Below are 461,373 nucleotides of genomic sequence, written 5' to 3' on the forward strand. Positions count from 1 at the left end.
ATGACTAAAACTGCTCAATCGGTATGGGAAAACTGTTTGTCCTTTATTAAGGATAATATTCAAGACCAAGCATATAAAACTTGGTTCGAACCAATCAAATCAGTTGAGCTAACCGACAACGCATTATACATTCAAGTTCCAAGTAAATTTTTCTACGAATGGCTCGAAGAGCATTACGTAAAATTATTGAAAGTTGCGCTTACCAAAGAACTGGGAAAAAACGCAAAGTTACTCTATAAAATTAAAATGGAGAACACTTATGGAAATAAACAGCCGTTTACCGAGCAGCTGCCAAGTTCCAACAGAGTTCCGATGAAACCGCAAGAAGTTGATGCTCCGTTTAAAAATTTAAATCCTGAATTAAAAAATCCTTTTGTAATTCCTGGAATCAGAAATTTAAAAATTGAGTCTCAGTTAAATCCAAACTATAGTTTTGATAATTTCCTTGAAGGAGATTCCAACCGTTTGGCTCGTTCTGCGGGTATGGCTGTTGCCAACAAACCTGGAGGAACTTCATTTAACCCTTTATTGATTTTTGGAGGAGTTGGTTTAGGAAAAACACACTTAGCGCATGCTATAGGCGTAGAAGTAAAAGATAAATATCCGGAAAAGACCGTTTTATATATTTCTGCTGAGATTTTTACACAACAATATATTGATTCTGTAAAAAAGAACAATCGTAATGATTTCATTCACTTTTACCAATTAATTGACGTTTTAATTATTGACGATGTTCAGTTCTTATCTGGAAAATCCGGAACTCAGGATGTATTTTTCCACATTTTCAACTATTTACACCAAAACGGAAAACAAGTAATCTTAACTTCAGACAAAGCTCCTGTTGACATGCAGGATATTGAACAAAGATTATTATCTCGTTTTAAATGGGGATTATCTGCGGAATTACATCAGCCTGATTACGAAACCCGTATTTCAATCTTAAAAAACATCTTATATCGCGATGGTGTTGAAATGCCGGAAGATATTTTAGAATATGTAGCTCGTAACATCAAAAGCAATGTTAGAGAACTTGAAGGTGCCATTATTTCATTAATTGCCCAATCTTCTTTCAATAAAAAAGAAGTGACAATTGAATTAGCGAAAAGTGTTGTAGAGAAATTTGTTAAAAATGTAAAAAGAGAAATCTCTATCGATTATATTCAAAAAATCGTTTCAGATTATTTCCAGTTAGACATTGAAACACTTCAATCGAAAACAAGAAAAAGGCACGTGGTACAGGCGAGACAATTAGCTATGTTTTTTGCTAAAAAATTCACTAAGGCTTCGTTAGCCAATATTGGTTCACAAATTGGAGACCGTGATCACGCAACTGTTCTTCACGCTTGTAAAACAGTCGATAACTTAGTTTCTACAGACAAACAATTTAAAAAGTTCGTAGAAGACATTAATAAAAAACTAACGCTTTAAGACGTACCATGCCTGTAAAAATCTTAATGGTTTGTTTAGGGAATATCTGCAGATCTCCTTTAGCAGAAGGAATTTTAGCTTCTAAATTACCTAAAGATAAATTCTTTGTCGATTCGGCAGGAACAGGTTCGTGGCATGTTGGCCATTGTCCGGATAAACGTTCGATAGAAGTTGCCCGAAAAAATGGCATCAACATTAGCGAACAAAAAGGAAGGCAGATAAAAACCAGTGATTTTGACGAGTTTGATTACATCTATGTAATGGATAATTCCAACTTTAACGATGTAAGCCATTTGGCAAAAAGACCTGAACATAAAAATAAAATTCATTTGATTTTAAATGAATTATTTCCAGACGAAAATGTAGATGTTCCCGATCCTTATTTTGGCGCTACAAACGGTTTTGAAAATGTTTATCAAATGCTTGACGAAGTAACCGATATCATTGCGGATAAACTAATCAAAAAACACGTATAACTTCAATTCAATTGTTTCTAAAATAGAAATGATTGAATTTTTTAATTTTAATCCAATACACATGAAACTTCTAGGAAAACTATATTTAATTCCAACTACAATGGGCGAAAGCGATCCGATGGACGTTCTACCACAAACTGTAAGAAGAACTATAGAAGTTATTGACCATTATATTGTTGAAAACGACAAAACGGCCCGAAAATCAATAAAAGCAGTTTATCCTGAAAAAAAGCAATCCGAATTGGTGCTTTTTACTCTTAATAAACGTACTGAACCCAGCGAACATTTAGATTTCATCAAACCTTTATTAGAAGGCAAAAACATGGGTTTAATGAGTGAAGCAGGCTGTCCGGGCGTTGCCGATCCCGGCGCTGTAATTGTAAAATTGGCACACGAAAAAGGAATTCAGGTGGTGCCTTTGGTTGGCCCTTCTTCTATTTTATTGGCTATGATGGCTTCCGGAATGAACGGGCAAAGTTTCACTTTTAATGGTTATTTACCAATTGATAAAGACGAAAAAAAATCGGCTTTGAGACATTTTGAAAGATTGTCTCAGGATAAAAACCAATCTCAAATTTTTATTGAAACTCCCTATAGAAATAATAAGTTGATTGAAGATCTTTTACAGATTTTAAATCCATCCACACATTTATGTATTGCTACAGATATTACACTACCAACTGAATTTATTAAAACAATGAAGGTTTCAGATTGGAAGAAATTGAAAATCGATATTGACAAACGTCCTACGATTTTTATTATTCATAAAATGTAAACTAACATTCAAATCTAGCAATCATGAAAAAGTTTTTAATTCTGATTTTAATTTGTCTTGCTCAAAATGTATTTTCTCAATCTAAAAAAGAACAGAAAACTCCAGATAATTTAAGAGATAATTTAGAAAATTACAAAAGTGAGGAAGTTATTATTGATGAAAATCAGATCTACAATACTGCCGGACTAGAGATTCTTCCTTTTTTTCCCGGAGGAAAAGATGCCTTTGATCGTTTTATAAAAGAAAATTATAAAAATCCAGAAAATTCGAAAATAAAAGGAAAAGTATACCTAAATTTTATAATTGAAAAAGATGGTTCATTAAGTGATATTAAAGTATTAAGAGATATTGGTTTTGACACTGGAGCTGAAGCAATTCGTGTTTTAAAAATGTCCCCTAAATGGAGTCCTGGAAAACAATACAACAAAGCCGTTAGAGTTCTTTTTTCTGCGCCTATTTATGTAAATAGTTCTACAAAATAATTACTCCCAAGTTTCCCCTTAATCAAACTTCATCATGAGTAAACTCCCAAACGTAACCACAAGCATTTTCACGGTAATGTCAAAAATGGCAGCCGAATATAATGCCATAAATCTTTCTCAGGGATTTCCAAATTTTCCTGTTGATGAAAGATTAACAGATATTGTTGCAAGATTAGCGAAGGAAAACGTACACCAATATACACCAATGGCAGGATATCCTCCATTGATGAACAAAATTGCAAAACTGACTCAGGATTCTTATAACAGAACCATAAATCCAGAAACAGAGCTTTTGATAACTGCTGGTGCCACACAGGGAATTTTTACTACGATTCTGGCTTTAGTAAAAGAAAATGATGAAGTAATTATTCTCGATCCAAGTTATGATTCTTATGAATCTCCTGTTTTACTTTGCAAAGCAAAACCTGTTCGAGTGGCATTAAATGATGATTATACTCCAAATTGGGAAAGAATAGAAAAAGCTTGTTCAGAGAAAAGCCGAATGATTATCATCAATAATCCGCACAATCCAACGGGAAAAATATTAACGGAAGCTGATTTTCTCGAATTAGAAAAAATCCTTTGCAAATATCCAGAAATCATCGTTTTGTCTGATGAAGTTTACGAATACATCACTTTTGAAGAAAAACATATTTCAGCACACATCAAAAGTTTTCTTTTAGACCGTTGTGTAACCGTTTCCTCATTTGGAAAATCATTTCATATCACAGGCTGGAAAATTGGTTATACCATTGCTCCTGAATATTTAATGAAAGAAATTAAGAAAGTACACCAATTTTTAGTTTTCAGTGTCAACAGCATTTCACAGTTTGCTATTAATGAATATTTAGATGTTGTTGATGTAAATCTGCTGGGAAAATTCTATCAGGAAAAAAGAGATTATTTCCAGAAACTGCTTCAAACCAGTAGATTTGAATTAAAACCCTGCGAAGGAACTTACTTTCAGGTTGCTTCTTATGCCAATATTTCTGAAGACGACGACGTAACTTTCTGTAAAAACCTGATTATCAATAATGGCGTTGCCGCTATTCCGATTTCTACTTTTTATTCCGATCATAAAGACCAGAAATTAATCCGTTTTTGCTTTGCTAAAGATGACTTCACTTTAGAGTCAGCAGCAAAAAAATTATGCGAAATATAAAATTTATCGAAATTTTATAACATTATTATGCGTGCATCCTATTTTATTTAACTAATATTGCAAAAAAAGAAAAAGTATGAGCTATACAGATAAAATGTTGCGTGATGATGCTTTAAAAGGCAAAGTCATTGTCGTTACAGGCGGCGGAAGCGGTTTAGGCAAAGCTATGACCAAATATTTTCTCGAATTAGGAGCTCAGGTAGCGATAACTTCCAGAGATTTGGAGAAGTTAAAAACCACAGCTGCCGAACTTGAAAGTCAGACTGGAGGTAAATGTTTGCCGCTACAATGTGATGTTCGTCATTACGAAGAAGTAGAAAATATGCTTCAGGAGACTTTAAAAGTTTTTGGCAAAGTTGATGTTCTTTTAAACAATGCGGCAGGAAATTTTATTTCGCCAACCGAAAGATTATCTGCAAATGCATTTGATACTGTTATTGATATCGTATTGAAAGGTTCTAAAAACTGTACACTTGCTTTTGGAAAACACTGGATCGACACCAAACAAACTTCGGCAACGATTTTAAATATAGTTACAACTTATGCCTGGACTGGATCTGCTTACGTAGTTCCTAGTGCAACGGCAAAAGCGGGAGTTCTGGCCATGACAAGAAGTCTGGCGGTAGAATGGGCAAAATATGGAATTCGTTCTAACGCGATTGCACCGGGACCATTCCCAACAAAAGGAGCCTGGGACAGATTATTGCCCGGAGATCTTTCAGAGAAATTCGATATGGCTAAAAAAGTGCCATTAAAAAGAGTTGGAGACCATCAGGAATTAGCCAATTTGGCTGCTTACCTAGTTTCAGATTTTTCATCTTACATCAACGGAGACGTAATTACCATTGATGGAGGAGAATGGCTGAAAGGTGCTGGACAATTCAATTTATTAGAAGCAATTCCGGAAGAACTTTGGGATCAGCTTGAAATGATGATTAAAGCAAAAAAGAATAAATAATTACAAGTGCTTACTAAATTCAGAATATTTTTTTAAAACTATACTGATTGCACGAAATCCCGAAGGTTTACTTTCGGGATTTTTTTATGCTTTTTAACCATATAAGTGATATAAGTTCAATGAAGTAAAAAAATGTTTAAAAATCTGATTGCTTAAATTTACTTCCATTACTTATATGGTTTAAAATAAACAATATGTTTAGCAATTCAGTTAAATTATTATTTTTGCGTAACAAATAATCAAACAAAAATTTTATGCTCATTATTGGAATTGCAGGAGGAACTGGAAGTGGAAAAACGACAGTAGTACACCAAATCATGAATGAATTACCACATACAGAAGTTGGCGTAATTTCTCAGGATTCTTACTATAAAGAAACAACTAACTTGTCTTTTGACGAAAGAGCATTAATCAATTTTGATCATCCTCGTGCAATCGATTTTGATTTGTTGGTAAATCATCTTAAAGCTTTAAAGGCAGGAGAAACTATTGACCAACCTGTTTATTCTTTTGTACAGCACAACAGAACAGACGATACGGTTTCAACTCATCCAAGAAAAGTAATGATTGTGGAAGGAATTTTAATTCTAACCAATCCGGAATTACGTGATATGTTCGACATCAAAATTTTTGTTCACGCAGATTCTGATGAAAGATTAATTCGTCGTTTAAAAAGAGATATTTCAGAACGCGGACGTGATATTGATGAAGTTTTAAACCGTTACCAAACAACCTTAAAGCCTATGCACGAGCAATTTATCGAACCATCTAAAGCTTTTGCAGATATCATTATTCCGAATGACAAATACAATACCGTAGCAATTGATGTCGTTCGTGCTGTAATTAATCAGCGAATTTCATAATTTTTATTGTAAATTTAAACCATAATAATTAGGAGCTATTTCCCGCTATTCGTTTCAATCTTTTGTGCCGAACCCCGGCACAAAAGGATTTCCACTACTATCGGGGCTAGAAAAGACCAATCATATTCAAAAGAAATATTCGTTTAAAATGAAATTCAAAAATCCATACAAAGACAAAAAATGGTTCAAATACCTGGGCAACAAATACGTTTGGGTCTTGCTCTTTTTTGTCGTTTGGATGTTATTTCTAGACAATTACTCTTATTTTGATCATCGTTTCCTGGATGAACAAATACATGAACTTGAGGATAATAAAAAGTATTATCAGGAGGAAATCAAAAAAGATCAGGAACAGATCAAACAATTAAAAAATCCGGAACAAATTGAGAAATACGCGCGCGAAAAGTATTTCATGAAAAAAGACAGCGAAGATATTTATATCATTCAATTTGAAGGAGACACAATTCAAGAAAAAGAATAATCAAAAAAACTATAATGGCCACTAACCTATTCGACGATTTTAATCCGATTTCATCCAAACAATGGAAACAAAAAATTCAGTTTGAATTAGATGGAGCCGATTACAACCAGACTGTTATCTGGAATTCTCCCGAAGACATTCAGGTAAAACCATTTTATCACAGCGACGAATTTTCGAAAGCTGCCACTGTAAATACAAAAGCTGCTGATTTTAAAATCTGCCAGAATATCTTTGTTTTTGATGTTGATAAATCTATAGAAAGAGCTTTAAATACCTTAGAAAGAGGTGCAGAAAGTCTACGTTTTACCATTCAAAATGATAAAATTGATGTTCAAAAACTATTGGAAAATCTTCCTTTAGAAAACAAAATGGTTTACTTTCATTTAAGCTTTATTTCAATCGATTTCGTAAAATTATTAGATACCATTTCAATCCAGAAAAAAGCCTTCTTTTACTGTAATTTTGATCCAATCGGACAATTAGCAAGAGAAGGAAATTGGTTTACAACTTCAGAAAAAAATAATTTTGAAACTTTAGATTTACTTTTTAAAAATACAACTAACTTAAATCTCTTAAGTGTTGATTTAGGTTTATATCAAAATTCTGGTGCCAATATTACGCAACAAATAGCTTACAGTCTAGCGCATGCAAACGAATATTTAAATCGTTATTCAGATTTTACAAAACCAATTGTTTTTCAAATTTCGGTTGGAAGCAATTATTTCTTTGAAATTGCAAAACTTCGTGCGCTTAGAATGTTATTTGATTTAATTGCTGGAGAGTATAATTCCAATATTAAATGTCATTTTTTGGTTACACCAACAAAACGCAATAAAACAATTTACGATTATAACGTCAACATGCTTCGAACTACAACCGAATGTATGTCGGCAATTTTAGGCGGTGCAGATGCTATTGCTAATCTTCCTTACGATGCTTTATACCATAAAGACAACGAATTTGGAGATCGCATCGCTAGAAATCAGCTTTTGATTTTAAAACATGAAAGCTATTTTGATAAAGTAAACAATCCTGCTGACGGAAGTTATTATATCGAAAGTTTAACGATGCAATTAGCTGAAAAAAGCTTGACTTTATTTAAAGATATTGAAGCCAATGGAGGTTTCTTAAAACTTTTAAACGACGGCACAATCAAAAAGAAAATTCAGGAAAGCGCCAATAAAGAACAAGAATTATTCGATTCTAAAAAAGAAATTCTTTTAGGAACCAATAAATATCCAAACAAAGAAGACCGAATGAAGCATGATTTGGAATTGTTTCCTTTCGTAAAAATAAAACCAAGAAAAACATTAATTATACCAATTATCGAGAAAAGATTGGCAGAGAAAATGGAGCAGGAAAGATTGGAACAAGAATAAAACTTAACTTTAGGCAGTAAAAAAAATAATTATGGAAGCAATTAGACAAATCATATCGGTTAAAAATCATTCTGTTACAATCAAATTACCTGAAGATTTTCTAGCAGATCAAGTAGAAGTGATTATTTTACCTGTTCAGAATAAAGAATATCAAGTACCACAGTGGCAGATTGATCAGGTCAGAGAAAGAACTGAAAACTATTTAAAGAATCCTAAAAATGTTACTGATATTGATGATTTTTTAAAAGAAATTGAAGATGAATTATAAAATAGTTATTCTTGAAAAGGCTAAACTAGACTATAAAGAATCACTATTTTGGTGTAAAAACATCCATCCAAAATTAGCAATTAGATTTAACGATTCTTTCAAAAAAAGTATTGCTATAATTAAAAACAATCCTTTTTTGTTTCAAGTAAAGTACGATAATATTAGAATTATATTCTTTAAAACTTTTCCATACGCTATACATTATTCTATTTATGAAAATTCAGTCGTAATAAAATCTATTTTTCATACATCAAGAAATAGCGATTTGAACCTATTTTAAATAACAAAATTTAAATTGAGAAAAGACCTTAAACATATAAAGTTAGAAGTTAAAAGTGAGAAGTTAAACGAACTGACGCATAACTCAGAACCTATAACTCAAAACTTCACCACTGCCGAAGGAATCGAAATCAAAAAAAACTATTCTGAAAAAGATATAGAAGAATTAGATTTTTTGGATTTCGGAGCTGGTTTTGCACCAAATTTACGCGGACCGTATGCTACAATGTATGTAAGACGTCCGTGGACTATCCGTCAGTATGCAGGATTTTCGACTGCAGAAGAAAGTAATGCTTTTTACAGAAAAAATTTAGCAGCGGGACAAAAAGGACTTTCCATTGCTTTTGATTTACCAACACACCGCGGTTACGATTCTGACCACGAAAGAGTAGTTGGCGATGTTGGAAAAGCTGGAGTTGCTATAGATTCTGTTGAAGATATGAAAATACTTTTCGATCAGATTCCGCTTGACGAAATGTCTGTATCGATGACTATGAATGGAGCCGTTTTACCTATTATGGCTTTTTATATTGTCGCCGCAGAAGAACAAGGTGTTAGTCCAGAAAAATTAGCTGGAACAATTCAAAACGATATTTTAAAGGAGTTTATGGTTAGGAATACGTATATCTATCCGCCAACTCCTTCAATGAAAATAATCGCCGATATTTTTGAATTTACAAGCAAGAAAATGCCAAAGTTCAATTCGATTTCTATTTCCGGATATCATATGCAGGAAGCTGGAGCTACGGCAGATATTGAGTTAGCTTATACTCTAGCTGATGGTTTAGAATACATTAGAACGGGATTATCTACGGGAATGACCATTGATGAATTTGCTCCTCGCCTGTCTTTCTTTTGGGCGATTGGTATGAATCATTTTATGGAAATTGCCAAAATGAGAGCCGGTCGTATGATTTGGGCAAAACTATTAACGCAGTTCAATCCGAAAAGTGATAAATCTTTGGCTTTAAGAACACATTGCCAAACCAGCGGATGGAGTTTAACCGAACAAGATCCTTTTAATAACGTAGCCAGAACTTGTATTGAAGCTACAGCTGCTGTTTTTGGAGGAACACAATCTCTTCATACCAATGCATTAGACGAAGCTATTGCGCTTCCAACAGATTTCTCAGCGAGAATTGCCCGTAATACACAAATCTATCTTCAGGAAGAAACTAAAATTACTAAAACCGTTGATCCTTGGGCTGGAAGTTATTATGTTGAAAGTTTAACCAATGAAATAGTTGAAAAAACCTGGAGACTAATCGAAGAAGTTGAAGAACTAGGCGGAATGACTAAAGCAATTGAAGCTGGAATTCCAAAACTTCGAATCGAAGAAGCTGCCGCACGAAAACAGGCAAGAATTGACAGCGAGCAAGATATTATTGTCGGCGTAAACAAATACCGTTTAGAAAAAGAAGATCCTTTAGATATTCTGGACGTAGACAATCAATCAGTTCGCAGACAGCAGATAGAACGTCTGGAAGAAATAAAACGAACGCGAGATTCTGAAAAAGTAAATCATTCACTGGAAAAATTAATCCTTTGTGCACAAACGGGAGAAGGCAATTTATTAGAAAATGCTATTGAAGCCGCTAGAAACAGAGCAACATTAGGCGAAATCAGTAATGCATTGGAAACTGTTTTTGGTCGTTTCAAAGCGCAAATTAAATCTTTTAGCGGTGTGTATAGTGCAGCAATAAAAAATGACGAGAATTTTGAAAAAGCAAAACAACTGGCAGACGTTTTTGCGAAACAAGAAGGAAGACGTCCCAGAATTATGATTGCCAAAATGGGACAAGACGGTCACGATCGCGGTGCAAAAGTAGTCGCTACGGGTTATGCCGATGTAGGTTTTGATGTAGATATTGGTCCATTATTCCAAACTCCGGCAGAAGCAGCTAAACAAGCTGTTGAAAATGACGTGCACATTTTAGGCGTTTCATCTTTGGCTGCCGGCCATAAAACATTAGTTCCTCAGGTTATAGAAGAATTAAAAAAACACGGACGAGAAGATATAATGGTAATTGTTGGAGGAGTTATTCCGTCACAGGACTATCAATTCTTATTTGATGCAGGCGCTTCGGCCGTTTTTGGTCCGGGAACTAAAATCAGCGAAGCTGCAATTAAAATCTTAGAAGCCTTAATAGATTAAAAATAAAATCCCTTTTTAAAAAAGGGATTTTATTTTTTCATTTAGTCGTTAACTGTTGCGTTATTATCTGCTTCTATAAAAGACAAATCATAACCTGCAAAATCTCTCATATAGCTTTTCAAAGAAGTTCCGAACGCATCTCTAAAATGTCTGCCTCCATTATTCCTGAAAAAATTCTTTACAGAACCCGCACCGCCTAAATGCGCTGCAGCTAAAATTCCAGATTCGGTAATTTCGATACCATTGATAATTTTACCTTCGTACTTTTTGATTTCGTAGCGTAAAATCCATTTGTTTTTAGCTAACAAAGTAAGAAAAGCTTTTTCTTGTAGAGCAGGATCTTTTAAAAAGGCTTTGTTATCATTAATTCCAATTGCTCTTAAAGCTTTAGAACCAAATTGATATTTACCCATATAACCAAGAGTGTTTACTAGTCTGTACTGCCCTTGTGATTCTTTAAAAGCAACTGCTTCTTTAAATCCTATTAGACGATTTCCTGTGAATGGGACGTTGGTGATTTTTGGATAATCCCCTTTTTCTTTTGATGGAAAAATGTATTCTGATCCATCTGTTTTTTCAATTAAAAACCAAGGTTTGGTTTCGTGGTTTGAGGGAATAAATCCCAAACTTAAAAATGTAATAATAACGACTAAACTCGCATAAAAATACCATTTCTTTATCATAAATTGTTTTTCTTCAAAACGCTGTCACCCTCTTGAAATTTCTACGGTGCAAAGATAAGACATTTTCAAAATATGCTATAAACCAGTACTTTACCATTTTAGACACAAAAACAGAATTCGCTTTAATCCCAACTATAATAATGGATTCCAAAAGATTTTGACAATGATTTTTCGCATCAAAAAAGCGAAAATTAAGGGCAAAAAAAATTGAATTTTATACTAATTTTAAGCAAAAAAGCTTAAAAAGAAAGAAATAGATTACAATATATTGATCTATTTTTATGCAAATCCTGAAAACTCATTTTTGAATTTTATAAATTTCGTCGTTAAAAAATGGTTATTTTATTATTACGCTAAATTAAAAAACAGTCAAAATCGTAATTTCATAAAATTTTAGATCAAGCTCTTTTTTTGACCAAAAAAAGGAACAAAAAAACCGAAGCAAACTGAGCTTCGGTTTCTGTATTTTTTTTATCAGTAAAATTATCTGGTCACTCCCTGACTAGCGATCCAGTCAGAATATTTTTTTGCATTTACATTATGCTCTGCCAATGTTGCCGCAAATTCATGATATCCGAAACGATCTACACTTGCACAGAAATAGATGTAATCGTTCTTTTCCGGATTCAAAACCGCTTCCAAAGCTGTAATATCTGGCATCGCAATTGGTCCTGGTGGAAGTCCTTTGTTTAGATAAGTATTATATGGAGATTTCATTACCAAGTCGTTATAAAAAACTCTTTTAATAACCTGATCAAAATTATTGTCTCGAAGTTTCAGAGCATAAATCACAGTTGGATCTGCTTGTAAAGGCATTTCTAAACGTAAACGGTTTAAGTAAACACCGGCAATACGAGGTCTTTCGTCTTTCTTAACCGATTCTTTGTGAACAATTGAAGCTAATATCGTAGCCTGAACCGGAGTTAATCCTTGTGCTTTTGCTTTTGCTATTCTTTCATCTGTCCAAAAGTTGTGATATTCTTTTATCATTTTATCACGGAACTTTTCCGCAGAGGTATTCCAATAAATCTCATATGTATTTGGAATAAACATGGCAAAAACATTTTCTTCATTAAAGCCGTTTGATGCTAAAAAAGTAGAATCTTTTATTGCTTTTAATAAAGATAAACTGTCTGCTTCTATTTCAGAACCAATTCTTCCGGCAAAATTCTCTAAACGTTCCTGGTTGTTAAATACCAATTTTACAGGAACATTAGAACGCATTGCTCTTACTAAGTCAATATTATTCATGCCCTTCTTCAAAAGAAAACGACCCGATTTTACATTTTGTGGATAATCTCTTTTTTCGGCCACTAGCTCAAAATCGTCAAAGTTTTTGACATAAGGAGTCAATATCTTTTTAACATCAGCATAACTAGCGTCAGTTGGCACGTACAAGTACAATTCTTGTTTCTCGAATTTAGTATTAGAACTAAAAATTTTACTGATTAAAATAAAACCATAAATCAATAAAACTGAAATTATGGCTACAGCACTTATCGTGATAATTTTTTTTAGACTCAAAGCTTAAAATTTAAATTTATTTATTAATTAGTTGAAAAATGGCTTCATCCTGATATTGATTATGAAGCAAAATCCAGTCTTTTTTTATTCCGATTTTCTCAAAACCAAATTTAGTAAAAAGTGCGATACTTGCTACATTTTCTACTCCTATATTTGCATACAGCTGATGAAGGTTTAAATTGTAAAAAGCGTATTTTATTAAAAGTTCTAAAGCCTCAGAACCAATATTTTGTCTTTTATTTTCTTCTTTCTGAATTACAATACCAATGCCTGCCCTGTTATTTCGCGGATCAAAATCAAATAAATCAATCAATCCGAGAGCCGGAAAATCTTCATCCTGACAGATAGCTAAACGAAGTTGTTTTGCTTCATAAATATCCTGATGTGCGTTTTCTAAATACTGTTTAATTAAAAAACGACTATACGGAGTTTGTGTATTGCTTACTTCCCAAATTTTCTGATCATTTTCGATTGCATAAATAAACTCCAGATCTTCTGGTTCAAGAGCCCGCAAATAAATCGATTCTCCTTTTAATGTTATCATTTATATTATTTGATTTTATTTGTTCATTCCTGATAAATTAGCCATAAATGACTCTTTAATAATTATAAATATTCAATCACATTTGCGAAATACTACAATCATAAAAACAACAATATTCTTAATTTATTACAAATTCCATTATTAATTATAAAATTACAGCTACATTTTCCTGCACTTTAAAATACAAAAATACAAACTATTAATTAAGGAAATGTTAATCATTGTTAAAGAGCGTTAAACCGTTTTCCCAAATAATTTTTTGAAGTAATTTTACGTTAAATAAAACATGAACATAAATTCTAATAACTTAATTACATATTTTAATATGAAAAGATTTTCAGCCTTATTTATAGTGTCATTATTGAGTGGTGCTATTACTCTTGGTGCTTACAAGTTATTATTTGAAAGCAACAATTCTTTTTTTGGAAAAGGAAATTCTGTTGTAACTCTTGCCCCAAACTCTTATGGAAAAAATGTTGGTTTAGGAGCTGAAACAGTCGATTTTACCGAAGCCGCAGACAAAACAATCCATACCGTTGTTCACGTTAAAAATGTTTCCAGAAGAACTGTAAGTAACCCGATGCTTGAATTTTTCTACGGTTACGGCGGACAACAACAACAAGAACAAGTAGGAACCGGTTCTGGCGTTATTATTTCTGAAGACGGTTATATCGTTACGAACAATCACGTAATTAAAGACGCTACAGAAATCGAAATTACTTTAAACAACAAAAAATCATACAAAGCAAAATTAATTGGTACCGACTCTAAAATGGATATTGCTTTGTTGAAAATAAATGCAGATGAAAAACTTCCTTACACTGCTTTCGCTAATTCTGATAGTGTAAAAGTTGGGGAATGGGTTTTAGCAGTTGGTAATCCATACAACTTAACGTCGACTGTAACTGCAGGAATTGTTTCGGCGAAAGCCAGAAATTTAGATCAAAGTGGTATTCAGTCATTTATACAAACCGATGCTGCGGTAAATCCGGGAAATAGCGGTGGAGCGTTAGTCAATGCTAGAGGAGAATTAATTGGTATTAATACTATGATTTCTTCTATGACAGGTTCCTATGTAGGTTATTCTTTTGCAGTTCCTTCTAATATTGCCAGAAAAATTATTGAAGATATAATGGAGTACGGAAATGTTCAAAGAGGTATTTTAGGTGTTGAAGGTGGCGAATTGAATGCTACAGCTTCGAAAGAATTAGGTGTAACTGAAACACAAGGTTTTTACATTAATAGAGTTTCTAAAAATTCGGGTGCAGAAAAAGCTGGTTTAGGCAAAGGAGATATTATTATAAAACTGGATGATCAGAATATTTCAACCTACGCAGATTTATCAGGTTACATCAATACAAAACGTCCTAATGATGTTGTAAAAGTGACTTACATTAAAGACGGAAAAACGAAAACAGTTCCGGTAACTTTAAGTAAAAATGAGTTTTACAGCGCCGAATTTAAAGGAATTGAATTAGAAAACATTGATGCCGCTGATAAGAAAAAATTCAGAATTGATTATGGTGTAAAAATCAAAAACATTACGAATGAAAACTTGATGCAATATCAAAATGAATTACAAGGAAATATTATTCTGAGTATTGATAATGTAAAAGCAACAAATGTTGAAACTGTTTCTAAACTTTTAAGTAAAAAAGATGAAGGACAAAGTGTGCGAATCGAAATGATTAATAGAAACGGAGAGATTTTCAGAATTATTATTTAATCCCAATTTCCTGTCTCATAAAAATTAAATTGAGATTGTAACTCAAAACAAAAAGCCATCTTAAGAAAATTAAGGTGGCTTTTTCATTTTCAAAAATAAATGCTAAAATAGTTTACGAAATCGATTGAAATAGATACTTTTGCGCCAAATTATAAAATAAGTGAGCGTTTTATTATTTCAATTTAATAATTATGAACAATAAATCTTTGTACCAAAAAGAGGTATCCTTACAAGTCGACCGAAGAAGAGCTGGTGTCGAATTAATTAAAATCATAAGCGATTTGTGGTATGACAAATCAATAGAAATGGTTTTATTTAAAAATCAATTACTGGATAAAAATGTCAGTGATATTATCAACCTTCATCAATACGCAGGTGAATTTGTTGGTAAACCAATCACCATATTTGACTCTGTAGAAATTGCCAGAGTCGTTGCTTCTTTAGATTTGCCACCTGCCAAAATAGATCTTGGGAAATTAACATACGAATATGGTCTGGAAGATGAAAAATATCCTGATGCAAGGTATTTTGTTATCGATAAATTAAAAAAAGCAAAATCATCAAAAGAGATCCATCCAAAAGATGTTATTCTATACGGTTTTGGAAGAATCGGACGTTTACTGGCAAGAGAGTTAATGTCTAAAACCGGAAAAGGAAATCAATTACGACTCAGAGCCATTGTAACAAGAGATAAAAATGACGCATCAAGTTTAGAGAAAAGAGCTTCTCTTTTACGTTATGATTCTATTCATGGTGATTTTCATGGATCTGTAATTGCTGATTCTAAAAATAATGCCTTAATAATCAACGGAACTACAGTTCATATTATAACCGCAAATGCACCTGAAGAAATAGATTATACCCAATACGAAATTAACGATGCTTTATTAATTGACAATACAGGAGCTTATACAACAGAAGAAGCTTTAAAAAGACATTTAAAATCTAACGGAGTAGAAAAAGTTTTATTGACAGCTCCGGGAAAAGGAGTTCCAAATATTGTTTATGGAGTAAATCAAAACGAGTACAATCCTGACGAAATTGATATTTTTTCAGCTGCATCCTGTACTACAAATGCGATTACACCCGTTTTAAAAGTAATTGAAGATACACTTGGAGTTACAAAAGGACATTTAGAAACCATTCATTCTTATACAAATGATCAGAACTTGGTTGATAATATGCATAAAAAGTACCGCCGTGGAAGAGCTGCAGCTTTAAATATGGTCATTACAGAAACAGGTGCGGGAAGTGCAGTAGCAAAAGCATTACCTTCATTAGAAGGAAAATTAACTTCAAATGCTATTCGAGTTCCAGTTCCAAACGGGTCATTAGTTGTTTTAAACTTAGAAGTAAAAAAAGCAACATCAATTGCCGGAATTAATAAAATTATGAAGAAATATGCTCTGGAAGGAGAACTGGTAGAGCAAATCAAATATTCTTTAAACAATGAATTAGTTTCATCTGACATTATAGGAACTTCTGCTCCTGCAATTTATGACAGTAATGCTACAATTGTTTCAAAAGACGGAAAAAACATTGTACTTTATATATGGTATGACAACGAATTCGGTTATAGTCATCAGGTAATTCGTCTTGCAAAATATATTGCCAAAGTAAGACGTTATACTTATTATTAATTCAACTAAACTAACTTTATCTGAAAACCATCAAGACTACTTGGTGGTTTTTTATGATTTTAAATTGGTAAAACAGTAGTACTTTTTACTTCAGAAATTACAAAAACAGTATTAATTAAAGAAACCTCCGGCAAAACGGATAATTTTTTTTGATGAAAATGATGATAGCTTTCCATATCAGGAATTATAATTTTCAGCATATAATCAAAGTTTCCCGAAACATAATTACACTCCACAACCTCTGGCAGATTCAAAATCGACTGATTAAAACCTTCAGACGTATCGTAAGTCTGTTTTGTTAAAGTAACCTGACAATAAACAGTAAGATTATTTCCTAGTTTTTTCTTATCCAGAAGGGTAACATATCTCTCTATAATTCCATCTTTTTCAAGACGTTTTACTCGATCATGAACAGGAGTCAAAGACAAGTTTATTTTGTTTGCAATATCTTTTAAAGTGTAGTGCGCATCTTCCTGTAAAAGACGTAGGATTTTTTTGTCAATTTCATCTAAAGCCATAACGAAAACGTTTTATTTAAAACAGTTAGATTCAGTCATTTTTTCTTTTTGAAGAATATTTTAGGAACTCAAAAAGAATATTTTTCTGTAAAAGTAAAAAATAAAATAATATTTTCTTATTTATCAAGCATTAAACCATAATTTCTTCTCTATCTGTAGATTTGTAAAAACAATTTCAACAAAACAAAAAATATAACAAAATGATAATAGGTGTTCCAAAAGAAATAAAAAATAATGAGAACAGAGTTGCTTTAACTCCTGCAGGTGTATCAGAAATGAAAAAACATGGACATACAGTTTATGTTCAAGCAACTGCTGGTTTAGGAAGCGGTTTTGCTGATGAAGAATATGCTGAAGCTGGTGCAGTAGTTTTACCAACTATTGAAGATGTTTATGCAATTGCAGAAATGATTATTAAAGTAAAAGAACCAATTGCTTCTGAATATCCACTAATCAAAAAAGATCAATTATTATTTACATACTTCCACTTTGCATCTTCTGAAGAATTAACTCATGCAATGCTAGAAAAAGGAGCTGTTTGTTTAGCTTATGAAACTGTTGAAAAAACAGACAGAAGTTTACCTTTATTAGTTCCAATGTCTGAAGTTGCAGGTCGTATGGCAATTCAGCAAGGAGCAAAATACCTTGAAAAACCATTAAAAGGAAGAGGAATTCTTTTAGGTGGTGTTCCAGGTGTTCCGCCAGCTAAAGTATTAGTTTTAGGTGGAGGAATCGTAGGTACTCAGGCTGCAAAAATGGCTGCAGGTTTAGGAGCTCAGGTTACTATCATGGATTTAAGTTTGCCACGTTTACGTCAATTAGATGATATTATGCCTGCAAACGTAAATACAGAAATGTCTAACCATTATAATATTACAAGAGCAATTAAAGATGCTGACCTAATTGTTGGAGCGGTTTTAATTCCAGGAGCAAAAGCACCTCACTTAATTACTCGTGATATGCTTAAATTAATGCGCCCGGGAACTGTAGTTGTTGACGTAGCTGTTGATCAGGGAGGATGTATCGAAACTTGTACTCCAACAACTCACGAAAACCCAACTTTCATTATTGATGATATCGTTCATTACTGTGTAGCTAATATGCCGGGAGCTGTTCCTTACACTTCTACATTAGCTTTAACAAATGCAACTTTACCTTATGCTGTACAATTGGCAAACAAAGGATGGGAGAAAGCATGTGCTGAAAATGAAGAATTGAAAAAAGGATTAAACGTTGCTAACGGAAAAATCCTTTACAAAGGAGTTGCTGAAGCTTGGAATCTTCCATTTAACGAAGAAATAGCATTAGCAAACGCATAGTGCTACTACTAAAATAAGTGCTTATAAATCACTACTAAAAGGCTTTTCAGTTAAGGAAAGCCTTTTTTTGGATATAAAAAAACCTGTTCTTAAAAGAACAGGTTTATAAAATATATTTAAAACATTACTTTTTCGTATCTAAAACTTCCTGCATTACTTTTGCTTCAGTTCCGTTAGGAAAAGTAACTTTTATTTTCTGAGCAATTGTTGGAGCAATTTCTGTAATTCCTTTTTTATCATAAGACTCACCTTTCTTAATTCCCCAACCATAAAAGATTGCTGGAACATGAGTATCATAACTCCAAATTGTGCCATGAGATGTTCCTGTAGCGGTATATTCAATATCCCCAGGTCTATCCACAATTACTAAATCACCATTTTGCGTAACATCATATCCTTTAGCTACAAAATTTAAAGCATAATCATTTCCTGCATTAGCCAAAATCTCTTCCTCTGTATAAACTCTTTTAACTTGAGGTTGAGAAATTAAAAAATCTTTGAAAGCTTTTTTAACTTGCGCTAATTCTAAGCCTTTATCTTTAATAATTTGTTTATTAAAGAAAAGATTGAAATTCGAGTAATTTTGAATTAAATCTACTCCAAAAGTCTTAACTGAAAAATCCTGTAAACTTTTCTTAACCTCTTTAGAAGGATAATTATCTACATTATATTTACGATCTTTTAAGTAAATTACATTTTCTGCTCCAGCATGATCAGCTGTTAAGAATAATAAATAATTTCCTTTACCAACTGTTTTATCTAAATATGCTAAAAAGTCAGCTATAGTTTCATCTAATCTTAAATAAGTATCCTGCAATTCCATAGATCTTGGACCAAGTAAATGACCAACATAATCCGTTGAAGAAAAACTAACTGTTAAAAAGTCAGTGATATTGTCCTTACCTAATTCTTCCTTTTCAATAGCTCTTTTAGCAAATTCTGCCAAAAGATCATTACCAAAAGGAGTTGCACGAATTACACCGGCATCATTCTTCTCGTACATCGATTTTAAATCATACGGAAAAACCGGAGCAGCACTTCCGTACAATTTACCTTCATAAGGATTATTATCCGGAAGACTTTCATTATAAACCGAAGCTGGTTTATACAAATCCCAGCCTTTATTTATATATTTAAGATAGTTTTTTTCATTATTAAATTCATTTACCCATTCTGGTAATTTTTCACCATAAAAAGTACTCGAAATAAACGATCCCGTTTTACTGTACCAAAAAGCCCAATTAGCAAAATGTCCTGCTGGTAAAATTGCACCACGATCTTTTAAACTCATTCCGATTACTTTTCCATTAAAGTTAGTTGCCATACGAACTTCATCTGTAATCGTAGTACTTTGAAGATTTTTAGGAGACATTGCCCCTTCCTCTGCTGTTCCGTCACCTACTGTCTTCACACCAGCGTCATCCGTACAATACATTTCTTTACCTAACGATCTGCTGAACCACTCATTACCCACAATTCCGTGAGTAGCAGGAGTTGTACCAGTATATATAGAAGCATGCCCCGGTGCAGTATAAGTTGGCATATAATTGTAATGCATATTTTGGAATACAAATCCATTATTCATTAACTTCTTAAAACCATTTGGGGAAAAATCATCTGAAAAACGATATAAATATTCCATTTTCATTTGATCTACAACTATACCTACAACTAATTTGGGACGTTGTTGTGCACTCAAATTTGTAATAACAAAAAGTGCAAACAGTAAAATACTTTTCTTCATGTTTAATCAATAATTTAAACACAAAAATACTCATTCAGATTCTAAAATTCTAAAGTATTAATACCTAAGACAGACAATTGACTATAATTTAACAGAAACTGAATAAAAGAAACTTTAAGGTAAACATTTATGGCGTTTCCCTCCGGGTCGGGCTGTCCGCTGTATCTTTTGCTTTTTAAAGAAAAAAGCAAAAGGATGCCGCTCCCATCCCTAACGCAATCGTACTTTAAGAACGATTTTAGGCTTCTTTATAAAAAACCAAAAGTGCTGCAAAACAAAAAATCCTCATCAAAAACATGATGAGGATTCTTAAAAGAAAGGCGACGACATACTCTCCCACAAAACTGCAGTACCATCTGCGCAGGCGGGCTTAACTTCTCTGTTCGGGATGGGAAGAGGTGAGCCCCGCCGCAATAACCACCTTAAGGTTATTGGTTATTGGTTTGTTGTTTATAGTTTCTCGTTTTAAACGCTTGACTCATAACATATAACCTTTAACCTTCCGCGGTGCGGACAATATTTTAACATACTGAGATAAAGAAACAAATAAGTTTTATTAAGTTTAAGAAAGTTTCCTCCCTCCCTGGTCTGGGACCAGAGAGGGAAAAGTTCGTACATAAGCTTACGGATTATTAGTACTACTCGACTATGACATTACTGCCTTTACATCTATAGCCTATCAACGTGGTCATCTTCCACGATCCTTAAAAGAAATCTCATCTTGTGGTGGGTTTCGCGCTTATATGCTTTCAGCGCTTATCCCTTCCCAACGTAGCTACTCTGCGGTGCCCCTGGCGGGACAACAGATACACTAGAGGTTAGTCCAATTCGGTCCTCTCGTACTAGAATCAGATCCACTCAAATTTCTAACGCCCGCAGTAGATAGAGACCGAACTGTCTCACGACGTTCTGAACCCAGCTCGCGTGCCACTTTAATGGGCGAACAGCCCAACCCTTGGGACCTTCTCCAGCCCCAGGATGTGACGAGCCGACATCGAGGTGCCAAACCCCCCCGTCGATATGAGCTCTTGGGGGAGATCAGCCTGTTATCCCCGGCGTACCTTTTATCCTTTGAGCGATGGCCCTTCCATGCGGAACCACCGGATCACTATGCTCTACTTTCGTACCTGATCGACCTGTATGTCTCTCAGTCAAGCTCCCTTATGCCATTGCACTCTACGCACGGTTACCAAGCGTACTGAGGGAACCTTTAGAAGCCTCCGTTACTCTTTTGGAGGCGACCACCCCAGTCAAACTACCCACCAAGCAATGTCCCCCGCAACGCGGGGTTAGGCCTCAGATAAACAAAGGGTTGTATTTCAACAATGACTCCACAACGCCTGGCGACGCCGCTTCACAGTCTCCAACCTATCCTACACATCATTTATCCAAGGTCAATACTAAGCTATAGTAAAGGTGCACAGGGTCTTTTCGTCCCACTGCGGGTAAACGGCATCTTCACCGTTACTACAATTTCACCGAGCTCATGGCTGAGACAGTGTCCAGATCGTTACACCATTCGTGCAGGTCGGAACTTACCCGACAAGGAATTTCGCTACCTTAGGACCGTTATAGTTACGGCCGCCGTTTACTGGGGCTTCAATTCAATGCTTCTCCGAAGATAACATCTCCTCTTAACCTTCCAGCACCGGGCAGGTGTCAGGCCCTATACTTCATCTTACGATTTTGCAGAGCCCTGTGTTTTTGATAAACAGTCGCCTGGACCTCTTCACTGCGGCCCTGATTGCTCAGGGCGACCTTTCTCCCGAAGTTACAGGTCTATTTTGCCTAATTCCTTAGCCATGAATCTCTCGAGCACCTTAGGATTCTCTCCTCAACTACCTGTGTCGGTTTACGGTACTGGTACTTATTGCCTGAAGTTTAGAGGTTTTTCTTGGAAGCCCTTAGGCGCACTATCTCTTTGTCCGAAGACTCCGAGTACTATCGTATTTCACCAGTTCCTGCGCATTTCACTACAGGACCTATAGCTAGGTACTTCAACGAACTATTCCGTCAGTTCGCGGCGCTTTCATCACTCCGTCACCCCATCACAGCAATAAGTAGTACGGGAATATTAACCCGTTGGCCATCGACTGTCCCTTTCGGGTTCGCCTTAGGACCAGACTAACCCACAGCTGATTAGCATAGCTGTGGAAACCTTAGTTTTTCGGTGTGCGGGTTTCTCGCCCGCATTATCGTTACTTATGCCTACATTTTCTTTTCCAGCCGGTCCAGAATACCTTACGATACACCTTCAACCCTGCTGGAATGCTCCCCTACCACTTACAATTGCTTGCAAATCCATAGCTTCGGTAATATGTTTATGCCCGATTATTATCCATGCTCGTCCGCTCGACTAGTGAGCTGTTACGCACTCTTTAAATGAATGGCTGCTTCCAAGCCAACATCCTAGCTGTCTGGGCAGACAAACCTCGTTCTTTCAACTTAACATATATTTGGGGACCTTAGCTGATGGTCTGGGTTCTTTCCCTCTCGGACTTGGACCTTAGCACCCAAGCCCTCACTGTTATCAATCATTATATAGCATTCGGAGTTTGTCAGGAATTGGTAGGCGGTGAAGCCCCCGCATCCAATCAGTAGCTCTACCTCTATATAACTAAAATAACGCTGCACCTAAATGCATTTCGGGGAGTACGAGCTATTTCCGAGTTTGATTGGCCTTTCACCCCTACCCACAGGTCATCCGAAGACTTTTCAACGTCAACCGGTTCGGTCCTCCACTGTGTGTTACCACAGCTTCAACCTGCCCATGGGTAGATCACACGGTTTCGCGTCTAACACTACTGACTAAAGCGCCCTATTCAGACTCGCTTTCGCTACGGATCCATGTCTTAAACACTTATCCTTGCCAGCAACGTTAACTCGTAGGCTCATTATGCAAAAGGCACGCCGTCACCCCACTTAAGGGCTCCGACCGCTTGTAGGCGTATGGTTTCAGGATCTATTTCACTCCGTTATTCACGGTTCTTTTCACCTTTCCCTCACGGTACTGGTTCACTATCGGTCTCTCAGGAGTATTTAGCCTTAGCGGATGGTCCCGCCAAATTCAGACAGGGTTTCACGTGCCCCGCCCTACTCAGGATACCACTATTCATTACATTTATTACCCATACGGGGCTATCACCCTCTGTGGCCCGACTTTCCAGCCGGTTCCGGTTCTGCATGCATAAAATGTCGTGGTCCTACAACCCCAACTATGCCGTAACATAATTGGTTTGGGCTAATCCGCGTTCGCTCGCCACTACTTACGGAATCACTTTTGTTTTCTTCTCCTCCGCCTACTTAGATGTTTCAGTTCAGCGGGTTTGCCCACCTATCGGTGTACTATGTCTTCAACATAGTGGGTTGCCCCATTCGGATATCTGCGGATCGATCGATGTGTGCTCGTCCCCGCAGCTTTTCGCAGCTTATCACGTCCTTCTTCGCCTCTGAGAGCCTAGGCATTCCCCATACGCCCTTATTTTGCTTATTGTACCAATCTTGTTACTTAAAACAAGACCGTTTTTTTTTTGTTTTTGTTACTTATAACAAAAACGCTTTCTACTTTCTTATTATTTTCTTATCTCAATATGTCAATGAACTTTTATCTACTCCTTGGAGCAAATCAGTGGAGAATAACGGAGTCGAACCGTTGACCTCCTGCGTGCAAGGCAGGCGCTCTAGCCAGCTGAGCTAATCCCCCATTTCTTTAGTGATGAGTTATTAGTTATGAGTTATGAATTATTGCTCATAAGGTCTCAACCCCTAAAATTTCCTTTTAATTAAGTCAAATAGTAGTCCCGGGCAGACTCGAACTGCCGACCCCTACATTATCAGTGTAGTACTCTAACCAGCTGAGCTACGAGACTCTGTTTTACTTAATTGTTTATCATTTTTTAAATCAACAGCAAGAGTAATACAATCTAAAATTCCAAACCTGTAGAGTGGCATCTTGTTTCCCATTCGTGCCCTGAGGCTAACAAAATGGGCTCTAGAAAGGAGGTGTTCCAGCCGCACCTTCCGGTACGGCTACCTTGTTACGACTTAGCCCTAGTTACCAGTTTTACCCTAGGCAGCTCCTTGCGGTCACCGACTTCAGGCACCCCCAGCTTCCATGGCTTGACGGGCGGTGTGTACAAGGCCCGGGAACGTATTCACCGGATCATGGCTGATATCCGATTACTAGCGATTCCAGCTTCACGGAGTCGAGTTGCAGACTCCGATCCGAACTGTGACCGGCTTTATAGATTCGCTCCCCCTCGCGAGGTGGCTGCTCTCTGTACCGGCCATTGTAGCACGTGTGTAGCCCAAGGCGTAAGGGCCGTGATGATTTGACGTCATCCCCACCTTCCTCACAGTTTGCACTGGCAGTCTTGTTAGAGTTCCCGACACTACTCGCTGGCAACTAACAACAGGGGTTGCGCTCGTTATAGGACTTAACCTGACACCTCACGGCACGAGCTGACGACAACCATGCAGCACCTTGTAAACTGTCTTGCGAAAGATCTGTTTCCAAATCGGTCAGTCTGCATTTAAGCCTTGGTAAGGTTCCTCGCGTATCATCGAATTAAACCACATGCTCCACCGCTTGTGCGGGCCCCCGTCAATTCCTTTGAGTTTCAAACTTGCGTTCGTACTCCCCAGGTGGGATACTTATCACTTTCGCTTAGCCACTGAAGTTGCCCCCAACAGCTAGTATCCATCGTTTACGGCGTGGACTACCAGGGTATCTAATCCTGTTCGCTACCCACGCTTTCGTCCATCAGCGTCAATCAACCAGTAGTAACCTGCCTTCGCAATTGGTATTCCATGTAATCTCTAAGCATTTCACCGCTACACTACATATTCTAGTTACTTCCTGGTAATTCAAGTCCTGCAGTATCAATGGCCGTTCCATCGTTGAGCGATGGGCTTTCACCACTGACTTACAGGACCGCCTACGGACCCTTTAAACCCAATGATTCCGGATAACGCTTGGATCCTCCGTATTACCGCGGCTGCTGGCACGGAGTTAGCCGATCCTTATTCTTACGATACCGTCAAGCTCCTTCACGAAGGAGTGTTTCTTCTCGTACAAAAGCAGTTTACAATCCATAGGACCGTCATCCTGCACGCGGCATGGCTGGTTCAGGCTTGCGCCCATTGACCAATATTCCTCACTGCTGCCTCCCGTAGGAGTCTGGTCCGTGTCTCAGTACCAGTGTGGGGGATCTCCCTCTCAGGACCCCTACCCATCGTTGCCTTGGTAAGCCGTTACCTTACCAACTAGCTAATGGGACGCATGCTCATCTTTCACCGTTGTGACTTTAATTATAAAGTGATGCCACTCTATAATACCATGAGGTATTAATCCAAATTTCTCTGGGCTATCCCTCTGTGAAAGGCAGATTGCATACGCGTTACGCACCCGTGCGCCGGTCTCTATCTCCGAAGAAATATACCCCTCGACTTGCATGTGTTAAGCCTGCCGCTAGCGTTCATCCTGAGCCAGGATCAAACTCTTCATCGTATATTTTAATATTATATAGTCGATGCCTTATTCCAGTCGGTTTGTCTCGAATCTCTCGATTCTATTACTCTTATTCTATTTTGTCTCGTCTTGTGACGAGACGGCTGTCAATTCAATATGTCTACGAACGTAATTTTGTTTCCTTCGCTTGTTTCTCAAAGCGGGTGCAAAACTAGAAATTCTTTTTGTTTCCTGCAAGAAAAATTTAAAAAAAATTGAAACTTTTTTTTCGTCTCAGTTTTTCAACCTTTCCTCCCAATCCCTCAATGAACTTCCCGTATTTGCGGGGTGCAAATGTAAAAGCATTTTTCAAATCTCACAAGCTTTTCCGAATCTTTTTTTTGAAAATCTCTTCTCTTTTGATCCTTGTTTCCTGTCAGTATTTCTGTGAACGTTTTCGCTGTTGCGGGTGCAAAAGTAGCACCTTTTTCCGCTTTCGCAAGCTTTTTCTTGATGTTTTTTCAATTTTTTTTTGCCCTTTTTCTTAACTTGCTGGTAACGGCTTGTTTACATCTTGAAGTTTTTTCTTCTCCTGTGGGGTTTTTCCTTGTTTTGCCGTTCTTTGGTCTGTTTTGCCGCGAAGGCACCAAGACACAAAGCTTTCTTTTACGCTGTTTTTAATCTCGAAAAGACGCTGAGACGCTGAGTTTTTTCCTTTCTGCTTCCTTATTCCTTCCCAAAACACACTTCTTTGCTCGGAATTTCTTCTGAAAACCTATCCCATAGCCCCGATAGAAGCGGAAATCCTTTTTGTGGTGGGGTTCACCATAAAAAGATTGCAGCGGATAGCGGGAAATTGCTCCTCAAAATTTAAATCCCAAATCCTGAAACTCCAAACTCCAAACTCCAAATTCCAAATTCCAAATTCCAATTTACAATCTCTTAAATCTCATCTGTCTTTCATGTCCTTTATACGCATTAGACGCACTGCGGTGCGTCTCTACCGAAAATTGGAATTACACCATTATATATATAATAAACAAAACCGACAGGTTTTGAAAATCTGGCGGCTTGTAGGAATGAAATCCACTTCATTTCTAAGCCACACAATAAGTATCTTATATATTAAAGCAATCTTATACATATATATATTGTATGTATTTTAGTAATCACTTATATTTGCATCACAAAATTATAAACAATGATCAAGATTACTTTACCCGATGGGTCAATTAGAGAGTTCGCTTCGGGCGTAACACCAATGGAGGTCGCTAAAAACATTAGCGAAGGTTTTGCAAGAAATGTTATTTCTGCATCTTTTAATGGTACAACTATTGAAACCGAGACTCCATTAACGACCGACGGTAATCTTATTTTATATACTTGGAATGATGCTGAAGGCAAAAAAGCTTTCTGGCACTCGACTTCGCACGTAATGGCTCAGGCTCTTGAGGAATTGTACCCAGGAATTAAATTAACTCTTGGACCTGCAATTGCAAATGGTTTCTATTATGATGTGGATTTTGAAGACCAAAAGATTTCTGAGGCTGATTTTAAAAAGATCGAAGACCGTATTCTTGAAATCTCAAGAGGAAAATATGATTTTAAAATGCGTCCGGTAAGTAAAGCCGAAGCATTAGAAATGTACAAAGACAACGTTTACAAAACAGAATTGATTTCTAACCTTGAAGACGGAACTATTACTTTTTGCGATCACGCCACTTTTACTGATTTATGCCGTGGAGGCCATATTCCGAATACCGGAATCATTAAAGCTGTAAAAATCATGAGTGTTGCCGGTGCTTACTGGAGAGGTGATGAGAAAAACAAACAGTTAACTCGTGTTTACGGAACTTCTTTCCCGAAACAAAAAGATTTAACTGAGTATCTTGAACTTCTTGAAGAAGCAAAACGTCGTGATCACCGTAAACTCGGAAAAGAACTTGAATTGTTCGCTTTTTCTCAGAAAGTTGGTCAGGGTTTACCTTTATGGCTACCTAAAGGGGCTGCATTAAGAGACCGTCTAGAGCAATTCTTAAAGAGAGCTCAAAAGAAAGCCGGATACGAGCAAGTAGTTAGCCCACATATTGGTCAGAAAGAACTTTATGTTACTTCTGGTCATTATGCAAAATATGGTGCTGACAGCTTCCAACCAATACATACTCCAGCAGAAGGCGAAGAGTTTTTATTGAAACCAATGAACTGCCCTCACCACTGTGAGATCTATAATGTAAGACCATGGTCATACAAAGATTTACCTAAGCGTTATGCTGAATTTGGTACTGTGTACAGATATGAACAGTCTGGAGAATTACATGGTTTAACTCGCGTTAGAGGGTTTACTCAGGATGACGCTCATATTTTCTGTACTCCGGAACAACTGGATGAAGAGTTCAAAAAAGTAATTGACCTTGTATTATATGTATTTGGTTCGTTAGGTTTTGAAAACTTTACTGCTCAGATTTCTTTGAGAGATCAAGAAAACAGAGATAAATATATTGGTACTGATGAAAATTGGGAAAAAGCCGAAAATGCTATCATCAATGCAGCAAAAGACAAAGGTCTTAATACTGTTGTAGAATATGGTGAAGCAGCATTTTACGGACCAAAACTCGATTTCATGGTAAAAGATGCACTAGGAAGACAATGGCAATTAGGAACAATTCAGGTAGATTACAACTTACCTGAGCGTTTTGAACTGACTTACAAAGGCGCTGATAATGAATTACATCGCCCTGTAATGATCCACAGAGCACCTTTTGGATCTATGGAACGTTTTATAGCAATTTTACTAGAGCATACAGCAGGAAATTTCCCACTTTGGCTAATGCCTGAACAGGCTATTATCTTGTCTTTGAGCGAGAAATACGAAAATTATGCTAAAAAAGTTTTAGATTTGCTAGAAAATCACGAAATTCGCGCCCTAATTGACAATCGAAACGAAACAATTGGCAAGAAAATTAGAGATGCAGAAATGCAAAAAATTCCATTTATGCTGATTGTTGGTGAGGAAGAAGAGAAAAATGGTACAATCTCTATTCGTCGTCACGGACAAGAAGGAAAAGGTAATATTACCGTTTCTATCGAAGAATTTGCTTCGATTGTAGATGAAGAAATAAAAAAGACATTAAAAGTATTTACAGTTTAACTTAAATTAGAAAGTCATAGCAATAAGAAGCAACAGAGGTTTTCAACCTCGAGTAGAAAAAAAAGATGCACACAGAATAAACAATCTTATTCGTGTTCCGGAAGTACGTCTTGTAGGTGAAAATATTGAGCCTGGCGTTTTTAAAATCGCAGACGCGTTACGTTTAGCTGACCAATTTGAATTGGATTTAGTTGAGATTTCGCCAAACGCCGAGCCGCCGGTTTGTAAAATAATGGATTACAAGAAATTTGTTTACGAACAAAAGAAAAGAGACAAAGCATTAAAAGCTAAATCTTCTCAAGTTGTTGTTAAAGAAATTAGATTTGGTCCTCAGACTGATGAGCATGATTATGAGTTTAAAAGAAAGAACGCTGAAAAATTCTTAAAAGAAGGAGCTAAATTAAAAGCTTTCGTATTCTTTAAAGGTCGTTCTATTATTTACAAAGATCAAGGTCAAATTCTATTATTACGTCTTGCTCAGGATTTGGAAGAACACGGTAAAGTTGAAGCTATGCCTGTTTTGGAAGGAAAGAGAATGATTATGTTCATTGCTCCTAAGAAAAAGAAATAGTATTCAGTTTACAGTTTTGAGTATTCAGTAAGAACTTGAAACCTTAAACTTGAAACAATAAAATAAGTAAGTAAGAATAAATTAAAACACTAGGAAAAATGCCTAAAATGAAAACAAAATCTAGCGCTAAGAAACGTTTTAAAGTTACTGGCTCTGGAAAGATTAAAAGAAAGCATGCTTTTAAAAGTCACATCTTGACTAAAAAATCTAAAAAACGTAAATTAGCTTTGACTCACTCAGCGCTAGTTCACTCAACAGATATGAAAAGCATTAAACAACAATTAAGAATTATCTAATTATTGTAAAATGTAAAATGTATAATGTAAAATTGTCCTTGACATTGTTACAATATACCTTAATACAATATACAACATAAAGAATTCTTTAGGTTAAAAAAATATTTATATAACCTTGGAGTATGGCTTTAAGTTCCTTTGATTCAATTCAGGACGCCTGCTACAAAAACACATTAAAATTATGCCAAGATCGGTAAATTCAGTTGCTAAAAGAGCAAGAAGAAAAAAAATAATGAAGCAAGCCAAAGGTTTCTTTGGAAGACGTAAAAACGTTTGGACAGTTGCTAAGAATGCAGTAGAGAAAGCGATGAGCTACGCTTACCGCGATAGAAAACAAAACAAAAGAAATTTCCGTTCATTATGGATTCAACGTATCAACGCTGGAGCTAGATTAGAAGGAATGTCTTATTCTCAATTCATGGGGAAAGTTAAAGCTAACGGAATCGAATTGAACCGTAAAGTTCTTGCAGATTTAGCTATGAACCACCCAGAAGCTTTCAAAGCTATTCTTAATAAAGTAAAGTAAAACGTTTTATAAACTCAATTTAAGATTACTTACTTATTATAAAAAAACCATCCCGTCTAAACGGGATGGTTTTTTGTTTTTATAACTATCTGTAAATCTCTTTAGATTTATATTTAAATTAAAAAAAGTAAATTTACGGCAACAAAAAATTTCAAATGCACGACGCAATTCTCAACCATATTCAAAAATTTATTCATCTTGGACCTTCAGAAATTGATTTATTAGAATCCTGTTTAAGCATTTCACAAATCAAAAGAAAAGATCATGTTTTGCAGGAAGGACAAATCTGCAATACAATGTATTTTGTTGTAAAAGGCTGCATGCGTCAATATATTATTAACCCAAAAGGAACAGAACAAACTCTTCAATTTGGTGTCGAAAATTGGTGGATTACTGATTATCTAAGTTATCATAATCATACTCCTTCACATTTTTACATTCAGGCTGTTGAAACAACAGAAGTAATTGCAATTGAAAAATCTGTTTTAGAGTCTATACTGATTCAAATTCCAAATCTTGAAAAATACTTTCGTATCGTTGCTCAGAAGGCATTTGGCGCGGCTCAAATGCGAATTAAGTTTTTGTTTACCATGTCGGCTGAAGAACGATACAATCATTTTAAAAACCAACAACCTGACTTTGTTCAGCGCGTTCCTCAATATATGCTTGCCTCCTATTTAGATTTCTCTGCTGAATTTATGAGTAAAATAAGAGCCGGAAAAGTGTAAAATGTTTTTCTTGAAGTAGTTCAAGTTTTTAAGAGTATTGATTACTGACCTTTGTAATGAACTTTTAAAACATATAAAAATGAAATCAAGAATTGTTATCCCGAATGTTGCCCCTGAAGCGTATCAAGCTTTAATGAATTTAGAAAAATATATTTCTACAACTTCATTAACTCCCGTTCACAAAGAATTAATTAAAATCCGTGCTTCGCAAATTAACGGCTGTGCATTTTGTATCAACATGCATACTGCTGATGCAAGAAAACATGGCATTTCTGAACAAAGAATTTACTTAACAAGCGCTTGGCGTGAAGCTGATGTTTATACTGAAGAAGAAAAAGCAATCTTAGCTTTAACAGAACAAGTAACTTTAATTGGTAATCATGTTTCTGATGAAGTTTATGAAAATGCAGCTCAATTATTTGATGAAAAATACCTTGCCGAAATACTTTTAGCAATCATTACAATTAACTCCTGGAACAGATTAGCTATTACTACCGGAATGCGCGCATCATAATTTATAAAGAGAATATTTACAAGCTATTACTGCTCAAAAGCCCTTATGAATAAAGGGCTTTTTGTATTTAATTAAAAATCAGAACCCAAAAAAACGCACAATGAAAATATTTTAAAATACCGTATTTATACTCTTTCAGGATTTTCAGAAATATATATTTTTGGCGCATGATACCAAAAAGAATACCATTTTCACTATATATAATTCTAATTTTTATAGTTTTTTTTGCCTGTCAAAACACAAAAAAAAATACGGCGAAAATTACAAATGATAAGGTCAAAATAGAAAAGATAATACATTCAGCTGATTTATTCTACAAGAATAAAAAGTTAGATAGCGCATTTTATTTTTACAATAAAGCGAGAACAAAATGCAATCCTAATGAAGATGTAAAAAGTTACATTTATTGTATGTATTACATGGCCGAAATTCAACAAGCTTATCAAGATTTTATTGGAAGCAATAAGACAGCTGCAGAAACAATCCCTTACTTAAATAAAATAAAAGAACCTAATTATGTATGGAACATCTATAGTGTTTTAGGAAGAAATCATTTTTACACATATGATTATCCAACTGCTATGTATTATTATTCTAAAGCATTTACCCTTCAGACTGATAAGATTAACAAACTTGAGGCAAAAAATAATATTGCAGTTATTTATCTAAAACAGCAAGAATTTAGCAAAGCGCTTTCTATTTTCCATTCATTAAGCAATGAAAAACTTGTTCAGCAAAATCCCCAAAATTATTCTAAAATACTGGATTATATAGGCTACTGCTATTTCAAACTTAATTCTCCTAAAGCTTTGTCGTTTTTTGAGAAGAGCATAAAAATAAAGTCACAGCAAAATGACACTAATGGTTTAGGCAAAACGTACTACAATCTTTGTGAATATTATCAAAATCAAAATGCTGATCTAGCAATGAAGTATGCAAAATTAAGCTATAAAAATTATACTTTATCCGGAAACACCGATGATAGCTTACTTGCTTTACAATTCATTATAGAAAATAATAGCTCGCACATTGAATCTAAAAAAAATGCGCTTATTTATATAAATATATCAGACAGCATTTATATGGAAAGGCAAAAAGCTAAAAATCAGCTTGCAAAAATCAAATATGACTCTAAAAATGAAAAAGAGGAAAATTTAAAATTAAGCGCTCAAAAAATTAAACACGAGCTTCAATTAGCCAAACAAGAAAGCAGAAATATTGCTTTTTACATCATAATTATCGTAGCGTCTTGCCTAATTGTCTTTCTTTATTTTTTTCTAACAGTAAGAGCAAATCGTCAAAAAATCGAAGCTACTTACAAAAGTGAAACTAGAATTTCAAAGAAATTACATGATGAACTTGCTAATGATATTTACCATGTACTTGCATTTGCAGAGAACAGAAATCTTTCTTCAGAAGAAAACAGGAATCATTTATTAAAACGATTAGAAGATATTTATTCACGAACAACAAATATTTCGAAGGATAATAATCTAGCAACAAGTTTTCAAAATTTTAGCACTTCTTTCAAAGAGATGATTTCTAGTTTTAATACCCCTCAAATTAATCTTTTAATAAATGGCTTGGATTGTATTTGTTGGAGCGAAATTGATAAAGACAAAAAAACAGTGGTTTATCGTTCAGTACAGGAATTGCTTGTAAACATGAAAAAACACAGTGATGCAAGCCTTGTCGCAATAACTTTTAAGGAGTTAGACAATTTCATAATCCTAAATTATATTGATAATGGGAAAGGAACTGACAAAAATAAAATGGTTTTAAAAAATGGTTTACACAATATCGAGAATCGAATTTATTCTATTAAAGGCGGAATTGAAATTTATTCAGATTTAGGAGAAGGTTTTAAAGTACAAATTAAATTCCCTGTATAATGTCAAAAAAAATACGCAACCTTTTCCACAAAAAAATCATCTTTTTCTGCCTGTTAACTTGCGGAGTAATTCTAGCTGTTTATTTTTCTCTGAAATTTTCGGCTCCTAAAAAACTACCCTTAAGTTATAGCAAAAGCGATCCCTTACCAGAAATAAAACAAACACTGAAAAAGGCACATGCTTTTTGGGACAATGAAAGAAGTGACAGTGCTTATTTTTATTTTAATAAAACTCGATTATTATGTGAACCAAAAGAGAATTATGCCGACTATTATGTGGAATCGCTAAACTATATTGCAGAGATCTTACAAAGACATGGCGATTATAATGAAGTTGAAACTACACTCGTAAAAGCTTTTCCATACTTAGACAAGACAACTAATGTGAAGTATGCTGTTAATGCTTATACATTTATGGCGTATAATTATCATTCTACTTTCGACTATGAAAAAGCACTATATTATCATAAAAAAGCATTAAAAAAGGCCTTCTCTACATTTAGAAAATCACGTATAATATCTGAAATTGCCTTTATTTACATGGAACAAGGAAGATATCAGGAGGCTATAGACCTACTAGAACCGATAGCCTGGCTGAATATCGAGGACAAAATTACTCCTTCAAATACAGCTTTTCAACGTACCGCTAAATTATATAATTTGGGGCTTTCCTACCTCTATCTTGGTGGTCATAAGCAAGAAGCTTTTGATTGCTTTAATGAAAGTCTAAAAGTAGCTCTTACTTTAAATGATGACTACGAACTAATTACCTGTTATTATGCTTTTTATAAATATTACAAAAAATATAATAATCCTGAGCTCAAAAAAATTAATATAGAGAAAGCTTATTATTATGCCAAAAAGTCAAATTCTAAATCCTACGAAATTAGTATGTTAGGCTATTTAATTGAGGCCGACAATGCTGCAAACTCTAAAAATCATTTCAAAGCTTACAGTAGAATGCTTGATAGTCTTACTGTTAGTAGAAAAAAAGCAAAAAATCAGTTCGCAGATATTATATATAATTCACAGAAGGATAAGGGCGAAAACTTAGAACTTAAAAATCTTAAGGTCGAAAACGAGCTAAAACTTCAAAGACAAAAAAACAGAAGTTATATCTCTTATGTAGTAATCTCTTTTAGTTTATTCATATTACTTTTTTTAATATACCATATCACTTCTAAAAGTAAACGGGAAAAAAATGATGCGATTTTTAAAAGCGAAATGAGAATATCAAATCAACTGGATAATGAACTTAACTTAAATATATTTCAAACTTTATTATTTGTTCAGAATAATGATTTAGAAAACAAAGAAAATAAGGAAATGCTTCTTAATAATTTGAATATTATTTACTCTAAAACCAGGAATATATCAAGAGAAAACAGCAAAATCCCAACAGATGAAAGATACCTGACTGTTTTAAAAGAAATGATTTCAGAATACAAAACTGAAAATGTAAATATCATATTAAATGGCTTTGATACTATATCCTGGAATTCAATTGACAAAAACAAAAAAATAATACTGTACAGAATTTTACAAGAATTATTATTCAACATGAAAAAATCTGATAGCTCAAGTCTGGTAAGTATAATTGTAAAAGAAACAGGCAAAAAAATAGCAATTCAATACACTGACAATAGTAGTGAAATCAATTCAGAAAATAATATTTTAGAAAAAAGACTACAAAATGTGGAAAACCGTATTAAAACAATAAAAGGAACTCTTAATTTTGATACAGCGTTAGAAAAAGCGTTTAAAATAAATTTCTCATTTCCTATATAAGATAACATTATGTTTAAGAAAGTTTTAGTTGCCGAAGATTTAGATAGTATCAGTATTGCAGTTGTTCAAGTGCTGGAAGATTTGCAAGTTCCTGTAATTGATCATGTAAAATACTGTGATGAAGCTTTACTCAAAATAAAAAAAGCTTTACTGGAAAAAGAGCCATATGATTTATTAATTAGCGATTTGTCTTTTAAATCAGATCATAGAAAAGCAATATTAAACAGCGGAGATGAGTTAATTGAAGCTGCTAATAAAGTTCAGCCTACATTAAAGAAAATCGTGTTTTCTATTGAAGATAAAAGCTACAGAATCAAATCTCTTTTTAACGATCTGGGAATAAGCGCCTATGTTTCTAAAGGAAGAAACAGTATCGCTGAACTAAAAAATGCTATTGTAAGCACCTACAACAACGAAGAAAAAATTGTTTCTTCTGATTTATCATTTAGTTTTAATGATAAAGCTTTGATTGAAATTGAGTCTTATGATATCTCAATACTAAAACTTCTTTCACAAGGATATATTCTAGAAAGTATCTCAAAAGAATTTAAAGATTTGGCAATTACTCCAAATGGAACCAGCAGTATTGAAAAAAGAATTAACAAATTGAAAATCTACTTTAAAGCAAATAATAATGTACATCTTATAGCGATTGCTAAAGATTTTGGATTAGTTTAAAATATGTAAACTTTTTACAAAATCACGTAAGAATTGAAGCTTTAGTAATTTTAAATTTGCTAACCCCAACCTACTAAATGAAACCAAAAAACAAAACGATTACTTTTTTTGAAAAAATTAATACAACTCAAAATAAAATCATCATGAAAACCATGTTTCTTTGTCTATTTTTATCGATAAGCTTTGCTTATGTATCTGAAAAAACCGGCTGGCTGGAAATCGACTGGAAAATAATTTTTATTCCTGCACTGCTTGTTTTACAAATTATAATTATTGGAACCGCTTTGAAAAACAGATATAAAAAACATTAATAATTTCTAAGACAGGTTTATTCAAATTATAGGAATTACCTATATATTTGGATTTCATTTATTTTTTACATGAAAAGCATTCTAAGCCCTGTCCTACTATTATTTACACTTTTATCTTTTGCTCAGACCAAAGTTTTATCGTGGAATCTTCAAAATTTTGGAAAATCTAAATCGGATACTGAATTAAATTATATTGCAAAAAAAATTTCTGTCTACGATATAATTGCCATTCAGGAAGTGGTTGCAGGGTATGGTGGCGCACAAACTGTTGCTAAACTGGCTTTATTCCTTAACCAAAGAGGAAATAAATGGGAATATACTATCAGTGATCCAACCACCGGCAGCAGTTACAAAACAGAACGTTATGCTTTTTTATGGAAAACAAGTAAAATCAAATTAAAAGCTAAACCCTGGCTGGAACAAAAATACAGTTTGGAAATTGACAGAGAGCCTTATTTTGCAACGTTCGAAATCAATAAAAAAACAATTACGCTTGTCAATTTTCACGCTATAACGAAAAAAAAACAGCCTGAAACAGAAATAAAATACTTTAAATTTCTGCCAGGCGAATATCCAAATTTAAATTTAGTCTTTTTAGGTGATTTTAATTGTCCTGAAAAACATACAGTTTTCAATCCTCTCAAAAAAACAGGTTATAATTCGGTTCTAAAAAACCAGAAAACAACCCTTAAACAAAAATGCAAGAACAACATTTGTCTTGCATCAGAATTTGACAATATATTTTATCATACTTCTCACGTAAAAACAATCAATTCAGGAGTTATCAAGTTTTACGAAGACTTTGATTCGCTTTTAAATGCAAGAAAAGTTTCCGATCATATTCCGATATGGTTTGAATTTTCTCTAAACTAAAAACTAAGTTTTAAGCTTCTTTTTTCTTGCTGCGGGAAATAAAACATTATTCAGGATTAACCTGTATCCCGGAGAATTTGGATGCAAATCCAAAACCGTAGGCGGATCTCCTACCTGATGTTGATAATCTTCAGGATCATGTCCTCCAAAAAAGGTAAACATTCCTTTTCCTTTTTCTCCGTGTATGTATCTTGATTCTCCATTTAACTCACAAGTTCCCATAATCAAGACATTTGATTTTATTAATGAAGTATCAAAAGAAGTCGTTTGTCCCATAAAACCTTTTACCAATTGCGTATGATTCTGACAAAGCATACTTGGAATAGGATCCCATTTTGCAGAAAATTCCATTAGAGTAAAATAATCTTTCTCCATAACAATTCTTCTTTTTGTAGTCATATCAATATCCGAAAACTCATAAACTTCTGGTTTTCTTTCTAAAGTGAAATTTTTAAAGGCAAAAGAATTGTTATAATTTAATTTGGACTGATAATTGGATTCACTTGGATCTCCGTCAAACATAGCTTCGCAAATATCAACTCCATCAGCTGCTAGTGCAATATCAAAACTATCTGTTGCAGAACACATGGCAAACATAAATCCGCCACCGACAACAAAATCTCTGATTTTTTTTGCAACTGCACCTTTTTCCGTAGATACTTTATCGTATCCTAATTTAGCTGCCAAAGCTTCGGCATCTCTTTTTTGATCAATATACCAGGGAGTATTTTTATAAGCAGCATAAAATTTTCCATATTGCCCGGTAAAATCCTCATGATGCAAATGAAGCCAGTCATACATTAAGAGCTGATCGCTTAAAACTTCTTCATCGTAAATTGGAGTAAAAGGAATTTCAGCATATGTTAATACTAGCGTCACGGCATCATCCCAGGGCTGTTTCCCTTTAGGAGTATATACTGCAATTTTTGGTGCTTTTTCCAAAATAACTGACTCCATATTTTGTGAAGGACTAGAAATTTCATTTAAAATCGAAGCTTCTTCAGTATCTGAAATAACTTCAAAACTCACTCCTCTAATTTTACATTCTTTTCTAATCTCTTCAGCATCAGGAAGCAAAAAAGATCCTCCGCGATAATTTAAAAGCCAGCTTGCTTTATAATCTCTGCTCAGACACCAATAGGTTATACCATAAGCTTTTAAATGATTTTGCTGAGTAGATTCGTCCATCGGAAGTAAAATAAACGATGCACGAACATTGAAAGTAATTAATAGTATAAAAATGTAGAATAAACTCTTATTCATCCGAAAATTATTTTAGTAAAGATATAAAGGAAGACTTAAAAAAAAGAATGAAGCCCATTTTTTATGGCCTAATGGAATGTTAAATATAAAAACAAGTATAAATACCTGATTTGCAATATTTATAAAAAAGGGTAAAAACCCCTATAGTACGCTAAAATAATCTATCTACATTTGCTATCCCAGATCATCAAACTAATCAATGTAAAAACAAACAACCATGAAGTTTAATGATAGTAATAATCAAGAAAAGGGTATGAATATAATTCAAAAAATAGGTTTATGTGTTTTAGTGATAACAATTATATTGTATTACGTATTGTCTATTCAGTTTTTGACGGCGTAATTTCAATTTAGATTGTTAAAACGGCTAAATCATTTTGGATAGCATACACAACTAAACCAGCAATATTTCGCGATTCTGTTTTAAGCAGTAGATTATTCCTGTGCCCTTCAATAGTCCTCGGGCTTAAGAAAAGATGTTCCGCAATTTCTGCAGTTGTCTTTTGCTGGCAGATTAATTGAAGTATTTCGACCTCACGAGGTGAAAGAAAATTAGTCTCCAGCCCACCTTTCGTATTTTTGGGAGAAACAATGGTTTCCTGAATTGTTTTTAAAACACTTTCATTATAGTAGAAACCTTTAGAAGCAACCTCATTGATAGTAAGAATTAAATCTTTAGGAGTAGTATTTTTGATCAAATAAGCCACAGCTCCAACCTGAATCATATTAGCTATAAATGATTTAGTATCATAACTTGTCAGGGCAATTATCTTAATATCAGGATATGATTTTCGAATAATTTTTGTGGCTTCGACACCATTTAAAACCGGCATCTTTAAATCCATCACAATGATGTCTGGTTTAATTTCGTTTTTATCTAACTGAGAAATAAGTTCATCTCCGTTTGAGGCTTCAAAAATAATTTCGATATTTTCTTCCCTCTGCAATAAAAAAGAAATTCCTTTCCGAAACAAAATTTCATCATCGACTAAGGCAATTTTTATAGCAGCATTCATCTTATTTGATTTTGGTCGTTTAATTTGGTCTGCCGAATTTACGAAATATGATTCATAAAACACTAAGTTCCCTTATTTTATTGACTAAAAACCTTGTTAAGATGAATAAATTATCTTAAAAAGTAAAATTCACAATGATTCCGTTATTAATTTCTGAGGTAATTTTTACTGTTCCTTCTAAAAATGATATACGGCTGTCAATATTTTTCATTCCCAAACCTTTTTGATTTTTATCACTTTTACTGTCAAAACCAATTCCGTTGTCTTCATAGTCACAAATATTAATACCTTCTTTACAAGTAAAAGCAATCCAAATTTCTGTGGCTTTTCCGTGACGAAGTGAATTATTCATTAGCTCCTGCAAAATTCTAAAAACATGCAAATGCCGATCGATATCATTATCATCAAAATCAATCTCGTTTTTGTAGTGAGTTTTTACAGATTTACTACTTTCAAATTCTTCGCATAATTCTTCAATTGCAGCGTTTAGTCCAAATTTTTCAAAAACCGGTGGTAATAAATTATGAGCAATTTTTCTGGAATTGTCTAATGCCTTAGTAGTTAAAGCAATTATATTTTCTGTAATTTCTGTAGTTTCAGCTTCCGTAAGATTTGGAGCTGTAAGCAGATGACTGTTTAATGAAACAATATTTAATTTTGAACTAATATCATCATGAAGATCCTGCGCAATTCTTTTACGTTCTTCTTCCTGAGTAATAATAATAGCATGTAATTGCTCTTTTTGATACTGAAGCACCAAATCTTTTTTCTCCAATTCTTTCTGAATAATTTTTTTTCTTGAATAGTAAAAGAATATAATTAATGCGACAGCAACAATTATAAAAAATAAAGAGATATACAATATAATAGCAACTAACTCTTTATCAGGAACGGAATAGGTATTCATATCTTTTTACTTATATAACACAATTACAATCTAAACTTGTAAACTTCTTTTTGGAGAAAAACTGACTTTCCATTCATATAAAATAAAAAGATAGTAGACTACATTTAAAAATGCATTAACCATCCAGCTTATATATTTTACATCACTATTCAACGTTGACGTAAGATTCCCTATAATAAACAATACCGTACTGGAAAGCAAATAAATAATAATCCCCATACTTGCATAGTAGTAGGTTTTATTTTCTGTAAGCATATTATAGAAATGAATCAAAGCAAAGACAACAATCAGCAAAGATGTCAATGTAATTTCAAATAAATTAAATTTCAGGAACTCTTTCGGAGTATTTACAAACTGTATTGTTAATACAGCCAAAGCTAAAACAAGGCTGATTTTAACAAATTTCTTCTGGACATTGATTTTTGAAATGGAATAATAAAACAATCCCAATAGTATCATTTGGCCAATAAAAAAAATGTTTACCAAAAACAAGTTATTCATATTAAGATACCACAATGTTTCCATCGAAATTTGCATTAAAAATGCAAAAGCCAGATAACAAACAAAAAAAACATTAGCTTTTTCCTTTCGGAAAAAGCTAAATGAGTATAATATTAGATTAATTAATAAAATCAAATAACCTGAATATATTAAAAAATCATCCATTCTTAACCCGTTTAATTAATATGGAGGACTAGGGCGTGAACCATCATAAACAACATCACCACCCTCTACTTTACTTTCAGCTCCTTCATAGGTTCCGTAAACATCTACATACTTACCTGTTTCCGGATCATATTTAGCGCCAACAAAAAGTAACGTTTTTTCATTATCGTCGTTAATACCAATATAGGCACGAACAGCTTCGGTACCGAGCTTTAAAACCAGCTCTAAACTCTCTCTTGGGATTAAATAAGATTTAACTTTTTTCTCACGGTCTTCGACTGTAGTATCATCGTCGTACTTTTTCTCCCATTCTTTGGCAGTAGCTAATGGGACTCTGATAGGACCAGGAAATTTTTCTTCATTCATAATTCTAATTAGTTATTGGTTAATAAATTTTAAAAAAATAAATAGTTTCTTAATGGTCTGGCTAAACTACTGATTTAAATTAGAAAAGTAACATCCAAACATAAAAAAAAGCCTTAAAAACAAGGCTTTTTACATTTTATTAAAATGGAACATCACTATCATCGTCGTCATCGTTCAAATTGCTTCCAAAGGCTTCATTGGCTGAAGGCAGATTACTGGTAACAAACGGACTATCATCATGATTCATTTTTGAAGGTAAATCATCATAGCTACCCGAAAATTCATCAAGATTATCAAACTTTCCTAAGTGTCCTAAAAATTTCAAACGAATATTTTCAATACCACCATTACGGTGTTTTGCGATCATAATTTCGGCCTGACCAGCAGTTGGGGAAGCCTCTTCATCATCCCATTCCTCAATTTTGTAATATTCTGGTCGGTATAAAAACGAAACGATATCGGCATCCTGCTCAATCGCTCCAGATTCACGAAGATCCGAAAGCAAAGGACGCTTACTGGAACCACGCGTCTCAACAGCACGAGATAACTGAGAAAGTGCAATAACCGGAACGTTAAGCTCTTTTGCCAAAGCTTTTAAGTTTCGGGAAATTGTAGAAATTTCCTGCTCACGATTTCCTCCTCCTTTAGCATTTCCTCCTGCAGTCATCAACTGCAAATAATCAATAATGATAATTTTAATACCATGCTGCGACGCTAAACGACGACATTTTGCTCTTAAATCGAAAATAGAAAGTGAGGGAGTATCATCAATAAACAAAGGTGCTTTCTCTAAATCTTTTACTTTAGTACTCAACATGGTCCATTCATGCGGCTCCAATTTTCCTGTACGCAATTTTTCTGACGACAATCCTGTTTCAGAAGAAATAAGCCTCGTAATTAACTGAACAGATGCCATCTCCAGAGAGAACAAAGCCACCCCGTGTCCATATTGAATGGCGATATTTCTGGCCATTGAAAGTACGAATGCTGTTTTTCCCATCGCTGGTCTCGCCGCGATAATAATTAAATCACTCGGCTGCCATCCTGATGTTAACTTATCCAGATTATGAAAACCAGTTTCTACACCACTTAATCCTTCTTTTTTAGAAATCTCTTCAATTTTCTTTTTAGCTTGTAAAACTAAACTCTGTGCGGTTTCGGAGCTACGCTTGATATTTCCTTGTGTAACTTCGTATAATTTAGATTCCGCCTGATCCAATAAATCAAAAACGTCTGCACTTTCATCATAAGATGCTTCAATAATTTCTGAAGAAATTCTAATCAAACTTCTTTGAATAAATTTTTGAAGAATGATACGCGAGTGAAATTCGATGTGCGCCGAAGAAGCAATTTTCTGCGTAAGCTGAATCAAATAAAAATCTCCACCTGCCAAATCCAACTTTCCGTTTTTCTTTAACTGAGTGGAAACAGTTAAAATATCAATTGGCTGCGTTTCGGTAAAAAGTTGTAAAATCGCTTCAAAAATATGTTTGTGCGCGTCTTTGTAAAAAGCTTCTGCCTGCAAAATATCAATTACGTCATCTACCCCTTTTTTATCAATCATCATCGCGCCAAGCACAGCCTCCTCCAAATCAAGAGCTTGCGGTGGCAACTTTCCTTTTTCTAAGTTGATAATTGTGGTTTTGTCGACCTTAACGGGGTTTAAATTTTTGAAATTTTCCATATAGCGAAAGTAGCAAAATTTAAAAAAAATCTGCTATCGAGTTATAACTAATAATTGTTTATAAATAATTCTGATTTGTTCATAACCAAAAAAAAATCCGAAACTGTAAGGCTTCGGATTTTAAGTCTTTTTTATGAATTTACTCTTTATACTCGCCCATATTACTGTATTTGTCCATTCTTTGGGCAATTAAGTCGGCTGTTGATAAGTCTTTCAATTCATTATATCCTTTAGTGATGTATTCTGCTACTGTTTTAAAAGTAGTTTCTCTGTCATAGTGCGCTCCGCCTAGTGGTTCTGGAATTACATCATCTACTAATTTTTGTTTTTTCATGTCAGAAGAAGTCAATTTTAAAGCTTCAGCTGCACGCTCTTTGTATTCCCAGCTTTTCCATAAAATAGAAGAGCAGGATTCCGGAGAAATTACAGAATACCAAGTGTTTTCTAACATATAAACTCGGTCTCCAACACCAATTCCCAAAGCTCCACCTGAAGCACCTTCGCCAACAATAATGGTAATGATTGGCACCTGAAGACGAACCATTTCAAAAATATTTCTTGCAATAGCTTCTCCCTGCCCTCTTTCTTCAGCTTCAAGCCCAGGATATGCACCCGGAGTATCTACTAAAGTTAAAACCGGGATTCCGAATTTCTCTGCCATTTTCATCAAACGCAAAGCTTTACGGTATCCTTCTGGATTTGCCATACCAAAATTTCGGTACTGACGTGTTTTTGTATTAAAACCTTTTTGCTGTCCGATAATCATAAACGACTGTCCGTTTATTTTTCCAAGGCCGCCAACCATTGCTTTATCATCTTTAAAACCTCTGTCTCCATGAAGTTCCAAAAACGTGTCACCACAAATAGCTTTAATATAATCTAAAGTATAAGGTCTGTTTGGGTGCCTTGACAATTGTACGCGCTGCCAAGCCGTGAGGTTTTTGTATATATCTTTCTTCGTTTCTTCTAATTTCTTGGTAATTTCTTTGCACGTTGGGGTCACGTCAACGTCAGATTCTTTTCCAATAATAACGCACTTTTCTAGCTGTTCTTCAAGTTCTTTAATTGGAAGCTCAAAATCTAAATATTCCATGGATTTTTGAATTTTGTTTGTAAATCGAACCGCAAATATAAAAATATTATATCATTGGCGAAGTTAATTGTTATTTAAAGTATAAAAATGCATTTTAAAAATAAGGAAACTATTACAAGTTTTCTTTCTTCTTTTGATAGTGCTTAAAAACACCATTCAGGATAACTGTTATGATAATTATAACGGCTCCAATATAAAATTCAACACTCATTTTTTCTTTTCCGCCTAATATAAAATAAGCCAAAACTATCCCGTAAACAGGCTCTAAATTAGTAGTTAACATTACTGTATATGGCGTTAGTCTCTGCATTACTTTTACCGACGCTGTAAACGCATAAGCAGTGCAAACAGACGACAAAACTAGTAGTAAAATCCAGTTATTCAAAGACATTGTAAAGAAATCTGCTGTAAATTTTCCTTCAAATAAAAAATAAACTGAGATAAAAAATACTCCCGCTCCAAATTCATAAAAAGTAATTACTGAAGGCTCATGATCTGAAATCAGCTTTCCATTCATTAATGTAAACAAAACTCCTAAAATGATTGCAGCCAAAGCATAATACACTCCTGTGAGGTATTTTATTTCCACCTGAAGAATTAGCCCCAAGCCTGCAATAATTACAAGACCAAAAAGAACTTCGTACCACAAGACTTTACGCCCGTAAAACAATGGTTCCAGTAAAGAGGCAAAAAAAGCACCTAATGAAAAAATGGAAAGCGTTATAGATACATTAGAAACATGAATGGCTTTAAAAAAGAAAATCCAGTGTAATGCAATTAATAATCCAACAAAAATCAGTTTGAAAAATTCTTTTATGGGAACCTGAAAAGATTGTTTTTTATAAGCAATAAAACCTCCTAAAAAAATCATGGCAATAAGCATTCTAAACCAAACCAGATTATTGGCATCAATAGTTATTAAAGCGCCTAAAATGGCTGTAAAACCCCAGATAAAAACAATTAAGTGAAGATTTAAATAACTTTTTAAATTATCGTTTCGCATTACGTAATAGGTAAACTGCCAGAATTCCGAAAACAATATTCGGGAACCAAACAGCTAATAAAGGTGAGAAAGTAGATTTTTCGGCAAGTGTACCAAAAATTTTATCAAAGAAAACAAATGAAAAGGCAATCGCAATTCCAATGGCAAGGTTCATTCCCATACCGCCTCTACGTTTCATTGAAGAAACAGATACAGCAATAATAGTTAAAATAAAGGCTGAAACCGGTATGCTGTATTTTTTATAAAGAACAACCAAATAGGTATTTATATTTCCAGAACCTCTTTTTCTTTCTTTTTCAATAAAATCATACAATTTACCCAAAGTCAGCGTTTCCGCGATATAAACAACAGGCGTCAAATCGGCAAGTTCAAACTTAAAGGCTACGTTTTTCTCAGGAGATTTTTCAATTACATCATTCAAATCTCCCAGTGTTCTTTTGGTATAATCGTATAAAATATAGATTTTTTTCTTCGGATCCCATTTTATACGGCTTGCAGTAATTTTATAAGTAAGTTTTTCTTTTTCAAAATGCTCTAAAGTAAAATTAAAAGCGGTTTTTGATTCTTCATTAAAACTATTTACAAAAATAAAATCGTGATCGTTAATTTGTCGGTAAACATTGGTATTCTCGCCCCGCATGAGTTCCTTACCATTTCCTTTTAAATAAGTATATCTAAAATTGTTATAACCTTCACTTGCTGCCGGAACAATGAAAAACCCCATTAACAAAACAAAAACCGAAACAATAGTAGCGCCTATAATATATGGTCGCAAAAATCGCGTAAAAGAAATTCCCGAGCTTAAAATCGCAATAATTTCTGTGTTATTTGCCAATTTTGAAGTAAACCAAATAACCGAAAGGAAAAGAAATATTGGAAAAAGGGAATTAATAAAATAGATTGTAAAATTGTAATAATAGAACGCAATATCCATAAACGGAATCTTGTTTTCGAGCATTTTATTTACTTTTTCAGAAACATCAATTACGATTCCGATTGGTGCAAATAAAAGCAACATCACAGAGAAAGTTCCCAGATATCTTTTTAAGATGTATTTATCTATTATTGTCAGCATAGATTTTTTGTTTCAAATTTAAAAGTTTCAGGTTTCACGTTTCAAGTTTCAGGTTCTTATTGGCAACCCGAAACTTGGAACTAAAAAAACTTGAAACTTTTTTTAAAGTCTTTGGCTCATGTTTTTCACCATCATTTCTTTCCATGGTCTGAAATCTCCGGCTAAGATATGTTTTCTTGCTTCACGAACCAACCACATATAGAATCCAAGATTATGAATTGTTGCAATCTGTTTTCCTAAATATTCATTGGCAGCAAATAAGTGGCGTAAATACGCTTTTGTATATTCTGTATCCACAAAAGTATGTCCCATTTCATCAATTGGAGAAAAATCGGCTTCCCACTTTTTATTTTTGATGTTGATTGTTCCATTTGCTGTAAACAGCATACCATTTCTCGCATTACGTGTTGGCATAACGCAATCGAACATATCAATTCCTAATGCAATATTTTCAAGAATATTTATAGGAGTTCCAACCCCCATTAAATAACGAGGTTTATCTTCAGGAAGAATTTCACAAACTACTTCAGTCATTGCATACATTTCTTCTGCAGGTTCTCCCACAGAAAGTCCACCGATCGCATTTCCCTGCTGACCAGCATTAGCAATATATTCAGCCGACTGACGACGCAAATCTTTATAAGTACTTCCCTGAACAATTGGAAAGAACGTTTGTTCGTAACCGTATTTATAAGGCACTTTTTCTAAATGATTAATACAACGATCCAGCCAACGGTGCGTCATATGCATAGAACGCTGTGCATAACGGTAATCACACGGGTAAGGCGTACATTCATCAAAAGCCATAATAATATCGGCTCCAATAGTACGCTGGATTTCCATTACGTTTTCAGGAGTAAAAAAGTGGTAAGAACCATCAATATGAGATTTAAACTTCACTCCTTCTTCCTTAATTTTTCTGTTTGAAGAAAGAGAATACACCTGATATCCTCCTGAATCGGTCAAAATATTACGATCCCAGTTCATGAATTTATGCAATCCACCCGCTTTTTCTAAAATTTCAGTTTGCGGACGTAAATATAAATGATAGGTATTTCCTAGAATAATATCCGGATTTATTTCTTCTTTAAGCTCACGTTGATGCACCCCTTTTACAGATGCAACTGTTCCAACCGGCATAAAAATAGGCGTTTCAATTACGCCGTGATCAGTAGTTATACTCCCCGCTCTTGCTTTAGACTGCGGATCTTTTTGTAATAAATCGAACTTCATTTGTTTCTTTTTTCAGTCGGCAAAGATAAGTTAATTTCAGGGAAATTTTATCAATTGGAAAATTTGTCAATTAGAAAATTAGCTAATGTTTTCTTAATGTTTCATTTTTGCTATAAGACACTATATTTTGGAATTTGGATTTTCACTTATAAGATTAAATTTATTTGGGCGTTTCCTAAAGGCCGGGCTATTCGCTATATCTTTTGCTTTACTGCGTTTAATCTCTAATTAAGACGTTTTTCGTGTCGCAAAAGGATATCGCTTCAAACATAGTTCACTGAACTCCAATAAAAAATAAAATATTGTGAAGTAATCCCTAACGCCAACATTTATCAAGAAGGTTTCTCAACAAAAAGAATGTAAAAGCTGCAACAATCTAATTATTAAAGTATAACAAACTCATTTATTTCTTTTGTAATTTTAGTATTCAACTAAAAACTTTAGAAATCATGATAAACTCAGAAGATAAACTGGATCAAATCAAGGATGATCAAATTGAAAAAAATCTTGAAAACATGGATTATCCGGCAAATGAAGATATTTACAATCAAGAAGAAAGATTAGAAGACATTGATCCACAAGACATTTCTGGTGAAAGAATAGTCAACAATGACAATCACGAATGGAAACAAAACAGTGATAAGCTGGGGAATGATTTAGATGTACCGGGCGCTGAATTAGACGATCAACAGGAAGATATTGGTTCTGAAGACGAAGAGAACAATTATTACAGCGAAAGCGACACGAGCTAAAAAAGTTCGCACCTCATCAATTTCTACATTTTTATTGCCATAGATTACACAGATTTAATAGATTTTAAAATCATTACAATCCGTTTAATCTGTGGCAAAATTTTATCTCGTATTATCAATTTCTTGAATTTTTACCAATTTAGCAGAAAAAAGAACAAAAAAATTTAACAATTGGAACCAACTAAAGCAGAAAATCATTTGTCTCCCCACAAAATATCCGTTACTTTTGCTTCAGTTTAAAATTTTACATATAAAATGAAGCCTAACACACAACAATTAAGCGATTTAACGATCCAAGTAAGAAGAGATATTCTTAGAATGGTACATGCTGTAAACTCTGGACACCCAGGTGGTTCATTAGGTTGTACTGAATTTTTGGTAACACTATATCAAAATATAATGGACCGCAAAGAAGGTTTTGATATGGACGGAATTGGAGAAGATTTATTCTTTCTTTCCAACGGACATATCTCACCAGTATTCTATAGCGTATTAGCAAGAAGCGGTTATTTTCCGGTATCAGAATTAGCGACATTCAGATTATTAGACTCTCGCTTACAAGGACACCCAACAACTCATGAAGGTTTACCTGGAGTTCGTATTGCGTCTGGTTCATTAGGACAAGGTTTATCTGTAGCTCTTGGAGCAGCGCAAGCTAAAAAATTAAACAAAGACAATCATATCGTTTATAGTTTACACGGAGACGGAGAATTACAGGAAGGTCAAAACTGGGAAGCTATTATGTATGCTTCTGCTAAAAAAGTAGACAACATTATTGCAACTGTTGACCTTAACGGTAAACAAATTGACGGAACAACAGACGAAGTTCTTCCAATGGGAAGTCTTCGTGCAAAATTTGAAGCTTTTGGCTGGGATGTTTTAGATATTGAAGAAGGAAATAATATTGACGCTATTCTTGCTGGTTTAACAGATGCTAAATCACGAACAGGAAAAGGAAAACCAGTTTGCATCTTATTACATACAGAAATGGGTAACGGTGTAGATTTCATGATGCACACTCATGCTTGGCACGGTAAAGCACCAAACAACGATCAATTAGCTAGTGCTTTAGCTCAAAACATTTCAACTTTAGCAGACTATTAAAAAAGTGTTCAGTCTCAGTATATAGTTTTCAGTTTAGAAACTAAAACTACCAGAGACCCAACATCTCAAAAGAAATAAAATGAAAAAATACGAAAATACAGGAAGTAAAGATACTCGTTCCGGTTTTGGAGCGGGAATGACTGAACTAGGTCAAAAAAATGAAAATGTTGTAGCATTATGTGCTGACTTAATTGGATCATTAAAATTTGATGAATTCAAAAAGAATCATCCAGAACGTTTTTTCCAAATCGGAATCGCTGAAGCTAACATGATCGGAATCGCTGCTGGTTTAACAATTGGAGGAAAAATTCCTTTTACAGGAACTTTCGCTAACTTCTCTACAGGAAGAGTTTACGATCAAATTCGTCAATCTGTTGCTTACTCTGACAAAAATGTTAAAATCTGTGCTTCTCACGCTGGTTTAACTTTAGGAGAAGACGGTGCAACTCACCAAATCTTAGAAGACATTGGATTAATGAAAATGTTACCAGGGATGACTGTAATCAATACTTGCGATTACAACCAGACTAAAGCAGCGACAATTGCATTAGCAGATCACCACGGTCCTGCTTATTTACGTTTTGGTCGTCCGGTTGTGGCTAACTTTACTCCTGCTGACGAACCTTTCGTAATTGGAAAAGCAGTTATGTTAAACGAAGGAACCGACGTTACTATTATTGCAACTGGACACTTAGTTTGGGAAGCTCTTATTGCTGCTGAAGCTTTAGAAGCAAAAGGAATTTCTGCTGAAGTAATCAACATCCACACTATTAAACCACTTGACGAAGAAGCTATTCTTAAATCGGTTGCTAAAACAAAATGTGTAGTTACTGCAGAAGAGCACAACTACCTTGGTGGTCTTGGAGAAAGTGTTTCAGGTGTATTAGCTTTAAACAATCCGGCTCCACAAGAATTTGTAGCTGTAAAAGATAGTTTTGGTGAATCTGGAACTCCGGAGCAATTAATGGAAAAATACAAATTGAACAATCAGGCAATTGTTGAAGCTGTAGAAAGAGTTATTAAAAGAAAATAATTTTTAGATTTTCTTACTTTATAAAAAACCCTCGAAATATTAATTTCGAGGGTTTTCTTTTTCCCCTTTACACAACAAACAACTTCAAAAGACAAGGATAAAATTAAATCTCTTATTTACACATAAAAAAACCTCGAAAATAACTTTTTCGAGGTTTTTAATTTTATATCACAATTTTTTATTACTTAATAGCGTGATGATCTTTATCTACATGAAGTCTTAATCTTCCTAATCTTCCCGGAGTAGTATAATCAATTGTTCCATCTGGCAAAACTGCCGGAATGCCCCATGTTTCACTTTCATCTACATTTGGCGTATCAGGATTGTCCGGAATTGGGTCAAATGGATAATATTTACTAATTCCCGTAACCGGAGCATCTGTTGGTTTTGTAATCTCAAATCGTGTAGTATAACCATCACCATCATCATCAAAATCAAGAAAATCAGGAATTCCATCCTTATCGGTATCATCAATTAATTCTGGTGGCATATTAGGAAATCTCACTTTATCTCTATGATCATACACATAACCGTCTCCGTTTACATCTTCCAGATACGTTGGCACACCATCACCAACTATAACATTTGACGAACCATTAAAAGTATATTCACTATCAGCTCGTCTTAATCCAAACAATTTAAAACTAAAAACCAATGGAGAATAGGCCGGTATATTCGACTGAGTATTTGCATAATACCCCAATCCTGAAGGCAAAAACATTACTCCTGCCCCATAATCGCTATAACTAACTGTTCCATCTGTAGAGGACACACTACGAATTCCTGTTTTAAACTTCGGCATAATTTCTCCCCATCCATCAATAATACCCTGATAAACATCTAAACTGAAATCACGTCCTAATCCATAAGAATTATCAAACTCGGTCCCATTAAGAAGATTTCCTTTATAAGCTACATTAATATTATCAAAGTTACATGGAGCTTCGCCTGCACCTTCTTTTAATATCAAATAATAGACTTTATAATTAACGTCACGGTTATATACATCTCTGTGCTGTAAAGGATACGTCTGCTGATCCCAAATAGAAACTTGTGTAGCAGGATCTGTAATTTTCTCAAATGTTATATCAAAATCTGCCGAAACACTTTTAATGTAATTATTCTTTAAATATTTCTCAATCGAATCATTATCTGCTTTATACTGTTCTGCATAATCTCTTACAGGCGTAACCTCTATATCATCATCACCTTTTTTACTACAAGAAATGATAGCCAGACCTGCCAGTAATAAAACAAAATAATATTTAAATTTATTCATTATTATGATTTTTTTAGGTGCGCAAGATACAATATTGATTTATTTTTGTAAAGAATTTAACTTGGATTTTAGAAAAATTATGAGAGTAGATAAATACTTATGGTGCGTTCGTTATTATAAAACCAGAAACATGGTTACTGAAGCCTGTAAAAAGAACCATATTACTGTAAACGGACAAGTTGCAAAACCGTCCAAAGAAGTTTTCCCTACTGACCGAATTACCTTCAGAAAAGATCAGATTACACAAATAATAACAGTATTGGATATTCCCGAAAATCGTGTTGGTGCAAAACTGGTGGATATTTATCGCAAAAACGAAACACCACCGGAAGCCTACGCACATTTAGAACTTCTGAAGCTATCAAAAGAACATTATCGAAAAAGCGGAACGGGAAGACCAACTAAAAAAGATCGTAGAGATATCGATGATTACGGAGATGAAGTCTTCAATGAGGATGAAGACGAAATTTAAAATTCCTTTTTTTTTATTCCAAATTCCAATTTTCCCAAACCCTAAATACAAACTCAAGATTGAACGAACTAAAAGCCAAATTTGGAATTTGGATTTTTAGTATTGGATTTTAAAATTTGTATTTTAGCAAAAAAATTAAACTATGAGCAGTAATATCATCTTAACGAATCAGGAAGTCGAACATAAAATAAAACGTATCGCTTATCAAATCTACGAAACTTTTGTTGACGAAGAAGAAGTCGTTATTGCCGGTATTGCTTCTAACGGATATGTTTTTGCAGAAAAAATAGCTTCTGCTTTAAGTAGTATTTCTACCTTAAAAGTTTCCATTTGCGAAGTAAAAGTAAACAAACAGAATCCGCAGGATGTTATACAAACTTCATTAAGCCCGGAAGAATATTCCAACAAAGGATTGGTTCTTGTGGATGATGTATTAAATTCCGGAACTACATTAATATATGCTGTTCGTCATTTCTTAGACGTTCCGCTTAAAAAATTCAAAACAGCAGTGCTTGTTGACAGAAACCATAAAAAATACCCTGTAAAGGCTGACTTTAAGGGCATTTCTCTTTCAACTTCATTATTAGAGCATGTTCAGGTTGTTTTCGACTCAGAAAACGGGAACTATGCTTCTTTAAGCTAAAACTTGCAATATATCCTGAACCGTTTCTTCGACAGATCTATCGTCAACTACAACTTTATGTTTAGCCTGATTATAGTAAAAACTTCTGTCGAATAAATGTTTCGCGATAAATTCTCTCATTTCTTCTTCGTTCATATTCGCGATTAAAGGACGTTTACTCTTATTATATACTAATCTATTATATAAAGTATCAATTGATGCCTTTAAATAGATCGAATCAACTTTTTCTCCTTTTAGCAATTCATGATTATTAGCATAACATGGAGTTCCTCCACCCAATCCAATAATATTATTTTCGTCAGATTGCAATAATTCGACAAATATTTCATGTTCTAATTTTCGAAAATAGATCTCTCCGTGCTTCTCAAAAATCTCATTTATGGACATTTTTGCTCTTTCTTCGATAATTTTATCCAAATCTAAGAACGGAATATTTGTGATTTTTGACAAATTTTGGGCTATTGTCGACTTTCCGCAACCCATGTAACCTAACAATACTATTTTCTTCATACTAATAAAACCTTATAAACTAAGCAATTGGAAATTTTTCCAAAAAAAAGACAAATTTATAATAAAATTGCTTGCAAACTTCAAAATAAACTCCTTATATTTGCACCCGCATTCAAGAAATTAAATGACTCGATAGCTCAGTCGGTAGAGCACATCACTTTTAATGATGGGGTCCTGGGTTCGAGCCCCAGTCGGGTCACAAATTTTGTGATAAACAAATTAAATTTCTTGAAAGCAATGACTCGATAGCTCAGTCGGTAGAGCACATCACTTTTAATGATGGGGTCCTGGGTTCGAGCCCCAGTCGGGTCACAAAGGTCGGGTAATTTATTTTACTCGACCTTTTTTCTTTTAAGGCCATGTGGAGAAACGGTAGACTCGCCATCTTGAGGGGGTGGTGCTCGTAAGGGCGTGAGGGTTCAAATCCCTCCATGGTCACTAAAAAAACAAAGAGTCTATTTTACTGTAAAATAAGTCATTAGAAATTATTCAAAAAATCATTTCAAAAAAGACTTGAAAAACTAAATAAAGTACTTATCTTTGCACCCTCATTGAAGAAATGAAGACTCGATAGCTCAGTCGGTAGAGCACATCACTTTTAATGATGGGGTCCTGGGTTCGAGCCCCAGTCGGGTCACATAAAAGGTCAGGTAATTTATTTATCTGACCTTTTTTTATTTTAGAACTGCCGTTAATAATTAATAACACATGTTAATCCTAATTCTTCCGGATTTAATTTAATAACAACAGCAGGATTCTCTATCATTTTTAATATAGACTCTTTCATATTACTTCCGGAAATAACCCCCAAATTATTGTCCAGTGCAATTTCTATAAATGTCAAAAACTCCTGAAGATAACCTTCAGAATCTGCATCCGTTGGAAACAAACTATCTTTATCCATCCATAAAAGCCTTAAATCCTCATTTGTAATCCAATTTATTATTCCGGAATTATACGGATAAACACTTCCATGTTCCTGATTAGTAATTCTTATAATAATTTCCTCCGCAACCGATTTTGGTTTTGCATTAACGCGTCCAGTAAAAATCCTTCGCCCCAAAATCAAATGTGGATTAAACCCCGCACATTCAGAAAAGACCAATAAGGGCAAAATTTCCGTCAAGTCATCAATCACTTTATAATTTTGTTTTTTAAACTTTTCTGCATCATGGTGCATTGCATGTAAAGCATCTAAATATTGTTCTCCTGGCTTTTTCTTTCTGGCTACGATAGCATACAAGTCTTTATGTATTTTAAAATCTTTGTCAAAAGAATGACAAAACTTCAAAATAGCTTCAATTCTTTCATCACTATTATTGTTGCTCCATAAAATACTATTTCCTAGTTTAGACTCAAAGTGTTTTTTCAACAACTCGCCTTTTCCTAATAAATCAGGAACAACTTTTCCGTAAAACGCCTTATCATCAAAAAAATGCAACGTGTTCCAATCACCCATTTTTGTTTTTTTTTCACTTACGAATGTATTAATAATTTAGTCTTACTCCTCTTTTCTATACAAATGCAGATCATAATAAATGTTACTTTTTTAAAATCTAAAAGTAGTATTAAAAAAAATAACAGTAAAAAAATTACATTTTGACTAGGGGAACAAAACATTTTTTGACACTAACTAATGATGTAATTACTGAAATCTAACTTTTCATCTAAAACGCAGATTAAATCCAGAATACATTTTACGCATTTTATAAAACCAAAACCAATATAAATCGCAATAAAAAATGAAACAGTTTCAGTATTTTATCATTCTACAGCTTATTGTTTTTCTACTATTCTCCATTTCTTTAAAAGCTCAAATAATCATTGATGCCAATCTAACTGAATGGGGTGATTACAAAAACATGCAATTTGACAAAGAAAATAAGCTTTACTACGCCTTCAAAAAAGACAATCAATTCTTGTATTTCGCTATTTTAAAAAAAGACAATTCGTCCAAATTTTTAGGTGGTGGCGTTCAGTTATACTTTTCTCAAAAACAAAAAGATACTACTTCTCTACAAATCCTTTTTGCCAATAGCTTTAAAGATCCTGTTACTAATCAGAACCAGAGATACAATCACGATTATTTTACTGTAAAAAACTTAACTCCAAATTCCCATCAGCAACTAACAACAAATAATGAAACTGGTATTTTATTAGAATGGAACATTACCGACATTAAATATCTTGTAGTAAACGGAGATGTTTTAGACACAAAGGCCACACCTCCAGATCCAAATATTTTTAGTGCCGAGATTCAAATACCACTAGAACATCTTCAAAAATATAAAACAGACGAAACGATTAATTTTGGCATTGCATTGCGGGGAACAAGCTTCAGAATAAATCCCACACTTTTATTGCAAATGCGTAAAAGTACTATTAATAGTCAATATCCTTACAGTCAGGAATCCTTGGATAGATTAATAGCCTCATCGTTTTTTGAAACAATAGATCTAAAATCGGTTCCTTTTGTCAATTAGTCTTTGTGCAATCATTTATATAAAATACCCGTGATAATCGATTTTCGTTCTGTTTTCAACACAAAACAATTTCATCTATTTTATTTCTTATTTTTTTTAAGCTTATTTTCTTTCAACACAAAAGCAATTGGTCAAACTGCTCCTGTGGCACTTCGTAATGTTACAGGTATAATACGTGATTCTTTAAACAAACCCGTAGCCGGCGCAGAAGTCCGATTGATTTCAGCTAAAGATACTTTGAAAGCCATCACAAACACTTACGGCTTTTATGGTTTTCCAAAAGTAAAATCAGCCGACTTTCTATTAAGCATAAAAGCTTTAGGGCATCATTCTTTTAATCGAAAATATTTTAATAACGACACTAAAACAGTAATCAATATTCCATCTATTCGACTAGGAATTCAGGAAGAACAATTAGAAACCGTAACTATCAAAAGATTAAAAGGTCCAACTATAAAAGGCGACACAACAGAATTTTGGGCAAAAGATTATATTGTTCGTGATTATGCCCGTCTTGAAGATTTATTAAAGCGAATGGAAGGTGTACGAATCGATCCCGACGGAAGCCTGTTTTACAACAACCAAATTGTAGCAAAAGCGCTTTTTAATGGAACCGAATATTTTTCCGGTTCAGTTAAAGAAGCCATAAAAGAATTGCCTGCCGATATTATAGAACGCATTCAGATCATCGATATGGACGAATCTGGTTTTAATGCAAAAAAAACAAAAACAGAGAATTCTACAAAAGTACTTAACATTGTAACCAAACCCGACAAATCTGCCGGAAAAACGTATGATTTTACTACCGAGCAAGGCTCTCAGTCAAGAAGCCGGTTTATGGGAAAGTTGAAATCTATAGACCAGACAAATCAATTTTCAGCTAAATTGAATTATCAACAAGAGCCATTAGGAATCAGGTACACCCCCATCCCAGGTTCAATTTCAGAACAAAACTTTGAAATTAGAAATAATTATAATTCTCCCGATTTCTCAAACGGACAGCTTAAAAAGCTGAATACTGGTCTAGGAAAAAGCCTTAAAATCAAAAAACTTAAACTGTTTACAGAATTAAACTATGCCCAGACTCTGGATAAACATTCAAGACAAACTATTGGAGAAACCTACTACGAACAAGGTACTTTGCGAAAAAAAACAATGCAAGAATCTGACAGCAAAAATCACAATCTAAACTCTTTTACCACTTTCAATTTTTTGGGTGAAAAGCAAACTCTTATGGGAAACCTGAGAATTGATGCAGATAAAAATGAATCAACTCAGTTAGGTCAGAATTTACAATCCGGAATTATAAATAACCTTGAAGATACTAATTCTAAAACAAACTTAAAAAACTTAAAATATAGTCTATACAGTCAGTACACCCGAAACTTTACAAAAAAACTTGCTCTTTCATCTAACTTAATGAGTTCATACAACAACAGCAATTCTAATGTTAATTCCCGTACGGCTATTTACAAAGACACACTAAACACAGTCACTGCAGACAGTATACTTCATCAACTGCAAAATTTAAAAACCACAAATTTTTCCAGTGCCCTAAACAATTCCCTAAATTGGAATTACAACAAACAATTAAAATTTATAACCAGACTTGGCTTCACATCAAACCTAAATTTAAATGAAAACAAATCTTTTGTAAAGGAAAACGAAACAGTAAATTTTAATTCAACATTAAGTTTCTTTCAAAATGATGCAGCCTATTCTGTACCCGTTTCCTTTCAGACAGAATACAGTCTGAAAAATGGCATTACATTTTCTCCAATATTTGGACTGACAAGCAAATGGCTTGATGGCGAAGTTGGATTAAGCAAAACTTCTATTAGCCGTTATGATTTATTACCTGAAACATCTTTCAAAATTAAATACACCTCAAAAATTGGAAATATAGAAGCTACCATAAGACAATTTTTCACTCAGCCAACGTTAATTTCGCTCAATCCAATTCCGAATTACAGAACCCCTTACAATATCAACATTGGAAATCCAGATTTAAAGAACTCAGAAAACTTGAGTTACTCATTTATTTTCAGTAATTTTTTCAAAAAAATACAATTCAATGCATATATTAACTATTCTTATCTAACCACTAAAAATGGTATTGGTGTTATAACCGACTCTGAAATAGATCCTGAAAAAAACACCTTTACCACTACCAATACCTACTCGAATATTGACGGGAAGAAATTAAATCTGCTTAATTTTAATTTCACTAAAATATTCTCAAAATTAAACCTCCAATTCAACGGAACATTTAAACAATCTGATAATCCCTATTTTCTGAATTCTGAATTAGCACTCCGAAAATCTCTTTCGCAACTTTGGGAAACTAATTTTATATTTAATCCTAAAGAATGGATGGAAATCAACGGAGGTTTATCCTATTCATCAGATACAGATCACAATACCGCATCGACCGCAAAAACTTATAATCAGTTGTTTAATGCTACTACCACTTTAAAATTATTTTTAGGAGAAACCTGGAACATCAATCTTTATTTCCAGCAAAATCTGAACAAGACTTCAAATGTTGCCAATAAAATGTCTCCAACGATACTGAATATGAATATCGAGAAACGGATCTTCAAGCAGAAAAACGGTATAATAAGTTTGGTTGTAATGGATTTGGCGAGACAAAATTACCTGCTTAATTACAATAGTTTTGATAATGGATACCAACAGACCTTTACCAACAAAAACAGTAATTATTTTATTCTGCAGTTTTCTTGGAGACCCGAATTCTGGGGAAAAAGTAAATTTGATAAAGGAAATGGAAGAAACGGAAACGGCAGTTTTAAATAAACAATGCTAAAAAAAAAAATTTGATTCTCTAACTATTATTTAAAAAAGAAATTCTCCTACAAAATAAAAACTTTCCTAAATTCGTTTAGAAAATAATAAATCACTAATCCCAAATTAGTCCTATGAAAAACCTACTATTATTGTCATCACTTCTGATGATGACGTGCTCCGTATGGGCACAATCTGCTACTGGCTATTTTGACAAAGCAATGAAAAAAGCTGAAGCCGGAAACACCAAAGGCGCTATAGCCGATTACACCAAAGCCATCAGCATGAATTCTAAATTTGTCGAAGCTTACCAAAACCGTGGTGTAGCCAAATACAAATTAAACGATTTGAAAGGTGCCGAAGCCGATTTCAGCAAAACCATCGAATTGGATAACATGAATGCCGATGCTTTCACAGGAAGAGCCAATGTGTATTACAAATTGAAAAATTACAAAAACGCGATCGATGATTGTACCTCTTCTTTAGGTTTAAACCCGAAAGATTACATCGCTTACAATTTAAGAGGTTTGGCGTATAATGAAAATGGCGACAAAAGAAACGCCTGCAAAGATTTCACTAAAGCAATCGAATTAGGAAGTCAAAGCGCCATAAAAAACAAAGCTAATTACTGCAAATAATTAAATATTAAAAAACAGCCTTCATAAACACACCTGAAGGCTGTTTCTGTTTTATTATCAAAGTAATAAATTTCTTAAGAAAAAAATACCTGATTTTAGGTAAAAAATATATTTTAAATACATAAACCTCTAATTCTCTATCTTTTTAATGTGGTTTTAAGGTTGTTTATTAGATTTTGTTTTACATTTGTCGACCTAATCGCGAAAAATGATAAACAATATAAAAACTGTTTTCAGCATAAAAGATCTTGAGAACTTATCTGGAATTAAAGCGCACACCATACGCATCTGGGAAAAGAGATACAATATCCTTGAACCAATGCGAACGGATACTAACATACGATTTTATAATCTGCATAATTTACAGAAACTCTTAAACATCACGTTATTACACGAATATGGTTATAAGATTTCTAAAATAGCAACGTATCCGGAAGAAAAGATACCGCAATTGGTACGCGAAATCATTTCTAAGAAAAATTCACAGAATTACGCCATTACTTCTTTCAAAATGGCGATGATGAATTTTGATCAGGAATTATTCTTCAATACATTCGATTGGCTTATTTCTGAAAAGACTTTCAAAGAAGTTTTTAAAGAACATTTTTTACCGCTGTTAAAAGAGCTTGGGTTGTTGTGGCAATCTGAAACCATCACACCTGCAAATGAACATTTTATGAGTCATTTGATCAAGCAGAAAATATTGATTTACACCGAAAGTCTTCAAATCAGAAAACCAACCAAAACCGATAGAATTTTTGTTTTATCGCTTCCACTAAATGAAATTCACCAAATCGGATTATTGTATCTACAATATGAAATTCTTGACAGAGGCTATAAAACCATTTATTTGGGCGAAAGCATGCCAATTGAAAACCTTCAGGATTTAACGAGACATTTTGAGAATATTACGTTTATTTCTTTCATGACCGTTCAGCCGGATCGAAGCGTAATCAATCAGTACGTAAAATCGATGGGACAGAAATTGTTGCAGAAAAACAACGAAATCTGGCTTATGGGTAAAATGGTAGAACATATTGATCAAAATGGCTTATCAGAAAGAATCCGCATTTTTGATTCGATGGAAGAAACTATTAACATGATCTAGTTTTATTTTGTTTAAAGTTTTTCTATATTTGTTAAACAAATGAGAAAAACAATCAAAATAATAGGATCTGGCTTTTCCTCCCTAGCCGCCGCTTGTTATCTTGCCCATCAAGGAAACAGCGTCACTATTTATGAAAAAAATCCAACGATTGGAGGACGTGCCCGTCAATTCAAAAAAGACGGTTTCACTTTTGATATGGGACCAAGCTGGTATTGGATGCCTGATGTTTTTGAACGTTTCTTTCGGGATTTTGACAAAAAACCTTCCGATTATTATGAACTAGTAAAACTCAATCCGGCTTATCGTGTTTATTTCGGCATAAATGATTTTATCAGCATTTATGACAATTTGGAAGAAATCAAATCTACTTTTGAAACTATCGAAAAAGGAAGCGGCCAAAAACTGGAAACCTTTATCAATCAAGCCAAAAGCAATTATGATATTGCTATAAAAGATTTGGTCTATCGACCGGGAGTTTCTCCATTGGAATTAATTACAAAAGAAACTGCTTTAAAACTCAATCAGTTTTTAGGAAATGTCAGTGCGGATATTCGAAAGAAATTCAAAAATGAAAAACTAATTCAGATTTTGGAATTTCCAGTTTTATTTCTCGGAGCAAAACCAACTAAAACACCATCATTTTATAATTTTATGAATTACGCCGATTTCGGTCTTGGAACCTGGCATCCAAAAACGGGAATGTTTGATGTTATTCGCGGAATCGAAAAACTGGCTTTAGAACTTGGCGTAACCATTAAAACCAATTCTCCAATCGAAAAAATAATCGTTGAAGATAAAACCGCAACCGGAATTGTAATTAATGGAAAAATCCTTAAAGCAGATATTGTTTTAAGCGGAGCCGATTATCAGTATACCGAAACTTTGTTAGAAAAAGAACACCGCACTTATTCTGATAAATATTGGGAAAGCAGAATCTTTGCACCTTCTTCGCTCCTGTTTTTTATTGGTTTCAATAAAAAAATAGAAAACATTTCGCATCACGCCTTATTTTTCGATACCGATTTTGATCAGCATGCGATTGATATTTATGATCATCCAAAATGGCCAAATGAACCTTTGTTTTATGCCAATTTTCCATCCAAAACAGATTTGACTTGTGCACCAGACGGAATGGAAACCGGTTTTTTCTTAATTCCGCTTGCACCTGGAATTGAAGATAATGAAGCACTAAGAGAAGAATATTTCGAAAAGATAATCACTCGTTTTGAACAACTTACGCAACAAGAAATTAGAAATAACATTATCTTTAAGGAATCGTTCTGTAAAAATGACTTTGTAACCGATTATAACGCTTACAAAGGAAATGCTTACGGAATGGCCAATACTTTATTGCAAACGGCTTTTCTGCGACCGAAACTAAAAAGCAAAAAAGTTCGTAACTTATATTTTACAGGACAATTAACTGTTCCCGGCCCGGGTGTTCCACCTGCGTTAATTTCTGGAAAACTAGCCGCTGAATTAATTCAAAAATCTTTAAGATCGTAAAAAAATGAAATCACTATTCGACGCCGTTTCTTTCAAATGCAGTAAGCTGGTTACCAAAAACTACAGCTCTTCATTTTCGATTGCCGTAAAAATTTTGTCACCAAGTATACGCGATGCCATTTACAGTATTTACGGATTTGTTCGCTTTGCTGACGAAATTGTAGACTCTTTTCACGATTATGAAAAAGAATACTTAATCGACGATTTCGAAAAAGAATACTACAAAGCAATGGAATTAGGAATCAGCCTAAACCCTATTTTAAATTCTTTTCAGCATACTGTAAAAGAATACAATATCACCGATGATCTCGTTCAGGCTTTTTTAAAAAGTATGAAACTTGATCTTATAAAATCAACTTACAACACCCAAACCGAATATGCCGATTATATTTACGGTTCAGCAGATGTTGTGGGTCTAATGTGCTTAAAGGTTTTTGTTGCTGGAAAAGAGCATAAATACGAGCAATTGAAAGCAGAAGCCATGCGTTTAGGATCAGCTTTTCAGAAAGTGAATTTTTTGAGGGATTTAAAAGACGACAACACCATTTTAAACCGGACTTATTTTCCAGGCGTTAATCTTAACAATTTCAATGAAGATTCAAAAACGCAAATCATCAAAGAAATAGAAGAAGATTTCCGCATTGCTTATCAGGGAATTGTAAAATTGCCTATCGAAGCCAAATTCGGAGTTTATACAGCTTATGTTTACTACAGAAAACTGCTCAAAAAACTTAAAAATACACCATCGCACGAAATTGGAAATGCGAGAATTAGAGTTTCTAATTATACAAAAGCGGGACTTTTGGCACAGTCGTTTGTGACTTATAAGCTGAAGCTGGTGTAATTAGATAACGGTTTATCGCAATCAATTAAGCCTACAGTTTGTCATCCTGAGGAACGAAGGATCCTCGCAAGTAGCTCGACAAAGATTGTCGATTTAGATTGTGGAGTTTCTCGCGAAGATTCTTCCTGCGTCAGAATGACAAGATTGGGGAAATTAAAAAATCTTTTAGAGTCAATCTTTTATCATCTAAAGCAAAACTCAAAAGAAATAAAATCATAATTTTAATTTACAACATTTATAAAATGATTTCTTTTTTAATCTTTATAGGCGTTTTTCTGTTTATGGAATGTGTTACCTGGCTTACGCACAAATACGTAATGCACGGTTTTATGTGGTATTTTCATGCCGATCACCATCAACCGAAATACGAGGATACATTTGAACGCAACGACATTTTCTTTGTCATTTTTGCCATTCCGAGTATTCTCCTGTTTTATTTTGGTGTTCAGGGCGGATTTAATTATTTGTTTTTCATTGCATGCGGTGTTACGCTTTATGGCGTTTGTTATTTTTTAATTCACGATGTTTTGATTCATCAGCGTTTTAAATGGTTTAAAAACACGAAAAACAAATACCTCATCGGACTGAGAAAAGCGCATAAAATACACCACAAACACCTTGGAAAAGAAAAAGGAGAATGTTTCGGAATGTTGTTTGTACCATTTAAGTATTATAAAATGTAACTTGATTAGTAACATTTACAACAACTGATTTATGAAACTATACAAAATAGCAACCGTTCAATATGTAAATGCCAGCGTTGAAGACTGCTGGGATTTTTTCTCCAGTCCAAAAAACCTGCAGACTATTACGCTTGATAATATGAATTTTGAAATTAAAGATTTTGACGAAAAGCGAATGTATCACGGACAAATTATAACTTATACTTTAAGACCGCTTTTAGGAATCAAAATTTCCTGGGTTACTGAAATCACTGCCTGTAAAGAAAACCAGTATTTTATCGATGTTCAGCGCTTTGGGCCATATAAATTATGGCATCACAAACACTTTTTTGAACGAACTCCAGACGGCGGAACCAAAATGACAGATATCGTTCATTATGCACTTCCTCTTGGAATTTTGGGACGTTTAATGAATAAATTAATTGTTAGAAATAAACTGAAAACCATTTTTGATTTCAGATACAACAAGATCGAAGAATTGTTCAATTCCAAATCACAACCCAAGATTATTCAAATTAACGCAGAGCAAAAGAGTATATAAATTTTATTTTAAACACATAGAAACATAGTTTTCATTGCGCAGAAAAAGGCGTTTCACTTGCATAAAAGCACATAGCTATATCTTGAAACTATGTGTTAGAAACTAGTTTCTTTCTAAATTCTTTTTAGGTAAAAAAAATCTATGTTTCTATGTGTTTAAAACTATTCACAATACAAAATATTCGTTAAGCGAAAATTATAAAATGACAAAACAAAAAGTTTCCTTTTTCTGGTTTAGACGTGATTTACGTTTAGAAGACAATACCGGATTATTTCACGCTTTACAATCCGATTTTCCAGTAATTCCATTATTTATTTTTGATGATGATATTCTGGATAATTTACCAAAAAATGATGCGAGAGTAAGCTTTATCAACGATTCTCTTCAAAAAATAAATACCGAATTAAACACTTTCGGATCCTCCATTTTAATCAAAAAAGGAAAAACTACAGCTGTCTGGAAATCGCTTTTAGAAGAATTTGATATTCAAAATGTATTTTTCAACAAAGATTACGAACCGTTTGCCATCAAACGTGACATTGCCATTTCTTTTCTTTTAAAAGAAAATAATATCGAATCTTTCTCTTTCAAAGATCATGTTATCTTTGAAGAAAAAGAAATCACAAAATCCGACGGACTTCCATATACCGTTTATACTCCGTACAAAAATAAATGGCTAGAAAAATATCATTTTTCAGGTTCAGCTCCAGAATATGATTCTAGTTCGTTGGTATCCAATTTCGCAAAAAATCAATTTAAGTTTCCTGATTTAGCTGAAATTGGTTTTGAAAGAAGTTCAATAAAAGTCCTTCCGCACAACTTAACTCAAATTGCCAATTATAAAGAAACCCGGGATTTTCCCGCTTTAGACAGTACTTCTTATCTTTCTCCTCATTTGCGTTTCGGAACAGTGAGCATTCGTAAACTGGTAAATTGGGCTAACCGAAAAAATCAGACTTTTTTAAGTGAATTGATTTGGAGAGAATTCTTTATTCAGATTCTTTTTAGCTTTCCAAATTGCGTTAATCACAATTTCAAATCGGCTTACGACGGAATTCAATGGCGAAATAACGAAGACGATTTCAAACGCTGGTGCGAAGGAAATACAGGTTACCCAATGGTCGATGCTGGAATGCGACAGCTTAACGAAACGGGTTATATGCACAATCGTGTTCGTATGGTTGTGGCTAGTTTTCTCTGCAAACATTTATTAATTAACTGGCAATGGGGCGAAGCTTATTTTGCAGAAAAATTATTAGATTTTGAACTAGCTTCAAACGTCGGAAACTGGCAATGGGCAGCAGGAACAGGTTGCGATGCTGCGCCTTATTTCAGAGTTTTTAATCCCGAAATCCAACAAAAGAAATTTGATGAAAAAGGCGAATATATCCGCAAATGGATTCCTGAGTTTGATTTTGGTTACGCTGAACCTATGGTTGATCACGCGTTTGCAAGAGATCGCGCGATTGCTACTTATAAGGCGGGAATTTTGAAATAAGTTTTATTTTGTTTCCCGCAGATTTTGCAGATCTGGCAGATTTATACTCATTTTTGTCATCCTGACGAAGGAAGGATCTCCGCAAGAAACTCCGCAATCAAAATCGCCAATCTTTGTAGAGCTACTTGCGAAGATCCTTCCTTCGTCAGGATGACAAACTGGGCGAAAAAAAACCTTTGTCAAAGTTTAAAACTTTGACAAAGGTCTACATTATAAGATTGGAATTTGGACCCGAGCGATAGCGAATAGGCGAAGCAATTTAAAAAATTGGAATTTCCTCAACTAGTATTTCAAATAATTCTCCACTACAATTTTCGCTTTCAAATCGAACATTAAATTATAAAGTCCGAAGAAAGTGCGGTTCATGTAGATGAAATGTTTAGAACCACGATTTCCGTTCATTTTTTTCAAGTTTGTGTCTTCAGAGAAACGTTTTCCTAATTCGGCGATAGCGTTAAAGAAAGTTTCATCGGCAAAATCGAAAGTTTCGTTTTGGAAAGGTCTCGTGAAAAGCGATAACAAATCATGAAACATTTCGGTGAAATATTCTACTTCAGCAGGTGTATCGTCTGGACGAAGAATTTCTAATTCGAACAATTTTTCGTTGAAACGTTTTTCATCTGTAATTACATTTTTATTAATCAGTTCAAAATACGGCGTATAGAAATCATCGGGAATCTGCTTCATACAGCCAAAATCCAATGCTATTAATTGATTTTGATCGTCAACCAAAAAGTTTCCAGGATGCGGATCGGCGTGAACTTTTCGCAAAACGTGAATTTGGTACATATAAAAATCCCAAAGCGCCTGTCCTAATTTATCTCCTGTTTCCTGATCAAAGTTTTTAGCAGTAAATTCAGAAAGATGAATTCCTGTCATCCAATCCATTGTGATGATTTTCTCTGATGAAAACTCTGGATAATAATTCGGAAAAGTAATGTTTTCAATTTTATGACAGGCTTCAACTACTTCCTGGCTTTGTTTTAATTCCAGCAAATAATTGGTTTCTTCAATCAATTTGTCTTCAACCTCTTTAAAATATTTATCTGAATCTTTTCCCTGCAGATTAAACATTCTGATCGCAATTGGCTTAACCAAAGCCAAATCTGAAGAAATACTATTGGCAACACCCGGATATTGAATTTTAACCGCTAGTTTTTTATCATTTTTCTTAGCCAAATGTACCTGACCAATACTCGCTGCATTTACCGAATTCGGATTGAATTCATCGAAGATTTCATAAGGCGTTTTGCCAAAATTGCTTTTAAATGTTTTTAAAACTAAAGGCGCAGAAAGAGGTGGAACAGAAAACTGTGACAACGAAAATTTCTCCACATAAGCCTGAGGCAGGAAGTTCTTGTCCATGCTTAACATCTGCGCCACTTTAAGAGCACTTCCCTTTAAGCTTTTTAGTCCGTCGTAAATATCTTCGGCGTTATTTTCGTTTAGTTTATCCCGGGTCAAATCTGGATTTACAACTTTTTCGGCATAATGCTTAATGTAGTTTACTCCAATTTTTGCTCCGGTTTGAACCAGTTTTCCGGCTCTTTCTATTTTTGAAGTTGGAATATAATCGATTGTTTTCATTATCTGCTGTGTATTTTTTCTTTAAATAGAAATTTTCCAAAATCTATTAAATGATTCATTGGCGCTACATTCATCAATTCAAATGAAGCATTAACCGACTTTTCTATAAAAATATCTGTTTTCTCAAATCCAGCCGATTCGTCTTCCATCCAGAATTTAATCGTCATCATCAATTGTAACCAGGCCGATTCCTGAATGGTTTTTTCCTGAAACTTCTGAAATCTTTCCTGTTCCAATCTGTAATCATCTGTCAGGATCTCTGAAACATAATTTTTAAAGCTTTCGCGAAGTGTAGTCAGCTGCACTAAATTTTTAAGTGGATTTCTGTCGATTTTAAGGGTTTGCAAAACGTAACTTCTGTTTGTCGTTAAAACTTCGAAGAAAGTAAAATAGAAACTCAGCATTTTATTTTTCATATCATATTGCTGATATTCCTCATTCTTCTGAAGCAAACCAACTGTGTTTTCAAAAAACAGTCGGAATATTTCTTTTTCTAAACCCTCTAATGTTCCAAAAAAGGAATAAAACTCAGCTTCAGTAAAATCATTTTCTTTGGCAAAATGATAAACCGATTTTGGTTTTTGTCCTTTTTCTAAAACTTCTTCCATGTATATTGAAACGATGTCATCTTTGGTAATCACCTTTTTTTTAGTCGCCATTTTATTAAAATTTAGAATTTGCCATAAAGGTAAACATTGTTTAAGTACCTTTACTAATCCTTAAACAAGTTAGACTGTTAAATATATTATAAACTATTATGGCTCAAAATGTTCTATTAACGGGCGGAAGCGGATTCATTGGAAAACATTTAACAGATGTTCTTCTTGAAGCTGGATTTACTGTATCTGTTTTGAGCCGTTCTGCCAAAGAAAGTTCTGCTGCCATAACGTATTACAAATGGGATTTAAATAAAAACTACATTGATGAAAATGCAGTTTTAAATGCCGATTATATTATTCATCTTGCCGGCGAAGGAATTGTAGAAAAAAGATGGACGAATAAACGTAAAAGAGCCATTCTGGAAAGCCGTGTAAAACCAATTGATTTAATTCTTTCGGTATTAGAAAAAAACAATAAAAAACTGGAAGCTTTTGTTTCTGCTTCGGCAGTTGGGATTTATGGCGCTGTTACGAGTCATAAAATCTGTACCGAGAATACACCTCCAGCAGATGATTTTCTGGGTACAACCTGTCAAAAATGGGAAAGCGCCGTGGATAAAATCGGCGCTCTAGAGATTAGAACTGTTAAAATAAGAACTGGAATTGTTTTTGGCAAAAATGAAGGTTTTCTAAAAAAACTAACTCCAAGTTTTAAATCTGGTTTCGGTGCCGTTTTAGGCACGGGAAAACAATACCTTCCCTGGATTCATATTGATGATTTATGTAGTATTTATTTAAAAGCTATCGAAGATCCAGAATTAGAAGGACCATATAACGCCTGCATCACTGACAATACCACGAATTCCAGATTTTCTAAGACATTCGCTAAATTGTTTGACTACACTATTTGGTTACCCAAAATTCCTCCTTTCTTTTTAAAAATAGTTTTAGGTGAAATGAGTGAAGCTGTGTTAACAGGACAAAGAGTTTCTTCTGAAAAAATTCAGAAAACAGGTTTCGAATTTCAGTTTACAGATTTAGAAAAAACATTAATTAACTGCTTAAAATAATCTCTTATTTTAAAGTAGCATACATTCCTTCTTCATCATGAATAATTCCCGTCAATTCTGTATTGGCGGTTTGGGAAATTTTCGACGCGATTTTGCTTGGGATTTTGATATTGAAATCGGAAACCGTTATCGGAAAATCTGAAATTACCTGAATTCCTTCGGGAACTCTTTTGATTAAAGCATTTACGACAATTTCTTTCGACTTGCCTTTCATATTCAGTTTTCCTTTAATCTCGTATTTCTTTTCGATTTCATTAATATCTTTTAAATCAAATTTTTCGATCTTACCTTTAAAAACCGCTTTTGGGTAACGGTTGCTTTCTAAATAATTTTCGTTAAAATGCTCCTGCATTAAATCTAATTTAAACCGGAAATCTTTGATCATAACAGTACAAACAAAAGTGCTGGTTTTAGGCTCCAAAAGAATTATAACCTGTCTGTTTACTGCTTTTATCTCTTCAAATAAAGGAACGGAAGCTTCAAAATTTACAGTTCCCGTGTTGGTAAAAAATCTGTCCTGGGCGAGTACAGTAAAAGCAGTTAAAAGTAAAAATAATAAGGTAGTTGTTTTCATAATCGTCTGCATTTAAACAATTATGTCATTCAATTTGTCTTGGTTAACAGAAGGTAAAAAAATTAGATTCCGACTAATCTGGAAAAATCGAACGGCAATACTCCGTGAATAAATTTCGTAACCCTAATGATTACACTTAAAGTTACGAAATTTATGCCTGAAAAGTTCTCTGGCTAATGCTAAATATTTGTGAATATTTTTAACCTAAAAATGCCTTTAGTCGATGTAAAATGTATTTAAACCACATTTTCAACTTCTGTACAAATTTCAATCAAAAAACCGTTCAAATCTCTGGCGTAAGCAACAACTTGTCCCCATGGTTTTTCTACCGGTTCTGAAACAATTACAGCTCCAAAAGAAGTGGCTTTTTGTAAAACTTCGGGAACATTATCTACAATAAATCCTATTTCTATAGCAAAGGGTTTGTCTTCTAAACTGCTTTCTATAAAACCATCAGCGAGATTTTGAGATGCCAGACTTTTTGTGGCGAATGCCAGTGCGGTTGCACCTGTATTTAATTCTGCATAATCGTGATCAGGACTTATAAATTTCCTGTGAAACCCAAATGCGTTTTCGTAAAATGCTACTGATTCTTCTACATCTTCAACGTATAATATTGTATATCCAAACTTTATCATAATTTCTCTATTTAATGTGTTTGAATTAAATATAAGAAATTTAACTGATTTCTAAAAGAACATTATACTTTTCTAAACTCGCCAGATCTTCAATTGAATTGATATTAGTCAGTTTTTCGTGTTCTTCTACTTCTTTGCGAACTTCAATATGTTTGATGGCTTTTCTAAAACGGCGTACTTCTTCCAGATTGGATAAAATTAATCCCGGCACCTGGACACTTTTTCCTTCTTTGTCTTTGGCAACCATTGTAAAATAAGAGGAATTACAATGTTTGATTGCTCCGGTTTGAATATTTTCTGCTTCAACACGAATTCCAACAATCATTGAGCTTCTTCCCACATAATTTACAGAAGCTTTCATGGTTACCAATTCACCAACTTCAATTGGTTTCAGGAAATTTACCGTATCAACCGAAGCCGTTACACAATAATTACCACTAAATTTTGATGCCGAAGCAAATGCAATCTGATCTAACAATTGTAAAATATATCCTCCGTGAATTTTACCGCTAAAATTGGTATGCGAAGGAAGCATTAATTCTGATATACTAATTTTTGATGAAGAAACGGGTTTAAAATCTGTAGTCATGCTTTTTGTTTTTAGGAATGGTTAGTTTTTTTAAACACATAGAAACATAGATTTTCATTTTTATTGAAAAGATTAGAAGAAAGAAACTAGTTTCTCACACATAGCTATGTGTATTTATGTGAGTGAAACGCCTTTTTAATAGTGTTACAAAACCTATGTTTCTATGTGTTTAAATATTTTTAATTTAATAATTCATTTTCATCTGAATTTAAAGCTCTTGAAATAATGTTTTCCGGAAGTGATTTCTTGGCTTTTGCTCCCATTTTTTTGAGTCTTTCGACACTTGTAATCAGGTTTCCTTTTCCTTCGACCAGTTTATTCATCGCGCTTTCGTATTCTGTTTTCGTATCTTTTATTTTATTTCCGATTCGAACTAAATCGGAAACAAAACCTTCAAATTTATCATAAAGTGCTCCTGCCTGTCTTGCAATCTCAAATGCATTTTCCTGTTGTTTTTGATTTGTCCACATACTGTCGATTGTTCTTAAAGTCGCCAGCAATGTGCTTGGCGTGACAATCACAATATTTCGGTCGAAAGCTTTTGTGTACAAAGCAGGATCTTCGTTTAAAGCAATTGCAAAAGCAGGTTCCATCGGAATAAACAACAACACAAAATCCGGACTTTCCATTTGATATAAATCGTGGTAATTTTTACTGCCAAGCTGTTCCACATGTCTTCTTATCGAATTAACATGTTCTTTTAAAAATTCAATTTTGAAAATTTCCGATTCCTCGTTAATCCATTTTTCATAGGCAGCAAGTGATACTTTTGAATCTACAATCATTTTCTTACCGTCCGGAAGATTAATAACAACATCGGGAAGAACACGATTTCCTTCGCTATTGGTAAAACTCTGCTGTACTTCGTATTCTCTTCCTTTTTCTAAACCCGATTTTTCCAGAACGCGTTCTAAAACCAACTCGCCCCAATTTCCCTGCATTTTATTGTCGCCTTTTAATGCTTTGGTCAGGTTTAAGGTTTCTTTGCTCATTTGGGCATTCATTTCACTTAAACCCAAAATCTGTTGACGTAATGCGGCGTGGTAATCGATGCTTTCTTTATGCGTCTGATCTACTTTTTGTTCGAAAATGTGAATTTTATCCTGAAGCGGCAACAGAATACTTTTCATATTCTCGCTATTCTGTTCGGTAAACTTTGCTGATTTTTCTTCTAAGATTTTATTAGCAAGATTTTCAAATTCCTTGGTAAACTTTTCCTGAAGTTCGTTGATTTCGCTTTTTTGTTCTTTATGGCGTTCCCATAAATTTTCAAAATCAACTTCTTTTTTAGAAAGCTGAATCGCTAAACTGTCTTTTTCTGTTCGAATACTTTCCTTTTCTGAAATATGCAATTGTAATTGTCTCTGAAAATTATTTTTTTCATTTTCAAATTGGTCTTTCTGCATTTGCAATTGCGCATTTAAAGCATTCAATCTTTCTTCAAAAATGCCCTTTTCTGAATGATTTTTTGAGTTCGAAAGTACCTTTCCTAAGTACAAACCGATAAATAGCGCTACAACAAAACCCAATAAAAATGGTAGATAATCAGACATAACTAAGTTTATTTTACGTAAAAGTACGCAATAATACGTAGTTCATAGTTTTAAAAATAGAAATTTCACGAATTCATAATCAATCCAAACTAAACCAACATTTTAGTTAGAAGAAAAAAAATAAAAAAAAATTCTGCCTTTACGCAACCTTTTTTTAAAAGTACTATCTACAAGATATAAACCTATTAAAATAAATTATGAAAAAATTAATGCTGAGCTTATTTGTAGCTTTTGGATTTAGTGCCTGTTCACTTGATAATGGAAACAACTCAACTATAGAATGTGGTACGTTTAATGATCTTGAATTCACCGGATTTCCATTTTCATGTAATTACACTATAAAAACACCTCCTCCAACTGCAGCTGTTGCTGTAATTGCTTCTCAGGAAAAAATGGATAATTTATTTACCAAAACCAGCAATAGTTGTTCTGTTGCAAGTGATCCTAATATCGATTTTACTAAAAACTATTTAGTTGGAATTTTTGCAGGTACAAAACCAACTAATGGATATGCTATTAAAATTACTTCTATTGTAATGAATGGTTGTCAGGTAGTGGTTAATTACTATGAAAAATCTCCTGCAACTGGTGAAACCGTAACTCAGACTCCAACAAACCCTTATGATTTTGTTTTAATTCCAAAAACAGAGAAAGGATTTATTTTTAATAAAACAAACGAAAATCCTGACAACATTGTAATTGGAAGTTATTATAATCAATGTGCAGGATCAGATTGTCAAAAATTCTATCAGATCAATGATTACAATACTTTAAAATTCTTAAATGTAGTTGGTGGACAATATGATTTTGGTCAATACAAATACACTCCAACTATTAAAAGAGGAGAATACACTTTACTTTTAAAAACAGTTCCTGCTGAAATTTTAGCATTAAAAGGACAAACTAAAATATACGGTTCTCCGGATGCAGCAGATCAGGGTGGTGTTTATTTTGAATTACGTCAAGGTGCATCTGTAACTAAAGTTTACATTGACAACAACGACACTGAAGATCAAAGTACTGAAATAAAAGCTTTCAAGAAAGTTATTCAGGATAAAATCACAAGCTTAAAATAATTCAATTATGAAACACCTTTTTGTATCTTTTGCGGCCTTTTTTCTTTTTGCCAGTTTTTACTCAGCGGATGCTTCTAAAGTATATTCAGGCTCTATTGTCAACACATGGATTTGGGAGAAATCTATGGGAGGATCCACGAATCCTTATCTTGCAACACCAAAAACTATTGGTTTTACCAAGAAAGTAATCTTTACTCCTAACGGAAGAGTGATTACTTATAAAAACAATATCGAAATTAGAAACAGCCCCTATCAGATAGAAAAAGGAATAGGTTATACAGACAAAGCTGAACATGACTTAGTGACCTTTGAAGGCAAGACTTATGTAATAGAAAACCTTGATAATCAAAACCTAACGATTGTAAGCAACAATCAGGATGGTTCCAGAACTATATTCAAAAGATAGTTTTGTAAGCTATTTAAAACTATTTTTGCAAAATCAAATTTGAACCATTTCTTGAAAGACGAGTTAGAAAAATACATTAAACTGTGCATGAAAAATGACAGAGAGGGACAACTGAAAATTTATCAGTTGTTCTCTCCTGTTTTGTATGGTATCTGTTTGAAGTATATGAAAAATGAAGATGATGCTAAAGATGTTTTTCAGGAAGCTTTTGTAATTGTATTTCAAAAAATAAGTCAATATAAATTTGAAGGAAGTTTTGAAGGATGGCTCAAACGAATATTCATCAATAAACTCATAGAGACTTTAAATAAAAAGAAAAAGGAGAGTTTCTTTTTAGATGTTTTTGATCCCGACACCGATTTTATCGAAGAAGAGGAATTGGAAGTGATTCCGATGGAACAGGAAAAGCTTCTAGAGTATATTCGGGATTTACCAGATCAATACAGGACCGTTTTTAACTTGTATGTTTTTGAAAAAATGAAACACAAAGAAATAGCCGAACTATTAAAAATCTCCGAAGGAACATCAAAATCAAATTTAAATCGCGCCAAACAGATTTTACAAAAGCGAATTTTGAGCATAAAAAATTTTAAGACAGCATGAAGAAGCATAAAATAGAAGATATTTTTTCATCAATGGAAGACTTTTCGAGTGTTCCGCCTCCAGAATTGTGGGCACAAATTGAGGAAAAATTAGATAAACCTAAAAAGAAGAAGAGAGCTATTCTTTGGTGGTCGGCTGCTGCATGCTTATTTTTGGGGTTGCTTCTGCCTTCAATTTTACATTTTACTTCTCTTGATAATAAAAACTTTAATACAAACGGTTCTGATACAAACAGTGTAGTTTTGGAAGAAAAAGCAAAGGATTCTTCTAAAAACAATAATACTGGAAAAAATGAAAATACGAATGAAACAAAAGACGCTCTAAAAAATGTTTCACCATCTGAAAAACAATTAAATAGTTCTGATACAAAAGGAATTCAAGAACAAGAAACGGCTGTTGCAGTTAGCAATTCTAAAAACAAAACCAGCAAAACTGGTTCAGAATCTAAGATGCAGATGCCAAATAGTGCAAACACACCAAATCAATCACTTGCGATTCAGAATTACAATACTTCTGAGGATAAATCTAAAACTGCCTCTTCTAAAAAATCTATTTTAGGGAATAGTAAACAAACCAATATCAAAGGAATTTCAGAAGAACGAATTGTTTTTGGAAAAGAAAACAAATTTAATGCTAATGCTAAAAAACAGCTTTCTAATTCTATTTTTGAAGATTTATCCGGTGTAAAAAACAATAGCAATATAGCTTTCTTGAAACAAAATAATGAGACCATTAATTCTGGGGTTAAACAAAATTCTGTAAAAACACAAAATGAAAATACCTCAACAGAGTTAGCATATAAAAGCAATGCTAAAGAAAATTCTAAATTTAACAGCAATTCTTTAAGCAAAGTAGATTCTATGCAACTGGCAGAACTTCAAAATCTGGAAAAAGGCATTTTGACTCCTGAAGCTAAAAAGGAAGAAAAAGAGAAAAAAGATAAACTAATCGACAAAAAAGAAAAATGGGCTGTAGCTGTTTTTGCCGGTGTTGCAAGTTCTGAAAATACCAAAAACGAAAAAACACTTGGCAATACGGTAGATTCTAAACAATCTAATTCTTATGGCGTTAGAACAAAATACAACATCAATAAAAAATGGGCTGTAGGTTCTGGGCTAAAAATTAATGAATTGGGGCAAAGTGTTGCGCATGTCTCTTATGTAAGTGCAAAAAGCAATGCACTTTTTATTCCTGGCGTAGCTGCTTCAAATGTAGCATCCTCACCTGTAGTAAGCAATAATGCAGATTATCTTTTTGTTTCTAACAGCACTAAAGAAGCTTTAAAAAATGATAACAGCATACAAACCGGAAAATTGGATCAAAACCTTCGATACATCGAAATGCCTCTTGAGGTTTCTTATTCTGTTTTCAATAGAAACAAAGCCAGCATTAATTTGAATACCGGAGGATTTGTAGGGAAACTAATTTCAAACAATGTAGCTCTGGACGGACAATCAATTGGACAAAATGTGAGTGCAAATGATTACGTTTATGGTTCAACTTTGAGTAGTACGGTTCAGTATCGCGTTTACAAAAAAACCAATGTATTTGTAGAACCAGCAATGAATTACTATATCAATCCGTTAAACAGTCAGTCTTTCAATCAGTTTCAATGGGGATTAAATTTTGGTTTAAATGTTTCATTCTAATCTAAGTTTGTAGTAATTTTCAGAAAATACATTTACCTTTTTTCATGAATTTAGATACTGATTTAAAATCAATATTTCCAACTGATCTATTATTAGCCCAAAAAAACCTTTTTGATAAAGCCAAGTTTCAATTAACAGCAGTTAAAAAAGAAAATGAAAGCCCGGAATACAGCGCTTATCGTTTTTTATTAAATGAAAAGAAAATCTGTTACAGAGAAGCTAAAATAACTCCGACCAAAACCGGACAGTTTGTTACTTTATGGAAACGAAATCAAGCCGGAATTACAGCACCTTTTGACTATTGTGATGCAATTGATTTTGTCATTGTTAGTGTTAGAAAAGATCAGAATTGGGGATTATTTATTTTTCCTAAAAAGGTATTGTTAGAAAAAGGTATTTTTTCTACTCAAAACAAAGAAGGAATCCGGGCAACAAGAGTTTATCCGCCATGGGATGAAACTACAAGTAAACAAGCCCAAAAAACTCAAAAATGGCAATTAAATTATTTTATACAGCTTACTAATTCAAATGAAATTGATTTCGATCAATTTAGAAAATTCTTCGCATAGATTTTCAATGAAAAAGGCTTCCAGATTCGGAAGCCTTTTTTTATTTAGAAAAACATCATTTAGTTTTTGATGATCTTATCTTTAAAAATCACTTTATTATTTTCACTAACGGTATAGAAGTAAACTCCTGAAGCCAGATTGTTAACAGAAACAGTCGCTGTACTAATTTCAGACTCATTTTTAACACTTATAGGATCTCCAATGGCGCGTCCGTTAAAATCATACAATCTAATTTGCAGATCTCTGTCTTGTGTCGTTTTTACATCAAAACTTAAAACATCTCTTGTTGGGTTTGGATACGCTTTTACATAGTATTTGTTTTTTCCAAAATCTGGAGTAGAAAGCACATCTTGTTTCAATTCGAAACGTGCAATTACAGGTGCATGATCTGAAGTTGTGCTTGTATAATTTGCAATGTCATTTCTTGGATCATAAACTTGAATCGAATTAGTAATATATTGATCTGACAATTCATTAGAAACAATGATATGATCTAAGAAACTAGGTGGAGTAAAATTTAAATAAGTAACAGCACCTAAGTGGCTAATGCCTAATGTCAATGGATTATAATTTGTAGTATCCTCCACATATTTTTCATATGACGAAGGTGTACTTGCATTTCCTACCCACGCTTTTACATCATCATTTAGATCTCCTAACAGAATTAAATTTGAGTCTGCATATTGAGAATCTAAAGCATCTTTTAAATATTCAACATCATATTTACGTTGGTTATATTCTTTTATACTTGTACCGCTATTGGCACGGGCATGAAGATCGATCAAAGTAATGTCTTTTTTAAATCCTCCAATATTAGTTTCTAATTCCACTACATAAGGCAAACGTCCTGATGAGAAAAAACTGTTATCATTCACTTCAGGAGTATCAGTACCAGGATAATTAGGCAAAACTAAAGTATTGTCTAGAACTTGATCATAAATTTCTTTAAACAATACTTTTGTGCTTTTTACAGAAGTTGTTTTCGTATTATAAAGCACAACTAATTTCTGAGGCGGAAACTTTGGATCAGGAAGTCTCCATGAATAAGACCATGAAGAACAAATTACTTTATCAAAAGTTTTTCCGTTCACATTTATTTTTTGAATTAAAACATCAATGGAAGGATCATCTGAAACTTCTTGAAGAGCATAAACATCTGCATTCAATTTATTCATCACTTTGGCTACATTCTCAATTTGTAATGGATCATTTACTGGACCAAATTCTTGTCCATTACTTCCCACTACATCTGTCCCAAAAAACGACACATTATAAGTCACTACATCAAAAGTATCAGCTTTAAGCCAAGAAGTACCAGTAAATGATCCTATTTGTTTATTTAATGAAGTTCCTATAATGGTTAACACACCAGAAATTGTAGGTTCTTTTGTTGTAGGTGCAAATCTTGCATAAACCGTTTTTCCTGCAAATGCATCTACCGAAGAAACCACAACATTTGATCCAAATGAAATATTATCCAATGATAATTGATACGAAGCCGGAGCCTGAATCGTAATATCGTCATAACCTGCTGCTGTAAAAACAAAAGACTGGCTTGCTGAGAACGAATTTGGACTTACATCTGCAAAATCTAAAATTGGATTTGAGTCTACATATTTCGTTTCATTGGTAATGGCAAAATCATCAAAAGACCATTCTGCCGCATTGCCACTTCCACCAGAAGCTGTTTCATAAACCCAAGCTAAATAAATAGGGCTTGTTTTATAAGCGGTTAAATTTATGTATTCAGACTTTATATAGGTTTCTTTAATTATTGGAAAACGTCCATCAATCTGTGTCCACGTTGCTGTATTAGGGGCACTTACGCCATCATAATCTGTAGAAACCATTAACTTTAAAGAGGGACCATCATAATATTGACGAGAATAAAAAGACAACAATGGGATATCTGTAAAACTATCCAAACGTAATTTTGGAGAAATTAACCAATCTTTACTCGCTCCAGAATCTGAAAAACCATTCACAAGAACCGCACCTGTTCCTGAATTTATATTTCTTGCTTGAGTCGTGTGAGACCATTTGTTTGTTGGTCCAGCTTCATTGTATTGCGTCCATACATTTTTTAAAAGAACATTTGGATCATCAAAGTTTTGTACAAAAGGATTTATTCCATAAGCTGTTACAGTAACTGTTTTTGTTGTACCTCCAGCAGTTTGATGAGTGATTGAACCTGTAAAACTGCCAATTGCAGCTGGAGTATATTTTACATAAACTGTTGGCGTTGCATTAGAAGCAAAGTCAGCAGGAATGAATGTTAAAGAAGAAGAGAATGTACTCTTATCTTTTGAAATTAAAAAATCAGATTGAGCAGTAACCAGAACATTCCCTGTAAGATTTGAAGCGCTTATCTGATAACTTCTAATTACAGATTCATAATTAGGTTCAAAGCCACCTAAATTTAATTCATCAACTGTTGCAGATAAAGCTGGTGGAATAACACTTAATGTTGTAACGTCAACCTTATTTACTACTGTTTGAATATTCCCAAGCTGATCTTCTGAAACAGAAAAAACAGAATAAGTTGTGCCTAAGCTTAAATTTGTAAAAGTTTTTACATACTCCAAAGATGCATTTGTAATATCTAAAACTCCTGATTGTAAAGCTGAAACTCCATTTGAATCCTGACCCGCTTTTATTTGTGTAATTGATGGTTCTGCACTTCCACCAGGTAATAGTACGAAATACGTTTTTCCAATTTCGTTTATTTTATTGATGAAATCAAAACCTTGTGCCAAGATATTATCTGTTTTTGGATAACCAGAAACATTAACCGGTGGATCTTGATCATTCACTTCATCTATCTCAATATTGTCAATTGCAAATGATGGACGCTGACCACCGCCTGAAACTTGTCTTGATATCCAACGTATTTGTACTACATCTTGATTATCACATTCTGAAGGCAACGTAATTTTTCTTAGTTGAGAATCTACTGGTGTAGTAACATTACCTGTCTGATTTTGAGAACTATTACGATATGCTGTTGCTGATAAAGAAATAAAGTTTCCCGTTGTCCCAACTCTATACTGTAGAATTACTTCGTTGGTTCTAGTGTCATTAGTACCAACAGGATTTCTAATAGCCATAATATCATACTTAACTTGTATCCCAGTTTTTCCAGTACTTGAAAAAGCAAAACCAATTGTAAGATTAAGATTTGTAGTATTTAAAAAACCTAATTTACCATCATAATTATAAAAGCCTCCTGAATTAGTATTTGCTCCTCTGCCAGCAAGTATAGTATTATAATCTGTAAAAGTTGAAGAAGTTAGATATTGTGTTTCTGCTGCAACATTACCTCCTAAAGTCCATCCTTGAAATCCAGCAGGAAATTCTGTAGAAGTAGCTTCCCAAGTGTCAAAATATTGTTTAACAGGTAAAGATTGCTTTGTTGGCATCGTCTGGGCAAAAAGATTTCCAGAAACACAGCCAAACAAACATATTAAAGCCCAAAAAAGGCGTGATAAGTAAAGTTTTTTCATACGTTAAATAATAGAGTTTTTAGAAGTCAAATTTATCTCCTTTAAAGTTAAGCCAATATTATAAAACCATAAACTTAATGTTCGATTTTTTATAAATATTATACAATAAACTTCAAGATTACTTTAAAGATAATAAAATAAAAACAACAAAAAACAAAATATTCAAAACATAATTCAAAACATGCCTATCTTGATTTCTTTTTTACAAACACCATGTTTCCTACAAATCATGAGGTTTTAATAACAAAAAAAGCAGCAAACTTTCGCTTACTGCTTCTCCATTAGTCATGCAATTTTCAAAAATATTATACTGCTGTATAACCACCGTTTTCGGCTATAATATAACTTCCTGTTGTAAATGATGATTTATCAGAGTTTAAGAAAACTACTAACTCTGCAATTTCTTCTGCAGTTCCTAAACGGTTCATTGCAGATTTTGCTGCAACGGCATTCATCATATCTTTATTTAAATTATCTTTTAAAAGCGCTGTTTCAATATAACCAGGTCCAACAGCATTACAACGAATGTTTTTCTGAGCATATTCAACTGCAATATTTTTAGTTAAACCAACTACACCGTGTTTACTTGCTGTGTAAGCTACGCTATTTGGTGCGGCAACTTGTCCGTGAATAGAGGCAATATTAACAATACTTCCTCCCCCATTTTTTTCCATTTGTTCCAATTGATAACGACAAGCGTAAAAAACACCACTTAAATTTAACGCAATCACTTTATCCCATGCTTCCGGTTCATATTCTCCAGTTGGTTTTGCAGGTCCGCCCATTCCGGCATTGTTGCAGGCAATATCCAATCGGCCGTATTTTGAAACCGTAACCTCAACCATACGTTTGTTATCACTTGCGCTGGACGAATCCCCTTTTACGAAAAAAGCTTCTCCGTCCTTTTCTTTTATAATTTTTACGGTTTCTTCACCGTGCTCTACATTTATATCAGATACTACTACTTTTGCTCCTTCTCGGGCGTAAGCTTCTGCCACTGCGCGTCCAATTCCTGAACCACCGCCAGATACAAAAGCTACTTTATTTTCTAAAAGTGCCATTTTATATATGTTTTTAAATTGATACCTTAAATTTACGAAGATATCCCAGCATATTCAAGGTTTTACAGGAGTTTACAATAAGATTAACGCTTAGCGCTAATGTTATGTTATTTGACACTAAAATGAGTTTTATTTCCTGAAAATTTCGTATTACTATTATGCGTCTTCATCTAATTTCATATTTCCTCTGTCTTTACGACTTTCCGGATTTGAATTCGGATATCGATTTGGTGTTATATCAGAATTTCGGTCTTTGTTTTCTACCGTCTTTTTTGCTTCCTCGTCCGTAGTAACTCCTCTATTTGAATTCGGATTATCTGACGTTGTGTTAGAAAGTTTGGTCTTAATATCTTCATTCTCGTTTCGGGCGCGATCTACTATTTTTTTATTTCCATCGGAATCCGTTACCACTTCTTTATTCAGTTTTGAATCTTTCAGTTCTTTATCGTGAGAAACATTTTTTCCTTTAGATTCATCAATATTTTTTTGAGTACCGTTGATCTTTTTCGTTCCTAAATTATTCGTTTCCATGACATTATTATTTTTTACATTTAATTTATAATATTACAAATTCCGGCAATGAAAAAATTACGGTTTCGTAATTCTTTTCTTTCATAATTGCCATCTGCTTTTTATTATTTATTACCTTTATTCGATACAACTTAACTACTTTACTTATGAATTTCTTCAAAATCAAAACCAGCTGGTCTAATGCCGAATTCATTCTCATCAAACTTTGTATGGCTTCTGCTTATATTTTAGTTGGGAGTTATTTTCATGATTTTTTTGCCGAATATTATTCTATTTTAATTGGTATTTTTATCATTACCGCGATTTGGTTTGTTTACCAATGGCTTAAAAAAATGAAAACCCATTCAGACTTACCATACTAAATGTTCGTTTTTTATTTTATGAAAGAACTATCTTTGCAAAAAATTTAAAATGCATCGACACTTCATTCTTTTTAAACCTTACGGCTATTTGAGTCAATTTATTTATGAATTAAAAAGAAAGAAGAAGCTTTTGGGTGAATTACACGATTTCCCTGAAGGAACAATGGCAATTGGAAGATTAGACGAAGATTCTGAAGGCTTGCTCCTTTTGACTACTGACGGAAATATGAGTGAACTCGTACGAAGTAAAAAAGTCGACAAAGAATATTACGTTCAGGTTGACGGATTAATTACGCCCGAAGCGATAGAACAACTACAAAAAGGTGTCGAAATTGGTCTTGACGGAGGCAAATACAAAACCAAACCCTGCACAGCTTTTATCGTAAACGAAATTCCGGATTTTGGGGCAAGAGCTAAAAAAATCAGAGACGAACGTCATGGTCCAACTTCCTGGGCTTCGATCACAGTTAGAGAAGGAAAATTTCGTCAGGTTAGAAAAATGACCGCCGCAGTTGGTTTTCCAACCTTGCGATTGGTTCGCGTACGAATAGGAAATGTATATTTGCAAAACTTAAAAGCTGGTGAAGTTCTTGAGGTTTCCAATTTTGAATTAGATAATTAGGAAATATGACAATTAGATAATTTTTGCGAACTCATAACTTTTAACCCTTAACTCATAACTTAAAAAAGAAAATGCTAAACGTAGTTCTTGTAGAACCAGAAATACCAAATAATACTGGAAACATTGGAAGATTGTGCGTTGGTACAGAAAGCCGACTTCATTTAATTCACCCTTTCGGATTTGTCATTAATGATAAAAACTTAAAACGTTCCGGATTGGATTATTGGGTGCATCTTGATGTTACCGAATATCAAAACGTTGAAGAATGGATTGCACAGATTCCGGATCATTCTCGTGTGTTCTTAATGAGTTCTCACTCTGAAAAGTCTTATTTACAAAATGAATTTCAGGATGGTGACTGGTTGGTTTTCGGAAAAGAAAGCGTTGGTTTAAGCAAGGAATTTATGGCGCGTTTTGAGAATCATTTGACGATTCCGATGTCTCCGCTTATTCGTTCTTTTAATATTGCGAATTCTGTGGCTTTTGTGGTTGGTGAGGCTAAAAGACAAATTGGATTGAAGAAATAGTCAACTACGCTCCTGCAAGGTTTCCAAAATCTTGTAGGTCTATAATATTTCTCGCCAGAATCTAGAAGTTAAACCTACAAGGTTATAGTCAGCTACGTTCCTGCAAGGTTTCCAAAACATTGTAGGTCTATAATATTTCCAGCCAGAATCTAGAAGTTAAACCTACAAGGTTTTGGAAACCTTGCAGGAAGAGTTGACATCAATTCACAATAAACTTCCCTTTTTCCGCATCAAAAATAATATGTTCGTCTTTGAACAAATTATTAAAACTACCATTCGAAATTAAATTACAAGGCTGGTCTTGTACAATGTTTTCCGGCGTCATAATAATCATTTCGTCGCTTAACTGAATGGCTAGATCTATATCGTGGGTTGAAAACAAAATACATTTCTCCGTTTCTTGTGTTAGTTTCTTCAATAATTTAAATAAAGAAACTTTATGCAATAAATCCAAATGTGTTGTAGGTTCATCTAAAATAATCAGCGGAGTATCTTGTGCTAAAGCTCTTGCAATTAAGACTTTCTGCAATTGTCCGTCACTGATTTCGAAATGTTTTTTTGAAGCTAAGTGTTCAATCTGAGTTAAACGCAATGCTTCCTGAACTTTCTCAATATCCTCTTTCGACAAACTATCCACCCAATTGGTATAAGGCTGACGACCCAACGCAACTAATTCGAAAACCGAAAGATTACTTGCAGGCAGTTTTTCTGTTAAAACTAAACTTAGATTTTGCGCCAGTTCTAAAGGTTTATAATGTGAAATTTCTTTTTCATTCAAATAAACATTTCCTGATAAAGGTTTTTGAATTCCGGTTATAGTCCGAAGTAAAGTCGATTTTCCAATTCCGTTTGCTCCTATTAAAGTAATCAGTTTTCCTGAATCCAGATTTAAATTCAGATCTTTGGCAACAGTTGTAACACCTTTCTTGGATTTATATCCAATACTTAAATTTGACGTTTGTAAAATACTTTTAGTCATTGTGGTTATTTTTTAAACACATAGAAACATAGATTTCTATTTTTCATTTAAAAGTTTATCTGAAAATTTACTCGTAAATTAACACATAGTCTTTAAGCTTATACCTTTGGGAGTAATTTGTAATATTCGTTTACGAATGTTTTTTGACCTTCTTTAAAAATATTAAAACAATTAAAATTAATTAAAATACCTTTTGGCGCTTTTAGAAGTTTCATATAAGTCATTAACTGTGCTTCACATATAGGATTTAATTCTAATATTGCTTTTAATTCTACAACTAAACAATTTTCAATAAATAAATCGCATTTTAAATTAGCATTTAATTCTTTATCTCTGTAAATCAAAGGCACATTCATTTCTGTGAAAAAATTTATTTTACGATAACTCAATTCCTCTTTTAAACATTCATGGTAAACACTTTCCAATAATCCTCTTCCAATCGTTTTATGCACTTGAATACAAGCCCCTATAACATTGAAACTTAATTCATCTAAATATTTTTGAGTAATCATGATCTTAATTTTTAAAATAACATGTTCCATTTTCGCAAAGTCTATGTTTTAATTTACTAGTAAATTTTCAAATCAACTTTCAAAAAAAATAGAAATCTATGTTTCTATGTGTTTAAAAAAACTAAGATATTAAAATTCTGTAATCTTTTACTTAAAATTACTTTTCCTTACTAAAAGCCAGATTACAACCGGCGCTCCAATAATAGACGTAATTGCATTTATTGGTAGCGTAACCTCAAATCCTGGCATTTGTGAAACAATATCGCAAAACAGCATTATAATCGAACCAAAAAATAAAGTACTCCAAAATAATACGGTATGATTACTGGTTTGAAAAGTCAGTTTGGCAATATGCGGAACTGCTAATCCAATAAAAGCAATCGGACCTGCAAAAGCCGTAATTGCTCCGGATAATATACTTGTTGCAAATATGATTATTAATCTTGCTTGTTTAAAATTCAGTCCCATGCTTTTGGCGTAATTTTCTCCAAGAAGTAATGCATTTAAAGGTTTTATACTTTTGGCACTTAAAAGCAAACCGATTCCAACACAAGTGGCCAAAATGCCAATTGTTGTCCACGAAAGATTCCCCAGACTTCCCATTGACCAGAAAGTAAATTTCTGAAGTTGTTCAGCTGTGCTGAAATAAGTCAGAACGCTTACAATTGCGGTTGTAAAACTTCCAAACATTAATCCGACAATTAAAATGGCCATCGTGTCGCGCAATCTTTGTGAAACTAATAAAACTAAAAGCAAAACCAACGTACTTCCTGCTGTAGAGGCTAAAACAATTCCATACGAAGACAATGCAATTGCACTTAAAAAAGAAGGCAGAAATCCTGCTCCTAAAATCACAAAAGCTACTCCTAAGCTCGCTCCGGAACTTAATCCTAAAACATAAGGTCCCGCTAACGGGTTACGGAATAAAGTCTGCATCAGAAGTCCGCTGATCGAAAGTCCTGTTCCGACCAGAACGGCAGTAATGGCCTTCGGCAGACGATAATTTATAATGATATATTCCCAGGTCGATTTTGTTGCGTGTCCACCTGTTAAACTGGTAAAAACATCTTTTACAGGAATCATAACAGAACCTAAACTAATGCTTGCGAAAAACATCAGCAAAAGCCCCAACGCCAAAATGACAAATAAAATGGTATTTCGTTTTTTATTCGCCAATTTAGTTCAGTTTTGATGCGAAAGTAAATTCGTAACCTGATAATAGATCAGGGTGGAAAATTTTGATATAATCCTTTAAAACTAAATCAGGACGGCTTGGAGCCAATTCGTAATAAACTGTACCGCCGGTTGCTCCCAATTTACCTTCAAAATTGTAAACACTTTTATTTTTAAAAGCATCAAATTCTCCATAATGCGGATTTGCCTTTTGTAACTCTTCCAAACTCTTAAACGAACCGGATGCAATCCAGACATTTGCATCTTTGGCTTTGTCTAAAACTTTTTCAAAAGATAAACCTTCGCTTCCGGTTCCCTTTAAATCTGCCCATAAATAATTAGCCTTTGCATCTTTCATAAACTCGGCCACCCAACTGTTTCCTTTAGCAACATACCAAACATCTTCATACATAGAACCGTATAAAACTTTTGAAGTTGCAGGTTTATCTGCCACCAATTTTTTCGCCTGATTATAGCTTTGAACAATTTTATCAAAAAGCTCTTTTGCTTTATCTTCTTTTCCGAATAATGCACCATAAAGTTTGATCCACTCTGCTTTTCCAATTGGAGACTGTTCCATCCAGTCGCCCTGAATTAAAACGTTTAATCCGCTTTTTTTCAGATTATCCAACATCGGATTGTTGTTATCAACTCCAAAAGTGACAATCAAATCCGGAGATAATTCGATTAATTGCTCGATATTTAGTTTTTCATTTTGTCCAACGTTTTTCACAGAACCTTTATCAATTAAAACTCTGGTTTTTTCTGAAGAGATATAATCAGTATGCGGAAAACCAACCAATTTATCTTCAACTTCCAACATTTCCAAAAACGGAATATTCGTCGTCGAAGTAACCACAACAGACTCTAACGGAACCTGAATTGTGGTGTAATTTTGAAGACTATCCGGTACTTTTCCGTCTTTTTCTTTTAAAATATATTTGAAATCTTTATTGGCATTTGGCCATGGATTTGAGACAGTTACAACTGAATAATCATCATATTTTACGATCGAAAGTCCGCTCGCGTATTCGATGCTGTTTTTTACATTTTCGATTTTTACAGCTTCTGCTTTTTCATTCTTCTTACATCCTGAAAAGATAAAAAAAGAAGCTATAAAAATCATTTTCGGCAATAAATGTCTCATATTTTATGTTTTGGATGGTGACAAAGGTAAAGTATTTTCTATTTTTTTTGTTTACCTTTATTCTTACAAATTTAAACAATTGTATCTTTACAACATGAATACCACAAAAATGAAAATTTGCTCTAGCTGTGAATCTGAGTTCAGCTGTGGAGATATATCTGTAGAAAAAAAATGCTGGTGCAATGACTACCCGCCCATTTTCACTCTTTCTGAAGGAGGAGATTGTCTTTGTCCTACGTGTTTCAAAGAGGCATGTGAAGACAAGATTGATGCCTATATAGAAACCATAAATCCATCAAACGCTCCTAAAAACAAAGCGATTTCTTTACCAAAAACAAACACATTAATTGAAGGCATTGATTACTATATTGAAAATGGAAACATGGTTTTTAAAACCTGGTACCATTTAAAAAGAGGAACCTGCTGTGGAAATAATTGCCGACATTGTCCTTATTAAAAAGTTATGAGTTAAAAGTTGAAAAACTCTTTGTTACTTTGCGCTATAACAACACATCCTAACCCCTAACCCCTAACCCCTAACTCTTAACTTACAACTTATAACCTTTCAAAAAAAATGATTTATTTAATTACCGGCGGCGAGCGTTCAGGAAAAAGCAGTTATGCACAAAATTTAGCTTTAACACTTTCTAATAATCCAATATATGTTGCAACAGCCAGAAAATGGGATTCTGATTTTCAAAACCGAATTGACAGACATCAGCAGGAAAGAGACGAACGCTGGACGAACATTGAAGAAGAAAAATTTTTAAGTAAAATCGATTTTTCCGAAAAAACCGCTTTGATTGACTGCGTTACACTTTGGCTAACTAACTTTTTTGTGGATACTAAAAATGATGTTCAGCTAAGTTTGGAAGAAGCCAAAAAAGAATTTCTTGCCGTAGCCAATCAAGAAAATGCTAATATCATTATTGTAACCAATGAAATCGGAATGGGCGTTCATGCTGAAACTTACATTGGAAGAAAATTTGTGGAACTGCAAGGCTGGATGAATCAGTTTCTGGCTTCAAATGCTGATGAAGTTGTTTTGATGGTTTCCGGAATTCCGGTCAAAATAAAAGGTTAAATTCCAATAAATTGAAACGAAATTCCAACTTTTAAACTCCAAATTCCAAAGCTATGCTTTACCTTTACTAGAATCTTTCCATTTTCAGATTTGGAATTTGGAGTTTAAAAAATTGGAATTTAAAGAAATGAGCAATTTAGACGATATATTAAAATCACGCCGTGACACCCGACATTTTACAACCGACGAAGTTCCCGATGAAGTAATTCAGAAAGCTTTGCAGGCTGGTCATTGGGCGCCTTCTGTGGGGTTAACTGATGCGACTAGATATTTTCTCATCAAATCTAATGAAGTTAAAACCTCGATTAAAAAGCTGTTTTTAGATTATAACAAAAAAGCGGCTGAACTTACCGATAACGAGGATCAAAAAGAATTGTATAATTCACTTAAACTCGAAGCTATTGAAGAAGCGCCAATCGGACTTATTATCGCTTACGATCGTTCGGTTTTGAATCAATTTACGATTGGAACAATCGGCAGTAACGAAGCAGTAAAATTCAGTTCCGTTTGTGCAGCACAGAATATCTGGCTTTCGCTAACAGAACAAGGTTACGGCATGGGCTGGGTTTCGATTTTGAATTACTACCAATTTAAAAAAATCCTCGATTTACCTGAAAATATAGAACCGCTGGGTTATTTCTGTATCGGAAAACCAGCTACCAATTACAACAATCAGCCAATGTTACAACAACTGCATTGGAAACAAAAATCAGAAGCTCCAATCTGCAAAGAGATTTCGGAAATTCATAAAATAAACATTCCTGATTTTGAGTTAAACGTAAAAACTGAAAACGATAACAAAATTGATTTCCACAAGCTTTTACAGGAAAAAATAGATTCCAAAACAAAACCTGTTGGTTCACTGGGAACTTTAGAAACCTTAGCTTTTCAAATAGCAACTGTTTTTGAAACTTTAAATCCGAAAATTGAAAAACCTACTATTGTTGTTTTTGCTGCCGATCACGGAATTGCCAATCACGGTGTGAGCGATTATCCACAAGACGTAACACGTCAAATGGTTACTAATTTCCTGGATGAAGGAGCAGCAATAAATGTTTTTTGCAAACAAAATAATATTGAATTGTCTATTGCAGATGCTGGCGTTAATTACGATTTTCCAACCAATACAAAATTAATAGATTGTAAAATCGCTAAAGGAACTCAGTCTTTTCTGCATGTTTCCGCTATGAGTGAATCAGAAGTTCAATTGTGTTTTGAAAAAGGAAAATCGATTGTTGAAAATAGTGCAAAATCAGGTTCAAACTGTATTGGCTTTGGCGAAATGGGAATTGGCAATACCTCAACCGCCTCTGTTTTAATGAGTCTTTTAACTGGTTTTCCGATTGAAGAATGTATCGGAAAGGGAACAGGAGTTTCAGATGATAAATTAACGCAAAAACAAAACATTCTAAAAAAAGCGATCGAAAATTATTCCGGTCAAAACGATTTACTATCACAACTTTCTTATTTCGGTGGCTTTGAAATTCTTCAAATGGCAGGCGGAATGCTTTCGGCTTACGAAAATAAAATGCTGATTCTGATTGATGGTTTCATTTGCACTACAGCTTTTTTAATTGCTTCTAAAATCAATCCGAATATTAAAAATAATGCTGTTTTCTGTCATTGCTCTGCTGAAAAAGCACATATAAAATTACTCGAATATCTTGAAGCAAAACCTATTCTAAATCTTGATTTACGATTGGGAGAAGGAACTGGTTGCGCAATTGCTTTTCCTATTTTAAAATCGGCTGAGGCTTTTTTGAATGAAATGGCTAGTTTTGAGAGCGCCGGAATAAGTAGGAAATAACTCCTTATTTATGAATAATAGTTTTTAAATTTGAATTATTTTTAAAACTATCAATCTATGTCATTTACTAAGATTTATGTTCATTGCGTTTGGAGCACCAAAAACAGATTTCCGTTTTTAAATTCAGTTGGTCTACGCGAAAAAGTCTGGAATCATATAAAAGAAAATGCCTTAAAAAAAGATATTTATCTAGATTTTATAAGTGGCTATTCTGATCATTGTCATTGTTTAATTTCACTGGGAAATGATCAAACTATTCAGAAAACAATACAATTGTTAAAAGGAGAATCTTCTTACTGGATCAATAAAAACCAATTAACAAATAATAAATTTGAATGGCAGGATGAATATTTTGCTGTTTCCGTTTCGGAATCTATTGTTAATAAAGTTCGAGATTATATTAAAAATCAGGAAGAACATCATAAAAAGAAAACATTTCAGGAAGAATATGATGAGTTTATGATCAAGTTTGGCTTTAAACCGACTTAAAAAGTTTGGCTAAAGCCTTTATCTTTGCCTTTAAATGAACCAACATCTAAAGATGTTGGCAATTCAAATTATTGAATTATTTATTTTTTTTTAATTTTTCTTCTTTGAGTTGCCTCCAGATTTATCTGGAGGTTATAAATTTGCTTGTTATAAATAGGCTTTAGCCAAACAACAGCAATCTAAATGAAAAAAGAACTCCATATTTTCTTTACCTGTTTAATGTTTTACACACGCATTCCTTGTCCAAAAAACATTACACATCATCCTGATTATTTAAATAAAGCTACAAGATATTTTCCTTTTATTGGATGGATTGTGGGGAGCATTTCTTTTATCATTTATTCTCTATTTGCTCTGTTTCTTTCTACAGAAACGGCTGTTATTTTTGCACTAATTATTTCTGTTTTAACAACGGGAGCTTTTCATGAAGACGGATTTGCAGATGTCTGCGATGGTTTTGGCGGAGGCTGGACTAAAGAAAAAATCCTGATGATTATGAAAGACAGTGCAATTGGCGCGTATGGCGCAATCGGATTGGTTTTACTTTTTCTACTAAAATTCAAACTGCTTTCAGAATCTATTTTGCTATTTCAAATTTATGATGGCATGGCTGTTTTTAAAATTTGGCTTTTGTTTGTTTCTGCTCATTCCCTGAGTCGGTTGGCTGCAATCAGTATTATTTTCACACATGAATATTCTCGCGAAGATGCTTCTAGCAAAAGCAAACCTATTGCCAAACAATTTACCTGGAAAGAAGTTTTTGGTTCATTCTTTTTTGGATTGATTCCTTTACTTGTGTTTTCTTATTTCGATCCTAAAGTTCTATTTGCAGTTATTCCGGTTTTTATAACCAGATATTTTTTAGCAAGATATTTCCAAAAATGGATAGACGGTTATACAGGAGATTGTCTAGGAGCGACGCAACAAGTTTGTGAAGTTCTCTTTTACTTAAGCCTTTTATTTTTATGGAAATTTATCTAGTCCGTCATACCGAAACCATTTGTGAGAAAGGAATCTGTTACGGACAATCGGATGTCAATATTGCAGAACCTTTTGATGAAATTTTTTCTAAAATCATTTCCGAATTACCTTCAAAAGCTGTAATTTTTTCAAGTCCGTTAAAACGCTGTGTAATTTTGGCAAAACATATTCAGGAAAACATAAATACAATTTCTTATCAGGAAGATCAACGTTTAATGGAAATGAATTTTGGCGAATGGGAACTAAAGAACTGGAATGAAATTTCGCCCGAGGAACTCAATCCCTGGATGGAAGATTTTGTAAATATAAAAGCCACAAATGGCGAATCTTTTACAGAATTACATAAAAGAGTTGGAGAATTTTTATCTGAAAAAATTTGTAAAACAGAACATCCAATTATTATTGTGACGCATGCAGGAATCATTAGAAGCATTTTATGTCATCAAAGTTCCTTACCTTTAAAAGAAGCATTTCAGAATAAAGTAGATTTTGGACAAGTTATAAGAATCGAATTATAAATATTCCGTTTGTTTTACTTTTAAGGCTTAATAATGAAACAAATTTGAATAATCCGTATTTTTAACTTTATCTTTGCGGCAAAATAAGGTTGTGTTTTGATAAACACATTAAAAGGGAATCAAGTAAAATCTTGAGCTGTACCCGCAACTGTAAGCTTAGTTCTAAAAAACGAATGCTTGTTGTAAACTGCAAAGCCACTGTCACGCCCTGCGTGATGGGAAGGAAAACAACAAGACGCAAGCCAGGAGACCTGCCTTTATAACAAATTATCAAGCTCTCGGGAAAAAGAGTGAAGAAATTATGACTATAAAATTAAGGTTTGCTTTTTGTTTTCTATTGTTGTGCCAGATTGTTTTGGCGCAAAATGATTCTATTAATAAACTGAAAGAAGTAATTGTTTCCGACAATAATCTTAAAAATTTCTCGAATACACAGTCGATTCAACGTTTAACGGATTCTATTATAAGTAAAAATCAATCCTCTTTAACTTCGCTCTTAAATTACAATACGGTATTATATTTTAAAGAAAATGGATTAGGTATGACTTCTGCCCCTTCATTCAGAGGAACAACTTCACAACAAACGGTAGTAGTCTGGAACGGTATAAATGTAAACTCTCAATTATTAGGGCAGGCAGATTTTAATACCATTTCAACAAGAGGTTTTAATTCGATAGATGTAAAAGCCGGCGGAGGAAGTGTTGTGTATGGAAGTGGTGCCATTGGAGGAACAATTCATTTAAATAATGATTTGAAATTTACTGATACATTCAAAAATGATTTTCAAATCTATTATGGAGAGTTTAATACTTTAAGTGCTATTTACGGTATTACAGCAGGAACTAAAAAATGGAGTTTTGATGCAAGTTTTACCAGAAACAGCTCTGATAATGATTTTAAATTTGTAGGTCAAGAAGTATGGAATAAAAATGGCCAATACTACAATAATACTCTTGATGCAGCTGTAGGTTACAAAATCAATGATAAAAACAGCATTAAATTTTACAGCGAAATATTTGATGGCGAAAGGCATTTTTCGCTCACTTCACCAAATGAAACCAAAACCAAATACCAAGATTATAATACTCGAAATTTATTGACTTGGAGCAGTTCCTTTAGCAAATTTGATTCTAATTTAAAACTCGCTTATATTAGTGAACATTATAATTATTTTGAAGATATTAATAGAGACGGACATACTTCTGGAGGTGTAAAAAGCTTTATAGGAAAGTATGATCTAGATTACACAATATCTGCTAAAATGAAAATAAGCACCATTTTAGATTACACCAGAAATGATGGAAATGGTTCTGGAATTGGCCAAAGCATACGTGAAATTGGAGGTGCAAGTCTTTTGTGGAAACATTCGCTTACAGATAAATGGAATTATGAAATGAGTGCTCGAAAAGAGGTTTCAGATGCTTACAAAAGTCCCGTCCTTTTTTCGGTTGGTTCGCGATATGATTTTTCAGATTTCTATAAGCTTAAATTTAATTTTTCTAGAAACTTCAGAATTCCAACATTTAATGATTTGTATTGGGAAGGAAGCGGCAATCCTGATTTAAAACCGGAAAGTTCTTTTCAGGCAGAAATAGGCAATGAATTTAAATACAAAGATTTCCGACTTACTCTTACAGCGTACGGAATGAAAATTAAGGATATGATTCGATGGCTGCCCAATAGTTCAGGAAATTGGATACCAGAAAACACAGACAGAGTCACTATCTATGGTACCGAAGCACTTTTGGGATGGAGAAAAAGCTTTAACAAACATACATTTGATTTTAATGGAACTTATGCTTATACCGTTTCATTAAATGATAAAACAGACAAGCAGCTTTTTTATGTTCCCTATCATAAAATGACAGGTGCAGCATCTTATTACCACAAAAAACTTTCTGCCTATTATCAAATTATGTTTACGGGAGAAGTTTTTACAACATCAGACAATAATCCAAAATATATACTTGACGCTTACAATGTTTCTAACATAGGAGTTGACTATAACTTTAGCAAAAAAAATATTTTCAAACTGGGAGTCAAAGCCGCTAATCTTTGGAATGAAAAGTATGAAGCGCTTCCTAACCGCTTTATGCCAGGACGAAATTTAACCATTTATTTAAACCTTAATTATTAATAACATGAAACTAAAAAATCTTTATTTAGGAATTATAGCATCTGCTTTTCTGTTTGCATCTTGTAGCAGTGATAATGATGATAATAATGATGTTCCATTAGGTGCATATGACAACGGCGTACTTATTTTGAATGAAGGAAACTTTAAATCTGTTAATGCTTCTGTATCTTACCTTTCAAATGACTTAGCTACTTTTCAAAATGATATTTTTAAAGTAGTTAATCCAACTGTTGTGTTGGGGGATGTAGCACAATCTCTAAGCTTCAGCAATGACAAAGCCTTTATTGTGGTAAACAATTCTAATGAAGTAGAGGTAGTGAACCGTTACACGCTTAAAAGTCTTGGAACGATTACTGAAAAACTTGAAAATCCGCGTTACAGTGTTGTTTTAAATGACAAATTGTATGTAACAAATGCAATTTCTAAAGCGGTAACTGTTTATGACGCTAAAACTTATGCATACTTAAATTCAATTTCAATTGGCAAAACTTCTGAAAAAATTGTAACTGCAAACGGAAAATTATATGTTACAAACGCTGCTTATGGAAGCGGAAGTGAAGTAACAGTTATCAATCCGTCTACTAATGCGGTAACTACAACTCTTACTCTTGAAAATGGAATTAATTCTATTGAAGCAAATAATGGAACTGTTTATGTATTAGCAGGAAATAGTACAAAAAGTAAATTATTCAAAATTAATACATCTACCGATACTGCAACATCTATAGAATCGACTACTGTAAAAGGAGCTTTGAATATGGATATTGATGGAGACAAAATCTATTATACTCAAGGTTTAGGAGTTTATGCAATGAATTTATCTGCTACAACTTTTTCAGAAAAAGCTTTGTTTTCTGTAACAGACAACGACTGGTCAACTTTTTATGGTTTTGGTGTTATTGATGGAAAAATTTATTCAGGAGCCGCTAACGAATTTACTGCAGACGGAACTGTTACCGTATATTCTTCAACGGGTGCAGTGCTAAAAACAGTAACTGCTGGTCTAGGACCAAACGGTTTCTACTCTAATAATTAGAATTAGATTATATTTTTGGACTAAAAAAGGCTTTCATTTCTGAAAGCCTTTTTTTATTGTCCGAAGTTTTTATTCTTAAAACCCTTTTGGTGCAGTTTTAAGATACATACCATGGTTCAATCCGTTTATGATTTTAGAATCTGTAAAATATGGACGATCCGGTTCTGAAGTTGTCTGAATTGTTTTAGACGTCGTTCCGGTAATTTTAGAAATGGCAAGATTCAATAGTGGCTCAGATGCATCACCTAAAACTCCATAAGTACTTACACTTTCATACTTTTGGTAAGTTGGTTGTAAACCTTGTGTATAATCTCCGAAATTAACAGAATTGGTAATTTTTAAAACCAAAGGCTGCATCGCATATTTATGATTTGGATTAACATTCTTTTTCGTTAGAGTTTCCGAATCGTAAACAGTAAACGAACCAACATTTTTACCTGTTGTAGTTTCACCAATCTGAACTACATTAATATAAGGTTTCAATCCGTTAATGATTAATTCACTGGCAGATGCTGTACTTGCAGTTGTTATTACATAAACAGTAGTCATATTTAAACTGTTTAAATTTTGAACAAATCGTACATTTAAATCTTCCAGATCTGCAGCAGACATTCCTGCCATTTGTTTAGCATTGAAAGTCATTTTAGAAAAAATCTGCGTATCAAACTGCCCCGTAATCATACTAGCCAGTTTAGCTGCAGATGAGATAGCTCCTCCTCCGTTATAACGAAGATCCAGCACTAAATCTGTTGCTCCTTGTGCTTTTAATTCCCCAAAAGCCTGATTTAATTTATCGTCATACTCATCATAGAATCCATTGTACATCAAATAACCAATTTTATGACTTCCGGAAGTAATCACTTTATTGATAAAAATTGGATTTTCCTCTAAAACCGTTTTCGTTAAAGCAACCGATTTTCCATTCAAAACAAAAGTGCTTCCGTTATAATCAGCAAGATTTAAAGTATAACTATCCTGATTTAACAATAATGCCTGATAATTAGAAACCGTCAATTTCGTTCCGTTTACACTGGTAAATAAATCACCACGTTTAATCGCTTTTGTAGAAGCATCAGAATTTGGAATAATATAACGAACATAACCAACAACATCGTTTGACCCAGAAGCAACAAGGCTTAGTCTAAAATCAACTCCGTTATTTTTTGTAATACCACTTAATTCCTGTTCTAGAACTGTATAATCATCAACAATCCAGCTAAAACGGTCAACAGCATCTCCGTTAGGATATTTGCTTTCCGGTTTGTACAACAAGTCCTCAAACAAATCTTCCGGTTTCGAATAACCTCTCAGAAAAGAATTGAAATCATTCTCACTTGCAAAACGATTATCTGCAAGATTAGGCACATCTGCCTGCCATAGATAAACTTCATTTAATCCTCTCCAGACAAAACTATTAATCTGCACATCTGCCGGAGCTGCAACATCGTCATTATCCTGGCAAGACTGCAAAGAAAAGGCGAATAAAAAAAGAAAAAGAATACTTTTTAAAGGTGTTTTCATATCGTTTAGGTTTCTATAATAGAATAAACGTAAAAGTAGTATCTTTAGTTTTAGCTTTGCAAAAAAGCAGTATTTTTTTACGTAAAAAAAATATATTGTTTTGTTGTAACAAATAGAAATGTGCCTCGTCTTGACTATATAAGCTAACGATTAACCATCTGATTAATGAACCAAGTTGTATTTATAGAATTAATAAATCCTTTTAAAGACAAAGTTTTTCGTCTGGCAAAAAGATTGCTTACCAGCACTGAAGAAGCTGAAGATGCGACTCAGGAGGTAATGGTTAAATTATGGAACAAAAAAGAAAATCTGGAAAGCTACAATAGTGTCGAAGCCCTCGCCATGACCATGACTAAAAATTATTGTCTCGATCAACTGAAATCAAAAAGAGCCAGTAATCTTCAAATTGTTCACAATAATTTTACCGATCGCGAACCAAGATTAGACAAAAAAATAGAAGATGAAGACACTTTAGAATGGGTTGAAAAAATTATAAACGACATGCCGGAACAATTACAGCTATTAATTCAGCTTCGGGATATTGAACAATATGAATTTGAGGAAATAGCCAAAATCGTCAATATGAACGAAACGGCGATACGGGTTGCACTTTCGAGAGCAAGAAAAAAAATTAGAGAATCAATGATTAATACACACCTTTATGGAACTAAATAAAATAGAAGATATATTAGAAAAATACTTTCAGGGAGAAACTTCTATTGCTGAAGAAAATCAATTAAAAGAATACTTTTCTTCATCAAATGTTGCGCAGCATTTGGAGCAATACAAACCTATGTTTGGTTATTTCTCTCAGGCAAAAGAACAGAAATCGACGTATGAGATTCCACTACAATCTAAAAAACGCAACGTAGCGTGGTTATCTATTGCGGCATCAGCTGTTGTTTTGCTGGGAATCGGAACATACTTTTTTGTCAGCGAAAAAAATGACACTACTGCAGTAGCTTCGCAAAAAGAATTAGGAACCTACGATAATCCCGAAGAAGCGTTAAAAGCGACTCAAAAAGCTTTAGCTTTATTATCCAACAATGTTAATGTAGGTATTGAAAGTGTACAGTACATTAAAGAATATGAACAATCAAAAAACAAAATTTTTAAATAGTAATTAAACAAAAAGAAGTCATGAAAAATTTCATTATAACACTAGTTTTCGCATTCGTTACAAACGTTTTTTATGCACAAGGTGCTTTTGACAAATTTGATGGTCAGGACGATGTAACTTCTGTAATTGTAAACAAAAAAATGTTCGATTTAATGAGTAAGGTAAAAGTTGATGCTTCTGATAAAGAAACACAACAGTACATTTCACTAATTAAAAAACTGGATTACCTAAAAGTATTTACAACCAAAAATCCAAAAATAGAAGCCGACATGAAAGCTTCTGCAGATAAATACATCAAAACTGCCGGTCTCGAAGAATTAATGAGAGTAAATGACAGCGGTAAAAATGTAAAAATAATGGTAAAATCAGGTGCAACCGATACACAAATTAAAGAATTATTGATGTTTGTTGATGGTGCAAAAAATGACGAAACTGTTCTATTGTCTCTTACCGGTAATTTTGACCTGAACGAAATCTCAGTATTAACAGATAAAATGCAACTTCCGGGAGGTTCTGACCTAAAGAAAGCTTCTAAAAATAAAAAGTAAAATAAAATGAAAGCAACCGTTTTTACCTCTATTCTATTCTTCTTGCTGACATTGGTAAGTTGTAATTCTGAGCCGTCACTACAAAAATATTTTGTTGAAAATTCAGAGAAAAAAGATTTTATTGCCTTAGATGTTTCGCCAAACATTTTAAATGTTGACAAAACAAAGTTATCAACTGAACAAAACGAAGCTTTAAATTCTTTTGATAAAATGAACATTCTGGCTTTTAAAGCTGATCAAAATAATCAGACTCAGTTTGAAACAGAAAGAAACAAGGTAAAAGCCATTTTAAAAGACCCAAAGTATCAGGAATTAATGAAATTTGGCTCTGGTAAAGACGGTGCTTCCGTAAGTTATGTTGGAAGTGACGATAATATTAAAGAGTTTGTCATTTTTGCCAACAGAAAAGAAAATGGTTTTGCTGTAGTAAGAGTTTTAGGTGAAAATATGAATCCTAATAACATTATGACATTGATGTCTGTTTTACAGAAATCCAAAATCGATATGGAACAACTAAAGCCTTTAGAACAGCTGATTAAAAAATAAAAACATCTATACTTTTTCTTAGAAAAGCTCCACTTATGGGGCTTTTCTTTTTTAACAACAAGAAAGAGAATACCTACTAATTTTAACTTGGTTTTATTTTGCTGTTAATCAAAAATAATTACATTTACGAAATGAGATTCTCTATTCGCCAAAAAATCAAATCTCAAAACCTAATTAAACCAGAATTAATATGATACAAAAAACATCAAATGCCTTTATTGCGGCATCTTGGGTTGCTCTTGGAGCAGGAACAATTGGATTTATAGTTGGACTTGCCAGAGCAGAAATGCTTTTAAATGAAAAAGGATATTATTTTACAGTTCTAATGTTCGGACTTTTCGCCGTAGTTTCATTACAAAAAAGCGTTAGAGACAGACTTGAAAAACTTCCGGTAACTGATATTTATTACGGAATCTGCTGGTTTGGAACGTTGCTTTCAATTGTGCTTTTAGTAGTTGGATTATGGAATGCCACGATTCTTCCAAGTGAAAAAGGTTTCTATGCTTTTGCATTCTTATTAGCCTTGTTTGGTGCCATTTCGGTTCAGAAAAACACTAGAGACAATATGAACTTTAATCAAAACGAATAAGTTTAAGACTGTTTAAAAATACGAAAAAGCTCCAATTTTCATTGGAGCTTTTCTGTTATAATAGAATCTGAGATTATTAACTCAAAAACATTTTTCTTCTAAAATACAATTCATAAAATTGATTGTCTTTTGAGTCTTTAACAGGTCAAATATAAAAATCGATAATTAAAAAACTATTCAAAATTGTAGGTGAAATATGCTTATTTTTGATAATTCATTTGGAATAGCTGAAAAGTCTTTTGAAACGGAAATAAAAATCTTAGACGAAACTAAATTCAATAATTTAAAAAAATATTGGAATGAAAGAATATAAAAGATCTGTAAATCAACAAAAAATTGTTGACGGAATGAATAAAGTTTATGAAAGTTAATTGAATTCAAAAAGAAATCAAATAGTGAATTAGTTATAATTAAAGATAATAAAATAGTCAAAATCAAACCTTAAAAAAAAGCTCCAATTTTCATTGGAGCTTTTCTTTTTATACTAGAATTTGAGATTATTTACTCAAATACATTTTTCTTCTAGAGTACAATTCGTAGAATTGATCATCTTTCAAGTCATCAATAAACAAGATACTTTCTCCTGTTGATTTCATTTCTGGTCCTAACGCTTTGTTTACGTTCGGGAATTTGCTGAAAGAGAAAACCGGCTGTTTGATTGCATATCCTTTTAATTGTGGATTGAAATCGAAATCTGTCACTTTGTTGTGACCTAACATTACTTTTGTAGCGTAGTTTACATAAGGCTCACCATAAGCTTTTGCAATAAACGGAACCGTTCTTGAAGCTCTTGGGTTTGCTTCGATGATGTAAACTGTATCATCTTTAATCGCAAACTGAATGTTGATTAAACCTACAGTTTTCAAAGCTCTAGCAATTTTATGTGTGTGATCTTTAATTTGTTGCATTACAAATTCTCCTAAGTTGAAAGGAGGCAATGTTGCATTACTATCTCCAGAGTGAACTCCACAAGGTTCGATGTGTTCCATAATTCCAATGATGTAAACATTTCCATCGGCATCACAGATTGCATCCGCTTCAGCTTCGATTGCTCCGGCTAAGTAGTGATCTAAAAGTAATTTGTTTCCTGGAATGGCTTTCAACAAGTCGATAACGTGCTCTTCAAGCTCTTTTTTGTTGATTACAATTTTCATTCCCTGACCTCCTAACACATAAGAAGGACGAATTAAAAGCGGGAAATCTAAAGTATCAGCTAATTTAGAAGCTTCATCAGCCGTTTCAGCGATTCCGAATCTTGGGAAAGGAATATGCAATTCAGTCAATAAATCTGAGAAACGTCCTCTGTCTTCTGCTAAGTCAAGTGCGTCGAAACTAGTTCCGATAATTTTCACACCGTATTTAGATAATTTATCTGCTAATTTAAGCGCTGTTTGACCACCTAACTGCACGATTACACCTTCTGGTTTCTCGTGTTGGATGATGTCATAAATATGCTCCCAAAATACTGGTTCGAAGTATAATTTATCAGCCGTATCGAAATCTGTAGAAACCGTTTCAGGATTACAGTTAATCATGATCGTTTCATAACCGCATTCTTTAGCTGCTAAAACTCCGTGCACACAAGAGTAGTCAAATTCGATTCCTTGTCCAATTCTGTTTGGGCCAGAACCTAAAACAATTACTTTCTTTTTATCTGTTACGATACTTTCGTTATCTACAAAACGTTCTCCGTTTGCTTTTTCAATTTCAGCCTCAAAAGTTGAGTAGTAATATGGTGTTTTTGCTTTAAACTCAGCCGCACAAGTATCAACCAGTTTAAACACACGGTTGATGTTCATGTTCATACGTAAAGTGTGTACTTCACTTTCCAGACAGCTCATCATGTGGGCGATTTGTCTGTCTGCAAAACCTTTTTGTTTCGCCTCAAGCAATAATTCTTTTGGAAGATCAGAAACTTTATAGTTTGAAATTTCTTTCTCTAAAGTATAAAGCTCTTCGTATTGTTTCAAGAACCACATATCGATTCTTGTAATTTCGTGAATAGTGCTCAACGGAATTCCCATTGCGATTGCATCGTAAATTACAAACACACGATCCCAGCTTGCATAAGTTAGTTTCTCAATAATTTGTTCGTAATTTTTGTATCCTTTTCCATCCGCACCTAAACCATTTCTCTTAATCTCTAAAGATTGAGTTGCTTTATGAAGTGCTTCCTGGAAAGAACGTCCGATTCCCATAACCTCACCTACAGATTTCATCTGAAGACCTAAAGTTCTGTCTGAACCTTCAAATTTATCGAAGTTCCAACGTGGTATTTTTACGATTACATAATCTAAAGTTGGTTCAAAAAGAGCCGAAGTAGATTTAGTAATTTGGTTTTGCAATTCATCTAAGTTGTATCCTAAAGCTAATTTCGAAGCAATTTTAGCGATTGGGTACCCAGTTGCTTTTGATGCCAAAGCAGAAGAACGAGAAACACGAGGGTTGATCTCGATTGCTACGATATCTTCTTTTTCGTCTGGCGAAACTGCGAATTGTACGTTACAACCTCCAGCAAAGTTTCCGATACTTCTCATCATTAAGATTGCGTAGTCACGTAATTTTTGGAAAGTGGTATCAGATAACGTCATCGCTGGCGCCACGGTAATCGAATCTCCAGTATGGATTCCCATTGGATCCATATTTTCGATAGAACAGATAATTACAACGTTGTCATTTTTATCTCTCAAAAGCTCCAACTCATATTCTTTCCATCCCATCAAAGCTTTATCAATTAAAACTTCGTGAATTGGAGAAGCTTCAAGACCTCTTGTTAAAAGCTCATCAAAATCTTCTTTTTTGTACACCACAGCAGCTCCAGTTCCTCCAAGTGTAAACGAAGGACGAATTACAAGCGGGAAACCAAATTCCTGAGCAATTTCTTTTCCTTCTAAGTAAGAAGTAGCCGTTTTTGCAGGTGCAGTCGGCACATTAATTCTCTCTAAAAGCTGTTTAAACTGCTCTCTGTCCTCAGTAATATTAATTGCGTTAACATCAACACCGATTAATCTTACTCCGAAATCCTGCCAGATTCCTTTTTCCTCAGCTTCCAAACACAAGTTCAAAGCAGTTTGTCCTCCCATTGTAGGTAAAACAGCGTCAATTTGTGGATGTTCCTTAAGAATTTCAATAATCGATTTTGTCGTTAAAGGTTTCAAATAAATATGATCGGCCATTGATGGGTCGGTCATAATCGTCGCTGGATTTGAGTTTATTAGGATAACCTCAATTCCTTCTTCACGAATCGAACGTGCAGATTGAGATCCTGCATAATCGAATTCGCAAGCTTGACCAATAACAATAGGTCCCGAACCTATTATTAAAACGGATTTAATTGATGTGTCTTTAGGCATTTTTTTTGTATTGTGTAGTTATATAAAGTACTTGATAAAAAACATTCGTAGTCTATTAAAAACGAGAATGTTGCGAAATTTTTTACCGACAAGGTATAAAAAAAGGCGATACTAAAAAAGTAATCGCCTTATGTATGTTTATACAAACATTATTTTTTGTGTCTAGGCTCGCTAGAAACAGTTAATTTATGTCTTCCTTTTGCTCTTCTACGCGCTAGAACTTTTCTTCCATTCGCAGAAGCCATTCTGTCCATAAATCCGTGCTTATTTCTTCTTTTTCTTTTCGATGGTTGAAATGTTCTTTTGCTCATTGCTTTGTATCTTTAAAAATGGTATCTATTAACTCGTTTATTTGGTTTTGGATATCGTTGTTCAAAAACCGAGTGCAAATATACAAAGACTTTTTTTTCTGGCAAGTACTTTTATAAAAATATTTTTAATTCCTTTTACTATCTTTGCAATCACAAATTTACATTAATTATGTTTCATAAAAATATTAAACTTATTTTGGCCGGACTTCTAGTCGTAGCGGGCATTTGGCAATTTACAGAGAGTAATATTGGGAATGGTATATTCCTTATTTTATTAACTGCTATTCCAATTTTTCTTTATTTTAAAAACGAATTTATCCTTTTAGCCTTCCTTAAATTAAGAAAACAAGACTTCGAAGGTGCAAATAAATGGTTATCATATATCAAAAATCCGGAAGGAGCATTAGTAAGAAAACAACAAGGATACTTAAATTATTTACAAGGTATCATGCTATCTCAAACCAATATCAACCAAGCCGAGAAACATTTCAAAAAAGCTATCGAACTTGGACTATCAATGGATATGGATTTAGCTGTAGCTAAATTAAACCTTGCAGGAGTTGCTATGTCACGCAGAAGAAAACTGGAAGCTACTAATTTATTAAACGAAGCTAAAAAATTAGACAAGCAAGGTATGCTGAAAGAACAAATCTCAATGATGAAAGAACAAATGAAGAAAATCTAAATTTTCTTCAAATTCCAAAATATTAAAATCCCAAATTCCAAAAAGAGTTTGGGATTTTTTTTATTTTAGATTGTTGAGTTTCGATTTTAGATTATTCTTAAATGACATTTCCCGCATAGTTTGTCATCCTGAGGAACGAAGGATCACACAAGCGATTCGACAAAGATTATCTGCCATACTTTACAAAGTTTCTTGTGTGATCCTTCGTTCCTCAGGATGACAAAACTACATGCACAGAGATTTTGGAATTTGGAATTTTAAAAATTGGAATTTCACTCAAGTATAATCGAAGGCAAATTCTCATTGAGCCATTTATACTTATTCAAAATCATTATATGTGTTCCTCCTTTTACTAAAATACATTTATCAATATACTTAATCGGAAAAACATCATCTTTGTCTCCGTGAATATGTACTACATTTTCATCAATTTTATCTCGATCCCATAAAATTACTGTTTCTACTGCCCATTGCAGATAACCCAAATCACGAACAGCTAGAAATTTCTCATACAACTTAATTCTTTTATTGACTTTTTCGCCAAATGAAAATTTTGCCAATTTCTCTACATTTAAAATCAACTGCATCGGAATTAGTTTGTATGCCTTTGTTTTCTTTCCTATTTTCATCCTTCTAGGAAATTCGAGATTACTTCTAACACTCGATATAATAATTACTTTTCGGGCTTTAATATGTTTAGCGATTTCTTGAACCAGAATTCCACCAAAGGAAACTCCAATCAAAACAGGATTTTCATGTTTGATATTTTTACTGATTCGAAGTGCATAGTCTGATAAAGATTCTCTTGGATTTGGAATTTCCCATTCGAGAAGGCACATTTCAAAAATATTTTCATCCAATTTAATTCTTTCGAAAATAGATGAACTTGCCGCCAGACCAGGCATAAAATAAACTGGAATTGTACTCATAACATTAAAATGAAATTACCATTAAGACATTTATTCTAAAGAATAAAGTTACTTTTTTTAATAGCATGACAATCAAATTTTAAGCCTAATTCACTCAGGAAATCTAAAAAAAGCAAAGTCTGAAACAACATCTTATGGTTTACAACTTCAAAAAATAATTTAATATTGAAAATCAAATGATTACCTTTGTATTTGAAATATTTTTGACTTTGAAATATTATAAAGAATTTTCTTTCAAGAGTATTTTGGATCCCAAATTCACCTTTTATCCCTAAACCTAAACAAAAAATTGCTATGGAAACATCTGTAACTATGGAAATCAAAGACAACACTTTTGCACGCCAATTTGAAACTGTCGTACCTGAAGGAATGCTGGCAGTTGAGTATTCATTTCAAGAAAAAAAAATCTTCTTAACCAAAATCAACACTCCAGATTCTTATCAGAACGATGATGCGATAAATGCTTTACTGAAAAATGTTCTCGATTTAAGTTCGGAGAAAAATTACAGAGTGGTTCCAATTCATCCAAAGATTGTTTCATTTTTCAAAAAAAATCCTAAATACAAAGAATTACTTCCTCCTGGAATCAGGATCTAAAAATACCCTATAATTCGGAGCCACAGCCCTCCTATTACCATATAAATCAAGAGCATTACCAGACCTGTCACGAGTCCTTTGACCCACCAGCTCTTTAAATCAACATATCCGCTCCCAAAGAATACGGGTGCCGGACCGTGACCGTAATGCGTTAAAGTTCCGTATAACGAACCTATAAATCCTAACATAAAAGCCAGCAGTAAACCTGGAATTCCAAGTGAAACTCCAACTCCAAGCAACGCCGCGTACATTGCTGCCACATGTGCCGTTGCACTCGCAAAAAGATAGTGACTAAAAAAGTAAACCAAAACAATGATAGGAAAAGCCATTTGCCAGCTTAATCCGCCGATTTGTACTTTTACCAAATCACTAAACCAAGCAATAAAACCTAATTCGTTCAACGAACTGGCCATCATTACTAAAACCGAAAACCAAACAATTGTATCCCAAGCACCTTTTTCAGCCTTAACGTCATCCCAAGTTAAAACAGAAGTGAGAAGTAAAATCACCAATCCAATGAAGGCCGTTGTTGTTGCATCTATTGAAAACAAATCGCCAGTCATCCAAAGAAATAAAAGAATAAAGAACGTCAAAAGCATCATCCATTCGTTTCGGGTTATTGCTCCCATTTCTTTTAATTTTTCTCTGGCAATCTGTGGTGCATCACCAGTCTTTTTTAATTCCGGCGGATATATTTTATACAATACAAACGGAATTACAAAAAAAGCACACAATCCCGGAACAATCGCTGCAACTGCCCATGACATCCAGGTAATTTTTATTCCCAAATTCAAAGCAAACTTTTGACACATTGGATTACTGGCTGTTCCCGTTAAAAACATAGACGACGCAATCAAATTCATGTTATAACTATTTAAAGTCAAGTACGAACCCAATTTTCTATGCGTTTCAGGCTTATCCGGCATAGAACCAAAACTCATTGACATAGATTTCATGATTGGATAAATAATTCCTCCTCCTCGTGCCGTATTACTTGGAACAGCTGGCGCCAGAACCAAATCTGCAAGACCTAAACCATAAGCCAATCCCAAAGAACTTTTTCCAAATATTCTAATGAACAGAAAAGCAATTCTGTTTCCTAATCCTGTTTTTATAAAACCTCTTGCAATAAAGAACGAAATTCCTATCAGCCAGATTACCTTATCTCCAAAACCTTTTAATGCTAATGTAATTGACTTACCCGGATCTCCCGGCGCTAAAACCTGGGTAAAAGCTGTCAATGCAATCGCGATCATACACATGGTTCCCATCGGAGCCGCTTTTAGAATAATTCCTAAAATGGTTGCCACAAAAATAGCAAACAGGTGCCAAGCTTCAAGAACAACACCATTTGGAGCCGGAATAAGCCAAATTGCAATTCCAACAGCAAGCGTAATCAAGGTTTGAGGAATCTGTACTTCTTTCATAATAAATGGTTTTATATTAATTTAAAGTCGGAGCTGTAACTGAATTAAGAATAATTCGTCATTATAGGTTGACGTATCGGGTACATTTCTATCAAATCGATCAATTTCAAATCCAAGCTCAATACGTCCTGTATAAGCTTTTCCAAATTCCAAACTAATCATTGGTGTATAAGTTTGCCTTACGTTTGAGTTTACTTTATAACTTGGATCAAAAGTCTCATAACGACACGATACTTCAAAAGCGGTTAATTTTTTATAATTTACCATATATCTTAAATTCGGAAGAAAATAAATACCGCGCATTTGATAATTAGAGACATCACCCACTCTATTTTCGGCAGGAAGAGAAAAATACAAATTATGATTTGTTCCTTGCTTGTATTCAATCTGAAGATCAAAAGACAGTTTGTCTGTGAGCTTAAAATCACTTGTAAAATCAACCCCTACGGCAAAAACCTTTTCTTTAAAAACTCTTCCATAACCGCCGTTAAGACCTAAATTGATTTTATGTTCTTTAGACAGCTCGAAAACCCATCGTGTAGAATATTGTTTTCCGTTATCTTTATCCATTTCTACATTTTTCCCGTTTCCGTTCAAAACAGAAACCGCATAATTAACCGGAATTTTACCGATATCAAAAGTTCCGGTTGCAGAAGCCCCAATCTGGAAACTGGTCCAGCCATTTTTTCCAAATTCATAATACTGATTGGAGAAATCAAAAGATTTAATGATATCAACAGGAACAAGTTCCTCAATACCAAATGCTGGGCGAAACTGACCTCCAGTTAAGGCAATGTATTTATTAAAAGTATATTTTCCGTAGGCATTCTCAAGAACTTTACCTTTGGTATCCGATTTAAAATCGGCTAAGTTCACCAAGATAACAACTTCTGTTTCTTTGCTTAATTTCGTATTTAAGCCAACACGCATTCTTTTAATATCAAAAGAACTTTGCGTAGGATCACCAGTAGAATGATGCATTCCCAGAACATCAACATTATCGCCAAAACTTTCCAGATAACGAGCTTGCAAAAGACCTTTGAGCTGGTATTGTGGATATTTTACTTCTTCTTCTTTTTTTTCTCCATCGTTTACGTCAACTTGAGCAAGCAAATAAACCGGAGACAGAAAAAAGAAAAAAATTATTGGAACTAGTAGAATTTTACTCATAGACTTCAAATAGATAAAATGTTATTTTTATATAATGAATTCAAAATCAGCATTCTGCTTTTTATTCTCAAAAAGCCAATTACCTACTGTCAACACGAAATGGGATTACTAAAATAACAAAAAAATGCGTGGACTGTAAAAAAAATTGCATTAAAATTCTGTTATCAAAAATCCAAACAAAAAAAAGGCACAAGAATTAACTTGTGCCTTTTCAATTATTTAGACTAAAAAAATTACTTTTCTATCTCTCTCATAGAGTCCATTTTTTTATGCGCAAGGAAACCTGCCACATCTTCAAAATGCTCTTTTACTCTTTTATTTCCAAACTCAAAAACTTTAGTTGCTAATCCGTCAAGGAAATCACGGTCGTGAGAAACCAGGATCAACGTTCCGTCAAAATCCCTCAAAGCGTCTTTGATGATATCCTTAGTTTTCATATCCAGGTGATTCGAAGGCTCATCCAGAATCAACAAGTTAACTGGCTCCAACAACAATTTAATCATTGCCAAACGCGTTTTTTCTCCTCCTGAAAGTACTTTTACTTTTTTAGTAATATCATCTCCTTGGAACATAAAAGCTCCTAAAATATTTTTAATCTGAGTTCTAATATCTCCAACTGCAATACTATCAATTGTTTCAAAAATGGTAGCATTTTCATCTAACAAAGCCGCTTGATTTTGAGCAAAGTATCCAATTTGAGCATTATGTCCAATATCAACACTTCCGGAATCAACACCGATTTCTTTCATTATTGCTTTAATCATAGTCGATTTCCCTTCCCCATTTTTCCCAACAAATGCTACTTTTTGTCCGCGCTCGATTACGATATTAGCATCTTTAAATACTACATGATCTCCATACGATTTAGACATTTCTTTCACAATAACCGGATATTGCCCAGAACGTGCCGCCGGCGGGAATTTTAAACGTAATGCAGAAGTATCTACTTCATCAACCTGAACGATTTCCAGTTTTTCCAACATTTTTACACGAGACTGAACCGCATCTGTTTTAGAAAAAGTTCCTTTGAAACGTTCAATAAATGCACGGTTTTCTGCAATCATTTTTTGTTGCTCATCGTATGCTTTTTGCTGATGAATACGACGGTCTTTTCTTAATTCTAAATAATGCGTGTATTTCGCTTTGTAATCGTAGATTCTTCCCATTGTAACCTCGATCGTACGGTTTGTAATATTATCTACAAACGCTCTATCGTGAGAGATTACCACAACTGCTTTTGCCTGATTCAATAAGAAATCTTCTAACCATTGAATACTTTCGATATCCATGTGGTTGGTAGGCTCATCCAGTAAAATTAAATCCGGTTTTCTTAAAAGAATTTTAGCCAATTCAATACGCATTCTCCATCCTCCGGAAAACTCAGAAGTCTGACGTGTAAAATCTTCACGTTCAAAACCTAAACCAACTAAAATCTTTTCAACTTCAGCTTCGTAATTCACTTCTTCGATAGCATAAAATTTCTCGCTTAAGTCAGAAACTCTTTCAATCAATTTCATGTACTCGTCACTTTCATAATCGGTACGAACTGTCAATTGCTCATTGATTTCGTCGATTTCAGACTTCATTTTAAAGATTTCACTGAAAGCTTTAGACGCTTCTTCCATTACAGTTGCCCCATCTTCAGTAAGTAAATGCTGAGGCAAATAAGCAACTACAGCCTCTTTTGGAGCAGAGATACTTCCTGTTGAAGGCTTATTTACACCGGCAATTATTTTCAAAAGTGTAGATTTTCCTGCACCATTTTTACCCATAAGGGCAATTTTATCATTTTCATTTATAGCAAAAGAAACATCGCTAAAAAGTGTAGTTCCACCAAACTGAACCGAAATATCGTTAACTGTAATCATTTGTTTTTTCTGTGAATTTGTTTAATCGGTTCATCGTTTAATCGACTGCCCTTTTTTTCGTGGTGCAAAGATAGATTTAATTAGATAATGTGCCAATTTGAAAATTAGATAATTTTGAGAATGTGTTAATTAGATAATTTTGTTTTTTTTTCGGCCACAGATTAAAAGGATTTTGCTTATTATTAAAAAAAACACATACACTCGAAAAAATCTTTTTTAATCCTTTTAATCTGTGGCAAAAAAAAAGAACTTTTACTGATTTTAAAATTTATTGATTTTTCCTATTTCAAAAATTTAACCTTAACTTGTATAAGAATTTATAAATCAGCAAAATATGAAAACAAAATTTAAAATAGCCGTTTACTTAATTGCAGGATTACTATTTGGACTTTCTGCAAATGCACAAAAAACGGTCATTAAAAAAGAAGCTTTACCGGCAAACGCCCAAACATTCTTAAAAACTCATTTTGGATCAAAAAAGCCGAGCTATATATTAGAAGATAAAGAATTGCTTTCTACAGAATACAAAGTTCAATTTGACAAACAGCTTGAAATCGAATTTGACAAGAAAGGAAACTGGAAAGAAGTGGACGGTAAAAATGATAAAATTCCAAAATCCATCATTCCGAAAAAGATTGCTTCTTACATCAAAACAAATTTCCCTAAAGAGAAAGTGACTAAAATAGAAATTGGAACTTCAGGCTACGAAACAAAACTGACTAATGGTTTGGAATTAAAATTTAATCTAAAAGAGGATTTCATCAAAATAGACAAATAATTTTTAGCCACAGATTAAAGGATTTTCACAAGATTATTTTTCAACAATCTTTATCTAAAATCTTTTTAATCCTTTAATCTGTGGCAAAAAAAACAAACCCGAAAGATTTTAAAATCTGTCGGGTTGTAAAGAATTATCTCATTTTCAAATTGACTAATTATCTAATTTAGTCTTTTCTCCATTTTTTGGTTTCTTCGAAAATATGCTCCATAATTGCCGCTTCCGTAGCATCAAACTCGATATTTCTTCTTGACATTACTAAGCGAGCTGTTTCAAAAGCTTTTTTGGTTACGTAAGTTGTAAAACCTGCAGCCCCGCCCCAAGAGAAACTCGGAACAAAATTTCTTGGAAATCCTGAGCCAAAAATATTAGCACTTACACCAACAACAGTTCCGGTATTAAACATCGTATTGATTCCGCATTTACTGTGATCTCCCATCATTAAACCACAAAACTGAAGTCCTGTTTTTGCAAAACCTTCTGTTTCATAGCTCCATAATTTTACTTCTTCGTAATTGTTTTTTAGATTCGAATTATTAGAATCGGCTCCAATATTACACCATTCGCCTAAAACAGAATCCCCTAAAAACCCTTCATGCCCTTTGTTCGAATTAGCAAAAAGAACTGAGTTTTTAACCTCACCGCCTATTCTAGATCCTGGTCCAACAGTTGTAGCACCATAAACCTTAGCCGACATTTTTACCATTGCATTTTCACACAAGGCAAAAGGTCCGCGAATTGCAGTTCCTTCCATTATCTCCGTATTTTTACCTATATATATAGGTCCGTTCGATGCATTTAAAGTGACGAACTCTAATTTTGCGCCTTCTTCAATAAATATATTTTCCGGAGCAATTACATTAACGCTTTTAGGAATGGGTTGTGATTTTCGGTCTTCTGTCAAAAATTCAAAATCCTGACGGATTGCCGCATCATTTTTAGAGAAAATATCCCAAGTATGTTCTATAGTAATACAATCGTCGTTGTATTGAATGATTTCATAAGAATCAAAATCGACTTCCTGATTTTCGCCTGCAAAAAAAGCTATTACATCTTCACCTTTAAATATGGCCTGATTTGTGGTTAAATTAGAAACCATCTCCGCAAGAGTATCATTTGGCAAATACGCTGCGTTGATCATTACATTTTCTTCCATTTCTACCATCGGAAATTTCTCTGATAAATAATCTTCGGTTATAGTGGTAATTGTAGAACCTAAACGTCTTTCCCATTTTTGACGAATAGTCATAATTCCAACCAAAATATCAGCCACCGGCCGTGTAAAAGTAAAGGGTAGTAAAGCATTCCGAACGGGCCCGTCGAAAAGAATGTAGTTCATAAATAATTGAGTGTTTGTTAAAATTTGATTTGGTTACCTTGGCCCAAAGTTACAAATATTTTACCGGTTTCATTTAAAACCACTTTAACGAAAAGTAATATTTAACGCATAAAAAAAGCCTTCCGGAACCGGAAGGCTTTTATATAATTTAAAACAGCTATTATTTTTTAGCGTGTTTAGCATATTTAGTTTTGAATTTATCAATACGTCCTGCAGTATCAATAAGTTTAGATTTACCAGTATAAAAAGGGTGAGATGTTCTAGAAATCTCCATTTTTACAACTGGATACTCAACTCCGTCAACTTCAATTGTTTCTTTTGTATCTGCAGTAGATTTAGTGATAAAAACTTCATCATTCGACATGTCTTTAAATGCAACTAATCTGTAATTTTCTGGGTGAATTCCTTTTTTCATCTTTTCTTTTTATTTATTGTTTGGAGTATTTTTATTTTGAAGCTTTTTCATGGTTAGAAAAAGGTGTAAACAAATGATACTCTTTTTGTTTAAAAATTTAATTATTTTTGAGTGTGCAAATTTACAATTCTTTTTTAATAAACAAATACTTAGCTCACTTTTTTTTAGTTTATTTCGAAAAGCTTTTTTTATATCCGATTATAGTGGGAATTACTATATTTGTGGATTAATTTTAAAACATATAGAAATATGATTAATGAAGTTATAAAAAAGAATGGAATTACTTATGGAATTGCTTTAGGAGTTATTCTGGCATTAATTACGGCAACTCTTTATGCTATAGATCTTAAGTTATTTGTTTCTGGCTGGATAGGCGGACTTACTTTCGTTATTTATGTGGTAGTAGGAATCCTGCTACTTACCAAAACAAAAAAAGAGATTAATGGATTTTTCTCTTTTAAAGATGCGTTTACCACTTTTTTTATAGCTACAATTATTGCGGTAGCTATTTCTTCATTATTTAGTATTGTATTATTTAACGTAATTGATCCTGAGGCTAAAAACACTTTAAGTGAATTACTGGTTAAATACATGGCTGAAACTTTACAGAAATTTGGAACTCCTGCTTCTGCAATAAATGAAGCCTTAACCAAAATGAGAGAAAACAATCCTTTCTCGGTAACAGAACAATTAAAAGGACTGGTTTTCAGCCTTATTGGTTATTCAATTTTAGGATTAATTTTAGCTGCATTTTTCAAAAGCAAATCGACACAAGAATAAAAATATAAATGAATTTATCTATACTTATACCGCTTCTAAACGAGGAGGAATCACTTCAGGAACTCTACACATGGATCATTAAAGTGATGCAATCTAACAATTACTCTTATGAAATCATTTTTGTAGATGATGGTAGTACAGATAATTCCTGGCAGATCATTGAAGGTTTTTCTAATGAAAATCCGAATGTAAAAGGCATTCGTTTTATGAAAAACTTTGGAAAATCCCAGGCTTTACATGCTGGTTTTGCAAAAGCAAAAGGTGATGTTATCATTACAATGGATGCCGATTTACAGGACAGCCCTGATGAGATTCCTGAATTATATGAAATGATTACAGCTCAGAAATACGATTTGGTTTCCGGATGGAAAAAGAAACGTTACGATTCTGTTGTAGCCAAAAATCTTCCATCAAAATTATTTAACTGGGCCGCCAGAAAAACTTCGGGTGTTGAGTTAAATGATTTTAACTGCGGATTAAAAGCGTATAAAAATGCGGTTGTGAAAAACGTTGAAGTTTCTGGTGAAATGCACCGTTACATTCCTGTTTTAGCCAAAAATGCCGGATTTAATAAAATAGGTGAAAAAGTGGTTATACACCAGGCCAGAAAATATGGTGAAACTAAATTCGGAATGGAACGTTTTATAAATGGATTCCTGGATTTAATTACAATCTGGTTTTTATCTCGTTTTGGAAAAAGACCAATGCACTTGTTTGGAGCTATCGGTTCTATCATGTTTATCATCGGATTTTTATCTGCCGGATATATTGGAGTTTCAAAACTATACCATATGTATAACGGAATGAAATATTCTTTGGTGACCAATAATCCCTGGTTCTATATCGCATTAACCACAATGATCTTAGGAACTCAGCTTTTCCTTGCTGGCTTTCTGGGAGAAATTATTTTGAGAACCAAAAACAATGAAGAAAGATATAAAGTAGCACGCGAAGTGAATTTTTGATACCAATCAGGAAAAAATAATCTTTTTGAGTCAAACGAAACTTTAAAGAAAAACTACCTTTATTAAAACATAAAAGAAAATTTACATGAACATAGCACCTAATATTTTAAACGCTGTAAATGAATGGCTGACTCCTACGTTTGACCAAGAAACGCAGGCAGCAGTAAAAGAATTAATGACAACTTCTCCTAAAGACCTTGAAGAAAGTTTTTATAAAAACTTAGAATTTGGTACTGGAGGCATGAGAGGTGTTATGGGTGTTGGAAACAACAGAATCAACAAATATACGCTTGGAAAAAATACTCAGGGATTATCTGATTATTTGCATAAAGTTTTTCCAAACGAACCGTTGAAAGTAGTTATTGCTTACGATTGCCGCCATAACAGTAATACACTTGCAAAAGTTGTAGCAGATGTATTTTCTGCAAACGGAATTCAGGTTTATTTGTTTTCTGATTTAAGACCAACTCCGGAATTGTCTTTCGCTCTTAAATATTTAAAATGCCAATGCGGAATTGTTCTTACCGCTTCACACAATCCGCCGGAATATAACGGATATAAAGTGTACTGGCAGGATGGCGGACAAATTGTTCCTCCGCAAGACGGTGAAATTATTCAGGTAATCGAAAGTTTAGATTACGATAAAATCAAATTCAATGCAAATGAAAGCCTGATTCAGTATATTGATATTGAAATCGACAAAGCATTCATAAAATCATCAATCGAAAACGCAAGTTTTAATACTCCGGCTGAAGCAAAAGACAACCTTCATATTGTTTTTACTTCTCTTCACGGAACTTCTATAAAATCTATTCCGGATGTTTTATCTCAGGCTGGTTACAAAAACGTTCACATTGTTCCAGAACAAGCAATTCCAGACGGAGATTTCCCTACTGTAAAATCTCCAAACCCGGAGGAACCTGAAGCTTTAACAATGGCAATTGCTTTAGCAGAAAAAACAAATTCAGACATTGTTGTAGGAACAGATCCTGATTGTGACCGTTTAGGTGTTGCAGTTAGAGACAATGACGGTAAATTAATTCTGCTTAACGGAAACCAAACGATGGTTTTGATGACTTCTTTCTTATTGAAACAATGGAAAAAAGCTGGAAAAATCAACGGAAAACAATTCGTAGGCTCTACTATTGTTTCAACTCCAATGATTATGGAATTAGCAACAAGTTATGGCGTTGAATGCAAAGTTGGTTTAACAGGATTTAAATGGATCGCTAAAATGATCAAAGATTTTCCAGAACTTCAATTTATTGGAGGTGGTGAAGAAAGTTTTGGTTTTATGGTTGGTGATGCTGTTAGAGATAAAGATGCAGTTGCTGCTACTTTATTAATATGCGAAGTTGCCGCTCAGGCTAAAGCCGCAGGAAGTTCTGTTTACAAAGAACTTTTACAGCTTTATGTTGAAAATGGTTTCTACAAAGAATTCTTAGTTTCATTAACTAAAAAAGGAATGGAAGGTTTAGAAGAAATTAATCAGATGATGATTAATTTACGTCAAAATCCTTTAAAAGAAATCAACGGTCAGCGTGTAATTATGGTCGAAGACTACCAATCATCTACCGCATTGAATTTATTGACAAACGAAGAATCTTCTATGGATATTCCAAAATCAAACGTATTGATTTATTATACAGAAGACGGTTCTAAAATTTGCGCAAGACCAAGTGGAACTGAACCTAAAATTAAATTCTATATCAGTGTAAATGCCGAATTAGAATCGGTTGCTGATTTTGATGAAGCAGAAAGCTTCTTAGATCAGAAAATCCAGAACATCATTGCTGATATGCAATTGAAATAATAAAATGAGTGACAAACTCTTTACATATCTATCATAATTTTGCACACACTGTGTGCAAAATAGATTAAATTCAATTTTTAGAACTCTGATTTACATTTATAACAAATGCAAATCAGAGTTTTTTTGATAAAAAAAAGCCAAAAAAAATTGAAACCAAACCAATTGGATTAATTTTGTGAGGTAAAAACTCAAAAAAAACAATCTAATTATAACCAAAAAAAAATGCTGGAATTCAAAAGAAACTCAGCATAACAGAAAAAAAATATTCAAATTTAAATGAGTAATTTCAAAAAAATAGTTCCTTTTATATATCCATATAAAAAATACGCATTCTTAAACATTTTCTTTAATGTTTTATATGCACTTTTCAGCACCCTTTCTTTTGTTGCTTTAATACCAATGCTTCAGGTTTTGTTTGACAAAACAAAAGCGAATCATGTAAAACCTGTATTTACAGGAATCTTAGACCTGAAAGAATACGGAGAAAACTATTTAAGTTACTATATAACTACAACGAAAGGTACTCACGAATCCGGTTACATTTTGGGAATTATGGTAACGATCATAATTTCGATTTTCTTATTAAAAAACCTGGCAGATTATCTGGCAATGTTTTTTATCAACTTTTTACGAAACGGAGTTTTAAGAGACATGCGTAATGCATTGTATAAAAAAACACTGGAACTTCCTTTGGCTTTTTATTCTGAGAAAAGAAAAGGAGATGTTATTTCGAGAATTTCTGCAGACGTAAACGAGGTTCAGACTTCATTTTTAGCTATCCTGGAACTTATCGTAAAAGAACCTTTGACTATCATTTTTACGATAACCGCAATGTTGATTATTAGTGCTAAACTGACTTTGTTCGTTTTTATTTTTATTCCTATTTCCGGATATATTATCTCATTGATTGGAAAACAGCTTAAAAAACAATCCAGCAAAGCACAGGAAGAACAAGGAAAATTTTTATCGACAATCGAAGAAACGATTGGCGGATTGAAAGTGGTAAAAGGTTACAATTCTGAAAACTATTTCAATACTGTTTTTCAGGATTCTACAAAACGTTTTTTTGATTTATCCAACAGCATCGGAAATCGTCAAAATTTAGCCTCACCTGCCAGCGAATTTATGGGAATTACTGTAATTGCTATTTTACTTTGGTACGGAGGTCAAATGGTTTTAATTGACAAAACTCTTGAAGGCGCCGCTTTTATCGCTTACATGGGATTAGCTTACAACATTCTTACACCAGCAAAAGCAATTTCTAAAGCTTCTTATGGTGTCAAAAGAGGAAATGCCGCTGCAGAACGTGTGTTGGAAATTCTAGATCAGGAAAACTCAATTACCAGTAAAGAAAATGCTATCGAAAAAACAACTTTTGATGACAATATCAACATTCAAAATGTTAACTTTAAATATGAAGAAGAAATGGTTTTAAAAGACTTTTCTCTAAAAATTAAAAAAGGACAAACTGTTGCGCTTGTTGGTCAGTCAGGAAGTGGAAAAAGTACAATAGCCAATTTACTGACTCGTTTTTATGATGTAAATGACGGAACTATTTCTATTGACGGAATCAATATTAAAGATTTTAACCTGCAATCACTTCGCGGTTTAATGGGATTGGTTACTCAGGACAGTATTTTATTTAATGATACTATTAAAGCTAATATTTCGTTAGGAAAATTAGATGCTACAGATGATGAAATTATTGAAGCTTTGAAAATCGCTAATGCTTACGAATTTGTAAAAGATCTTCCAGCCGGAATTTATACCAATATCGGAGACAGTGGAAACAAACTTTCAGGCGGACAAAGACAACGTTTATCAATTGCTCGTGCAGTATTGAAAAATCCACCGATTATGATTCTGGACGAAGCAACATCAGCTTTGGATACTGAAAGCGAAAAATTTGTTCAGGTTGCCTTAGAAAATATGATGCAAAACAGAACTTCTATTGTAATTGCGCATCGCCTTTCAACGATTCAGAAAGCAGATGTCATTGTAGTAATGCAAAAAGGAAAAATTGTTGAACAAGGAACGCATGAACAATTAATTGCTCTAAACGGCACTTACAACAAACTGGTAACGATGCAGTCATTCGAGTCGTAAAACAATCTCAAAATATCTTACACAGATTAAGGAAATATTAAAACTGAGTTTAATTTCTTTAATCTGTGTTTATTTTTCATAACTTTAGGTTAGTTAAAGAATAAATCATTTAACCTCAATAAAATGTATCTTAACAACCCTAATCTTACTCTTCCTAAAGATCCCGATACTGTAGTTTGGAAATATCTGGATTTATCAAAATTTTTGGATTTACTGCTTTCGAAAAAGTTATTCATGTCACGATCTGATAAATTCGAAGACCAATATGAAGGCACTTTCAGCGAGCCTACTTACGAAGAAATCAAGAAATTAGCGATCGATAATCCTGAGTTCCTTAATTATTACAAAACACACAGGGAACAAGTTGCTGTAAGCAGTTGGCATATTAACGAATACGAATCATTTGCCATGTGGCAGATTTTCACTCAAAACAGTGAAGGACTTGCCATTCAGTCTACAATCGGGCGATTGCAGAAAGCGGTTAAACCTGAAAACAATTTTGATCAGTATATCGGCGAAGTCAATTATATCGATTATAAAAAAGAATATATTCCTTTTGAAGACTTATTCTTTCCCTTTTTATTTAAAAGAAAAAGTTTTCAATATGAAAGAGAAGTCCGCATTCTAACCGACACCTCAAAAAGTGATATAAAACTCAACGACGGTTTAAAAATTAATGTCGACATCAATCAATTAATCGAAAAGATTTACATTCATCCAAAATCAGAGAACTGGTATAAAAAACTGGTTATTGAATTGGTGGAACGCTTAGGCTTTGATTTTGAAATCGAGAAATCAGATTTGGAAAGTGATATTTTGATTTAGAGATGCTAAGATTCTGAGTTACTGAGATACTAAGTTTTTTTTAGCCACAGATTACACGGATTAAAAAGATTTTTTTTTCAAAACATAAATAAAGCCTGTTAAAAATTATATTTTCAACAGGCTTTATTTAGCTCAAAGATGGGAAAATCTTAGAATCTTAGCATCTCAGAACCTTAGTAGCTTACTTAGATAGGTTTATAACTTTTAACTTCCCATTTTTTTGAAGCTAAATCTATATAATTATAATGCAAAACATCATTTTTATCAAACTGACCATTTTGGTTGGTATCTTCGATTGTTCTAAAATACAGACGGTTTTTAGATTCGATTAAATTCCAGTCTACTAATTCTTCCAGATCTGCCGAGACTTTGGTAAAATTTTCTCCGCTGATATCACTTAAGTACAACGTTTTAATATCGCTGGTATCAATTTTCCCATCTTTGTTAGTATCAGAATCTGTCAGCGTGTAAACCATTACATTATTATGAGTTCTGTCTGCAACTGTTTTTAAATACGTTGCTGTTAGAATTAAAACCGGTTTATCTGATAAAGGACGAATTGAATCTGAATCTACTTGTTGGAATTTCAAATTTTGCAAATAACCTGTAATTTCATATTCGCCTAAATTAGAAATCGTAAAACTCACATCGTTTACACTCGAAGATCCGTAACGTGCTTTTGAGCCTCTTTCAAAAACTCTTAAATCTCCCACAGGATGAATCAAGTAATTGGTTCCTTCCATTTGAATTGGCAAATCGGCAATTTCAATTTGAGTCGTATCTGTTTTGGCAATACTTACCTTGTTTGAAACATCATAACTTACTTTTGGCTTTTTTACTTCCTCACGGCAACTAATTACGGTTCCGACAAGGATTAGGGCGATATATTTAAAATACTTTTTCATCTACAACGATTATATACGATTACCAAATATACTATTTTTGATTGTAATTTCTGTTTTTATTGAATTTTACTAAGCAATTATAAAAGCGATTATAACCTCGCATTAATCTTAACGTTAAAAACCCTCGAAGTCATATAATTTGGAATCGCATATTGATTTTTAGAATATACATCACGAACCCAGGTATTGGTAATCGCATTTTGATTATTAAAAAGATTGAAAATTTCTAATCCTACAGCTAATTCTTTAAAATTTTTCAGCCAGCCTTTTTTTGTGTTTTGTGTACTGCTGTCAACAAAAACTTTAGCAAAACCAATATCAGCCCTTCTGTAATCATTTAACCTGCTTTGATACAAATACGGATCAGAATAAGCTGGCGCTCCGCCCGGAAGACCTGTATTGTAAACTAAATTCAGATATACTTTTACACTTGGAATATTCGGCATATAATCCTGAAACAGCATCGCAAATTTCAATCTTTGGTCTGTCGGACGGGCAATATATCCTTTGTTTTCGTAATTTTCCTCCGTTTTCATATAACCAAAACTCACCCACGATTCTGTTCCTGGAACAAATTCTCCATTCAGCCTAAAATCTAAACCTTGCGCATAAGCTTTAGCATTATTATTGGCTACATAACGAATTCGGACATTATCAATAGAATATACATTGACATCTGAAAGTGATTTATAATAAAGCTCTGTAACCCATTTAAAAGGGCGATTCCACATTCTAAAATTATAATCGTTGCTCAAAACGACATGAACCGCTTCCTGCGCTTTCACATTCGGGTTTACCACTCCATCCAAATCACGGAGTTCTCTGTAAAATGGCGGTTGATGATATAATCCTCCAGAAATCCTGAAAACCATATCACGCTCCCAATCCGGTTTTATGGCAAACTGCGCACGCGGACTTACCACAGTTTGATTTTTTCCTTCTTCAGAGACTCCTGAAACATTCCAGCTCTGAAAACGAGCTCCAAGATGGTACCAAACTCTACTTGAACCTATTTCAGTTTGTTTGTTCCATTGTGCATAACCAGAAAACCTATTGATTGTATTGAAATTTGTGGCGCGAATATCCTGATAAGGCAATAACGGTCCAGTATAAGGACTATAAGGCTGATTATTTTCTGGCAAAATTGCGATTGGCGGATTTATAGAGAATCCGGCAGAATCAATCATTTCCCACTCTACTACTCTATCCCGAATAGATTCTCTAGTATATTTTAAGCCAAATTCCAGCTGACTTTCTTTCCACTCTTTTGTCCCTTTTAATTCGATATTAGCAATTAATGCATCCAAATCATTTCGGGCATGATTTAGTTGCGAACCAATTCCACGCGTAAAATCTATTGCAGATGGATCTGTTGGATTTTCAGGATCAACATTTCCTAAACGATATTGCGCTAAAATATCAAAATGCTCTTTCTCTGTTGTATGAAATAAGGAACCAATTAGCTTTAGCGTAAGCGAAGACGAAGCTTTATAAGTTGTTTTCAAAGCACCAAAATAAGTATCATATTGGTCTTTTTCCTGACCTTGATAATAAACCGCAAGCGCCATCGGCTGATCAATTGTTCCGAATTTAGTTTCGCGGGTTAAAGGCTGATACAGATATTTATTTTCTGAAATATTTCCAAGAAAACTCATCTGCCATTTTTCAGAAATATCATAATTAATATTCGTCTGAATATCTCCAAAAGTCGGCGTATAATTGGTTTGCGTATCCTGACTATTTACCAACAGACTATTATTTCGGTAACGAACTCCCGTTACAGCTGACCATTTTTTATTTTTAGAAACCAAATCTACAGAAGCGCTTCCGCCCAAAAAACTGGCTTCAAACGAAGCGCCAAACTGAGTTGGTTTTCTATACGTAATATCTAAAACCGAAGACAATTTATCGCCAAATTTTGCCTGAAATCCACCAGCAGAAAATTCAACATTTTGCACCAAATCGGTATTGGTAAAACTCAAACCTTCCTGCTGTCCTGAACGAATTAAAAACGGACGATATACTTCAACTTCATTCACATAAACCAGATTTTCGTCATAATTCCCTCCGCGAACCATATATTGTGAACTTAATTCATTATTGGAATTTACACCCGGAAGCGTTTTCAGAACATTTTCGATTCCCGCATTGGCTCCCGGAATCTTTTTTATGGTTTCAGTATCAATAGTTGCAATTCCCTGAACTCGTTTTCTATTTCCCGAAGAAACAAAAACTTCCCCCATTTGTTCCTGAGAATTGTTCATAATCGGATTAAAAACAAAAACTTCATTTGTTTTTAAATTAACCGTTAAACTGATCATTTTTAAAGAAACATGGGTAAATATCAGAGAGACCTTTCTATTGGAAGGAACTGTAATTTCAAAAAAACCATTCGAATCAGATTGCACAGAATTTCCCTGCGAAGAAATATTTACATTTGAGACAGGATGTTTGTCTGTATCTAAAATGACTCCTTTAATACTGGCCGTCTGCGCTAATGAAATACAGCTGACAAATACGAAAAGAAAAGCGAATATAAACCTGTTATGATTCAAAGATTAGGGTTTTATTTTTGTTGACTTCTAAAAAAATGAGTTTCAAAGATAGCAGTATTTCCTACATTATCAACAACTTCAACTTTTAAATCATTTGGCCCTTCATTCAGTAAAGCATCGTCAAAAACATGCGTAATTCTTCTGGCTTTGTTTTCATATTCGAACAAAACCCAGTTTCCGTTAATATAGCCGTTATAAGATTTTATTCCTGATAACGAATCACCAATTGTAAGATCAATCCTCTTTTGATCACTTATCCATTTGTCCTGAATTGGTTTTGCAATTTTAATAACTGGCGGAATAGTATCCAAAACCAAACCGTATGTCCCTAAAATTTTAGCTTTGGCTGTAAAAACATCACCTTTCCTTATAGTGCCGTTATGACTTGTTCCTCTTCCGATATACAATTTATCTCTTAAATTTTCGGGATAAGAATCGTCTTTTATTGTTATGGTGAAATTGGAATGAACCGGAACGGTATCGTCGTGAATGTAAAGTTTTTTATTTCGAACATCAAAGTTCATCTTAAAATCTTCATAGAAAGTTCCGGCCGGAAAAAACACCGACATATTGTCTTTTTCAAAATTAGAATCTTTGTTGTATCGAACAAAATATGGAGCTGTAACGGGTTCTGAATCTACAATTGGAGTTACACTGTCAAACTCAATAGGAACAGTAACTGTTCTTAAATTCCCAAAATAATCCGAAACTTCTATTCTATAAGTCGAAGTCAGATTCGGTTCTGTTTTTATAATACCGCGAAGTGAATCTGTTTTAATAATACTTAAAGCAAAAGGCGTTTTCATGAAAAGCTTCTGCACGCGCTGACTCGTTTTTTTATATCTTGAATAATCAATAAATGCATTGATGTAACGCATTTCATCAAAAGAATAAGTATTGAACTGATAATTATAATTTGGATCTCCGTTTAAAAAACTGGTCACATTAAAGACACCGTTTTTGTTATAGGAAACATCATCGGTATCTATCGCATTGATTCCGAAACCAATTTTTCCGTTTGCTTTTACTTTTGATGCTAAATAATTCCCATCTTTTTGAAGTGTCATTGTTAATAACAAAGGCTGTTTAGACTGATTGACAGTTGCATTATCCAGAGGATAAACATAAAGACTGGACAACGTTGGTTTTTTGGTATCTTTTATATTTTGGTCAAAGCCAAAGAAAATCGGATTGATTACAAATTCGGTTTTAGTATCGCGAATTTCAAAATGAAGATGTGGTCCTTCAGATGAACCCGTATTTCCTGACAAACCTATAATTTGCCCTTTAGTAACCGGAATTTCATCCGGCTTTGGAAACATTTCGATTTCATAGGCTTTCTCTCTGTAATGCGTCGCCTTTACATAATCTAAAATAGCTCCAACAGGAGTCTGTAAATGCCCATAAACAGAAGTATAACCGTTTGGATGTGTGATGTAAATACATTTACCGTTTCCAAAAGTCGAAATCTTAATTCTCGACACATAACCATCTGCAATTGCGTGTACGCTCAAACCTTCTCTCTGATTGGTTTTTAAATCAAAACCAGCATGAAAATGATTTGGTCGTAACTCTCCGAAATTACCGGAAAGCTGCATCGGGATATCAAGCGGAGGACGGAAATAATCTTTAGGATATTGCGTTTGAGCAAATAGAAAATTACAAATCAAAAGGGTAAGTACAGAAAATCTCATAAGCAACATTTTTGCTAATATAAGCAAAAATCAACCAAAAAAAGCAAGTAAAAAACTACAAAAAATACAATTAACTGAAAAACATTGATTTATCTATTTTAATGCAAAAAAATCGATAAAAAATTGCATTAATAAAAAGGAATATTAACTTTGTAGGATTAAGTAATGAATAGGATGTATAATGAGTGTAATTGCAGAAATAATTGATACTCTTGAATATAAAGTCGAAAAGCTTTTTGAAAAATCAAAAGGTTTGGAGAAAAATAATCAGGTATTGCGATTAGAACTAGCCAAAGCTGCGCAAATTATCCAGAAACAATCTGAAGAAATTGAAGCTTTGAATAAGCAAAATGAGACACTTAAGATAGCCAATTCGTTACTTGGCAGCGACAATAACAAGAGAGAGACAAAGCTTAAAATAAATTCATTAATTCGCGAAATCGATTACTGCATAGCACAACTATCAGATTAGTAATATGGACGGAAAGCTTAAAATTAAAATATCAATTGCCGATCGTGTTTACCCGTTAACGGTTGAACCAACTCAGGAAGAAGGACTTAGAAGTGCTTCAAAAAAAATTGATGCTATGATAAAGCAATTCGAAGAAAATTATGCGGTTCGTGACAAACAAGATGTTCTGGCTATGTGCGCATTACAATTCGCATCGCAGGTAGAACAAAAACAAATTGATAACGCAATCGATGGAGAAGAAACTATCGAAAGAATTAAAAGATTAAACACGCTTTTAGATCAATATCTCGAAAATTAAACGTTCTTTACAAAAACTAAGATACTGCCTACATTAGTTCACAATTGGTAAACTCAACACTAACAATTTAGAATGAGCAAATCGTCGCTACTATAGTATGCCCTCCTTTTGGCTGGGAAACTTGAACAGTGAGTTAGCTCAAAACTTGTCTTTACGAGTTTATACAAGCAATTAATGTAGGCTTTTTTTATATATAAACCCTAACAAACATGGACATCATAACGATCATTATTGGTATTGTAGGTATTGCGGCAGGTTTTGCAATAGCTAAAATTATCGAGAAAAGTAATATTTCAAACCTCATCAAAAACGCTAAAAAAGAAGCTGCTTCAATCCTAAAAGACGCTAATTTAGAAGCCGAAAACATTAAAAAAGATAAAATCCTTCAGGCAAAAGAGCGTTTTATCGAATTGAAATCGGAACACGAACAAGTTATTTTAGCACGCGATAAAAAAGTAGCTGAAGTAGAAAAACGCGTTCGCGACAAAGAATCTCAGGTTTCAAACGAACTTTCTAAAGCTAAAAAAGTCAATGACGATTTTGAAGCTAAAACTGCTGAGTACAACAATAAAATTGAGGTTTTAGACAAAAAACAGGCTGAAGTTGACAAACTTCACAAAAGCCAGTTACAGCAATTAGAAGTAATTTCCGGTCTTTCTGCTGAAGAAGCAAAAGAGCAATTAGTGGAAGGTTTAAAAGCAGAAGCTAAAACTAAAGCCATGTCTCACATTCAGGAAACTATTGAAGAGGCTAAACTTACTGCGCAACAAGAAGCGAAGAAAATCATCATTAATACTATTCAGAGAGTTGGAACTGAAGAAGCGGTTGAAAACTGTGTTTCTGTTTTCAACATTGAATCTGATGATGTAAAAGGTAGAATTATTGGACGTGAAGGACGTAACATTAGAGCGCTTGAAGCAGCTACGGGAGTTGAAATCATTGTTGACGATACACCGGAAGCAATCATTCTTTCTTGTTTTGATCCTGTTCGTAGAGAGATTGCTCGTTTGTCTTTACACAAATTAGTAACTGACGGACGTATTCACCCTGCAAGAATTGAAGAAGTTGTTGCTAAAACAGCAAAACAAATCGATGACGAAATTATCGAAGTTGGAAAACGTACGGTAATCGACTTAGGAATTCACGGTTTACATCCTGAATTGATTAAAGTTGTTGGTAGAATGAAATACCGTTCTTCTTACGGACAAAATTTATTACAGCACTCAAGAGAGGTTTCTAAACTTTGCGGTATCATGGCTGCAGAATTAGGACTAAACGTGAAATTGGCAAAAAGAGCTGGTTTATTACACGATATCGGAAAAGTGCCGGATACAGAAAGTGATTTACCACACGCATTATTGGGTATGCAATGGGCTGAGAAATACGGTGAAAAAGAAGAAGTATGCAACGCGATTGGAGCACACCACGACGAGATTGAAATGAAATCATTACTTTCTCCGATTATCCAAGTTTGTGATGCTATTTCTGGAGCTAGACCAGGCGCTAGACGTCAAGTTTTAGATTCTTATATCCAACGTCTGAAAGATCTTGAAGATGTAGCTTACGGATTCAGCGGAGTTAAAAATGCTTATGCAATCCAAGCGGGTAGAGAACTTCGTGTAATTGTAGAAAGCGAAAAAGTTTCTGATGATAATGCTGCAAACTTATCTTTCGAAATTTCACAAAAAATTCAAACAGAAATGACTTATCCTGGACAAGTTAAAGTAACAGTTATCAGAGAAACAAGAGCTGTTAATATTGCTAAATAATCGAGGATATATTATATAAAAAGAAAGGCTGTCAATTGACAGCCTTTCTTTTTACCTCTAATTTAAACCTCACATATCATTAAAAACGATTTTAAAGCTCGTTCCCACTCCTACTTCACTTTCTACCAAAACTGTCCCTTTCATCGCTTCTATTTGATTTCTGGTGATATACAGTCCAATTCCGCGGGCTTCTTCATGTTTATGAAAAGTTTTATACATTCCGAATAATAAATCTCCGTACACTTTCAAATCAATCCCTAATCCGTTATCTGTAATTTTAAGCGATTTAAAACCTTCAGGCTCCAAAGCAAAATCAAACACTATAACAGGATCTCTTTCCGGATGGGCATATTTTATAGCATTGGTTGTAAAATTCAACAAAACACTCTCCATATACGCCGGATTAAAATTAATAGTCAAATACTTCGGAACATTATTTATTATTGTCACGTTGCGTTGTTTATCGTATCCTTTGATGGTTGAAATCGTTTTTTCGATATACTCGCATAACTTCAAAGGCACAACTGCAATATTGATATTACTTTGCGTTTTTACAATCTGAGTCAGATTTGAAATGGTCTCATTTAAATCATTCGAAACGGTACGCAAATGTTCCAGCATTTCTTCGACAGTCTGTCTGCTCACGTCGGCATCAATAAAATCTAAAATCGACTTTATGTTTCCGGCTTGCGTATTTAAGTTATGCGAAACGATATGCGAAAAGTTTAGCAAACGACTATTCTGATCGCTATACAATTTCATCGTTTTTATAAGCTCCAATTCTTTTTCTTTCTGAGCAGAAACATCTGTATGCGTTCCAATTACACGTAAAGGTTTTCCGTTTTCGTCACGTTTAATTACTTTCCCACGATCCAGAATCCATTTATAATTACCACTTGATGTCATTACACGATGGTAATTTTCATAATATGGAATTTTATTATCAAAATGTTCCTGAATGTCCGAGTAATATTTTGGCAGATCGTCTGGATGCACAATTTTATCCCAGCGTTCCGGATCATCAAAAATATCAGTTGATTCCAATTCTAAAATTTTAAGCGAAAGCGAAGAATAAAAGACACTATTAGTGACCATATCCCAATCCCAAATTCCGACAGTAGAAGCATCAAGAGCAAATTGAAAACGTTCTTCGGATATCCTAAGCTTTTCTTCTTTGTCTTTTAATTCTGTTATATCCGAAACATGTCCGTAAAAAACAACATTGCTATCCATAGCCAATTCTGTTTTCGCCGAAATCTTAAACCAGCGGATTCCTTTTTTAGGAAGGATAGCTCTGAACTCTATTTCCCAAGGGGTAATTTCTTTTCTGGCTTTAACCAAAGATTGAAAAAAATACTCACGATCTTGCGGTACAATTCTATTGTAAATTATAAGCTTTATATCATCAGTAAAATCGGTCGCAGAAAGCTCAAATATTTCATCTGCCGACTTGCTTACAAGCGGGAATGAATAATTATTATCAGTATCAATAATAAATTGAAAAAGTAAGTCAGGCATTTCGGCCAACAATTTTTTATAAAAATTATTTACCTCCAAGCAATCGTCATTCCCATATAAATCAAAAACCATATACTACTTCTTTATGTAAATAAAATATTTAGATTTTTTCTTTAAAAAAGAGAGAAAAATCACAACTTATTTCATTATTGTTTTTATTACAACAACATTTTAACACAATATATAAATTTTTACAACAAAACAAACGTCACTTTCAAAAAATTATTTTCTTGGATGAAAACTATGCATCACTTCTTTTAAGAAACTGCGATCTAAATGCACATAAATTTCAGTTGTTGTAATTGATTCGTGGCCTAACATTAATTGAATCGATCTTAAATCTGCACCATTTTCAAGCAGATGTGTCGCAAAGGAATGTCTTAGCGTATGGGGGCTTATATTTTTTTTCAGATTAATTTTTTGAGCTAAATCTTTTATAATAGTAAAGATCATAGCTCTGGTTAATTGATTTCCTCTTCGATTTAAAAACAAGGTATCCTCAGCTCCTTTTTTGATATTTAAATTCGGACGGACAGCATTTTTATAAATATCAATATACTTTTGAGTTAATGACCCTATTGGAACAAATCTTTCTTTATTTCCTTTACCGGTAATTTTAATAAAACCCTCATCGAAGAACAAATCTGAAATTTTAAGCGTCGTTAATTCCGAAACACGAAGTCCACAACCATAAAGCGTTTCAAGAATAGCTCTGTTTCGCTCTCCTTCATTGGTACTTAAATCTATCGCATCGATCAAATTATCGATTTCCTGAAGCGATAAAGTATCCGGCAACTTACGACCCGTTTTTGGAGCTTCGATTAATTCCAGCGGATTATCATTTCTATAATCTTCAAAAACCAGATAATTAAAGAAACTTTTTAGTCCGGAAATAATTCGTGCCTGTGATCTTGGATTTACTTCTTTTGCAACAGCATAAATGAACTGTTGTAAAGTTTCGTCGGAGATTTTGATTGGCGAAACCTCAATTTGATTGGTTTCTAAAAAAAGACAAAGCCTTTCAATATCAAAGCCGTAATTTTCAATCGTATTTTTAGACAAACCTCTTTCGATCCTCAAATACGACTGATAATCTTTAATATATCTGCTCCAATTCATATTTACAAAGTAAGTGATTTTTTGGCATAAAAAAACCTTCCTTTTTTAGAGGAAGGTCTTTTTCAATATTTTAAAATCCTGATTAAAATTTATATCCTACTGATACTGAAAAAACACCATTATGAACTTTTGAATCATCACCGGCTTCAGTTTTAGCAATATTAGCTAAACCTAAATTATATCTGGCGCTGGCAAATATATTCTCAGTAAACTCATATCCGGCTCCAAAATTTAATCCAAAATCAATTGATTCAAAATTTTCCTTGATATCTTCTTTATTGTCTATATTAAGCTGATCTACTTTTACTCTTGCTTTTGCTGAAGTTAAAAACCCAATTTGAGGACCGGCTTCAATAAAAAACTTTTCTACAGCAAAATATTTGAACATAACCGGTACATTAATATAATCGAAATTAAAACATGTTTTTGTTTTATACCCCTCTACCTCCATATCATCAAATCTGGTACCTTGTGTAGAGTACAAAAGCTCAGGCTGTATTGCAAATTTCTCAGAAAATTTTATTTCAACGAAACCACCTGCATGAAAGCCAAATTTTGATTTCAGGTCCATTCCGTCTGTATCACCCGATAAACTTGACAAATTCAAACCACCTTTTACTCCATACTTAACTTCTTGTGCATTTGCAAATCCAAATGCCATAACTGCCATTGCAGATAAAATAATTTTCTTCATTTTTTTGTTTTTGGTTAAAATTAATTGAACCAAATATAAAAATTTACCTATAAAAAACGCATAAGCTAAAATTTTATTTGTTAAGATTTATTATAAAAAAAAAAAACCTTCCCAAGAGCAGAAAGATTTATTTATTAGTCGAAAACAATTAAAACTTGTAATTAAATCCAATATTTAAAGATGATATATCCCCATCATTTGCAATTACCTTACAGGCAAAAAAAATAATATTTTTCATTTAAAAATAATATATAAACAAAAAGCCTTTCAAAATGAAAGGCTTTCAAATATTCTATTTTAGAAAATTAGAATTTATAAGCTAAAGAAAGTGCAAAAACACTGTTTTTGGGGCTATCAAAATACTCATCAAAATCTTGTGCATTGTAATCTGCTACATTGGAAATACCAACAGTGTAACGAATGTTTACTGAAAGATTATCGGTAAAATTGTATCCTCCTCCAAAGTTAAAGCCAAAATCAGTTGATTTGTATGCGTCTTTCGCATCTTCTCCATCAACTTTAGCAGAAACTAAGAATCCAATTTGAGGACCTGCCTCTACTGTCCATTGTTTTGTAATAAAAAATTTAGCTAAGACTGGTACATTAATGTAGTTTAATTTAGAATTTACATCTAAATCATCAAGTTTTGCACCTTGAGTTGAAAATAAAACCTCAGGCTGAATTGCCAATCTTTCAATTACTTTGATTTCAGCAAAACCTCCAACATGAAAACCTACTAAAGATTTAGCATCCCAGTAATTCCCACCGGCAAAAGTTGTTAAGTTAAGTCCTCCTTTTACTCCAAATCTGGTTTCCTGAGCATTGGTAAATGCAAATGCCATTATTGCGATGGCAGATAAAATAATTTTCTTCATCTTAATTTGTTTTGGTTAAATTTAATAACCAAATATAAAAATATTCTTCATAAAAACTAATTTGGATTTTAACAAATAAAATAGTAATAAGTATAGATATGGTTAATTGAAGATGAATTTGGTCTTAATTTTTTATATAAAAAGAGAAAAAGCCTTTTCGTAAATATGAAAAGGCTTTTTAAGAAATGAAAGTTCAATTTAGAATTTGTATCCTAATGACAATGAAATTACATTATTATGAATTTTACCACCTTCTTTAGAATCTGAAATATTTGAAAGACCAAAATTATATCTCAACCCAGCTGATAAATTTTCTGTAAAATCATACCCTGCTCCGACATTAAAACTAAAGTCAGTTGTTTTAAAAATATCTTTTATATTATCTTTTCCAGAAGCAACTTTTCCATTGTAACTACTTTCCCAATTTGATTTTGCTGATAATAAGAACCCAGCTTGTGGACCAGCTTCGACACTCAACTTATCGATAATATAGTACTTAGCCATAATAGGAATATTCAAATAACTCATGCTAACTTTCTCTTTAGAAAAAGAATCTTCAAATTTGGCTCCTTGAGCAGAATATAAAAGCTCTGGCTGAATCGCGAATTTATCTGAAAGCTTAAATTCTGCAAAACCACCTACATGAAAGCCAACTTTAGATGATGCATCTTCAATATCACCTGTAAAATTTGAAAGGTTAACACCTCCCTTTACTCCAAACTTAATATCCTGCGCATTAACAACCCCAAAACTCATCACTGCAATAGCAGCCAAAAAAAAATTTCTCATGTTTATAATTTATTAATTTATTTGATACCAAAACTAAGATTAGACCTACAAAAATAAATCCCCCAGAAGTTTAAAAAATATTAAAATAAGACATAAAAAATCAACTAAAAACAAAGCTGAAAATCAACATTATAACTGTAAAAATCCTCGTTTAACTACTCAAAAAAAGATTTATAGTGGGAATTTTATTAATTATTTAATCTAAATTATAAGGCAATAAAATGCTAAATATGTAGTTTTGAACTTTAGAATAACATTTAAATACCAAAATTTAAAAAACATTTTTATGAAAAAAATAATTGTAGCCGCTGTATTGTTCCTAGCAACATCAGCAACGATGAATGCTCAACTTTTAAAATTAGGAGTAAAAGCTGGGGTTAACTTTGCTAATCAAACTGGAGGAAACTTTGATGGAATTTCAGTTGATAAAGAAGGAATTACAAGTTATCATGCAGGTCTTGTTGCAGAAGTAAAATTATTAGATAAATTTTCTATCCAGCCTGAACTTTTATACTCTACTGTAGGAGCGAAATATAAATTTGATGAAGTAAGTGAGGACATTAAAAATGAATTAGGATACATCACAATTCCTGTAATGGCTAAATTTTATTTAAATAATACTTTTAGCATCGAAGCTGGTCCACAAGCATCTTTCCTAGTTAGTGAAAGAGATAATTTTAATGTTAATGACGGTGAGACTTTTGAATTTGGTCTAAATGCCGGATTAGGAGTAAAACTTACTGAAAGCATCTTTTTACAAGGACGTTATGGAATAGGACTAACTGAAGCATCAAAAAATGCTGACATTAAAAACTCTGTATTCCAGATTTCAGCAGGATTTATGTTCTAAAAGAATATCACATACTTTTATAAAAACCGTTCTATTAATTAGAGCGGTTTTTTTATTTTTACAAAGTTCAATGGCAAAAATCAATTGCAATACCAATGACAATGGCAATGACAAAATCAAATAAAAATATAATACCTCAACATAAATAATTTAAACATGAAAATCTGCATTATCAACGGACCCAATTTGAATCTTTTAGGAAAACGTGAACCGGAAGTTTACGGAAGTCAAACTTTTGAAGATTATTTTGAAACGTTGAAAGAAAAATTTCCAAACATTGAACTTTCTTATTATCAAAGTAATATTGAAGGCGAATTAATTGGAAAAATTCAGGAAGTTGGTTTTTCGTTTGATGGAATTATTTTAAATGCCGGTGCTTATACGCATACTTCTATCGGTTTGGGTGACGCGATGAAAGCCGTTACCACTCCGGTTATCGAGGTTCATATTTCCAATACTTATGCTCGTGAAAGTTTCAGACACCAATCCTATTTATCTGGAAATGCAAAAGGTGTTATTCTAGGCTTTGGACTAAAAAGCTACGAATTGGCGATTCAATCTTTTTTATAAATATTGTCTCTTTGAGCGAAGTCGAAGGACTTATCCACTGTGAAAAGCTTCGACTTCGCTCAGCCTGACAATCGAATTTTTATAGCTAAACAATAGAACTCTACAATTCATTAATACACTTATTTTAATTTAACAAATTATTAATAAGCTCGTTTTTAAGTTATTCTATTTTTGTAAGAGAAACCACTTACATGAGAAACTTTACATTATTTGCCTTTTTATTATTTTCAATTTCTACTTTCGCCCAAATCAAAGGAACTGTTACCGATGAAAAGGGAAATCCGTTACCTTTTGTTTCTATTTTTGAAGAAGGAACTTACCGCGGAACGACTTCAAACGAGCAGGGACAATATCAGCTTCAGGTAAAAGAAATCGGTAAAAATCGAATTGTTTTTCAATATTTAGGTTTTAAAACTCAGAAAATTACAATTTCTCCTGATTCCAAAATTATTACTTTAGATGTAAAACTAATTGAGGAAAGTTTTGCTTTAAATGAAGTTGTTATTGATCCTAAAAACAATCCGGCCAATGCCATTATAAAAAATGCTATTGCCAACAAAAAGGAAAACTCAGATAAAACGGCAAGATTTACTGCCGATTTTTATTCGAAGGGGATGTTTAAAGTAAAAGATCTTCCTAAAAAAATACTGGGTCAAAAAGTCGATCTTGGACCAGATATGGCTTCTAACCTTGATTCTACAGGATCTGGAATTTTATACCTCTCCGAAACTGTTTCTAAAATTACTTTCGAAAAACCATTCAAATTAAAGGAGAGAATCATTGCTTCTAAAATTTCCGGAAACAATCGGGGCTACAGCTACAACACAGCAGCATTATCTACTTATGACTTTTATGATAATACCTTAGATTTTGACGTTAAAATGATTTCTCCGATTGCAGATAATGCTTTCAACTATTACAAATACAAATTGGAGGGAAGTTTTTACGACGACAATAAAAACCAGATTTATAAAATAAAAATTATTCCAAAACGAGATAAAGAACCTGTTTTTGAAGGCTATATTTATATTGTTGATGATAGTTTTGCGATTTATGCCATTGATTTAGATATTAAGGGCTACCGAATGAAAAATGAGTTTACCGAAACTATGTCTTTAACACAGAGTTTCAGTTATAATGCGAAGAATAAAATCTGGTCCAAAAATGCACAGACACTTTCTTTTACTGCGGGTATTTTTGGAATAAAATTTAACGGTAAGTTCAATTATGTTTATTCGAATTATGAATTTCCATCTTCTTTTGAAAAGAAAACTTTTGGAAACGAAATTGTTTCTTTTGAGGCCAATGCCAATAAAAAAGATAATGCCTTTTGGAATGAAATCCGCCCTATTCCGCTAACAATAGAAGAAAGTAATGATTACACGAAGAAAGACAGTCTTCTCACCATTAGAACCTCAAAAAAATATACCGACTCTGTAGATGCTAAAAGCAACAAATTTAAGGTTTGGGATATTTTAATGGGTTACGATTATAAAAACACTTTTAAAAAACATTATTTTAATTATGACGGCTTATTGAATATTGCTTCTTTAAGTTTCAATACTGTTCAGGGATTCAACTTAGATACCGGTTTCTCATTTAGAAAAGAAAATGAAGAAAAAGGAAAATCTACTTCTATTGGTACAACATTTAATTATGGTTTTTCAGATGAGCGTTTTAGGGCAACCGGATATTTCTCTCATAAGTTCAACAATATAAATTATGCCACAATTGGAGCTTCGGGCGGGACGAAAGTTGCTCAGTTCAATAGTGGCGAACCCATTACAAAACTGGTCAATTCAGTAAGTTCTTTATTTTTTAAAGATAATTATATGAAATTGTACAATCTGGAATATGCTCAGGTTAATTATTCTCAGAATGTTTTAAACGGAGTTAATCTTTACGGAAAAGTGGCTTACGAACAACGAAAACCTCTTTTTAACACCACTGATTATTCTTTCTTTAAAAGAGACGATTTGTATTCTTCTAACAATCCTCTTGATCCAAATGATTTTACGAATGCTCCATTTGAACAGCACCATTTGTTTAAAACAGCCATAAATGCGCGAATTAATTTTGGAAACAAATACATTTCAAGACCTGACGGAAGATACAATTTCACAGATGACAGATATCCTACTGTAATGTTAGGTTTTGAAAAAGCTTTTGCCGCCAGTGAAAAGAAATATGAATTTGAGAGAATAGGCGCTGCCGTACAATATGATTTGAATTTAAACAACAAAGGTACTTTGGGAATGAATTTCAGAGCCGGAAAATTCTTTAATGCCGAAAATATCGCTTTTATTGATTACAGACATTTTAACGGAAATCAAACCCATATTGGAACCACTGGTCGTTATTTAAACGTTTTCAATTTAATGCCATATTACACCAACAGCACAAATGACCGTTATTTTGAAATGCATCTGGAACATAATGACAACGGATATGTTATGAATAAGATTCCGTTATTAAATCTTCTAAAATCGACTATGAATCTTGGGTTTCATTCGTTGGCCATTCCTGACAGAAAACCCTATACAGAATTCACGGTTGGTCTAGACAATTTAGGTTTTGGCAAATTCAAATTATTCCGTGTAGATTATGTGCATTCTTACCAGGGCGGCATTCAGCAAAACGGAGTTGTGTTTGGATTGAAGATTTTGAATGCGTTAGACTAGGCACAAAGGTGCAGAGGAACAAAGGTTCAAAGGAAAAGTGTGAATACTGTAAAAATGTTTCTACTATATTAAAAATGACAAACATGCATAAAAAATCCGTTTATTCTTATAGAGTAAACGGATTTTTTTATTTTAAACTTTGCAAAGAAATTTAGATTTTGCAAAAACTTTATGCCTTTAAAATTTTACAACTTTGAAACTCTCTAACAATTATAATCATCTGGTTCAACATGAATTAATACATGTCCTAATTCAGGATTTTTTTCTCTCAATGTATCTTTCAGTTTATGTGCTAAATCATGTCCTTCTTTAACAGATATCTTTGCTGAAACAATAGCATGGAGATCGACATGATACTTCATTCCAGCTTTGCGGATAAAACATTTTTCAGTCCCCAAAATCCCAGGAACAGTAAGAGCCACAACACGAATCTCTTCAACCAAATCCTCATTCAAATTTTCATCCATAATTTCGCCAAGTGCTGGTCTGAAAATTTTATAACTGTTATATAAAATAAAAAACGCTGCAAAAAGAGCAGCCCAGTCATCTGCTGATTCGTAACCTTTTCCCATAATCAAGGCTATCGAAATTCCGATAAAAGCGGCAACAGAAGTTATGGCATCGCTCCTATGATGCCATGCATCAGCGGCCAAAGAAGAACTATTGGTTTGTTTGCTTCTTTTCATTACCAGACGAAAAGAATATTCTTTCCAGATAATAATAGCCCCTAAGACATATAATGTCCAGGATTTTGGCAAATCGTGCGAAGTTCCAATATTAGCAATACTTTCGTATCCAATAATAGTAGCCGAAGTAATTAAAAAACCAACCACCAGGAAAGTAATCAGAGGCTCTGCACGACCATGACCATACGGATGATTTTCATCGGCTGGTTTATTAGAATACTTGATTCCGAATAAAACCAGACAGGAAGCAAATATATCTGTAGTTGATTCTATTGCATCTGCAATCAGGGCATAAGAATTGCCAAAAAAACCTGCCAATCCTTTTATCAAGGCCAGGCAGGTGTTTCCTATTATACTAAAAATAGTAGCTTTTACAGCTTTTTGTTCGTTTGTCATTTAACGAATATTATTTTTTTTCGCCACGAATTACACAAATTACACGAAGATTAACTTTGTGTTTTATTTCACTAATTTTTTAAAATTAAATTTGTGCAATTGAATTTCAAAAAATAAAAATTAGTGCAATTCGTGGCTATAACTTTTTAAGCTCTTACGATTTTTGCGCCGATTGCTCTTAAACGCTCGTCAATACGCTCGTATCCACGGTCGATTTGCTCGATATTCTGGATTGTACTCGTCCCTTTTGCAGAAAGCGCCGCAATCAATAATGAGATTCCCGCACGAATATCAGGAGAAGACATTGTAGTTGCTTTCAACTGAGATTCGAAATTATGCCCCATAACCACAGCTCTGTGCGGATCACATAACATAATTTTTGCTCCCATATCAATTAATTTATCCACGAAGAATAAACGGCTTTCGAACATTTTTTGGTGAATCAAAACATCTCCTTTTGCTTGCGTTGCCACCACTAAAACGATACTTAATAAGTCAGGGGTAAATCCTGGCCATGGAGCATCGGCAATAGTTAAGATAGAACCGTCAATATCTGTTTTTACTTCATATCCGTCTTTGTGAGCCGGGATATAAATATCATCATTACGTTTCTCAACAGTAATTCCCAGTTTTCTAAAAGTGTTTGGAATCAAACCTAAATTCTCCCAGCTTACATTTTTGATTGTGATTTCGCTTTTTGTCATAGCCGCAAGACCAATCCAAGAACCAATTTCGATCATATCAGGAAGAATTCTGTGCTCGCATCCTCCAAGGCTTTCAACACCTTCGATAGTTAATAAATTAGAACCAACTCCTGTGATTTTAGCTCCCATAGAGTTTAGCATTTTACATAACTGTTGTAAGTAAGGCTCACAGGCAGCGTTGTAAACTGTAGTTGTTCCTTTTGCTAAAACTGCAGCCATTACAATATTTGCAGTTCCGGTTACAGAAGCTTCATCAAGAAGCATATCTGTTCCTTTAAGACCTCCCTCAGGAGTTTCTACTCCGTAAAAATGATCCTCTCTGTTGTATCTGAATTTTGCTCCAAGGTTAATAAAACCTTCAAAGTGTGTATCTAATCTACGACGACCAATTTTATCTCCTCCTGGTTTTGGAATATATCCTTTTCCGAAACGAGCTAAAAGCGGTCCAACAATCATAATAGAACCACGAAGCGCTCCACCTTCTTTTTTGAAAGCTTCAGTTTCTAAATATCCAACATTAACCTCATCTGCCTGAAAAGTGATTGATCCAGGTTCGTTACGTTGAATTTTCACCCCTAAATTCCCCAACAAAGTGATTAATTTATTGATGTCTATAATATCAGGAATGTTATTAATTTTTACTTTCTCTCCTGTCAGCAGCACGGCACATAAAATTTGTAATGCCTCATTCTTTGCTCCCTGCGGAGTGATTTCTCCTTTTAAAGGAATTCCTCCTTCGATTTTAAAAATTCCCATAGATTTCTTTTAGGTTCTTTCAAAGTTTCTAAGATTCTGAGACCCTAAGGTCCTAAGTAAAAAACTTAGCAACTTAGTATCTTAGCAACTTAGCAACTCTTTTACTTTTGATTATTGTTTTTTTGAAAATTCTTTTTTTGTCCGCCTTTGTTGTTATTCTTGTTATTCTGAGCTTTTGGCTGTATTCCGGAAGCTGTTTTATTCGACATGCGCTTATTGGTACGCATTAAATCAGTTGTATTTAATAACTCCTCTGTGCTGTGCAGTAAGTTTATTTTTCCTCCTGATAATTCGTATAAATGCTCAAAAATCACATCATCTTTTACCGTGTCTTTGTTCCAGCTCAGGAAAGACTTTTTCATGTGGTTGGCAATTACCATTACCAAAGCATTTTTCATTTCGCCTTCTTCCCATTTATTGGCAACATCAATCATGTATTTGATGTTATTTCCATAAAATCTGTATTTTGGAAAGTTCTGTGGATATTGCAAAATCTCCGGTTTTAACTGCAAAACGTCTCTTGACGGAATTGGGTATGGCGACTCAACATTCAGTTTGAAATCTGACATAATAAAAAGCTGATCCCAAAGTTTATGCTGAAAATCCGGCACATCACGCAAATGCGGGTTTAGACTTCCCATAACCTGAATGATATATTTTGCCGCTTTGTTACGCGTTTCATCATCTTCGATTGCAGTAGCCTGATCTATCAGTTTTTGTAAATGACGACCATACTCCGGAATAATTAAGCGTTGTCTTTCAGAATTGTATTCTAAGTTATAAACAACGTCACTTGCGGCTTCTCTTTTATATTTTTCGATCATAAGTTATAATGAAACTATACCTTCAATTGTAGAAACTTCTTTGTATTTACTGATCACATCATCTGAGCTGTGCATCGTAACATCTATAGAAACACTGGTAAATTTACCTGTTTTCGATTTTGTTGTTTTAATAACTGCCCCCATTCGATCAAAAGCTTTTTCAACGCGCTCTACATTATCGGCTACAGAAGGTACAATAAATTTGTATAAATATTCTGCTGGCCAAGTGTTTGCGTTATCAAGCTCTAATTTTAATCTTTCGTAAAATTCGGCTGTATTTTTTTCGTTATCGTTCTCCATTCGTAATTAAAAATAAACGCAAATATACGGTTTTGATTTCAGATTTCAGAGTTTAGATTTTAGATTTTTTGACTCTAAAAATGAGTCTATTTTTTTGCCACAAATTACACTAATTAACACAAATTATTCATTCCTAAAATTCAATTTCCTTAATTTTAATTAACTTGGCAAATCAAAAAACAAAAATTAGCGAAAATTTGTGAAATTGCTTCGCCTGTTCACTCTCGTTCGAGTCGTGGCAGAAAAACTTTTCGACTTTGCGAGATTAAAATACATTACAATGAAAAAAATCCTTTTACTTTTTATCGTCCTAATATTCAACAATATCCAAGCACAAGAAGTCAAAACGCTGACTTATTTCCAAAATGACACTTTAAAACTGGATTTAGATTTATACATGCCAAAGAAAAAAGCTGGCGAAAAAATCCCTCTAATTATGTTTGCTTTCGGCGGAGGATTTTCCGGTGGAGAACGTACAAGCGAAAAAGATTTTGGAAAATTCATGGCGCAAAACGGTTATGCGGTTGCAAGCATTTCGTACAGTTTATACATGAAAGGAAAAGATTTTGGTTGTAAAGGAACTTTGACCGAAAAAATAAAAGCCATTCAAATTGGTGTGAGCGATATGTGGCAGGCAACTGCTTTTTTAGTCGAAAATGCAGATAAATATAATCTTGATACTTCAAAAATCTTTATTTCCGGAATTAGTGCGGGAGCCGAAATTGGTTTCCATGCTTCATTTTGGGATTATAAACTGATGAATCTTTACAAAAGTAATTTGCCTGAAAACTTTACATACAAAGGATTTATTGGAGGTTCCGGTGCTATTCAGGATATTAATTTGATTACAAAAGAAAAAGCGATTCCGATGTTATTGGCACATGGAAGCAATGATGACACAGTTCCGTATGCTGCGGGTTCACATCGTTCTTGTCCAACAAATGCTTCGGGCTGGCTGATTCTTTTTGGTTCTTATTCGGTTTATAACCAAATGAGAGATTTACATAAAGACATCGAACTCATTACTTTCTGTGGCGGCGGACATGAATTCTCTGGTTACCTTTTTCATGACGGACAGCAATATGTCTTAGATTTCGTAAATGATGTTTTGAAAGGGAAGAAGTTTGAGTCGCATTTGATTCAGCATTCTAAAAAAGGAAAAGGTTCTGGAAAGTATTCTTTTTGTGAGTAATTTTTTCAATTCTCATTTAATTTCCTGCAAAGTTTCCAAAACCTTGTAGGTATAAAATATATGCAGAACCTAAGGCTCTTTAAATCTTGTACTTTTATTATATCGACGAATTAAAATTCGTCCCTACAATATTTTTCGAGCCTATGGCTTTTTTTTTATAAGTTCCATCGAAACGAAATAGTATAGAATTAAAAAAAAAAAACGAAATACCTACAAGGTTTTGAAAACCTTGCAGGAGTTAGTCCCTACAATATTCTTCGAACCTACGGCTCTTTTTTATAAGTTCAATAAGAACGATTTATTTTGTAGCAACGGATTTCAATCCGTTGTTTTGAATCGACATTTAAAAAGAGTTCCATTGGAACGAAACATATAAAATTGAAAATCGAAATATACCTACAAGGTTTTCAAAACCTTGCAGGAGATGGCGCTTCAAAAAATAATTCCAAAAACAAAACCATGCTTCTCCTCTAGCCCTGATGGAAGCGGAAATCCTTTTGCTTTTTTCTTTAAAAAGCAAAAGATTGGAGCGGACAGCAGGAACCCATGCCTGCTAAAAATGCCAAATCTTTCGCTTCTTATAAATATTCTTTTTAATTACGAATAAGTTTAGGTAAATTTGCGCTTTATTTTTAGAATAGTGCAAAAAGAAATTATAGTCCTACTTGGCGGTCCCGGTACTGGAAAATCAACACTTATTAACGAATTGGTAGCTCGTGGCTTTTGCTGCTATCCTGAAATCTCCAGACAGGTTACCATGAAAGCACAACAGGAAGGCATTGAACAATTGTTTCTGGAAAAACCTCTTTTGTTTAGCGAAATGTTACTGGATGGTCGTATTCAGCAATACAAAAGTGCTCTTGAAGAACCTGATAATATTGTCTTTATTGACAGAGGTATTCCTGATGTTGTAGCTTATATGGATTACATTGGAGACGAATATCCGGACAGTTTTACAAAAGCTTGTGAAGACTATAAATACACTAAAACTTTTATTCTGCCACCTTGGGAAGAAATTTACCAAAGCGACGCAGAACGTTATGAAAATTTTGAGCAGGCTGTTAAAATTCAGGAACATCTTATTGAGACCTATAAAAAATACGGTTACGAACTGATTGAGGTTCCAAAAGATACGGTTGAAAACAGAATTCTTTATATCTTAGACAAAATTTAGTAAAAGGTTTTAAAGTTGCAAAACTAGAACTGTTTTCTAAATTTTTAACTTTAAAACTAATGCAATGCTCGGAGCGCAGGATATTCTTCTAAAATACTGGAAACACGACAGTTTTAGGCCGTTGCAAAAAGAAATTATCGATTCGGTTCTGGAAGGACAGGATACTTTTGCGGTGCTTCCGACGGGTGGCGGGAAATCGATTTGTTTTCAGGTTCCAGCTATGATGCAGGAAGGAATTTGCTTGGTTATTTCGCCTTTGATCGCTTTGATGAAAGATCAGGTAATGAATCTTCAGAAAAGAGAAATTAAAGCTATTGCTCTTACCGGTGGAATTCATACCGAAGAAATCATAGATTTACTGGACAATTGTCAATATGGAAATTATAAATTTCTATACATGTCGCCTGAAAGACTACAATCAGACTGGATTCTCGAGCGTATCAAAAATCTTCCAATTAATTTAATTGCTATTGACGAAGCGCATTGTGTTTCGCAATGGGGGCATGATTTTAGACCGGCATATCTTAAAATTTCTGAACTGAAAAAATTCTTCCCTAAAATTCCTTTTCTGGCTTTAACTGCTACAGCAACTCCGAGAGTTATTGAAGATATCAGAACGCAGTTAGAACTAAAAAATCCTAGACATTTTCAACAATCATTTGAGCGTAAAAATATTGCTTATATGGTTTTTGAAGTAGAAGATAAATTGTATCGAACAGAACAAATCCTGAAAAAGAATCCGCAACCTTCTATTATATATGTTCGAAATCGTAAGGCTTGTTTGAATATGTCTTCGCAATTGCAATCACTTGGATTCACTTCGACTTATTATCACGGCGGACTTTCGGCAAAAGAAAAAGACAAAAACATGCAGTTGTGGATGTCTCAACAAGCGCAGGTTATCGTAGCAACGAATGCTTTTGGAATGGGAATTGACAAAGACAATGTTAAAACGGTTATTCATACGCAGCTTCCTGAAAACTTAGAAAATTATTATCAGGAATCTGGCAGAGCAGGACGAAATGGCGCTAAAGCATTTTCGGTTTTGCTTTACAATAATTCGGATATGATCCAGACTGAACAGCAGTTTATCAATATTCTTCCTGATAAAAAGTTCCTGAAAACGATGTACGTTAAGCTTTGTAATTATTTTCAGATTGCTTATGGCGAAGGTCTTGATGAATCTTTTTCTTTTAAATTGAATCATTTTTGCAATAAATACGACTTCCCTACTTTAAAAACTTATAATGCTTTGCAGTTTTTGAGTCAGCAGGGAATTATTACCATGTCACAGGAATTTTCTGAAAAAATTAATATTCAGTTTTTGATTGAATCTAAAGAGGTAATTCGATACATGAGTCTGAATCCAAATGATGAAGAAATTATGCTGGCCATTTTGAGAACCTATCCTGGTGTTTATGAAGTAAAATCAAATCTGAATTTAGGATTGATTGCTAAAAAATCTAATCATACCGAAGAACAAGTTGTTGCGGTTTTAGAAAAATTAAAGGAAAAGGAAATTATCGAGTACAAATCTAAAAACAACGACGCTACTATTTTATTTAATGAAGTCCGCGAAGACGATCTTACTATAAATAGGGTTTCAAAATATTTAGAAAAACAAAATCAAGTTAAAAAAGAACAGCTTCATTCTGTTTTACATTATATAAAAGACACCAAAACTTGCAAAAACAGATTGGTTTTGAATTATTTTGGAGAAGAAACCAACGAAAACTGCGGTATTTGTTCATACTGCATTACCCAAAAAGGAAAAATTACAGAAGCAGATTCGATTGCTGATAAAATTTTATCACTTTTAAAAACAGCTTCTTTGACTTCGAGAGAAATTGAAACCCAAATCAAAATGGATACAAAAGACATTATTTCGGTTCTTCAGGAATTGCTCGAAAACAATCATATCATTATACAAGCGAATAATAAATACACTTTAAAATCATAATGGAGAAATTGAGAATTATTTTTATGGGAACTCCCGAATTTGCTGTCGGCATTTTGGACACCATTATCAAAAACAACTACGAGGTTGTCGGCGTAATTACTGCTGCAGATAAACCGGCAGGACGCGGACAAAAAATAAAATATTCGGCTGTAAAGGAATATGCACTTGCCAATAATCTTACTTTATTACAACCAACCAATTTAAAAGACGAGAACTTTTTAGAAGAATTAAAAGCCTTAAATGCTAATTTACAAATTGTTGTAGCTTTTAGAATGTTACCAAAAGTAGTTTGGGAAATGCCAAGTTTAGGAACATTCAACCTTCATGCCTCTTTATTGCCAAATTATCGCGGGGCGGCACCTATTAACTGGGCAATTATAAATGGAGAAACCAAAACCGGAGTTACCACTTTCTTTATTGATGATAAAATTGACACTGGTGCAATGATTCTAAATTCTGAAATCGCAATTGAACCGGAAGAAACTGCAGGACAATTACATGATCGTTTGATGCATTTAGGAAGCACAACCGTTATTGATACTTTAAAAGTTATTGAAACCGGAAATGTAACCACTACAATCCAGGAAGATAACGACGAAATCAAAACGGCTTATAAATTAAACAAAGAAAACTGTAAAATTGACTGGACAAAATCCGGAGCAGAAATCAATAATCTGATTCGAGGATTAAGTCCATATCCTGCTTCCTGGTGTTATTTAAAAGATCAAAACGAGGAACTTAACATCAAAATTTATGAGGCAAAACTGATCTCAGAGTCCCATTCTTATGAGATTGGAAAATTAATTAGCAGTAAAAAAGAAATCAAGATTGCAATAAAAGAGGGTTTTATTCAGTTATTAAGTTTACAATTTCCAGGAAAAAAAAGAATGCTTGCTTCAGAAATATTAAATGGAGTAAGCTTTTCAGATGCCGCAAAAGTCTATTAACGTCAGTAAAACAGGGGTTTGTACTTGATTTTTATCGATGAATAACATTCTTTATGAACAAAAAAAGCAAGTTATTAACAATTTTTGCTAAAATTAAAGAAAAGACTTGCACGCAACGGATTTCCTACTAAATTTGTGTATTAACAATTTTTTTTAACCAACAATTAATAACTAATTATTATGAACAAATCAGAATTAATCGATGCTATCGCTGCTGATGCAGGAATTACAAAAGCTGCGGCGAAATTAGCTTTAGAGTCTTTTTTAGGTAACGTAGGTACAACTTTGAAAAAAGGAGGAAGAGTTTCATTAGTAGGTTTCGGATCTTGGTCAGTTTCTTCTAGAGCTGCTAGAGACGGTAGAAACCCTCAAACAGGAAAAACTATTAAAATCGCAGCTAAAAATGTTGTAAAATTCAAAGCTGGTGCTGAATTAGAAGGTGCAGTGAACTAAGTAAGAAAGTTCTCTAAACTTACAATATAATTAAAACCTTCCATTAGGAAGGTTTTTTTATGCGGTTTAACGATTTTTTTTGTGATTTTAATTTTTTTATGATTAAATTTAATAAAAATTGTAACCGTATGATTTCAGAAAAATTAAAAAAAGGACACCTGCTTATTGCCGAGCCTTCAATAATTGGAGATTTATCTTTTAACAGATCGGTAATTTTATTAGCAGACCATAACAAAGAAGGATCAATAGGTTTTATAATCAATAAGCCATTAAAATATACTATTAGTGACTTAATACCGGAAATTGATGCCAACTTTAAGATATACAACGGAGGACCTGTAGAACAAGACAACCTTTATTTCATTCACAATATTCCTGAATTAATCCCAAATAGTGTTGAGATTTCGAACGGAATTTATTGGGGAGGTGATTTTGAATCTACCAAAGACCTTATAAACAGCGGTGCTATTAGCAAAAACAACATTCGCTTTTTCTTAGGGTATACTGGTTGGGACGAAAATCAGTTGGAAAATGAAATGCAGGGAAACTCCTGGATTATTGCTGATAATAATTATAAGAACAAAATTATCGGAAAATCCACTACGCACTTTTGGAAAGAGCAGATTATTGAGCTTGGCGGTGATTATCTTATTTGGTCTAATGCACCTGAAAATCCATATCTGAATTAATTTTCAGAAATGGATTCATTTAGTTTCTGCACTAATAAATGAGCCAGATTTACTTTAAACTCCTTTTTTCGATATTTAGTTATCGGCTGTATCCCTGTGATTACATTTGTCAGAAATAATTCGTCTGCTTTCTGAAGATCAAACGGCGAAATTATTTCTTCTGAAACCTCTATGCCTTCTACTTTCTTAGCTAGAGCTAAAATTTGTTTGCGCATTATTCCGTTTAAAGCTCCTTCTGAAACCGGCGGTGTAATCAGTTTATTTCCTGAAACCATAAAGATATTTCCCTGAAGTGCTTCAACTACGTTTTTGCTGTCATTCAGTAAAATACAATTCGCAAGGCCGTTTTCCTCTGCAAAAATGCTTCCTGTTATATTAATCATTTTATTAGTCGTTTTAAGCGACGATAATAATTGTTTTGTAACATAGAAGTCTTTATACAAATCTACTTCGTATTCATTTGTATTTATACTATATCCTTTATTTCCAAGAGAAATGGCGTTTATTAAAAAAGAAATATCATTTGTTTTAGGAAGATACAAACCACCATCTTTTCTAAAAACAGTGATTCTGGCTCTTGCTGAAGCGGAAATATTTAATTGGTTAACCAAATTAAGAATTTGTTCTTCAAAATATTCCATGGTAAAATCCATAGGAATCATCATTCTAACGACACGCATTGAAGCCATCAGTCTAAAATAATGATCCTCGAGAAACAAGATTTTTCCGTTGACAATTTTTACTGTTTCAAATATTCCGTCACCATACAAAAAAGCGCGGTTTAGCGTTAGTATATTGTCTTCCTGCGCTATGTTTCCGTTAAAATTAATCATAAAAAAACCCTGAATTTTGTTCAGGGCAAATATAAGGTATAAAATAGACTTTTACTAAACAGATCCTATAAGATGTTTCAAGTCTGAGATTTGATTCTCCCACAATTGTTTAGCTTCTCCTAATTCTTCTTTTTCTGCAAAATCAACTACCATTAATGATACATCTTTAGTTAATTCATCAACTAAAATATGAAGTTCAAAAAAGTAATCAGTGTCTTTACTGCTTTCGTCAACCCATTTAAATTTTACTTTTTCACCAGATTTTTTAGATGCCAGACGGGCTTTTTCCTGTGAATCATTCCAGATAAATGTAAAAAACTCTCCTCTTGAATTAACATTGTCAGCAAACCATTCTTGTAAACCTGACGGAGTTGATATATATTGATACAATAATTGCGGCGAAGAATTGATCGGAAACTCTATTTCGTAACGTATTTTTGACTCCATGTGCTACTTTTAATTTTTTTGGAAATATAAGAATATATGTCCAAAAACAATGCGTTTTTAAAAATATTTTTTTTTCTTCATTTTATGCTTGCACGCTTTAATATTATTTCTATCTTTGCACCCGCAATCAGGAATTCATGATAGCAGTCCAGGCGAGGTAGCTCAGTTGGTTAGAGCGCAGGATTCATAACCCTGAGGTCACGGGTTCAACTCCCGTCCTCGCTACAAAAGGCAAAACCCTTAAACAGAAATGTTTAAGGGTTTTTATTTATAATTTTCTTTCACTCAAAGAAAGACTAACCTGAATATTGAACATTTCAATATTCAATCTATAAACTATTCATAGGATAACAATCATCGTAATATAAATTTCGAATAGCAGTTACATCAATATCAGACAATTTATTTCTGATTATTTGAGCCTCTTTTAACTGACCGTAAAATCTATTCCCATTTATAAGTTCTATTGAAAATCGTTCCGCTATAGCATAAGTACCTTTCTGAAAATCAGAAGAACATACAAACATTCCGTTCTTATGCCCATTTATTATTAATGCTCCTAATAAAGATCGTATTTGTTCTAACTTAATTTTATTCTTTGATCTTTTAACTTGAACACCTATAGTTGAATTATTATTTCTTAGAACAACATCAATCCCGCCATCATTTGTGTATCCAGAACAAATCGTATCATAACCAAAGTCCTTATAAACATCCGCAACCAGCTTTTCAAAAAGTCTTGGATTTACATCAAATCTATTTTCATAATTTCTCACTAAATAATTTCTCACTTCCGACAAGGGCAAATCTGATTTATTGTAATCTAAGTTTTTCAACGATCCATTTAAACCAAAAAAACATTCCACATTTGCCACTGAGCCCCCACCCAATATCTTTCTAAAATTTTCCACCATCCACAAACTAAACAACTTCCTAAAATTGTGTTCTCATAATTCAAGTTCGAAATAATTCTGAAATTTTTTTTTTCAAAACCTCCATGAATGTTCTCCATGATTATTCTATGTCCATTAAAGCGATGTTTAATATCGTTCAAGGAAACATTTAAAATCTGATCAATTTTTTGAATTAAAAGTTCAGTTTTACAGTAAATACATCTAGTATTATGTCTGCTATCGGATGTGAATTTTGGATTTATAGAATCAAGATACATAATGTTTACCGATTTAAAAATGAAGGATTTTTAAAATTAATATGTAACACAAAAGTATTTATAGCATTACAACGAATAAATTACAATTAAATTTTATCATATGAATGGAGTAGCCTATAAAGCTAAGCAGATATTATAAAAATTACTTAGATTTACAACACGAAAGAAATGTTATTCAAAAATTGATTTCAATTGCATTAAAAATAAATGAAATCAGAAACTAATTACAAAATTTAAAATAAATGAGCCAATATCCTCTTCCGTTATTGCCTTTACAACATGAAGTAGAAAGTAAAGCAGTACTTAAAAAACTAGCATTGGCTCACAAGGCACTAGCTGAACTCAATGGTGTTGCTGAAACTATCCCAAATGAGGTTATTATCTTAAACACACTTTCTCTACAAGAAGCAAAAGACAGTTCGGCAATTGAAAATATCATTACAACACATGATGAACTATTTAGCAGTGATAATATAGCACAGCAATTTGCTAGTTCAGCTGCCAAAGAGGTTTATAATTATGCTTCTGCTTTAAAAGAAGGGTTTATAGTTGTTCGTCAAAAACAAATTATTACTTGCAATCATATTATAGAAATTCAAAGTGTACTTGAAGAAACTAAATCTGGTTTTAGAAAACTTCCTGGTACAGCACTTAAAAATGGCGAAACTGGAGAAACTGTTTATACTCCACCGCAAAACCATGATGAGATTGTTAATTTGATGAGTAATCTGGAAACATTCATAAATGATGATACTTTGACCGATATTGACGCACTTGTAAAAATGGCAATTATTCATCATCAGTTCGAAAGCATTCATCCATTTTATGATGGAAATGGGAGAACTGGAAGAATAATTAATATTTTATATCTTGTGAAAGAAAATTTACTCCACTTACCTATTCTTTATTTAAGCAGATATATAAATCAAAACAAAGGAAATTATTATCACTTATTACAAGAAACCAGAATAACGCACAATTGGGAACCATGGATTTTATTTATGCTTGAAGCAATAGAACAAACCTCAATTCAAACGACTGGTATTATCAGAGGAATTAAAATCTTGATGATGGATTACAAACAAAAAATCCGAACAAATTTGCCAAAAATGTATTCTCAAGATTTAATAAATAATTTATTTAAACATCCGTACACCAAGATTGATTTTCTAGTTCAGGATTTGGATATTACCAGACAAACAGCATCAAAATACTTAGATCAACTTATAGATATTCAGTTAGTAACATTACATAAAATAGGAAAAGAAAACTTTTACATTAATACAGCATTATACGACTTTTTACACAATGCACCTCAACAGTTTAAATTTAAATAAATTTATATTTTAAATATATGCTCATGTAAAAAAAACTTAAAAAACTTAACATGTTAAAATTCTCATGTTAGAAAATTTCAAAAAAGTTAACACGTTATAAATCTCATGTTAATCATAAACACATTCTTAAGTCCAATATAATCCCAATACTTTTTTTAAAGTGGTGCTTTTTTTATTTACAAATCTTTGTAATTTGTACTAAATTTGTAACTTATAATGCAGCATAAAAAACATCAAACCCACTTTTTTCAATCTAAGTATTTTAGTACCAAATGGATATAGTAAAATTTAAAATCACATCAAAAACGATAAAAGTAGAAGTACGTAATTCGAATAATTATGTTTTCAATTTTAATACTGCTTTAGATATTGCAAAAGAAGACAAAGATGTTTTATTAAAACTATACCACGCTTTAGATCTTTTGTTCAAAAAAGAAACTCCTCCTGAAGTGAAAAATTATATTTCGCCTAACCAAACCAATATATTAGATCAGATTTCTGATATTGATAAATTTGAGCAGGACAATAAATAATTTTTTATCTACTTAAAACTACAGTCATTAATTTGATTTAAATATTTGAAACCCTCAGACTTTTGTTTGAGGGTTTTCTTTTTACTGCACTTTTTCATAATAAAACATTACCTTTAATCTGTATCCGTAAAAAAAGTATTTTCTGTATCTGTACCCAAATCTAGAATCGCAATAATTTTGCTAAAAAAAGATATGGAGTCTACAGCATCAACACAGGAGAAAACGACATTTAAAGAAGTTTATATATTTGATATGGAGGTTTTGCAAAATATCTTCATTCAAAATAGGGGTAAAAAAACAGATGACAAAATGCTTTTTGGAATCCCTTTTCTTCTCAGTAAAAAAAGCAATAAAATCAATGCCTTTACGAGTTTGATTTTGGATCAAAAAAATGAAATTCAATTTAAGATTTATGATGACGGAAGTCTTACTGATGAAGAAAAGATAACATTCAACGAATACATTCTAAATTTTCTAAAGAAAAAAAGAAGCGCCAATTTCAATAACGCTTTACAATTAAAACAAAGCACAGAACATTTTGTTCATTATCTCAGTTTTTAAATGTTTTATGAAAAACCAAAAATGAAGAACAATCAAACATTATATTTAAAAATTGCCAAAATAATTGAAGACCAGATTCACAAGGAAACTTTGGTACTTGGCGACAAACTGCCTTCTGTTCGAAGTGCGCAGAAATTGTATAATGTTAGCTTAAACACCATAAAACAAGCTTACCTGGAACTGGAAAGCCGTTCGCTTATAGAATCACGTCCAAAAATGGGCTATTATGTGAGTAAGAGCGCGCTGCGCACAACTACACTTCCAACCATTGCGAGTATAGACAATCACGAAAACAAAGATACGCCTGAAGAACTTATTCATAAAGTTTACGGCACCATCGATAAATCTGACATTACCCAGTTTGCACTTGGATTGCCGGGAAAGAATTTCCTTCCGATTGCCAAACTCAACAAAGGAATTATAAATGCCGTCCGCAATAGAGGCGATGCAGGCACTCCTTATGAACCGGTTCAGGGATCAGAAAATCTTCGGCGGGCGATTGCAAAATGGGCACTTGTAATGGAAGGAAAAATTACAGAAGATGATCTGGTTATTACTTCAGGAGCCATGCATGCCATGTACAATGCTTTAATGGCTGTAACTTCTCCGGGAGATAGTGTTGCTGTAGAAAGTCCTGCCTATTTTGGAATACTTCAGGCAATTAAAGCTTTAGGTTTAAAAGCAGTTGAAATTCCAACGCATCCTTTACACGGATTAGATCTTGATGCTTTAAAAAAAGTGCTTCCGGAAATTAAAGCCTGTTGTTTTATTACCAATTTCAATAATCCGATGGGATTTCAAATGCCCGACGAAAACAAACGTGAATTGGTAAAACTGATAACACAGTATAATGTTCCATTGATCGAAGATGATATCTACGGCAATTTGTACTTTGGTTCAGAACGTCCGAAGCCTTGTAAATTTTATGATGAAGCAGGCTTGGTTTTGTGGATCGGCTCTGTTTCTAAAACGCTTGCACCGGGATATCGAGTTGGATGGATTGCCCCTGGAAAATTTAAAGATAAAATCATTCGCCAAAAACTGGTGCAAACCGTTTGCAATTCTTCTTTGTTTTCGGATGTTATTAGCGACTTTCTGGAACACGGACGTTACGATCATCATCTTAGGACATTCAGGAATAAACTCTACACCAATTATCTTCAGATCAATCGTGCAGTAGAAACTTATTTTCCTGACAACACTAAAATTGCACAGCCAAAAGGTGGTTTTATGCTTTGGCTTGAACTGGACGAAAGAATATCAACAACAGCATTACACACTACAGCCCTGTCTCAAAAAATCAATTTTGCGCCTGGAAGAATTTTTTCGCAATACAATCAATACAATAATTGCATGCGACTTACTTATGCTCTGGAATGGAATGAGCGCGTAGAATCGGATTTGGGAAAATTAGGCAGAATAATAAAAAACAGTATTTAACATTATGAAAAATAGCGATCAAATCGAAATCGTAACCTATAATCCGAAGTACAAAAAAAGTTTTAAAGACTTAAATATAGAATGGATTTCAAATTATTTTGAGGTCGAGCCAAATGATATCAAAGCGCTGGATCATGCCGAAGAGTATATTATAGCAAAAGGAGGCGAAATTTTTTCGGCTGTTTTAAATGATGATGTTCTGGGCGTTTGTGCTTTAGTCAAAAATAATACTGAAGATTACGATTACGAATTAGCCAAAATGGCTGTAAGTCCAAAAGCACAAGGAAAAGGCGTTGGATTGTTATTGGCACAATCTGCAATAGAATGGGCTTCTGAAAAAGGTGCTTCCAAAATATATCTGGAAAGCAATACCAAACTTCAGCCCGCTATTAAATTATATGAAAAATTAGGTTTTAAAGAAATCAAAGGCATCTCATCAAGTTACAACAGAGTTGACATTCAAATGATGCTTATTCTTAATTCTTAAACTGAATTTTACTGGACTATTGCATTAAAAGCAAAAGTGGACTATTCAAAATGTTGTAGAGAAAAATATATTTGTAATCAATTTTGAAAACAATGAATATACATATTATACAACACGAAACATACGAAGCTCCTGGCGCTTATTTGAATTGGGCAACAGAACGAAACTATAATGTATCTTTTTCTAAAGTATATCAAAATGATAAACTGCCGGATGATATCGATTTTATAGACTTGCTTATTGTTATGGGCGGTCCGCAAAGTCCAAATACCACTCTTGAAGAATTTCCTCATTTTGATGCATTGGCTGAAATTGCTTTAATCCAAAAATGTATTACTGCTAAAAAAGCTGTTGTAGGAGTTTGTCTGGGTTCACAATTAATTGGAGAAGCTTATGGCTCAAAATTCAATCATAGTCCTGAAAAAGAAATTGGAGTCTTCCCTATTTCTTTGACCGAAGAGGGAATAAAAGATGAAAAAATCAATCATTTTGGTTCCGTTTTAAACGTGGGACATTGGCATAATGATATGCCGGGTTTAACAAAAGAAAGTAAGGTTCTGGCTGTAAGCGAAGGCTGTCCTGTTCAGATTGTTTCGTATTCGAATCTTGTTTATGGTTTTCAGTGCCACATGGAATTGACAACAGAAGTAGTTGCCCTTTTAATTGAAAGTGAAACTGATTTATTAGCTAAAAGTAAGCAATATCAATTTGTTCAAAATCCTGAAACGATTTTAGCTTACGATTACAGTGAAATGAACACGAAGCTTTTTCAATTCCTTGACAAACTTATAGAAGCTTATAAAAATTAGTATTTACTTCAGGAAAAGATTGAAAAACATGCACTCTAAAATAATACAAAAAAAGCCACAAATTCATTTACTTATGATTTGTGGCTTTTTCTGTTTGTATTTGATCAAATTGGTGTTTGTATTTCTTGAATAAGGTATTCATAACCAAAAGCACTACTCCTACTCCCAATAAAACTAATGCCCTGATTAAGAAATCAGAATTAGAAAGATCAAAAAACATTAATCGTATGACGCAGACTCCAGCCAAGAAAGAGAAACATAGCGGAAGTATTTTTCTTTTAACATAATTCCAAGAATTAATAATCCGAGAGATTCTAAAATCCAGAAGAACGTTAAAATTCCTTTGTCGAATGTGAGATATAAAAACAATCCAATACTAAAAGTTGCCAGATAAATAATGATACTGTTTTTGAATGGGAAATCTTCAATGAATTTGTAAACGATAAAAATATACAGTGCCAGCAGTGCAAGTATAATTAGATACACAAACTCGTATCTGGATTCAAAATATTAAACTTATTAAACAAGACGACAATGCACACGATTAAGGCAAAAAGAATAAAATTCTCCATAGTTTAGGTTTTGGTTGGGGCTGATGTAGAAATTATTGGTTTAATTCAATTTTTAAATGAAAGATTTAAAAGGAATAAAACCATTTTTCTTTTTGACAGAAATGATGTTTTCGAATATCTTCTTTCTGAAATTAAAAAAACATCCCATTTACTGTAACATTTTCTCAGAACAGCGTCAAAATATAGAATTAAATTACGGTTCTTTGTAACTTATTACATTCACAATACTAAACTGATAATTTTTGAATGCAATAATATTGAAACCAATGAGTTTAGATTAGTTAAAAACTGGTCGCGATATTTTCGTTATGGACAATAAAAAGTTTATTTTAAGTTTGAAAAAAGGGAATGAGGAAGCCTTCAAAAAGGTTTACTTCGACTACTATGATAAACTGATAAATATTGCCAGACGATTTAATCTTACGGTACTTACACCAGATGACTTTGTTCAGGAAAGTCTTTTACGATTGTACAACAAAAGAGAATTACTCAACGAAGATGTTTTGTTTGACAAGCAATTATATACCATTTGCAAAAACATTATCATCAATCATGTTAATAGAGAAAACAAAATAGTACAACTTGATCCTTTGCACGTTGATATCTTAGATGAAGAAACCGATTCAGGTATTTTTGAAGAAAGAAAAGAAAAACTACAAAATTTTATCGATCAGCTTCCTGAACAGCAGCAAAAAATATTTACTTTACACAAACTGGAAAACCTTAGCTATAAGGAGATTGCAGAAATGACGGATCTTTCTGAAAAGACCATCGCCAATCATATTTACCTCGCCAGTAAATTTATTCGAAAAAAAATCGAAAACCATTAGGAACTTTTTTGTTCTCGTTTGTTATCTATAAAAACAAGAACAAAAAATGCATATTGAGGCTTATAAAACCAATGTCAGAACAAAAAAAGATGCCAGTTTACTTGTAGCACTTTTACAGTTCGTTATTTCCGACTGTATTATAAATTTTGATTTCACAAAAAGAGAAAGAATTCTTAGAATCGAAACCAACAGAGAAATTAAAGAAATGGTTTATGGTGTTTTTACCAAACAAGGATTTTACTGCAAAAAGCTCTAACCCCCAACAAACATGGAAAAGGAAAATTTTGATGATGAGTTTGATAAATTATGGAACGAAACCCCAGCTTCACATTCAGATGAAATAAAAAAAGCTTCGTGGGACGAATTTCATTCTAAGACTTTCGCCGAAAAGAAACGCAAATCGCAGCCGTGGCGTTATCTCGCTGCAGCATCTGTATTTATTTTTGTTTTGATTGGAACTGGAATCTATTTCAACAATCAGCCTTTGGAAGAAAACACAATTGCATCAACTGAAAATGTCATTGAAAATACTACATCAAAAATTAAATATGTAGTGCTGCCAGACAGTTCAAAAGTAGAATTGAGTCCGAACTCTAAAATTTCTTACGGCAACAATTTTGCTTTAAACAGAAAAATTCAAATTGATGGTGAAGCTTATTTTAAAGTAAAAAAAGACAAACAGCATCCATTTCAGGTTTTCTGTAATGAAACTACCACTACAGTTTTGGGAACATCTTTTATTGTAAAAGAATCCGAAAATGAACAAATAACGGTTGAACTTTTTGAAGGAAGTGTTCAAATGAATGTAAAAGGTCAGGATCAAAAATGGATTTTAAAACCAGGCGAGAAATTCACGTATGGAAATCAAACTGCATCGGTAACCGAATTTAGCCGCTTTATAGATTTTGAAAATGAAAAACTAACGAACCTCAATCATTATATTGAGGAGAACTATGGTTATAAAGTGATAATTCCAAGTGAATATCTGAATCAGAAAATCACAATCCGAATCAATAAAAAAGAAGATTTAAAAACAATTGTACAATTAATATCAGAAATGTATAACCTAAACTTTGAAATAAATGAAGATTTAAAGCAGATTACTTTTCGGTAGAAAAGAAAAAAGGATGTAAGCCGCGAAACTCCACATCCTCCTCATATTCAGGATAACACGAGGTTATTCCAGTTAATAATTATTCAAAAATACAAAATTTCATGAAGCATATAATTTCAGCATGCTTTTTTTTATTCAGCTTATGTATGACCGCTCAAAGCGTTACAGTAACTGTAGATCAAAATGTAACTTTAAAAGAATTCTTTAAGCAAATTGAAAATCAAACCGATTATAAATTTGCCTTTACAGATCAAATTGACACCAATAAAAATTACTTTAATCAAAAGAGTACTTTTAAGCAGACTGATATTGAAAAGCTTATTACGGAACTAAACAAAACGGCATCTGTGCAATTTTCTATAGTAGGCAATAATATTTTTGTTAAACAAAAATCTCAAACCACTAAACCGGCTAAAAAAAAAAGCAAGTTAACCGGACACATATTTGATGATGAAAAGCAACCTGTTATTGGCGCGAATGTTTATATTAAAGAACTGGAAACTGGTGTAGTAACCGATGTTAACGGTAAATACAGTATTGAAGTACCAAACGGATCTTATACCCTTCAGGTAAGTTATGTTGGATTTAAAAATGAGGAAAAACGCGTTTCTGTTTCAGATGATACAAAAGTTAATTTCAATATAGATTCAGACAGCCAGCAATTGGGAGAAGTTATTGTCATGAATAACAAAGCCGCTGACATTAAAACGACTCAAATGAGTGTCAACAAGCTTTCGATGCAGGAAATCAAAAAGATTCCGGTTGCTATGGGAGAACCAGATCCGTTGAAATCGATTCTGACTTTGCCTGGAGTTACAAATGCCGGAGAAGCTTCTTCAGGATTTAATGTCCGCGGAGGTGCTGCCGATCAGAATTTGATTCTTTTGGATGGCGCTCCAGTTTATGCTGACTCACACATGTTTGGATTCTTTTCTATTTTTAATGCTGATATCGTAAATGGTTTAGATTTATACAAAGGAGGAATTCCGTCCAGATTTGGAGGCCGTGTTTCTTCTGTTTTGGATGTAGCACAACAGACAGGAGATTTTGAAGAATATAAAGTAAATGGAGGAATCGGAATTATTTCTAGCCGCCTTTTGGTTCAGGGACCAATACAGAAAGAGAAAAGTTCGTTCATCCTTTCCGGACGTGCTTCGTACGCGCATTTGTTCATGAAACTGGCGGATAATAAAAACTCCGCCATGTTTTATGATTTGAACGCAAAAATAAATCACCGCTTTAATGCCAATAATACCTTGTCTTTTTCGGGTTATTTCGGAAATGATTTGTTCGATATTAATGACCGTTTTGCAAGTACTTACGGAAGTACAATGGGTATCTTAAGCTGGAAACATAAATTCTCGGATCGCTTAAGTAGTAATTTATCTGGCTTTTACAGCGATTACAGATTTAATCTTGAAATTCCGATTGAAAGTTTTAAATGGGACAGCAACATTAAAAGCTACGGATTAAAATACAATTGGAATTTCCAACAGTCCGAGAAATTCAAAATCAATTACGGTATTGATGGTTTGTATTATAATTTTAATCCGGGAGTTGTAGCACCAACGGCTTCAGATTCTCAGTTTAATTACAAACAGCTGGATAAAAAATATGCTCTCGAAGCTTCTGCTTTTATTGATTTTGAAAACCAAATTACAGAAAAACTGAATTTCCGTTACGGACTTCGTTACAGTTCTTTTTATCGTTTAGGGCCAGAACCAATCAGCACTTACGAAAATGGTCAGGCTGTTGTTTATAATCCGTTATATAAAATTTACGAAGAAGGAACTCCTACAGGAACCATCAATTATAAAAAAGGACAGGCAATCAGCACTTTTAATAATTTTGAACCGAGAGCCGCCTTGTCTTATGCTTTTAATGACGAAACTTCTATAAAAGCGAGTTACAACAGAATGGCACAGTACATTCATATTTTATCCAATACACAATCTCCCTTACCAATGAGTATTTGGACTCCAAGCGGGCCATTTACAAAACCTCAGCTTTTGGATCAATATGCTTTGGGGTATTTCAAAAATTTCAAAGACGGAGATTATTCTTTAGAAACCGAATTATTTTATAAAAATGTCCAAAATCGTATTGATTATATTGACGGAGCTGATGTTCTGGCTAACAATAATATTGAACAGGTAATTCTGAACGGAAAAGCAAGATCTTATGGAATGGAATTATTGTTCAGAAAAAATGTTGGTGTCTTTACTGGATGGGTTTCATATACTTTGTCTCGCGCAGAACAAAAAACTCCGGGAAGAACGGCTGAAGAGCCAGGAGTTGCAAACGGTAACTGGTATTTATCTGGCTATGACAAACTGCACAACCTAAGCATTGTAGGAAGTTATGAATTGAACCCAAAATGGTCGTTTAATGGAAATTTCACTTTGCAGTCGGGTCAGCCTGTAACATACGCAAACGGTTATTATGAAATGGGAGGCATTCATGTTCCCAACTATTCTTTGAGAAATGAAAATCGATTACCGCTTTTCCACCATTTAGATGTTGCCGCAACATATACGCCAAAACCAGACAAAAAGAAAGGCTGGCAAAGCTATTGGGTATTCAGCCTTTACAATATTTACAACAGAAAAAATGCTGCTTCTATGAGTTTTACCACCAATGAAGATACTGGCGCAAATGAAACAAGAAGACTTTCAATTTTCGGAATTGTACCCGGGGTTTCTTATAATTTTAAATTTTAATGCTATGAATAAATTGAAAAAATATACGGTAATGAATAAAGCACTGGCATTAATAAGTCTTCTTTTTGTTTTCTCTTTTGCTTCTTGTGAAGATGTAGTAAATCTTGATCTGGAAACAGGAGAAACCAAATTGGTAATTGATGCTGAAATAATTTGGAAAAAAGGAACTGCAGGAAACGAACAAACTATAAAAGTCAGTAAAACGGCTCCGTATTACAGCGGTACAACACCAAAAGTTTCAGGCGCACAGGTTAGAGTAGAAAACAGCAACGGAGATGTCTTTACTTTTAATGAAACTGAAGCAGGAGTTTACAAATGCAACAATTTTGTTCCTGTCATCGATATGGAATATAAATTGTTTATCACTTCAGAAGGACAAAGTTATACCGCAACAGAAAAACTAACTTCTGCTACTCCAATTAATAAAGTAGAGCAAAAAATGGTTCCAGATTTTGGAGGTAAAGATGTTATTGAATTAACTTTTTATTACAACGACCCAGCTGATCAAATCAATTTTTATGTAACCGATTATCAAAGTGAATTTCTAATTTATCCGGAATACGAAATCACAAATGATGAATTTTATAACGGAAATGAAATCAGTACCAGATATTCTCACGAAGATATGAAAGCCGGAAATACGGTAAAAATTACGCATAGAGGAGTTTCTAAAAACTTCTTTAATTATTGGAAATTAATTCTGGAAGCTTCCAGCTCCAATCCGTTTTCTGTTCCTCCGGGAAATATTAGAGGAAACATTATAAATACCAGTAATGCTAACGAGTTTGCTTTTGGTTATTTCAGACTTTGCGAAGCCGATCAGGTTGATTATTTGGTAAAATAATCTTTAAATTAACATTACATTCCGTAGGAATGTTTCATTGGTAGAAAAAAAATGGCAACGGGGTAAATTTACATTCCGTAGGAACGTTTGAGACATCGGATGGTTAAAAAATGATGCCATATCAAACGTTCCTACGGAACGTAAAATAATAATGACCATATCATTTTTCTACCTATGAGATGTTCCTACGGAACAAATAACATCTAAAAATTCTATTTTATCCAACCAGTCTTTTTTCGCCATTCCTCCATTTCAAGTTTTCTTTTTTCAAAATCTATTGGTGGCAACCGATTTTCATCTTTAACTCTTTTTCTCATAATTCCGATTTGTTCTTCCAAAGTATTGAAACCAATTTGTTTTCTTCTTTCATTTACTTTCGTCAGATCATCAAAGAAATTCGGGCTCATTTCACCGTTTACATCCCAGTCAAATTGGGTTCCGTACACCTGAGGTTTCCCTTCAAAAACAGCAATTCTATCTGACAGATAAGCAAGATTTATTGGATCTGCCTTATCTCCATTTACAGCTTTTTCTAATTCTGAAGCACATTTTCGCATAAAGTCCGGTTGTCCAATGGCATGCTGAATTATAATCCACGCACTTTGACTGGCTTCTTCCCCAACTTTATCAATTGATGGATAACCAATTTGGTTTATTATATCTTCTAATTCACTTGCATTTTTATTGTGCAGTTTTTCCATTTCTGCGTTATATCCTGCTGAAAGCTTTCCGTTTTGAATGAGTTTTTCCCTCAATTCAAAATCGGCATTTTTGAGTTCGATTATTTTTTCAGCTATTTCTTGATAATTCATTTTTATCATTATTAAAATCTTCCAATGCGTTCTCTCAGCAATTTAAAATACTTCTCTTTCATATCTTCAGATAAAAATGAAATCTCAATCAGATCGTTCCATTTCTCTGCATTTTCAAACATTCTCTTCATGATCTGATCGATAACTTTATCACTAAGTCCTAATCTTTCTTTGGCAAAATAATCAATCAAATCAGTGGCTTTAAAATTACTTTTTTTGCCTTTTAATTTTAGAGCCATTTCTTCCTGAGGATTTTTTATCGCAATAGAAGAGTTTAGAAAATCATAAGCAGGTGCTAAAGTTGTTTTTCCTGATTTTGTAATCAGTGAAAAATTTTTCAGGTGCATATCTTCATTGCCCGTCACAAAACAAAATAATACTCTTTTAAAAAGTTCTGCTTTTTCAATGGAAGGAAATGTGCAGAAATCATCCAAAACTTTTACAATTTTCTCCATCGTAAAATTATATTTTGTATCTCTGGAACTTCCTGTTAACTGTGCAAAATCTTCTGTAGCAAATTTTCTTCCTTTACTGTAACGATCAAATCTTTTTATAAAATACGATTTTGAATGGTCTTTAGAATAAACCAATCCATGAAGCGGTACTTCGATTCCGTAGACTTTTGCCATTCGCATGGTAAGGTCTTCATTTTCGGGCAACTCAGGAAAAATATCGCTTTGAGGTTTTATAATGAAATTGCCAAACTGATCTACGATTTCGAATTGTTGTTTTTTAATTGATAAAACAGCACTTAACTTAGGCTGAACCCCTTGAATAGATAATTTACTAGCTCTATTTACCGCTTCTTGTCTTTGTTCAGAAGCAGAAAAAGGAAGATTATGAAAAGAAGTTAATTTAGGAGACAGCAGTTTTAATCCTTTAATACTGTATAGTTCATCTCCACACAGTTCATATGTGATGGGACATCTATTCATTATCAACTTCTTTAACCGTTACCGCTCCAACTAAATCACTTCCCGTTGCAATAAGCTGCGAAAAATAATCTTTTGTGTCTATTTTATTTATTTTTAAAAGTCCCTCCAGCATTATTCCTTCTGGGAGTAATCCTTCAAAAAATGGTGGAAAATTTGAGAAAGAATATTTTTTATGAGCAACTGGCATTGTAAGTGAAACTGGTTCTGCTGAATAATCATTATCATACTCAAATAGATAGCTGCCATTTTCTTCTTCTACAAGCTCGCCAGCTCTTACACCATGTACATAAACAATTGCTTTTCTCATCTCTTATTTTTTTAGTGGGCTACTAAATTGCACGTCAATATTCAAAACATTTAGAATTGCTTTTAGACTATCCCATCTAACAGATTCCTTATTTTTTTCAACATCAAATACCGTCGTTTTCCCTATACCAGCTAAATTGGCTAATTCAAGCTGTGTTAATCCTGCAGTTTTACGATGTTCTCTAATTAATTGGCCTAAATTAAAATCATTCATAATTACCGTTTTAACAGTAAATATATCGATTTTTGAGATACAAAAAACACAATTGCAATCTATTTATCATTTTTTACCGCTAAAACAGTAAAAAATAAATTGAATTATCCTTTTTTGATTTTTTAACCAAATTAACTTTTATTTACTGCCATAACAGTAAAAAACCTCCAAAATCATTTCTGACTTTGAAGGTTTTTCACTTTATCTAAAACTATAACTTACTTATATTCTTTTTCTTTTTGTGCATACCAATTTTTCATCACATAAAAAGCTTTCTTTTTAATTCCCTGATCGGAGATTAATCCTTTACGATTAAAGAAATCCTGAATGTTTGGCAATTGTCTTCTGGGAGATCTAAAGTCAACTAAAATCCAAGGCGAAACTCCTGCCAAACCTTCAATACGATTGAACATTTGTGTGTTTTGAATGTACAATTCTTCCTGATATTCTTCGTTCCAGCGCTCTTTTTTATCTCCATGCAGACCTTGTAAAGCTTCGCCTCCAAATTCGCTGATAATTACAGGTTTGTTGTATGGAATTACCCATTGCATATCTTTACACGATTCGTTTGTTCCTCTGTACCAGCCTAAATATTGATTGAAACTTACGATATCTACAAACTCATTCATATTATCATGAAGTGTATTTACATTGTTCGGACTTTTGGTTACTTCCATCGCCATACTTATTAAACGTGTATTGTCTTGTGTACGGGCATATTTTGCCAATTTACTCAGGAAAATATCTCTTTCATCACTATGTGGTGTTTCATTGGCGATAGACCAAATCACGATTCCGCAACGGTTTTTATCTCTGTAAATCATGTCGTGCAATTGGCGTTCTGCATTGGCATAGGTATCCGGATTTGTCCAGGAAATCGTCCAGTAAACCGGAACTTCAGACCAAATCATAATTCCCATTTTTTCGGCTTGTCTTACCATGTTTTCATTATGCGGATAATGTGCTAAGCGAACATAATTACAACCTAACTCTTTTGCCCAATTTAATAAAGTAATGGCATCGTCCTCTGACCAGCCTCTTCCCGATCTGAATGGCGCTTCTTCATGAATACTGATTCCTCTCAAAAAGACTTTTTTGCCGTTTAACAGAATTTCTTTTCCTTTGGTTTCAATGGTTCTAAAACCAATTTGATCTACAATGTTTTCATCTGCTTTAGAAATCGTTACTTCATACAATTTTGGTTTTTCAGGTGTCCATAAAACCGGATTGGATTTAATCTCAAAATACGCCATTCCTTTTGCATCTGTAGTAACGCTTTTTTTGATTTTTAATTCCGGAATCGAAACTGAAACCGACTGATTTGCTGTTTCATCATTCAGTTTTATCCAGCCGGAAATCTTTCCTTTTTCTTTTTTATCCAATTGAACCAAATAATCTTCGACATAAGTATTTGGAACCTGAGCTAAAGTTACGTCTCTTGTGATTCCGCCATAATTCCACCAGTCCATGTTTACCGTTGGAACATTGTCTTTATGACGTTTGTTATCTACTTTAACTACAACAAAATTGTTTCCGTCCACCAATAAATTAGTTACATCAAAATTGAAAGGCGTATAACCACCAACATGCGTTCCTGCCAGTTTTCCGTTTACATACACTTTCGCATCGTAATTGACTGCTCCAAAATGAAGAATCCCTTTGGTTTTAGTGTCTTTTTTATAATTAAAGTCTTTCTGAAACCAAACCGTTCCTTCATAAAAAAACAATCTTTCGTCTTTCGAATTCCAATCAGACGGAATATCCATTGTCGCAGAAGTCGCGAAATTATATTCCGTTAAATCTGTGGTATTCCATTTTTTATTTTCGAAAAATCCGTTGTTTTTAAAAGGCATTAAGCGGTAATCGTAATATCCATTTTCCAGCGGATCTACGATATAACTCCATTTTCCGTTTAAGGTAATATTGTTTCGGGCGGCAATATTGGAAACTAATGGAACTTCCTGTGCTATGGCTTTTCCCATCAGTAGAAAAGTACAACACAGCATTACAATTTTTTTCATAGTTTTTATTTTTAATTATCTGATTTAATTAAGTAGCTATATGTATGACACTGATTAAACGGATTCGTTATCACGAAGACGCCGATAAAAACGAATTTTTCAACAAAATAAAATCTGTTTTTTTTCTGCGCTTTTGCGAATGCAAATCTGTTTTATTCGTGTTCTCTTTACGCAAACTAATTTATCTGCTGATCTGCTAAATCTGCGAGCTGAAAATTTCTCTCGCAGATTTGGCAGATTAAGCAGATTTTATTTTTTAAACACATAGAAACATAGGTTTTCATTGTGTGCAAAAGGCGTTTCACTTGCATAAATACACATAGCTGGATTTTAAACTCCTATTTTATCTGCTGATCTGCTAAATCTGCGGGCGGAAATTTCTCTCGCAGATTTAGCAGATTGTACAGATTTTTAAACACATAGAAACATAGATTTTCTTTGTTCAGAAAAAGGCGTTTCACTTGCATAAATACACATAGCTGGATTTTAATCTCCTATTTTATCTGCTAATCTGCTAAATCTTCGGACTGATATTTCTCTCGCAGATTTGGCAGATTGTACAGATTTTTAAACACATAGAAACATAGATTTTCTTTGTTCAGAAAAAGGCGTTTCACTTGCAGAAATACACATAGCTAGATTTTAAACTCCTATTTTATCTTCTGATCTGCTAAATCTGCGGACTGAAATTTCTCTCGCAGATTTGGCAGATTGTAAAGATTTTTAAACACAAATCATTTCTCTACCTAGTTTGTCATCCTGACGAAGGAAGGATCTCCACAAGTAGCTCCGCACAGTATTTCTCCAATCTTTGCAGAGCTACTTGCGGAGATTTCTCCCTTCGGTCGAAATGACAATACCACAAAAAGCGTTTTGCGATAACATTGATTATCGTTGGTTCTGTAAAAAAAACATTTACATCTTATCAAAATAACGTGTTAATTCATAAGCATTATCATTAATCACTTTCATCTCTTTTAACAATGGCTGATACGGTTCGAAATTGCTATTGACAATTCCTTTGTTCGAATCACGATTGGAATAATCTGTACTTAAATCCTGTGGATCGTTGTCCATATATTTGAACCAATGCCAGCCAACTGAATTTTTATTTTTCAGTAATTCCAACGTGAAATTCTGATAAAAAAGTCCTCTTTCTTTCTGCGTTCGAACCAGCCATCCAGCACCTGTATTATTCGGCAGTCCGGAATCTTCTCCTTTGGTGTACCATTCTGTAATCAAAAATGGTTTTCCCGACCATTCGCCCCAATTGTTCATCAATTCCTGGCTCGGTTCCCATTTTCTGTAATGATTGATCGAAATAATATCCATGTACTTTCCTGCCACTTTAAAAATCTCCGGATTGGTCAATTCCTGTTCTTTATCCTGATTGAAACGGCATCCTAAATACATGTGGTTTGGATCTGCTTTTCGAAGTGCTTCCGTTACCTTTTTCATATAAGTTTCAAAATAAAAAGCGGTAAATGCCATTCGGTCTTCCTGAGTAATATCCGAAACGGAAGCATTAAAACCTTTTCTTTTATCAAACCACTCTTTTGCAGCGATATAACCCTGCTCATCTTTGGCCAATAAAGTTAAATGTTTATCTAATGCGTCGTTGTACCAAGGCAGTTCATTATCAGTAAAATAACCCATCAAATACTTATCATTTTTGTACTGAGAAACCTCTTTTACCGATTTTTCGATGTAAGTATCAAATTCTTTATCAAAAACCATTACTAGATCAAAGCGGTAATTTTGCCAGCTGGCTTCTTTATATTTTCCTCCATATTTTTTAATATGTTCAGAATGATACATTCCCATAGGAGAAATTATCACAGTATAAACCAGCGGATTTTCAGCATTTCGAACTAAATCAACATTTGACCACGCTCCTACGCCGTTGAATCCGTTATCGCGAAGTAGTTTTGATTCCTGTTTTACCCAGTTTTCTTTGCTTCCGAATTTCTTATCAAATGCTTTCTGCTGATTTACAGAACGTCCTGCATTAAAAACGGCAATTCCTTTATAGATATAAGGATAACCTTCAGGATCAATAATCCACCATCTATTGTCTATTTTTTCGGTTCTGAAAAATCCTGTTGCTTCTTTCTGCCAGACTTTTGATCCGCCATAAATTGAAACAGGTTCTTGTTTTTTAATTTTAAATCCAGGCAGTTTATCAATGGTTTTAGCATCATAAGCCACCCATTTTGGATCTAAAGCATTTTGTCTGGCTTCAACTTTTTGATACGTAATTTTATTCTGAGCATGTACTGCTATCAGACTTGTAAAACAGAACAATACGCAAATGGAATGTTTCTTTAAATTCATTTTTTAATTATTTTTTTGAGAGGAAATAGAGACTCTAATTTTTAACACATAGAAACATAGATTTACTTTGAGCATAAAAGGCGTTTCACTTGCATAAATGCACATAGCTAGATTTTATCTGCTGATCTGCGAGCTGATATTTCTCTCGCAGATTTGGCAGATTTTATTTTTAAACACATAGAAACATAGCTCTACTTTGAGCATAAAAGACGTTTCACTTTCATAAATACACATAGCTGGATTTTACTAACAAAGTTCAGCTATGTGTTAGAAACTAGTTTCTTTCTATACCCTTTCCAAGTCTAAAAAATCTATGTCTCTATGTGTTTAAAAAAAAATTATTTAGATAAATAAATGTGATCGAAATCAAACGTATAGTTGTTTAATGCTCTTACATCTTCTGGATCAACACTTCTCAAAACCAAAATGTCTTTGATTTTAGTTAAATCTAATGCCGGATTTTGCTTTTTGTATTCTGCAATTGGAATTTTAACCATGTTCCAGCTTCCGTCTCTTTTCAATCCGTACAGATTACTTGTTGCATCAAATTCAACATAACCAGTGTTAGAAGCATCTTTCATTCTAAATCTGATTTTTCCGGTGCTGGTTGTTCTTACGGCCATATTGATATAAGTGTACGATGAAATATCAGTGAAATTGACAAATGATAGAATTGCCATTGCCCATTTCGCTTCTGCAGCAGGTGGTGTTGCCGGAAGAGAAAAGTTTCTGTAAGCGCCTTCATATCCATCTGTTGCTACTTCTTTAATTACAAACTGATTGCTTGAAACCCAGTTTAAAACAGGAGCCGTTTTTGTAAAATCAGGATTTTCAGAGTAGATTTTAAGGGCATCGGCTGGGATAACAATTGGCGGCGTAGGTGGTGCTTCTACCTCAACTGTAAAAGTTTTCTTTTGAATGGTGTTATCTACGAAAGTGATTTCTAAAGTAGTTGTAAAAGTTCCTGCTTTGGTATATTTTACTTCAACATTCGGTTCAATTGAAGCTCCTGGCGAACCGCCTTGAAAAGTCCATTTTATGGCACGTACTTTTGTTGACGAATCGGTATAGGTTACTGTTTCTCCTCCTTGAATAGCTGTATTTGTTGAAGTCGCATTTAATTCTCCTTTTTTATAAAGATATACTTCGCGTACATCGTCTTCGCAGGAAAGCAAACCTACAAAAAGCACTAAAAGGAAATATTTTAATCTCGGTATATGGTTTAGTTTTATGGTCATGATTTTAATTTTTTTGGTTATTTTTTTATAGAAAATAGAACATAGATTATAGAGAAAAGACTTCTCAGCAAATCTTATTTCTTCCCTTTTTCTATTTTCTATTCTCTATAATCTATATTCTATTTTCTAGCATTCTAAAAGCCTATTTCAAGCCTTCTAAAAATCCATGATACGCTGGTTTTTTATTATAGTCGGCATCCAGCAGTAAAGGATATTCTTTGGAGTTCCAGAAAGTTGTCAGCCACGTATACTTGTCTGTTACTCCCCATGTTGAGATAGCAAATTTTTGAGCCTGTGGCAATTCTTCATACAAAGTTGTAATGTACTTGTATGTTTCCGCCTGTTTTTGTGCTTCGGTATCTGTAAAGACGTATGAATCAGATTTACTTGTATTTACTTTGATATCCAATTCTGAAATATGAATTAGCAATCCTGTTGAAGCCATATCCGTAAAACCAGTTTTCATAGTTTGCCTGTTGGTATCTGTTGCATAGTGAAACTGATCACCAATACCGTCAATAGGCACTCCGTTGGCTTTGAATCTGGTAACCATTTTTTTGATGGATGCTCTTTTTCCTGCATCCAGTGCTACGCTGTAATCATTGTAAAATAGTTTAGCATCCGGATCAGCTGCTTTGGCATATCGGAAACATCTTCCGTAAAAACCAATTGGATCTTTAAATAATGAATTAATTACAGTTTCATTTCGCATAGCTCCACCATCTGCAAAAACTTCGTTGACAACGTCCCAGCTTTTTACTCTGCCTTTATAACGCCCAACAACATCTGTGATGTAAACTTTTACTTTTGATTCGAATGCGATGGAATCGTATTTGGCATTTTTAAACCATTCCGGAAATGAATCATACCAAACTAAAGTATGTCCGTGAACTTCCAGATTATTGTCTTTAGCAAAACCAACTAAATAATCGGCTGCTGTAAAATTATAAGCTGTTGAAGAAGTCCAGATACTTGCCATTTTCATTTCAAATTCGGCTGTAATCTGGCTATAGTGTTTTAAAACAGCATTTTTGTAATTGGCTTCTCCTTGCAGGTCTCTCATTTTTACTGCGGCTCCAATTTTAAACTTTGCTTTTTCCTTCAGTGTCTGTGTAATCGGATTTGGATTACCAGAATCACCTTCATCTGCATTTATAAAAACTACTTTTTCGTCGTTGCTGCAGGATGCAAACAACAAAACGGTAAGTATACCCAGAATATATTTTTTATTGATCATTGTGTGTCTGTTTTTAAATCCGGAAGTCAGATTAGGATTATTCCAACTTCCGGATGGGTTATTACTAACTTTAACCTTAACTTTTTTGAAATTTTTTAAACACATAGAAACATAGTTTTACTTTGAACATAAAAGGCGTTTCACTTATTTAAATACACATAGTTTTAACTATGTAAAAAGAAATATGTTTCTATTTATAAATCAGATTTTAACTTTAATTGTAACCAACATTAAATCCTGCCGGTTTTCCCATCAAATCAATTTGGCTTTGTGGAATTGGCATATTAATCATGGCCGGAGTCATTTTCAATTGTACTTCTCCGGAAATAGTTCCTGATGGACTTGAACGGAAATATAAATTTTGCCTTTCGACCAAAAGTCCAAGTCTTTTCAACAGAAACCATCTGTTATTTTCGAATGCTAATTCTCTGGCTGATTCGTCTAAATAATTATTTAATGTCCAAGCTGTCAAATCAAAAGTGGTTACGTTACTTTCAGGATTTCCTGTATAACCTCTTCTTCTAACTTTGTTTAAGTAGGCTAATGCTTTCGTATCATTACCTAAATTGTGATACGCTTCAGAAGCCAATAAATAAGTCTCAGCTACTCTGTAATACATATAATCTTTATAGCTGTTTGAAGTCATTGGTAATTTTTCTGAATCGTGGTATTTCTTTAAACTCCAGTGCCAGGCTCTGTAATTTCCGTTTGGTGCTGCAATCGCCGGATTGGTAATTGGCTGTCCGAATTTTGGATTACCTGGAACGTTGATTTTATAGTCCTGATAATTATCTGAATAATAATAAGTTTTAAATCTTAAATCATTTGCCTGATCGTACAATGATTTTAAGTAATTGTTTGGATAAAACCAACCTAAAGCCTGACCTCCGTAGGCAACGTCCTGAACCAATTCGCTTGTATTTAATTCGTAAGTTCTGTGCGTGAAAACACTGCTTAACCAGGAACCTCCGCCTCCTGCTAAATCATCACTTGGTCCTAATAAGAAATCTTTTTGATAGGTAAACAGTGATTCTTTATGATTTCCATTTTGTCCCCAAACATCTGCTAAAGCAACTAAACCGTGAGTTCCATCATTTATAATTGCATCAAATTGTGCTGCCGCTTCTGCCCAGTCTTGCTGCCATAAAGCGCTTTTACCACGAATGTGTCTTGCAACTCCCTGGCCGTAACGTCCCGGATCAACTTTAAAAGGAAGATTGGCAATTGCATAATCCAGATCTCCATCTATTAATTTGTACACATCTGCATCGCTTGCTACTTTGTATTCAACCGGATCGTTGATGTTTTGTGGTGTTGTTGGAATTGTATCAATCAAAATTCCGCCATACATTTGTTTTAAATCCAAATACAATTCACCTCTAATTACTCTTGCCTGCGCGACTAATCTTTTCTTCGCCGCTTCATCCATTTTTATAGATCTTGCCGAAGTAATAATAGCCGAGCATCTGTCAATGATTTTATATCCCTGAATCCATTTTGAACCTGTATAAGATTGCGGATTATGACCGGTTCCATAAGGCGTATTCCAGGTTCTGTGCAATCCCAAATCGGTTGCTACCATAAAGAATACATTGGCCCACAAATCATTATTATCTCCGGATGGCAGATTATAATAACGCATCTGATTGTAAAGTGCATTAACCCCAACTTCTAAACCTGCCGGAGAATTGTAGATATAATCTACAGAAACTTGATCTTTTACGGTTTCCTCCAGAAAATCTTCGCACGAAGTAAGTCCTAAGGAAAGTCCGAAAATCAAAACAAATAGAAAATTTATATTTTTCATGATCTTGTTATTTTTTATTTACTGAATGTCTTAAACCTTTTTGTTAGAAACCTACCTGTAAGCCTATAACACAAGTAACAGGTTCCGGATAATCACTAATTTCTTTTTCTGGGCTGTAAGACTGATAATCTGTAAGGGTAACCAAATTACTTCCTGTAACATAAAGTCTCATATTACTTAAGCCTAATGGTTTCAGCGTACTTTCAGGGAATTTAAATCCAACAGAAACGTTTTGCAAACGAATGTATGAGGCATCTTGCAATCCTAAAGTATTAATGTATGGCGGATCATTTCCGTCTCTCGGTCTCGGCCAGTTTCCTCCCGGGTTTTCAGGTGTCCAATAATCTTGTTTGATTCCGTTTTTAACCCCTCTTAAAGAACCTCCACGAACATAATCATACAAGAATAAGTTGTCTCTCGTAACACCCTGAACGGTATAAATATCTGCTGAGAAATCAAATTGTTTGTATTCTAAAGCCAAAGAGAAAGTTCCGAACCAATCCGGCATTTTAGAAGTAATCACTCTGTCCTGATCCGGATTTGGATTCGCTCCGTTTGACGGATCGGCATCCCACAATTTTATATCTCCCGGATACAAAGTTGTTCCTGTAACCAATGGAATATTTTCACCTTCCTGATAAATTCCAACTGCTTTATATCTATAATACACGTCAATTGGTTTTCCAATGAACCATAAGTTTCCAACGGCATCATCTTCTCTTCCGTCACCGTCTGCATCTTTTCCGTAGATGCTTACAATACTGTTTTTGTTTTTAGTAAACGTGGCTCCCAGATTCAGTCTAAAATCTTTTGTTTTAATTACATCGCCATTCAAAGTCACTTCCAAACCTTTATTGTTGACTTTTCCAATATTAGAAAGTTTGGTCGTGTAACCTGTATTCGCGTTAAGCGTTTCATAAATCAATAAATCTGAAGTATCGGTATTGTAAACCTCAACTGTTCCATTCAATCTATTTTTGAATAAACCGAAATCGGCAGCAAGGTTTAATTGTGTTGAAGTTTCCCATCTTAAATCCGGATTCGATAATTGTGAACCCGGTACATAACCCGAAACTTTTACACCATTAATAATGTAATCTCTCTGTGTCGCTGTCGCCATACTCTGATATGGATCTTTCGGCTGGTTACCTACTTTACCATAACTTGCTCTTAATTTTAAGTTACTTAAAACCGGAACATGTTCTTTCATGAATTCTTCGTTGGTAACATTCCAGGCTGCATTGACAGCCGGGAAAAATCCCCATTTATTATTGGCTCCAAATACTGAAGATCCATCAGCTCTTCCTGAAACTGTGAAATAATATTTGTTATCAAAATCATATTCTAATTTTCCTGCAAAAGAAATTAACGATCTTTCATTACCTCCAATTTCAGGCGTATTTAAGAAAGCACTTTCTAAACCATAAATTCCCAGAATATCACTTGGAATTCTGCTTGCTGAGTTTCTAAAATCATTGTATTCTGATGAGGTAATCTCGTAAACTCCGGTTACGTTAAAATGATTTTTTTCGGCTACATTTAAATTATAATGCAAAATATTACTCAATTGATACTCTACATTATCCTGAAAACGAATATAACCGCTTCCTTGTCCTGAATTAGCAATTCCCGAAAGTGACTTTGAAGTATTGAAAGACATTGCTTTGTAATTCCACGATCTTCGGCTGGCATTCATTTTATAAGTAAAACCTTTTGCCAGATTAATATCCAGAAACACATTCATGATATCGTTACGATTTAATTCATTTGTATTGGTTTCGTAAACATCGATCAACGGATTTGGTGTTTCCTGAATTCCTCCAGGTAAATAACGGAAAGAGCCATCTTCATTGTAAACCTGACCTAACGGTGATGTATTAATCGCATTATTTAAAATGTTACCCACATTCGGGCGATTAGATTCAGAAAACTGAAGCGAAACATTCATTCCCACTTTCAGCCAGTCTGTAATTCTTTGATCGACATTTACTCTCATTGCTACTTTTTCGTAATCCGAATTCGGAACTACTCCTGAAGTATTAATATAGTTGATACTAGAAAAAATACTCGTTTTGTCTGTTCCAGATGAAATACTAACACTATGGTTATTGGTTACTCCGGTTCTTAAAACCAGTTTTTCCCAATCGATATACTTTCCGGACTTAACAGATTCCAGTTCCAATGGTGTAAAAACCTGATCGTCTGGCCGGTAAACTCCACCATTACTTGTTCTGTATGCTTCTCTTTTTAACTGAGCAAATTCTTCTCCACTGTAAACATCAAAATTCCTGTTGATTGTCTGAATTCCCGAAAAGCCATTATAAGAGATTTTTGCTTTTCCTGTTTTTCCTCTTTTGGTTGTAATTAAGATTACACCATTTGAAGCTCTTGCACCATATATAGATTGAGCAGCGGCGTCTTTCAGAATTTCTAAAGAAGCAATATCATTGGCATTAATATCATTAATATTTCCAATTACGATTCCGTCTGCAATTACGATTGGCTCGTTGCTTCCGTTAATGGATTTTTTTCCTCTAATTTGGATTGAAGAAGAACTTCCCGGTCCTCCGTCAGCTAAACTTACCTGAACTCCGGCTGCTTTTCCACGAAGCATTTCCCCAACATCAGAAGTGGCTACTTTGGTCATATCGCCCGGTTTTACCGAAGCTACAGAACTAATTACGTCACTTTTCTTTTTGGTGCCATAACCTACAACAATAATTTCGTCTAAGGCTTGCGAACTTGGTTTTAAAACCACTTTTAGGTTTTTCTTGTTTTCAGTATCAACTGAAACTTCATCCATTCCGATAAAAGAAAATACAAGAATACTTTTTGGGGCAGTACTAATGGTGAAGTTACCGTCGAAATCGGTTTGGGTTCCTTTTGTGCTTCCTTTTACGTGAACGTTTACCCCAGGAAGAGGTAATCCGGCATTATCGACTACTTTTCCGGTAATCGAACTTTCTTGTGCATTGATTGTGGTAGAAAAAATACACATAAACAGTAATAAAACTAGTTTTAGATATTTTCCTTCACGGCAAAACATCTTTACAGGTTTGTTTTGTTTCATAAATTAATTTTTTGGTTAGTTAGATAGAAATCAGTCATGATTTATATTGCAAATGTGATTATTAAATGACGGTTTTAGGGGAGAAAAACATTCGCATTTAGGGGCGTGAATGTGTTTATTTGCGAATTTCATCCTTTCTGAAGCCTTAAAAAACGGGATTCGTAATATAAACCTTAAAAAATTGTGAGGTGGTTAATTTTAAATTTAAAATCATTTTAAGTACAAAATTTAAAATGCAAAACTTTTAAATAGGCTGAAAGCCTAAAAGCAAAAAAAGTAGTGCAAAGCACTACTAAAAAACACAACCCCACAAAATTACCCTGAAAGGGTGTTATCATGAATATAGAGAACTATCAAATTGCTGTCGCCCTTACAGGGCTAGATTATGAATTGCTCTTTTTACTCATGATGCGATGCATAATGCTATTGCTTTTTGCTCTTTCAGAGCAGATTTATAGCTTAAAATTACTTTAATTATAAAATCTCTGGCCAATAGAAAACGTAAAGTCCGCAAAGCATTGTAAAAAAACTTTGTAGACCATGAAAAAAATAAGCAACAGATTATCAGGATTAACACAGATTTTTAAAATCCTTTTAATCATAATAATCTGTGGCTAAAAACTTTGCTATCGGTAGCTATAGGGATTGCGGTTAAACTTTACTCTGAGTTCCTTTATACTCACTCGGAGACAAATTATAAAACTTCTTAAACTCTTTGCTAAAATGTTTTCGATCATTAAAACCAACCATATAGGTAACTTCTGAAACCGAATAACTCGTATTAGCTAAAAGACTCGCCGCTTTCTTTAAACGCATATTTTTAATAAGGCCAGCCACAGACTGATTGGTCAGCGTTTGCACTTTTTTATACAAAACAGTTCGGCTCATACCTATTTCATTCACTAAATCATTTACATCAAAATCGGCATTGTCCAGATTGGCTTCGATGATCTGAATTAATTTTTTTACGAATTGTCCTTCCGGCGTATTTATATTTTCTTCTTCAGCATCTGCAATAAAACCTTCGCCGTATTTCTGACGCATGATTTCTTTGGCCGATAATAAATTGGTAATCGTCAGTTTTAATTCTTCAATACTGAAAGGTTTCGAAATATAAGCATCGGCACCGGTCGAAAGTCCTTCGATTCTATTTAAAGTCGAAGATTTTGCCGTCAGTAAAATAACCGGAATATGATTTGTATTTTGACTTGTTTTTAAGATTCGGCACAACTCAAAACCATCCATTTCCGGCATCATAACATCGGTTACGATTAAATCCGGAATTTCTTTTTCCATGTATTCCAAAGCTTGTATTCCATCAGTAAATTTCAAAACCTTATAATCAACGTATAAAATATCGTAGACAAAAGAGAGCACTTCTTCGTTGTCTTCAATCACTAAAACAGTCTTTTTAGAAGTATTTTCGGCATCATCCGGATATTCCGGTTCGTAAAGATGAATTTCGGTTTTAACATCCGAAATAGGATTCGCATTTTCTTCAATCTTAACGGAACTTTCTACAATCTGCGATTTTTTAAAATGATCTTTTCCTTTCTTTAAAGTAATCGTAAAAATGGTATTGAAATTAGCATCGGCTTCTGTCTGTACTTTTATTTCTCCGTGATGCAGTTCTACAATGCTTTTACTTAACGCCAGACCAATTCCGCTTCCTAAATTGGCGCTTCCACGCTCGTCCAGCTGAAAAAAGTTCTTAAAAATTTTCTTTTTCCTGTTTTCGGGAATCCCAATACCGTTGTCTTTAACTTTAATTTCGATAGCATCAGAATCTTCTTTTTGCTCGACAGCCAAAGTAATTCGGCCATTTTTACTCGTAAACTTAAAAGCATTCGAAAGCAGATTGTAAATCACTTTTTCCATTTGGTTTTTATCGAAATAAATTAAAGCCGTATTGATATTCAAAACAAACTTGTAATCGATCTTTTTCTCGACAGCAAAACCACGGAACGACTCATAAATATCAAAACAAAACGAAACAATATCCTGCTGTTCGCAATAGATTTTCATGCTTCCTTTCTCGGCTTTTCTAAAATCCATTAATTCATTTACCAATTTTAGTAATCGATCCGAATTGTTTTTGATGACTTTCAGTTTATGTTCCAGATTCGAATTCTTTTCGGCTCCGTTTAATAATTCTTCAACCGGTCCGCTTATCAAGGTCAACGGCGTTCTAATTTCATGCGAAACATTGGTAAAAAAATCCAGTTTCATTTTATACAATTCTTCCTGTCTTTCTTTCTCAACCTGTTCCAGATAATAAGCTTGTTTTAATAATTCTCGGTTTCTTAAAAAACGGAACAATAAAACTCCGGCTCCGGCTAATAAACCAAGATAAACGATATATGCCCACCAGGTTCTCCACCATGGCGGAAGCATAATAATTTTTAAAGTTTTAACAGACGGATTCCACTCTCCGCCTCCGCTTGACGTTTTGATTTTTAAAGTATAAGTTCCTGAATTGAGATTCGTTAAATTGATATAATGTTGTGAACCTATCACATGCCATTCGTCTTTATTAAACGAACTTTCCAGTTTATAAGCATATTCACTTTTCTCAGGCGAAATAAAATTCATGGCGCTGAATTCAATTCCGATATAACCCTGATCGTGTTTTAAAGTAATTTCAGAAGTTTCACTGATGCGTTTTTCCAATGAAACCCCTTTATTTCCAGGTCTGATTTCTTCGTTATTCACTATTAGTTTCGTCAGGACAATCGGCGCTTTATCTTCGGTTTTAATCAATTTTGAAGGATTAAAGAGTACCAAACCATTTGAACATCCAAAAACCAATTCTTTGGAATTGAGTTGTAAACTGCAATTATTAGAAAACTGCTTTACTTTCAATCCGTCTTTAGACGAAAAAGAAGTAATTTCAAAATCCGAAATCCTAAAAGTCGGACTTAACTTTTTGGTTTTTAACTTATAAAGCAAATTATTATCGCTAATCCAGATATTTCCTTCTGAATCTTCTGAAATGCTTTTGATGGTTTCATCTGTAAAACCCATTGAGCGATTGATTTCGTAGAAACGGCCCTTCTTTTCGTCAAATAAATTTACGCCTCCGCTTTCTGCACCAATCCAGAATCTGTTTTTAGAATCGGTAAACATGACGGTAAGACTATTGTTGGATAAACCACTTTTTGAACCAGCTTTAAAAACTCTTGTAATGTGTTTTAGCTTTTTATCAAAATAATTCAAACCATATTGTGTGGCAATCCAAAGTCCGTCTTTTCGGTTTACCAAATCGGTAATAAAATTATCGCTGAGCGAATTCGAACTGCCGTCTGCCATATAAATTTCGACCGTTCCGTCTGGCATTACTTTTTTCAATCCGTTTCCGTTGGTTCCCACCCAAAGATCTCCGTCATCCATTAATAAAGACGTAATCGGACGTTCTCTTTCTTTGGAATCCTTTCGCGAAAGCGAGATAAACTGAAATGTTTTACTGCCTTTATTAAACTTAAATAATCCGTTGAAAGTCCCACAAAACAGATTTTGCTCGTTCTGATTCACCAAAGCCGTAATCATATTCACGCTTTTATCAAAATCATATCCTTCAATCTGATAAGTGGCATTTCTGTTATTTCTAAAATCAAAATAATTTAGACCTCCGCCATTTGTCCCAACCCAAAGCGTTCCGTCATTCTCGCGTGCAACAGCATTCACAAAAGCGGTATTTAATCCGAAATTTGGTTTAACCACTTCTCTGATGTTGGTGAAATTGGCATTGGTTTTCTGAAAAAGATTGACTCCTCCTCCATTCGTCCCAATCCAAATATCATTATGACGGTCTTTCAAAAAGCATTTTACATCATCGTCAGAAAGGCTGTAACTTTCCAGAGGATTGTGTCCGTATTTGGTAAACTGATTTCTGTCTTTTTTGTAAACACACAAACCGTTTTTTGTAGCAAACCAAATCGTATTATTGTCCACAGCGACAATATCATTTACCCAGTTTGAGGATAAACTATTTTTGTTACTTGTATTGAGCAGATAATTTTTGATAACACTTTTATCGACATCAAAATGAAAAACGCCATTGGCTTCGGTTGCAAACCATAAATCGCCATTTTTTTCTTTGATGACTTTCCAGATTTTAGATTTAAGCAAAGCTTCATTTTCTGCCAAAGCTTTTGGAAGTGTTTTTTTCGAACCGTTTTTTGGATCAAAACATTCTAATCCTTTAGAAGTTCCTACCAAAACGCCATAATTACGATCATAAAACAAAGACAAAACCCTGCTTTTTCTGAATGGCGAATTATGATCGTTTGAAATTTCTTCCAGCAAATATTGCTGTCTGTTAAGGCGTTTGATTCCGCCAAAAGTTCCAACCCAAATTCGGTTTTCGTCATCCTGAATTATAGAAGAAATATAATTTCGTCCGCCCTTTATTTTCTGAACATCAATACGTACAAAACTTCTTTCGTTTTTATTAAAAAGATTCAGTCCGTTATTCGTTCCAATCCAAAGTTCTTTCTGATTGTCTTCCAGAATTACATTGACATGATTATTACTGATGCTGTTTAGTATGTCTTTATTGTAAACATATCGCAGGAAATCATATCCGTCATAACTAATTAAACCATTCGCCGTTCCAATCCAGATAAACCCTTTTTTGGTCTGATGAATACTCGAAATCATACTCTGCGAAAAACTGGTATCATAGTTAATATGATCAAAGTACAAATCGGAACTTTGAGCAAATGAACTGACAGTCGTTGCAAAAAATAGAATAAAACTTAAAATGTAGTTTTTGATGCTTTTCATAAACAAAATAGAATAAACGCCCGAGTAATTTAATTTCAATAAACCTATGAAAAAAATCAATCGAATGCACTGCAAAATAGCGCTATTGCAAAAAATAAAGGAGGGAGTTTTTTCTTTTTAAGGGGTGTAGATGTACTTTTCGTCCTAATTTTTCAGAGTAGTTTTTTAATTTGGAGCTAATTCCAGCTATCCGCTATATCTTTTTGTTGTCTCGTTTTTATTTTACGAGACCACAAAAGGATATCGCTCCTATCTGGGCTAGGGCAGTCATTTTAAAAAGTCCGTTTTTATTGAATTAAAATTAGAAAGCTGAGATATCCATTTTTAATTTATATTTAATGAAAAAATTTAAAGCAAACAACGACCTAAATGAAAAATAGAATTTTAGTCTCTTTTCTTATCATTATATTAAGTAGCATTATTTACTTCATTGTAAATGGTTATATGATCAAATATGATATTGAAAATAAAGGCAAAAAATCTATTGGCAAATTTGTTCTTCAGGACAATTATGGCAAAGGACAGTTAAACTATTTCATTTTTTATATCGACGGAAAGAAATACAAAGCAAATGGGGGAAGATCTCCAGAAGGATTTTCAAAAAACACAGGGAAATTTTACAAAATCATTTATTCTGAAAAGTATAAAGGGCACATAAAAGCTTTATTTAATGAACCAATCACAGATACAGTCATTATTTTAAAAGCAGGTTTTTCCAAAGAAGAAATAAATAACAACTAGCTTAAAAACAATAAAATTTTCGTCATAACAATAATCCCTTTCACTATTTCTTGTAATCTTTTTTATAACTGATTATTATATAAGTTAAATGTTTGAAACTTTTCACCCACCAGATATTGAAAATTCAGATTCTATTAAAAAAGCAAAACCAACTACTCTATCTTTCGGTTCTGAAAGCAAAGACATAAACAATGATCGATTATAAAACATTTCTGAAAAGCAAAATAGATCCAAATTGCGGAATATCCGAATTTATCTTAGATTCAGATATCTCCCTTTTCTATGATTATCTAAGTAATGACAAAATTAAAACTTTAGAAAAAGAATATAATAATCCTAGAATACACAATTATCAATTGAAGATATGGGATAGCGTTATATTGATTTTTAATCGTCAAAAGCTTTTAAAAAGTATTATCATAAAGGACAGTCATATTAATTTTGAAGACTATTATATCGGGATGAAATTTGAGGAAGCAATGACTCGCACTACCTCATTTTATAATGTCGATGATGATGAGGATTCGATTTTTCACGTTTTATTTAAAGGAATAAAATTCAATTTAGATATAGATTTACATGACGAACTATTTATAGGATCTATCGAAGTTTTTGATTTTACTAACATAGAGTATATATAGTTCTGTTTTGCTAAGACGAGCCACTCCCAAACCCGATCGCTCGGATATATCAACGCAACGATAGCGTGGAAATTCTTTCCGTGCACGCAAAGAGCGTCGACAAAGATTAGAAAAAGAAAAACTCGCCAAAAGCGTTTTTTTTTATTTATAAAGCTTTGATAAAAAGTTGAGGTATCCATTTTTAATTTATATTTAATCAAAAAATACGGTTCTGTTTTTTCGAAACTAAACATGCAACAATTAGAAGATATAATACAATACGTTTCCACTAAAAACAAAAGAAACCTCTTTACCTTTTTGACAGGAGCTGGACTTTCTTCAGAAAGCGGCATTCCAACTTATAGAGGTATTGATGGTATTTGGGTTAAAGGAACAAAATTTCATAAACCAGAAGAATTTGGAACTTTTAAATACTTTAAAGAACATCCCGAAGAAGTCTGGCAATATTCTTTGTTTAGAAAGAAAATGTTTCAAAATGCCAAACCAAATGAAAGTCATTACGAATTGGTTGAAATTGAAAACATCCTGAAAGACCGATTTCATCTTATTACCCAAAACATTGATAATTTACACCGACAAAGCGGAACCGAAAGAATTTTCGAAATTCATGGCAACAATAGAGAAATAAAATGTTCGAACGGCTGTAAAGAAATCGTAAATCTACCTGAAGAAATAAAAGGAAAAGAAATTGACGAAGATCTGACGGAAAGAGAAATAGAACTTTTAAAATGTCAAAGTTGTGGAAGCTGGATGAGACCAAATATTTTATGGTTTGATGAATATTATGATGAGAAAACCAATAAAAAATTCAGTTCTTTAAAAATTGCAAAAAATTCGGGAATACTATTTATTCTGGGGACTTCGGGCGCAACAAATCTCCCGATCGCAATTGCAGAAACTACTTTAAAATATGGCGGAACTATTGTTGACATCAATATAGAAGACAATCAATTTACCGCTTTGATAAAGGATAAAAAGAATAAAATTATCATTCGTAAAACATCGACTGAAGCTTTAAAGATGATAAAGGAAATGATTAAAATATACAACTGACTTAAAATACGACCATGTACAATTTAATACTTTGCGAAAAAGCAACCGGAATCATCCTTGAGCTTGATGGAAAAACAAGATTCTTAAAAAGTGAAACAAATTCAAGACCCTTTTTATCTTTTGAAGATATTGAAGATGCAGAAAATAAAGCTAATAATTTGATTAGTAAAAATGATAATTTAGAAATTGGAATGTATGATTCTAATTGGAATTTTATAAAAAGCTTTTCTAATTAATAAATAGCTTCCTTATCTTCAATCAATCCCAAAATTTTCCCATAAGCAATCGCTGCTTTATGAACCTGAACTGTCCAGTCTTCAGCAGCATTATCATCAGCGCCGTCTGAAATGTATTTTAAACATAAAAAAGGAATATTCTCTTTCATGGCAATCATGGCTAAAGCATATCCTTCCATATCGACCACTTGATAAGCATCTGAACAATGCCCCATTTCGAAATTATCTCCCGTTCCGCAGATCCCTTCCTGAAGATTATCCATTTTTAGTCCATATTCTAAAACTGGAGGCAAACCAGAAAGCGGTGTTTCATACAACGCAAAACCTAAACCACGAACATCCATGTCTCTTTGCACAAATTTGGTACAGCAGATTACTTCTCCTTTTTGAAAACAACTGCTTCCCGCCGATCCCAGATTTACGATGACTGCAGGTCTTTTATTTTGTATGGCTTTAGTTAATTCATAAGCTGCATTTACTTTTCCTATTCCGGTAATTAAAACGTTGTGTCCTTTAAAAACTTCAGCTGCTTCAGATTCAAGAGCAAATAAGAATAATATATCTTCGACAGCAAAAGATTCTGTCTGATTAATTTGTATCATGCGTAATTTAATTTTCGGTTTACAAAAATACATTTAAAAAGTTACTTGGCTCGAACCTAAACTTAAAATCCAAAAAACACGTTAAATTCTGCTTTCTATGCTGAATTTTGTTTTTTTAAAAATACTTTTGTTAGAAACAGTAAAAAGAGTTTCTATCCTTAAAAAACAGAAAGAGAACCTGCATGGATAATGAAAAATTTATTTTCTGCCTTGAAGGCGTTAAAGATATAGAAGATCATACCCCAACACATGTGGTTAAATGTCTTGAGGAATTGGCAATTGACCAGGGCATTTCGAGCATTCATAAAACTTGTGATACTATTGAAGGCCTTGAAGAAAGTCTTAATATTTTACTTTATGAAGATCATAATTTTAAAGATTATGAAATCATCTATCTTGCCATGCCGGGTCAGGAAAATAATATCTGTCTTCACGATTATTATTATAGTATAGAAGAAATCGCCGAACTTTTTGAAGGAAAAATGAAAGGAAAAATTATTCATTTTGCCAATCTTAAAGTTTTGGATTTAAATGAAGAAGAATCACAATATTTTCTGGATATAACCGGAGCAAGAGCCATTTCGGGCTATGGATCTACTTATAACAAAATTGCAAGTTGCAGTACGATTGATAAAGCTTTTTTTAGTTTGTATCAGGAAAACGATAACTTGATTGAAGTGGTCGAAGACCTTTATGCCAAACATTATAATCTATGCAAACTGCTTGATTTTAGATTATACTATTAAAATGAAAAAGAAGCACGCTGAGAAAATAAAGACATACAGTCCATCAGGATTTCGGGAGAAGTTTCTGGGAGAAGATAATCCCATACATTTACTTTTCAAATCCAATTCGGATCATTTTTTCTGTTTAGAAATTGAGGAAATCATGCAAATGCAGCATCCTGTTCCGCCTTCTAAACATTCTTGTCACACTTTAATCTTTATTTCTTCGGGACAACATGTAATGAAATTAGGGCATCAGGAATACATCACAACCGATAATGAAATGATTATGGTTCCTGCCGGGCAGATTTTTTCTCTTGAAAATGTCAACAACATACACAAAGGCTTTATCTGTCAGTTTCATCCCGATATTTTAATAAGAAAATATGGGAGCCGTGAACTGCTGAATGAATTTGATTTCTTAAAAATTTCAGGAAATCCGAAAGTTAGTCTTCCTCAGGAAGATATTGGTTCGATTGTCAATATTTTAGAAAGATTGAAAAAAGAATATTCTGAAACTGCATTTACAGATCTTAATATTGTGCAATCCTATTTAATTACTCTTTTTTATGAAATGAATAAATATGCAGTGAAAACAGCAAAAGGAATTTCGGCTGCTGAGGTTATTACAGCCAAATTTAAAGAACTTATTCACGATCATGTAAAAAGCCAGCATCAGGTCAACTATTATTCCTCTCTGTTAAGCGTTACTCCTAATCATTTGAATAAATGTGTCAAAACGGTAACAGGTAAATCAGCCGTAAAATGGATTGATGAAAACATATTATTAGAGGCCAAATATTTACTTTTCCAAACCACTCTTTCTGTAGGTGAAATCGCAACTCGAGTAGGTTTTGAAGATCAATCTTACTTTAGTCGTTTCTTTAAAAAAGCAGAAGGAATTTCACCAATCCGTTATCGAAAAATGATTGATAAGTCCTAATTATTGAATAGTACATCCTAACAAATTAGTTTATGTTTTTCAGAAATTTGCGTCTTGAAAAAAATGCAAATTATGATTTATGTTTTTAAAACTTCCGTTGATAGCCACGCTAAATTTGAGTTGGCATCTTTATTACTAGATCAATTATTGCCTGAATCTAAGTGGAATTTTGATCTTGAAGACTGCGATAATATTTTAAGAATCGACAGCGAACTTGATATTCCGAATCTAATTCTCAACAATGGCATTTTTGATTGTATCGAATTAGAATAAATTATCCCTCAATCTCTTCACAAAATAATATGGAAACCAAATTATATCAAAACCGAACTTTTGATACCGTAGATTACTCTGATCAGAGTTTATCGAATGTAGAATTTGTAAACTGCGAATTCCTTAACTGTAACTTTTCTAAAAGTGATTTAAGTCATAACGATTTCTTAGATTCCACTTTTAAAAACTGTAATCTTTCATTGGCAGTTCTTAAAAACACTGGTTTGAAAAACATCAAATTTATAGGTTGTAAACTAATGGGATTGGATTTTAGCGCCAGCAATAGTTTTTTATTCTCCATGAATTTTGAAGACTGTCTTTTGGACTACTCTACTTTCATTTATAAAAAATTAAAGAAAACCAACTTCACAGATTGTTCACTCAAAGAAACCGATTTCTCGAATACGGATTTGTCTTTAGCTGTTTTTAAAAACTGTGATCTTTCCGGTACCACTTTCGTGGAAAGTATTTTAGAAAAAACTGATTTCAGAACTTCCAGAAATTATGCTTTTGATCCTTCAGAAAATAAAATTAAAGGAACTAAAGTTTCGTACATTGCACTTGCGGGATTACTGGAGAAATTTGATTTAGTTATTGAATAATTTAAAAGTTCTTCTTTTAGAATGATCATAAAAACAGAAAGCGGAATACAATTTAACTTGTAATCCCGCTTTTCCTATTTATTAACCATGAATTTATTGTTGTTTTATCCAACGAGGATCTCCAATTTTATTATCCATTAAGGTTTGGTTCCCTAATGTAAAATCTCCTGCAGTCGCATTTGTAAATTGCGGATCCAGCGTCGTTGCTGCTGCATCAGGTGTATTATTACTTCCTGATAACTTTAAATTTGGTGAATTAAAATTATTATTATTCCCAAATCCAGGAACACTTGTTGTAGGTTGGTTTGTATAAACTGCCGCCCCAACTGCAAGCAACGTATTACGTACCGCTAAAACATTTGATGCAAAACGTACATACAAAATTCTACTCGCAAGAGGTAAGGTAGGAGCATATATAGTACATGCATCAATTACCACATTACTTGTTAAGCCTGTTCCTGTAAAACCACCTGCTGCATCCAAGCGTATAAAATCACGAGATGAACATTTATCAAATGTACTTTTTGTTAAAGTTACATTTGCAACATACGTAGTTCTAAAATCGATAAAGTCAGCTCCTCCAGCAGTATTTACATTTTTAATGATACTATTGTCTACTGTAAATGATTTTAATCTAGCAGCACCATTTCCGTACATAAGTTGAGAAGGATAATCATGAACATAAGAATTGCTTATTAAAATATCTCCTAAAGGTTGCGCTTGTGTCGCTGCAATTCCAATAGCTCCTCCAGTTAAACCTGCTCCATTTAAATCTAGATCTACAAGAGACAAATTCACTGCTTCGCTAGGATTAGCAGGATTATTAGTAAGAGTGAATTTGACATTAAGTTTAGGTTTATTCTCTGGTCTTACTCCTCTAATGATCAGTTTTTTATTTACAATAATCTCTCCGGTTGTCACATAATTACCTGGCATAAGCAATAATCTTGAATCTCCAGTTACCTGAGCTACTTTAGCATTTAAATCATCACCTGGATTTACTATTATACCTTTTGTAAGATCAACACCACTAGTAAATGTTAGTATTCCTCTAGTTTTAGTTCCATTCTTTAAAGTAGCAGTATAATTAGTCTCTGGAGTTAAACCAGTAACAGTTGCCTCTCCTTTTGTTTTTTCTTCCGCTGTTATAGTGTGAATTACATCCCCTGGCTGAGATATAATTTGAGTTACATTACTGTTAGGTGCCCATCTCAAAATAACAGAATTTGCTTGGATTTCTTCCGGTTTAATTGGAACGAAAATCTGTTCAGATGCTGTAGCAGCAGAAGTAATCGACCATTTAGAGTCTTCCAAACCAGCACCACTTACAGCTTTTACTCTAATATAATAAGTAGTCTCTCCTTCTAAAGGTACTTGTATTGGCAATTGGTTTGTAGTAACATTAATGGTTTTGAAAATAGTTTTAAATTCAGGATCATCCGGGCTAAATTCTACTACATAATGATCTGCATTTTCATCTGCCTTAACGGTCCAGTTTAATTCAACTGTAGTTGAATTCCTAACTCTGGCTGTAAGTCCAATTGGAGAAAACTCTCTTGAGTTTCCAACTCCATCTAATAAACCTTCATTATAACTGTCGCAGCTTGAAATTCCAATTGCTAGAAATAATACGGCTATTAATCCTTTATATATATATTTTGCTTTCATCTTAATAACTTATAATTTATTATTAACTCCTAAAGATTTTCATAACCGTAATCATTTTTTAACTGACCATTACTTCCATCAATGAATACTTTCCATATTGGCCAAAATTGTCTATTATCAGGATTAACTCCAGTTTTGTACAATGAATTTATCTTAGTATCTGCAGCTGTACCTGTCCAGGTCCAGGTAATAGATGAATATGTAGCGCCAGGGTTCGTTGTTTCTCCTCTATTTAGTCCGTAAATATCTAAGCTTACATTATCTGTTCTGTATTTGTAATACAAAGTTGCCGGCACAGTAGCGTAATTACCAGTACGAGCTGATAAGTCAGCCATTTTTTGTTTAGCTTCGTCTAATTTTACTTTTAACAAATTCCAGCGAATTAAATTTTGCTTACGCTCCATTTCGCCTGTAAACTCATATTTATTTTCATCAACGATAGCAGTAAACATAGCATCTTTACTGTTTTTAGAGTTTACATAGTTTTCAACTTTCACTGCCTGATCTGCTGCAGAAAATGATCTTCTACGAATTTCTTTTAAGTAAGGCATTGCTGCACTAGGACCTTCAAGTTCGTTTGCAGTTTCAGCAGCAATAAGCAGCACTTCAGCATAACGCATGTACATTTTATTAACTCCATCATCATTAGTAGAAGTCACATAACGTTTCATCCATTCATAACGATATTTTCCAAAATACCATGTATCTAAAGTACCTAACTCTTGTTTAGCTATATTATTAGCTCCTGCTGCACCATATTTATAAGGCACACAAGTAACATCTCTACGTGTATCTGTTTGGTCATAATCGTAGAAAACAAATGGTAATGGACCTGCTACACCTCCACGGTTAGCACCATTAGCCTGAAACTGATCAACAGCTGCTGTGTGTTTTACTGCAAACGTAAATAACATTCTGCCTCGTCCATCTGCAAAAGGAAGCTCCCAAAGAGATTCTCCACCAGCAGTAGTAACTTCTTCATTATATTTTCTCCATAATCCCTCAAAAGTAGATTCTAAATGAGCTGAACCACTTTGAATCACTTCACGAGATTCTTTTAGCGCCAATGCATACATAGTAGCAACAGAAAGTTCCGGATCAGTACTTCTTCTTACTCCATCAGGATATTGCTGGTAACCACTTGCCGCCAATGCTAAACGTGCTCTAAATCCTTTTACAAAAGCTTTATTTACATGTTCTACAGTACTTGTATATGCAGTTGCATTAGGCCATGCCACCAATGTAGATGCTTCTCCCAAATCTGCAATTATTTGCTTGTAAATAACATCTCTGCTTGATTTAGGCAAGTATAAAGTCGCTGTTGTAATAGGCTCAAAACGAGCAGGAACATCTCCCCATGCTCTTAGCAAATCAGCATAGTAAATAGCTCTTAATGTTAAAGCTTCTCCCAACAACTGCCCCATTGCAGTATCTGGTTTTGGGTTACCAAATTTGCGTATACCATCAATACAAATATTCGCACGCTCAATACCCATGTACATCATTGCATAAGCATTAGTAATATTATTCATCTCTGTATTAGATGGACTTGCATTGTATACACATAAATCAGCCTTATCTCCTGCTGTTTGTGATGCATTATACCATTCTACATCTGTATTTAATCCATAATATGGTAAAAATCTTCCTCTGTAAGAGTTTGTCTCTGCAAAAGGCACTTTTATTCCATCAACAGCTCCTTTTGCTAGTTCAGCATCAGAAAAAATCAATTCGGGCTTTAATGTTGATGGTGCGTCTGTTTCTAAATAGTCGTCTTCAAATTGTTGGCAAGAACTAAATAGACTTGAAATTATCAATCCTGCTATTATTAATTTATGTTTCATTTTGTGATAATTTAAAATTAGAAATTAAGATTCATCCCAAAAACCATTTGTCTGCTTCTTGGATAAGGACTTGAATCAACCCCAGGTGTAAGAGGGTTTTTTCTTTTAGTTGAAACTTCCGGATCAGAACCCGAATAGTTAGTCCAAACAAAAACATTGCTTGCTGTCATATAGAATCTCAATTTAGAAACTCCAAGTTTAGATGTAAACATCTCAGGCGCCGTATATCCTAATGTTAAAGTATTTAATCTCAAAAATGATGCGTCTTCCACAGCCCAATCTGTAAATATAGCACTTCTCATATATGGAGACCACATCGTTGTATTAGCGTTAAGAGCTGCTAATGCATCAGGATCTGTTACTAACTGACCAGAAACCGGATCCAAATTCGTCCATCTTTTTCCATCAGCCATAGTAGAATTTAAATTTTTATACTGTCCTGAAGCTGTAGCTGTTGAAAATTCAATCTTATCAGCATTATAAACATCATTACCAATACTCCAGTTGAAAGCAGCCATTAAATCAAAACCATAAGCATTACCATTAATCACAAAACCACCTGTACTTTTAGGGTTATAATTACCAATAACTGTTTTGTCGGTTAAATCCACTTTACCATCTCCATTAACATCCTTCAATTTCATATCTCCAGGTTTAAGACCACTTCCATCTCCCACTAAAGTAGGCAGTGTAGGAGTTACACCTTCTTTTAAAACATATTTCCCTCCAACATAATCAAAGTCTGAAACTTCATATCTACCATCATTTTTATAGCCATACATTGTTCCTAAAGAAGAACCCACTGCTATTAAATAATCATCTCCAATTTGTGTAGAAGCCCAACCAGTAGCTGCTCCAAAATCATTCATGATACCTAATGAGTTTATACGGTTTTTATTTATTCCCACATTAAATGAAAAATTCAATCCGTATTTTGCTTTTTCAATTGCCACAACATTTATAGTCGCCTCAAAACCTGTGTTTTGAGTTTCTCCCATATTACGGTATTGGTATTCATATCCAGATCCTGGAACTGGGAAATTGATCAATAGGTCACTTGTAACGTTTTTATAAACATCAAAATTACCACTTAAACGATTTTTGAAGAATCCAAAATCCAAACCAACATTCTGAGTTACCGTAGTTTCCCATTTCAAATCAGGATTAGGCATTGTTTTTGGAATTGCCCAAACACTAGTAACGCCATTAATCCATGTTGTTGGAATAGATTGAAAAATTTGAGTTTGTTGTCCCACAGGGATATTATTATTTCCTGCTTCACCATAACTAGCTCTAATTTTTAAAAGATCAATCCATGATGTTCCTTTTAAGAAACGCTCTTCAGAGATTTTCCATCCTGCTGCAAAAGCCGGAAAATAACCCCAACGATTTTGTGATAAAAATTTACTAGATCCATCTGCCCTAAAGGTAGCCGATAAGATGTAACGATTTTTATAGTCGTAATTTGCACGTCCGAAAAATGACAATAATCTATCATCCGGATTATAATAATTATCAACTGCTTGAGGCGTGCCTTGTGATGTTAATGTTTTTGCCTGATTAAAATCGAAAAAAGAAGGATATCCATGAATCGTAGAAGTCACAGTATTCACTTCATAATTAATACTTTCTTCTCCTATAAGAGCTGTCAAATGATGATCTTCGCCCATTATTTTTTTGAAATCGTAATTCAACGTATTTGCATTTCTAAAACGTCTTTCTTTACCGTCTGTAATAACCATGGCTGGTTTACCCTGTAATGTACTAGCTGGAGCATTAGCTACATAGTAAGTACTACGTCCATAATAACGATAATCTAAACTGTTGTAATTATCAAGACCTAAATCTACTTTCAATTTTAAATTATCAACCAATTCCCATCCAAAACTTCCCAACATATTAAAGTTCTTACGAAACTGCTGACGTTGATTATCTGAAATAGATCTTAAAGGATTTATTAATACATCTGTTCCGTCCCCAGAAACATCATCAGAAGTCAACCCAGATACTGGAATTGGTGCATAACCCACAATAGTACGCATACGAGAGTCTGATGAAGATTTTTCATTTTGTTCATTTACACCTCCACCATCAATCTCAGTATCAGAATAACGCACTGTAAAACCAACATCAATTTTATCACTTATTTTACTCTTTAAAGCCAATGCAAGGTTGTTTCTTCTGTAATTTGAACCAAGCATAATTGCTTTTTCATCGTAATGAGCATAGTTAAAATTGTAATTAAGCTTATCCGTTCCGCCTCTAATTCCTAAATCACGGCTTTGTACCTCACCTCTACGACCAAAAATCTGTTTTTGCCAATCATTTCCTTTTACACCATTGTACATATCGTGATCCTGCCAGTTTCCAAAATATTTAGTGTAAGACGTTGGATCCGAAGCTACTTTTGTTCCCGTTTGTGAAAGTAATGCATATTCATACTGCCATTTAGTGTAATCCTCAGGAGATAAAACGTCTATTTCATTAGCCATGGTTTTCATACCATAGAACATATTGAAATTCACAGCAATTTTTCCGTCTTTTCCACTTTTTGTTGTAATTAAAATTACTCCATTTGCACCACGAGATCCATAGATTGCTGTAGAAGCAGCATCTTTTAAAACAGTCATTGTTTCGATATCAGATGACGAAATATCATTCATGTTATTAATAGGAAATCCATCCACAATAATTAAAGGCGAAGCATCCTGCGTAAGAGATCCTCCTCCACGAACTCTAATTCTAATATCAGCATCTGGAGAACCTTCAGCCGACATAACCTGCACACCTGCAATTCTACCCGTTAAAGCTTCAGCAACATTTGCTACCGGTACTTTTTTAAGATCATTACCTGAAATAGTAGATACAGCTCCCGTCAAATCAGATTTCTTAGAAGTCCCGTATCCAATTACAACAACCTCATTCAGGTTGTTAGAATCTTCAATCATCGTTGCATTTACTTTAGATTTTCCTTCTGTAGATACATCAATACTTTTAAAACCAATAAAAGAAAAGCTTAAAACAGCTTTCGGATTGGTTAGTTTTATTTTAAAGTGACCGTCAAAGTCAGTAGAAGTTCCGTTCTTGGTTCCTTTCTCCAGGACATTTACTCCTGGTAAAGAAAGTCCTGCGGCATCTTTCACGGTTCCCTCTATAGTTGTGCCCTGTGCATGCATTTGACTGCCGATCAATAAGCACAGTAAGAAAACAAGTTTAAAGCAAAAATTTGCTCCTTTGTTTAATAGTTCTTTAAAGTTCATGGTTGATTGTTTAAGTTGTTAATTTTTCTTCGTTTTGGTTTAAGTGGTTTTTTGTGGTTACTTTCAATTCATTTTTTAAATTATTACAGGTATTATTTTATTCTTAATTTTCCTATATCCTCAAATAACAGTGTTAATTCCTGTTACTTTTTAGTTCGCATCACTTAATCGATTTCGAACTTCAAAAAAAATGTTGTAATCGATTACACAAACATAGATATTTTTTTTAAACGAAAAATAAATTCTCATAAAAATTTGCTAAAAAAAATTACATATTGAAATTTTTACTGCTTTTTTATATGAGATATGTAATTTATATTAACTTAAAATATTAAAAATATTATTATTAATCGTTCATTTGATTCTATTTTTATAAAAAAAACAATCGATTACATGAATATTAATTACGAAATTATTAGGTGTTATTTTTACACTTAAAAAGTTAAGAAGATGCTAAAAAAAATAAAGAACTGAAATAAAATGCTTATATTTTTAAAGTGTATTATCCTACAAAACAAACAAAAAAGACAATATCAGACTTAAATGAATCAAGCTTTAACATAAAAAAAGGCCCTTAAACAAAAGTTAAGGGCTTTAAAAAGAAGTAAAAATTGTTTTTAAATATGCTGAACCGCAACTTGCTTACGGTGTAACCTCATCAATACGAATGTAATAACCATTCCTATAATCGACATTACAACACCAATTAAGTTTGGAGATGAGTAACTAAAGCCTGCTGCTAAAGGCAATCCGCCAAGAAAAGCTCCTAAAGCATTACCTATATTAAAGCTTCCTTGAAGTGATGCTGAAGCAATCATCTCTGCACCTTTTGCAGTACGAATCATCAGCATTTGAATTGGCGCAATAACAGAGAAAGAGATCGCTCCCGTTAAGAAGGTTAAAAATAAAGATACGTATTGGTTAAAAGAGAAGAAATAAACCAAAACTAAATCTGTTGACATTACTAATAGCAAAGCTAATGTCGTAGGTGCCGGTGAAAATCTATCAGCCAGTTTTCCTCCAACAAAGTTTCCAACGACCATCCCAAGTCCCGCTAAAACTAAAATTGAGGAAACATCTTCCGGTGAAAATTTAGAAACATTAATTAATAAAGGGGCAATATAACTGATCCAGGCAAACAAACCTCCAAAACCAATTGCCGTTATTCCGATAATCAGCCAGGCTTCTGTCCTTTTAAAAAACTGAAGCTGTGTTTTCATATTCACGCTTTCTCCTTTTTCCAGATTCGGCATCCATAAATAAATAGCTAAGAATGTCAATAATCCCACAAATGCAATTAAGACAAAAGTATAACGCCAGATAAAATGATGACCTATATAAGTTCCGATTGGTACACCTATTAAGTTTGCAATAGTTAATCCAGCAAACATAATTGAGATTGCCTGCGCTTCTTTTCCTTTATCTGCCAAACGGCTTGCGACTACTGCCCCAACTCCAAAAAATGCTCCGTGAGGCAAACCGGAAAGAAAACGAGAAGCAAATAAAACATTATAATCCGGAGCAATAATGGACAGTGCATTAAAAACAGCCAACATTAATGCTAAAATCAAAAGCATTTTTTTTGGCGCATAATTTCTTCCTGCGATTACTAATAAAGGTGCTCCAATAACAACTCCTAGCGCATAAGATGATATTAAATATCCTGCAACGGGAATTGAAACTTTCATATCTTTGGCAATATCAGGCAAAAGGCCCATCATTACAAATTCTGTAATTCCAATAGTTAACCCTCCTAAAGAGAGTGCAATAAGACTTTTTTTCATTTTAATTTAATGTAGAAAGGAATAGATTTCTACGTTGCAAATTTAACACCGTTAACTCAATCAGAAATTGTATATTTGCGATATAAAATTGTAAATTTAAGTTATGCCTAAATTAAATCAGTTTAAAACACTAGTATTGGATGAATTTGAGGAAGAAAAATTTCACCTTCCGCCACATACTCATACGTATTACGAAATCATCTATATCAAGAAAGGAAGCGGTATTCATCATTTGAATAACAACCTTCTTCCTTATAAAGCGGGAGATCTCTTTGTAATTTCGCCAGATGATGAACATTACTTTGATATCAGGAAAAGCACAGGATTCATTTTTATCAAATTCACCGATAATTATTTCAACTCTAAGCAAAACCTTACCTGCGATGAATTTTTGGTCAATACTCCAGAAAGTTTCATGAGGGATAAAATCCTAAAAGAGACCGTTTTAAAGTTTGATGAACCTTGTAAAACAATTTTAAAAAACACTGTCGAAAATATTGTAACCTACGATCGTTATATTGATGTTACCACTTCTCCGATTGTTTTTTATCAGATACTTTCGATTTTTGGTTTGATTAAAGAAACCATTCGCTGTATGAATCTTCAAATGCAATCGACACATTTAGACAATGAACAAATTGCGAATTATATTCATCAGAATATTTATCAGCCAAAATTGGTACAAGTAAAAGTAATTGCAGAACATTTTAATATTGCTCACACCTATTTCAGTGCCTATTTTAAAAGAACTTTTGGAGTTAGTTATCGTGAATACATTCATAATCTGAGAACTACTTTAATAGAGAAAAGATTTCATAACAATCAATTGCCAATTAAGCAGATTGCGTACGAATTTGGTTTTACCGATGAAAGTCATTTGACGAACTATTTCAAAAAACGTAAAAACATGAAACCCACTGATTTTAAAAAACTCTAGTTAGCGAAATCTTAAATAATGATTTGCTCGAAGTTTTTTAACTAAATTTGTACTTCTAAAAACAATTTCTTTGTCCAAAAAGATCCACATATTGATGCTTTTCGCAACTCTGGTTTTTCTTTTGAATCCAGATTATAACTATGCATGCAATACAATGCATCACAAAGAAATTACTTCTAAAGAAAAAAACAGCTGTTCTAACAAATGCTGTGAAAAGAAAACTTCAAAACAAGAAAAACACAATTGTGACGGAAAGTGTCGTCATTCGGGTTGTACAAGTTCAGCATTGCAATTTGTTATTTTGACTTCAAATGATCTTGATTTGCAAAACGATGTTTTCAATTTTTCTTTAAAAAATAAGATTTCCTCTTATAGTAATTCTTCTATTTCTTCTGGATTTACTTCTATTTGGCTAAAGCCGAAAATATAATTATTGCATTTATTACAGCCCATATTGGGTCTTTTTGAAATCAACTTTTTTAATTAATTTTAAAGGAAATAAATTCCTTTACCAAATATTATATACAATGAAAAAATCAATCATAGCTTTAGCAACGGTGCTTACAGTATTATTTAGTGCAAATACTATTCAGGCAAATACAACAAAATCAGAAACAGGAACAACAGAAATCGTTGATGCAAGTCAGCTTCAATCTGTTTACGATGCTTATTTTACAGTAAAAGATGCACTTATCAAAAGTGACAGCAAACTGACTTCGGCGAAAGCCAAAGATTTACTTACAGCAATTACAGCTGTAAAAATGGACAAACTGAAAAGCAACGAACATACGGTTTGGATGAAAGTAGTTAAAAAATTAACTGCCGATGCCAAAAGTATTTCAGCTACAACAGATCTTAAAAAACAACGTGAGACTTTTAAATCATTATCTAAAAGCACTTATGATTTGATAAAAGTTTCAAACCCAACAGAACCAATCTACAAACAATATTGCCCAATGGCTGATGCTGACTGGTTAAGCAAAGAAAAAGTAGTTAAGAATCCATATTACGGTTCATCAATGCTAACTTGCGGAAACGTGGTAGAAACGATCAAATAAATATGAAGCTCTACATCAAAAACATGGTGTGTGCCCGATGCAAAATGGTTGTGGAGTCTGAGTTTGAAAAACTCGGACTCCAAACTATTTCTGTTGAATTAGGCGAAGTCGAGCTGCAAAATGAAATCACCGATTCTCAAAAAGAGGTTTTGCTTAAAAACCTGCAATCGTTAGGTTTTGATTTATTGGATGATAAAAAAACCAAAACCATCGAGAAGATAAAAAATCTGATTGTCGATTTGGTCCATCATAAAAACAGCGAACTCAAAATCAATTTATCTGATTATTTAGTCGAAAATCTCAATCAGGATTACAGCACTCTGAGCAATTTGTTTTCAGAAATTGAAAATACAACTATCGAAAAGTATTTTATAAGCCAGAAAATTGAAAAAGTAAAAGAGCTTTTAATTTACAATGAGCTTTCGTTAAGCGAAATTGCAGATATTTTAAATTATAGTAATGTGGCACATTTGAGCAATCAATTCAAGAAAATTACGGGCTACACTCCTACTTCATTCAAACAATTGAAAGATAACAAACGTATTCAAATCGAGAATTTGTAGTTATTTATTTAACCGCAAAGAGCGCTAAGATTTACGCAAGGTTCGCAAAGTTATGTATACAAAGCTTTGCGAACTTTTTTTAATCTCAAAACAGAAAAAAACTTAGCGTGCTTTGCGTAAATCTTAGCGCTCTTTGCGGTTAAAAAACACCATTTAGTAAATCTTACAAATCATTCCCAAAATTCTACAAACCGAACTCACAGATGCTTCGGAAATTTGCATTGTAATACTTAAAAACCAATACAATGACTCATCAATATATAATTTCAGGAATGTCTTGCAACGGATGCCGAACCAAAGTCGAAAAAACTTTAAATGAAGTAGAAGGCGTTCAGGCAGAAGTTACTCTAAATCCGCCGACGGCTACCATAACAATGGAAAAGCATGTTCCAACAGAAAAATTTCAAGAAGTTTTATCGGCAGCAGGAAATTATACTATTGAAATGGATTCTCCTAAAAATCATGGCGAAACTAAATCTTGCTGTTCTAGCCATAAAAAAGAAAATAACGGTCACAATCACGATCATCATAAAGCAGAAACTAAAAAAGTGAATCAGCACAGTGCAAATGGCGTTTATTATTGCCCAATGCATTGCGAAGGCGACAAAACTTATAACAAACCTGGTGACTGCCCAGTGTGCGGAATGGATTTAGTGCCTCAGGTTGCCATCACAGCAACTCAATTTATTTGTCCCATGCATCCGGAAATTGTATCAAACGAACCAGGTGACTGTCCGATTTGCGGAATGGATTTGATTCCAATGCAAGCTTCAGAAAGTGAAGAAAACAAGACCTATTCTGATTTATTGAAAAAAATGAAAATTGCGATTTTGTTTACGCTTCCTATTTTCATTATTTCGATGTCAGAAATGATTCCGAATAATCCACTTTACAATATAATGTCTATTGAAAAATGGAATTGGGTTCAGTTATTATTTTCTATTCCAGTTTTATTTTATGCAGGCTGGATGTTTTTTGTTCGTGCATACAAATCAATTGTGACATGGAATTTAAATATGTTTACTTTAATTGGAATCGGAACTAGTGTTGCTTTCCTTTTTAGTATTGTCGGAATGTTTTTTCCAGATATTTTTCCAGCCGAATTTAAATCACATCACGGAACCATCCATTTGTATTTTGAAGCCGCAACCGTAATTATCACTTTAGTTTTATTAGGACAATTATTGGAAGCCAAAGCGCATGGACAAACTAACGGCGCCATTAAAGAATTATTAAAATTAGCACCAACTGAAGCAACTTTAGTTGAAAACGGAATTGACAAAGTAATTTCTATTCATAACATTAAAAAGGGCGATTTACTTCGTGTAAAACCAGGAGAAAAAATTCCGGTTGATGGAAAAATAACTACTGGAGAAAGTAGTATCGACGAATCGATGATTACGGGAGAACCAATTCCAGTAGATAAAAAAGTTGGCGATACTGTTATTTCTGGAACCATAAACGGCACAAAATCGTTTGTGATGATTGCTGAAAAAGTAGGTTCAGAAACGATGCTTTCGCAGATTATCCAAATGGTAAATGACGCCAGCAGATCTCGCGCTCCAATTCAGAAATTAGCGGATCACGTTTCTAAATATTTCGTGCCGACTGTAGTTATTATTTCAATTGTAACCTTTTTTATCTGGGCGAAATTCGGTCCTGAACCAGCCTATGTTTACGGATTAATTAATGCAATTGCCGTTTTAATTATTGCTTGTCCTTGCGCGCTCGGACTCGCAACTCCAATGTCGGTCATGGTTGGTGTTGGAAAAGGCGCTCAAAACGGAATTTTAATAAAAAATGCCGAAGCTCTAGAAAACATGAATAAAATTGATGTTTTAATTACCGACAAAACAGGAACCATTACAGAAGGAAAACCATCTGTAGAAAAAGTCTATTCGGTTACTAATGAGGAAGATTTTCTGCTTCAAAATATTGCTTCTTTAAATCAACACAGCGAGCATCCATTGGCGCAAGCCGTAGTTAATTTTGCGAAATCAAAAAACAGTGTTTTAAAAGAAGTTCAAGGTTTCGAAACTATTGCAGGAAAAGGTGTTTTAGGAACTATCGAAAGCAAAAAAGTAGCTTTAGGAAATAAAAAATTAATGGACGAAATCGGTGCTTCTGTTTCTTCTGATTTAGAACAGAAAGTAACTGTTGAACAAAATTTAGGAAAAACTATTTCGTACATCGCAATTGAAAATGTTGTTTTAGGTTATGTTGCCATTACTGATGCCATTAAAGAAAACAGTGCTAAAGCGATCAAAGAATTAATCGATCAAGGCGTTGAGGTTATCATGATGACGGGAGATAATTATAACACCGCAAAAGCAGTTGCCGAACATTTGCATTTGAGTTCTTTTAAAGCAGATTGTCTTCCACACGATAAATTAAAAGAAATTGAACGTCTTCAAGCTCAAGGAAAAATTGTTGCCATGGCGGGAGACGGAATCAACGATGCTCCGGCTTTAGCGCAATCTAATATCGGAATTGCAATGGGAACAGGAACTGATGTTGCAATCGAAAGCGCTAAAATAACGCTTGTAAAAGGAGATTTAAACGGAATCGTAAAAGCTAAAAACCTCAGCCATGCTGTAATGTCAAATATCAAACAGAATTTATTCTTTGCTTTTATCTATAATACTTTGGGCGTGCCAATTGCAGCAGGAATTTTATATCCGTTTTTAGGAATCTTGCTTTCGCCAATGTTGGCTGCCGTGGCAATGAGTTTGAGTTCTGTTTCGGTAATCGTAAATGCTTTGCGATTGAGAAATCTAAAATTGTAGGTTGGGCGCAATTATTTCAACACATAGAAACATAGCTTTGCATTGTGCGTAAAGGCGTTTCACTTGTTACAATACACATAGCTATGTGTGGAAACTAGTTTCTTTTATATTCTCTTTTTTTTAGACAAATAAATCTATGTCTCTATGTGTTAAAAATAAATTGTGTTCAATGTAGACCAACGATTTAAAATTATAATTTATCATGAAAATCAAATACCTCTTTATATTTTTCTTAATCGCTTTTCACCTAAAGGCACAAAAAGTCGTACGTTACGATTTACATGTTCGCGATACGGTTGTCAATTTTTCGGGTAAAGAAAAACGTGCGATTGCAGTGAACGGACAAATTCCGATGCCGACTCTAACTTTTACCGAAGGCGATATTGCAGAAATTTATGTCCATAACGAATTAAAAAAAGAAACCACTTCGATGCACTGGCATGGATTATTTCTTCCAAATAAAGAAGACGGAGTTCCCTATTTAACACAAATGCCGATTGAACCGGGAACAACTCATAAATATACTTTTCCAATTATTCAAAATGGAACCTATTGGTATCACAGTCACTCGGGGTTACAGGAACAAATTGGTTTGTACGGACTTTTTATCATCAATAAGAAAGAAGACGATTCAACTATCCGAAAAGGAATTGACGATTTGCCAACGATTCCAGTTATTTTAAGCGAATGGTCAGATTTGAAACCAGAGAATATTCAGCGAATGCTTCATAATGCCAATGATTGGTTTGCCATTAAAAAAGGAACTACACAAAGTTATTTTGAAGCCATCAAACAAGGACATTTTTCGACCAAAGTAACCAACGAATGGAAACGAATGAACGCAATGGATGTCAGCGATGTTTATTATGAAAAGTTTCTGATTAATGGTAAAAATGAACAACAATTTTCAGATCTTAAACCGGGTTCAAAAGTCCGCTTACGAATTGCCAACGGAGGTGCTTCCAGTTATTTCTGGCTGACTTATGGCGGAGGGAAGATCACCGTTGTTGCAAGTGACGGAAATGATGTAGAACCTGTAGAAGTCGATCGTTTGATTATTACGGTTTCTGAAACGTATGATGTTGTGGTTACCATTCCCGAAGACCATAAAGCTTTTGCTTTTTTGGCTACAGCAGAAGACAGAACAGGATCTGCTTCTTTATTTTTAGGGAATGGCGAAAAACAACCCGTTCATCATCTTTCGAAATTAAAATATTTCGAAGGGATGAAAATGATGAATGATATGATGAAAATGAACGGCGACATGAACGATATGGGCATGAATATGTCACTCAACAAAATGGACATGAATGCTGTAATGTATCCTGAAATTTCTGGTGAAGATGAAAATGCAAAACCTGTTATGGATCATTCGATGCATAATATGGAAGCTATGAAAATAGAAAGTGACAGCACTGAAACTTCTGAAATTGTGACTTTGAATTACGGAATGCTGAAATCTCCTTTTAAAACTAATCTCCCAAAAGACGCTCCTGTAAAAGAATTACGTTTTACGCTTTCCGGAAATATGAATCGTTATGTTTGGAGTTTGGACAATAAAGTAGTTTCTGAAACTGATAAAATTTTAATAAAAAAGGGAGAAAACGTTCGTATCGTTTTATATAATGGTTCGATGATGCGCCATCCGATGCATTTACACGGACATGATTTTAGAATTCTAAACGAACACGGCGATTATTCTCCTCTAAAAAATGTGATTGATATTATGCCAATGGAAACCGACACCATCGAATTTCAGGCAAATGCCGATGGCGACTGGTTTTTTCATTGTCACATTCTATATCACATGATGGCGGGAATGGGAAGAATTTTTACCTACGAAAATTCAGCGCCAAATCCGTTGATTCATCATCCTGAAATGGCTTTTAAAATGTTGAAAATGGATGACCGAATGTTTCATTTTATGGCAGAAAATGACTTTGCCAGCAATGGAAATGACGGTGAAGCGATGTTCAGTAACACACGCTGGAGCATTGGAACGGAATGGAGATTGGGTTATAATGATAAACATGGTTATGAAACTGAAACACATATTGGTAGATATATCGGAAAAAATCAATGGCTGATGCCTTTCATCGGTTTTGACTGGCGTTATAGAAAAATGGGAATGGACGAACAGGAACAAAATCTTTTTGGACAAAAAAACACCAAAGACAATCGTTCGGTTTTCAGTTTAGGTGCGGAATATACTTTACCAATGCTTATAAAAGCGCAAGTTGAGGTTTATACCGATGGAAATGTTCGTTTACAGTTTGAACGAAAAGATATTCCGCTTTCGAAAAGACTTCGAATGAATTTAATGTGGAATACGGATAAAGAATATATGGCAGGATTGAAATATATCGTCGCCAGAAACTTCGGAATTACGACGCATTATGACAGCGATATGGGAATTGGTTTTGGGGTTAATTTGAATTATTGATTTGTGATTTAAATTCATATTAAAAGATGTAAAAAATGGATAATTGGTAAAATCGAAAAAGCCTGGATTGTACAATGGCATTAATTTTGGAATGACAAAAAACATTAAAAAAACCAATTTAATTAACTATTATGAACCAAATTCTTTTCCTTTTATTATTGTTTTCGCCAATGATTTTTCAAATTATATTTGGAAGAAAAGCAATTGGCGAAAGCATAAAACTAACTTTTTTTAAAGTCTGTTTAATTACCTTTTTTTCTCAATTTATATTTTTTATCATTGCGTTTAATATACTTTCAAACAAACTGCGAGCAGAATCAAACGGACAAATTCGTTGCGGAATGCCTTTTGTTGGATTGATAGGTTTAGAAATTTTGATCGCCATTATTATATTGGTCATCGTTCTTGTTCAGTATTTGATAAAGAGATCTTATAATCGAAATTCTAAATAAAGTTTCTAAAAGATTTTCTTTTTTTGTCAAATCATTATTGACAAAACATTAACAAAATTGTAAGAATCAACCTTAAGAAATACTTCTATATTTGATTCACTCAATTATAATTCTTCTAACAAAAAACAATTAAAACAAAATGACAAAAGTAATTACAATCGTTACCGTTGCTTTATTTACAATTAGCGTAAGTGCTCAGGACACAAAACCAGCATCAAAAGATAAAGCTAAAAAAGAATCCTGCTGTAAAAAGACAGCAGACAAAAAAGATAAAAAATCTTGCTGTACCAAAAAGTAACAGTAAATTATAAAGTAAAAGGCTTCGGATTGTTCGAAGCCTTTTTTTGTAGTCAAAATAAAAACCAAAGAAAATTCTGTATATATTTGAATTTCATTGCTTAAATAAACCAACACCTAAATTTTATGGGATTAGACATGAGACCTTTGGGAAAACCCAAACCTGGATTTGAAAATAGATTCAAACAAATAATGCATATTATTCAAGGAAAAGAAAAACAGGAACTCAGCTTCTTTGACAAACTAAAAGGAAAAAAGGTTTTGTCTAAAGAAGAGCTTCTGGAAGAATGGTTTGAAAACCAAATTCAGAGTTATGAAACTATCAAAGCACCTAGAGTTGGATATGATCAAATTGCGAATGACTGGATAAGGGAAAGGTACAATGAAAGTGACAAGGAACTCTCTGAAGAGGATTTTCTAAAAGAATATAATGGCTTTTATGTAATTGAACTATCTAAAGAACCTGATGCTGTACCAATTTACCGAGCAATGGGGCAAGATGAAAATGTATTTAGAGGCCAATTTCTATCTGATTGCGTCGATGTAATTGGCGAAGATTTAGTAAATGAAGCTTGGGATACTAAATTTGCTGACGAAGCATTAGATTATGGAAATCGTTTAATGGAAAAAGCTTTAAAAATTGCTAGAGAAAACAATCTGGAATATCTAAAAAATGAAAAATATCCACCAGAAAATGCTGATGAAACAAGTATAGAGAGCAAATTACACATTGCTTTTTCATTAGCAAAATGGCTTATTTTTTATGGAAAAAATGGGCATGGCTATGAAGCAGACTTTTAAATTTAGAGAATAGAATAAACAAAAGGCTTCGAATTGTTCGAAGCCTTTTTTTATGTTTTTTCGCCATGAATTATACGAATTAGCACAAATTTTAAATAAAAATAATTAGTGTAAATTCGTGAAATTCGTGGCAAACAAAATCCTATTTCAGTCGAATACTCCATTCAAAATCCATTTCAGAAACCTGAACACCTTCTTCGTTAGTTCCGATAGATTTCATCCAGAACGTCTGCCCTTCTCCGGTTTCGATTGTTTTTTTGATAGCATCGGCAATTAAATGCCCATCATTGCATACGAAAGTTATTCTTCCCGTTGCTTTTTTAGTAAAGTTTCCTTTGTTATTAGCAACCAACATCGAAATCTTTTTGCCACTTTGCTGAATTTGAGAAATAACCAAAGCGCCTGTTGTTAATTCTGCCGCCATAGCCTGAACTGCAAAATACATCGAGTTAAAAGGATTCTGATTAATCCATCTGTGTTTAACTGTTACAGTACAACTTGAATCGTTTATATCCTTAACACGTACGCCGCAGAAGTAGGCAGAAGGAAGTTTAAACAGAACGAACTTATTAAGTTTTGATACAGAAAGTGCCATGTGATTTATTTTTTTATGTAAAAATACAAAAAAACTATGCATGCACAATAAATTATTCAACTATCAGAAAGACCTCAATAAATTCAATACTTCCGAATGATTATCAACAATTTAAACACATATTCTTACTTTTTAAATTGTTAAATTTTTGTTAATAATTAGTACTATGCAAAACAAGATACTGTTTTTTAGACATATATTTGCATAAGAAATTACTATATACTTTTAATCATGCAATCATCAACACCACTCATCATGGAAAAAACATCAGAAAAGAATACAGCAGCATTTACTCATTTGAGTATATTAAGCCAATATATAATTCCGTTTGGGAACTATATTTTTCCGTTAATCATCTGGACCAACTACAAAGACAAATCTGAATTTGCAGACCATCACGGAAAACAGGCTTTGAACTTTCAGTTAAGCTTATTGCTTTATACTTTGATTTTAGCACTTATCGCTATACCAATTTTTGTAACAGTAGTTCTACAAAATATCCCAATCGAAGCATTTATGTACAACGAAAATCTTGTAATTAGAAATTTCAACTTCGAAGGAAACATCGGAATGTTAAGCGTAGGAATTACAGCTGTAGTGCTTTTTGGATTATTAAAATTTGTTGAATTCTTTTTAGTGATCTATGCTTCAATAAAAGCTTCAAACGGAGAATTATACAAATATCCTATTACGATTCCTTTTATAAAGTAATCCTGAAACAGGTTAAAAGTCATATTCGAAATCAATCATCAATCACCCGAGCCAGAAGGGCGAACTGGCAAAGCAATCATCATCAATCAAAAAACGAATTGTTCAATCAAAAAAAAACAAAATGAAATTATGAACATTGAAAACACAAAAGCACAGATGCGCAAAGGTGTTCTTGAGTTTTGCATCTTATCTGTATTAAAAGAAAAAGATGCCTATACATCAGAAATATTAGACACTTTAAAAAACGCAAAATTACTAGTTGTAGAGGGAACTGTTTATCCGTTGTTAACTAGATTAAAAAATGACGGTTTACTTAATTATCGCTGGGAAGAATCGACCTCAGGGCCACCACGAAAATATTATGGATTAACCGAGATAGGACAAACCTTTTTAAACGAACTTAGCGGTACCTGGACAGAATTGTCTGACGCTGTAAACTTAATCACCAATCAAAATCAATAAGTCATGAACAAAACAGTAAATATTAACTTAGGCGGGATGTTTTTTCACATCGATGAAGATGCATACTTAAAATTGACACGCTACTTTGACGCTATAAAACGATCACTTAACAACTCATCTGGTCAGGATGAAATTATTAAAGACATCGAAATGCGTGTTTCTGAATTATTGTCGGAAAAACAAAAAAGCGAAAAACATGTTGTAGGACTGAAAGACGTTGATGAAGTGATTGCGGTGATGGGACAACCGGAAGATTATAGACTGGAAGACGAAGAAAATCCAAATCAGTCTTATAATAATTATGAGCAAAGAAAGCACAAAAAATTATACCGTGATAAAGAGAAAGGTTTAATTGGGGGTGTGGCTACAGGTTTAGGACATTATTTTGGAATTGACGCAGTTTGGATTAAAATCATTTTCTTAATCTTTGTTTTTGCAGGTTTTGGAACCGGAATTTTAGCTTATTTCGTTCTTTGGATTGTAACTCCTGAAGCAGTTACAACTACAGAAAAATTAGAAATGACAGGAGAACCGGTAACGATTTCAAACATCGAAAAAAAAGTTCGCGAAGAAATTGATACACTTTCTGAAAAATTCAAAAATGCGGATTATGACAAAATGGGAAACCAGGTAAAGTCGGGAGCTGAGAGAATAAGTAGTTCATTTGGAGACTTTATCATGACGGTTTTTAAAATTTTCGCTAAGTTCTTAGGTGTAATTCTAATCATAAGCGGAATCTCAACTTTGATCATGTTGTTAATCGGAGTTTTTACTCTTGGAACTAATATTTTTGTTGATTTCCCTTGGCAGAATTTTATTGAAGCAGGAAACTTTACAGAATATCCAATCTGGTCATTTGGTTTACTAATGTTGTTTGCAGTTGGAATACCGTTCTTTTTCTTAACGCTTTTAGGATTTAAATTGTTGTCTCCAAACTTAAAATCAATTGGAAACATTACAAAATATACACTTTTAGCAGTTTGGATTATCTCTATTGCAATTTTAGCAAGTATCGGAATTAAACAGGCAACTGAAATCTCTCATGATAATAAAGTGATTGAAAAGAAAGCCATAACAATCAAAACAACTGATACATTGTATGTAAAGTTCAAATACAGCGATTATTACACAAAAAGTCTGAATCATTACAGAGACTTTGAATTTGTTCAGGATTCTGCCAACAATGAATTGATCTATTCCAATGATGTTCGTTTACATGTTTTACACACAGATCAAACGGCTCCATTTATTCAGGTAGAAAAAAGTGCAAGAGGAAATTCTTTTACTAACGCTAAAAAAAGAGCAGAAAAAATCAATTATAAGTTTCAGGTTAACGGAAATCAATTAATTTTGGATAACTATTTTCTGACAGATGTAAAAAACAAATTCAGAGGACAAGAAGTTGACATCTACTTATATCTACCAGAAGGACAACTATTTAAACCAGATAGTTCTGTTAGAGATTATTTCAACTATGAGGATGATTTCTTTAATCTAAATTACAATGGAGATTACAATTATAAAGTAGAAGGCTCTAAAGTTAAATGTTTAAACTGTCCGGCAGAAGACAACAACAACGACGAGCATGACACTGACACTGAAGAAGTAAGTACGATTGACAATGATACTATTAAAGAAGTTTCAGTAAAAATAAATGGAAAAGAAGTTATAAACGGAAAAAAAACTAAAGGAAAACTAACCACAGATAAAAACGGAGTTGTAATCAAAATTAACTAAGCCATGGTCAAAATAATCATTCATATTACAAAATTTGTTATCGCAACTATAACTGCTTTATTATTTGCTTCATGTAATTTTAACATGAATGCAATTGAAGGCAGCGGTAATGTTACAACAGAAAAAAGAACTGTTCAGGGCGATTTTACCAATATAAAGGTAAGCAACGCCATTGATGTAGTAATCGAACAAGCTGATTCTAAAGAAATCACTGTTGAAGCCGATGATAATCTTCAAAAAGAAATTATTACTAAAGTAGAAAACGGAACATTGATTATCGAATGCAAATACCACTCTTTCCGTAATATCACATCAAAAAAAGTAACTGTAAAAATGCCTGTTGTGGATAAGATTGAAGCTTCTAGTGCTTCATCTGTTAAAACTAATAATGTTATCGAAGGAGAAAACATCACTTTAGAAACTTCAAGCGCAGCATCTATGAATATGAATATCGAATCGGATAAAATCTCTGTGGATTCCAGCAGTGGAAGTTCTGTAAACATTGAAGGCAAAGCTTTAAGTCTTAGCACTTCAGTTGCAAGCGGAGGAAGTATTGATGCCGGTAAATTAATAGCTAATGATATTCATGCAGAAGCTTCAAGTGGTGGAACAGTTTCTATACGTCCAATTGTAAGTTTAAAGGCAAAGGCTTCAAGCGGTGGAAATATCAATTACAGCGGTTCTCCTAAGACTGTGGAGAAATCTGAAAGCTCTGGCGGAAATGTCAGCAAAAGCTAAAACAAAGTAACTGTTAAATATAAAAGAAATCATTCATCAAAAGTGGATGATTTTTTTATATTTGTCAAAATCAAATCTAGAATTAATGAAAAAAAGTACAGCTCTGCTTCTATTATTATTTGTCACAACATTCACTTTTGCCCAAAAAAGAGAAAAAATCAAAGGTTCTAAAATTGTAACTACTTCCATAAAAGAAGTGGGCAGTTTTGATGCCATTGAAGTTGACGATAATCTTGAAGTTTATTTGGAACAAGGAGAAAAAAATGAAATCAAAATCGAAGCCGATGATAATTTACATGATATCATTGGAATGGATTTAAGAGAAAAAACACTTCGATTATACACCAATAAAGAATCGACAATTTTCAAAAAACTTTCAGTTAAAGTTACTTACACTAAATCTTTAAATAAGGTTATTACCAAAAACGAAGCAATTGTTTATGCCATCCAGGAATTACAACTAGACAATATTACAATGAATTGTCTGGACTTTTCTAAGTTATACCTAAATGTTAACGCAAAAAAATTCACTCTAATCGCAGACGACAAATCTAAAACAGAACTCAATTTAAAAGCAGAAGACGGAAGTCTACAATTGAGTAAAAATGCTACTGTTAAAACATTAGTTTCTGCTATAAAATTTAAATGTGATTTGTATCAGAGAGCTAATGCTGCAATCGAAGGTATTGCTGAAAAAGCCACCATCAGATTGGATAACAATTCAGTGTTCACAGGAACAAAATTCACCTTGAAAGACGCTAATGTTACGGCTGAAAATTATGCTGTAGGAAGTGTTTTAGTTGAAACAACACTTTCGTTAGCTGTTGGAGATAAAGCAGAAATTTCTCTTTTAGGAAGTCCGGCCATTACACTAACTCGTTTTTCTGAAGAAGCTAAGTTATTTAAAAAGATAAAATAGTTTTCAGTTTTTGCTTACAGCACAAATAAAGACTAAAATAAAAGCTCCGATCATTTTTGATGATCGGAGCTTTTATTTTATAATTTTCAGACTGAAAACTATCCAACTGAAAACTGAACACTATAATGGTTTATTATTTAGAAGCCAAATATCTTTCAGCATCCAATGCAGCCATACATCCAGTTCCTGCAGCAGTAATTGCCTGACGGTACACATGGTCTGCAGCATCACCTGCTACGAAAACACCACCAACATTTGTTTTAGATGTACCCGGAGTATTTACAATGTAACCAGTTTCATCAAGAGTGATGTAATCTTTGAAGATATCTGTGTTTGGTTTGTGTCCAATTGCCACGAAGAAACCGGTTGCAGGAATTTCGATTGTTTCACCACTAGTTTTGTTTAAAGCTTTAATAGCATGAACTACATTGTTATCTCCTAAAACTTCAACAGTATCATGGTTCATTAAAATCTCGATATTTTCAGTTTTACGAACACGCTCTTCCATAATTTTAGAAGCTCTGAATTTTTCGCTTCTTACCAACATCGTTACTTTTTTACAAAGTTTAGATAAGTAATGTGCTTCTTCACAAGCAGAATCTCCAGCTCCAACAATTACAACATCCTGATTTCTGTAGAAGAAACCATCACAAACCGCACATGCAGAAACTCCTCCACCCATATTTAAATAGTGTTGTTCTGATGGCAATCCTAAATATTTAGCTGAAGCACCTGTAGAAATAATTACAGTTTCACAGTGCAACTCGATAGAATCATTAATCCAAACTTTATGAATATCTCCGGAAAAATCAACTTTTGTAGCCCATCCGTCACGAATATCAGCACCAAAACGTTTTGCTTGTTCTTGTAACTGAATCATCATTTCCGGACCTGTAACTCCATCAACATAACCAGGAAAGTTCTCAACTTCATTAGTTGTGGTCAACTGACCACCAGGTTGCATTCCTTGGTATAATACTGGATTCATATTTGCTCTGGCCGCATAAATCGCCGCAGTATAGCCCGCAGGACCAGAACCTATAATAAGGCATTTAATTTTTTCAATTGTATTTGACATAGTATCTATAGTTTTTTTGAGTTGCAAATGTAAACTTTATTATAAAAAATTAGGGTTAAAATAAATCCTAAATAACTATGTCAAAATAAGTTTTATTTATTTTCATTTTTTCCTTTTGTAAATGAAATTTATTTATATCTTTGCATCCGCTTTCGGGCAGTATTACAAATACATCTTCGGGGTGTAGCGTAGCCCGGTTATCGCGCCTGCTTTGGGAGCAGGAGGCCGCAGGTTCGAATCCTGCCACCCCGACAAAAGCCGAACAGAAATGTTCGGCTTTTTTGTTTTAATTCCAACTTCTATGTTTTTCGGATCAATACATAACATAGCCCGTGGTTTCAACCACGGGAAACGTATCGTTATATTATAATGTACTTCTGTGGTTGAAACCACGGGCTCTATTTAAAAAACCATATCTTAATCTATTTATCCATTTTAATGTAAACAGGATAAGATTCATTATTTGGCAAAGTAAATTCTTCATCATAAGGCTGAATACCTTCACCATTATTATATGAAATCACACGTTTTGCACCGGTTGCAGTACTTCCACCAGTACTGTTTATTACATTTTGGATATTACCTGGTCCTGCAAAACGGGTAATGCACATTTTTTCCAATTTTACATTTGGGCTATTAGGAGCTTCAAAACCATTTTTCTTATTCACTTTTCCATCAGTTCCTGTAAAAACAGCATAAGATCCCATTCCAATACTACGATGTTCTTTTACTGTATTAGCCACCTTGAATGCGGCATAACCCTCAACCCTTCCATTCTGACTACTCCAACTTGCCTGATTTGGAGCATCATATGGAGGTTCGTTCTGAAAGAAAAAAGTTCTGCCACGTTCTCCGAGCCATAAAACCTCATATTCCTGATAGTGCTCTGTAAACAATCCATATAACGTAACATCGTTTCCGGTAACTATAAGTCCGTTTTTACACCTGTCTCTTGTCCAACGTGCATCGCCACCTTTCTGCGAACCGTGATCAGCACGCCATAACCAGAAATGATCTCCAACCACATTATTACTATTAATCTGCATAGAAACCTGTATCTGAATATTCTTTGACTGAACCCCGCCTACTCTGCAGGTGATATCCGACAATAATATTGGATCTGCCGAATGATCTTTTTTTACTTCATCATTCCCAATTCTAACCTGATAAGTTGTACTATTAAATGAATCCATAAGAAGTCCGGCAATAATAATTCCGTCTTTATCATCAGCATAAATACATCCCCACGTATTCCTTTCTGTCGGCTCCAGTGTTACCGAAGCAATACCGGCACCAAGAAGTATAGCCTCTTTTCTGTTTACCTGAATGGGAGCATTCAATGCATAATGTCCGGGAGTGAAAAATATATTTTTACCCGCTTTTAATGCTGCATTAATTTCCACATCTGTATCTCCTTCTTTACTAACATACCAATTGGTAAGCAAATCCTGAATCTCCCCTTTTCCCATATCCGTTGACGACCATGAAACTCCTACTCTCTCTTTCTGCCAAGCCGGAACAAAAACTTTATATTCCCCATCATCACCTATAAACAAGAAAGGTTTCTCCCTGATAATTGGTGTAGTTGCAATTGGCGAATTGACATCATCAGCCTGGGGAGGGTTTATACAGCCCTGCCAAACCATATTATACGAACCGCCCATCGCTCCGGATCCCGAAGGAAAAACAGCATTCCTTGTGTACCATTGCTGCTGTCCTCCCCAGTTTGGCCTTGTTGAGGTATAGTGAGCATCAGCAATAAAACCTCCGCTTCCCCAAAAATTAGTATTTCCAATATCTGAAATATATTTTGAAGTACTTTCCAAAAGCATTCTTCGAGCGCTGGTGGACTGTGAAACTGTCCATGCAAAATCACGCATTACGGCAACATTTTCGATAGAACGCCAAAAAGTACAAGTAGCATTGGCACCTCCCGAAAGATGAGGTCTGGTAAATACAGCTCCTAGTTTTACTGCTGACGGCACTTTACCTAAACCTCCAATATGAGAATAAAACCCTAATTCTATCGAATTGGCTTCGACCGAAGAAGCCGAACCTGATCCACCGGAATCATACGTTTGATTCTTAACATTTGGTTTAAAATAATAGGCCTGTCGTTTTGTGGTCCATTCTCCATTTGCTCCTCCTAGACCAATTGCAGCAAATTGCGAATTAATTTCATTTCTTGCTGTTTCCGCCTTTTCATATTTTCTGTCATAGAAATAAACATTGTCGCCAAAAATTTGATTTTCCAGCGAAATAATAATAGTTACAGAACTCCGGGTGATTTTATAATAGTTCTCATACTTATTTTGATTAGGTTTGTTATCTGTAAATGTAAGTCTGGAAGTGGAACCAACCTCTACAAATTCTGATGCTAAGCGACTTCCTCCTCTTGTAATTACATAATTTCCTGAAGAACCAAAAGCTGCCCATGATAAAGTTATACTATGTTTGTTTTTGTTATAAACAATTTTACTCTCTATTTTTTCTTCCAGTTTTTTTTCATCAGAAAAATGAGGCGAAACAAAACTGCATAAAAACAGCAAAAATGCAAATGCTGTAACTGTTGAAATCGTTTTTTTACTCATAAGAATGCTCCTTTTTGTGGTTTGATAGTTTGTAATAACAGTAATTTTAAAGAAGCCCAAAATAGGAATAATCCTGAATCTAAAAGTCCGTTTTTAGTCTCTATTTTCTCATCAAAAACTATACAAAGTCCCGCTATTTAACTTATAATAACGGAAACAGACCACATACAAGAGATTTCATACTTTTTCAAATGGGATTTTTATCTGTGATTATTTATTTTAAGAAAAAATCCACTATTCTAAGATTTATATCTAAATTGAAAAAACCGAGTTAAGAGAATCTTCTGAAAGTTTTTTTTTAAAACAAACATTAATTGCACACCAAATAGAATTTGAAATCTTCAAGCAAAAAATCAGTACAAAAAACTCTTCCAATTTTACAAACTTGCCGGAACTGACAAAAAAACAGATACAAACAGAACGAATCTTCGTTAATATTTTCAATAGAAAACAAAATAAATTTCTGTAAACACCCACCAAACAACGGATAACCAAACTTTCTTAAATGTTAACAAAATAGATTTTCAAAAACCATAAATAATTGTATTTTTACGGTTCAAAATTCAGAAAATAAATGGGCAAAATCATTGCTATTGCTAATCAAAAAGGAGGCGTTGGAAAGACTACTACATCAGTAAATCTTGCAGCGGCGTTAGGTGTTCTAGAAAAAAAAGTATTATTAATTGATGCTGATCCTCAAGCCAATGCTACATCTGGTCTTGGAATTGATGTAGAAACAGTTGAAACTGGAACTTATCAAATTCTTGAGCATACCGTAACACCAAAAGAAGCCATTTTAAAATGTACAGCTCCAAACGTAGATGTGATCCCTGCTCACATTGACCTTGTTGCGATCGAAATTGAATTGGTTGACAAAGAAAACCGTGAGTATATGCTTAAAAAAGCATTAGAAGAGGCGAAACAAGAATATGATTACATCATTATCGACTGCGCGCCATCTCTTGGTTTGTTAACCCTGAATGCTTTAACTGCATCAGATTCAGTAGTTATTCCTATTCAATGTGAATATTTTGCACTTGAAGGATTAGGAAAATTATTGAACACAATTAAGAGTATTCAAAAAATACACAATCCTGATCTTGACATCGAAGGGTTACTATTAACTATGTACGATTCAAGATTACGTTTATCTAATCAGGTTGTTGAAGAGGTTCAAAAACACTTTAACGACATGGTATTTGACACTGTAATTCAGCGAAATGTAAAATTAAGTGAAGCTCCAAGTTTTGGTGAAAGTATCATTAATTATGATGCAACCAGTAAAGGTGCTGTAAACTACATTCATTTAGCTCAGGAAATTATAAAGAAAAACAGTAAATAGTTTTTATGACAAAAGTAATTAAAAAACAAGCCTTAGGAAGAGGATTATCTGCCTTATTAAAAGATCCGGAAAACGACATTCAATCAGTAGAAGACAAAAATGCTGATAAGGTTGTTGGAAATATCATTGAACTTGAGATAAGTGCCATTGAAATAAATCCGTTTCAGCCTAGAAGCAATTTTAATGAAGAATCTTTACGCGAATTAGCCACTTCTATTAAAGAACTTGGTGTAATTCAACCTATTACTGTTCGTAAATTAGATTTCAATAAATATCAGTTAATCTCAGGAGAACGTCGTCTTCGTGCTTCTAAATTAGTAGGACTGGCAACTGTCCCTGCTTATATAAGAATTGCAAACGATAACGAATCCTTGGTAATGGCACTGGTTGAAAACATTCAGCGTCATGACTTAGACCCAATTGAGATTGCACTTTCATACCAGCGTTTAATTGACGAAATCCAATTAACTCAGGAACAAATGAGTGAAAGAGTTGGAAAAAAACGTTCAACAATTGCAAATTACTTGCGTCTTTTAAAACTAGACCCAATTATTCAAACTGGTATTCGTGACGGTTTTATCAGTATGGGACACGGTCGTGCAATTATTAATATCGACGACTTAGAAGCTCAGACAGATATTTACCAAAAAATTGTAAGTCAGAATTTATCTGTTCGTGAGACAGAAGCTTTGGTAAAAAATTATCACGAAGGTGTTCCGGCAAAAGCAGAGGGAAAACCAAAAGCAGATTCTGCATTTCAAGTGAGAGAAACTCAAAAAAATACTTTCAACGATTATTTTGGTTCGAAAGTTGATATAAAAGTCGCAGGTAACGGTAAAGGAAAAATCACAATTCCTTTCAATTCCGAGGCCGACTTTAACAGAATTATAAAATTAATAAACGGATAGTGAATAAAATTGTCCCCATTGGTCTATTGTTCTTTCTAACAGGAACCGTTTCTCTTTTTGCCCAGGTAAAAAAAGACACGGTTTTGGTCGTAAAAGACACCACTGCATTACAAGAAATAGACCCCCTTACACCAGCAAAAGCAGCGTTTTATTCTGCTATTTTACCTGGTTTAGGTCAAGCATACAACAAAAGATACTGGAAAATCCCATTGGTTTACGGAGCAATTGGAACCAGTTTGTATTTCTACATAGATAACAATAAAAAATACCACGATTATCGAGACGAATACAAACGAAGACTCGAAGGCTATGGCCCAGGAACTGGTGGCAAATACGATTTTCTTGACAACAGCCGACTTATAGCTGGACAGAAATTTTACCAAAGAAACAGAGATTTATCTGCTTTGTTTGTTGTTGGCTTTTATGTTCTTAATATAATAGATGCCAACGTTGACGCCGCTTTGATTCAGTTTAACGTAAACGAGAGACTATCAATGCGTCCTGAAATTTATCCCGCCGATGTAACATTTAAACCAAACGTCGGACTAACCTTTAATTATACATTTTAATAGATTCAATTCTATTTAAAAAACAAAAAAATAATCATAATGAAAATTGCGCTTTTAGGATACGGAAAAATGGGTAAAGTAATTGAAAGAATTGCTTTAGAAAGAGGTCATGAAATAGTTTTAAAAAAGGATGAATTTAACACCTATGACGGACTTTCAACAGCCGATGTTGCCATAGATTTCAGTGTTCCATCAGCTGCGGTAAGCAACATTTCTGCTGCTTTCAATGCCAATGTACCTGTAGTTTCAGGCACAACAGGATGGCTAGAACATTATGACGAAATGATTGCACTTTGCAACGAGAAAAAAGGAGGTTTTATTTCAAGTTCTAACTTTAGTTTGGGAGTAAATATCTTTTTTGGACTGAATGAATATCTGGCAAAAATCATGAAGCAATTTGATTCTTATAAAGTTTCAATGGAAGAAATTCATCACATTCACAAACTGGATGCACCAAGCGGTACAGCGATTTCTCTTGCTCAGGGCGTTATTGAAAACAGCAACTATTCTGAATGGACATTAGAAGAAGCAAAAAACAATCAAATTCATATCGAGGCAAAAAGAATTGGAGAAGTTCCAGGTACACATACTGTAAACTACGATTCAGCTATTGACAGCATCGAAATTAAACACACCGCTCACAATCGTGAAGGATTTGCACTTGGAGCTGTTATCGCTGCTGAATGGCTTGCAGGAAAACAAGGAATTTTCAGCATGAAAGATGTTTTAAACTTACAATAAATTGATAAAAATCAGGATACTTTAACCTGAATTTGAAACTTAAAATACATTATTATGACACTTTACTCTTGGTTCGTATTTTTCTTAGCTGTACAGATCATTCATTTTCTTGGCACATGGAAACTGTATCAGGCAGCGGGAAGAAAAAGCTGGGAAGCTGCTGTTCCGGTATACAACTCGATTGTTTTAATGAAAATTATTGGACGCCCTACCTGGTGGACATTATTACTTTTTATTCCAATTATCAACCTGATTATGTTCCCGGTTGTTTGGGTAGAAACCTTAAGAACATTTAACAAAAGATCTACTTTAGACACCATTTTAGGACTTTTTACTCTGGGATTTTACATCTATTATGTAAATTACACCCAAAAATTAGAGTATCGCAAGGATCGTAGCTTAACTCCTGAAAACAAAACGGCAGATACCGTAAGCTCATTACTTTTTGCAATTATCGTTGCCACTTTAGTACACACTTATGTTGTACAACCTTATACAATTCCGACTTCATCTTTAGAAAAATCTTTGCTGATTGGTGATTTCCTTTTTGTAAGCAAAATAAACTACGGCCCAAGAGTCCCTATGACAACGGTAGCATTACCAATGGTTCACGACTCTATTCCTTTAACTAAGAGAAAATCTTACTTAAGCTGGCCTCAATTGCCTTATTTCAGACTTCCTGCTATTCAAAAAATAAAAAGATGTGACATTGTTGTCTTTAACTGGCCTGTCGATACAGTTCATTATTTCTTTGAACCAAAAGGAAGACCAGGTGTAATCAAGCCTATCGACAAAAAATCAAACTATGTAAAAAGATGTGTAGGTATTCCTGGAGATAGTTTATCTATAAAAGATGGATATGTATTCATTAACGGACAAAAATTAGTTCTTCCTGAAAGAGCAAAACCACAATATTCTTATTCTGTAGCACTGGACGGAAAAACTCCAATCGATTTTGAAAGTTTATTCAAAGAATTAGACATCACAGATGCAGCTGGCTTTACATCAGAAAAAAGAGATACACTTTATTTAGGTGCATTAACTGAAGCTGGTGCAGAAAGATTCAAAAACACTCCTGGTGTTACTGCAGTAATTCGTAAAATTGACAGAACAAATGACAATAGAATTTTCCCGCATATCAATAAATGGAGTCAGGACAATATGGGACCAATCTATATTCCTGAGGCTGGAAAAACGGTTGCTTTAAACAATGAATCGCTTCCATTTTACAAAGAAATCATCACAAATTACGAAGGAAATAAATTAGAGCTACAAGGTTCTAAGTTTATAATAAACGGGAAACCTGCGACAACTTATACCTTCAAACAAAATTATTACTGGATGATGGGAGATAACCGCCATAACTCTGAAGACAGTCGTTACTGGGGTTATGTTCCGGAAAATCATATTGTTGGAAAACCGGTATTCATCTGGATGAGCTGGGATACTAACGGAAAAGGCATCAACAAAATTCGCTGGAGCAGAGTTTTCACTACTGTCGATGGCGAAGGTCAGCCGCAATCTTACTTTAAATATTTCTTAATTGCTCTTGCCCTATATTTCGTTGGAGATTTTGTCTGGAGAAAAAGAAGAGAAAATAAAGCATAATTAAAAAAAAGTTATTTTTGCCTCAGGTTTCAAGTTTCACGTTCTTAACGTTAACTTGAAACCTGAAACATTTAAACCTGAAACAAAACAAAATGAATTCCTTAATACTTCCTACTTATTTTCCTTCTATTAGTCATTTTGCTGTAATTGCACAATCTGACAAAATTACTTTTGAAATGGAAGATAATTTTCAGAAACAGACTAATAGAAACAGAACCTATATCTATAGTCCAAACGGAATTCAATTATTAAATATTCCCGTTAAGCATTCAAAAGAAGCACATCAAAAAACAAAAGACATTTTGATTGAAAATGAATTTGACTGGCAAAAACAGCATTTTAAGTCTTTAGAAGCTGCTTACAGAAGCTCTCCTTTTTTCGAATACTTTGAAGATGATATCGTTCCTGTTTTTGAGAAAAAACACTCTTTTTTAATGGATTTAAATTTCGAAGTTTTAGACATTGTAACAAAATGTCTTCGCATGAAATTTGAATTCGGAAAAACAACTGAATATTTCCACGAAACACCTGATTTTGCTGATTTCAGATATTTAGCAAATGGAAAAAAAGATGCTAATTCTTTTGAAAAATATACTCAGGTTTTTGATGACAAACATGGATTCATTAATAATTTAAGTGTTTTGGATTTACTTTTTAATGAAGGTAAATTCTCGATGGATTATTTAAAGACTCAAAAATTAATCTAAAATTGATCTATTGAAAGTCTGGTCATGATAGGATAATGATCTGAATTTTCGAAATCAGAAAAACTCTCAAAATGTTTTACTTTCATTTTAGAATCTGTAAAAATGTAGTCAATTCGGGCAGGATAATATTTAAATTTATAAGTCGCTCCAAAGCCTTCTCCTGCCTCTTCAAAAGCATCTTTAAGTTTTCCTTTGATACTTCTGTACACATAAGAAAATGGACTGTTATTCATGTCTCCACAAATAATTATTGGGTATTTACATTTTTTAATATGTTCCTTAAAAATTTCCGCCTGCTCTTGTTGCTGTGTAAACCCTTTACTGATCCTGGCATAAATTCGTTGTGATTTCTTCTGGTTTACATTGTCAATATCATCCGAAATTTCGCTTACATCCGGAGATATCTTAATGGACTGTAAATGCATGTTATAAACACGAATAACATCTTTTCCACGTTTAATATCGGCATAAACAACATTGTTATCCGACTTCGGAAAAACAATCTTTCCTTCGTCGATAATAGGAAACTTCGAAAAAATAGCCTGACCTGTTTTTATTTTCTTCCCATCTATAAAAATATAACGGTGCGGATATACTTTTAAATCCAAATGCGCCGAATTAGAATATTCCTGAATACATAAAATATCAGGATCTTTTTCGTCTATAAAAGTTTTAATATTTGCAGGAATATCATCACGATCCAGCCATTTAAAAACATTGAAAAGACGTACGTTATAACTCATTACAGAAAAATCCTTTTCGTCCTTCACATATTCTTTAGCTGAAAATTTATAGAATTTACTAATAAATGTGATTCCGGTAAGCAAAACCAAACCGGACAAAATAAGGCGTTTTTTAAACTGAATTCCCCAGTAGATAAAAAACAGTCCATTAGCAACAAAAAAGGCCGGCATAAACAGAGTAAGCACCGATAAAAGCGGAAAGCTCTTAGGTGCTAAAAACGGAAGAATATAGACGCTAAATGTAAGCACAGTCAGGACTATATTCAAAAAGAACATTATTTTATTAAACCAAGAAAGGTTTTTCATATTTATTTCCTACAAGTTTATTTTCCAGCTTTAAATAAAAACTCTTTTTCTTCTTTAGTCAGACAATCATAACCAGACTGGCTGATCTTATCTAAAATCTCATCAATTTGCTGTTGTGTTTTGTCTTTCGTAACAATTCTTGATGTAGATTTTTCTGTAGGTTTTTTGTAATTTTTATGAACTTTTTTAAATGGGGTCTTTGGGGATTTTCTAAAAAGATTAACAAAGAAATCTAATGTTTTAGAAACGATGATACTCAAATCGGTACCATTTTGTAGTAGTTTAATATAAATAAAGCCAAACAAAGCACCTGCAAGATGCGAAATATGTCCGCCGGTATTTCCAAGGCGAAACTGCATTAAATCTAAAACTAAAATTACAGCGGTAATATGCCAGAGTTTTACATTTCCGAATAAAAACAGCCGAACATTCATTAACGGAGAATAAGTTGTTGCGGCAACTAAAATTGCCATTATAGCCGCCGATGCACCAACTATTGAAGCTGCAGTTCCTAATACATAAAAACTCAAAGCAAAAACAATCCCTGAGAAAATGGCACTTAAAAGATACAATCCCAAATATTGTTTTTGAGTAAAATAGGTTAAAAAAAGCTGACTGGCAAAATTAAGCACCATCATATTAAATAACAGGTGAAGAAATCCGTCGTGAAAAAAAGCATATGTTAAAAAAGTCCAAGGCTTAAACATAAAAACCTGCGGATCTGATGATAAAGCAATCCAGTTCGGAAAATCAAAAAGACCAATTGAAAATTGATAGAAAAATATCAAAGAAACAATAAAGCACGCAATGTTCCAATACATAACACGCATAGCTATACCTCCCAATCTATATTGTAATTTTAAATCGTCCAGGATATTCATAGAAACTTCTTTTGGTTTTAGAATTTAAACTTAAAGTTAAAAATTAATTCCAACGGTTGTTATTAAACTGATTTTTTTTCCAGTACCACATCATTAAAAAACCGGTAATTGCACCTCCAACGTGCGCAAAATGTGCAATTCCTGTACCGCCACCGCCAAAGAGCGAAGTTCCTTTTACTCCTAAAAACAAATCAATTAACAGAAGCCCCGGAACGAAGTATTTTGCTTTTATAGGAATTGGAATAAACATCAAAGCCAATTCAGCATTAGGAAACATAAAAGCAAAAGCAGTAAGCAAACCGTAAATAGCACCAGAAGCTCCCACAACAGTCCCTATATAAGCACTTGTAAAACCTTCAAACTGGGCCGGATTTACCAAAGTCTGCCATCTGGTATCTATTTTTCCCTGACTTAAAATATTTAAGATATCCGCTTTATGATAACCATTTGCCGTCAAAATATTAATTGTATCTTCAAAAAAGTAATAATTTACCGCCGTATGAAGCAACGCCGAACCTAAACCGCATGAGATGTAAAAAAACAAAAACTTTTTACCTCCCCAAAAATGTTCTAAAGCCGATCCAAAAGAAACCAATGCAAACATATTAAATGCAATATGCATAATCCCGCCATGCATAAACATATGAGTAATAGGTTGCCAAACCTGGAAACTTGGATTTTCAGGAAAAAACATTGCCAAATATTCATAAGAGATTGGCACTAACTGAGAACCAATAAAAAATATAATATTAATAATTAGCAGTTGTTTAACCACTGGAGTCATATTCATCATAAAGCAAATTTTTTATCTATATCTTCCACACGCATGGTAATGAAAGTAGGTTTTTGAAAAGGTGAAATATTTGGATCTTTACAAGCAAACAAACCGTTCACTAAATTATCTTGTTCTTTTTCGGTTAAATAAGATCCTGTTTTAACCGCTAAACTTTTAGCCATCGATTTGGCAATAGTATCATTTTGACTGTAACTATTTGCCGGAATTCCATCTTGCAAATCACTCAATAATTGTTCGATTACCAGAGACACTTCACTTTCTGTGATATTAACTGGAATTCCCGATACTACTAAATGCTCTGTTTTTGAATCATCAAAAACAAATCCGGTTGTTTCCAGAGACGGTTTTAACTCTTCAATTTGTTTCATTTCTGATGCCGAGTAAAACAAATCTAAAGGAAAAAGCAATTGCTGACTCGACGCTTGATTTACAGTCATATTTAACAAAAACTGCTCATATAAAATACGTTGATGTGCACGCTGCTGATCCACAATGATCATTCCTGATTTAATTGGCGAAACAATATATTTTTTATGAATCTGATACGTTTTTTGAGTAGCTTGTTCTACTTCATCATCATTAAACAAAGAAGAAGTCACTTCTTCATTTTCGAATGTAAAAGGAGAACTTTCTATACTTTCAGGACTCTCGGTATCTAAACCAACATACAAACTTTCCCAGCTTGCCGTTGGCTCTACTCTTTTAGAATATCCGGAATAAGAAGAACCTGAACCTGAACTTGATCCAGAACCCGAATAGGAAGACGACGAAGATCCAGAACTAAAACTTCCGGAACCTGATCCTGAACCCGATTTAGTATAATGCTGATTGGTTTTATCATCTGTAAAAGGATTAAATGTACCATCAACCTGAATGGTTGGAATTCCTACTTCTACATCTTTATAATGATAGGGCGTATCTAAATTGGCATCGCGATCAAAATCTAAAACCGGAGCAACATTAAACTGCCCTAAACTATGTTTGATCGAAGCTCTCAAAATAGCATACAGAGCCGATTCGTCATCAAACTTAATTTCTGTTTTAGTTGGATGAATATTAATATCGATTGTATTTGGCGGAACCTGCAGATATAAGAAATAACTTGGTTGCGAACCGTCTTTCAACAATCCTTCATAAGCCGCCATAACCGCATGATGCAAATAACCACTTTTTATGAAACGATCGTTTACAAAAAAGAACTGTTCTCCCCTGTTTTTCTTCGCAAATTCAGGTTTGCAAACAAATCCCTGAATATTAATAATGTCAGTATCTTCATTTACCGGAACCAGTTTTTCATTGGTTTTACCAGACATAATCCCTACAATTCTCTGACGGTAACCTGCAGCGGGAAGATTATACATCTCACTTCCGTTATGATAAAAACTAAAATGAATATTAGGATGTGCCAATGCTACACGTTGAAATTCATCCATAACATGACGGAATTCAACTGTATCTGACTTTAAGAAATTACGGCGCGCCGGAATATTGTAAAATAAATTTTTAACAGCAAATGAAGTTCCCTTTGGCAAAACGGCTACTTCTTGCGAAACAAATTTACTTCCTTCGATTACGATATGCGTTCCTAACTCATCCTGTTCTTGTTTGGTTTTCATTTCCATGTGCGCAATCGCCGCAATAGAAGCCAAAGCTTCTCCACGAAAACCTTTTGTTCCAAGCGAAAACAAATCCTCCGCCTGACGGATTTTGGAAGTTGCGTGACGGGCAAAACATAAACGGGCATCGGTAACGGTCATTCCAACACCATTATCGATAACCTGCACCAGCGATTTACCGGCATCTTTTATAATCAATTTAATGTCAGTTGCTTTGGCATCAACAGCATTTTCTAACAATTCTTTTACAACTGAAGCGGGTCTTTGAACCACCTCTCCAGCAGCAATTTGGTTAGCAACGTGATCAGGAAGCAATTGAATAATACTCGACATTAAGCAAAAATAGTTTTAAAGTTTTAGATTAGTTTTTATAAACCAAGAAGTACAAATTTAGTGAATTTTGATTGTCTTTTGGAAGAAGAGGTATCATAAAAAAAACAAAAAAACCTATACCATTATGACACAGTACAGGTTTAAATATTTTTAAAACAAAAGTGTTTTATTCGTTCTCTATTTTTCTTGGAGAATCTTCAATTTGAAGTGCACCCGAAGTCAGCAACGGCTGATTAAAAGCGTGTGATATTGAAGCCTGTTGACGAATGTAAGCCATCTTGATTGCTGCAATCGCCGCTTCAGTTCCTTTATTCCCATGAACTCCGCCACTTCTGTCAATTGATTGTTGCATATTATTATCTGTTAAAACACAGAAAATAACCGGAATATCCGTTTGAACATTTAAGTCTTTGATTCCTTGCGTAACGCCTTCACAAACAAAGTCAAAATGTTTGGTTTCTCCCTGAATAACACATCCAATTACGATTACGGCATCAACATTCTGAGTCTGAAGCATTTTTTTTGCTCCGTAAATTAATTCAAAACTTCCAGGAACATTCCAACGGATAATTTGCTGAGCAGGAACATCACAATCAATTAAAGCATCAAAAGCACCATTATAAAGTCCTTCTGTTATAGTATCATTCCACTCAGAAACAACAATCCCAAATCGAAAGTCTTTCGCATTTGGGATTGTGTTTTTATCGTATTCTGATAGATTTTTATTTTCAGTAGCCATCTGTAATATTTTAGATTTTTGATTTTCGAATTTAGATTCTTAACTACAAATCTACAATCTTAAATCTAAAGTCTAAAATTTTTATTGCGCTAATCCAATCAAAGCATCAACAAATGCAGCTTCCGGAGCACTATCGTAGTTATCTTTAATATCGTTAAAATATTTCAGTGCCTCTTCTTTTTGTCCTAAAGCCAGCGCTGTTTTTCCAGCTTTTAACAAGAAACGAGGAGTAGTAAAATCGTTTTTGTTAGACTCTGCAGCTTTTATATAATAAGACAAAGCTTCTTTTTGATTGTTTTTTTGAGAATAAGCATCTCCTGTGGCACCTTTAGCCAAAGCACTTAAGATTGCGTCTTCAGATTTAAATTCACCTAAATATTTAATAGCTTCGTCAAATTTACCTGTATTTAGGTAAGCCATACCAGCATAATAGTTTGCTAAATTTCCTGCATCTGTTCCGGAATATTCGTCAGCGATTTTAATAAATCCGAATTTACCTTCTGAACCGTTTAATGATAATTTAAATAATGAATCGCTGGAAACTCCATTTACTGCTTTTTCAAAGTTTTGTTGTGCAACAAACATTTCACTTGCAGCTTCTTCTTGTTTAGGAGTCGCAATGAATTTTTGGTAAGCCAAATATCCAATTGTAGCAACAGCAATACCAGCCACTAAACCAATAATGATTTTTTGATTTTTAGCCACCCAATCCTCAGTTTTTGAAGCCGTCTCATCTAACTTTGAAAAAACTCCAGCTGTAGTACTGTCTTTTTCGTCAATAATCACTTGTTGTTCTTCAGTAACCTCTTTAACTTCCTTTTCTTTTGGTGTCTTATATCCTCTTTTATTGTAAGTTGCCATTTAAAATTTATTTAGTGAACGGCAAAAATAAAATTTTTATTGAAACTGAGGTAAAAAATTTCAATTTTATCACTATTTTAAAAAGAAATATTTTTGCCTTTCGATAGTACTTTTGCAAAAGTGGTAAAATAAATTAGTCCCAAACATTCCCAAAGCCAATTATATCGATAATTTTCGGTAATTTGCACCCTCAAATTTTTACTGTTCAAAAACAGTAATTTTTATACCCGGAGTCTCTGAAAATGCATCTTAACAAAATTTCTTTATTCAATTACAAAAACTTTTCTGAAGCAAGTTTTGATTTCGACATCAAAATCAATTGTTTCGTGGGTAAAAACGGCATCGGAAAAACCAATGTCCTGGACGCTATTTATCATTTGGCTTACGGAAAAAGTTATTTTAACCCGCTGGCGGTTCAAAATATCAAACATGGCGAAGAGTTTTTTGTTATTGATGCCGAACTCGAAAAAAACGAGAGAACAGAACAAATTGTCTGCAGTTTAAAAAAAGGACAAAAGAAGGTTTTAAAAAGAAATGGAAAAGCCTACGATAAATTCTCTGATCATATTGGATTTATTCCGTTAGTAATTATTTCGCCTGCCGACAGGGATTTAATTATTGAAGGAAGCGAAACACGTCGTAAATTTATGGACAGTGTGATCTCGCAATTAGATTCAACATACCTGCATCAGCTTATTCAATATCAAAAAGTGATTGTACAGCGAAATGCACTTTTAAAATATTTTGCTCTCAACCATACTTTTGACAATGATACCTTATCTATATATAATGAACAATTGAATGAATACGGAAAATCGATTTTTGAAAAACGAAAAACTTTCTTAGAACAATTTATACCTATATTTAATGTACACCATCAAACGATAACAGGATCGGAAGAATCTGTACAATTGGTGTACGAAAGTCATTTGTTTGAAAAAGATTTACTAACACTTTTACAGGAAAACATCAATAAAGATCGAGCGCTGCATTACACCACGGTTGGAATCCATAAAGACGATTTATCTTTTGAAATCGATTCGCATCCGATAAAAAAATTCGGATCGCAGGGACAACAGAAATCTTTTTTGATTGCTTTAAAACTGGCGCAATTTGAATTTCTGAAAAAACAGAGTGGCGTTAAACCTATTTTATTGTTTGATGATATTTTTGACAAACTGGACGAAACGCGCGTTGCCAAAATTGTAGAAATGGTAAACAGCGAAACCTTTGGACAGCTCTTTATTTCTGATACACATCCTGAAAGAACAGAAGCGATTGTAAAATCGACGCATCAAACATATAAGATATTTAATCTTTAATTTCTTCATTTCTGAAAATTGATCTAATTTGTATCAGCTTTTAGGACTAATCCCAAAACAGAAATCATTAAATTAGCCTGAATTAAACTTAAAAAATAACGCAATAAATAATATTAAGGAATATGTTAGCGAAAGAATCATTGCAATTTTTAGACGATTTAAAAAAGAACAACAACAGGGAATGGTTTCAGGACAATAAAAAACGTTATGAAATTTTCAAGAAAGATTATCATCAACTAGTAAGTGACTTTCTGGATGCTATGAAACCGCTTGATCCTTCTTTAGAATTATTGGAAGTTAAAAATTGTACTTTCAGAATCAATCGTGATATTCGCTTTTCAAAAGACAAATCTCCTTATAAAGCACATTTAGGAGTTTGGCTTTCAGCAGGAGCTAAAGGCGCCAATCGTGCGGGTTATTATGTTCACATCGAAAAAGGAGCCAGTTTTATTGCCGGCGGATTTTATTCTCCAGAACCAGAAGACCTGAAAAAAGTCCGTAAGGAAATTGCTTTTTTCTACGATGATTTAGAAGAAATCCTAAACAACAAAGATTTCAAAAAGGAATTTGGAAGCTTAGATATAAACGAAAACAATTCACTAAAAAGCATGCCTCGAGGTTACGAAAAAGACCACCCTGCAATGGAGTTTTTAAAACTGAAAAGTTTTACAGCAACTCAACCTTATGATATTGCTGAAGTAACTCAGAAAGATTTCGTTTCTAAAATGAGTAAAAAACTAATTGCTCTAAAACCTTTGAATCATTTTATTAATCGTGCTTTAGAAACTGAGGAATAAAAAAGATAATAGCCCCGAATTCATGAATTTATTTTTTTTCGTTAAACTGATTTGTATTAATTCGTGAATTCGGGGCAAAAAATACCTAAATGAAAAGAAAGATACTTTTTCTTGGAGAATCTTACCGCGCTGATGCCATAACCTGGATGAAGGGTTTAAAAGAATTTGGCGATTTTGAAATTATTACCTGGGAACTTCAAACTTCAAACAGTCAAAGATTTAAACGTATTTTTGAGTATCTCTTCTCTCCTATTGCTATTCGAAAAATCATCAAAAGAGAAAAACCAGACATGGTAATTGCAGAAAGAACTACGAGCTATGGTTTTCTTGCAGCACTATCAGGATCTAAAACTATCGCCATTGCCCAACAAGGCAGAACCGATTTATGGCCCGAAGAATCTAAATTGTATCCATTTAAGAAATTCATCCAGAAACAGGCTTTCAAAAAAGCACATTTAATTCATGCCTGGGGACCTGTAATGGCAATTCACATGAAAACAACCGGAGTTAATATGGACAAAGTCTTAATACTTCCGAAAGGAATTGATTTATCTCTTTTTACACCGTCAACAAACAATTCCAATAAAATTGAAGCGATTGTAACACGTTCGTTAATGCCAGAATATCGTCATGATTCTATTTTAAAAGCATTCGCCCTTTTACATCAAAAAGGAATTGATTTTTCACTTACAATTGTTGGAGACGGAACAAGACTAGAATATTTAAAAGATTTAACTACAGCACTTCAAATAGAAAATAAAGTAATTTTTACTGGAAGAATTCCGAATACAGAACTTCCAAAACTACTACAGCAATCAAACATTTATATTAGCATGCCAACGACTGAAGGTGTTTCGGCATCTCTGTTTGAGGCAATGGCATGTAATTGTTATCCCGTAGTTTCAGACATTCCCGGAAATCAAAGTTGGATTACGCATCGTGAAAACGGACAATTGATTGAAGTTGATAATATTGAAATGCTGACCAAAGAATTGATTTGGTCTTTTGAAAATCCTGAGCTTAGAAATCAAGCCATTATTCGAAACAGAAAATTTGTAGAAGAAAATGCTAATTATGATATTAACATGAAGGTTATTTCGGGAAAGTATCATGAGTTACTGGATTCTCGAAACAGTTAACTCTTATTTTGGATAAGCCAAAGAAACTTTTTTACTCACAGCATTATAAACTACATAGTGATAGTTTTCATTTTCTCTTAAAAGAAAGACATTTCCATAGCTTTCGTCTTTAGAAAACACAATTTTATAATTAGATAAATTAATCTGCCCTTTTTTGTCTTTACAAGATCTTACAATTTCTTCTGATTGATCTGCATTTGTATTATCCCAAACATAATCATAAGATCTCCACTCTTTACCAAAAGAATTCAGCATTTGTGTATAAAGCATCCTATCTCTATCTTCTTGCAAATTACCACTACTAGGAATTAATCGAACTGCATCACCTTCTTTATAAATATAAAAAACACCTAAATCTTTACTATTATTTTCCTTTTGTGTTCTTAGATTGCCACAGTAAAACCCAACAAAACGCACATTTTGAACGATCATCTGTATATGGTCATTATCAACCATTCTGTAAGAACCTGAAGTATAAACAGAGCATCCATTAGGGCATATCATTGGCTCACCACATGAAAATGTACCATCTAAACTAAATGTTATACTACGTCCTTCACTTGGTTGTTTTTCTTTCATTAAAGAATATTCAAAAACATTAGAATAACCAATTATATCCTTTGTACTCCATTCTCCTTCAATGTTAACAACCTGTGCCGAAACTGACAATGGTAAAATCAATCCTAAAAAGAGCAAAATCTTATTCTTACGGAAAATTTCAGTCATAATTATAGTATTATAATTCTTTCAAACTTACAAAAGAAATCAATTTGTCTTTTGAATTTTGATATTTATTTAAAACCCGTTTCAAATAAATTATAATCCTTACTTTTGAATCAGATTAAAAAGCCTTTTATTTATGGAAATCCAATCCAATTTTTCTTTAAAAAACTACAATACTTTTGGCATCGAAGCCAGCGCAAAACAATTCGTTGCCATACATTCTATTGCTGAATTGAAAACTATTCTGTCAGCAAACAAAAACGAGAAAAAATTTATTCTTGGTGGCGGAAGCAATATGCTTTTAACTAAAGATATTGATGCTCTAGTTATTCATATCGATTTAAAAGGCAAAAAAATAATCAAAGAAGACGATGATTTTGTCTGGGTTGAAAGTCAGGCCGGTGAAACCTGGCACGATTTCGTTCTTTGGACCATCGACAATAATTTTGGCGGATTAGAAAACATGTCGCTCATTCCCGGAAATGTTGGCACGACTCCGGTACAAAATATTGGTGCTTACGGAACTGAAATTAAAGACACTTTTGTTTCTTGCGATGCCATGAATATTGCAACTCAGGAAATAAAAACTTTCAATAATGCTGAATGTAATTTTGGCTACCGTGAAAGTATTTTCAAACATGAAGTAAAAGACCAATATATTATTACTTCTGTCGTTTTCAAATTGACAAAACGCAATCACAAAATCAATACTTCTTACGGAGATATTTTGGCTGAATTGGCTAAAAACAATATTGCTGAACCCACTTTAAAAGATGTCAGCAATGCTGTAATTGCAATTAGACAAAGTAAACTTCCTGATCCGAAAGAATTAGGAAACAGCGGCAGTTTCTTTAAGAACCCAATTATATCAAAATCTGATTTTGAGAAAATTCATCAGAAGTTTCCTGAAATTAAATATTACGAAGTTTCAGAAACCGAAGTAAAAGTTCCAGCCGGATGGCTGATTGAGCAAGCCGGCTTTAAAGGAAAACGTTTTGGTGATGCGGGAGTTCATAAAAACCAGGCTTTGGTTTTAGTGAATTACGGAAACGCAACAGGACAGGAAATTTTAGCTGTTTCTAAAGAAGTTCAGAAAACCGTTTTTGAAAAATTCGGAATTCAGATTGAGGCAGAAGTCAATGTGATTTAAAAAAATATTCGCCATGAATTACACCAATTTTCACTAATTAAATTCGTGCTAATTTGTGTAATTATTCTTGGCAAAAAAAGATATAAATGTATACACCAGATTTATACAAGAACGAAAATCAGGAAGAAATCAAAGGTTTTTTAAAAGAAAACAGCTTTGGAACCCTGATTAATCAGACTAACGGAAAATTATGTGCCACTCATATTCCGATAGAACTGGAAATAAATGCTGACGGAAAAGAAATTCTGCAAGGCCATATTTCAAAACTAAATCCACAAGCAGAAGGTTTTAAAGAAAATGATCAGGTTCTGGCTGTTTTTACAGGACCTCACAGCTACATATCATCTTCCTGGTACGATCACGAAAATGTTCCAACCTGGAATTACATAGCTGTACATGTTTATGGTCGGATTAAAATTGTTGATTACGAGACTTCTGTAGAACAGCTGAAAAAATTAGTTGACAAATACGAAATCAATTCAGAAAATCCTGTTCGTGTTGAAGATTTATCAGCCAAAACAATGCGCGAAGCAAGAGGCATTTTTGGTTTTGAAATTGAAATTGATGAGATTCAGGCCACGAAAAAACTTTCGCAGAACCGCGACGATCATAATTACAAAAATATAATTACCGAATTAGAGAAAACTGAAAACCCTCAGTCTATTGCCGTTGCAAAAGAAATGTCTAAATGCCGAAAGTAAATTCAGCTTTAGCTATTGAATTTAGCGAATTCATAAGTACATTTGCAGTCGCAGAACGTAAAAAATTAATAGAACCAAATAAATCAGATGCTTATATACATATTTTACTTTTTTATTGCTATTGTTGTTGTTCAACTATCTTATTATCTTGGAATTTTTGGAAAGTTTGCTTTTGGCAAACCGCAACATATTACGCCTAAAAACCTTCCTGTTTCTGTAATTGTATGTGCAAAAAATGAGGAAGAAAATGTAAAAAAATACATTCCGCTTTTGGCACAACAAAATTATCCTGATTTTGAAATTGTCTTAATTGACGATGCATCAAGAGATGAAACCCTTGAAATATTTGAAGAATTCGAAAAAGAATTCCCTAATATTCGTCTGGTAAAAGTGGAAAACAATGAAGCTTTCTGGGGAAACAAAAAATACGCTTTGACTCTTGGAATTAAAGCTGCTAAAAAAGATTATTTATTATTTACAGATGCTGATTGTTATCCAACTTCTAAAGACTGGATTACAGCAATGACTTCGCAGTTTACCCTAAATAAAACTATAGTTTTAGGATATGGAGGTTACGAAAAAGTAGAGCGTTCTTTTTTAAATAAAATTATTCGTTTTGAAACTGTTTTAACTGCTCTTCAGTATTTTTCATGGGCAAAAGCAGGACTTCCATATATGGGCGTAGGGCGAAATCTAGCTTACAAAAAAGAAGAATTCTTTAATGTAAACGGATTTATTGATCATATTCAGGTTCGTTCAGGTGATGATGATTTGTTTATCAATCAGGCAGCAAACAAAGTAAACACCACGATTTCTTATATGCCTGAAAGTTTTACGTATTCAAAACCTAAAAAAACATTCAGAGAATGGTTTACGCAAAAAAGAAGACATATTTCTACCGCAGAACATTACAAGTTTTTTGATAAAATGCAATTAGGATTATTTTTCTGTTCACAATTATTTTTCTTTTTGTTAGTTATAATTCTGCTTGCTTTTCAGTTTCAATGGATTGCAGTACTGGCTATTTTGGCAACACGTTACACCGTAGTCTGGACAGTAATTGGATGTACAGCAGGAAAACTGAAAGAAAATGACCTTAAAATATGGTTTCCGGTTGTTGAGATAGCACTTATATTAACGCAAATTAATATCTTTATAACTAATATCTTTTCAAAACCGGTATATTGGAAATAAATTCTAAAATAGAAAAAGCAAAAAAAGGCGATCAGATCGCCTTTACTTTTTTATTGGATCATTATTGGAATGAGGTATATTCCTTTATGCTCAAAAGAACCGAAAACGAAACCACCGCAGAGGATATTACAATTGAAACATTCTCAAAAGCTTTTGACAAAATAGCTTCTTACAACCCCGAATTTCAGTTCAATACCTGGCTTATAGCCATCGCAAAAAATGTCTATATTGACTTACTTCGAAAAAAGAAAACGAATCTTTTTATAGAAATAACAGACAACGAAGACCAACAGGCATACAATATAGCCGACCCTACTCCTTCTGCTGAAGATGCATTAATTAAAGAACAGAATCTTTCCCGTCTGCTTTTATGCATTAAAGAACTTAAACCCCATTATCAGGAAGTAATTCAGCTTCGCTATTTTCAGGAAATGTCTTATCAGGAAATTGCCGTTAAGATTGATGAGCCTCTAAGCAGCGTAAAAGTTAAGCTTTTAAGGGCTAAAAAATTATTGGCAGAAATTATCGAACGTAACAGATAATTTCTTATCTTTAAATCAAGAAAAATATACTATTCGTATTTTTATTCTTAAAATATCTATTTTATCACATACTAAAACTACAATTTTCTCGTTGTAGCTCCAAACCTAAATCCTTTATGCGTATGATTTAAAGTTACTTAACCTTAAAACCCAAAAATTATGTCTAAATTGAACATTTATGAAAACAAGTGGAACGATCTTGTTTTCGAAAACAGAAACAAAGAGTATGGAGCGTATCAATTACGCCAGGAGAATCCAAGAACTACGGTTAATGCACTCTTTATGGGTTTATTGTTAATAACTGCTCTGGGAAGCATACCTGTATTAATTAACAAATTTAAAACAGCACCAATCGAACCTGTCACTGAATTGCCAAATGACTTTGACAAACCGGTGACACCAGTAAATCTAGATCCAACTGTTGCGCCGCCACCACCTGCTCCATCAGCACCGGTCGTAAAAGAAACGACTACAACAGTAACAGATGCTAAACAATTAATTCATCCAATAGTAGCTACTACGCAGGATGCTGTTGACGATATTGCACCAAACACAGATAATACACCTGTTGTGTTAGCTACTCCTGGAACAGGAGATCCTTCTGGCACTAGTACATCACCTGGAGGCGACGGTACCGGACCGGTAACTTCTACTGCACCAGCAATTACTAACGATCCTGTTTCTGTGGCAGTTCTGGATAAACTTCCTGAATTTCCTGGTGGAATCAGTGAATTTTATAAATATGTTGGAAATAATTTCCGCAGACCTGAATTAGACATGGAAAAAACATTAAAAGTATATGTTTCATTCGTTGTTGAAAGAGATGGATCACTTACAGATATTATTGTTAGAAATGACCCAGGTTACGGAATGGGAAAAGAAGCGGTAAGAGTTTTAAAATCTTTAAGAACAAAATGGAAACCAGGAATTCTGGACGGAAAACCGGTTCGAACAGCATATAGCCTTCCGATCACAATAAAAACGGAAATGGAATAGTAAAAAAAGCAGAACTTAGTTCTGCTTTTTTAGTTTTAGTAAAAACTAATTAAGCAGTAGTCTAATTTGAAATTATTTTTCATTTTTATTTACTTTTACAGACATAATCATCAAAATAAAAATAAAACAATGGGAATATTTTCTGCTATTCTGGGCAATGCAGGTTCTGTAAGTCAGGAAGATCTAATCAAAAAATACGGGCAGCTTTTAACAGCAAATGAGGAAATCGAAATGGGTTTTAAACTTATTCGTGACACCTTCATTTTTACAAACAAAAGATTAATCTTAGTAGATGTACAAGGAATTACCGGAAGTAAAACAGAGTACAAATCGATTGCTTACAAAAACATTACAAGATTCAGCGTTGAAACCGCTGGAACTTTTGATCTTGATGCTGAATTAAAAATCTGGATTTCAAGCGAACAGCAACCAAGTATCGTAAAACAATTTAACAAATCTGTGAATGTTTACGAAGTACAAAAGATTCTAGCTTTTCACGTTTTAGGATAAAAAAACAAACCCGACAAAATTCTATTCTGTCGGGTTTTCTTAGTTTTCAAAACAACAATTATTTCTTTTTTGTTGTAGTTGTTTTCTTTGTAGTTGTCGTCGCTTTTTTAGTTGTAGTTGCAGCCGGTGCAGTATTTACAATTTTTTGTTGCACATACGGTTTATACAGACCATCTTTTTCAGCTCTCTTCTTAGCTTCATCAGCTCTTTTCTGAGAATCCGGATGCGAACTCATCATTTGATCAATAAACGACGCCTGAGATCCTTCACTCATTTTAGCTAAAATTCTAAAAGCAGATTCTTCAGCATTTACATTATAACCGTTTTTCTTCATGAAGTTATAGGCAAACAAATCGGCTTCCGACTCTTGTTTACGGCTGTATTTACTATCAATAATAGCACTTCCAATTTTTCCAAGCTGGCTATCAGTAACCGTAGCAAGAGTAGCAGATTGTGACGCCGCACCATCCATCAAAGCTTCTTTTTGATAAGCCGCTCTTATGGCGTCTCGTGAATCATTATTGGCAACGTGTCCAATTTCATGTCCAATTACAGCAATTAATTCGTTATCATCCATGATATCCATTAATCCGGAATATACACGAACACTTCCGTCTGCAGTAGCAAAAGCATTTACTTCTTTCAATTTATATACTTTATAATTTAAAGTAAATCCATCTCCTGAAGCATGTTTACCAAAAACACGGTTCAATCTCAAAGTATAACCATCTGTAGGCCCTGCAATTTCATGTTCTGCATCTAATTTATCTACAGCTTCTTTAGATAATTTAGCTGCGTCGGCATTACTAAAAGTAAAACCTGTAACTCCTTTTTGAACTGCTCCTATTGCTTTATCACCGAAATTAATCTGTGCAGTCATTTTAGTTACACCAAATGCTGCAAATAAGAGTCCCGCTATTATAAATTTCTTTTTCATGTTTTTTTATAATTACAATTTAACAACAAATGTAAATAACAAAAATGCTATTTCATTTCATAAAAAGCTTGTTTTTTCAACAATTAAAGATATAAAATTTATGTGAATCAGAAATCGTTTGGCAATCAAAAAAAAGCAGATTCAAAGAATCTGCCTTTTCAAATTGCATTAAAAAATTATTTCTTTTTTGCTGCTGTCTTTTTTGCGGTAGTTTTTGTGGCTGCTTTTGGTGTTGCAGTAACAGGTGCAGTATTTACAATTTTCTGTTGTACATATTCTTTATACAAACCATCTTTTGTTGCTCTTTTTTTAGCATCGTCAGCTCTTTTCCCAGAATCCGGATGCGAACTCATCATTTTAGTCATAAAAGAAGATTCGGCTCCCTGACTTAAATTTTGTAAAATTCTAAATGCCGATTCTACTGCATTCACATCATATCCATTTTTTTTCATAAAATCGTACGAAAATGAGTCCGCCTGAGATTCTTGTTTCCTACTGTGTTTACTGTCAATCATTGCACTTCCCAAAACTCCTAATTGAGATTTTGTAATCGTTTCTATTTTGCCCGATTGCGATGAAGCGGCGTCTAAAAGTGCTTCTTTTTTATAAGCTGCTTTAACAGCATCTCTGGAATCATGATTTACCACGTGACCAATTTCATGTCCAATCACAGCCAGCAATTGATTATCATCCATAATATCCATCAATCCGGCAAAGACACGAACACTACCGTCTGCACAAGCAAAAGCATTTATATCTTTCACTAAATAGACCTTATAGTTTAAATTAACTCCCTCGCTTGAAGCATGTTTTCCAAAAACTCTATTCAGACGAATAGCATAACCATCTGTAGGTCCTGCTACAGGATTATTGGCATCCATTTCTTCAATGGCTTGTTTTGCTAAAGCTGCTGCATCAGCATCACTAAAAGTAAATCCGGAAACTCCTTTTCCTAAAGCTCCCATCGCTTTATCTGAAAGTATTTGCGCATTTATCTGAGTAAAGCTAAAAGTCATAAATAACACACCAATGGCAATAAATCTTTTTTTCATATTTTAAAACTATTAAATTCACAACAAAATTAATTTTGAACGAATTTTCGGTTATCCCTGAAAGTCAAATTTGTAATAGATTAAGGTATAAATAGGAAAAGTGAACGAAAAGCAAATTTAGTCCTCAAAATGAACTACATTCCTTATCTTTGTGCTTTGATTATTGATATATGGAAACATCCGAAGCAAACATAACTACTGCAAAACCTAAATGGTTAAAAGTAAAACTGCCAATTGGACAAAAATATACTGAGCTTAGAGGCTTAGTCGATAAATACAGCTTAAATACTATTTGTACTTCGGGAAGCTGCCCAAATATGGGAGAGTGCTGGGGCGAAGGAACCGCAACTTTCATGATTTTAGGAAACGTTTGTACCCGTTCCTGCGGATTCTGCGGCGTAAAAACCGGAAGACCAGAAACAGTAGATTGGGACGAGCCGGAAAAAGTAGCACGTTCTATTAAAATTATGAATATCAAACATGCGGTAATTACAAGTGTGGACAGAGATGATTTAAAAGACGGAGGTTCTATTATCTGGATGGAAACTGTAAGAGCGATCCGCAGAATGAACCCAAATACAACTCTTGAAACTTTAATTCCTGATTTTCAGGGAATCGAGAGAAACATAGATCGTATCGTAGAGGCAAATCCTGAAGTGGTTTCTCATAATATGGAAACGGTAAGACGTTTAACTCGTGAAGTTCGTATTCAGGCAAAATATGACCGAAGCCTAGAAGTACTTCGTTATTTAAAAGAAAAAGGCATCAACAGAACTAAATCCGGAATTATGCTAGGTCTTGGAGAAACTGAAGAAGAAGTTTTCCAGACTATGACCGATTTAAGAAATGCTAATGTAGATGTAGTTACTATTGGTCAATATTTACAACCTAGTAAAAAACACCTTCCTGTAAAAGAATTCATTACACCGGAACAATTTGCCCGATATGAACAATTCGGACTTGATTTAGGTTTCCGACACGTTGAAAGCGGGCCGCTTGTTCGTTCTTCTTACAAAGCACAAAAACATATTTTATAAATTTCAGGTTTAACGCTTATTTGTTTAATCCTTTTAATCGCAGAGGCGTAAGAGGCTAAACAAATAAACGATTTTAACGATTAAACGAATAAACCATATAATTGAAAACAAGAATTGCCATTAACGGATTTGGAAGAATCGGAAGAAATTTATTTCGTCTCCTTTTAAATCACCCTGAAATTGAAGTTGTTGCTATAAATGATATTGCAGATAACAAAACGATGTCACATTTAATTAAATATGACAGTATTCATGGTGTTCTGCCTTTTGACGTAAGTCATGACGAGAACAGTATTATTGTAGATGGCAGACATTTTTTCTTTTTTCATGAAAAAAACATTTCAAATTTAGACTGGAAATCACATTCGATTGACATTGTAATTGAATCAACAGGAAAATATAAAACACACGAAGAATTAAACAGACATCTCGAAGCAGGTGCCAAAAAAGTAATTCTTTCTGCTCCTTCTGAAGTAGATACTATAAAAACGGTAGTTTTGGGTGTAAACGAAACTATTCTTGATGGTCACGAAAATATTGTTTCTAATGCAAGCTGTACTACAAACAACGCAGCTCCAATGATTAAAATCATCGAAGAGTTATGTGGTATTGAGCAGGCTTACATAACAACAATACATTCTTTTACAACAGATCAAAGTCTTCATGACCAGCCACATAAGGATTTACGACGTGCGAGAGGTGCAAGTCAGTCAATTGTTCCAACAACTACTGGTGCAGCTAAGGCATTAACAAAAATTTTTCCTAAATTGCACAACAAAATGGGAGGCTGCGGCATTAGAGTTCCAGTTCCTGACGGTTCATTAACAGATATCACTTTTAATGTAAAACGCGCCGTAAGCATTGAAGAAATAAATAAAGCATTTAAAGAAGCCTCAAAAACAAGTTTAAAAGGAATATTAGATTACACCGAAGATCCAATTGTCTCGGTAGATGTAATTGGCAATACACATTCTTGTTTATTTGACGCTCAGCTTACTTCAGTTATCGATAAAATGGTAAAGGTAGTAGGCTGGTATGATAACGAGATTGGCTATTCATCAAGATTGATCGATTTAATTTTACTCATAAGAAAAAAATAAGATTCATTGTAAAAGCATTGCCATACATGAAATACTGTCTTTTTATTGTTGTTTGTTTTCTTACTTCATCTTTGTATTCTCAAACCATAAAGAATACAGACAGCGTTGTGTATTATAACAAACTGGCAAACTCTAATCTTAACAATAAAAAGTATGATGAGGCGGCGGCTTTTACTCAAAAATCCATTAATTTTTGCGAAGTACACGGGCAAAAAGAAAATGTAGCCAATCAAACTCTAAAGCTTGGCAAAATTTTTTATAATCAGGGGAAACTTGAAGATGCTTTAAAAAACTTTCACAAAACCGTTTCCATATACGATACACTAAAACCAAGTTGTATTAAAGCTTTAGCACTATATTATGTTGGAGTAGCAAATACAGCAAAAGGCGACTACAAAACTGCTGATGTCTATTATACAAAAGCTCAGGATTTATTAAAAGAGCTTAATATAACAGATCATGCTGAAGCATTGAATTATCAAAAAGCATTAGCACAAAAGAGAAACAATGATCTTGTCCTGGCCGCAAAAACTTTCAGGAATATAACTAAAAAACCAAATAATCCGGGGATTATAAAAACAAAAGTAGATTCTTACTATCAGCTTGGCTTAATTGAAACTCAGCTGAAAAGGAACGATTCTGCTATGATTTATTTTGATAAAGCGTTAGATTACAACGAAAAAAGCAATGATCTTTTAAAAAAATCTAAAATCGTATTAGCTATAAGCCAGTATTATAAACAGAATAAAAATTATGATATGGCTTATTCTTTTTTAGACGAGCACTATCAACTGGAAAATTATCTTTTAAAACTAAAAAATGCTAAAGTTGATTTAAACGAATTCGAAAAATTCAAAAAAAATCAGTCTTTAAATAATACTATAAAAAGAGAAAGTGAAGAAAAAATTCAGCTTAAAACCTATCGCTATTCAAAGTTAGTCAGCATTCTTGCTATTGCTTTAATTTCGATTTTGTCTCTTTTAAGTTTGGCTTTATATAAAAACAATATTATCAGAAATCAGAATAATTTACTGCTTCGCGAAAAAAATAAAGAACTGATTTTAGCTAAAAACAAAGCCGAAAAAGCGTCAAAAGCAAGATCTGAATTCTTATCGACAGTAAGCCACGAATTAAGAACACCACTGAATGCAATCAACGGAATTACACATATTCTGTTGGAAGACAATCCAAAGAAAAAACAATTAAAATATCTGGAATCGTTAAAGTTTTCAGGCAATTACCTGACTACTTTTATTAATGAGATTTTGGAAATTAACAAAATTGATTCAACTAAAGTTGAGGTAGAAACGATCAGCTTTAATTTGAAAGAACTGTTATTTAACATTCAGAGTTCCTTAAAAGAATTAGCTACTGCTAATAAAAACTATTTCAATTTAGAAGTAGACAAATCAATTCCGGATAGTTTAATGGGGGATCCAACAAAACTGTCGCAAATTATATTAAACCTGATTAATAACGCTTTAAAATTTACCCAAAACGGACATGTAAGCGTTATTGCTAAACTATATTCTCAAGAAGAGGACACTGCTACAATTTACTTTGAAATTGTGGATACAGGAATCGGAATTCCTGAGGATAAGCTTCAAACTGTTTTCGAAAGTTTCTCACAGGGATCTATTGAAGTAAACCGAAAATACGGCGGAACTGGTCTTGGACTTACTATTGTAAAAAAACTAATCGAACTCCTTGGAGGAGAAATAAAACTTAAAAGTGAAGTGGGTAAAGGTTCTACTTTTACCTTCAAATTAAATTTTAAAATTAACCACGAACCATTGGAAGTAATTGAAGAAGTAAAACCATATAGTGACACACAATTGAAAAACAAATCTATTTTATTGATTGAGGACAATAAAATCAATCAAATGATAACTCGAAAAATGCTTGAAAACAAAGACATTAGTTGTGAAATCATTGATAACGGAGAAGATGCTGTTGAGCTTTTAAAGGTCAAACGTTTTGATATGGTTTTGATGGATGTTCACCTTCCTGGCATTAACGGTACAACAGCGACCAAATTAATTCGGGAATTTGATAAATCGACTCCGATTATCGCACTGACTGCTATTTCGCTCGACGAAAATCGTGACATGCTTCTTTCCTTTGGAATGGATGATGTTATTACCAAACCATTTGTTCCGGATGAATTCTACACTACTATTGCTAAATTTTTTGATTAATTTTTGCCTAAGCTACTAAGGTTCTAAGTCTCTAAGATCCTAAGTTTAGCCTGACATATTCCAAAATTGTTGCGTCAAAATTTTGCTGGTGATTGAGGAACGAACTCTTTATTGGAAGATAATACAATTGTGAAACCAATTTGGAATCTTTTAAACGAACATAATCTTTCTCAGTTGTAATTATTTTTCTTCCGTTAGCTTTAGCCAGAATTGTTTCTATATCGGCACCCGAAAAATGATGATGGTCCGGAAAAGTCAGACATTCATCATTTTCATTTTTTAAATATTCAAAGAAAGGTTTTGGTTTTGCAATTCCTGCCAAAAGTACTTTAGATTCTGATTTAATATCACTGACAGCAATTTTTTCGGACGTACCAAAAATCACTTCATCATAATCTATGAAAGTGAAAAAGATTTGCTGTGAACAACTCAATTTTAACTTTAGTCGAATTTCAGTCTGTTTTTCATCAGATAAAACTTTAGGACATTTGGTCACTACAACAATATTGGCTCTTTCTGCTCCGCTCCTGCTTTCTCGCAGATTTCCAGTTGGAAGCATAAAATCATCTGCGTACAAATCATCGTAAGAAGTCAGCAAAATATAAAATCCAGCTTTTACTTTACGGTGCTGATAAGCATCATCAAGCAAGATAATTTCCGGTTTTTGACTTTGTGAAAGTAATTCTTGAATTCCATTGGTACGATTGGCATCGACTGCAACCATTACATTTGGAAATTTTTGATGAAACTGAAAAGGTTCATCTCCCAAAATTTCGGCATTTGAAGTTTGATCTGCTAAAACAAAACCTTCAGATTTTCTTTTATAACCACGGCTCAAAGTAGCTACTTTATATTTATCAGATAATAATCGGATCAAATATTCAATTTGCGGTGTTTTTCCTGTTCCGCCTACACTTAAATTTCCAACAGCAATAACAGGAAGATCAAATGAAGTCGATTTTAAAACTCCTTTATCAAAAAGAAAATTACGAACTGAAGTGATAAATCCGTACAAAACGGCGAAAGGGAAAAGTATTTTTCGAAGTAAGTTCATAAAGTTATTTATCTGAATAATGACCCATTGCAGAAACTATAACAACAGTAACTATTTCCTCTTCCACTCTATAAATTAACCTGTCTTTTTTATTGATTTTTCTTGACCAATAACCTTTATAATTGTATTTCAATTCTTCTGGTTGTCCTTCTCCAGAAAAGGGATCTTCGGTTAGCTCTAAAAGCATTTTTTCAATCTTTTTTATAGTAGCTTTATTTCCTGATTTATAGTGATTTTTTAAATCCTTACGGGCAACTTCTTCAAAGTCTACAAAATACTTCCCCATATATCCTCAGGATTTAATCTTGTTGTTTTTCCTTTTTTAATATTGGCTTCTGCTTTTTTAATTTTCTCAATAAATTCAGGAGAATAAAAGCTTTCTTCTTTTTCAGTTTTTTTCGAATCGGTTTCAACTACTTCTATTCCGTCTACACCTTTAAAAAAAGCTTCAAACATCGCCATAAATGCCTTCCCTGATTTAGTACGTTCATTAATTTTTATTGTAGTCATGACTTTTCATTTAGAATTACAAATATACGAAAAGTAACATCAGTAACATTGTATTATCTATGTTACTAATTCTTGCAAAACCTTCCATAGATTTTAAAATTGAACTGTTTATTCGTTAATTTGTTTTACTTTTCAAACCTCCTTTTTAAAACTTGAAACTTGAAACAAGTAAAACTTGAAACAAAATTAAAAATGAAAATCAAAAATATAATATCTGTCCTCGAAGAAATGGCTCCTTTAGCTTATGCCGAAGATTTTGACAATGTTGGACTTTTAGTAGGAAATTCAGAAACAGATTGCACTGGCGTTTTAGTTTGCCATGATGCATTAGAAAACGTAATTAACGAAGCCGTCTCTAAAAACTGCAATCTTGTAGTTTGCTTTCATCCTATTTTGTTTTCTGGAATTAAAAAAATTACAGGCAAAAATTATGTAGAGCGAGCTGTTTTAAAAGCCATTAAAAATGATATTGCCATCTATGCCGTTCACACTGCTTTAGACAATCATTCGGCTGGAGTAAATAAAATTTTCTGCGATGCTTTAGGTTTGAAAAATACTAAAATATTAATTCCTAAAAATAATTTCATTCAAAAACTAGTCACTTTTACCGTTCCGGATAATGCTGACAAAGTTCGAAATGCATTGTTTGAAGCCGGTGCCGGAACAATTGGAAATTATGATAACTGCAGTTTTAATACGCAGGGATTTTTTACTTTTCAGGGAAATGAAGACAGCAATCCTGTTATTGGTGAAAAAGGAAAGCTTCATACAGGAGAAGAAATCAAAATCGAAGTTGTTTTTGAAAAACATTTACAATCCCGTATTTTAAAAGCACTTTTTGCCAATCATATCTACGAAGAAGTCGCTTATGAAATTTACGATCTGCAGAATCAGCATCAGAATATTGGATTAGGAATGATTGGCGAATTTGAAAATGAAATGGACGAAAATGATTTTCTTCATTTTGTGAAAGATAAAATGATCGCTGACGGAATTCGTCATTCTGCTTTTTTAGGAAAAAAAATAAAAAAAGTAGCCGTGCTTGGAGGGTCTGGAAGTTTCGCCATAAAAAATGCAATTCAGGCTGGAGCCGATGCTTTTTTGACCGCCGATTTGAAGTATCACCAGTTTTATGAAGCTGAAAACAAGTTACTTTTGGCCGATATTGGTCATTTTGAGAGTGAACGCTATACAAAAAATTATATTGTTGATTATCTTCGAAAAAAAATTCTTAATTTTGCAATCATTTTATCGGAAGAAAATACAAATCCAGTTAAGTACTTATAAAATATGACGAATACGAAAGAATTAAGTGTTGAGGACAAGTTAAGAGCAATATACGATTTACAGCTTATTGACTCTAGAATTGACGAAATCAGAAACGTTAGAGGAGAACTTCCTTTAGAGGTTGAAGATTTAGAAGATGAAGTTGCAGGTTTGAGCACTCGTTCAGAGAAACTGAAAGGTGAACTTGAAGTGATTGAGGAGCAAATTAAAGCAAAGAAAATTGCTATTGAGGAGCATAAAGAGGTTATTAAAAAGTACACTAAACAACAAGAATCAGTACGTAACAACAGAGAATTTAATTCTTTGACAAAAGAAGTTGAATTTCAGGAATTAGAAATTCAATTGGCTGAAAAGCAAATCAAAGAAATGAAAGCTTCTATCGAGCACAAAAAAGAAGTTATTTCTAACTTAAAAGAAAAACTTGATGCTAAAAGCTCTCATTTAAAACATAAAAAATCTGAACTGGATGCTATTATGGCTGAAACTCAGAAAGAAGAAACTTTCTTAACTGAGAAATCTGCTGAATTTTCTGCGCAAATCGAAGACAGATTATTAGCTGCTTACAACAGAATCAGAAGCAGTGTTCGTAACGGATTAGCAGTAGTTTCTATCGAAAGAGGAGCTTCTGCAGGATCTTTCTTTACAATTCCACCACAAACTCAGGTTGAAATTGCGTCAAGAAAGAAAATCATCACTGATGAGCACTCTGGAAGAATCTTAGTTGATACGCAGTTAGCTGAAGAAGAAAAAGAAAAAATGGAACAATTGTTCGCAAAATTCTAAATATCAAATCCCGATTTAAATCGGGATTTTTTTTTATATTTTTTTTGCCACTAATTCCACTAATTATCACTAATTATTTTTTTATCTGTAATAGTGAGAATAAAAAATTCGTGGTTATTTGTGTAATTCGTGGCAGACCTTTTTTTACCTTTAGAAAAAATTTAAGTTTTGAAAATTAAAAAAGGAATTCGTTTCATCACATTAAAATCCGTTGGATCTTACATTAATTTTTTGAGTTATGTGCGTCCGCAAAGAGCCATGGAACTTTCTTATGCTTTATTTAGCCAACCCAGAGTTGGTCGCTTTAAAAAAGAAAAACTCCCAAAAATCTTAAGGGATACAGAAACAGAAACGTTTCATCATAACGAACATCATTTTCAAACTTATATCTGGAAAGGAAATGAAACCAAAATCCTTTTGGTTCACGGCTGGGAAAGTAACTCGTCGAGATGGAAAAAAACATTACCACATCTTCAGAAATCCGGAAGCACGATAATCGCTCTTGATGCGCCTGCCCACGGACAAAGCAGCGGAAAAGAATTTAATGTGCCACTTTACGCCGAATTTATCAATAAAGCAGTCGAAAAATATCAGCCTGAAATTATCATTGGACATTCTATTGGCGGCGCAGCCTGCGTTTATCATCAATATTTATTTCCGAATACCAGTATTGCCAAAATGGTAATTCTTGGTGCTCCGTCTGACTTAAAAACTTTGATTGATAATTACATTTCAATGTTGAGTCTAAATAACAGAATGCTTCCTCTTTTAGAAAATAAATTTATAAATCGTTTTAATTTTAAACTGGAAGATTTTTCAGGGGAAAAATTTGCATCCCAATTTACTATTCCCGGTTTCATTGCTCATGATACTTCAGATAATATTGTGGCTTTCGCCGAAGGAAAAAAATTAGCCAGCAATTGGAAAAATAGTCAGTTTATTGAAACAACAGGTCTAGGTCATGGAATGCATGATGATGATTTGTATGATAAAGTGATTGAGTTTCTTTTTGAAGGAACAAAGTAACAAAGGTTCAAAGGGACAAAGTTTTTTCCAAAAATCTAAAATCTAAAATCTGAATTCTAAAATCTAAAATTGAAATGATTGCTGTAATTTTTGAAGTTATCCCAAACGAAGGAAAAAAAGATGAATACCTTGATATTGCAGCAAGTCTTCGTCCTGAATTAAACTACATAGATGGATTTATCTCCATTGAAAGATTTCAGAGTCTTGCTGATCCCGGAAAAATATTGTCTCTATCTTTTTGGAGAGACGAAGAAAGCATTCAGCAATGGAGAAATCTTGAAATGCATCGACATGCACAAGCAAAAGGAAGAAACGGGATTTTTAAAGATTATCATTTAAGGATTGCAACTGTCGTTCGTGATTATGGCATGTCTGAAAGAAAAGAAACTCCAGAAGACAGCTCTCAATTTCATTCTTAAAAAAGTTGCAAAGGTACAGAGATCCAAAGTGACAAAGGTTTCTATCAGTATTTCAAAAAAATCTAAAATCTGAAATCTGAAACCTAAAATCAATTTTTTGCCTACTTTTGCAGTATGGAAGAAAATTTAAAACGTCTTAATAAATTTATTGGAGAAACCGGTTATTGTTCTCGCCGTGAAGCCGATAAATTAATCGAAGAAGGTCGCGTAACTTTAAATGGTGCTGTCGCTGAAATGGGAACCAAAGTTTCCTCAAATGATGAAGTACGCATAGACGGAAAATTAATCGTTGAAAAAAACGAAAAAATGATTTATCTGGCATTCAACAAACCTGTCGGAATTGAATGTACGACTAATCTTGAAGTCAAAAACAATATTGTAGATTATATTAATTATCCGAAACGAATTTTCCCTATTGGAAGACTGGATAAAGCCAGTGAAGGATTAATTTTTATGACTAATGACGGAGACATCGTAAACAAGATTCTTCGCGCAAGAAATAACCACGAAAAAGAATATACCGTTACTGTAAACAAACCTATCACGGAACGTTTTATACAAAGAATGGGAAATGGTGTTCCGATTTTGGATACCGTTACCAAAAAATGTAAAGTCGAACAAATCAGTAAATATACGTTCAAGATTATTCTAACGCAGGGATTAAACCGTCAAATTAGAAGAATGTCCGAATATTTAGGGTATGAAGTTACAGCGCTAAAACGTATCCGGATTATTAATATTTCTTTGGATGTTCCCGTTGGGCGTTATCGTGATCTAACCGATGATGAAATTAAAGAATTAAACCAGCTGATTGAGCCTTCGAGCAAAACAGAAGAGGCAAGTCTGCCGAAAGTTGAAACTCCAAACAGAAGTTCAAATCCAAATTCAAGCAGAAGAACTACTTATATTTCTAAAAACGATCCCAGATTTAAAAAGAGAGGAGGCCAATAAGCCTCCTTTTTTTATTTTTCAAGCTTGATTTCCTGCAAAGGCGGATCAATTATTTCTTTCTGATCTGCAGGAACTCCAATTTGAAACGTATCATTATCAATAACGTGTTTATATTGTCCTGAGTTATTAAAATCACCTAGAGGATATGTTACTCCCTGATCATTATTTTTTGCGACATACATCTTTTTGATTTCACTAAAAGACAATACTCTTTTATAAACCCTAAGATCATCAATAGCTCCACTAAGATTCTCATAACCGTAAGGATACAAATCTCCTATAGTCAGCTTCTCTCCAGTCCATGAAAAATTAAATTTAAGCTCTTCCATGGGAAGAATTGCACCTTCAAAATTAATCGTGAACTTTTTTTGTTCTCCGTTTATGTACATCTGAAATATTTTGCCAGTATAAATAAAAGTTACCTGAACCCATTGATTTAACGGAATCTTTTCCTGAGAATTAAAGTGGATATAACCATTTTTATAGGTATGAAAATTAAGTGTTCCGTCTTTCTGAACCTGTAAATTAAAGTCTCTTCCCGGGTCTACTTTAGAAATAATTGTATTATGTTCAGTATACTTATCAAGATAAATCCAGCCAGTGATTGTAAAAGCAGTTAATCCATTAAAATTGGATACATTATCAATACTGATAGAACCACCATTTCCAAAATAAAATGCTCCATTAGTATTCTGACTTCTGTCTTTTACCGGCTGAATAGAATGAGAGTAAGAACTATTTTTTAAAGAACTTGCATCCTCTATATTCCCATTTAAGGGCAAATACAAAATCAAATCTTTATCAAACTGATTATCAACTGTTTTTTGTGCTTGTAACAAAACACTATTCAACAAAATTAAAATTATCCAAAAACTACGCATGATTTATAATTGTAATATTTATCCTGCAAATTTATAAAGCAATTTAGAAGATTAATCAAATTTAATGTTAATTTTTAACCTGCAGAAAATCATAGTATAAGGCTTTAGATAAGAATCCGGCATTTTGATAATTTGTAATCAATTCTTCTCTCACAGCCTCTGCGTATTTACCATTCAAATTATTCTTTTGAAGATATTCTCTTCTGGCCTCGTCATTAAAATTTAGTCCGCTTAAGAAAACCGGCTCTACTCCCTTGTTTACAGAAATATTATAAGTGGTTACTAAATTCCCCCAATTCACATAGCTGCAAAGAAGAACTGTTCCATAGAAATACCATACCATCTGATTGAAAAGATAGGCGTTGGTCTTCTGTTTTCTGATTTTCTGAAATGAAATCACCAATCCGATAATAGACAGAATTAAAAATGCATAAACTCCAAGACGTTTATAAGTCAGGCCATAAAAAGATACATATTCGGTATTTTTAATCATGGCACTTATAATCAAAATAACATTTAATGTAAGCCAGATTTTAGCTAAGTTTTTTAATGTTTTAGCCTTTTCGTCAAAGTTAAATCCTCCTTTGAAATAAAACAGAATTACACCTACAGCCATTAAGATCGAAAAAATTACAGCATTTACACGTTCATGTGTATCTGCACTAAGATTTGATTTTTCTACCACTTCAAAAAACTGCTCATAATTATAAGTTGTAATAAAAACCAGCAGCATAAGATTTAATAAAAACAATGTAATTTCCCCACTCTTTCTTTCAAAGTCCAAATCAAGAAATGAAAAAGTACTTTGATTTTTTACCTCAGAAATAGTATTGAATTCATTGTTTAATTTTGGATTGAATTCATAACAAGCATCAGGAACCCAGTAATTCCAAAAACTGAAAGAAATATAAAATCCAAGTATGCTGATCAGTACTAACTGAAAAACATCAATATCTAAAGTGTAATCTGTAAACAATGAAGAGAAATGATTACTTCCAAAAGAATAAACGATAAAAAACAATCCTAAAAATATCATCGGAATTACAACAAACGCTACAAGTTTCTTCGCAAAATCGTTGTGAATTTTTCGTTCAGGAAGCCATTGACTAAAAATAAAAACGCGTCCCAATGTTGTTATTCCGTTTAAGAATATCAAAGGAAAGATTTGTATAATTTTGAGTTCCCCCTCCTGTGTTTTAAACTGTAAAAACAAAATTGATAATGCTAAAGCAAAAAAAGATGCAGCATCTCCATACCACGCAAAAGCAAAACAAGACAAAATAGAAGTCATAACCAAAACCAGATGGGATCTGTCAACTAGCTTTTCCTGAAAGAAATAACTAACTAATAAAGTCAGTACCACTCCAAAAATAGAAATATTGATTCCAGGCTCCTGATTGTAAAAAAGCAGTGCAAAAACTGCTGTACACGCTAAAATAATTTGATGTTTTTTCATGATTTTAGTTTTTAAAAGTACTTTGTAATTCAAAGTTTTTGAATAAAAAATTTTAGTTTCTAAGATTTCATTAATTTTTCGAGATATGAAAGGTGTTCTTTAAACGCCGCGCGTCCAAGCGGTGTTACCTGATAAGATGTTTTTGGCTTTTTGCCTACAAATTCCTTTTTTACTTCGATGTATTCAGATTTCTCCAATGCAGAAGAATGACTTGCTAAATTCCCGTCGGTGATATCCAAAAGCGTTTTCATCTCGGTAAAATCTACCCAGTCGTTAACCATTAGAACGGACATAATACCCAATCTGACACGGCTTTCGAAATCTTTATTTAGCTTATCAATAATTCCCATTCAATTATTTGTATTTTTTGAACATTACTAATCCATATAAGATATGAAGAATTCCGAATCCAAGAATCCAGAACAATAATCCATATCCAATATAGAAAAGAGCAATTAATCCTAAACAAAGTTCGCAGAAACCTAAATATTTTACATCCGAAAAAGTATATTTTTCTGCATTAATAAGTGCTAAACCATAAAAAAGCAAAGTCGATGGCGCAACCAGTCCAAAATATCCGTGATACATTAAAGCCAGGCAAAAAACTCCTCCGGCAAATAGCGGAACAGACAAGTTGAATAACATCTTTTTTGTAGCCGATGTCCAGATTGGCAAGTTGTATTTTCGGCTTTTTCTAACAGTGAAAAAGATTCCGAAAACAAATGCGCATGCCATAATTATAATCCCAATCCAAAATAATTCCGACACCAGATTAACAGAATACGATCTGCTATCATCACTGATATAATCTATTCCATTTGCTTTAAAAAGCTGGTAAACATAGATTCCACCAATTAAAGCCGAAAGACCCGCGAAAACTCCTGAAAGTCCGCTTAATGATATAAATCTGGAAGAACGCTCCATCATGGAACGAATATGTGCTAAATCTTCTTGGTGTTTTTGATTCATAATTAAAGTACTTTGCGTTACAAAGTTATGTTTTATTTTGAAATGACAACACGCTCCATTAATTTTTTTTCAAAAAAAATCACTTTGTAAACAATAGTAATGTTTACAAAGTGATTTAAAGATTTATCTAAAGCAATTTAATTCTTTTTCTTTGTAGCAAAATTTTGGAATTTATACTGCAATGAAAACATAATGTACCGTTTCAGAACCGTGTTTTCAGAATCTACAACAGAGGTTGGTGTAATGCTTCTGGAAGTACTCTGATTTTGATCCAGCAAGTCATAAACCTTTGCTTTAAGCGTAAATTTATCATCAGCAAATTTATAAGACAAACTGGTATTCCATAAGTAAAAGTCTTTTTTATAGGGACCTGAAAGATTAGAATTGTAAGTATATCCAAAATCATTTCCTAAAACCCATTTCTTCCAGATAAAGTTCGTCATTTCTACTTTAAAATTGTGTGTTGTGTTTGATGCAGAACTTATAGAGCTATTATTATATCGTGTATCATTAAAGGCAAATTCATAAGATGGTTTTATACTTAAAAACTCGCCATAATCATAAGATAATTGCAGATAAGGTACAAGGCTTAACATTTTTGCGGTATATAATTCGCTATTTGTAAAACCTTTATCTAAAGTATACATAACACGTCCTCCAAAACGAAAACCGTAAGTATTCGAATCCTTTTTTATCGACTTACTCCATTCTGAACCTAAACTACTATTGCTGGTTCCGGATACATTATCATACGTTATGATTTGCTGACCTGCCGAATTATATTTTGATGCCGAAACAATCTGATTATTGTTAAAAACTAAGTTTCCATATAGATAAAAACCTGAATGTGATTGATAATCATAATCCGAAAAAGTAAAATAAACAGTATTGGAAGTAGAAGCTTTCAAATCCGGATTTCCAATTCTTGTCACTAATGGATTATCCAAATTATTAACCGGCAGAATCTGAAAATCTTTCGGAATAGTAAACCATCGCTCATAAAATAAATAGATTGCCTTTGATTTATTAAATCGATAATTCAAATTAAATGTTCCATCTGGAAAAACATAATTCTTGTTCAAATTGGTGGCAACATTTTCATAAAGAGCATTATTTTGAGCTTTCACGAAATAAGTTCCGGTGTGTAAACTAAAAAAGAATTTCTTTTTATTAATACTAAATCCTACTTTGGGATTAACCTGAAATCGATTAGAAAAATTATAATTACTTAGGGAATCAATCAAATTCATTCCAGCGTTATTACGGTCAAATGTTTTTTTATCATCGCTCGTTTTTTCCCAATCTGTTTTTAAACTAAAATTAAAACTTAAAGAATCTGTAACGGGTTCTGAATATCGGATAGAGCTTGTGTAATAATCTTTCTTATTACTTGTTTTTACATTTTGATTTCTAATATCATCTGGATTGCTCCCCTGAGCATATTTTGTAGAAGATTCTATAATCGAACTGGCATCGTTTTTTGAGTTTTCATTAAAGAAATTAACCGCAAAAAATCTGCCTTTTCTCTTTCCTTTGGTAAAAAGATTAATGTAATTTTTAAAATTAGAATTATCACTTTCATTTACATTATAAGAGTCGGTTGTGTTGACCAATTGTCCATTCTCATCTGTAGTTTTTCTAAAATAATTATTCGTTGCCGTAGTGGTTCCCATTTCAACTTTTGGCGAAATCATAATTTTTGTTTTCGGCGTAATATCATACTCTAAGTTAAAATCGGCATTGTGTTTATTCGAATCGTTATTTGACTTAGAAACCGACTCTGACAATAAAGAACCCGTTGGCAATAAAGTAAGTTCTGTCGTTCGGTTATTATTCTCAGAATTTGAATTGTTGAAATAATAATTCCCGTTAAACTTGCTTCCTTTAAACCATTCGTCGGCATAATTCAATCCAATTAAATTCGATTTAATTATTCCGGGTCCTCTTCCAATTACCGGCGCCCTGGAACCAGAATTTCGTCCGCCACCCATATTATCAAAAACTTCATCCATAGAAAAGCCTGTTGCATTTATATTATTAGAAGAAGCCAGAAAACTAATGCGTCTTTTTTCTTTAAAATAACTCAGCAAAGCACTGCTCTCATAACGTTCAGAACTTCCGTAACCGCCCATTATTTTCCCAAAAAAACCTTTGTCTTTTTCTTTTTCTATAGTCAGATTGATAGTAGAATTATTAGAAGTAGAAGCCTCTTTAGTAAATTCCTGTTCTTTGGTTTTGGTATCTGAAACCTGTATTTTTTTAATGATCTCAGCCGGAAGATTTTGAAGTGCAACCTTTCCGTCTTCGCCAAAAAAAGGCTTCCCATTAACCAGTATTTGGTTCACTTCTTTACCATTCACCATTATTTTCTTATCGGCATCAATGGTAACTCCCGGTAATTGTTTTAACAAAGCTTCGACGTTGGCATCGGGGCGTATTTTAAACGACGAAGCGTTATACTCCAGAGTATCTTTCTTGGCCCGAACCGGAGGTGCTTCGTTTTTTATAACTACTTCAAGCAATTTATTTTCGTACTCTAAAAGTTTTAAAATCCCCAAATCCGTATTTTGTGTCAGCTTTTCAAAATTTTTAGAAAAATCCTGATACCCTTGTCCTGATATTTTTAAAATGACATTTTGAGGAATTGGTTTGATTTGTAATTTGAAGAAACCATTTTTGTCAGTAAGCGCATACTCTACAACTGAAGAATCTTTTGGATGAATCAGATATACAGTTGCGGATTCAATTGGGGCTAATTTTTCGGTAACGATTTTACCATTAATTACAATACTTTTTTGTGCGATAGAAGAAAAACAGCATAAAAAAAACGCGAAAAAACCTAAATCCTTTCTCATATTATTTTACGACAGTTTTAGGAGAAAGAAGAGAAAAATAAATAAAAAATGTTGCGGATGGTAAAGTTTCAATCATAAGAAATTGATTTTTTTAGTTAATAGGTATAAATAGTTTTTTTTATTAAGACCAAACTTACTTTTTGAGAAGTGAATAAACTGCAAGAAAATGTTAAAAATAGACCAACAAAATCAAAATAATAGTTAATTCTTTACCAATAAGCCCCGATTTAAAACATCAAAAAACTAGCAATCAATAAATTAAACAAAATATATCGAATATCAATTGTACATTTTTATTACCATCTTCGGATTAATGAAAACATGGGAAAGCATCAACTAAGGCAATTAATTTACAAATCCGGATAAATTCGATTTGAACAGAAACAAAAAAGCCCATTCGTAATGAACAGGCTTTTGTTGTTTTATGATTTTAAAATTAAAACCATCTTCTCCTTTTAAATAAAAACACTCCGAAAGTGGATAAAATTATAGAGACTAGAAGCAAAATCCAGATTCCATATTTACTTTCTTCCAGACCGTTTGGCACGTTCATTCCGTACAAACTGGCGATTAAAGTCGGAATCATTAGGATGATCGAAATAGAAGTCATCTGTTTCATGATCGTATTCATATTATTGGAAATCACAGAAGCATAGGCATCCATCATTCCGGTTAAGATGTTGTTGTAAATATTGGCTGTATCTTGTGCCTGATTTAATTCGATTTCAACATCTTCTAATAACTCGGGATCATAGGTGGCTTTGTGAGCTTTTAGATTTTTAATTCTTTGAAATAAAACGTCATTTGCTTTTAAAGAGGTTATAAAGAATACAAAGCATTTCTCTATCTGAAGCAGGGCTTGTAATTCTTCATTTTTGATCGATTTTTCTAAATTATCTTCTGCGAGTTTTATTTTATGGTTGATTTGTTTCAAATATTTCAAATACCAAACGCTTGATGACAAAAGCAATCTTAGCACCAAATTGAAATTGTCTTCTATCTCGATATTTTTTCGTTGCGAATAAGAGACAAAATCTTTGATTATTTCTGTTTTATAAAAACTGATTGTAACACAGATATCATTTTTAAAAATGATTCCGAGAGGAACGGTATGAAAAGGAATTTTGACATCACCGCTTTTAACGGGAATTCGCATAATAATAAGCGTCCAGCCGTCTTCAATTTCGATACGAGGTCTTTCGTCGATATCCTCAATATCATTATAAAAAGCTTCAGGAACCTGAAGTTCTTCCAGTAAATAATTTTTATCTGATTCTGTTGGAGATTCGATGTGAATCCAGCAATTTGAAGTCCATTTTTGGATTTCTACCAATCCGTTGTTGTTTGTGTAAAAGGCTTTCATTTCAAAATACAGGGTTTTAACGCAGCATTTTGAAAGTTCAAAAGCTGCTTAATTTAATACTAACGAATAATAATAATCGTCCATTTGGAGAAGTGTTATTTTTTAAAGTGCTGCAAAAGTATCCTTTATTTTCAAGAACCAAAACTTTAAACTATTAATTATATATTAAAAACAACAAAACCCGTTCGTTTGAACGGGTTTTGAATATTTTTCAGGAAGAAACTATTGATTTCTTGCGCTTCTCATTTTTCTTGCTAAAAGTGTATTTTTAAGTAACATTGCAATTGTCATTGGTCCTACTCCACCCGGAACTGGCGTAATGAACGATGCTTTTTTGCTTACTCCGTCAAAATCAACGTCACCTTTAATAACATATCCTTTTGCGTTAGAAGCATCTTCTACACGTGTAATTCCAACGTCGATAACCGTTACTCCTTCTTTCACCATATCAGCTTTTAAGAATTCCGGAACTCCCAAAGCTGTGATGATGATATCGGCATTTTTAGTGAATTCTGCTAAGTCTTTAGTACGGCTGTGTGTCAAAGTAACTGTAGAATCTCCGGGATTTCCTTTACGGCTCATTAAGATACTCATTGGACGCCCTACGATATGGCTTCTTCCAATTACTACAGTATGTTTTCCTGCAGTTTCTACTTTATAACGCTCTAATAATTCCATAATTCCGAATGGTGTTGCCGGAATAAAACTTTCCATTTCAAGCGCCATTCTACCAAAGTTAGTTGGATGGAATCCGTCAACATCTTTGTCTGGATCGATTGCTAATAAAATTTTCTGTTCATCAATATGTTTCGGCAACGGTAACTGAACGATATATCCGTCCAGATTATCATCTTCATTTAATTCTTTAATCTTAGCAAGCAGTTCGTCTTCGGTAATCGTTTCCGGCAGACTCACTAAAGTAGAATCAAATCCGATTTCCTGACAAGATTTTACTTTACTTCCTACGTAAGTTAAACTTGCTCCGTTATTTCCAACCAAAACTGCCGCTAAATGAGGCACTTTTCCTCCGGCTGCTTTGATAGATTGAACTTCATCTGCAATTTCGTTTTTAATGTCGTTAGATGTTTTTTTACCGTCTAGTAGTTGCATTGTTTTGTTTCAAGTTTAAAGTTTTATGTTTGCTTCGCCAAGTCGGCCTTTTGCCTCGGGTCACGTTACTTGCGAAACTTAATATTTATTGAATTAAAAAAGTTTCAAATTTCGGTCTCTAACTTGAAACCTTAAACTTGAAACTTTTAATTTTATTATCTCGGCATTCCTCCTGGCATTCCTTTCATGCCTCCCATCATTTTCATTAGGTTTTTTCCGCCTGGGCCTTGCATCATCTTCATCATCTTGCTCATTTGGTCAAACTGTTTCATCAGCTGATTTACCTGCTCGACTTTAGTTCCCGAACCTTTTGCGATTCTGGCTTTTCTTTTTACGTCGATAATGGCTGGCTTGCTTCTTTCAGCCGGCGTCATTGAATAAATAATCGCTTCTATATGTTTGAAGGCGTCATCTTCGATTTCAACATCTTTCATGGCTTTTGAAGCTCCTGGTATCATTCCAACCAAGTCTTTCATATTACCCATTTTCTTTACTTGCTGAATCTGCGTTAAGAAGTCATCAAAACCAAACTCGTTTTTCGCAATTTTCTTTTGAAGTTTTCTTGCTTCTTCTTCATCAAATTGTTCCTGAGCTCTTTCAACAAGAGACACAACGTCTCCCATTCCTAAGATACGCTCTGCCATACGTTCCGGATAGAAAACATCAATTGCTTCCATTTTTTCTCCAGTACCAACAAATTTGATTGGTTTGTTTACAATCGATTTGATTGAAAGTGCCGCTCCACCACGAGTATCACCATCTAATTTCGTTAAGATAACCCCATCAAAATTCAAGATATCGTTGAACGCTTTTGCTGTGTTTACAGCATCTTGTCCTGTCATAGAATCAACAACGAACAATGTTTCTTGTGGCTGAATCGCTTTGTGTACACGAGCAATTTCGTCCATCATTTCCTGATCTACTGCCAAACGACCTGCTGTATCGACAATTACAACATTGAATCCGTTTGCTTTAGCATGTTTGATTGCATTTTGAGCAATTTCTACAGGATTTTTGTTTTCCGGTTCTGAGTAAACCTCAACACCTATTTGATCTCCCACAACATGCAACTGATTAATCGCCGCCGGACGGTAGATATCACAAGCTACAAGAAGTGGTTTCTTGTTTTTCTTTGTTTTTAAGAAATTTGCTAATTTCCCTGAGAAAGTAGTTTTACCAGAACCCTGAAGTCCTGACATCAAAATTACAGTTGGATTTCCTGATAAGTTTACACCAGCTACATCTCCACCCATTAATTCTGTCAACTCATCTTTTACCAGTTTTACTAATAATTGTCCCGGCTGTAAGGTTGTCAATACGTCCTGTCCAATTGCTTTGTCTTTTACTCTTGCCGTAAAATCTTTAGCAATTTTAAAGTTAACGTCGGCATCAAGTAAGGCACGACGAACTTCTTTTAAGGTATCGGCAACGTTTACTTCTGTAATTTTACCGTGCCCTTTTAATATATGGAACGCTTTATCTAACTTATCACTTAAATTATCAAACATATCTTTTTGTTTATTTGAAGTGCAAAGATAATCTAATTAGATATTTCAGGCAATTTTTATTTATACGCTTTTTTTTGCCACGAAGGCACTAAGACGCAAAGTTTTTTGCCACGAATTACGCTAATTTCCCTAATTCCTTTAACTAATATTTTCCTATCGCAGATTACGCAGATTTTGCAGATTGTATTTTGCTCGCAAGGTGGCAAAGTTTTTTCACGCAGATTTAAAAAGATTTAAGCAGATTTTCACAGATTAATATCTAAAATCAAAAAAAAATCTGCCAAAATCTGCAGAATCTGCGTGAAAAAAAAACTTTTTTAATCCTTTAATCTGTGGCTATAAAAAAAGGCGCAAAGAATAAAACCTTTGCGCCTTTGTGCCTTCGTAGCTATATCTTTTTAGAACTGGAAATAAATAAACGGCTGTGAACCGGCAACTGCTGTTGCGTAAACAATCCAGTAAACAAAACCCAAAATGATTGCTTTTACTAAAATTGGTGTTTTATCAAAAACAGATTTCATTCCGTTTGTGAATGTTTCCGGTAAGAAATGCCAAACATAACCGAATAACATCAATCCGAATACATTTTTGTATCCAAGAACAATTGTTTTCCAAAGTTCAGGTTCAAATGTTAATTGTCCGATATTATTAATTACTTGTATAGCTGTTTCAAAATCTCTTGCTCGGAAAAAGATCCAGCAGAAAACTACAAAATGGAATGTAATTATGATTGAGAAAAATCTCCACAAGAAATTAGGGCTTTTGTCTTTTTTGGAAGGAAAAAATTCCATAAAAATTTTATGAACTGCTAATGCTAATCCGTGTAAAGCTCCCCAAACAATAAACTGTGCTCCTGCTCCATGCCATAAACCACCTAAAAGCATTGTGGTAAACAAATTAAAATTGGTTACCAGTGTTTGTTTTATTTTGCCTGAAAGCAAAAATGACAGACAGAAAATCAAAATACTGCTTCCGGCAATAATTAATGGAATAATACTTTCGTTATAATTCGAGATTCCCCAAAGTAATAGTCCAAAGAAGAATAAACTTGGGAATAAAAAACCGGCAAAAGATCCTTCACGATTTCCTCCAATAGAAATGTATAAAAAGTCTTTTAACCACGTAGAAAGTGAAATGTGCCATCTTCTCCAGAAATCGGTAATCGAAGTGGATTTATAAGGCGTTCTAAAGTTGGCCGGCAATTTGAATCCTAACAATAAAGCAATACCAATTGCCATATCTGAATATCCTGAGAAATCACAGTAAATCTGAATGGCATATCCGTAAGATGCCATTAAGTTTTCAAAGGAAGTATAACTCATTGGCGTATCGAAAACACGATCTACGAAGTTTACTGAAATGTAATTCGAAATTACTGTTTTCTTAATCAAACCTCCAATTATCAGAAACAAAGCATTGTTTACATCTTGTCTTGTAAGATTTAGCTTTTGATAAATCTGCGGAAGAAAATCTTTCGCACGCACAATTGGTCCGGCAACTAACTGCGGAAAAAAGGATACAAAAAATAAATACTCGATATAGTTTTTGGTTGGCTTTATTTCTTCTCGATAAATCTCAATGATATAACTCATGGACTGGAAAGTATAAAACGAAATTCCAACAGGAAGAAATACATTATGCAAGGCAAAATTACCATGGAACATGTCATTATAAGTAACAATCAAAAAGTTCATGTATTTGAAATAGCCTAAAAGCGCCAGATTCAGAATAACACTAATTACCAGATACACTTTCTTAACACCATCTCTGCTTTCTTTGTAAATAATCTGACTCAAGCCATAATCTACAACAGATGAAAGCAACAATAACAGAAAATAAACACCACTTGATTTGTAGTAAAAGAAAAGTGAGAAAAGAATAACATACGTTAATCTTAAATAAAATGTTTTGCGTAAAAATCCATACACAAAATAGAAAACCAGAAATAATCCTAAGAATAAACCGGTATTGAATAAAAGTTTTTCGTCCGGATTGTAAACAAACCAGCTTTCAACTTGTTCCATCGTAATTGCACCAAAATTTTGAATGAACCAATTATTAATGCTATCTATTGTTGTCAACTTAATTCTTTAATTTAAAATTATCGTATGTTTTTAAAAACGCCTTTGTAAACAAGTTTCCTTGTTTCTCATATCCTTTTTTTGAATAATGAACCCAATCCGGTCCTATTAATCCTTGTGCCTTTAATTGTTTGATTCCGCTCATACCTCCGAATTCATCATATAAATCCCAAACTGCGAAACCGTCTTTTTGTGCAGCATCAATAATATATTTTGTATAATCATTAATATAATTATTCGGTTTTCTTCTCAGTAAAGATGGCGGTGGTGTCATCACAATAATTGGCGAATCTATTTTTTGAGTTCTTACATTACTTATAAATTCCTGTAATTCTTTGATGTAGTTTCCGGCTTCAAGATGATCGTAACTTTCATTTGTTCCAAGTGAAAAAACAAGTAAATCCGGATGCAAAGCTTTTAGCTGTTCAAAGAATAACGGATACTTATTATAATCTGAATATTTAGCGCCGTTTACTCCAATGCCGCTGTAAATAATTCCCGAAGCATCTTTTTCTAAAACTAAACCGTTCAGTTCATAATTGGAAGCTTCTTTATTTGGAATCAGAAAAATTCTGCTCAAAGGACTATCCGAATTGTAATAATGCGAATACGAATCTGATTCTATCGTTAAAGGCACAAACTCTGACATTGAAATAGTCTTTGGCCTTGTTTCATTTGTTGAGATTCTTAAAGTTCGCCCAGCACGAATGTTGTTTGATTTTAGATGATTTTCTCTTTTTATTTCGGCAACAGAAACATTGTATTTATCAGCAATCGTCCCTAAAACTTCTCCTTTTTTGATCTTGTGTGTTATCACTTTTCGTTCTGTTGTCTGAATCGAATTGATCTTTGACGAAACGGCCAGATCAAACATATTTTGATTTTGAGGCGTTATAATTTTTATGGTATTGAATTTATACGAAGGATCTTTTACATTCATTTCCATTACAAATCCGCCGGAATCTCTCCAAAGACCAATTCCGCTTAAGCCAACAGGGCTACTTCTAAATGGAAGAATATTTCTGTAACTTTCCCAAACACGATTTGACTTGAACCGTTCGTTGTAAGAACCATTTGTTTTTGCCAATTGATACGGAAAAACTAATCCTCGTCCGGCATTTCCAAACCTTTGCTGCAAATTTTTTCGGATCTCATTAGTCATTAAATCACCCTGAATATGTGAATCCCCAATGTGAACTATATTAATCTTTTGATTTTTCTGGTTTTCATTTTGTTCCAGTTTTTCAAAAAAGTTTTTTAATACTTGTGCATTATAAATTTGACCCTCTATTGGAGTTTCCGCCTGTGCGGTATCAACTTTTTGAATCATTTTTTTTGGTATTGGATCTACATTAGTTTTTGGAGGCTTTTCATTTATTGTAAAGAAAAGGCAACAAAAAAACACAATAAGTTTATTCATCATACGCTGTCTTTTGTTATTGAAACGGAATCAGGTCTGGCTCTTCTTACTGGTTTTGGTTTAGTTCCTTCTGTATCTCGTTTTGCTCTAAGCACTTTATATTCTTCGTATCCTTTATTCAATTGTCCGTAAAGCAAATTACCAATAGCTTTTGCACCACGCTGATTAAAGTGTGTGTAATCTTTATTGGCCTTTGCCGGCGCTTCATCCACCCATTTAATCATTGATCCGTCACCGCCCATTAAAGTGTATAAGTTTACAAATCCAGATTCTGTTTCTAAAGCGTAGTGTTTTTGCGCTTTCATTAATGGCACAACAGCTGAATCGGTTTTCATTTCCAAATCGTATTTAGTTGATTTATCTGCTGTAGAAACAATTAATATGGAAACTCCCGGGAAAGATTCTTTGATTTTGTTTACGGTTTTCGTCATTCCTTTTTCATACCAGGAATAATTCTTTGTTCCGTAATTCAAAACGTTTGTCCCGTAGTGCAGAATAATTAAATCGTATTTCAGATTATTATTAAATGCTCGCATCACATCGGCATTGAACATTGAAATTGGAAGTCCTGAATTTCCTCTTTGAGAAAAATTATCTACGTGAACTCCTATCCCGTTATCAAAATTAAATCCATAAATAGGAATAGAATCGGCATGCACAAAATTAGCTTTGAAAGCTTTTAAACTTCCCGAAGACACTTTTAAAGTATTTACTAAACTGTTTGGAGAAAGACTTTTCTTTAAAGTATCTTTTCCGATAATGAAATTTACTTTTCCTGTTTTAGACGAACGTCCGTAAAACAACGTGGCATTATCTAAAGTAGTACAATTTTTATTCAATCCGGCTTCGTACTGAACCCAAGTGTTATTAGATGCATCATTTGCAAAAAATACGTGTCCGTTTACTCCAAAAGGACTTGCCGGTTTTTTGACATTTAAATATGATTGCGTTTTCCAGTTTTTCGAATAAGTCGATTTTACAGAACCTCTCGATGCAGCAGATTCTGAAGTAATTGAAACAAATCCAACTCCGTTACCACCAAATCGTTCCTGATAATTGGCACGAACATCCTGAACGATTAAATCTCCATCGGTCATAGAATCTCCATAGTAAGCAATTCTGACTTTGTTCTGCGGATTTTTCTCTAACTGGTACAATTTTTCATAGAAAGAAATCAGGTATTGATATCCTTTATAGTTTTCAAATGATTCGGCCGGAAACTCGATTCCTTCTGTTTCATCAAAAACAATTTTCTGATTGTTTAGTTTTCTTTCGCTTTCGTCAATACTATCATCATCCGCGGCAAGCGAATCTTTAGCTACAGACTCTAAAAGCAGACTATCTATTAATACGTTTTTAGAATCTAACTTACTTTCTGAGAATATTTTGTCCGGAAGAATTTGTTTGAATCCAATAAAAGCAACCAGCGCCAAAGCAACAATCGAAAAAGACTGAAAAAAATAAGATTTTGTATTCACTTAAATAATTATAAAAGTATAACAGACTGCACTCAAAAATTAAACCAATTAAATAATTGTTAACTTATTGCAGAAAAAATTTGTGCAAAGATAGAATAACATTTTATTTCTAATTCATTTTAACAAGAAACTAATACAAAAAAAGAGGTTAGAAAAAATCTAACCTCCTTATCAAAAAAAAATAAAAAAAACAAAGCTAATGATTAACTAAATCATTGATGTTTTTATTTAAAATAAATTATTCAGACTATCAATTTCTTATTAGAAAGTTGTAGTACTGTTAGCCTGGTATGCGAAATTAAAAGTATAAAATCTAGAAACAGAAGTAGCAGTTGGTGCAGCTGGTGCATCTTTATAATAACTTAATAACTCTACTTTTGCGTATTTACCATCATGTGTTTTTACAACAAATACTTTTCCAGCTTTTGCAGAAATAATATGAGTTGTAGAATCATAATCGTACCAAGCATTCGCACCTGACGTTGGAAATGCATAAGTCGCGTTACCATCCTGCGCAAAAGTTGCAGCTGCTGGGAAAGTCGTTACACTTGCAAATGTACCAGAAACAATACTAACCGCTCCTGTTCCTGTTCTTTCTGGTTCATCAGTAATACCTATTTTTGCACCTCCATTAACAATAATTGTAGTTCCACGGAAAGCGATGTCCCAATTATTATCCGTTACTACTTTGTTTTGAGAAAAACTAAATTTTGTAAATTGACCTCCTACCGGCTGACCTTGTCCTCCTGTTTGTGGAGCCTCAAGATTAGAAACCTTTGTAGTTACAACTGCTGGAATTTCATTTTTATCATCATCGCTACTGCAAGATGCTGTAAAAATAAATAATGCTAATAGTGAAAGTTTTAAGAATTTTGTTTTCATTTTGTAAAAGTGTTAAATAAATGTTGATTAAAAATTATATTGAACCCGTGCAAAAAGTTGCCTTCCTGCCAGATTAGTAATTTGACCAGGATCTGTAAAATCGAGCAAATTATTAGCTCCTGCCTGAAGCATAAATTTTTCTCCGATATATTTTGAAACTGATAAGTTGGCTATGAAGTAATCACTAACGAATCTGTCGTATTTATCCAAAATCTGATTTCCGTTAGTGTCAAACATTCCATATTTACTTCTGTAAAAAACTCGTAAGTTGATATCTGTTTTAATTTTCGGAATAGAATACGCAACTTTTACATTTGCTGTATGTTTGGATCTGTTATACAATCCGAAATAATCCGATTTTTTAATTTGAATAGTCTGTAAATCCGAGTTACGGATGTATTGATAATCTTCGAAATTGTCTACGACAGATTTGTCTTTTGCGGTTAAATATTGATATCCAAATGACAACGATAACTGTTTATTAAAGTCATATGTTGAATTAAATTCCAAACCATAAGTAAAAATCTGACTTATATTAAAGTAACTGAAAACATTCTGACCATTTGTCTTTTGAGCTACAACACGAGTGTCAATTAAATTTTCTATTGAATTATAAAAAGCATTAACATCTATTCTTAGTTTATTTTTTTTATAAAAAGTACCAAAATTGAAGTTTATCGAACTTTCTGCTTCTAATGGACTGTTGAAGTTTATTCCTTCAACTCTGCTTAAAATCTGTCCTTGTTCGTCAAGCTGATTCAATCGTGCTTCGGCAACATTATACCCCAAAACAGAGTATCCAACTGAAGGATTTGTAAAATCAAAGTATAATTGGCGGAAATCCGGTGCTTTATAACCATAACCAACTGAAGTTTTTAACGATAAATTTTCGTTGATTTTATAATTTGCTGCAAGTTTTGGACTAAACTGTGAAGCATATACGCTATGATTATCATACCTAAATCCAGCAATTATATTCCATTTTTCTGTTGGATTACAATCGTATTGTAAGAAGAAGTATTGCGAATTAAACTCTACTTTTTTATCAAAATAAGTTCTGTCTAATGTCTCATAATTTAATCCAAGCCCACCTGTTAATTTATCGTTTTTTATGGAAAGTGTTGTTCTAAACTCTGGACGAATCAACCATTGATTGTAATAAGCACTTTCGTAAGTCACATTGTTTTCATCGTTTAAAAACGAATCATTTTTATAATTTGTAGTATAGAATTCATACTCAGAATAGAGTTTAGGACTCCATTTATGTTCTAATTTAACCTGCGAATTCCATTCTTTTTCTTTCGCATCTCCTTTATAATTTTCAGAATTAATTATAGCTACATTATCCATTTTCATATCATAAAAACGGTTGCTTACAATTAATTTCAAATTTTCTGAGAAATCGTAATATATTTTAGGCTGAATTGTAAAATTGTAGAAAGGCTCAACGTTTTTCAAAGGCGTACTTTTATCTAAATCATAGCCATCTGTAGAATAAAAATTGGCAAAAAGATTTGCCGAAAATTTCTTTTTCTTCCAAAGAAGATTTGTATTGGCATCATTAGTATTAAATGTTGCATATCTATACGAAAGACTACCTGAGAACATATCTTTCTTCGGTTTTTTAGTAATTACATTGATTACACCTCCCATTGCCTCAGAACCATACAAAGCAGATGAAGCTCCTTTTACAATTTCGATTCTTTCAATATTTCCAACCGAAACTCTTGATAAGTCTAAAACTCCAGCGCTTCTTCCAACAAGTGGTACACCATCAATTAAGATCATTGTGTAAGCTGCATCTAAACCCTGCATTTGAATTCCCTCAAAACCGCTTTCATCTGGAACTAAAATAATACCAGTTTGTTCACTTAAAATTTCATTTAATCTTGTAACACCAGATTTTATAATTGCTTCTGATGTAATAATTGTCATTGGTAAAGGCAATGAAGAAAGTACTCTTTCTGTTCTTGTTGCTGTTGTCACTTTAACTTCCGACAATTCATTTGTTGACACACTATCTTTTTTAACCTCTTGTGCAACAGAAACTTGAGAATAAAGTAAAATTATAAAAAGAGTAATTCTAATTTTCATTATTTTTATTGAGTCTTAATAATAGACGCAAATATATAACTATTTTTAACTATTCTAAATAAAATTTATATATTTGCAAAAAATTTAAAAACAAAACAATAAGTTATGATTTCGAAAAGTCTTTTAATGTCAGCCGCTGTGGCTTTAACATGTAGTCTTGGTTTTAGTCAGGACAAAAAACAACAAGATATTAAGTCTATTAAATCAATGTGCGGTTGTTATGAAGTGAAGTTTAATTTCACTGAAACATTCTCCTACCCAAAAGACTCTCTTACTTACAAACCGTCTGAGACAAAACATGAATCGGCTTTAGAATGGGTACAATTGCTAGAAGACACTCCAAACAAAATTGTAATGCAGCATTTACTTATTGTAAGTCCTGATATGATTATCAAACACTGGAGACAAGACTGGCTATACGAAAACACAGACTTATATACTTTTGATAAAGGAAATTCCTGGAAATATAAAAAATTAGATAAAAAAGCGGTTAAAGGACAGTGGACTCAAAAAGTATATCAGGTAGATGATAGTCCAAGATATGAAGGTTCTTCAACATGGGTACATGTTGATGGTCAAGATTACTGGGCAAACGTTGCTGATGCTCCACTTCCTAGAAGAGAACAAACAAAACGTAACGATTACAACGTTTTAAAAAGAAGAAACATTCACGAAATCACAGCTACAGGATGGAATCATGAGCAAGATAACGACAAATTGGTTCGTGACGATGCCGGAAAAGATGTTTTGTTAGCACAGGAAAAAGGATTTGACGTTTACACTAAAGTAGATGATTCTAAATGTATTGCTGGACAAAAATGGTGGGCAGCAAATAATGCTCTTTGGAAAAACGTTCGTGATAAATGGCAAACTCTTTTCGACAGACATAAGGACTTAAACTTAGAGGCTAAAGTGGACAGAAAAGCACTTTACTCTTTATTATTTGATTTAAAACCAGATACTGCAAAAGCAGAAACGGATAAAATCATTGACAAATTTGTTAAGTAATTAGAATTAGTTGTTATAAAAAGGCCGGAAGTTTTTAGAAACTTCCGGCTTTTTTTGATTTATTAAAGATTTAGAAGGATACTATTATCTGGTACCTCCAGCCCACCAAACGTTTTCTTTATAAACATAAGTACCATCTCCAAAAGCTGCTTGCACATTTTTGTTAGCAGATACATCTGAATTTCCATAAGAAAATCTAAGTGGAAACTTAGTTGTGTTAAGTGGGTTTGCCAATTGAATTGGATGTGCAGCTGCTGATCCATACATTGCTAATAAACGTCTATAGTCATTATAAGCCTCAACAGCTTCTTCTTCATAGAATGAAAAATATTTTTGCACCGCTATTTCTTTTAATAGACCAGCATTAGTTGTAATATTTAAACCTGCAACATAGCTGGCTGCATCTGTAGTTGAAAAATTAATAGATTGAGCTTTGTTAAAAGCTGCCGCCACAGCTGCTGTTAAACTAGCAGTACTTGTAACACTTGCTGATTTTCTTGCTTCTGCTTCTGCTTTGATAAACAACAACTCATGATAGCTTAACATATATATGGGATTACTTTTGTTTAGTAAAGCTGAATACGAATAATTTTGACTTTGTGGGCTAACACCATTTTCATAAAACTCATATGTCAATGGAGCTCCGCTTGCTTTACTAATTTTTTGAAAATAACCAGTAGCACGTGGATCATTTGCTCTAGCATTTAACTTGTCTGATAAACTTTTACTAGAAAATAAATATCCTCTGGCAATTTTTAATTGATAAAAAGGATTTGGAATACCACTGTTTACCATTTTAAATTCTTCACTTTTACTTGTAAACGATTTACTTACATAATTTAAAACCTTATCATAATCAGGAGATTTAAAAGAAAGCCTTAGTGTATAACGAGCCAATAATCCATTAGCTGCTTTTATCCACTTAGCATTACTGCCACCATATATTAAATCCTGAGTTCCTAAAGTTGGATAAGTTGATGTTTTTTCCAAATTAACAATAGCATCTTGTAGCGTTGCAAAAATTGTTTTGTACAGGTCTTCCTGACGATCCAGTTTAGGTGTGTAATACACTCCTGGCTGAAAAGCCTCAGAGAAAGGAACATCTCCATACACATCTGTGAGCAAAGCTAAATTATAAGCATATAGAATTTGTGCAATTCCTAATGTAGTATAGTTTCCTTTTTCTGTACCAGTTGTACATTTGTCAATAATAGTCTTTAAATTGTACATGGTTGAGTATTGATTGACCCAAGAATTATTATAAGTCGTTGCACTTTGAGGTTCTCCATTTCTTGTCTCAGCATTATACATTTGACCAGAACCTCCAGCGCTTAATTCGACATAAATACCAGCATAAAAAGCTAAATCTGAACCAGTATTGCTAAATGCTGTACTTGTCATTGCATCAGTAATGGCAAAACGAGTAGCCACATTTACTGGTTTATTTACGTTTTTGTTAATGTCGTCCATTTTATCTTCAGAACAAGAATTTAGAGAAATTGACGCCATCACTAAAAGTAATATGACTTTATATTTTTTCATGATTTTTTGAATTATATTAATTAATTGTTAGATTCAATCCAACTCCAATACTTGTAGTTTGCGGAACAGATAATCTTTCAAAACCACCAGCCATGTTATTATTTCCTTGTGATGCTTCCGGATCTAGATTTGGCATTTTTGCCCACAATAAGACATTTCTTGCGAATGCAGAAACACGTAAATCTAGGCTTGTTGAAAATTTTGGAAGCGTATACCCTAAAGATAATTCTCTTAGTTTTACGAAAGAAGCATCATATATTGCTGTTTCTGCAATGTTCGAATTTACACTATACATGGCTTCTTTCGTAATAGCTTTTGTATTGGGTTGTCCATTTTTAGTAACACCTTCCTGAACCACTAGTTCTTCACGGTTTAGTGTTTTAGTACTTAATCCGTAAAGATCTAACAATGAATTTGTACCGCTATACATTACGCCTCCATTTTTCCAATCAAAAGTGGCAGCAAGAGTTATTTTTTTGTATCTGAAAGAGGTTGTCCCTCCCAAATTGAATTTTGGAGCTACCTCTCCAAGTGATTTAGTTTCTCCAGTGATAGCCTTTCCATTATCGTCAACCAAAATATTTCCTTTATCATCTCTTGCAAAAGCCGATCCGTATACAACAGGATAACGCTCTCCTATACTAGCCCTAATTTGTGGTGTTACAAATCCTCCTAAGAAAATATTTTGCACCCCTTCTTTTAATTCATCCACATAATTGTCTATTTTGGTAAAGTTTGCTGATATTGTCCAATCAAAATCTTTAGATCTAACTGGAGAAACACTAACTACTAATTCATGACTGTTTGTATGAACTTTTCCTCCATTCATTACTAAGCTTGAAGCCCCTGTTGAACCTGCCAAAGGCACACTAAAAATCTGGTCAATTATATTTTGTCTAGCGTATGTATAATCGATACTTACACGATCATTAAAAAATCGAAATTCACCGCCTACTTCATAAGATCTTGTATTTTGAGGTCTTAAGTTGGGATCATACATTACTCCATAAGGCGTATATGAATTTATACCAGTAAGAGGGTAAGTTATAGGTGCACTTCCCCAAAATCCTCCTCCATAAACTGGTGTTGAATAGTAATTTTGCTTATAAACTGCTGGCTGACCTACTTCAGCCCAAGATGCTCTTAGTTTAGCAAAAGATAATATCGAGTTTCCTTTTAGGCCTTCCAATTCGGTTAATACAACCCCTAATGATACTGAAGGGTATACAAATGAACGATTATTTCGTGGCATGGATGATACAACATCCTTTCTTAAAGTAGCACCTAAATAAATAAAGTTTTTGTATGAAAGATTCAAATTTCCAAACAAACCAACGGTTCTGTTTTTATCAATGTTATCTACGGCAACATTTTGTTGCGTATTAGCTAAATTAGGCCAGCCGCCAAAATTAAGATCATATCCTTCCATTTCGTAGCTCTTTTCGTATCTGTCATTGATTTCATTACCTACCAAAGCAGCTAAATTTAAATCGTCTGAAATCTTATATTCATAATTTGCTGTGAATAATGAATTTATTGTTCTGGATGTAATTCCATAAAGATCTAAATAACCTGCTGTAGTCTGCTTATTCCCATATTCATCTATATCTCTATAATTAGTGGTGTAAGCATCAGCACCAAGCTGGTAACGGAATGACAGTTTGTGTTTGCCGTTCACTGAGATATTTGGTGTAAATTCAACATAACTGTTTCCGTAAAAACGATCCGTTTGTTCGTCATGTATATTGTGAGCCGCTGCCCAATATGGGTTATTGAATCCAGTTGTTCTGTAATAAATTTGTTTGTATGGGTCTCCTGGGCTTTCGTATCCGTTTCCTTTCATATCATAACTTATTGGACTTGCAAATGCACCTGCAACAGATGAATCATTTGCACCAGTAGCTTTTTCAGTTTTACTGGTAACATAGTTTCCAACAAATCCTGTTTTCCATGTGTCTGATAATTTCGTGCTAAAGGCTGCTCTTGCATTATAACGTGTATAACCAGTAGCAGGTACAAAACCATCTTGGTTAGTTGAACCCAAACTAAAAGCATAATTAGATTTATCTGTTGCTTGTGTCAAGCTAAAAGAGTTATTTATAGTAGTTCCAGTTTTAAAATAAGCACCAAAATTATCATATACTCTTGGTGTTACCCACGGATCTAGACCTGCTGTTGCTCTTTGTGGTACATAATATTTGCCTGCATGAGCTGTTACATCTCCACCATTCAATACATTAGCAACATTACCGCCATATGCTTTATCATTTGGCAACTCAGAAATTTTTGGTCCCCAAGACAATGAATTTGTTGGACCATATACACCATTTGTTCCTTGTGCATATTGATCTTGAAAATCAATCTTTCTTGATACATTTTCAGCAGACATTGAACTAGAAAAATTTATGATAGGTTTTCCGTTTTTAGAAGCACCTTTCCCACTTTTTGTTGTAATTACAACTACTCCGTTTGTAGCTCTAAGTCCGTAAAGTGCTGATGCAGCTTGTCCTTTTAAAATATTGATAGATTCAATATCCTCTGGATCAATATCTGCAGCCCTGTTTGAACTATCCGCCCCTGACACACTGCTTCCAGTACTAATATCAGCTGTTGAAGCTACTGGCATACCATCAATGACGTATAAAGGTGTATTATCTCCTGTAAATGAACGAGCTCCACGAATAACAATTCGGGAAGAAGCTCCGGGTGCACCACTAGAAGGTGTAATTTGTACCCCAGCTAATTTTCCTTGCAAGGCTCCTGCTAAACTGTTATTGTTTCCTTTTGTTAATTCATCGGCTTTAATTTCTTGAGTTGCATATCCTAATGCTTTTTTCTCTTTTTTAATTCCTAATGCAGTGACAACAACAACATCAAGTTCCTGCGCTCCTGCATCAGTCATTCTTACATTAATAGTTGAAGAACTTGCTACTATTTCCTGAGTCTTCATCCCAATATAACTGAATACTAAAGTCTGATTGGAGGCAGCGCTAATAGTATACTTCCCATCGAAATCAGTTTGAGCACCTGATTTTGTTCCCTTGACCAAAACAGTAACACCTGGTAAAGGCATTCCTGAATTGTCTGAGACCGTTCCTGTAATTTTTCTTTGCTGAGCAAATGCAAACTGCATTGCAAAAACAAAAAAAAGCACGACTAATCTTTTTAAGTTTTGTTTCATTATTTTTTTGTTTTGAGTTATTAAGGGCGAACTTAAAAATTTAAAACAATTTTAACAAGATTTTTACACAATTTAACATTATTAATTGAAATACTTATACTACAAAAATTAAAACAGAATGATAAAAAAGAAATAAATAACTTACAAAAAAGTTAAAATGAGAAGAAAAAGTAAGAAAAACGAAAAATCGTTTAACATTACCATAATTTTTCAAGAGGCAAATTGCCAAAACTTAAAAGTTGAAAAAAAACCATCTAAACAAATTTTAGACGGCTTTTTAATCCCTTACCATTTTAGACTAAACAGGGTACTAATTCAAAATAGTTAAAAATGAATATAAGGAAGATATTTTCAGTAGTTGTTACTTAAAAAAGAACAACTATCTTCAATTTGGAAATCTATAGTTTTGTGAAGAAGTGCTAAAGCACCAAAATTGAATAAAATAAATTTTACAATATTTTCAGGAATGGTATATTGTTTTTAGAATTCTTAGACAAACCTAAACAAAACAAATGTAGTTTCCTACAAAAAAATGCATTTCAGCTTAAAATATGTCTTATTTTAATAGTTCTAAACTTTTAGGGGTAATCATAAAAAAAGCCGATAGTATAATAACTATCGGCTTTAACTCTTTAGATTTAACTGAATCTTTGGAAAATTGTCTTATTTAGATTCTGCGCATTCAGAATAAGTAATTGCATGTTTAGTCAGATCTGTCCATTTTGGTTCCGGAGTTGATGAAATTAATTTATCACATCCTACCCATAATGGTGCAAATTCTTTTTTGTATTCTTTTTTCTTTAATAAAAATGCCGGCGAATCTTTTTTAGCAACGTAATACGATTTAGCATCTCCTCCAACAAATTTAACTCCACCAACTCCTAACGATGCTGTCTCTTTTGCATGTGGGTCGCAGTAGATTTTAATTTCTTTACTGAATGCAGGATTTAACAACTGCATTAATAGTTTAGAAGTTTTTTTCTTAATTTTCACGTCAGCTGTTTCAAAATAGGCATAACCTTCTTTGATATACTCTTGGTTCAATTGATTATCATTCCATTGTTTAAAATCTGAGATGAAGTCTAGTTTTTTACCTAAATTATCCAATCCGCTTGGTGGTAAATACATATGCTTGATATCCTCCGGTTTCAATTTGTGTTTTTTTCCGGCAGCGTCTTGTAATTTAATAAATTCAATTAATCCTTTGTCTCTATCAATATCTCTAATAGTTCCGCTAAGTTCTGTTCCGTCTGTCAGAGTAATGTAAGCCGTTTTGTTGTGTGAAAATCCATAAGATGGGTTAATTAAATCCTGAGCTTTTGTTGCCGTAAATGCAAAAAGAAGCATCATTAATAGTAAAGGTTTTTTAATCATTGTTTTTGGGTTTAAAATTTTGCCTACTCTCCCGATTTTCGGCTTCCTCGATTATTTTCACACTCAAAAAATATTCAAATACTTATATTTATTAGCTTTAAAAGCTATTATTACTACAATTTTTCTTACCGTAAACATAATTATAAAAACGATATCTACAAACCTTATTTTATTTTTTTTACACGAAAATTCATTCAGCAAATTACTTAACGTTCTTCTGACTTTTTCTTTATTATTCAATAAAACAGAACTATTCTTTTTAACCAATCAGCTAAAAAAAAAGAGCCAGCAATTAAATAATTACTGGCTCTTTTAAAATTTAATATACAAAGACTACATTCTTTCAGGAACTTCAATTCCTAATAATTGGAATGCAGATTTTATAACTTCAGCAACTTTCTGAGAAAGCTGTACTCTAAATATTTTTTTCGTCATATCAACCTCTCCTAAAATATGCACGGACTGATAAAATGAGTTGTATTCTTTTACCAAATCGTAAGTATAATTAGCAATCAAAGCCGGGCTGTGATTTTGTGCCGCATTCTGGATTACTTCCGGGAAAAGCTCAATTTGTTTTACCAGTTCTTTTTCTTTTTCATGAAGCTCCTCAATTTCAATTTTAGCAGAAAAATCAAAATCGGCTTTACGAATTATCGATTGAATTCTGGCGTAAGTATATTGAATAAACGGACCTGTATTTCCTGCAAAATCCACAGACTCTTCCGGATTGAACAGAATACGTTTTTTAGGATCTATTTTTAAGATATAATATTTTAAAGCACCTAAGCCAATTGTCTTATATAGTTTCGCTTTTTCTTCGTCAGAATAACTATCCAGTTTTCCTAAATCTTCTGAAATCTGTTTTGCTGTGTCTGTCATATCCTGCATCAAATCGTCAGCATCTACAACCGTTCCTTCACGGCTTTTCATTTTTCCAGAAGGTAAATCTACCATTCCGTATGACAAATGATATAGAGTTGAAGACCAGTCAAAACCTAATTTTTTCAGGATTAAGAATAAAACTTTGAAGTGATGATCCTGCTCGTTTCCAACTGTGTAAACCATTCCCCCAACATCTGGCATGTCTTTAACACGCTGAATTGCGGTTCCAATATCTTGCGTCATATAAACCGCTGTTCCATCAGAACGTAAAACAATTTTACGATCTAGACCTTCATCTGTCAAATCAATCCAAACAGAACCATCCGGATCTTTTTCAAAAACACCTTTATCTAAACCTACCTGCACAACATCTTTACCTAAAAGATAGGTGTTGCTTTCATAGTAATATCTATCAAAATCAACTCCAAGATTAGTATATGTTTTAGCAAAACCGTCATAAACCCATTCGTTCATTTTTTTCCAAAGTGCAATCACTTTTTCATCACCAGCTTCCCATTTTTTAAGCATTTCTTGTGCTTCAACAATAATTGGCGCCTGTTTTTTAGCTTCTTCTTCCGTTTTACCAGTTTCAATTAAACCGTTAATTTCAGTTTTATAAGCTTTATCAAATTCCACATAATACTTACCAACCAATTTATCGCCTTTTAAACCTGAAGTTTCAGGAGTTTCTCCGTTTCCGAATTTCTCCCACGCCAACATCGATTTGCAGATATGAATTCCTCGGTCATTAATAATTTGAGTTTTATAAACTTTTTTACCTGAAGCCTTCAAAATTTCTGCTACAGAATATCCCAACAGGTTATTTCTAACATGTCCTAAGTGTAATGGTTTATTAGTGTTTGGCGAAGAATATTCAACCATAATTGCTTTTTCAGCAGGATTTGGCTGAACAAAACCGAATTGTTTACTGTCCTTTATTCCATTAAAGAAATTTACATAATAACTATCTGAAATGACAATATTCAGGAAACCCGAAACTACGTTAAAGCGCGCAACTTCAGAAACATTCTCAACTAGATAATTCCCAATTTTGTTCCCTAATTCAGCCGGATTACTTTTAACCAACTTCAATAAAGGAAAAATTACCATTGTAATGTCTCCTTCAAACTCTTTTCTGGTAGCTTGAAACTCAATTTTATCAACAGTAACATCAAATAATGATTGTATTGCTTTTTGTATAGAAGGTGTAAGAATTTGTGATAATGACATGTAAACTTATTTTAAAGTGAGCAAAGATACTGCTTATTCATCAATTACAGAAAATCAAAAACATATTAAATTCAGGAAAAGAGTTTCTATTTGACAAAAAAGCACAATTTTTAATTGTTAAAATTATCAAAAAACCAAAACCTTAATCTCTTACCTGACAGGGAATGAGATTTTTTTTATGAATTTTTATCCAAATTCTTGTAACATATCAAACACATGAGAGTCTTAATAGAGACTTCAATTTTATTATGAAGCAACAAAAAACAAAAAAAAAGAAAACTAACAAAACAAAATCATCATCAATCAAATCAAAACAATCAACAAGGTAATCATGAAATTAAAACTATTTCTGTTCGCGTTATTGGGGGTAATCGCGACAGCACAAGCTCAGAATACGGGGACCGTTTCCGGGAAAATCACAGAAAAATCGAACAGCATGCCTATTTCTTATGCAACTGTTTCACTTAAAGAAAACGGAAAAATAGTTTCCGGAGTCAATACAGATGATAATGGAGACTTTTCATTTAAAAATATTGCTTTAAAAAGTTACACCATCGAAATCCAATATATCGGATTTAGAAAATATATTGGTTCTGTTCTTTTAGGCGAAAACAAAAAATCTGCCACTTTAAATATAGCTCTTGAAGAAGAAGCAACACAACTTAAAGGAGTTAATATTGTTGCAGAACGTTCTACAATTGAGCAAAAAATCGACCGAAAAGTAGTAACAGTTGGAAAAGATTTAACCACTGCCGGAGCTTCTGCATCAGATATTATGAACAATATTCCTTCTGTAAATGTGGATCAGGACGGAAAACTTTCGCTTCGCGGAAATGATAATGTTCGTGTATTAATTGACGGACGTCCTTCTAATATTGATCCTGCTCAGTTATTAAAGCAAATTCCGTCAACTTCTATCAAGAAAATTGAGTTGATTACTAATCCAAGTGCCAAATACAATCCGGAAGGAATGTCAGGAATCATCAATATCATTTTACACAAAAATGCTAACACTGGTTTTAATGGTACTTATAGCGGAGGAATTACTTTTGGAGAAACCGCTAAATACAATCAGTCTTTGGATTTAAATTATAAAACAGGTAAAGTAAATTTCTTTGGAAATGTGGGACAAAACTTCGGAACGTACTTTAATGATGGTTTCATCAGAAGATTTGACCAAAATATTGTTCAGAATATTGACGTTAAAAATGATAACGATTCATACTTGTATAAAATTGGAATGGATTATTTCATTGATGATCACAATACCATATCAATCTATACTAACCAAAACAAAAATACAGGAAAAGGATTTGTAGATACTGACATTGATTACAACAATGTAACGAATTCTGATATTTCAAATATTTTTCAAAAATCAAGTTATTGGGGACCGGATCAGGTTGGTACTTATAATCTGGCGTACAAACATATTTTTAAAAAAGAAGGGCATACTTTAGATTTTGAAGGTAATTACAGTGACAATAAAGAAACTCAAAATGCTTCGTTTGATACTAAAACAACAAATACAGACAACACAAGTTCTGATATTTTATATAATGATTTCCTGAAAGGTTCTCGAAAATTAACTACATTAAATATTGATTATGTTAATCCGTTAAACGAAAAAACCACTCTTGAAGCAGGTGCTGAAGCCAGAATTACAAGAACAGGAAATGATTATACTACAGGAAACCCTTTGCTTCCGGTAGAAAGCCAAAAAACAAATTATACTTACGACACTGATATTTACTCGGCTTATGTAACATTTGGACAAAAATTCAAAAAATTGAGTTATCAGGTAGGTGCCCGTTTTGAAAGTTATAAAATGCAGGCAAATTTAAATCAGGGGAAATATATGTATGATGATGATTATCTTACTTTGTATCCTTCTGCTTATTTAACCTATAACTTAAATGAGAAAAACACTTTACAGTTAAGTTACAGTCGTCGCGTTGACCGTCCAAGTTTAGAGCAGACAAAACCTATTCGTGAATTTGCTACTCCATTGGTTACCTCTTTAGGAAATCCTGATTTAAGACCACAGTTTACTAATTCTGTTGAGGTAAATTATACTAAAACATTAGAAAAAGGAAGTTTTACTGCAGGAGTTTTTGTGAGAAGCATCAACGATCAAATTAGCAGAATTTTATATCCGGATGCTGCAGATCCAAGCAACGAAAAACAAATTATGTCTTTTACAAACTTTGACCATAACACAGCTTACGGATTTGAAGTTTCATTGAACTATAAAATTACAAAATGGTGGGACATCCAGCCATCTATTGATTTCTCCAGCATTAATCAGGAAGGAATTGTATACAAATACGTAGCAGGCAGCGAAAGTATTCCGGAACAAAAAACGGTTACTGTTGCAGCATTTAATGGCCGTATGAATTCAAACTTTAAAGTAAACAAACGTTTAAGCTTTCTATTATTTGGATTCTACAGAGGTGCAGTTGACGGACTACAGAACAACAGTCACGAAATGTACAAAATGGATATTGGTTCACGCTACACTTTGTTAGACAACAAAATGAACATCAGTGTACGTTTTAATGACGTTTTCAATACTATGAAATATGCTTTTGATACGGAGTCTCCTTATCCGCAAGCAGGCCAGTTTACATGGGAAAGCCAAACAGTTTATTTAGGTTTGACCTATAATTTTGGTGGAGGAAAAATCAAAAACTTACAACGTAAACAAAGAGACGATAATACTAATAAAGGCGGAGGCGGAATGTTTTAAGCCTCTTTCCTAAAAAATATTTTTTAATATTTTTTGAATAATTTCTTGTAGAAAAAAAGCCCGGAGTATGCCAACTCCGGGCTTTTCTATTTTTATTAACTTATAGAAAGTTTTTAAGTTCTTTTATTTCTTCAGGATTTGCAATTTCAGTATTATCTGTAATTGCAGACGAATGATAAAAAGTTAAATCCAGTTTTTCCTGTAACAATTTTATGTTTGAAGATCGCAACCCGCCGCCTGGCATGATCTCTATTCGGTCTCCTGCCAATTCCTGAATTCTCTCCAAAGCCAGAATTCCTTCTTCAACATTTATTCCCTGCCCCGAAGTCAGAATGGTTTTAAAGCCACATTCTATAACATCTTCCAATGATTTTTCTACATCTTTAACCACATCAAAAGCACGATGAAAAGTACAGGAAAGCGGATGTGCTAAATGAACCAGTTCTTTATTTTGTTTTTTGTTTACTTTTCCGTTATCCTTTAAAATTCCGAAGACAAATCCATCTACTCCCAGTTTTTTAAACTGTTTTATATCTTGTTTCATTTCTGTCAACTCTTCATCAGAATAAACAAAATCTCCGCCGCGGGGTCTGATAATTACATGCATTTTAATTTTTAAATCTTCACGAACCTTTACTACTAAAATGGAATTTGGTGTTGTCCCGCCAAGCTTCATATTTTCACAAAGTTCGATTCTGTCTGCACCATTTTCCTGTGCAATTATTGCCGATTCATAATTAAAACAAGCTATTTCAAGTTGATTTTTTTTCATTGGAATTTTAATATTTCTTATTCAAAGAGACCTAACAGGTTTTAAAACCTGTTAGGTCTGAGAACGCAATTTATAAAAAAACCTGCTCCAAAATGAAGCAGGTTTAAAATATAATGTAAGATGATTATTTTACCATTTAATAATAGCACTTGCCCAGGTAAATCCACTACCAAAGGCTGCTAAAACTACAGTATCTCCAGATTTGATTTTTCCTTGCTCCCAGGCTTCTGTCAAAGCAATCGGAATAGATGCTGCTGTTGTATTACCGTATTTCTGAATATTATTGTGAACCTGATCGTCTGTCAGTTTGAATTTATTTTGAATGAACTGAGAGATTCTTAAATTAGCCTGATGCGGAATCAGCATATCGATATCCGAAACCTGAAGACCATTTGCTTCCAAACCTTCATTAATTACCTCCGCAAAACGAACCACAGCATTTTTAAATACAAACTGGCCGTTCATATATGGGTAATAACTTTCGTCGTTTGGATCATTATCTGCAATAATATCGGTTACCCAACGTGCTCCCATTCCCGGCGCCTGCAGAGCTAATTCTTCTGCATGTTCTCCTTCAGAATGCAAATGAGTAGAAAGGATTCCTTTTGTTAAATCTTCTTCTCTGCTCAAAACTGCAGCTCCAGCTCCATCACCAAAAATTACAGAAACCCCGCGTCCGCGAGTTGTCATGTCTAATCCTGTAGAATGAACCTCAGAACCAATTACCAAAATATTTTTGTACATTCCGGTTTTAATATATTGATCTGCAACAGAAAGTGCATAAACAAATCCTGAGCATTGGTTTCTAACATCTAAAGCACCAACTGTTCTTAATCCCAAATCCCTTTGTACCAAAACTCCCGGTCCTGGAAAATAATAATCCGGACTTAAGGTTGCAAAAACTACAAAATCAATATCTTCTTTGGCAACACCAGAACGTTCGATTGCAATTTTAGCCGCTTTCACTCCCATTGAAGTTGTGGTGTCTTCTCCACGAATAATGTGTCTTCGTTCCTGAATTCCGGTTCTTTCCTGAATCCATTCGTCATTGGTATCCATTATCTTAGACAAATCATCATTAGTCACCACATTAGAAGGAACATAATATCCTAAACCAGCTATTTTTGAATGATACATACTCTATTATTATTTATTAAAAATTTGGATTGCAAATTTACGCATACTTTAAAATATACGTACACAAAATACTATTTTTTTCGTAATTAGCAATTTAATATATTCTAATTATATCTTGTTTTGAGATATTTTATATTTTGAAAATACAATAATTAACATCAAATCCTGAGGAAAATCCAAAACCACCCGATCTTTTGTTTAAGGTTTCCGAAATTAACATTATCAAAAAAAAAGAAACCCGGCAATCTAAAACTGTCGGGCTATTTTTTTATAAATAATTTAATGCTAAAAAGACTTCCTGCTCAATCGGCAAATCGATTTCACTTTCAAAAAAGATCAGTTGTCTTTTATAAACGGTTTCGATTAAATAATGACTTCCTCTAAAATAAGTTCTCCTGATTTTTACCATCAGTCTGGATTCTGAAACCATTTTAAACTGATGCGGATAAACCAATGTTTTATGAGTTTCGTCTTCGTAGGATAATAATAAATGTGTCGGAATCTCATTAACTTCTCCAAACAATGAAGCTACATATTTAATTTTTGGATCTTCATAAATCTTAGAAGGATCGTCTTTAACAAGCATTTCCCCATTTCGCATTACAATAGCCTGATCTGCAAAAGACAAAGCATCTGTACTGTCGTGTGTTGCAATAATACAGGTAATTCCTTTTTGTTTTAGGTAACGAAATAGATTACGACGCAACGCGTTTTTTCTAAAAGCATCAATCTGACTAAAGGGCTCGTCAAGCAAAATCACTTCCGGTTCCAGAGCCAAAACTCTAACCAGTGCCACTCGCTGTTGTTGTCCTCCACTTAAAAACTTTGTTTTTACATTGGCAAACTGATCCATTTCGACCATTTCCAGTAATTCCTGAACACGAAGTTTTTTCATGTTAGCAAAACCGTTCGAAAGAAACTTCCCTACATTTTCGGCCACAGTCTCATACGGAGACAAATCAAAATCCTGCGCCAGATATTTCATATAAGGCATTCCGGGAATCAAATTAAATTTTGGGCCCAAAACAGGTTTCCCTTCATAAGAGATACTTCCTTCATCTAAATCGTACAAACCATAAATAAGCTTAAGAAGCGTACTTTTTCCGCAGCCGCTTTCACCAATAATAGCAATGTTCTGTCCTTTCTCAATAGAAAAAGAGATGTTTTTTATAACGGGGCTTTCGGTATAAGTAAAAGATATATTTTGAATGTCAAGCATGAGTTGTAATATGAGAGGTCAAATTTACAATGTTTAATTTCTAATGTCAAAAAAAAGCTGCTTCATTTGAGAAACTCTCCTTAAGATAAATTAATTATTTAGAATACATACAACTTTAACACTCTTAAAACTATTTGTAATATTTTTTTTACTTATTTTGTCTTAAATCAACATGCATTATTGAAAGTATAACTTCTAAAAAATCACCTTAATTAAAATCAACTATGTACCTAAAAAAAAACATTTCAAATTTACTCGTGATGTATCTAATTTTATTCACATCATTGTTTTCGAGTTGTTCAGTTGAAGAAAATATAATTTCTAATGAAACAATCCACAGTAGTAATTACAGTTTAAAGACAATTACAAGAGACGAGATTGATTTAAATACTAAGATTGTTGCAAAACTTCAAAAGTACAATTCGCAACAAAATAATATAACAAGCAAAAATGTCCCTATTGATAATCTAGGACTCACTATACAAACAGATAACGCAAATTACATTAAAAATGGTAATTATCATTCTTATACCTTTTCGACCGTACAAAATGAAACTGACAACATAAAAAACATACTTTTCTCCCTAACCGAAAATGGTGAATATGATGCTTTTCTGGTGGAATACGGTTTTAACAAAATAGAATTAAACAGTTTTGACAGTAAAAACAAACCTGGTTCAGCAAAAATAACGCCTATTAATCTTGACATAAGTTCTGTGACTGCAAAAACTGCTTCTTTGTGGGTTTGTAAATATAATTATGAACTAGTTAGTAGCGGAGACTTAGTAGGTGCAGAAAACGTAATCTATAGCTGGGTTCTGGTAACTTCAGATTGTACTGTAATAAATGCCAATGTAATAGATGATGATACAAGCACTACAAATTACGGTTCAGGCACAGCGTCCTATACCTCGAATGGATATATGAATCCGACAGCCGGAGGCGGTAGCAGCATAGCAACATCTCCTTTGTTTGCAATGTATGACGAACCTGAAATTTTAAAAATAGAAACTGTAAAAAAGTATTTAAATGTTGGTGGGCAGCAAAAAAGATTTTTAGAACAAAATGGAGAGATAGCTTTCGCATTTTATGATTATCTTGTAGCAAATAGATTTACTGATGCATCTAAAAGTTTTGGAAAAGAATTACTTGAGATTATAAGAACAGATACTTCATTCGATCTAAACGCTCTTTATTTCACTTTAAACGCCCAGAGCAAAAACAAAATAAACAATGGTTTAGACGAAACATTTTTACTTGCCATCGATCAATATATGGATGCGGATATGACAAACATATACAATACCGATCCCGATTTAATGATATATTTTGGGGCACATCACATTGTTAAAATGGCACGTTTAAAAAAACTAAATCCACAATGGAGCTATCTAAAATGTTATTGGGAAGCAAGCAAAGAAGTTGTTCACATAACACTTGATGTATTTGGAACCGTACCAGTTATAGGAGAACTAGCAGATGTTACTAATGGTGTGTTGTATGTTATTGAAGGTGATGGGTTGAATGCTACAATAAGTATTGCAAGTGCTGTTCCAATAGCGGGATGGGCTGCTGTTTCCACTAAATATGCTATTAAAATTAATGAAGTATATTCAATAGGAACTAAAGTTAAATTAGTTTGGAAAGTTAGTGGCGATTTAATTACTTTTGGTTCAAGAAGTCAATTAAGAAAAGTTTTAGGTCTAGCTGTTGGAGATTTACGACAAGCGCATCATATCATACCTTGGAACAAACTATTGGAACCGGCTATACAAAAAGCAGCCAAATCTCAACATGCTTTTCATATGAATGAGGCATTAAATGGTATCCCATTAGACAAGGCAATCCACAGCGGCAGTCATCCCCATTATGACAGTTTAATTCAAGCACGGTTAAATGCAATACCAGCAAATGCTACACCTGATCAAGCTTATGCTAAAGTTTTAGATTTAATTAACGATGTCAAAGATGCAATTAAAAACAATCCCAATGTTCCACTTAATCAATTAATTTTTTAAAAATGAAGTATTATTCAATAACCAATTCATTAAATAGAAAAGTATTAGGTCATTATCCCCAAATTAAGAATAATAAATATAATTGTGACATTTGGAATGACCCCCACTTTATAGAACATGTGCATTTTACTAAAGTAAATTTCACACCTATAACTGCAAACGCAATTTTACATGATAAGTCAAAATTAACTGACTTAATAAGCTCTAATGGGATGGGGTTTACATTGAAGCTTTTAATTAGTGGAAAATTAAAAAAGATACTAGATAACAGTAGGAAAACTGGCTTACAATTTTTCAAATCTCCTGTGATTCTTAATAATTATTTAATTGATGATTATTGGATTTTAAACATGTATGAAGTTGACATGAATGTTATTGATTTAGAAAGATCAATAATAATTCAACGTATTAGAAAACCCGAAGGAGGTACAACATTAATCGATGTAAAATTTGATTCATTGGAAAATTTTACATCAGAAATTAGAGAAAAAGAACTTGAAGGAGAACTCTACTTTAAAAACATTAAAATAAAAGAGAATGTAAATGAAGATTTTTTTTCTTTAAGATATGTAGAAGGTGGTGCAAAATATGTTGTCTCAGAAAAACTAAAAAAAGAGATAGAAGAAGAAAATTGCACAGGTATTGAATTTCAACCAATAGAATTATCTTTAACAGAATGGCTACATGGAGGTGAACGCGAAAAAATTTATGGAAAATGAAAGAAAACCTAGAAAACCTTTATAATCATCATTTACAGATTGTGAATAGTTATTCATTTGCTGATATTATAAATGAATACATCAAACAAAATAATGAATACTACCTTTCAATGGGAATTACTAATTACTTAGAAGATGAAGAGGTAAGATTTTTAAACAAGGTAAAAAACAGTAAAAAAATCAACAACTCTTTTATAAAAGTAAAAGAATTAAATATTGATGAAAAACAGATTGTTTCAAACTTTCAAGAAGACATTACAAAATCTCTTAATCAATTTAAAAAAATCATAGAAGAAAACAAAAACAATACTACTTATCAGTCTATGTTTATTGAACATGATTTTTTTCCTTACGGTTATATCAAACTATGCAGCAAACAGAACTTCTCAATAAATGAAAGTACAAATATCTCTGATTTTGATTGTATTGATGGAATTCATAATGAAAGTTGCAAAATTAACTATTCATTAATTTGGAAAAACTTAACTAAGTTTCAAGCGATCTTGGAAGAAATGGAATTAGACAATTATATATCTGAAACTTCATTTTACGAATCACTTTTAGAAGTTTATAATTTGAAGACTTTTATATTGTTAAGCGAAGCGTTTGATAAACTTGAAGATGATATTTTTGAAGGAATTGATATTGTAAAACCCTTTTTCATATTTGCAAACGAACATGATTGTAAACCATACAATATTCATATTTACAAATAAATTTCACTTAAAATGTTTTATATAAAAAAAGCTGCTTCATTTAAGAAACAGCTTTTTTTATATTTTATTTTACCAGAAATTATTTTCCAGCTTCTGCTTTTGCGTCATTTACCATTTTGTCGTTTGCAGTAATTGAGAATTCTACACGACGGTTTTGAGCTCTTCCTTCCGGAGTGTCATTTGTTGCAATTGGATCAGCAATACCTAAACCTGAAGTTTTGAAACGGCTTGATTTTAATCCTTTAGAAACTAAATACGATTGTACTGAAGCCGCTCTTTGTCCTGAAAGAGTCAAATTATATTCCGGTTTTCCTGTATTATCAGTGTAACCAAAAATCTGAATATCTGTATCCCCGTATTCATTAAACACAGGAACCAATTTATCTAAGTTAGCTTTAGCCTGAGCAGTCAAAGTAGATTTATTAGTATCAAAACGAACTGCATTTTCGTTCAGGGTCAGGTGAATTCCTTCTCCAACTCTCTCTACAGATGCTCCTGGAAGTGCCTGATCGATTTCACGCGCTTGTTTATCCATTTTGTTTCCAATAAGCGCTCCGGTTCCACCACCAACAGCAGCTCCAATCGCAGCACCTAAAGCAGCGTTTCCGCCTCGGCCGATATTATTTCCTAAAACCGCACCAATTACACCACCTGCAACAGCACCAATTCCGGCACCTTTTTGAGTATTATTGGCATTCTTTACTGAATCACAACTAGTAAAAAAACTAGTCAATACCAATAAACTACACAAACCTAAAACAGTTATCTTTCTCATCTTTTATCTCTTTAAAATATTAATTAGCTCTTTGAAATTGGTAAACAACATCTTTTACCTGACCACCAACATTGATATTATCAATTAATTGGAATGAACTTTCAGTTACACCGGCAACTTTAAGTAAGTAACCATCTCTTACTTTCTTCGCTTTTTCTCCAGCATCAAGAATCTTAAGAATAAACATTCCCTGATTGTTGATACTCCATACAATTGGTGAAGAAAATCCGGTACAGCTTGGCGATGTTAAAGCCATTGATCCTTTATTATTATTTGAAATAAAGCTCCAGGTACTTCCGATAAAACATTTTGAATCGGCAAGATCAAATGAATTTACTTTAATGTAATCTGAACCCGGATAAGACACATTGGTAAGCACCCAATTCCCTTTTAACGCTACCTGAGTAGGTCTGTCTAATTTTTTTGAAAGCGTTGTGTCTGTAGAAGACGTTGACGAAGCTGATTTACACGCGAAAAACATCACGGCAATCAAGCATATAAAAATACCCTTCTTCATTTTATACAATTTTTTATAGATTAATATTTTGCCTTTTTAACAATTATTGTACCACAAATATACGATTCGTCGAGATATTTTTCGTTCCAGAATCCATTTATTTTCTTTCAAAATTAACACTTACGACATTTTGTCACCCTAAAAACAATTGGTATTTTATTTGAAGAAATGAAAATCATCAAGTTAAATCAAAAAATAAATAAAATATGACAACAGGTAAAATTAATGTTTCGGTAGAAAACATCTTTCCCTTAATCAAAAAGTTCTTATACAGTGACCATGAAATCTTCCTTAGAGAGTTAATTTCAAACGGAACTGATGCTACTTTAAAACTAAAACACCTTATCAGCATTGGTGAAGCTAAAGTAGAATACGGAAACCCAATTATCGAAGTAAAAATTGATAAAGAAGCTAAAAAAATCCACATTATCGACCAAGGTTTAGGTATGACAGCTGATGAGGTTGAAAAATACATCAACCAGGTAGCTTTCTCAGGAGCCGAAGAATTCCTAGACAAATACAAAGATTCTGCAAAAGATTCTGGAATTATTGGTCACTTTGGTCTTGGTTTCTATTCTGCTTTTATGGTGGCTGAAAAAGTAGAAATCATTACAAAATCATATAAAGACGAACCAGCTGCACACTGGACATGCGACGGAAGTCCGGAATTTACTTTGGAACCGGCTGACAAAACTTCACGTGGTACAGAAATCATCCTTCATATTGCAGAAGATTCTCTTGAGTTTTTAGAAGATTCTAAAATCAGCGGATTATTGAATAAGTATAATAAATTTATGCCTATTCCTATTAAATTCGGAACTAGAACTGAAACACTTCCAAAACCGGAAGATGCTCCGGAAGACTACATAAACGAAACTGTTGAAACAGACAACATCATCAACAACCCAAATCCGGCTTGGACAAAACAGCCTTCTGAATTATCTGATGAAGATTACAAAAACTTCTACAGGGAATTGTATCCAATGCAGTTTGAAGAGCCGTTATTCCATATCCATTTAAATGTAGATTACCCATTTAACTTAACTGGTATTTTGTATTTCCCGAAATTAGGAACGGATATGCAAATCCAAAAAGATAAAATTCAATTATACCAAAATCAGGTTTACGTTACAGATAACGTAGAAGGAATTGTACCTGAATTTCTTACAATGTTAAAAGGAGTAATCGATTCTCCGGATATTCCGTTAAATGTTTCTCGTTCTGGTTTACAAGCCGATGGCGCGGTTAAGAAAATTTCAAACTACATTACTCGTAAAGTAGCTGATAAATTAAAAGCTTTATTCAATGAAAACCGTGCTGATTTTGAAGCAAAATGGAACGATATTAAAATCGTTTTAGAATACGGAATGCTTTCTGAAGATAAATTCTACGAAAAAGCAGGAGCTTTTGTATTGTATCCAACTGTAGATGAAACTTATTTCACTTTAGAAGAGTTAAAAGAAAAACTAAAAGAAAACCAAACAGATAAAGACGGTAAATTAGTTGTTCTTTACGCTGGAAATAAAGACGCACAGCACTCTTATATTGAAGCAGCAAAAGACAAAGGTTACGAAGTATTACTTTTAGACTCTCCGATTATCTCGCATTTGATTCAGAAAATCGAAAACGATAATAAAGATGTAACTTTTGTACGTGTTGACTCTGATCATATTGACAATTTGATCAAAAAAGACGAAAACACGATTTCAAGATTATCTGAGGATGAAAAAGCTACTTTAAAAACTTCATTAGAAGCCTATATCCCAAAAGCATACAGTGTTCAATTGGAAGCTATGGACAGCCAGGCAGCTCCGTTCTTAATCACGCAACCGGAATTTATGCGTAGAATGAAAGAAATGAGCCAGACAGGCGGAGGCGGAATGTTCGGAATGGGTAATATGCCGGAAATGTACAATTTGGTTGTAAACACTAATTCTGATTTAGCTTCAAACATTTTAAATACTGAAGATAAAGTACACCAGGAGCATTTGGTAAAACAAGCTTTAGACTTGGCTAAATTATCTCAAAATCTATTAAAAGGTGAAGCTTTAACTGCCTTCGTAAAAAGAAGTTTTGAAATGATTAAATAATTATTCGAAAAGAATATTTTTTTCAAAATCCTGCAAATTCAGTTTTGCAGGATTTTTTTTGCTCATAAAAACACCCTATAAAAAGGGGAATTCTCCCCTATTCTCAAAACAGATGTTTCTATAATTTTGAAAACCAACAAATTAAAATCAAAATTCTAGAAATCATGGATAAAAAGAAATTTACCGAAAATGGAACAGTTCTAGCAATTATTAACGATTTAAGAGACAACATTAAAAACAAGAAATTCTCGGACATAACAGACAATAATAATTACCAATATGTTGATCTTGTTCAGGAAGGCGGTGGCGTACTCGGAATTGCCTTAATTGGATATGTTTATGTTTTAGAAAAAATGGGAATTCGTTTTCTTAGTTTGGCAGGAACCTCCGCAGGAAGTATAAACACTATGTTAATGGCTGCTGCCGGAACTTGTGACATGGAGAAATCAGAATGGATTCTGGATTGTCTTTGCAATAAAAACCTTTATGATTTTGTTGATGGAGATCGTGACGCCCGCCAGTTCATAGATGCATTATTGAGCGATGCCGGAAATTTAAAATTGATCATGAGAGGTGTTCAGGTGGTAGATAATTTTAAAGATGATTTAGGACTGAATCCAGGAAATAATTTCCACCAATGGATGACCAATTTACTTTCGCAGAAAGGCATAAAAAATTACGCTGATCTGGAAGCATTACGAAAAAAGGGAGTTTCAGATAAAAACAAATTATTCCGAATCAGCGATCAGGGTAAAAAAGAGGAATACAAGAGAGAAGACCATTGGAGTGAAATGGCCATTATAGCTGCAGACATTACAACGGAAAGCAAAATTGTTTTCCCAAAAATGATGGATTTATTTTACTCAAATCCCAAAGTTCAAAACCCAGCCGATTTTGTTCGCGCTTCCATGTCAATTCCTTTATTTTTTACTCCGTTTAAAATTACAAACATTCCCGGCGGAGTCGATGCCTGGAACAAATGGAACGATGCTACCTGTTTGAGAACCTCAGTACCATCAGAAGTTATGTTTATGGATGGCGGAATTATTTCAAACTTCCCAATTGATATTTTCCATGAGAATTTAAATGTTCCGGCCTCTCCAACTTTTGGAATTAAATTGGGTTACGATAAAAACGAAATCAATAAAAATGAAAAATTCTCTAATTTAATAAGTTCCATGTTTGATACTGCGAGATACGGTTATGATTCTGAATTTTTAAGAAAAAATCCAGACTTCAAAAACCTAATAGGTTATATTGATACCGGAAGTCATAACTGGCTCAATTTTAATTTAACCGACGATGCCAAAATCGATTTATTTATCCGCGGAGCGCAAAACGCTTCAGATTTTTTAAATCGCTTTAACTGGGATGATTACAAGAAAATCCGTAAGGCAAAAAGCGATTATTATAAGTCGGTTTAAAATTTTCGGCAATAAATCAATAATTTTTACGTTGCTCATACTTTTTTCTTCAAAAAGCCGTTATAATATCCTGTAAAGAAAGCTTACAGGATTTTTTATTAGGAATCATTTTTTTCACTAAATTTGATTGCCTTTTTATCTAACACAAAACCACGAATACCACTATGAAAAAAACCGCTATATTATTAAGCACGATTTGTTTAGCAGCATTTCTATTTTTTTCCTGCTCGAACGACAGCAATGAAGGTGCCGCTTCAACAGATCTAACCAGTATTGGCGCATCAATCGCAATTGATACCTCTAACGAAATGGATCTTAATACAGGTCTGTCTGTAGCAACATCCAGCACTACAGCAAAAACAACTGAAACTGTTATTGGCGTCTGCGCCGCGATTACTATAACAACACCAAATGGAGGAGAATATCCTAAAGTTTTTCTTATTGATTTCGGAACTGCCGGCTGTAAAGACGACAACAACTTAACAAGAAAAGGAAAATTAGAAGTAACTCTTTCGGGACCAATTACTACTACAGGAAGTAAAATGACAATTAAAAGGACAGATTACTCTATTAACAACATTAAACTGGAAGGTACCATCGAATACACAAATACTACAACAGTAGATACAGCACCTCAATGGACACGAAAAGTAACAAACGGCAAACTAACCGATTTACAAGGAGGAGTTTATACTAATTCAGAAACTTACACCACAAAACAAACTGCCGGAGTTGATACGCCTTATGTATTATCCGACAATGTTTACGAAATAACTGAAGGAACTCATACAGTAACAGGATCAAATGGTACAACACTTACTTTGACAGTAAAAGAACCATTAATTAAAAAATACTCTTGCACTTTTATTTCTAAAGGTCAGTTGAAAATTCAGGGAGGTATTTTGAACGGTGTAGTAGATTATGGAAATAACGACTGCGATGCCCTTTACACTTATACACACGAAAATGGCGCTTCATTTAATTTATCAATGTAAAACCTTTTCACACTATACTTTAAATCCCAATTTAGAAATAGATTGGGATTTATTTTTTTTATAAAAATAAAACTGCTGTCTCTCTACATTTAAACTATTTTCTTTATTTTGCACCCAAATCTAATAAACCAACAATGAAAAAAACATTAATTGCTTTTGTTACGCTTGCCCTGTTAGCATCATGCAGCAAAAAAGAAACTACTGGTAATGTACATATTACAGGAAACGTTAAGGGATTAAAAAAAGGAACACTATATATCCAAAAAATTGTTGACACAGCACTTGTTGCTATCGACAGTATTAAAATAGACGGAAATTCTGCTTTTGAAAGCAATATCACATTAGATTCACCACAAGTATTGTATTTGTTTTTAGATCGTGGCGTTACCAATTCATTAGACAATAACATTTTGTTTTTTGCAGAACCCGGAAACATCAATATCGAAACCAATCTGGATCACTACATTTCTGACGCTAAAATCACGGGATCAAAAAATCAGGAATTATACGAACAGTATGCAAAAATTAATAGCCGCTTTACAGATGAAAACCTTTCATTAGTAGAACCACGTTTTAAAGCTTTAAAAAGACAAGATCAAAAGGCAGTAGACAGCATCACCAAATTACAAGAGTCTAACATCAAAAGAAAATACTTGTACGCTACAAACTTTGCCCTAAACAACAAAGACTATGAAGTTGCCCCTTATATTGCGTTAGCAGAGATTTATGACATCAATTTAAAGTTTCTTGACACGATTCAAAAATCGATGACTCCAAAAGTGGCTAAATCATTTTATGGAAAGAAACTAACTAAGTACGTTAATGACCTTAAAAAGGAACAACAAACACTGCAAACCGCAGAATAATTTCTGTTCCATTTCAATAAAAAATGCCCTGAAAATTTCAGGGCATTTTTTATTTATAATTATCGTTTTTAAACAAACTATCTTGCCATTAAACCTCCAAAGTACCGCAAACACGAAAAAAAACACGTAAATCGTCAATAAACAACATTAAATCTAAATCAATTAATCAAGCCTTTATATCTTTAATTTTATTTCTCGATGGAAGCTCAAAAAATTTATACGAAAGACAAGCTGCCAAAAACAAAATCACAAACCTCACGAGAAAAGCCAAAGTAGGATCTTCTTTCAAATCAAGTTGAAAATATTTGCGCAGCCTATAATCACTTACCCATAACCAAACAGGATATTGTAAAAGGTAAATTCCAAAACTAATTTCTCCCAAAAACACAAGAGTTCTATTTCTTAAAATAGTTGTCAGCTTTCCTGTATTAAGCGATAAAAGCAGAATCAATGGTATAAAAAGCACAGCCAACAGACCATTATGATAATTGAATCCTGTTGGAAATTTTAAAGCTATTATAATTAAAATAATTACAATTAAAATAGCTAAGTCGAAGTTTCGTTGATAGCCACAATTATTGATATAGTAAATTGCCGCTAAGTTTCCAATTAAAAATTCATTTAGATGTAATAGCGGAAAATAACTCAAATCTTTAATACTTAATGGAAAATTCATTATAGGTTTCAAAAACATTATCTGAAACACTATTTGACTTACAATCCAAAACACAAGAATTAATATCGAAATTTTCTTAAAACTGACTTTATTGTATATTACATTAAATAAAAATGGGAACAAAACATAAAAGAACATTTCTACTGAAAGAGACCAACCCGGCGTATTTATGGTAAGAGCCTTTTCAGGGACCCAGGACTGAATCATAGTTACATTCAAAAGAAAATCTCCCCAATTAGCTTTATTATTTAAAATTAAAACTACAAGCACAAGCAGAACCCCTAACAAGTAAAGAGGATAAATACGAGCTAATCTATTTTTTAAGTATTCAAATGCACTGACTTTCGTTTTATCATGATAAGCAATTATCATCACAAAACCTGATAACATAAAAAAATAACTAACAAAAACAGCTGACGATTTAGTTATAAATTCCAAATATGGATTATTGAAAAGAAATGATTTTTCACCATAATGAAAAATGACTATTAATACTGCTGCAATGAATCTCGTAAAAGTTAATTGTTCTACCCTCATAAGTTGACGAAAAATACAAATTCCAGATTACAATAAAAAAACATTCTCAAATCTTTCTTACGCTTGATAACGTGAAATACAGGATTGATAGAATAAAAAAAAACCACCACATTTCTGTGATGGTTTTGGAGCCGATAGAGGGACTCGAACCCACGACCTGCTGATTACAAATCAGCTGCTCTAGCCAGCTGAGCTACATCGGCCTATTTTGCGAGTGCAAAGATATAAATGTTTTTTAATATTCCAAAAAAAAAATCACACCTCTCTCTATAATTTAAAAAACCATCACATTTCTGTGATGGTTTCCGTTTTTTGAGCCGATAGAGGGACTCGAACCCACGACCTGCTGATTACAAATCAGCTGCTCTAGCCAGCTGAGCTACATCGGCCTCATTACGGGTGCAAATATAAAGCGGTTTTTCAATTTCCCAAAATAAATTTGCACTTTTTTACACTTTTTTTTGCTTATAGTGCGTTGATTTTTTCAACCAATTGATTAGCAGTTTGTTCTAATTCAATATTAATTTGCTTGAAATGTGCTTTTTTATTTTCAACGTTCTTTGCGTTCACTTTTGTAATCAAAGTATCGAATGCAGCAATAGCTTCATCGATCAAAGCATTCGTTTCCGGAGTTGGATTTCCTGTTGTTGACATCTCAAACAAGTAAACTGCCTCAATAATATCTCCTAATACGAAGTTGATGTCTTTCTTTAAATTTTTAACGTTTGCCATTTTTATTATAATTTTAATTTGCGTTTGCAAAAGTACATATTATCTTTAGATTATGTGTTAAGAAATGTAAATTTCTAAAATTGAAGCATTTCCAGTCAAATTAAATGCTTTTATCGCAGCCGGAACCAAAACAGTATCTCCTTTTTTATACGAGTTTTTAAATCCGTCATATTCAATTTCAAAATCACCTTCAATACACATATAAACTGTAAATGTTTCTCCAGTTTTAGAAACCTCTAATTTGTTTTCTAATGGAAGGAAATTCGTTGTAAAATAAGGACAATCTACAACCGTATTTGAAGTGTTTACTTTAGACTCATATTTTTTCTGAGTATCTACTTTATTGTAGTTAATCGCATCAAGAGCTAAATCTACATGTAATTCTCTTTTATTCCCCTGTGCATCTACACGGTCAAAATCATATAATCTATAAGTAATATCAGAAGTCTGCTGAATCTCGGCAATAACCAGACCAGCTCCAATTGCATGAACAGTTCCTGTTTCTAAGAAGAAAACATCGCCTGGCTTTGCCTTTACAGTATCTAAGATTGAAACTAAAGTATTGTCTTGTAAATGTTTTAAATACTCTTCTTTATTTGAATCTTCTTTAAAACCAACAATAATTCTCGCATCTGCATCTGCCTGAGTCACATACCACATTTCTGTTTTTCCGAATGAGTTATGACGCTCTTTAGCTAATTTATCGTTTGGGTGAACCTGAATAGAAAGGTCTTCTCTCGCATCAAGATATTTGAAAAGTAAAGGAAATTGTTTCCCGAAACGCTCGTAAACTTTAGTTCCTAAAACGGCGTCCGGAGTTTCATCAATAAGCTCCATCAAAGATTTTCCTTTTAGAACTCCGTTTGCCACCACACTTACATCTCCTTCTACAGTAGACAATTCCCAGCTTTCACCGGTAATTTTAGAAACGATTGGCTTATTCAAAATTGTTTTTAATTTTTCTCCTCCCCAGATTCTTTCTTTTAAGATCGGTTCAAATTGTAAAGGGTATAAATTTTGGCTCATGTTTTTTAGGTTAATATATTTGTTTAATTAATTTTATTCTGATACTATTTTTCTAATTTATAATACTAATTCCTTAATAGTTTCCAAAGCTTTTGGTATGTGTTTCGCAGCATTTACACTATCGAAGATCGAAATCACCAGACCATTTCTATCGATAATATAAGTAACACGGCCCGGCAGAAGTCCGAACAAATTATTACGGACACCAAAAAGCTTTCTTAATCTTTTATCACGATCTGAAAGCAAAATAAAAGGTAATTGATGTTTAGCAGCAAATTTGTGATGTGATTTGACACTATCACTGCTAATCCCGATTACCTCAGCTCCCAAATCTTTGAAATCTTCATATTGATCCCGAAAACTGCAGGCTTCTGTTGTACAGCCAGGCGTATTATCTTTTGGGTAAAAATAAATTACCAATGGTTTTCTTCCTAAAACACTCTGGCTTTCAAAAGTTTCTCCATTATTGTCTTTTGCAGTAAAATTCGGAACTATATCTCCTATTTTTAATGACATTTTTTATTCTCCTTTATAAGTTACAAAATTACGGTCGGTTTCATTCAGCACTACTTCCAAATCAAAGTCAGTGTGAATTCTTTGTCTAATTTTATTCCATATCACAACGGCAATATTTTCTGCTGTTGGATTCAAATCTAAAAATTCTGGGACATCCAGATTTAGATTTTTGTGATCAAACGGAATTTCTACTTCTTCGCGTATAATATCCGCTAATACTTTCACATCTAAAACAAAACCAGTTTCCGGATCAATTTTTCCTGTAACACTTACTGTTAAACCATAATTATGACCATGGAAATTAGGATTGTTGCATTTGCCAAAAACAGCATCGTTTTTTTCAAATGACCAATCTTTTCGATGTAGTCGATGTGCAGCATTAAAATGTGCTTTTCTTGATATGGTTACTCTCATTTAGGCTTTGGTTCGTTTGGGTTAAAGTTTATGATCTTCTAAATAATGATAAAATTCATCAAAAATTATTTTAAACCAAACCGTATATATTTCGGGCTGTTTTTCTATATCTGCTTTTACATCTTCAATTTTCATCCATTTCCAGTCTTCCACTTCTTCGGTATTGATATTTGGATCTTCGTTATAATATCCAATCATCACATGATCTAATTCATGTTCTGTCAATCCGTTATCAAAAGGTGCTTTATAAATAAAATGAAACAGCTCTTTCAAATCTGTTTTAAATCCCATTTCTTCAAACAATCTTCTGCTTCCTGCTTCGATATTGGTTTCGCCTTCACGCTGATGACTGCAGCAAGTGTTGGTCCACAGCAAAGGAGAATGATATTTTTGATGTGCACGCTGCTGCAGCATGATTTCATTTTGTTCATTTAAAACAAAAACTGAAAATGCACGGTGCAAAAGCGCTTTTTCATGTGCTTCTAATTTTGGCATTAAGCCAATCTGCTCATCATTTTGATTAACTAATATTACGTTTTCTTCTGTCATAAGGCTTCTTAAGCAAACAAAAATACGAAAAAAGAAATGGCTTAAAAATCCTAATTCTGATTGTGAAAAATCCAAATCTTTATTCAATTTCTATTTTTCTGATTTACAACATTATAAATCCCATTAAAAATTAAAAGCTGTTAAAATTAAGACATAAAAACTAGATTGTCTTTATTTACGTAACTAATAAAAAGTTAAAACACACTTAAAAAAATCTCAATTATTTTAAAGTCAGTATTTCGGGATAAATCTCAGCGTATCTTTGATTAATAAAATTCAAAATCCTAAAGAATACTGACTTAATACAAAATCCACTATTTGTTTATGAAATCTAAAACCCAATTTCTCAGTCTTTGTTTTTTAATACCGCTTTTCATTTTACAGGCTTGCGGACAAAACAATAAAAATTACATTAAGCCCGAAACTGCAAAAAATGTAATTAGTAAACCTAACAATCCATATTATTCCAATACAGATACTACGAAATTAAATGTAAGTGATGCCGAATGGAAAAAGGTTTTGCCGGAGGACGTTTACGCTGTTATGCGTGAAGCCGATACTGAAAGGCCTTTTACAGGAAAATATTGGAATACGGATGAAAAAGGAACTTACTATTGTGCTTCGTGCGGGAATAAACTTTTCAGATCTACCGCCAAATTCTCCAGCAGCTGTGGCTGGCCAAGTTTCTTTGAACAGGACAATAAAAAAAGTATTGTTTTCAAAGAAGATAATTCGCTTGGAATGGAAAGAACGGAAACCCTTTGTGGTCGTTGCGGCGGACATTTGGGACATATCTTTGATGATGGTCCGGAACCAACCGGAAAACGTTATTGTATGAATTCGATCGCTCTTGATTTTATTCCTGATTCTAAATAATTTATTATGAAAAATATACTTTTAATATGTTTTCTGGCGCTTTCGCTAAAGGGGATTGCTCAGAATAAAAAAGCATCGAATTTAGAAACCATTACACTTGGCGGAGGATGCTACTGGTGTGTTGAAGCTGTTTATGAAGATTTAAACGGAGTAAAATCAGTTGTTTCCGGATTTTCAGGTGGAAATGTTGCCAATCCTACTTATGAAGAAGTCTGCACAGGCGAGACTGGTCATGCCGAAGTAGTTCAGATTACTTACGACAAAACGGTGACAGATATTAACGAAATCTTTAAAGTCTTTTTTACTGTACACGACCCAACAACCTTAAATCGTCAGGGAGCTGATGTTGGAACACAATATCGTTCTGTAATTTTCTATAAAAACGCCGAACAGAAAAAAGCAGCCGAAAGCATTATTGCCGATTTGAATAAAGCAAAAGTGTACAAAAAACCAATCGTAACAAAAGTAGAACCTTTTAAAGTTTTTTACAAAGCTGAAGATTATCATCAGAACTATTATGCAAACAATAAAAACCAGCCATATTGTAAAATGGTGATTCAGCCAAAACTGGAAAAGTTTGAAAAGGTTTTTAAGGATAAACTTAAAAAGCATTAAACATAAAAAAGGGAAATGAATCTGCTTCATTTCCCTTTTTTTATTAAGTCTGAACCTTGTCTAAGTTTGAAATTTTAACAAAGTTGAATAACTAAAACTATTGTTTCGCTACCTTTTTAAATCGCATCACCGGAATATCTCCCTGAATTAAATTCAGTTTTCCGTCTTTATCAATAGAATAACTTGTAATCTGTTTTATTTGTTTTAGAAACACTTTTTCTCCTCCACCGTCACAATACATCATGGTTGTTGGACCAGCTTCTCCAAAAGTTAGAGATTTTCCGCTTAAAGTATAAGGTGCACTATAACCATTACATCCGTTATTACCATAAACTCTTGTTTCTTTCTGGTCAAAAGTAAGCTGTGGTTTTTTATTCGGGTATAGCCCTTCAAAAGCAATTCTAGGTCCGGAAATGTATTCTAATTCCCAGGTTGTATCATACAAATTCCCTGCACTTTTGTCTTTCGTTGCCATACATGAAGTCAATAATAAAGTTAAAACTGAAACTACTGCGAGTGTGTATTTTTTCATTTTTTTTGTTTTTGAAGATTAATATTGCGTTCTCAATATTCGTGCCCGATTGATTTAACGGACTCATTTTTCTTAATTCAAATATCTGAATGGTATATTCTTTTGCCAATCTAATTTACGGTTTTTATTTTAGAATATTATTAATCAAAAATTTACAAAAGCAAAAAACCTTATTCGTCTTGAAATATTTTTTTTTAGAAGGATATAGATTGCGGAACTACTTGCGAGGATCCTTCGTTCCTCAGGATGACAAAAATGAGGGTATATCACAAAAAAGCGTATGTATCCAATATTAAGCAAAGTAATCCCAATCTTGTCATCCTGATTTCTATGATAAAACCAAATCTTTTTGATAAGAGGTTTGATTTTTTATTACCGCAAAAACTCGATGAATTATTTTGTTTCTCACAGCGTTTAAAACACTCATTTTGTTTTTTCCTTCATCAACTTTTCGGATGTAATATTTTCTTAAGTCATTATCAAGTCTAATTGCACTCATTGCGGCCATGTGTAAAACAGTCTTTAGGTTTTTATCAGCAAGCATTGATACTCCGGGCCTTTTTTTTAATGATGTTCCAGATTGAAAATCAAAAGGCACAACTCCGCTGTAGCATGCCATTTTTCTTGGATCAGTTATAACTGTAAAACCTTCTGTTTTAGATAATAATGTCCAAGATAAAACTTGACCCACTCCAGGAACAGATTTTATCAATTTCTGCTGGTGGTTTAGATTTTCATTCTTTAGGATTATAGCTTCAATATCATTTTCAATAATCATAATTTGTGCCTCAATACTTTTAATAAGTTTGATGTTTAAGTTTTTTAACTCTTTATCCAGCCCAATACCTTTCATTAATTTGTAGTCATGCTGCTGAACCATAAGCTGTTTTTTGATTTTTATTCTTAAAGCTCTTTCTGTCAATAGTATTTTTATTTTTTTTATAGAAGAGGAGCTCGGCTTCCATTCTCTGTTCTCCTGATAATTTTTCTCAATGAAACTGCAGATACGCAGTGCATCGATTTTATCATTTTTCCCTCTGACAAGACCAATGCTTTTTTTGATATGCAGAGCTGATATAACATAAACCTTAAAGTTAAATTTTTCCAATGCTTCAAAGATATTCCAGTTGTATCTGCCTGTATTTTCCATTGCCAGAATTACATTTTCTTTAGCATATCTTTTAAAAAAACGAGTAATGTCATTAATTTCATTTTCAATAGTAAAATAATTAATAGCCTCTTCTTTTACGCAGATATCTAAAGTCTTTTTGCTGATATCAATTCCGATAATAATGTTTTTCATAACTTTGTTTTTACGATTCAACAAATGATTTGAGAAATTCATCATAAGCTCAACTCCTTAATAACGGGTCTCAAGCCCAAATTTCTATCTGAGTCTTTGATGAAAGGGAAGCTAAAGTCTTAATCAGGATATGAGTCTCAAGCTCAGAGGAACGAATAGTTTACTTTTGCTTCCTTTCTCAATCATAAATCTACTTAAATTTCAAAAAACAAATCTAAAGGAGGAACGAAGGATCCTCGCAAGAAACTCTACAAAGTGGATAACTATAGTTGTATAAAGACAAAAAGAAATCCTATTCAAACAAATAATCTAAAAAATCCAAATCAGGATTAATCGTTTTAATAAGTTCTATTTTTTTATCTCTTATCCAGCCTTTTATTTCCTTCTCGCGTGCAATTGCTTCTTGAATCCAAGTGAATTTTTCATAATACAGCAAGTACTGAGCATTATATTTCGCAGCAAAGGTGTTATTGTTACTGCTAATATTTTCTTTATGCTGTTTCAATCTGAGTCGCAAATTATTAGTCACACCTATATAAAGAACTGTCTTGTGTCTATTTGCAATAATATAAATGTAATAAGTATGATAGCCTTCGTATGATTTCATTTGACTAAAATAGTATTTCTTGCTTTAAAAAGAAAGAATATTCTTTCTTTTTAAATAGTGCGGTGTTTTACTAGCCCCTTAACTGAATGCCCTAATCCGTTGTTTACGTTGCGGAGCTACTTGCGAAGATCCTTCGTTCCTCAGGATGACAAAAATGAGGGCAGACACTAGCACTACATAAAAAACTCATTTTAAAACACTCCCATCCCAATCTTGTCATCCTGAGGAACGAAGGATTCTCGTTGGTTATTCATGCTAAGGAAATCCTCATCAAAATTATTCCTGCAAAGCGAAAAAATTAAGAGGCTTTTTTAAAATTTAATCAAATGATTAAATTATTTGTTTAAATAAAAAATATTTTTCTAACTTTGTCCCGGAATTAAATTCAAAATGGCAAAAAAGAAAATAGACGCAAGTACAGAAGAGAAAATAATTGAAGCTGCCCGTAAAGTATTTACAGAAAAAGGCTATGCTGCAACCCGTACGCGCGATATTGCCGAAGAAGCCGGTCTAAATCTGGCTTTACTAAATTACTACTTTAGAAGTAAAGAAAAACTTTTCAGCTTAGTTATGGCCGAAAAAGTGGGGCAATTGTTTGGTATAATTGCGCCAATTGTTAATGATGATAAAACTACACTTCAGGAAAAAATAGAACTTATTGTTCCTGCCTATTTAAATGTTTTACTGCAGAATCCTGGTCTTCCTCTTTTTGTTTTAAGCGAAATACGAAATAACCCGGAACATTTCAGCAATAGAGTTCAAGCCGGAAAAATATTAACCCAATCTGTTTTGGTCAAACAACTTTTGGAGAAACAGCCCAATGTTAATCCGCTTCAATTTATTCTAAATCTACTGGGAATGTGCATTTTTCCGTTTGTGACTAAACCTGTTTTTGAAGCATCGGGATTATTAAACGAAAATTCTTTTAACCAATTAATAGAAGAAAGAAAAACACTTATTGTAAAATGGGTCAATTTAATGTTAGATAACTAAATTTTTTTGGTGTAAATTTAATCAAATGATTAAAACAAAATAATAAACGTAAAAAACTAGATATGAAGCTACTAAAACAAACAATATCAAAAAACAAATAAAAATAATATTCAACATGAAAAGATTATTAATACTTTTTCTGGTTTTATCAGCAGCAGGTTATTCGCAACAAAGCGAAAAACTCTTAACGCTCGATAATTGCTACAGAATGGCAGAAGAAAATTATCCGTTGTCCAAAAAAAGAGAACTTATCGCCAAAAGCAGCGAGTTTACAATTGATAATATTGCAAAAGGATATTATCCAAAATTCGACATACTGGCACAGGCAACTTACCAATCTGATGTTACTAAACTTCCCGTGAGCATCCCGGGAACTTCTATGCCGATATTAAACAACGATCAATACAAAGCCTATGGAGAACTCAATCAGATTATTTATGATGGAGGAAATATCAAACAGCAAAAAGAAGTAGTCAATTCTCAGACCAAGGTACAGCAACAGCAACTTCAGGTAGATTTATATGCTGTTAAACAAAGGGTGACAGATATTTATTTTGGAATTTTAATTTACAATGAACAATTACGCCAAAATGATCTGCTGAAAAACGATATTTCAATCGGAATAAAAACGGTTGAAGCCCAGCTTAAAAACGGAACAGCTTACAGAAGCAGCTTGGATCTGCTAAAAGCGGAATTTTTAAAAGCAGATCAACAGGCAATCAGTATTCGAAGTTATAAAAAAGCCTATCTGGATATGTTAGGCCTTTTTATCAATCAGGAATTAAGTGCTGAAACAAAATTGGAAACACCTCAAACCAGCATTTCTCCACAAGAGATAAATCGTCCGGAATTAGCACTTTTTAATTTTAGAAATGAAAATTTTGAACTCAACAAAGAAACTATTGATGCCGGAAACAGACCTAAACTCAACTTTTTTGCACAAGGCGGTATCGCCAATCCGGCACTCAACTTTTTAAAAGAAGGTTTTGAATGGTATTACATTGGCGGACTGCGTTTAAATTGGTCTTTAACGGGTTTATATACTTCTAAAAAGCAGAAAGAAATCATCAACATCAATAAATTAGAAGTCGATGCAGATAAAGAGACTTTTCTTTTTAATACTCATCAATCTTTAAAACAGCAAAACGCTGAAATAACTAAACTTCAGGAATATTTAGTTTCTGACGGACAGATTGTAGACTTAAGAAGTAATGTTAAAAAAGCTTCTTTAGCACAATTAGAAAACGGCGTGATCAATCCAGATGATTATCTAAAATTTGTTAATGATGAGAACGAAGCCAAACAAAATAAAATCATTCACGAAACCGAATTACTTCTGGCGCAATACAGACAAAAATTAATAACCGGAAACTAACACAAGATGAAAAAGATACTTTACATAGCAATTACAACAATTCTAATTTCCTGTTCCAATAATAAAAATGATTTTGACGCGACAGGAACTTTTGAAGCTGTTGAAACTATAATTCCTGCCGAAGCTTCCGGAATTATAAAAGAATTAAAAGTTGAAGAAGGAAACAATCTAAAAGAGGGACAAGTTGTAGGTTATATAGATACGATTCAGCTAGAGCTAAAAAAAGAACAGCTTTTAGCACAAATAAAAGCAACACAAAGCCGAAAGCCAGACGCCAAAACACAGCTTGATGTTTATCGTGAAGAATTGAAACTGGCAAAAATAGATCAGCAACGTGTTCAAAATTTAGTAAATGCAGATGCTGCAACCAGAAAACAACTGGATGATGCCAATTCGAAAGTTTCTGTTATTCAAAAACAGATTACGGCTCTACAAACTTCTTTAGATATCAGTACAACCGGGATCGATGACGAAACACAGACCTTAAAAGTACAAATTAGCCAGATTAACGATCAATTGGCAAAATCCAAAATTGTCAATAAAACCAACGGAACAGTTTTAACCAAATATGCCGAAACCGGTGAAATGGCAACAATTGGGAAACCGCTTTACAAAATTGCAGATTTATCTGTAATCACTTTACGAGTGTATGTTACGGGAGATCAGCTTCCGCAGATTAAAATCAATCAAAAAGTAAAAATTTTTACTGATGCTACAAAAGACACTTATAAAGAACACGAAGGCATTGTAGAATGGATAAGCGATAAAGCGGAGTTTACTCCAAAAACAATTCAGACAAAAGAGGAACGTGCCAATCTGGTTTATGCAGTTAAAATCAGAGTTAAAAATGACGGATACTTAAAAATTGGGATGTACGGCGAAATAAAATTCTAAATCATGGAGTCTGTAATTGTAAAAAACATCACAAAGGTATATGGTAAAGAAAAAAAGACGGCTGTTGATAATGTTTCATTTTCTGTAAACAAAGGCGAGCTTTTTGGACTTATAGGACCTGACGGCGCGGGTAAAACCAGTATTTTCAGAATTCTGACTACTGTTTTACTTCCAGATGACGGAGAGGCTTCGATTGACGGACTGGATGTTGTAAAAAATTATAAGGAAATCAGAAGTACCATTGGCTACATGCCCGGAAAGTTTTCTTTGTACCAGGATTTAACTATTGAAGAAAACCTCAACTTTTTTGCCACTTTGTTTGGAACTACTATTCAGGAAAATTACGATTTGATTAAAGACATATATATTCAAATTGAACCTTTTAAGGATCGAAGAGCAGGAAAACTTTCAGGCGGAATGAAACAAAAACTGGCATTATGTTGTGCTTTAATTCACAAGCCAAATGTTTTATTTCTGGACGAACCCACAACTGGTGTTGACCCTGTTTCCAGAAAAGAATTTTGGGAAATGCTGAAACGTCTTAAACAGCAAAACATCACCATTATCGTTTCGACACCTTATATGGATGAAGCCAATCTATGCGACAGAATTGCGCTTATCCAAGGTGGTAAAATATTACAAATGGATACACCGCAAAATATTATAAAAAGTTATCCCGATCCCTTATTTGCCGTTAAGGCTAATGACATGCATAAACTGCTCCCGTTTTTGACTGAATATCCGGAACGAAAAGGAAGTTATGCATTTGGCGAATACGCTCATTTTTCATTCAATGGAAATCCTGATGTCCAGGCTTTAGAAAAATACTTAAAAACAAAAGGACTGGAAAACATTGAAATTAAAAATGCAGAGGTAACAATTGAAGACAGTTTTATAAAATTATTGAGCTGATGGAAAACAAAGTAATTACCTGCAAAGGATTAACAAAGCGTTTTGGAGATTTTATCGCCGTTGATAAAATTACATTTGAAGTCCAAAAGGGAGAAATTTTCGGGTTTCTTGGAGCCAATGGCGCCGGAAAAACTACTGCAATGAGAATGCTCTGCGGTTTGTCTAAACCTACTTCGGGCGAAGCTAATATTGCAGGTTTTGATGTTTATAAGGAAACTGAGAAAATTAAAAAGAATATTGGTTATATGAGTCAGAAATTCTCGCTCTATGATGATTTAACGGTTTTGGAAAACATCAACTTTTTCGCAGGAATTTATGGTTTATCAGATACCGAAATCAAATCGAACAGCCACTCGTTAATAGACAGTTTAGGTATGCGGGATCTGGCAGATAAACGTGTAAGTTCACTTCCGTTGGGATGGAAACAAAAACTGGCATTTTCTACAGCGATTATTCATAAACCTGAAATTGTATTCCTGGATGAACCCACGGGCGGAGTTGATCCGCTTACACGAAGACAATTCTGGGATTTAATTTATGAAGCATCAGGCAACGGAATTACCATTTTTGTAACCACACATTATATGGACGAAGCCGAATATTGCGATCGTGTTTCGATTATGGTCGATGGCAGGGTCGAAGCATTAAACAGTCCTTCCAATCTAAAAAAACAATTCAGTGTCGGCAGTATGGATGAGGTTTTCTACCACCTTGCCCGGGAAGCAAAACGCGGCGAATAATAAACGTATATGAAACAGTTTTTTACCTTCATAAAAAAAGAATTCCTGCATGTATTGCGGGATAAAAAGACACTGCTTATCCTTTTCGGAATGCCGGTTGTTCAAATTTTAATTTTCGGTTTTGCGCTTACCAATGAAGTAAAAAACTCAAAAATTGTAGTAGTTGATTATGCTAAAGATGTGGCTTCAAAAGAAATCATTAATAAAATTGAAGCCAGCAGATATTTTGAAATCGATCATATTTTATCCGGAACAAACGAGCTTGAAACTGCTTTTAAAACCGGAAAAATAAAAATGGCTGTTGTTTTTCCCGAAAACTTTAACAGTAATCTTTTACATCAAAATAAAGCTCAAATTCAAATCATTGCAGATGCTTCAGATCCAAATCAGGCAACTACATTAATCAATTATGCCTCTTCCATTATTGCCGATTATCAATCCCAAATGAATCAGCTTAGTTTAGCTCCTTATCGCATTCAGCCACAAGTCAAAATGCTTTATAATCCACAATTAAAAGGTGCTCCTAATTTTGTTCCCGGCGTCATGGCATTGATTTTAATGCTGATTTGCGTAATGATGACCGCGATTTCTATTGTAAAAGAAAAAGAAACGGGAACCATGGAAATTTTATTAGTTTCTCCATTTAAACCTATTTTGGTAATTCTTTCTAAAGCCGTTCCTTATTTGATATTATCTACTATAAATGTAGCTTCTATTTTATTACTGAGCTTTTTTGTTTTAGAGCTTCCAATAAAAGGAAATCTCGTTTTACTGTTTTCAGAAAGCATTTTATTTATCATAACCTGTTTAACACTCGGCATTTTTATTTCCGTAAAAACCGATTCCATGCAAACTGCAATGTTACTTTCTCTTATGGGAATGCTCCTTCCTACTCTGCTGTTTAGCGGTTTTATGTTTCCTGTTGAAAATATGCCAATTCCGTTGCAGATTTTCTCCAACATCGTTCCTGCAAAATGGTATTACATTATTGTAAAAAGAATTATGATCGAAGGTCTTGGCTTTGCCGCCGTCTGGAAAGAAACTTTAATTCTTGTCGGAACTACTCTTTTTTTATTGTTCATAAGCCTCAAAAGCTTTAAAATCCGAATGTCATGAGAATATTACGTTTTTTACTAATCAAAGAATTCAAACAGATCTTTCGTAATCGCGCTATTTTAGCCATCATTTTAGCCATGCCGGTTATCCAGCTTATTATCTTACCATTGGCGGCTAATTATGAAGTTAAAAATATCAATCTGGCGGTTATAGACAACGATCATTCCGACTATTCTAGAGATTTAATTACTGAAGTTACTTCATCAGGATATTTCAGACTTACAGGATATTCGCAATCCTATCGTAAAGCACTACATTTGGTTGAAGAAGATAAGGCTGATATTATATTGGAGATTCCTAAAAACTTTGAAAAAGAATTACTGACCGAAAACCAGCAGCAGCTTTTTATCACCATAAATGCTGTAAACGGTACAAAAGCAGGACTTGGAGGCGGTTATATTTCTTCAATAATTCAGGAATACAACAATCAAATCCGTATAAAAAATAGTGTTCCGGACAAATTCAATGCAATGCCTGTTATTGAAATTACGTCATCAAACTGGTATAATCCTAATTTAAATTATCAATTGTATATGGTTCCGGGCGTTTTGGCAATGTTGGTAACACTTGTCGGCGGATTTCTTTCAGCATTGAATATTGTAAAAGAAAAAGAAGGCGGGACAATCGAACAGATTAATGTTTCTCCCATAAAAAAATATCATTTCATATTGGGAAAATTAATTCCGTTCTGGATTTTAGGAAATGTAGTTTTTGGATTAGGTCTAATTGTTTCATGGATTTTTTATGGCATTGTTCCTCTCGGAAGTATATTGCTTTTGTATGGTTTTGTGGTACTTTATCTTTTAGCCATTTTAGGTTTTGGGCTTTTGGTTTCGACCTTTTGCGAGACACAACAACAGGCTATGCTCATTATGTTTTTCTTCATCATGATTTTTGTTTTAATGGGCGGACTTTTCACCTCAATAGACAGCATGCCGGAATGGGCCAAGATGGTTTCTAAATTTAATCCTGTAAGTTATTTTATTGATGTGATGCGAATGGTCATTATCAAAGGAAGTACTTTTCAGGATATAAAACCACATATGCTCATTATTATCTGCTTTGCGATTGTTTTAAATTTTGCAGCGATTCTTAATTACAGAAAAACATCTTAATCTTTTTGCTCCACTTTTTTTGTAATTTGCATTGATCAAAAAACCAAAAAATCATCAACCAAAAATCAAAAAAATGAAACCAATTTTGCTCTTGCTTACTCTTATAACTATAAGTACAGGTATTCATTCTCAGGAAAACCTTCCAAAAGATTATCTTCCAAAAGAATTTCACAAAGGACGTCGTGAAGCTTTTAGAGAATTAATGCCTGCCAATTCTGTTGCGGTAGTTTTTTCTTATCCGGAAAGAGTTTTTTCAAAAGACATTAATTATACTTATCATGCAAATCCTGATATGTATTATTTGACTGGTTACAAAGAACCAGATGCCGTTTTGCTTCTTTTTAAAGAACCACAGGGAGAAGAAAAATATACCGAAGTTCTTTTCGTTAGAGAAAGAAATGCTACTCAGGAAACCTGGACTGGAAGACGTTTAGGCATTGAAGGTGCAAAATCAAAACTAGGTTTTACAACAGTTTACAACGGAAAAGACTTTAATGCTTTTGCAATTGATTTTAAAAAATTTGACAAAATTATCTACGACAAAATTCCAACAGATCTTGGGAAAAATAAATCAGGTTTTGATCTTTTTGGTTTAATTGAATCTTTCAAATCTAAAGCTTCAATTAAAGCTGATGATGAAGCTCCTGTAGTACTTTTTACTAATATCACTAATTCTTTAAGAGAAATTAAAACTCCTGAAGAATTAGATTTAATGCGAAAATCGGTTAAACTTTCCTGTATTGCGCACAACGAAGTTATGAAAGCTGTTGGCCCAGACATGAGCGAAAATGAAGCAGACGGAATCCACAGATACATTCACAAACATTATGGTGCAGAAGACGAAGGTTATCCTCCAATTGTTGGCGCGGGAGCAAATGGCTGTATTTTGCACTATGGAGAAAACAATGCAACCAAAATGGACAATCAATTATTATTGATGGACGTTGGATCTGAATACCACGGTTATTCTGCCGATGTTACGCGAACTGTTCCTGCAAACGGAAAATTTAGCGAAGAACAAAAAGCAATCTATCAATTGGTTTATGAAGCTCAGGAAGAGGTTTTCAAGATTTGCAAAGTCGGAACTCCTTTTCAGGATTTAAACAAAAAAGCAAGAGAAGTTATTACTGCCGGATTAATCAAACTGGGAATTATTACAGATCCAAAAGACGTTAGAATTTATTATCCACACAGCTGTTCACACTTTCTTGGTTTAGATGTTCATGATAAAGGAAATTATATGAGCATCTTAAAAGAAAACATGATTTTTACCGTTGAACCGGGAATTTACATTCCAGCCAACAGTAAATGTGATAAAAAATGGTGGAATATCGGCGTTCGTATTGAAGATGATATTTTAATTACCAAAAACTCATACGAAAACCTTTCTGCAGAATCTCCAAGAAAATGGCAGGATGTAGAAGCTTTGGCCAAACAGAAAAGCACTTTTAACGAAATGAAGTTTCCTAAGATATAATTTTTTTTTAGCCACAGATTAAAAGGATTCCCACAGATTAATTTAAAAAAAAATCCTTCTAATCCTTTTAATCTGTGGCTAAAAAAAACCTTTCAATCTGAGCACGTTTTTTCCCGTACTTTGTATTCTTAAACAAATTAAAGAATGAAAGCACTTACCTTCTCTACTTTTGGAGATTCAGCTGTTTTAGAATATATAGAAATCCCAGATCCACAATTGAAAAACGATGAGATTCTGGTCGAAATGAAAGCTATCGGATTAAACTTTGCAGACGTTTACCGCCGAAAAGGAAATTATCATTTAAAAGGAAATCCGCCTTTTATTGCCGGTTATGAAGGCGCCGGAATTGTTATCGATGCCAATAATCATTCTGAATATAAAATTGGTGATCGTGTGGCTTTCGCCGATGTTCCTTTTGCGAATGCAGAATTGGTTGCCGTTAATGTAAATCATGTTTTGCCATTACCTGAAAATATTTCGTTTGAAACTGCTTCTTCAGTTTTACTTCAAGGTTTAACCGCTCATTATTTAGCTACTGACAGTCACAAAACAGCAAAAGGAGAAACCGTTTTAATTCATGCCGTTGCTGGCGGAGTTGGACAAATACTAACACAAATCAGCAAACTTTTAGGCGCAAGCGTTATTGGTTTAACCTCATCTGCCGAAAAAGCAAAAATAGGATTTGAACAGGGCGCTGACCATGTTTTTCTTTATAATGAGGATTGGAAATCTCAGGTTTTTAAAATTGCTCCAAAAGGCGTTGATGCTGTTTATGACAGTATTGGAAGTACGTTAATCGAAAGCTTTGATGTCACCAAAGAATGCGGACAGGTTGTTTTCTTCGGAATGGCGGGCGGAGATCCTGCACCAGTCGATCCAAGAATGTTAATGGACGGTTCCAAAACTTTAACAGGAGGCGATTTATGGAGTTATTTAAATTCTAAAGAAGAAAGAATCAAAAGAGCAACTCAGTTATTCCATTGGATTAGTGAAGGGAAAATCAAACTTTCAGAACCGACTTCTTTCAAATTATCAGAAGGAAAACTGGCGCATGATTTTCTGGAAAGTAGAAAAAGCACAGGGAAAATAATTTTGATACCGTAAACTTTTTTCCGCCACGAATTACACTAATTTGCACTAATTTTTTATGATTAAAAATTTTAATTCGTGAAAATTGGTGTAATTCGTGGCTATCCCTTCTAAAGCTGATTCACTTCAATTTTTGTCAATTCAGACAATTCTAAAATTCTTTCGACTTCATCTTTATTGGCAATAAAAAACAGATAATTATCTCCAAAAGTTTCATAAGTCAATAGTTCCAGATTGGATTTTGCTAACTCTGACTGAATGTAAGGAAACAAATCGTGACTGTAAGTTTCTTCAGGATAATCGAATTTAAAATCTTCGCCCAGCATTTCAGAGATAAAATATTCCGCATCTTCAGGATCAAACTTCCAGTCACTGTTCCATGCATCTATTTCTTCGAAAAAAGCGAAATGTTCTTCTGTGCTTTCGTAATCTTCTTTGGTTTCATCATTGAAATTTTCAAAAAGATTTTCAGCATATTTATTGAGTTCCTCTTCTTCAATACTACCTCTCGAAACCAGGTTAACAAACTCTTTAAAATCTCCGATAGTAACGTTTTCGTCGAATAAGACACTTTCAGAGGAAGGAAGTTCTACCGTTTTTGGAATCTCGAGATTTAAATATTCACAGATTCCCTGTAAAACCAATTTAAAATCTTTGACGCCAATTTCCTGAGTTTCATTTTTAGGAGCATTAAAATCAAGAAATTCACAGTCTAATAAGCCTTTTGTATAATCTAAAAAATGACTGCCGGAATATAAAATCCTGATATCGTTTATTTCTAAACTATTGGTACAGCAAAAGAAAATGATGAAATTATTGATAACACGTTTAAAGTGTTTTTTCATTTCCTGACCTGGCTGAGAATAAAACTGAACATGAATAAAATCATATTCTAATCCTTCCTGAATCATTTCTTCAGATAAAGTGCCAATATTCAGTTTTGTGTAAAGTTCATTTAAAACTTCATAAGCATTATTAAATCCTGCTTTTTTAATCTCCGCCCTTCCCTCTTCATGATCTAATGAATACGGAATGGAATATAAATTGACCAAAACAGGATCGTGAATTCCTTTTACCTTAAATTCTAAACTATTTGATTCATGATATAAATAACTGTAAATCGGATTTATAACATCAAAAGAAATTATGGATTGTGGATCGTTATTTCGATTAAATAGATTGGAAAAGAAATTTTTCATGAAAGGCTTTATTCGTTCGAATATTTAAAACTTTTGTTCATTTTATCAAAAGGAATCACTTCATTAACTATGGATTCTAATTCGTGATCTGTCAACAAACCCCTTGCTATTTCTACTATTTTTGGAGAAACATTAATTTCGTAATCGATAATTTCGCGTTTTAGAATAGACTCTAAAATCTCGTTCTGACGCTCTGTTAAATATTTTTTATGAGATTTAAAAACCGATTCTAAGTCACTTCTAAATTCTTCGTCACTTAGTTCATTATACAAATCCTGTTGTGACATATCGATCAGTAAAACTTTAAAAATAAAATCCTGCAGGTTTTTAGCCAGATAATTGACTTCATTAGAATCGTGCCATACAAAGACAATTGGCACATCTCCGTTTTCTTCATCATTTAGAAAAAAACAGTAGTGATCTCCGCCACCGCTTTTCGCAAAAGGGATAAATTTAAATTCCGGATTTATATTTCGATAATCTTCCGGATCTCTAAGTTCTTCTATTTCCTCAGCAACCGATTTCAAATTGAGAGATTCAAAATCGTAAGAATGCAAAAGCAAAGGCGGATTATCTTTTAAGGTTGGATAAACTTCTGTAAACCAATTTGGACCGTATTCTCCAACATCCAGCATACCATCGGCATCTAACTGTTTGTATAGAAACGGGAATTGGAATCCGTATTTTGTTTCAATGTCTTTTATAGTCATCTTTGGGGCAATTTCTATTAGAATCAAACCACTAAGATAACAATCTTTTTACTACATGAAAAATCCTGAGGTCAATTATTTCAAGGACTCCGCAATCATCAAGGCACATTTTTCACCATCAATGGCCGCAGAAATGATTCCGCCGGCATAACCGGCACCTTCCCCGCAAGGATATAATCCTTTGATTTGCAAATGTTCTAAAGTCATAGGATCACGAGGAATTCTGACTGGCGATGAGGTTCTGCTTTCCGGCGCATGCAAAATCGCTTCGTTAGTTAAATACCCTTTCATTGACTTACCAAAATCCTGAAATCCCTGACGCATGATCTGAGTTAAAAATCCCGGAAAAACCTGTCCTAATTCAACTGAAGTCGTTCCTGGTACATAAGATGTTTTTGGAATATCTGCTGAAACTTTACTTTTTGTAAAATCAATCATTCTTTGTGCCGGAACTTTTTGAGTTTCCCCAGCCAAATGCCAAGCTTTTTGCTCTATACTTTTTTGAAATTCCATTCCGGCCAACGCACCAAATTTGGCAAAAGGCTTGAAATCTTCTAATTTCAATTCGACTACAATTCCTGAATTGGCTGTCGATTGGTCACGTTTAGATGGCGACCAGCCGTTTGTAACCACTTCGCCCGGACTTGTAGCGCAAGGTGCAATTACACCACCCGGACACATACAGAACGAATACATTCCGCGCCCGTTTACCTGCTTGACAATTGAGTAAGGCGCAGGAGGTAAATGTTCTCCGCGATAATCACAGCTATACTGAATACTATCAATAAGTTCCTGCGCATGCTCTGCACGAACGCCTAAAGCAAAAGGTTTTGCTTCTATTAAAATTTTCTTTTTATCTAATAATTCAAAAATATCACGTGCCGAATGTCCAGTGGCCAGGATTAGTTTATTGGCATGAATTTTATCTCCGTTCTGCGTTACGATTCCTTCAATTTCATTATTTTTCACTAAAATATCATCAACTCTAGTTTCAAACAAAACCTGCCCGCCGAATTCAATGATTTTCTCCCGAATGTCTTCGATAATTTTCGGCAATTTATTGGTTCCAATATGCGGATGCGCTTCAACTAAAATATCTTCAGAAGCTCCAAATGCCACTAGAAGTTCTAAAATTCTGGTTACATCACCTCTCTTTTTTGAACGAGTATATAACTTGCCATCAGAATAGGTTCCTGCTCCACCTTCTCCAAAACAATAATTCGAATCTTCGTTTACTATATGTTCACGATTAATTGCTTTTAAGTCGCGACGACGTCCTCTAACGTCTTTTCCTCTTTCAAGTACAATTGGTTTTAAACCTAATTCAACCAATTGTAATGCAGCAAAAAGTCCCGCTGGACCAGCTCCAACCACAATAACTTCCTGCGCATTTGAGACGTCCTTATATTTTGGAAGTTCAATTTTCGTTTCCTGAAAAGGTTCGCCTTTCAAATAAATAACCACTTTCAAATTGATTTTAATTGCTTTTTGGCGCGCATCAATAGAACGTTTTAAAATTGTAATATGCTGAATTTCGTTTGGAGAAACTTTAATTTGTTTCGACAAATAATCTTTAAGCAACACTTCGTTTGCAGCAGTTTCTGGAGTTACCTGAAGTAAAAGTTCTCTTGGCATTTTGATTGAAAGGTAATAATATTATTAAAAGATTCTGATCACTAAAAAATATACAATGACACATAGTGGCGAAATCCCTATTGATATATAATGAAATTTTAAATATCTAAATGAAAGTTCTAATGCTTCTGAATCATCATCCCTAAAAGCTATTCTAACATTCGAAGAAAACCTATACAAGTAATAAAGCGGAAAAAAACAAATTACACAAGTCATTAAAAAAATGGGGAATAAAGTCATGATCATTATATATCCTACTCCTCCACCTGAGGGAACGTCATCCCATTTAGAAAGATTCATATAATCACAAACTAGACTTATAATACCATACGTTACTATAGCAAGTCCAATAATAGATATTACATAAACCCAATTTCCAGCCGTCCTTAAATGATCTTTTGCAGATTCACTCAAGAACAATTCATTTGAATCTGAATTTTCTTCCATTTTATTCTTTTATACTTTTAGACGATTTCAATAAGATCAAAAATAGATTGCAAAAGTACTATTTTGAAATGAAACTAAATCTCTAATATAAAAATCCATTTTAAAAGTAACCTTTGTACCTTTGCTACCGTGAACCTTTGCACCTATAAAATAATGTCCAGAAAAATAAAACTAATTTGGGATTTCCGCGGGCCGGCTTCAGCTAAAACCGCTGAGCACCATGAAATCCATTTGAAAGAATATATAGTTATTGAAAAACTTCCTTTAAACATAACGGGTTTTTCAATTCTAAATGATATGCATGCAACCGCTTTTATGGTGGTTACTGATGAAAATATGATTCAGGTAAGAGATGCTTTGAAACCGCATCGAGGGGAAGTTTATGCTGAGTAAAATTCCAATATTTTTGTAAATTCCAATAAAAAAATTCCAAATTCCAATTGCTAATATCGCTTGGAATTTGGAATTTATATTTTGAATATTCTCTTAAAGGGTTGGAATTTGAAATTTAAAATATTGGAATTTAATTAGCTACTTCGCTGATAAACTTAATACGCATTAAACGAAGTTCATCAATATCGTAATCGCCGTCAAATTCTTTTAGAGCATCTTCTATTTTATCAGATTCTGATTCCATGAAGTAATCGTGAATTTCTTCCTGCTGATCATCATCAAGCATATCATCAATCCAATATTTGATATTCAATTTGGTTCCAGAATAAACGATTTGCTCCATTTCTTTAATTAAAGCATCCATAGTAAGACCTTTTGCAGAAGCAATGTCGTTCAATGGTAATTTTCGGTCGATATTCTGAATGATATATAATTTATTAGCAGAATTTACTCCAGTAGATTTAACAACTAAATCGTCTGGACGAATAATATCGTTATCTTCAACATAACGAGCAATTAAAGCCACGAATTCGCTTCCGTATTTTTTAGCTTTTCCTTCACCAACACCATGAATATTATATAATTCTTGTATGGTTATCGGATATTTCAAAGCCATATCTTCAAGAGAAGGATCCTGAAAAACTACAAATGGAGGAACTCCCAATTTTTTGGCGACTTTTTTACGAAGCTCGCGAAGCATTCCTGTCAGAACTTCATCGGCTGTACCGGAAGATTTACCTCCAGTCACAATAGTTTCATCGTCAGCTTCAGTATATTCATGATCTTCAGACATCATGAACGAAGATGGATTTTTGATAAAATCTAAACCTTCCTGAGTAATTTTAATAACACCATACGTTTCAATGTCTTTTGACAATAGTCCCGTGACCAAAACCTGTCTCAACAACGCCATCCAATACTTTTCGTCATGATCTGAACCTGAACCAAAATACGGCTGCGTATCTGTTTTATGAGCTTTAATAACCGCATTGATTCGGCCAATTAAAGTAAAAACAATTTCTTTTGATTTGTAAATGTGTTTGGTGTCGCGAACAATTTCAAGCAGTTTCACCACTTGTTCTTTGGCTTCCACTTTATGTTTCGGATTACGAACGTTATCGTCCATGTCGGCTCCTTCTCCTGTTTCACTGTCAAATTCTTCTCCGAAATAATGTAGAAGAAACTTTCTGCGTGACATTGACGTTTCGGCATAAGCCACCACTTCCTGTAAAAGAGCAAAACCAATTTCCTGCTCTGCAACTGGTTTTCCGGACATGAATTTCTCCAGCTTTTCTACATCTTTATAAGAGTAATAAGCTAAACAATGTCCTTCTCCTCCATCACGGCCGGCACGACCGGTTTCCTGATAATAACTTTCTAACGATTTAGGAATATCATGATGAATTACAAAACGAACGTCTGGTTTATCAATTCCCATTCCGAAAGCGATTGTTGCTACAACAACATCTACATCTTCCATCAAAAACATATCCTGATGTTTGGCGCGGGTTTTAGCATCCAATCCTGCGTGATAAGGAACGGCACTGATTCCGTTTACTTGTAAAACTTCGGCAATAGATTCTACTTTTTTACGGCTTAAGCAGTAAATAATTCCGGATTTACCTTTATGCTGTTTAATAAATCGAATAATATCCGATTCAATATTTTTAGTTTTTGTACGAACTTCATAGTATAAGTTCGGTCTGTTGAATGATGCTTTAAAAGTGTTGGCATCAGACATGTCAAGGTTTTTCAGGATATCTTCCTGAACTTTTGGGGTTGCAGTTGCAGTTAAACCTATAATTGGTACTTTCCCCAATTGTTTGATAATATGTCTTAGGTTTCTGTATTCTGGTCTAAAGTCATGACCCCATTCTGAGATACAGTGGGCTTCATCGATTGCAACAAAAGAAATAGGCACACTTTGCAGGAAAGAGACATATTCTTCTTTAGTTAAAGATTCCGGGGCTACATACAAAAGCTTAGTTAATCCGGAAGTAATATCTTTTTTAACCTGAGCAATTTCTGTTTTGGTAAGAGATGAATTTAATACGTGTGCAATTCCATTTTCAGACGAAAGACTTCGAATGGCATCAACCTGGTTTTTCATCAAGGCAATCAGAGGAGAAACAACAATTGCCGTTCCGTCCTGAATTAAAGCGGGTAATTGATAACAAAGAGACTTTCCACCGCCGGTTGGCATAATTACGAAAGTATTCGTTTTACCTAAAATACTCGTAATGACTTGCTCCTGCAAGCCTTTAAATTGGCTAAAGCCGAAATACTTCTTTAATTCTTTATGTATTTCAATTTCGTTTGAATTCATTCTCTATATTAACTGTATTTTGTATAAATTTGCAACACATAAAGATACAACTTTCTTTTATACATACAAATTTTAAATATTCTGATTTGATCTCAAAAGAAAATATATTGGCGATAGCTAAAAAAACAATACTCTCTGAAAGTGAAGCAATTACAAAACTAATTGATTTTCTGGACGAAAATTTCTACGAAGCAGTTCAGCGTATCTATGAAACCAAAGGCCGTCTAATCGTTACCGGCATCGGAAAAAGTGCCATCATTGCTCAAAAAATGGTTGCGACTTTTAACTCTACGGGAACACCATCAATGTTTCTGCATGCCGCAGAGGCCATTCATGGTGATTTGGGAATGATTCAAAACGAAGACATTATTATATGTATTTCTAAAAGCGGAAACAGTCCTGAAATTAAGGTTTTAGTCCCGTTATTAAAACGATTTGGAAATACCCTGATCGCTATTACAGGAAATACCACTTCATTTCTGGCAAAAGGTTCTGATTTCGTTTTAAATACAACTGTTAATACCGAAGCCTGTCCTATCAATTTAGCTCCAACAAACAGCACGACAGCCCAATTGGTTATGGGAGATGCTTTGGCTGTATGCTTAATGGAAATGCGTGATTTTAAACCTGAAGATTTTGCGGTTTATCATCCAGGCGGTGCTTTAGGCAAAAAATTACTGCTTCGCGTAAAGGACATGATCGAACACTCGTTAAAACCAACAGTTAGTCCAGACACTTCAATCAAAAAAGCAATTTTCGAAATTTCCGAAAAAAGATTGGGAGTTACTGCAGTTGTGGAAGACAATAAAATTGTTGGAATTATTACCGATGGAGACATCCGAAGAATGCTAAACGACGTAGATAGTATAGCAGATTTAACAGCAAAAGATATTATGTCTAAAAATCCAAAAGTAGTTTCGTCTGAAACTATGGCTGTGGATGCTTTAAACATTTTAGAAGACTTTTCGATTACACAATTAATCGTTGCAGACAACGGAGAGTACAAAGGCGTATTACATTTACATGACATTTTAAAAGAAGGAATAGTATAATGGCAAAGAAAAATCTTGGCGAAATGTCATTTTTAGATCATCTTGAAGAACTAAGATGGTTATTGGTTAGAAGTACACTTGCGACAATTATTATGGCAATTGTTACTTATTTTATTAGTGATTATTTATTTGATCAGGTTATTTTAGGTCCAATCAGACCAACGTTTTTTACTTACGTTTGGTTTTGCGATTTATCACATTCATTGGGATTTGCAGACAGCATTTGTATTACGGAACTGAATTTTATTATTCAGAATACCGAAATGGAAGGTCAGGTTAATATTTTTGTATGGATGTGTCTTCTGGCAGGTTTCATCTTGAGTTTCCCTTATATTTTATGGGAAATCTGGAAGTTTATCAGCCCGGCTCTTTATGAGAAAGAAAGAAAAAATGCAAAATTATTCATCTTCGTTTCTTCTTTGCTTTTCTTTTTAGGAGTCTTGTTCGGCTATTTTGTGGTAATTCCGATGTCTGTAAACTTCGTGGCAACGTTCTCTGTGAGTGATGTTGTAAAAAACCAGTTTACACTTGAGTCTTATATGGGGATGGTAAAAACGAGTATTCTTGGAAGTGCGATATTTTTTGAACTTCCAATTGCTATATATTTCTTAACGAAATTAGGACTAGTAACTCCTACATTCTTAAGAAAATATTGGAAATATGCTGTCGTAATTATTTTAATTATTGCCGCAATCGTAACGCCGCCGGATGTTGTGAGCCAAACTATTGTTGCAATTCCTATGTTAATCATATACGAATTGAGTATATGGATTTCGAAGATTGTTTATAAAAATAAAATGAAAGAAAATGTCTGATATAGTTCAAGAATTTAACGACTATCGTTCTAAAATGAACGAAAAATTATTAGCTGACAACAACAAAATTGTAAAGCGTATTTTTAATCTTGACACTAATGCTTACGCAGAAGGCGCTCTTGATGTAAAAACAAAAGAATTACTTGGTCTAGTTGCATCAACCGTTTTAAGATGTGACGACTGTGTAAAATACCATTTGGAAACTAGTTATAAAGAAGGCGTTTCTAAAGAAGAAATGATGGAAGCGATGGGAATTGCAACTCTTGTTGGAGGAACAATCGTAATCCCGCATTTAAGAAGAGCTTACGAATTCTGGGAAGCTTTAGAAGAAAGTGGAAATAAATAATTGTTAATACGTTTAACTCTTGAATCGTTTATTTGTTAATTTGCAACGAATAAACGATTTATCGATTAAACGATTAAACTTTAAAAATGAAATTAAGAGCCGATAATTTAATCAAAACCTATAAAGGACGAAGTGTTGTAAAAGGAATTTCTGTTGAGGTAAATCAAGGGGAAATCGTGGGACTTTTGGGGCCAAATGGAGCTGGAAAAACAACGTCTTTCTACATGATTGTGGGATTGGTAAAACCAAATCAGGGAAATATTTACCTTGACGATTTGAATATTACCGATTATCCGATGTACAAACGTGCGCAGCAGGGAATTGGTTATCTGGCACAGGAAGCTTCTGTTTTTAGAAAATTAAGTATTGAAGATAATATCTTGAGCGTTTTACAATTGACGAAACTTTCTAAAGAAGCTCAAATTGCCAAAATGGAAAGTCTAATTGAAGAATTCAGTTTAGAACATATTCGTACCAACCGAGGCGATTTACTTTCGGGAGGTGAGCGTCGTCGTACCGAAATTGCCCGTGCATTGGCAACCGATCCAAAATTTATTTTATTGGATGAACCTTTCGCCGGAGTTGACCCGGTTGCGGTTGAAGATATTCAGAGAATTGTAGCGCAGCTAAAAAATAAAAACATCGGAATCTTAATTACCGATCACAACGTTCAGGAAACTTTAGCCATTACAGATAAAACGTATCTAATGTTTGAAGGAGGAATTCTTAAAGCAGGAGTTCCGGAAGAACTGGTAGAAGACGAAATGGTTCGTAGAGTTTATTTGGGACAAAACTTCGAACTTCGTAAAAAGAAACTTGAGTTTTAGTATTCAGTGGTCAGATTTTAAGTGATCAGTTTTTTGAAAGTTATTTAGTGGTCAGTTTTTTAGTCATCAGTTTGAAGCTGAATACTAAAAAACTGATTTTTTTTGACATAAACTAATTACTGAAAATCTGAATACTGAACACTTTTTTAGGACTGAACACTAAAAACCTGAACACTGAACACTATTCTACAGTAATAAAATGCAGTTGTTCTAAATCCCCATTGTAAATATTTACATCAACACGATGTTTGATTCCAGGCAAAGAAGCTTTTTCTGTGAATTGCCAAAACAACCAGTCATCTTCAATTTTTTCTCTATAGAAATTATAATTGGCTATCCAGAATAAATAATCTCCGAATTCTTCTTTTAAGAAATCAGCATAATATCTTTCTCCAGAATAAATTATAGGGCGTACCTGATAATGTTTTTCTACTTTATTTAACCAACGTTTCAATCCTTTTTTCAAACTGTCTAAAGGCTGATTTTTAGGCAATTTTTCGATATCCAAAACGGGAGGAAGATCTCCTTTTTGCAATTTTACCGTTTTTATAAAAAGATCTGCCTGTTCTATAGAATTTTCATTTGGTCGATAATAATGATAGGCACCACGCATAATTTTATTCTCTTTTGCCCCCTCCCAATTTCTTTTAAATTGCCTGTCAACTCTATCATTTCCTGCTGTTGCACGAATAAACACAAACTGAACCGGATATTTTTCGTCCAGAATTTCGACTTCTTCCCAATCTACTTTTCCCTGAAATTCAGAAACGTCGATTCCAATTACTTTTCCTTTGTGATTTTCGAGAACGCGAATGTTTCGCACATCCGAAAGATGTTTATCTACAGCATCTTCATCTAAAACTTTTTCTGATTTAAATCCGAGGTAATACGCTAATCCTTTACGATAATGGTAAACGATTCCAATGAATAGAAGTGAAAATAATATCAATAAAAGCCCACGAAAAAGCCTGCTTAGAAAAGATCTTCCTGCCGGTTTTCTGGAATATGTTTTACGATAACTTGTTTTTCTTGCCATTACAACAGAACTACTTTTTCAAAAACAAATTATTGATGACAGATAATAAAACGTAGAAAGCAATAATCAACGGAATTGCGATATACTGAAGCAAAATAACCATTAACACAGAAATAGTCAAAAAAACTATCTGAAGTGCGTTTTCTTTAAAACTGAACTTTTTAATTTTTAAAGAGAACAATGGAATTTCTGCATTCATGATATAAGCGCTACATAAGGTAATAACAAGTAAAACCCAAAAATTAGTTAGAATTTCAAACATCATTAGAGAATTTGAATATTCTATAACCAAAGGAAGACTTAAAACAAACAATGCATTTGCAGGAGTCGGCAATCCAATAAAAGAATCAGTCTGACGGGTATCAATATTAAAATTAGCCAATCTATAGCAGGCTCCTAAAGTTACAATAAATCCTAAAAAAGGGATAAATACAGATCCAGCTACATCATGAGGATTAGCACTTTTTAAAAACAAACTGTACATTACATATCCGGGAGCAACACCGCTGGTTACCATATCTGCCAAAGAGTCCAATTGCAAACCAAGCGGACTTGAAACTTTGAATAATCTGGCGAAAAAGCCATCAAAGAAATCAAAAAATATTCCCAAACAAACCATGTAAAAAGCCATTAAGAAATCGCCTTGAGAAACATAAACAATGGCTACGCAACCACAGAAAAGATTAATTAATGTAATTAGATTTGGAATGTGCTTTTTGATATTCATAGTTTGAAATTTTGATAATGGCAGAGAACAAATTTAGCATAATAACTCGATGCAAAACGAGTTTTTGTAATAGTTTTTTATTTCTGATTCCGACTTTCAGAATATTTGAAGAAACGAACTGAATTGCTGAGTAAAATATTCTATTTTTGATAAAAATTTAAAACCTGTACAGGTCAGTAAAAAAAGAACTTTTGAAAAGAATTTTAGCATTTATATTATTTTGGAGTTTCACTTCGCAATACGCGCAAACCGTCCGAAAATATTCGAATGAGTTTATGAATATTGGTGTAGATGCCGCCGCGCTCGGAATGTCAAGTGCGGTAACTTCTTTTACAAATGATGTTAATGCTGTTTACTGGAATCCCGCAGGTTTAACACATCTTGAAGATCATCAGGTTGCCTTGATGCATGCGAGTTATTTTGCCAATATTGCGCAATATGATTATATCGGTTATGCAAGTCCGATTGATGACAGAAGTGCCTGGGGAATTTCGATGATTCGCTTTGGTGTCGATGATATTATGGACACTACTCAATTAATCGATAGTCAGGGAAATATTGATTATAACCGAATCCGTCTATTTTCAACTGCCGATTATGGTTTTACCTTTTCTTATGCCAGAAAACTTCCCGTTGACGGATTTCAGTATGGTGTAAATGCGAAAGTTATTCGAAGAGTTATTGGAAAATTTGCTAATTCCTGGGGATTCGGGTTTGATATTGGTCTTCAATTCGAAAGAAATGACTGGAAATTCGGATTGATGCTTCGAGATATTACAACCACTTACAATGTGTGGAATATTGATGAAGAAGAATATGCAAAGATTGCCAATGCAATTCCGGGAGAAAATAACGAATTACCCGAAAGCACTGAGATTACATTACCAAAAGCACAATTGGGAGTGTCAAAAAGATTTGATTTTCATAACGAATGTAGCCTTCTTGCTTCTGCAAACCTCAACATGAGATTTGAACAAACCAACGATATCATTTCATCAAAAGTAGTAAGTATAGACCCAGCTCTAGGGTTTGAATTTGGATACACGGATTTAGTTTTCGTAAGAGCAGGTGCAGGAAATTTTCAAAATGTGACTCAACTGGATAATACTGAAAAAATTAACTTTCAGCCTAATATTGGTTTAGGTTTTAGATATAAAGGTATTCAGATTGATTATGCTTTAACCGACTTAGGAAATCAAAGTACAGCTTTATATTCGAATATTTTTTCGTTGAAAGTAGATTTAGGAATCTTTAGATAATTATAAAACCATAAAACCTTTTAAATTTTAAAACATGAAAACTGTAATGTTTAAAAAAGCACTTTTTATTTTATTATTCTTAATGAGTTTTTTTGGTTTTAGCCAAAGTCTGCCTTTATCTAACGAGGCTAAAATAAGTGTTCTAACCTGCGGACTTGGAAATGAAACTTATTCTTATTTTGGACATACAGCTGTTCGTGTTTTTGATCCTGCAAACAATATTGATATCGTTTATAATTATGGTGCATTTGATTTTAGAACTCCAAATTTTGTTGCCAAATTTGCAAAAGGTGATTTACAATATTTTATCATTACACATCCCTTTTCCGATTTTTTAAACGAATATAATAATGACAAACGAAGTGTTTACGAACAAGAACTTCTGGTTTCTCTTCCTTTAAAACAAAAAATATTTGACAATCTGAATCATTCTTTATTTTCTGAAGAAAGATATTACACCTATAAATTTATTGATAAAAACTGTACATCAATGGTTGTTGATGTTATTAATAAATCATTAAATCAAAATGTAATTACTAAAAAAGGAGATACAGACAAAACCTATCGCTCTATCTTATTTCCTTATTTTGACGAACACTTTTACGATCAGTTAGGAACCAGTATTATTTTCGGAACCAAAGTCGATCAAATGGGAACCAGAATTTTTCTTCCATTTGAATTGAAAAATAGTTTAGAGAAAACCATATTTCAAAACCGTCCTTTAGTTGGAAAGTCAAAAACCTTATTAGAATTCACAAAAGAAACTCCAAAATCCTGGTGGAATAACATTTATACTTATCTTTTTATTCTGACTTTTGTAGTTTTAGCAAGAAATAAAACTGTTGACAAAATCTATCTTTTGATTTTATCTTTGGTTGGAATATTCTTTGTTATAATGGGATTTTATTCTTTTCACCAAGAACTGGCGATGAATTATAATGTGTTGCTTTTTAGTCCGCTTTTATTGCTTTTAGTTTTGTTTTCTCTTTATAAAAACAAATTATGGACGTATCGATTTTCACTGATCAACTTTGTCCTTCTGGTAATTTACTTTTTGTTTTTAATCAATAAAGCGCATTTCTTTATCACATTACCATTAATCATAACAAGTGGAGTAGTTTTAGTTAGAACCGGAATTCGTAACAAAAAACCAATTCCGATTATAATTTAAGATTATTGTCCCCGGTAGAATAAAACTGTCGTAATGGTTTTGAAAGTAATACTTAAATCCAGAAAAACGCTTCTGTGTTTGATGTAGTATAAGTCGTATTGCAGTTTGATTAAACTCTCATCTATTGATTCTCCATAGGAGTAGTTTACCTGAGCCCAGCCTGTAAGTCCCGGCTTAACAACATGACGAGTTTCATAAAAAGGCATTACTGCAGCAATTTCTTCTACAAAAAAAGGTCTTTCCGGTCTTGGTCCAATTACCGCCATATCTCCTTTTAAAACATTGATAAATTGAGGCAATTCATCAATTCTTGATTTTCTCATGAATTTACCAAAAGGAGTAACTCTTTTATCGTTATGCGTTGCAAAAACAGCACCGTTGGTCTCAGAATTTGCAGTCATGGTCCTAAACTTATAAATCTTAAAAATGACCCCATTTTTTCCAACTCTCTCTTGTGTATAAAAAAGACTTCCTTTATTAGCAAAGAAATTACAAATTGCAATTATTGGAATAAAAACTGCACAGCATAAAAGTCCGCAAAAAGAAAATAAAAACTCCATTATACGAATCAACAGTAAATACAATCTATTACTGTTGCTTCTGCTGAAAGGGAAAAAGCGGTAAAAATCTCTTCCCATATAATGAACCGGAATTCGTTGTGTTTTACTTTCGTACACCTGTGTATATTCGCGAATTACATTTCCGTTTTCTAACAAATGAAGTAATTGCTGGTACAAGGCTGGTGTAATACCGTCTGTTTTTTGTGAAGCTATTATAATTTCCGAGACATTATTTTTGGTTACAAACGACTCCAGGTCATTCTTCTTGACCTCTCTTACATAATGAAAATTGAAATCTTCCAGAGAATCTGTATCCGAATTTACAAAACCAATAATTTTATAATGCGGATCGACATTTTCAAGTCCTATCACCAATTCTTCTACTTCACTTTGGTCACAGATTAAAACCACATTTTGCGAAAAACGATGAGAAGCCAGAAAATAAACATAAAACAAACGCCAAAGCAGCAATGAGCTCAAAACTGCAAAATAGAAAATAACAATTACTAATCGTTGCTTAGGAAGTTCCGGAGATAAAACGGGTGTAAACAAATAAACGGTAACAGCGGTAATTGAAGTCAGAATAACGCTTCGTAAAATTTGAAACTGATTACTAGCCGTCTGAAGATTATACATTTCGAAAATGGTTCCGAATATGAAAATGTAACCAATCAACAGAAATGACTTTATGTATTTCCCGTCTTCCAAAACATAGTAATGATAGTCGAAAAGCTGGCTAAGTAAAAAAAGCGCAGTAAATATAAATGTCACGTCAAAAACAGAAAGCAAAACTTTCCTTTCTGAAATTTCGAAATGCATTTTTCTTTTTAAAAACATTGTTACAGTTTGTTAGGGGCTTAAACTTGAGGCAAATGTATTATAAAAAATGAATTAGTCTGTTATTTTTTCTGTCTGATCATGGATTTTTATTTGTACTATTAAGAGGGATAAAGCATATACAAAAGCTGGCGCCGCTATTCGCATTGCTGCGTGATTAATTGTTAAAAGCCAAAATGTAAAAAAAGACAAGGCCAGTATATTTTGTTTATTATTTAAAAATAAAATCAAAGGTGCAAGAAATAAAATTAGTAGATCTACAATTCCTAATGATCCATGCTCTGCAAGCATTCTTGTAATTTCATTATGAGTTGGCAGATCGATACCAGTCTCTTTTTTACGTATTTCTTTATTTTTTCCAACACCAATTCCTAAAATCGGATTATCCATAAACATCTCCAGTTCAGTTTCGATAAGTACTTCCCTTCCGCTCAATTGGGTTTGTTTTTTTCTTCCTAATGCATCTTCGTTTGCATAACGTTTATTAATCATTCCTTTAGTCTGCAGCGAACTATAACTCCACACACCGACTCCTGCTACGAAAGCCAGTATAATAATTGTTCCTATTTTGGCACGAACATTATAATTGGCACGAAAAAAAAGCACAATCAAAAGTACCAAAATCATTACAACTGCAGTTATTACTCCTCCTCTGGAAAAAGTAACCAGACCTCTAAAAGCAAAAGCCAAGACAAAGCCAACATTAATTATTTGTACTAGCCTATTTCTAGAATTAAACAAGAATTGTACAAAAAAAATAAATATTCCCAGACCAAGTAGAGTAGAAACCTGATTTGGTCCAAAACCACCAGATGCAGCAAAGTTAGACTGTGTTCCCATAATTACATCTTTTATACTTGGAGTATATAAAAAAAGATAAACAAGCATAGTGATTAAAGGGAAAGAAAACGACGAAATAATATCTTTTAATTTTTCGAATGATATCTTTCTTTGATAGCAGTATATAGAAGATATTCCTAAACATACCGGGCCTGAAATATTAAAAGCGATAGCCTTTCTGATATCTGTATTAAAATCCAATGAAGATGTAGATAAAACTACGCCTGGAATGAGTAATAATAAAAAAAGCCAGTAAACAAAAGCATTTTTAGAAAACCCCGAATAAATCATTCCAAGAAACATAAAAAACAAAACAGAATATTTTGCCACTTCATTTAATATCATTCCATCGGTCATTCTTAAAAGAACCTCTGCACTAACAATATAAGCAGATGAAATAAGAACTTCATTATTTTTATTCTTTGTTTTAATAATATAAAAAAAACCAAAACCAAATATACTTACTGCATACAATTTAGCAATAGCTGGAAATAAGAATATCAGTATTCCAAGAAAAACATGCAATACAATTAAAAAAACATACGACAATTCCTTTTTCTCTATCTTAAATTTCATGTAACCAGTTTAAATATTTTTTTATTATCGTTTTTTTAGAAAACCTGTCAGAAATGGTTTCAAACAGTCTGTCTCCTAAGCCGATTCGAAGCGAACTATTTTCAATACATTCAATAAGTAAATCATAAAAAATTTCTGCATTTAAATCCGGAACGATTAAGCCATTATTTCTATGCTCAATAACAAAAGGAATTTCACCTACATTTGTTACAATAACAGGTTTTTTAAATTGACCGTATTCCAAAAGTGCAACTGGCAAACCTTCTGATTTAGACACTAAAACTCCTATAGTTGCCTGATTCAAAACATTTGATATATCTTGTCTGGAACCATACACAAATACATTATTTAGTTTCTCTTTATAAATTTTTTGCTTAATTTCTTTTGAGTAATTATCCTCAAAATCTTTTCCAACCAAATGAAAGCTCCAATCAGGATGTTTAGAACTAAGTTTTTGAGCTACTTCTAATAATAATGCATGATTTTTTTGAGCCCTTAAATTAGCTAAACAAATAATTCTTTTTCCCTCTAAGCCATTTAGAACTGTATTTTCAGTAACAGTAATATCTTCAACAACGAAATTGGGAAAATAAACCACATTTTTTGCTTTTATTTTTTTTTCTGACCATCTTTTTAGATTTTGATTAACTACAATAACGCCGTTAAAAAAAAAAGCTGTTAATTTTAAAACCAAATGAGGTCTGGTTTCTAAAAATTCACTTTGTCCATAATGATCATGTCTAATAATTTTTATCCTGGGTAAAGTTAATTTTAAAAGAAATGCCAAAAAAAAAGAAGTGCTGTGTGCGTGTATATGGGTTATTTTATTTTTTAGCACATATGATCTTAATGTAAAAAGTGCTTTAAAGTCAATCTGCCGTTTTTTATTCAAAAATAAATAGGATACAGATGGGGAAATTTGATTCAAAAGCACTCCTTCTTTTCGTGTAACAACAATCCCCGAAAATTCAATTTCTGACTCTAGTGCATTAGCATAATTAACAGCCATACGCTCTGCTCCTCCAGACTCCAGCGAATCAATAATCTGCGCTATTCTCATAAATTAAGAATCCAATTTTTAAAATCAAGATAGGTCCATTTTAAAGGTCCCCATATATTTATTCTTTTTGAATCGCTATTCAGTCTATTGCCATCATAAACATAATAATAATGATTTTCGCCTATTTTTTGAATATCAAATTGATGCATTCCTGCACTAAATTCTTTAATTTCTTTATTTCCTTTTAAGAAAAATGGTGCAATTCTTTCGGTCGAGTAAGATCCGTCTTTAAAAGAAAAACGATATAACGACAATCCATATCCATATCCGTTAGTACAGTTTTGAACAGGTAAAATTAATCCCTTTTTATCTGCAAAAAAGCGACCACCTGGCCTTGCTTCTGTTCCTCTTAACGCAATTGGTTTTTTATGCAATTTCCATTTTCCTAAAAGAGAATCTGCCTGATAAATATACATATTTAATTTATCGTCTGATGTTGCCAGAATATTCAAAGAGTCAGATAGATAAATCGACGGGTCTTTTAACCTCACATTTTTCACTAATGTATCACATATTTTCCAATCGAAAGGAAAATGATTTGCTTTATACAATAAAACAGCGTTGGCCTGTTTAGTTTCAGGAATCATATAAAAATTGTTTTTATATTTAAAAACCTGAGGGTATGACAAATGAAATTTCTGAGTTAGTACTGTACCTTTATATTGATAATTCTTCCCATCGATAGAAGTCATTAAACCAACATCGCCATTGCCTTTTGTTTTTTTATGTTCAAAAAACAAATAAAAAGTATCTTTTTCTTTTATAAAAAAAGGATCTGCAAGAAAAACAGTGCTGTCGTTTTGTTTTTTTAACTTCTCAATACTATAAATTTGATTTTCTTTTACATTGATGTTTTCGGGATACGCATCTGATTCTCCATATCCAACAGACCAACCACCTCCTTCTTGTTGTAAAAAAGGTGTTCTGGAGTTTATTATTAAAAGAGCTAAAAACCCAAAAAACAAAATTAAGCCTTTGATATATTTTTTCATTTTTTCAATATTCTTTCTATTTCAGATTCGAAAAGATCCAAAGTATATTTTCTTGACCACTCTGATGATTCTTTTCTAAAACAATCAAATCGTTCTTCATGATTTAATATGTCTTCTAATTGTTGAATGTCTTTTGTTAATTCTCTTTGCAACAAAATACCTCTATTTCCATAATCGAGCATATAAGGCACCATAGAAACAGCAGTAGCAACAGGAACACAACCCCAGAACATTCCTTCGGCAAGTGCTTTTGGCCAACCTTCGCTTTTAGAAGGTAAAATTACAAAATGACTGTTTTGGCACGCCTGAATTATAATTTCCTGATTCTGATTTCCTTTCAACATTATATAATTTTCCAATTTATTGGATAAAATATACTTTACTAAAGTATCTCTTTCTACTCCTTCTCCATATAATTGTAAAGAAACTTTATATCCGCTTTTAAAGAGTCCTTCAACTAACTTCACGGCATAAAGCGGATTTTTGCCCAACGACAAAGTTCCAACAAAAATAAAGTTTATTACTCCATTTAAATTCGACATTTTTAAAGAAGTCTTATCTTTTTCAAAATAAGAAGCGGTAAAAAAAGGTTTAATATTATGACTAATTTTCTCCCATTCTCCATAAACTAAAACCTTCATATTTCGTGTTAAAAATGTATTATTGAGAATCCATTTTTGTATTCGATAAGTAAGTGGCTGGCTACTCTTTGGATCCCAATTACCTGCATATTTTGCTGTTTTTATTTTACCTGGAAAAAGTATTTGAACTACACAGCCTATTAAACCAACATTTCCCGGACATCTTAAATGAATATGATCTGCTTTTTTCATAGCCCAAAAAATTTTCCAGAAAATTACAGGCAATTTAAATATTGAGCTTATAGTATTTGGTAAACTAGTAATACTAAAGGCAGGAATTTTTCTAAAATCGATATTTTTATTTTCATAAAAATCATCAATTTTAGTTAATTCTCGTTTAGAAGTCAAAGGAGCAACAACAATTAATTCATCTACATATTTCCCCCAAATATTCATCTCCCGAATGTACGGTGAATAACCAAAGTATTTACCGTCTTGTTTTACATGAACAACATGGGTTATAATCGCGAACTTCATTAATTATATGTAACTTTTACTTTTTTAGATTATTATCAAATTGATAACTACTGTTTTTTCTTCATCAACATTGTTAAATGCATACAGCTAAACAAAACTGAATCTGAAGTTTTAGAATCGTTCCAATCCTGGCTGTTCCATTTTAATCCGATTTTAGTTTTCCTTTCATTAGAAACAGGCAAGATATTTATCAAAGTAATCCATTTAGTTTTACCTAACAAGCCTCTTCTTTCTACAATATTAAAAGCATTTTTATATAAATAAAATGTCTTTTTTGTAAAAGGCCATTCCCAGGCAGCATCCGATTGAAAAGGTCTGTATAATGTTCTTATAATTTTAATTGGAAGACTTGTTTCAAGCGGGTCGTAACTAATTATTTCGCCATCTTTTGCAAGTTTTTCATTCAGGCGCTCTATTAAGAGATTAGTGTCCTGAAAATGATGAAGCACAGAATAAGCATAAATCAAGTCAAATTTATCAGCTGTAAAATCATCCGAAAGAAAATCAATCGCTTTGGCTTCTGCATTAGGCAAATGTTTTATACGCTCATTCAATTTTGCAATCGCTACATCGCTCAGATCAATACCCAAATACTCCTTTGCATTTTCGGCCAAATGTATTGACCAATAGTTTCCGGAATAACAGCCTAAATCTAATACCTTCTTGGTAGACAAATCTCCAAACCATTCTTTATGCAAAACATACGATTGATCCTGAATCCCAATGTTTTTTTTAATTTGAGTAAAAATTCCGTTTCTAACTTTAGACCAAATGGCTGTTGCAAAGTTTTTCTTTTTATTGTTGTAAAACTCTTTTTGCTTTTTATTATTTTCTAAAATTGCTTCTTTAACTTTTACTTCCATTTTGCTTTACAATTTGCCTATTTTTTATTGGTAATGTCTTTTTTGTTATTTTTTATCTTCTAAAATCTTATTCTTAAGATTTCACTGAAGTATTTGATTAGAAAAATCGATGCAATAACTCTTTAAACCGAATTTGGTTAAAAAAGTTTCTCTTGCATACTGACTCATCTGCGATTGTTGTGTAAAATTATTTTCCACACGATACAAAAGCGAAACTATAGCTTCTGTATTTGGTTCAAATTTAAAGCAATTTTTTTCATCTTCCAGATATTCTGATAATCCTGTAGCACTTGAAATCAATAATGGCGTTTTGTTCATAAGAGATTCCAATCCTACTGTTGGGAGATTATCAATTTTTGAGGGTATAATTACAAAATGACTTTGGGACAAATATTCATCAACCTTATCATAGGAGATTCCTCCAAAAAAATTTATTGATTCCTGAGCATTAGCATTCTCTTTTACTTTTTGTTCTAAACTTCCGCCGCCGGCAATATTCAGGATTATTTTTGATGTCTTATTTTTGTTCTTGTAAAGTAAAAATCCTTCCAATAAATCTGATATTCCCTTTGAAGGATCAAGTCTTCCCAGATAGGAAATGACTATTTTATTTTCTTCCTTACTTATTTTATTTTCAAATCTGTCTTTCAGCGGATTCAACAATACCACACCTTTATTAGAATTATAAACTTTCTTTAAATCTTCTTTTGCTAATTTTGAAGGACAGACAATTACATCGCAAAACAATTTGTAAAAAATTTTCTTTCTAAAAATAAATATTTTTTGTTTGAAAAAATTCCTTTTACTATCCAAAGAAATCTGTTGAGACAAAGTATGATAATAACAAAATGTTTTTACTTTATTAAACGAAAGTATTTTTGATATTCCAATCGTTATGTTTGCACCTCCAAAATGCCCAATAACTGAATTTGGCTTGTATTTAAAATATAATTTATAGAACCATAAAACATCCTTTATTGATGTTGGTCTGTGCTTTCCGGGCCACGAACAAACAACTATTTCCCCCTTTTCTTTTTTAATTGTTTCCGGTTCACTAAAAAATGGTTTATGAGAAATAAAAACTACTCTGTTACCCAAATCAGCAAGGTGATGCGCTAATTCATAACTCATTACTGAAAATGAGTTTTCTGTGTAATTATGAGCTATTAAAATCGTTTTCATTTCTGCTTTGGCTTATTTAGAAGCAAACTCCACCAACCTACTGTTCTGCCTATTGCTTCTTTTAAAGATCCTTTTTTGTCTGTTTCGGTTAAAGTATTACTAAAGCGGATTACAATTAATAAAAGCGTAATAGAATGCCATTTGAAAATATCGATCAAATTAGGTTTTTTGTTTTTGATTCTCCAAACGTACCAGCCATTTCTCACCACCATTTTTCCGTATCTAAAATAATTTGGTCTTCCGTTGGGATCGTGAAAATGCTGTAATCTCGCATTGGTATTGATTACATTTTTTCCAAATTGTAAAGCTCTCAGGCTAAAATCGGCATCTTCGTATAAACCATAACCTTCAAAGAATTTTGAAAACTGAATTTCATCAAAAATATCTTTTCTAAACGCCATAGACATTCCGATTAGCAAGTCAACTTCATAAATCTTTCCGGTTAAAGGAAATCCGCATGTTCTGCCATGCGAATAAGAAGGCATTTTTCCTGGTCCAAGATTAGAGGCAAGATTTAAATAGTTCCTTGCAACATTTCTTAAACCTTCTTTATAAAAATATCCTTCAAACAAATAAAACTTTTTCTTATTGTAGCTTTTATTTTTATCCTGAAGCTTCCATTTATTTTCATTTACGGCAACTCCGCCTACGCCAATAATCTCAGTATTGCTTTCGAATGCTTTAATAATTTCTTCAAAATAATCTGACTCTAAAATTGTGTCATCGTCCAAAAAACAAACAATTTCTGTATGTGCATCAATTTTAGAAATTCCTATATTACGTTGTTTTGTTAACCCTCGCTCATCATCTGCTACTCGAAAATATTTAACTTTTTCAAAATCATATTTCTTTATTATTTTTTCAGTCTTATCATTTGTTGAACCGTCAATAATTAAAATTTCATCTGGATAAATAGCCTGCAATTTAATTGAATGAAGTAATGCAAGTAAAGATTCGGCACGCATGTAGGTGCAAATTATTAAGGAAATCATTCTTTTCTATTTAATTTATTGGCCCAATATAAGCTTCTATCCCATTGCACTTTATAGTTATTATAATATTTTACAGGATTTTTAATTTTTTGAACTCTGTAGTATTTAAAAAACAGAGTCGTTTTATAACCTTTTAATTGTGTTCTGGTTACATTTAAAAGATTATACAACATAACTGTTGGTGAAGGTTTTGGCTGAATTAAATCATTTGTCCAAGGCATAATATGTTTTTCTCTAAAGCCTCCAATTGGCGCTTTGAGATGAATTATTTCTGGTTGAGGAGAATGTATAACGTCAAATCCCAGATTTCTAATTTGCATTCCGTAGTCGCTATCTTCACCATAACCAAACTCAAAACTTGTGTTATAATATAACGATTCTATATTTTTTGACTTTACAATACTGCAGCCAGAGCCAAAATTACCTGATTGAAATCTACGCTTGATTTTTTTGCTTTCGTCGTAATCGGGTGCATAACATCCAAATGTTGCTTGTTCTATACCCTCTTTTTTTATTACTTCAAAACCTTCTTCTAAAAAGGCTTTATTTATTCGAATATCATCGTCAGCCATAAAAACCCATTCGCTGCTTATTTCTGCCAGTGCTAAATTTCTTGCATTGCAAGCTCCTGTCTGATGCGTAAAAATATGCTTAATACGAAATGGCCAATTATTACTTTTTATAAAATCAAGTTCAGAAACAGAATCCTTAAGCGGGTTTTGTTCTACAATTACTACAGTATTTGGTAAATAAGTCTGTAATGCTAAATCTGTTAAAAAATCATGAAGATATTTTTTACGCCCAATTGTCGGAATTATAACATCTATAGTACCTTCTTTTACAACTTTCTTTTTCGATTTAATTTCAATTTGTTCTAATACATTATCTTTCAGATGTCTCTTATTGTAAAAAAGCGTAAAAAAAAGAGGAAAAAGAGCAAACTTTCTTTCGTAAATAAATAAGTTTAAAAACAGCAAAAATATCCAACGTGTTTTATAATGTTGTTTCACAAATCTAAATAGAAGAAAATTATTCTTTTTAAATTTAGGGAAAATCAAATCAGGTCTTTTAATAAGCAATTTAGGCTCAGAATAACAGTATAAGCCCAATGGCATTGCTAATTTTAAGACCGAATTCAAAAAATAGCCAAAGTCTGAATCTTCAAAAACATGCTTTTTTAAAGCATTTAAAACCTCTGCGTGGATACCAACAACATGAGTACTCATCATCCAGGTTGGATAGCTAACCTCTTTTTTTACATTTAAAAATAAACTGGAATCGACATAACCAATGGCTTCTGGCAAAAATGAATCTGCTGATAAATTATAAGAGGCTACTATTCTTTTATGATGAAAAATTTCCTGAACTTTATTGGTATTCAAATTTGATTTCAAATCCTGATGACACAAGATTATAAGTTCCTCTGGATATTTTCCGGCAATGTCAAATAAGTTAGACGCTATACTTTTTTTGGAAAAAATAACAGTTTTCCCTTCAAAGTCAGTCTCAATAATTTTATTATTTTGATGATAAATAATTATCACTTTTTTTGATTTAGAATATTCTGATAGAAGTTTATATTTTCCAGTACAAGCTTATTTATATCAAATTTTTCTTCAACATATTCGCGCGCAGATTTACCAATATTTTCGGCTAAGACGTTATTATCTAAAATCTGTTTAATTCTTTCCGCGTATAAGTCATGATTTGACGGATGCACCAAAAAACCGTTTTTTTTATCTAAAATAAGTTCTTTCGACCATCCTATATCGCTATTAACAACCGATTTCTTCATTGCCATAGACTCTATAGTCACCATTCCCAGTGTTTCGGCAAAAGTTGGAAAAACACAAACATTTGCTTTTTTTATATAGTTTTGAATTTCATTGTACGGAATTCTTCCCAGATAGTTTACGTCTTTCAAATTATCTTTAGAGAATAAAGTCTTCATTAATTCCCATGTCGATTTTGAACCTGTTTTTATATCAGACGAATCGCCTCCTATTAAAACTAGTTTAGCATTTGGAAAATCATTTTTAACTTTACTAAAAATTTCCGGTAATTCTAAAACTCCTTTTTTTCTAATTAAAGTACCTGCATACAGAATTAAATCTTTTTCAAATATTTCTGGTGTTTCGTTCTCAAAGTTCTTAAGATCTAAACCATAATGAATTGTTTTAATCTCTTTGTTTTTGATTTTAAAAAGTTTCTTTGAAACATCGCCTGCGAATTTTGTCGGAGCAATAAATGCTTCTGCCCCTTTAATCGCAAGGCTTTCAAACCAGAAATTTTTAAGCTTTTGTTTTCTATTATCTAAATAACAGAAATATGCATCACTTCCATGAAAACGAATTATTAAAGGAACCAAAAAATACATAAAAGCGGTAATGCCTGTCCAATCTGGAGCTTCAATAATATCAATCTTTTTATCGGCAATAATCCCGTTAATAAACTTTTCTATTTTTTTTCTGTTAAAATAAAAATTAAAAAAATTGCCTTTTCTGTTTTCTAAACTATATAAAGTGACATTTTCTTCTTCAATTACAAAACTTTCTTTTTGCCCGTATACAAAAACAGAAACTTGCACATTTGATTTTCTCAGCTTTTCAACCAAAGTATAAACACTAGTACCTATTCCCCCATCATGCCCAAACGCTTTATGGGGATAATGAGATACTATATATCCAACGTGTAAGTTTGTATTCATTTTCTCTTATTCAATATTTTCTTTATATTTCTCTTCAATTCATTTTCATTTCTTGTTAGAAATCTTTTAAAACTGAATTTATAGCCTCCTATATTCAGAAATCTACCTGCTGAAAAGTTTATTACAAGCTTATTCTCATTTGCTTCTAAAGAAATATTTCGTTTTAAATAAATTTCTTTTTTATTATTCTCTCTTTTATCATTCTCTTTTGAAAACGTAAAAACTTTGGAAAAAAAACCAAAATCGTTTTGTCTTAAAAATTCCCGAAAATTTAACGCTTTGGATACTTTAAATGCTGTAATTACATTATTGATAACCAAATTTACATTTGATTTTTCAAGTTTCAGCCAGGAAAAATAAATTAAAAAAGGAGGCATGAAATAATCCTTATTGATGGTATAAATATTGTGTTGAGATTCAGAGGTATTCTGGTTCAAAACAAATTCTGCATCAAAATAACTGGACAAGTATGTTTTTAATTCTTCTTGATTTTGACCACAATTTACAGAAAACAACAAATTCTTCAGTTTGATTTTTTGATTCAAATGATTGTATTTTATCCATCTTTCAGGATAATAATCTTTATCATTGAGTTCTACACTCTTTTGTCCTTCGAAATTTTTGAATGGCCTCACAATTTTTGAATCGTGCTTTTCTCCAAGCCAGGCGCTCCACCAGGAAAAAGTAGAATTACCAATAACGAAATCATTACACATTGTTCCCAAACAAAGTTGTTCGACTTCATTTAGATCATCTCCAAAAAATGCATTCTCCAAGAATGAAAAATGATACTTGCAATATTTTATATCATCACTTAAAATAATTAGATTACAAGAATCCCAATTTGGAAAAAACTCAGCTAAACTATTTAAATAGTAATTAATTGGAAGCTGAAAATAATCTTTGTGATCTACAAAATCGCCTCTCCTAATAGAAATTAAAATGGTACGCTTTTTAAAAGCTCTATGATATAAATTGTTTATTTTTTCTTTTAAAGAATCTGAGAATTGAAAATAGTGTCTGGTTAAATCTTTATCAAAATATTTTTCTGTCTGAAGCCAGCCGTTTAAATCATAGTTTTCTGCTCCGAAATTCCAGTCATGAAAATGATACTCTTTTTCTAAAGTTTCTTGAAAAGAAGAAAAATCTAAAGACAAAAGAGGTAATTTATTCTTAAAATAGTCTTGATGTTTCCAAAGTAAAAAAGCAAAATCCTGATTATTTTTAGTAGCTAATCCAATGGTTGAAGCTATTTGAAAAAGCTGATTTCCTAAATTCCCTTTCTTCCCTATTTTACTAAATGTAATCATCTTTAGAAATGTTCGAAAAATCTTCTTTACTTATTAAAAAAATCTTTTAAAATTCTTGCTGTAAATATTTTTGCACCCGCATCTGTCATGTGCCCGCAGGAAGAAAAATACTTGTTTTCTATCACTACATTTTCATAATTATAAATTTCCGGATAAGCTTTCTTTACTTTATCAAAATAATTCATACCCACAACATTCTCGCACATTGGCGTCATAACAGCAATAAAATTGATATTATTTTTTTTGCAGATACTTTTAATTTCTTCGTAATATTTATTATGAGGCAACGGATTTAAACTGACAATATTATTTTTCATATTGCCATTTTTATGCTTTTCTAACGGATAATAGCCCAAATTATCCAAGGCATTTGTTTTTTCTCCTTTTGTTATTTTGTAAATTTCTCTAAAGCCAATTTTAGAATCAAACTTTACATATCTGTAAAAAGGTATGTAATACAGCTCCTTAAAATTTTCTTCGGTGGCAAAATGATCTTTGATGACTTTAGAACAATGTATATAAGGCAAAAATTTTGCTGCAACTCCTTCAGATTCCTGATCGTTTGATAAATTCAAATCGGCTTCCAAAATGACGTTTTTGATTTCGTATTTTCTTTCTATCATTAATTTCAACATTAGTGAAGCTTCAAACAAATGACCACCACTCATACCGTAATTGAAAGTTTTTAATCCTTTGTCTTCAAACATCTGCGCGACAAAATGATTATTTGCCCTGGAAGAACCTAAAATAACAACATCATATTTTTGGGCTTGTGAATTTATAACTGTTTCAATCTTTCCCCGGTTTTTAGATTGCAGAAAAACATAAGTGTAAAAGCCATCTAAAAGAACCGCAATTAAAATTGTCAGAATAAAAACTTTAAATATGTAGAATAAAAACTTCTTCATTAAAACTGGAAATAAATAAATTCTTTATAGTCTGAATATGTTCCAAAAGCAATAATTGCTAAAATTGCCAAAACCATTTTTAGCATACTTCTTTTTCCTGAAATTGGTTCTACTTTGGTTTTATTATTCCATTCTACCAAAACAAATACACCAACCATTAATAATAATTCGTAATTGTACCTTTCGTTATCCAGATATTGAAAAGCAAAATCTTTATTGGTAACTATTCTTTTTAAATATAAAACAGCATCTGTAATTGTTTTGGCTCTAAAAAATATCCATGCGACACAAGTCAATAAAAAGGTAGTCAGAATACTAAAAAGTACCTTAACAGAATCCAAATTCCATTTTAAAACAATCGAATCTATATTGTTTCTATTACTATTGGAAAGTAATAATGGAAGAAAATAAATTGCATTGATAAATCCCCAAACAATATAGGTCCAATTGGCACCGTGCCAAAATCCACTGACAATAAAAATGATAAAAGTGTTTCTAATTTTCATCAAAAGTCCGCCTTTACTTCCTCCAAGAGGAATATATAAATAATCGCGAAACCAAGACGACAATGAAATATGCCAACGACGCCAAAACTCTGCAATATCTCTTGAGAAATAAGGGTAATTGAAATTTCTCAATAAGTCTAAACCAAACAATTTTGAAACTCCCAATGCAATATCTGAATATCCGGAAAAATCTCCATAAATCTGAAATGCAAAATAAACAGCACCCAAAATCAATGAAAATGAGTTCATCGAAGTATAATGATCAAAAATCGCATTTGCATACACAGCGCAAGTATCAGCAATAACTATTTTTTTAACTAAACCCCAAACTATTTGGTAAACTCCCTCTTTAGCCTTTTCAAAATCAAATTCACGTTTTTCTTTTAGTTCTGGTAATAAATGCGTTGCTCTTTCTATCGGTCCAGCAACTAAAAGCGGAAAGTAGCTTACAAATAAAGAATAATCGATAAAATTATATTCAGCTTTTATTCTTTTGTAATAGATATCAATAACGTATGATAATCCGTGAAAAGTATAGAATGATATACCAACTGGTAAAATAACATTTAATAAAAATGGGCTGACTTTTAATCCAAAAGAATTGAATAATTCTGCAAAAGATGAAGCAAAGAAATTATAGTATTTAAAGATTCCTAAAAATCCTAAATTGACAATAATACTAAGCCAGAACCAGAATTTTCGATTCTTATCTGAATTGCTTTTTTCGATCTGAATTCCGGTAAAATAATCCAGAAATGTAGAGAAAACTAATAAAAATAAAAATCTCCAATCCCAGCAAGAATAGAAATAATAGCTCGCAACAATCAATAATGCATTTTGTGTACTTTTGGTTTTATTGAATACAAACCAATACAGAAAAAAAACGATTGGTAAAAAAACGGCAAAAGCCAAAGAGTTGAAAAACATTTTTTTTTACTTTTTTAAAATCTTGTTTAAGCTATTCCAAATATTCTCTGATGCCTGAGTAGGATTTGGTCCTACGATCGTTTCGAACCATTTTTTACTTTCTTTTACACTTGAAATTTTTCCATCAATTATGTCCTTTACAATAGAAGTCAAATCTTCTTTTTTTCTAACCCATAATGCGGCTTCTTCAGAAGGTTTTGATCTAAAATGAATATACTTATAATTTTGTCCAATATCTCTAATTCCTTTTTTCAGCTGAGGCTGCTCGTAATCAAAAAAGAGACATGATTTATCATGTGCCGAAAAATCGAAAATCATTGAAGAGGCGATATTTCCAACAAATTCTGTGTATTCGCAAATATTAGTTTGTAAAGCGAAATCTTCTTTTGTTGGCATAATTTCATCCCAACTTTGACCAACCGGACTCCAAAGTGGGTCTATATTAACAATAACATCCTGATATTTTTTTAAAACCTCATCATAACGATTGGTAAAATCTACCGGACATTTTCTGTAAATAATCCCTAAAGAATAACCCTCTTTATTTAGTTCTCTGACAGATAATGCCAGGTCTTCCAGATAATATTGATCTAAAGGAGAAGTCACAATATCATCTCCGGAATAACAGATGTATTTTTTGTCAAGATCCAGATTATGTGATTTATAGAATTCTTCTTTCGATTGTAGAAGCGTTTTATCAAAATGACTTTCAAACTGAGGAGTTCCTGTTACAAAAATCTGATTTTCACTTACGTATGGACAGTACATTAAAACCTCTTTTTTCATGTGTTCACTCCACACGAAATAATAATCGGTTTCTACCAAAGTTGTTGCTTTTGGAAGATTATCCCAGGAGAAAATAAAAGTACCTGTTGGAATTCCTAAATCCTGTGCTGCCAAAATAGATGCAATTGCCTGTGTCGGACGCTGATTGGTGCAAAAAACAAAGTCCGGTTTGTGTTCTTCCAGCTGTTTTCTGCTTTCCTTATATTTAGCAGTAGTTCTTTCTCCTTTTTTAATTTGTTTTCTAACAAATCTTATTCCTCTTTCGTTTGAACCAAAAGTTGTCAGTGCATCTACCATTAAGCTTTTAACTAAATTAGCTAAGCCTTTATAAGATTGAGGAAAATTATATGTATTGTAAACTACTTCACTAAATTTTTTATCAAAAAAATTTAATTCCATTCTTTTTCTGGAACGGCTATAAACGGTTGTTAGCGGATGTAATGATTTATCGCTAATTTTCAACTCCTTAAATCCCAATTTTTCGGTAATCGAAAACGGAGTATTATTCCAGTACGTTATATCAAAATCATTTTTTTCTCCAATGCTTTTAAAAGAAGTCAAAGCAAAATTTCGGAGTCCAACGCCGTCTGGTAAAAAGATGAATATATTTTTTTTCATTTAAATAAAAGCTAAGATTTTAGAAATTATCAGTTTTTAAATGGACAAACTTCCATAAGTCCGTCACATAATTTCTCTATAATTTCTCTTTTAGGAAGATTTGGGAGTTCCTGAAATAGTTTTTCTAGTTCAGCATTCGAATATTTTTCAAGTCTAATTTCCGGTTTAACAAATGGCAATTGAACAGATTCAAAATAATCCTGATATTTTATACCATCTCCGAATACTTTATCTGAAAATTTCTGCCAAACTGCCGGAATATTGTAAGCGTGAGCCACTATCAATCCGTGAAGTGAAGACGAAACAATTTTTTCGCATTCCAAAAACTCAATTGTTTTGGCTTCGACATTGTTTGTCATCATGTCAATAAGTAATATTTCCGGATTGTCTTCAAACCAATTTTGAACTAAACTAAAGTCACTATAATGAGGTATAAAACCAAACTTGTATTTTTTTTCTACTTTCGGATTAAAGTATCTTGGTAACAGTAATGCCGGATCACCGTAAATTTCAGGAACTTCGTAAGAAAGATCCAAAAGAAATTTCCTTGTTTGCGGACCTCGAACGGCTAAAAAAACAGCATTTTTTATTGTAGTATTTCGATCAATAATTCCGCTTCCCCAAACAATACATTTCTGATTTATATTTGCCATAATACTCCCTACTGTCACATAAATTGGCTTTACATAATCCAGAACTGAAAACTTTTTTGGCCATGCAAAAATAACCTTTTTGGAAGAGATTTTTTCTACGAGATATTTTCCAAGAAGATCGCCGTAATTTTCTCTATTTTTCTTTTGAATGATTTTTTCATTCCACCAAAAAAGTCTAATTGTCTTTGACAAAAACATACTACTAAACCTTTTTGTTTTTTAGTTTATCTCTCTGAATTTGTTCGATTGGTAAAATATCAGAAGATTTAAATGTTAGTGCCTGATAAACTGCATTTAAATCACGGGTAAGTTTACGCAATCCCATTGGTTCTAATGAAGCCGCATGATCTGTACCTTTCCAGGTTCTGTCCAAAGTATAATGCCTTTCTATAATATTAGCTCCCAATGTATAGGCTGCAATATCTACTGCAATCCCCAGATGATGCCCGGAAAAACCAATATGTTTAACCTTATGCTCGTATTTTTCTTTTAAAATATTAATATCTAAAAGACAAACATCTTCAAAAGGCACCGGATAACCCGATGTACAGTTGTATAAAACCAAATCCTTATTTCTTCCTTTTTTTGTAAAGAACTCCACTAAAGTATCCGTTTCATCTTTGGTTGTCATTCCTGTAGAAATATGGATTTCTCCAGAATAATTATCACTTAGCCATCCCAACATTTCAAAATTGTTGTTACATGCCGACGGAATTTTAATGAAATCCGGATTCAAAGAAGCAATTTCTTTTGCTGATGTGGTATCCCAAACAGATGTTGAATAAGTAATTCCTATTTCGTCACAATATGCTTTTAGCTCACTATGCTGCTCAACATCAAATTCTAAAAACTCTCTGTGCGCTCCGTAAGTTTCTCCATAAGAATTGGAAAAATTTGGATGTGGTGCATTGTATTGCTCTTCTGTTAGAAGTTCTTTATTATTACGTTTTTGGAATTTAACTGCATCTGCATTTCCAAAGATTTTAGCTATCTTGATTAACTCTTTGGCTATTTCCATTTCCCCTTTATGATTACATCCAATCTCTGCAATCACATAAGGTTTCTTAAATTCCTTCATAACGTTTGTTATACTTTAATATTATTTCACAAGTTTCTCTTATCGCTCCTGCTCCGGAATTATGAGTTAGTACATAATCCGCATTTGCTTTTACAACATCTGTTGCATCAGCTGGTGTAAAAGACCAACCTACACTGCAAATATTAGCCAAATCGTTTACATCATCACCCACATAAGAAACGGCGCCAAAACTACTATTTCTCTCTGAAAGAAAATGTGTTAAAAATGAAAATTTATCTTTTACGCCCAAAAAAGTATGTTTTATTTGTAACTTCTTCATTCTCTGAGCCACTAATTCAGAATTTTCTGAGGTCATTACGACTACCTCTACATTATTTTGTCTTAGGATTTCCAATCCCATCCCGTCACGCATGTCGAATTTTTTAGCCATTTCTCCATTGGCATCGTAATAAACGCATCCATCTGTAAAAACCCCATCTACATCCAGGACTAAATAATCTATACGTTGGTGGATTTTCAGTTTTTTCAAACGGTCTGTCAATAGCTTCTCGACAATATCCCAATCTGATAAACTATCAATTTCTACAAGAGACTCTTCCGGCATTTTTACTAAACCAATAGAACCACTAACTCTATTATTAGAAGTTAAAAATGCTTCTTTTGTGGTAGCATAAACAGCTCCGTTTTCAATCAGTAATCCATCAAAATCCTGACGTCTTGGTCTTTTAAAAACGTCGTAATTTTGAGGAGTGCCATCTGCATTCCATATAAATCGATGCGTATTTACAACTGTTAAAGCAGCATCTTTTTTATTACTAAGAATTTCGTTTAATGCATCATTTATATTTTCGGCTTTCGTCAGGGGTGAAGTAGCCTGCAATAAGCATAAAATGTCAAAATCAGTTTTTACCAATCCTGCAAATTCAACCATAGCGCTTTCTGTAGAAGCCGTGTCGGATGCATTCTCATCATTACGTAAAAGTGTTTTGACTTTTGATGTCCAAAAATATTCTCTTTTTATATAATCTACAATTTCCTGATCATCAGTAAAGACATAAACCTCATCTAATTCTGAGAAAATAGCTTCAGTCAGAACCCAAGAAAAAAGTGGACGACCAAGCATTTTCTTTTTGTTTTTTCCCGGAATCCCTTTGGAATTTTTACGAAGTGGAATTATGGCTGTTTTTTTCATTTGGAAATATTTTAGCTGTCAAAAATAACTTTTAATTTTTTTTATTTTAAACTGTTATCCTGAAATGTATGCACCTATTTTATTTTTATTGATAATTTTTATAATAACTAAAGAAATTATTAGACATAAAAAAGAAGTTACCGGAATTCCAAACAATGGATGAATTAGCGATGCATTCACACCAAAACTATCTAATGTCCAAAGGATTAAAACGTGTATTAAATAAATTCCGTAACTAAATCTGTTTACTTCATTAAAAAATAAATTACTCTTATTATTATAATAATTCGATATTCTAAAAAACAGAAAAATTCCTACTGCCGTAAACATGACATTAAAACTGAAAAAATCATATAACATGGAATCTGGTTTATTACTTTTTATTGACAACCAATAAGTACCCAAAAAAGTAGTTAATGTCCCGGAAATTAAAAAAACTAAAGAAATCTTTTTAATAGGTATATCTCTTTGTATCGTCATAGTTGATAGATAATAGCCTAAAACTAAATAACCTACAAATCCTGTAAAATAATAAAGTTCAATATTGGTTTTATAATTTTCTAAACCTAAATTCTTAAAAAAGAGAGTTAAAAACCACAAAAACAAAAAGTAATGAATTTCTTTTTTAGACGCTCTTGTAATCCAGCTGTTAAGTATTGGAACAATCAACAACAATCCAAATAACATATAGATATACCATAAATGATAAGCACTTCCAAAATAAAGAGATCTTACTATTTTTTTTAAGATTTCAAAGAGACTCATTTTCTGATAATCGTTTGTTTGTATAAAAACAATATACAGAACGTAGCAAATGCTCCAAAATATAAAGGGGAGACAGATTCTCACAAAACGTTTTTTCAAAAAAATAAAAGTCTGCATCTTTGAGTCAAACATTAATGCGCCAGAAATCATTACAAATACCGGAACGCTGAAGCGTGAAACCGAATCAAAAAAATTGGCATAATTCCATATATAAATTGGTAGTTCTCCATATTTAGTAAATAATGGAGCTGAAACGTGCAAGAAAATAACTGCTATTGTAGCCATTACTCGCAAATTTGAAATCCATAACCTATTTATTTTTTTTTCCAATATATACTTAACTTTTTAGTACTTACAAAGGTGTCCAATCTATATCCAGACTATAACAGTCTTTATTATTTCTCATTAAAACTACAAAACGTGCAATATTACTGGAATATGTACCTATAAACATTTTAGAATTGATCAATAAATTGGCATCCTTTAAAACATTAATCACTTCATCCCTAATTTTAGAATCATCTGTTGTGTTATTGTATTCACGTTGAAAATATCCTATTCTGGATGGATCACAAAGACTCAAGTAATGAAATTCTGGAAATTGTTTCTGAAAATCTTTAAGCACCCGATAGTCATCTGTACAAATTGTAATGTTTTTAATACTTGTATTAATTTCCAGAATTTTATTAATATAAAGTTGAACATCAAATGACTCGGCTTCCCGATTTTTTCCATTCACTTTATCCCCTCTTCTCACCTGAATGCCACAACTGTTTTTTATAAATTCAGGATTAGCATTATCTACAAAAAAAACTTCTTGTTCTGTTCTCTTATTATAATCTAAAATAAGATCAAAAACTTGTTTTTTTGCTTCGAAGATTCCTCCTTTGATGCCTAATTCAGGATAATAAAAGTTTGTATCAATAAATGGCTTACTTCTCATCTCTGTCCAAATACTATCCTGAAGAATTTTTCTTTTTTTTATACTCTTATGATAAAACGCATAAAACTTATCTTCTCTTCGAATAGAAAATATATCAGAAGGTATTGGTACAAATCCATTATATTCTTGTAGTACAGGATTAAAATAGTCTTCCCATTTTCCGCCTACCCAATTTTTGCTGTAAATTTTTAAATTGATTTTATTTTCAAGACAGAATAACACCGCAAGAGCCAGATTATTAATTTCTGAAAAAAAACCTCTATTGCTGAGAGGATATATTAACTCTGTATTTTGTGATGAATTATTTATTCTTCTATAGTTTTCTCTATATTGATTAATCATTTTTTTCTGTTACTTTGCTTAGGATGTGTTTTATTCCGCAGAAATGAATCTTACTTTTTCAACTATTTTAGTTAACATATTTATCCTTTCTTTTTTAGCAATCTCTTTTTTATTAGAGCTTATAGAATTATATGTTTCAATGCACTTATTCAATCTTGTAATATATTCACTTTCTGACATCTGTTGGATAAAATCAAACAACTCTTTTGGTTCTTTAAAGTCGGAATAATCTACAAAGCTATTTTCAGGAAAAACTTCATAAACATTACTTCCTCTCCCATAGTAAATTGGCAGGCAATAATTTTCTATACTGTCCCAAATTTTTTCTGTCATATAGTTGAATGCAATAGTATTTTCAAAGCATAAATTATATTGATAATGTTCTAATATTGCTTTTTTTCTTTTATTCCAATCACCTTCTCTGGAATCTTCTTTCGATATCCCTTCTGGCCAGCCCTTACCATAAATATCCATAAATAAAGATTTACTGCCCTCAATTGCAATTTTAGTACGCAAAGCTATTAGATCAATATTTACTCCATTCTGCATTATTTTTGGTACTTTCTGACCACCATAATAAGACATCAATCCTACAATTTTATTCTTTTTTTTAGGATTTATATGTGATATCGGTTCCAATTTTTTATCTATTAATTCTACAATAAACGACAAATTGGAAACAAACACATCCCGTGTATAAACATTCATAAAATGAACTTTTATTAATCCACAAAAGAGCTTTTTTAGTGTTTTAAAAGTGATATCAAATCTGGGTTCATGAGTCCAGACTAAAAATTTTTTTTTCTGTAAAAATCTCCAGAAATACTTTTTTAAATGTTTATAGTTTTGTGAAATGATAATGTCAGCATCATCAACATTATTTACTATAATTATATTATTGTTTTGCAAAAAAGCGATATCTCCTTCTATATAATTATCAAAAGGAGTATAAGCAAAAGAAGAAGCTTTAAATAACTTTATGGTGTTCATTGCTCGTTTAATCTGCTTTTTTAATAAGATTAAAAATAGATTGCTCTCTCCATTCTCTGTAATCTTGAATTATGTAACCATACTTTTCAAATATTGCTACAAGTTGAGAATGTGAGTAGTCACTTAACCAGCCATTTTTTTCTCTGGATAGTTTTACAATATCCGAACAGCAATAGGATAAAACTATTTGCTTTATGTTCGAATTAAGCTGACCAAAAATTTTGTCTATATCATAAACGTACTCTAAAACCCCACTAAATACAACCGTATTATAATTTGATAAATCTATATTAAAAGGTTCATTAAGATCACAAACCACAGTTTCTTCAAATCTTTTTATAATATCAGAAGGTGTATATTTTGAATAATTTTTCAAATATTTCTTTAAAAACATATTTCCAGCACCAAATTCAATAATATGAGCCTGGGGATAAATATAGTTTCCTAAAATTTGCGTTCTTTCATTCCAGTCTTCAAATAATTGTTCATTCAGACTCCATCTTTCGATATCTGTTTTTTTCTGCTGTTTTAATTCTGTTATTATATCTATCCTGTTTTCAGAAATATTATCTTGTTTTTTGAATTTTAGCAATCTTTTTATTTTGTTTGTCAATCTAATTAGCAACCTCTTCATATAAATCTAAAATTTCTTCTCTAATTTTTAATCTATCATATTTATTTCTAATATTTTCTCTATTAGATTCCATTGCATTATAAATCATTTTATGATTATTTAATGCGCTAATAATTAAACTCTTAATTTCAGACACATCTTCTGAATTGTTTATTAAAAGTCCGTTTATTTCATTTTCAATAATTTCTTCTGTTACATTTCCCGGATTAGATTGAATAGGAAAAGCCCCCATTCCCATTGCTTCTATTAATGCATTAGGAATACCGTCTGAAAGGCTATTTGCAATATAAATGTAAGTTTTACCCATTAAATTTAACAAATCAGCATTAGAAACAAAATGGCTCTTAAGATGCAAAATAAGTTTCAACTTCTTGAAATCATTATTTTCAGAGATAAACTTTTTAATTTTTTCGTCTGCGCCAAAAACAACTACTTCATAGTCTCTTAATAGTGATATCAGTTCTTTATCGAATGCTTTTATAATATTGATTCCTCGCCCAATTTCATCATTATACCCTTTAATCAATATAATGTTTCTTTCATTTACAGGTTTTCTTTCATTTATTAAAAAATCGACTCCACCATTTCCCGGCAATACACCTAAGAACTTTTTATTGAAACCTTTTATTTGAGCTATTTTATAATCGCGATGACAATCTGTAATTAAATAATCTATTCTTTTAAAGCACTTTTGCAGCTGGACTTCATCAATTCCAATCTCTTTCGAATAAAAAACGTCACTTCCCCATGAAGAAAATACCCACTTTAATTTATCATATCGATTCATAATACTCAAAATAGGTAAACAGGATAATTGTAAGGCAAAACTATGCACGACATCTGGCTGAATTTCTTTCAGAAATTCTTCAAAAACCACCTCTGTTTTGCGATTATTAAAGTGTTGTATAAATTGATATAAATTGGGAAAATTAAGTTTGATATAAATTCTTCCAGGAAAATTTATTCTCATCTTCCAATTCGTTTTCTGAGTTACCCAGCTTATATTTTGACTAAAATTACTCATTCCTGTAATGTCAAACCAATAAACCTCATGTCCGGAATTCTCCAATTGGTTTGTCCATCTAAAAAAATGGAGTGAAGGAATAGAAACCATTAGGATTTTCATTAGGAAAAATAGATTTTAAACTCAATTACTTTTTTCCTCTCATCATAAGAATACTGATAGGGCAAGTTTCTGTAACGCATAATAATCTCGTGTAAAAGCAAATCGTTTATACTTCTCATTTTCAAGTAGCTTAAATATTTCTTACCGCACATTTTTTTTACAAACTGCTTAATCTTACTTCTAGTCGATACATCTGTGATAATTACTGAAATAATTTTATGCTCAAAATTGCATAAGTGCGAGATTAAAGCATTTATTTTCGAATCTTCCGGTGCTATATCGAAGATAAAATCTGTTTTTTCATTTAATCTATTATATTCTTCTTCTTTAGGTATTTTTCCCCATAAACTGTTCTTATTAGCAATTCTCTGTTTTGTTTTTTTCGAAATCTGTAAATAAGCATTGTTGATTTTTTCCAGCTTAAAATGAAAAGGATCTTTACTCAATCCGGTTCTATAAATTTTAGTATGCCATTGATGTTTCAATAAGATTTCTTTATCATAAAATTTCACTTGAATTCCAAGATTGAACAATCTAACATGTACATCAGTATCTTCTGCGCCCCATCCATGATAAAATTCATCATAACCGTTAATACTTTTTAAAATGTGTGTGGGATATAATGACATTCCTGTTGCCTCTTTTTGAGATTTAAACGCCACTTTAGATTTCTCGAAACCTTTATTCTGAAAAGTTTCTTTTTTATTTAAAAAACCAACCTGAAAATACGTTATTGAGTTTTCATCGGTCAACAGATTCAGTTTTTGAATAAAATCAGTATGAAACAACATATCTACATCTCCAACAAAAAAATATGGTGTTGTGCAACGTTGTAGCGCTATGTTTATAGCCCGGGATTTATTCCATAATTGTCCGGATACCGGACATGATATAAACTTTAATTCCGGATAATTCTCTATTACTTTTTTGAGTTCTTTTAAGTAATCCGGGGAAGAACCATAATCTACAAAAAATAGAGTAAATTCTTTATTTGCCTGTTCTTGCAATGAATTCAAACAATTTTTTATTGTCTGAATATCACGATTACGATTAGTTAAAACAATTGTAATCATGACATAAAATTATTTAGTTTTTCTTTTTGCAACCCTTTCATTTTAAACAAATATCTTCTAAAAAAAGGAAACTTTATTATTTTTTTAAATACTTTTTCAGTTAAGAAGTAATACAACAAAGAGTATTCTAAAACTTTTAATTGGTTTGTATTCTTGTTTTCTTTTGTTTCTGTGATAAGATTATTTTTTTTATGGGTCATCCAGTCCTCTAAAACATTTCCTAAATGATAGGCATAATTACCATAAGTGGCCAAACGATAACCTCCCATTTTTATAACGGGAAGGTCTGTATACAAAAATTCACTGTCTCCTCCTAATTTATAAGCACTATTTGTTTTTGGAATTACAGAAAACACTTCTCTTTTATAAGTACAAACAAAATGGGAACTGCCTAATACTGCTATTGTATTATTTTTGCTTTTTAAAGTTGCTATTAGATCTTTATACTGAATATCAAGCCATTGCCAACCAATACTTTTTGCAAACAATGTCATTCCTTCAGGATCTTTTACTGAACGGAATTTAAGTTTTGACGAAAACAGATAATCAAACCAAATATTGCCTGTTAAGCTAAAATGGGTTCTAAAAACAGGCACCGGACTTACGGCACCTGCTCTGGGAAATGCTTTAAAAATTTTCCAAACCTCTTTTTCCCAGCCATTATCAAATAAAACATCTGCATCAGTAATAGTAATTAAACGTTCCTCTACTGTACGCAAAACCTTTAATATACTATTTATCTTACCTATATTTTCTTTTTCAATAATCAATTCATCAATCAAATTGTCTTCATATAACCCGAACAATTTTTTGTTTATTTCTGTATTGGATCCATTACTGACAACTGAAACTTTTAAATTGGAAAATGATGTTTTATGAATTGAATATAGGCTATACTTAAAAATAGTAAAGGCATCTTTATAATATCCTTCCTCATTTGGAATGTATAAAGGAATTATTACCCTATGATTAGAATTTTTATCATTCAAGGCTTTATTTTTTAAAAGATTCTCTCCCTTTCTCATTTTTATTTTTACTATAATTCAATATTTTTTGACTTATATGATCCTTATTTGATTCAGGAAATTTTATTAAAAATAGTTTTATACATTGCTATTACTTTCAATTTATTATCTGAATAATCTAATCTTTCTAAAGTTACTTTTCTATTTTTTTCCGCTGCAGATTCTTGTAAGCCGGTATCAAATAAAACATTTAAAATTTTTTGTTTAATCTCTAAAACTGATTCAGGATTATTTATTAAGACTCCATTATCTCCATCATTAATTATTTCTTCTGTAGCACCACCCGGATTCGATTGAATAGGGAAAGCTCCCATTACTATTGCCTCTAAAAGAGTATTAGGAAGTCCATCTGAAATACTATTTCCTATATAAATTAAAGATTTACCCATTAATTGTAATAATTCCTCATGAGTAAAACTATGTCTATGGTAAACTTGAAAATTCAACTTGTGCATAGCTATATATTCCATCGTTTTGTTATGAGCCCCAAAAATAACAATTTGATAATCTGAAATTTGATCCTGAATTTCATGCAGTGCTTTTACAATATTCAGTCCTCTTCCAAAATGATGTTCATATCCTTTTACTAAAATAATTTTCCTTTTAGCAATTGGAATTTTATATCGTTCTAATTCTTTCCATTTGTAACCTGTTCCCCCTGGCACGACTCCCAAATATTCTCCTGAAAAACCAAGTTTTTGAGCTAACAAAAAATCTCTTTTACAATCTGTGTGCAAAAAATCTATTCTCTTCAAGACTTTTCTTATTTTTTTTTCATGATCTTTAAAATTCATATAATAAAATAGATCATTTCCCCAACAGGTATAAAGCCATTTAATCTTAGGATATCTGGACATTGTCTTTATTATAGGATAGGAACAGCCTTGCATTTCAAAACTATGGATTACATCTGGTTTTATTTCCTTAATAATGTTTTCAAGAGCTTCATTGGCCGTTATTTCCAAATAAGGAATAATTCTTTCATAAAGATTGGGCTTTTTTTTACTTAAAAAATATTCTCCTTTTATATATTTTACTTTTCTTTTTTTCCAATTAGTAAATTGTTTAACCGAAGTTAATGTATCCAATTTTCCACGACCCAGAACATCGAACCAGTATATTTCATAATGAGTGTCTTTAAGATTTTCTATCCAACGAATTACATGAATAGAAGGCATAGAAATCAAAAGTATTATCATTTTATAAAACAGGTTTTAAAATAGTTCCCGACAAACCTACAATCATAGTTGACTTATTAAAACTTTTTGGTGTTTTGTCATTTTTATATAAAAATTTGATAACCGGCTTTAAAAGTACTCTCATAATCTTCTTTTTTCTTCCCCATAAATACATATTTACCCATAATCCCAACATTTGCCCAACTGCTGCATTATATCCTCCTCTTGCTGTAATATTTACAGAAACAAAACCTGTACGTTTAAAAATCATTTCTAATGCAAAAGGAGTATATCTGTAATAATCATTTGGAACTTCGTGCAAAGACATTAAAAAAGGTACTGTAAAGAAAAACAGGCCTCCTGGCTTCAGAACTCTTTTAACTTCTAATAAATATGCATCCGGATCCGGAACATGCTCTAATACTTCTGTCGACATGACCACATCAAAGCTTTCCGATTCAAATGGCATGTTAACACCATCCCAAAAAAAGTCTGGCTTGGCATTATCATAATTCAAACCAGAATCTATATCTAAACCGACATAACTATCTACTTTTTTATTCTGGAGAATAATTTCTTTATAAGGCATTGAACCACATCCTGAATCTAAAACTTTTCCTTTAAATTGAGGAGCTGCATCTTGAACTGCTTTTAAAATTTCTTTTCTTATAATAAAACTCTCCAGATTATCGTAGGTGAGCTCTATATTTGTAAATTTATTCTTCATATAAAAATGGAACCTTTTAATACTTTTATATTTGAAAAGGCTTTATTTAGAAAATCTAAATTGAAAATTATAACCCAATAAATATTAAAAAAATATAGTTTAAAGAATTATAAAAATTTATATCCTTTTCTAAAAACAGTATAAATTGTAAAGCCAGCAATTGTTTTTAGCATTTCTCCAAATCTTAACAGATTTATTTCAATAGATAACAATTCTTTTAAATAGTAGAATTTATGCTTATCATTCCTCACTAATGCCATTCGAAGTATATTTTTACAACGATTTTTAAAATATATTTTTAGAATACGGGGATTAGCTTTTTTATTTTTTTTAATTAATAACAAGTGCTTTTTAATTGCTTTAAACTCTGATTTTATTTCTTTAAAATTTAACTTATTAATTTCATGAGACAAAGATTGATGATGAATTCTGTATTGAATAAGTTTATCATTTAAATAAGCTACAGAAGGGTTTTCGTACAACATTCTCAAGTTAAAATCCCAATCATCCAAATTTGTAATCTCCTCATCAAAAAGATAAGCCCGATTGTTTAGAAAACTTCTTTTCCATGTTGGTGGAGAAATATAATACGCAATTTTACCTATTAAATAATCCTGAATAATATTATCTGAAAAAAAATTATGATCTTTTTCTATAATATTTTTATTAATATCAATATATTCTAATGAGGAAACAATTAAATCAAAATGCTTTGAAAAATAATGACTTGTCGTCTCAAGTGCATTAATATTTAAAATATCATCACTATCAAGCCACTTAATATAATCTCCTTTAGATAATTCGAAACCGTAATTACGACAAGAATTAGGTCCTTTGATTCTTTTTTCAGGACGATGATAATACTTAATTCTATTATCTTTCAATTGAAATTCCTTGATTAAATCTGCTGTATTGTCTACACTACCATCATCCACTATTATACACTCCCAGTTTTTATAAGTTTGTACTAGAATACTATTAAGTGTTTCTCTAATAAATTCAGCTCTGTTGTAGGTTGGAATTATTATTGAAATTAACCCCGACATAAATTAATTTTTAATTGAACACTTTTCAAGTCACTACTAACTCTGTAATTAAATTGGGAATCCTTATAATAAATTAAAAGAGTTTTAAGAAGCAGATCATTTATTTGTTTCAAAGAATAATAATCATGAACTTTAATTCCCAGGAAAGATTTTATTTTGTAACTAAGTGTAGATTGGTATTTATCCTCTTTAAAAACAACATTAATAATTCTGTCTTTTGTATTGGGCAAAACAATATCAAGAAAATTTTCTACAACATCTTTCTTATTTAATAAAATAATTGAGTCCAGATGAGAATTTAAAATTTTAAAGTCATCTTCTGATATTAATTTACCCCAATTCTCATTATTTGGTTTTAGAATATTATAGCTTTGATTAAATCTTAGTTTTTTCTTGTTTAGATTAAAGGCATCTGAAAATCCCAATTGAATTGTTAATTTTTGATGTTCTAAACTTTCAAACGTTTGATGCCATTGATGTAACAATAAAATCTCATGATTATAGAATATTGGGCTGAAACCGGCAATAATAAGTCTTGAATGTACATCTTCGTCTTCTGCTCCCCAAAAATGAAAAAATTCATCAAAACCACCAATAGCCAATAAGCAGTTTAAATTAAAAAGCGATAAACCTTTTCCTTCAGGTATACTTTTAGAAGTTATATTATAATTATCGAATTCTTTAAGCTTTTTACTTTCATCTTCACTTAAATATCCAACCTGAAAATAAATATTATCATTTTCTTTTTTCAATTCAAATAAATGAGCGATAAAATTATGGTGAAAAATAATATCTATATCTGCAATAAAAACGTATTCCGTTTTTGTAAATCTAAGACCAATATTAATTGCTTTAGAACGAGACCAGGGCTGATTATTATGAAACGAATGTATATATTCTACAAAATTATATCCTATTAATAATTCTTGTACTGACTCTGAAATGTCAAAATCCGATCCATAATCTACAAAAATTACACAAAAATTTTTGTTTGATTGCGTTGATAGGGAATTTAATGAATTAGTTATTCTATTTAATTCCCTATTTCTGTAAGGATATATAATTGTTATCATTTTTTCCATTAACTAAAATAAGCTAGCCATCAAACCTTCAAGCATTCAGAAAATAAATCAAAAGTCTTTTTGTAACTTTTGTCGGCAATAAAAAATTAAGAAGCAGATACATATAACTTTCTTTTTGTTTTGATAAATATTTTGAATTTTTATTTATCCACATAGCCAATTCTTGTTTTTTGAAAGTATTGTTTTTATAAACAAGAATAAATTTTAATTTAAGTTCTCTTTTAATAAGTTTTTGATAATTTGGAAAATTTTCTAATAAATCAAAAAACACATTAGGAATTTTGTCTAAGACTATTTTATCATTTGCTGTTGCTGAATTATTATGCTCCCTATACTTTGCTAAAACCTGATCTGAAGAATAAAAAATATTATTAGACATTAATAGCTTTAACCAAAGGTGATAATCCTCAACATTTTGAATATCTAACTTCTCTGAGAATCCTCCAGCAGTTATTATTTTTTCTTTTTTTACTAAAACTGTTAATATTGGAATGCCATTCCCTTTTAAAAATAATTGAACAGAATTTCTCTCGTAAAACACTGCTCCTTTAATATTCATTCTTTTATAAAGATCCGTTTCAGAATTGTTAAAAATATAGGAATCTGAAAAAACTAAATCAACATTCTTTTCTTGAATCTCTATTACTTGAATTTCTAACTTTTGGGGCATCCAGATATCATCTGAATCTAAAAATGCTAAATACTTACCATTTGATTTTGAGATACCTAAATTCCTTGCCTTTCCTTGTTTACCATTTGCCTGATAATAGTATTTAATTCGTTGGTCCTTTAATAACTCCTCTTTTATAATTTTTGCAGTATCATCTGTAGAGCCATCATCTATGATTATAAGTTCCCAGTTAAGATAAGTTTGAGCAAGCACAGAATCAATTGCTTCTTTTATATAAGCAGCAGCATTATAAGCTGGCATTATAATACTGATTAAATAATTCTCAAAATTTATGTTTATTGAATTTTCAATATTCATTCAATATTCTTGTTAGTTTTAAAATTCAAATTCGTAAAATTTATCATTTAACACTATTTATAAATCCGTTAAATCGTTCTTTAACCTGTGCTAAAACTTCTAAATAACTGTAACCCCATTTAGAATCAGGTTCTAAATAGTTTCCTTCTGCCCATTCGTTCCATGACTTAATAAAAACTATTTGCTTTTCTGAATCATAATCTGTAACATAATTACAAGCTTCTTCAAGATGTTTCTGCCAAAGCTTAGGAGTTGAATTATGAAAAATCAAACTTTTTTCCCCAGCTCTTGCAGTATTATCCCAATCTTGAATTACACAAGGAAAATAATCCCATGGATATTTTTCAGTAGGCAATAAATACTTGCAAGCTTCTTCATATTCAACAATTAGAGGTTTTTTTCGCTCTTCGAAATTTAAATCAATTTGATTATTGTGAAGAAACATTCTCTTAATACGATTAAGTACTTTTTTTATTAATGACTTTTTTTCATACTTATGTCCTGTTAAATATCGAAGACTTGAAAATTGTGACCCAATAACTCCATCAAAACCAAAAGCTCTAGCATCCCAATTTTCTGGACATCTGGAAGCCACTAAATATAAATCTCCAATACCAGATTTGATAGCACATTCTCTAAATGTAGATACGAATAAAGATAAGTCAGAAATTTCTGTTGGCAGGTAAACATTAAATAGACATTTTCCATCTATTCTAATATAACGTTCATCTCTAAATGCATCTAACAAATAATTGAAATGATCAATATAATCTTGCTTCCCAGGATATTCTTGTTTAATAAGTGTTTTTTTGTTTTTATCCCCGAACCAAACACCTTTCCAACTCTCATTAGCCCAACATACACAAAAAGGAAAATCCGGATGCTTAGATTGAATAACTTCTTTTAAGGGGCGCTCTAATACTAATTTACCATTTCCAAACCAATAATGATAATAACAAAAACCGTCAACGCCATATTGTTTTGCTATATCAGCCTGTTGTTGTCTGACTTCAGGCACACGTAAATCATAATATCCTAAATCAGAAGGATATCTAGGCTGATAATGTCCCTCAAACAATGCTTTTGCTTTTGTAACATTAGTCCACTCTGTAAATCCTCTACCCCAAAACTCATCATTTTCAGGAATAGGATGGTATTGTGGTAAATAATAGGCAAGAAATTTTATTTTAGTTTGTGACATTAGAGAAATTTACATTAACATTTTAATATATTATTAAAGAAGCAAACACTTTAATAAAATTTATCACAATCTATAACCAAAAATGTTTAACTGTAAATCAAAGTAAGATGATTTTTTTTCCATAAATGGCTTGTTCATATTTTCCCATGCTTCTTTTATATATACTTTGAATCCAGCATTTTTCAATATAATCAACAATTCTCCTATCATCTGGGGATCTTCAGCAAAACTATGGTATTCCACAAAAATATTATCTACATTCTTTAATGATTCTCCGCAATCCTTCAAGATATCATATTCCGGTCCTTCAATGTCTATTTTTAAAAAATCTATTTTTTCAAATAACAAATCTTTTAATCGTACGGTTTGAATTTTAATAGTATTTTCTCTTTCTTCTTTAACTACATGTCCTCCCAATGAGCCCGTTTTTGCAAAAATTAATGGCTCTTCATTAATCCAAACTGCTTTTTGAAATAACTTAACATCGCTAATTCCAAATTGATCTAAATTGTATTTAGAAATAGTAAAAATATCGTTGTCAGGTTCAAATGCAATAATTTGAGAAGTTGGATATAATCTTTTAAAAAAAATGATGCTTAAACCAATATTTGAACCACAATCAATAATTTTAGGAGTATCTATATTTGTTTTAAATCTATAGACTTCATCTAAAAACAATTCATTTAAACTATGTAAATACCAAAATGAATCTGTGATTTTGATCTCTTTTCCAAATAAAAAAGATGTCTTTTTTAGTGATCTATTTTTTAATGATGAAAATTCGTTATAAGTTAAACCAAGTTTTTTATATCTTCTAAATTCAATAATGTTTTTTAATTTACTTTTAATGATTTTCATTTTGCCAACATTGTTTTTCAAAATTATAAGTCTTTATTAATTTTGCCGGAACTCCAGCTATCATTGAATAGTCAGGAAATGACTTAGTTACCACTGAATGCGATCCGACTACACAATTCTTCCCAAGTTCTACACCTGAAAGAATTGTCACTCTATATCCTATAAAAGTATTTTCACCAATTTTAACCTTTCCTTTCGAAAAAAGAGGTTGATTATTAGGTGATGTATTTAATGTAGGATCAAAACCATGATAATGATCTGATATATACACATACTCACTTAACAAACAGCCATCATCTATAAATATTTCATCAATTGCGGTAATACAGGCATAATTACCAATTCTAACGTTATTTGAAATTATAATTTTTGGTTCAAAAGATTGATTTAAATATTTATCAAATGCACCTAACCATGAACTATGTCCGATACTAGAATTTTCTTTTATCTGTATATATCTGGCACCTTCCAATGTCTTAGGTTTTTCAATAAAAGAATTAGAACCAATTATAATTCCTAGAGATTTTTTTTCATCATAGTATTTCGTTTTAGATTTTTTAAAAAAAACAGAATAAACTTTATTCCATTTTCTCTTAACAAAGTTCATCATATCTGAAAAATGTTTTCAAATTTAATTCTCCTCTCCATTTTCTATCAAGAACCGAATCAAACTTATTTTTTACAATTAAATATGTTTCAGAGACCCATTGATCTATTATAACATTATTACTAACCAAAATAACATCTATTTCATATTTCCCATCAATAATAGGTAAATTTAATTCAAAACTAAAAATGTATTTTCCATTTTTTATATTAAAATAATCTCCTCCAAAATCTCTACTATTACAGCCTAGCAATATTTTTCCCTCATAATTTCTTATCACAAGTCCAAGTTCACAATTTGTTAAATTTTCATTGGAAATAAACTCAAAAGAAATATTTGTGTTTTCATCAGAAAAAATATCGAATGAATTTTTATTTTTTATAAACCATTTTTTGAAAACATTTAAGGAATCATCAGTAATTCCAATTCTTCTCCCATCATCAACTATTTGATTCTCATCAAAGTATTTTTCAATAATGTAATCAATGTTGCCTTCACATTTAATAGTTCCGTTTTCAATAATAATTCCTCTTGTACACAAACTTTTCACTGCTGCCATATTATGACTCACAAACAAAACAGTTCTTCCTTCGCCTTTTGAAATATCCTGCATTTTCCCAATAGCCTTTTTCTGAAATTCAGCATCTCCCACAGCCAGTACCTCATCAACAACTAATATTTCAGGCTCTAAAAACGCTGCAACTGCGAAGGCTAAACGAACAGTCATTCCAGAACTATATCTTTTTACCGGAGTATCTATATATCGTTCACAACCCGAAAACTCAATAATTTCATCCAGTTTTGAAGTAATTTCTTTTTTGGTCATTCCTAAAATAGCGCCATTAAGGAAAATGTTTTCTCTTCCGGTCATTTCACCATTAAAACCTGTACCTACTTCAAGTAATGAAGCTATACGCCCACGAGATTTAATACTCCCTGTTGTTGGAGCAGTAACTTTTGAAAGTATTTTTAGAAGTGTAGACTTTCCTGCACCGTTCTTACCAATAATTCCAAGTACTTCACCACGTTCCACTTCAAAATTAATATCCTGCAAAGCCCAGACATAATCTGAAGTTCCTTTTGTAGAGCGATCATTAATTTCTCCAATTTTCAAATACGGATCTTCTTTTCCTCGAATTTTATGCCACCATCGATTTAAATCATGACTCAAAGTTCCTGTACCAACCTGCCCTAAACGATATTGTTTTGAAATATTTTCGGCTTTTAATATAATATGTTTCATCTTTATAATCTATTACTCAATACTTACACAGTATCTATAAAGCTCTTTTCTGTTCTATTAAAAACCAATAATCCTGAAAAAAAAACTATCAGAGTGACAATCATGGTATAAATTAAACCTAAAATAGAGATACTGCCAACATTCAAAAGCATATATCGGGAAGTCTCAATAACATAGGCTAAGGGATTATACTCTACAACCCATCCAAATTGGGGCAGTTTTTGTTTTATCAATTCCATAGGATACATTACCGCAGATATGTACATTAGTAATTGTACTCCAAAACCAATTAAATTATTTAAATCTCTATATTTTGTGACCATTGATGAAATCACCATTCCTAAACCTAGCCCTAAGATTCCCATAAATACAATTAGAATTGGAAAAAATAGTATAGAGGGATTTAAGCTTAAATTTGCATTTTGGAAATAAAAGAAAATGTAAAAAAAAATAAATATGCAAAATTGAATCCCAAACTTAACTAAGTTTGAAATTACTATAGATAAAGGAGTTATAATCCTTGGAAAATATACTTTCCCAAATATTCCCGCATTAGACTTAAATGTATCTGATGTTCCGTTTAAACAGGCCGTAAAATAATTCCAAACCATAATTCCTGCCAGATTAAACAGGAATGGAGGAATTGTTCCCGTTTTAATTCCTGCAACATTATTGAATATAATCGTAAACGTAATTGAAGTAAATAATGGTTGTATTAAATACCAAAGTGGGCCTAAGACAGTTTGTTTGTAAACTGTAATAATATCTCTCTTGACAAAGAGCATTAAAAGATCACGATACTGCCAGATTTCCTTAAAATTAAGTGAAAAGAACTTATTTTTTGGTGTTATTTCAAACAACCAGTCATCTGTATTATTAGTCTGATTCATTAGTGAGAATGGGAGAAAATATTGTCTTTTAAAATTAACAAGATTTTTAACATTTTAGAATTGGTTTAAAAATGCCAAAAGGCGTTTTGAAAAAACACCTTTTGATTATATTTATATCTACATTTATTTAATAATGCTATTTATCTAAGACTTCAAAAGTCGAATTCATACTTTTAAACTCCGGAACAATCTTTTTCATCTTGGTAACAATATCATCGTTTTCATAAAAATCTGCAATACCAATCAGCTCATCTACATCAATATGCAGGTTTTCATATTCATCCTGAATCTCCTGTGCAATCATAATCTTTTCATGATAAGTCGGAAGTGTTTTAGAAGTATCATTTAGTAATTCTTCATATAACTTTTCACCAGGTCTTAGTCCTACGATTTTTATTTTGATTTCTTTATCAGGAATAAAACCTGCCAGTTTAATCATTTTTTTAGCCAAATCAATAATTTTAACTGGTTTTCCCATATCAAAAATATAGATTTCACCACCATTCCCCATTGCGCCGGCTTCTAATACTAACTGACAAGCTTCCGGGATAGTCATGAAATAACGAATAATATCCTGATGTGTTATCGTTACGGGACCACCTTCTGCAATTTGTTTTGTAAATAATGGAACAACCGAACCGTTTGATCCTAACACATTTCCAAAACGCGTAGTAATAAATTTTGTACCGCCTTCAACATTCTCCTTTTGATTTTTTAAGTATAAAGACTGAACATATTTCTCAGCTATACGTTTGCTTGCCCCCATTACATTACTAGGGTTAACGGCTTTATCTGTAGAAACCATTACAAATTTCTTCACACGATATTTACAAGCTAAATCTGCAAGGTTTTTAGTTCCTTTAATGTTAGTTTGAATTGCCTGTGCAGGATTTTCTTCCATTAAAGGCACATGCTTATAGGCTGCCGCATGGAAAACCACATGTGGATTATAATTTTTGAATACTTTTTCGAGTGCTTTTTTACTTCTCACGTCTGCAATCACAGCTACAATTTTTGTGCTAAAATTCATTCCTTGAGTTTCCAGACATAAGTTATGAAGTGGCGTTTCGGCATGATCCAGAACAATAACATTTTTAGGGTTAAAGTTTAAAACCTGTCGAACTATTTCACTTCCGATTGATCCAGCAGCACCAGTAATTAAAATAGTTTTATCTTTTAATTGTTTAGAGATCGATTTACTATCCAGAACTATAGGTTTTCTTTCCAGTAAGTCTTCAATCTGAATATTCTTAACTTTTTGTGAGATTTCTTTTTGATTCTCCCAATCTGAAATTAATGGAACTGTATATACTCTATAATTAAACTCTAAACATTGATCAACAATAATCAATTGTTCATCTTTGGTTAAACTCTTATCTGCAATAATTACTCCTTCAGCAGCTACAGAACGCATCAAGGCAGGAAGCTTTTTTCTTAAAATCAAAATAGGTAGATCCAGCATACGTTTGGATGCATTCTGGTTATTCTTATCTACAAACCCCACAATTTTAAATCGAGTAGGTGTTTCAAATTTTAAAGCATTTGCGACAGAAATTGCATTTGCATCGGTACCATAAATAACAGTTCTAACCAATTTTGTCGTCGTTTTCTCCGAAAAATACATTTCGAATGTTTGCTTTACCACAACACGATACAAGAAAAGTCCACAAAAAGATAAAACCAGATTTATAAAAAGCGCTGTATTTAAAAATGCTTTATGTCCTGTGTATAATTCAAAAACCAGATTAATAAACAAGAAGAAAACTAAAACTGACATTTGTGAGAACAACAGTTTTATAGCATCAATATAAGAAGAATGCCTAATAATTCCCGAATAAGTTCTAAATAGCCAAAAGAAAAATATATTTACCAGAATCAGGCTTCCCACAAAGTAAAAATCATGAGAAGTAATGATGTAGCCAATTGCAGTACCCTCAAAAAGCAAGTAAGTAAAGGAAAATGAAAAAAACAAAACCATTACATCTATTGCAATAATAATCCATCTAGGCAAATAACTTAAGTTATTAATATTTGCCCTAAGATTTCTTGGAGAAAAAGTCTTGTATAACAATGAGGTTATACTATTTGGTCTATCTGTACTCAATTAAGGTTTGGTTTAAGTCTGTAAACTAGTTTTTACAAAAATACAAATTAAAGGTTTTAAAATAATTATTTTATTAGCCAAATTAAATTTTAACACCTTTCTTCTTTTGTTTTAAAAATTCTAACAAATAGGTTCCGTAACCTGATTTTAACAACGGTTTTGCAAGGTTTTCTAATTGTTCGTCATTAATAAAACCTTGTCTCCATGCAATCTCTTCAATACACCCGACTTTTAATCCCTGTCTCTCTTCTAAAACTTGAACAAATTGTCCTGCCTGCATTAAACTATTAAAAGTTCCCGTATCAAGCCAAGCAGTTCCTCTGCTTAATATCCCAACTTTTAGTTTACCTTTTTCAAGATAAACTTTATTGACATCTGTAATCTCATATTCACCACGAGCACTAGGCTTTATATTTTTTGCAATTTCAACGACTGAATTATCATAAAAATATAATCCCGGAACTGCGTAATTTGATTTAGGTTCTAATGGTTTTTCTTCGATAGAAATAGCTTTTTTATTTTCATCGAATTCAACAACACCATATCTTTCAGGATCTGCAACGTGATAAGCAAAAACTACCCCACCCTCAGGATCGGCGTTATCTTTTAATAATTGCTGCATATTTGTTCCAAAGAAAATATTATCTCCAAGTACTAAAGCTACTTTATCTTTACCTATAAATTCTTCACCAATTACGAAAGCCTGTGCTAACCCATTTGGATTTGGTTGTTCAGCATAACTGAATTTGCATCCTATTGTACTTCCATCTCCTAAAAGTTTTTTAAAATGTGGCAAATCATGAGGAGTAGAAATTATTAAAATTTCATTGATTCCAGCCATCATTAATGTTGACAGCGGATAATAAATCATTGGCTTATCATAAACTGGCATTAATTGCTTGCTAACTGCTAATGTCAATGGGTGTAATCTTGTACCAGATCCTCCAGCTAATATTATTCCTTTCATAAAACTTGATTTTAAATCTCAAGATTTCGTTTCAACATTGAATACGAAATAATAGAGTAATTTTTTTAAATAAATATTTTCTTTAAACTCTCTTTGTAATCTGGAACTTCTAAATTATAAATTGATTTTATTTTTGTTTTATCTAACAATGAAAAACTAGGTCGCTTTGCAGGAGTAGGATATGAAGATGATGGAATACCTCCAACTTCGCATTTGTACTGTCCTAATTCTTTAATAGTTAACGCAAATTCATACCAACTAATTTCACCTTCATTCGAATAATTATAAATTCCAGAAATCCATTTGGAAGATTCTACTATATCGATCATTACTTGAGCCAAATCTGCAGCATATGTTGGCGATCCAATCTGATCGTTCACGACATTAATTTCTTCTCTTTCCTGCATTAAGCGTTTCATTGTTTTTACAAAATTATTTCCAAATTTACTATAAACCCACGATGTTCTAATAATTATTGCTTTTGGATTCTCTTTTAAACACGCAATTTCACCTGCCAATTTACTTTCTCCGTAAACATTTATAGGTTTTGTCCCAGCATCTTCTCTTAAAGCAGTCGACGAAGAGCCATCAAAAACGTAATCTGTCGAAATATGAATTAATTTGACGTTATTTTTTGCCGCATATTTTGCAATTAATTCAACTGCTAAATGGTTTATTTTAAAAGCTAAATCTCTTTCAGATTCAGCTTTATCTACAGCTGTATAAGCCCCACAATTAAATATAATATCTGGTTTAATTTCACTTAATTGAGAGTTAAGCAATTCCAAATCATCTAATGTTGCTTTTGTTCTATCTGCAAATATCCAATCATACTTAGAATAAGAAGTCGATAAAACTTTAAGTTCAGATCCTAATTGTCCAGTTGCTCCGGTTACCAGAATTTTTTTCATTAAAACAAACTATTACAATTTTCAATAAAAGGAAGTATCTGATCTTTTTCTGAAACAATTGCTTCATCTAGATTCATTCCCCAATCAATATTTAACGAAGGATCATCATATTTAATCCCTCCTTCCGAAGCCTTATTATAAAATTGATCACATTTATACATAACAGAAGCTGTTTCACTTACAACAGAAAAACCATGGGCAAATCCTTGTGGTACCAATAGTTGTTTTTTATTCTCTGCAGATAGCAAAACACTAAAAGCTTTTCCATAAGTAGGAGAATCTTTTCTCAAATCTACAGCTACATCAATGATTTCTCCTTCTAAAACACGAACTAATTTAGTTTGTGCGAAAGGTGGGTTTTGATAATGTAAACCTCTTAAGGTTCCTTTTTTTGAAAATGATTGGTTATCCTGAACAAAATCAATATTAATTCCTAAATCCTCAAATTTTGTTTTACTGTAAGATTCAAAAAAATAACCTCTTTCGTCTCCAAAAACTGTTGGCTCAATAAGTACTAAATCTTTTATGTAAGTCTTCTCTATTTTCATACTTTAATTTTATATTCAATTCAAGAAATTAATTAAAACTTCTTTTATTCTGTTTTTATCTTCCTTAGTTAAATTTGATCCCGATGGTAAACACAATCCTTTTTCAAATAAGTCCTCTGCGACTTGGCCTCCATAATAAGGATATTTCTCAAAAATGGGCTGCAAGTGCATTGGTTTCCATAAAGGACGGCTTTCGATGTTTGCCTCTTCAAAAGCAATTCTTAAACTTTCTTTTTGTTCCTGTGTCTCCAGTAATATTGTGTTTAGCCAATAATTTGAAAAAAAATCTTCATTCAGACTATCCAAAAGCTTTGCATTTTTAACTTTATGAAAAATATCTTTATAAAAAAAATGATTCTTTCTTCTTGAAATAATATTATTTTCTAACATTTTCATTTGTCCAAGACCTATAGCTGCACAAATGTTACTCATTCTGTAGTTATAGCCTACTTCACTATGTTGATAATGTATGGCTTTATCTTTTGATTGGGTTGCAAAAAAAATGGCTTTATCTTTTGTTTCTTTATAATTGCCAATTAATACTCCACCACTTGAAGTTGTGATAATCTTATTTCCATTAAATGATAAAATACCAAAATAACCAAAACTACCACACTTTTTTCCTTTATAAGTACTCCCCAAAGCTTCTGCACTATCTTCAATAATTGGTATGTTATATTTATCAGCAATTGAATGTATCTCATCTACTTTATAAGGCATACCATAAAGATGAACTGCTATAATCGCTTTCGGTTTTTTTCCTTTTTTTATTCTACCCTTAATAGCAATTTCAAGATTTATTGGACAAATATTCCAGGTATCAATTTCACTATCTACAAACACTGGAGTCGCATTTTGATACAAAATTGGATTTGCTGAAGCTGAAAAAGTCATACTTTGACATATTACCTCATCACCGGCTTTAATATCTAATAAAATTAATGCCAAATGTATCGCTGATGTTCCAGAATTTAATGCTGTCACAAATTTCTCTTGCTCAAAATAATCCTCAAATTTATTTTCAAATTCATCAACACTTGGTCCTCCGGAAGTAATCCAGTTTGATTTTAGTGCTCTCTGAATATATTCTTCCTCATAACCACTTTCCTCAGACAATGACAAATAGATTCTTTTATTGTTCATTATCAAAAAGCCAATAATTTGAAGGATAACGAACATCATCCTCACCGACATTTGTTAAGGGCAATGTAGAAAATGACATTAATTTTGAATTTTCTTCAAGAGACTCTATTGCATTAGCGTAACCTGCTGGTATATGAACAATTTTACTATCTGATTCAGAAACTAAAACAGTTTCAATGATTAAATCTTTTGAAGGATTCTCCCAATTATCAATTTTTACAAAATGAATCTTAAAAGAACCCGAGAGGCAATAAAAATTTTTAGCATCTAGTTTATGTCCCTGCCATGCTCGGATTGGATTTTCCTGAGAGTTACTTATAATATAAAACCTTTCAATATCCTTAAAACTGAAATCATTTACATATGATATACTCCCACGATGATCTGAAAATTTTCCTCCCTGAATAATTTTAGGCTTCATGCTTTAATCGTAAATTACTTTTGTTCAACAAATAAAACTTTGACGAATAAATACAAAGTAATGGCAGAATTACAAGTAAGAATATGACTGCATCTTGTACTTTTTGATATAGAACAATTACTAAAAAAGAAATACCTGCCTGCACCAAAGCATACAAAAGAGACACTAGTCTATGCTGAATTTTATACTCATTACTTAATACCTGATATAAATGCAATCGATGTGCTTCAAAAATATTTTGCTTTAAAAAAAGTCTGTGCAAAATTGTACAGATTGCATCGACGCCGTAAACAGCTAAAAACAAAAGCCAAATTAATGATTCTGTAACAAGTATGAGTTTTAAAACTAAATATATTATCCAAAAAGCTATAGCAATACTTCCGACATCACCAGCAAAACACTTTGCTTTCTTTCTATAATTAAAAAACAAAAAGACTAAACTGGCAAGCATTGCATATTTTATGAAAGCCCCGTCAGTAAAAAGCTGAACTTTAGTATTTACATACAGCAATGCTCCCATTACAACCAAAGTATAAAGGCCTGTAATGCCATTAATCCCATCCATGAAATTGTAGGCATTAATTAGACCAATAGCCAGAACATAAGCAATTACAACACCCCAAATTGGAAATAAATTGAATAACCCGAGATCAAAGAATATTAAAGTAATCGCAAGAAAGTGAATCGAAATCCTGATCTTATTTGATAAACTTTGAATATCATCCCAAAAACTTACTAAACTTACCAATGTGATTCCGGTAAAGAAAAAATAATTATTCTGAATGTGCTGAACAAAATATAGTAAAGCGGAAAACCAGAAAATTATTCCACCACCACGCAATGTTATTTCTGTGTGTGAACTTCTTTGATTTGGTTTGTCAATTATATTAAAATGATCGGCTACCTTAAAGTAAAGTAACATAATAATCATCAAAATAATTCCTAAAATTGTGTATTCCATTTTATGAAATTATTCCCAGTTAGTATCTTTTATTTCGTCATAGACTTTCTGAATACCTTCTTCTAAACTTGTTTTAGCTTTCCAACCAAAACCATTAAGTTTCGAAACATCCATCAATTTACGAGGTGTACCATCTGGTTTAGAAGTATCTGTAAGAATTTCGCCTTCGTAACCAACTATTTTTTTGACTAGAATCGCCAAATCCAGAATCGAAATATCTTCTCCAACTCCAATATTTACCAGCCCATCTTCATTGTAATTTTCCATTAGATAAAAACAAGCCTCAGCCAAATCATCGGCATGTAAAAATTCTCTTTTAGGACTTCCTGTTCCCCAAATTGTTACTGACGCATCATTATTACGTTTTGCAGTAATGAATTTTCTTAACATTGCCGGAAGAACATGAGAATTTTTTAAATCGTAATTATCGTTAGGCCCGTATAAATTAGTAGGCATAACAGAAATAAAATTACATCCAAATTGATCTCTGTATGCATCACACATTTTAATTCCTGCAATTTTTGCAATTGCATAAGGCTCATTTGTTGGTTCTAATTCACCTGTTAACATATACTCCTCTTTTAAAGGTTGAGGAGCCATTTTAGGGTAAATGCATGAAGATCCTAAAAACATTAATTTTTTTACGTCATTTAAATAGGATTGATGTATTACATTATTTTGTATCATCAGATTTTCATAAATAAAATCTCCTCTGTAAGTATTATTAGCGATAATACCACCAACTTTTGCTGCGGCTAAAAAAACATAATCTGGTTTTTCTTGTGCAAAAAAATCAGCTACTGCTTGTTGATTTCTTAAATCTAATTCTGCAGAAGTTCGAATAACAAAGTTTGTATACCCCTGCTTTTTTAATTGACGTAAAATAGCTGAACCTACCATACCGCGATGTCCAGCTATATAAATTTTATCTTCTAAATTCATAATGATAATTTCTAAATCAAGAATACAATTATTCTGATTTATTTAAATTAATATCTAGTTGCAGATCTAACTTCGTTTAACATCTTCTCTCTCTTAACATAATTAAGATCAGATGCCATCATTTCTTTTACTAATCCCGCTAAATCATATTGAGGAACCCATCCTAATTTAGTTTTAGATTTAGTAGGATCACCAATAAGTAAATCTACTTCTGTTGGACGGAAATACTGAGGGTCAATAGCAATTACTTGTTTACCTACTTCTATTTGATAGTCGGGATTACTACAAGATGCAACATATCCTTTTTCATCTACTCCTTCTCCTCTAAATTCGATATCTATTCCCACTTCAGCAAATGACATTTTAACAAAATCACGAACATAAGTAGTTTCTCCCATAGCGATTACATAATCTTCCGCAACATCTTGTTGCAAAATACGCCACATTGCTTCTACATAATCTTTCGCATGTCCCCAGTCACGTTGTGCATCTAAATTACCTAAATACAAACAATCTTGTTCTCCTAAAGCAATTGCTGCTGTAGCCATTGTTATTTTACGAGTTACGAAAGTTTCGCCTCGACGTGGTGATTCGTGGTTAAATAAAATACCATTACAAGCAAATAGGTCATAAGCTTCTCTATAATTTTTGGTAATCCAAAAACCGTAAATTTTTGCTACTCCATAAGGTGAACGTGGATAAAATGGTGAGTGCTCATCATAAAAACCTTTTTCGTTTTTATTCTCAGCCAAACCACCATACAACTCAGATGTTGATGCCTGATAAATACGTGTTTTCTTTTCTAAACCTAGAATACGAACTGCTTCTAAAATACGTAACGTTCCAACTCCATCAACATTTGCAACATATTCGGGAGAATCAAACGAAACTTTTACATGGCTCATCGCTCCCAGATTGTAAATTTCGTCAGGTTGAACTTCCTGAATAATTCTAATTACATTAGTAGAATCTGTTAAATCGCCATAATGCAGTTTGAAATTTACATGAGCTTCATGCTGATCTTGGTAAATATGATCAATACGTTGCGTATTAAAAGAAGACGCTCTTCGTTTAACACCATGTACTATATATCCTTTTTCTAATAACAATTCAGCTAAATATGATCCGTCTTGTCCTGTAATTCCTGTAATAAGTGCTACTTTCATTTTTATTTAATTATTAAATGTCATTATTTTTTAAGTAATCAATCACCGATTGGGGATTCCAATCTAAAAGAGTTCTTGCCTTTGAATCATCAAAAGTCAAATCAGATGTGATTTTTTTTAGTTTTAAAGAATTTATTGGAGACTTATCTCCCAATAAATCTCCTACTAGCCCCATTGTTCTTGCTACAAAAAGAGGCAGGTTTAGAGGCGTTTTATTTTTTTTCTGCTTCGAGATAATGTTACTCAATTCGCTGAAACTAGGATCTACACCATCCGTTAAATTATATGTCCCACCAACAACAGCTACTTTTGGAATAAAATTAGCCACGTCTTTTACCAATACCATACTTTTTCTAGCTTTACCTCCACCAATATTAAAATAATAGCCTTTTTCAATTGCTTTTATCATTGCTCCTAAATTTCCTGGAGGTTTCTTTCCGACTAAAAGTGGTAAACGCAAAATAGTACATACAACATTATGTTTTTTACACCAATCCATTACAAATATTTCAGCTTCAATTTTACTCAAACCATAAGAATCTTTGGCTTCTAAAGATGAATGCTCTGCTATGCTTAACCCCTCATGTTTACCATATACAGAAACTGAGCTAATAAAAACTAACTGCTTAGGAATATGAGATTGTTCTAGTCCTTTTAGTAAATTAATTGTTCCTGTAACATTAACATTATAAAACTGTTTTTTCTCAACTTCTGTTTTTGGAACACTATGTGCTTTTCCTGCAGCGTGAACTACCAAATCAAAACCATGAGGCAATTCAGGTATTTCTTTGCTAATATCACAAACAATTTCAGTAGTAGAATTACCTAATGTAGTAATAGAATAATTAAGTTCTTCTAAAACAGGCAGAACGTTTCTTCCAAGAAAACCAGTAGCACCGGTAAATAATATTTTATTCATGATAAACAACAATTGAGTATTTTATCTTTAATATTTTTTTGATTATACAACTTTCTTTTTTTAAACTTTGGTAAATTTTAAGCAATTCTTTTTTTTAATCTTTTTCTCTTTGTTAAATATTGCAGGCGTAGTTGTAACTTTATTTTTTTAAGAGTTCTTCGTACATCGACTTGTATGATTCGATCATTTTTATTGATGAAAATTCAGACACAACCCATTCTTTTGCATTTCGTCCCATCTTTATCCTTAACTCCCTATCCTTAATTAACTTTTTTAAAGCATCACTAAATTCCTGTGGATTTTTAGATCTAACTAATAACCCTGTTTTATTATTTAATACAACTTCTGGGATTCCCTCAACCAGAGTCGCCACAGAAGGTAATGAAAAAAAACCTGCTTCGACAAACACTAATCCAAAAGCTTCGTAAATTGACGGAATACATAATATATCACTAGATTGATAGAATGGTACAACGTTTGATTGCCAGCCTAACAAAGCCACATATTCACTTAAGCCATTATCATTTATGTAATTTTCACAAATCGAGTGTAATTCCCCTGCACCAATAATTCTTAAATATAAAGAATACTGTTTTTGGTCAATTAATATTTTAAAAGCTTTTAAAAGATTCAATGGATCCTTTTGTTCGTCTAAACGACCTACAAAAAGTAAATTAACTTTATTATTATCTTTAGATTGTATAGATCCATTTATCTGATTTAATTTTGAAAAATCAATACCATTATGAATAACTTTTATTTTCTTATTAAAGAAAGAGTAATACTTTCCATAAAATCTGTTAACCAATATTAACTTATCACAAAAAAAAGTTGAAAAAAATTCAATTAAATAATATACTGTTCTTTTTATCAAATTTTCATTTTCATGAAATGCAATTCCATGCACTGTGTGCACAACTCGGCAACCAGCTAATTTTGCTGCTGTTCTCGCTATTATTCCTGACTTTGTAGAATGAGTATGTACGATATCATATTTTTCTCTTTTACATAATCTATAAATATCAATAAACGCTTTAATATCGTGTAATCCGATTCTTCTTTTTAAGTGTTTATTATGAAAAACAGTAGTATTGATTTTTGAAAACGCATCATCGAATTCAGCATATTCCCCTTCTGTGCCTTCACCACACAAAATATATTTATTTTCAAAATCATTAAGATTTTCTAAAATAGAAAATGAAATTTTTTGGGCTCCTGCAAAAACGGGCAACACCACAATATGTAATATTTTCATTTTATTATCTTAAGCTCTTATTAATATCTTTAGCGTAATATATAACTTCATATTCTTTTTATATAAAAATTTTTAGTACTTACTTAACTGCAATAATTATATTGAACCAAATTTCCCTCTTATTCCATCTCTTAATCCTCTAAATGAAAGTTTAAGATACTTTAATCTATCATTAGAAATCATTGCAAAAATAAAAATCCGAAAAACATTAAACACTAATTCCCTTAGTTTATATCCCCAACTAACATAAGGACATCTTAACATATATATACTATTTCTTGAAAGATAATATCTACGAATAGGAGAATGAACAGAAATCATTCTACCAAAAAAAGAAACACGATTATCTCCAATTTCATGATGCATTAAGGCTCTTTGGATTGCAAATAACTTATAACCTTTTGATTTACATCTAAAAGACCACTCAACATCAATATAATCAACAAACAATTCTTCATTCATCAACCCAACTTTATGCAAAACATCTACAGAAATTAGACATCCTGACGCTATTAAAAAAGAAGCTTCAACATTTGAACCTTCGGCTGGATTTACTCTCTTTATAAACGGGCCAATATAACGTGTAATTGGATATTGCTCGTTTGTTTTCTCATTAATATATACCGGTCCTACTGCCCCAACCTTAACTCCTTGATTTTTTAAATCTATTGTAGAAGTGACCAATTCATTAACAAATCCTGATGTAAGAACCGAATCATGATCTAAAATTAAAACAAAGTTCGAATCCAATTCAATTGCTTTTTTTATACCCTGATTTTGGGCATATCCAAGTCCTAAATTAGAATGATTTGATATTATAAATAACTTAATCTTTTTTTGTTCTACTAATTCAAGAAATAATTCATTAATTAAATCGAAATTTTTCGAACCATTATCAACATAAACAATGGCATCTACTTGCTCATGAACACTCATAAATTGCTTTCGTAGAGTGGATAGATCTGGGTTATATGTAACAACTACTGCTGTTGTTTGAAGATTCATAATTTTATAAAAATTAATTTTAATGATTTACTAATTTAAAATAGTCCTTTGGATATATTCTTTCTTGAAATGTACATTATCAGCAAAAATTGAATCAGGAAGATATTGAATTTGCTCTTTATATTTTGAAACAATTTATAAACCTTACAATTTATTACTATATATTACTAAATTTTGTATTTCAGAAAAAAACTGTTTTCTAACAGGGACGGTTTGAATATAAATTTTACAACATTTCTCCAAAATAAAATCTCGATTTTTATGAGATCCCATTTAGAAATATATTAAAACTCATATAACCCTTAAAATTATTATTAAACTTCTCGTAAAGAATTCCACTCATAAAAGCTGTAAAAAAATAAGAATCAAAAAAGCTAATCCAACCATCCGCAAAAAAAAACTTGCGACTAAAATAACAAGATTCTGAAATTTAAGTTTAGTAAAAGCATACCAGTAGAGTAAGAAAACAATTGGGAGAAATATTAAAAACGGTAAAGATGTAAAAAACATCAAATATACTATATATTAAAATTTAGACACATTAATTTGAATAGGATATGTAAAGAAATAATATACAAACAACGAAATTCCTAATATAAATGGAAATACGACTAATAAGTTATTTAATTGGAATACTATGAAATTTACATCAGTTTCAATATTTATAAATATAATATAAACTAAAAGCAAAAGTATCTTAGATAGAATTTTCAATGAATGGGCGTTAAAAAATAGTCTCCTTATATATCCAAGGCAAGTACCGAGAACAAATGAATAGAGAATTGAAAAATATGGTCCAAAATAGATATATCCAAATATGTTGTGCCTTGGATTTGGTCCTACTATCATATCAACTGTATAAAACATTTTTGTAAGAGTATATCCGAGAGGTTCAGGAAAAGTTGAAGGATCCACAATCCGAAAAAAACCAAAAAAACTACCGAAAACTGCAAGAAAAAAATGATCATGAGGCAGATTTTCAATGTATGCATTTGGATAAGCATGCCAGTATACATCTCCATATCCTACAATACGCTGACCTAAAAAAAGAAAAGCATTAGAAGGGCTACCATCAAACGTTATCAAAATTATACAAAAAGCGAAAATCAAGCCTACCAAAACTATTTTGAATTGATATTGACGTAATTTTAATAGCAAATCTTTAACCCGTGGATTAGTTTTGTTAAGTATAAGAAAACAGAAATAATTCATTACAAAAAACCACACGCTCGATTTAGATCCACTTAAAAAAGTAACCACTAAATGACCTAATAAATAAAAAAATAATGTAGATTTAAATAGGCGTGAGACGTTTTTCTCAACAATAATAAAATGCAAAAAGAGATAAAAAGCTACTGCACCCGAAACCTCAGCAAATCTGGTAAATATACCATAGCCACCTGCATCAGCCGTCAAATCAAGTCTAGATTTTAAAAAAAGAGGAATCCCTAAAGTTGCATAAACAATTATATTTGACAAAAAAAACATAACGAATGAAACAACAAAAAAACATTGCAAAAAAAATACATTTTCAAATCTAATTTTTGATGTTATAAAAACAATAGGAGAAAATTTATTAAAAAATACAAAACCAGCTAAAAAAGCAAACTGTGTCCCTAAATAATTAATAAAATAAAAAGATGAAATCTTAGATGTTGCAAATAAAAACAGTACTACAGAGGCTCCAAAAGCTGATCCTACCAAAGCCATGAATATTGGATCAAGTAGTGAAAAACAGACTTTTCTAAACAAAAGATAATAGAAAAAGCAAACACCAAGAAAACAACTAAAATATAATAAATAATTATTAGTAAATAATTCAAAAAAATCTAGAGTATTCATTATTTAACAAACTTTAAGCATGCAATAACACAATTTTTAACTACTCTAATTACGAGATTCTTAAGTAATTCAAAAATCGATATTTTACGAAAAATATAGTCGAAACATATTTTTTGATACCAAGTCCAATTTCCTGCAGAAACTCCAGGTGCAGAATTAATAGATATTGGAAAAAGAGATTTTTTAATCAATTCAGTAGGAATAAGGTGAAAAAATAAGTAATCAGAGATTATATATTTCTGACTCACAATATATTCACCATATTTCAAATGAAGTTCTCTTTTATAAAGTACGGATTGATGCAAGATTATTCCCTTATCATAACTTGCACTAATTAGCTTAAGATGCTGTTTTTTTAAAACATAAAAGTCAGAATATATGAAACCAACTTTATCGTCAATGTTATTCAAGGAGTTCCAAATTGAGTCCTTGGAATAAAATAAGTCTCCTGAATTCATAAAATTAAGCCATATACCTTTGGAAGCCCGTATCCCCTTGTTCATTGCATCATATATTCCCTTGTCCGGCTCACTAATAAAGACAGAGATACTTTCCTCATATCTCTTAATAATATCAATAGTTCCATCTGTACTTTGTCCGTCAATTATAATATACTCAATATTAGGGTAACTTTGAGCTAACACAGATTGCATGGTGGATTCAATAGTATCAGCACAATTGTAAGTAGCAGTTATTATTGAAATTAATGGTACATTATTATTCATGAAAAGTAGTAATATACACTAAATGAAGTGTGTTTCTAAATAAAAATGGAAGGTAGTGTCGAAAATACCAATACCATTTTGACTGTCCTCCTCGGATTTGGTAATTTTCCCATAGTGCATTCTTAAACTTTCTGCTTGAAACCCCCTCCATGGCTTCATAATTAGAAATAACTTGATCAATGTAGCAGAATCTGTGTCCATCCTTATATAAACTGTAGAATAGATGATCATCTGCTACAATCTTATATTGCAAGTTGAAATTATACTTTTTGAACACTTCAGTTGAAACGAAGGATGATTGATGACAGAAAGGCAAGTGATTAGCAATTTGTCCTATTTCAGCTGGCTTTATTATTTTACTATAATTACGGTAAACCTTATTTGTATTACCATAAATAACATCACAATCCTCATCAAGAATATTCGATTTTGAAAATAAATCCTCAAGTGTGCTAGTATTATAAAATGTATCTCCAGAGTTCATAAAGCATAACCACTTCCCTCGAGAAATAGCTGCTCCCTTGTTCATAGCAGCATAAATTCCTTTATCAGGTTCAGAGACCCAATAAGTGATTTTATCTTGGTATTTCTTAATAATATCAACAGTTCCATCAGTACTACCACCATCAATAATAAGATATTCATAATCCTCAAAATACTGATTAACAACACTTAAAATAGTTTGTTCAATAGTTGCTACAGCATTGTATGAAACTGTAATTATTGTAAGAAGGGGTGTTTTTGAAATATTCATGAATTTTACAAGTTTTTTTTATTATTTATTAGAAAATTCATTTAATTCTTCCTCAATTAAGATATCTAAAACCTGATAAAAATCAAGTTCATATTGCCAGCCTAATATTGATTTTGCAGGAGTATTGTCACCATAAATATCTTCAATATCTGTAGGGCGAATAAAATCATTATCTATGACCAACTTATCAATTGGTACATCTAACTTTTTAAATACATACTCGATAATAGAACGTAGAGTAATGCTCTTTCCTGAGCAAATAATAAAATCATCTGCTTTTTCAGCCTGTAACATTAGCCACATGGCCTCAACATAATTAACAGAAAATCCAAAATCCCTTTTTATATCAATACTTCCTACCTTCAAAAGCCAATCGGAATTATTTCTATTTCGGACTGTTTCGTTTAAAACCTTCTTCACAAAAAAACCATTTGACCTCAAAAAAGATTCGTGATTAAACAAAACTCCATTACAAGCATATAAATTATAAGACTCTCTATAATTCACCACAATCCAATGTGCAGAAGCTTTTGATATCGCATAAGGACTTAAAGGATGCATAGGTGTATTAATAGTAACAGGCAACTCGATTACTTTACCAAACATTTCGCTACTCGATGCCTGATAAAATCTAACATCTGGTTTAATGATACGTATGGCTTCCAACAAATTTAAAACAGAAACTATATTAAAATTTATGGTTCCTATGGGCTGCTTAAATGATAAACCTACTGAACTTTGTGCCGCTAAATTGTATATCTCATCAGGCTTATATTTATTAAGCAATGTAATAACACTCGACAAGTCAAGCAAATCACACTCCTCCATTGTAACCTCTTTATCAATATTTAAAATTTTTAATTTTTCTAAATTATCTTGATGATAACTTCTTGTAATCCCAATAATTTTATATCCTTTGCTAAATAATAATTTTGAGAGGTAGGCTCCATCCTGACCACTCACTCCTGTAATAAAAGCCGTTTTAGTATATATTTCACTCATAATATTCTTAGATAACTGATTTATACACCTCTAAAGTCTCTAAAAAAGTATTATCCCACGAAAATTGTTCCAACCTTTTAAGGCCTTTCTCTTTTAATTTTTGACGTAAAACATGATTATTGATCAATTCTTCTGCAGATTTTCTCAAAGATTCTCCATTAGTAGGATCAAAATAAAGTGCAGCATCACCTCCAATTTCAGGCAAAGATCCTCCATTGCTTAACAAAGCAGGACAACCACAAGCAAAAGACTCTAATACTGGGATTCCAAACCCCTCATATAAACTTGGAAAACAAAAAAATAGAGCATGAGTATAATAATTGGCCAACACATTGTCATTACTAATTTTCTTAAAAAAAACTCGATTTTCTAATTTTAATGATTGTATCAAAATTATTTCTCGTGATGAAAAATCTCCACCTCCCGCACAAATTAATTTCAAATTTGCATCAATCAATAAAGGTGCAATGGCAGTTATAAAAAAATCAAAATTTTTATATATTCCTCTATTACCAACAAATAATATATAATCATCATTTACTAGCCTAGTTAATTCCTTCTCACCAACTGTAAGAGAATTACCAAGATACACAACATCAATTTTTGCAGGATCTACATCAAACAATTCAATGATATCATTTTTTGTAGTTTCTGATATAGAGATAACTTTACTTGCATGTTCTAACAAAAGCTTTTTTTGATTATAAATTTTAGTGTCTGCTTTCATATCTTCAAATTGATTTGAAAATTTTTCATGTATCATATCATAAAAAGTGACAACTAAAGGTTTTCCTTTTATTTTGTCAAGAAAGTAGTCATCATAGTATGTTGGATGAAATACATCAAAAACTCCTTTTTGAATAGTCCTCAATGATTTAATTTCGTTCAAATATGTAACAATTCTTTTTTTGCCTTTAAATTTCGAATTCGGAAAGAATGATTTTAAATTTGAATCAATATCCTTATTATAGTATGCATTATTACTAAAATAAGTTGCTACATTATAACTATTTTCAATTCCGTCAAATCTTGAAATCAACTCAAAAAAATATCTTGAAATACCTCCATATTGTTGTTGGGAAAAAATTTGATGATCAAATTGTATTTTCATTTTTTTTGCAAAATATTATTAATAATTGTTTTTAATGTTTTTTTTATTGAAGTGTAAATTTGATAAATTGGAAAGCAAACATTTAGAAAAAACCATTTAAGTTTATATTTAAAAGGCATTTTACTTATTGAATTATTAACAAAATCCTTATTAACTTCACTTTGCTTTGAAAAAACAATGAAATTTGATAAAGTTGATAGAGTAAAAATCTGTTTCAAATAATTCGTATATGCTTTATCTGAATATTTTTTCAAAGATTGAGGTAATAATTTAAACCATTCAGGTATCTCTCCTAAATATATTTTGACAGATGAATTTACCCAAGACTTTTCAACATTATATACTTCAATACTTTGTGAAGACATTACGCCAATTTTTTTTGAAGAAAACTTACTGATTGCAAGTTCCCATAACACTCCAGAATAAGCATGACTAGTTCCCACATATTTTTCAATTACTTCATCATAATTAAGACATTTGGCTCTTTCAGCATTTATTATTACATTCCCAAATGGTAGTTTATCCCAAAAAGAGAGAAAAGCATTACCTACATTATTTAAATTATCAATAGCATAGATACCATCTGGATAATCCTTAACATAATTACCATTCAGTAAAATTATAAAATCTACATCTTCTTCAAGTAGAGGAGATATGTCACTATATGATTTTTCACTCAGTGAATCGTCATCTCCAAGCAACCAACAGTATTTTGTTTTACACAATTCCAAAAAACGCAACATATTTTTATCAATTCCAATGTTCTGTTTATTGGGAGAATAATCAATATTGTTTACGTCAAACTCTTTGACAACATTTTTAGCAGTATCATCTTCATTATTGTCAGAAATCGTTATTTTAATATCCCCTTTCCAATATTTGAAAATCGAAGATATCGTTTCTTTCAAAGAATCACTTCTCTTGTATGTAGGTATAAAAAATGAAAAACTCATTTATCTCTCAATTAGTTAGCTTAAAATTTTTGTTAATTTTTCAGTATGTTTCTTATAAAATATAAAGTAATAAACCTGAATTGGAGAAATAATACTACTTATTCCTAAACAAATTATGTTACCAATAATAATTCCGTTTATACCAAATCCACAGTATTTAGCAAAATAGATTGAAAGTGGTATATTTAAAATACCTTGCGCAATAGTTGTATACATACCCAAGTTAATTTTACCTATTCCGCCCAAAACATAACTAAAAATATTATTCCAAACAGTAACTATTGAATACAACCCTACCAAAAGAGGTAAATAATCTGGTATATCTATAGAATCACCAACCCAAATTTTGATAATAGTAGGAAATAGAAACACAACTATACCCACAAAAATAGTAAAGGGTATCATTAGCCTACACAACATAACTACTTTGGTTTTAATCCAATCTAAATTACCCTTAGAATATGCTTCTGTATATGATGAATATATAGGCATCATAACAATATTCGCTAACATACTTATATTATTAAAAATAACAAATGGAATATTGTACACAGCAACAAATTTAGGCCCTAATAACTGTGTTATAATAATATTATCTGAAGAAAAAATTATTACCCCTGTTATTTGAATTATAAAAAACTTAACTCCTAAAGATAATAATGGCTTAATTTTATCTTTTTTAAAAGACTGCTTTCTAGGAAATAAGTTAGAATATTCTTTGTAAAAAAAAGCTGAAATTATTGTAATTGCCAAAATAAGACATAGCGCATAAACTATACACACAAATAATAGACTCGCATTGTTATCTTTTGAAAAAAAGTAAATTATAAATATAAAAATAGAGGAAGTTAAAATAGGAGCAATTGAAGTTAATGAACTACGTTGCACAGCATACATCACTTGATTTACTAAAGATAGAACAAAATACATAATCATAGAATATACAAAGATCATTACAATCCATCTAGATTCTGAAAGAGATATATCTTTTGAGTTGAAAAAATCACTCCAATTGAATAAAAAAAACATTGGTAGCAAAATAAACATCAAAGGAATAGCAATGACCGACATTAAATAATATGCTGTTGAAACATATTCTTTTGCTTCAATTTGTTTATTTTTAGACAATGCCTCAGTTAATTTAATTCTCAACCCATTTCCAATACCAATGTCCATCAAAGAAACCCATTGTATCAATGATAACAACAATGCCCAGATACCATATTTTTCTTGACCTAATTTCTTTAACAAAACTGGAACCAAAATCAATCCTATTGCTATAGATATAGCCTTAAATGATATTGAAGAAAAAATCTGTCTTATTAAATTTTTATCCCTCAATTTATCAGTAACTTCATGAACGGCAATCTTGTTAGATTTAAAAAAATTATTTTTCATTATGTGAGATTAAAACTCAGTTAATATTATTGTATTATTTATATGATGATCTTAACAGGAAATAATTTCACAGAAATAAAACATTTGGATTTTTATACATTTATGCTAAACTCGGTTTTGAATTACAGACTCAGAAAATATTCATTAGTAAAATTTGAAAATACAGTCACTAATCAATTACTTATCAATATGAACAATAGAACCATTACTAATTGAAATGGCAAAGTTTTTTTGTTTTACTTTAAAAATATTTGCCATAATTTTCTAGCATACTTATTAAAAAGTAAACTAATCTTTTTTAATGAAGCGATTAAGCAATGACTGTATTACACTCCTATAGCATCTTTTTTTGTTCCAAATTTATTTCTTAATTCTGTTATCCTAACTTCAAATAAGTGGTATTGAAAATGAGATCCTATAATTGTTGTAGCCCAAACAAGAACTATCCATAAATAATCAATTTTTAGATTTAATTTATAATAAATACTATTAATGAGCATTATATAGAACATATGGAATAAATATATTGAATAAGAACTTAAACTTATGACATTGATTAATTTATAAAGATAATTGTTAATTCTTTTTGCTTTTAAATTGTAAAGAAGCGGAATCATTAATGATATTGATAAACTGAGAAAAGTAAAAAAGAAGGTTTTCATAAAAAACCACAATCAAAAAATTCTTTTTCGTTTTCAAAATCATAACTAAGTACTTGTAAATTGTAGTATAGAAAAATTAAAATAGAAAATAAAAAAATACCCGAAAAAAAATAAAAATAATTGCCAATGCTCTTAATAAATCTAATCCGAATATTCTATTATGTTCAACTTTCATTTAGTTTGTCTTAAAATTTATCAAAAATCAATGTATCCTCAGGAACAAATAATTGATCTGAATAAGCTAACAAAATAAAATCATTTTCATAATTATTTATAAAAACATGTGCAATATGATTAGGAATGTAAATTGTTTCAGCTTTTGTTGAAGACAAATAAAGTGTTTGTTTTTCACCAGTAATAATATCAACCATTTTCAATTCACAATCCCCTGTAATTAAAGTAAACCATTCATTTGCTTTTTCATGATAATGACCGCCTTTTGCTTCACCAGGTTTAGCATTGGTTAAATACACTTCCCCAGTATAACTAGGTATATTATCTTCCAAACCATTGATAACTTTTAAAAACCATCCTCTTGAATCTTCAATTTTTTTTCTTTCTATAACTTTAATCTTTGATAACAATGTCATTTTTTAATTTTTATATGATTCGATAGTCAATTTTATTCCTTCATTGAGATTAAATTTAGGATACCATCCTAAACTTTTAAGTTTAGAAATATCAGCATCAGAACATAGTAATTCGTTTTCTCTCATTGGAATTTTACCAAATAACAAATTAGATTTACTTTCTGAAACTTCTTTAATTGTTTCCACTATCTTTCTTATAGTTACTGTTTCTCCAGAACCTAATGGTAAATTATTAAAACCAATAAATTTATCAATATTACTTATTATACATAAATAAGCACTTAAAACATCCTCGATAAAGATAAAATCTCTTAGTTGGGTACCTTCTGTAAGCTCAATTTCCAAAATATTATTACTCATTTTACTGATCATTGACGAAATAAATTTTGAATTATCATCATATGGTCCATAAAAATGCTCTAATAAAATATTAATTGTTGTAATTTTTGAAGAAAAAAACTCCAGACATTCTGAGAATTGATTTTTAAACAAAGAATATTGGTTTGTAAGATATGGTAATGAAGTTCCTGTATTAATAAAATATCGCACATCATTATCAAGTGCATATTTCAACAGCAAAAGAGGAAAATCTAAATTGGCTTCTTTTATTTGAAATATTGTTTCTCCTTTTCTTCCGTATAGTGTCGAGAAATGAATTATCATATAGATTTCATTCTCATCAAACATTTGAGCAATGCTAATTTCATCATTATTATAAAATTTAATATTTTCAGAAAGGAGTTTGATCTTTGAAATATCAGAAGTTTCTCTCTTAACAACACAAATATTGAAACCTATGTCTAATAACTTCTTCAGAAAGTTGAATCCAAGATAACCTGTTGCCCCAGTTATTATAATATTTTTACTCATTAAAGAATGCTTTTATCTGCTCAGATGTAAAATCTGCGATGTTATGTTTATTCGAATTAAACTCAATATACCAATCCATCGTCATACCCACTGCTTGTTGCGCATTCATTTTGGGTTGCCATTTCAATTCGTTTATCGATTTGCTAATATCCAATTTCAACAATCCCGCCTCATGAGGTTGATTTTCATCTACCTCCACTGTATAATTACCTTTTCCCCAACTTTGGATAGCCAATTTAAGCATATCTTCTACTGGAAGTGCATCGGACAAATGTGGACCAAAATTATAAGCCTGACTAAATTGTAAAGGATTTTCAGATAAATTAACCCCTAATAACAAGTAACCAATTATCGGTTCCAAAACGTGTTGCCAAGGCCTCACTGACTTAGGGTTTCTAATTAGCACATCTTTATTATCAGTAAAAGCCTTTGCAATATCTGGAATCAAACGATCTTTAGACCAATCACCTCCACCAATAACATTACCAGCTCTTGCAACTGCAATCCCTTTTTGATGCGAATTATACTTTTTGATATTAAAAAAAGAATTTCTATAAGAGTCAATAACCAATTCAGTACAAGCTTTACTAGCACTGTAGGGATCATAGCCTCCAATTCGATCATTTTCGCGATACGGATAGAGCCATTCATTATTATGATATACTTTATCAGTTGTAATTAATACCACATCACATTTCTTTTCTAACAAACGAACTGAATCTAAAACATTAGCAGTACCAATAACATTTACTTCAAAAGTTTCGGCAGGTATTTCGTAAGATAAACGAACTAAAGGTTGAGCAGCTAAATGAAAAATAAAATCGGGTTGAAAATCTATAATTTCTTTTTCTAAACGCTTTTTGTCCCGTAAATCAGCAATAACAGAATCACAAATTTTATCTCCTTGAATCAAACAAAACAAATCATTTTGAGTTTGTGGTTCTAAGGCATAACCTTTGATCTCGGCCCCTAAAAGGGATAACGTTTTTAGCATCCAAGCTCCTTTAAAACCGGTTTGACCTGTTAAAAAAACTTTCTTCCCTTGGTATGTTTTTTGTAAATTTTTATACATCATTTTACCATTTTTTCCAAGCAGCGTTATTCGCTTCCCAACTTGCTTCAAGTTCTAGCTTATCCCTTAGCGTATCCATGGGCTTCCAAAAACCATTATGCAAATAAGCAATCATCTGTCCATCAGCCGCCAAATTCTGCATAGGTTCGTTCTCAAAAGTTGTACTATCACCAGCAATATATTCAAAGACTTTAGGTTCACATACAAAAAATCCTCCGTTAATCCACGCTCCATCACCTTTAGGTTTTTCTAAGAAAGAATTAACTTGATTTTCAGCATCTAAATTTAATGCTCCAAAACGTCCAGAAGGCTGTACAGATGTTACTGTACAAAGTTTTCCAGCACTTTTATGCCTCTCAACTAATTCATTTATATTAACATCTGAAACTCCATCTCCATATGTTAATAAAAAAGGTTCATTTCCTATATGTTTTTGAATACGTTTTATACGTCCGCCAGTCATTGAGTTAATCCCAGTATCTACTAAAGTAATTGTCCATGGTTCAGCTTCTGATTCATGTACCTTAATCGAGTTATTCTTTAAATCGATAGTTACATCAGATTTATGCATAAAATAATTCGCAAAATATTCTTTTACAACATACCCTTTATATCCTAAACATATAACAAAATCATTATAACCATAGGACGAGTAAATTTTCATAATATGCCAAAGTATAGGCATACCACCAATTTCAACCATTGGTTTAGGCCGTAAAACTGTTTCTTCTGATAATCTGGTTCCTAGTCCACCTGCTAATATTACTACTTTCATAATTTTTTTATACTTGCTTTAAATATATTATTTTAATAAACTTATTATCTTCCTTAAAATTAAAAACAAAACAGTTAAAAATCCTCCCAAAAATCCTCCCATTATAATCCCCTTTGCCTTCCCAAAACGCTCTTTAGGCAATGGTAAAATAGGTCTATCAATTACTTGAATTAAAGGTATTTCTTTACGTAATGTGACTTTTGCTAATTCACTTTGCTTAACTAATTCTGTCAATATAGCTGTATTAGCCTGTACGTCCACTTGTCTTCTTGCTGATGGAGTACGACGAACATTAAGTGCCGGATTTAAATTAAAAGTATTGTCATTTGCAACTGCTACTCCGGTAATTGCTCCATTCAATTCTCCACGAACAGAATCAACTTGACGCTCTAAAATAGCCATATTCATTCTGGCTTTTTTACTTTTAGTCTCAATGTAAAATTGACCGACTTCTTTTGCCAATGCTTCGCAAAAATATTTCGAGAATAATTCGTTAGTCGATGATACATCTATATTTATAATTGAGATTTTTTTGTCTTTTTGCGCAACAGACAATCCCGATTTGGAAAGATTTAAATACATTAATCCCATTATACTATCTTGGTCCCGAGTAAAAACTTTACGATTTGCATTAGGTAAAAATTGAATTGAAGAGTATTTCGGTTTATCATCCCATTTTTTTCTCCATTCATTGTTCTGAATATACATTTCAGCCAATGAAATTATTTTTCCATCTACATTTACTGGAGATAATAAAGTTTTTTCTACCATTGACCTTGATTTAAACAATTCAGTTAAATTAGAGCTAGAAAAAATTCCCCCTCCACTTCCTCCCAAATCTAAACCAAAAGAACTGGCCAATCCTAATGCTCCTCCTAATCCACCTCCACCTTTTTCATCTTCTAAAGCAAAAGTCAATGTAGCAGTATATACTGGTTTTTTTATAAATGAGTAAGTCAATCCTAAAACGGCACCAATAATTCCAGCTAAGACAATAATTTTCTTTTGCGAAATCAAATAGTTAATCCATTCTTTTATTTTAGCGAGTAATTCTTTTAACGATATTTCATCGTTTTCATTAAGTTTATTATCCATTAAAAATTATTTAAAAGCCGTTACAATTAATAAAGCTAAACTAGAAATTACGGTACCTATACCAACCCATTCTCCTGCACTCATCTTTTTTCTTTCTGGCTTTTCAGGAACAACAATTTGTGAATCTGGTTCTACTTTAGGATAAGACCTAAAAAACAGAAATGAAGTTGTTACATCAGCTTTTCCATTTGGATATATTATATACGCTTTTCTCTTCCATCCTTTATTATCAACACCTCCTACAGCATTAATATAATATTTAAATCCTTTACCGTTTCTATACGGAATTTCCGATGTCAACAAAACATTTCCTGTGACTTTAACTCCCTCATTATAAACTGATACCTCAATTTCGTCACCCGGAAATAAAGTAACGTTCGAAAAGTGATTCTTATCTTTTACAATTTTCTCCCAGTTTACAGGAATTGTTGCAAACTTCAAATCTTCCTTTAGCTTTTTTGCTAGCTTACCTTTTAAAGTATCATTTTTTGAAATATTAAGATCGATTCTTTCTAATGTCTCTATTTGATCTTCTTTAATAGGTCTTTTAATCTTCATTCCATCCAAATTAGCAATGGAAGTTAAGCCGCCAGCTCTCATTACGACATTATAAACTGTTTCTTTCTTATTCGCTAACACATATTTTCCAGGATATCCAACAGCTCCACTAACAGTGACCATTTGAGGTTTCTCATAAACTGCCATTCTTCGTATGTTAATCACGTCAAAAGGTTTTAGCACGAAGTTTTTTATTTGCTCATTGTTATCCGCAGTAATTTCAAGTTCAACCAATTCGATACGCTTTGGATCAGCATCATCAATTGCATCAGATTTAATCATTCTTGCAACTTCAACTCTCTTAGAAGCCGAACCAGTTAACCCTCCCACCTGAACAACCAAATCATTTAAAGTTAGATTTTCAAAATATTCGTATTCACCTGGATTTTTTACTTCTCCATCAATTGTTACTTTGTATTCTTCTCTAAAATCCAGAATAGAATAAACAGTAACAATATCTTCTCTTTTTAATTCAATGTCTGCGTTTAAATCACCTGATAAAGCAGCTCCTAAATCTACATTTACAATTTCTGTAGTTAGATCTGTTTTTAAGCGAATTATTCTAGCTCTTTTACTATAAGCATCTTCTTTTAATCCTTCTGCTCTTGTAATAAGATCAGAAATTCTCATTCCATCTGTAAAAGAATAATAGTCAGGTCTAAAAACTGCTCCTTCAATTTTAATACGATTTTCAAAACGATTTAAAATTTTGGTAATTCTAAATACATCTCCCGATTGTGGCTGATAAGCACTATATTCACTTTCGTTTATATCATGAACTTTAAACTCCTTTCCTGTTTTTTGCACAACATTCACTGAAGCGGTATAAGCAAATTCATTGAAACCTGAAGCAAAGCTCAATAAATCAGAGAACTTTTCTCCTTTTTTCATTTCAAAAATACCTGGGCGTTTAACTTCACCTTCAACAGTAACTCTCTGCGTGTAGGCAGGAATTCTAATTACATCATTTTCCTTTAAACTAATATTGTCAGATTGATCCCCTTTAACTAAAAATCTATAAATATCAATATTTCTGTAAACTTTATTGTTTCGTATTAACTCAATATTTCTATAACTACCATTTTTCCCCGGCCCTCCTGCTAAATGTAAAGCGTTATAAACAGTTGCTAAAGAAGATATTGAATAATTACCTGGCTGTTTTCCTCCAACTACCGTAATTTTTATTGTTCTAATTTTCCCTAAACTTACGCTTACTTGTGACTGTCCAGATCTAACAGTACTATATACTCTTGCTATTGCAGCTTTTATTTTTTGTGTTGCCGCTTCTATTGTCATTCCGGAAACAGCGATTTGACCAACATATTCTATGGATATTTTTCCCTCAACACTAACAGACAGATTTCCATTATATTCCTGTACGCCATAAATTGTAACCTGAAGTTCATCTCCAGGTCCCAAAATATAATTCATCGGAGTTGCTATTTTTAAATCCGGCTCGAAATTAAGAGTAGGATTATCAAACAACTCAGATCCAAAAATAATAGCATTTGCAGAGTCTTTTACTTTTACATTTTTGATACTTTCCTGCTTCCTTCCAGAATCAGAATTTCCTTCTAAAGTTTTTTCAGCATTTTTATTTACAAATGAATTTTTATTCTGATAGCTATTTAACTTAACCTTCAATTTATTAAAATTAGACTGACTCATTCCTTTCGATAATGCCATTGGTTCGACCTGATCAATCGTTGTGTTATTACTTTTGAGTTGTGCACTAATTTTTGCCAGATCATCGTCAGTTAAATAATCAACATTAACTGTACTTAAGTCTCTGGACTTAAGTAGGTCTTGTGCATTTACACTTAAAGACAAACTAAGTGTAAAAAATAAGAAAAGAACGTACGTTATTTTTTTCATGTATTATGAATATTGTTTTTGATAGTATTCTTTATAAGCCCCAGAAGTCACATTCTCAAGCCATTCTTGATTATTCAAATACCAATTGATAGTTTTTTCTAATCCTTCTTCAAAAGTAACAGATGGTTTCCATCCTAATTCTTTATTAATTTTTGAAGCATCAATTGCATAACGCAAATCGTGACCTGGTCTGTCTTTTACATAAGTAATTAGTTTTTCAGAGGCACTTTTCTCTCTCCCTAATTTATCATCCATTATACCACATAACAACTTCACCAAATCAATATTTTTCCATTCGTTAAATCCTCCAATGTTATATGTTTCATGATTTTTTCCTTCATGAAAGACTAAATCGATAGCTATAGCATGATCTTCAACAAAAAGCCAGTCACGAGTATAATTCCCATCTCCGTAAACTGGTAATGGTTTATTATTTATAATGTTATTTATAAAAAGTGGAATTAGTTTTTCTGGAAAATGATAAGATCCATAATTATTAGAACAGTTGGTCAAAACATACGGCAATCCATAAGTTTCTCCATAAGCTCTCACAAAGTGATCCGAGCTTGCTTTAGAAGCCGAATAAGGAGAATTCGGATCGTAAGAAGTTGTTTCTGTAAAAAGCCCTTCAGATCCTAATGATCCATAAACTTCATCTGTACTTATATGATAAAATCTTTTGCCATCAAAATTACCTTTCCATTGATTCTTAGCGGCATTCAATAGATTCATAGTTCCGATAACATTTGTTTTTACGAATGCTAAAGGGTCTTCAATCGAACGATCAACATGTGATTCTGCAGCTAAATGCAAAACTCCATCAAAATTATGTAAAGCAAAAAGATCATTTATAAACTTTTCATCAACAATGTCTCCTTTAACAAAAGTATAATTGGGATTATTTTCTATGTCTTTTATATTTTCCAAATTTCCTGCATACGTCAAAGCGTCTAAATTAAAAACTTGATATTCAGGATATTTATTAACGAAACGTCTCACTACATGCGAACCGATAAAACCAGCACCTCCAGTTATAAGTATTTTTTTCATTTCTAATTGTTTCTAGTTAAGTAATTCAGAATTTTGTTTTTCTAATTCACTGTAGATGTCTTTAACATCTTGTGAATTTTCTTTTTGCAAAATTAAATTTGCTGTCTCAGTATAAACAAAAATTGTGTTTTTTAATCCTAAGAAAGTCGTATGCTTATCACATCCAATTACCATATTGCCATTAGCATCAGTCAAATGTCCTTTTGAGTTTAGATAATCATAAACAGATTCAAAAGAACCTAAATCAGACCATGAAAAGGAAGCAGGCACCACCTTGATTTTTTTACTTCTTTCCATCACAGCATAATCTATACTGATAGAAGGAATCTCCATTGATAAATCTAAATCTAAAAACCCATCTTTACTTCCTTCCCATACTGTTTTAGATTTTTCATACACATCCGGTTGAAATTTCTTCAACTCTTCCAAAAGAACATTTGCTTTAAAACAAAACATTCCACTATTCCATAAAAAATTGCCTTTTGCTATGAATTCTTTTGCAGTAGTTTCATTTGGTTTTTCGCGGAAAGAAATAACATTATCTCCATCTGCTTCTATATAGCCATATCCAGTTTCAGGCTTGGTAGGAATAACTCCAAAAGTTACGATAAATCCTTCATTGGCCTTAGAAACAGCTTCAGAAATGGCTTGATTATAATTCTCCATTTGATCTATAATATGATCTGAGGGAGTTATAATTAAAATATCATCCGGATTTGATGCAAACGCCGCAAAAGCAATTGCAGCCGCAGTATTTCTTGGAGTTGCTTCAATAATATTAACATAGGAGGTATTGGTTTTATCCATTACTTTCCCACTAAGTTGATGATTATCTACATTTCCGACAACCATTACTTTATTTGCTAAATGACTATTTCTTTCAACTGTCATTTCAAATAAAGATTTGCCTTCAAATATTTCAAGATATTGCTTTGGACGGCTTTTGCGAGAAAGTGGCCACAAACGACTTCCAACTCCTCCTGTAAGAATTACATGTGTAATAGATTTATCTGAACTCATATATTTTAAATAAAAAAAGGAATTTAAAAAACTAAAGCCTATTATCAGCTAAAGTTCCTAAAATTCCTTTTACGTCATAAATTAAACTTTTATCTTTTTGTAAATTTGAGAAATTAATATCAAGAAATTCTGAGTGAGCAACACCTAGTACTAAAGCATCAAATTTTTCTGTCGGTAAAGTATTTACCGTTTCTAACTTGTACTCTCTCTTCACTTCATCAATATTTGCAAGAGGATCAAAAATAGTAACTGCAATTCCGTAATCTTTTAAAGCTTTTATTACGTCTACAATTTTAGTATTTCTAACATCAGGACAGTTTTCCTTAAACGTTATTCCTAACATTAAAAGATTCGCTCCATTTACTGAAATTCCTTTTTTGATCATTAGCTTCACTATCTGCGAAGCCACATATTCTCCCATACTGTCATTTAAACGTCTTCCTGCTAAAATTATTTCAGGATGATAACCGAATTCTTGCGCTCTTTGTGCTAAATAATAAGGATCCACACCAATGCAATGTCCGCCAACAAGTCCTGGTTTAAACGGTAGAAAATTCCACTTTGTAGCTGCAGCTGTTAATACTTCTTGTGTATCAATATTCATTAAGTTAAATATCTTAGCTAATTCATTTACAAAAGCTATATTAATATCACGCTGTGAATTCTCAATAACCTTTGCTGCTTCTGCAACTTTTATTGTTGGGGCTAAATGTGTTCCTGCCGTAATAACTGATTTGTACAACTCATCTACTTTTATTCCTATTTCAGGAGTAGAACCAGAGGTAACTTTCAATATTTTTTCTACAGTATGTTCTTTATCTCCGGGATTTATTCTTTCTGGGGAATATCCCGCGAAAAAATCTTCATTAAATTTTAAACCTGAAACTCGTTCTAAAACCGGTACACATTGCTCTTCTGTAACACCTGGGTACACAGTAGACTCGTAAACAACAATATCTCCTTTTTTCAAAACCTTTCCAACTGTCTCACTTGACTTGTATAAAGGAGTCAGATCTGGTCTGTTATTTCTATCAACTGGTGTCGGAACGGTAACTATATAGTAATTGCAGTTTTCAATATCAACCAGTGACGTTGTACAAAACAATCCGTTTTTTTCACTTGGATTTTCAACCAAGACATCTTGTAAGACATCATCTTCAACCTCTAAAGTAGTGTCTGTTCCGGATTTTAGAGAATTGACTCTTGATTCATTAATATCAAAGCCAACAACTGAATATTTTGTTGCAAATAATCGGGCTAAAGGCAAACCAACATAGCCCAAACCAATAACCGCAATTTTAACATTATCTTTCAATTTCATTTTTTTAATTTATTTAGGTCATTAAAACTCACGGCTTCGCCGCTCCGAGTCCCATTATTTGGTCCCAGCTACCTAAATTAATCATTTTCGGCAAATATAGTATAATAACTCTAGTTATTCAATACGGTTTCCCGTAATCCTTAAAAACAAATTGTTAACAAAAAAGCACTATAACACAATACCTTATTAATCAGGATGTAAATAATTACTTTATAAAAAAAACAGAAGAAAAAAAACCTAAAAAAGATTTTCTCTTCTGTTAATTTTAATGAAATAACGTTGTTATTTATATTTTATTTTCAAAACGCATCCTAAAGTTTCCAATACTAGTATGTAATAATTATTAGAAATTTCCTGAACAATCGCATTTTGATTACTAAACGCCCCAGATTCTAGTTTAATTCTGTCTCCAACCTGAATAGTTGAAACAGATACATCACTTATATTAGGAGCTTTAAGACTTGTTTTTATTGCTTCGATTTCTTCGTTTTTTACAATAGCAGGTTTCCCTAACCAGAATAAATACCTGACAACTCCAGCAACTTGAAAAACCGAGTTTCTTTCAGAATCTGCTAACTGAACAAAAACATAAGAGCTAAAAAGCGGTATTTCTATCTTCTTTTTTCGATCTGTCCATTGCTTAATTTGAGTAATTAAGGGGCAATAGCATTCAATTCCAGCTTGTTTAAGTTTATCAGCAACTTTTTTCTCCCATTTCGGTTTTGTATAAACTACGTACCAATTCATTTTTCTATTTATAACGAAGTAAAATTAATCACTACTTCACATTTCACATCATTTCACTCCTTATAAAATCCACTTAGGAACCTATACCATTGTAGACAAAACCAATTGATTCTAATTCTTTAGCATTCAAAATATTTCTTCCGTCGAAAACAAAAGCCGGTTTATGCATTGAATCATAAATCTTTTGCCAATCATAAGTTGTAAATTCATCCCATTCGGTTAAAACTGCAACTGCATGCGCTCCGTTACATGCCTGATAAGCACTTTCGAATACATTTAAGAATTCATTATTATCTTTCTCGCTTCTCGTTTCAAGATAATTTAAATCTGCCAGCATTTTAGTTCTTGAAACTTTTGGATCGTAAACTGAAATTTTAGCCTGCTCATTAATCAAATCATCTGCCACATAGATTGCTGCTGACTCTCTGGTATCATTTGTATCTTTTTTGAAAGCCCACCCTAAAAATGCAATTTTCTTATCAGCTACAGTATTGTATAATGTTTGGACAATTTTATTAGAAAATCTTCTTTTTTGATGGTCATTCATAACAATAACCTGCTCCCAATAATCTGCAACTTCACTTAATCCATATGACTTAGCAATGTAAACCAAATTTAAAATATCTTTTTGAAAGCATGAACCTCCGAAACCTACAGATGCTTTTAGGAATTTTGGACCAATTCTACTATCCATTCCAATTGCTTTAGCAACCTCATTTACGTCTGCTCCGGTTTTTTCACATAATTCAGACATCGCATTAATAGACGAAATACGTTGTGCTAAAAAAGCATTAGCCGTAAGCTTAGACAATTCTGAAGACCATACATTTGTTGTTAAAATTCTATCTTTACTTACCCAGTTTGCATAAACATTTAATAGCGCTTCTATTGCTTCTTCTCCTTCAGGAGTTGTATCTCCTCCAATCAAAATTCTATCCGGATTTAACAAATCAGTAACAGCTGTTCCCTCTGCTAAAAATTCAGGATTAGATAGTATTTGAAACTGAACTCCATTTCCTGTATTATCTAATATACTTTTAATAGCTTCTGCAGTTCTTACTGGTAAAGTAGATTTTTCTACTACAATTTTATTCTGCTTTGCTACTCTCGCAATTTGTCTTGCACACAATTCAATATATTTTAAATCAGCTGCCATTCCTTTTCCTTTTCCATAAGTTTTGGTTGGCGTGTTTACTGAAATAAATATCATCTGAGCTTCATCTATTGCCTTATCAACATCAGTAGAGAAGAATAAATTTCTTCCTCTTGCTTCTGCTACAATTTCCGAAAGTCCCGGTTCATAAATTGGAATATTTTCTGGATTAGGATCGTTCCAGTCGGCAATTCTTTGTTCATTTAAATCGACAACTCTAACCTGAATATCCGGGCATTTTTGTGCAATAACTGCCATTGTTGGTCCACCAACATATCCTGCACCTATGCAGCAAATCTTTGTAATTTTCATTGATCTATTATTATCTTGATCTTATTTATTTTAAATTATTCCAATACCACTCAACCGCTTCTTTCAAACCATCTTGCAAAGAATATTTTGGATTATATCCTAAACGAGTTTTTGCTTTTTCAATACTTGCCAGCGAGTGCGGAATATCTCCTACTCTATTTTCCCCATATATAACAGGAACATCTTTTATTTTTGAATCAAACTCAGACAAATATTCTTTTAAATATTTAACTAAATCGTTCAGTGTTTTCCTGTCTCCGAATGCAGTATTATAAACTGAATTAACAGCAGCCGGATTTTGAGAAGTCATAGCCAATTCGTTCATTTGAATTACATTGTCTATGTATGTAAAATCACGAGAATAATTACCGTCTCCATTAATTACGGGACTTTCATAATTCATAAATTGCTTCACAAATTTAGGTATAACCGCCGCATAAGCCCCATTTGGATCTTGTTTTCTTCCAAAGACATTAAAATAGCGCAATCCTATTGTTTCTAATCCGTATGTTTTGCTGAAAATTTCCGCATACAACTCATTTACATATTTAGTAATTGCATATGGCGATAATGGCTTTCCTATTACATCTTCTACTTTTGGCAACCCTTGAGAATCTCCATAAGTCGAAGAACTAGCTGCATAAACAAAACGTTTTACTTTTGCATCACGAGCTGCTGTAAGCATATTTAAAAATCCAGAAACATTAACATCATTTGTTGTTATTGGGTCTTTTATCGATCGTGGAACAGAACCTAAAGCTGCCTGATGTAAAACATAATCTGCTCCTTCTACTGCCAAAACACAATCTTCCAGTTTTCGAATATCTCCTTCAATTAATCTAAAATCAGGATTATTTAAAAAATCTTTTAAATTGTGTCTATGCCCTGTCGAAAAATTATCAAGACAAACCACTTTATAACCTGATGCTAAAAAATACTCCGTCAAATTTGACCCTATAAATCCAGCTCCACCAGTAATTAAAATTGTATTTTTTATCGAGTTTCCCATTTGCAAAAGATTAACTTTTTCTAAATCTGTTTAAAAGTGTTTTCCAAAAGGAAAGCTTCACTTCTTCTTCATGATAGCCATTTGAATAAGCCCCATAGCCATATCCGTACCCATAAGTACCTCCATACTTTGCTTTGTTCTCATAACCGTTTAATACAATACTAACATTGGTTAATTCACCACGTTTTACTCTATTATTTAACAACGTTATCATATCTTTTTTGGTATAATTCTGTCTTACAATATACAATACAACATCTGAAAACTGAACTAATTCTAAAGAATCTGAAACCAAACCAACAGGAGGTGTATCCAAAATCACATAATCGTACTTTTGCTTCAACTCATCAATTAATTCTTTCATCGCATCACTTAAAATAAGCTCTGAAGGATTTGGAGGAATTGGCCCTGAAAGTATTACATCTAAATTTGGAATAGGCGTTGAATTAGTTATTTCTACCAAACTATTCTGCTTTATCAAGTAATTAACAACTCCAAGAGGCGTTGTTAATCCAAATTCATCCGCCAATCTTGGTTTTCTTAAATCCAAACCGACAATTACAGTTTTCTTTTCACTTAAAGCAAAAACAGTCGCAATATTGATAGAACAAAATGTTTTTCCCTCACCACTTATTGAAGAAGTAATCATTAATGTTTTTGAACCGCTTAACTGTTGTTTTTTATATAGAAACTGAAGAGAAGAACGTATTCCTCTAAAGGCTTCAGAAAGTGCTGATTTTGGTTTATCAAACACAGCTAAATTAACAGAATCTTTATTCAAACCAACCACACCAAGCAACGGTATATTGGTTAGTTTACTAATGTCATCTGTATTCTGAATAGAGTTATTGATAAAGAAAATCCCTAATACAAATAACAAAGGAATTAAAACACCTAAAAACAAAGCCATTACATAATTAACAGATGTTTTAGGCCCTATTAAACCTCCACCGATATCTTTTGCAGAATCAACAAAATGAATGTCTGATAAATTTGATGCTTTGACTATTTCTGCCTCGTTCCTCTTTTGAAGAAATTCAGTATAAATATTATCATTTAAATCATATTTTCTTTTGATTTTCAATAGTTCTTGTTGCTCTACAGGAAGTTTACGAACTGTACTTTCTGCCTGACCGATTTTTGCATTTACCAACGATAAATCATATAATAAAGAAGACTTTGCTGTAACAATATTCTCTTGAAGAACATTTTTTATTGCTTGCATCTGGTTATCAAAATCTTTGAATATTTTTTCACTTTTTACCGCATAAGCCATTTCCGATCTCTGAGTAGAAAGCGCAATAAGTTTCGAAACACTTGCAACAATATTTGGATCTTCAATTCCCGCAACTGAAGGTGCCGGCAATCTGGAATAATCTCCACTACTGTTTAAATACAATTTCAATGAGTTATAGTAGGCTATTTTGCGAGTAATTTCATCTTTTTCAACATCAAAATTCATTATTTTGTCTGAAACTCTAGCACCGCCATCTTCAATTTGAAAAATGTTTTTATCTTTTTGAAAAGTTTTTAATTCATTTCCAGTTTGTTTTAACTGAGATTCCATTGCAACCAAAGTGCTATCAATAAATCGGATTGTATTTGTCGCAAACTGGTTTTTGCTATCAAGCTGTATTTTTATTAGCATTTTTACAGTAGCATTCAAATAATCTACCATCCTTGCTTTATTGGTTCCCTGCATTGACAAATTTAGTATAGATGCACTTCCTCTATCTACATCTACACTCAATCCTCTGTATCCGGAAACCGTTCCATCAAAATCATTAAACCTGACAAAATATTCTTTCCCTTTATAAAAACCCGGATTATCATTTATCTGAAGCTTCCAGTTTAAAAAAGGGAGATTAACAAGTTCCCCAACTTTATATTTTTTCAAAAAACTTCCTAATTGTACAGAAGTATTACTGTAAGTATTATTGCTGTAAGTAATTAAAGAAACCGAATTACTTTCAAAAGGAACTTCAATTTGGTATACATTTTCAGTTAAGAATTTGATCTTTATTAATGTATTAGCTAACTGCCCTTTTGTTTTATCTATATCAACGTAAAATGGAACAGCACCATATGAATCAATCAAATTATATTTTCCTTGCTCTAAATAATCAATGTAAAATTGGAGTTTATCTACAACTAATTCATTATGAGATCTTGATTTTAGAATAGTAGAAATTCCATTTACCTGATCCGAAACTCCCCCCCAATTAAAGACCAGACTTGTATTAGATGTAAAAAATGGATTGCTTTGTTCTTTTATTGAAATCATTGTTTGCATTCCGTAAATCTTCTCTTTGCGGATGTTTACCTGATATGCTATAGTAAATGTGATAATTAAGCTAATAAGAAACCACTTCCAATAGCTAATTATTTTTAACAAAAACCCTTTAAAATCAAAATTCGAATGATTTTCAAAAATGGAAAAATCTTTAATATCTAACATTTTTTAAATCTTTTTAATTTCTTATAATGAGGTAAACTGTTGTCGCCAATGACAATAATGTAATAATAGTTCCAATGGACTGTATTCCGGTTTGTCCGGTTCCCCATGTTTTCTGCCTCAAAGGCTTTACATAAATATAATCATTGGGTTGCAAATAATAATAAGGAGACTTCATGACATTTACATCAGTAAGATCTATATCATTCATCTGAACTCCTGTTGGAGTCTGTCGAATTACTGTTACAGCTTTTCTATTTCCTACTGTCGTAATATCCCCCGCATTTGCAATTGCTTCCAAGATTGTAACATTATCTTTAAATAAAGTTTTTGTACCAGTATTCCCTACTTCTCCATTAATTGTATATCTAAAACCAGCTAATTTTATAGTTACAAAAATATTCGCTTCACTTTTAAAATATTCCTCTAATAATTTCTTTTCGATATTTATACGAACTTCTTCAAGCGTATAGCCTATTACATTTACCTCTCCTAAAATAGGTATTCGGATATTTCCGTGATCATCGACTGTAAATCCATCAAAATACAAATCCGATTCTGCTTTCCCTGCCTGACCACTTTCTGTATTAGTAGTATTGAATATAGAAACCAATTTTGGATCAATTGCTTTTATATTTATACTCAAAACATCATTAACCTGCAATCGATACGGTTTAGATCCTACTGCAGCAATAGCTGTCTGATCGTTTGAAGTACTTTTATCCTGAAGATAAACCAAATCTTTTATCGGAATACAAGAAGTAAATAATACCGAAATTAACAAGAATAGATAAAAGCTCTTTTGTGTCATTAGTTTGATTTTAGCGCAAATATAGTCTTTCCTCCAATGTCTGAAAAAACTAACTTTTATTTGGGGTTTAATTAATTATTTTTAAAAGTTTTTTCAAAAGGAACTCTATGCAAAATACTTCTGCCCAGAGTTACTTCATCAGCATATTCCAGTTCGTCTCCAACAGATATTCCTCGTGCAATTGTTGAAACAGTAATCTCAAGCTCTGCAATTTGTTTATAGATATAAAAATTTGTTGTATCTCCTTCCATAGTTGAGCTTAAAGCGAAAATAATTTCAGTTACTTTTCCTGATTTTGCTTTTTCTACCAGACTCGAAATATTTAACTGATTTGGCCCAACTCCTTCAATTGGTGAAATCTTCCCACCAAGAACATGATAAATACCTTTAAACTGCCCTGTGTTTTCGATTGCCATTACGTCTCGAATATCTTCAACCACACATATCGTTTCATGAGTTCTCAGAACATTAGCACATATCTCACAAATTTGAGTATCTGAAATATTATGACAACTCTCACAAAACTTAATATCTTCACGCATGTTTAACAGTGCCTGCGATAAAAAAGCAGTCTGCTCTTTTGGTTGCTTAAGCAAATGAAGAACCAATCGAAGTGCCGTACGTTTGCCAATACCAGGCAATTGTGACATTTCGTTGACCGCTTTCTCGATTAATTTTGATGAAAATTCCATAACGACAAAAGTACTATTTTAAATGGTTTAGCAGTCATCTGATGCTAAATTCAATTTTAATAAACACTTTCATTTTACAAGATTAGTCAATTAAATCAAAATTATATCAATTGCAAAAATTTTAAACTAACCAAAACCTTACTAATATTGGTTTGTAGCTAATAAAACAAGAGTACATGCCACTTCTACCTGAATATCATTTAGCTCTAATAATTGGTATAATTCAGGATTTTCTGTTCCTGGATTAAAAACAACTCGCTTTGGCTTTGCTTCAATAATATAATTGTAATAATCTCTTTGACGAACAGGATTTAAATACAAGGTAATTGTATCTATATTTTTAACCGGTATTGTTTTAGTCTGAATTTTGACACCTGCAACTTCTCCTGCTTTTTGTCCAATCGCTAAAACCGAATGTCCTTTTCCAACTAACATATTTACTGCTCTATAAGAATAACGCTCAGGATTTGTTGAAGCACCTATAACTAATGTTTTTTTACTTTTCATTATTTTCATTTAGACTGCAAAAGTAATCAAAAAGAACGATTTTACCTTTATGTATTTGATTCAGAATCCATAACAATAAAAACATTATCCTAACATAATTATACCAAAAGACATCAAAAAATAACTATTTTTACTTTATTAACCCCAGACTATATGGAATTATTTATTTACTTATTTGCCGCCTTATTTTCGGTATTAAACCCAATTGGCACTGTACCAATCTTCGTAGGATTAACGCAACATGATTCGCAAAAAGAAAGATCCAGAATCTCACTTTGGACTGCTATTAATGTTTTTATCATACTGTTGGTTTCTTATTTTATTGGCCAATATGTATTAACTTTTTTCGGAATTAGTATAGACGCTTTAAGAATTGCTGGTGGAATCGTAATTGTAAATTCCGGCTTCTCTCTGCTTTCGGGAAAATTCAATAAAAAACGAGGAATCAATAAAAAAATTGAAAATGAAGCTCAACACAGAAACGATATTGCACTAACACCTTTAGCAATTCCAATGCTTGCTGGTCCGGGTTCAATGTCACTTTTGATTGCTTTTTATCAGGAACATCACGAACTTAATGAAATTATCATTTCTACACTAGCCATCCTTGCTATTGCAGTTGCTATTTTTGCAATTCTAAAAAGCGCTCATTATTTGGCTAGAATATTAGGCGCCTCCGGAATTGTTGCTATTTCCAGAATTGTTGGTTTTATAGTTATTTCAATTGGAATTCAATATATAGTAAGTGCGCTTGTAAATATTATTAAAGGAAATTTTTAGTCAAATAATATTCTAAAAAAGAAAGGGATAAAATCAAGTAATGATTTTATCCCTTTCTTTTTATTTTAATTTTTCATTTAATTTCTCGGCAAGAAAACTTCAGCCATCATACATCTGGCACTTCCGCCGCCACAAGCTTCGATAGTATCAAGACTTGAACTTAGAATTTCTGCATGATTTTCTAATTGCGCAATTTGTTTTGGATTTAAACTTTGATGAGCAGATGCACTCATAACAATATATCTTTTATCCTCTTTACCACTAACTTCCAGCATATTTCCGGCAAAATTATTTACCTGATCTTCTGTAATCAAAATAATCTCTTTGCCATCATGCTTAAGATTATCCAGCACCATTTTACGCTCCTTCTTATCATCAATAGAATCTGCACAAATAACAGCAAAAGTTTCACCCAAGCACATCATTACATTAGTATGATAAATCAGTTTGCGTTCGCCATCAACTGTTTGAAAAGCTTCAAAAATTACCGGAGCATAATCAAAATCCTCACAGAATTCTATAAATAATTCTTCATCGGCTCTTGGAGATAAAGCACAATACGCCTTTCCATTTGCACGATCCAACAGCAAACTTCCTGTTCCTTCCAAGAAAATACCATCTTCTTCTGCAGAGGTATAATCCATTATATTGGTAATTTCAAATCCTTTTTCTTCCAAAGTATCCAAAATATCTTCGCGACGTTCCTGACGACGATTTTCAGCAAACATTGGATACAAAGCAACATCTCCATTTTCATGAAATGAAACCCAATTGTTTGGAAAAATACTATCCGGAGTATCTGTCTCTAAAGTATCTTCAACTACCGTAACATCGACACCAACTGCTCTCAATTTCTCAACGAAAGCATCAAACTCCTGCTGGGCTTTTGCATTTACTGTACTTGGTAACAATCCGTCTAGCACTTTTTGGTAATAATTATTTACGGCTGTCTGTTCATTCATTCTGAAAGCAACTGGCCGAATCATTACTATTGCATTTGTTGTTTGTCTCATCTTTTATATTGTTTTTGTTTGCTTCGCCAATTCGTCCAAAGCCTCGTGTCAGGTTTTAAGTTTCAAGTTTTCGCAGAACGTGAAACCTTAAACTTGAAACAATTATTTAGTCTCTAATTAATGGCAATGTTGAACATCTCAACAAACCTTCTTGTTTTGCAATTTCTGCATACGGAATTTCTTCAACCGTAAAACCATTTGCGCGAAGCCAGTTATTTAATCTTGTAAAATTCTTTTCAGAAACTACAACATCTTTATCAATCGAAAAGACGTTTGAAAACATATTATACATTTCATTTCTCTCGATATGAAACAAATTTTCTTTTCCAAAAAGATTCACTAAATACAAATAGTCAGCTTCTTCCCTAAAACCTCTTTTATAGATAATTCCTTTATCTTTTCCAACAGGCTGAAAACAGCAGTCTAAATGCAAAGCATTATCACGGGCTTCTAATTTCGACTTCACTAAATCAAATTCTTTGACAATTTTATTTGGAAATAATTCCTTAATATAATTAACACCATGCATATTTGTTCTGGCCGTGATATAATCTTTATAGTCACTTCCTTTATAGGTGCCAATAAAAATATGATCATTCCAAAGCATAACATCACCACCTTCAATGTGAACTTCTTCTGGTGGACGTACTACTTTTGAAGGATCAATTTGATCGATTACATATTGAATTGCATCTAATTCACGTTCACGATCCGGCAAAATATTCGATTTCACAAAAACATCATCAATTACAAAACCAATATCTCTGGCAAAAATCTGATTGTAATTTTCAATCATTTCAGGACGATAAACAGTTACATCATATTTTTGGAAAACAGCATTAAAAGCATCCATTTCAGCAACCATATCTTTTTCTACAGGATAAGTTCCCGCCTTAATATGTTCCAATGATTTAGGATCATAAGCTTCCTCAAGTGTTGGAGTCGGCCCATTATGAACAGCAGAACCCAAAACAACAGCACGAAGTCTCGATGTTTCGTTCTTTACATTTAATTGCAACATAACTCTATTATATTTTGAGCAAATATAAAAAAAGCTTCACAGTTAAGTGAAGCTTTCGTTTTTTATTTATTAGACTTGAACTCTCTTAAAGGGTGTCCAGTGTAAATTTGTCTTGGTCTTCCAATTGGCTCTTTGTTTTCACGCATTTCTTTCCATTGCGCAATCCAGCCAGGTAATCTTCCTATAGCAAACATTACTGTAAACATATCAGTAGGAATCCCTAAAGCTCTGTAGATAATTCCAGAGTAGAAATCTACATTTGGATACAAGTTTCTTGATTTGAAGTATTCATCTTCAAGAGCTGCTTTCTCTAATTTTCTTGCGATATCCAAAATCGGATCTTCAACACCTAAAGTTTCTAGTACTTCTGTCGCTGCTTTTTTGATGATTTTAGCTCTTGGGTCAAAGTTTTTGTAAACTCTGTGTCCGAATCCCATCAAACGGAAAGGATCATTTTTATCTTTTGCTTTCGCTAAGAATTTATCAGTGTCTCCACCATCTTTATTAATTTCCTCAAGCATTTCTAATACTGCTTGGTTTGCTCCTCCATGAAGTGGTCCCCATAAAGCAGAAACACCTGCAGAAACTGAAGCAAATAAACCAGCATGAGAAGAACCTACCATTCTTACTGTAGAAGTAGAACAGTTTTGCTCGTGATCAGCATGAAGAATAAATAATTTATCTAATGCATTTACAATAACTGGATTTGCAGCATAAGGACCTGTAGGCAATTTAAACATTAATTGCATAAAGCTTTCTACGTATCCTTTTGTATTATCATAGTAATTTAAAGGATAGCCCATAGATTTTCTATAAGTCCATGTGGCAATCACTAAAAACTTAGCCATTGTTTTACAAATAGCTTCGTACATTTCTTTTTGATTATCAACATTTACCGCTTTAGGATTAAATGCTGTTAAAGCACTTGTTAAAGCTGATAATACTCCCATCGGGTGCGCAGTCTTTGGAAAACCGTCAATAATATTTTTCATTTCTTCGTTTACCAAAGAATGTTTTCTAATATTATTTTCAAAATCTTCTAATTGTGTAGCAGTAGGTAATTCTCCAAAAATCAAAAGATATGAAACCTCTAAGAAACTAGCTTTTTCAGCTAAATCTTCGATTGAATACCCTCTGTAACGTAAAATTCCTTCTTCTCCATCAAGGAAAGTGATTTCACTTGTACAAGACCCTGAGTTTTTGTATCCCGGATCAATTGTAATAAAACCTGTTAAATCACGTAATTTGTTAATATCGATAGCTGATTCATTTTCACTTCCCGTGATTACCGGAAGCTCAATCTTTTTACCATCTATTTCTAATGTAGCTATTTTTGACATAATATCTTGGAAATAATTCTTTAAATAATAATTTACCAAATCTAATGAATTTAAGACTAATTAAAAAAAGAATACTGCTATGAATTTGTTAAAACTCCAAAAAAAAACCATCCGCCGCGGCGGATGGTTTTTTTCAATATATAACTTAAATAATTATTTAATCTTAAAAGCATTTAAACCAGGGAAATAAGCTGTACTTCCTAATTCCTCTTCAATTCTTAATAATTGGTTGTATTTAGCCATACGATCAGAACGAGAAGCAGAACCTGTTTTAATTTGACCACAGTTTAAAGCTACTGCTAAATCTGCGATTGTGTTATCTTCAGTTTCTCCAGAACGGTGAGACATTACAGAAGTATAACCAGCATTTTTAGCCATATTTACAGCTGCAATAGTTTCAGTTAAAGTACCAATTTGGTTTACTTTTACTAAAATTGAATTAGCAATTCCTTTTTCAATTCCTGTAGAAAGACGTGCAACGTTAGTAACAAATAAATCATCACCTACTAATTGTACTTTATCTCCAATTTTTTCAGTTAAAGCTTTCCATCCATCCCAGTCATCTTCATACATACCATCTTCGATAGAGATAATTGGATATTTAGCAGCAAGTTCAGCTAAATAATCAGCTTGTTCTGCAGAAGTTCTAATTTTTCCAGTTTCACCTTCAAATTTAGTGTAGTCGTATTTACCATCTACATAAAACTCAGAAGCAGCACAGTCAAGAGCGATCATAATTTCATCACCGAAAGTATATCCTGCTTTTTCAACTGCTAATTTGATGGTATCTAAAGCATCTTCAGTACCACCAGCCAAGTTTGGAGCAAAACCTCCTTCATCACCAACTGCAGTGCTTAAACCTCTATCATGTAATACTTTTTTCAAACTGTGGAAAATCTCGGTTCCCATTTGCATTGCATGTGTAAAAGAAGTTGCTTTTACCGGGAAAATCATAAACTCCTGGAATGCGATAGGTGCATCAGAGTGAGAACCTCCATTGATGATGTTCATCATCGGAACTGGTAATGTATTAGCAGAAACACCACCTACATATCTGTATAATGGTAATCCAAGTTCATTAGCAGCAGCTTTTGCAGCAGCTAAAGAAACTCCTAAAATAGCATTAGCTCCTAATTTAGATTTGTTTGGAGTTCCATCTAAATCAATCATTAATTGGTCAATTGTGTTTTGTTCGAAAACAGAAGTTCCAACTAATTCTTCAGCAATAACAGTATTTACATTGTTCACTGCATTTAAAACACCTTTACCTAGATAAGCTTTACCTCCATCACGTAATTCAACAGCTTCGTGCTCTCCAGTTGATGCTCCAGATGGAACAGCAGCTCTACCTAAAACTCCATTTTCAGTTACTACATCAACTTCAATAGTAGGATTTCCTCTAGAATCAAGAATTTGTCTTGCGTGAACTTTAATTATAATACTCATTATTTTTGTTTTTTATTAATAAATTATATTTTTTTTTCGAAATTATAAAAATATTTAATACTGTAAACGCATTTTAGTCATTAAACATCTTTATTTATTAACTACATCGTTTTAGGCTTTAGCACTTTTGATGTTCTCCACAAACTGATCAAACAAATAGGATGAATCGTGTGGTCCAGGACTTGCTTCCGGATGATACTGAACTGAGAAACAATTCTTGTTTTTCATTCTCATTCCGGCTACAGTACCATCATTTAAATGCACATGCGTAATTTCTAATTCAGGATGATTATCTAACTGTTCTTTTTTAACAGCAAATCCGTGATTTTGAGAAGTGATTTCACCTTTACCAGTAATGATATTTTTCACAGGATGATTGATACCACGGTGCCCATTAAACATTTTGTAAGTTTCAACACCATTCGCTAAACCAATAACCTGGTGCCCCAAACAAATTCCAAAAAGAGGTTTATTATCTGCTAATATATCTTTCGCAACTTGAATAGCTCCAAACAAAGGATCTGGATCTCCAGGTCCATTTGACAAGAAATACCCATCTGGATTAAATTCAGACATATCTTTATAAGTAGAATTAAAAGGATATACTTTTATATAACAATCTCTTTTTGCAAGATTTCTTAAAATATTCTTTTTAATCCCAAGATCTAAAGCAGAGATTTTATAACTAGCATTTTCATCACCAAAGAAATAGGGTTTAGTAGTAGAAACTTTAGAAGCCAATTCTAAACCTTCCATATTTGGCACATTAGCCAATTCTTTTTTCAAATCTTCAATTGAAGTACCATCTGTACAAATAACAGCATTCATTGCACCATTGTCACGAATGTAACTTACAAGAGCACGAGTATCAACATCAGAAATACAGATTAGATTTTGCTTAGTAAAATAATCTTCTAAGCTTTCAGAAGCATTAGTTCTAGAATAATTAAAACTGAAGTTTTTACAAACCAAACCAGCAATTTTAATACTATCAGATTCTACCTCTTCCTCATTCACACCATAATTTCCGATATGTGTATTTGTAGCCACCATAATTTGACCAAAATAAGAAGGATCAGTAAAAATTTCCTGATATCCTGTCATTCCGGTATTAAAACAAACTTCCCCAAAAGTTTTACCGCTGATACCGATAGATTTTCCGTGAAAAATTGTTCCGTCACTAAGTAATAAAATGGCGCTTTTTCTTGTTGTGTATTTCATTATTTAATTTGTATTGTTTTTTTTATCAAGTTTTCAAACCAAAACAATGGTCTCAAATGTAATTAGATATTTTGCAAATTTACTTCTTTAAAGAAGCTCTTCCAAGATTTTTTAAAACTTTCCTTTGTAAAAATAAAACCTATCATTTTAAATAAGTTACATTTTTAAAGGTTTAAAAAAATCAAAAAAAAAGGATAAACTAAAAATTAGTTTATCCTTTAATATTATAGAATGATTACTCTCATAATTATTCAGAAGCTTCAGTAGTCGTTTCTGATTCAGCAGCAGGGGCTTCAGGAGCAGCAGTTTCAGCTTTTTTAGCTTTACCACCACGACGGCTTTTCGCTTTTTTAACTTCTTTTTTACCTCCGTTGTAAAGTTCATTGAAGTCAACAAGTTCGATCATCGCCATATCAGCGTTATCTCCCAAACGATTTCCAACTTTAATGATACGAGTGTATCCACCTGGACGGTCACCTACTTTAGCAGCAACATCTCTGAACAAATCAGTTACAGCGTATTTGTTACGTAAGTAAGCAAAAACAATACGACGGTTGTGAGTCGTATCCTCTTTTGATTTTGTAATTAAAGGCTCAACGAATTGTTTAAGCGCTTTAGCTTTAGCAACAGTAGTGTTAATACGTTTGTGCTCGATAAGAGAACAAGCCATATTAGCTAACATAGCTTTTCTATGTCCAGTCTGTCTGCTTAAGTGGTTGATTTTTTTTCCGTGTCTCATGACGTGTTTTTTTTATCTTCATCTTGCTACAATCCACCATGGAGAGCAAAATATGAAGTAAATTATTCTTTATCTAATTTGTATTTAGCTAAATCCATTCCGAAAGTTAAATTCTTCACTGCAACAAGTTCATCAAGTTCAGTTAAAGATTTTTTACCGAAATTACGGAATTTCATTAGGTCATTTTTATTGAAAGATACTAAATCACCAAGTGTATCAACTTCAGCCGCTTTCAAGCAATTTAATGCTCTCACAGATAAATCCATATCAACAAGCTTAGTTTTAAGCAATTGTCTCATATGCAATGACTCTTCATCATACGATTCTGTTTGTGCAATTTCGTCAGCCTCAAGTGTAATTCTTTCGTCAGAGAATAACATGAAATGGTGAATTAAAACTTTAGCAGCTTCAGTAAGAGCATCTTTAGGATTAATAGATCCATCAGTTTTGATTTCAAAAACTAATTTTTCATAATCCGTTTTTTGCTCAACACGGAAATTTTCGATTGCATATTTTACATTTTTTACCGGAGTAAAAATAGAATCTGTAAAAATCGTTCCAATTGCAGCATTCTGTTTTTTGTTCTCTTCAGCAGGCACGTATCCTCTACCTTTTTCGATTGTTAAATCGAAATTCAATTTGATTTTAGAATCTAAATTACAGATAACAAGGTCTGGATTCAGAACTTGGAAACCTGAAATAAATTTTTGAAAATCACCTGCTGTTAATTGATCTTTACCAGAAACAGAAATAGTAACTGATTCATTATCGATATCTTCAATTTGACGTTTGAAACGTACTTGTTTTAGATTAAGGATAATTTCGGTAACATCTTCAACAACACCTGAAATAGTAGAAAACTCATGATCTACACCTTCGATACGAACAGATGTAATTGCATAACCTTCTAATGCTGAAAGCAAAACTCTTCTAAGTGCATTACCAACTGTCAATCCGTAACCAGGTTCTAAAGGTCTAAATTCAAATTTACCTTCAAAATCGGTTGAATCGATCATGATAACTTTATCGGGCTTTTGAAAATTAAATATTGCCATAAATTTCGACTAAGTCAATTATTATTTGTTGTACAACTCTACGATTAATTGTTCTTTAATGTTTTCTGGAATTTGAAGTCTCGCAGGTACAGAAACGAAAGTTCCTTCTTTAAGATCATTGTTCCAAGTAATCCATTCATAAACATGACTTGAATTTGATAAAGAACGTTCGATAGCTTCTAGAGATTTAGATTTTTCACGAACTGCAACTTTATCACCAGGCTTAAGGTGGTAAGAAGGAATATTAACAACCTCTCCATTTACAGTAATGTGTCTGTGAGAAACGATTTGACGCGCACCTCTTCTAGATGGAGCAATTCCCATTCTAAAAACAACATTATCTAATCTTGCTTCGCATAATTGTAATAAAACCTCACCAGTTACTCCTTTTGTAGCTGATGCTTTTTCGAATAAATTTCTGAATTGTTTTTCTAAAATTCCGTAAGAATATTTAGCTTTTTGCTTTTCCATTAACTGAACAGCGTACTCAGATTTTTTTCCTCTTTTTTTAGCCATCCCGTGTTGTCCAGGTGGGTAATTTCTTTTTTCGAAAGATTTATCATCTCCGAAGATTGCCTCGCCAAATTTACGAGCGATTTTGGTTTTAGGACCAGTATATCTTGCCATTTTAAAAAAAATTTAAGGTAGAAATTATGAATTCAGGTCTAATCCTTCGATAATCTATGTTCTACCTTGTTTATACTATAAAAATAAAAAATTAAACTCTACGTCTTTTTGGAGGACGACATCCGTTGTGTGGCATTGGAGTAACATCAATAATTTCAGTAACTTCAATTCCACCGTTATGAATAGAACGGATAGCAGACTCACGTCCGTTACCTGGTCCTTTTACATAAACTTTCACTTTTTTAAGTCCTGCCTCAAGTGCTACTTTAGCGCAATCTTCTGCTGCCATTTGAGCTGCATAAGGAGTGTTCTTTTTAGAACCTCTGAAACCCATTTTACCAGCTGAAGACCAAGAGATAACTTCACCTTTCTTATTAGTCAAAGAAATAATAATGTTATTAAAAGTGGCAGAAATATGAGCCTCACCCGTTGATTCAACGATAACTTTACGTTTTTTTGCAGTTGCTTTAGCCATATTACTTATTATTTAGTTGCTTTTTTCTTGTTAGCAACAGTTTTTCTTTTACCTTTTCTTGTTCTTGAGTTGTTTTTAGTTCTTTGTCCTCTTAATGGAAGACCAGATCTATGACGAATACCTCTGTAACATCCAATATCCATTAAACGTTTAATGTTTAAAGAAATTTCAGAACGTAATTCACCTTCAATTTTGTAAAATGAAACAGCTTCACGAATTGCTCCGATTTCATCATCATTCCAATCTTGAACTTTTTTATCCTGGCTAACTTGAGCTTTCTCTAAAATCTCAATAGCTCTACTTTTTCCTAACCCGAAGATGTAGGTAAGTGCGATAACACCTCTTTTGTTTTTTGGGATATCTACCCCTGCTATTCTTGCCATAATTATCCTTGTCTTTGTTTAAATCTAGGATTCTTTTTGTTTATTACGTACAGTCTCCCTTTTCTACGCACGATAATGCACTCGGCACTTCTCTTTTTTACTGATGCTCTAACTTTCATAGTGAATATCCTTTAATATCGATAAGTAATTCTTGCTTTTGACAAATCGTAAGGACTCATTTCTAGTTTCACTTTATCACCAGGTAATAACTTGATGTAATGCATTCGCATTTTTCCAGAAATATGAGCAATTACAATATGTCCATTTTCTAACTCCACACGGAACATCGCATTTGATAATGCTTCAATGATTGATCCGTCTTGTTCTATTGCTGATTGTTTTGCCATAAATATATTAAGCTACCGCTTTTCTATTTTTACCAGTCTTCATTAAACCATCATAATGTTTGTTTAACAAGTATGAATTGATTTGTTGAATAGTATCTATTGCAACTCCAACCATAATTATTAATGAGGTACCTCCAAAAAACATTGCCCAAGATTGTTGTACATCCATAATACTTACAACAATAGCTGGGAACACAGCAATCAAAGCAAGGAATAAAGATCCTGGGAAAGTTATTAAAGACATCACTTTATCTAAGAAATCTGAAGTTTCAGCTCCCGGACGAACTCCTGGAATAAAACCACCGCTTCTCTTTAAATCATCAGCCATTTTGTTAGTAGGTACAGTGATTGCAGTATAAAAGAATGTAAATACAATAATTAAAGTTGCAAAAACAAAATTATACCAGAAACCAAACATATTACTAAATGCACCAACAATAGATTGTGATGTATCTGATTTAGACAATCCGGCTACAGCCGCAGGAATAAACATAATTGCCTGAGCAAAAATAATTGGCATAACTCCAGAAGCATTAAGCTTAAGAGGAATCCATTGTCTATTACCTCCTGCCAAATCTTGCTCGTAATCTCCAGTTGTAGTACGACGAGCGTATTGTACCGGGATTCTACGTACTGCCATAGTAAGCAATACACAAGAAATGATAACTAATAACCACACAATAATTTCAATAACTAATAACATTGGACCTCCATTGTTATTGGTAACACGAGTTGTAAACTCCTGAATAAAAGCTTGTGGTAAACGAGCTAAAATACCAACCATAATTAACAATGAAATACCATTTCCAATACCTTTATCTGTAATTTTCTCACCAAGCCACATAGCAAAAATTGTTCCTGTAACTAAAATGATAACAGACGAGAACAAAAATTCAGGTGAATTAAAGCCTAGCAAAAATGCATTACTAGGCAATGTTCTGTATAAATTATAGATATAAGTTGGACCTTGAACCAATGTGATAGCGATTGTCAACCAACGAGTGATTTGATTAATCTTTTTTCTACCACTTTCCCCATCATTTTGAAGTTTTTGTAAATATGGAATCGCAATCCCCATCAACTGAACAACAATAGACGCAGAAATATAAGGCATGATACCTAAAGCAAAAACTGAAGCTTTAGAGAAAGCACCCCCGGTGAACATGTCTAGAATAGATCCTAGACCATTTTTAGTTTGTCCCGCTAAACCAGTCAATTGCGTTGCGTCAATTCCAGGAAGCGTAACGTGTGCTCCAAAACGATATACTAAAAGTAACCCTAAAGTAATTAAGATTCTATTCTTTAGTTCTTCGATTTTCCAAACATTACTTATTGATTCAATAAATTTCTTCATCTTAATAGATAAGTTATATAGTTACAGCCTCTCCACCAGCAGCTTCAATAGCAGCTTTTGCAGTAGCAGTAAATTTGTGGGCAGTTACTTTTAATTTTGCTTTCAATTCTCCTCTACCTAAAATCTTAACGATTTCATTTTTAGTAGCCAGACGATTTGCTACGAAATCCGTCATTGAAACAGAATCAGTAATTACACCGTTATCAACTAATAATTGAAGAGTATCTAAATTAACACCTTCGTATTCTTTACGATTGATGTTTTTGAAACCAAACTTAGGTACACGTCTTTGAAGTGGCATTTGCCCTCCTTCAAAACCAATCTTTTTAGAATAACCAGAACGAGATTTTGCTCCTTTGTGTCCACGTGCAGCGGTACCACCTTTTCCAGAACCTTCTCCTCTACCTAATCTTTTATTTTGATTGTGTGTAGATCCCTCAGCAGGTTGTAAGTTACTTAAATTCATAACAGTATTTGTTATTTAGCTTCTTCAACAGAAACTAAGTGTTTAACTTTGTTTATCATCCCAAGGATAGCAGGATTTGACTCATGCTCCACAACTTGTCCAATTTTACGTAGACCTAAAGCTTCCAACCCTCTCTTTTGAGAAAGAGGACAGTTGATTTTGCTTCTTACTTGTTTTACTAATAATTTAGCCATAATTTCCTGAATTAACCTTTAAAAACTTTCTCTAAAGAAACCCCTCTCTGTTTTGCAACAGTATGAGCGCTTCTCATTTGCAATAAAGCATCAAAAGTTGCTTTTACTACGTTATGTGGATTTGATGATCCTTGAGATTTAGACAATACATCGTGAATACCTACTGATTCAAGAACTGAACGAACAGCTCCACCAGCAATAACCCCAGTACCATGAGAAGCTGGAATTAAGAATACACGTGCACCACCAAATTTACCTTTTTGTTCGTGAGGAACAGATTGTCCATTCAAAGGAATTCTAACTAAGTTTTTCTTAGCATCTTCTACTGCTTTCGCAATTGCTTCAGAAACGTCTTTAGATTTTCCTAATCCGTGACCAACTACTCCATTTTCATCACCTACAACTACAATAGCAGAAAAACCGAAAGCTCTACCTCCTTTTGTAACTTTAGTAACACGATTTACACTAACCAGACGATCTTTAAGTTCAAGACCACTAGGTTTTACCAATTCTACATTTTTGTATTTAGACATAATATATTAGAATTTAAGTCCAGCGGCTCTTGCGCCTTCTGCTAATGATTTAATACGACCGTGGTACAAATATCCACCTCTGTCAAAAGTGATGGTATCAATCCCGGCTTTTAACGCTTTCTCTGCAACTAATTTTCCAACAGCAGCAGCGATTTCAACGTTAGTACCTTTTCCTATTTCTTTTTCTCTCGAAGATGCAGCTAATATAGTAACTCCATTTACATCATCAATGATTTGAGCGTAAATTTCTTTATTACTTCTAAAAACAGAAAGTCTAGGTCTTGCAGCTGAACCACTAACCGATTTTCTAATTCTGAATTTAATTCTCTGTCTTCTTTCAGATTTTGTTAATGACATAATCTTATATTTTAAGCTGATTTACCTGCTTTTCTTCTTAATACTTCACCCACAAATTTAACACCTTTTCCTTTATATGGCTCTGGCTTACGGAAACTTCTGATTTTCGCAGCAACTTGTCCTAAAAGTTGTTTATCAAATGATGTTAATTTGACGATTGGGTTCTTACCTTTTTCAGATACTGTTTCCAAAGATACTTCAGGAGCAATCTCTAAAACAATATTGTGAGAATATCCAAGAGCTAAATCTAATTTTTGACCTTGGTTTGAAGCTCTATAACCAACTCCAACTAATTCTAGTTCTTTTGTGAAACCTTCAGAAACACCAACAACCATATTACTGATCAAAGATCTGAATAATCCGTGCTTTGCTCTGTGGTTTTTATGATCAGACGATCTTTCAACTAAAACCTGATCGCCTTCAACAGTTACATTTACGTCCGAAAACTCCTGAACTAGTTGACCTCTTTTTCCTTTTACTGTAATAATACCGTCTTTAACTTCTACAGTTACACCAGCAGGGATTACAATTGGGCTTTTACCTATTCTTGACATCTTTTCTAGTGTTTAAAATTAGTATACGTAACAAATTACTTCACCACCTACATTTAATTGCTTAGCTTGTTTTCCAGTCATCAAACCTTTTGATGTAGAAACAATAGCAATTCCTAATCCATTAAGGATTCTAGGTAATTTGGCAGCACCTGCGTACTTACGTAAACCAGGTTTACTAATTCTTTGGATATCTTTGATTACAGGCTCTTTAGTATCTTTATCATACTTCAAAGCAATTTTGATAGAACCTTGTACAGTGTTCTGCTCAAATTTGTAACTTAAGATGTAACCTTGATCAAATAAGATCTTAGTTATCTCTTTTTTAAGATTAGATGCCGGAATTTCAACAACTTTGTGGTTTGCAGCCACAGCGTTACGAACTCTAGTCAAATAATCTGCAATAGGATCTGTATACATATGTATTTGATTGCGATTATGGTTTTCGGGAGACACCCGTCTCCCGAACCTTTAATCAATTAAAATTATTTTTTGGTTTGCAAAAGTAATAACTTATTGCGAGATTACCAAGAAGCCTTTTTAACTCCTGGAATTAACCCATTGTTAGCCATTTCACGGAAAGTTACACGTGAAATACCGAATTGACGGATATAACCTCTAGGTCTACCTGTTAATTTACAACGATTGTGTAAACGAACTGGTGAAGCATTTTTAGGTAATCTTTGTAAACCTTCGTAGTCTCCAGCTTCTAATAAAGCTTTTCTCTTCTCAGCATATTTAGCTACCGTTTTCTCTCTTTTAACCTCGCGGGCTTTCATTGATTCTTTAGCCATGTCTTAATTCTTTTTAAAAGGTAATCCTAATTCAGCCAATAATGACTTTGCTTCCTTGTCTGTTTTTGCAGTAGTAACAAAAGTAATATCCATTCCTGAAATTTTGTTTACTTTGTCAATATCAATTTCAGGGAAAATGATTTGCTCTAAAACTCCAAGATTGTAGTTACCTCTTCCGTCGAAACCTGTAGCTTTAATACCACCAAAATCTCTAACACGTGGTAAAGCAGAAGTAATAAGTCTATCTAAAAACTCATACATTCTTTCTCCACGTAAAGTAACTTTTGCTCCAATAGGCATTCCTTTTCTCAATTTGAAAGACGCAACGTCTTTTTTAGAGATTGTAGAAACTGCTTTTTGTCCAGTGATCTTTGTTAACTCATCAACCGCATAGTCAATAAGTTTTTTATCAGATACAGCTGCACCAACTCCACGGCTCAAAACGATTTTTTCAAGTTTAGGAACTTGCATTACGTTTGTATATCCGAACTCTTCTTTAAGAGCAGAGATTACTCTACTCTTATATTCTTCTTTTAGTCTAGGTGTATATGCCATTACTATAGTACTTGATTAGATTTTTTTGAAAATCTTACTTTCTTATCTCCTTCTACTCTAATACCTACTCTAGTTGTTTCCTTAGTTTTAGGATCAATTAAAGCAATGTTAGAAATTTGAATAGAAGCCTCTTTCTTAACGATACCACCTTGAGGGTTTTTAGCACTTGGTTTAGTGTGTTTTGAAACCAAGTTTACACCTTCAACTATCGCTTTATTTTTCTCACGGTAAACACGTAAAACTTTACCTTCAGCACCTTTATGGTCTCCTGCAATAACTCTTACGATATCTCCTGATTTTATTTTTAGCTTTATCATCTTAAAACGAATTAAAGCACTTCTGGTGCTAATGATACAATTTTCATGAATTGTTTTTCACGAAGTTCTCTTGCGACCGGACCAAAAACACGAGTTCCTCTCATTTCTCCTGCAGCATTCAAAAGAACACATGCATTGTCATCGAAACGGATATAAGAACCATCAGCTCTTCTCACTTCTTTTTTAGTACGTACAACAACTGCAGTTGAAACAGCTCCTTTTTTCACGTTTCCGTTTGGAGTTGCATCTTTGATAGAAACTACAATTTTGTCACCAACAGAGGCATATCTTCTTTTAGTACCTCCTAAAACACGAATAGTTAAAACTTCTTTAGCTCCCGTGTTATCTGCTACTTTTAGTCTTGATTCTTGTTGTACCATAATTATTTAGCTCTTTCTAAGATTTCAACTAATCTCCAACATTTTGTTTTACTTAAAGGACGCGTTTCGCTAATTCTTACAGTATCTCCAATGTTACAGTCGTTTGTTTCGTCGTGTGCAACATATTTCTTAGTTTTCAACACGAACTTACCGTATAATGGGTGTTTTACTTTTCTTACTTCAGCAATAACGATAGATTTATCCATCTTATTTGAAGTAACAACACCTATTCTTTCTTTTCTTAAATTTCTTTTTTCTTCCATCTTTCAGCAGAATACAATTATTGTAACTCTCTTTTAGTTAACTCTGTAGCTAATCTTGCAACTGTTCTTCTAACGCTTCTAATTTGAAGTGGGTTAGCAATTGGAGAGATAGCATGAGCCATTTTTAGGTCAGCATATACTTTCTTAGTTTGACTAAGCTTTTCTTGCAACTCCGCTGCAGAAAGATCTTTTATTTCTGATTGTTTCATAATAAATATAAATTATGCTTCGAAATCTCTAGCAACGACGAACTTAGTTTTTACTGGAAGTTTTTGAGCTGCAAGACGTAAAGCTTCTTTTGCAACTGACAATGGAACTCCTCCAACTTCAAACATAATTCTTCCTGGTTTAACAACAGCAGCCCAATACTCAACTGCTCCTTTACCTTTACCCATACGTACTTCAAGAGGTTTCTTAGTAATAGGTTTGTCTGGGAAAATTTTGATCCATAATTGTCCTTCTCTCTTCATGTAACGAGTTGCAGCGATACGCGCAGCCTCGATTTGACGAGATGTTAAGAACATTCCATCTTCATGCACAGATTTAATACCAAACATTCCATTTGAAAGTTCGTGCCCTCTTTGAGAGTTACCCTTCATTCTACCTTTTTGTACCTTACGGTATTTTGTTCTTTTAGGCTGTAACATTTTTCTTTAGTTTAAAAATTTACTTTCTTTTACGAGCGTCTGGTTTTCCACCTTTGTTAAAGTTAGATTTGCCTCTAGGAGCATCTCCACCTTTTCCACCACCTGTACCAGATTGTTTTTTGTCCATTCCAGCAAGTGGAGAAAGTTCTCTCTTACCGTAAACTTCACCTTTCATGATCCATACTTTAATACCCATTCTACCGTAAGTAGTATGAGCCTCAGCAAGAGCATAATCAATGTCAGCTCTGAAAGTTGATAGAGGAATTCTACCTTCTTTGAAACCTTCTGAACGCGCCATCTCAGCTCCATTCAAACGACCAGAAATCAAAACTTTGATACCTTCAGCGTTCATACGCATAGAAGCAGCAATAGCCATTTTGATTGCACGTCTGTAAGAAATACGGCTTTCGATTTGACGAGCGATGCTTGTAGCCACAAGATAAGCATCTAACTCAGGTCTTTTAATTTCAAAGATGTTGATTTGAACCTCTTTGTCAGTAACTTTCTTAAGTTCTTCTTTCAACTTGTCTACCTCTTGCCCACCTTTTCCGATAATAATACCAGGTCTAGCAGTAGTGATAGTAACGGTTACAAGCTTCAAAGTTCTCTCGATGATTACTTTAGATACACTAGCTTTTGATAAACGAGCGTGGATATACTTTCTGATTTTGTGATCTTCAGCTAATTTATCGCCGTAATCATTTCCACCATACCAGTTTGAGTCCCATCCTCTGATGATACCAAGTCTATTTCCAATTGGATTTGTCTTTTGTCCCATGCTGCTTAAGAATTGCTTTGTGTGTTATTGATAGCTCCAAGCACGATTGTTACGTGATTAGAACGTTTTCTTATTCTGTGTGCACGACCTTGAGGAGCTGGACGAAGTCTTTTTAACATCATTCCACCATCTACTCTGATCTCTTTAACAAATAATCCAGCTTCTTCTAAATTACCTTCACTATTTTTTTGCTCCCAGTTATTGATTGCAGATAATAATAGTTTTTCTAATTTTCTTGAAGCTTCTTTAGAACTGAATCTTAAAATGTTAAGTGCTCTTTCTACCTTCTGACCTCTTACCAAGTCCGCTACTAAGCGCATTTTTCTAGGTGAAGTAGGGCAGTTATTCAATTTTGCGAAAGCGATAGACTTATTAGCCTCTTTTCTCGCATCTGCTGTTTCTCTTTTACGAACTCCCATTGCTTCTTTTATTTTTTACCTTTATTTTTTGCTCCAGCATGACCTCTAAAAGATCTAGTTGGTGAAAACTCTCCTAATTTGTGACCTACCATGTTTTCTGTTACGTAAACTGGTACAAATTGACGACCGTTATGAACTGCGATAGTTTGTCCAACGAAATCTGGAGTAATCATTGAAGCTCTAGACCAAGTCTTAACAACTGCATTTTTACCACTTTCTACGTTTTCTTGAACTTTCTTGTCTAATTTATAATGAACGAAAGGTCCTTTTTTTAATGAACGTGCCATATCTTATTATTTCTTTCTACGTTCTACGATATACTTGTTACTCGGGTTTTTCTTAGAACGAGTTCTGTAACCTTTAGCTGGCAATCCGTTTCTTGAACGTGGGTGCCCTCCAGAAGAACGTCCTTCACCACCTCCCATAGGGTGATCAACTGGGTTCATCGCTACTGGTCTAGTTCTAGGTCTTCTTCCTAACCATCTTGTTCTACCTGCTTTTCCAGATACAACTAATTGGTGGTCAGAGTTAGAAACAGCTCCAATTGTAGCCGAACATGTTAACAAGATCAATCTTGTCTCACCAGATGGCATTTTAATTGTCGCATATTTCCCGTCTCTTGCCATTAACTGAGCAAAAGTTCCAGCTGAACGAGCAATAACCGCTCCTTGCCCTGGACGCAACTCAATACAAGATATAACAGTTCCAAGAGGAATTCTGCTTAAAGGTAAAGTATTACCAATCTCCGGTTGAGATTCTGGTCCTGAAACTAATTTCTGACCAACTTTCAATCCGTTTTGAGCGATAATATAAGTTTTCTCTCCATCAGCATAAGCTAATAAAGCGATAAATGCAGTACGATTTGGATCGTATTCGATTGATTTCACTGTAGCTGGAATTCCATCTTTAGTTCTTTTGAAATCAATGATACGATATCTCTGCTTGTGACCACCACCCGTATAACGCATGGTCATCTTTCCTTGACTATTTCTACCTCCTGAGTTTTTTATCGGCGCTATCAAAGAGCGTTCCGGCTTATCAGTTGTAATAGCGTCATAACCATTCACAACTCTAAATCGCTGACCCGGGGTAATAGGTTTTAATTTTCTTACTGACATTTTTCTATCTTAGATATTGTTGTAAAAATCAATTGTTTCTCCTTCTTGTACTTGTACAATTGCTTTTTTAATAGCATTTGTCTTTCCACTGATTAAACCACTTTTAGTGTATTTAGTAGATCTATCCGGTCTCACATTCATTGTGTTAACAGAAACGATAGTTACTCCATAAGCAGCTTCAACAGCTTTCTTAATTTGAACTTTGTTTGCTTTTTTGTCAACAACGAATCCGAAGCGGTTTAGAACTTCACTTTCTTTGGTTACTTTTTCCGTTACTATAGGTCTAATAATAATGCTCATCTTCCTATTATTTACTTAAATTTTCTTCAATTAACTCTAAAGAACCTTCCAAAAGCACTAAATTATTAGCGTTTAATATTGCGTAAGTGCTTAATTCAGAGCTAGTTACGACGCTTGAAGCCTTTAAATTGCGTGACGACAAATATACGTTTTTATTTGACTCACCCAACACGAATAGAGATTTTTTATTTTCTAACCCTAAAGCTTTCAAAACGTTAATGAAATTTTTAGTGTTTGGCGCTTCAAAATTAAAGTCTTCTACAACCACAATATTTGACTCTTTTGCTTTGATTGAGAAAGCTGATTTTCTAGCTAATCTCTTTAAGCTTTTATTCAATTTAAATGAATAACTTCTTGGTCTTGGTCCGAAAACTGTTCCACCACCTTTAAACAAAGGATTCTTTACACTTCCTGCACGAGCAGTACCAGTTCCTTTTTGCTTTTTAATCTTACGAGTACTTCCAGTTACTTCAGCTCTTTCTTTAGCTTTATGAGTACCTTGTCTTTGATTAGCAAGATATTGCTTAACATCAAGATATACTGCGTGATTGTTTGGTTCAATTGCGAATACTGAATCAGAAAGTTGAACTTTTCTTCCAGTATCTTTTCCGTTGAAATCTAATACTTTTACTTCCATTACTTCTGAATGATTACATAAGAGTTTTTATGCCCAGGAACACATCCTTTAACAACAAGTAAGTTCTTTTCAGCAACTACTTTTAAAACTCTAAGGTTTTGAACTTTTACATTTTCTCCTCCCATTCTTCCAGCCATACGCATTCCTTTGAATACTCTAGATGGGTAAGAAGAAGCTCCTACAGAACCTGGCGCTCTTAAACGGTTGTGTTGACCATGAGTAGCCTGTCCAACACCACCAAAACCGTGACGCTTAACAACACCCTGGAAACCTTTACCTTTAGACACACCTTGTACATCTACAAATTCTCCTTCTTCAAAAATAGAAACATCAATAAGATCTCCTAATTTTTGTTCAGTTGCAAAATCTTGGAATTCAACGACTTTTTTCTTAGCAACAGTTCCAGCTTTTTTAAAGTGACCTAAAGCCGCTTTAGTAGAATGTTTCTCGTTTTTGTCATCGAAACCAAGTTGCAACGCTTCATACCCGTCAACCTCGTTGGTTCTGACTTGGGTAACAACGCATGGTCCAGCTTCGATTACTGTACAAGGAATATTTTTCCCGTTTTCATCAAAGATACTAGTCATGCCGATTTTCTTACCAATTAACCCAGACATAAATATTAATTATTAATTACTAAAATTCCCTTCAATTTGAAAATAACAGAAATTTCCAAACAGGGAGTGCAAAAGTAGATATTAAAATCGAATAAACCAAACGGTTATAAAAATTAAATCGCTCATTATCAAAATCCAAGCTTCAAAATAACACCAAAAACAGCTTTTACAATCTTTAAATCCAAAACTTTTTTTTCAATTTTTAAACAATTCACACTTAACAATTAATTAATAAAATCTAAACAAAAAAACCTCTCATCGCCCTAAAATAAAGGAGTTTACACAAAAAACAAAGAACCACAAAACCACAGAATACTAAAAAAAATCACAAACAAAATCATATTTAAAAAACAAAAAAAGCGAGACATTTTTGCCTCGCTTTTTATATAAAAAAAATATAAAAAATTATACTTTTATCTCTACTTCTACTCCACTTGGCAATTCAAGTTTCATTAAAGCATCAATAGTTTTAGATGAAGATGAATAAATATCAATCAATCTCTTGTATGACATTACTTCAAATTGCTCTCTCGCTTTTTTGTTAACGTGCGGAGAACGTAATACAGTGAAAAGTTTTTTGTGAGTTGGCAACGGAATAGGACCTGTTACAACTGCTCCAGTAGTTTTTACTGTTTTCACGATCTTTTCAGCAGATTTATCCACCAACATGTGATCGTAAGATTTTAGTTTTATTCTGATTTTTTGACTCATTTTCTTAAAATTAAGCGTTACCTTTTGCTTTTTTGATTACCTCTTCTGAAATATTAGAAGGTGTTTCTGCATAGTGAGAGAACTCCATTGTTGAAGTAGCTCTACCAGAAGATAATGTTCTTAATGTTGTTACATAACCAAACATTTCTGATAAAGGCACATCAGCTTTGATAGTCTTAGCACCATTTCTATCACCCATGTCATTAACCTGACCTCTACGACGGTTCAAGTCACCTACGATATCACCCATGTTTTCTTCCGGAGTAATAACTTCGATTTTCATGATTGGCTCAAGAATAACAGCTCCAGCAGCACGTCCAGACTCTTTATAACCCATTCTAGCAGCTAATTCAAAAGAAAGAGCATCAGAATCCACAGGGTGGAAAGATCCATCCAATAAAGTTACTTTTAAACTATCAACAGCATATCCAGCTAACGGACCTGTTTTCATAGCCTCACGGAAACCTTTTTCAACAGCAGGGATATATTCTTTAGGAACGTTACCACCTTTTACCTCATTTACGAACTGTAATCCAACCGGAACTTTACCATCAACTTCATCAGCAGGCTCGATTCTAAATACGATATCACCGAATTTACCACGACCTCCAGATTGTTTCTTGTAAGTTTCTCTATGCTGAGCAGATTTAGTAAACGCCTCTTTATACTCTACTTGTGGCTCACCTTGATTAACTTCTACTTTAAACTCACGTTTCATACGATCAACTAAGATATCTAAGTGAAGCTCACCCATACCAGAAATAATAGTTTGACCTGAAGCCTCATCAGTTCTTACAGTAAATGTTGGATCTTCTTCAGCTAATTTAGCTAATGCCATACCCATTTTATCAACGTCAGCTTTAGTTTTAGGCTCGATAGCAATACCAATTACTGGCTCTGGGAATTTCATAGATTCCAAGATAATTGGATTCTTTTCATCACAAAGTGTATCCCCAGTTTTGATATCTTTAAATCCTACAGCAGCACCAATATCTCCAGCCTCAATATATTCGATTGGATTTTGCTTATTAGCATGCATTTGGTAAATACGAGAAATTCTCTCTTTATTACCAGAACGAGTATTTAAAACATACGAACCAGCATCTAAACGTCCAGAATAAGCACGGAAGAAAGCTAAACGACCTACGAATGGATCAGTAGCAATTTTAAATGCTAAAGCAGCGAATGGCTCTTTTACATCTGGGCGACGTAAGATTTTAGTTTGATCTTCTTCTAATAATTCAGCATCATCAGGGTGAATTCCCTCGATACCTTCTTTATCTAATGGAGATGGTAAATATTTACAAACAGCATCTAACATGAATTGAACTCCTTTGTTTTTGAAAGAAGAACCAGCAAGCATAGGAATGATTGCCATATCAATAGTAGCCGCTCTTAACGCATTGTTGATTTCATCCTCTGTAATAGAGTTTTCATCTTCCATGTATTTATCTAAAAGATTCTCATCATAAGTTGCAATCTCTTCGATAAGGATAGAACGGTAGTGTTTTACATCATCAACCATATCAGCCGGGATGTCAACGATATCAAAAGTAGCTCCCTGAGTTTCATCATGCCATACAATAGCTTGATTTTTTACCAAGTCAACAATACCTTTAAAATCTGCTTCATCACCAATAGGCAAAGTAATTGCAACCGCATTCGATTTCAACATATCTTTAACCTGTCCGCATACAGCTAAAAAGTTAGCACCTTGACGGTCCATTTTGTTTACGAATCCCATACGAGGAACTCTATATTGATCAGCAAGTCTCCAGTTAGTTTCTGACTGAGGCTCAACACCATCAACAGCACTAAACAAGAAAACCAAACCATCAAGTACACGTAAAGAACGGTTTACCTCTACAGTAAAGTCAACGTGTCCAGGAGTATCAATAATATTAAAGTGGTAAGGTAATGATTCCGGAAGAACTTTACCTTGCTCAGTTGGAAAATTCCAAGTACAAGTTGTAGCAGCAGATGTAATTGTAATACCTCTTTCCTGCTCTTGTGCCATCCAGTCCATTGTTGCAGCACCATCATGCACCTCACCAATTTTGTGTGATTTTCCAGTATAAAAAAGAATACGCTCAGTAGTTGTTGTTTTACCAGCATCAATGTGAGCAGCGATCCCGATATTTCTTGTATATTTTAAATCTCTAGCCATTTCTTACGAATTAAAATCTAAAGTGAGAGAATGCTTTATTAGCTTCTGCCATTTTGTGAGTATCCATTCTTTTCTTAACCGCAGCACCTTCTTCTTTAGCAGCAGCTAAACACTCTGACGCTAAACGTTGCGCCATAGATTTTTCATTTCTTCTTCTTGAATAAAGTATCAACCACTTCATTGCCATAGAAATTTTTCTGTCTGGACGAATTTGCATTGGGATTTGGAATGTAGCTCCACCAACTCTACGGCTACGTACTTCTACGTGAGGCATAACGTTTGTTAAAGCATCTTTCCAGATCTCTAATGAAGTTTTCTCATCATTTTGCTTTTTAGTCTCAATGATATCAATAGCATCATAAAATACTTTAAAAGCTGTAGATTTCTTACCATCCCACATTAAGTTATTCACGAAACGTGTTACTAATTGGTCATTAAACCTTGGATCCGGTAAAAGTGGTCTTTTCTTTGCCGCTCTTTTTCTCATGTCTTTTTCTTAAAAGTTTTTAAATTACTTTTTTGCTTCTTTTGGGCGTTTAGCACCGTACTTAGATCTTCTTTGCGTTCTTCCTGCAACACCTGACGTATCAAGAGCTCCACGAACGATATGATATCTAACACCTGGTAAATCTTTTACCCTTCCACCTCGCACTAATACTATCGAGTGCTCTTGTAGATTGTGTCCTTCTCCCGGGATGTAAGCATTCACCTCATTACCATTTGTCAAACGCACACGCGCAACTTTACGCATTGCAGAGTTTGGTTTTTTTGGTGTAGTAGTGTAAACACGCGTACAAACCCCTCTTCTTTGAGGACAAGAATCTAAAGCAACCGATTTACTCTTCTTAGTGATCTGAGTTCTTCCTGTTCTTACTAATTGTTGAATTGTTGGCATAATTAATACTAAAAATTATTATGTTTATTAAATTCCCGCTTTTTACGGGGTTGCAAATGTATAAAATATTTTTCACTATACAAACGTTAAATCATTAATTTTCAACAACATTATTTATATCTATGATTTCACAGAGAAACATTAGATATTTGCTTTACATTTAACTAACAAACCAATTGCTTTTGAAACAATTACTAAACATATTCATTTTCTTAATTACTTCAGGATGTTTTGCCCAGTCTTTCTACCTTAATATAACAGGAATTAACAAAACCCAAACTCAAGCTATTGACTCTCTTCCATATAACAAAAAGCATTTTAATGTAAAATCTCTATTTGATGAAATAACAAAAACATCAAACCAATTAACAAAACAAGGTTACATAGATGCTGAAATACTAGAAAACAAAAAGACAAACGACAGCACTTTTACCATAATAATCAACTTAAAAAACAAGATCAAACAAGTACATATATATATAGGTATAAATAATTCATTTTACACAGACAAAACAACAACCAAAGACAGTGTGTTTATTCCTTATCCTCAATTAGAAAACTTTCTTAATCAGGAAATTTCAAACAAAGAAAAAGCCGGTTTTGCATTCACGAAACTAAAATTGAAAAACATCACCAAAAAAAATTCGATAATTTATGCCGATTTAAATCTTGATTCCGAAAAAAAAAGAAACTTAAATTCCATTATTCTAAATTATACAAATACTGACTCTAAAGAATACTTTCCTAAAGGAGCATTAAAACAACTAAACAAAAAATACTTAAATAAAACATTCAATCAGGAAATGATCAAAAACATATATACAGATCTTAATAGTTTTGAATTTATTTCTCAAACTAAATATCCTGAAATATTATTCACAAAAGACTCCACGAAAATCTACACTTATATAGAAAAAAGAAAAGCAAACACTTTCGATGGATATATCGGATTTTCGAATGACGAAAACAAAAAACTTGTTTTAAATGGATATCTAGACATTTCACTAATAAACACACTACGGGCTGGAGAAAAATTTTCACTTTATTGGAAAAGCGATGGCAACCAACAAAAAACATTTAACACTAAAATTGAAATCCCATACATTTTCCAATCTCCTATCGGCATAAAAGCTCAATTAAACATCTTCAAACAAGACAGTACTTTTCAAAATACCAAAACCGATATTAACTTAGGCTACTATCTAAATTACAATTCCAAACTTTACATTGGATACCAATCTACAGAATCAAGCGATATTCAAAACACAAACAGTTCTTTAATTAGCGATTTCAACAATTCATATTTAACAACATCATTTGATTATCAAAAAGCAGATTATCAGAACCCAATATTCCTCAATAAAGCTTATTTATTTACGTCTTTAGGTTTTGGAAAACGCACAACTAATGACAACCCACAAACTGCCGGAACAAGCAACCAACTATTTGCAAACATTAATCTCAAATATAATTTTGAGTTAAACCCTAAGAATTTCATTAACATAAATTCACAAAATTATATCTTAAAGAGTCAGAACTACATTTCAAACGAATTATTCCGTTTTGGAGGAATGAATTCAATCAGAGGTTTTTTAGAAAACAGCCTGCAAGCGAACTTCACTTCAATGATTCTTACAGAATACCGTTATCTGGCTTCAAAAAGCCTTTATCTGAATTCAATAATCGATTATGCAATATATCAAGACCTGACAAGTGTTTCGAATAAAAATCAAATAAGAAAATTAATAGGAATTGGAATTGGAACAACAATTCAAACGACCAGTGGCTTATTAAAAATAAACCTTACAAACGGAGGAGAAAAAACTTCAGATTTGCAATTATATAACACTATCATAAACATATGTTATAATGTTAAATTTTGATCTTTAACGAAAAAAATATTTTTTTTATTAGGAAAGTTAACAAATTATTAAGAGTTTTGCGATACTAATTCAAAATATTTAAAAATGAAACTAAAGTTCAATGGATTCTTAGTACTTTTACTAGTACTAGTTGCGCAATTATCATTTGCGCAAGAAAGAGCTGTTACTGGGACAGTTTCTGACAATGCAGGAATGCCTTTACCGGGTGTTAGTGTATTAGTTAAAGGGACTAAAACGGGAACACAAACTGACTTTGATGGTAAATTTTCGATCAAAGTATCACCAAGCCAAATTTTGGTATTTAGCTACATTGGGATGAAAACTCAGGAAGTGGCTGCAAGTTCATCTACTGTAAACGTTAAAATGGCGGATGCAGGAGCTCAGGAACTTGAAGGCGTAGTTGTAACTGCTTTTGGTATCAAAAGAGAGAAAAAATCTCTTGGATACGCTACTACAACTTTAAAAGCGGATGCGCTTACACAAGTAGTTAATACTAACCCATTTGAAACTCTTTCTGGTAAAATTGCAGGGGTTGACATTACTGCACCTTCTCAACCAGGGGCTGCAACTAAAGTAGTTATTCGTGGTTTAAACAGTATCACGAACAGCAATGGCCCACTTTATGTTGTTGATGGAACACCTATTAACAATACCGCAACTGGTACTGGAAATAACGGAGTTGCTACTTCAACAAGATCATATGATACTGGTAACGGGATCAGTGATATTGACCCAAATAACATTGAGAGCATGACTGTTCTTAAAGGAGCAGCTGCATCTGCATTGTATGGTTCAAGAGCTGGAGGTGGTGTAATCATCATTACTACTAAAAAAGGAAAATCAAACAGTGGTATCAAAGTTGATTTGCTAGCTTCAACTGAATTTAGCGAAGTAGCAAGAGTTCCACACTTGCAAAATCAATTTGGTCAAGGTTGGAATGGACTAGGATTCTCAGGAGCAAATACTTACAGTAACGAAAATGGTTCTTGGGGACCTGCTTTTAACGGAGAAGTAAGACCATGGGGAACAGTTTACAACAATACTCAGCAAATCAAACCTTATGTTGGTTTAAAAAATAACGTAAGAGACTTTTACAACACAGGTACATTAGCTACACAATCTGCAACTCTTAGCGGTGGTGGAGACACATCTGATTTCTCTTTAGTTTTCTCAAATGTAAACAGTGATGGTGTTGTACCAACTGATGCAGATTTATACAGAAAACAATCATTAGGATTTAATGGTGGATTAAAAGGAAAAAAATTCACATTAAGAACTTCTCTTAATTATATCTACAAAGACCAAAGTGTAGTTAACACAGGTCAGGGTGATGATGCAGGACAAGGTTCTACATTACAACAAGATTTATTACAAATCCCAAGAGACGTAAGTATAGTAGACTTAAGAGATTATAAAAACAACGTTTTTAATACTCCTGATTACTATTTTACTCCTTATGCTGCAAACCCATATTTCTCAATTAACGAGAACAGCACTAAAGTGTATGGACATAACCTTTTTGGAAATGTTAATTTAAGCTACAAAATAACTGACAAGATTACAGCTACATGGCAAATTGGTGGTAACGTTAGAACAGAAAGACTTAAGAGTTACGGTGCAATAGTTAATTATGCAGACGGAACACCTCAAGCAATTGCAGGAGCTAATCCAGTAGTAGGAGGAGTTACAGAATCAAGATCAGAATTCAGCGAGTTTGATACTTTCTTCAACATTAACTACAACACAAACTTAGGCGAAGACTGGACATTAAATCTTTTAGGAGGTCTTAACTACAATAAAAGAGAGTCTGACATATTGAAAAACTCTATCACTAATTTAGGTCTTCCAGGATTTTATGAGCTTTCAAACTCAGCTGTAAGACCAGTAATTGAACAATCAAACAGTCTAAGAAAAACAGGAGCTGTTTACGCTTCTGCTGAGTTTGCATTTAAAAACAGATATTTTGCTACAGCTACAGCTAGACAAGATGTAACTTCAACATTACCAATAGGTAACAACTCATATTTTTACCCATCTTTATCATTAGGTGCAATTGCTATTGACAACGGAAATACTTTCCTTAAATTAAGAGCTGCTGCTTCAAAAATTGCAAATGATACAAGGGTATACACAACAGAAGACTCATATATCTCTGGTTCTGCTAATGCTAACTTTGGTATAATTGCATCTCCACTTGGAGGAGTAAGTTTCTTTGAAGCATCAGGAAGACTTGGTAACCCAGAATTAAAACCTGAAAGTACAGTTGAATATGAAGTTGGAGCTGAAGGATCTTTCTTCAAAAACAGAATTAGCTATGATATCGCATTGTATCACAAAACGACTTCGGACCTTATTGTAGATCTACCTTTAGATCCATCAACAGGTTATACTATCAAAGCTATCAACGCTGGAGACGTTGTGAACAAAGGTATCGAACTTTCTCTTTCTGGTAGCCCAATTAAAAACCAGGATTTTACTTGGAACATAACTTACACCTTCACTAAAAACTTAAACGAAGTAACGGAATTAAACACAGGTGGCAATTATATTGATTTACTTCCTGCTTATGGTGTGACTATGAGAGCAACTAAAGGTGATCCAATCGGTAGTTTCTATTCACAAGTTCCTAAAACAAATGCTGCAGGTCAATATATTGTAAATGCATCTACTGGAATGTATGAAGTAAGTGATGATATCCAAAAAATTGGAAACGCACAACGTGATTTTGTTATGGGATTACAAAACTCTTTCAAATACAAAAACTTTAATTTAGCATTCTCATTAGACTGGAAACAAGGAGGAGATTTCTACTCTTACACTAAAAGACTTTCTCATTTCGTAGGAAATGGTATAGAAACTACTTACAACGACAGAAATCCATTTATCGTTCCTAATTCAGTAAATGAGAACATTGATCCTGTAACAAATGCAGTTACATATACAGAAAATACTACACCTCTTACATATAGTACTTATACAAATTTCTTCAACACAGGTAACAACCCTGGTATTGAAAGAACACATGTAATTGATAAAACTTTTGTGAGATTAAGAGAGATTAATTTAAATTATGATTTCCCTAGCACAATTACTAAAAACATGGGATTAAACAAAATCACTGTAGGTATTTATGGAAGAAACCTTTTCATGTGGACTCCTGGAGAAAATCCATATGTTGACCCTGAAGTAGGAACTTACGGAACTGGCGTACTTTCTGAATTTGGAGAGTTTGGAGCTAACCCTTCACAAAGATCAGTAGGTGGAGTTTTAAAATTATCATTCTAAAAATATAATTCATAGAAAATGAAAAAAATAGCAACATTAATAACAGCACTTTTCTTATTAGTGTCATGTGATGAAACATTTGACATTAATAGAGACCCGGATGCTTTGCCTCCTGGACAAGCTAATAGCACTATTTTACCTGCAGGTATTGCTGGTCTTGCTGGTGCACAAGGATCATATTATGCTCTTATTGGAGGTTTTTGGTCTCAATTCTGGACACAAAACACTACTTCAAATCAATATAAAAATATCGACCAGTACAGTATTGGAACAAATGATTTCCAAACTGCCTGGACTGCAATGTACGATGCTTTAAACGATATTAGAGTTGTAAAAAAACAAGCAGAAGCTGAAGGAAACTGGAACTATTACTTAATTGCTACTGTTCTTGAAGTTGAAGCTTCACAAGTTTTAACAGATTTGTACGATGCAATTCCATATTCAGAAGCAAATAATGCGAATTTCTTACAACCTAAATTCAATACAGGTAAAGAAACTTACGATTTAATGATTGCTGATTTAAAATTAGCTTTATCTAAAGACCTAAGTTCTTCTGTTGGAGCTGCACCGGGAAAAGATGATTTTATCTTTAATGGTACAATGTCTAACTGGACAAAATTTGGTAACACTTTATTGTTAAAATTACATATGAGATTAACGCAGGTAAATCCTACGTTAGCTGAATCAGGAATCAAAACTTTAATTGATTCTGGCGCACAATTCTTAGATGTAGATGCTGGAATGAATCAATTCGAAGATGCTGCTGACAGAAGTAACCCATTGTATGAAACCGACAGAAGACAGTTAAATACAACACTTAACCTTAAAGCTAGTAAAACTTTATACCTTTACTTACAATCAAATGCTGACCCTCGTTTGAGCAAATATTATGGAGCAGGAACAGCTAATAATCAAGGTGATTTCGAAAATGGGGCTACTGGACTTGCCACAGTAACTCTATATGCAAAAACTCCTTTATACTTCATGAGTGCAGAAGAGAGCTATTTCTTACAAGCAGAAGCTCTTGTTAGATATTATGGAGGAGCAGGCGCTAAAGATAAATACGATTTAGGTGTCGCTGCAAATTTCAAGAAATATGACAACACTACATCTGTAGCTCCAATTACTGGTCCAGTTGGAAGCCCTTCTGCTTTATTAGCTGCCGGAGGAAAATATGCATTCCCAACAACAGGAACTACAGCTCAAATTGAAGCAATTATCACTCAAAAATGGATTGCAAGTTTCCCTGGAAATGGATATGAATCTTTCTTAGAGCAAAATAGAACTGGTTTCCCAAAAGAATCAGCTTTACCTCAGACAGATGAAAACTACATCCCTGGACAATTGGCAATGTCTGTTGAGAATGTTACAAGTAACGTTTTCCCTAGAAGACTTGTTTTACCTAACACAGTAAAAACAAGAAATCCAAACGCACCAGCACTTTCTAAAATAACAACTCCTGTGTGGTGGGATGTTAACTAAAAAACTTAAACAATGAAAAAAATATTTTTATCCCTAATGATAGTTTCAGGACTTTTGTTAACATCATGTGACGGAGATTCTACCGACAATGTTTCAAAAGTTACTGCTTATGCTAACTTGCATATGAATGGAGACGCAGTTGTTGTTCTTACAAAAGGACAAACATATACTGAAGCCGGAGTAGAAGCTGATGCAGATGGAGTAGCTCTTGAGGTGAAACTTGATGGAACAGTTGACACAAGCAAACCTGGTGTTTACAAAATTAGATATTCAGCTACAAATAGCGATGGCTTTCCAGCATCTTTAACTCGTACAGTAATCATTTTAAGTGATCAACCTAGTACAATTGATTTATCTGGCACCTTTTTTAGAAATGGTAACCCAAATACTGTAACAAAACTTGGAGACAGAAAATACACTTGCGACAATGCAACTGGATATACTGCAGGAGATCCGAACAACATAACTTTGACATTCTATAACATTGATGACAAACAAGTGTACGCTCCTTACCAAGAAAACACTTCTGAAACAGGTATTACTGCAGAAAGTAATAATGGGACGATTACTGATAAAAACAACTGGAAATGGTCTATCATTGCTTCTTCATTCTTTGGTACAGCTGATAGAATATTTAAACGTTAATTAAAAATTATTAAAATGAAAAAATTAAAACTAAATATAACTCGTGTACTTGCAGTAATGTTTGTACTTACGGCATTTGTATCTTGCGATGAAGTTGGTGACACAGATCCGGGAGGAACATCTGTGGAATCAATGGCAGGTGACTGGTTCATAACTTTAACAGATAGTGACGGTCATGTACTTGTTCAAAATGCTTTACACTCAACATATAATACCGCAGCAAACAACAACACTATGTGGATTGATGATCATGAAAATGGTTATGTAATCAAATGTAAGGTAGAGGTTGATACTAAAACTGGAACATTTAAAGCTACTTCAGCTGAAAACATCCTTGATGGTTCTAAAGTAACAATTACTGATGGAAAAATCGAAAAAGGAGCTGGTGTTTCTAAAGGTGGTCATAAAGTAGATAAAATCTCATTCAGAGCTCATTATGATTATGATGCTGCTGGTTATGATATTCTTTATGTAGGTCACAAAAGAACTGGATTCTTCGAAGACGAATACTAGAATTAAAATTCAAGTATCTTAAATAATGAACCGCTCTGTTAATTCAGAGCGGTTTTTTTATAGAAACATATTACCTATATTTGTCCAATGGAAAAAGAACATCAAATATTTGGCATTAGAGCCATTATAGAAGCAATTCAGGCAGGAAAAGAAGTAGACAAAGTCTTTATTCAGAAAGAGATTTCAGGAGAACTAATGAAAGACTTAATGAAGGTAATGAAACGTGCCAACATCAACTTCTCTTATGTTCCTGTAGAAAAATTAAACCGTCTTACTCCAAATAATCATCAAGGTGCTGTAGCAACCATCTCTCCTATTGGTTTTATTGATTTGGAACATCTCGTAGAATCAACTATTGAATCTGGCAAAAAACCTTTATTTTTAATATTAGATCAGATTTCTGATGCCAGAAATTTTGGTGCAATTATCAGAACTGCAGAGTGTACAGGAGTAAACGGAATTATTATTCAAAAAGCAGGTTCGGCACCTGTAAACGGAGATACTGTTAAAACATCAGCAGGAGCTGTCTTTAATGTACCAATCTGTAAAGTGGAACATATTAAAGATGCTATTTTCTATTTACAAGGTTCCGGTATTAAAACCGTAGCAGCGACTGAAAAAACAGATCAGAATATTTACGATGTTTCGCTAGCTGATCCAGTTGCGATTATTATGGGATCAGAAGATCGAGGAATAAATCCTTCTGTACTGAAGATAGTTGACGAAAAAGCAAAACTGCCAATGTTTGGTTCTATAGGATCTCTAAATGTTTCTGTTGCCTGCGGTGCATTTTTATACGAAACTGTTCGTCAAAGAAGTTAAACAACATTGAGAATTAAGATTAGAATGAATAATTAAAAACTTTAATTAATGCTTTCAAAATCTAATCCGACAAAAACAATTAACATAGTTCGATGCCTGTTTGTAATTTTAATAATTACAAACAGCTACGGACAAAATTCTACTTATAGTCAATTTTGGAATGAGATTCAGTTTAGTCGAACTTTAAGTGAGAAATGGGCAACTGAAATAGATTTAGGAGCAACCTACAGCAGTACTGAATCTTCTTCTAATATGTTTGACAATACTATCCAAAGATCTTTTAGAGGCTGGGGACATTATTACTTTTCTCCCAGATGGAAGTTTTCTTCTTTTATAGCCTACTTTAATAATAAAGATGTTCCGGAAATAGGACAATTTGAATCACCAGAATGGAGATTTGCACTTCAGGGAATTTATTATTTCCATAAAACCGGTTATACCCTAAGCACGAGAATGAGAATGGAATTTCGTCATATGAGAAATCAGGATGATGATTATGAAAACGTATTTCGATATAGACAACAAATTAAATATCTGCAACCAATTAATAGTAAAATCTTAAGAGCGGGTGTAATTTATGCTGTAGCTTCAGATGAGATCTATTTGAAATCCGGTGCAAAAGTAACAGGAGAAAGTTTTTTTGACCGTAATAGATTTAATATAGGTGCCGGATATTTATTCTCAGATGATATTCAGCTTGAACTCACGTATTGCAACGAATTTTTACCCCGAAATAACGGAAATCAAATTACAAACGCTGCTTCTCTGACTGTTAGTTTCAACAATCTCCTCGAAAACCTTAAGAAGAAAATCAATAGCAAGCACAATCATGAAATAAAAGACGAAGAATAGCTTACTTCTCTTCTTCTTTCAAAAAACAAATTAGCTGTTCCTTTATGGCATTTTTGTGAAGTTTAAAATTATAACTTCTCACAAACTCGGTACCTTGCATATTAATCTCGGCTGTCACTGCTTCATAGCTTGAAAAAGCATTTATATCTTTATCATCAATCAAATAGAGAACCTGCATAATTGAATCATTTCTTCGGTATTGGGTATCGTAATGTGTAAGTTTATAAGTATTGTTATCTGCAAGATGAATGATCAAATCGTCTTTTATCTTTTTTCCCGTTTTTTTATCAGGAAATGGTGTTGGTTGCAACGCAACAAAATAATGCTCTTTGTCAGTAACAATATTAATTTTTAAAGATTTCGATTTAGTAGTATAAAAAGCAGCCGGCTCAAAATAATACATCATACTTCCATCTGCCATTACCCTGTTTTTAATTTCACACTGAGCATTAGCATTATTGTTAAAAACAAAACTCAACAACAAAAACAACATCCATATTCTACGCATAACACTAGAAATTAATTTATTACATCAACAAATTTACTCATTTAATCTCAAAAAAAATCAAACTAAATTTCCCCTTGAGATTCTATCTTTCCAGTGATAATATAATTAACAGGATGACTGGAAGAAAAATACTGGTCTTCCTCTTCTTCTCTTGAAATATTTATGAAGTTTCCATTCTCGTCAAAATGCCTCATGAAAGGATCGGTAGTTGGATCAAAATCCGGCCTCTGCCAATCATATACTATAGGTTTTGTATATTCTGGTGTTCTGTAAAAAAAAGTCAAAACAAAACCAGTAATAAGACCTGCCAAATGTCCTTCCCAAGAAATTGACTGATCAACATCCGGAAAAACGTACCATATCATTCCACCATAAATCAAAATTACCGTTAATGACAAAGCTACTAATCTGTAGTATTGTGTTTGAATTCCTTTGAAGAAAATAAAACTCACTAAAACATAAATAAGTCCGCTGGCTCCAATATGATAATTTTCCCGACCAATAATCCATGTAATCAATCCTGATAATAGAATTCCATAATTTATTACACCAAAAGTTTGTTTAGGATAGAAAAACTGAATTGCCGCCAATAATATCACAAGCGGAATACTATTATTATAAAGATGTTCTAAATTTTCGTGAATAAAAGGGCTAAACAAAACTCCTCTCAATCCTGTTAAATCCCGCGGGTATATTCCATATTGATAAAAATCAAAATCAAACCGAATTTGTAACCAATAGATAATCCACAATAAAAGGACAAAAAAAAGAGGTAGCCCTATAACCGAATTTGAAAATTTAAAATTAGTATCGTTCATATTATTACAAGTTACAGTTTTAAGGACTCAAAAAACTATCCAAAAATATTTTCCTGATATTTTGTCATAGTTGCAAACTCAAAAAATGTCTCAGATCATAACAATCCTAGCTAAGCTTCAATTGTTTTAACTTTCAATAGATAAAATCTAAATCTAAAAACAGTAATTTTGTAAAATGGAAGCACCGTTAGCAGAGCGCATTCGTCCGCAAAAACTAGAAGATTATATAAGCCAGCAGCATTTGGTTGGTCCAACCGGATCTTTAACGCAACAAATTTCAAAAGGAATAATTCCTTCCCTAATTTTTTGGGGTCCACCAGGCACAGGAAAAACGACATTAGCCCAAATTATTTCACAAGAATCAAAAAGACCTTTCTTTGTTTTGAGTGCAATTAATTCCGGGGTTAAAGATATTCGTGATGTTATTGAAAAAGCAAAACAAAGCGGTGGACTTTTTACTGCCAAAAATCCGATTCTGTTTATTGATGAGATTCACAGATTTAGTAAATCACAACAGGATTCACTTTTGGCAGCAGTCGAAAAGGGCTGGATCACTTTAGTGGGCGCCACGACAGAAAACCCAAGTTTTGAAGTGATTCCTGCATTATTGTCACGTTGCCAGGTTTACGTGTTAAACGCTTTTACAAAAGCCGATTTAGAGGCTTTATTAGAGCGTGCCATGAAAACGGATACTTATCTGCTAACAAAAAACATTAACCTTAAAGAAACTGAAGCCTTATTACGTCTTTCAGGTGGAGACGGAAGAAAACTTCTCAATATTTTTGAGCTTGTAATTAATGCTTCGGCCGGCGATGAAATAACCATTACTAATGACCGTGTTTTAGAATTGGTACAACAAAACACTGTTTTGTATGACAAAACCGGAGAACAGCATTATGATATCGTTTCTGCTTTTATAAAATCAATACGAGGAAGCGATCCAAACGGAGCGGTTTATTGGCTTGCAAGAATGATTGAAGGTGGAGAAGATGTAAAATTTATTGCTAGAAGAATGTTAATCTTGTCCAGTGAAGATATTGGAAATGCCAATCCGACTGCTTTTATAATGGCGAACAATACTTTTCAGGCAGTTACAACAATTGGATATCCGGAAAGCCGAATTATTCTAAGCCAGTGTGCTATCTATCTTGCAACATCTCCAAAAAGCAATGCTTCTTATATGGCTATTGGAAATGCCCAGCAATTGGTTAAGCAAACCGGAGATTTGCCTGTTCCTATTCATTTACGAAATGCGCCTACCAAATTAATGAAAGAATTAGGTTATGGCGATGACTATAAATATTCTCACGACTATGCAAATAATTTTGCAGAACAGGAATTCTTACCAGATGCTATAAAAGAAACGGTTCTTTACAATCCGGGAAGTAATTCAAGAGAGAACAGCAACCGCGAATTTTTAAAGAACCGTTGGAAAGATAAATACGGTTATTAATCCGTATTCTTATATTTTAGAATTTCACTGTAATTTTTTCTGAAACTAGTTTATCATTTTGATAAGATTCAAAATACCATTGTCCATCTTCTTTTAATATTAAAGAACCCTGAACATTATCTTTTATAGCGATAAAAACATTTGGCTGAGAAGTTTTAAGAAGTTTCATCACTACTTTCGGTGTCTTATCAATTAACTGATAACCCGATTCTGTTGGCTGTGCATACAACAGATTTGGATCTTTCAAATCAGGAGACGGAGTAACCGCTACAATTTGTGTTGCTGCAACAGTTGTAGTTGCTGCAACAGCTGCAGCAGGAGCTTTTGCAGGAGAAGTAGTTCTGGCAGTCGCCACAGGAGTACCACTATATTTATAATGTAATGCGTAAACAGATTTAAAAGCATTGTCAAGAGATTCTTTATAAGCTAAATCATAATCTTTTTCTTTGCTTCTACCAACCTCAGAAGTATAAAGTACTTGTCCAAAACAATCTTTAAACTGAACAAAAAGTTTAGTTACCAAAAAAGCATTATCTTTTACTACATCCATATACAAAACCTGACAACGATCTGTATAACCATCAGGAAGTTGTTCATTTGCATAAAACGCTTCAAAACCGGCTTTGGTCAAATTTTGTTTACTTAAAGTGGCCAAACGATATTGATTATCAGTTTTCATAAATTCATATTTCAAAGGAATAATTACAGCTTTGTAATCATTAAGAGAAACAGACTGCGCAAATCCAACAACTGAACATAAAATTGCAGTAAGTAAAAATTTAATTTTCATCATTATAAATATTTTTTTAGTTCTAATAAATGGTTTATTTGTTTATAATTACCGGAAACATCCCGTTTTTTTTCATTAAAAAAAATTGCATCCAAACCGGCATTTAAAGCACCGGTTACATCGGCTTCAAAATCATCTCCGATCATAATACTATTTTCTTTTGATGTATTAGCCAATTTTAAAGCGTAATCAAATATAATACTATTTGGCTTTTTAACACCTGCTAACTCAGAATTTGTTATGGTATTAAAATAACTTCCCAATGAAGCATTATTAATTTTCTTTTCCTGCACATTTGCAAATCCGTTGGTAATAATGTGAAGTTTGTATTTTGGCTTTAGATATTCCAAAACTTCTATAGCTCCATCAAAAAGATAATTATTATCGGTTAGAAACTCAATATAGTCATTAGCAATTGACATAATATTTTCTTCTGAGATGGCATAATTCAAAGCATCAAAAGAAAACTTTAATCGATTATAACGCAACTCCTGATGGGTTATTTTGTCATTCTGATAAAGCCTCCAGCATTCCTGATTTATTGGAATGTATTCTTTAATAAAATCTTCAGTAATAATCTCCTGGTATTTACTTTTAAAAATACGATCAAAAGCCATTGCAGAGTTTTTGTCAAAATCCCAAAGTGTGTGATCTAAATCAAAAAAGACGTCTGTAATTGTGGTATTCATGTGTTAAAAAATTCCTTCATCTACAAAACTATAATATTTTGATTCAGTTATTATCAAATGATCTAAAACTTTAACATCTAAACTTTCTCCTGCAAGTTTCATTTTTTTTGTAATCTGCTTATCAGCGTCGCTTGGTTTTAAAGTTCCGGACGGATGATTGTGGCACAAAATCAAACCCGTAGCACCATTTTCTATCGCCAACTTATAAACCAATCTCACGTCTACGATTGTTCCCGAAATGCCTCCTTTGCTCAACTGTGATCTAGCAATTACTTTATTTGAATTATTAAGAAAAAGCACCCAAAATTCTTCGTGAGGAAGATCTCCAATAATAGGACGCATAATTTCGAAAGCAATTTTACTTGAAGTAACTGTTTTTAACTCGGTTCTTTCGTCAGTCTTTCTTCTTCTGCCAAGTTCAAGAGCTGCAATAATTGTTATCGCCTTTGCCTCTCCTATTCCTTTAAACTTCATTAATTGTGTAATCGATAATTTTGCCAATGAATTCAAACCTCCCACACCAGCCAGAATACGTTTACTCAAATCTACCGCAGACTCATTCCTGCTTCCTGAACCAATAAGAATTGCAATTAATTCTGCATCACTCAATGTATCTTTCCCTTTCAACATTAGTTTTTCACGAGGTTTATCATCTTCAGACCAATTAGTGATCGGAAAATTAGTTTTTTCCATAATTACAATAATTTAATTATAGCGAAGATATGAAAAAGAGGAAAAATCTTTCAAAATAAATTCAACCTATTTCAAATTTGATTATGCTAATGGAGATGCACCAGAAAATAAAGATGTATGCACAAATGTTGTAATCCGTCCTAATCGAAAATTAGGCATTGACATCCAAAGAAATTCACGAAGATATGATTGAAATTTTTTCTTTATATCCAAATTTAAAATTCCAATAAAAAAGCCGATTGTTTACACAATCGGCCAATTATCTAATTTTTAAATTGACTAATTCTCTAATTAATCAATCCTTTTACATCATCAAAATTCAACCCTCCGTAGTTTCCTGAACTCATTAATAAAAGTGCAGAATTATCTAAATTTAAGTTGAATAAATATTCTTTAAATTCAGCTGGATTAGTATAAATAATTAAATCTTTTCTGTTGAATGCAGTAGCAATCTGCTCATAAGTTACCTCTTCCAACTGCTTTATCTTTACTGCATCCGGAGAATAGAAAACAACGGCAACATCAGCATTATCTAAAGCACCTTCATATTCTTTCAAAAATGCTGCATTTAGACTGCTGTAAGTATGTAATTCCAAACAAGCAACCAAAGTTCTGTTTGGATATTGTTCTTTTACCGCTTTAGTTGTAGCTGCCACTTTACTTGGCGAATGCGCAAAATCTTTGTATGCCACTTTTCCTTTTCCTTCAGCAATTTTTTCAAGACGTTTTGAAGCGCCTTTAAAACTTGCAATTGCTTCGTAAAAATCTGCTTCATCAACGCCCATATTTTGGCAGATCCATTTTGCTCCGGCTAAATTATTTAAGTTATGTGCACCAAAAACTTCAATTGGCATATCTCCCTCCGGAGTTTTCAATAAAGTTACTCCATCGCTTACTGAATATTCAGGAGTTGAATACGCAATTTTTCTAATTGGATTAGTTGCAGCTTCAGAAACGCGTTTTACTTCCGGATCATTTTCGTTGTAAACCAAAATACCGCCGTTAGTAATTTTTGCAATGAAAATTTCAAACTGCTCTACATAATTTTCATACGTTGGAAAAACATTGATATGATCCCAGGCAATTCCGGAGATTAAAGCAATATTTGGTTGGTACAAATGAAACTTCGGGCGTCTGTCAATTGGAGAAGATAAATATTCATCACCTTCCAAAACTATAAAATCATTTTCTTCAGTCAAATGAACCATAGTATCAAAACCTTCCAATTGCGCACCAACCATATAATCAACAGCAATGTTATGATAATTCATTACATGCAAAATCATCGAAGTAATGGTTGTTTTTCCGTGAGAACCACCAATTACAACACGTGTTTTATTTTTAGATTGTTCGTATAAAAACTCTGGATATGAATATATTTTAAGACCCAATTCCTGTGCTTTTAATAATTCTGGATTATCTGCTTTTGCATGCATTCCTAAGATAATCGCATCAATATCTGCAGTAATTTTTTCTGGAAACCATCCCATTTCTGCAGGAAGAATTCCTTTTTTTTCTAATCTTGATTTTGAAGGTTCAAAAATAGCATCGTCGCTTCCTGTAACCTGATATCCTTTATTATGTAATGCTAATGCAAGGTTGTGCATTGCGCTTCCGCCAATGGCGATGAAATGTGTTTTCATTTAAAATGTTTAATCGTTAAACTGTTTCATCGGTTAATCGAAATAGCAAATAACTAATAAAACGCTGTAATTATTCTTCAAAAATAAGGAAATATAGAATGCTCTATTTGGTTTTGAAAATAAATTATTAATTTGTACGAAAATTATTTTTAAAAAATAATTTCTAACTATCCCAACCAATAAACGAAATAATTCATCTAAAGATTAAAACCTTATTATGAAAAATATACTTTTTGTATTCTTATTAATCTCCACAGCAATTTTTGGACAGCAAAATGATAAAAAATGGGCAAAAGTCATGTCATTTGAAAATGAGGGCAAAATCAAATCTGCAAATGAAGCTGTAGCAAATATTTACAAAAAATCAGTTTCGAAAAAAGATGAAGGACAAATGATAAAATGCTTTTTTTATCAATCTAAATACTTACAGGTTCTAGATGAAAATTCTAAAACTAAAATAGTAGAAAACCTCAAAAGAGATATTAATCGTGTTTCTATACCTTCTAAAGCGATTTTGAATTTAGTTTATGCAAAGTACTTGCAAAATTCTGACAATTTTGACTACGGAGTAATAGCAGTTGACAGTGCAGTTGCAATAGTTGATGAAGCTGTAGCGGTCATAGATTCTGCAGCTACTGTTGTCACCGATGATGAAATGGCAATTGATTCTGTTGAAGTTCCTCATTCGACTTATATTCCGTATGAACCAATTTCTGAAGAAGAAATTGCACAAGCCTTTGACAGAACTTTAGAAAACGAAGCTGTTTTAAAAACAACTCCATTAAGTAAATACGAAGCAATTTTTGAGTTTCCGTCTTTACAAAAATTCAAAGAAGAAACTTTATGGAATTATCTACTAAAAGAAAACATCGAATTTTATACTGAAAAAATACAATCTTGGAACATTAATATCAGTGATTTTTCAGTCTACAAAGAACAGCTTTTAGGAAACTCTAATGCATTTTTAGAATTAAATCTCGATTTTGTACAAAATCAAAACATCAAAAAAGTTCTAGAACTTTATCAAAAGTTAGAATTAGCTAATCCATCAGTAAAGAACCAATTGGAACGTGCAAAATTCTGCCAAAATTATTTACTGAAATCACCTGAAAATTTCAGTGCTTTTCTAAACAAAATTGAAAGCGAAACTCAAGACAAAAACCTTATTCAAAATATAAAATTAGAGCAAGCTGAAATTCTGTTAGAGCAAGCATCTAAAGAGTTGTATCCAGATAACAATATCAAAGCATTAGAGGTGTTAAATGAAATTATCAAAATTGATGAAACCACAAACGATGCAAAAAAAGCAATTTCTAAAAAATATGATATTTTATCTAAAATTGTAACGCTGCAATTTCAAAAAAACAATTACGAAAATGAAAACACGAGAGCTTTCATTTTTTATAAAAATGTAAATCAATTAAAAATTTCGTTTTACAAGATTGATCTTTTGAAAGTTAGTCACTTTAGTGGAATCTCAGAAATTAAACGAGATTCTTTAGCAAATTCTATAGTTCAAAAACAAAATACAATCAAAACTGAAAGCTATAATTTGATCGATAAACAAAACTATTTCAATTATTCTACAGAAGTCTTACTGCCCAAATTACCAATAGGAAACTATTTGGTTTATTTTGAAAGTAATTCTGATTCAGAAGTTCAAAAAGCATTCGGTTATGAAATTTTCACAGTCTCAAATATTTCAGTTCTTGCCTCTAGAAAAGATAAAATAGAAATCTATCAGGCTTTAGATCGAAAAACTGGAAAACCTTTAAACGATGTTAAGGTAGAATTTGGCAAACAAAATGGAAAAACAGATTTAAACGGAATCGTAAGATTAAAAACAGAAACCAATGACTATGATTATAATTATAGACAGGAACTCATTAAACTTATACAGGACAACGATAGCATTTTGGTGCAAAAAAATTATCTTCGATATATACAAGACTACAAATTATCTGAAAATGAAAAACCAGAAGGAAAAATTGAATTTTATCTGGATCGCGCCATTTACAGACCAGGTCAAACCGCTTTTTATAAAGGAATTGCCTTTCAAAAAAACAATAATAAAACGAGTGTTACTGCCAATACAACATTTCAGATTATTGTAAACGATAAAAATAATCAGCCAATAAAGAAGTTTGAAGCAACAACCAATGAGTACGGTTCTTTTTTTGGTGAGTTTACAATCCCTAAAACAGGATTAACTGGCAGTTATGTTATTATTGCACAAAAGCCTGAAAAATCGCCACAAACAGATCAGACTTATTGGGATCAGATATCTATAAATTATAGCAACGCTTCGTTATATTTTCGGGTTGAAGAGTACAAGCGCCCAAAATTCGAAGTGACTTTTGATAATAAAAAAGAAAGCTATCAACTTAATCAGCCTGTTAAAATAAAAGGTAACGCAAAAGCTTTTGCAGGCAGCAGCATATCTGATGCGTTGGTAAAATATACGGTATCAAGATACACTACTTATTTGAGAAACTATTATGGACGTGAAGAAAACGAAATTTTAGCAGTTGGAGAAACAACAACTGATAACTTAGGGAAATTTATTGTCGATTTTACTGCTACACCGCCTAAAAACAATTCAAAAGAAAATCTACCTATTTTTAATTATGAAATTTCAGCAACTGTTACCGATATCAATGGCGAAACACATTCTGCTCTCACAAACGTAAAAATTGGCTATCACGATTTGATATTGAATACACAGATTCCAAATACGGTAGAAACTAAAAACACTAACGAAATTGCTCTAATCAGTACTAATTTAAATGGAGAATTTTTGGCTGCCAAAGGTGAAGTAAAACTGTATTATCTAAGCCCGCTTTCTAACAAATTCAAAACGAGAAAATTTGAAAAACCTGAAATAGAAACAATTTCAGCAGAAGATTTCGAAAGATTATTTCCTTACGAAAAAAGTTCAGAAATCCTGACCAATAAAAATTCTCAAGAAACAGTGCTATTCTCAAGAAATGTAGATACACAAAAAGACAAAAAGATAACACTAGATTTTATTTCAAATTATAAATCAGGCAATTACAAAATTGTATTTTCTGCAAAAGATAGCTTTGGCAATCCTATAGAAACTACATCTAGTTTTACAATCAAACAAAGCAAAGACAAATTTAATCCGATTAAATTACTCAGTACAGAGCAACTTAACAGTGATCCTAAAAAAGATGGTTTTGTTCTTATAAAAATTACATCAATTATTCCAGAACTATATGTTTTAACAAATGCAAATTATCAGAATAACAACTATTTTGAAAATCTAGCACATCTTCAAAATCACGAAACAACCATTAAAATTCCGCTAAAAAAGGAATTTGAAAAACAATTGATGGTAGATCTTCAATGTGTGTTCGATAATGATAATTTTTATGAGCAAATTATAATTCCCCTTAAAACTCAAAAACCAAAATTAGAATGGATTATTGAGAGTTTTAGAAACAAAATACAGCCTGGAACAAATGAGAATTGGTCTTTTAAACTAAATGGCTTTAATACCAAAAACGAAGCAGAAGTTCTGGCTTCTATGTACGATAGCTCTTTAGATCAGTTTTCTGTAAAAACTTGGGATCTTTTAAATTTTGAAAACTATCACGATAATGGCTCAAACTTTAAAACCGCACTAGGTTTTGATAACAGTTATGCTTCCATCGAAAATCTTAATGCTAGATTTATACGCTTAAGTTTTAGCAATGAAAAAACCAAATTGAATTGGTTTGGTTTTAATTTTTACTCTAGCAGATATGGAGCGGCTGCCATTACAATTGCGGAACTAAAAGATAAAAAAATTGGAAACGAAACTATAAAAGGAGACCCAAATGCAGTTCTAACTGTTGATGAACCAGTCGGAGCTGGAGCATTAAATGAAATAGTTCAGGAAGACAATGCTGTTTATAGTACATCAGCACCATATGTTAAAGTTGATAGCGTAAAATTTGTTGCTCCAAAAATTGATGCTAATTCTACAGCACTATTTATAATTGATGGAAAACCATCAACGGAAGAAGATTTTAAAAAGCTAAAAACAGAAGAGATTCTTGAGATTTTTGTTGTTAAAGATGAGAAAGTAAAAGCATCATATGGAGAAAAAGGTAAAAATGGAGTTATTATTGTAATCACTAAAAGTGCAATGCAGGATTTAACCCAAGTAAAAGCCAGAAAAAACCTTTCTGAAACTGCTTTCTTCTTCCCTAATTTAAAAACAGATTCTAAAGGAAAAATAAGTTTCAACTTTACTTCTCCTGAAGCATTGACCGCTTGGAAATTTCGTTTATTGGCGCATAATAAAGATGCAATTTCTGGTTATTTAGAAAAAAGCGTTATTACTCAAAAAGAGTTAATGGTTTTACCTAATTTCCCACGTTTCTTTAGAGAAAAAGATACAATTGTCATTAGTGCTAAAATTTCAAATGTTACCGCCGAAGCGAAAACCGGAATCGCAAGTTTACAGTTTTTTGATGCCACAACCATGCAGCCAATCGATGCTAAAATGCTTAATACAAAAAACATTAAAAACTTTACCATTTCAGCATACGGAAATACAACGGCAAACTGGATCATTACAATTCCTGAAGGATTACAAGGTGTTCAATATCGAATTGTGGCAAAAGCAGGAAATTTTTCGGATGGAGAAGAAAGTATTCTTCCCGTTCTGACCAATAATATGCTGGTTACAGAAAGTATCCCAATTTGGGTTCGTGAGAGTTCAACTAAAGAATACACTTTCGAAAACTTAAAAAACAATAATTCAACTACTTTAAGGAATCATCAGTTTACTTTAGAATATACTTCAAATCCAACTTGGCTTGCAATCCAATCTTTACCCTATTTAATGGAATACGAACACGAATGTGCCGAACAGACTTTTGCGCGTTATTATGCCAATGCATTAGCTTCTGAAATCATTTCGAGTAATCCGAAGATTGAAAGTATTTTTGAAACCTGGAAAAAAAGCGGCAAACCAGATTCAAAACTAGAAGAAAACGAAGAATTAAAATCGCTTATTCTAGCTGAAACACCTTGGCTGAATGACGCTCAATCTGAAGAGGAAAAGAAAAAGAACCTGTCCCTTTTGTTTGATTTAGAAAAAATGAAAACTTCACAGGAAAACACTTTTGAAAAATTAAAACAAAAACAAAAATCATCTGGAGGTTTTTCTTGGTTTGATGGCGGTTATGAAAACGAATATATAACCCGACATATTCTGGCTGGTTTAGGTCATCTAGAAAAACTGGGCAAAAACAATACAGCCAAAAATGATGAAATTACTAAAACTGGAATTCCGTTTATAGATTCTAAATTTTTAGAATATTATAAAACCACAACCAAAAACCTGAAAGAGAACGAGAAATTAACTTGGTTTAATCCGTATTCTGATCTGCATTATTTGTATACGAGAAGTTTTTACTTAGAGAAATATCCGTTATCAGATACTTTGAAAAAAGCAACAAAACTATATTTAGAAACAGCTAAAAAAGATTGGCTGAATTATTCTCTGTACGAAAAAGGTTTAGCGGCTTTAACTTTGAATCGTTTTGGAGAAAAAGAAAGTGCTAAGAAAATCATCGAAAGTTTAAAAGAAACCGCATCTAACAATGAAGATTGGGGAATGTACTGGATTGCCAATAAATCTGGCTGGTATTGGTATCAGGCGCCAATTGAAACTCAGGCTTTAATAATTGAGGCTTTCGCCGAAGTGACAAACGACACCAAATCGGTTGATGCAATGAAAGTCTGGTTATTAAAAAACAAACAAACTAAAAACTGGCCCACAACAAAATCAACAACTAAAGCCATTTATGCTTTATTAATGCAGGGAACCGACTGGCTTTCGGTAAAAGATAATACGATTATAAAATTGGGAGATGAAAAAGTCATAACCCGAAAACTCGCCGAAAACGAAAAAGAAGCTGAAACAGGTTACATCAAACTGAACTGGAAAGCAGATGAAGTGAAGAAAGAAATGGCTTCTATCAAAATCGAAAACAAATCGAAAGTTCCAGGTTTTGGTGGTGTTTATTGGCAATACTTTGAAGATTTGGATAAAATCAAAAATAACTCTGGTGCAGTTTTGTCTGTTTCGAAAGAATTGTATTTAAAGAAAAGCACTTTAAAAGGTGACGAATTGCAAAAGATAACAGCTAAGAATTTTTTAAAAACAGGAGATTTAGTTACTGTCCGTTTAATTATCACTTCGAAAGAAGATATGGAATATATTCATTTAAAAGACATGAGAGCGTCTTGTTTTGAGCCTGTAGATGTTCTTTCAGAATATAAATACCAACTAGGATATTACATGAGTACAAAAGACGCTGCAACGCATTTCTTCTTTGATAAAATCAATAAAGGAACATATGTTTTAGAATATGATATTCGAGTAAACAACAGTGGTGAATTCTCCAACGGAATTACCACAATCCAAAGTATGTACGCTCCAGAATTTGCAAGCCATACAAAAGGAATTCGAGTGAAAGTTAATTAATAAAATCCCAATTTTTTAAATTTTAAATTCCAAATTCCAAGGAATAAAAAAACCTAACAGTTTTAATCCTGTTAGGTTTTGAATTTTTATTTTACATCGAACTATATAATCCCAATAGTTTCCATTTTTTTGAGAATTTGGAATTTGGGATTTATAAATTGGAATTTAAAATCAGATTATTTAGCAATCGTCAATTCGTCGATAATGTTTTTCGCTCCTGCGTATTTGTCGATAATCCAAAGAACGTAACGAATATCTACGTTGATTGTTCTTTGTAAATTAGAATCAAAAATAACGTCACCAGCCATAGCTTCGATGTTTCCGTCAAAAGCAATACCGATTAATTCTCCTTTTCCATTCAAAACCGGTGAACCTGAGTTTCCTCCGGTAATATCGTTATCAGTTAAGAAGTTTACCGGCATGTAACCTGCTTTATCAGCATATTGTCCAAAATCTTTTTTCTTGTTCAATTCTAATAAACGAGCCGGCAAGTCAAATTCCTGATCTCCTGCTTTGTATTTTTTAACCATACTTTCCATTGTAGTATAGTTGTTGATTTTAGCATCGTTACGAGGATCTGCAGGTAAAGCGCGAACTTTTCCGTAAGTCAATCTCAAAGTAGAGTTTGCATCCGGATATTTAATCGCGTTTAATTTAGATTCTCTTAAACCTTCAACCAATTTACGGAAAGCCGTTGCAAAACCATCATCAGCTTTTGCCTGATCGTCTGTTTTAGAACGGTATTTTGTCAATAAATCATTAGAAATAATATACAATGGATCGTGTGTAATTGCTACTGGTTTCGGATCTGCTAAAAACCCTAATATTTTTTCTTTTGATGTAAAGTAACTTTGTTCCGTTGCTTTTGCTACATCAGCAGTAAAATCGCCGTTGTTAGCTGTTTTCATTTTTGCAATTTCTGGAGCAAGTCCGTATTCAGCAGCTTTAGCAGCATATAAATTCAACTGTGCAGTTAAAATATCCTTTTCTAAAGGAGCATAAAATTCTCCATAAACACTTTCAATCAATGCATTGATTTTAGGAAGCATTTCTGCTTTTTTTGCATCATTCTCTTTGTAGTAAGCAATTAATGCATTTCCTAAATTAGCTGGTGCAGTTGCATAAGCAGAAGTACGTAAAAGCTGTGTCAAATAATTATCATGACGTGCTTTTAAGTTTGTTTCTCTGTAATAATCGTTTATTGTTGGAATTACATTCTCGTACTTTTCTTTATTTGCAGGTTTGCTTGCCCACTCATAGAATTTATCTTCTTGTTCTGCTTTAGTGTCAACCGTTCCTGCTTTTGTTAAAGCATCAATCATACCTTGACGGTTTTTCCAGTAGTTTGCTGTAGAAGCATATTTAGAAGCGTACTGTAAACGAACAGTTGCATCTTTATCCATATACTTTTTCATTACATCCATTCCGGTTTTAGCACCTTCAACCCAAGCAGGATATGCATATTTAATGTTTTGCTCAATTCCTCCAGCTGGCATCCAACGGTTTGTTCTTCCCGGATAACCTAAGATCATGGCAAAATCATTTTCTTTTACCCCTTTAATACTTACAGGTAAATAATGTTTTGGTTTTAAAGGCACATTGTCTTTTGAGTAAGCAGCAGGATTTCCGTCTTTATCTGCATAAACTCTAAACATAGAGAAATCCCCAGTTTGACGAGGCCATTCCCAGTTGTCTGTATCTCCACCAAATTTACCTACACTTTCCGGTGGTGTTCCTACTAAACGAACGTCTGTGTAATCCTGGTAAACAAAGTAGTAATATTCATTTCCTTGAAAGAAAGGACGAACAGAAACGGTGTATTTTCCGTTTTCGCTGTTTTCTTTTTCGATCAAACTGATTTCCTGCTGAATCACTTTGTTTCTTTCCGTTTCCGTCATTTGATCGTTTACTTTAGATAAAATTCTTTTAGAAACATCATCCATGCGAACGAAGAAACGAACAAACAAAGATTTTGGTTTCATTTCCTGACTACGGTCTTTAGCCCAGAAACCATCTTTTAAATAGTTTCTTTCTGCTGACGAAAGTTCAGCAATGGCACTATATCCACAGTGGTGATTTGTCAATACCAAACCAGTATTTGAAACGATTTCGGCAGTACATCCACCATTGAATTGTACAATCGCATCTTTCAAACTGTGATTGTTGATACTGTAAATTTCTTCGGCTGTCAATTGCAAGCCCATTTTTTCCATATCTCTATGGTTCAATCTTTCGATAAACATCAAAAACCACATTCCTTCATCGGCTCTCATAGGGAAAGTCATAAGGCACATGGTCAAGAATAAAATTACTTTTTTCATGTTATTTTGTTTAAGTGATGCGAATATAGCTCATATTTATAATTATTCCACTCAAAACAAATCCAAAATTGCACATGTTTTCGATTTTTTAGTCTTTTATTAAGAATTTAACACAAAACTAGAACACGGATTAAACAGATTCGCTATCGCGAAGACGCGGATTTAAACTGATTTTTTTAAATCCGTGTTTATCCGCGACTTTACGAAGTAAATCCGTTTCATCCGCGTTCTTAATTTCACTATTTATCAGAAACAAAAAAAGGTATTCTGAAAAACAGAATACCTTTTTTAAAATTGTATAAAAATCTAATTTACTCGTTAAGCATTTTCCAAAGTCTGTCTTTCAAATCAGTCAAACCTTGTTGTGCAACAGACGAAATAAACATATAAGGAACATCTTTGAAAGTAACATCTAATTCTGCTTTCAATTCAGCTTTTAATTCGTCATCCAGCATATCGCATTTTGAAATTACTACCAAACGCTCTTTGTCCAGCATTTCAGGGTTGTATTTTGTTAATTCATTAACCAAAATATCATATTCTGCTCTAATATCCGGTGTATCAACTGGAACTAAGAACAGCAACGTTGAGTTACGCTCAATATGACGTAGGAAATAATGCCCTAAACCTTTTCCTTCGGCAGCTCCTTCAATAATTCCAGGAATATCAGCAATTACAAAAGACTGAAAATCTCTGTAAGCTACAATTCCTAAATTTGGTTTTAAAGTCGTAAAAGGATAATCGGCAATTTTTGGTTTTGCTGAAGTTAATACAGACAACAAAGTAGATTTTCCTGCATTTGGAAATCCAACTAAACCAACATCTGCCAAAACTTTAAGTTCCAGAATCACATCCATTTCTACCCCCAGTAAACCTGGCTGTGCATAACGAGGCGTTTGGTTTGTTGAACTTCTAAAATGCCAGTTTCCTAAACCTCCCTTTCCTCCTTTTGCAAGAATCTTTTTTTCGCCGTCTTCGGTGATTTCAAAAAGTGTTTCGCCAGTTTCTTTGTCTTTTACAACAGTTCCTAATGGCACTTCAATGATTTTATCTTCCCCGTCTGCACCTGTACTTCTGTCAGAACCCCCGTCTCCACCGTGACCCGCTTTAACGTGACGTGCAAACTTTAAATGAAATAATGTCCAGAGTCCTTTATTCCCAACTAAATACACATGTCCGCCTCGACCTCCATCTCCACCGTCGGGACCACCTTTTTCAATAAATTTCTCTCTATGTAAATGCGTAGATCCTTTCCCTCCTTTTCCGGAAGAAACATATATCTTAACGTAATCTACAAAATTTCCTTCTGTCATTTTTCTGAATTTCAGATTTTAGATTTTAGATTTTAGATTGCTCTAGCTTCTATTTCTAAATTCTATTGTATTTATTTTTTTATTCTTTCAATGCTCTTACAAGCACTTTATCAATCTTAACGCCGTCCATATCTATCACTTCAAGGACAAATTTCTGCCAGACTAATTTTTCTCCTTCTTTTGGAATATGAGAAAGCTCGGTCATAATCATTCCGCTTACGGTGTTTACTTCGTAATCGTTGGTTAATTCGTCTAACTCAAAATAGGTTAAGAAATCGTGTAACGAATAATGTCCGTCAACCAGCCATGAACCATCTTCTCGTTCTATAAGCTGGAATTCATCTTTGTAAAATTCTGATGCGTCTCCAACTAAAGCTTCCAGAATATCATTCAAAGTAATCAAACCTTGAAAAACTCCATATTCATCTGAAACTAAAGCGTAATGAACTCCTGTTTTCTTGAAATTTTCTAACGCTTTGTAAGCCGTAGTCTGTTCCATTAAATAAGGCGCATCAGAAACTATTGCCGACAAATCGAAATTATCTTTTTCGATGCTGGCGAAGATATTCTTAAGTGTTACCACTCCAACAATATCATCATAATTATCATTATAAACCGGATAAACGGTATGCAGATCCTGAACTACCAATTCTTTAATCTTGTCTTTATCTGCTTTTAACGGCAACATATCAACAGATTTTCGGTGTGTCATTAACGAACTTACTTTTCTGTCTCCGATATGAAAAACGCGCTCCACAATATCCTGTTCAATTTCCTGAACTTCTCCAACTTCTGTTCCTTCTTTGATGATTGCTTTAATTTCTTCTTCGGTCACTTTTCCATCAGCGGTTGGTTTGATTTGTAAAACATTCAACAAGAAATCTGTTGAAGAAGTTAACAACCAAATAAACGGCGCCGTAATGATTGAAATGACTTTCATTGGCATTGCCACCATTTTAGCAATTGCTTCAGGATAATTTAATCCGATTCGTTTTGGAAGTAGTTCTCCTAAAACCAATGAGAAGAAAGTTAAAACTACAACCACAATTCCAACTGCGATTGAATGTGCATAAGGTTTTAAAGCTGCAAAACCTGCCACAAATAATTCAACATCGGCAGTGATTTTATCTCCGGAATAAATACCTGTTAAAATACCGATTAAGGTAATTCCGATTTGTACTGTTGATAAAAATTTGTTTGGCGAATTGGCTAAATCGAGTGCTGTTTTAGCACTTTTATTGCCTTTTTTCGCTGCTGTTTCCAACCTGTTTTTACGGGCTGAAATCAAAGCGATTTCAGACATGGAGAAAACTCCGTTTAGTAGAATTAGAAAAAATATAATTAGTATTTCCAATTGATAGGGGATTCGTTATAAAATGGTCTAGTTAAATGCAATTTGTACTCAATTTATTATAGCCCAGATGGAAGTGAAAAGCCCGGAGCTAAAAAAACTAATTTTTCCTACCAGAAAACAGCGACTGAAAGAAGCTCGTTTTATGGTTTGGAAAAATAGTTTTTTTAGCGAGGACTTGTAACGTACAGCTGGAAAAAGCTTCTACAAATTATCTATAACTGACGTTAAGCGCTCTGTAATATCTTTAATTTCTCCAATACCATTTACAGCGTGAAATTTATTCTGCGCTTTATAATAGTCGATTAATGGAGCTGTTTTTTCATTGTATTCCTGATATCTCACACGAATTTTTTCTTCGTCCTGATCATCTGCTCTTCCGCTTGTTTTTCCTCTTTCTAATAGACGTGCTACTAAAATTTCGTCATCAGCTTCTAAAGCGATTGTTGCTGTTACGCTAGAACCAATTGTTGGCAAAAATTTGTCTAAAGCTTCTGCCTGATTGATTGTTCTTGGGTAACCGTCAAACAAAAATCCTGCTGTATCAGGGTGTTTTTTTACCTCATCAATTAACATTGCAGTTGTTACTTCGCAAGGAACTAATTCTCCATTGTCCATAAAAACTCTTGCTTTTTTTCCTAGTTCAGTATCATTTTTTAAATTGAAACGAAAAATATCTCCTGTTGAAAGGTGTGTTAAATTGTATTTTTCTTTTAAAAATTCTGCCTGAGTTCCTTTTCCTGCACCAGGCTTTCCAAATAAAACGATGTTAATCATAATTGAAATGAGTGTTGTTACTTCTGTCTTTCAGAAGTTTTAAAATGAATATTAGTTGTGTTTTGTTATTCTGCTAATTTGTAAACTTCGGTTAAGTTTCTTCCTAATCCATCATAGTCCAAACCATAACCCACAATAAATTTGTTCGGAATTCTAATTCCGATGTAATCTATTTTTATGTCTTTTTTATATGCCTCCGGTTTAAAAAACAAAGTTGCAATTTTAAAATGCTTTACATTTCTTTCTTTAAACAAGTGTTTCAATTCTTCGATTGTATTTCCGGTATCGATAATATCTTCGATGATAATTACGGTTCTTCCAGACAAATCCTGATTGATTCCGATTAATTCTTTAACCGAATTTGTTGTTTCTGTTCCTTCATACGATGCCATTTTGATGAATGAAACCTCGCATGGTTTTTTATATTTTTTTAGAAAATCTGATACGACCATAAAGGCACCATTCAAAACTCCAATAAAAATTGGCGTATCATCTCCAAAATCGTCTTCTACCTGAGCCACTATTTTAGTTAAAGCAAAATCAATTTCTTTAGCCGAAATAAACGGAACAAATTGTTTATCGTGAAGTTGTATCATTATTTTTCTTTTTAAAATAATGGACAAAGATACAGAATTAGAACTTAACAGCTTATATCAAAATGGACTGTATCCGGATTATTTTTTTGGGAATGTTAAATATCAGTTAATATTTACAAACCGGTCTTTTAGGCTATTTTAAATTTCAGTAAATTGTTATGATATAATTATTTAACTCCAAAAAACCAATGAAAAAATCGTTAATCCTGTTTTCAATTCCGTTATTAGCTTTAATGACTTCCTGCAACGGACAAGTAAAAAAAGAAGAAAAAGAAGCACTTGCCAAACAGCCCGGAAATGTGGTAAAAACAGCTATAGGAGACATTACACTTCCTCCGCCCTACGCAACCGAATCCAAAACAAAGAACAGTAAAGTTATAGGATGGCCAGAAGGCAAAACGCCAAAAGCACCGGAAGGTTTTACGGTAACCAAATTTGCTGACGGATTTAGCAATCCGCGTTGGAGTTATATTGCGCCAAACAATGATATTTTTGTTGTGGAAAGCGGAACCAGAACAAGTAAAAACCAAATTATAGTTTTGCGTGACAAGGATAAAGACGGAAAATATGAAACTCGCGAAGTTTTTATTTCTGGTTTAAACAGACCTTTGGGAATGCTGATTCTTAAAGACTTTTTTTACATTGCCAATACCGACGGACTTTACCGTTATCCTTATAAAAATGCCCCATTAAAATTAGAAACTCAGGGAACTAAAATTGTTGAACTTCCTGCTGGCGGATACAACAATCACTGGACAAGAAGTTTACTCGCTAATCCTGAAGGAACAAAAATTTATATTGGTGTTGGTTCAGGAAGTAATGTGGGAGAAAACGGAATGGATAAAGAAATTCGTCGTGCTGCCATTTTAGAAATTAATCCTGACGGAACCGGCGAAAAAATTTATGCTGAAGGCCTTAGAAACCCAATGGGAATGGACTGGAATCCAGCCAACAAAAAAGAACTTTGGACAGCGGTAAATGAAAGAGATGAACTTGGCGATGATTTGGTTCCGGATTATATCACGAGTGTAAAAAGAGGCGGTTTTTATGGATGGCCTTATTCGTATTTTGGAAGTATTCCTGACCCAAGATGGAAAGGGAAAGGTGAACGAAAAGATTTGATAGAAAGAGCTATTGTTCCCGATGTTCCGGTTGGTGCACACACTGCTTCTTTAGGATTGGCTTTTTACACTAAAGATGCTTTTCCTGCTAAATATAAAAACGGAGCTTTCGTTGGTCAGCATGGTTCTTGGAACCGATCTGTAATTTCAGGTTACAAAGTTTTATTTGTTCCTTTTAAAGATGGAAAACCTTCAGGCAAACCAGAAGATTTTTTAACCGGATTTATTTCTGATAATGATAAAGCAGAAGTTTATGGACGCCCAGTTGCTGTAACGGTTATGAATGATGGATCGCTTTTGGTAAATGATGATAGCGGCAATACGATTTGGAAGGTAACAGCTAAATAAAATTCCAATTTTTGAAATTCCAAATTCCAATCTTTAAAAAGATTTTAAACACATAGAGACATAGATTTTTTTGCATTAAAAAGTTGATTTAAGAAAACTCGTTTTACACATAGCTACTATGTGAATTTAAATTAGTGAAACGCCTTTTTTGCCTCAATCAATGCTATGTTTCTATGTGTTAAAATAAAACCGCACTTTTAACTCCGCCCATTTATGTTTTTCCAAAAATGTTTTCTTTTTCTTTTATTTTTTTTTGTTTCTAAAAACATTTCAGCACAAGAAAATATTGATTCTGTCAAAACTCAAAAACTAAACGAAGTTTTAATAAGTCCTCTTCATATTAATCGGGATTTGCAGAATAGTCCGGCTTCGATTGGCATTTTATCTGAAAAAGAATTACTTCGAAATAACACTACAGATATTAGCAATGTTATCAATACGATTCCGGGTGTTTTTATGCAATCGTCGAATATTACGACCACCCGAATCTCGATTCACGGAATTGGCGCGAGAACTCCGTACGGAACTAATAAAATTAGGGCATTTTACGGAACTATTCCGCTGACATCTGGAAACAGTGAAACGGTTATTGATGATATTGATCTTCAAAACATCAATCAAGTCGAAGTCATAAAAGGTCCACTTTCGAGTATTTACGGAGCGGGTTTGGGTGGAGCGATTTTAATTTCGCCAGAAACATTTAATAAATCCAAGTATCAAACTGAAATGAGTTCTGTTTTTGGATCTTTTGGATTATTGAAAAACAGAGTCGGTTTTAATTGGAACGAAAAAAGTGCTTCTTTCAATCTGAGTTATCATAATTTAAAAACCGACGGCTGGCGCGAAAACAGCGCTTACAATCGGGAAGGAATTACACTCGGAGGAGAATTATTCCAAAAGAAAAACAGCAAACTGACTTACTTTTCAAACTATACTTATTTGAAGGCTTTTATTCCGAGTTCAATCAATAAGACCACTTTCGAAAACAATCCTCAAGCTGGAGCGCCGACTTGGGTTGCTTCAAAAGGTTTTAAAGAATACAAATCGACTTTGGCAGGATTAGCTTATGATTTTAAAATTAATAATCATCTCCAAAATTCAACTTCCGTTTTTATCAATTACAAAGACAGCAACGAACCGCGTCCTTTTGATATTTTGCGCCAATATACTTTTGCTTCGGGCTTGAGAACTCAGTTTTCAGGAGATTTTAAACTTGGAAAAATTAAAAATCAATTTATTGCGGGACTGGAATATTTCAGAGATAATTATAGTGGAAATACTTTTCAAAACTTATATCAGCAAAATAATGGAAACGGAAGTTTGCAAGGCAATCAACTTACCGCAACCGATCAAAAAAGAGATTTTTACAACATTTTTTCTCAAATCAGGACTTTGCTTTCGGAACATTTTGAGATTCAGGCGGGTTTAAATTACAACAAAACTAAATTTGAATTGCAAAATGATTTTCCCGCTTCCGTGAATAATCCGAAGGAAAGATATAGTTATGATGGGATTTTTTCGCCACAGCTTTCTTTTCTTTATAAACCAAATGAAGTTCGAACCTTTTACTTTTCTGTAAGTCGAGGATTTTCTCTTCCTGCAACTGAAGAAACTTTAACTTCAACAGGAAACATCAATTCTGACATTAAACCCGAAACAGGTTATAATTTTGAATTGGGCGGAAAACTGCACTTTTTCAATAGAAAACTCTACACCGAAATTGCTATTTACCGAATGGTAATTAAAGATTTATTGGTTGCCAAAAGAATCGGCGACGATCAATATGAAGGTGTAAATACCGGGAAAACTTTTCATGAAGGAATTGAGATTTCCTTAAATCACAATTGGCCAATAAATAGAATTTTCACTTTGAACTCTTATGTTGGCGCTTCCATCGGAAATTATGAATTTAAAGAATTTGTTGATAACGGGAATGATTATTCAGGAAACAAACTAACCGGAGTTCCGGCCAATACTGCAAGTGCAGGTTTTACTTTAAATACATCATCTGGATTTTATTTTTCAGCCGATTTCCAGTTTACAGATAAAATCCCAATGAACGATTCTAACGCCGATTATTCCGATTCTTATTCACTTCTGAATTTAAAAGCCGGTTATCAATTTGAAATTCTATCGGGTTTAAAAGCTCACTTTGACGCAGGAATCAATAATGTCATGAACGAAAAATACGCTTCCATGATTTTGACCAATGCCACTGCCGTTGGAAATGCACAACCAAGATTTTACTACCCTGGATTACCAATAAATTATTACGGAATTATCTCATTAAATTATGTATTTTAGCACAGTATTTAATTCCACAAAACAATGCTTTCCGAATTGCAGAAAAAACTGGATTACGTCAATGCTTACAGAGAAAATCGTCTCAAAACGGCAAAAGATGTTTTAGAAAACCCTTCACTTTTTAGTGAATTGGTTTCGATTTGCTTTTCGCCCCAAGACAAAAACAATCATAAAGCCTGCTGGATTTTAGAATTTGTCTCTTACGAAGAATTGCATTGGCTTCAGCCTCATCTTGATTTTTTCTGTTCAAATTTAAAAGTTTTAAAAGATGAAAGTTCGATGCGTCCTATCGCAAAAGTGACACAACTTTTGGTAAAATCGCATTACAAGAAAAACGAAAACGGGATTCAGCTTTCAGAAGAAAATCTACAAGATTGCATCGAAGCCTCTTTCGACTGGCTGATTAACGATACCAAAGTTGCCACAAAAGCGTATTCCATAAGAACCTTATATATTCTAGGAAATTATTACGACTGGATTCATCCTGAACTCAAAGTGATAATTGATAAAGATTTCGGAGACCACTCGCCCGCATACAAAGCCGTTGCCAAAGAAGTTTTGAAGAAAATAAAATAGTTTTTTGTTGGCCACAGATTAAACGGATTAGAAAGGATTTTTTTTCGCCACAACCCGAGCGATAGCGAACAGGCGAAGCAATTACACGAATTTTTACGAATTATTTTTTTTTAATCCAACCTAAAAAATTAGTGGAAATTCGTGTAATTCGTGGCAACCCAAAACCCACAAAAAGAAAAATCATTTTAAGCCTTCTAATCTGTGGCAAAACCTTTATGAACCCAACAAGGAAAAAACTAAATTTTGGCTAAAAAAAGATTAAAAAGTATCTTTGCAAAAACACAACACAAAATGAATTATTTTTCTTCTGATTTTAAATTAGGAATATTAGGTGGCGGACAATTAGGTAAAATGCTTTTGTTTGACACCAGAAAATTTGACATACAAACTTACGTTCTGGATCCAAGCAACGAAGCGCCGAGTAAAATTGCCTGCAACAAGTTTTTTCAAGGCGATTTAATGGATTATGAAACCGTTTACAACTTCGGAAAACAAGTCGATGTTTTGACTTTTGAAATCGAATTGGTAAACCTTGAAGCTTTAACGCAATTAGAAAACGAAGGCTTAAAAGTATATCCATCTCCAAAAACTTTAAAAGGAATTCAGAATAAAGGTGTTCAAAAAGATTTTTACGCTAAAAATAATATCCCAACTGCACCATTCGAAAGATTTGAAAATTTAGAACAACTAAAATCTAAAATCAGCGATCTGAAATTACCTTTTGTATGGAAATGCACCGAATTTGGTTATGATGGAAATGGTGTAAAAATAGTTCGCCAGGCTTCCGATTTAGATACATTGCCAAATGTAGAATGCATTGCAGAAACTATGGTTCCGTTCAAAAACGAATTGGCTGTAATTGTAGTTAGAAATCCTTCAGGAGAAATGAAAACCTATCCAGTTGTCGAAATGGAATTTCACCCAGAAGCCAACCAAGTAGAATATGTAATCTGCCCAGCAAGAATCCATGATAAAGTAGCTGAAAAAGCCAGAGCAATTGCTTTGCAGGTTTCAGAAAACTTCAATCACGTTGGTCTTTTGGCTGTTGAAATGTTCCAAACTCAGGATGACGAAATTTTGGTTAACGAAGTTGCTCCTCGCCCACACAATTCTGGTCATTATTCTATTGAAGCAAGTTATACTTCACAATTCGAAAATCATTTACGCGCTATTTTAGATCTTCCGTTAGGAAACACAGACAGCAAAGTTGCCGGAATTATGGTCAATTTAGTTGGTGCCGAAGGTCATTCTGGAAATGTTATTTACGAAAATATCGAAACCATTTTAGGATGGGATGGCGTTACGCCACATATCTACGGTAAAAAACAAACACGCCCGTTCAGAAAAATGGGTCACGTTACGATTGTAAATGAAGATATGGCTGAAGCACGAAGAATCGCACAGGAAGTTAAGGAAACTATTAAAGTGATCAGTGGGCAATAATTTTTAGTGTTCAGTTTTCAGTCGCAGTTTTCTATTTAAAATCACAATCGTTTTTTAATTAGCTTTGTAAAAATTCAATAAATGAAAATTTCAAAATTACATATCGATCAGTTTAGACATTTGGAAAATCTAGATTTTGATTTTACATATCCTGAAGATTTCCATATTGAAGAAAAAAGGGGAAAACCTTTAGATAAAATATGTTTTATTGGACAAAGTGCTACTGGTAAAACAGGATTACTAGAATTGATTTATGAGTATTCTAAAAACATTTTAGATATTGAAGTCGTAAATGGAAATAGTTTATTTAGGATTAAAAGTATTATCAGAGATAAAGGCGAAGTTGTTTTTTTAATAAAAAATGAAATTTTCCATTTAAGGAATAATGAAATCTATTTTAAAGGTCGAAGTTATAAAGATGATAACAATACCGGTGGTAGCGTGACATCTTTAATTCCACGAAAAGAAACGAACACCCCTTCTTATTTTAAAGCGAGTCTAATTTCTGACAAGAATATTGAAATATTTGAAAAAAATCCAATCGAAATATTTGAAAAATACGCTGACCTTCCATCCATAAAGTTTGAAAATTTTGTGGAATCAAATGATTACACAAAATTATTTGATGACAATGTTAGACCAGAAATGTGGCTTTTATTACTCCAAGAGATTCTAGAATATAGAAAAAAATTAAACCAAAAACTATCTGAATTAGTGAACAAAGGTTTACTTTCAAATACTGAAAAATTAACTATAGAATATAAAAAATGGCAGAAAGAAAATCCAAATAAATTAGAATCTTTCGCAAATAAATTCAACCCGCTTTTAGAAAAGCTTAATTTAGAAGTTGATTTAGTCAATACTGAATATTCTATTCCAATCTTAAACAAAAAGACAGAAGAAACAATTCCAATTCAAAATACTAGTACTGGAACAAAAGGTTTATTATTAACTTTTTTGCCTTTATTTAAATTAGATACCAAAAATTCAATAATTTTAATTGACGAACCTGAGAGATCATTATATCCAGATATGCAAATGGAACTAATAGATCACTATAAAAACCTTGCGCCAGAAGCACAATTTATTGTCGCTACACATTCCCCTTTTATTGCAGCTTCATTTGAACCAGAAGAAAGATTTATTTTATATTTCGACAATGAAGGTAAAGTTGCTGTTCGTAGAGGTATTTCTCCTATCGGAGATGACCCAAATGATATGCTTTTTAATGATTTCGGTGTAAACTATTATAATGATGATGTACAAGAAAAGTTTAAAGAATATCTCTCGTTACTAGACAAAGTAAAATCGGAAAATAATAAAGAGTTAAAGAAAAAATATCTTTTAGAAGCTTCTAAATTAGGCAATCAGTACAATTTTATTTTAGATGAAAAAAACAAAGAAAGACTCCAATAATTCTAAAATCATAACTGATAATTTACAATACAATTGTAAAAAGGGAGCAAATAATAGTTTATTAGGCTCTATTCTTCTAAAAGAACAAAAAAGCTTCTGTGCCTATTCAGAAGAATTTATAGATCCAATCAGCGATGCTAATGACATTGAACATTTTAACCCAGATTTAAAATGTTCCGATCAAGATTCATATTCGAATTGGTTTAAAGTTAAAAAACAAAGTTAATTTTCGAAAAAGACAAAAAGAATTAGAATTTAAAAGAAACAACATCTCTTTTGATGATATTTTACAGCCTTGTGAAGATGATTTTGAAGAAAAACTAGTATATATAGTTGGTGAATATCGTTTTGAAGAAAGTTCAGACATTAAAGTTAAAAACCTTATAGATTTTTTAGAATTAAATATACCCGAAAAAATTGAACAGAGACGTAATTTCATCATTAGAAAAAGAAAAGAAATAGAAAAGTTTGGAGTTTCACCAGAAGACTTTTTTTCTATACTTATTGAAGACGATATAAGACAAATATCATATTTACGAGCAATTCAAGAAGAATTCGGTATTGACATTTGGAACATGATTCCAGAAATAGAATAATAATTTCAGGTTCTGTTATCAGTCTAAACAAAACTTGAAACTTGAAACAAAACAAACAAAAAACACATGAGCAAAGTAGCCATTATAATGGGAAGCATCTCAGACATGCCAGTTATGCAGGATGCAATAGACATATTAAAACAATTTAATGTAGAAGTTGAAGTAGATATCGTTTCGGCACACAGAACGCCGGAAAAATTATTCGATTTCAGCAAAAATGCACATACTCGCGGGATTTCGGTAATTATTGCCGGAGCGGGCGGTGCAGCACATTTACCTGGAATGGTGGCTTCAATGTCTCCGCTTCCTGTAATTGGGGTTCCAGTAAAATCAAGCAATTCGATCGATGGTTGGGATTCTGTATTATCAATTCTACAAATGCCAGGTGGCGTTCCTGTTGCAACGGTAGCTTTAAACGGAGCAAAAAATGCCGGAATTTTAGCCGCACAAATCATCGGAAGCCACGATAAAAAAGTTTTAGATACTATTATTTCTTATAAAGAAGAATTAAAAGCTGCGGTTAATAAAGCGGCTGAAGGTTTAAAAAAGTAATTTCACAGAGATACACAAAGAAGACACAGAGACACGCAAATTTTTTGTGTATCTCTGTGTTTTACTTTACGAAATAATCTGCATCGGAATTATTAACTAATCATTATAAAAATTTCTAAAAGAAAAACTTAACTTTGGAAAAAAGCAAAAATGAACATTCAAACTTCTAAAATAGAGCTCGCTAAAATTGTTTTAGACATTGATAATCCTGATTTAATTCAGGAAATTGTAGAGTTCATTCAATCTAAAGAAAGCCTTTCTGAAAAATTAAAAAACAATATAAATGAGGCTATTTATTCTTTAGACAATAATGAAGGAATTTCTCATGATGCTGTTATGGAAGAAACCAAAAATCGTTATTCAAAATATTTTAAGTAATGAATGTAATTTGGGCTCCACAAGCTAAACAAGACTTTTGGAACAACATCGATTATTTGGAAGCAGAATGGTCGGAAAAAGTTGCTCAAAATTTCATTGAAAAAGTAAATACCACAATTGCACTTTTAAAAAATGACAATGTTTTATTTCTCAAAACAAATTATAAAAATGTTTATAAAATTGTCATTACCAAACACATTTCACTTTACTACCGTATCGAAAACACTAATTTAGAATTACTCCGTTTTTGGAATACTTTTCAAGATTCGAAGAAATTCAAATTATGATTTCCTAATTTTATATTTTTAAACAGCATAAATAATATGAGCGTCTTAACCCAATATTTCAATACCAAACATAACACAGCACCTTTTTCGCAAATTAAAATCGAAGATTACGTTCCTGCTTTCAATGAAGGAATTGCTTTGGCTAAAGCCGAAATTGATGCAATTGTAAATAATCCGGATGCACCTACTTTTGAAAATACCATTGTAGCAATGGATTTTTCAGGTGATATTTTAGATCGTCTTTCCAGTATTTTTTTCAATTTGAATTCGGCTGAAACGAATGACGAAATGCAGAAAATTGCTCAGGAAGTTTCACCTTTACTTTCAGAATTTGGAAATGACATTCGTTTGAATGCGGATTTATTTGCGAGAGTAAAAACGGTTTACGATCAAAAAGAAAGTTTAAATCTGAATCCGGAACAAACAACTTTATTAGATAAGAAATACAAAAGCTTTTCAAGAAACGGAGCCAATTTACCAGAAGAAAAGAAAAACCAATTAAGAGAAATCGACAAAGAATTATCGAAATTGAGTTTGCAGTTTGGCGAAAATGTTTTGGCAGAAACCAACAATTTCGAACTGCATTTAACGGATGAGAAAGATTTAGCCGGATTGCCAGAAGGAACAATCGAAGCGGCAAGATTATTAGCCAAAAATCAGGAAAAAGACGGCTGGATTTTCACTTTAGATTATCCAAGTTATGTTCCGTTTTTGACTTATGCTGATAATCGCGAATTGCGTAAAAAAATGGCAATTGCTTTTGGAGCAAAAGGTTTCCAAAAGAATGAGTTCAACAATGAAGAAAACGTTCTGAAAATTGCCAAACTTCGTCATGAAAGAGCGAATTTATTAGGTTACAAAACACACGCTCATTTTGTTTTGGAAGAAAGAATGGCCGAAAGTCCGGAGAAAGTTTTCTCTTTCTTAAATGATTTATTAGCAAAAGCAAAACCAGCGGCACAAAAAGAATTTGCTGAGTTAGCTGCTTTCGCAAAAGAATTGGACGGAATCGAGCAATTAGAAAAATGGGACGGCGCTTATTATTCTGAAAAATTAAAACAACAACTTTTTAATTTAGATGATGAAAAGCTTAAACCATATTTTCAATTAGAAAAAGTTTTAGATGGCGCTTTTACCGTTGCCAAAAAATTATACGGCTTAACTTTTACAGAAGTTTTTGACATCGATAAATACCACGAAGAAGTTACTACTTATGAAGTTCGCGATGCTAAAAATGATTTAGTTTCGGTTTTCTACGCTGATTTCTTCCCAAGAAAAGGAAAAAGAAACGGCGCCTGGATGACTTCATTCAAATCGCAATATGTGAAAGACGGCGTAAATGAAAGACCACATATTTCAAACGTTTGCAACTTTACAAAACCGACCGAAACAAAACCTTCGTTATTGACTTTTAATGAAGTAACAACTTTATTCCATGAATTTGGGCACGGGTTGCACGGAATGCTGGCAAACACAGTTTATCCAAGTTTATCCGGAACTTCTGTTTATTGGGATTTCGTAGAATTACCAAGTCAGATTATGGAAAACTGGTGTTACGAGCCGGAAGCTTTGGCTTTGTTTGCGAATCACTACGAAACGGGAGAAATCATTCCGATTGAGTATGTTCAGAAAATTAAAGAAAGTGCCAGTTTTCAAGAAGGTTTGGCAACGTTGCGTCAGTTAAGTTTCGGACTTTTAGATATGGCTTGGCACGGACAAGATCCAACTGCTATTACCGATTTAAAAACTTTCGAAACAGAACAATTTGCGAGCACACAATTATATCCTGATGTAAAAGAAAATGCAATGAGTACAGCGTTTTCTCATATTTTCCAAGGCGGATATTCTTCTGGATATTACAGTTACAAATGGGCTGAAGTTCTGGATGCTGATGCTTTTGAATATTTCCAAGAAAATGGAATCTTCAATGAAGAAATTGCGAAGAAATTCAAAGATAATGTGCTTTCAAAAGGAGGAACAGAACATCCGATGACTTTATACAAACGTTTTAGAGGACAAGAACCTAAACCTGAAGCTTTATTGAAAAGAGCAGGTCTTTTATAATCTTAGATTTCTGATTTTAGATTTTAGATTATTTAATCTTTGTCTATAGTAAATTTTATATTAAACCGAAGTATTTCAACTTCGGTTTTTTTATTTGATTTTACTTAGAAATAAATTTAGTTATCTTCGTATTTTTAAATCTTAATCTTACAAATACAAGCCGTGAAAAAATATTTCAAAATAGCACTTTATCTTGCAATAATTGGGTTAATTGCAATTGTTTCTGTTAATTATTACGTAAAAAATTCTACCAAAAAATACATTCACTATTCAATTAAAAAATTTCCTAAGAATGATGTCGGAATTATTTTTGGCGCAGGAATTAACGGAAATCAGCCAAGCAAATATTTAAAAGATCGCCTGGATGCCGGAATTATGCTTTGGAAAGCAAAACGCATCAATAAAATTTTACTTTCCGGAGATAATGGACGTGATGAATATGACGAACTAACGGTGATGAAAAATTATTGTTATAATCACGGCGTTGACACCACCAAAATTTTTATTGATTATGCAGGTTTCGATACGTATTCGACAATGTATCGTGCGAAACATATTTTTAAGATTAAGAAAGCAACTTTAATTTCGCAAGAATATCATTTAAATCGAGCTATTTTCATCGGAAATAAATTGGGAGTAAAATCAGTTGGGTATTCAGCTAATCAAGGAGAATATTTGGGTTATAAATATGTAACTTTTAGAGAATACGGTTCTGTTTTTAAATCCTTTTTTGATGTTTTACGAAATCGAGAACCTCGTTTTTTAGGAGGAGAAATTAATATTAATGGAGAATCGAATTATTCTAAAGAAGATAAACGATAAAACTATTGAAGAACATTTCGCTCCGCTGGAGCTCTGTGATAGTTGAAAACCGAATTTGCTATAGATATTCTGCTCCGCTGGAGCAATAAAAAAGGACTGATTCACTTTTGAGACAGTCCTTTTTTAAGTTCTAAAAACAAAATCTTTACTCTTGCTTCTTGCTTCTATTCCCTCTCTACTCTTTCTCCAAAACTCTATTAGCTAATTTCCCAACCGTCAAGCCTTGAACTACGATAGAAAATAAAACCACAATATAAGTTACTTCCAACAAGAGATTTTTGTATTCGCTTTCCGGCATAGAAAGTACTAACGCAATAGAAACTCCACCACGAATTCCGCCCCAAACTAAAACCATTAACGAACCTTTGTTGTAAGCCGATTTAATTCCGAAAAACTTAAAAATGTCGAAGAATTTCCAAGGTAAAACTATAGAGGTTAATCTTGAAAAAAGAACTATAAAAATTGCTACAAAACCTGTCAGTAATTGTTTATTCAAATCTGGAAGTAATAACAATTCGAAACCAATAAATAAGAACAAAACAGCATTTAAAATCTCATCAATAAGTTCCCAGAATTTACCTAAATAATCTTTGGTCACTTCACTCATTGCTACTTTCTTACCATAATTTCCAATAATTAATCCGGCAACAACCATCGCAAGCGGACTAGAAACGTGTAAAGCCTGAGCCACTAAAAATCCTCCTGTAACAATAGAAAGCGTGATTAAAACCGAAACTTTATAATCATCGATCTTTTTCATCACTTTTGAAGCTGTAAATCCGAAAACCGCTCCTAATAAAAGTCCGCCGATTCCTTCCTTAATAAACAACCATGATATTGAACCAAAAGTAGCCTCAAATGTTGGATCGGTTGCCATTTTTAGAACAACGGCAAACATTACTACTGCTACTCCATCATTAAATAATGATTCTCCAACAATTTTAGTTTCGATTCTTTTTGGGACTTTAGCTTCTTTCAGAACTCCTAAAACCACAATTGGGTCAGTAGGAGAAATTAAGGTTCCAAAAACTAAGCAAAATATATAAGGAATATTGATTCCTAAAAGCGGTGCAATATAATAGAGTAAAACCGAAATAATTAAAGCTGATAAAACGACACTTACCGTCGAATAAATCATGATGGACACTTTTTGTTCTTTCAAATCAAACATGTTTACATGCAACGCTCCTGCGAATAAAAGAAAATTCAACATAGCTCCCATTAAAATTTCGTTGAAATCAAATTGTTTTATCAGATCAAAAAAATGCTTGGTTGTTGAAGGAAAATAAGAGTCTCCCAAAAGACGAATTCCGACTGAAACCAACATCGCAATAATCATAATTCCGATGGTTCCCGGAAGTTTTAAAAATCTTAAATTTAAATAGGCGAAGAAAGATGCCAATACAATTAGCACCGAAAAAGTGTAGTATAATTCCATAAAATGTGATTTTTACAAAAATAGCTGTATCATTATTTAATCAAAAATTTCAAGGTTTGAATTAACATAACTTTATAATTTGTTAAATAAGTTTCAATTATTTTTGAAAGTTTAAAAACTTTTACTTACATTTGACTCATGGAATTCAAAGAAGCAAAAAATAAGTTTGTACAAACCTGGGGAGCATTAGGTTCTCAGTGGGGAATTAATAAAACGATGGCACAGATCCACGCTTTATTAATGGTCTCAAACGAACCTGTTT

Annotated in this window: 430 protein-coding genes, 10 tRNA genes, 3 rRNA genes and 1 riboswitch (1 of these 444 only partly in view); of the genes, 193 read left to right on the top strand and 250 right to left on the bottom strand. The window is 33.0% G+C overall.

Annotation, left to right across the window (positions count from 1 at the left end):
• From dnaA to scpA, 11 genes are all read left to right on the top strand, one after another.
• Nucleotides 1-1,428 carry a chromosomal replication initiator protein DnaA gene (dnaA, locus tag HYN56_RS00005; protein WP_091492283.1) on the top strand — a complete coding sequence of 476 codons (1,428 nt, stop codon included), beginning with the start codon at nt 1-3 and terminating at the stop codon, nt 1,426-1,428.
• Nucleotides 1,429-1,436: 8 nt separating this feature from the next.
• Nucleotides 1,437-1,904 (top strand): low molecular weight protein-tyrosine-phosphatase, encoded by a 468-nt coding sequence (locus tag HYN56_RS00010; RefSeq protein ID WP_109190322.1) that lies wholly within the window; start codon nt 1,437-1,439, stop codon nt 1,902-1,904.
• Nucleotides 1,905-1,965: 61 nt separating this feature from the next.
• Nucleotides 1,966-2,679 carry an SAM-dependent methyltransferase gene (locus HYN56_RS00015; protein ID WP_109190324.1) on the top strand — a complete coding sequence of 238 codons (714 nt, stop codon included), beginning with the start codon at nt 1,966-1,968 and terminating at the stop codon, nt 2,677-2,679.
• Nucleotides 2,680-2,702: 23 nt separating this feature from the next.
• Nucleotides 2,703-3,161 carry an energy transducer TonB gene (locus tag HYN56_RS00020; protein WP_109190326.1) on the top strand — a complete coding sequence of 153 codons (459 nt, stop codon included), beginning with the start codon at nt 2,703-2,705 and terminating at the stop codon, nt 3,159-3,161.
• A gap of 34 nt (nt 3,162-3,195) precedes the next feature.
• Nucleotides 3,196-4,323, top strand: a complete 1,128-nt coding sequence (locus HYN56_RS00025) for a methionine aminotransferase (protein WP_109190328.1) — start codon at nt 3,196-3,198, stop codon at nt 4,321-4,323.
• A gap of 76 nt (nt 4,324-4,399) precedes the next feature.
• On the top strand, nt 4,400-5,281 hold the full coding sequence (locus HYN56_RS00030; RefSeq protein WP_008467969.1) for an SDR family oxidoreductase: 882 nt from the start codon (nt 4,400-4,402) through the stop codon (nt 5,279-5,281).
• A gap of 254 nt (nt 5,282-5,535) precedes the next feature.
• Entirely contained in the window at nt 5,536-6,144 is a 609-nt protein-coding gene (gene udk / locus HYN56_RS00035; RefSeq protein WP_091492289.1) for a uridine kinase, read from the top strand.
• Between the two features lie 148 nt (nt 6,145-6,292).
• Entirely contained in the window at nt 6,293-6,625 is a 333-nt protein-coding gene (locus HYN56_RS00040) for an FtsB family cell division protein (protein ID WP_091492291.1), read from the top strand.
• A gap of 14 nt (nt 6,626-6,639) precedes the next feature.
• Nucleotides 6,640-8,004 (top strand): methylmalonyl-CoA mutase subunit beta, encoded by a 1,365-nt coding sequence (locus tag HYN56_RS00045; RefSeq protein WP_109190330.1) that lies wholly within the window; start codon nt 6,640-6,642, stop codon nt 8,002-8,004.
• Between the two features lie 31 nt (nt 8,005-8,035).
• Entirely contained in the window at nt 8,036-8,272 is a 237-nt protein-coding gene (locus HYN56_RS00050; protein WP_109190332.1) for a hypothetical protein, read from the top strand.
• Between the two features lie 295 nt (nt 8,273-8,567).
• A complete protein-coding gene (gene scpA / locus HYN56_RS00060) occupies nt 8,568-10,706 on the top strand; it encodes a methylmalonyl-CoA mutase (protein WP_109190334.1) in 2,139 nt (712 codons plus the stop codon).
• A 41-nt stretch (nt 10,707-10,747) separates the two neighbouring features.
• Here the strand turns inward: scpA and HYN56_RS00065 are convergent, their stop codons facing one another.
• From HYN56_RS00065 to HYN56_RS00075, 3 genes are all read right to left on the bottom strand, one after another.
• Nucleotides 10,748-11,389 (bottom strand): peptidoglycan-binding protein LysM, encoded by a 642-nt coding sequence (locus tag HYN56_RS00065; RefSeq protein ID WP_109190335.1) that lies wholly within the window; start codon nt 11,387-11,389, stop codon nt 10,748-10,750.
• 483 nt (nt 11,390-11,872) lie between these two features.
• Nucleotides 11,873-12,913, bottom strand: coding sequence for an endolytic transglycosylase MltG (gene mltG / locus HYN56_RS00070; protein ID WP_109190336.1), 1,041 nt, complete (start codon nt 12,911-12,913; stop codon nt 11,873-11,875).
• A gap of 16 nt (nt 12,914-12,929) precedes the next feature.
• A complete protein-coding gene (locus tag HYN56_RS00075; protein WP_109190337.1) occupies nt 12,930-13,457 on the bottom strand; it encodes a GNAT family N-acetyltransferase in 528 nt (175 codons plus the stop codon).
• A gap of 325 nt (nt 13,458-13,782) precedes the next feature.
• On the opposite strand from HYN56_RS00075, the gene HYN56_RS00080 reads away from it, so the two are divergent.
• Both HYN56_RS00080 and HYN56_RS00085 read left to right on the top strand, forming a co-directional pair.
• Entirely contained in the window at nt 13,783-15,183 is a 1,401-nt protein-coding gene (locus tag HYN56_RS00080; RefSeq protein ID WP_109194679.1) for a trypsin-like peptidase domain-containing protein, read from the top strand.
• A gap of 191 nt (nt 15,184-15,374) precedes the next feature.
• Complete coding sequence (locus HYN56_RS00085; protein ID WP_109190338.1) at nt 15,375-16,823, top strand: glyceraldehyde-3-phosphate dehydrogenase; 1,449 nt, start codon at nt 15,375-15,377, stop codon at nt 16,821-16,823.
• Nucleotides 16,824-16,882: 59 nt separating this feature from the next.
• On the opposite strand, the gene HYN56_RS00090 is transcribed toward HYN56_RS00085, so the two are convergent.
• Complete coding sequence (locus tag HYN56_RS00090; protein WP_109190339.1) at nt 16,883-17,341, bottom strand: Lrp/AsnC family transcriptional regulator; 459 nt, start codon at nt 17,339-17,341, stop codon at nt 16,883-16,885.
• A gap of 200 nt (nt 17,342-17,541) precedes the next feature.
• Here HYN56_RS00090 and ald point away from each other — a divergent pair, with 200 nt between their 5' ends.
• Nucleotides 17,542-18,660 (top strand): alanine dehydrogenase, encoded by a 1,119-nt coding sequence (ald, locus tag HYN56_RS00095; RefSeq protein WP_109190340.1) that lies wholly within the window; start codon nt 17,542-17,544, stop codon nt 18,658-18,660.
• A 124-nt stretch (nt 18,661-18,784) separates the two neighbouring features.
• Here the strand turns inward: ald and pafA are convergent, their stop codons facing one another.
• The 6 genes from pafA to HYN56_RS00125 form a co-directional block, all read right to left on the bottom strand.
• Nucleotides 18,785-20,404 carry an alkaline phosphatase PafA gene (gene pafA / locus HYN56_RS00100; RefSeq protein ID WP_109190341.1) on the bottom strand — a complete coding sequence of 540 codons (1,620 nt, stop codon included), beginning with the start codon at nt 20,402-20,404 and terminating at the stop codon, nt 18,785-18,787.
• Between the two features lie 315 nt (nt 20,405-20,719).
• Nucleotides 20,720-20,829 (bottom strand): 5S ribosomal RNA (gene rrf / locus HYN56_RS00105).
• A 187-nt stretch (nt 20,830-21,016) separates the two neighbouring features.
• A 23S ribosomal RNA gene (locus HYN56_RS00110) occupies nt 21,017-23,897 on the bottom strand.
• A 136-nt stretch (nt 23,898-24,033) separates the two neighbouring features.
• Nucleotides 24,034-24,107: transfer RNA gene (locus HYN56_RS00115), tRNA-Ala, on the bottom strand.
• A gap of 92 nt (nt 24,108-24,199) precedes the next feature.
• Nucleotides 24,200-24,273 (bottom strand) — tRNA-Ile (locus tag HYN56_RS00120).
• Nucleotides 24,274-24,399: 126 nt separating this feature from the next.
• Nucleotides 24,400-25,913: ribosomal RNA gene (locus tag HYN56_RS00125) — 16S ribosomal RNA — on the bottom strand.
• The 16S, 23S and 5S rRNA genes sit together here with 2 tRNA genes alongside, the layout of an rRNA operon.
• 1,141 nt (nt 25,914-27,054) lie before the next feature.
• Between HYN56_RS00125 and thrS the strand changes: the two genes are divergently transcribed.
• From thrS to HYN56_RS00185, 11 genes are all read left to right on the top strand, one after another.
• Nucleotides 27,055-29,001: a threonine--tRNA ligase gene (gene thrS, locus HYN56_RS00135; protein ID WP_109190343.1), complete on the top strand. Its 1,947-nt coding sequence runs from the start codon at nt 27,055-27,057 to the stop codon at nt 28,999-29,001.
• A gap of 22 nt (nt 29,002-29,023) precedes the next feature.
• Entirely contained in the window at nt 29,024-29,572 is a 549-nt protein-coding gene (gene infC / locus HYN56_RS00140) for a translation initiation factor IF-3 (protein ID WP_091497511.1), read from the top strand.
• A 98-nt stretch (nt 29,573-29,670) separates the two neighbouring features.
• Nucleotides 29,671-29,868: a 50S ribosomal protein L35 gene (rpmI, locus tag HYN56_RS00145; RefSeq protein WP_007810722.1), complete on the top strand. Its 198-nt coding sequence runs from the start codon at nt 29,671-29,673 to the stop codon at nt 29,866-29,868.
• A gap of 181 nt (nt 29,869-30,049) precedes the next feature.
• On the top strand, nt 30,050-30,394 hold the full coding sequence (rplT, locus tag HYN56_RS00150; RefSeq protein WP_008464948.1) for a 50S ribosomal protein L20: 345 nt from the start codon (nt 30,050-30,052) through the stop codon (nt 30,392-30,394).
• Between the two features lie 155 nt (nt 30,395-30,549).
• Entirely contained in the window at nt 30,550-31,122 is a 573-nt protein-coding gene (locus HYN56_RS00155; protein WP_109190344.1) for a Crp/Fnr family transcriptional regulator, read from the top strand.
• Nucleotides 31,123-31,201: 79 nt separating this feature from the next.
• Complete coding sequence (locus HYN56_RS00160) at nt 31,202-31,636, top strand: carboxymuconolactone decarboxylase family protein (protein ID WP_109190345.1); 435 nt, start codon at nt 31,202-31,204, stop codon at nt 31,634-31,636.
• A gap of 167 nt (nt 31,637-31,803) precedes the next feature.
• The gene (locus HYN56_RS00165) at nt 31,804-33,528 is read left to right on the top strand and encodes an ATP-binding protein (RefSeq protein ID WP_240622633.1); all 1,725 of its coding nucleotides are present in this window, start codon (nt 31,804-31,806) and stop codon (nt 33,526-33,528) included.
• Nucleotides 33,528-35,315 carry an ATP-binding protein gene (locus HYN56_RS00170; protein ID WP_109190346.1) on the top strand — a complete coding sequence of 596 codons (1,788 nt, stop codon included), beginning with the start codon at nt 33,528-33,530 and terminating at the stop codon, nt 35,313-35,315. Before HYN56_RS00165 ends, HYN56_RS00170 begins: the two co-directional genes overlap by 1 nt.
• A gap of 9 nt (nt 35,316-35,324) precedes the next feature.
• On the top strand, nt 35,325-35,993 hold the full coding sequence (locus HYN56_RS00175) for a DNA-binding transcriptional response regulator (RefSeq protein ID WP_109190347.1): 669 nt from the start codon (nt 35,325-35,327) through the stop codon (nt 35,991-35,993).
• 77 nt (nt 35,994-36,070) lie between these two features.
• Nucleotides 36,071-36,304: a hypothetical protein gene (locus HYN56_RS00180; protein ID WP_109190348.1), complete on the top strand. Its 234-nt coding sequence runs from the start codon at nt 36,071-36,073 to the stop codon at nt 36,302-36,304.
• A 69-nt stretch (nt 36,305-36,373) separates the two neighbouring features.
• Nucleotides 36,374-37,177, top strand: coding sequence for an endonuclease/exonuclease/phosphatase family protein (locus HYN56_RS00185; protein ID WP_109190349.1), 804 nt, complete (start codon nt 36,374-36,376; stop codon nt 37,175-37,177).
• Nucleotides 37,178-37,180: 3 nt separating this feature from the next.
• Here the strand turns inward: HYN56_RS00185 and HYN56_RS00190 are convergent, their stop codons facing one another.
• The 10 genes from HYN56_RS00190 to tgt form a co-directional block, all read right to left on the bottom strand.
• The gene (locus tag HYN56_RS00190; protein ID WP_109190350.1) at nt 37,181-38,440 is read right to left on the bottom strand and encodes an asparagine synthetase B; all 1,260 of its coding nucleotides are present in this window, start codon (nt 38,438-38,440) and stop codon (nt 37,181-37,183) included.
• Between the two features lie 350 nt (nt 38,441-38,790).
• Nucleotides 38,791-39,456: a response regulator transcription factor gene (locus HYN56_RS00195; RefSeq protein WP_109194681.1), complete on the bottom strand. Its 666-nt coding sequence runs from the start codon at nt 39,454-39,456 to the stop codon at nt 38,791-38,793.
• 115 nt (nt 39,457-39,571) lie between these two features.
• Nucleotides 39,572-40,363, bottom strand: a complete 792-nt coding sequence (locus HYN56_RS00200) for a sensor histidine kinase (RefSeq protein WP_109190351.1) — start codon at nt 40,361-40,363, stop codon at nt 39,572-39,574.
• Nucleotides 40,364-40,393: 30 nt separating this feature from the next.
• Nucleotides 40,394-40,888 (bottom strand): hypothetical protein, encoded by a 495-nt coding sequence (locus HYN56_RS00205; protein ID WP_240622634.1) that lies wholly within the window; start codon nt 40,886-40,888, stop codon nt 40,394-40,396.
• Between the two features lie 156 nt (nt 40,889-41,044).
• Nucleotides 41,045-41,395, bottom strand: a complete 351-nt coding sequence (locus HYN56_RS00210) for a hypothetical protein (protein ID WP_109190353.1) — start codon at nt 41,393-41,395, stop codon at nt 41,045-41,047.
• A gap of 139 nt (nt 41,396-41,534) precedes the next feature.
• Nucleotides 41,535-43,079: a replicative DNA helicase gene (dnaB, locus tag HYN56_RS00215; RefSeq protein ID WP_109190354.1), complete on the bottom strand. Its 1,545-nt coding sequence runs from the start codon at nt 43,077-43,079 to the stop codon at nt 41,535-41,537.
• 139 nt (nt 43,080-43,218) lie between these two features.
• Entirely contained in the window at nt 43,219-44,172 is a 954-nt protein-coding gene (locus HYN56_RS00220) for an acetyl-CoA carboxylase carboxyltransferase subunit alpha (RefSeq protein WP_109190355.1), read from the bottom strand.
• A 112-nt stretch (nt 44,173-44,284) separates the two neighbouring features.
• Nucleotides 44,285-45,175, bottom strand: coding sequence for a DMT family transporter (locus tag HYN56_RS00225; protein WP_109190356.1), 891 nt, complete (start codon nt 45,173-45,175; stop codon nt 44,285-44,287).
• On the bottom strand, nt 45,162-46,250 hold the full coding sequence (locus tag HYN56_RS00230; RefSeq protein ID WP_109190357.1) for an LptF/LptG family permease: 1,089 nt from the start codon (nt 46,248-46,250) through the stop codon (nt 45,162-45,164). Before HYN56_RS00230 ends, HYN56_RS00225 begins: the two co-directional genes overlap by 14 nt.
• A gap of 102 nt (nt 46,251-46,352) precedes the next feature.
• Nucleotides 46,353-47,483, bottom strand: a complete 1,131-nt coding sequence (gene tgt, locus HYN56_RS00235; protein WP_109190358.1) for a tRNA guanosine(34) transglycosylase Tgt — start codon at nt 47,481-47,483, stop codon at nt 46,353-46,355.
• A 449-nt stretch (nt 47,484-47,932) separates the two neighbouring features.
• Between tgt and HYN56_RS00240 the strand changes: the two genes are divergently transcribed.
• The 3 genes from HYN56_RS00240 (at nt 47,933) to HYN56_RS00250 (ending at nt 50,372) form a co-directional block, all read left to right on the top strand.
• A complete protein-coding gene (locus tag HYN56_RS00240; protein ID WP_109190359.1) occupies nt 47,933-48,235 on the top strand; it encodes a hypothetical protein in 303 nt (100 codons plus the stop codon).
• A 255-nt stretch (nt 48,236-48,490) separates the two neighbouring features.
• Nucleotides 48,491-49,339: a transketolase gene (locus HYN56_RS00245; protein ID WP_109190360.1), complete on the top strand. Its 849-nt coding sequence runs from the start codon at nt 48,491-48,493 to the stop codon at nt 49,337-49,339.
• A gap of 79 nt (nt 49,340-49,418) precedes the next feature.
• Nucleotides 49,419-50,372 carry a transketolase family protein gene (locus HYN56_RS00250; RefSeq protein ID WP_109190361.1) on the top strand — a complete coding sequence of 318 codons (954 nt, stop codon included), beginning with the start codon at nt 49,419-49,421 and terminating at the stop codon, nt 50,370-50,372.
• A 181-nt stretch (nt 50,373-50,553) separates the two neighbouring features.
• Here HYN56_RS00250 and HYN56_RS00255 read toward each other — a convergent pair whose 3' ends face one another.
• Nucleotides 50,554-51,651 (bottom strand): FKBP-type peptidyl-prolyl cis-trans isomerase, encoded by a 1,098-nt coding sequence (locus HYN56_RS00255; RefSeq protein ID WP_109190362.1) that lies wholly within the window; start codon nt 51,649-51,651, stop codon nt 50,554-50,556.
• 79 nt (nt 51,652-51,730) lie between these two features.
• On the opposite strand from HYN56_RS00255, the gene HYN56_RS00260 reads away from it, so the two are divergent.
• The gene (locus tag HYN56_RS00260) at nt 51,731-52,123 is read left to right on the top strand and encodes an RNA-binding S4 domain-containing protein (RefSeq protein ID WP_109194682.1); all 393 of its coding nucleotides are present in this window, start codon (nt 51,731-51,733) and stop codon (nt 52,121-52,123) included.
• A 142-nt stretch (nt 52,124-52,265) separates the two neighbouring features.
• Complete coding sequence (locus HYN56_RS00265) at nt 52,266-52,766, top strand: phosphoribosyltransferase domain-containing protein (RefSeq protein WP_109190363.1); 501 nt, start codon at nt 52,266-52,268, stop codon at nt 52,764-52,766.
• On the opposite strand, the gene HYN56_RS00270 is transcribed toward HYN56_RS00265, so the two are convergent.
• Nucleotides 52,758-53,276 (bottom strand): shikimate kinase, encoded by a 519-nt coding sequence (locus HYN56_RS00270; protein ID WP_109190364.1) that lies wholly within the window; start codon nt 53,274-53,276, stop codon nt 52,758-52,760. The genes HYN56_RS00265 and HYN56_RS00270 overlap by 9 nt on opposite strands.
• Nucleotides 53,277-53,402: 126 nt before the next feature.
• Here HYN56_RS00270 and HYN56_RS00275 point away from each other — a divergent pair.
• From HYN56_RS00275 to HYN56_RS00290, 4 genes are all read left to right on the top strand, one after another.
• A tRNA-Lys gene (locus HYN56_RS00275) sits at nt 53,403-53,475 on the top strand.
• Nucleotides 53,476-53,515: 40 nt separating this feature from the next.
• Nucleotides 53,516-53,588, top strand: a tRNA-Lys gene (locus tag HYN56_RS00280).
• 43 nt (nt 53,589-53,631) lie between these two features.
• Nucleotides 53,632-53,714: transfer RNA gene (locus tag HYN56_RS00285), tRNA-Leu, on the top strand.
• Nucleotides 53,715-53,840: 126 nt separating this feature from the next.
• Nucleotides 53,841-53,913: transfer RNA gene (locus tag HYN56_RS00290), tRNA-Lys, on the top strand.
• A 54-nt stretch (nt 53,914-53,967) separates the two neighbouring features.
• On the opposite strand, the gene HYN56_RS00295 is transcribed toward HYN56_RS00290, so the two are convergent.
• Nucleotides 53,968-54,735, bottom strand: a complete 768-nt coding sequence (locus HYN56_RS00295) for a hypothetical protein (RefSeq protein WP_109190365.1) — start codon at nt 54,733-54,735, stop codon at nt 53,968-53,970.
• A 283-nt stretch (nt 54,736-55,018) separates the two neighbouring features.
• On the opposite strand from HYN56_RS00295, the gene HYN56_RS00300 reads away from it, so the two are divergent.
• The 9 genes from HYN56_RS00300 to HYN56_RS00340 all read left to right on the top strand — a co-directional run bounded on the left by HYN56_RS00300 (nt 55,019) and on the right by HYN56_RS00340 (nt 65,382).
• Nucleotides 55,019-55,759, top strand: coding sequence for a hypothetical protein (locus tag HYN56_RS00300; RefSeq protein ID WP_109190366.1), 741 nt, complete (start codon nt 55,019-55,021; stop codon nt 55,757-55,759).
• Nucleotides 55,760-55,903: 144 nt separating this feature from the next.
• The gene (locus HYN56_RS00305) at nt 55,904-58,576 is read left to right on the top strand and encodes a TonB-dependent receptor (protein WP_167398254.1); all 2,673 of its coding nucleotides are present in this window, start codon (nt 55,904-55,906) and stop codon (nt 58,574-58,576) included.
• A 122-nt stretch (nt 58,577-58,698) separates the two neighbouring features.
• Entirely contained in the window at nt 58,699-59,202 is a 504-nt protein-coding gene (locus HYN56_RS00310; RefSeq protein ID WP_240622635.1) for a tetratricopeptide repeat protein, read from the top strand.
• A gap of 208 nt (nt 59,203-59,410) precedes the next feature.
• On the top strand, nt 59,411-60,310 hold the full coding sequence (locus HYN56_RS00315; protein WP_109190369.1) for a MerR family transcriptional regulator: 900 nt from the start codon (nt 59,411-59,413) through the stop codon (nt 60,308-60,310).
• Nucleotides 60,311-60,349: 39 nt separating this feature from the next.
• The gene (locus tag HYN56_RS00320) at nt 60,350-61,816 is read left to right on the top strand and encodes a phytoene desaturase family protein (RefSeq protein WP_109190370.1); all 1,467 of its coding nucleotides are present in this window, start codon (nt 60,350-60,352) and stop codon (nt 61,814-61,816) included.
• A gap of 4 nt (nt 61,817-61,820) precedes the next feature.
• Complete coding sequence (locus tag HYN56_RS00325; RefSeq protein ID WP_109190371.1) at nt 61,821-62,660, top strand: phytoene/squalene synthase family protein; 840 nt, start codon at nt 61,821-61,823, stop codon at nt 62,658-62,660.
• Between the two features lie 242 nt (nt 62,661-62,902).
• Entirely contained in the window at nt 62,903-63,343 is a 441-nt protein-coding gene (locus HYN56_RS00330) for a sterol desaturase family protein (RefSeq protein ID WP_109190372.1), read from the top strand.
• A 31-nt stretch (nt 63,344-63,374) separates the two neighbouring features.
• Entirely contained in the window at nt 63,375-63,884 is a 510-nt protein-coding gene (locus HYN56_RS00335; protein ID WP_109190373.1) for an SRPBCC family protein, read from the top strand.
• A 202-nt stretch (nt 63,885-64,086) separates the two neighbouring features.
• Nucleotides 64,087-65,382, top strand: a complete 1,296-nt coding sequence (locus HYN56_RS00340) for a cryptochrome/photolyase family protein (protein ID WP_109194683.1) — start codon at nt 64,087-64,089, stop codon at nt 65,380-65,382.
• Nucleotides 65,383-65,664: 282 nt separating this feature from the next.
• On the opposite strand, the gene HYN56_RS00345 is transcribed toward HYN56_RS00340, so the two are convergent.
• Both HYN56_RS00345 and HYN56_RS00350 read right to left on the bottom strand, forming a co-directional pair.
• Nucleotides 65,665-66,969 (bottom strand): ABC1 kinase family protein, encoded by a 1,305-nt coding sequence (locus HYN56_RS00345; protein ID WP_109190374.1) that lies wholly within the window; start codon nt 66,967-66,969, stop codon nt 65,665-65,667.
• Nucleotides 66,969-67,628, bottom strand: a complete 660-nt coding sequence (locus HYN56_RS00350; RefSeq protein ID WP_109190375.1) for a TetR family transcriptional regulator C-terminal domain-containing protein — start codon at nt 67,626-67,628, stop codon at nt 66,969-66,971. Before HYN56_RS00350 ends, HYN56_RS00345 begins: the two co-directional genes overlap by 1 nt.
• Nucleotides 67,629-67,726: 98 nt before the next feature.
• Between HYN56_RS00350 and HYN56_RS00355 the strand changes: the two genes are divergently transcribed.
• Nucleotides 67,727-68,638: a TIGR01777 family oxidoreductase gene (locus HYN56_RS00355; RefSeq protein ID WP_109190376.1), complete on the top strand. Its 912-nt coding sequence runs from the start codon at nt 67,727-67,729 to the stop codon at nt 68,636-68,638.
• Nucleotides 68,639-68,642: 4 nt separating this feature from the next.
• Here the strand turns inward: HYN56_RS00355 and HYN56_RS00360 are convergent, their stop codons facing one another.
• The 4 genes from HYN56_RS00360 to rmuC form a co-directional block, all read right to left on the bottom strand.
• Nucleotides 68,643-69,212, bottom strand: a complete 570-nt coding sequence (locus HYN56_RS00360; protein WP_167398255.1) for a YceI family protein — start codon at nt 69,210-69,212, stop codon at nt 68,643-68,645.
• 236 nt (nt 69,213-69,448) lie between these two features.
• Complete coding sequence (locus HYN56_RS00365; protein ID WP_109190378.1) at nt 69,449-69,850, bottom strand: VOC family protein; 402 nt, start codon at nt 69,848-69,850, stop codon at nt 69,449-69,451.
• A gap of 40 nt (nt 69,851-69,890) precedes the next feature.
• Entirely contained in the window at nt 69,891-70,439 is a 549-nt protein-coding gene (locus HYN56_RS00370; protein WP_109190379.1) for an acyl-CoA thioesterase, read from the bottom strand.
• Between the two features lie 179 nt (nt 70,440-70,618).
• Nucleotides 70,619-71,992 (bottom strand): DNA recombination protein RmuC, encoded by a 1,374-nt coding sequence (gene rmuC / locus HYN56_RS00375; RefSeq protein WP_109190380.1) that lies wholly within the window; start codon nt 71,990-71,992, stop codon nt 70,619-70,621.
• Between the two features lie 197 nt (nt 71,993-72,189).
• Here rmuC and HYN56_RS00380 point away from each other — a divergent pair, with 197 nt between their 5' ends.
• From HYN56_RS00380 to HYN56_RS00400, 5 genes are read left to right on the top strand one after another with little or no spacing between them, the layout of a single operon-like run.
• Nucleotides 72,190-73,068: a protease complex subunit PrcB family protein gene (locus HYN56_RS00380; RefSeq protein ID WP_109190381.1), complete on the top strand. Its 879-nt coding sequence runs from the start codon at nt 72,190-72,192 to the stop codon at nt 73,066-73,068.
• 7 nt (nt 73,069-73,075) lie between these two features.
• Nucleotides 73,076-73,474, top strand: a complete 399-nt coding sequence (locus HYN56_RS00385; RefSeq protein ID WP_109190382.1) for a hypothetical protein — start codon at nt 73,076-73,078, stop codon at nt 73,472-73,474.
• 51 nt (nt 73,475-73,525) lie between these two features.
• Nucleotides 73,526-74,077, top strand: a complete 552-nt coding sequence (locus tag HYN56_RS00390) for an RNA polymerase sigma factor (protein WP_109190383.1) — start codon at nt 73,526-73,528, stop codon at nt 74,075-74,077.
• The gene (locus tag HYN56_RS00395; RefSeq protein ID WP_109190384.1) at nt 74,074-75,726 is read left to right on the top strand and encodes a hypothetical protein; all 1,653 of its coding nucleotides are present in this window, start codon (nt 74,074-74,076) and stop codon (nt 75,724-75,726) included. Before HYN56_RS00390 ends, HYN56_RS00395 begins: the two co-directional genes overlap by 4 nt.
• Nucleotides 75,727-75,770: 44 nt before the next feature.
• Nucleotides 75,771-76,295, top strand: coding sequence for a MepB family protein (locus HYN56_RS00400; RefSeq protein WP_109190385.1), 525 nt, complete (start codon nt 75,771-75,773; stop codon nt 76,293-76,295).
• Between the two features lie 59 nt (nt 76,296-76,354).
• On the opposite strand, the gene HYN56_RS00405 is transcribed toward HYN56_RS00400, so the two are convergent.
• The 3 genes from HYN56_RS00405 to HYN56_RS00415 form a co-directional block, all read right to left on the bottom strand.
• Nucleotides 76,355-79,798, bottom strand: a complete 3,444-nt coding sequence (locus HYN56_RS00405; RefSeq protein WP_109190386.1) for a T9SS-dependent choice-of-anchor J family protein — start codon at nt 79,796-79,798, stop codon at nt 76,355-76,357.
• A 305-nt stretch (nt 79,799-80,103) separates the two neighbouring features.
• Nucleotides 80,104-80,859 carry an SDR family NAD(P)-dependent oxidoreductase gene (locus tag HYN56_RS00410; RefSeq protein WP_109190387.1) on the bottom strand — a complete coding sequence of 252 codons (756 nt, stop codon included), beginning with the start codon at nt 80,857-80,859 and terminating at the stop codon, nt 80,104-80,106.
• Nucleotides 80,860-81,015: 156 nt separating this feature from the next.
• Nucleotides 81,016-81,390 (bottom strand): hypothetical protein, encoded by a 375-nt coding sequence (locus tag HYN56_RS00415; protein ID WP_109190388.1) that lies wholly within the window; start codon nt 81,388-81,390, stop codon nt 81,016-81,018.
• Nucleotides 81,391-81,536: 146 nt separating this feature from the next.
• Here HYN56_RS00415 and HYN56_RS00420 point away from each other — a divergent pair, with 146 nt between their 5' ends.
• From HYN56_RS00420 to HYN56_RS00430, 3 genes are all read left to right on the top strand, one after another.
• Nucleotides 81,537-81,752: a hypothetical protein gene (locus tag HYN56_RS00420; protein WP_109190389.1), complete on the top strand. Its 216-nt coding sequence runs from the start codon at nt 81,537-81,539 to the stop codon at nt 81,750-81,752.
• A gap of 49 nt (nt 81,753-81,801) precedes the next feature.
• Nucleotides 81,802-82,374, top strand: coding sequence for a pseudouridine synthase (locus HYN56_RS00425; RefSeq protein ID WP_109190390.1), 573 nt, complete (start codon nt 81,802-81,804; stop codon nt 82,372-82,374).
• Nucleotides 82,375-82,445: 71 nt separating this feature from the next.
• Entirely contained in the window at nt 82,446-82,901 is a 456-nt protein-coding gene (locus HYN56_RS00430) for a tRNA (cytidine(34)-2'-O)-methyltransferase (protein ID WP_109190391.1), read from the top strand.
• A gap of 199 nt (nt 82,902-83,100) precedes the next feature.
• Here HYN56_RS00430 and HYN56_RS00435 read toward each other — a convergent pair whose 3' ends face one another.
• From HYN56_RS00435 to HYN56_RS00450, 4 genes are all read right to left on the bottom strand, one after another.
• Nucleotides 83,101-83,880, bottom strand: a complete 780-nt coding sequence (locus tag HYN56_RS00435; RefSeq protein WP_109190392.1) for an ABC transporter ATP-binding protein — start codon at nt 83,878-83,880, stop codon at nt 83,101-83,103.
• 98 nt (nt 83,881-83,978) lie between these two features.
• Complete coding sequence (locus HYN56_RS00440) at nt 83,979-84,392, bottom strand: GxxExxY protein (protein ID WP_205727644.1); 414 nt, start codon at nt 84,390-84,392, stop codon at nt 83,979-83,981.
• A 147-nt stretch (nt 84,393-84,539) separates the two neighbouring features.
• Entirely contained in the window at nt 84,540-85,508 is a 969-nt protein-coding gene (locus HYN56_RS00445) for an iron ABC transporter permease (protein ID WP_167398352.1), read from the bottom strand.
• Between the two features lie 61 nt (nt 85,509-85,569).
• Nucleotides 85,570-86,712 carry an ABC transporter substrate-binding protein gene (locus tag HYN56_RS00450; RefSeq protein WP_109190394.1) on the bottom strand — a complete coding sequence of 381 codons (1,143 nt, stop codon included), beginning with the start codon at nt 86,710-86,712 and terminating at the stop codon, nt 85,570-85,572.
• A 109-nt stretch (nt 86,713-86,821) separates the two neighbouring features.
• Here HYN56_RS00450 and HYN56_RS00455 point away from each other — a divergent pair, with 109 nt between their 5' ends.
• From HYN56_RS00455 to HYN56_RS00490, 8 genes are all read left to right on the top strand, one after another.
• Nucleotides 86,822-87,169, top strand: coding sequence for a DUF5522 domain-containing protein (locus tag HYN56_RS00455; protein ID WP_394336255.1), 348 nt, complete (start codon nt 86,822-86,824; stop codon nt 87,167-87,169).
• 117 nt (nt 87,170-87,286) lie between these two features.
• Nucleotides 87,287-87,796, top strand: coding sequence for a bifunctional adenosylcobinamide kinase/adenosylcobinamide-phosphate guanylyltransferase (cobU, locus tag HYN56_RS00460; protein WP_109190395.1), 510 nt, complete (start codon nt 87,287-87,289; stop codon nt 87,794-87,796).
• A 127-nt stretch (nt 87,797-87,923) separates the two neighbouring features.
• Nucleotides 87,924-89,603, top strand: a complete 1,680-nt coding sequence (gene cobT / locus HYN56_RS00465; protein WP_109194686.1) for a nicotinate-nucleotide--dimethylbenzimidazole phosphoribosyltransferase — start codon at nt 87,924-87,926, stop codon at nt 89,601-89,603.
• 57 nt (nt 89,604-89,660) lie between these two features.
• The gene (locus HYN56_RS00470) at nt 89,661-90,092 is read left to right on the top strand and encodes a transposase (protein ID WP_109190396.1); all 432 of its coding nucleotides are present in this window, start codon (nt 89,661-89,663) and stop codon (nt 90,090-90,092) included.
• Between the two features lie 183 nt (nt 90,093-90,275).
• Complete coding sequence (locus HYN56_RS00475; RefSeq protein ID WP_109190397.1) at nt 90,276-91,073, top strand: adenosylcobinamide-GDP ribazoletransferase; 798 nt, start codon at nt 90,276-90,278, stop codon at nt 91,071-91,073.
• Nucleotides 91,058-91,591: an alpha-ribazole phosphatase gene (gene cobC, locus HYN56_RS00480; protein WP_109190398.1), complete on the top strand. Its 534-nt coding sequence runs from the start codon at nt 91,058-91,060 to the stop codon at nt 91,589-91,591. The genes HYN56_RS00475 and cobC overlap by 16 nt, the downstream gene beginning before the upstream one ends.
• A gap of 69 nt (nt 91,592-91,660) precedes the next feature.
• Nucleotides 91,661-91,864, top strand: a riboswitch (cobalamin riboswitch).
• Between the two features lie 28 nt (nt 91,865-91,892).
• Nucleotides 91,893-93,728, top strand: coding sequence for a TonB-dependent receptor plug domain-containing protein (locus HYN56_RS00485; protein ID WP_109194687.1), 1,836 nt, complete (start codon nt 91,893-91,895; stop codon nt 93,726-93,728).
• Between the two features lie 4 nt (nt 93,729-93,732).
• On the top strand, nt 93,733-94,764 hold the full coding sequence (locus HYN56_RS00490; protein ID WP_109190399.1) for a YncE family protein: 1,032 nt from the start codon (nt 93,733-93,735) through the stop codon (nt 94,762-94,764).
• Between the two features lie 75 nt (nt 94,765-94,839).
• Here HYN56_RS00490 and HYN56_RS00495 read toward each other — a convergent pair whose 3' ends face one another.
• Nucleotides 94,840-96,285, bottom strand: coding sequence for a S41 family peptidase (locus HYN56_RS00495; protein ID WP_109190400.1), 1,446 nt, complete (start codon nt 96,283-96,285; stop codon nt 94,840-94,842).
• Nucleotides 96,286-96,450: 165 nt separating this feature from the next.
• Here HYN56_RS00495 and HYN56_RS00500 point away from each other — a divergent pair, with 165 nt between their 5' ends.
• The 5 genes from HYN56_RS00500 to yiaA all read left to right on the top strand — a co-directional run bounded on the left by HYN56_RS00500 (nt 96,451) and on the right by yiaA (nt 99,088).
• Nucleotides 96,451-96,960: an RNA polymerase sigma factor gene (locus tag HYN56_RS00500; RefSeq protein ID WP_109190401.1), complete on the top strand. Its 510-nt coding sequence runs from the start codon at nt 96,451-96,453 to the stop codon at nt 96,958-96,960.
• A complete protein-coding gene (locus tag HYN56_RS00505; protein ID WP_109190402.1) occupies nt 96,947-97,405 on the top strand; it encodes a hypothetical protein in 459 nt (152 codons plus the stop codon). The genes HYN56_RS00500 and HYN56_RS00505 overlap by 14 nt, the downstream gene beginning before the upstream one ends.
• 20 nt (nt 97,406-97,425) lie before the next feature.
• Nucleotides 97,426-97,953 carry a DUF4252 domain-containing protein gene (locus tag HYN56_RS00510; protein WP_109190403.1) on the top strand — a complete coding sequence of 176 codons (528 nt, stop codon included), beginning with the start codon at nt 97,426-97,428 and terminating at the stop codon, nt 97,951-97,953.
• A gap of 6 nt (nt 97,954-97,959) precedes the next feature.
• Nucleotides 97,960-98,499, top strand: a complete 540-nt coding sequence (locus HYN56_RS00515; protein WP_109190404.1) for a DUF4252 domain-containing protein — start codon at nt 97,960-97,962, stop codon at nt 98,497-98,499.
• Nucleotides 98,500-98,689: 190 nt separating this feature from the next.
• On the top strand, nt 98,690-99,088 hold the full coding sequence (gene yiaA, locus HYN56_RS00520) for an inner membrane protein YiaA (RefSeq protein WP_091497352.1): 399 nt from the start codon (nt 98,690-98,692) through the stop codon (nt 99,086-99,088).
• Between the two features lie 497 nt (nt 99,089-99,585).
• Here yiaA and carB read toward each other — a convergent pair whose 3' ends face one another.
• Both carB and rpmH read right to left on the bottom strand, forming a co-directional pair.
• Nucleotides 99,586-102,441 (bottom strand): carbamoyl-phosphate synthase large subunit, encoded by a 2,856-nt coding sequence (carB, locus tag HYN56_RS00525; RefSeq protein WP_109190405.1) that lies wholly within the window; start codon nt 102,439-102,441, stop codon nt 99,586-99,588.
• 149 nt (nt 102,442-102,590) lie between these two features.
• Entirely contained in the window at nt 102,591-102,752 is a 162-nt protein-coding gene (gene rpmH / locus HYN56_RS00530) for a 50S ribosomal protein L34 (protein WP_008464848.1), read from the bottom strand.
• A 169-nt stretch (nt 102,753-102,921) separates the two neighbouring features.
• On the opposite strand from rpmH, the gene HYN56_RS00535 reads away from it, so the two are divergent.
• Nucleotides 102,922-103,437, top strand: coding sequence for a hypothetical protein (locus HYN56_RS00535; protein WP_011921618.1), 516 nt, complete (start codon nt 102,922-102,924; stop codon nt 103,435-103,437).
• A 272-nt stretch (nt 103,438-103,709) separates the two neighbouring features.
• Here the strand turns inward: HYN56_RS00535 and HYN56_RS00540 are convergent, their stop codons facing one another.
• Entirely contained in the window at nt 103,710-104,366 is a 657-nt protein-coding gene (locus HYN56_RS00540; protein ID WP_109190406.1) for an alpha/beta hydrolase, read from the bottom strand.
• A 312-nt stretch (nt 104,367-104,678) separates the two neighbouring features.
• Here HYN56_RS00540 and HYN56_RS00550 point away from each other — a divergent pair, with 312 nt between their 5' ends.
• Nucleotides 104,679-104,963 carry a GNAT family N-acetyltransferase gene (locus tag HYN56_RS00550; protein WP_109190408.1) on the top strand — a complete coding sequence of 95 codons (285 nt, stop codon included), beginning with the start codon at nt 104,679-104,681 and terminating at the stop codon, nt 104,961-104,963.
• On the opposite strand, the gene HYN56_RS00555 is transcribed toward HYN56_RS00550, so the two are convergent.
• The 3 genes from HYN56_RS00555 to HYN56_RS00565 all read right to left on the bottom strand — a co-directional run bounded on the left by HYN56_RS00555 (nt 104,960) and on the right by HYN56_RS00565 (nt 109,428).
• Entirely contained in the window at nt 104,960-106,390 is a 1,431-nt protein-coding gene (locus tag HYN56_RS00555) for an anion permease (protein ID WP_109190409.1), read from the bottom strand. The two genes, HYN56_RS00550 and HYN56_RS00555, sit on opposite strands and share 4 nt — an antisense overlap.
• Nucleotides 106,391-106,411: 21 nt before the next feature.
• Nucleotides 106,412-107,560 carry a porin gene (locus tag HYN56_RS00560; RefSeq protein ID WP_109190410.1) on the bottom strand — a complete coding sequence of 383 codons (1,149 nt, stop codon included), beginning with the start codon at nt 107,558-107,560 and terminating at the stop codon, nt 106,412-106,414.
• 233 nt (nt 107,561-107,793) lie between these two features.
• A complete protein-coding gene (locus tag HYN56_RS00565) occupies nt 107,794-109,428 on the bottom strand; it encodes an ABC-F family ATP-binding cassette domain-containing protein (RefSeq protein WP_109190411.1) in 1,635 nt (544 codons plus the stop codon).
• Between the two features lie 334 nt (nt 109,429-109,762).
• On the opposite strand from HYN56_RS00565, the gene HYN56_RS00570 reads away from it, so the two are divergent.
• Entirely contained in the window at nt 109,763-110,206 is a 444-nt protein-coding gene (locus HYN56_RS00570) for a PepSY-like domain-containing protein (protein WP_109190412.1), read from the top strand.
• 166 nt (nt 110,207-110,372) lie between these two features.
• On the opposite strand, the gene HYN56_RS00575 is transcribed toward HYN56_RS00570, so the two are convergent.
• A complete protein-coding gene (locus tag HYN56_RS00575) occupies nt 110,373-111,545 on the bottom strand; it encodes a GlmU family protein (protein WP_109190413.1) in 1,173 nt (390 codons plus the stop codon).
• A gap of 160 nt (nt 111,546-111,705) precedes the next feature.
• Complete coding sequence (locus HYN56_RS00580; protein WP_008464817.1) at nt 111,706-111,960, bottom strand: type B 50S ribosomal protein L31; 255 nt, start codon at nt 111,958-111,960, stop codon at nt 111,706-111,708.
• Nucleotides 111,961-112,209: 249 nt separating this feature from the next.
• Between HYN56_RS00580 and HYN56_RS00590 the strand changes: the two genes are divergently transcribed.
• From HYN56_RS00590 to HYN56_RS00610, 5 genes are all read left to right on the top strand, one after another.
• Nucleotides 112,210-112,740, top strand: coding sequence for a DUF4199 domain-containing protein (locus tag HYN56_RS00590; RefSeq protein ID WP_109190415.1), 531 nt, complete (start codon nt 112,210-112,212; stop codon nt 112,738-112,740).
• A gap of 8 nt (nt 112,741-112,748) precedes the next feature.
• On the top strand, nt 112,749-113,705 hold the full coding sequence (locus HYN56_RS00595; protein WP_109190416.1) for a glycosyltransferase family 2 protein: 957 nt from the start codon (nt 112,749-112,751) through the stop codon (nt 113,703-113,705).
• 85 nt (nt 113,706-113,790) lie between these two features.
• Nucleotides 113,791-115,518 carry a phospho-sugar mutase gene (locus HYN56_RS00600; RefSeq protein ID WP_109190417.1) on the top strand — a complete coding sequence of 576 codons (1,728 nt, stop codon included), beginning with the start codon at nt 113,791-113,793 and terminating at the stop codon, nt 115,516-115,518.
• 276 nt (nt 115,519-115,794) lie between these two features.
• Complete coding sequence (locus tag HYN56_RS00605) at nt 115,795-117,624, top strand: ABC transporter ATP-binding protein (RefSeq protein WP_109190418.1); 1,830 nt, start codon at nt 115,795-115,797, stop codon at nt 117,622-117,624.
• A gap of 123 nt (nt 117,625-117,747) precedes the next feature.
• Nucleotides 117,748-118,449: a DUF2971 domain-containing protein gene (locus tag HYN56_RS00610; RefSeq protein WP_109190419.1), complete on the top strand. Its 702-nt coding sequence runs from the start codon at nt 117,748-117,750 to the stop codon at nt 118,447-118,449.
• A gap of 185 nt (nt 118,450-118,634) precedes the next feature.
• Here HYN56_RS00610 and HYN56_RS00615 read toward each other — a convergent pair whose 3' ends face one another.
• The 3 genes from HYN56_RS00615 to HYN56_RS00625 form a co-directional block, all read right to left on the bottom strand.
• Complete coding sequence (locus HYN56_RS00615; protein WP_091497321.1) at nt 118,635-119,354, bottom strand: CREC-EF hand family protein; 720 nt, start codon at nt 119,352-119,354, stop codon at nt 118,635-118,637.
• Nucleotides 119,355-119,443: 89 nt separating this feature from the next.
• Complete coding sequence (locus tag HYN56_RS00620) at nt 119,444-121,909, bottom strand: TonB-dependent receptor (protein ID WP_109190420.1); 2,466 nt, start codon at nt 121,907-121,909, stop codon at nt 119,444-119,446.
• Nucleotides 121,910-121,920: 11 nt separating this feature from the next.
• Complete coding sequence (locus HYN56_RS00625; protein WP_109190421.1) at nt 121,921-123,603, bottom strand: M23 family metallopeptidase; 1,683 nt, start codon at nt 123,601-123,603, stop codon at nt 121,921-121,923.
• Nucleotides 123,604-123,784: 181 nt separating this feature from the next.
• On the opposite strand from HYN56_RS00625, the gene HYN56_RS00630 reads away from it, so the two are divergent.
• The 3 genes from HYN56_RS00630 (at nt 123,785) to rny (ending at nt 126,142) form a co-directional block, all read left to right on the top strand.
• Complete coding sequence (locus HYN56_RS00630) at nt 123,785-124,075, top strand: hypothetical protein (RefSeq protein WP_109190422.1); 291 nt, start codon at nt 123,785-123,787, stop codon at nt 124,073-124,075.
• 4 nt (nt 124,076-124,079) lie between these two features.
• Entirely contained in the window at nt 124,080-124,373 is a 294-nt protein-coding gene (locus HYN56_RS00635; RefSeq protein ID WP_109190423.1) for a cell division protein ZapA, read from the top strand.
• 209 nt (nt 124,374-124,582) lie between these two features.
• Entirely contained in the window at nt 124,583-126,142 is a 1,560-nt protein-coding gene (gene rny / locus HYN56_RS00640) for a ribonuclease Y (RefSeq protein ID WP_091497308.1), read from the top strand.
• 69 nt (nt 126,143-126,211) lie between these two features.
• On the opposite strand, the gene HYN56_RS00645 is transcribed toward rny, so the two are convergent.
• The 5 genes from HYN56_RS00645 to HYN56_RS00665 form a co-directional block, all read right to left on the bottom strand.
• Entirely contained in the window at nt 126,212-127,660 is a 1,449-nt protein-coding gene (locus tag HYN56_RS00645; RefSeq protein ID WP_240622638.1) for a PAS domain-containing sensor histidine kinase, read from the bottom strand.
• Between the two features lie 222 nt (nt 127,661-127,882).
• On the bottom strand, nt 127,883-128,779 hold the full coding sequence (gene xerD / locus HYN56_RS00650; protein ID WP_109190425.1) for a site-specific tyrosine recombinase XerD: 897 nt from the start codon (nt 128,777-128,779) through the stop codon (nt 127,883-127,885).
• Nucleotides 128,780-128,861: 82 nt separating this feature from the next.
• Nucleotides 128,862-129,473: a porin family protein gene (locus HYN56_RS00655; RefSeq protein ID WP_109194688.1), complete on the bottom strand. Its 612-nt coding sequence runs from the start codon at nt 129,471-129,473 to the stop codon at nt 128,862-128,864.
• A gap of 305 nt (nt 129,474-129,778) precedes the next feature.
• The gene (locus HYN56_RS00660; protein ID WP_109190426.1) at nt 129,779-130,348 is read right to left on the bottom strand and encodes a porin family protein; all 570 of its coding nucleotides are present in this window, start codon (nt 130,346-130,348) and stop codon (nt 129,779-129,781) included.
• A 198-nt stretch (nt 130,349-130,546) separates the two neighbouring features.
• Nucleotides 130,547-131,137: a porin family protein gene (locus HYN56_RS00665; protein ID WP_109190427.1), complete on the bottom strand. Its 591-nt coding sequence runs from the start codon at nt 131,135-131,137 to the stop codon at nt 130,547-130,549.
• Nucleotides 131,138-131,423: 286 nt separating this feature from the next.
• Between HYN56_RS00665 and HYN56_RS00670 the strand changes: the two genes are divergently transcribed.
• The 3 genes from HYN56_RS00670 to HYN56_RS00680 all read left to right on the top strand — a co-directional run bounded on the left by HYN56_RS00670 (nt 131,424) and on the right by HYN56_RS00680 (nt 135,238).
• A complete protein-coding gene (locus tag HYN56_RS00670; RefSeq protein WP_109190428.1) occupies nt 131,424-131,987 on the top strand; it encodes a porin family protein in 564 nt (187 codons plus the stop codon).
• A 156-nt stretch (nt 131,988-132,143) separates the two neighbouring features.
• Nucleotides 132,144-132,557, top strand: coding sequence for a type II 3-dehydroquinate dehydratase (gene aroQ / locus HYN56_RS00675; RefSeq protein WP_109190429.1), 414 nt, complete (start codon nt 132,144-132,146; stop codon nt 132,555-132,557).
• A gap of 191 nt (nt 132,558-132,748) precedes the next feature.
• A complete protein-coding gene (locus HYN56_RS00680) occupies nt 132,749-135,238 on the top strand; it encodes a DUF5686 and carboxypeptidase regulatory-like domain-containing protein (protein WP_109190430.1) in 2,490 nt (829 codons plus the stop codon).
• A gap of 203 nt (nt 135,239-135,441) precedes the next feature.
• Here HYN56_RS00680 and HYN56_RS00685 read toward each other — a convergent pair whose 3' ends face one another.
• The 4 genes from HYN56_RS00685 to HYN56_RS00700 form a co-directional block, all read right to left on the bottom strand.
• Nucleotides 135,442-136,320 carry a cation diffusion facilitator family transporter gene (locus HYN56_RS00685; protein ID WP_109190431.1) on the bottom strand — a complete coding sequence of 293 codons (879 nt, stop codon included), beginning with the start codon at nt 136,318-136,320 and terminating at the stop codon, nt 135,442-135,444.
• 146 nt (nt 136,321-136,466) lie between these two features.
• Nucleotides 136,467-137,780 (bottom strand): UDP-N-acetylglucosamine 1-carboxyvinyltransferase, encoded by a 1,314-nt coding sequence (gene murA / locus HYN56_RS00690; RefSeq protein WP_109190432.1) that lies wholly within the window; start codon nt 137,778-137,780, stop codon nt 136,467-136,469.
• A gap of 101 nt (nt 137,781-137,881) precedes the next feature.
• A complete protein-coding gene (locus tag HYN56_RS00695; RefSeq protein ID WP_109190433.1) occupies nt 137,882-138,604 on the bottom strand; it encodes a DUF4290 domain-containing protein in 723 nt (240 codons plus the stop codon).
• Nucleotides 138,605-138,607: 3 nt separating this feature from the next.
• Nucleotides 138,608-138,904: a DUF493 family protein gene (locus HYN56_RS00700; RefSeq protein WP_109190434.1), complete on the bottom strand. Its 297-nt coding sequence runs from the start codon at nt 138,902-138,904 to the stop codon at nt 138,608-138,610.
• Between the two features lie 280 nt (nt 138,905-139,184).
• Between HYN56_RS00700 and HYN56_RS00705 the strand changes: the two genes are divergently transcribed.
• The 6 genes from HYN56_RS00705 (at nt 139,185) to HYN56_RS00735 (ending at nt 145,319) form a co-directional block, all read left to right on the top strand.
• Nucleotides 139,185-140,096, top strand: coding sequence for an alpha/beta hydrolase family protein (locus HYN56_RS00705; RefSeq protein ID WP_109190435.1), 912 nt, complete (start codon nt 139,185-139,187; stop codon nt 140,094-140,096).
• A gap of 640 nt (nt 140,097-140,736) precedes the next feature.
• On the top strand, nt 140,737-141,270 hold the full coding sequence (locus HYN56_RS00715; protein WP_109190437.1) for an AAA family ATPase: 534 nt from the start codon (nt 140,737-140,739) through the stop codon (nt 141,268-141,270).
• A gap of 64 nt (nt 141,271-141,334) precedes the next feature.
• Entirely contained in the window at nt 141,335-143,230 is a 1,896-nt protein-coding gene (locus HYN56_RS00720; protein WP_109190438.1) for a RecQ family ATP-dependent DNA helicase, read from the top strand.
• Nucleotides 143,230-144,177 (top strand): methionyl-tRNA formyltransferase, encoded by a 948-nt coding sequence (gene fmt / locus HYN56_RS00725; protein WP_109190439.1) that lies wholly within the window; start codon nt 143,230-143,232, stop codon nt 144,175-144,177. The genes HYN56_RS00720 and fmt overlap by 1 nt, the downstream gene beginning before the upstream one ends.
• 180 nt (nt 144,178-144,357) lie before the next feature.
• The gene (locus HYN56_RS00730; RefSeq protein ID WP_008464760.1) at nt 144,358-144,630 is read left to right on the top strand and encodes an HU family DNA-binding protein; all 273 of its coding nucleotides are present in this window, start codon (nt 144,358-144,360) and stop codon (nt 144,628-144,630) included.
• Nucleotides 144,631-144,758: 128 nt separating this feature from the next.
• Nucleotides 144,759-145,319, top strand: coding sequence for a YqgE/AlgH family protein (locus HYN56_RS00735; protein ID WP_091497270.1), 561 nt, complete (start codon nt 144,759-144,761; stop codon nt 145,317-145,319).
• Here HYN56_RS00735 and HYN56_RS00740 read toward each other — a convergent pair.
• Together HYN56_RS00740 and HYN56_RS00745 are read right to left on the bottom strand one after the other, a co-directional pair.
• Entirely contained in the window at nt 145,316-146,152 is an 837-nt protein-coding gene (locus tag HYN56_RS00740) for an aminotransferase class IV (protein WP_109190440.1), read from the bottom strand. The genes HYN56_RS00735 and HYN56_RS00740 overlap by 4 nt on opposite strands.
• 54 nt (nt 146,153-146,206) lie before the next feature.
• On the bottom strand, nt 146,207-146,599 hold the full coding sequence (locus HYN56_RS00745; RefSeq protein ID WP_091497265.1) for an START-like domain-containing protein: 393 nt from the start codon (nt 146,597-146,599) through the stop codon (nt 146,207-146,209).
• Between the two features lie 151 nt (nt 146,600-146,750).
• On the opposite strand from HYN56_RS00745, the gene HYN56_RS00750 reads away from it, so the two are divergent.
• Nucleotides 146,751-146,824 (top strand) — tRNA-Met (locus HYN56_RS00750).
• Between the two features lie 104 nt (nt 146,825-146,928).
• On the opposite strand, the gene HYN56_RS00755 is transcribed toward HYN56_RS00750, so the two are convergent.
• A complete protein-coding gene (locus tag HYN56_RS00755) occupies nt 146,929-147,435 on the bottom strand; it encodes a restriction endonuclease (protein WP_167398256.1) in 507 nt (168 codons plus the stop codon).
• Nucleotides 147,436-148,012: 577 nt separating this feature from the next.
• Between HYN56_RS00755 and HYN56_RS00760 the strand changes: the two genes are divergently transcribed.
• From HYN56_RS00760 to HYN56_RS00785, 6 genes are all read left to right on the top strand, one after another.
• Nucleotides 148,013-149,107: a Fic family protein gene (locus HYN56_RS00760; protein WP_109190442.1), complete on the top strand. Its 1,095-nt coding sequence runs from the start codon at nt 148,013-148,015 to the stop codon at nt 149,105-149,107.
• 272 nt (nt 149,108-149,379) lie between these two features.
• Entirely contained in the window at nt 149,380-149,640 is a 261-nt protein-coding gene (locus HYN56_RS00765; protein ID WP_109190443.1) for a hypothetical protein, read from the top strand.
• A gap of 192 nt (nt 149,641-149,832) precedes the next feature.
• Nucleotides 149,833-150,201, top strand: a complete 369-nt coding sequence (locus tag HYN56_RS00770; protein ID WP_109190444.1) for a hypothetical protein — start codon at nt 149,833-149,835, stop codon at nt 150,199-150,201.
• A gap of 21 nt (nt 150,202-150,222) precedes the next feature.
• The gene (locus tag HYN56_RS00775; protein WP_109194689.1) at nt 150,223-151,641 is read left to right on the top strand and encodes an aminotransferase-like domain-containing protein; all 1,419 of its coding nucleotides are present in this window, start codon (nt 150,223-150,225) and stop codon (nt 151,639-151,641) included.
• A gap of 4 nt (nt 151,642-151,645) precedes the next feature.
• A complete protein-coding gene (locus HYN56_RS00780; RefSeq protein ID WP_109190445.1) occupies nt 151,646-152,128 on the top strand; it encodes a GNAT family N-acetyltransferase in 483 nt (160 codons plus the stop codon).
• A gap of 92 nt (nt 152,129-152,220) precedes the next feature.
• On the top strand, nt 152,221-152,937 hold the full coding sequence (locus tag HYN56_RS00785) for a type 1 glutamine amidotransferase (protein WP_109190446.1): 717 nt from the start codon (nt 152,221-152,223) through the stop codon (nt 152,935-152,937).
• A 219-nt stretch (nt 152,938-153,156) separates the two neighbouring features.
• Here HYN56_RS00785 and HYN56_RS00790 read toward each other — a convergent pair whose 3' ends face one another.
• Nucleotides 153,157-153,423, bottom strand: a complete 267-nt coding sequence (locus HYN56_RS00790; RefSeq protein ID WP_109190447.1) for a hypothetical protein — start codon at nt 153,421-153,423, stop codon at nt 153,157-153,159.
• 142 nt (nt 153,424-153,565) lie between these two features.
• On the opposite strand from HYN56_RS00790, the gene HYN56_RS24985 reads away from it, so the two are divergent.
• The 6 genes from HYN56_RS24985 (at nt 153,566) to HYN56_RS00815 (ending at nt 159,017) form a co-directional block, all read left to right on the top strand.
• A complete protein-coding gene (locus HYN56_RS24985) occupies nt 153,566-153,718 on the top strand; it encodes a hypothetical protein (protein WP_167398257.1) in 153 nt (50 codons plus the stop codon).
• A 99-nt stretch (nt 153,719-153,817) separates the two neighbouring features.
• Entirely contained in the window at nt 153,818-154,339 is a 522-nt protein-coding gene (locus HYN56_RS00795) for an RNA polymerase sigma factor (protein WP_109190448.1), read from the top strand.
• A gap of 46 nt (nt 154,340-154,385) precedes the next feature.
• A complete protein-coding gene (locus tag HYN56_RS00800) occupies nt 154,386-154,595 on the top strand; it encodes a hypothetical protein (protein WP_109190449.1) in 210 nt (69 codons plus the stop codon).
• Between the two features lie 12 nt (nt 154,596-154,607).
• A complete protein-coding gene (locus HYN56_RS00805; RefSeq protein ID WP_109190450.1) occupies nt 154,608-155,453 on the top strand; it encodes a FecR family protein in 846 nt (281 codons plus the stop codon).
• Between the two features lie 101 nt (nt 155,454-155,554).
• Nucleotides 155,555-158,173, top strand: a complete 2,619-nt coding sequence (locus HYN56_RS00810) for a carboxypeptidase-like regulatory domain-containing protein (protein ID WP_109190451.1) — start codon at nt 155,555-155,557, stop codon at nt 158,171-158,173.
• A gap of 4 nt (nt 158,174-158,177) precedes the next feature.
• Entirely contained in the window at nt 158,178-159,017 is an 840-nt protein-coding gene (locus HYN56_RS00815) for a DUF4249 domain-containing protein (protein WP_167398258.1), read from the top strand.
• 212 nt (nt 159,018-159,229) lie between these two features.
• On the opposite strand, the gene HYN56_RS00820 is transcribed toward HYN56_RS00815, so the two are convergent.
• The 11 genes from HYN56_RS00820 to HYN56_RS00870 form a co-directional block, all read right to left on the bottom strand.
• Nucleotides 159,230-159,829: a DUF6624 domain-containing protein gene (locus HYN56_RS00820; RefSeq protein ID WP_109194690.1), complete on the bottom strand. Its 600-nt coding sequence runs from the start codon at nt 159,827-159,829 to the stop codon at nt 159,230-159,232.
• A gap of 11 nt (nt 159,830-159,840) precedes the next feature.
• On the bottom strand, nt 159,841-160,764 hold the full coding sequence (locus HYN56_RS00825) for a HipA domain-containing protein (protein WP_109190453.1): 924 nt from the start codon (nt 160,762-160,764) through the stop codon (nt 159,841-159,843).
• On the bottom strand, nt 160,757-161,071 hold the full coding sequence (locus tag HYN56_RS00830) for a HipA N-terminal domain-containing protein (RefSeq protein WP_109190454.1): 315 nt from the start codon (nt 161,069-161,071) through the stop codon (nt 160,757-160,759). The genes HYN56_RS00825 and HYN56_RS00830 overlap by 8 nt, the downstream gene beginning before the upstream one ends.
• A 3-nt stretch (nt 161,072-161,074) precedes the next feature.
• A complete protein-coding gene (locus HYN56_RS00835) occupies nt 161,075-161,284 on the bottom strand; it encodes a helix-turn-helix domain-containing protein (protein WP_109190455.1) in 210 nt (69 codons plus the stop codon).
• A gap of 218 nt (nt 161,285-161,502) precedes the next feature.
• Nucleotides 161,503-163,305, bottom strand: a complete 1,803-nt coding sequence (locus tag HYN56_RS00840) for a glycoside hydrolase family 2 protein (protein WP_109190456.1) — start codon at nt 163,303-163,305, stop codon at nt 161,503-161,505.
• A gap of 915 nt (nt 163,306-164,220) precedes the next feature.
• On the bottom strand, nt 164,221-165,639 hold the full coding sequence (locus tag HYN56_RS00845) for a hypothetical protein (protein WP_109190457.1): 1,419 nt from the start codon (nt 165,637-165,639) through the stop codon (nt 164,221-164,223).
• Between the two features lie 338 nt (nt 165,640-165,977).
• Nucleotides 165,978-166,877 carry a PKD domain-containing protein gene (locus tag HYN56_RS00850; protein WP_109190458.1) on the bottom strand — a complete coding sequence of 300 codons (900 nt, stop codon included), beginning with the start codon at nt 166,875-166,877 and terminating at the stop codon, nt 165,978-165,980.
• 142 nt (nt 166,878-167,019) lie between these two features.
• Complete coding sequence (locus HYN56_RS00855) at nt 167,020-168,219, bottom strand: endo-1,4-beta-xylanase (protein ID WP_240622639.1); 1,200 nt, start codon at nt 168,217-168,219, stop codon at nt 167,020-167,022.
• Between the two features lie 109 nt (nt 168,220-168,328).
• Nucleotides 168,329-169,921 (bottom strand): RagB/SusD family nutrient uptake outer membrane protein, encoded by a 1,593-nt coding sequence (locus HYN56_RS00860; protein ID WP_109190459.1) that lies wholly within the window; start codon nt 169,919-169,921, stop codon nt 168,329-168,331.
• 43 nt (nt 169,922-169,964) lie between these two features.
• Nucleotides 169,965-172,991, bottom strand: coding sequence for a SusC/RagA family TonB-linked outer membrane protein (locus tag HYN56_RS00865; RefSeq protein ID WP_109190460.1), 3,027 nt, complete (start codon nt 172,989-172,991; stop codon nt 169,965-169,967).
• A 651-nt stretch (nt 172,992-173,642) separates the two neighbouring features.
• A complete protein-coding gene (locus tag HYN56_RS00870) occupies nt 173,643-177,776 on the bottom strand; it encodes a hybrid sensor histidine kinase/response regulator transcription factor (protein WP_109194692.1) in 4,134 nt (1,377 codons plus the stop codon).
• Between the two features lie 369 nt (nt 177,777-178,145).
• On the opposite strand from HYN56_RS00870, the gene HYN56_RS00875 reads away from it, so the two are divergent.
• From HYN56_RS00875 to HYN56_RS00890, 4 genes are all read left to right on the top strand, one after another.
• Nucleotides 178,146-178,517 carry a hypothetical protein gene (locus HYN56_RS00875; protein ID WP_146194554.1) on the top strand — a complete coding sequence of 124 codons (372 nt, stop codon included), beginning with the start codon at nt 178,146-178,148 and terminating at the stop codon, nt 178,515-178,517.
• 191 nt (nt 178,518-178,708) lie between these two features.
• On the top strand, nt 178,709-179,158 hold the full coding sequence (locus HYN56_RS00880; RefSeq protein WP_109190462.1) for a hypothetical protein: 450 nt from the start codon (nt 178,709-178,711) through the stop codon (nt 179,156-179,158).
• A 231-nt stretch (nt 179,159-179,389) separates the two neighbouring features.
• Nucleotides 179,390-180,211, top strand: coding sequence for an SIR2 family NAD-dependent protein deacylase (locus HYN56_RS00885; RefSeq protein WP_109190463.1), 822 nt, complete (start codon nt 179,390-179,392; stop codon nt 180,209-180,211).
• 14 nt (nt 180,212-180,225) lie between these two features.
• Complete coding sequence (locus HYN56_RS00890) at nt 180,226-180,447, top strand: hypothetical protein (RefSeq protein WP_109190464.1); 222 nt, start codon at nt 180,226-180,228, stop codon at nt 180,445-180,447.
• Here HYN56_RS00890 and HYN56_RS00895 read toward each other — a convergent pair.
• Complete coding sequence (locus HYN56_RS00895; protein ID WP_109190465.1) at nt 180,444-181,049, bottom strand: 5'-methylthioadenosine/S-adenosylhomocysteine nucleosidase family protein; 606 nt, start codon at nt 181,047-181,049, stop codon at nt 180,444-180,446. The two genes, HYN56_RS00890 and HYN56_RS00895, sit on opposite strands and share 4 nt — an antisense overlap.
• A 182-nt stretch (nt 181,050-181,231) precedes the next feature.
• Between HYN56_RS00895 and HYN56_RS00900 the strand changes: the two genes are divergently transcribed.
• The 4 genes from HYN56_RS00900 (at nt 181,232) to HYN56_RS00915 (ending at nt 183,592) form a co-directional block, all read left to right on the top strand.
• Nucleotides 181,232-181,795: a DUF6642 family protein gene (locus tag HYN56_RS00900; RefSeq protein WP_109190466.1), complete on the top strand. Its 564-nt coding sequence runs from the start codon at nt 181,232-181,234 to the stop codon at nt 181,793-181,795.
• A 1-nt stretch (nt 181,796) separates the two neighbouring features.
• On the top strand, nt 181,797-182,717 hold the full coding sequence (locus tag HYN56_RS00905; protein ID WP_240622640.1) for a helix-turn-helix domain-containing protein: 921 nt from the start codon (nt 181,797-181,799) through the stop codon (nt 182,715-182,717).
• A gap of 63 nt (nt 182,718-182,780) precedes the next feature.
• Nucleotides 182,781-182,990: a hypothetical protein gene (locus HYN56_RS00910; protein ID WP_109190468.1), complete on the top strand. Its 210-nt coding sequence runs from the start codon at nt 182,781-182,783 to the stop codon at nt 182,988-182,990.
• A 29-nt stretch (nt 182,991-183,019) separates the two neighbouring features.
• Nucleotides 183,020-183,592, top strand: a complete 573-nt coding sequence (locus tag HYN56_RS00915) for a pentapeptide repeat-containing protein (protein ID WP_109190469.1) — start codon at nt 183,020-183,022, stop codon at nt 183,590-183,592.
• 93 nt (nt 183,593-183,685) lie between these two features.
• Here HYN56_RS00915 and HYN56_RS00920 read toward each other — a convergent pair whose 3' ends face one another.
• The 4 genes from HYN56_RS00920 to HYN56_RS00935 form a co-directional block, all read right to left on the bottom strand.
• A complete protein-coding gene (locus HYN56_RS00920; protein ID WP_109190470.1) occupies nt 183,686-185,260 on the bottom strand; it encodes a DUF4957 domain-containing protein in 1,575 nt (524 codons plus the stop codon).
• A gap of 29 nt (nt 185,261-185,289) precedes the next feature.
• Nucleotides 185,290-187,104: a RagB/SusD family nutrient uptake outer membrane protein gene (locus HYN56_RS00925; protein WP_109190471.1), complete on the bottom strand. Its 1,815-nt coding sequence runs from the start codon at nt 187,102-187,104 to the stop codon at nt 185,290-185,292.
• 17 nt (nt 187,105-187,121) lie between these two features.
• Complete coding sequence (locus tag HYN56_RS00930) at nt 187,122-190,364, bottom strand: SusC/RagA family TonB-linked outer membrane protein (RefSeq protein ID WP_109190472.1); 3,243 nt, start codon at nt 190,362-190,364, stop codon at nt 187,122-187,124.
• Nucleotides 190,365-190,981: 617 nt separating this feature from the next.
• On the bottom strand, nt 190,982-192,148 hold the full coding sequence (locus tag HYN56_RS00935; protein WP_109190473.1) for an MFS transporter: 1,167 nt from the start codon (nt 192,146-192,148) through the stop codon (nt 190,982-190,984).
• Nucleotides 192,149-192,251: 103 nt separating this feature from the next.
• Here HYN56_RS00935 and HYN56_RS00940 point away from each other — a divergent pair, with 103 nt between their 5' ends.
• The 8 genes from HYN56_RS00940 (at nt 192,252) to HYN56_RS00980 (ending at nt 201,485) form a co-directional block, all read left to right on the top strand.
• On the top strand, nt 192,252-193,085 hold the full coding sequence (locus HYN56_RS00940) for an AraC family transcriptional regulator (protein WP_109190474.1): 834 nt from the start codon (nt 192,252-192,254) through the stop codon (nt 193,083-193,085).
• A gap of 94 nt (nt 193,086-193,179) precedes the next feature.
• Nucleotides 193,180-193,515, top strand: coding sequence for a hypothetical protein (locus HYN56_RS00945; RefSeq protein ID WP_109190475.1), 336 nt, complete (start codon nt 193,180-193,182; stop codon nt 193,513-193,515).
• A 97-nt stretch (nt 193,516-193,612) separates the two neighbouring features.
• Nucleotides 193,613-194,143, top strand: a complete 531-nt coding sequence (locus HYN56_RS00950; protein ID WP_109190476.1) for a DUF3347 domain-containing protein — start codon at nt 193,613-193,615, stop codon at nt 194,141-194,143.
• Between the two features lie 2 nt (nt 194,144-194,145).
• The gene (locus HYN56_RS00955) at nt 194,146-194,706 is read left to right on the top strand and encodes a helix-turn-helix domain-containing protein (protein WP_109190477.1); all 561 of its coding nucleotides are present in this window, start codon (nt 194,146-194,148) and stop codon (nt 194,704-194,706) included.
• A gap of 245 nt (nt 194,707-194,951) precedes the next feature.
• Nucleotides 194,952-197,492 carry a heavy metal translocating P-type ATPase gene (locus HYN56_RS00960; protein ID WP_109190478.1) on the top strand — a complete coding sequence of 847 codons (2,541 nt, stop codon included), beginning with the start codon at nt 194,952-194,954 and terminating at the stop codon, nt 197,490-197,492.
• A gap of 202 nt (nt 197,493-197,694) precedes the next feature.
• Nucleotides 197,695-199,935, top strand: a complete 2,241-nt coding sequence (locus tag HYN56_RS00965; RefSeq protein ID WP_109190479.1) for a multicopper oxidase family protein — start codon at nt 197,695-197,697, stop codon at nt 199,933-199,935.
• 591 nt (nt 199,936-200,526) lie between these two features.
• Nucleotides 200,527-200,685, top strand: coding sequence for a hypothetical protein (locus HYN56_RS24990; protein WP_167398259.1), 159 nt, complete (start codon nt 200,527-200,529; stop codon nt 200,683-200,685).
• 125 nt (nt 200,686-200,810) lie between these two features.
• The gene (locus tag HYN56_RS00980; RefSeq protein ID WP_109190482.1) at nt 200,811-201,485 is read left to right on the top strand and encodes a hypothetical protein; all 675 of its coding nucleotides are present in this window, start codon (nt 200,811-200,813) and stop codon (nt 201,483-201,485) included.
• Between the two features lie 142 nt (nt 201,486-201,627).
• Here the strand turns inward: HYN56_RS00980 and HYN56_RS00985 are convergent, their stop codons facing one another.
• Nucleotides 201,628-202,080 (bottom strand): DUF4442 domain-containing protein, encoded by a 453-nt coding sequence (locus HYN56_RS00985; protein WP_109190483.1) that lies wholly within the window; start codon nt 202,078-202,080, stop codon nt 201,628-201,630.
• 255 nt (nt 202,081-202,335) lie between these two features.
• Between HYN56_RS00985 and HYN56_RS00990 the strand changes: the two genes are divergently transcribed.
• From HYN56_RS00990 to HYN56_RS01010, 5 genes are all read left to right on the top strand, one after another.
• Nucleotides 202,336-202,791: a DUF4870 domain-containing protein gene (locus tag HYN56_RS00990; protein ID WP_109190484.1), complete on the top strand. Its 456-nt coding sequence runs from the start codon at nt 202,336-202,338 to the stop codon at nt 202,789-202,791.
• Between the two features lie 129 nt (nt 202,792-202,920).
• Nucleotides 202,921-203,253: a PadR family transcriptional regulator gene (locus tag HYN56_RS00995; RefSeq protein WP_008464689.1), complete on the top strand. Its 333-nt coding sequence runs from the start codon at nt 202,921-202,923 to the stop codon at nt 203,251-203,253.
• Between the two features lie 3 nt (nt 203,254-203,256).
• Nucleotides 203,257-204,990: a PspC domain-containing protein gene (locus HYN56_RS01000; RefSeq protein WP_109190485.1), complete on the top strand. Its 1,734-nt coding sequence runs from the start codon at nt 203,257-203,259 to the stop codon at nt 204,988-204,990.
• A gap of 3 nt (nt 204,991-204,993) precedes the next feature.
• Nucleotides 204,994-205,728, top strand: coding sequence for a head GIN domain-containing protein (locus tag HYN56_RS01005; protein ID WP_109190486.1), 735 nt, complete (start codon nt 204,994-204,996; stop codon nt 205,726-205,728).
• An 85-nt stretch (nt 205,729-205,813) separates the two neighbouring features.
• Nucleotides 205,814-206,647, top strand: coding sequence for a GIN domain-containing protein (locus tag HYN56_RS01010; RefSeq protein ID WP_240622641.1), 834 nt, complete (start codon nt 205,814-205,816; stop codon nt 206,645-206,647).
• Nucleotides 206,648-206,780: 133 nt separating this feature from the next.
• Here HYN56_RS01010 and trxB read toward each other — a convergent pair whose 3' ends face one another.
• The gene (gene trxB, locus HYN56_RS01015) at nt 206,781-207,725 is read right to left on the bottom strand and encodes a thioredoxin-disulfide reductase (RefSeq protein WP_109190488.1); all 945 of its coding nucleotides are present in this window, start codon (nt 207,723-207,725) and stop codon (nt 206,781-206,783) included.
• 177 nt (nt 207,726-207,902) lie between these two features.
• Between trxB and HYN56_RS01020 the strand changes: the two genes are divergently transcribed.
• Nucleotides 207,903-207,977, top strand: a tRNA-Pro gene (locus tag HYN56_RS01020).
• A 170-nt stretch (nt 207,978-208,147) separates the two neighbouring features.
• Here the strand turns inward: HYN56_RS01020 and HYN56_RS01025 are convergent.
• Complete coding sequence (locus HYN56_RS01025) at nt 208,148-210,316, bottom strand: pectate lyase family protein (protein WP_109190489.1); 2,169 nt, start codon at nt 210,314-210,316, stop codon at nt 208,148-208,150.
• A 574-nt stretch (nt 210,317-210,890) separates the two neighbouring features.
• Between HYN56_RS01025 and HYN56_RS01030 the strand changes: the two genes are divergently transcribed.
• The 6 genes from HYN56_RS01030 (at nt 210,891) to HYN56_RS01055 (ending at nt 216,191) form a co-directional block, all read left to right on the top strand.
• Nucleotides 210,891-211,658, top strand: coding sequence for a ParA family protein (locus HYN56_RS01030; protein WP_091496335.1), 768 nt, complete (start codon nt 210,891-210,893; stop codon nt 211,656-211,658).
• Nucleotides 211,659-211,663: 5 nt separating this feature from the next.
• Nucleotides 211,664-212,566 (top strand): ParB/RepB/Spo0J family partition protein, encoded by a 903-nt coding sequence (locus tag HYN56_RS01035; RefSeq protein WP_109190490.1) that lies wholly within the window; start codon nt 211,664-211,666, stop codon nt 212,564-212,566.
• Nucleotides 212,566-213,135 carry a DUF5683 domain-containing protein gene (locus tag HYN56_RS01040; RefSeq protein WP_109190491.1) on the top strand — a complete coding sequence of 190 codons (570 nt, stop codon included), beginning with the start codon at nt 212,566-212,568 and terminating at the stop codon, nt 213,133-213,135. The genes HYN56_RS01035 and HYN56_RS01040 overlap by 1 nt, the downstream gene beginning before the upstream one ends.
• A gap of 39 nt (nt 213,136-213,174) precedes the next feature.
• Nucleotides 213,175-213,876, top strand: coding sequence for a 4-hydroxy-tetrahydrodipicolinate reductase (dapB, locus tag HYN56_RS01045; RefSeq protein WP_109190492.1), 702 nt, complete (start codon nt 213,175-213,177; stop codon nt 213,874-213,876).
• A gap of 54 nt (nt 213,877-213,930) precedes the next feature.
• Nucleotides 213,931-215,484, top strand: coding sequence for a signal peptidase I (gene lepB, locus HYN56_RS01050; RefSeq protein ID WP_109190493.1), 1,554 nt, complete (start codon nt 213,931-213,933; stop codon nt 215,482-215,484).
• A gap of 92 nt (nt 215,485-215,576) precedes the next feature.
• Nucleotides 215,577-216,191, top strand: a complete 615-nt coding sequence (locus tag HYN56_RS01055; protein WP_109190494.1) for a WbqC family protein — start codon at nt 215,577-215,579, stop codon at nt 216,189-216,191.
• On the opposite strand, the gene HYN56_RS01060 is transcribed toward HYN56_RS01055, so the two are convergent.
• From HYN56_RS01060 to HYN56_RS01085, 6 genes are all read right to left on the bottom strand, one after another.
• On the bottom strand, nt 216,188-217,240 hold the full coding sequence (locus HYN56_RS01060; protein WP_167398260.1) for an endonuclease/exonuclease/phosphatase family protein: 1,053 nt from the start codon (nt 217,238-217,240) through the stop codon (nt 216,188-216,190). The genes HYN56_RS01055 and HYN56_RS01060 overlap by 4 nt on opposite strands.
• A gap of 17 nt (nt 217,241-217,257) precedes the next feature.
• Nucleotides 217,258-218,121, bottom strand: a complete 864-nt coding sequence (locus tag HYN56_RS01065) for a rhomboid family intramembrane serine protease (protein ID WP_109190495.1) — start codon at nt 218,119-218,121, stop codon at nt 217,258-217,260.
• 43 nt (nt 218,122-218,164) lie between these two features.
• On the bottom strand, nt 218,165-218,914 hold the full coding sequence (locus HYN56_RS01070; protein WP_109190496.1) for a rhomboid family intramembrane serine protease: 750 nt from the start codon (nt 218,912-218,914) through the stop codon (nt 218,165-218,167).
• Nucleotides 218,911-220,866: a DNA mismatch repair endonuclease MutL gene (gene mutL, locus HYN56_RS01075; protein WP_109190497.1), complete on the bottom strand. Its 1,956-nt coding sequence runs from the start codon at nt 220,864-220,866 to the stop codon at nt 218,911-218,913. The genes HYN56_RS01070 and mutL overlap by 4 nt, the downstream gene beginning before the upstream one ends.
• A 166-nt stretch (nt 220,867-221,032) precedes the next feature.
• The gene (gene ribH, locus HYN56_RS01080) at nt 221,033-221,605 is read right to left on the bottom strand and encodes a 6,7-dimethyl-8-ribityllumazine synthase (protein ID WP_109190498.1); all 573 of its coding nucleotides are present in this window, start codon (nt 221,603-221,605) and stop codon (nt 221,033-221,035) included.
• A gap of 81 nt (nt 221,606-221,686) precedes the next feature.
• Complete coding sequence (locus tag HYN56_RS01085; RefSeq protein ID WP_109190499.1) at nt 221,687-222,466, bottom strand: tetratricopeptide repeat protein; 780 nt, start codon at nt 222,464-222,466, stop codon at nt 221,687-221,689.
• Nucleotides 222,467-222,708: 242 nt separating this feature from the next.
• Between HYN56_RS01085 and recF the strand changes: the two genes are divergently transcribed.
• The 3 genes from recF to HYN56_RS01100 all read left to right on the top strand — a co-directional run bounded on the left by recF (nt 222,709) and on the right by HYN56_RS01100 (nt 225,724).
• Nucleotides 222,709-223,788 (top strand): DNA replication/repair protein RecF, encoded by a 1,080-nt coding sequence (recF, locus tag HYN56_RS01090; protein WP_109190500.1) that lies wholly within the window; start codon nt 222,709-222,711, stop codon nt 223,786-223,788.
• A gap of 122 nt (nt 223,789-223,910) precedes the next feature.
• Entirely contained in the window at nt 223,911-224,585 is a 675-nt protein-coding gene (locus tag HYN56_RS01095; RefSeq protein WP_109190501.1) for a DUF2461 domain-containing protein, read from the top strand.
• A gap of 89 nt (nt 224,586-224,674) precedes the next feature.
• Nucleotides 224,675-225,724, top strand: coding sequence for a glycosyltransferase (locus HYN56_RS01100; RefSeq protein WP_109190502.1), 1,050 nt, complete (start codon nt 224,675-224,677; stop codon nt 225,722-225,724).
• Nucleotides 225,725-225,727: 3 nt separating this feature from the next.
• Here HYN56_RS01100 and HYN56_RS01105 read toward each other — a convergent pair whose 3' ends face one another.
• Nucleotides 225,728-226,450, bottom strand: a complete 723-nt coding sequence (locus HYN56_RS01105; protein WP_109190503.1) for a hypothetical protein — start codon at nt 226,448-226,450, stop codon at nt 225,728-225,730.
• A 133-nt stretch (nt 226,451-226,583) separates the two neighbouring features.
• Between HYN56_RS01105 and murB the strand changes: the two genes are divergently transcribed.
• From murB to HYN56_RS01135, 6 genes are all read left to right on the top strand, one after another.
• Nucleotides 226,584-227,597: a UDP-N-acetylmuramate dehydrogenase gene (murB, locus tag HYN56_RS01110; RefSeq protein ID WP_109190504.1), complete on the top strand. Its 1,014-nt coding sequence runs from the start codon at nt 226,584-226,586 to the stop codon at nt 227,595-227,597.
• Between the two features lie 86 nt (nt 227,598-227,683).
• Nucleotides 227,684-228,298 (top strand): FMN-binding negative transcriptional regulator, encoded by a 615-nt coding sequence (locus HYN56_RS01115; protein ID WP_109190505.1) that lies wholly within the window; start codon nt 227,684-227,686, stop codon nt 228,296-228,298.
• 87 nt (nt 228,299-228,385) lie between these two features.
• Nucleotides 228,386-229,492, top strand: a complete 1,107-nt coding sequence (locus tag HYN56_RS01120) for a glycosyltransferase (protein ID WP_109190506.1) — start codon at nt 228,386-228,388, stop codon at nt 229,490-229,492.
• Nucleotides 229,483-230,034: an RNA polymerase sigma factor gene (locus tag HYN56_RS01125; RefSeq protein ID WP_109190507.1), complete on the top strand. Its 552-nt coding sequence runs from the start codon at nt 229,483-229,485 to the stop codon at nt 230,032-230,034. Before HYN56_RS01120 ends, HYN56_RS01125 begins: the two co-directional genes overlap by 10 nt.
• 159 nt (nt 230,035-230,193) lie before the next feature.
• The gene (locus HYN56_RS01130) at nt 230,194-231,030 is read left to right on the top strand and encodes an energy transducer TonB (RefSeq protein ID WP_109190508.1); all 837 of its coding nucleotides are present in this window, start codon (nt 230,194-230,196) and stop codon (nt 231,028-231,030) included.
• A 129-nt stretch (nt 231,031-231,159) separates the two neighbouring features.
• Entirely contained in the window at nt 231,160-231,540 is a 381-nt protein-coding gene (locus HYN56_RS01135; RefSeq protein WP_008464535.1) for a PH domain-containing protein, read from the top strand.
• 58 nt (nt 231,541-231,598) lie between these two features.
• Here HYN56_RS01135 and HYN56_RS01140 read toward each other — a convergent pair whose 3' ends face one another.
• Nucleotides 231,599-232,477: a M48 family metalloprotease gene (locus HYN56_RS01140; protein ID WP_109190509.1), complete on the bottom strand. Its 879-nt coding sequence runs from the start codon at nt 232,475-232,477 to the stop codon at nt 231,599-231,601.
• 176 nt (nt 232,478-232,653) lie between these two features.
• Nucleotides 232,654-233,529: a M48 family metalloprotease gene (locus HYN56_RS01145; protein ID WP_109190510.1), complete on the bottom strand. Its 876-nt coding sequence runs from the start codon at nt 233,527-233,529 to the stop codon at nt 232,654-232,656.
• A gap of 170 nt (nt 233,530-233,699) precedes the next feature.
• Between HYN56_RS01145 and lipA the strand changes: the two genes are divergently transcribed.
• The 3 genes from lipA (at nt 233,700) to HYN56_RS01160 (ending at nt 237,864) form a co-directional block, all read left to right on the top strand.
• Nucleotides 233,700-234,566, top strand: coding sequence for a lipoyl synthase (gene lipA, locus HYN56_RS01150; RefSeq protein WP_109190511.1), 867 nt, complete (start codon nt 233,700-233,702; stop codon nt 234,564-234,566).
• 101 nt (nt 234,567-234,667) lie between these two features.
• A complete protein-coding gene (gene gap, locus HYN56_RS01155; RefSeq protein WP_109190512.1) occupies nt 234,668-235,666 on the top strand; it encodes a type I glyceraldehyde-3-phosphate dehydrogenase in 999 nt (332 codons plus the stop codon).
• A 26-nt stretch (nt 235,667-235,692) separates the two neighbouring features.
• On the top strand, nt 235,693-237,864 hold the full coding sequence (locus HYN56_RS01160) for an ATP-binding protein (RefSeq protein ID WP_109190513.1): 2,172 nt from the start codon (nt 235,693-235,695) through the stop codon (nt 237,862-237,864).
• Between the two features lie 31 nt (nt 237,865-237,895).
• Here HYN56_RS01160 and lpxK read toward each other — a convergent pair whose 3' ends face one another.
• Genes lpxK through HYN56_RS01175 form a run of 3 tightly spaced genes read right to left on the bottom strand, consistent with a single transcriptional unit; the run spans nt 237,896 to nt 239,428 of the window.
• Entirely contained in the window at nt 237,896-238,918 is a 1,023-nt protein-coding gene (lpxK, locus tag HYN56_RS01165) for a tetraacyldisaccharide 4'-kinase (protein ID WP_109190514.1), read from the bottom strand.
• 4 nt (nt 238,919-238,922) lie between these two features.
• Nucleotides 238,923-239,204 carry a Txe/YoeB family addiction module toxin gene (locus HYN56_RS01170; protein ID WP_109190515.1) on the bottom strand — a complete coding sequence of 94 codons (282 nt, stop codon included), beginning with the start codon at nt 239,202-239,204 and terminating at the stop codon, nt 238,923-238,925.
• The gene (locus tag HYN56_RS01175; RefSeq protein WP_109190516.1) at nt 239,186-239,428 is read right to left on the bottom strand and encodes a DUF2683 family protein; all 243 of its coding nucleotides are present in this window, start codon (nt 239,426-239,428) and stop codon (nt 239,186-239,188) included. The genes HYN56_RS01170 and HYN56_RS01175 overlap by 19 nt, the downstream gene beginning before the upstream one ends.
• 192 nt (nt 239,429-239,620) lie before the next feature.
• Between HYN56_RS01175 and HYN56_RS01180 the strand changes: the two genes are divergently transcribed.
• From HYN56_RS01180 to rluF, 5 genes are all read left to right on the top strand, one after another.
• Nucleotides 239,621-240,715, top strand: a complete 1,095-nt coding sequence (locus HYN56_RS01180) for a Nif3-like dinuclear metal center hexameric protein (protein WP_109194694.1) — start codon at nt 239,621-239,623, stop codon at nt 240,713-240,715.
• 3 nt (nt 240,716-240,718) lie between these two features.
• Nucleotides 240,719-241,498, top strand: coding sequence for a zinc ribbon domain-containing protein (locus HYN56_RS01185; RefSeq protein WP_109190517.1), 780 nt, complete (start codon nt 240,719-240,721; stop codon nt 241,496-241,498).
• Between the two features lie 168 nt (nt 241,499-241,666).
• Entirely contained in the window at nt 241,667-242,524 is an 858-nt protein-coding gene (locus HYN56_RS01190) for an alpha/beta fold hydrolase (RefSeq protein ID WP_109190518.1), read from the top strand.
• Between the two features lie 74 nt (nt 242,525-242,598).
• Nucleotides 242,599-242,943, top strand: coding sequence for an antibiotic biosynthesis monooxygenase family protein (locus HYN56_RS01195; RefSeq protein ID WP_109190519.1), 345 nt, complete (start codon nt 242,599-242,601; stop codon nt 242,941-242,943).
• Nucleotides 242,944-243,057: 114 nt separating this feature from the next.
• A complete protein-coding gene (rluF, locus tag HYN56_RS01200) occupies nt 243,058-243,894 on the top strand; it encodes a 23S rRNA pseudouridine(2604) synthase RluF (RefSeq protein ID WP_109190520.1) in 837 nt (278 codons plus the stop codon).
• 11 nt (nt 243,895-243,905) lie between these two features.
• Here the strand turns inward: rluF and HYN56_RS01205 are convergent, their stop codons facing one another.
• The 13 genes from HYN56_RS01205 to HYN56_RS01265 all read right to left on the bottom strand — a co-directional run bounded on the left by HYN56_RS01205 (nt 243,906) and on the right by HYN56_RS01265 (nt 261,991).
• Nucleotides 243,906-244,775 (bottom strand): LamG domain-containing protein, encoded by an 870-nt coding sequence (locus HYN56_RS01205; protein WP_109190521.1) that lies wholly within the window; start codon nt 244,773-244,775, stop codon nt 243,906-243,908.
• A gap of 67 nt (nt 244,776-244,842) precedes the next feature.
• Complete coding sequence (locus tag HYN56_RS01210; protein WP_109190522.1) at nt 244,843-246,231, bottom strand: DUF4153 domain-containing protein; 1,389 nt, start codon at nt 246,229-246,231, stop codon at nt 244,843-244,845.
• Between the two features lie 59 nt (nt 246,232-246,290).
• The gene (locus HYN56_RS01215; RefSeq protein ID WP_109190523.1) at nt 246,291-246,581 is read right to left on the bottom strand and encodes a winged helix-turn-helix domain-containing protein; all 291 of its coding nucleotides are present in this window, start codon (nt 246,579-246,581) and stop codon (nt 246,291-246,293) included.
• A 4-nt stretch (nt 246,582-246,585) separates the two neighbouring features.
• Nucleotides 246,586-247,200, bottom strand: a complete 615-nt coding sequence (locus HYN56_RS01220) for a hypothetical protein (RefSeq protein WP_109190524.1) — start codon at nt 247,198-247,200, stop codon at nt 246,586-246,588.
• Between the two features lie 137 nt (nt 247,201-247,337).
• Nucleotides 247,338-250,055 carry a TonB-dependent receptor gene (locus HYN56_RS01225; protein ID WP_109190525.1) on the bottom strand — a complete coding sequence of 906 codons (2,718 nt, stop codon included), beginning with the start codon at nt 250,053-250,055 and terminating at the stop codon, nt 247,338-247,340.
• A gap of 436 nt (nt 250,056-250,491) precedes the next feature.
• The gene (locus HYN56_RS01230) at nt 250,492-251,418 is read right to left on the bottom strand and encodes a magnesium transporter CorA family protein (RefSeq protein ID WP_109190526.1); all 927 of its coding nucleotides are present in this window, start codon (nt 251,416-251,418) and stop codon (nt 250,492-250,494) included.
• 222 nt (nt 251,419-251,640) lie between these two features.
• Nucleotides 251,641-252,528, bottom strand: a complete 888-nt coding sequence (locus tag HYN56_RS01235) for a bifunctional 5,10-methylenetetrahydrofolate dehydrogenase/5,10-methenyltetrahydrofolate cyclohydrolase (protein ID WP_109190527.1) — start codon at nt 252,526-252,528, stop codon at nt 251,641-251,643.
• 155 nt (nt 252,529-252,683) lie between these two features.
• Nucleotides 252,684-254,036 (bottom strand): signal recognition particle protein, encoded by a 1,353-nt coding sequence (ffh, locus tag HYN56_RS01240; RefSeq protein WP_109190528.1) that lies wholly within the window; start codon nt 254,034-254,036, stop codon nt 252,684-252,686.
• 398 nt (nt 254,037-254,434) lie between these two features.
• Nucleotides 254,435-256,117, bottom strand: coding sequence for an MBOAT family O-acyltransferase (locus tag HYN56_RS01245; RefSeq protein ID WP_109190529.1), 1,683 nt, complete (start codon nt 256,115-256,117; stop codon nt 254,435-254,437).
• 1 nt (nt 256,118) lies between these two features.
• Nucleotides 256,119-257,447 carry a GDSL-type esterase/lipase family protein gene (locus tag HYN56_RS01250; protein WP_240622642.1) on the bottom strand — a complete coding sequence of 443 codons (1,329 nt, stop codon included), beginning with the start codon at nt 257,445-257,447 and terminating at the stop codon, nt 256,119-256,121.
• Between the two features lie 89 nt (nt 257,448-257,536).
• A complete protein-coding gene (locus HYN56_RS01255; protein ID WP_109190531.1) occupies nt 257,537-259,015 on the bottom strand; it encodes an SGNH/GDSL hydrolase family protein in 1,479 nt (492 codons plus the stop codon).
• A 261-nt stretch (nt 259,016-259,276) separates the two neighbouring features.
• Nucleotides 259,277-259,897, bottom strand: a complete 621-nt coding sequence (locus tag HYN56_RS01260) for an HmuY family protein (protein ID WP_109190532.1) — start codon at nt 259,895-259,897, stop codon at nt 259,277-259,279.
• Between the two features lie 27 nt (nt 259,898-259,924).
• On the bottom strand, nt 259,925-261,991 hold the full coding sequence (locus tag HYN56_RS01265; protein ID WP_109190533.1) for a TonB-dependent receptor plug domain-containing protein: 2,067 nt from the start codon (nt 261,989-261,991) through the stop codon (nt 259,925-259,927).
• 105 nt (nt 261,992-262,096) lie between these two features.
• On the opposite strand from HYN56_RS01265, the gene HYN56_RS01270 reads away from it, so the two are divergent.
• A complete protein-coding gene (locus HYN56_RS01270) occupies nt 262,097-262,999 on the top strand; it encodes a DUF6607 family protein (protein ID WP_109190534.1) in 903 nt (300 codons plus the stop codon).
• An 84-nt stretch (nt 263,000-263,083) separates the two neighbouring features.
• Here the strand turns inward: HYN56_RS01270 and HYN56_RS01275 are convergent, their stop codons facing one another.
• From HYN56_RS01275 to argS, 4 genes are all read right to left on the bottom strand, one after another.
• Nucleotides 263,084-264,541: a SusD/RagB family nutrient-binding outer membrane lipoprotein gene (locus HYN56_RS01275; protein WP_109190535.1), complete on the bottom strand. Its 1,458-nt coding sequence runs from the start codon at nt 264,539-264,541 to the stop codon at nt 263,084-263,086.
• A gap of 16 nt (nt 264,542-264,557) precedes the next feature.
• Entirely contained in the window at nt 264,558-267,722 is a 3,165-nt protein-coding gene (locus tag HYN56_RS01280) for a SusC/RagA family TonB-linked outer membrane protein (protein WP_109190536.1), read from the bottom strand.
• A 663-nt stretch (nt 267,723-268,385) separates the two neighbouring features.
• Nucleotides 268,386-269,096, bottom strand: a complete 711-nt coding sequence (locus HYN56_RS01285) for a hypothetical protein (RefSeq protein WP_109190537.1) — start codon at nt 269,094-269,096, stop codon at nt 268,386-268,388.
• 333 nt (nt 269,097-269,429) lie between these two features.
• Nucleotides 269,430-271,208, bottom strand: coding sequence for an arginine--tRNA ligase (gene argS, locus HYN56_RS01290; RefSeq protein ID WP_109190538.1), 1,779 nt, complete (start codon nt 271,206-271,208; stop codon nt 269,430-269,432).
• 331 nt (nt 271,209-271,539) lie between these two features.
• Between argS and HYN56_RS01295 the strand changes: the two genes are divergently transcribed.
• A complete protein-coding gene (locus tag HYN56_RS01295) occupies nt 271,540-273,957 on the top strand; it encodes a TonB-dependent receptor domain-containing protein (protein ID WP_109190539.1) in 2,418 nt (805 codons plus the stop codon).
• Nucleotides 273,958-274,057: 100 nt separating this feature from the next.
• Here the strand turns inward: HYN56_RS01295 and HYN56_RS01300 are convergent, their stop codons facing one another.
• From HYN56_RS01300 to HYN56_RS01310, 3 genes are all read right to left on the bottom strand, one after another.
• A complete protein-coding gene (locus HYN56_RS01300) occupies nt 274,058-274,729 on the bottom strand; it encodes a copper homeostasis protein CutC (protein WP_109190540.1) in 672 nt (223 codons plus the stop codon).
• A 129-nt stretch (nt 274,730-274,858) separates the two neighbouring features.
• Complete coding sequence (locus tag HYN56_RS01305) at nt 274,859-275,866, bottom strand: 3-oxoacyl-ACP synthase III family protein (protein ID WP_008464493.1); 1,008 nt, start codon at nt 275,864-275,866, stop codon at nt 274,859-274,861.
• A 268-nt stretch (nt 275,867-276,134) separates the two neighbouring features.
• Nucleotides 276,135-277,085: an ABC transporter ATP-binding protein gene (locus HYN56_RS01310; protein WP_109190541.1), complete on the bottom strand. Its 951-nt coding sequence runs from the start codon at nt 277,083-277,085 to the stop codon at nt 276,135-276,137.
• A 260-nt stretch (nt 277,086-277,345) separates the two neighbouring features.
• Here HYN56_RS01310 and HYN56_RS01315 point away from each other — a divergent pair, with 260 nt between their 5' ends.
• The 3 genes from HYN56_RS01315 to HYN56_RS01325 are packed head-to-tail and all read left to right on the top strand — an operon-like array spanning nt 277,346 to nt 280,538.
• Complete coding sequence (locus HYN56_RS01315; RefSeq protein ID WP_167398261.1) at nt 277,346-279,103, top strand: AHH domain-containing protein; 1,758 nt, start codon at nt 277,346-277,348, stop codon at nt 279,101-279,103.
• A 2-nt stretch (nt 279,104-279,105) separates the two neighbouring features.
• Nucleotides 279,106-279,822: an imm11 family protein gene (locus HYN56_RS01320; RefSeq protein ID WP_109190543.1), complete on the top strand. Its 717-nt coding sequence runs from the start codon at nt 279,106-279,108 to the stop codon at nt 279,820-279,822.
• Nucleotides 279,819-280,538: a hypothetical protein gene (locus HYN56_RS01325; protein WP_109190544.1), complete on the top strand. Its 720-nt coding sequence runs from the start codon at nt 279,819-279,821 to the stop codon at nt 280,536-280,538. The genes HYN56_RS01320 and HYN56_RS01325 overlap by 4 nt, the downstream gene beginning before the upstream one ends.
• A 79-nt stretch (nt 280,539-280,617) precedes the next feature.
• On the opposite strand, the gene HYN56_RS01330 is transcribed toward HYN56_RS01325, so the two are convergent.
• Together HYN56_RS01330 and HYN56_RS01335 are read right to left on the bottom strand one after the other, a co-directional pair.
• Nucleotides 280,618-281,313, bottom strand: coding sequence for an OmpA family protein (locus HYN56_RS01330; RefSeq protein WP_109190545.1), 696 nt, complete (start codon nt 281,311-281,313; stop codon nt 280,618-280,620).
• Nucleotides 281,314-281,332: 19 nt separating this feature from the next.
• Nucleotides 281,333-281,830, bottom strand: a complete 498-nt coding sequence (locus HYN56_RS01335) for a lipocalin family protein (protein WP_109190546.1) — start codon at nt 281,828-281,830, stop codon at nt 281,333-281,335.
• A 206-nt stretch (nt 281,831-282,036) separates the two neighbouring features.
• Here HYN56_RS01335 and htpG point away from each other — a divergent pair, with 206 nt between their 5' ends.
• The 4 genes from htpG to HYN56_RS01355 all read left to right on the top strand — a co-directional run bounded on the left by htpG (nt 282,037) and on the right by HYN56_RS01355 (nt 287,205).
• Nucleotides 282,037-283,920 (top strand): molecular chaperone HtpG, encoded by a 1,884-nt coding sequence (gene htpG, locus HYN56_RS01340; RefSeq protein WP_109190547.1) that lies wholly within the window; start codon nt 282,037-282,039, stop codon nt 283,918-283,920.
• 164 nt (nt 283,921-284,084) lie between these two features.
• The gene (locus HYN56_RS01345; RefSeq protein ID WP_109190548.1) at nt 284,085-285,344 is read left to right on the top strand and encodes a patatin-like phospholipase family protein; all 1,260 of its coding nucleotides are present in this window, start codon (nt 284,085-284,087) and stop codon (nt 285,342-285,344) included.
• A 164-nt stretch (nt 285,345-285,508) separates the two neighbouring features.
• Nucleotides 285,509-286,339, top strand: coding sequence for a hypothetical protein (locus tag HYN56_RS01350; RefSeq protein ID WP_109190549.1), 831 nt, complete (start codon nt 285,509-285,511; stop codon nt 286,337-286,339).
• A 134-nt stretch (nt 286,340-286,473) separates the two neighbouring features.
• Nucleotides 286,474-287,205 (top strand): DUF4369 domain-containing protein, encoded by a 732-nt coding sequence (locus tag HYN56_RS01355; RefSeq protein WP_109190550.1) that lies wholly within the window; start codon nt 286,474-286,476, stop codon nt 287,203-287,205.
• A gap of 166 nt (nt 287,206-287,371) precedes the next feature.
• On the opposite strand, the gene HYN56_RS01360 is transcribed toward HYN56_RS01355, so the two are convergent.
• From HYN56_RS01360 to idi, 8 genes are all read right to left on the bottom strand, one after another.
• Nucleotides 287,372-288,418 carry an acyltransferase family protein gene (locus HYN56_RS01360; protein WP_146194555.1) on the bottom strand — a complete coding sequence of 349 codons (1,047 nt, stop codon included), beginning with the start codon at nt 288,416-288,418 and terminating at the stop codon, nt 287,372-287,374.
• Nucleotides 288,419-288,544: 126 nt separating this feature from the next.
• A tRNA-Thr gene (locus HYN56_RS01365) sits at nt 288,545-288,621 on the bottom strand.
• A gap of 112 nt (nt 288,622-288,733) precedes the next feature.
• Nucleotides 288,734-288,807, bottom strand: a tRNA-Thr gene (locus tag HYN56_RS01370).
• A 76-nt stretch (nt 288,808-288,883) separates the two neighbouring features.
• On the bottom strand, nt 288,884-289,150 hold the full coding sequence (locus HYN56_RS01375; protein WP_091496454.1) for a hypothetical protein: 267 nt from the start codon (nt 289,148-289,150) through the stop codon (nt 288,884-288,886).
• 57 nt (nt 289,151-289,207) lie between these two features.
• Nucleotides 289,208-290,176 carry a type I phosphomannose isomerase catalytic subunit gene (locus HYN56_RS01380; protein ID WP_109190552.1) on the bottom strand — a complete coding sequence of 323 codons (969 nt, stop codon included), beginning with the start codon at nt 290,174-290,176 and terminating at the stop codon, nt 289,208-289,210.
• Nucleotides 290,177-290,233: 57 nt separating this feature from the next.
• Nucleotides 290,234-290,692 (bottom strand): peroxiredoxin, encoded by a 459-nt coding sequence (locus HYN56_RS01385; protein WP_109190553.1) that lies wholly within the window; start codon nt 290,690-290,692, stop codon nt 290,234-290,236.
• Between the two features lie 3 nt (nt 290,693-290,695).
• Nucleotides 290,696-291,106 carry a 6-carboxytetrahydropterin synthase gene (locus HYN56_RS01390; RefSeq protein WP_109190554.1) on the bottom strand — a complete coding sequence of 137 codons (411 nt, stop codon included), beginning with the start codon at nt 291,104-291,106 and terminating at the stop codon, nt 290,696-290,698.
• A gap of 21 nt (nt 291,107-291,127) precedes the next feature.
• On the bottom strand, nt 291,128-291,655 hold the full coding sequence (gene idi / locus HYN56_RS01395) for an isopentenyl-diphosphate Delta-isomerase (RefSeq protein ID WP_091496463.1): 528 nt from the start codon (nt 291,653-291,655) through the stop codon (nt 291,128-291,130).
• A gap of 324 nt (nt 291,656-291,979) precedes the next feature.
• On the opposite strand from idi, the gene msrB reads away from it, so the two are divergent.
• Together msrB and msrA are read left to right on the top strand one after the other, a co-directional pair.
• Nucleotides 291,980-292,531 carry a peptide-methionine (R)-S-oxide reductase MsrB gene (msrB, locus tag HYN56_RS01400; protein ID WP_109190555.1) on the top strand — a complete coding sequence of 184 codons (552 nt, stop codon included), beginning with the start codon at nt 291,980-291,982 and terminating at the stop codon, nt 292,529-292,531.
• A 6-nt stretch (nt 292,532-292,537) separates the two neighbouring features.
• Nucleotides 292,538-293,146 carry a peptide-methionine (S)-S-oxide reductase MsrA gene (msrA, locus tag HYN56_RS01405; RefSeq protein WP_109190556.1) on the top strand — a complete coding sequence of 203 codons (609 nt, stop codon included), beginning with the start codon at nt 292,538-292,540 and terminating at the stop codon, nt 293,144-293,146.
• Nucleotides 293,147-293,243: 97 nt separating this feature from the next.
• Here msrA and HYN56_RS01410 read toward each other — a convergent pair whose 3' ends face one another.
• The 3 genes from HYN56_RS01410 to HYN56_RS01420 form a co-directional block, all read right to left on the bottom strand.
• Nucleotides 293,244-293,678 carry an META domain-containing protein gene (locus HYN56_RS01410; RefSeq protein ID WP_109190557.1) on the bottom strand — a complete coding sequence of 145 codons (435 nt, stop codon included), beginning with the start codon at nt 293,676-293,678 and terminating at the stop codon, nt 293,244-293,246.
• Between the two features lie 328 nt (nt 293,679-294,006).
• Nucleotides 294,007-294,981 (bottom strand): IS110 family RNA-guided transposase, encoded by a 975-nt coding sequence (locus HYN56_RS01415; protein ID WP_240622557.1) that lies wholly within the window; start codon nt 294,979-294,981, stop codon nt 294,007-294,009.
• A 292-nt stretch (nt 294,982-295,273) separates the two neighbouring features.
• Nucleotides 295,274-295,588 (bottom strand): GIY-YIG nuclease family protein, encoded by a 315-nt coding sequence (locus tag HYN56_RS01420; protein WP_109190559.1) that lies wholly within the window; start codon nt 295,586-295,588, stop codon nt 295,274-295,276.
• A 390-nt stretch (nt 295,589-295,978) separates the two neighbouring features.
• Here HYN56_RS01420 and HYN56_RS01425 point away from each other — a divergent pair, with 390 nt between their 5' ends.
• The 9 genes from HYN56_RS01425 to HYN56_RS01465 all read left to right on the top strand — a co-directional run bounded on the left by HYN56_RS01425 (nt 295,979) and on the right by HYN56_RS01465 (nt 305,314).
• Nucleotides 295,979-296,581, top strand: coding sequence for a TetR/AcrR family transcriptional regulator (locus HYN56_RS01425; protein WP_109190560.1), 603 nt, complete (start codon nt 295,979-295,981; stop codon nt 296,579-296,581).
• Nucleotides 296,582-296,696: 115 nt separating this feature from the next.
• The gene (locus HYN56_RS01430) at nt 296,697-297,956 is read left to right on the top strand and encodes a TolC family protein (RefSeq protein WP_109190561.1); all 1,260 of its coding nucleotides are present in this window, start codon (nt 296,697-296,699) and stop codon (nt 297,954-297,956) included.
• A gap of 6 nt (nt 297,957-297,962) precedes the next feature.
• Entirely contained in the window at nt 297,963-298,850 is an 888-nt protein-coding gene (locus HYN56_RS01435) for an HlyD family secretion protein (protein ID WP_109190562.1), read from the top strand.
• 3 nt (nt 298,851-298,853) lie between these two features.
• Nucleotides 298,854-299,762, top strand: a complete 909-nt coding sequence (locus tag HYN56_RS01440) for an ABC transporter ATP-binding protein (RefSeq protein ID WP_109190563.1) — start codon at nt 298,854-298,856, stop codon at nt 299,760-299,762.
• Nucleotides 299,762-300,502 (top strand): ABC transporter ATP-binding protein, encoded by a 741-nt coding sequence (locus HYN56_RS01445; RefSeq protein WP_109190564.1) that lies wholly within the window; start codon nt 299,762-299,764, stop codon nt 300,500-300,502. The genes HYN56_RS01440 and HYN56_RS01445 overlap by 1 nt, the downstream gene beginning before the upstream one ends.
• A 9-nt stretch (nt 300,503-300,511) precedes the next feature.
• Nucleotides 300,512-301,618 carry an ABC transporter permease gene (locus HYN56_RS01450; RefSeq protein ID WP_109190565.1) on the top strand — a complete coding sequence of 369 codons (1,107 nt, stop codon included), beginning with the start codon at nt 300,512-300,514 and terminating at the stop codon, nt 301,616-301,618.
• The gene (locus tag HYN56_RS01455; protein ID WP_109190566.1) at nt 301,615-302,733 is read left to right on the top strand and encodes an ABC transporter permease; all 1,119 of its coding nucleotides are present in this window, start codon (nt 301,615-301,617) and stop codon (nt 302,731-302,733) included. The genes HYN56_RS01450 and HYN56_RS01455 overlap by 4 nt, the downstream gene beginning before the upstream one ends.
• Before the next feature lie 73 nt (nt 302,734-302,806).
• Nucleotides 302,807-304,210 carry an aminopeptidase P N-terminal domain-containing protein gene (locus HYN56_RS01460; RefSeq protein ID WP_109194695.1) on the top strand — a complete coding sequence of 468 codons (1,404 nt, stop codon included), beginning with the start codon at nt 302,807-302,809 and terminating at the stop codon, nt 304,208-304,210.
• A 144-nt stretch (nt 304,211-304,354) separates the two neighbouring features.
• Nucleotides 304,355-305,314: a quinone oxidoreductase family protein gene (locus HYN56_RS01465; RefSeq protein WP_109190567.1), complete on the top strand. Its 960-nt coding sequence runs from the start codon at nt 304,355-304,357 to the stop codon at nt 305,312-305,314.
• 95 nt (nt 305,315-305,409) lie between these two features.
• Here the strand turns inward: HYN56_RS01465 and HYN56_RS01470 are convergent, their stop codons facing one another.
• From HYN56_RS01470 to HYN56_RS01485, 4 genes are all read right to left on the bottom strand, one after another.
• Entirely contained in the window at nt 305,410-306,498 is a 1,089-nt protein-coding gene (locus tag HYN56_RS01470) for a DUF6630 family protein (RefSeq protein ID WP_109190568.1), read from the bottom strand.
• Between the two features lie 8 nt (nt 306,499-306,506).
• Nucleotides 306,507-307,208: an SMI1/KNR4 family protein gene (locus HYN56_RS01475; RefSeq protein ID WP_109190569.1), complete on the bottom strand. Its 702-nt coding sequence runs from the start codon at nt 307,206-307,208 to the stop codon at nt 306,507-306,509.
• A gap of 75 nt (nt 307,209-307,283) precedes the next feature.
• Nucleotides 307,284-308,843: an NAD(P)/FAD-dependent oxidoreductase gene (locus tag HYN56_RS01480; RefSeq protein WP_109190570.1), complete on the bottom strand. Its 1,560-nt coding sequence runs from the start codon at nt 308,841-308,843 to the stop codon at nt 307,284-307,286.
• Between the two features lie 24 nt (nt 308,844-308,867).
• Nucleotides 308,868-309,290 carry a hypothetical protein gene (locus tag HYN56_RS01485; protein ID WP_109190571.1) on the bottom strand — a complete coding sequence of 141 codons (423 nt, stop codon included), beginning with the start codon at nt 309,288-309,290 and terminating at the stop codon, nt 308,868-308,870.
• A gap of 153 nt (nt 309,291-309,443) precedes the next feature.
• On the opposite strand from HYN56_RS01485, the gene HYN56_RS01490 reads away from it, so the two are divergent.
• Nucleotides 309,444-309,683 (top strand): hypothetical protein, encoded by a 240-nt coding sequence (locus HYN56_RS01490; RefSeq protein WP_109190572.1) that lies wholly within the window; start codon nt 309,444-309,446, stop codon nt 309,681-309,683.
• A gap of 130 nt (nt 309,684-309,813) precedes the next feature.
• On the opposite strand, the gene recQ is transcribed toward HYN56_RS01490, so the two are convergent.
• A complete protein-coding gene (gene recQ, locus HYN56_RS01495) occupies nt 309,814-312,009 on the bottom strand; it encodes a DNA helicase RecQ (RefSeq protein WP_109190573.1) in 2,196 nt (731 codons plus the stop codon).
• An 86-nt stretch (nt 312,010-312,095) separates the two neighbouring features.
• Between recQ and HYN56_RS01500 the strand changes: the two genes are divergently transcribed.
• The 4 genes from HYN56_RS01500 to lptB all read left to right on the top strand — a co-directional run bounded on the left by HYN56_RS01500 (nt 312,096) and on the right by lptB (nt 315,049).
• Nucleotides 312,096-313,061, top strand: a complete 966-nt coding sequence (locus HYN56_RS01500) for a KpsF/GutQ family sugar-phosphate isomerase (protein ID WP_167398262.1) — start codon at nt 312,096-312,098, stop codon at nt 313,059-313,061.
• A complete protein-coding gene (tatC, locus tag HYN56_RS01505; RefSeq protein ID WP_109190574.1) occupies nt 313,061-313,876 on the top strand; it encodes a twin-arginine translocase subunit TatC in 816 nt (271 codons plus the stop codon). The genes HYN56_RS01500 and tatC overlap by 1 nt, the downstream gene beginning before the upstream one ends.
• The gene (locus HYN56_RS01510; RefSeq protein WP_109190575.1) at nt 313,869-314,222 is read left to right on the top strand and encodes a carboxymuconolactone decarboxylase family protein; all 354 of its coding nucleotides are present in this window, start codon (nt 313,869-313,871) and stop codon (nt 314,220-314,222) included. The genes tatC and HYN56_RS01510 overlap by 8 nt, the downstream gene beginning before the upstream one ends.
• 86 nt (nt 314,223-314,308) lie before the next feature.
• Entirely contained in the window at nt 314,309-315,049 is a 741-nt protein-coding gene (lptB, locus tag HYN56_RS01515; protein ID WP_012022391.1) for an LPS export ABC transporter ATP-binding protein, read from the top strand.
• 181 nt (nt 315,050-315,230) lie between these two features.
• On the opposite strand, the gene HYN56_RS01520 is transcribed toward lptB, so the two are convergent.
• Nucleotides 315,231-316,085: a glycoside hydrolase family 25 protein gene (locus tag HYN56_RS01520; protein ID WP_109190576.1), complete on the bottom strand. Its 855-nt coding sequence runs from the start codon at nt 316,083-316,085 to the stop codon at nt 315,231-315,233.
• A 10-nt stretch (nt 316,086-316,095) separates the two neighbouring features.
• Nucleotides 316,096-316,812: a CDP-alcohol phosphatidyltransferase family protein gene (locus tag HYN56_RS01525; RefSeq protein ID WP_109190577.1), complete on the bottom strand. Its 717-nt coding sequence runs from the start codon at nt 316,810-316,812 to the stop codon at nt 316,096-316,098.
• 191 nt (nt 316,813-317,003) lie between these two features.
• Here HYN56_RS01525 and HYN56_RS01530 point away from each other — a divergent pair, with 191 nt between their 5' ends.
• Nucleotides 317,004-318,071, top strand: coding sequence for a putative type IX sorting system protein PorV2 (locus HYN56_RS01530; protein ID WP_449403997.1), 1,068 nt, complete (start codon nt 317,004-317,006; stop codon nt 318,069-318,071).
• 34 nt (nt 318,072-318,105) lie between these two features.
• The gene (locus HYN56_RS01535) at nt 318,106-319,242 is read left to right on the top strand and encodes a lipoprotein N-acyltransferase Lnb domain-containing protein (protein ID WP_109190579.1); all 1,137 of its coding nucleotides are present in this window, start codon (nt 318,106-318,108) and stop codon (nt 319,240-319,242) included.
• Nucleotides 319,243-319,244: 2 nt separating this feature from the next.
• Here HYN56_RS01535 and HYN56_RS01540 read toward each other — a convergent pair whose 3' ends face one another.
• The 69 genes from HYN56_RS01540 to HYN56_RS01885 form a co-directional block, all read right to left on the bottom strand.
• Entirely contained in the window at nt 319,245-320,639 is a 1,395-nt protein-coding gene (locus tag HYN56_RS01540; protein WP_109190580.1) for a sugar transferase, read from the bottom strand.
• 54 nt (nt 320,640-320,693) lie between these two features.
• The gene (locus HYN56_RS01545; protein ID WP_240622643.1) at nt 320,694-322,055 is read right to left on the bottom strand and encodes an O-antigen ligase family protein; all 1,362 of its coding nucleotides are present in this window, start codon (nt 322,053-322,055) and stop codon (nt 320,694-320,696) included.
• On the bottom strand, nt 322,045-323,115 hold the full coding sequence (locus HYN56_RS01550; RefSeq protein ID WP_109190581.1) for a glycosyltransferase family 4 protein: 1,071 nt from the start codon (nt 323,113-323,115) through the stop codon (nt 322,045-322,047). The genes HYN56_RS01545 and HYN56_RS01550 overlap by 11 nt, the downstream gene beginning before the upstream one ends.
• Nucleotides 323,112-324,107, bottom strand: coding sequence for a glucosamine inositolphosphorylceramide transferase family protein (locus HYN56_RS01555; RefSeq protein ID WP_109190582.1), 996 nt, complete (start codon nt 324,105-324,107; stop codon nt 323,112-323,114). The genes HYN56_RS01550 and HYN56_RS01555 overlap by 4 nt, the downstream gene beginning before the upstream one ends.
• The gene (locus HYN56_RS01560; RefSeq protein ID WP_109190583.1) at nt 324,104-325,225 is read right to left on the bottom strand and encodes a glycosyltransferase; all 1,122 of its coding nucleotides are present in this window, start codon (nt 325,223-325,225) and stop codon (nt 324,104-324,106) included. The genes HYN56_RS01555 and HYN56_RS01560 overlap by 4 nt, the downstream gene beginning before the upstream one ends.
• Nucleotides 325,226-325,272: 47 nt before the next feature.
• The gene (locus HYN56_RS01565; protein ID WP_109190584.1) at nt 325,273-326,088 is read right to left on the bottom strand and encodes a class I SAM-dependent methyltransferase; all 816 of its coding nucleotides are present in this window, start codon (nt 326,086-326,088) and stop codon (nt 325,273-325,275) included.
• Nucleotides 326,089-326,169: 81 nt separating this feature from the next.
• Entirely contained in the window at nt 326,170-327,270 is a 1,101-nt protein-coding gene (locus tag HYN56_RS01570) for a glycosyltransferase family 4 protein (RefSeq protein ID WP_109190585.1), read from the bottom strand.
• Entirely contained in the window at nt 327,267-328,262 is a 996-nt protein-coding gene (locus HYN56_RS01575) for a glycosyltransferase family 2 protein (RefSeq protein ID WP_109190586.1), read from the bottom strand. The genes HYN56_RS01570 and HYN56_RS01575 overlap by 4 nt, the downstream gene beginning before the upstream one ends.
• Nucleotides 328,259-329,806, bottom strand: coding sequence for a glycosyltransferase family 2 protein (locus HYN56_RS01580; RefSeq protein ID WP_109190587.1), 1,548 nt, complete (start codon nt 329,804-329,806; stop codon nt 328,259-328,261). The genes HYN56_RS01575 and HYN56_RS01580 overlap by 4 nt, the downstream gene beginning before the upstream one ends.
• Nucleotides 329,803-330,969, bottom strand: a complete 1,167-nt coding sequence (locus HYN56_RS01585; RefSeq protein WP_109190588.1) for a glycosyltransferase family 4 protein — start codon at nt 330,967-330,969, stop codon at nt 329,803-329,805. The genes HYN56_RS01580 and HYN56_RS01585 overlap by 4 nt, the downstream gene beginning before the upstream one ends.
• Nucleotides 330,966-332,279 carry an alpha-1,2-fucosyltransferase gene (locus tag HYN56_RS01590; protein ID WP_109190589.1) on the bottom strand — a complete coding sequence of 438 codons (1,314 nt, stop codon included), beginning with the start codon at nt 332,277-332,279 and terminating at the stop codon, nt 330,966-330,968. Before HYN56_RS01590 ends, HYN56_RS01585 begins: the two co-directional genes overlap by 4 nt.
• Before the next feature lie 26 nt (nt 332,280-332,305).
• A complete protein-coding gene (locus HYN56_RS01595) occupies nt 332,306-333,187 on the bottom strand; it encodes a hypothetical protein (RefSeq protein ID WP_109190590.1) in 882 nt (293 codons plus the stop codon).
• The gene (locus HYN56_RS01600) at nt 333,187-334,620 is read right to left on the bottom strand and encodes an MBOAT family O-acyltransferase (RefSeq protein ID WP_109190591.1); all 1,434 of its coding nucleotides are present in this window, start codon (nt 334,618-334,620) and stop codon (nt 333,187-333,189) included. Before HYN56_RS01600 ends, HYN56_RS01595 begins: the two co-directional genes overlap by 1 nt.
• 6 nt (nt 334,621-334,626) lie before the next feature.
• The gene (locus tag HYN56_RS01605; protein WP_109190592.1) at nt 334,627-336,024 is read right to left on the bottom strand and encodes a glycosyltransferase family protein; all 1,398 of its coding nucleotides are present in this window, start codon (nt 336,022-336,024) and stop codon (nt 334,627-334,629) included.
• Between the two features lie 29 nt (nt 336,025-336,053).
• Nucleotides 336,054-336,875 (bottom strand): polysaccharide pyruvyl transferase family protein, encoded by an 822-nt coding sequence (locus HYN56_RS01610; protein ID WP_109190593.1) that lies wholly within the window; start codon nt 336,873-336,875, stop codon nt 336,054-336,056.
• Nucleotides 336,876-336,879: 4 nt separating this feature from the next.
• On the bottom strand, nt 336,880-337,755 hold the full coding sequence (locus HYN56_RS01615; protein WP_109190594.1) for an N-acetylneuraminate synthase family protein: 876 nt from the start codon (nt 337,753-337,755) through the stop codon (nt 336,880-336,882).
• Entirely contained in the window at nt 337,742-338,908 is a 1,167-nt protein-coding gene (locus tag HYN56_RS01620) for an acylneuraminate cytidylyltransferase (protein ID WP_109190595.1), read from the bottom strand. The genes HYN56_RS01615 and HYN56_RS01620 overlap by 14 nt, the downstream gene beginning before the upstream one ends.
• Nucleotides 338,909-338,962: 54 nt before the next feature.
• On the bottom strand, nt 338,963-340,003 hold the full coding sequence (locus HYN56_RS01625) for an acyltransferase (RefSeq protein ID WP_394336256.1): 1,041 nt from the start codon (nt 340,001-340,003) through the stop codon (nt 338,963-338,965).
• Between the two features lie 22 nt (nt 340,004-340,025).
• The gene (locus tag HYN56_RS01630; RefSeq protein ID WP_146194556.1) at nt 340,026-340,958 is read right to left on the bottom strand and encodes an O-fucosyltransferase family protein; all 933 of its coding nucleotides are present in this window, start codon (nt 340,956-340,958) and stop codon (nt 340,026-340,028) included.
• Between the two features lie 30 nt (nt 340,959-340,988).
• Nucleotides 340,989-341,948 (bottom strand): glycosyltransferase family 10 domain-containing protein, encoded by a 960-nt coding sequence (locus HYN56_RS01635; protein WP_109190598.1) that lies wholly within the window; start codon nt 341,946-341,948, stop codon nt 340,989-340,991.
• A 7-nt stretch (nt 341,949-341,955) separates the two neighbouring features.
• Complete coding sequence (locus HYN56_RS01640) at nt 341,956-342,540, bottom strand: class I SAM-dependent methyltransferase (protein WP_146194557.1); 585 nt, start codon at nt 342,538-342,540, stop codon at nt 341,956-341,958.
• 22 nt (nt 342,541-342,562) lie between these two features.
• Entirely contained in the window at nt 342,563-343,696 is a 1,134-nt protein-coding gene (locus HYN56_RS01645) for a glycosyltransferase (protein WP_240622644.1), read from the bottom strand.
• A gap of 11 nt (nt 343,697-343,707) precedes the next feature.
• Nucleotides 343,708-344,781 (bottom strand): glycosyltransferase family 2 protein, encoded by a 1,074-nt coding sequence (locus tag HYN56_RS01650; RefSeq protein WP_109190601.1) that lies wholly within the window; start codon nt 344,779-344,781, stop codon nt 343,708-343,710.
• Complete coding sequence (locus HYN56_RS01655; RefSeq protein WP_109190602.1) at nt 344,778-345,806, bottom strand: glycosyltransferase family protein; 1,029 nt, start codon at nt 345,804-345,806, stop codon at nt 344,778-344,780. The genes HYN56_RS01650 and HYN56_RS01655 overlap by 4 nt, the downstream gene beginning before the upstream one ends.
• A 53-nt stretch (nt 345,807-345,859) precedes the next feature.
• Nucleotides 345,860-347,005, bottom strand: coding sequence for a glycosyltransferase family 4 protein (locus HYN56_RS01660; protein ID WP_109190603.1), 1,146 nt, complete (start codon nt 347,003-347,005; stop codon nt 345,860-345,862).
• A gap of 1 nt (nt 347,006) precedes the next feature.
• Nucleotides 347,007-347,711: a class I SAM-dependent methyltransferase gene (locus tag HYN56_RS01665; protein ID WP_109190604.1), complete on the bottom strand. Its 705-nt coding sequence runs from the start codon at nt 347,709-347,711 to the stop codon at nt 347,007-347,009.
• Between the two features lie 107 nt (nt 347,712-347,818).
• Nucleotides 347,819-348,757, bottom strand: coding sequence for a glycosyltransferase family 2 protein (locus tag HYN56_RS01670; RefSeq protein ID WP_109190605.1), 939 nt, complete (start codon nt 348,755-348,757; stop codon nt 347,819-347,821).
• Nucleotides 348,745-349,830 (bottom strand): glycosyltransferase family 2 protein, encoded by a 1,086-nt coding sequence (locus HYN56_RS01675; RefSeq protein ID WP_167398263.1) that lies wholly within the window; start codon nt 349,828-349,830, stop codon nt 348,745-348,747. Before HYN56_RS01675 ends, HYN56_RS01670 begins: the two co-directional genes overlap by 13 nt.
• 37 nt (nt 349,831-349,867) lie before the next feature.
• Nucleotides 349,868-350,827, bottom strand: coding sequence for a glycosyltransferase family 2 protein (locus HYN56_RS01680; protein WP_109190607.1), 960 nt, complete (start codon nt 350,825-350,827; stop codon nt 349,868-349,870).
• Between the two features lie 43 nt (nt 350,828-350,870).
• A complete protein-coding gene (locus tag HYN56_RS01685) occupies nt 350,871-352,028 on the bottom strand; it encodes a glycosyltransferase WbsX family protein (RefSeq protein WP_109190608.1) in 1,158 nt (385 codons plus the stop codon).
• A gap of 63 nt (nt 352,029-352,091) precedes the next feature.
• Nucleotides 352,092-352,886 (bottom strand): FkbM family methyltransferase, encoded by a 795-nt coding sequence (locus tag HYN56_RS01690; RefSeq protein ID WP_109190609.1) that lies wholly within the window; start codon nt 352,884-352,886, stop codon nt 352,092-352,094.
• Nucleotides 352,873-353,496: an acyltransferase gene (locus HYN56_RS01695; protein WP_109190610.1), complete on the bottom strand. Its 624-nt coding sequence runs from the start codon at nt 353,494-353,496 to the stop codon at nt 352,873-352,875. The genes HYN56_RS01690 and HYN56_RS01695 overlap by 14 nt, the downstream gene beginning before the upstream one ends.
• Nucleotides 353,480-354,736 (bottom strand): ABC transporter ATP-binding protein, encoded by a 1,257-nt coding sequence (locus HYN56_RS25180; RefSeq protein WP_240622645.1) that lies wholly within the window; start codon nt 354,734-354,736, stop codon nt 353,480-353,482. The genes HYN56_RS01695 and HYN56_RS25180 overlap by 17 nt, the downstream gene beginning before the upstream one ends.
• 23 nt (nt 354,737-354,759) lie before the next feature.
• Nucleotides 354,760-355,626, bottom strand: coding sequence for an ABC transporter permease (locus tag HYN56_RS01705; protein WP_109190611.1), 867 nt, complete (start codon nt 355,624-355,626; stop codon nt 354,760-354,762).
• A gap of 136 nt (nt 355,627-355,762) precedes the next feature.
• On the bottom strand, nt 355,763-357,730 hold the full coding sequence (locus tag HYN56_RS01710) for a polysaccharide biosynthesis protein (RefSeq protein ID WP_109190612.1): 1,968 nt from the start codon (nt 357,728-357,730) through the stop codon (nt 355,763-355,765).
• A gap of 82 nt (nt 357,731-357,812) precedes the next feature.
• A complete protein-coding gene (gene rfbA, locus HYN56_RS01715) occupies nt 357,813-358,697 on the bottom strand; it encodes a glucose-1-phosphate thymidylyltransferase RfbA (RefSeq protein ID WP_109190613.1) in 885 nt (294 codons plus the stop codon).
• 65 nt (nt 358,698-358,762) lie between these two features.
• Nucleotides 358,763-359,608, bottom strand: coding sequence for a dTDP-4-dehydrorhamnose reductase (gene rfbD, locus HYN56_RS01720; protein ID WP_109190614.1), 846 nt, complete (start codon nt 359,606-359,608; stop codon nt 358,763-358,765).
• Entirely contained in the window at nt 359,608-360,156 is a 549-nt protein-coding gene (rfbC, locus tag HYN56_RS01725; RefSeq protein ID WP_109190615.1) for a dTDP-4-dehydrorhamnose 3,5-epimerase, read from the bottom strand. Before rfbC ends, rfbD begins: the two co-directional genes overlap by 1 nt.
• 15 nt (nt 360,157-360,171) lie before the next feature.
• A complete protein-coding gene (locus HYN56_RS01730; RefSeq protein WP_109190616.1) occupies nt 360,172-361,299 on the bottom strand; it encodes a DegT/DnrJ/EryC1/StrS family aminotransferase in 1,128 nt (375 codons plus the stop codon).
• The gene (locus HYN56_RS01735; RefSeq protein ID WP_109190617.1) at nt 361,289-361,720 is read right to left on the bottom strand and encodes a WxcM-like domain-containing protein; all 432 of its coding nucleotides are present in this window, start codon (nt 361,718-361,720) and stop codon (nt 361,289-361,291) included. Before HYN56_RS01735 ends, HYN56_RS01730 begins: the two co-directional genes overlap by 11 nt.
• The gene (locus HYN56_RS01740; protein ID WP_109190618.1) at nt 361,710-362,681 is read right to left on the bottom strand and encodes an MraY family glycosyltransferase; all 972 of its coding nucleotides are present in this window, start codon (nt 362,679-362,681) and stop codon (nt 361,710-361,712) included. The genes HYN56_RS01735 and HYN56_RS01740 overlap by 11 nt, the downstream gene beginning before the upstream one ends.
• Nucleotides 362,682-362,690: 9 nt before the next feature.
• Entirely contained in the window at nt 362,691-363,623 is a 933-nt protein-coding gene (locus HYN56_RS01745) for a GDP-L-fucose synthase family protein (protein WP_109190619.1), read from the bottom strand.
• Between the two features lie 47 nt (nt 363,624-363,670).
• Entirely contained in the window at nt 363,671-364,789 is a 1,119-nt protein-coding gene (gene gmd, locus HYN56_RS01750) for a GDP-mannose 4,6-dehydratase (protein WP_109190620.1), read from the bottom strand.
• A gap of 13 nt (nt 364,790-364,802) precedes the next feature.
• A complete protein-coding gene (locus HYN56_RS01755; RefSeq protein ID WP_109190621.1) occupies nt 364,803-365,708 on the bottom strand; it encodes an NAD-dependent epimerase/dehydratase family protein in 906 nt (301 codons plus the stop codon).
• Between the two features lie 139 nt (nt 365,709-365,847).
• Nucleotides 365,848-366,963 (bottom strand): glycosyltransferase family 4 protein, encoded by a 1,116-nt coding sequence (locus HYN56_RS01760; protein ID WP_109190622.1) that lies wholly within the window; start codon nt 366,961-366,963, stop codon nt 365,848-365,850.
• Nucleotides 366,964-367,059: 96 nt separating this feature from the next.
• Nucleotides 367,060-367,968, bottom strand: coding sequence for a glycosyltransferase family 2 protein (locus HYN56_RS01765; protein ID WP_109190623.1), 909 nt, complete (start codon nt 367,966-367,968; stop codon nt 367,060-367,062).
• Between the two features lie 525 nt (nt 367,969-368,493).
• Nucleotides 368,494-369,810, bottom strand: a complete 1,317-nt coding sequence (locus HYN56_RS01770) for a hypothetical protein (RefSeq protein WP_146194558.1) — start codon at nt 369,808-369,810, stop codon at nt 368,494-368,496.
• Nucleotides 369,810-370,535 (bottom strand): glycosyltransferase family 2 protein, encoded by a 726-nt coding sequence (locus HYN56_RS01775; RefSeq protein WP_109190625.1) that lies wholly within the window; start codon nt 370,533-370,535, stop codon nt 369,810-369,812. Before HYN56_RS01775 ends, HYN56_RS01770 begins: the two co-directional genes overlap by 1 nt.
• The gene (locus HYN56_RS01780; protein WP_109190626.1) at nt 370,528-371,289 is read right to left on the bottom strand and encodes a glycosyltransferase family 2 protein; all 762 of its coding nucleotides are present in this window, start codon (nt 371,287-371,289) and stop codon (nt 370,528-370,530) included. The genes HYN56_RS01775 and HYN56_RS01780 overlap by 8 nt, the downstream gene beginning before the upstream one ends.
• 21 nt (nt 371,290-371,310) lie before the next feature.
• Nucleotides 371,311-372,291, bottom strand: coding sequence for a GDP-mannose 4,6-dehydratase (locus tag HYN56_RS01785; protein WP_109190627.1), 981 nt, complete (start codon nt 372,289-372,291; stop codon nt 371,311-371,313).
• A gap of 7 nt (nt 372,292-372,298) precedes the next feature.
• Nucleotides 372,299-373,402, bottom strand: coding sequence for a glycosyltransferase family 4 protein (locus HYN56_RS01790; RefSeq protein ID WP_109190628.1), 1,104 nt, complete (start codon nt 373,400-373,402; stop codon nt 372,299-372,301).
• Complete coding sequence (locus HYN56_RS01795) at nt 373,399-374,355, bottom strand: glycosyltransferase family 2 protein (protein WP_109190629.1); 957 nt, start codon at nt 374,353-374,355, stop codon at nt 373,399-373,401. Before HYN56_RS01795 ends, HYN56_RS01790 begins: the two co-directional genes overlap by 4 nt.
• 15 nt (nt 374,356-374,370) lie before the next feature.
• Complete coding sequence (locus HYN56_RS01800; RefSeq protein ID WP_109190630.1) at nt 374,371-375,753, bottom strand: lipopolysaccharide biosynthesis protein; 1,383 nt, start codon at nt 375,751-375,753, stop codon at nt 374,371-374,373.
• Nucleotides 375,754-376,600: 847 nt separating this feature from the next.
• Complete coding sequence (locus HYN56_RS01810; RefSeq protein ID WP_109190632.1) at nt 376,601-377,005, bottom strand: polysaccharide biosynthesis C-terminal domain-containing protein; 405 nt, start codon at nt 377,003-377,005, stop codon at nt 376,601-376,603.
• A 3-nt stretch (nt 377,006-377,008) separates the two neighbouring features.
• On the bottom strand, nt 377,009-377,875 hold the full coding sequence (locus HYN56_RS01815; protein ID WP_109190633.1) for an NAD-dependent epimerase/dehydratase family protein: 867 nt from the start codon (nt 377,873-377,875) through the stop codon (nt 377,009-377,011).
• Nucleotides 377,868-378,950, bottom strand: coding sequence for a CDP-glucose 4,6-dehydratase (gene rfbG / locus HYN56_RS01820; protein ID WP_109194698.1), 1,083 nt, complete (start codon nt 378,948-378,950; stop codon nt 377,868-377,870). Before rfbG ends, HYN56_RS01815 begins: the two co-directional genes overlap by 8 nt.
• A 1-nt stretch (nt 378,951) precedes the next feature.
• Nucleotides 378,952-379,722 (bottom strand): glucose-1-phosphate cytidylyltransferase, encoded by a 771-nt coding sequence (rfbF, locus tag HYN56_RS01825; RefSeq protein ID WP_109190634.1) that lies wholly within the window; start codon nt 379,720-379,722, stop codon nt 378,952-378,954.
• Nucleotides 379,723-379,749: 27 nt separating this feature from the next.
• On the bottom strand, nt 379,750-380,817 hold the full coding sequence (locus HYN56_RS01830) for a Wzz/FepE/Etk N-terminal domain-containing protein (protein WP_109190635.1): 1,068 nt from the start codon (nt 380,815-380,817) through the stop codon (nt 379,750-379,752).
• 6 nt (nt 380,818-380,823) lie between these two features.
• Nucleotides 380,824-383,250, bottom strand: coding sequence for an SLBB domain-containing protein (locus HYN56_RS01835; RefSeq protein WP_109190636.1), 2,427 nt, complete (start codon nt 383,248-383,250; stop codon nt 380,824-380,826).
• Between the two features lie 3 nt (nt 383,251-383,253).
• Nucleotides 383,254-384,300 (bottom strand): dTDP-glucose 4,6-dehydratase, encoded by a 1,047-nt coding sequence (gene rfbB / locus HYN56_RS01840; RefSeq protein WP_109190637.1) that lies wholly within the window; start codon nt 384,298-384,300, stop codon nt 383,254-383,256.
• Between the two features lie 12 nt (nt 384,301-384,312).
• Nucleotides 384,313-385,320: a mannose-1-phosphate guanylyltransferase gene (locus HYN56_RS01845; protein ID WP_109190638.1), complete on the bottom strand. Its 1,008-nt coding sequence runs from the start codon at nt 385,318-385,320 to the stop codon at nt 384,313-384,315.
• A gap of 31 nt (nt 385,321-385,351) precedes the next feature.
• A complete protein-coding gene (locus HYN56_RS01850; protein WP_109190639.1) occupies nt 385,352-386,641 on the bottom strand; it encodes a nucleotide sugar dehydrogenase in 1,290 nt (429 codons plus the stop codon).
• Between the two features lie 282 nt (nt 386,642-386,923).
• The gene (locus HYN56_RS01855) at nt 386,924-387,388 is read right to left on the bottom strand and encodes a UpxY family transcription antiterminator (protein ID WP_109190640.1); all 465 of its coding nucleotides are present in this window, start codon (nt 387,386-387,388) and stop codon (nt 386,924-386,926) included.
• Between the two features lie 73 nt (nt 387,389-387,461).
• Complete coding sequence (locus HYN56_RS01860) at nt 387,462-388,853, bottom strand: UDP-glucose 6-dehydrogenase (RefSeq protein WP_109190641.1); 1,392 nt, start codon at nt 388,851-388,853, stop codon at nt 387,462-387,464.
• Between the two features lie 25 nt (nt 388,854-388,878).
• Nucleotides 388,879-389,862 (bottom strand): SDR family oxidoreductase, encoded by a 984-nt coding sequence (locus HYN56_RS01865; RefSeq protein WP_109190642.1) that lies wholly within the window; start codon nt 389,860-389,862, stop codon nt 388,879-388,881.
• Nucleotides 389,863-389,872: 10 nt separating this feature from the next.
• A complete protein-coding gene (locus HYN56_RS01870; protein ID WP_109190643.1) occupies nt 389,873-392,320 on the bottom strand; it encodes a polysaccharide biosynthesis tyrosine autokinase in 2,448 nt (815 codons plus the stop codon).
• Between the two features lie 13 nt (nt 392,321-392,333).
• Entirely contained in the window at nt 392,334-393,128 is a 795-nt protein-coding gene (locus HYN56_RS01875) for a polysaccharide biosynthesis/export family protein (RefSeq protein WP_109190644.1), read from the bottom strand.
• Between the two features lie 71 nt (nt 393,129-393,199).
• The gene (recR, locus tag HYN56_RS01880; RefSeq protein WP_109190645.1) at nt 393,200-393,820 is read right to left on the bottom strand and encodes a recombination mediator RecR; all 621 of its coding nucleotides are present in this window, start codon (nt 393,818-393,820) and stop codon (nt 393,200-393,202) included.
• A 141-nt stretch (nt 393,821-393,961) separates the two neighbouring features.
• The gene (locus HYN56_RS01885; protein WP_109190646.1) at nt 393,962-394,327 is read right to left on the bottom strand and encodes a CoA-binding protein; all 366 of its coding nucleotides are present in this window, start codon (nt 394,325-394,327) and stop codon (nt 393,962-393,964) included.
• 153 nt (nt 394,328-394,480) lie between these two features.
• Between HYN56_RS01885 and HYN56_RS01890 the strand changes: the two genes are divergently transcribed.
• Nucleotides 394,481-395,107: a MarC family NAAT transporter gene (locus HYN56_RS01890; protein ID WP_109190647.1), complete on the top strand. Its 627-nt coding sequence runs from the start codon at nt 394,481-394,483 to the stop codon at nt 395,105-395,107.
• A gap of 77 nt (nt 395,108-395,184) precedes the next feature.
• Here the strand turns inward: HYN56_RS01890 and ctlX are convergent, their stop codons facing one another.
• The 37 genes from ctlX to rpsL all read right to left on the bottom strand — a co-directional run bounded on the left by ctlX (nt 395,185) and on the right by rpsL (nt 418,827).
• Complete coding sequence (gene ctlX / locus HYN56_RS01895) at nt 395,185-396,120, bottom strand: citrulline utilization hydrolase CtlX (RefSeq protein ID WP_109190648.1); 936 nt, start codon at nt 396,118-396,120, stop codon at nt 395,185-395,187.
• A 106-nt stretch (nt 396,121-396,226) separates the two neighbouring features.
• The gene (locus tag HYN56_RS01900) at nt 396,227-397,141 is read right to left on the bottom strand and encodes a dimethylarginine dimethylaminohydrolase family protein (protein ID WP_109190649.1); all 915 of its coding nucleotides are present in this window, start codon (nt 397,139-397,141) and stop codon (nt 396,227-396,229) included.
• Between the two features lie 62 nt (nt 397,142-397,203).
• A complete protein-coding gene (locus HYN56_RS01905) occupies nt 397,204-398,481 on the bottom strand; it encodes a citrate synthase (RefSeq protein ID WP_109190650.1) in 1,278 nt (425 codons plus the stop codon).
• Nucleotides 398,482-398,634: 153 nt separating this feature from the next.
• Nucleotides 398,635-399,927: a phosphopyruvate hydratase gene (gene eno / locus HYN56_RS01910; protein ID WP_109190651.1), complete on the bottom strand. Its 1,293-nt coding sequence runs from the start codon at nt 399,925-399,927 to the stop codon at nt 398,635-398,637.
• Nucleotides 399,928-400,038: 111 nt separating this feature from the next.
• Nucleotides 400,039-401,148 carry a glutamine-hydrolyzing carbamoyl-phosphate synthase small subunit gene (gene carA / locus HYN56_RS01915; RefSeq protein WP_109190652.1) on the bottom strand — a complete coding sequence of 370 codons (1,110 nt, stop codon included), beginning with the start codon at nt 401,146-401,148 and terminating at the stop codon, nt 400,039-400,041.
• Nucleotides 401,149-401,395: 247 nt separating this feature from the next.
• On the bottom strand, nt 401,396-401,887 hold the full coding sequence (gene rplQ / locus HYN56_RS01920) for a 50S ribosomal protein L17 (RefSeq protein WP_109190653.1): 492 nt from the start codon (nt 401,885-401,887) through the stop codon (nt 401,396-401,398).
• A 62-nt stretch (nt 401,888-401,949) separates the two neighbouring features.
• The gene (locus HYN56_RS01925) at nt 401,950-402,942 is read right to left on the bottom strand and encodes a DNA-directed RNA polymerase subunit alpha (protein WP_008464329.1); all 993 of its coding nucleotides are present in this window, start codon (nt 402,940-402,942) and stop codon (nt 401,950-401,952) included.
• A gap of 21 nt (nt 402,943-402,963) precedes the next feature.
• On the bottom strand, nt 402,964-403,569 hold the full coding sequence (gene rpsD / locus HYN56_RS01930; RefSeq protein WP_008464326.1) for a 30S ribosomal protein S4: 606 nt from the start codon (nt 403,567-403,569) through the stop codon (nt 402,964-402,966).
• 91 nt (nt 403,570-403,660) lie between these two features.
• Nucleotides 403,661-404,044, bottom strand: coding sequence for a 30S ribosomal protein S11 (gene rpsK, locus HYN56_RS01935; RefSeq protein ID WP_026727866.1), 384 nt, complete (start codon nt 404,042-404,044; stop codon nt 403,661-403,663).
• 8 nt (nt 404,045-404,052) lie between these two features.
• Nucleotides 404,053-404,427, bottom strand: a complete 375-nt coding sequence (gene rpsM, locus HYN56_RS01940) for a 30S ribosomal protein S13 (RefSeq protein ID WP_008464322.1) — start codon at nt 404,425-404,427, stop codon at nt 404,053-404,055.
• Between the two features lie 2 nt (nt 404,428-404,429).
• A complete protein-coding gene (ykgO, locus tag HYN56_RS01945; RefSeq protein WP_002987490.1) occupies nt 404,430-404,546 on the bottom strand; it encodes a type B 50S ribosomal protein L36 in 117 nt (38 codons plus the stop codon).
• Nucleotides 404,547-404,558: 12 nt separating this feature from the next.
• The gene (gene infA, locus HYN56_RS01950; protein ID WP_007136545.1) at nt 404,559-404,774 is read right to left on the bottom strand and encodes a translation initiation factor IF-1; all 216 of its coding nucleotides are present in this window, start codon (nt 404,772-404,774) and stop codon (nt 404,559-404,561) included.
• Nucleotides 404,775-404,781: 7 nt separating this feature from the next.
• On the bottom strand, nt 404,782-406,128 hold the full coding sequence (secY, locus tag HYN56_RS01955) for a preprotein translocase subunit SecY (protein ID WP_007803669.1): 1,347 nt from the start codon (nt 406,126-406,128) through the stop codon (nt 404,782-404,784).
• A 13-nt stretch (nt 406,129-406,141) separates the two neighbouring features.
• The gene (gene rplO, locus HYN56_RS01960; RefSeq protein ID WP_109190654.1) at nt 406,142-406,594 is read right to left on the bottom strand and encodes a 50S ribosomal protein L15; all 453 of its coding nucleotides are present in this window, start codon (nt 406,592-406,594) and stop codon (nt 406,142-406,144) included.
• Nucleotides 406,595-406,605: 11 nt separating this feature from the next.
• Entirely contained in the window at nt 406,606-406,788 is a 183-nt protein-coding gene (rpmD, locus tag HYN56_RS01965) for a 50S ribosomal protein L30 (protein ID WP_008464315.1), read from the bottom strand.
• Between the two features lie 11 nt (nt 406,789-406,799).
• The gene (rpsE, locus tag HYN56_RS01970) at nt 406,800-407,324 is read right to left on the bottom strand and encodes a 30S ribosomal protein S5 (protein WP_085949269.1); all 525 of its coding nucleotides are present in this window, start codon (nt 407,322-407,324) and stop codon (nt 406,800-406,802) included.
• A gap of 3 nt (nt 407,325-407,327) precedes the next feature.
• On the bottom strand, nt 407,328-407,678 hold the full coding sequence (gene rplR / locus HYN56_RS01975) for a 50S ribosomal protein L18 (RefSeq protein ID WP_109190655.1): 351 nt from the start codon (nt 407,676-407,678) through the stop codon (nt 407,328-407,330).
• Between the two features lie 11 nt (nt 407,679-407,689).
• Nucleotides 407,690-408,232 (bottom strand): 50S ribosomal protein L6, encoded by a 543-nt coding sequence (gene rplF, locus HYN56_RS01980; protein ID WP_109190656.1) that lies wholly within the window; start codon nt 408,230-408,232, stop codon nt 407,690-407,692.
• 18 nt (nt 408,233-408,250) lie between these two features.
• Entirely contained in the window at nt 408,251-408,649 is a 399-nt protein-coding gene (gene rpsH, locus HYN56_RS01985) for a 30S ribosomal protein S8 (RefSeq protein WP_008464306.1), read from the bottom strand.
• A gap of 104 nt (nt 408,650-408,753) precedes the next feature.
• Complete coding sequence (gene rpsN, locus HYN56_RS01990; RefSeq protein ID WP_008464305.1) at nt 408,754-409,023, bottom strand: 30S ribosomal protein S14; 270 nt, start codon at nt 409,021-409,023, stop codon at nt 408,754-408,756.
• Between the two features lie 3 nt (nt 409,024-409,026).
• Nucleotides 409,027-409,578, bottom strand: coding sequence for a 50S ribosomal protein L5 (gene rplE / locus HYN56_RS01995; protein WP_012022484.1), 552 nt, complete (start codon nt 409,576-409,578; stop codon nt 409,027-409,029).
• Between the two features lie 2 nt (nt 409,579-409,580).
• On the bottom strand, nt 409,581-409,895 hold the full coding sequence (rplX, locus tag HYN56_RS02000) for a 50S ribosomal protein L24 (RefSeq protein ID WP_008464300.1): 315 nt from the start codon (nt 409,893-409,895) through the stop codon (nt 409,581-409,583).
• A gap of 11 nt (nt 409,896-409,906) precedes the next feature.
• Nucleotides 409,907-410,275, bottom strand: a complete 369-nt coding sequence (gene rplN / locus HYN56_RS02005; RefSeq protein WP_007803649.1) for a 50S ribosomal protein L14 — start codon at nt 410,273-410,275, stop codon at nt 409,907-409,909.
• Nucleotides 410,276-410,277: 2 nt separating this feature from the next.
• The gene (gene rpsQ, locus HYN56_RS02010; protein ID WP_007803646.1) at nt 410,278-410,538 is read right to left on the bottom strand and encodes a 30S ribosomal protein S17; all 261 of its coding nucleotides are present in this window, start codon (nt 410,536-410,538) and stop codon (nt 410,278-410,280) included.
• Nucleotides 410,539-410,555: 17 nt separating this feature from the next.
• Nucleotides 410,556-410,747 carry a 50S ribosomal protein L29 gene (rpmC, locus tag HYN56_RS02015; RefSeq protein ID WP_008464297.1) on the bottom strand — a complete coding sequence of 64 codons (192 nt, stop codon included), beginning with the start codon at nt 410,745-410,747 and terminating at the stop codon, nt 410,556-410,558.
• Between the two features lie 12 nt (nt 410,748-410,759).
• Entirely contained in the window at nt 410,760-411,185 is a 426-nt protein-coding gene (gene rplP / locus HYN56_RS02020) for a 50S ribosomal protein L16 (protein WP_008464295.1), read from the bottom strand.
• A 19-nt stretch (nt 411,186-411,204) separates the two neighbouring features.
• Nucleotides 411,205-411,963 (bottom strand): 30S ribosomal protein S3, encoded by a 759-nt coding sequence (rpsC, locus tag HYN56_RS02025; RefSeq protein ID WP_008464292.1) that lies wholly within the window; start codon nt 411,961-411,963, stop codon nt 411,205-411,207.
• A gap of 5 nt (nt 411,964-411,968) precedes the next feature.
• Nucleotides 411,969-412,382: a 50S ribosomal protein L22 gene (rplV, locus tag HYN56_RS02030; protein WP_007803631.1), complete on the bottom strand. Its 414-nt coding sequence runs from the start codon at nt 412,380-412,382 to the stop codon at nt 411,969-411,971.
• Nucleotides 412,383-412,390: 8 nt separating this feature from the next.
• Nucleotides 412,391-412,669, bottom strand: coding sequence for a 30S ribosomal protein S19 (gene rpsS / locus HYN56_RS02035; RefSeq protein ID WP_008464288.1), 279 nt, complete (start codon nt 412,667-412,669; stop codon nt 412,391-412,393).
• A gap of 6 nt (nt 412,670-412,675) precedes the next feature.
• The gene (rplB, locus tag HYN56_RS02040; RefSeq protein WP_008464287.1) at nt 412,676-413,500 is read right to left on the bottom strand and encodes a 50S ribosomal protein L2; all 825 of its coding nucleotides are present in this window, start codon (nt 413,498-413,500) and stop codon (nt 412,676-412,678) included.
• 9 nt (nt 413,501-413,509) lie between these two features.
• Nucleotides 413,510-413,800 carry a 50S ribosomal protein L23 gene (rplW, locus tag HYN56_RS02045; protein WP_012022489.1) on the bottom strand — a complete coding sequence of 97 codons (291 nt, stop codon included), beginning with the start codon at nt 413,798-413,800 and terminating at the stop codon, nt 413,510-413,512.
• 7 nt (nt 413,801-413,807) lie between these two features.
• Entirely contained in the window at nt 413,808-414,437 is a 630-nt protein-coding gene (rplD, locus tag HYN56_RS02050) for a 50S ribosomal protein L4 (protein ID WP_109190657.1), read from the bottom strand.
• On the bottom strand, nt 414,437-415,054 hold the full coding sequence (gene rplC, locus HYN56_RS02055) for a 50S ribosomal protein L3 (RefSeq protein WP_091496656.1): 618 nt from the start codon (nt 415,052-415,054) through the stop codon (nt 414,437-414,439). The genes rplD and rplC overlap by 1 nt, the downstream gene beginning before the upstream one ends.
• Before the next feature lie 405 nt (nt 415,055-415,459).
• Nucleotides 415,460-415,765 carry a 30S ribosomal protein S10 gene (gene rpsJ / locus HYN56_RS02060; protein ID WP_007803605.1) on the bottom strand — a complete coding sequence of 102 codons (306 nt, stop codon included), beginning with the start codon at nt 415,763-415,765 and terminating at the stop codon, nt 415,460-415,462.
• A 10-nt stretch (nt 415,766-415,775) separates the two neighbouring features.
• Nucleotides 415,776-417,932 carry an elongation factor G gene (gene fusA, locus HYN56_RS02065; RefSeq protein WP_109190658.1) on the bottom strand — a complete coding sequence of 719 codons (2,157 nt, stop codon included), beginning with the start codon at nt 417,930-417,932 and terminating at the stop codon, nt 415,776-415,778.
• Between the two features lie 10 nt (nt 417,933-417,942).
• Nucleotides 417,943-418,419 carry a 30S ribosomal protein S7 gene (gene rpsG, locus HYN56_RS02070; RefSeq protein ID WP_026727879.1) on the bottom strand — a complete coding sequence of 159 codons (477 nt, stop codon included), beginning with the start codon at nt 418,417-418,419 and terminating at the stop codon, nt 417,943-417,945.
• Between the two features lie 24 nt (nt 418,420-418,443).
• A complete protein-coding gene (gene rpsL / locus HYN56_RS02075) occupies nt 418,444-418,827 on the bottom strand; it encodes a 30S ribosomal protein S12 (protein ID WP_007136570.1) in 384 nt (127 codons plus the stop codon).
• A 182-nt stretch (nt 418,828-419,009) separates the two neighbouring features.
• Between rpsL and HYN56_RS02080 the strand changes: the two genes are divergently transcribed.
• The 7 genes from HYN56_RS02080 (at nt 419,010) to HYN56_RS02110 (ending at nt 428,309) form a co-directional block, all read left to right on the top strand.
• Nucleotides 419,010-420,710, top strand: a complete 1,701-nt coding sequence (locus HYN56_RS02080) for a BamA/TamA family outer membrane protein (RefSeq protein ID WP_240622646.1) — start codon at nt 419,010-419,012, stop codon at nt 420,708-420,710.
• An 84-nt stretch (nt 420,711-420,794) separates the two neighbouring features.
• Nucleotides 420,795-423,995 (top strand): SusC/RagA family TonB-linked outer membrane protein, encoded by a 3,201-nt coding sequence (locus HYN56_RS02085; RefSeq protein ID WP_109190659.1) that lies wholly within the window; start codon nt 420,795-420,797, stop codon nt 423,993-423,995.
• 18 nt (nt 423,996-424,013) lie between these two features.
• Nucleotides 424,014-425,477 (top strand): SusD/RagB family nutrient-binding outer membrane lipoprotein, encoded by a 1,464-nt coding sequence (locus HYN56_RS02090; RefSeq protein ID WP_109190660.1) that lies wholly within the window; start codon nt 424,014-424,016, stop codon nt 425,475-425,477.
• Nucleotides 425,478-425,489: 12 nt separating this feature from the next.
• Nucleotides 425,490-426,122 (top strand): DUF5011 domain-containing protein, encoded by a 633-nt coding sequence (locus tag HYN56_RS02095; RefSeq protein WP_109190661.1) that lies wholly within the window; start codon nt 425,490-425,492, stop codon nt 426,120-426,122.
• A 57-nt stretch (nt 426,123-426,179) separates the two neighbouring features.
• The gene (locus HYN56_RS02100; protein WP_167398264.1) at nt 426,180-426,635 is read left to right on the top strand and encodes a lipid-binding protein; all 456 of its coding nucleotides are present in this window, start codon (nt 426,180-426,182) and stop codon (nt 426,633-426,635) included.
• 87 nt (nt 426,636-426,722) lie between these two features.
• Nucleotides 426,723-427,457 (top strand): 23S rRNA (guanosine(2251)-2'-O)-methyltransferase RlmB, encoded by a 735-nt coding sequence (gene rlmB, locus HYN56_RS02105; protein ID WP_109190663.1) that lies wholly within the window; start codon nt 426,723-426,725, stop codon nt 427,455-427,457.
• Between the two features lie 48 nt (nt 427,458-427,505).
• Nucleotides 427,506-428,309 (top strand): DUF2490 domain-containing protein, encoded by an 804-nt coding sequence (locus HYN56_RS02110; RefSeq protein WP_109190664.1) that lies wholly within the window; start codon nt 427,506-427,508, stop codon nt 428,307-428,309.
• Nucleotide 428,310: 1 nt separating this feature from the next.
• Here HYN56_RS02110 and HYN56_RS02115 read toward each other — a convergent pair whose 3' ends face one another.
• Together HYN56_RS02115 and HYN56_RS02120 are read right to left on the bottom strand one after the other, a co-directional pair.
• The gene (locus HYN56_RS02115; RefSeq protein ID WP_109190665.1) at nt 428,311-428,817 is read right to left on the bottom strand and encodes a hypothetical protein; all 507 of its coding nucleotides are present in this window, start codon (nt 428,815-428,817) and stop codon (nt 428,311-428,313) included.
• 62 nt (nt 428,818-428,879) lie between these two features.
• Complete coding sequence (locus tag HYN56_RS02120) at nt 428,880-429,635, bottom strand: rhomboid family intramembrane serine protease (protein WP_109190666.1); 756 nt, start codon at nt 429,633-429,635, stop codon at nt 428,880-428,882.
• A 175-nt stretch (nt 429,636-429,810) separates the two neighbouring features.
• Between HYN56_RS02120 and HYN56_RS02125 the strand changes: the two genes are divergently transcribed.
• Nucleotides 429,811-431,088 carry a replication-associated recombination protein A gene (locus HYN56_RS02125; protein ID WP_109190667.1) on the top strand — a complete coding sequence of 426 codons (1,278 nt, stop codon included), beginning with the start codon at nt 429,811-429,813 and terminating at the stop codon, nt 431,086-431,088.
• A gap of 16 nt (nt 431,089-431,104) precedes the next feature.
• On the opposite strand, the gene HYN56_RS02130 is transcribed toward HYN56_RS02125, so the two are convergent.
• The 3 genes from HYN56_RS02130 to radC are packed head-to-tail and all read right to left on the bottom strand — an operon-like array spanning nt 431,105 to nt 433,260.
• Complete coding sequence (locus HYN56_RS02130; protein WP_167398354.1) at nt 431,105-431,878, bottom strand: hypothetical protein; 774 nt, start codon at nt 431,876-431,878, stop codon at nt 431,105-431,107.
• 2 nt (nt 431,879-431,880) lie between these two features.
• Nucleotides 431,881-432,567 (bottom strand): YjjG family noncanonical pyrimidine nucleotidase, encoded by a 687-nt coding sequence (locus tag HYN56_RS02135; RefSeq protein WP_109190669.1) that lies wholly within the window; start codon nt 432,565-432,567, stop codon nt 431,881-431,883.
• Nucleotides 432,568-432,570: 3 nt separating this feature from the next.
• The gene (gene radC, locus HYN56_RS02140; RefSeq protein ID WP_109190670.1) at nt 432,571-433,260 is read right to left on the bottom strand and encodes a RadC family protein; all 690 of its coding nucleotides are present in this window, start codon (nt 433,258-433,260) and stop codon (nt 432,571-432,573) included.
• Nucleotides 433,261-433,315: 55 nt separating this feature from the next.
• Between radC and HYN56_RS02145 the strand changes: the two genes are divergently transcribed.
• Nucleotides 433,316-433,453 (top strand): DUF1287 domain-containing protein, encoded by a 138-nt coding sequence (locus HYN56_RS02145; protein WP_240622696.1) that lies wholly within the window; start codon nt 433,316-433,318, stop codon nt 433,451-433,453.
• Between the two features lie 94 nt (nt 433,454-433,547).
• Here HYN56_RS02145 and HYN56_RS02150 read toward each other — a convergent pair whose 3' ends face one another.
• A complete protein-coding gene (locus HYN56_RS02150) occupies nt 433,548-434,903 on the bottom strand; it encodes a UDP-N-acetylmuramate--L-alanine ligase (RefSeq protein WP_109190671.1) in 1,356 nt (451 codons plus the stop codon).
• 217 nt (nt 434,904-435,120) lie between these two features.
• On the opposite strand from HYN56_RS02150, the gene HYN56_RS02155 reads away from it, so the two are divergent.
• A complete protein-coding gene (locus HYN56_RS02155) occupies nt 435,121-441,408 on the top strand; it encodes an alpha-2-macroglobulin family protein (RefSeq protein WP_109190672.1) in 6,288 nt (2,095 codons plus the stop codon).
• Nucleotides 441,409-441,584: 176 nt separating this feature from the next.
• On the opposite strand, the gene HYN56_RS02160 is transcribed toward HYN56_RS02155, so the two are convergent.
• From HYN56_RS02160 to hpt, 5 genes are all read right to left on the bottom strand, one after another.
• Nucleotides 441,585-443,729 (bottom strand): S46 family peptidase, encoded by a 2,145-nt coding sequence (locus HYN56_RS02160; protein ID WP_109190673.1) that lies wholly within the window; start codon nt 443,727-443,729, stop codon nt 441,585-441,587.
• 311 nt (nt 443,730-444,040) lie between these two features.
• Complete coding sequence (gene obgE, locus HYN56_RS02165; RefSeq protein ID WP_109190674.1) at nt 444,041-445,042, bottom strand: GTPase ObgE; 1,002 nt, start codon at nt 445,040-445,042, stop codon at nt 444,041-444,043.
• Between the two features lie 79 nt (nt 445,043-445,121).
• Nucleotides 445,122-446,396: a hemolysin family protein gene (locus HYN56_RS02170; protein ID WP_109190675.1), complete on the bottom strand. Its 1,275-nt coding sequence runs from the start codon at nt 446,394-446,396 to the stop codon at nt 445,122-445,124.
• A gap of 201 nt (nt 446,397-446,597) precedes the next feature.
• Complete coding sequence (locus HYN56_RS02175; RefSeq protein ID WP_109190676.1) at nt 446,598-447,170, bottom strand: adenylate kinase; 573 nt, start codon at nt 447,168-447,170, stop codon at nt 446,598-446,600.
• A gap of 65 nt (nt 447,171-447,235) precedes the next feature.
• Complete coding sequence (gene hpt / locus HYN56_RS02180; RefSeq protein ID WP_109190677.1) at nt 447,236-447,766, bottom strand: hypoxanthine phosphoribosyltransferase; 531 nt, start codon at nt 447,764-447,766, stop codon at nt 447,236-447,238.
• A gap of 188 nt (nt 447,767-447,954) precedes the next feature.
• Between hpt and HYN56_RS02185 the strand changes: the two genes are divergently transcribed.
• From HYN56_RS02185 to HYN56_RS02235, 11 genes are all read left to right on the top strand, one after another.
• A complete protein-coding gene (locus tag HYN56_RS02185) occupies nt 447,955-449,235 on the top strand; it encodes a PQQ-dependent sugar dehydrogenase (RefSeq protein ID WP_109190678.1) in 1,281 nt (426 codons plus the stop codon).
• A gap of 213 nt (nt 449,236-449,448) precedes the next feature.
• Nucleotides 449,449-451,539, top strand: a complete 2,091-nt coding sequence (locus tag HYN56_RS02190) for a TonB-dependent receptor (protein ID WP_109190679.1) — start codon at nt 449,449-449,451, stop codon at nt 451,537-451,539.
• A 24-nt stretch (nt 451,540-451,563) separates the two neighbouring features.
• A complete protein-coding gene (locus HYN56_RS02195; RefSeq protein WP_109190680.1) occupies nt 451,564-452,115 on the top strand; it encodes a hypothetical protein in 552 nt (183 codons plus the stop codon).
• Nucleotides 452,116-452,406: 291 nt separating this feature from the next.
• On the top strand, nt 452,407-453,558 hold the full coding sequence (locus tag HYN56_RS02200) for a 5-(carboxyamino)imidazole ribonucleotide synthase (RefSeq protein WP_109190681.1): 1,152 nt from the start codon (nt 452,407-452,409) through the stop codon (nt 453,556-453,558).
• Between the two features lie 81 nt (nt 453,559-453,639).
• A complete protein-coding gene (locus HYN56_RS02205) occupies nt 453,640-454,974 on the top strand; it encodes an AAA family ATPase (protein WP_109190682.1) in 1,335 nt (444 codons plus the stop codon).
• Nucleotides 454,946-455,200 carry a hypothetical protein gene (locus tag HYN56_RS02210; RefSeq protein WP_109190683.1) on the top strand — a complete coding sequence of 85 codons (255 nt, stop codon included), beginning with the start codon at nt 454,946-454,948 and terminating at the stop codon, nt 455,198-455,200. Before HYN56_RS02205 ends, HYN56_RS02210 begins: the two co-directional genes overlap by 29 nt.
• A gap of 436 nt (nt 455,201-455,636) precedes the next feature.
• Nucleotides 455,637-456,122, top strand: coding sequence for a 5-(carboxyamino)imidazole ribonucleotide mutase (gene purE, locus HYN56_RS02215; protein WP_012022518.1), 486 nt, complete (start codon nt 455,637-455,639; stop codon nt 456,120-456,122).
• A gap of 150 nt (nt 456,123-456,272) precedes the next feature.
• Nucleotides 456,273-456,500, top strand: a complete 228-nt coding sequence (locus tag HYN56_RS02220) for a hypothetical protein (protein ID WP_109190684.1) — start codon at nt 456,273-456,275, stop codon at nt 456,498-456,500.
• Nucleotides 456,500-456,787: a type II toxin-antitoxin system RelE/ParE family toxin gene (locus tag HYN56_RS02225; protein ID WP_109190685.1), complete on the top strand. Its 288-nt coding sequence runs from the start codon at nt 456,500-456,502 to the stop codon at nt 456,785-456,787. The genes HYN56_RS02220 and HYN56_RS02225 overlap by 1 nt, the downstream gene beginning before the upstream one ends.
• A 36-nt stretch (nt 456,788-456,823) precedes the next feature.
• Complete coding sequence (locus tag HYN56_RS02230) at nt 456,824-458,851, top strand: M3 family metallopeptidase (protein ID WP_109190686.1); 2,028 nt, start codon at nt 456,824-456,826, stop codon at nt 458,849-458,851.
• 162 nt (nt 458,852-459,013) lie between these two features.
• The gene (locus HYN56_RS02235; protein WP_109190687.1) at nt 459,014-459,673 is read left to right on the top strand and encodes a SanA/YdcF family protein; all 660 of its coding nucleotides are present in this window, start codon (nt 459,014-459,016) and stop codon (nt 459,671-459,673) included.
• Nucleotides 459,674-459,848: 175 nt separating this feature from the next.
• Here the strand turns inward: HYN56_RS02235 and HYN56_RS02240 are convergent, their stop codons facing one another.
• Nucleotides 459,849-461,111, bottom strand: a complete 1,263-nt coding sequence (locus HYN56_RS02240; protein WP_109190688.1) for a cation:proton antiporter — start codon at nt 461,109-461,111, stop codon at nt 459,849-459,851.
• A 138-nt stretch (nt 461,112-461,249) separates the two neighbouring features.
• On the opposite strand from HYN56_RS02240, the gene HYN56_RS02245 reads away from it, so the two are divergent.
• Nucleotides 461,250-461,373, top strand: partial view of a GbsR/MarR family transcriptional regulator gene (locus HYN56_RS02245; protein ID WP_109190689.1) — the start only. The gene runs 380 nt beyond the window's last position; 124 of the gene's 504 nt are visible here — the first part of the coding sequence; it begins with the start codon at nt 461,250-461,252; the stop codon falls past the right edge of the window.

It is taken from the genome of Flavobacterium crocinum, from assembly GCF_003122385.1.
GTDB lineage: Bacteria > Bacteroidota > Bacteroidia > Flavobacteriales > Flavobacteriaceae > Flavobacterium > Flavobacterium crocinum.

Coding starts and splice junctions, on each gene's coding strand:
- dnaA (WP_091492283.1), top strand. CDS start 1: ATGACTAAAACTGCTCAATCGGTATGGGAAAACTGTTTGTCCTTTATT.
- HYN56_RS00010 (WP_109190322.1), top strand. CDS start 1,437: ATGCCTGTAAAAATCTTAATGGTTTGTTTAGGGAATATCTGCAGATCT.
- HYN56_RS00015 (WP_109190324.1), top strand. CDS start 1,966: ATGAAACTTCTAGGAAAACTATATTTAATTCCAACTACAATGGGCGAA.
- HYN56_RS00020 (WP_109190326.1), top strand. CDS start 2,703: ATGAAAAAGTTTTTAATTCTGATTTTAATTTGTCTTGCTCAAAATGTA.
- HYN56_RS00025 (WP_109190328.1), top strand. CDS start 3,196: ATGAGTAAACTCCCAAACGTAACCACAAGCATTTTCACGGTAATGTCA.
- HYN56_RS00030 (WP_008467969.1), top strand. CDS start 4,400: ATGAGCTATACAGATAAAATGTTGCGTGATGATGCTTTAAAAGGCAAA.
- udk (WP_091492289.1), top strand. CDS start 5,536: ATGCTCATTATTGGAATTGCAGGAGGAACTGGAAGTGGAAAAACGACA.
- HYN56_RS00040 (WP_091492291.1), top strand. CDS start 6,293: ATGAAATTCAAAAATCCATACAAAGACAAAAAATGGTTCAAATACCTG.
- HYN56_RS00045 (WP_109190330.1), top strand. CDS start 6,640: ATGGCCACTAACCTATTCGACGATTTTAATCCGATTTCATCCAAACAA.
- HYN56_RS00050 (WP_109190332.1), top strand. CDS start 8,036: ATGGAAGCAATTAGACAAATCATATCGGTTAAAAATCATTCTGTTACA.
- HYN56_RS00065 (WP_109190335.1), bottom strand. CDS start 11,389: ATGATAAAGAAATGGTATTTTTATGCGAGTTTAGTCGTTATTATTACA.
- HYN56_RS00075 (WP_109190337.1), bottom strand. CDS start 13,457: ATGATAACATTAAAAGGAGAATCGATTTATTTGCGGGCTCTTGAACCA.
- HYN56_RS00080 (WP_109194679.1), top strand. CDS start 13,783: ATGAAAAGATTTTCAGCCTTATTTATAGTGTCATTATTGAGTGGTGCT.
- HYN56_RS00085 (WP_109190338.1), top strand. CDS start 15,375: ATGAACAATAAATCTTTGTACCAAAAAGAGGTATCCTTACAAGTCGAC.
- HYN56_RS00090 (WP_109190339.1), bottom strand. CDS start 17,341: ATGGCTTTAGATGAAATTGACAAAAAAATCCTACGTCTTTTACAGGAA.
- ald (WP_109190340.1), top strand. CDS start 17,542: ATGATAATAGGTGTTCCAAAAGAAATAAAAAATAATGAGAACAGAGTT.
- pafA (WP_109190341.1), bottom strand. CDS start 20,404: ATGAAGAAAAGTATTTTACTGTTTGCACTTTTTGTTATTACAAATTTG.
- thrS (WP_109190343.1), top strand. CDS start 27,055: ATGATCAAGATTACTTTACCCGATGGGTCAATTAGAGAGTTCGCTTCG.
- rpmI (WP_007810722.1), top strand. CDS start 29,671: ATGCCTAAAATGAAAACAAAATCTAGCGCTAAGAAACGTTTTAAAGTT.
- rplT (WP_008464948.1), top strand. CDS start 30,050: ATGCCAAGATCGGTAAATTCAGTTGCTAAAAGAGCAAGAAGAAAAAAA.
- HYN56_RS00155 (WP_109190344.1), top strand. CDS start 30,550: ATGCACGACGCAATTCTCAACCATATTCAAAAATTTATTCATCTTGGA.
- HYN56_RS00160 (WP_109190345.1), top strand. CDS start 31,202: ATGAAATCAAGAATTGTTATCCCGAATGTTGCCCCTGAAGCGTATCAA.
- HYN56_RS00165 (WP_240622633.1), top strand. CDS start 31,804: ATGATACCAAAAAGAATACCATTTTCACTATATATAATTCTAATTTTT.
- HYN56_RS00170 (WP_109190346.1), top strand. CDS start 33,528: ATGTCAAAAAAAATACGCAACCTTTTCCACAAAAAAATCATCTTTTTC.
- HYN56_RS00175 (WP_109190347.1), top strand. CDS start 35,325: ATGTTTAAGAAAGTTTTAGTTGCCGAAGATTTAGATAGTATCAGTATT.
- HYN56_RS00180 (WP_109190348.1), top strand. CDS start 36,071: ATGAAACCAAAAAACAAAACGATTACTTTTTTTGAAAAAATTAATACA.
- HYN56_RS00185 (WP_109190349.1), top strand. CDS start 36,374: ATGAAAAGCATTCTAAGCCCTGTCCTACTATTATTTACACTTTTATCT.
- HYN56_RS00190 (WP_109190350.1), bottom strand. CDS start 38,440: ATGAATAAGAGTTTATTCTACATTTTTATACTATTAATTACTTTCAAT.
- HYN56_RS00195 (WP_109194681.1), bottom strand. CDS start 39,456: ATGAATGCTGCTATAAAAATTGCCTTAGTCGATGATGAAATTTTGTTT.
- HYN56_RS00200 (WP_109190351.1), bottom strand. CDS start 40,363: ATGAATACCTATTCCGTTCCTGATAAAGAGTTAGTTGCTATTATATTG.
- HYN56_RS00205 (WP_240622634.1), bottom strand. CDS start 40,888: ATGGAAACATTGTGGTATCTTAATATGAATAACTTGTTTTTGGTAAAC.
- HYN56_RS00210 (WP_109190353.1), bottom strand. CDS start 41,395: ATGAATGAAGAAAAATTTCCTGGTCCTATCAGAGTCCCATTAGCTACT.
- dnaB (WP_109190354.1), bottom strand. CDS start 43,079: ATGGAAAATTTCAAAAATTTAAACCCCGTTAAGGTCGACAAAACCACA.
- HYN56_RS00220 (WP_109190355.1), bottom strand. CDS start 44,172: ATGGAATATTTAGATTTTGAGCTTCCAATTAAAGAACTTGAAGAACAG.
- HYN56_RS00225 (WP_109190356.1), bottom strand. CDS start 45,175: ATGCGAAACGATAATTTAAAAAGTTATTTAAATCTTCACTTAATTGTT.
- HYN56_RS00230 (WP_109190357.1), bottom strand. CDS start 46,250: ATGCTGACAATAATAGATAAATACATCTTAAAAAGATATCTGGGAACT.
- tgt (WP_109190358.1), bottom strand. CDS start 47,483: ATGAAGTTCGATTTATTACAAAAAGATCCGCAGTCTAAAGCAAGAGCG.
- HYN56_RS00240 (WP_109190359.1), top strand. CDS start 47,933: ATGATAAACTCAGAAGATAAACTGGATCAAATCAAGGATGATCAAATT.
- HYN56_RS00245 (WP_109190360.1), top strand. CDS start 48,491: ATGAAGCCTAACACACAACAATTAAGCGATTTAACGATCCAAGTAAGA.
- HYN56_RS00250 (WP_109190361.1), top strand. CDS start 49,419: ATGAAAAAATACGAAAATACAGGAAGTAAAGATACTCGTTCCGGTTTT.
- HYN56_RS00255 (WP_109190362.1), bottom strand. CDS start 51,651: ATGAATAAATTTAAATATTATTTTGTTTTATTACTGGCAGGTCTGGCT.
- HYN56_RS00260 (WP_109194682.1), top strand. CDS start 51,731: ATGAGAGTAGATAAATACTTATGGTGCGTTCGTTATTATAAAACCAGA.
- HYN56_RS00265 (WP_109190363.1), top strand. CDS start 52,266: ATGAGCAGTAATATCATCTTAACGAATCAGGAAGTCGAACATAAAATA.
- HYN56_RS00270 (WP_109190364.1), bottom strand. CDS start 53,276: ATGAAGAAAATAGTATTGTTAGGTTACATGGGTTGCGGAAAGTCGACA.
- HYN56_RS00295 (WP_109190365.1), bottom strand. CDS start 54,735: ATGGGTGATTGGAACACGTTGCATTTTTTTGATGATAAGGCGTTTTAC.
- HYN56_RS00300 (WP_109190366.1), top strand. CDS start 55,019: ATGAAACAGTTTCAGTATTTTATCATTCTACAGCTTATTGTTTTTCTA.
- HYN56_RS00310 (WP_240622635.1), top strand. CDS start 58,699: ATGAAAAACCTACTATTATTGTCATCACTTCTGATGATGACGTGCTCC.
- HYN56_RS00315 (WP_109190369.1), top strand. CDS start 59,411: ATGATAAACAATATAAAAACTGTTTTCAGCATAAAAGATCTTGAGAAC.
- HYN56_RS00320 (WP_109190370.1), top strand. CDS start 60,350: ATGAGAAAAACAATCAAAATAATAGGATCTGGCTTTTCCTCCCTAGCC.
- HYN56_RS00325 (WP_109190371.1), top strand. CDS start 61,821: ATGAAATCACTATTCGACGCCGTTTCTTTCAAATGCAGTAAGCTGGTT.
- HYN56_RS00330 (WP_109190372.1), top strand. CDS start 62,903: ATGATTTCTTTTTTAATCTTTATAGGCGTTTTTCTGTTTATGGAATGT.
- HYN56_RS00335 (WP_109190373.1), top strand. CDS start 63,375: ATGAAACTATACAAAATAGCAACCGTTCAATATGTAAATGCCAGCGTT.
- HYN56_RS00340 (WP_109194683.1), top strand. CDS start 64,087: ATGACAAAACAAAAAGTTTCCTTTTTCTGGTTTAGACGTGATTTACGT.
- HYN56_RS00345 (WP_109190374.1), bottom strand. CDS start 66,969: ATGAAAACAATCGATTATATTCCAACTTCAAAAATAGAAAGAGCCGGA.
- HYN56_RS00350 (WP_109190375.1), bottom strand. CDS start 67,628: ATGGCGACTAAAAAAAAGGTGATTACCAAAGATGACATCGTTTCAATA.
- HYN56_RS00355 (WP_109190376.1), top strand. CDS start 67,727: ATGGCTCAAAATGTTCTATTAACGGGCGGAAGCGGATTCATTGGAAAA.
- HYN56_RS00360 (WP_167398255.1), bottom strand. CDS start 69,212: ATGAAAACAACTACCTTATTATTTTTACTTTTAACTGCTTTTACTGTA.
- HYN56_RS00365 (WP_109190378.1), bottom strand. CDS start 69,850: ATGATAAAGTTTGGATATACAATATTATACGTTGAAGATGTAGAAGAA.
- HYN56_RS00370 (WP_109190379.1), bottom strand. CDS start 70,439: ATGACTACAGATTTTAAACCCGTTTCTTCATCAAAAATTAGTATATCA.
- rmuC (WP_109190380.1), bottom strand. CDS start 71,992: ATGTCTGATTATCTACCATTTTTATTGGGTTTTGTTGTAGCGCTATTT.
- HYN56_RS00380 (WP_109190381.1), top strand. CDS start 72,190: ATGAAAAAATTAATGCTGAGCTTATTTGTAGCTTTTGGATTTAGTGCC.
- HYN56_RS00385 (WP_109190382.1), top strand. CDS start 73,076: ATGAAACACCTTTTTGTATCTTTTGCGGCCTTTTTTCTTTTTGCCAGT.
- HYN56_RS00395 (WP_109190384.1), top strand. CDS start 74,074: ATGAAGAAGCATAAAATAGAAGATATTTTTTCATCAATGGAAGACTTT.
- HYN56_RS00400 (WP_109190385.1), top strand. CDS start 75,771: ATGAATTTAGATACTGATTTAAAATCAATATTTCCAACTGATCTATTA.
- HYN56_RS00405 (WP_109190386.1), bottom strand. CDS start 79,798: ATGAAAAAACTTTACTTATCACGCCTTTTTTGGGCTTTAATATGTTTG.
- HYN56_RS00410 (WP_109190387.1), bottom strand. CDS start 80,859: ATGGCACTTTTAGAAAATAAAGTAGCTTTTGTATCTGGCGGTGGTTCA.
- HYN56_RS00415 (WP_109190388.1), bottom strand. CDS start 81,390: ATGGAAACGAATAATTTAGGAACGAAAAAGATCAACGGTACTCAAAAA.
- HYN56_RS00420 (WP_109190389.1), top strand. CDS start 81,537: ATGAATTTCTTCAAAATCAAAACCAGCTGGTCTAATGCCGAATTCATT.
- HYN56_RS00425 (WP_109190390.1), top strand. CDS start 81,802: ATGCATCGACACTTCATTCTTTTTAAACCTTACGGCTATTTGAGTCAA.
- HYN56_RS00430 (WP_109190391.1), top strand. CDS start 82,446: ATGCTAAACGTAGTTCTTGTAGAACCAGAAATACCAAATAATACTGGA.
- HYN56_RS00435 (WP_109190392.1), bottom strand. CDS start 83,880: ATGACTAAAAGTATTTTACAAACGTCAAATTTAAGTATTGGATATAAA.
- HYN56_RS00440 (WP_205727644.1), bottom strand. CDS start 84,392: ATGATTACTCAAAAATATTTAGATGAATTAAGTTTCAATGTTATAGGG.
- HYN56_RS00445 (WP_167398352.1), bottom strand. CDS start 85,508: ATGTTTTTCGCAAGCATTAGTTTAGGTTCTGTTATGATTCCTGTAAAA.
- HYN56_RS00450 (WP_109190394.1), bottom strand. CDS start 86,712: ATGAGACATTTATTGCCGAAAATGATTTTTATAGCTTCTTTTTTTATC.
- HYN56_RS00455 (WP_394336255.1), top strand. CDS start 86,822: ATGAAAATTTGCTCTAGCTGTGAATCTGAGTTCAGCTGTGGAGATATA.
- cobU (WP_109190395.1), top strand. CDS start 87,287: ATGATTTATTTAATTACCGGCGGCGAGCGTTCAGGAAAAAGCAGTTAT.
- cobT (WP_109194686.1), top strand. CDS start 87,924: ATGAGCAATTTAGACGATATATTAAAATCACGCCGTGACACCCGACAT.
- HYN56_RS00470 (WP_109190396.1), top strand. CDS start 89,661: ATGTCATTTACTAAGATTTATGTTCATTGCGTTTGGAGCACCAAAAAC.
- HYN56_RS00475 (WP_109190397.1), top strand. CDS start 90,276: ATGAAAAAAGAACTCCATATTTTCTTTACCTGTTTAATGTTTTACACA.
- cobC (WP_109190398.1), top strand. CDS start 91,058: ATGGAAATTTATCTAGTCCGTCATACCGAAACCATTTGTGAGAAAGGA.
- HYN56_RS00485 (WP_109194687.1), top strand. CDS start 91,893: ATGACTATAAAATTAAGGTTTGCTTTTTGTTTTCTATTGTTGTGCCAG.
- HYN56_RS00490 (WP_109190399.1), top strand. CDS start 93,733: ATGAAACTAAAAAATCTTTATTTAGGAATTATAGCATCTGCTTTTCTG.
- HYN56_RS00495 (WP_109190400.1), bottom strand. CDS start 96,285: ATGAAAACACCTTTAAAAAGTATTCTTTTTCTTTTTTTATTCGCCTTT.
- HYN56_RS00500 (WP_109190401.1), top strand. CDS start 96,451: ATGAACCAAGTTGTATTTATAGAATTAATAAATCCTTTTAAAGACAAA.
- HYN56_RS00505 (WP_109190402.1), top strand. CDS start 96,947: ATGGAACTAAATAAAATAGAAGATATATTAGAAAAATACTTTCAGGGA.
- HYN56_RS00510 (WP_109190403.1), top strand. CDS start 97,426: ATGAAAAATTTCATTATAACACTAGTTTTCGCATTCGTTACAAACGTT.
- HYN56_RS00515 (WP_109190404.1), top strand. CDS start 97,960: ATGAAAGCAACCGTTTTTACCTCTATTCTATTCTTCTTGCTGACATTG.
- yiaA (WP_091497352.1), top strand. CDS start 98,690: ATGATACAAAAAACATCAAATGCCTTTATTGCGGCATCTTGGGTTGCT.
- carB (WP_109190405.1), bottom strand. CDS start 102,441: ATGCCTAAAGACACATCAATTAAATCCGTTTTAATAATAGGTTCGGGA.
- rpmH (WP_008464848.1), bottom strand. CDS start 102,752: ATGAGCAAAAGAACATTTCAACCATCGAAAAGAAAAAGAAGAAATAAG.
- HYN56_RS00535 (WP_011921618.1), top strand. CDS start 102,922: ATGTTTCATAAAAATATTAAACTTATTTTGGCCGGACTTCTAGTCGTA.
- HYN56_RS00540 (WP_109190406.1), bottom strand. CDS start 104,366: ATGAGTACAATTCCAGTTTATTTTATGCCTGGTCTGGCGGCAAGTTCA.
- HYN56_RS00550 (WP_109190408.1), top strand. CDS start 104,679: ATGGAAATCAAAGACAACACTTTTGCACGCCAATTTGAAACTGTCGTA.
- HYN56_RS00555 (WP_109190409.1), bottom strand. CDS start 106,390: ATGAAAGAAGTACAGATTCCTCAAACCTTGATTACGCTTGCTGTTGGA.
- HYN56_RS00560 (WP_109190410.1), bottom strand. CDS start 107,560: ATGAGTAAAATTCTACTAGTTCCAATAATTTTTTTCTTTTTTCTGTCT.
- HYN56_RS00565 (WP_109190411.1), bottom strand. CDS start 109,428: ATGATTACAGTTAACGATATTTCGGTTCAGTTTGGTGGAACTACACTT.
- HYN56_RS00570 (WP_109190412.1), top strand. CDS start 109,763: ATGAAAACAAAATTTAAAATAGCCGTTTACTTAATTGCAGGATTACTA.
- HYN56_RS00575 (WP_109190413.1), bottom strand. CDS start 111,545: ATGAACTACATTCTTTTCGACGGGCCCGTTCGGAATGCTTTACTACCC.
- HYN56_RS00580 (WP_008464817.1), bottom strand. CDS start 111,960: ATGAAAAAAGGAATTCACCCAGAAAATTACAGATTAGTTGCATTTAAA.
- HYN56_RS00590 (WP_109190415.1), top strand. CDS start 112,210: ATGATTAATGAAGTTATAAAAAAGAATGGAATTACTTATGGAATTGCT.
- HYN56_RS00595 (WP_109190416.1), top strand. CDS start 112,749: ATGAATTTATCTATACTTATACCGCTTCTAAACGAGGAGGAATCACTT.
- HYN56_RS00600 (WP_109190417.1), top strand. CDS start 113,791: ATGAACATAGCACCTAATATTTTAAACGCTGTAAATGAATGGCTGACT.
- HYN56_RS00605 (WP_109190418.1), top strand. CDS start 115,795: ATGAGTAATTTCAAAAAAATAGTTCCTTTTATATATCCATATAAAAAA.
- HYN56_RS00610 (WP_109190419.1), top strand. CDS start 117,748: ATGTATCTTAACAACCCTAATCTTACTCTTCCTAAAGATCCCGATACT.
- HYN56_RS00615 (WP_091497321.1), bottom strand. CDS start 119,354: ATGAAAAAGTATTTTAAATATATCGCCCTAATCCTTGTCGGAACCGTA.
- HYN56_RS00625 (WP_109190421.1), bottom strand. CDS start 123,603: ATGAGATTTTCTGTACTTACCCTTTTGATTTGTAATTTTCTATTTGCT.
- HYN56_RS00630 (WP_109190422.1), top strand. CDS start 123,785: ATGAGTGTAATTGCAGAAATAATTGATACTCTTGAATATAAAGTCGAA.
- HYN56_RS00635 (WP_109190423.1), top strand. CDS start 124,080: ATGGACGGAAAGCTTAAAATTAAAATATCAATTGCCGATCGTGTTTAC.
- rny (WP_091497308.1), top strand. CDS start 124,583: ATGGACATCATAACGATCATTATTGGTATTGTAGGTATTGCGGCAGGT.
- HYN56_RS00645 (WP_240622638.1), bottom strand. CDS start 127,660: ATGCCTGACTTACTTTTTCAATTTATTATTGATACTGATAATAATTAT.
- xerD (WP_109190425.1), bottom strand. CDS start 128,779: ATGAATTGGAGCAGATATATTAAAGATTATCAGTCGTATTTGAGGATC.
- HYN56_RS00655 (WP_109194688.1), bottom strand. CDS start 129,473: ATGAAGAAAATTATTTTATCTGCAATGGCAGTTATGGCATTTGGATTT.
- HYN56_RS00660 (WP_109190426.1), bottom strand. CDS start 130,348: ATGAAGAAAATTATTTTATCTGCCATCGCAATAATGGCATTTGCATTT.
- HYN56_RS00665 (WP_109190427.1), bottom strand. CDS start 131,137: ATGAGAAATTTTTTTTTGGCTGCTATTGCAGTGATGAGTTTTGGGGTT.
- HYN56_RS00670 (WP_109190428.1), top strand. CDS start 131,424: ATGAAAAAAATAATTGTAGCCGCTGTATTGTTCCTAGCAACATCAGCA.
- aroQ (WP_109190429.1), top strand. CDS start 132,144: ATGAAAATCTGCATTATCAACGGACCCAATTTGAATCTTTTAGGAAAA.
- HYN56_RS00680 (WP_109190430.1), top strand. CDS start 132,749: ATGAGAAACTTTACATTATTTGCCTTTTTATTATTTTCAATTTCTACT.
- HYN56_RS00685 (WP_109190431.1), bottom strand. CDS start 136,320: ATGACAAACGAACAAAAAGCTGTAAAAGCTACTATTTTTAGTATAATA.
- murA (WP_109190432.1), bottom strand. CDS start 137,780: ATGGGAATTTTTAAAATCGAAGGAGGAATTCCTTTAAAAGGAGAAATC.
- HYN56_RS00695 (WP_109190433.1), bottom strand. CDS start 138,604: ATGATCGAAAAATATAAAAGAGAAGCCGCAAGTGACGTTGTTTATAAC.
- HYN56_RS00700 (WP_109190434.1), bottom strand. CDS start 138,904: ATGGAGAACGATAACGAAAAAAATACAGCCGAATTTTACGAAAGATTA.
- HYN56_RS00705 (WP_109190435.1), top strand. CDS start 139,185: ATGAAAAAAATCCTTTTACTTTTTATCGTCCTAATATTCAACAATATC.
- HYN56_RS00720 (WP_109190438.1), top strand. CDS start 141,335: ATGCTCGGAGCGCAGGATATTCTTCTAAAATACTGGAAACACGACAGT.
- fmt (WP_109190439.1), top strand. CDS start 143,230: ATGGAGAAATTGAGAATTATTTTTATGGGAACTCCCGAATTTGCTGTC.
- HYN56_RS00730 (WP_008464760.1), top strand. CDS start 144,358: ATGAACAAATCAGAATTAATCGATGCTATCGCTGCTGATGCAGGAATT.
- HYN56_RS00735 (WP_091497270.1), top strand. CDS start 144,759: ATGATTTCAGAAAAATTAAAAAAAGGACACCTGCTTATTGCCGAGCCT.
- HYN56_RS00740 (WP_109190440.1), bottom strand. CDS start 146,152: ATGATTAATTTTAACGGAAACATAGCGCAGGAAGACAATATACTAACG.
- HYN56_RS00745 (WP_091497265.1), bottom strand. CDS start 146,599: ATGGAGTCAAAAATACGTTACGAAATAGAGTTTCCGATCAATTCTTCG.
- HYN56_RS00760 (WP_109190442.1), top strand. CDS start 148,013: ATGAGCCAATATCCTCTTCCGTTATTGCCTTTACAACATGAAGTAGAA.
- HYN56_RS00765 (WP_109190443.1), top strand. CDS start 149,380: ATGGATATAGTAAAATTTAAAATCACATCAAAAACGATAAAAGTAGAA.
- HYN56_RS00770 (WP_109190444.1), top strand. CDS start 149,833: ATGGAGTCTACAGCATCAACACAGGAGAAAACGACATTTAAAGAAGTT.
- HYN56_RS00775 (WP_109194689.1), top strand. CDS start 150,223: ATGAAGAACAATCAAACATTATATTTAAAAATTGCCAAAATAATTGAA.
- HYN56_RS00780 (WP_109190445.1), top strand. CDS start 151,646: ATGAAAAATAGCGATCAAATCGAAATCGTAACCTATAATCCGAAGTAC.
- HYN56_RS00785 (WP_109190446.1), top strand. CDS start 152,221: ATGAATATACATATTATACAACACGAAACATACGAAGCTCCTGGCGCT.
- HYN56_RS24985 (WP_167398257.1), top strand. CDS start 153,566: ATGAAAGATTTAAAAGGAATAAAACCATTTTTCTTTTTGACAGAAATG.
- HYN56_RS00795 (WP_109190448.1), top strand. CDS start 153,818: ATGGACAATAAAAAGTTTATTTTAAGTTTGAAAAAAGGGAATGAGGAA.
- HYN56_RS00800 (WP_109190449.1), top strand. CDS start 154,386: ATGCATATTGAGGCTTATAAAACCAATGTCAGAACAAAAAAAGATGCC.
- HYN56_RS00805 (WP_109190450.1), top strand. CDS start 154,608: ATGGAAAAGGAAAATTTTGATGATGAGTTTGATAAATTATGGAACGAA.
- HYN56_RS00810 (WP_109190451.1), top strand. CDS start 155,555: ATGAAGCATATAATTTCAGCATGCTTTTTTTTATTCAGCTTATGTATG.
- HYN56_RS00815 (WP_167398258.1), top strand. CDS start 158,178: ATGAATAAATTGAAAAAATATACGGTAATGAATAAAGCACTGGCATTA.
- HYN56_RS00820 (WP_109194690.1), bottom strand. CDS start 159,829: ATGAATTATCAAGAAATAGCTGAAAAAATAATCGAACTCAAAAATGCC.
- HYN56_RS00825 (WP_109190453.1), bottom strand. CDS start 160,764: ATGAATAGATGTCCCATCACATATGAACTGTGTGGAGATGAACTATAC.
- HYN56_RS00830 (WP_109190454.1), bottom strand. CDS start 161,071: ATGAGAAAAGCAATTGTTTATGTACATGGTGTAAGAGCTGGCGAGCTT.
- HYN56_RS00835 (WP_109190455.1), bottom strand. CDS start 161,284: ATGAATGATTTTAATTTAGGCCAATTAATTAGAGAACATCGTAAAACT.
- HYN56_RS00840 (WP_109190456.1), bottom strand. CDS start 163,305: ATGAAAAAAATTGTAATGCTGTGTTGTACTTTTCTACTGATGGGAAAA.
- HYN56_RS00845 (WP_109190457.1), bottom strand. CDS start 165,639: ATGAATTTAAAGAAACATTCCATTTGCGTATTGTTCTGTTTTACAAGT.
- HYN56_RS00850 (WP_109190458.1), bottom strand. CDS start 166,877: ATGACCATAAAACTAAACCATATACCGAGATTAAAATATTTCCTTTTA.
- HYN56_RS00855 (WP_240622639.1), bottom strand. CDS start 168,219: ATGTGTTTAAAAAATTTCAAAAAAGTTAAGGTTAAAGTTAGTAATAAC.
- HYN56_RS00860 (WP_109190459.1), bottom strand. CDS start 169,921: ATGAAAAATATAAATTTTCTATTTGTTTTGATTTTCGGACTTTCCTTA.
- HYN56_RS00865 (WP_109190460.1), bottom strand. CDS start 172,991: ATGAAACAAAACAAACCTGTAAAGATGTTTTGCCGTGAAGGAAAATAT.
- HYN56_RS00870 (WP_109194692.1), bottom strand. CDS start 177,776: ATGAAAAGCATCAAAAACTACATTTTAAGTTTTATTCTATTTTTTGCA.
- HYN56_RS00875 (WP_146194554.1), top strand. CDS start 178,146: ATGAAAAATAGAATTTTAGTCTCTTTTCTTATCATTATATTAAGTAGC.
- HYN56_RS00880 (WP_109190462.1), top strand. CDS start 178,709: ATGATCGATTATAAAACATTTCTGAAAAGCAAAATAGATCCAAATTGC.
- HYN56_RS00885 (WP_109190463.1), top strand. CDS start 179,390: ATGCAACAATTAGAAGATATAATACAATACGTTTCCACTAAAAACAAA.
- HYN56_RS00890 (WP_109190464.1), top strand. CDS start 180,226: ATGTACAATTTAATACTTTGCGAAAAAGCAACCGGAATCATCCTTGAG.
- HYN56_RS00895 (WP_109190465.1), bottom strand. CDS start 181,049: ATGATACAAATTAATCAGACAGAATCTTTTGCTGTCGAAGATATATTA.
- HYN56_RS00900 (WP_109190466.1), top strand. CDS start 181,232: ATGGATAATGAAAAATTTATTTTCTGCCTTGAAGGCGTTAAAGATATA.
- HYN56_RS00905 (WP_240622640.1), top strand. CDS start 181,797: ATGAAAAAGAAGCACGCTGAGAAAATAAAGACATACAGTCCATCAGGA.
- HYN56_RS00910 (WP_109190468.1), top strand. CDS start 182,781: ATGCAAATTATGATTTATGTTTTTAAAACTTCCGTTGATAGCCACGCT.
- HYN56_RS00915 (WP_109190469.1), top strand. CDS start 183,020: ATGGAAACCAAATTATATCAAAACCGAACTTTTGATACCGTAGATTAC.
- HYN56_RS00920 (WP_109190470.1), bottom strand. CDS start 185,260: ATGAAAGCAAAATATATATATAAAGGATTAATAGCCGTATTATTTCTA.
- HYN56_RS00925 (WP_109190471.1), bottom strand. CDS start 187,104: ATGAAACATAAATTAATAATAGCAGGATTGATAATTTCAAGTCTATTT.
- HYN56_RS00930 (WP_109190472.1), bottom strand. CDS start 190,364: ATGAACTTTAAAGAACTATTAAACAAAGGAGCAAATTTTTGCTTTAAA.
- HYN56_RS00935 (WP_109190473.1), bottom strand. CDS start 192,148: ATGAAAAAAAGTCTTATTGCACTCTCTTTAGGAGGGTTAACTATTGGA.
- HYN56_RS00940 (WP_109190474.1), top strand. CDS start 192,252: ATGCCTAAATTAAATCAGTTTAAAACACTAGTATTGGATGAATTTGAG.
- HYN56_RS00945 (WP_109190475.1), top strand. CDS start 193,180: ATGCTTTTCGCAACTCTGGTTTTTCTTTTGAATCCAGATTATAACTAT.
- HYN56_RS00950 (WP_109190476.1), top strand. CDS start 193,613: ATGAAAAAATCAATCATAGCTTTAGCAACGGTGCTTACAGTATTATTT.
- HYN56_RS00955 (WP_109190477.1), top strand. CDS start 194,146: ATGAAGCTCTACATCAAAAACATGGTGTGTGCCCGATGCAAAATGGTT.
- HYN56_RS00960 (WP_109190478.1), top strand. CDS start 194,952: ATGACTCATCAATATATAATTTCAGGAATGTCTTGCAACGGATGCCGA.
- HYN56_RS00965 (WP_109190479.1), top strand. CDS start 197,695: ATGAAAATCAAATACCTCTTTATATTTTTCTTAATCGCTTTTCACCTA.
- HYN56_RS24990 (WP_167398259.1), top strand. CDS start 200,527: ATGACAAAAGTAATTACAATCGTTACCGTTGCTTTATTTACAATTAGC.
- HYN56_RS00980 (WP_109190482.1), top strand. CDS start 200,811: ATGGGATTAGACATGAGACCTTTGGGAAAACCCAAACCTGGATTTGAA.
- HYN56_RS00985 (WP_109190483.1), bottom strand. CDS start 202,080: ATGGCACTTTCTGTATCAAAACTTAATAAGTTCGTTCTGTTTAAACTT.
- HYN56_RS00990 (WP_109190484.1), top strand. CDS start 202,336: ATGGAAAAAACATCAGAAAAGAATACAGCAGCATTTACTCATTTGAGT.
- HYN56_RS00995 (WP_008464689.1), top strand. CDS start 202,921: ATGAACATTGAAAACACAAAAGCACAGATGCGCAAAGGTGTTCTTGAG.
- HYN56_RS01000 (WP_109190485.1), top strand. CDS start 203,257: ATGAACAAAACAGTAAATATTAACTTAGGCGGGATGTTTTTTCACATC.
- HYN56_RS01005 (WP_109190486.1), top strand. CDS start 204,994: ATGGTCAAAATAATCATTCATATTACAAAATTTGTTATCGCAACTATA.
- HYN56_RS01010 (WP_240622641.1), top strand. CDS start 205,814: ATGAAAAAAAGTACAGCTCTGCTTCTATTATTATTTGTCACAACATTC.
- trxB (WP_109190488.1), bottom strand. CDS start 207,725: ATGTCAAATACAATTGAAAAAATTAAATGCCTTATTATAGGTTCTGGT.
- HYN56_RS01025 (WP_109190489.1), bottom strand. CDS start 210,316: ATGAGTAAAAAAACGATTTCAACAGTTACAGCATTTGCATTTTTGCTG.
- HYN56_RS01030 (WP_091496335.1), top strand. CDS start 210,891: ATGGGCAAAATCATTGCTATTGCTAATCAAAAAGGAGGCGTTGGAAAG.
- HYN56_RS01035 (WP_109190490.1), top strand. CDS start 211,664: ATGACAAAAGTAATTAAAAAACAAGCCTTAGGAAGAGGATTATCTGCC.
- dapB (WP_109190492.1), top strand. CDS start 213,175: ATGAAAATTGCGCTTTTAGGATACGGAAAAATGGGTAAAGTAATTGAA.
- lepB (WP_109190493.1), top strand. CDS start 213,931: ATGACACTTTACTCTTGGTTCGTATTTTTCTTAGCTGTACAGATCATT.
- HYN56_RS01055 (WP_109190494.1), top strand. CDS start 215,577: ATGAATTCCTTAATACTTCCTACTTATTTTCCTTCTATTAGTCATTTT.
- HYN56_RS01060 (WP_167398260.1), bottom strand. CDS start 217,240: ATGAAAAACCTTTCTTGGTTTAATAAAATAATGTTCTTTTTGAATATA.
- HYN56_RS01065 (WP_109190495.1), bottom strand. CDS start 218,121: ATGAATATCCTGGACGATTTAAAATTACAATATAGATTGGGAGGTATA.
- HYN56_RS01070 (WP_109190496.1), bottom strand. CDS start 218,914: ATGATGAATATGACTCCAGTGGTTAAACAACTGCTAATTATTAATATT.
- mutL (WP_109190497.1), bottom strand. CDS start 220,866: ATGTCGAGTATTATTCAATTGCTTCCTGATCACGTTGCTAACCAAATT.
- ribH (WP_109190498.1), bottom strand. CDS start 221,605: ATGGCTACTGAAAATAAAAATCTATCAGAATACGATAAAAACACAATC.
- HYN56_RS01085 (WP_109190499.1), bottom strand. CDS start 222,466: ATGGCAACTTACAATAAAAGAGGATATAAGACACCAAAAGAAAAGGAA.
- recF (WP_109190500.1), top strand. CDS start 222,709: ATGCATCTTAACAAAATTTCTTTATTCAATTACAAAAACTTTTCTGAA.
- HYN56_RS01095 (WP_109190501.1), top strand. CDS start 223,911: ATGTTAGCGAAAGAATCATTGCAATTTTTAGACGATTTAAAAAAGAAC.
- HYN56_RS01100 (WP_109190502.1), top strand. CDS start 224,675: ATGAAAAGAAAGATACTTTTTCTTGGAGAATCTTACCGCGCTGATGCC.
- HYN56_RS01105 (WP_109190503.1), bottom strand. CDS start 226,450: ATGACTGAAATTTTCCGTAAGAATAAGATTTTGCTCTTTTTAGGATTG.
- murB (WP_109190504.1), top strand. CDS start 226,584: ATGGAAATCCAATCCAATTTTTCTTTAAAAAACTACAATACTTTTGGC.
- HYN56_RS01115 (WP_109190505.1), top strand. CDS start 227,684: ATGTATACACCAGATTTATACAAGAACGAAAATCAGGAAGAAATCAAA.
- HYN56_RS01120 (WP_109190506.1), top strand. CDS start 228,386: ATGCTTATATACATATTTTACTTTTTTATTGCTATTGTTGTTGTTCAA.
- HYN56_RS01130 (WP_109190508.1), top strand. CDS start 230,194: ATGTCTAAATTGAACATTTATGAAAACAAGTGGAACGATCTTGTTTTC.
- HYN56_RS01135 (WP_008464535.1), top strand. CDS start 231,160: ATGGGAATATTTTCTGCTATTCTGGGCAATGCAGGTTCTGTAAGTCAG.
- HYN56_RS01140 (WP_109190509.1), bottom strand. CDS start 232,477: ATGAAAAAGAAATTTATAATAGCGGGACTCTTATTTGCAGCATTTGGT.
- HYN56_RS01145 (WP_109190510.1), bottom strand. CDS start 233,529: ATGAAAAAAAGATTTATTGCCATTGGTGTGTTATTTATGACTTTTAGC.
- lipA (WP_109190511.1), top strand. CDS start 233,700: ATGGAAACATCCGAAGCAAACATAACTACTGCAAAACCTAAATGGTTA.
- HYN56_RS01160 (WP_109190513.1), top strand. CDS start 235,693: ATGAAATACTGTCTTTTTATTGTTGTTTGTTTTCTTACTTCATCTTTG.
- lpxK (WP_109190514.1), bottom strand. CDS start 238,918: ATGAACTTACTTCGAAAAATACTTTTCCCTTTCGCCGTTTTGTACGGA.
- HYN56_RS01170 (WP_109190515.1), bottom strand. CDS start 239,204: ATGGGGAAGTATTTTGTAGACTTTGAAGAAGTTGCCCGTAAGGATTTA.
- HYN56_RS01175 (WP_109190516.1), bottom strand. CDS start 239,428: ATGACTACAATAAAAATTAATGAACGTACTAAATCAGGGAAGGCATTT.
- HYN56_RS01180 (WP_109194694.1), top strand. CDS start 239,621: ATGAAAATCAAAAATATAATATCTGTCCTCGAAGAAATGGCTCCTTTA.
- HYN56_RS01185 (WP_109190517.1), top strand. CDS start 240,719: ATGACGAATACGAAAGAATTAAGTGTTGAGGACAAGTTAAGAGCAATA.
- HYN56_RS01195 (WP_109190519.1), top strand. CDS start 242,599: ATGATTGCTGTAATTTTTGAAGTTATCCCAAACGAAGGAAAAAAAGAT.
- rluF (WP_109190520.1), top strand. CDS start 243,058: ATGGAAGAAAATTTAAAACGTCTTAATAAATTTATTGGAGAAACCGGT.
- HYN56_RS01205 (WP_109190521.1), bottom strand. CDS start 244,775: ATGCGTAGTTTTTGGATAATTTTAATTTTGTTGAATAGTGTTTTGTTA.
- HYN56_RS01210 (WP_109190522.1), bottom strand. CDS start 246,231: ATGAAAAAACATCAAATTATTTTAGCGTGTACAGCAGTTTTTGCACTG.
- HYN56_RS01215 (WP_109190523.1), bottom strand. CDS start 246,581: ATGGGAATTATTGATAAGCTAAATAAAGATTTCGAAAGCCGTGTCAGA.
- HYN56_RS01220 (WP_109190524.1), bottom strand. CDS start 247,200: ATGAATCAAAAACACCAAGAAGATTTAGCACATATTCGTTCCATGATG.
- HYN56_RS01225 (WP_109190525.1), bottom strand. CDS start 250,055: ATGAGAAAGGATTTAGGTTTTTTCGCGTTTTTTTTATGCTGTTTTTCT.
- HYN56_RS01230 (WP_109190526.1), bottom strand. CDS start 251,418: ATGAAAGCCTTTTACACAAACAACAACGGATTGGTAGAAATCCAAAAA.
- HYN56_RS01235 (WP_109190527.1), bottom strand. CDS start 252,528: ATGCAACTACTAGACGGTAAAAAAACATCTAACGACATTAAAAACGAA.
- ffh (WP_109190528.1), bottom strand. CDS start 254,036: ATGTTTGATAATTTAAGTGATAAGTTAGATAAAGCGTTCCATATATTA.
- HYN56_RS01250 (WP_240622642.1), bottom strand. CDS start 257,447: ATGATTCAAAAAGTTGATACCGCACAGGCGGAAACTCCAATAGAGGGT.
- HYN56_RS01260 (WP_109190532.1), bottom strand. CDS start 259,897: ATGAAAACAAAATTCTTAAAACTTTCACTATTAGCATTATTTATTTTT.
- HYN56_RS01265 (WP_109190533.1), bottom strand. CDS start 261,991: ATGAAAATTAGAATTACTCTTTTTATAATTTTACTTTATTCTCAAGTT.
- HYN56_RS01270 (WP_109190534.1), top strand. CDS start 262,097: ATGATTTCGAAAAGTCTTTTAATGTCAGCCGCTGTGGCTTTAACATGT.
- HYN56_RS01275 (WP_109190535.1), bottom strand. CDS start 264,541: ATGAAAAAATATAAAGTCATATTACTTTTAGTGATGGCGTCAATTTCT.
- HYN56_RS01280 (WP_109190536.1), bottom strand. CDS start 267,722: ATGAAACAAAACTTAAAAAGATTAGTCGTGCTTTTTTTTGTTTTTGCA.
- HYN56_RS01285 (WP_109190537.1), bottom strand. CDS start 269,096: ATGATTAAAAAACCTTTACTATTAATGATGCTTCTTTTTGCATTTACG.
- argS (WP_109190538.1), bottom strand. CDS start 271,208: ATGTCATTATCACAAATTCTTACACCTTCTATACAAAAAGCAATACAA.
- HYN56_RS01295 (WP_109190539.1), top strand. CDS start 271,540: ATGAAATTAAAACTATTTCTGTTCGCGTTATTGGGGGTAATCGCGACA.
- HYN56_RS01300 (WP_109190540.1), bottom strand. CDS start 274,729: ATGAAAAAAAATCAACTTGAAATAGCTTGTTTTAATTATGAATCGGCA.
- HYN56_RS01305 (WP_008464493.1), bottom strand. CDS start 275,866: ATGTATCATTCAAAAATAGCTGGTTTAGGATATTATGTTCCTTCTAAT.
- HYN56_RS01310 (WP_109190541.1), bottom strand. CDS start 277,085: ATGCTTGACATTCAAAATATATCTTTTACTTATACCGAAAGCCCCGTT.
- HYN56_RS01315 (WP_167398261.1), top strand. CDS start 277,346: ATGTATCTAATTTTATTCACATCATTGTTTTCGAGTTGTTCAGTTGAA.
- HYN56_RS01320 (WP_109190543.1), top strand. CDS start 279,106: ATGAAGTATTATTCAATAACCAATTCATTAAATAGAAAAGTATTAGGT.
- HYN56_RS01325 (WP_109190544.1), top strand. CDS start 279,819: ATGAAAGAAAACCTAGAAAACCTTTATAATCATCATTTACAGATTGTG.
- HYN56_RS01330 (WP_109190545.1), bottom strand. CDS start 281,313: ATGAGAAAGATAACTGTTTTAGGTTTGTGTAGTTTATTGGTATTGACT.
- HYN56_RS01335 (WP_109190546.1), bottom strand. CDS start 281,830: ATGAAGAAGGGTATTTTTATATGCTTGATTGCCGTGATGTTTTTCGCG.
- htpG (WP_109190547.1), top strand. CDS start 282,037: ATGACAACAGGTAAAATTAATGTTTCGGTAGAAAACATCTTTCCCTTA.
- HYN56_RS01345 (WP_109190548.1), top strand. CDS start 284,085: ATGGATAAAAAGAAATTTACCGAAAATGGAACAGTTCTAGCAATTATT.
- HYN56_RS01350 (WP_109190549.1), top strand. CDS start 285,509: ATGAAAAAAACCGCTATATTATTAAGCACGATTTGTTTAGCAGCATTT.
- HYN56_RS01355 (WP_109190550.1), top strand. CDS start 286,474: ATGAAAAAAACATTAATTGCTTTTGTTACGCTTGCCCTGTTAGCATCA.
- HYN56_RS01360 (WP_146194555.1), bottom strand. CDS start 288,418: ATGAGGGTAGAACAATTAACTTTTACGAGATTCATTGCAGCAGTATTA.
- HYN56_RS01375 (WP_091496454.1), bottom strand. CDS start 289,150: ATGGCAAACGTTAAAAATTTAAAGAAAGACATCAACTTCGTATTAGGA.
- HYN56_RS01380 (WP_109190552.1), bottom strand. CDS start 290,176: ATGAGCCAAAATTTATACCCTTTACAATTTGAACCGATCTTAAAAGAA.
- HYN56_RS01385 (WP_109190553.1), bottom strand. CDS start 290,692: ATGTCATTAAAAATAGGAGATATAGTTCCGAATTTTACTGCAAAAGAC.
- HYN56_RS01390 (WP_109190554.1), bottom strand. CDS start 291,106: ATGAGAGTAACCATATCAAGAAAAGCACATTTTAATGCTGCACATCGA.
- idi (WP_091496463.1), bottom strand. CDS start 291,655: ATGACAGAAGAAAACGTAATATTAGTTAATCAAAATGATGAGCAGATT.
- msrB (WP_109190555.1), top strand. CDS start 291,980: ATGAAATCTAAAACCCAATTTCTCAGTCTTTGTTTTTTAATACCGCTT.
- msrA (WP_109190556.1), top strand. CDS start 292,538: ATGAAAAATATACTTTTAATATGTTTTCTGGCGCTTTCGCTAAAGGGG.
- HYN56_RS01410 (WP_109190557.1), bottom strand. CDS start 293,678: ATGAAAAAATACACACTCGCAGTAGTTTCAGTTTTAACTTTATTATTG.
- HYN56_RS01415 (WP_240622557.1), bottom strand. CDS start 294,981: ATGAAAAACATTATTATCGGAATTGATATCAGCAAAAAGACTTTAGAT.
- HYN56_RS01420 (WP_109190559.1), bottom strand. CDS start 295,588: ATGAAATCATACGAAGGCTATCATACTTATTACATTTATATTATTGCA.
- HYN56_RS01425 (WP_109190560.1), top strand. CDS start 295,979: ATGGCAAAAAAGAAAATAGACGCAAGTACAGAAGAGAAAATAATTGAA.
- HYN56_RS01430 (WP_109190561.1), top strand. CDS start 296,697: ATGAAAAGATTATTAATACTTTTTCTGGTTTTATCAGCAGCAGGTTAT.
- HYN56_RS01435 (WP_109190562.1), top strand. CDS start 297,963: ATGAAAAAGATACTTTACATAGCAATTACAACAATTCTAATTTCCTGT.
- HYN56_RS01440 (WP_109190563.1), top strand. CDS start 298,854: ATGGAGTCTGTAATTGTAAAAAACATCACAAAGGTATATGGTAAAGAA.
- HYN56_RS01445 (WP_109190564.1), top strand. CDS start 299,762: ATGGAAAACAAAGTAATTACCTGCAAAGGATTAACAAAGCGTTTTGGA.
- HYN56_RS01450 (WP_109190565.1), top strand. CDS start 300,512: ATGAAACAGTTTTTTACCTTCATAAAAAAAGAATTCCTGCATGTATTG.
- HYN56_RS01455 (WP_109190566.1), top strand. CDS start 301,615: ATGAGAATATTACGTTTTTTACTAATCAAAGAATTCAAACAGATCTTT.
- HYN56_RS01460 (WP_109194695.1), top strand. CDS start 302,807: ATGAAACCAATTTTGCTCTTGCTTACTCTTATAACTATAAGTACAGGT.
- HYN56_RS01465 (WP_109190567.1), top strand. CDS start 304,355: ATGAAAGCACTTACCTTCTCTACTTTTGGAGATTCAGCTGTTTTAGAA.
- HYN56_RS01470 (WP_109190568.1), bottom strand. CDS start 306,498: ATGAAAAATTTCTTTTCCAATCTATTTAATCGAAATAACGATCCACAA.
- HYN56_RS01475 (WP_109190569.1), bottom strand. CDS start 307,208: ATGACTATAAAAGACATTGAAACAAAATACGGATTCCAATTCCCGTTT.
- HYN56_RS01480 (WP_109190570.1), bottom strand. CDS start 308,843: ATGCCAAGAGAACTTTTACTTCAGGTAACTCCAGAAACTGCTGCAAAC.
- HYN56_RS01485 (WP_109190571.1), bottom strand. CDS start 309,290: ATGGAAGAAAATTCAGATTCAAATGAATTGTTCTTGAGTGAATCTGCA.
- HYN56_RS01490 (WP_109190572.1), top strand. CDS start 309,444: ATGTCCAGAAAAATAAAACTAATTTGGGATTTCCGCGGGCCGGCTTCA.
- recQ (WP_109190573.1), bottom strand. CDS start 312,009: ATGAATTCAAACGAAATTGAAATACATAAAGAATTAAAGAAGTATTTC.
- tatC (WP_109190574.1), top strand. CDS start 313,061: ATGGCAAAGAAAAATCTTGGCGAAATGTCATTTTTAGATCATCTTGAA.
- HYN56_RS01510 (WP_109190575.1), top strand. CDS start 313,869: ATGTCTGATATAGTTCAAGAATTTAACGACTATCGTTCTAAAATGAAC.
- lptB (WP_012022391.1), top strand. CDS start 314,309: ATGAAATTAAGAGCCGATAATTTAATCAAAACCTATAAAGGACGAAGT.
- HYN56_RS01520 (WP_109190576.1), bottom strand. CDS start 316,085: ATGGCAAGAAAAACAAGTTATCGTAAAACATATTCCAGAAAACCGGCA.
- HYN56_RS01525 (WP_109190577.1), bottom strand. CDS start 316,812: ATGAATATCAAAAAGCACATTCCAAATCTAATTACATTAATTAATCTT.
- HYN56_RS01535 (WP_109190579.1), top strand. CDS start 318,106: ATGAAAACTGTAATGTTTAAAAAAGCACTTTTTATTTTATTATTCTTA.
- HYN56_RS01540 (WP_109190580.1), bottom strand. CDS start 320,639: ATGTTTTTAAAAAGAAAAATGCATTTCGAAATTTCAGAAAGGAAAGTT.
- HYN56_RS01545 (WP_240622643.1), bottom strand. CDS start 322,055: ATGAAATTTAAGATAGAGAAAAAGGAATTGTCGTATGTTTTTTTAATT.
- HYN56_RS01550 (WP_109190581.1), bottom strand. CDS start 323,115: ATGAGAATAGCGCAGATTATTGATTCGCTGGAGTCTGGAGGAGCAGAG.
- HYN56_RS01555 (WP_109190582.1), bottom strand. CDS start 324,107: ATGAAAAAATATATCAAAGGCTTAATTTTGTTTTTTGGGTTTTTAGCT.
- HYN56_RS01560 (WP_109190583.1), bottom strand. CDS start 325,225: ATGAAGTTCGCGATTATAACCCATGTTGTTCATGTAAAACAAGACGGT.
- HYN56_RS01565 (WP_109190584.1), bottom strand. CDS start 326,088: ATGGAAGTAAAAGTTAAAGAAGCAATTTTAGAAAATAATAAAAAGCAA.
- HYN56_RS01570 (WP_109190585.1), bottom strand. CDS start 327,270: ATGAAAACGATTTTAATAGCTCATAATTACACAGAAAACTCATTTTCA.
- HYN56_RS01575 (WP_109190586.1), bottom strand. CDS start 328,262: ATGATTTCCTTAATAATTTGCACCTACATGCGTGCCGAATCTTTACTT.
- HYN56_RS01585 (WP_109190588.1), bottom strand. CDS start 330,969: ATGAATACAAACTTACACGTTGGATATATAGTATCTCATTATCCCCAT.
- HYN56_RS01590 (WP_109190589.1), bottom strand. CDS start 332,279: ATGATTACATTTAGTAAAATAGGGAAGAAAGGGAATTTAGGAAATCAG.
- HYN56_RS01595 (WP_109190590.1), bottom strand. CDS start 333,187: ATGAAGAAGTTTTTATTCTACATATTTAAAGTTTTTATTCTGACAATT.
- HYN56_RS01600 (WP_109190591.1), bottom strand. CDS start 334,620: ATGTTTTTCAACTCTTTGGCTTTTGCCGTTTTTTTACCAATCGTTTTT.
- HYN56_RS01605 (WP_109190592.1), bottom strand. CDS start 336,024: ATGAAAAAAAATATATTCATCTTTTTACCAGACGGCGTTGGACTCCGA.
- HYN56_RS01610 (WP_109190593.1), bottom strand. CDS start 336,875: ATGTTTTTGTCAAAGACAATTAGACTTTTTTGGTGGAATGAAAAAATC.
- HYN56_RS01615 (WP_109190594.1), bottom strand. CDS start 337,755: ATGAAGGAATTTAAGAAACCTTATGTGATTGCAGAGATTGGATGTAAT.
- HYN56_RS01620 (WP_109190595.1), bottom strand. CDS start 338,908: ATGAAAAAAACAGCCATAATTCCACTTCGTAAAAATTCCAAAGGGATT.
- HYN56_RS01630 (WP_146194556.1), bottom strand. CDS start 340,958: ATGATTAATCAATATAGAGAAAACTATAGAAGAATAAATAATTCATCA.
- HYN56_RS01635 (WP_109190598.1), bottom strand. CDS start 341,948: ATGAACACCATAAAGTTATTTAAAGCTTCTTCTTTTGCTTATACTCCT.
- HYN56_RS01645 (WP_240622644.1), bottom strand. CDS start 343,696: ATGGTTTCTATTCCTTCACTCCATTTTTTTAGATGGACAAACCAATTG.
- HYN56_RS01650 (WP_109190601.1), bottom strand. CDS start 344,781: ATGATTACAATTGTTTTAACTAATCGTAATCGTGATATTCAGACAATA.
- HYN56_RS01655 (WP_109190602.1), bottom strand. CDS start 345,806: ATGAGAAAGGGAGAGAATCTTTTAAAAAATAAAGCCTTGAATGATAAA.
- HYN56_RS01660 (WP_109190603.1), bottom strand. CDS start 347,005: ATGATAATACTTTTGATTTCTATGCCTTCTATTCATGTAATTCGTTGG.
- HYN56_RS01665 (WP_109190604.1), bottom strand. CDS start 347,711: ATGAAGAATAAATTTACAAATATAGAGCTCACCTACGATAATCTGGAG.
- HYN56_RS01670 (WP_109190605.1), bottom strand. CDS start 348,757: ATGTCGGGGTTAATTTCAATAATAATTCCAACCTACAACAGAGCTGAA.
- HYN56_RS01675 (WP_167398263.1), bottom strand. CDS start 349,830: ATGATAACAATTATATATCCTTACAGAAATAGGGAATTAAATAGAATA.
- HYN56_RS01680 (WP_109190607.1), bottom strand. CDS start 350,827: ATGAATATTGAAAATTCAATAAACATAAATTTTGAGAATTATTTAATC.
- HYN56_RS01685 (WP_109190608.1), bottom strand. CDS start 352,028: ATGTCACAAACTAAAATAAAATTTCTTGCCTATTATTTACCACAATAC.
- HYN56_RS01690 (WP_109190609.1), bottom strand. CDS start 352,886: ATGAAAATCATTAAAAGTAAATTAAAAAACATTATTGAATTTAGAAGA.
- HYN56_RS01695 (WP_109190610.1), bottom strand. CDS start 353,496: ATGATGAACTTTGTTAAGAGAAAATGGAATAAAGTTTATTCTGTTTTT.
- HYN56_RS25180 (WP_240622645.1), bottom strand. CDS start 354,736: ATGAAACATATTATATTAAAAGCCGAAAATATTTCAAAACAATATCGT.
- HYN56_RS01705 (WP_109190611.1), bottom strand. CDS start 355,626: ATGAATCAGACTAATAATACAGATGACTGGTTGTTTGAAATAACACCA.
- rfbA (WP_109190613.1), bottom strand. CDS start 358,697: ATGAAAGGAATAATATTAGCTGGAGGATCTGGTACAAGATTACACCCA.
- rfbD (WP_109190614.1), bottom strand. CDS start 359,608: ATGAAAAAAATTCTGGTAACCGGAGCAACTGGACAATTAGGATCTGAA.
- rfbC (WP_109190615.1), bottom strand. CDS start 360,156: ATGAAAATAGAGAAGACTTACATAAAAGATTTAGTACTTATTGAGCCA.
- HYN56_RS01730 (WP_109190616.1), bottom strand. CDS start 361,299: ATGAACAATAAAAGAATCTATTTGTCATTGTCTGAGGAAAGTGGTTAT.
- HYN56_RS01735 (WP_109190617.1), bottom strand. CDS start 361,720: ATGAAGCCTAAAATTATTCAGGGAGGAAAATTTTCAGATCATCGTGGG.
- HYN56_RS01740 (WP_109190618.1), bottom strand. CDS start 362,681: ATGGAATACACAATTTTAGGAATTATTTTGATGATTATTATGTTACTT.
- HYN56_RS01745 (WP_109190619.1), bottom strand. CDS start 363,623: ATGAATTTAGAAGATAAAATTTATATAGCTGGACATCGCGGTATGGTA.
- gmd (WP_109190620.1), bottom strand. CDS start 364,789: ATGAAAGTAGCACTTATTACAGGAATTACAGGACAAGACGGATCATAT.
- HYN56_RS01755 (WP_109190621.1), bottom strand. CDS start 365,708: ATGAATAAAATATTATTTACCGGTGCTACTGGTTTTCTTGGAAGAAAC.
- HYN56_RS01760 (WP_109190622.1), bottom strand. CDS start 366,963: ATGAAAATATTACATATTGTGGTGTTGCCCGTTTTTGCAGGAGCCCAA.
- HYN56_RS01765 (WP_109190623.1), bottom strand. CDS start 367,968: ATGAATCTTCAAACAACAGCAGTAGTTGTTACATATAACCCAGATCTA.
- HYN56_RS01770 (WP_146194558.1), bottom strand. CDS start 369,810: ATGAATACTCTAGATTTTTTTGAATTATTTACTAATAATTATTTATTA.
- HYN56_RS01775 (WP_109190625.1), bottom strand. CDS start 370,535: ATGAATAATAATGTACCATTAATTTCAATAATAACTGCTACTTACAAT.
- HYN56_RS01780 (WP_109190626.1), bottom strand. CDS start 371,289: ATGAATATTTCAAAAACACCCCTTCTTACAATAATTACAGTTTCATAC.
- HYN56_RS01785 (WP_109190627.1), bottom strand. CDS start 372,291: ATGAGTGAAATATATACTAAAACGGCTTTTATTACAGGAGTGAGTGGT.
- HYN56_RS01790 (WP_109190628.1), bottom strand. CDS start 373,402: ATGAAAATACAATTTGATCATCAAATTTTTTCCCAACAACAATATGGA.
- HYN56_RS01795 (WP_109190629.1), bottom strand. CDS start 374,355: ATGAGTTTTTCATTTTTTATACCTACATACAAGAGAAGTGATTCTTTG.
- HYN56_RS01800 (WP_109190630.1), bottom strand. CDS start 375,753: ATGAAAAATAATTTTTTTAAATCTAACAAGATTGCCGTTCATGAAGTT.
- HYN56_RS01810 (WP_109190632.1), bottom strand. CDS start 377,005: ATGACATTGTTATCAAAGATTAAAGTTATAGAAAGAAAAAAAATTGAA.
- HYN56_RS01815 (WP_109190633.1), bottom strand. CDS start 377,875: ATGAGTAAAAATATTATAATAACTGGGGCAACAGGTTATCTTGGATTC.
- rfbG (WP_109194698.1), bottom strand. CDS start 378,950: ATGATGTATAAAAATTTACAAAAAACATACCAAGGGAAGAAAGTTTTT.
- rfbF (WP_109190634.1), bottom strand. CDS start 379,722: ATGAAAGTAGTAATATTAGCAGGTGGACTAGGAACCAGATTATCAGAA.
- HYN56_RS01830 (WP_109190635.1), bottom strand. CDS start 380,817: ATGGATAATAAACTTAATGAAAACGATGAAATATCGTTAAAAGAATTA.
- HYN56_RS01835 (WP_109190636.1), bottom strand. CDS start 383,250: ATGAAAAAAATAACGTACGTTCTTTTCTTATTTTTTACACTTAGTTTG.
- rfbB (WP_109190637.1), bottom strand. CDS start 384,300: ATGAAAAAAATACTTATAACTGGAGGTGCTGGTTTTATCGGTTCGCAT.
- HYN56_RS01845 (WP_109190638.1), bottom strand. CDS start 385,320: ATGAGTTCAGATAAATCTATTACACATGTAATTCTTACAGGAGGAGTT.
- HYN56_RS01850 (WP_109190639.1), bottom strand. CDS start 386,641: ATGAAATTGAAAGATAATGTTAAAATTGCGGTTATTGGTTTGGGCTAT.
- HYN56_RS01855 (WP_109190640.1), bottom strand. CDS start 387,388: ATGAATTGGTACGTAGTTTATACAAAACCGAAATGGGAGAAAAAAGTT.
- HYN56_RS01860 (WP_109190641.1), bottom strand. CDS start 388,853: ATGAAAATTACAAAGATTTGCTGCATAGGTGCAGGATATGTTGGTGGA.
- HYN56_RS01865 (WP_109190642.1), bottom strand. CDS start 389,862: ATGGGAAACTCGATAAAAAATACAATTTTAATTACTGGTGGAGCTGGA.
- HYN56_RS01870 (WP_109190643.1), bottom strand. CDS start 392,320: ATGTTAGATATTAAAGATTTTTCCATTTTTGAAAATCATTCGAATTTT.
- HYN56_RS01875 (WP_109190644.1), bottom strand. CDS start 393,128: ATGACACAAAAGAGCTTTTATCTATTCTTGTTAATTTCGGTATTATTT.
- recR (WP_109190645.1), bottom strand. CDS start 393,820: ATGGAATTTTCATCAAAATTAATCGAGAAAGCGGTCAACGAAATGTCA.
- HYN56_RS01885 (WP_109190646.1), bottom strand. CDS start 394,327: ATGAAAAGTAAAAAAACATTAGTTATAGGTGCTTCAACAAATCCTGAG.
- HYN56_RS01890 (WP_109190647.1), top strand. CDS start 394,481: ATGGAATTATTTATTTACTTATTTGCCGCCTTATTTTCGGTATTAAAC.
- ctlX (WP_109190648.1), bottom strand. CDS start 396,120: ATGAGACAAACAACAAATGCAATAGTAATGATTCGGCCAGTTGCTTTC.
- HYN56_RS01900 (WP_109190649.1), bottom strand. CDS start 397,141: ATGTTGCAATTAAATGTAAAGAACGAAACATCGAGACTTCGTGCTGTT.
- HYN56_RS01905 (WP_109190650.1), bottom strand. CDS start 398,481: ATGTCAAAAATAGCTACATTAGAAATAGATGGTAAAAAGATTGAGCTT.
- eno (WP_109190651.1), bottom strand. CDS start 399,927: ATGAGTATTATAATTAAAGTTCACGCAAGACAAATTCTTGATTCTAGA.
- carA (WP_109190652.1), bottom strand. CDS start 401,148: ATGAAATACACAACAAGAAAAAGCGCCATTTTATTACTTAGTGACGGA.
- rplQ (WP_109190653.1), bottom strand. CDS start 401,887: ATGAGACACGGAAAAAAAATCAACCACTTAAGCAGACAGACTGGACAT.
- HYN56_RS01925 (WP_008464329.1), bottom strand. CDS start 402,942: ATGGCAATATTTAATTTTCAAAAGCCCGATAAAGTTATCATGATCGAT.
- rpsD (WP_008464326.1), bottom strand. CDS start 403,569: ATGGCAAGATATACTGGTCCTAAAACCAAAATCGCTCGTAAATTTGGC.
- rpsK (WP_026727866.1), bottom strand. CDS start 404,044: ATGGCTAAAGCAACTGCAAAAAAACGTAAAGTTATCGTTGAATCAACG.
- rpsM (WP_008464322.1), bottom strand. CDS start 404,427: ATGGCAAGAATAGCAGGGGTAGATATCCCAAAAAACAAAAGAGGTGTT.
- ykgO (WP_002987490.1), bottom strand. CDS start 404,546: ATGAAAGTTAGAGCATCAGTAAAAAAGAGAAGTGCCGAGTGCATTATC.
- infA (WP_007136545.1), bottom strand. CDS start 404,774: ATGGCAAAACAATCAGCAATAGAACAAGACGGATCAATCATTGAAGCA.
- secY (WP_007803669.1), bottom strand. CDS start 406,128: ATGAAGAAATTTATTGAATCAATAAGTAATGTTTGGAAAATCGAAGAA.
- rplO (WP_109190654.1), bottom strand. CDS start 406,594: ATGAATTTAAGTAACTTACAACCTGCTGAGGGATCTACACACAATCAA.
- rpmD (WP_008464315.1), bottom strand. CDS start 406,788: ATGGCTAAATTATTAGTAAAACAAGTAAGAAGCAAAATCAACTGTCCT.
- rplR (WP_109190655.1), bottom strand. CDS start 407,678: ATGTCATTAACAAAATCTGAAAGAAGACAGAGAATTAAATTCAGAATT.
- rplF (WP_109190656.1), bottom strand. CDS start 408,232: ATGTCAAGAATAGGTAAAAGCCCAATTGTAATCCCTGCTGGTGTAACT.
- rpsH (WP_008464306.1), bottom strand. CDS start 408,649: ATGTATACAGATCCTATTGCAGATTATTTGACTAGAGTTCGTAACGCT.
- rpsN (WP_008464305.1), bottom strand. CDS start 409,023: ATGGCTAAAGAATCAATGAAAGCCCGCGAGGTTAAAAGAGAGAAAACG.
- rplE (WP_012022484.1), bottom strand. CDS start 409,578: ATGGCATATACACCTAGACTAAAAGAAGAATATAAGAGTAGAGTAATC.
- rplX (WP_008464300.1), bottom strand. CDS start 409,895: ATGATAAAGCTAAAAATAAAATCAGGAGATATCGTAAGAGTTATTGCA.
- rplN (WP_007803649.1), bottom strand. CDS start 410,275: ATGGTACAACAAGAATCAAGACTAAAAGTAGCAGATAACACGGGAGCT.
- rpsQ (WP_007803646.1), bottom strand. CDS start 410,538: ATGGAAGAAAAAAGAAATTTAAGAAAAGAAAGAATAGGTGTTGTTACT.
- rpmC (WP_008464297.1), bottom strand. CDS start 410,747: ATGAAACAATCAGAAATAAAAGATCTTTCTGCAGCGGAGTTGCAAGAA.
- rplP (WP_008464295.1), bottom strand. CDS start 411,185: ATGTTACAGCCTAAAAGAACAAAATACCGTAAGGTACAAAAAGGTAGA.
- rpsC (WP_008464292.1), bottom strand. CDS start 411,963: ATGGGACAAAAGACAAATCCAATTGGAAATAGACTTGGTATCATCAGA.
- rplV (WP_007803631.1), bottom strand. CDS start 412,382: ATGGGAGTTCGTAAAAGAGAAACAGCAGATGCGAGAAAAGAGGCTAAT.
- rpsS (WP_008464288.1), bottom strand. CDS start 412,669: ATGGCACGTTCATTAAAAAAAGGACCTTTCGTTCATTATAAATTAGAC.
- rplB (WP_008464287.1), bottom strand. CDS start 413,500: ATGTCAGTAAGAAAATTAAAACCTATTACCCCGGGTCAGCGATTTAGA.
- rplW (WP_012022489.1), bottom strand. CDS start 413,800: ATGAGCATTATTATTAGACCTATAGTAACGGAAAAAGTAACCAAAGAA.
- rplD (WP_109190657.1), bottom strand. CDS start 414,437: ATGGAAGTAAAAGTATTAGATTTCAACGGAAAAGATACTGGAAGAAAA.
- rplC (WP_091496656.1), bottom strand. CDS start 415,054: ATGTCTGGGTTAATTGGTAAGAAAATCGGCATGACTAGTATCTTTGAT.
- rpsJ (WP_007803605.1), bottom strand. CDS start 415,765: ATGAGTCAAAAAATCAGAATAAAACTAAAATCTTACGATCACATGTTG.
- fusA (WP_109190658.1), bottom strand. CDS start 417,932: ATGGCTAGAGATTTAAAATATACAAGAAATATCGGGATCGCTGCTCAC.
- rpsG (WP_026727879.1), bottom strand. CDS start 418,419: ATGAGAAAAAGAGCGGCAAAGAAAAGACCACTTTTACCGGATCCAAGG.
- rpsL (WP_007136570.1), bottom strand. CDS start 418,827: ATGCCAACAATTCAACAATTAGTAAGAACAGGAAGAACTCAGATCACT.
- HYN56_RS02085 (WP_109190659.1), top strand. CDS start 420,795: ATGAAACTAAAGTTCAATGGATTCTTAGTACTTTTACTAGTACTAGTT.
- HYN56_RS02090 (WP_109190660.1), top strand. CDS start 424,014: ATGAAAAAAATAGCAACATTAATAACAGCACTTTTCTTATTAGTGTCA.
- HYN56_RS02095 (WP_109190661.1), top strand. CDS start 425,490: ATGAAAAAAATATTTTTATCCCTAATGATAGTTTCAGGACTTTTGTTA.
- HYN56_RS02100 (WP_167398264.1), top strand. CDS start 426,180: ATGTTTGTACTTACGGCATTTGTATCTTGCGATGAAGTTGGTGACACA.
- rlmB (WP_109190663.1), top strand. CDS start 426,723: ATGGAAAAAGAACATCAAATATTTGGCATTAGAGCCATTATAGAAGCA.
- HYN56_RS02110 (WP_109190664.1), top strand. CDS start 427,506: ATGCTTTCAAAATCTAATCCGACAAAAACAATTAACATAGTTCGATGC.
- HYN56_RS02115 (WP_109190665.1), bottom strand. CDS start 428,817: ATGCGTAGAATATGGATGTTGTTTTTGTTGTTGAGTTTTGTTTTTAAC.
- HYN56_RS02120 (WP_109190666.1), bottom strand. CDS start 429,635: ATGAACGATACTAATTTTAAATTTTCAAATTCGGTTATAGGGCTACCT.
- HYN56_RS02125 (WP_109190667.1), top strand. CDS start 429,811: ATGGAAGCACCGTTAGCAGAGCGCATTCGTCCGCAAAAACTAGAAGAT.
- HYN56_RS02130 (WP_167398354.1), bottom strand. CDS start 431,878: ATGAAAATTAAATTTTTACTTACTGCAATTTTATGTTCAGTTGTTGGA.
- HYN56_RS02135 (WP_109190669.1), bottom strand. CDS start 432,567: ATGAATACCACAATTACAGACGTCTTTTTTGATTTAGATCACACACTT.
- radC (WP_109190670.1), bottom strand. CDS start 433,260: ATGGAAAAAACTAATTTTCCGATCACTAATTGGTCTGAAGATGATAAA.
- HYN56_RS02150 (WP_109190671.1), bottom strand. CDS start 434,903: ATGAAAACACATTTCATCGCCATTGGCGGAAGCGCAATGCACAACCTT.
- HYN56_RS02155 (WP_109190672.1), top strand. CDS start 435,121: ATGAAAAATATACTTTTTGTATTCTTATTAATCTCCACAGCAATTTTT.
- HYN56_RS02160 (WP_109190673.1), bottom strand. CDS start 443,729: ATGAAAAAAGTAATTTTATTCTTGACCATGTGCCTTATGACTTTCCCT.
- obgE (WP_109190674.1), bottom strand. CDS start 445,042: ATGACAGAAGGAAATTTTGTAGATTACGTTAAGATATATGTTTCTTCC.
- HYN56_RS02175 (WP_109190676.1), bottom strand. CDS start 447,170: ATGATTAACATCGTTTTATTTGGAAAGCCTGGTGCAGGAAAAGGAACT.
- hpt (WP_109190677.1), bottom strand. CDS start 447,766: ATGATACAACTTCACGATAAACAATTTGTTCCGTTTATTTCGGCTAAA.
- HYN56_RS02185 (WP_109190678.1), top strand. CDS start 447,955: ATGAAAAAATCGTTAATCCTGTTTTCAATTCCGTTATTAGCTTTAATG.
- HYN56_RS02190 (WP_109190679.1), top strand. CDS start 449,449: ATGTTTTTCCAAAAATGTTTTCTTTTTCTTTTATTTTTTTTTGTTTCT.
- HYN56_RS02195 (WP_109190680.1), top strand. CDS start 451,564: ATGCTTTCCGAATTGCAGAAAAAACTGGATTACGTCAATGCTTACAGA.
- HYN56_RS02200 (WP_109190681.1), top strand. CDS start 452,407: ATGAATTATTTTTCTTCTGATTTTAAATTAGGAATATTAGGTGGCGGA.
- HYN56_RS02205 (WP_109190682.1), top strand. CDS start 453,640: ATGAAAATTTCAAAATTACATATCGATCAGTTTAGACATTTGGAAAAT.
- HYN56_RS02210 (WP_109190683.1), top strand. CDS start 454,946: ATGAAAAAAACAAAGAAAGACTCCAATAATTCTAAAATCATAACTGAT.
- purE (WP_012022518.1), top strand. CDS start 455,637: ATGAGCAAAGTAGCCATTATAATGGGAAGCATCTCAGACATGCCAGTT.
- HYN56_RS02220 (WP_109190684.1), top strand. CDS start 456,273: ATGAACATTCAAACTTCTAAAATAGAGCTCGCTAAAATTGTTTTAGAC.
- HYN56_RS02225 (WP_109190685.1), top strand. CDS start 456,500: ATGAATGTAATTTGGGCTCCACAAGCTAAACAAGACTTTTGGAACAAC.
- HYN56_RS02230 (WP_109190686.1), top strand. CDS start 456,824: ATGAGCGTCTTAACCCAATATTTCAATACCAAACATAACACAGCACCT.
- HYN56_RS02240 (WP_109190688.1), bottom strand. CDS start 461,111: ATGGAATTATACTACACTTTTTCGGTGCTAATTGTATTGGCATCTTTC.